The sequence below is a fragment of the Microbacterium sp. MEJ108Y genome, assembly GCF_000834175.1.
Lineage (GTDB): Bacteria > Actinomycetota > Actinomycetes > Actinomycetales > Microbacteriaceae > Microbacterium > Microbacterium forte.
In genome coordinates this window covers 1-326,174 of record NZ_JXQX01000012.1, presented here as the reverse complement: position 1 = coordinate 326,174, position 326,174 = coordinate 1, and the positions used below count along the sequence as shown (strand labels likewise).

Sequence of the window (326,174 nt, the reverse complement as noted above, 5' to 3'; positions counted from 1 at the left end):
ACCTCGGTGGTCGCCGAGATCGGCACCGCCAGGGTCGCCCGCGACGGCACGGATGTCACCCTGATCGCCTATGGCGCCTCGGTGCCGCTCGCTCTCGAGGCGGCAGACGTCGCGGCATCCGAGGGGCGCAGCGTGCAGGTCATCGACATCCGCTCGCTGTCTCCCTTCGATGACGAGACGGTGATGGCCGCCGTGCGTGCGACCGGACGAGCAGTCGTGATCGCCGAGGCCCCTGGTTTCGCCAGCGTCGCCTCCGAGATCCAGGCACGGGTGTTCGAGCGCTGCTTCGAATATCTGGAGGCGCCGGTGCGACGCGTCACCGGCTTCGACACCCCGTATGCGCCGCCGAAGCTCGAGCACTGGTACCTGCCCGATGTCGACCGCGTCCTCGACGCGATCGACTCGCTGCACTGGGAGGACGCGTCATGACCGCACTCACCACCCGCGTCTTCCGGCTCCCCGATCTCGGCGAGGGCCTGACCGAGGCGGGCCTCGTGCAGTGGCTGGTCGCGGTCGGCGACACCATCGTCACCGACCAGGCGATCGCCGAGGTCGAGACGGCCAAGAGCATCGTCGAGCTGCCCTCTCCCTTCGCGGGAGTCGTGACCGCCCTGCACGGAGAGCCTGGCGAGACGATCGACGTCGGCGCCCCGGTTCTCGAGGTCTCCGATGCGACGCAGCCGGCGAGCACGACCGACTCGGGCGCACCGAACGGTTCGGATGCCGCAGAGCACGCGGCCTACCGAGAAGAGGAGCGAGCGGGCTCGGGCAACGTCCTGATCGGCTACGGCACCTCCGACCGCGTGACGACCGGTCGTCGTCGTGCGCGGGCGACCGTGGTCCCGACGTCGAGCGTCCGTGATGCCGCTCCCTCAGCAGAAGCGACGCTGCCCGAGCCGACGCCGACGGAGCCTGGCGTTCCCGCCCCGCCGACGACCGCCTCGCGGCGCACGGTGGCCGTGCGCTCACCGCTCGTCCGACGCCTGGCGCGAGATCTCGGGCTCGACGTGCACGAGATCACCCCGACCGGACACGACGGCTCGATCACCCGCGCCGACGTCCTGGCCGCGGCCGTCGACGATGCCGTCGACGGCGCAGCCGCACAGCATCGCAGCGCGAGCGGGCAGAGCCTCGACGGCCTCGCCGTGGTCTCGCGCGAGCGTCTGTCGGCTCTGCGCCGCGCCGTGAGCGCGAAGCTCAGCCGCAGCCGCTCCGAGATCCCCGAGGCGACCGTGTGGGTCGACGTCGACGCCACCGAGTTGTGGACGCTGCGCGCAGGCATGGCTCCCGAGGGCGGCAGAGCCCCCTCGCTCACAGCCCTCATCGCGCGCTTCGTGCTGCTCGCCCTGGAGGATCATCCGGTGCTGGCATCTCGACTGAGCGACGACGCCTCAGAGCTCATCTCGTTCGAGGGCGTCAATCTCGGCGTCGCCGCCGACACCGCACGCGGGCTCGTCGTTCCGGTCATCCCCCGCGCCCACGAGCTCTCCGTCGAGCAGCTCGACGCGGCGCTGCGCGAGTTGACGACTGCAGCCCGCTCCGGGTCGATGCCGCCGGAGCGCCTGCGCGGATCGACGTTCACCCTGAACAACTACGGCGGACTCGGGGTCGACGGCTCAGCCGCGATCATCAACCACCCCGACGTCGCGATCCTCGGAATCGGTCGCATCATCGAGCGGCCGTGGGTGATCGACGGGCAGATCGTCCCCCGCCGCATCGTGCAGATCTCGCTGGTGTTCGACCACCGGGTGTGCGACGGCGGATACGCCGCCGGCTTCCTGCGTCGAGTGACCGAGCTCATCGAGCATCCGCTGCGTGCATTCGGGCGGGTGTGAGGGCCGCGCACGTCGCACTCCTGCGCCGCCATGGACGCAGCGCTTGGGCCGCGGGTCGGCGTGCGCTACTCTCGTCAATTACTGACCGATCATTCGGTAAGTGATTCGGAGCGGCACGTCGTCGCTCTCCCCCACCCGCAGAACAATGGAGTTCGCATGACGTCAGCAGTCTCCGCAGACAGCACGAGAACGAGGATGCCCGCCGAGGAACGGCGGGTGCTCGCCAGCACCCTGGTCGGCACCTCGATCGAGTGGTACGACTTCTTCATCTACGCGCAAGCCGCGGGCCTCGTGCTCGCTCCGCTCTTCCTCGCTCCGATCGCCGAGGAGAACAAGGGGTTCGCGCAGATCCTGTCCTTCGCCACGATCGGAATCTCCTTCCTCTTCCGCCCCCTCGGAGCCATCGTCGCCGGGCACCTCGGCGACAAGCTGGGCCGCAAGAGGATGCTCGTCTTCACGCTCGTGATGATGGGGCTCTCCACTTCCCTGATCGGCCTGCTGCCGACCTATGCGGCGATCGGTGTCGCGGCGCCGATCCTGCTCATCGTGCTCCGCATCCTGCAGGGGTTCTCGGCCGGCGGTGAATGGGGCGGGGCGGCGCTGATGGCCGTCGAGCACGCGCCCACGAACCGACGCGGACTCTTCGGCGCCTTCCCACAGATCGGTGTTCCGATCGGCATGATCCTCGCGACAGCGACACTCTGGGTGCTGACGAGCTCGATGTCACCCGAGGCGTTCCTCGAGTGGGGCTGGCGGATCCCGTTCCTGATGTCGATCGTGCTGATCGCCGTCGGCTACGTGATCAGGCGCGCAGTCGATGAGAGCCCGGTCTTCGAAGATCTCCGGCGCCGCCGCCAGGAGGCCTCGGCACCGCTGGGCCGCCTGTTCCGCAAGAACACCAAGCAGGTCGTCCTCACCGCACTGATCTTCATCGGAAACAACGCCGCCGGCTACCTGCTCATCGCGTTCTTCGCCACCTACGCCGTCACCGCTCTCGGCATGGAGCGTCCTCCCGTACTGCTGGCGACGACGCTGGCCTCGTTCGGATGGCTCATCTTCACGCTCTGGGGGGGTCACCTCTCCGATCGTCTCGGGCGGGTCCGCACCTTCCAGATCGGCTACATCGCACTCGCGCTCTGGGCTGTGCCGATGTGGTTCCTGATCGATACGGCGAACATCTTCTGGTACTTCGTGGCACTGTTCGTGATGACGTTCGCACTCGGGCTCTCCTACGGCCCGCAGGCGGCCCTCTACGCCGAGATGTTCCCGGCCAACGTCCGCTACTCGGGTGTCTCCATCGGATATGCACTGGGCGCCATTCTCGGCGGGGCGTTCGCTCCGATGATCGCAGAGACGCTGATGAACCAGTTCCACGCGGCGTGGACGATCGGCGTCTACATCGCCGCCGCGGCGCTGATCTCCCTCATCGCAGTGACGATGGTGAAGGAGACGAAGGGCGTCGACCTGCACGCCTGACGGAGCCGCTGACAAGGCCGGGCGGCGGGTCGGTCGGTGGAACGACCGGCCCGCCGTCAGCCGAAGACGAGCGGCGTGCGGGCTGTGGCGTCCTCGACCGTGATGCCGACGATCATCGACCCCTCCTCGGCGACATCGCGGTCGGCCTGGAACCGGAAGACCTGGCCGTCGCGCGTCGTGACGGCGTAGAAGTCATCGCCTGCCGCCACGACATCGACGACGGTGCCCCCGGGGTAGGCGGCCATCGCATCCGCCACCGGAGCGCCGAGGCGGATGTCTCCCCGGTGCGGCAGCGCCGCTCCGTCGTCGACCGACTCATCGAGGCTGCGATCGCTTCCGACGGTGATCGACCACACCGCGTCACCGGCCTCGACGGGCTGCACCAGGATGGACCCCGCGCCCCCGGGTGCGACGAGCCTCCACGGTCCGCCGTCGTACTCCGGCTCCATGACCTGCGCGTCCTCGCCCGCCTTGGCGAGAGCGGCATCGACCGAGTCGCCGAGGCGGAGCGGACCCACCCCGCCGACACCGATCTGCCACTCGCTCCACACGGCTCCGGGGTCTCCCGACGGATCGGTCTCGGCGACAGGCGGGTTCTCGGTGAGCTCGTCGATCAGTCCCGACCTCGCCTCACCGGCGCGGGTCTGCAGCAGCAGGGCGGCGGCTTCGGCGTCGAAGTCGCGGTCACCGCTGAAGGGCTGCCAGAGCTGCACGATCACGTTGCCGGTCGACGCGAATGCGTCGAAAGACCGCCAGTCGAGGCCTGCATCGACCAGCGACCCCGCGAAGGCTCGGACGTCCTCGGAGGGTTCCGGAATCGCGGCATCGAACGTGATGGTTCCCTCCTTGGAGAACTCGGCGCACTGCTCGGCAGCCTGGAGCAGCTGATCCATTCGCCCCTCGGCCTGCGCCTCATCAGCGAACTGCATGATCGTCATCCGGCCGAACCCGTTGGCGGGATCCGTCGGCACCTGCCATTCGACCGTTCTCGCCCCCACGCTGCCGAGCGACTGCTCGGCGTAGAGGGCATCGCAGATCGGCGGATCCGCAGGGAGACTTCCGCCATCCGACACCTGCTCGAGCGCCGGCGAAGGATCACCGACGTCGGTGGCCTCCGGCACGATCCCCACGATCTCCTCAGGGGTGAGCGAGAACGCGTCGAGTTCGTCTCCGACGAACACGATCGGTCCGGCGTAGGGCTCGGGGGACGCGGTCGACGGCGACGGCGAGGGCGAGGGCGACGACGAGGCCTGAGGAGTCGGGGCGCAGGCGCTCAGGGCGACCAGCGCGCCGATCCCGATCGATGCGAGCATTCGCGCTCGCCACGTGGTGAAGACAGTCATGTGCATCCTCCGACTCGTCATGCGCCGCTGCGGGCGCCCCCTCCTCGGAGCATATGGCGCTGCGGCACCCTCGACCAGGGGCGCGCGCATGTCGAGATCAGAACGAGAGGAAGAGCATGCCGAAGATCGCATATATCCGCCTGATCGGACGACGTGAACTCTTCAGCCGTCACTGAGCACAGCGGCCGCAGCGGCACGCGCATCGGCCGCCGTCGCCGCTCTCAGCACCGCTTCCGCGGCTGCGTCGCACTGATCACCCGTGACATCTGCCAGCGCGGCCGCGACGCGGCCCAGCGCGCGGGGCGTCATCGACAGGGAGGTGACCCCGAGGCCGACCAGCACCGCGGCCAGTGTGGGATCGGCGCCGGCCTCGCCGCACACGCCCACCGGCAGGTTCCACCGGCGTCCGGCAGCACCCGCCTGGCCGATCAATCGCAGCACGGCCGGCTGCCACGGATCGTTCAGGTCGCCCAGCTCGCCCAGCAGTCGGTCCGCGGCGAGCGTGTACTGGGCGAGATCGTTGGTTCCGATGCTGACGAAATCGACGACCTCGAGCATCTCTGAGGCGAGGAGCGCGGCGGAGGGTGTCTCGACCATCACTCCCACCTTCTCGAGTCCGGCCGCCCGCGCACGGTCCGCGAAGTCGCGCGCCTCATCGACCGTGGCCACCATCGGAGCCATCACCTCGACGAGCGCCGACTCCGCCGCTGCCGCGAGCGCGAGGGCCCGCAGCTGATCATCGAGCAGCGCGGGTGATCGCCGTGCGATCCGCAGACCGCGGACTCCGAGAGCGGGGTTCTCCTCCGTGTCGGCGTTGGCGAACGGCAGCGGCTTGTCGCTGCCCGCGTCGAGCGTGCGCACGACGACCTTCCGCCCCGGGAAAGCCGCGAGGACGCCTCGGTAGGCGTCGACCTGCTCGTCGACCGACGGCGCATCGGTGCGGTCGAGGAAGCAGAACTCGGTGCGGAAGAGACCCACTCCCTCTGCCTTCGATGCCGCAGCCGCCACCGCTTCGGCCGCGCCGCCGACGTTGGCGAGCAGTGCGATCCGGCGCCCGTCCGCGAGCACGCCCTCTCCGTCGAAGGGCACGACGATCGACGCGGCCTGCGCCTCGGCGATCCTGGAACGGCTCGGGTCGACCTCGACCGTGCCCCGGTCGCCGTCGACGAGCAGATCGGCGCCGGATGCGATGCCCGTGGCCCCGACGACCCCGACGACCGCGGGGATTCCGAGTGAGCGGGCGATGATCGCGGTGTGCGATGTGGGCCCGCCCTGCTCGGTCACCAGAGCGACGCAGTTGCCGCCGTCCAGGGCGGCCGTGTCGGCGGGTGCGAGGTCGGTGGCCACGAGCACGAAAGGCTCATCCCGCTCCGGAACACCGGGCATCTCGACCTCGAGGATCTCGGCGATGATCCGGTCTCGGACGTCACGGATGTCGGCGGCACGCTCGGCCATGCGACCACCCAAGGCTCTGAGCGCCTTCTCGTGCGCGAGAGCAGTGTCCCAGACGGCGCGGGCGGCGGTGCGCCCCTTCGATCGGACGAGCGCCGTCGCATCTGCGACGAGCTCGGGGTCTGAGGCGAGCAGACGCGAAGCATCGAGGATCGCCCGAGCCTCTCCGGTCGCCGCCGATGTGCGGCGGCGGAGCTGATCGGCCACCGCGACGGCTGCCCACTCGATCGCCGACACCTCGCTCTCACGCTCAGCCGCATCGACCGTCAGGCCAGGGTCGGGCTCGTCGAGTGGCGCAGCCAGCAGCACGGCCTGCGCCGCTGCCCGCCCGGCGCTCACGCCTCGCCCGCTCAGCACCGTCCCGGACATCACGGGCGCCGCACTCACCGCCGACTCGGTTGACCGCGTGTGCACGACCTCTCTCGGGGGCGCGGCGACCGCGGTTCCTTCACCGAACCCCTCGTCGAACAGCGCGACCAGTCGATGGATGGCGAGCTCGGCGTCCGCCCCGGTCGCGGACAGCCGCACCTCGTCGCCCTGCCTGGCGCCGAGCATCAGCAGTCTCGACAGGCTGGCGGCCGCGGCCTCCGGCCCATCCGGCAGCCGCGTGAGCCGCACATCCGCCCCTGCGGAGGCCTCGGCGATCAGCGCAGCCGGACGAGCATGGATGCCGAGCGGGTTGCGCACGGTGACCACGCGAGTGACCGCGTCGCTCGGCCCGTGCGTCGGTGCGAGCGCCGAGGGGGCGGGCGCGACGGGCTCGTCCGGGTCGCCGAGCTGGCCGGTCTTCGCGCCGAGCGCAGCGGACGCCTCCTCAGCCACGACCTCGAGCGATGCGCCCGCCGCCGCGGACACGACTGCGGCGAGCAGCCCTTCCACGAACGGCGCGGGCGTGAGGCGGACGGGCACGTCGCTCATGCGCAGCTCGAGCGCGAGCTCCGCGCTCAGCACCGCCGAGCCGAGGTCCATGAGCACCAGGACTCCGTCGCAATCCGCGGCCAGTTCGTCGATGGCCGCGGCGACCGCTACGGCATCCGTTCCGAGAACGGCTGCGCCGTCGGCATCCGTCCCCGCGCCGGCCGCCACCAGGACGCGCGCTCCCCCGCCTCGCACCATCTGCAGGGCAAGCTCCAGGGCCGCCTCCCCGAGTCGAGCGCTGTGGGAGACGGCGACGATGCCGATCATCAGGACGATTCCGCGGTGGCCCGGGCGAGCGCCTCGAACAGCAGCGTCGTGGACGCCGCACCCGGATCGATGTGCCCTGCGCTGCGCTCACCGAGGTAGCTCGCGCGTCCCTTGCGTGCCACCAGGGGCTCCGTGGCGTCACGCCCCACAGCCGCAGCATCGGCAGCCGCAGCCGTCGCCGCTGCGAGATCCGCCCCGCCTGCGATCTCCGCATCGAGTGCATCCACGGCGGGCGCCATCGCATCGAACATGGTCTTGTCGCCGGCTTCGGCCTTGCCCCGGGCGACGATCCCGTCGAGACCCGCTCTCAGCGAGGCTGCGAGCCCGGCGGCATCGAGTTCGTCCACCGGGCCGGCCGCCATCCCCATCCGCAGGAACAGCGTGCCGTAGAGCGGCCCGCTGGCACCTCCGACCGAGCTCACGAGCGTCATGCCGACGGTCTTGAGCAGCTCGTCGACGGTGGGCGGCACCGCCGAGTCGAGCTTCGCCACGACCGCGTCCATGCCACGGGCCATGTTCGCGCCGTGGTCCGCGTCGCCGATCGCCGAGTCGAGCTCGGTGAGCCATTCGCGCTTCTCGGCGATCACGTCGCGGAACCGCCGGATCCAGTCGACGAGGGCCGCGGTGTCGATCGCCGCCATCATGCTCCCCATCGCAGTCCTGGCGTGTTCACCGGGGCATCCCACAGCCGCAGCAGCTCGTCGTCCGCCTTGAGCACCGTGAGCGAGCACCCGGCCATGTCGAGCGACGTGATGTAGTCGCCGACCAGGTTGCGAGCGATCTGCACCCCCGCCTTCTCGAGCAACGACGCGACCTCGCCGTACATCAGATACAGCTCGATCAGCGGCGATCCGCCCATGCCGTTGAGCATCACGATCGCGGGTCCGGCAGCATCGAGGTCGGCGAGGATCGGCTCGACGAGCTGGCGGGCGATCTCGGATGCGGGGGCCAGCGGCTCGCGATGCCGACCGGGTTCGCCGTGGATGCCGATGCCGATCTCCATCTGATCCTCGGGCAGGTCGAACGTGGGTCTGCCCGCTGCGGGAACCGTGCAGCTCGTGAGCGCCATCCCCATCGAGCGACCCTGGCCGTTGATGCGCTGGGCGAGTTCGACGACCGCGGCGAGATCCTGTCCTTCTTCGGCCGCCGCGCCGACCAGCTTCTCGAGCAGCACGGTCAGTCCGACACCACGACGCCCGGCTGTGTAGAGCGAGTCCTGCACGGCGACGTCGTCGTCGACGATCACGGTGCCGACCTCGATGCCCTCCATCGATGCGAGCTCGGCGGCCATCTCGAAGTTCAGCACGTCACCGGTGTAGTTCTTGACGATGTGCAGCACGCCGGCGCCGCGGTCGACGGCCTTGGTCGCCGCTTGCACGCGGTCGGGCGTCGGTGACGTGAACACCTCGCCGGCGACCGCGGCATCGAGCATGCCCACCCCCACGTATCCGCCGTGCAGCGGTTCATGGCCTGACCCGCCTCCGGAGACCACCGCGACCTTGCCCTGCGCCTTCGGCGTCGCGCGCGTGATCACGTGCGTCTCGAGGTCGACCGACAGCTCGGGATGCGCGAGGGCGACGCCTCGCAGCGACTCGACCAGCACATCGGCGGGGTTGTTGATGAGCTTCTTCATCGTTCGATCTCCCTTGATCTCTGCGGTGGCGATCTTTCGCAATATTGGAAAGTCATTCGTCAATGTCGAATATGCTCGGGCGCAGTCGAGTTGTCAAGATCGACTCGGACACACGACATGACGGCCCGGCTCGACGACGAACCGGAGGGAGGACGCACCGTGATCCAGGCCATCGATCGCGCCGCCAAGGTGCTCGAGCTGCTGCAGGGTGCGCGCCACCTCGGCATCACCGATCTCGCTCTCGCACTGAGCCTGCCGCCGTCGACCGTGCACGGGATCGTCAAGTCGCTGCGAGAGCACGGGCTGGTCGCGAAAGAGCGCGGCGGACAGCGCTACATGCTCGGACCGACGCTGCTGCGCCTCAGCAACGTGTACCTCGACACGCTCGACGTCAGGGCACGGGCGATGCGGTGGACGCAGGAGCTCGCGCGGCGCACCAATCTGCCTGTGCGCCTCGGTGCTCCGCATTTCCACGAGGTGCTCGTCATCCACCACGATCTGCGCCCGGACGACAGCCAGCAGATGCTCGAGACCGGCGTCGCGATCCCCGCTCACGCCTCGGCGATGGGAAAGGTGCTGCTCGCACATGACCTCGGCTTCCAGCGCACCGTCTTCGAACGACCGCTGCCCAGCCTCACCGGAGACACGATCACCGACATCGCCAGGCTGATGCTCGAGCTCCCCGCGATCGCCGAACGCGGCAGTGCGTCCGAGACGGACGAGGCGGTGCTCGGAGAATCGTCCGTCGCCGCACCGGTCTCCGACGCCTCGAACGACATCGTCGCCGCGGTCGCGGTCGTGATGCCCACCTCGCACGCGCCCGCCTCCGACGCCGTGCTGAACGCGCTCCGAGAGACGGCCCGCAACATCTCACGCGAGCTCGGAGCGACCAGCTGGCCGCCTCGGGTGGCTCCGGCCGACGACTAATCGGCTCAGCGCGACTGCAGTCCGTCCAGGCTCACCCGCAGGATGTCCTCGCCCAGCTCATCGGGGTCGACGGGCCCGCCGGGGCGATACCACTCGACGACCGAGTTGATCATGCCGAAGATGAGCCTGGTCGCGACCGCGGCATCCACGTCGTCGCGGATCAGCCCCTCGGCCTGAGCCTCGGCGACGATCGCCGTCACCCGCTGGTCGAACGCGCGCCGGCGCACGAGCGCGGAGGTCTCGACGTCGCCGTTGCCGCGCACACGCAGCAACAGCGTCACCGAGGGCAACTTCTCGGTGAGAACACGCACGGCCCCGCGGATGATCGATCGCAGGCGATCGGAGGCGAGCGGATGCCGCGCCGTGGCGTCGTCCACGACGGCCTCGAGAGCGTCGAGGGCATCGTTCAGCGCGAGCTCGAGGATCGCCGACTTCGACTCGAAGTGGTGGTACAGCGCCGACTTGGTGAGGCCGAGAGTGGCACTGAGATCGGCGACGCTGGTCGCGTCGTAGCCCTGTTCGTTGAACACCTTGACCGCGACCGCGAGCACCTGCTCACGGTCGTAGCCTGGCCGGCCGCGTTTGGGGGCCGGCGCGTCGAATCCGAGCTGCGCCATGGCCCCAGTCTGTCAGTCCCGATGAGTTGCCATCCGTCCGAGGATCTGAGATCGTATTCCTGACCGATCGGTCTGAAATTATCGCCAGCGTGGGCGTTCGAGAGGATGACGATGTCCGAGGCCTATCTCGTCGACGGGGTCCGCACCGCCGTCGGTCGTCACGGCGGCGCACTCGCCGGCATCCGCCCCGATGATCTGGCAGCCCTCGTGGTCGGCGAGACCGTCACCCGGTCGGGGATCCCCGCCGAGGCGATCGACGAGGTCATCCTCGGCGCAGCGAACCAAGCGGGCGAAGACAACCGCAACGTCGCCCGCATGGCCGTGCTCCTCGCCGGCCTGCCCGATTCGATCCCCGGGCTCACCGTGAACCGGCTGTGCGCCTCGGGGATGTCGGCCATCGCTCTCGCCGCGAACGCCGTGCGCGCGGACGACGCCGACCTCATCGTCGCCGGCGGCGTCGAGTCCATGACACGAGCCCCCTGGGTGCAGGCGAAACCCGAGCGCGCATGGGCCAAGCCCGGCGCGGCCTTCGACACGTCGATCGGATGGCGCTTCACCAATCCGCGGCTCGCCGCGCGCGAGAAGGCCACCTTCTCGATGCCCGAGACGGCGGAGGAGGTCGCACGCGTCGACGGCATCAGTCGGGCGGATGCCGATGCCTTCGCCCTGCAGAGCCATCTGCGCGCCGTCGCCGCGATCGACGCGGGGCGCTTCGCCCCTGAGATCGTCGGGGTCGAGACCGACCGCGGAATCGTCGACACCGACGAAGGACCGCGACGCGACACCACCCTCGATGCTCTCGCGAAGCTGCGCACCGTGGTCGCAGGCGGCGAGGTCGTCACGGCCGGCAACTCCAGCTCGCTGAACGACGGTGCCTCCGCGATCGTCGTGGCGAGCGCCGAGGCCGTCGAGCGACACGGACTGCGACCGCGGGCACGCATCGTCGCGTCGGCGACCGCCGCACTCGCCCCCGAGATCATGGGACTCGGCCCCGTGCCCGCGACGCAGAAGGCTCTCGCGAAGGCAGGGCTGCAGATCGCCGATCTCGGCGCCGTCGAGCTGAACGAGGCCTTCGCGTCGCAATCGCTCGCCTGCATCCGTCGCCTCGGCCTCGACCCGGCGATCGTCAACGCCGACGGCGGTGCGATCGCGCTCGGGCATCCGCTCGGCTCCAGCGGATCCCGCCTGATCGTGACCCTGCTCGGTCGGCTCGAACGCGAGGGCGCTCGCTACGGCCTCGCCACGATGTGCGTCGGAGTCGGACAGGGCACGGCCATGATCGTGGAGCGTCTGACGTGAGCCTGCAGATCGAGGAGCAGCGCGACAGGGTCATCGCGACGCTCGATCGCCCCGAGAAGCGCAACGCGATCGACCAGGAGACGGTCGACGCGCTGCACGAGCTGTGCGCGATGCTCGAACAGACCCCCCGCACCCTCATCCTCACCGGCTCCGGCGGTGTCTTCGCGGCGGGTGCCGACATCGCGCAGCTGCGCGATCGCACCGCAGATGACGCCAGGCGCGGCATCAACGCGACCGTGTTCATCCGCATCAACGAGCTGCCGATGCCGGTCATCGCGGCGATCGACGGCTACGCGCTCGGGGGCGGAGCCGAGCTGGCCTACGCCGCCGACATCCGCATCGCGACGCCGTCCCTCCGAATCGGCAACCCCGAGACCGGACTCGGCATCATCGCCGCGGCCGGTGCGACGTGGCGGCTTCCCGAGATCATCGGCGCGGCGCGAGCGAGCGAGATGCTTCTCACCGGTCGAGCGCTCGATGGCGAGGAGGCACTGCGATGGGGACTCGTCTCGTCGCTGCATCCGTCCGACGAGCTGATCGCGACCGCGCACGCGATCGCCGATCGCATCGCGAAGAACGACCCGCTGGCCACGCAGCACACGAAACGCGCTCTGCGCACTCCGCGCTCGGGGCATCCTGCGATCGAGCTCGAGCTGCAGGCCGAGCTCTTCGAGTCGCCGGAGAAGCACCGTCGCATGACCGCGTTCCTCGAGAGGAAGAACCGATGAGCGAGCAGCCCCCGTCCTCGAGCGACGCCCACCCCGGGACTTCGAGCGAACGGAGCGGGACGAGACGCCCGGACCACGTGCCCGCGGCCGTCGGCGTGCTCGGCGGAGGACGAATGGGCGCCGGCATCGCGCATGCCTTCCTGCTCGCGGGGTCCCGTGTCGCGGTCGTCGAACGCGACACGGCGAGCGCGGATGCCGCACTGCAGCGGATCCGCGAGAGCATCCGCCGATCCGTCGCCCGCGATCCCGCTCTGAACGAGGTCGAGATCACCGGCCGCCTGACGACTGGTCACGACATCGCCGCCTTCGCCGTGGTCGACCTGGTGATCGAAGCCGTTCCCGAAGACCGCGAACTCAAGGAACAGGCGCTCGCCCGTGCAGAGACGGCGATGCCCGCCGACGCCACCCTGGCGAGCAACACGTCGTCGATCTCGATCGATGATCTCGCCGCGAGCCGCCGTCGTCCGGAGCGCTTCCTCGGCCTGCACTTCTTCAACCCTGTGCCCGCGTCTGCGCTCGTCGAGATCGTGCGAGGCGCAGCGACCGAGACCGCGGTCGTCGAGAACGCGGCCGGATGGGTGAGCTCCCTCGGCAAGACCCCGATCGTCGTCACCGACTCCCCCGGATTCGCATCTTCTCGACTCGGCGTCATGCTCGGCCTCGAGGCGATCCGGATGCTCGAGGAGGGCGTCGCGTCGGCCGTCGACATCGACGCGGCGATGACGCTCGGATATCGGCATCCGATGGGGCCGCTGCGCACGACCGACGTCGTCGGACTCGATGTGCGGCTCGGCATCGCCGAGGAGTTGGAACGCACTCTCGGTGAGCGGTTCGCTCCGCCGGATCTGCTGCGGCGGATGGTCGCCGAAGGAAAGCTCGGCCGCAAGAGCGGCGAAGGGTTCTACGCATGGAACGAGGAGAGATGACCGAGTATCTGCCGAGCTACATCCAGGGCGAGTGGTGGACGCCGACTTCGCCCGCACGATTCACCGAGGTCCGTGACGCGTCCACCGGCGATGTGGTCACGCTGGTCTCCACCGACGGCCTCGACCTCGCGGGGGCGCTTGCCCATGCCCGATCCGTGGGGCAGAAGAGCCTCGGTGCGCTCACCTTCCATCAGCGCGCGGTGCTGCTCAAGCAGTTCGCCCTGGCGCTCACCGAGCGCAAGGACGAGCTCTACGCGCTGTCAGCGCGCACGGGCGCGACGAAGAGCGACTCCTGGGTCGACATCGACGGCGGCATCGGCGTGCTGTTCTCGTATTCCGGCAAGGGGCGGCGCGAACTGCCGAACAGCCGCGTGCACGTCGACGGCCCCGTCGAGCCGCTCTCGAAGGACGGCTCGTTCCTCGGGCGCCACGTCTACACGACGCTGCCGGGAGTCGCCGTGCAGATCAACGCCTTCAACTTCCCCGTGTGGGGGTCGCTGGAGAAGTTCGCACCGGCTTTCCTCTCCGGCATGCCGACGCTCGTGAAACCCGCGACGCCGACCGGATATCTCGCCGAGGCGATGGTGCGCATCCTCGTCGAGTCGGGGCTGCTGCCGGACGGATCGCTGCAGCTGGTGAGCGGCAGCGTCCCCGACCTCTTCGAGCACCTGCGCCTCGGCGACATCGTCGGCTTCACCGGCAGCGCCTCGACAGCCGAGAGCCTGAAGGCCCACCCCGCCGTGCAGACCGGCGGAGTGCGGTTCACCGCGGAGACCGACTCGATCAACGCCTCGGTGCTCGGCACCGACGCCATCGAGGGCACCCCGGAGTTCGACGCCTACGTCCGCCAGCTCGTCACCGAGATGACGACCAAGGCCGGGCAGAAGTGCACGGCGATCCGTCGGGCGATCGTGCCGACCGGGTCGGCGGATGCCGTGATCGCCGCCGTGCAGGCGCGCATCACCGAGAGGACGGTGCTGGGCGATCCCCGCGCCGAAGGTGCGACGATGGGCCCCCTCGCCTCGACCGCGCAGCGCGATGAGGTGCTGCGTCAGGTCGCGAAGCTGCAGGACGCCGGCGGACAAATCGTGGTGGGGTCGACGGATGCTCCCGAGGTGCGGCGCGCAGACGGAACCACCGGGCTCTCGCCCGACGGCGCATTCGTCTCGCCGCTGCTGCTGCGCTTCGACGATCCGCAGTCCGACGCCGCGCACTCGGTCGAGGCGTTCGGTCCGGTGTCGTCGCTGCTCACCTACGACACCATCGCCGACGCCGCCGCTCTCGTCGCCCGCGGCGGCGGCTCGCTCGTCACCAGCATCGCGACGCACGATCCGGTGCAGGCGGTCGAGCTGGCCACGCGCATCGCGCCGTTCAACGGTCGGATGCTGCTGCTCGACCGCGACGACGCGCGCTCCTCGACCGGTCACGGGTCTCCCCTGCCGAACCTCGTGCACGGCGGGCCCGGTCGGGCAGGAGGCGGCGAGGAGCTCGGCGGCATCCGCGCGGTGCTGCACCACATGCAGCGCACTGCGGTGCAGGGATCGCCCGAGATGCTCACGGCGTTGACCGGTGTCTGGCACGCGGGAGCCGCAGCGCGCAGCGGCGGTCGGCATCCGTTCCGCAAGTCGCTCGCGGAGCTCCTGATCGGAGATCAGATCGTCTCGGCATCACGCGAGGTCACCCTCGACGACATCGAGACCTTCGCGCACTTCACCGGTGACACGTTCTACGCCCACATGGACGATGCGGCGGCCGCAGCGAACCCGTTCTTCCCCGGCCGTGTGGCACACGGGTACCTGCTGGTCTCGTGGGCGGCCGGTCTGTTCGTCGACCCCGAACCGGGCCCCGTGCTCGCGAACTACGGTCTCGAGAATCTGCGGTTCATCACGCCGGTCTCCCCCGGTGACACGATCCGCGTCGAGCTCACCGCCAAGCAGATCACCCCCCGCGAGACCGATGACTACGGCGAGGTGCGCTGGGATGCGGTGATCCGCAACCAGGCCGACGAGCTCGTCGCGACCTACGACGTGCTCACGCTGGTCAGCAAGGAGCCCACTTCCGAGGTCGCGGCAGCATGAGGGCCATGATGCAGCGCGATGCCGCGTCGGCGATGCTCGGCATGACCGTCGAGCTCGACGAGCCCGGCGAGGCCGTGGTGTCGATGACGGTGCGCGACGACATGCTGAACGGCTTCGCGATCACGCACGGCGGCCTGGTGTTCACTCTCGCCGACACGGCTTTCGCGATCGCCTGCAACGAGGACGAGCGCGTCACGGTCGCGGGCGGCGCGGACATCACCTTCCTGAAGTCGACGACCTCCGGGCAGCGGCTCACGGCACGTGCGAGTCGCCGCGTCGTCAGCGGTCGCAACGGCATCTACGACGTCACGGTGACCGATGAGTCCGGCGACGTCGTCGCCGAGGTGCGCGGCCGCTCGCTCACCACGAACCGATCGCACCCGGGCTGACCGGCACACCCGACATGGCCCTGCCCGCGACGAAGGAGTCGACGATGACCCACACCCGTGCCGAGATCGGCACCGAGATCGAGCTGCACTCCCCCACTGCACTGGCCCGGCTGCAGCTGCAGCGCCTGCAGTGGACTGTGCGCCACGCCTACGAGAACGTGCCGACGTACCGTCGCAAGTTCGACGAGCACGGTGTCCACCCCGACGAGATCCGCACCCTCGACGACGTGCAGAGGCTGCCGTTCACCACCAAAGCCGATCTGCGAGAGAGCTACCCGTTCGGGATGTTCGCCGTGCCCATGGCCGACGTGCGCCGCATCCACGCGTCGTCGGGCACGACCGGGCGGCCGACCGTCGTCGGCTACACCGAGGGCGACCTCGACAGGTGGGGCGACCTGATCGCGAGGTCGCTGCACGCCGCGGGGATCCGCGCCGGCATGAAGGTGCACAACGCCTACGGATACGGGCTGTTCACCGGTGGACTCGGGGCGCATGCCGGCATCGAACGACTCGGCGCCACGGTGATACCCGTCTCCGGTGGTCAGACCGCGCGCCAGGTGCAGCTGATCGCCGACTTCGAGCCGGACGCCATCCTCTGCACGCCGAGCTACCTGCTCACGATCGCCGATGCGATGGAGGCGGCAGGCGTCGACCCGACGCGGACCTCGTTGCGGGTGGCCGTGCTCGGAGCCGAGCCGTGGACCAACGAGATGCGCCGCGAGATCGAGAAGCGACTGAACATCGACGCCGTCGACATCTACGGGCTCAGCGAGGTCATGGGGCCGGGCGTCGCGAGCGAGAGCGTGCTCACCAAAGACGGCCCGCACATCTGGGAAGACCACTTCCTTCCGGAGATCATCGATGGCGACACCGGCGACCGCCTGCCGGACGGCGAACTGGGCGAACTGGTCTTCACCTCGCTCACCAAAGAGGCCTTCCCGGTGATCCGCTACCGCACACGGGATCTGACCCGCCTGCTGCCCGGAACGACGTATCCCGCCCTGCGGCGGATCGAGAAGATCACCGGGCGCAACGACGACATGATCATCCTGCGCGGCGTGAACCTCTTCCCCACACAGGTCGAAGAGCTCGTGATGGGCATCGAGACCCTGACGCCGCACTTCGTGCTGGAGCTGCACCGTGCGGGCCAGCTCGACACCATGACGGTGCGCATCGAGCGGCACCCGTCGTTGAGCATCGAGGAGTGCGACGCCGCCGCTGCAGTGCTCACGCATCGCATCAAGGTGCACATCGGCACCAGCGTCGACGTCAAGGTCGAGGAGCCCGGCGCTCTGCCGCGCAGCGAAGGCAAGTACAAGCGCGTGTACGACCTGCGCTGAAGTCTTCCCATCGGAATGGATCGCCGACCTCAGCCGCGAAGCGCGAGCACGAACGGAAGCACCTCTGTGGCGCCGGCCTGGCGCAGTGTGCGGGCGGCGACCGTCAGAGTCCACCGGCTGTCGGCCAGGTCGTCGACGAGGAGAACCGGCCCCTCGGGGATGTCGAGGCCCTGCGCGCTGAACCTGTCCCACAGACCTGCGAGACGGAACACGCTGTTGCCTCCCGGTTGACCGCTCGGGCCGCCATCGACCGGGTCGAGCGCACCGAGGTACGGCAGCCGACCGATGTCGGCGATCCCTCGGGCAAGGGAGTCGACGAGCAGCGGATGCGACCGTGAAGGCATCGCGACCACCGCGACAGGGCGCTCTGTCCAGCCCCAGTCGGCGAGCACTCGCACGCAGCCGCCGAGCACCTGCGGCGTCACGGCGGCATCGGGCGCTCCGGCGGCGAACAGCTCGCGCAGGGTGCCGCCCCAGCCGAGGTCGGTGAGCCGGGCGAGCGCCCTCCCCTCTCCCGCCTGCTCACCCGGCGCGATGCGCCCCTTGACGGGCACGTCGAGCTTGTCGGCGCCGGTCGGCCAGGCCCGGCGCGGCTCGACGGGAACGCCCACTCGGTCGAGCGACTTCGCAGCCTGAGTCGTCGCCGATTCGCCGATCTCGCTCGGGAACCAGATGCCGGCGCAGTTGTCGCATCTGCCGCAGGGCGCTGCCGTGTCGTCGTCGAGCGAGCGCTGGAGGAACTCCATGCGGCATCCGTCGGTCTGCTCGTAGTCGATCATGTGCTGCTGCTCGGCTCGGCGCTCGCCCGCGATCCGCTCGTAACGCTCGGCGTCGTAGCTCCAGGGCTCGCCCGTGGCGACCCACCCGCCCTGCACACGTCGCACCGCGCCGTCGACATCGAGCACCTTGAGCAGCAGCTCGAGAGGTGTGCGGCGGATGTCGACCATCGCCTCGAGCGCCGGCGTCGAGATCGGCTGCTCGCCGAGCGCAGCGATCACCCTCTCGGCGCGCTCACGGTCGGGCATCGACGCGGTGGCGAAGTAGTGCCAGATATCGCGGTCTTCGACGCCCGGCAGCAGGAGCACGTCTGCGCTCTCGCTCGCGCGCCCGGCGCGACCGACCTGCTGGTAGTACGCGACCGGCGACGACGGCGCACCGAGGTGCAGCACGAATCCGAGGTCGGGTTTGTCGAAGCCCATGCCGAGTGCGCTCGTCGCGACGAGGGCCTTGACCTCGTTGCGCTTCAGCATCCCTTCTGACTCCGTGCGCTCGTCGGTGTCCGTCTGCCCCGTGTACGCACGCACGTCGTGGCCGTGGTCGCGCAGCAGCCGAGCGGTGTCGACCGCTGCAGCGACGGTGAGCGTGTAGATGATGCCCGAGCCGGGCAGGTCGTCGATGTGGCTCAGCAGCCAGGCGAGCCGGCTCGCCGAGGTCGGCAGACGCAGCACCCCGAGCCGCAGCGAGGTGCGGGCGAGCGGGCCACGGATCGTGAGCACCTCGGAGGCCCCGTCGCCCGATGAGCCTCCCGTGCCGAGCTGCTCGGCGACGTCGGCCACGACCCTGCTGTTGGCGGTCGCCGTGGTCGCGAGCACCGGAACCTCTGGCGGCATCTGCTCGATGAGATCGCGCAGCCGACGATAGTCGGGACGGAAGTCGTGCCCCCAGTCGCTGATGCAGTGCGCCTCGTCGACCACCAGCATGCCGATCCGTCGCACGAGCGCCGGCAGCTGCTGCTCGCGGAACGCCGGGTTGTTGAGTCGCTCGGGAGAGACGAGCAGCACATCGACCTCGTCTCGGTCGAGCTGCTGCATCACCTCCGACCATTCGTGCGCGTTGGTGGAATTGATCGCCACGGCTCGGACGCCCGCGCGCTCGGCGGCGGCGATCTGGTCGCGCATGAGAGCCAGCAGCGGCGAGACGAGCACGGTCGGTCCCGCCCCCTGCCGACGCAGCAGCAGCGTCGCGACGAAGTACACCGCCGATTTGCCCCAGCCTGTGCGCTGCACGACGAGCGCGCGGCGGCGCCCCTCGACCAGCGCCTCGATCGCCTCGTACTGGCCGTCGTGGAAGTCGGCGTCGGGGCGGCCGACCAGTTCGCGCAAGGCGGCGAGCGCAGCAGTGCGGGTGTCGACAGCAGAGGGGGAAGTCATGTCTCCACTGTGCCTCATGCCACCGACGTCGGGCCCGAGGCCGCCGACACCCGGGGCATCGTCATCCACTGGTGAGATCCGCGCCGATTCCTCACCCCGTCGTCTAGCGTGGAACGATGATCACCCGAGAACTGGCCGTATCCCTGCGCGATGCCGGGCTCGTGTGGCATCCCTCCGAGGGCGATCGCTTTCAGCTCGACCTCCCGAACGATGTCGAGCTCGAAGCCGAGGCCGACGTCTTCACGGTCAGCGCGATGACGATCGAGGCGAGGCAGACTCCGAGCGGCACCGACCTCGCCTTCAACGGCACCACAGAGTGGGCGCTCGACGCGGTCACCCTCGCGGACGCGGTGTGGCTGCCCCGCGAGGATCAGCTTCGCGAACTGCTGCGGGGCACGTTCCGGGCGCTCACCCGCCTTCCCGACGCCTTCGTCGTCGATGTCGAGATCGCCGGCGAGACGCTGCGTTTCGAGCATCCGGACCCCTCGGAGGCCTACGGGCTCGCCCTTCTCGACCTGGTCTCCCGCTCGCGCTGAGCGCCGCTTCTTGCGCACGGCGGACCGGCATGTCAGAATTACCTAACGACCGGTCAGTAAAGCGGATCGGATACCGAGGAGTCGATGATGACAAGCCCCGCAGATCTCTCCCTCGTCGATGGCGAGCTCTCAGACGACGAGCGCCTGTTCGACGAGCTCATCGCGAACGAGCAGCGCATCGAGCCGCGCGACTGGATGCCCGACGCCTACCGCAAGACGCTGATCCGTCAGATCTCGCAGCACGCGCACTCCGAGATCATCGGCATGCAGCCCGAGGGGAACTGGATCACCCGGGCGCCGAGCCTCAAGCGCAAGGCGATCCTGATGGCCAAGGTGCAGGACGAGGCGGGCCACGGCCTGTACCTCTACTCGGCGGCGCAGACCCTCGGCATCACCCGCGACGAGATGATGCACCAGCTCATCAGCGGCAAGGCCAAGTACTCCTCGATCTTCAACTACCCCACCCCCACCTGGGCCGATATGGGCGCTATCGGGTGGCTCGTCGACGGCGCCGCGATCTGCAATCAGGTGCCGCTGTGCCGCGCCTCCTACGGCCCCTACGGCCGTGCCATGGTGCGCGTGTGCAAGGAGGAGTCGTTCCACCAGCGTCAGGGTTTCGAGATCCTGCTCTCGCTGATGCAGGGAACCGACGAGCAGAAGCAGATGGCGCAGGACGCCGTGAACCGCTGGTACTGGCCGAGCCTGGCGATGTTCGGCCCGCCCGACGACCAGTCGCCGAACTCGGCCCAGTCGATGAAGTGGAAGATCAAGCGCTTCACCAACGACGAGCTGCGCCAGCGCTTCGTCGGGATGCTGGTGCCGCAGGCCGAGATCCTGGGCGTCACCCTGCCCGACCCCGATCTGCGCTTCGACGACGAGACGGGCCAGTACGTGATCGGCGAGATCGACTGGGACGAGTTCTTCGAGGTGCTGCGCGGCAACGGCCCCTGCAACGCCGAGCGTCTCGAACGTCGCCGCACGGCGCACGAGGAGGGTGCGTGGGTGCGCGAGGCCGCAGCCGAGTACGCCCGCAAGCAGGCGCTGAAGACGAAGGCGGCGGCGTGATGGCGACGCCCGGTGCCGACGAGCGCGAACCCTGGCCCCTATGGGAGATCTTCGTCCGTGCGAATCGCGGCCTGAGCCACGTGCACGTCGGATCGCTGCACGCCCCGGATGCCGACATGGCGATCCGCAATGCCCGAGACCTCTACACGCGCCGTGGCGAGGGCGTGTCGATCTGGGCCGTGCCCGCCGACGCGATCACCACGAGCGACCCCGACGCCAAGGGCGCCTACTTCGAGAGCCCCGCGGGCAAGAACTACCGGCACGCCGTCTATTACACGGCCTCCGAGGGGGTGCCGCACCTGTGAACGACATCCGCACGGACGTCCATGGAGACATGCACGGGGATGTCTCGGTCGACGAGCTGCGACTGAGCGAGGAGCTCACGGGAACCGGCTCCGCGGCGGCATCCGCCGACATCGCCGAGTACGCGCTGTGGTTGGGCGACGACGCCCTGATCCTCTCGCAGCAGCTCGGCGAATGGATCTCCCGCGCGCCCGAACTCGAAGAGGATGTCGCGCTCGGCAACATCGCCCTCGATCTGCTCGGTCATGCCCGCTCGTTCCTGCACTTCGCCGGTTCCTACGACGGACGCTCCGAAGACGACCTCGCGTACTTCCGCGACGAGCCGGAGTTCCGCAGCGCCTGGATCGTCGAGCAGCCCAACGGCGACTTCGCGCAGACGATCGGACGTCAGTTCGTCGTGTCGACCTACATGTTCGAGCTTTACTCCGGGCTGAGGGCCAGCACAGACGAGACGTTCGCGGCGATCGCCGAGAAGTCGCTCAAAGAGGTCGACTACCACCGCGACCACTCGGTGCAGTGGGTGCTGCGCCTCGCCGGAGGCACCGACGAATCGCGGCAGCGGATGGTGCGCGCGCTCGGCGACGTCTGGCCGTACGTCGACGAGCTCTTCCGCGATGAGCCACTGATCGACCGTCTCGGCGATGCCGCCGTGCGCCCGTCCACCCTTCGCGCCGGTTTCGACGCGGTCGTCGACACCGTCTTCACAGAGGCGGAGTTGACCGCGCCCTCAGTGGCGGCATCGTCAGCGGGAGGGCGCCGAGGTGCGCACGCGACCCCGATGGGCCATCTGCTCGCCGAGATGCAGGTTCTCGCGCGACGTCATCCGGGGGCGTCATGGTGACCGACACGCTGCAGACCGACGCCTGGCGGATCGCCGCCGCCGTGGCGGACCCCGAAGTCCCCGTGCTCACGATCGAAGACCTCGGAGTGCTCCGCGCCGTCACGGTCGACGGCGACGTCGTGCGTGTCGACATCACCCCCACCTACAGCGGGTGCCCGGCGATGGACACGATTCGCGACGATGTCATCCTGGCCCTCACCGCTGCCGGTTACTCGCAGGTCGAGGTGCGTCTCGTGCTCTCCCCCGCGTGGACGACGGACTGGATGTCGGATGCCGGCAAGCAGAAGCTCTCTCAGTACGGCATCGCGCCTCCTTCGGGGCGCTCCGCGCTGTCGTCCGGCCCGATCCGCCTCGCGATCAGCGTGCGCTGCCCGCGGTGCGGCTCGCTCGACACCCGCGAGGTCTCTCGCTTCGGTTCCACCTCATGCAAGGCACTGTTCGAGTGCCGCGCATGCCTCGAACCCTTCGACCACTTCAAGGTGCACTGATGTCGCTGTTCGCCCCGTCCGGTGCCGTCGCACCGACATCCGTTCATTCGCCCTCCGCATCGACAGCGAAGAAGCGCGCGCGGTTCCACACTCTCGTGGTCGACGAGGTGAGGCCGCTCACCGAGGACTCGGTCGAGGTCTCCTTCACGGTTCCCGCCGAGCTCGCCGACGACTACGACCACCTGCCGGGCCAGTACGTGGCGCTGCGCACCACCCTCGACGGCACCGAGGTGCGCCGATCGTATTCGCTGTGCCGCGCGCCCGAGCATCGCACGGCCGAGCAGATCGCGGCGGGCGCGCCCACCCGGCTGAGTGTCGCGGTGAAGCGCGACGAGGGCGGCCTCTTCTCCACGTGGGCCCAGACCGGGTTGAACGCCGGGTTCGAGATCGACGTGATGAGTCCGCAGGGCACATTCACCTCGGGGCTCGACGATCTCGATCATCGCCACGTCGTCGGCATCGCCGCGGGCTCGGGCATCACCCCGCTGATGGCGCTCGCACACACCGTGCTGACGCGCTCGGACTCGTCGCGCTTCACACTGCTCTACACGAACCGGTCGACACTCGACGTGATGTTCCTCGAGGACCTCGCCGACCTCAAGGACCGGTATCCGACGCGAGTGACGCTGCACCATGTGCTGTCCCGTGAGCAGCGCACGGCTCCCGTGCTGTCGGGGCGGATCGACGAGGAGAAGCTGCGCACCATCCTGAGGATGCTCATCGACCCGAGCGACGTCGACGAGTGGTTCCTCTGCGGTCCTCTCTCGCTCGTCGACCTGTGCCGCGAGGTGCTCGCCGACGTCGGCGTGCCGCGGGAGCACATCCGGTTCGAGCTCTTCACCACCGGCGACGAACCTGTGCGCGCCGCGCGCCCGGTCGAGGTGCGGGCGGGCGCGAAGACGATACGCATCGAGGTGAACCTCGACGGCGTCTCGTCGACCGTCGAGAGCCCCGTCGACGCGCACGAGTCGGTGCTGAACGCGGCTCTGCGGGTGCGGCCGGACGCCCCGTTCGCGTGCGCCGGCGGCGTGTGCGGCACGTGCCGCGCCAGGGTCATCGAGGGCAGCGTGACGATGACGGAGAACTATGCGCTCGAGCCCGACGAGCTGGACCGCGGCTATGTGCTGACCTGCCAGTCCCACCCGACGAGCGACCGCGTCGTGGTCGACTACGACGTCTGAGGAGCATCCGATGATCGATCTCACCATCTCCGAAGACGTCGCGACGGTCGTGCTGAATGCACCGTCCACGCTGAACTCCCTCGACGCGCAGGCGCTGCGCGATCTCGGCCGTGCATACGACGAGGCCGACGCGGCGGGAGTGCGCGCACTCGTGCTCCGGGGCGAGGGGCGCGCGTTCTGCGCCGGACGCGACATCTCGGCGGTCGACCCGCGCGACGACGACGTGATGGGCTACCTCGGCGGGCTCGTGACTCCGCTGCTGCAGCGGATGGCGCGCTTTCCCGCGCCGACGTTCGCGGCCGCCCACGGTGCATGCCTGGGCGTCGGGCTGGGACTGCTGATCGCCACGGACGTCGTCTACGTCGCGGAGTCGGCGAAGATCGGCTCGCCGTTCGCAGCGCTGGGCGCCACGCTCGACTCGGGCGGACACGCCCTGTTCGTCGACCGCCTCGGCGCGCACAAGACGCTCGACCTCATCTACACGGGGCGCCTGATGAGCGGCACCGAGGCCGTGGCCTCGGGTCTCTTCTCACGTGTGCTCCCCGACGACGAGGTCCTGCAGACGACGACGGATGCCGCCGCGACCGCCGCGCGCGGTGCCACCGCCGCGTTCCTCGCGAGCAAGCAGCTCGTCTCGCGCATCCGCGACGAGAGGCTGGCGCTGTGGGAATCGATCGAGGTCGAGAACACCGCTCAGGCGGCGCTGTGCGACACCGATGACTACCGCGAGGGCTTCGCCGCCTTCCAGGAGAAGCGGAAGCCTGAGTTCCACGGGCGCTGAGCTGTCGCTGCTCTACTGCGACGGAGAGGGCGAAGGCAAGGGCTTCGCCGATGTCGGATGCCGGTGACAGACTGCATCCATGTTGCTCTCGGAGCTCGTCTCCACCGCTGAAGAGGTCACCGCCACCGCATCGCGTCTCGCCAAGGTCGATGCACTCTCGCGGTTGCTCGCGCGCGCGGACGCGGACGACGTCCCCACCCTCGTCGGGCTGCTCCTCGCGACGCCGCGTCAGGGACGCCTGGGTGTGGGCTGGCGCGGGATCTCCGCCCTCGAGGTGATGCACGCCGACGAGCCGTCCCTGTCGCTCGGTGACGTCGACGCGGCGTTCGAAGCGCTGGTCGGCGCTTCGGGCTCGGGGTCTGCGGCCGCCCGGACAGATCTGCTCTCCGCTCTCGCCGGCCGCGCCACGGCCACCGAATGGGATTTCCTGTCGCGCGCGATGCTCGGCGAGCTGCGCACCGGTGCGCTCGGCGGCGTGCTGCTCGATGCGATCGCTCGCGCCTCGGATCGCCCTGCGGCATCCGTGCGACGAGCAGCGATGCTGTCCGGCGACCTGGGTGACACGGCGGTCATCGCCCTCACAGGCACCGCGGCCGAGCTCGACGCGGTCGGCCTCGTGGTCGGCCGTGCCGTGCTGCCGATGCTGGCCTCGACCGCGGCGACTCCGACTGCGGCTCTCGAGGTCACGGGCAGGGCATCCGTCGAATACAAGCTCGACGGAGCACGCATCCAGGTGCATCGCCGTGGAGACGACGTGAGCGTGTACACCCGCAGCCTGGCCGACATCACCCACCGCGTGCCCGAGATCGTCGAGATCGTGCGAGGCCTTCCCGCCCACGACCTGATCCTCGATGGCGAAACGCTGTCGCTCGATGAGGACGGCGGTCCGCGGCCGTTCCAGGAGACGATGTCACGGTTCGGGGCCGACGTGTCGCGCGAGCTCGTGCTGCGCCCCTGGTTCTTCGACATCCTGCACATCGACGGACGCGATCTGCTCGACGAACCGCTCTCGATCCGGCTGGCCGAACTCGAGAAGACCGTCGGCGAGTGGCGCATGCCGGGGGTCGTCACCGACGACCCGGCTGCTGCCGAGCAGCTGTCACGAGAGGCGCTGGCGGCCGGGCACGAGGGCGTCGTCGTCAAGGGCGTCGATGCGCCCTATGCGGCGGGCAGGCGCGGCAAGTCCTGGGTCAAGGTCAAGCCCGTGCTCACCTATGACCTCGTCGTGCTCGCAGCCGAGTGGGGCTCGGGTCGACGACAGGGGTGGCTGTCGAATCTCCATCTCGGCGCTCTCGATCCGAACGGAGAGTTCGGCGAGCCGGGCGGACTCGTGATGGTCGGAAAGACGTTCAAAGGTCTGACCGACGAGCTGCTGCGCTGGCAGACCGAGCAGTTCCCGTCGTTCGAGACACGACGCACGCAGTCGACCGTGTTCCTGCGCCCCGAGTTCGTGGTCGAGATCGCGATCGACGGGGTGCAGCGCTCTCCGCGCTACCCCGGTGGCATCGCGCTGCGCTTCGCACGCGTCAAGGCCTACCGCCCCGACAAGAGCGTCGCAGACGCCGACACGATCCAGACTCTTCGCGCACTGCAGCGCGGCTGAGACGAGGTCAGGCCGACGGCGCGAGCCCGAGATCCTCTTCACGCACCGTGCCCTGGAACGACCAGGGGAAGTTGATCCACAGATCGGTGTCCTTCCACGCGTAGTCGGGCTGGATGATGGTCGACGGCTTCGTGTAGATCGTCACCGAGCGCACGTCGGCGCCCTTGTCCTTCAGCAGCTGCACCGCGAGCGCGAGCGTCCGGCCCGAGTCGGCGACGTCGTCGACGAGGAGCACGCGACGACCGTCGAGATAGGCCATGTCGAGTTCGGGCGGCAGCACCTCCGGGGCATCGAGCACGGTGCCGATGCCGGTGTAGAACTCGACGTTGATCGCGCCGCAGTTCTTGACACCCAGGCCGTACGCGATGGCGCCGGCGGGAAGCAGACCACCGCGGGCGATGGCCACCACGACCTCGGGCACGAAGCCGCTCTCGAGGATGCTGCGCGCGAGATCTCGCGTCGCGGATCCGAAGCCGTCCCAGGTGAGCGTCTCGCGCTCGATCGATGCATCCGTCATCGTCTCATTCTTCCCCACTGCCGTGCGTCGTCAGGCCATGCAGTCGCCTCAGCCGAGGCGCGTGATCTCCACCGAGACGAACAGCTCCGACGCGCTGGGTCCGGCATACACCCCGCGGAGCGGAGCCACATCGGCATAGTCGCGGCCGTGGCCGACATAGACATGGGATTCGCCGATGTCGACGAGGTTGGTGGGGTCGTATCCGCGCCACTCCCCGGAGTACCACTCCACCCAGGCGTGCGATTCCCCCGTCACGGCCTGCCCGATCGCGGCCGTCGGGTCGGGGTGCAGGTATCCCGACACATAGCGTGCCGGAATCCCCGCGGCGCGCAGCACCCCGAGAGCCACGTGAGCGATGTCCTGGCAGACCCCTGATCGCGCAGGCCAGGCGTCACGAGCCGTCGAGCTCACGCCGGTGACGCCGCTGCGGTACTCCATCGCCTCCCCGACCGCGCGGCAGATGTCGAGGGCGGTCTCGTCCACTCCGCCGCCCTCCGCTTCGAAGTGCAGGGCGAGATCGCGCATCTCGTCATCCGGGGCGGTGGCGGGAGTCTGCGCGACGCACTCGGCCAGAGCGAGCGACTGCGGGATCCGGGATTCGAGCTCGTCCCAGTCGATTCCGGCGGTCGCCGTCGGGAGCGGCCTGACGTCGACCACGCTCGTCGCGGTGACCGAGAGCACCTGATGAGGGGTCAGCAGCTCGAAAGTCGAGACCCGCGTGTCCCAGTAGTCGGAGTACGAGTGCTGGGTGGCCGTCGGCGAGATGTCGAGCGTCGCCTGCAGCACGAACTGCCCCTCTCGGGAGTGCGGCAGCATGCGCGCCTCGTTGTACGACGCCGTCGCCGGCTGCTCGTAGCGGAAGCCGGTGCGATGCACGATCTTGAGGCGGCTCACAGCGCCTCTCCGATCCACACCGGCATCGCGATCGACGGGAAGTACCGCTCCCTGATCGCGTCACTCGCCACTGACATCCCCACCTGGACCTCCTCCATGCTCTCCGACAGACGATGCACGGTGTCGCCGATCGGTCGGTACTCCAGCTCCGACCGCATGCGACCGAGCACGCGATGAGCCCGGTCGGGCACGCCGAATGCGCCGGCCGGATCGATGCCGCGCAGGCATTCCTCGGCCTGCAGGATGCTCGAGAGCACCGATCGGGGGAACAGGCGGTCGATCAGCAGGAACTCCACTGCCGACGCGCCTGTCGGCACCGCTCGGTGGCTGCGCAGGTGGGCTTCGTATGCGCCGCAGCTGCGCAGCAGCGTCGTCCAGCTCGGCCCACCGGCCTCGGTCAGCGAGCGCGTCGCCAGCAGACGCGCGGTCATGTCGGCGCGCTCGATCGACCGGCCGAGAACGAAGAAGTGCCATGCCTCGTCACGGCTCGTCGAGGAGTCGACGACGCCGAAGGCCAGCGCCGAGCGGTCGCGCACCCAGCGGAAGAACGGATGCGTCTTGTCCGAGGCGATACGACGTGGCATGCGCGCATTCGACTCGTTGAGCGTCTCCCAGAGGTCGGTCGAGATGATCTCCCTGGCGCGCCGGGCGTTCTCCCTGGCGGATGCGATCGAGTGGGCGATCGACGCCGAGTGCTCGCGGTCGAGCGCGAGAAGCCGCACCACGTCGTCACGACTCAGCACGGTGTCGGCATCCGCTGTGGTGCCCATCACCGAGAGCAGCGCACGGCAGGCCGTGTCCTCCTCGACCCACGGGTCTTCGAGCAGCAGCTGCAGGTGCACGTCGAGGATGCGCGCGGTGCCATCGGCCCGCTCGACGTAGCGGCCGATCCAGAACAGCGCCTCGGCGATGCGGCTCAGCATCCTGTTCCTCCCCGCTGCTGTTGCTGCTGTTGCTGCTGCTGCTGGTGATGGCGCAGCTCGAGGTCCTCGTCCTGCGGCGATGACAGGAACGGCGGGTGCGGTTCTTCGCGCGCCGGCGCCACGACGGCGATCGCCCCGGTGGCGAGCGACACCTCGTCCGCCGCCGCATCGGGGTCGCCCTCCACGGTCGTCGTCGGCCCGGTGAACAGCGAAGGGTCCAGCACCCAGGTGTCCTTCGAGCCGCCACCCTGGCTGGAGTTCACGACGAGCTGTCCCTCGGGCAGAGCGACCCTGGTGAGACCGCCGGGCAGCACCCAGATGTCGTGCCCGTCGTTGACGGCGAAGGGACGCAGATCGACGTGCCGCGGGCGGAATCCGTCTTCCACGAGTGTGGGAATGGTCGACAGCTGCACGACCGGCTGGGCGATCCACCCCCGAGGGTCGGCCCGCAACGACTTGCGCAGAGCCTCCAACGTCTCGCGCGACGCATCGGGCCCGACGACCAGCCCCTTTCCTCCCGAGCCGTCGACCGGCTTCACCACCAGCTCGTCGAGCCTGTCGAGCACCTCCTCGAGCGCACCCGGATCCTCGAGCCGCCAGGTGTCGACGTTCGGGATCACCGGCTCCTCGCCCAGGTAGTAGCGGATCAGGTCGGGGACGTACGTGTAGACCAGCTTGTCGTCGGCCACGCCGTTGCCCACGGCGTTGGCGAGCGTGACATTGCCGAGGCGAGCAGCGAGCATCAGCCCGGGGGCGCCCAGCACGGAATCGGGGCGGAAGCTCTGCGGGTCGAGGAACTCGTCGTCGACCCGTCGGTAGATCACGTCCACCCGCGTGGGGCCGGAGGTGGTGTGCATCCACACCCGCCCGCCCGAGCAGAACAGGTCGCGCCCCTCGACGAGCTCGATGCCCATCATCCGCGCGAGCAGGGTGTGCTCGTAGTACGCGGAATTGTGCACGCCGGGGGTCAACACCACGACGGTCGGATCATCGACGCCGTCAGGCGCGGCGGCACGCAGCGCCTGCAGGAGGCGGCTCGGGTAGTCGACGACCGGGCGGACTCTGAGACTGGTGAACAGCTCGGGGAGCGTCTGCGCCATCACGCGGCGATTCGCCAGCACATAGCTCACACCGCTCGGCACGCGCACGTTGTCTTCGAGCACACGCCAGGCTCCGCGCTCGTCACGGATGACATCGATGCCGGCGACATGGATGCGCACCCCGTTCGCCCCGACGATGCCGGCCGCCTGACGGTGGAAGTGAGCGGACGAGCTGATCAGCGACGCGGGGATCACACCGTCCTGCACCGCGAGCTGCGGACCGTAGACATCGGCGAGGAATGCCTCGAGAGCCCGCACGCGCTGCTTCACCCCCGACTCGACATAGCGCCAGTCATCGGCGGCGACAACGCGCGGAACCACATCGAGCGGGAACGGACGCTCCTCCCCGGCGAAATCGAACGTGACTCCCTGTGCGAGATACGAGCTGGCGAGGGCGTCGGTGCGAGCCCTCAGCTCTGCGTCGTCCATGGCCGCGAGCGCCGGATACATGTCCTGGTAGGGCAGGCGCACGCCCTCGCCGCCGGATGGCGCGTCTGAGGGGAACATCTCGTCCCACGGTGCGGCGCCTGCTCGGCGCGGCGACCGGCGCGAGGTGTATCCGTCGAACAGTGACTCCATGACGGCATGTTTCCGCGTCGCGGTTTCGGCGGTGTTACGCGCGCAAGTCGGCGCCGCGTCGGCCCGGGAGCGATAGGATCTACCTGTCCGGCGCTCTCTGACGCCGGTGCCTGAAAAAGAGGCACGAAGCTCCCCACGAAGACGCGGGGGCGAGACACATACGGAATACGAATGTTCTCCGTCCCTGTCTCGAAAGGCTTTCGCATGCCCTCCGTCTCCGCGCACGTCGCACTCACTCTCGCTCAGCACATCGACGCCGTCTTCGGCGTGATGGGCAACGGCAACGCCTACTTCCTCGACGCGATCGAGACCCGGACGGACGCGGTCTTCACGGCCGTCCGCCACGAGCAGGGCGCCGTGGTCGCCGCCGACGCGCACTTCCGCGCCTCCGGGCGGATCGCCGCCGGCACCTCGACCTACGGCGCAGGCTTCACCAACACCCTCACGGCCCTCGCCGAGGCCGTGCAGGCCCACGTGCCGCTCGTGCTCGTGGTGGGCGACGAGCCGACCTCCGGCCCTCGCCCGTGGGATGTCGACCAGATCGCCCTGGCATCCGCCGTCGGTGCCCGCACCTATACGGTCGGGCGTGCCGATGCCGCAGCGACCACCGTCATCGCGATCGAGCACGCCCTGACCTACCGCGTGCCCGTCGTCCTCGCCATCCCCTACGACGTCGCATCGCTCGAGGCCGGCCCTGTGCCGGAGGCGCCCGCGCCCGGCATCCCGGCGCCGCTCGCTCCGCGCGGGGAGTTCGCCGAGGGCACGCTCGACGATATCGCCGAGGCGCTGCGCGGCGCATCGCGCCCGTTCCTGCTCGCCGGCCGCGGCGCCTGGTTGGCCGGAGCCGGCTCGGCGCTCGGCGAACTGGCGGCGCTGACCGGCGCACTGACCGCCTCGTCCGCTCTCGGTCGCGGCGTCTTTCCCGAGACGCAGTACGACCTCGGAGTCACGGGTGGATTCGGCGCGGACGGCGCGATGGAGCTCGTGCGCACGGCAGACGTCGCCGTCGTCTTCGGCGCGTCACTGAACCAGTTCACGATGCGGTTCGGTGAACTCTTCGCGCCCGGCACCAGGGTCTTCCAGGTCGACATCGCGCCGGCGGCCACGCACCCGCACGTCGGCGGCTTCGTTCGTGCCGACGCGCGTCTCGCCGCGGAGGCGCTGGTCGCCAGGGTCGGCTCGCTCGGCTCCGCTCTCAGCCCCGCAGTCGAGCACGACTGGGGAGCAGCGGCCCGCCCCGCCGAGACGACGGCGATCATGCGCGGCGCGTCGACGCCGGCATCCGACGCCGTGCCCGGGCAGCCGTGGCGCGAGACCGTCGATGTCGCGGCCGCCCGAGCCTACGACGAGGGAGACGAACTCGCCCCCGACGGCCGTCTCGACCCCCGCTCGGCCGCGCGCCGCATCGCCGAGCTGCTGCCCGCAGACCGGGTCGTCGTCTCGGACGGCGGTCACTTCATCGGCTGGGCGAACATGTACTGGCCGGTCGAGGCACCCGATCGGATGATGATGGTCGGCACCGCCTTCCAGTCGATCGGCCAGGGCTGGCCGAGCGTCGTCGGTGCGGCTCTCGCCCGCCGGGATTCGACGGTCGTCCTCACCTCGGGCGACGGAGGCGGGCTCATGGCGATCGCCGACCTCGAGTCCGCCGTCCGCGCGGCAGCGGGACGCGGCATCGCCGTGATCTGGAACGACGCCGCCTACGGCGCCGAGGTCAACCTCTACGGGCTGAAGGGACTCGCCGAAGGTCCGATGCTGATCCCCGAGGTCGACTTCGCGGCGTTCGGTGCTGCGGTCGGCGCAGAGGGCGTCGTCGTCACGTCCCTCGCCGACCTCGAGCGGCTCGGCACGTGGGCGCAGGAGGATGCCGCGACACGGCGCTTCCTGCTGCTCGACCTCCGGATCTCGGGCGAGGTCATCGCGCCCTACCAGCAGGAGATCATCCGCGTGAACTCGTGACCCCGAGGCATCGCTAGGCTCCTCGTCATGACCGATGATCTGAGTGTCCTGCGATACAGCGCCTTCGCCGCGACTCCGGAGGGCGGCAACCCCGCGGGAGTCGTGCTCGATGCCGGCGGCATGACGGAAGAGCGGATGCAGCAGATCGCCGCGGACGTCGGATTCTCAGAGACCGCGTTCCTCGTCGGTCGCACGGACGAGTCCGGTGTGCCGCGATATCGGGCACGCTACTTCTCGCCCGCGGCGGAGGTGCCGTTCTGCGGACACGCGACGGTGGCGACGGCTGTCGCCCTCGCGGAGCGTGACGGACCGGGCGAGGTGGTGTTCGACACGAACGCGGGTGCCGTGACGCTGCGGTCGGTCGTGGACGCGCACAGCGGTGTGACCGTGTCGTTCACCAGCGTCGAACCCCAGGTGCGCGACCTCGACCCCGACGTGCTCGAGCGCCTGCTCGGAATGCTCGGCCTCACCGGGTCAGACCTCGACGACCGCTTCCCTGCGAGGGAGGCGTTCGCCGGGAACTGGCATCCGATCCTGGTCGTCGACGACCGCGAGCTGTTCGACCAGTTCCGCTTCTCCCCCGACGAGGTGGCCGCGCTCATGCGAGAGAACGGCTGGCTCGGCACCATCACCGTGCTGCATTCCGTCGGCCCCGCCGACTTCGACGCCCGGAACCTCTTCCCGGTCGGTCGCATCACCGAAGACCCGGCGACCGGCTCGGCCGCGGCATCCACCGGGGCCTACCTGCGCGCGCTCGGCCACCCGGAGACGACCGTGCGAATCCATCAGGGAGCCCATGTGCGCCGACCGAGCCTGCTCACCGTGACCATCCCTCCCCGCGGCGGGATCGTCGTGTCCGGAGGCGCGACGCAGATCGTCTGAACCTCCGAGCCCGGCGGTGCGTTAGTGTTCCGGGATGCCTGCCATCCGGAACATCGCTGTCGGCCTGCCTGTGAAGGACGGGCACCTGCTCGCCCTCGAGGGACACGACAGCTCGCGCCGGCTCGATTTCCTGCGCGCGATCGGCGGAGGCATCGAGTTCGGCGAGACGGCGGGCGACGCGCTGCGCCGTGAATTCATGGAAGAGCTCGGCGTCACACTCGAGGATGCCGAGCCACTCGGCGTCTTCGAGAACATCTTCACGTACGAGGGCGAACCCGGACACGAGATCGCCCACGTCTTCGCCGTGACCTGTTCGGAGCTGGACGCGGTGCCCCTGGACGCCGAGCTCCGCATCCTCGACGAGGGCAGCCCTGTGCGCTGGGTGCCCATCGACGACATCCGCTCCGGCGCACGAGTGCTGTTCCCCTCGGGCGCACCCGAGGCACTGTTCTCAATCGCCGGACGCTGAACTCGACGCCCGCGGAACTCAGGCCTGAGCGCTGTAGTCCGGCAGCTCCTGCAGCGTCCACGTGTTGCCGTCGGGGTCGTCGAAGGTCACGAACCGGCCCCACGCCTGCTCATCGACACCCTGCGCTGCGACCCCGAGCCCCTGAAGATGGGCGAGCGCCTCATCGGCATCCGGAACGACGACCTGGATCGTGTTCTGCTGCCCGGGCAGCAGCCCCTCGCCCAGATTGGTGCCGAAGGCGATCGAGCAGGCTGAGCCGGGCGGGGTCATCTGCACGAACCGCAGGCCCTCGTAGGGAACCTGATCGTGATCGGCATGGAAACCGATCTTCTCGTAGAACTCCTTCGACCGGTCGACATCCGAGACCGGGACGAAGATCAGCTCGATCTTCCAGTCCATCACACGCTCCTCCTGTCGGGGCGACTTCGCCCATCGGCCCTCAGAGTACGCGCGGGCTCCGACGCTCGCCAGAGGTGCCTCACTCGCCGGAGATGACTCGCTCGTGCGAGGCATCCGACCCGTGCGAGGCATCCGGCCCTCGCGAGCCGTCTCCCCGACCAGTGCGTCGCCGCACCCGTACGCCCTCGGGAGGAGAACTGCGCCTCGGGAGGAGATCCCGCTGGAGATCCTCCTCCCGAGGGGATATCTCCTCCCGAAGGACCCAGGGCCCCCGCGGCAGAGTCAGGATGCCGGCAGCAGTGCCCCGCCGAAGAAGTCCCCCAACTGGTCCGTCGCCTCCAAGGGCAGGATCGCGGCGACGTACTGGTCGGGACGCACCACGATCACGACGCCGTCGCGCGACAGCTCCCGCGCGTCGAAGATGTCGGTCTCCGTCCACTTCGACGGCCCCGCCGCATAGACCTTCTCCCAGTCGGTGAGCCCGAGCGGACCGGTCTTCGGCTGGAACAGAGCCGGAGTCGAGGTCACCTCGATCTCTTCATACGGCTGCTGGTAGATCGCCTTCACATCGAACACCGCATCGGTGTCGGCATCTGCGGGCGTGAACCGTTCGAAGACGGGCGCAGCTGCGGCCGCCCACGCGTCGAGCGTCGCGGCTTCGCGGCCCGCGAAGGCGTACACGCGCCAGCGACCGTCGGCCTTCGCGTGGTGGCCGAGGTGGATCGCGTTGCCGTCGCCGACCCTCACGACCTCGGCGGACTTGAAGCGCTTGCCGAGCGGGTAGCCGACCGCGAGACTCTGATGCGCGTCCGAGCCGGTGATCATCGACGACGTGTACTGGGTCATGAACCCGGAGGGGAACTCGGCCGTGGCGAGATAGTACGTCGCGAGGTCGGTCGGGTCGGTGATCTCCGAGGGCTTGCGCGCCATGAGCGTCGACCACTCCCGGTCGAAGTCGATGAGCTGCTGGGCGACGGGCCGACGCTCGGCACCGTATGTCGCGAGCAGCGCCTCGGGCGCGCGCCCGGTGAGCACCGACCCGAGCTTCCACCCGAGGTTGAAGCCGTCCTGCATCGACACGTTCATGCCCTGGCCCGCCTTGGCGCTGTGCGTGTGGCAGGCATCGCCCGTGAGGAACACTCGCGGCGTGCGGCCCGACCCGTCGATCACGTCGTCGAACCCGTCGGTGACCCAGTGCCCGACCTCGTAGACGCTGTGCCAGGCGACCTCCTTCACATCGAGCGTGTAGGGGCTGAGGATCGCGTTCGCCTTGGCAATGATCTCGTCGATCGGCGTCTGGCGCACGCGGTGGTCGTCGTCCTCGGCGACCTCGCCGAGGTCGATGTACATGCGGCTGAGGTAGCCGCCCTCGCGAGGGATGTGCAGGATGTTGCCCGCCTCCGAGTTGATCGCGCACTTGGTGCGCCAGTCGGGGAAGTCCGTGTTGACGAGCACGTCCATGACACCCCAGGCGTGCGCGGCGCTGCCGCCGACGTGCGTGCGTCCGATCGCCTGGCGTACGCCGCTGCGCGCGCCGTCGCACCCGGCGACGTACTTGGCACGGATCGTGCGCTCCTCCCCCGCCCGCTCACCCGCGACGTAGCGCAGCGAGACCTCGACCGGGTACTCGCCCTCGTCGTGCACGGTGAGTCCTGCGAACTCGATGCCGTAGTCGGGGGCGATGCGGCCAGGGCCGTTCACCGCGGCCTCGGCGAAGTAGTCGAGCACGCGCGCCTGGTTGACGATCAGGTGCGGGAACTCGCAGATGTCGTAGGCGTAGTCGGCGGTCCGCGAGGTGCGGACGATCTCGTTCGGCCGCTCGGGGTTCGGGCCCCAGAAGTTCATCCAGCCGATGTTGTAGGCCTCCGCGATGATGCGCTCGGCGAAGCCGAACGCCTGGAACGTCTCGACGCTCCGCGGCTGGATGCCGTCTGCCTGGCCGAGCACCAGACGACCCTCGCGCTTCTCGATGATGCGCGTCGAGACATCGGGGTATTGCGACATCTGGGCGGCGAGCAGCATGCCGGCGGGGCCGGAGCCGACGATCAGCACATCGATCTCGTCGGGGATGTCTGCGGGCCGCTCGGTGCCGATGCCTGCGGCATCCTTCACACGCGGGTCTCCCGAGACATAGCCGTGGTGGTGGAACTGCATCGTCGTCGATTCCTTCCGGACGTCACTGTCGGGTGTTGCGATCGAATCGATCGTGTTCTATATTCGAACACGACGTTCTACTATTGAACACAGCTTAGGGACGCCTGTCCCGAAACGCAAGGGAGCGCACGCATGCCCGAAGGCACTCCGGCCTCGCAGACCCTCAGCCGTGGCATCCGGATCCTCGAGGTGCTCGCCGATGCGCGGATCCCGCTCACGATCGACGAGATCGCCGTGAGACTCGACGTCCATCGCTCGGTCGCATACCGGCTGCTGCGCACGCTGGAAGACCACCGACTGATCGGGAGAGACGCGTCAGGCGCTGTGACGCTGGGCCCGCGCATGGCAGCGCTGGCCGCCGGCGTCGCCCACGATCTGCAGGCCGAGGCGATCCCCGAGCTGACCGCGATCGCGAACGAACTCGGCATGACCTGCTTCCTCGGCGTGCTCGACGGAGACGACTGCATCACACTCGCGAGCATCGAGCCTCGTCACGCGATCGCGAGCGTCGCACAGCGGCCGGGCGCCCGGCATCCGGTCACGGTGGGGGCACCTGGCAAGGCGATCCTCACGCAGCTCCCGATCTCGCAATGGCCGGGTGATGCCCGCGCGGCCCTGCACGCAGAGGTCGACGAGGCGCGCGTGCGCGGATACGCGACGAGTCACGACGAGGTCATCCCCACCGTGCAGTCGGTCGCCGTGCCGCTCGCGCTTCGCGGTCAGCGCCCTGCGGCGATCGCGGTCGTGCATGTCGCCACCGACCTCGACGACGCAGAGATCGCGGCGCGTCTGCGACGCTCTGCAGCATCGATCCGCGAAGCCCTCGACGGCTGAGTCGCAGATAAGCCGAACGCACGCCCGCGAGGCGGACGTGCGTTCGGCGTGAGGGCGTGCGTCAGACCTTGGCGAGCCCACGGATCGGGCTCACCGACTGCTCCTCCTCGTGATCCGGACCCAGGGGGATGCCGGAGCGATCACGCAGCAGCAGCGTCGCGATGAGTCCGAGCAGTGTCATGCCGGCGAGGTACCAGGTGACGGCCTGCGTCGAACCGGTGGCCTGCACGATCGCGGTCGCGATGGTCGGCGCGAACGCCCCGCCGGCGATCGCGCCGATGGCGTACGAGATCGAGACGCCCGAGAAGCGGATGCTCGCAGGGAAGAGCTCGGTGTAGAGAGCCGCCTGAGGTCCGTACGTGAAGCCGAGACCGATCGTCAGGATCGCGAGCCCTGCGAAGAGCAGCCCGACGTCGCCGGTGTTGACGAGCGGGAACAGCGCGAACACACCGACGAGCTGCATCACCCAGCCGATGATGTAGGTGGTGCGTCGGCCGATGCGGTCCGACAGCCACCCTGCGATGAGAGTCGTGATGAGCCACGTGACGGCCGACCCGGTGACCGCCCACAGCACGGGTCCGCGCTCGAGGCCGATCGGGCCCTCGGGGTTGGTGGCGTATCCCTGGATGTATCCACCGGTCGTCATGTAGCCGACCGCGTTGTTGCCGGCGAAGACGAGTGCAGCGACGATCACGAGCAGGAGGTGCTTGCGGAACAGCTGCACGATCGGCATGCTCGCCTTCTCCTTGCGCTCCGCGAGCTCGATGAAGACCGGGCTCTCCTCGACCTTCCGGCGCACGTAGTAGCCGACGAGGATCAGGACGACGCTCAGGAGGAACGGGATGCGCCAGCCCCACTGCAGGAACTGATCTCCCGGTGCGATCGCCGTCATCAGCGCCATCACTCCCGACGCGAGCAGCAGGCCGAGCGGCACGCCGATCTGCGGCGATGCGCCGAAGATCCCGCGCTTCGCCTTGGGAGCGTGCTCGACGGCCATCAGCACCGCGCCGCCCCACTCGCCACCGGCCGAGATGCCCTGCAGGATGCGCAGCAGCACCAGCAGGATCGGCGCAGCGACACCGATCGCGTCGTATGTCGGCAGCACACCGATGAGGGCGGTCGCGGCACCCATCAGGATCAGGGTCCACATGAGCACGGCCTTGCGGCCGAACTTGTCACCGTAGTGGCCGGCGAGGAACGCCCCGAGAGGACGGAAGAGGAAGCTCACGCCGACGGTCGCGAACGCGACGATGGCGCTGTTCGCTCCGAGCGGCTCGAAGAACAGCTGCCCGAAGACCAGGCCGACGGCCGTGGCGTAGATGAAGAAGTCGTACCACTCGACGGTGGTGCCGACGACGGTGGCGAAGACGACGCGGCGCCGATCCGCCGGTGTCGCGATGGTTCCGGTGGGCGTGAACCCAGCCTGTGACTGCCCGCTCATGGGGTGTCTCCTTTGATTGTGACCGCATTGTCACGGCTCGCGCACGAGGTGTTCGAGTTGCTTGCCGAGGGGTGACACGATGATATATGATTTCGAATACGACGCACAAGGCGTCGACCAAAGCGCGAGGAGGCGCCCCGTGACGGCATCCATGACCCGCCCCGGCAAGATCATCGCGATCCACCTGAGCTACGCCTCCCGTGCCGATCAGCGCGGCCGTCGCCCCGCAGCCCCCTCCTACTTCTTCAAGCCGGCCAGTTCGGTCGCCGCCTCGGGCGGCACGGTCGAACGCCCGGCCGGCACGGAGCTCCTCGCCTTCGAGGGGGAGATCGCGCTCGTGATCGGGACCCCCGCGCGTCGCGTCTCGCTCGACGACGCCTGGAGCCACGTCGGCTGGGTCACCGCCTCGAACGACCTGGGGCTCTACGACCTGCGCGCCAACGACAAGGGCTCGAACGTGCGCTCCAAGGGCGGCGATGGCTACACGCCTCTCGGCCCGGAGCTCATCGACGCCCGCATCGTCGATCCCGCCGCACTGCGCGTGCGCGCCTGGGTCAACGGCGACCTGCGTCAGGACGACACCACGGCCGGACTCATCTTCCCTCTGGCTCAGCTCGTCGCGGATCTCTCTCAGCACTTCACACTCGAACCGGGCGACGTCATCCTCACCGGCACCCCCGCTGGGTCCTCCGTGATCGTCCCGGGTGACGTGGTCGAGATCGAGGTCGATGCTCCGGATGCCCCGGGCGCGCCGTCCTCCGGTCGGCTCGTCACGACGGTGACACAGGGCGACGTGCCCTTCGACGGCGATCTCGGATCGCTTCCGGCCGTCGACGACCTGCAGCGCACCGAGGCCTGGGGGTCGCGCGAAGAGGCCGGCCTGCCCGCCGAGGCGACAGCGCCGGCCCTCTCCCCCGAGCTGCGCGCCAAGCTGCTCGAGGCCCCCACCGCCGGTCTCTCGGCGCAGCTGCGCAAACGAGGACACCACTCGTGCTTCATCGACGGGGTGGCCGCGAACATCCCGGGCAGCAAGATCGTCGGCACGGCCAAGACGCTGCGCTTCGTCCCGTTCCGTGAAGACCTCTTCAGGACCCACGGAGGCGGCTACAACGCCCAGAAGCGCGCGTTCGACGCCGTCGACGAGGGCGAGATCATCGTGATCGAGGCCCGCGGCGATGCGACCACAGGCACGCTCGGTGACATCCTCGCGCTGCGCGCTCGTGCCCGCGGCGCAGCCGGCGTCGTCACCGACGGCGGTGTGCGCGACTTCGACGCGGTCACCGAGATCGGGCTCCCGGTGTTCTCGCAGGGCGCGCACCCCTCGGTCCTCGGCCGCAAGCACGTGCCGTGGGACTCCGACATCACCATCTCCTGCGGCGGCGCGACCGTGCAGCCCGGCGACATCATCGTCGGCGACAGCGACGGCGTCATCGCCATCCCGCCCGCTCTCGCCGAGCAGATCGCCGACGACACTCTCGCGCAGGAGATCGAGGACGCCTGGATCGCCGAGCAGGTCGCGGCCGGGCACCCCGTCGACGGGCTGTTCCCGCTCAATGCGGAATGGCGCGCCAGATACGAGGCCGCGACGGGCGCAGGGTCCGACACCGGGTCCCGCTCATGACCACGGTCGCGAACTCGAGCAAATCGGAGCAGGCGTACGTCTGGATCCGTTCGCGCATCTCCGGCCACACGTTCGGCCCCGGCTACCGCCTCGTTCTGGGGTCGCTGGCCGAAGAGCTCGGCATGAGCGTCGTGCCGGTGCGCGAAGCCATCCGCCGCCTCGAAGCCGAAGGCCTCGTGACCTTCGAGCGCAACGTCGGCGCCCGCGTCACCCTCGTCGACGAGAGCGAGTACGCGCACACCATGCAGACGCTCGGGCTCGTCGAAGGCGCGGCCACCGCCCTCTCGGCACCGCTGCTCGACTCCGAGACGCTCGATGCGGCCGAGGCGGTCAACGAGCGGATGACGCAGATGCTCGGTCACCTCGATGCGCACGCGTTCACCGAGCTCAACCGGCAGTTCCATTCGCTGCTCTTCGAGCCGTGCCCGAACCCGCATCTGCTCGACCTCGTCCACCGCGGCTGGGCGCGACTGTCCGGCATCCGCGACTCGACGTTCGCCTATGTGCCGGGCCGCGCGCAGCACTCGGTCGAAGAGCACACCCAGATCCTCGAGCTCATCCGAGCGGGTGCCGACCCGCTCGAGATCGAACTCGCCGCCCGCAACCACAGGCTGCGCACGAGGGACGCGTTCCTCGACGCGCTGCACGCCCGTTCTCACCACAACTCAGGAGACGAGTCATGACCGATTCCCGCATCCCCGCCGATCTGCCCGACCACATCCAGCACTACATCGACGGCGCGTTCGTCGACTCGGTCGACGGCGACACGTTCGATGTGCTCGACCCCGTGACCAACAAGACCTACACGACGGCCGCCGCCGGCAAGAAGGCCGACATCGAGCTCGCCGTCGCCGCAGCGAAGCGCGCGTTCGACGAGGGCCCGTGGCCGCGGATGCTCCCCCGTGAGCGCTCGCGCGTGCTGCACAGGATCGCCGACCTCGTCGAGTCGCGCGATGCCCGTCTGGCAGAGCTCGAGTCCTACGACTCGGGCCTCCCGATCACCCAGGCCCTCGGCCAGGCCCGCCGCGCCGCCGAGAACTTCCGCTTCTTCGCCGATCTGATCGTCGCGCAGTCCGATGACGCCTTCAAGGTGCCCGGCAAGCAGATGAACTACGTCAACCGCAAGCCGATCGGCGTCGCGGGGCTCATCACGCCGTGGAACACGCCCTTCATGCTCGAGTCATGGAAGCTCGGCCCCGCACTCGCGACCGGCAACACCGTGGTGCTCAAGCCCGCCGAGTTCACACCTCTCTCCGCCTCGCTCTGGGCCGGGATCTTCGAGGAGGCCGGTCTGCCGAAGGGGGTCTTCAACCTCGTGAACGGCCTCGGCGAGGATGCCGGAGACGCGCTCGTGAAGCATCCGGACGTGCCGCTCATCTCGTTCACGGGCGAGAGCTCGACCGGACAGCTGATCTTCGGCAACGCCGCCCCGTTCCTCAAGGGACTCTCGATGGAGCTCGGCGGCAAGTCGCCCGCCGTCGTCTTCGCCGACGCCGACCTCGAAGCGGCGGTCGACGCCACGATCTTCGGTGTCTTCTCGCTCAACGGCGAGCGCTGCACCGCAGGATCCCGCATCCTCGTCGAGCGCTCGATCTACGAGGAGTTCGTCGAGAAGTACGCCGCGCAGGCGAAGCGCGTCAAGGTCGGCTACCCGCACGACCCCGCGACCGAGGTCGGCGCCCTCGTGCACCCCGAGCACTACGACAAGGTGATGAGCTACGTCGAGATCGGCAAGACCGAGGGTCGGCTCGTCGCCGGTGGAGGACGCCCCGAAGGATTCGACGAGGGCAACTTCGTCGCCCCCACGGTGTTCGCGGACGTCTCCCCCGACGCCCGCATCTTCCAGGAGGAGATCTTCGGTCCGGTCGTCGCGATCACCCCGTTCGACTCCGACGACGAGGCGCTCGCCCTCGCGAACAACACGAAGTACGGCCTCGCCGCCTACATCTGGACGAACGATCTGAAGCGCGCGCACAACTTCGCGCAGTCCGTCGAGGCCGGCATGGTGTGGCTGAACAGCAACAACGTGCGCGACCTGCGCACCCCGTTCGGCGGCGTCAAGGCCTCGGGCCTCGGCCACGAGGGCGGCTACCGGTCGATCGACTTCTACACCGACCAGCAGAGCGTGCACATCACGCTCGGCGGCGCTCACAACCCGACCTTCGGCAAGAACTGATCAAGGACCCTGACATGACCGACAAGACTGCGAAGACGCTGACCTCATCGGGCTACTACGTGAGCCAGGAGGCTCCGATCCAGACCGACAACCCCATCGCGACGCCCGAGAGCACGCCTCCGGATGTGCTCCGTTGCGCCTACATGGAACTGGTCGTGACCGACCTCGCCGCCTCGCGGGTGTTCTATGTCGACGTCCTGGGCCTGTACGTCACCGAGGAGGACGACGAGGCGATCTACCTCCGCTCGACGGAGGAGTTCATCCACCACAATCTCGTGCTGCGCAAGGGCCCGATCGCCGCAGTCGCCGCGTTCTCGTACCGCGTCCGCGACGCCTCCGACCTCGACCGGGCCGTCGCGTTCTACACCGAGCTCGGCTGTGACGTGCGCCGCAACCCCGACGGCTTCGTCAAGGGCGTCGGCGACTCGGTGCGCGTGGTCGACCCGCTCGGCTTCCCGATCGAGTTCTTCCACCAGTCCGACCACGTCGAGCGCATGTCGTGGCGCTACGACCTGCACATCCCGGGCGAGCTCGTGCGTCTCGACCACTTCAACCAGGTCACCCCCGACGTCCCCCGTGCGGTCAAGTTCATGCAGGATCTGGGCTTCCGCGTCACGGAGGACATCCAGGACGACGAGGGCACCGTCTACGCGGCGTGGATGCGCCGCAAGCCGACCGTGCACGACACGGCGATGACCGGCGGCGACGGACCGCGCATGCACCACGTGTGCTTCGCGACCCACGAGAAGCACAACATCCTCGCGATCTGCGACAAGCTCGGAGCCCTGCGCCGCTCCGACGCCATCGAGCGCGGCCCCGGCCGCCACGGCGTCTCGAACGCGTTCTACCTGTACCTGCGCGACCCCGACGGCCACCGCGTCGAGGTGTACACGCAGGACTACTACACCGGCGACCCCGACAACCCCGTCATCACGTGGGACGTGCATGACAACCAGCGCCGCGACTGGTGGGGCAACCCGGTCGTGCCCTCCTGGTACACCGAGGCCTCGCTCGTGCTCGACCTCGACGGCAACCCCCAGCCCGTCGTGGCTCGCACCGACGACTCCGAGATGGCCGTGACGATCGGGGCGGACGGGTTCTCGTACACCCGCCCGGACGACGACAAGGACATGCCCGAGTACAAGCAGGGCGAGTACAAGCTCGGTCACCAGCTCTGAGACGCTTCGTGCCCCGCTCATCGAGCGGGGCACGAAGCACCGAGACGAAACGCACCCACAGGAAGCAGGAACGGATGCTGTCAGCAGACACCGTCGCGCAGATCGCCGCGGAACTGGCCGAGGCCGACCGGAACCACGCGGTGATCCCGCGCATCACAGCGCGCTACCCCGAGGCCACCGTCGAGGACTCGTATGCGATCCAGGGCGTGTGGCGCGATTCGCAGATCGCCACAGGGCGTCGTCTCGTCGGTCGCAAGATCGGGCTGACGTCGAAGGCGATGCAGCAGGCCACGGGCATCACCGAGCCCGACTACGGCGTGATGTTCGACGACACCGTCTACGAGTCCGGCGCCGAGATCCCGGTCGACCACTTCTCGAACGTGCGCATCGAGGTCGAGCTCGCGTTCGTGCTCAAGCATCCGCTCGAGGGCCCTGACTGCACGCTCGAGGACGCACTCGCGGCGATCGACTACGCGGTTCCGGCGCTCGAGGTGCTGAACTCGCACATCGAGCTCGAGGGCCGGACGATCGTCGACACGATCAGCGACAACGCCGCGTACGGCGCGATGGTCCTCGGCACGGTGCGCAAACGCCCGGACGAGATCGACCTGCGCTGGGTGCCCGGAGTGCTGTCACGCAACGGCGAGATCGAGGAGACCGGCGTCGCGGCCGGTGTGCTCGGTCATCCGGCGACAGGTGTGGCGTGGCTCGCGAACAAGTTCCACCAGCACGGCGCGCGGCTCGAGGCCGGGGAGATCATCCTGGCAGGATCGTTCACACGCCCGATGTGGGTGTCGCGCGGCGACGAGGTGCTGTGCGACTACGGACCGATGGGAACGATCGCATGCCGCTTCATCTGAGCCCCTCCTTCCGCGAGCAGCTCGCCGCCTCCGACCGATCGCTCGTCGGGATGTGGGCGTGCTCGGGCAGCCCGCTCGTCACCGAGGTCGCCGCCGGATCCGGTCTCGACTGGCTGCTCATCGACATGGAGCACTCGGCCAACACGCTCGAGTCCACTCTGCTGCAGCTGCAGGTCGCGGCCGCCTACCCCATCGTCCCCGTCGTGCGCGTCCCGTTCAACGATGCCGTCGCGATCAAGCAGGTCCTCGACCTCGGTGCGCAGAACATCATCGTCCCGATGGTGTCGTCTGCCGATGAAGCGCGCGCCGCGGTCGCCGCGACGCGCTACCCGCCGCACGGTGTGCGCGGAGTCGGCAGCGCGCTCGCCCGCAGCGCCCGCTGGAACCGCGTCGACGGCTACCTGCAGGATTCGGCACGGCACACCTCGCTGACCGTGCAGATCGAGACGAGGGCCGGAGTCGACGCCGCCGCCGAGATCGCTTCGGTCGACGGCGTGGATGCGGTGTTCGTCGGCCCGTCCGACCTCTCGGCATCGATGGGGCTCCTCGGCCAGCAGACGCACCCTGATGTCGTCGGCGCGGTCGAGCGGGTCTTCGCTGCAGTCAAGGGCGCGGGCACTCCCGTGGGCGTGAACGCCTTCGACCCCGCCACCGCCGATTCGTACATCGCAGCCGGCGCCGATTTCGTGGCCGTCGGCGCCGACGTGGCGATGCTCGCACGAGCATCCGAGGCTCTCGCCGCGCGCTTCATCCCGGCCTCCGACGACGCCGCCCGCGCCAGCTACTGACGCCGACCGCCCGGCCAGGGGCGTGGCAGGATTGACGGATGCAGAGAAGCGAGGCGCCGTCATGATCCGCGCCCTCGCCGCGATGCAGGACCGCGGATTCCGCTGGTTCTTCCTCGCCCGAGCCATCACCCTGATCGCCGGCTCGATGTCGTCGATCGCTCTCGCCTTCGCGGTGCTGGAGATCGACAACGATGCGCGATCGCTGTCGCTCGTGCTGGCTGCCTTCACGGTCAGCAACATCGTGTTCCTGCTGTTCGGCGGGGTGATAGCCGACCGGCTCCCGCGGGCACTGATCATCCAGTCCTGCTACGTCATCGACATCATCACGGTCGGGGTCATGGCCGCGCTGCTGTTCACCGGCACGGCCACGGTTCCGCTGCTGGCGCTGCTCTCTGTCGTCAACGGCGCATCGACCGCGTTCGTGCTGCCGGCGATGCAGGGCATCATCCCGCAGCTGACCTCTGCTGAGCACCTGCAGCAGGCCAACGCCATGCTCTCGTTCGTGCGCTCGGCGACGACGATCGGCGGGCCGATCATCGCGGGCATCGTGGTCGCCACCGCAGGGCCCGCCTGGGCGATGGTCGTGCAGGCGATCGGATGGGTCATCGCGATCCCCGTTCTCGCGATGGTGCGGCTGCCGCCACCCGATCACGGCGGCGGGACCACGATGTTCCACGACCTCCGCGTCGGCTGGCAGGAGTTCTGGGGCCGCACGTGGCTCTGGGTCATCGTGATCGCGTTCATGGTGATGAACGCGATCCACATCGGGGCGTGGGGTGTCGTCGGCCCGTACATCGCGAAGAACGACGAGCGACTCGGCATCGCGGGCTGGGGGTGGGTCGTCAGCGCCGAAGGCGTCGGCATCCTGCTGATGACCCTCATCCTGATGTGGCTGCCCCTGAAGCGACCGCTGCGCTACGGGATGATCGGCATGGCCGCGTTCGCGATTCCCCTGACCGTTCTCGGGGTGCACCCGGCCGTGGTCCTCCTGGCGATCGCCGCGTTCATCGCGGGTGCCGGCGTCGAGCTCTTCAGCACCGGCTGGAACCTCGCGATGATGGAGAACATCCCCGGAGACAAGCTCTCGCGCGTCTCGAGCTACGACATGCTCGGCAGCTACGTCGTGATGCCGATCGGCACTCTCGTGTACGGCTGGCTGATCACCCACAGCGACGTCGAGACGGTGCTCGTCACCTCGGCGATCCTCTATGCGTCGATCGCCGTCGCAACGCTGATCGTGCCCAGCGTGTGGCGCATGGGTCGGCCGGCAGGTGCCCTCTCCGCACAGGAGAAGTTGGCGGATTCATAGCAATCCGGGCGAGACTGTGGGCATGACCTTCGCCGCGCTCCAGCCGCTCGCAGACCGTGCTGCACTGTTCTCCGCCCTCCGTCAGGATTCCCTGGCCACCGCCCTCGAGGACCTCGGCGACAACCGCTGGGATGCCGACATGGCCGCCGGAACGCTGACCTTCACGTCGAACGCCGACTCCGCGCGCCAGCTCGTCACCCGCGCCCACCTCGTCGCGACGATCGCTCCGGGGCCGCGATCGCTGCTCTGGGCGTGGGCGCACCCGCAGGGCGACCCTGCAGGCGTCGCAGCCCAGCTCCGCGACTACGGCGTCCAGCACGGCATCGTCGAGCTGAGCGAGACCGAGCTCCCCTTCCCCGCCGACGCCGCGGGCGACGCCGAGTGGATCACCGCCGCCGCCCACACCGTCGGCACGGTGGCCGTCGAGCTCACCGGCCGCGCCCCCTACTACCTGGCTCCGGTGGGCGGTGGCACCTACGCGGTGTTCCTGCTCGATGCACCGCTCCCGCCGCTCACGGTCGCCTCCGCCGCGATCGTCCTCCCTCGCATCCTCTCGACCGTGGCTCTGCCCGACGCCCGCACGGCCGTGTGGGATGCCGCGCGCCTCGCCGGGTGGAACCTCACCTGGGCCGACGAGGCCTTCTCGGGCGCCACGGTCGCCGATGCGACAGGAACCGCGACGTTCCGCTTCGACGAGCAGGCGCGCATCACGAACATCGAGAGCAGCCTGCACCCGCAGGCCTGACCCCTCACGAGAACAGCGCGTCAGCGACCCAGTCGCTGGCGCGCTGTCTTCGTCCCGGAGCCGACCGGCGCATGCGCCGTGGCCGCCGCCAGCCCGAATGCCGGCATGTCGACGTACACCGCCTCGAGGTCGGCGACGGGCACCTGGTAGGTCTCATGCCAGACGCCCACGCTTCCCGTGCCTTGCAGCGTCCGCATGAAGTCCCGCCAGGGCTGCAGATGCGGCGCATCGCGGTCGGCCGCGAATCGCTGCAGGTGCTCCGGACTCTCCCAGTACGACAGCAGGATCGTCGTGCGCCCGAACCAGCTGTGCGCACCGAGCATCCCCGCGTCCGGATGTGTCGCGAGGTGCTGCAGCATCGGCGGCATCTTGCTGGCGGTCCACCACACCTTGCCGAGCTGCCACCAGCGGTTGGCACGCATCCCGATCAGGAAGACCGTGACATCCGATCGGTCGGGGGCCGCGGTGAATCGACCGGGGAAGACCTGCTGAGCCATGAGCCACTCCTTGGAACGTCGTTATGTAACTGCGTTATGCAACAACGTTACGATAGGATCGATCGCATGGCAAGACCTCCTCTGTACGACGACGCTCTGCGCGATCGTCTGCTCGCCGCGACAGCCGAGATGGTCGACGACAAGGGGCCCGAGCGAATCAGCCTGCGCGATATCGCACAGAACGCCGGCACGTCGACCTCGGCCGTCTACGCCCTGTTCGGTGGCAAGGCCGAGCTGCTCGTCTCCGTCATCGAGCACGGCTTCGCCTCGTTCGGTGAGGCGCAGGCTACGGCCGAGTCCGAGGGGCTGCGCGCGCTCGGACTCGCCTATCGGTCCTGGGCGATGGCCAACCCTGCGCTCTACCGCCTGATGTTCGGCGGGGGCGTGGCGACCGAGGACTGCCGACCCGACGAGGCGACCATGAGCACGGCGATGGCTCCGCTGATGCGCGCACTCGCGGCACGCGTCGATGAGCCGGACGTAGCGACCGCCGCCCTCACCGTCTGGGCACAGGTGCACGGCGCTGTGAGCCTCGAGCTCGCCGGTGTGACTCCCCCGCTGGTTCCGTGGGACTCGGTCTACGGCGCGGTGGTGGATGCGGTCGAACGCGCCTTTCCTGCACGCTGATCCGTCTGCACCATCGGAGATGCCGCGGCACCCGAGAGTGTGGAATTCTGGTCAAATGAAGAACGGAATCGTCCGATTCGCCGCGTTCTACGTGTTCAACGTGGCGGTCCTGCTGCTCATCGGCCTGCTGTCCGCCGGGGTCTCGGTAGGATTCAACGCGCTCTGGGCCGCGGTCGTCCTCACCCTTGCGGCGCTCTTCGTGAAGCCGCTGCTCACCGGCGCGTTCCGCAAGGCCGCGGCCAAGTCCGCCGCCGACCGCACGAAGACCGGAGAGAAGGTCGTGCAGTACGTCCTCGTCTACCTCGTCGAGCTCATCATCTGGGTGGCCGTCGTGTGGCTGAGCGGCGTCCGAGCCTCCGGATTCTGGAGCTACGCGCTTCCCCCGCTCTTCCTGCTGTTCGGCTGGATGATCTACGACCAGGTCGACGACAGGCTCCGCGCGAAGGCGAATGAACTGTACGACGTCGTGCAGGCGAAGGTCTCGGGTTCCGGAAAGAGGTCCGCGCCCGCCTCCACCGCCGCGCCCGCTTCCACGGCACCCTCCGCGGAGTCACCCGCCACCGCCGACGCGCGCGCGGAACTCTCCGACGGACTGACCCCCGAACAGCGTCGGATGCTCGACGAACTGGGTTGACCGCCCTATCGGATCCTCGGCATCCGCGTCGCCTCGCAGGTATGCAGAGAGGTCGCAGGGATCCGTGGATTCCCTGCGACCTCTCTGGTGTCCTGAGGCTGCTCCGATCTTCTGGAGCTCCGAGACCGCCCAGCGACTCAGACGAGCCGCTCGGCCGCCTCCACGACGTTGGTCATGAGAAGCGCGACCGTCATCGGGCCGACGCCGCCGGGGTTGGGCGAGACCCAGCCCGCGACCTCCGCGACATCGGGATGCACGTCTCCGAAGACCAGGTTCTTGCCCGTCTCGGGGTCGACCTCGCGCGTCACCCCCACGTCGAGCACGGCGGCTCCCGGCTTGACGTCCTCGGCGCGGATGAGGTGCTTCACGCCGGCTGCGGCGACGATGACATCGGCCTCCCGCAGGTAGCGCGGCATGTCGACCGTGCCGGTGTGCGTGAGCGTGACCGTCGCGTTCAGGTCACGCCTCGTCAGCAGCAACCCGATCGAACGACCGATGGTCACCCCGCGTCCGACGACCGCGACGTGCTTGCCCGTGAGGTCGTAGTCGTTGCGCAGCAGCAGCTCGATCACACCGCGCGGCGTGCACGGCAGCGGGGTGTGGATCGGGTTGTTGACGTTGAGCACGAGCCTGCCGAGGTTGGTCGGGTGCAGACCGTCGGCATCCTTCGCGGGGTCGATCCGCTCGAGGATCGCATCCGTGTCGATGTGCTTCGGCAGCGGCAGCTGCACGATGTACCCGTGGCACTCCGGGTCGGCATTGAGCTCGTCGATCAGCGCTTCGACGTCGGCCTGGGTGGCGTCGGCCGGCAGCTCGCGCTGGATCGAGTTCATTCCGATCGCCTCGGACTGACGGTGCTTCATGCCGACGTAGAGCTGGGATGCCGGGTCGGCGCCGACCAGCACGGTCGCGATGCCCGGGACGATGCCCTTCGCCTTCAGTGCGGCGACACGCTCGGTGAGCTCGGCCTTGATCGCGGCCGACGCCGCCTTGCCGTCGAGGATCTTCGCGGTCACTGCTGCAGGTCCGGGTAGAGCGGGAAGACGGCGGCGAGCGCGTCGACACGAGCACGGAGCGCCTCGACATCGGCCCCCGGCAGCAGCGCGAGAGCGATCACATCGGCGACCTCGGTGAACTCGGCGTCGCCGAAGCCGCGGGTCGCGAGTGCCGGAGTTCCGATGCGCAGGCCCGAGGTGACCATCGGCGGACGAGGGTCGTTGGGCACCGCGTTGCGGTTCACCGTGATGTGGATGTCGTGCAGCAGGTCTTCGGCCTGCTTGCCGTCGATCTCCGCCTCACGAAGGTCGACCAGCACCAGGTGCACGTCGGTGCCACCGGAGCGCACTCCGATGCCGGCATCCTTCACATCCTGCTGCGACAGACGCTCGGCGAGGATCGCTGCTCCGCGCAGCGTGCGCTCCTGGCGTTCCTTGAACTCGGGGGTGCCTGCGAGCTTGAACGCGGTCGCCTTGGCGGCGATCACGTGCATGAGCGGGCCGCCCTGCTGTCCGGGGAAGACTGCCGTGTTGATCTTCTTCGCGATCTCGGGGTCGTTCGTCAGGATGAAGCCCGAACGGGGTCCGCCGATGGTCTTGTGCACGGTCGAGGAGACGACGTGTGCGTGCGGCACCGGGTTCGGGTGCAGGCCTGCGGCGACGAGGCCGGCGAAGTGCGCCATGTCGACCCAGAGCAGGGCGCCGACCTCGTCGGCGATCGCACGGAAGGCGGCGAAGTCGAGAGTGCGGGGGTAGGCCGACCAGCCGGCGATGATGACCTTGGGCTTGTGCTCGACCGCGAGGCGACGCACCTCGTCCATGTCGATCGTCGAGGTCTCGGGGTCCACTCCGTAGGCGACGATGTCGTAGAGGCGGCCCGAGAAGTTGATCTTCATGCCGTGCGTCAGATGACCGCCCTGGTCGAGAGCGAGGCCGAGCAGTGTGTCGCCGGGGCGGGCGATCGCGTGCAGCACGGCGGCGTTGGCCGATGCTCCCGAGTGCGGCTGGACGTTGGCGAACTCCGAGCCGAAGAGGTCCTTGGCACGCTGGATCGCCAGTGACTCGGCGACGTCGACCTCTTCGCAGCCGCCGTAGTAGCGGCGTCCGGGGTAGCCCTCGGCGTACTTGTTGGTGAGCACCGAACCCTGCGCCTGAAGCACCGAGACGGGGACGAAGTTCTCGGATGCGATCATCTCGAGGAACGTCTGCTGACGCTTCAGCTCGCGGTCGAGAACCTGTGCGATCTCGGGGTCGACCTCGGCGAGCGGGGCGTTGAAGTAACGATCGGTCATGACTTGCTCCTCTGACGACGGATTCGAAGGGGTATACCTATCGGCCCAGGCGCGCGGTCGAATTCCGTGGTCAGTCGCTCCCCGGTGGTAGTCCACCCAGACGCCAGTCGCGACGTGAGAAAGCATAGCGGATTTCCCTGTGCTGCCGACTCCGCGCAGGGTAGGTTTTGTTCATGGTCCTTCCCCATTCCATGCCCCTTGTTCCCCTCCCCTCCTCCGCCGTCGCCGGCGACGGTCGGTGGCCCGTCTCCGAGAACACGCGAGTCATCGGTGACTCGCCGGCCGCGCGGCAGCTGATCGATGCCGCAGAGCGACGCAGCGGCATCCGCTTCTCCCACTCCACGGACACGACAGACCCGACCTCGGCGATCGTGCTGCGCGTCGACCCCGCCGTCGCCCCCGAGGGCTACACGCTCAGGGTCGCCGACTCCGTCGAGGTCGTCGGCGGCGACGAGGCAGGACTCTTCTACGGGGTGCAGACTCTGCTGCAGCTGCTCCGAGACGGCGACGAGGGGTGGGCGCTGCTGCACGCCGAGATCACGGACGCGCCGCGATTCGAGCGCCGCGGCGTGATGCTCGACGTCACACGGCACTTCTTCGACGTCGCCGAGGTCAAGAAGTTCATCGACAGCACCAGCGCTCTGAAGTTCAACCATCTGCACCTGCACCTCAGCGACGACCAGGGCTGGCGCATCCAGATCGACTCATGGCCCAAGCTCACCGAACTCGCGTCATCGACCGCATCGCTCGGCGATCCCGGAGGTTTCTACACGAAGGACGACTATCGCGAGATCGTGGCCTACGCGGCCGAGCGGCACATGCTCGTCATCCCCGAGATCGACCTTCCCGGCCACACGCACGCCATCGGCGTCGCGTATCCCGAGCTCGTCGAGGACCCGGTCATGAACGACAGCCTGATCGCCGAATCGGCGCGCCTCGGTCAGCCGCTCCCCGTGGCCGGCGAGCCCTACCTCGGGTGGGGCGTCGGACACTCGAGCGTCCGCATCCACGAGGAGCGCACGTACGAGTTCGTGCGCGACGTCGTGCGGGAGCTCGCCGAGATGACACCCGGTCCGTTCATCCACATCGGCGGAGACGAGTCGCTCGGCACCCCTCAGGCCGATTTCGATCACTTCGTCGAGCGCGCGACCGCGATCGTCTTCGAGGAGGGCAAGATCCCCCTGGCGTGGCACGAGGTCGGCGCGGCGAAGGACATCGCCGAGGGCACGATCGGCCAGTACTGGGGCAAGACCAATCCCGAGGGATCGCATGCCGCAGAGGCCGCGCACTTCGTCGAGCGCGGCGGCGCGCTCATCATGTCGACCGCCGACGTCGCCTACCTCGACATGAAGTACTCCGCGGACTTCCCGCTCGGGTTGACCTGGGCCGCGATCATCGACGTCCGCACGGCATACGAATGGGAACCGACCGCGGCGCTCGACGTGCCTGAGGCGGCGATCCTCGGCATCGAGGCTCCGTTGTGGAGCGAGACGACCCGCAGCCTCAGCGATGTCGAGCGGCTCGTGTTCCCGCGGGCCGCCGCCCACGCCGAGGTCGCCTGGTCGCCACAGCGCGCGTCCGGCCGCGACTGGGAGTCGTTCCGCGCACGGCTCGGCGGGCTGGCCCCGCTGTGGAAGGCTGAAGGCGTCGATTTCCACCCCGCAGCCGAGATTCCCTGGAGCGAACGATGACCACCGATTCCGCAGCGACAGGATCGCTCGTCATCCACTCCGCCCGACTGATCGAGCACGGCGCCGAGGTCGCAGACTCCTGGGTGCGGATCGAAGACGGCCGAGTCGTCGCCGTCGGAACCGGACAGTCGTGGAGCAGGGCAGACGAGGTCGTCGATGCGACCGTCGTCGCCGGACCGGATGCCGTGCTCACGCCCGGCTTCATCGACATCCACTGCCACGGCGGCGCGGGCGCCTCATTCGACGACGGCGCGGAGGCGATCCGCAAGGCTCGTGCTCTGCACCGTTCGCACGGCACCACGAGATCGGTGATCTCGCTCGTCACGGCGCCGGTCGACGCTCTCGCGCAGCGCGTCGCGGAGATCGCCGACCTGATGGAGACGGATGCCGACATCCTCGGCTCGCATCTGGAGGGACCGTTCCTCGACCCTGCGCACCACGGAGCACATGAGCCGACGTTGCTGCTGGCTCCGGCGCGCGACGATGTCGCTCGACTGCTCGATGCCGGCCGCGGCACGATCCGGCAGGTGACGATCGCGCCCGAGCTGCCCGGTGGCCTCGACGCGATCCGGCTGATCGTCGATGCCGGCGCTGTCGCTGCGGTGGGGCACACGAGCGCGGATGCCGAGACAGCGGTCGCCGCGTTCGACTCAGGCGCGACCGTGCTGACACACGCATTCAACGCCATGCCCGGCATCCACCATCGCGCGCCAGGGCCGGTGCTGGCCGCGGCCGGCGACCGCCGCGTGGTGCTCGAGGTGATCGCCGACGGCGTCCACCTCGATCCGCACGTGATCAAGCTCGTGTTCGACTCGGCACCCGGCCGCGTGGCGCTCGTCACCGACGCCATGGCTGCCGCGGGCAGTGCCGACGGCCACTACGACCTGGGCGCCGTGAGCGTCACAGTCGAAGACGGCGTAGCGCGCGCGGACGACACCGGCTCGATCGCCGGATCGACCCTCACCCAGGACGACGCGCTGCGCCGGGCGGTCGCTGCGGGGGCACCGCTCACGGAGGCCGTGCGCGCACTCACGGAGACTCCGGCGGCCGCCATCGGATACGGTGACCGACTCGGCCGCCTCGCTGTCGGGTACATCGGTGACGCCGTGCTCATGGATGCGCAGCTGCAGGTCGTGCGCGTGTGGGTGGGCGATCGCCCGTAGTCGGATGTCGCGAGCGTGATGTCGAGCGACCCGGTGTCGCGCGGTCCGACGCCGCGAGCGATTCGAAGTGCAGTGGTGCTCTGCCGCCACGCCGCCGAAGTGGGTGAAGGGCCGCCGTTCCCCAGATCGGCGGCCCTGTCACATTTCCCTCCCCTGCGCGAGAGCTGGCGGGCCGAGCGCTCCTCCCCCGAGGTGCCCGACCCGCCATGCCGGTGCACTTGCCCCTTGCACCAGCGCCTGAGCTCCGCCCCCCGGTGGAGCCCCATGGCTGTCTCACCTGATGAGACGAAGGCGATGCCGATTCATTACGCGGTTCCCCGGATCTTTTTCTGAGGTTGTTCTCCAGAAGCGATCGATCTGCGCGTGACCAGGGCTTTATCGGGGCGGGCAGTTCGCGGCCAGTTTCTCGGAAGGGGTGGCAAGCCTGGGAGATTGGAGAGAGAATGGGAGACGGCGCGTGATGAAAATGGGGTTCACGCGTCTCTTCATGTGGACGCGCACTCGCGCTCCACGACAGATGGATGACATGGATCAGGACAGCACTTCGCACGAGGAAACGATCGCCGACGCCGATCTCGTCCTGCGCACCCGCTCGGGTGACGCAGCGGCCTTCGGCGAACTCTGGAGGCGGCACTACCCCTCCGGCATGTCCGTCGCCCGGTCGATCACGTCGTCGATCGACCCGGACGATCTCGTGCAGGAGTCCTACACCCGCATCTATCAGGCGATCGTCAAGGGCGGCGGGCCCAACGGCTCGTTCCGCGCGTATCTGTTCACGAGCATCCGCAACACCGCCGCGGCCTGGGGCCGCTCTCGCCGCGAGTCGGCCATCGACGAGCTCGACAGCGTCGCCGACCCCGACAGCACCGACCAGGCGGCCAACGAGGCCCTCGATCGCAGCCTGACCGCGCAGGCGTTCCGCAGCCTTCCCTCCCGTTGGCAGGAGGTGCTCTGGTACACCGAGATCGAGCAGATGAAGCCGCAGGAGGCGGCGACCCTGCTCGGCATGAAGGCGGGCGCCGTCTCGCAGCTCGCGTTCCGCGCGCGCGAAGGGCTTCGCGAAGCCTGGATCCAGGCCCATCTCCGCAGCGCAGCCGCGGGCTCCGACTGCCAGTGGACCATCGAGCATCTGGGCGCCTACTCGCGCGGCAACCTCAGCAATCGAGACCACAACCGTCTCGAGCAGCACCTCGAAGAGTGCGCACGCTGCATGATCGTCGCCGCCGAGGCCAAGGACGTGTCGAAGCGGCTGGCGCTCGTGCTGCTCCCGCTCGTCCTCGGCATCACGGGTTCCGCAGGTTATCTCGCCACGCTGCAGGGCGGCGGCACCCCGATCGTCGCGCTCGCGGCCATGCCTTCGGGAATCACCGAGGGCGCGGTCGTCGTCGCCGGAGGCGCGACAGCGGCGTCCTCGAGCGGTGCAGCAGGCAGCGGCACGACGGGCGGTGGCGGGGCAGCAGGCGGCGGTGCAGCAGGCGGCGGAGCCGGTGGTGCGACCAGCGGCGGCATCTTCAGCGGTGTCGGCGCGCTCGTGGGCGCTGGCTCAGCCGCTCTCGTGGTCGCGGGTGTCGTAGCGGCTGCCACCATCATCCCGAGCCTCACCGGCGCGTCACCAGCGGCATCGCTGCCCAGTGCCGGCGACAGCGACTCCTCGTCGATCAGTGCCGATGTCGGACCCGACGAATCGATGTCCGACCAGAAGACGCCGATCGTCGACGATGCGGAGACCGAACCCGAACCGGTCACGCCGCCGGTCGAGGCGCCCGTCACCCCTGAGCCAGCCGAGGACATCGCGCCCGCTATCGTCGCGCCGTCGGCTCCGGTCGAGACATCGAAGCCGGCTCCGGAAGAGGATGTCCCCGGAGAAGAGACTCCCGGTGAAGAGACTCCCGGAGAAGAGAACCCCGGCGGCGAAACCCCCGGAGAAGAGAACCCCGGCGGCGAAACCCCCGGAGAAGAAAACCCCGGCGGCGAAACCCCCGGAGAAGAAAACCCCGGCGAACCGGCGGTCCCGACGACCCCGATCGTGGTCAGCCTCGCCGACCTGTGTCTCGACGCTCGAGCCATCACCTATGTGACCCTGAACGTGTCCGGTGAAGCGGGCGCCGACATCGAGGCCCTGCTCGGTGGCAGTCACGGTGGTGCCGACAGCACATCGCTGGGTGACGCCGGAACCGGAACGATCGAGCTGCGACCCGGACTCGTGCAGATCCTCCTCGGCGCGACGGTCGAGATCCACTATGCGACAGAGGCCGGTCCGGTCCTGCCGGTCACCACCAGCCTCTCGGCGCTCGGGGTGACCCTCGAATCCGTCCTGCTCGCGCCTGCCTGCGGTGCGCCAGCCGAAGATCCCGTCGAGGACGCGCCGGCGGTCCCGACCCCGGACGACACGGTCGTGCCTGCACCGGAGCCGACGGACGAGGCCGCCCCCGCTGCACCCGACGAGGCCGCCCCCGCGGCTCCCGTCGAGGCTCCCGACGCGGAGGTCGCTCCCGAGACTCCGGCTCCCGAACCGGCCGCGCCCGTCGAGCCCTCCGCTCCGGTGGAGACGGCTCCTCCGGCCGAGCCGGCGGTCGAAGAAGAGACCGCTCCCGTCGACGAGACTGCACCCGCAGTCGACGAGGCCGTCCCCGCGGCAGACGAGGCCGTCCCCGCGCTCTGACCCGTCATCTGCGGCGAATAGACTGGATCCATGCCCCAGGATCCCGCCTCCGTCCCCGGCGTCGACCGCCCGAACATCACCGCCCTCGACATCGTCCGATCGGTGGTCCTGATCGTCGCCGTGGGCACGCTCGCGCTGTGGGGATTCGCCCTGTGGCCGTTCCCGTGGAACGTCGTCATCGGCATCGGTGCTCCCCTGGTCGTGATCCTGGTCTGGGCTCTCTTCCTCTCCCCGCGTCCCGTGCTGCGCCTGCACCCGTTCCTGCGGGTCGTCGTCGAGCTGTTGATCTACGTCGGGGTCACGATCGCGTGGTGGCTGATGGATCAGCCGATCATCGGCACCGCATTCGCCGTGGTCGCAGTCGGCGCCGGAGTGGTGAGCGGGCGGCGTCGCATCCGATGAGCGCTCTCGACCAGCTCGTCGCCGCACTCGGCGACATCGTCGACACCGATGCCGCGATCCTCGAAGAAGCCCGCGCCGACCGGTCAGGGCACGCAGCGCCAGGTCAGCCCCTCGCGGTCGTGCATGCCGAGACCGTCGAACACGTCCAGACCGTGATGCGCATAGCCACCCGCACGGCCACGCCCGTCGTGGTGCGCGGGGCCGGCACCGGTCTCGCCGGTGCCGCGAACGGCGGCGAGGGAGAGATCGTGCTCTCCACCCGCCGTATGACCGCGATCCGCGAGATCCGCGCCGATGACCTGCTCGCCGTCGTCGAACCCGGCATCCTCAACTCCGACCTCAACGACGTCCTCGCAGAGCACGGACTCTGGTGGGCCCCCGACCCCGCCAGCCGGGCGATCTCGACCGTCGGCGGCAACATCGCCACTGGAGCAGGCGGGCTGCTCTGCGCGAAGTACGGCGTCGTGAAGGACGCCGTCCTCGGGGTAGACCTGGTGCTCGCGGACGGCCGCCTGATGCGCCTCGGTCACCGCAGCGTCAAGGGCGTGACGGGGCTCGACCTCACCTCGCTCGTGATCGGCTCGGAAGGCACTCTCGGCGTGGTCGTCGGCGCCACGCTGAAGCTGCGCCGACTCGTCGAGGGAACCACCTGCACGGTGACGGCGATCTTCCCCGACGTGCGCACAGCGGCATCCGCATCCGCCGCGGTCACCGCGTCCGGTGTGCAGCCGGCGATCATGGAGCTGATGGACTCGGCGAGCCTCGCGGCTGTCGCCGCCCTGCTGGAGCTGCCCTCCCCCGCCGCCGGAAGCGCGCAGCTGACGATCCAGACGGATGGCCCGGCCGCCGTCGCCGAGGCGACGACGATCGCCGAGATCCTGACTTCTCACCGCGGTGTGACTCAGGTCTCGCACGACCGCGACGAAGGCGAGCGCCTGCTGGCGATACGTCGCGCCATGCACCCTGCGATGTCCGCTCTCGGCACGACCCTCATCGAGGACGTGTCGGTGCCGCGCAGTGCGATGCCCGCGATGTTCGACGAGATCGCCCGTATCGAGAAGGCCTACTCGATGACCATCCCCACGGTGGCGCACGCGGGAGACGGAAACCTGCACCCGAACTTCATCTTCGAGGGCGCCGAGCCACCCGCTGAGGTCTGGGCCGCCGCAGACGAGCTGTTCCGGGCTGCGATCGCCCTCGGTGGCACGCTGACCGGCGAGCACGGGATCGGAACCCTGAAGAGCCGCTGGCTGGCCGACGAGCTCGGAGACGACCAGTGGGAGCTGCAGCGTCAGATCACCCGGGTGTTCGACCCGCTCGGCATCCTCAACCCCGGCAAGGTGTTCGCACCCGATGCCTGACATCCACGTCAGCGCGGCGGTCATCGTCGACGACACCGGCCGGGTGCTGGTGGTCCGCAAGCAGGGCACGACGCGCTTCATGCAGCCCGGCGGCAAACCGGAGCCCGGCGAGACGCCGTCGCAGACGCTGATCCGCGAATTGCACGAAGAGCTCGGCCTGCGACTCGACGAGGCCGACCTCGAGCCCCTCGGCACGTTCGTCTCCGAGGCGGCGAACGAGCCGGGTCACCGGGTCGTGGCCGAAGCGTTCTCGGTGTCCATCGCCGCCGCCGAGGTGGTCGTGCAGGCCGAGCTCGCCGAGCTGCGGTGGATCACCCCCGCCGACGCCGAGACGCTGCCGCTCGCGCCGCTCAGCGTCGAACACCTGCTGCCGCTCGCGTGGCCCGCGACGCGGGCCTGAGGGCCGATCGGATCAGATGCCCTGCCAGCTCGGCTTGTTGGCGTAGGTGTAGCGGTAGTAGTCGGAGAGCTTGAGGCGAGACGCGGCGGCTTCGTCGACCACGACGGTGGCGTGCGGATGCAGTTGGATGGCCGAACCGGGGAGGATGGCCGACAGCGGCCCCTCGACGGCGTCCGCGACCGCCCGAGCCTTGCCCTCGCCGAAGGCGAGCAGCACGAGGTGACGCGCGCGAAGGATCGTTCCCAGACCCTGCGTGATGCAGTGCTTCGGCACGTCGTCGATCGAGTCGAAGAAGCGCGCGTTGTCTTCGCGCGTCTGGACGGTGAGTGTCTTGACGCGTGTCCGCGAAGCGAACGACGACCCCGGCTCGTTGAATCCGATGTGTCCGTCGGTGCCGATGCCGAGGATCTGCAGGTCGACTCCTCCGGCTGCCTCGATGGCGGTCTCGTAGTCGTCGCCCGCGTGCTGGATCGTCTCCTGTGCGCCGTTGGGCACGTGGATCCGGCGCGGGTCCAGCCCGAGGGGCTCCACGACCTCGCGGGTGATGACCGAGCGGTAGCTCTCGGGATGAGCCGGGTCGAGTCCCACGTACTCGTCCAGCGCGAAACCGCGCACCTGCGAGACATCGCGACCCGCGAGCTTCTCATGCAGGGCCTTGTAGACGGGAAGGGGCGTCGAACCGGTGGCGAGGCCGAGCACGGCATCCGGACGCCCGTCGATCAACTCGACGATTTCGGCGGCGACCAGTGCGCCCGCTGCTTCTGCGTTCTCGACGATGACGACTTCAGCCATGGGAAACGATCTCCTTGGAGGGGGTGGTTGCGCCGACGACCGCTGCCCCGAAGGCCGCGGCGGGAGAGCCGGCAGGGAGCAGTTCGATCCTGTCATCCAGGTGCAGCGAGCGCATGAAGGGCGAAGCCTCGGCGCCGGTCTGGAGGGCTCTGCGGACGCCCGCGAAGAGTCTCTCTCCGAGCGAGGTGAGGCCGCCGCCGATGATCACACGTTCGACGTCTGCGGAGAGCACGAGGGCCCTGACCGCCGCCGCTGCGCCGTGGAACAGGTCGGCGCGCAGACCGGCGGCGCGCTCATCGCCCGCCTCGGCCGCGTCGAGGATGTCGCGCACCGGCAACGCCCCCGGTCGATCCCAGGCACGGGCGAGCGCGCCACCGCCGCAGAAGGTCTCGATGCATCCGCGCTGCCCGCAGCCGCAGAGCCGTCCGTTCGGGTCGACCGAGAGGTGTCCGACCTCGCCGGCGGTCCCCCGCGCGCCACGCCAGATCGTGCCGTCGATGACGATGCCGGCAGCGACACCGGTGCCGAGGTTGAGATAGGCCATCGAGCCGTCGACGCCGCGCAGCACCGCAGCACCGAGCGCGGCCGCCTTCACGTCGTTCTCGACCCGCACCGGGATCCCCAGCTGTCGACCGGCGAGACCGGCGAGATCCAGCGACTCGACACCGAGGTTCACGGCATGCAGGACTCTGCCGGTATCCGCGTCGACGAGCCCGGGGATGCCGACGCCCACCGACTCGACGGCGGAGCGGGTGAACCCTCCGTCGACGGCGAGCGCGTCGACGGCGTCGATGATGCTGACCACGACCGCCTCCTCGCCCCATCCGGTCGGACGACGCAGGCGCGCCAGGATGTCTCCGTCGGGCGACACCGCCACGGCATCGATCTTGGTTCCGCCGACGTCCAGGCCCACTCGAACGGGTCGACCGGACAGGCCGACGGGGATCGCACCCGTCATCGGATGGCGCTCCTGCTCGTCTTCGTGTCGAGGCTGCGGTCACGTCCGCAGGCGCAGATCACGAGACGCCCAGCTGGCTGGAGAGCACCATCACGGCAGCGCCGCGCAGAACGATGTCCTCCTGATGCGTGCGTCGGATGAGCGCATCCTCGAAGACGCCCTCGAGCGTGCGTGCGTGCAGGGTCTCGACCGCGGCGTCGATCAGCACGCCGTCGAGCAGATCCTCCGGGCCTGAGAGCACCACTTCGGAGAGATCCAGGGCCGCCACGATCGGGGCTATCGCGATGCCCATGCGGGTTCCGGCGTCGCGGAGGATCTCGTCACGTGACTCGGGAGCGGCCGCGATGGCCGGGCGCAGTCGCGTCTCGCTCAACCAGGCCTCGAGACAGCCGTCCTTGCCGCACGCACAGCGGGGACCGCCGTCTGTGCCGACGACGACGTGCCCGATCTCGCCTGCGGCGAAGCGGCTGCCGAGAAGCGGCTGGCTGCCGGTGATGACCCCTGCTCCGACTCCTCGACCGATCTTGATGAGCATGAAGTCGGCCTTCGCCTCGCCGAACGTGTATTCGGCGAGCACGGCGGCGTTGGCGTCATTGCGCACGAGCACCGGCAGGTCGAGATCGATGCCGAGCTTCGCCTCGAGAGGCAGGTTGCTCCACCCCAGGTTCGGCGAGCTGAGCACGACGCCGTCTGGGCGCACGACACCCGGGCTGCCGATTCCGACGCCGAGGATGGGCTGTGTCGCCGTCTCGGCGAGCGCGCGCGCCAGCTCGAGGGTGGCGGCGTAGGCGGCGTCGCCGTCTGCGCTCTCGGGCCGTGGCACTTCGCGGCGCTCGAGCACGTCGCCGTCGAGACTGAGCAGCGCGCCCACGAACGCATGGGGGCCCGAGAGATCGAGTCCGATGATCTGGTGACCGACGCGGTCGATGTCGATGAGGATCGGAGGCTTGCCCGGTCCGACCGTCTCGCGCACTCCCATCTCGACGACGATGCCGTCGGCGATGAACTCGGCGACGAGGTCCGAGATGGTGACTCGGGTCAGGCCGGTCTCTCGTGAGAGGTCCGCACGACTCATCGCGCCCGAGTGGTAGAGAGTCTGCAGAACGAGAGCGCGGTTGTGGCCGCGAGCGTGCTCCGGGAGCACCTTCGATCGAGAGCGCAGGTGGCGCCCGGGGCCGAAGGCGTGTGCGCTCGCGGCGACGTAATCTGGCGACGTCGAAGGACGCGATCCATCCGATACGGACATGTTTGTTAGTAGACCTTACGAACAAAAATTTCGCAACCCCTGCCTCATGTAGCACAGGGAGGGTTACGGAAACGTTACATTATGCCGAGAGTACCCCGTCGGCGGTGCCGTGGGACCCGGACAGGCGCTCCACGAGCCCGGCCACGATCTCCCGCCGGGCCTCTCGAGTGAGGGGCTTTCCCGGTACTCCAGGACGCCTCTGCGTCGGTGTCGGACCGTCGAGAGGACGATACCGCACCCCTGACTCCGCGAGGCGTCTGAGGTGGGTCGGAAGCCTGCGGGCGAACCCTTCGTACGGGGGAGGTTCGCCGCCGTCCCACAGTCGCTCGGCGATCGCCGCGAGACGGGGGAACATCGCGAAGTCGACACGGTCTCTCGTCGGGAGGTGCTCGGTCCACACGTTGGCCTGCCCTCCGGACGCGCCGTCCTCGACGCGCAGCGCGTACGCGCGCTCGATCGGCAGCGGCGGTCCGACCCTGATCGGCTCCTCCCCCGACTCCGACTGCGGGTAGTCGAGATACACCTCGAGGTCGGGGCACGCGATCACAGGGATGCCGCGCCGCAGCGCCTCCCGCATGGCGACAGGGCCACGCCACGCGAGGACCTGCACTCCCTCGGGGACGTCGCCTTCGAGCACCTCGTCCCAGGCGAGGGCGGTGCGTCCGCGGCTGCGGACGTGCGCCACGAACTGATCCGTGAACCACGGCTGCACATCGTGCGGAGTCGCGAGACCGAGCTCGCGCATCCGCTCGCGCGCAGCGGCGCTCTGCGCCCACTCGGTCACCGGAACCTCGTCACCGCCGATGCCGATCCACGGAGAATCGAAGAGATCGCACAGCGCGTCGATCGCCGCCCGCCCGAAGGCGAGAGCCTCGTCCGTCGGGGCGAGCGTCCGAGGATTCACGCCGAAGCGCGACCACGGCACGACGACAGGCTCGCCGACGTCGGTGTTGCCCAGCTCGGGGTAGGCGGCGAGACCCGCCTGGATATGCCCCGGCAGCTCGACCTCGGGCACGACCGTCACGAATCTCTGGGCGGCGTAGGCGACAAGGCGGCGCAGCTCGGCATCCGTGTAGTGCCCCTCGTGCACACCGGCCTCGACCGTCGCGTGAGGACCGTGGCCCCGCTGCGTCTCCTCGCGGCGACCGCCCACTTCGGTCAGACGCGGGAACCCCGGCACGTCGAAGCGCCATCCCTGGTCGTCGGTGAGGTGCAGATGCAGGTGCGTGAGGTGGTGGTCGGCCATCAGATCGACCAGTCGCTCGAGATCCTCGACGGGGCGGAAGTGCCGCGCGACGTCGAGCATCACTCCCCGCCAGGCGTAGGCGGGCGCGGACTCCCAGACCCCCGCGGGGACCCGTGCACGATCAGCGCCCGGTTCGCGCAGTTGCCGCAGCAGCGTGACACCTCGGAACACTCCTGCGGGGCTGGCACCCGAGACCTGGATCCCGTGGGCGGCGACGGTCACCCGGAAGGCTTCTGCGCCCACGCGCTCTCGGGCGAACGGCTCGTCCGAGAGCGACTCGTCGATGCGGAGGGTGATCGCGGCGGGCGAGTCCGGAGCCGCGCGAAGGCCGCCGAGACGGGACGCGCTGATGGCGAGCGCGTCGGGAGCCGTGACCGGTGTGCGAGCAGTCCAGTCGAAAGGGGCAGCAGCCGGGTCGATCACCGAGCGGATGTTCGGCACGGGCGCACGATGGGGCGCGGGAGTCATGGGCAGAGCACGACCCGGCGTCGCGCCGGACGCGCGACCCGCCACCACCACGGGCACACCGCCGACGAGCACCTCGTCGATCCCGGCCGGCGCGCGGTGCGGTTCATCGAACGTCGCCCCCGCCGAGATGGTCTCGGGATCGAACAGCACCAGATCGGCCGTCGCTCCTTCGCGGATCAGGCCTCGTGGTGCGTCGCCCCGATCGAGGCCCAGTCGCATCGCCGGCGTGCCGGACAGATGCCGAACGGCCTGTTCGAGGGAGAGGACCCCGAGCTCGCGCACATAGTGCCCGAGATAGCGGGGGAAGGTTCCCCGGCCCCGCGGGTGCGGTCGCGCCCCGATCAGGATCCCGTCGCTGCCGCCGCAATGGCGCGGGTGCCGCATGATCGCGCGGACGTTGTCCTCGTCTCCGATGTGCATCAGGATGCCGGTCGCACCGCCGTCCTCGATGATGGTGTCCAGCACGACGTCCACGGCGCGTCTGCCGGACGATGCGGCGATCTCGTCGACGGTGCGCCCGACGAGGTCTGCGAGGTCGGGCGAGGAAGTGCCGGAGATCTGGATCGCCGACCAGTCGGCGCGTTCTCCATGGAATCCGTCGCAGCCGATCTCCTCGAGCTCGACGCGCACGGCCTCGCGACCCGCCTCGTCGAGGGCGGCGATGGTCGCCAGCAGGTCACCTGTCTCGGCGAGCCTGCTCGGAAGCAACGCCGACAGCGTCGTGGCGCCGGGAAGGTAGGGGTACGTGTCGAGAGTGACGTCGACGCCGTCGTCGAGCGCCTCGTCGACGAGTGCCAGCAGCTCCGCCGCGCGTCCGCGATTCGGCGCGAAGTTCATCGTCGCGTGCGTCAGATGGATCGGGCACCCCGTGCGGCGACCGATGTCGAGCGCCTCACGGTAGGCGTCGAGGGCTCCCCCGCCATAGCTTCGGGTGTGCGGCGCCCAGTATCCGCCACGCTCGGCGACGACGCGGCAGAGCGCCTCCAGCTCGGCGGTGTCGGCGTACATGCCGGGGGTGTACGTCAGCCCGCTCGACATCCCGAACGCTCCCGCGTCGAGGGCCTCGCCGAGGATGCCGGACATCTCCGCGATCTCCTCGCCGGTCGCCGCGCGGTTCTCGTGGCCCACCACCATCATCCGCAGGTTGCCCTGAGGCACCAGGACGGCGGCGTTGGCCACCGACACCTCGTCGATCGCGGTGAGCAGATCACCCATCGAGCGCCAGGGGGCAGCGGACGGCATGCCGTTCCAGCCCGCGATCTGAGCGGGGATCACTGCTGCTGCCGCATCGTCGAGCGGCGCGTAGCCGAGTCCGTCCTGGCCGAGCACCTCCGTCGTGACGCCCTGCAGGATCTTGGCGTCGTGCGCGGCTCCGCGCAGCACGGCCAGCTCGCTGTGCGCGTGCATGTCGATGAAACCGGGCGCGAGGACCGACCCCGTGGCGACGATCTCGACCGCATCCGCCGGCAGCTCCAGCCGCCTCTCGTCGCCCTCGCGGATCACCGCCACGATGCGCGATCCCTCGACCGCGACATCGGCGACGTACCGCTCGGCGCCGGTGCCGTCGACCACCGTGGCACCGCGGTAGACCCGCACCGGCTTCTCGGCGCTCAGAAGCATGTCGCCACCGCTCCGATCACACGCGGATCCGCTGCGTCCGGGTCGTCGATCATCGCCACCACTCGCCACTTGTCGAAGGCCGTGCACGGGTGCGACAACCCGAGGCGCACGACGTCGCCGACGGCGACATCCGCGCCGTCTGCGAGGTCGAGGAACGCGTGCTGATCATTGAGAGCGGTGATCCGTCCTTCGACCGACTGCGGCACGGGCAGATCGAGGTCGAACGGCACGTCGCGACGCCCCGCATCCAGGAGTGCGAGTCCGTGCTCTGGCTGAGAGACGACGCGCGACCAGGCATGCATCGCCGATCGCAGCGGTTCCGTCGATGTCAGCGGGCCGAACGGCGACATGCGCGAGTAGAAGCCGTCGTCGTGGATCTGGAATGCCCCCGAGCGCAGCACGATGTCGGCATCCTCGCGCTGCGGGGCCAATACCGCCGCGGCTCGGTCGGGAAAAGCGCTGCCGCCTGCGCTGAGCACGGGGCGGACGTCGGGCGGGTAGGCGAGACGTCGATGCAGCTCGACCAGCGTCGACAGATAGGCGTCGACCGCCGCGACCGATGCGTCTTCCCGGTCGGGGCCGAACGGACCCTCGTATCCCGTGACGCCGGCGAGCCGTAGACCGGGTGCCTCGAGGATCGCCTGGGCGATGCGCTCGCCCTCCTCCACGCTGCGGGCGCCGGTGCGGCCACCCCTGCCGCCGAGTTCGACGAGCACGTCGAGCGGGCGATCAGCGCCCTCGAGCGCGTCTGCGAGGATGCCGACGGTGCCGACGGAGTCCGCCCAGCACAGGATCCGCAGATCGCGATCCGCAGCGAGCAGTTCGCCGAGATGGCGTGCGGCCGTGCCATCGGTGACCGAGTTCGCGATGAGCACGGTGGAGACCCCTGCCTCGACGGCGACCTCCGCCTGCCACGGCGTCGCGACCGAGATGCCCCACGCCCCCGCGTCGAGAAGTCGCTGCCACAGCGCCGGTGCCATCGTCGTCTTGCCATGCGGCGCGAGGAGCACACCCTGTCGCTCCGCCCACGCGAAGACGGTCGACTCGTTGTGCGCGAGCGCGGCCTCATGCACGGTCAGGACCGGAGTGACGAGGTCGGAGAGGTGCAGACCCGCCCCGGCGACCTCCGAGAGTCGGAGCCCCGCGGATCGCGAGGGGAAACCCTTCGCCCAGGTGCCGAGAACAGGATCCGGGATTTGTAGAGGCATCTAACAAGGCTACTAGGCTGGCCTCATGACCGCGAAGATCCGAGTGTCGACCGACGCCGCCCCCGCCCCCGCCCACACCTTCTCGCAGGGCATCCGCAAGGGCCCGATCGTGCAGGTCTCCGGTCAGGGTCCCGTCGATCCCCAGACGAACGAGTATCTCTTCCCGGGCGATGTCGCGGCTCAGACCACGCGCACCCTCGAGAACGTCAAGGCGATCGTCGAGGCCTCGGGAGCGACGTTCGACGATGTCGTGATGCTGCGCGTCTACCTGACCAAGCGCGAGGACTTCGCGATCATGAACGATGCGTACGGCGCCTTCGTGACCGCGCACACGACCAGCGGCGTCCTGCCGTCGCGCACCACCGTCTTCACCGGTCTCCCGCGCGAGGAGATGCTCGTCGAGATCGACGGCCTCGCGGTCGTCACCGACTGACGCGAGAGGGATCTCCACAGGTCCGCGGACCGTTGCCTCCCCGTTATACGCGATCGCGTAGCATATTGCTAAAGACACGCGAGAAACCGGGGGGTGATGTTCGTGACCGATCTGATCTCAGCGCAGGATGCGAAGACCGAGAAGCTGACCGAGGCGACCGCCTCCGGTGACCAGCTGCAGAACGGCGCGCCCGGCGACTCCGGCAATGCTCCCACCGACTCCCAGCCGCCGAGCAGCGGCGACCGGGAGCTCGCCTGGGCACCGAACGAGCCCGCTCCCAAGAAGAAGCGTCTCGGCCTGTGGATCGGCCTCGGCGTGGGAGCCCTGGCCCTCGGCGCAGGCGCCGCATCGATGATCCTGATCGCCCCGGGCACGACTGTCGCCGGAATCCCCGTCGGCTGGCTCACTCCCGGAGCCGCCGCAGAGACCATCCAGGCTCACGTCGCCGAGACCGAGGTCACTCTCACCGGAGCCGGTGACGACATCGTCCTGACAGGAGCCGACCTCGGTGCCGCGATCGATGCGACCGCGCTCGCCGACGCGGCCTTCGCGGAGCGTCCGCTCTGGAACGTCACCGCATGGATGGGCGATCCCGTCGCCGGGGACATCACTCTCGACCCCGCCACCGCGGAATCCGCGCTGCGCGAGGCAGTGCCGTCAAGCTTCGAAGACCCGGTCGATGCCGGCGTCGTCTTCGACGCCGCGGGCGGAGGCTATGCGATCACGCCTTCGGCACCGGGCACGGGCGTCGACGTCGACGGCCTCACCGCCGCGATCGTCGCGACGATCGCGGACGGCGGAAAGAGCCTCGAGTTCTCCGGCGCCCCGGCCGAAGCTGCCCCCGCCGTCACCGACGAGGACGCCACGACCGTTGCCACCTCACTGAACACGATGCTGGGTTCGATCGGCTTCTACATCGGCGAAGAGCGCACGGTCCCCGTCGACCCGGCGACCGCCTCGACCTGGATCTCGGTCGTCGATGACGAGGGCGAGCTGAGCGTCGTCGCAGATGAAGCCGCGATCCAAGCGACGATCGACGCCCTTCCCGCAGCCGTCAACCGGGAACCCGTCAACGCGACGAACATCGTCGACTCCGGGGGCGAGATCCTCCGCACCGTCGCCGAAGGCGCCAACGGCCGCACGATCGGCGACACCTCGAGCCTCGCATCAGACGTCGCGGCGAAGCTGGAGGCCGGCGAGGGCGTCTTCCCCATCGAGGTGACCGAGACCCCGTTCGAATCGGTCAACCTGGTTCGCAAGATCGACGTGGACCTGAGCTCTCAGACGGCGACTCTCATCGAGAACGGCGCCGTCGTCCGTTCCTGGGCGATCTCGTCGGGCAAGAGCGCGACGCCCACCGACACCGGCAACTTCCGGGTCTACGCGCATGTGCGCGAGCAGACGATGAAGAGCCGCGAGCCGGACGGGTCGATCACCGAGACGCCGAACGTCCCCTGGGTCACGTACTTCAACGGCGACGAGGGCTTCCACGGCACCTACTGGCACAACGACTTCGGCAACCCGCGCAGCCACGGCTGCGTGAACATGCCGATCGACGTCGCCAAGTACGTCTACGAGTGGTCGCCAGTCGGCCTCGAGGTGTCGGTCCACTACTGAGCCTCGCTCCCGACAGAGCTGGCGACCAGTCGGCTCTGAAGGCCGCGGCCCTGCGTATCGCCCGGCTCTGAAGGCCGCGGCCTTGCGTGTCGCGGAGAACGACGAAGGAGGGGCCGGATGCACGTGCATCCGGCCCCTCCTTCGTCTGTCCGTGTCAGCTCAGTGCGTCGACGATGCCGTTCAGCGTCGTGGACGGGCGCATGACGGCCTCGACCAGTGCGTCGTCGGGGCGGTAGTAGCCGCCGATCTCGACGGGCTTGCCCTGCACGGCGTTGAGCTCGGAGACGATCTTCTCCTCGTTCTCCGCGAGCGTGGCGGCGATCGGCGCGAACGACGCCGCGAGCTCGGGGTCCTTCGTCTGCGCCGCGAGCTCCTGCGCCCAGTAGAGCCCCAGGTAGAAGTGGCTTCCGCGGTTGTCGATCGTGCCGAGAGCGCGACCAGGAGAGCGGTCCTCTTCGAGGAAGGTTCCCGTCGCAGCGTCCAGCGTCTCCGCGAGGACGCGGGCCTTCTCGTTGCCCGTGCGGTCTGCGAAGTGCTCGAGCGATGCGGCCAGCGCGAAGAACTCGCCCAGGGAATCCCAGCGCAGGTAGTTCTCCTCGACGAGCTGCTGCACGTGCTTGGGCGCAGAGCCACCGGCACCGGTCTCGAACAGTCCGCCACCCGCGAGCAGCGGGACGATCGACAGCATCTTGGCGCTGGTGCCGACCTCGAGGATCGGGAACAGGTCGGTGAGGTAGTCACGCAGCACATTGCCCGTCACCGAGATGGTGTCGAGGCCGTGACGCATGCGCGCGAGCGTGTAGCGGGTGGCCTCTTCGGGGGCGAGGATCGTGATCGTGAGCCCCTTGGTGTCGAGCGTCGCGAGACCCTGGTGCACCTTGGCGATGATCTGCGCGTCGTGCGAGCGGTTGGCGTCCAGCCAGAACACCGCGGGCGCTCCCGAGGCGCGAGCGCGCGTGACGGCGAGCTTGACCCAGTCCATGACCGGAATGTGCTTGGTCTGCGTCGCGCGCCAGATGTCGCCGGCGCCGACCTCGTGCTCGATCAGCACGGTGCCCTCGCTGTCGAGGACCTGGACGGTGCCGGGAGCGGCGATCTCGAAGGTCTTGTCGTGGCTGCCGTACTCCTCGGCCGCCTGGGCCATGAGCCCCACGTTCGGCACGGTGCCGATCGTGGCGGGGTCGAGCGGGCCGTTCGCGATCACATCGTCGATGACGGCCTGGTAGACGCTCGCGTACGAGGAGTCCGGGATGACCGCGAGGGTGTCGGCCTCGCCGCCATCCTCGCCCCACAGCTTGCCGCCGTTGCGGACGAGCGCGGGCATGGAGGCGTCGACGATCACGTCGCTGGGCACGTGCAGGTTCGTGATGCCCTTGTCGGAGTTCACGTACGAGACGCGCGGGCCCTCGGCGAGGGCGCGGTCGAAGGCTGCGGCGATCTCCTCGCCGCCGGCGATGCCGCCGAGACCCGAGAGGATCGACCCGAGACCGTCGTTCGGGTTGAGGCCCGCCTCAGCGAGCTTGTCACCGTACTGAGCGAACACATCCTTGAAGAACACCCTCACGACATGCCCGAAGATGATCGGGTCGCTGACCTTCATCATCGTGGCCTTGAGGTGCACCGAGTAGAGGATGTCGTCGTTCTTCGCCGTCTCCATCGTCTCGGCGAGGAAGGCGTCGAGGTGCGCGGCCGAGAGGAACGTGGCGTCGATGATCTCGCGCGGCAGGACCTTCAGCCCCTCCTTCAGAATCGTCACGGTGCCGTCAGCGGCGGTGTGGCGGAAGCTCAGGACGTCGTCGTGTGCGGCGACCCAGGAGCGTTCGTTGTGCTTGAAGTCGTCGTGACCGAGCGTCGCGACGCGGGTCTTCGAGCCCTCCGCGAACGGCTTGTTGCGGTGCGGGTGCTTCTTCGCGTAGTTCTTGACTGCCAGAGGCGCTCGGCGGTCGCTGTTGCCCTCGCGCAGCACGGGGTTGACCGCGGAGCCCTTGATGCGGTCGTAGCGAGCGCGGACGTCCTTCTCCTCGAGGGAGGTCGGCTCGTCCGGGAAGTCGGGGATGTCGTATCCCTGCGACTGCAGCTCGGCGATCGCGCCCTTGAGCTGCGGGATCGAGGCCGAGATGTTCGGGAGCTTGATGATGTTCGCCTCGGGGAGCGTCGCGAGTCCGCCGAGCTCGGCGAGCGAGTCGCCCACCTGCTGCTCGGGAGCGAGCTTCTGCGGGAATGCGGCGAGGATGCGTCCGCCGAGCGAGATGTCGCGGGTCTCGACCTCGATGCCCGCCTGCCCCGTGAAGGCCTTGATGATCGGCAGGAAGGAGGCGGTGGCGAGAGCCGGTGCCTCGTCCGTGTAGGTGTAGATGATGGCGTCGTCGGTCACCAGGAGGTTCTCCGTTCGCGAGGGCATATTTGTCTCGATACCAAGATACCTGAGGCGCTCCCGGCGCACGTTCGCCGCGAGGAGGCGCCGACATCGACTTCCGGCATTCTGCGCGTGCGCACCCCTGACGAAAGTCGAGGTTTCTGCGCGGGCACCCCCGCGAGGGGCTAGCCTGTGACTATGTCCGAACTGCGCATGGTCGAACTCTCAGCTGCGACGATCGTCGCCGTGAACAACCTGTCGCTGAAGCCCGGACAGGAGCAGTTCCTCGCTCCGGTGTCCTACGGCATCGCGGCGACGGTCATCAACCCGCAGACCTCCTGGCAGCGGGTCGTCCTCGAAGACGATCAGGTCGTCGGGTTCGTCAGCGCCAACTTCGACGCCGATGCTCCCGAGGAGCACTTCCGTTCGGTGCTGTGGCGCATCAACGTCGACGCTGAAGGCCAGGGCAAGGGCGTCGGCCGCTTCGCGGTCGAGAGCCTGCTCGAGGAGGCCCGCAACCGCGGCTTCGACCACGTCAACGTCATCTACGAGGCCGGAGAAGACGGCCCGGAGGCGTTCTTCCTGCGGGTCGGGTTCACTCCGGTCGGCGAGACCGAGTACTCAGAGGTCATCGCCCAGATCCGCGTCACTTCGTAGACCGGCGGCGGGGTCTCGAATCCCCTCCCCCATCGAGGCCCCGTCGCCCTGTCCGGTGACGTGATGGGACCGCTCCCGCAGCCTCGAGCACGAATTTGTTGTGGATGACCACAAAAGTGTTGCGCGCGGCGTCGAACTCTGCCTATCATCACTTTCGGAAGCGCAAGCGAAACGCTTCGACGATGAACCGATAGCGACGACGGAGTCCTGATGACGACGATTCACGAGGTGGCCGAGGCTGCCGGAGTGTCGATCAGCACGGTCTCCTACGCGCTCAGCGGCAAGCGCCCGGTCTCGGAGAAGACGCGTCGGCGCATCGAGGACGCGGTCCAGACGCTCGGCTACGAGCCCGATGCCGGAGCACGGATGCTGGCTGGCCGCCGCACGCAGATCTTCGGACTCACCGAGCCTCTCCGTGCCGACACCCACGCCCCCACGCACATGGCCTTCGTGCTCGCTGCAGCAGTCGCCGCCCGCCGCCGTGGCTACGACATCCTGCTGCTGACCGACGAGCAGGCATCCGAGGGGATGAACCGCGTCGCCGCGAGCAACCTCGTCGACGCCATCCTCGTGCTCGACGTGGCGCCGGACGACGAGAGAGCGGAGATCGCCCGATCCCTGCGTTCCCCGACCGTCTTCATCGGCATCCCGGACGACGCGGACGGTCTGACCTGCGTCGACCTCGACTTCGAAGGCACAGGGCATCTCGCCGTCGACCGACTGGCCGATGCCGGGCACACCTCCGTCACCCTGCTCGGACAGACCGAGGTCTCGTACCGCAAGTCGAACTTCCCCCGACGACTGCTCCTCGGCGTGCAGGACCGAGCGGCCCAGCGGGGAGTCGACCTCGACTGGGCGACGACCGGAGACACGACGACCGACGCGTCCGCTGTGCGCGCCGCCGCCGAGATGGCATTGAGCCGCGGCGTCCGTGCGTTCATCGTGCACGCCGTCGGCGATGTGCACGAGATCCTCCTCGAGACGATCGCAGCCCACGGGCTGACGGTCGGCGAGGACGTGTCGGTGATCTCGGCCGCCGCCTCGTTCGACACGTCCTCGCTCGCGGTTCCCGTCGACACGATCCCGCTCGTGCCGCAGAAGTCGTGCGAGCTCGCCGTCGATCTCGCCGTGCGGCACCTGGAAGAGCCGGGCACGCCCGCCCAGATCCATCTCATCCCCCCCGAGTACCACGTCGCCGGCTCGATCGCCCCCGCCCGGGAGTGACCACCCGCCGAGAACGCAGCCGCATCGCTGTTGTCGAAACGCTTCGACGACCGCCTCATCACAACTGAACACCCGACCCACTGAAGTGTCCGGCCCCAGGGCCACTGAGAAAGGAGTGCCGACGATGGCACGCACCACACGCAGGACGAAGACGCTGGCGGCCCTCGCCGCGCTCACCGCGACAGGCATCGCACTGAGCGGCTGCACTGCCGGTTCGGCAGACGAGGGCGGCGACGGAGACACCCTCAAGCTCTGGCATTACGAGGGTGCGGACAGCGCCATGGGAAAGGCCTGGGCCGAGGCGATCGCGATCTTCGAAGAAGAGACCGGAGCGACCGTCGAGTTCGAGGAGAAGTCCTTCGAGCAGATCCAGAAGACGGCCAGCCAGGTGCTCGACACCGACGCGGCACCCGACCTCATGGAGTTCAACAAGGGCAACGCGACGGCGGGATTCCTGGCCTCCACCGGACTGATCACGGACATCTCCGACGCGGTCGAGGAGTACGGATGGGATGAGAAGCTCGCTCCCTCGCTGCAGACCACCGCGAAATACTCCGAAGACGGCGTCATGGGCGGCGACACGTGGTTCGGCGTCCCGAACTACGGCGAGTTCGTCGGCGTCTACTACAACCAGGATGCCTTCGCCGCGGCGGGTCTCGAGATCCCCACCACCTACGAGGAGTTCGTCGACGTCCTCGACGCGTTCGTCGCGCAGGGCGTCACCCCGCTCGCCGAGGCCGGCGCCGAGTACCCCCTCGGACAGCTCTGGTACCAGCTCGCGCTGCTCGAAGGCGATCGCGGCTTCGTCGACTCCTACCAGCTGTACGACGGCGAGGTCGACTGGCAGGGCCCGGAGGTCACTGCCGCGTCCGAGACGCTCAAGGACTACGTCGAGAAGGGCTACATCGCCTCGGACGTCTCCTCGGTCAAGGCCGAGGACGCCGGCGTCTCGTTCATCAACGGCACCTCGCCGATCTTCGTGTCGGGATCCTGGTGGTTCGGTCGCTTCGTGTCGGAGGCGACCGGCTTCGACTGGACGATGACCGCGTTCCCCGGCGCCGACCTGTCGCTCGGCTCGTCCGGCAACCTCTGGGTCGTCCCCGAGAACGCCGCGAACAAGGAGCTCGCCTACGAGTTCATCGACATCACGATGCGCCCCGAGATCCAGGCGATCATCGGCAACAACGGCGGCCTCCCGGTCGCCGCCGACACCGCCGACATCACCGACGAGAAGAGCGCGGCGCTCATCGAGACCTTCAACGGCGTGCTCGACGCCGACGGGCTCTCGTTCTACCCGGACTGGCCCGCTCCCGGCTTCTACGACGTGATCGTGCAGGAGCTCCAGGGTCTGATCACGGGCACGCAGGATGCGGAGACCACCAACACGAACCTCGGCGAGCAGTACGACGAGGGCACGTCCGAATTCCGTTGATCCGCCCGCGGGGGCGACGACCGCACGGCGTCGCCCCCGCATCCTCCTGGAGATGAACATGTCACTCGTCACCCGACGCGAGGGCCGCACGAAGCTGCCGCCCGAAGAGCCGTCGATCCCGCAGCGCAGCGGCGGGACCGGGGCCTACTGGTTGTACCTGCTCCCCGGCTTCGTGCTTCTGCTCGTCGTCGTCATCGTCCCGCTGATCTGGAACGTCTACCTGACCTTCACCAAGTGGAAGGGAGTGCGCGCCCCCGAGTTCATCGGTCTCGAGAACTGGCAGAAGATCCTCACCGACAGCGACTTCTGGACCTCGTTCACGAACTCCGTGTGGATGATCCTCGCCATGGTCGTGGTGCCGACGATCGTCGGCCTGATCGTCGCAGCCCTGCTCTTCGACGTGGTCGGGCGCAAGTTCGGCGGCAAGGTCGGCAGCTTCCTGCGCGCGACCTACTATCTCCCCCAGATCCTCCCCATCGCCGTCGCCGGCATCGTGATCGGCTGGATCGTCCGGCCGGGTGGCGACGGCGCGCTCAACCAGATCCTCGGTTGGTTCGGCATCCCCGCCTATGACTGGCTCGGCCAGATGCCGTCAGCCCTCATCGTGCTGATGGTCGTCATGGTGTGGGTGCAGCTCGGCTACCCCGTCGTCGTCTTCATGGCGGCGCTCCAGCGCGTCGATCCCGAACTGTACGAAGCCGCCGAACTCGACGGCGCGAACTGGTTCCAGCGATTCACCGCGATCACGATGAGCATCATCCGCCCGGAGATCTTCGTCGTCACGCTCACCTGCACGATCGCCGCCCTCAAAGTCTTCGGCCCCGTGTACATCATCACGCGCGGCGGCCCCGCCGGTGCCACTCTGGTGCCCGCCTACTACGCCTACCAGGAGTTCTTCACCAAGCGGAACGTCGGCTACGGCGCGACCATCGCCACCGTGCTGACCATCGTCGTGGTGATCGTGTCGATCATCTTCATCCGCGTGCAGAACTCGCTCGAGCGCAAGGAAAGGGCGGGTCTCTGATGCACGCCACCACCGCCATCGTCACCGGCAAGCCCTCCCAGAAACGCCCTCGCGGCGGGATGACCAGGAAGCGCCCCGTCGACTGGCTCATGCTCGCGCTCGTCGTGATCGGCGCACTGCTCATCATCGCGCCGTTCTACCTCGTGCTGGTCAACTCGTTCAAGTCCCCTGTCGACTACGCCACATCAGGTCCGCTCGCCTTCCCCGAGACGCTGGACTTCGGCGGGATCATCAAATTCTGGGAGCGGGTGAACTTCCCCGAGAAGGTGTGGAACTCGATCTTCATCGCGGGCATCGTCTCGGTGCTCGCCGTCGTGATCTCGATGCTCAACGCCTTCGCGATCGGCATCGGCCGCGTCCGCGGGCGCAGCTGGATCGTGCTGCTCTTCCTGCTCGCCAACCTGCTGCCGCAGGAGGCGCTTCTCTACCCGCTGTACTACATGTTCAAGTCCGTCGGCCTGTACGACAACGTGTGGTCGGTGATCATCGTCTTCACGGTCATCCAGGCGGCTTTCGGCACATACCTGCTGTCGTCCGTCTACGGCACGTTCCCCAAGGAGATCCTCGAAGCGGCATCCATCGACGGTGCGAATCGCTGGCAGATCCTCTGGCGGATCGTCTTCCCGATCAGCCGCCCGACCCTGTCGGTGCTGCTCATCTTCTTCTTCATCTGGACGTGGAACGAGTTCCTGATCCCGCTGACCTTCCTCGCATCGAATGCGAATCAGACGGTCCCCGTGGCGATCAGCGTGCTGCAGGGCGACCGGCTCATGGACGTCACGACCACGAGCGCCTCCGCCCTCCTCGGCATCATCCCCACGCTCATCTTCTTCCTCATCTTCCAGCGCACCCTCACACGCGGCATCACGGCAGGAGCAGTCAAGTAATGAAGTTCACCGACGGGTTCTGGCAACTGCGTCCTGGGGTCACCGCGCTGTACGCGCAGGAGGCCTACGACATCGCCGAGACCGACGACACCCCCGACGGACCCGGCATCGTCATCACAGCACCCACCATGGTGATCGCCAAGCGCGGCGACACCCTGAACCGGCCGGTGCTGACGACCACGCTCTCATCGCCCGCCGAGGGGGTGGTGCGCGTCCGCATCGCGCACCACGAAGGAGGCCGCTGGCACGGCGGCTTCGGTCTTCCCGGGGCAGGATCCGGAGCGGCATCCGTGTCCCTCACCGAGGGGGGTGGCGCTCTCGATGCCGGTTCGCTCGTCGCACGGATCACGAAGGGCGCGCCCTGGAACCTCGCATTCGAGGTCGACGGGAGACGCGTGACCGGAAGCGCGCACAAGGCCCAGGGATACGTGCGCCTCGCCCCGGACGCGCAGGTCGACGCCGGCATCGTCGACAATGCACGACAGGGCGGTTCGAGCCCGAACGGATCCGTCTTCGTGCACGAGCAGCTCGACCTCGGAGTCGGCGAGTTGATCTACGGCCTCGGCGAGCGCTTCGGTCCGCTGGTGAAGAACGGCCAGTCGGTCGACATCTGGAACGCTGACGGCGGCACCTCCAGCGAGCAGGCCTACAAGAGCATCCCGTTCCATCTCTCGAATCGCGGCTACGGCGTGCTCGTGAACGACCCGGGCCACGTGTCGTACGAGATCGGATCGGAGTCGGTCGAGCGCGTGCAGTTCTCCGTCTCCGGCGAGGTGCTCGAGTACTTCGTCATCGCTGGACCGACGCCGAAGGATGTCCTGGGACGCTACACCGCTCTCACCGGACGACCGCCCGTGGTGCCGGCCTGGTCGTACGGGCTCTGGCTGTCGACGAGCTTCACGACCGACTACGACGAGAAGACCGTCAACTCCTTCATAGACGAGATGGCGGCGCGTGAGCTGCCGGTGTCGGTGTTCCACTTCGACTGCTTCTGGATGCGCGAGTTCAACTGGACCGACTTCGTCTGGGATTCCCGGGTGTTCCCCGACCCCGAGGGCATGCTGTCACGACTGCACGACAAGGACCTGCGCGTCTGCGTCTGGATCAACCCGTACATCGCGCAGCGCTCCCCCCTCTTCCGTGAGGCGGCTGATCAGGGCTACCTCGTGATGCGCCCCGACGGGTCGGTCTGGCAGTGGGATCTCTGGCAGGCGGGAATGGGGCTCGTCGACTTCACCAATCCGGATGCGACCGCCTGGTACCAGGCGAAGCTCCGCGAGCTCATCGCACAGGGCGTGGACTGCTTCAAGACCGACTTCGGCGAACGCATCCCCACCGAGGTGGTCTGGGCCGACGGCTCCAACCCCGAGCGCATGCACAACCTGTACACCGATCTCTACAACCGGGCCGTGCACGATGTGCTCGTCGAAGCGCGAGGCGCAGACGACGCCGTGCTGTTCGCGCGCTCGGCGACCGCCGGCGGGCAGAGCATGCCGGTGCACTGGGGCGGCGACTCGACGTCGACCTACGCGTCGATGGCCGAGACCCTGCGCGGCGGGCTCTCGCTCGCACTGAGCGGCTTCGCCTTCTGGAGCCACGACATCGGCGGATTCGAGGGCACTCCGGATGCCGGTGTATTCAAACGCTGGACGGCCTTCGGTCTGCTCGGCTCGCACTCGCGCTTCCACGGATCGAGCTCCTACCGGGTGCCGTGGGCATTCGACGAGGAGGCCGTCGACGTGACGAGGCGATTCACGCACCTCAAGATGCAGCTGATGCCCTACCTGTATCAGCAGGGCATCATCGCATCGAGGACGGGCCTGCCCGTGATGCGGCCGATGCAGCTGGAGTTCCCCGATGACCCGGCCGTCGGCTACCTCGACCGGCAGTACATGCTCGGCACCGACCTGCTCGTGGCGCCCGTCTTCTCCGAGGACGGATCGGTCGAGTTCTATCTGCCGGAGGGCGAGTGGACCTCGCTGCTGAGCGGCGAGACCGTCTCGGGCGGGGGCTGGCGCCGAGAGACCCACTCCTTCGACTCGCTTCCGCTGTACGTGCGACCAGGCACGGCACTCCCCTGGGGTGCCCGCACCGACAGACCCGACTACGACTATCACGACGGCCTGCGACTGCGGGTGTTCCCTGGCGGATCGGGCTCGGCGTCCGTGACCGTCACGAGCCCGGACGGCCGTGAGAAGATCTACGAAACCGACCTGACTGAGGTGACCCGGTGACTCTCTCTCCTGCCGATGACTACCGCGGATCCGGACTCGTGCTGCCCGAGGGCTTCACGTTCGGATCGGCTACCGCCTCCTACCAGATCGAGGGGGCGGCCGCCGAAGACGGGCGCACGCCGTCGATCTGGGACACGTTCAGCAAGACGCCGGGGAAGGTGTGGAACGGCGACACCGGCGATGTGGCCTGCGACCACTACCACCGCGTCGATGAGGACTTCGATCTGATGTCGGATCTCGGACTGCAGGCGTACCGATTCTCGATCGCCTGGCCGCGGATCGTTCCCGCGGCGGACGGCGCCGTGAACCAGGCGGGGATCGATTTCTACTCTCGTCTTGTCGACGGACTGCTCGAGCGGGGCATCAAGCCGGTGGCGACCCTCTATCACTGGGACCTGCCGCAGTATCTGGAGGATGCAGGCGGGTGGACCTCCCGGTCGACGACCGACGCCTTCGAGCGATACGCGTCGATCATGGGGGCGGCGCTCGGCGACCGGGTGCACACCTGGACGACGCTCAACGAGCCCTGGTGCTCGGCCTATCTGGGATACGGGCAGGGTGGTCACGCGCCGGGCCGCCACGAGCCTGCCTCCGCCCTGGCCGCCGTGCACCACCTGAACCTCGCGCACGGGCGCGCGGTCCAGGCGCTCCGCGCCACGTCGACCGGCGACCCCGACTACTCGGTGACACTGAACTTCCATGTGCTGCGCGGCGTGGGCGACGGCGCAGACGAGGCCATGCGCCGGATCGACGCTCTGGCGAACCGCGCGTTCACGCAGCCGATGCTGCGCGGCGAGTACCCCGCGGATCTCCTCGAGGACACGGCCTCGGTCACGGACTGGTCGTTCGTGCACGACGGCGACCTCGCCACCGTCAACCAGCCGATCGATGTGCTCGGAGTGAACTACTACTCCACCGCGACGGTGCGACTCTGGGACGGCATCTCGGAGAAGCAGCAGAACGACGGGCACAAGGGCACGGCCGGAGGCACCGCGTGGCCGGGCAGCGATCAGCTGGTCGAGTTCGTCGAGCAGCCGGGGCCCTACACGGCGATGGGGTGGAACATCGCGCCGGAGGGACTCGAAGAGCTGCTCGTCTCCCTGTCGGAGCAGTTCCCCGCCCAGCCGCTGATGGTCACCGAGAACGGCGCCGCGTTCGACGACGAGGTCGCTGCCGACGGCTCAGTGCCCGATCCCGAGCGCACGGACTACCTGCGACGTCACTTCACCGCCGCTCACCGTGCGATCGAGCGGGGTGTCGACCTGCGGGGCTACTTCGTGTGGTCGCTGCTCGACAACTTCGAGTGGGGGTACGGCTACGCCAAGAGGTTCGGCATCGTGCGCGTGGACTTCGACTCGCTCGAACGCACCGTCAAGGACTCGGGGCGCTGGTATCGCGAGCTCATCGCCTCACGCACGATCGGGGCCTGACCCTTCGGATGCGCACCACCGACCGCCGCCTTTCCTCCTCGGAGGCGGCGGTCACTGCTTGCCTGGCCGCTTGCGCTCGTTCCAGGCCGCGAATGCCGATGCCGCGGCGCCGGCTGCGCGATCGATCGCGTCGGCGGAGCGGCTGATCATGTCCTGCGCGGCGTCCTGCCAGGCCGACGACGGCTTGGGTGCCTCGCCCGCCTGAACCCTCGCCGAATGCTCCGCGGCCTCGAAGGCGCGCTCGAGGTCGGCGACGGCGTCACGGTAGGCGGCGAAGTCCTCAGCGCTGACCCGTCCGGTGGCGGCGCGGCGCATCTCGACCGCATGCGCTGCCGCCCGGAGATACGCCGCTGTCGCGGGCTGCTTGACGTCGGTCATCGCCGGGTACGCGATCTGCAGGCCGGCATCGGTCTCATAGTTCATCCAGCGCACGACGATCGCCTCATGCTGCGCCTGGAGACGCTCCAGGGGACGAGGGGCGGATGCTGCGGGGATCGCCGCACGAGCGGCGTTGAGCCGAACCTGCTTGGCGCGCACGTCTGCGGCGGCGGCCTTGGCATCGTTCTCCTTGGCGCGCAGCATCCGCTTGGCACCGGCCACCTGCTCGGGAGTCGCACGGCGCGCGCTGCGCTCGGCCGAGATGCGCGCGACGTCGGCCCTGGCCAACTTCACGGCCATCCGTCGTTCGACCGCCGTCTGCTGCGCGGCCTTGAGATCGTGCCGGGCCGCGTCGTACTCGAGCCGACGGCCGCTCTTCGTGCTGCGACGACGCAACCCGACCGCCCCGGCCGCGACTCCGCCGGCCGCGACGGGCGCGATCCACCACAACTCGACGGCGAGAAGCAACGGATCCATACTTCGATGCTACCCAGGCCGACGCCTCACCGCTCCGCCGTCTCCCCGACGTACGACCGAGGCCACGACCGATGATCGGTCGTGGCCCCGGTGTTCAGGAATCGGGCTCGTTCACACCAGGGTCTCCTGCCAGGCGGCGTGCAGCTGCGCGAACTTGCCCGTGCCGCTGATGAGTGCCTCGGGCGTGTCATCCTCGATGATCTTCCCGTGCTCCATCACCAGCACCCGGTCGGCGATCGCGACCGTCGAGAGACGGTGCGCGATGATGATCGCCGTGCGGTCCTTGAGCAGCGTCTGCAGCGCGTCCTGAATCAGACGCTCCGAGGGGATGTCGAGCGACGCGGTGGCCTCGTCGAGGATCAGCACCGCGGGGTCGGCGAGGAACGCTCGGGCGAACGAGATCAGCTGACGCTGACCTGCCGACACACGACCACCGCGCTTGTTGACGTCGGTGCGGTACCCGTCGGGCAGCGACGAGATGAACTCGTCCGCCCCGACCGCGCGGGCAGCCGCGCGGACCTCGTCGAGCGAGGCGTCGGGCTTTCCGAGAGCGATGTTGTCGGCGACCGTTCCGCTGAAGAGATAAGCCTCCTGCGTCACCATGACGATGGCCCGGCGGAGATCCTTCGGGTGCAGGTTGCGCAGGTCGACTCCGTCGAGCGTCACCTTTCCGATCGACGGGTCGTAGAACCGGGAGATCAGCTTCGCGAGCGTGGACTTCCCCGCTCCGGTGGTGCCCACCAGAGCGATGGTCTGCCCAGCGGGGATGTCCAGCGAGAAGTTCGGCAGGATCGTCTTCTCACCGTTGTAGCCGAACGTCACCTCATCGAACTCGATGTGTCCTCGCGACTCCCAGAGGTCGACCGGCTTCTCGGGATCCGGAACGGTCGGCACCTCCTCGAGCACGCCGGACACCTTCTCCAGCGCCGCCGTGGCGGACTGGTAGGAGTTGAGGAACATCGCGATCTCCTGCATCGGAGCGAAGAAGTTGCGCACGTACAGCACAGCCGACAGCAGCACGCCGACGGTGAGTGCCCCCTCGGACACTCGGATGCCACCCCAGAGCACGACGATGCCGAGCACCAGAGCCGCGACGCCCATCAGACCGGGCTCGAACGTGCCGAACAGCAGCATCGAGCGTCGGTTGACGTCCCGATAGTCGCCCGCGATCTTCTGGAACGCCACATCGTTGCGGGGTTCCTTGCGGAACGCCTTCACCGCTCGGATGCCCGTCATCGTCTCGACGAACTGCACGATCACCTTCGCGCTGATCACGCGCGACTCGCGGTAGACGAGCTGAGAGCGCGAGTAGAACCAGCGCATCAGGAAGAACAGCGGCACGCCGCCGATCGCGAGGATGAGCCCGGACTGCCAGTCCCACACGCACAGCGCGATGAACGTGAACAGGCCGAACAGCACGCCGGAGACGAGCTCGTTCAGTCCGCCGTCGAGAAGCTCCTTGATCGAGTCGAGATCGCTCGTCTGGCGCGAGATGATGCGACCGGACGTGTACGACTCGTGGAACTCCAGGCTGAGGCGCTGAGTGTGCAGGAAGATCCGCTTGCGGAGGTCCAGCAGCACCGCCTGCGTGAGCTTGGCCGCGATGATGACGTACCAGGCGATCATCGCCGCCGCGACCGCCCCGGCGAGGAGATAGACCCCGCCGATCATGAAGGTCGGCATCCAGTCCGCGCGCTCGAGCACGGCGGGCAGGGCCCGGTCGAGCCCGATGCTGATCAGGATCGGGCCGGCGACCTGGAGCGCCGTCGAGATCACGAGCACGATCGCCGCGAGCGCGATCTGCGCCTTGAGGGGACGCACGAGCGAGCCCAGCAGTCGGAGCGAGCGACGCCGGATGGCCCGGCTCTCCTCCTTGGTGTAGCTGGAGCGGTCTTCGTCCTGGGTTCCGGTGATCGCGGTGCTCATCGCTGCACCTCCTTCTCGGTGATGATGTGTTGGTCGGCGGCATGCTCGCGGATCCCGGCCTGAACTGTGGCGTCGATCTCAGCCTGCTCGTCGCGGATGATCGGGATGGCGCCCGTACGCGCCGCCTCCTCGGCCTCGAGGCTCGAGATGACGTGCCGGTAGTGACGGCTCGTCCTCAGCAGTTCGCTGTGGGTTCCGACGGCGGTGACGCGGCCGGCCTCGAGCAGCGCCACGCGGTCGGCGAGGGCCACGGTCGAGGGGCGGTGCGCCACGATCATCGCCGTGGTGTCGGCCAGCACGTGCCGCAGCGCCTCTTCGACGAGAGCCTCGGTGTCGACGTCGAGCGCCGACAGCGGGTCGTCGAGCACGAGCACCTTCGGGTTCGCGGCGACGGCCCTGGCGAGTGCCAGACGCTGACGCTGCCCACCGGAGAGGCTCAGCCCCTCCTCGCCGATGACGGTCTCGACGCCCTCGGGCAACGAGTCCACGAAGGCCGCCTGGGCGACCTCGAGAGCCTCGCGCAGCACACGCTCGCCCTCCTCGCTGTGCACGTCGAGGTCGGCGCGCCCCAGCAGCACGTTCTCACGAACGGTCGCCGAGAACAGCGTGGCGTCTTCGAAGGCCATCGCGATGTGCTGGCGCAGCTCGGCGAGCGGCAGATCCCGCACGTCGACGCCGTCGAGCGTGACCCGCCCGCCGGTGACGTCATAGAGACGCGTCGGCAGCGTGGTCAGCGTGGTCTTGCCGCTGCCGGTCAGTCCGACGAGCGCCATGGTCTCGCCCGGCCGCAGCACGAGATCGATGCCGTCGAGCAGGTCGCGTTCGTGCTCTCCTGCGTCCTGGTACCGGAAGTGCGCCGCCTCGAAAGCCAGCTCGCCGCGGGGTTCCGCGATGTGCACCGGGTTCTCGGGGTCGGTGATGGAGTTCGTCTCGGAGTAGATGTCGAACACGCGGTCGGTCGCCGTGCGCGCATCGAGCATGAACGAGAACAGGAAGCCGATCGACTCGATGGGCCAGCGGAGCACCACGGCCATGGCGAAGAACGCGAACAGCTGCGCCTGATCGATCTCGCCCTGCGAGATGAGCCAGATGCCCGACATCAGGCTGAGGCCGAAGGCGATCTGCGGCATGAGGTCGAGCCAGAACCAGATCGACGCGATCGCGCCGGCCTTGCTCATCTCGGTCTCGCGAAGCGTCTCGGCCTGACGACTGAAGCGACCGAGGGCGTGCTTGCCGCGACCGAAGGCCTTGAGCACGCGGATGCCGTGCACGCTCTCCTCGACGCTGGTCGCGAGGTCGCCGGCCTGGTCCTGGCTGCGGCGCGTGAGCGCGCCGTAGCGCTTCTCGAAGAGATAGCCGCGGATCCACAGCGGAATGGCGGTGACGATGAAGATGACGCCCAGCAGCCAGTGCCAGCGGAACAGCAGCACCGAGCCGATGATGATCGTCAGCACGTTGACCACGAGCAGCACGAGACCGAACGCCAGCCACCGGCGGATCAGGCCGATGTCCTGCATCATGCGGCTCAGCAGCTGCCCCGACTGCCAGCGGTCGTGGAACGAGACCGGCAGCGTCTGGAGTCGCGAGTAGAGCTCGGTGCGCATCTTGTACTCGACCTGCGTCGCGGGGTTGAGCACGAACTGGCGGCGCAGCCACACCATCAGCGCCTCACCGAGGGCGAGACCGAAGACCGCGAGCGCACCCCAGGCGATGGCGTCGAGCGCACCGGTCTGCACCGGTCCGCGCATGATCTGCTCCAGCACGATCGGAATCATCAGCGCGATGACCGCGGCCACGAGGGCGCTGGCGGCACCTCCGGCGAGCCGCCAGATGACGGGCTTCACGAAGGGCTTCAGGCGCCACAGGGCTGCCGGCGTGGAGAGGGACGAGGAGGAAGAAGCGTTCTGCGATGAAGGCGAGGAAGACATGTCTCTCAGACGAGTTTCGTATGGGGAAGCGGTTGCTGAAGGGGGCGGACGCAGCAACGGACTCTCGGAGTCCGGCATCCGGTGAGGTCGTGCGTGTCGGAAAGTGGCTCTAGCGGAGCGGGCGCACCGGGGTCGAGCCGAGAGCGGCGATCTGCACAGCGGCGATCGATGTCATGGTGTCCTCCTCAGGCTCGGCGATGTCGTCCCGGTCGGTGCGACAGCCCACCAGCCTATTCCTGTGAACAAGCTGAGCGCAAGAGAGATTCTTGATTCCTCGACGTCGTCTTCCTCTGGCGACATCGCATGCCGGGATGCCCGTCTCGGTGACGGGCGATAGCGCTTCAGCGCCGGCCGACGATTCTGCGACTCACCCCCGCGCGGCTTCCCTCTCCAACAGACTCGCCTTGACGTCGAGGCCCCACGCGAACCCGCCGAGCGTGCCGTCGGAGCGCAGCACGCGATGGCACGGGACGAACAGCGCCGGAGCGTTGCGCGCGCAGATCGAGGCAGCGGCCCGCACCGCCCGAGGGTTGCCGAGCCGCGCCGCGAACGAGGTGTAGGTCAGCGGCTCCCCCGGCTCGATCTGACGCAGCGCCGACCATCCGGCCAGCTGCAGCGTCGTGCCCGTCTGCTTCACCGCGACCGCGTCGATCGCCGAGAGGTCTCCGGCGTAGAACGCGAGCGCCGCGGCTGCCGCATCAGTGTCGCGCTCGCGCACCTGAGTCGGTCGCCCCTGGGCCGAGAGGCGGGCGACGATCGTCGCCTGATCGGCAGTCCATCCCGAGGAAAGCACTCGCTGATGCTCGTCGGCGAGGATGGTGAACGGCCCGTCCGGGGTCTCGATGGTCTGGATGATGGCGTTCATGGGGTCTCCTTCACAAGGGTGGTGGTCTGGGACGCGCGCGTCCGTCGCACAGGGCGGGCCGGTGCTGCGCGCCAGAGATGTGCGCTGAGATAGCTGCGCCACGGGGCGGTGCGCTCCGCCCACGCGACGAGCGGCCGCGGATCGCCCGGAAGCCCGGACGCGGCGGCCCCTGCGCGCAGTGCGACATCGCCGGGGAGAAGCACGTCGGGGTCGCCGAGCACGCGCATCCGCACGTAGTCGGCCGTCCAGGGACCGATGCCCGGCATCGCGAGCAGGGCGGCTCGCTGCTCGACGCCGTCGTCTCCGACCGTGAGCGGGAGCGAGCCGTCGGCGAGAGCTGCCGCAGCACCGACGATCGCCCTGATACGAGCCCCCGGCCCGCGCAGCACCTCGGCCCCTCGCTCGGCGATCGCCGACATCGTGGGGAACAGAAGCCCCTGCTCCGTGCGCTCCCCCAGCGCCTCGGTCAGGGCCGTCAGGGCAGTGCGAGCGGCGACGACCGTGATCTGCTGACCGATCATCGCGCGGATCAGCATCTCATGCGGATCCGCCGAACCGGGCACACGGATGCCGGGAGTGCGCGCGACGAGCGGAGCGAGCTCCGGATGCGCGCTCAGCGCATCGTCGACGGCAAGAGGGTCGGCGTCGAGATCGAAGATCCGTCGCACGGTCGACACCAGCGGAGCGAGGTCGCCGAGCTGCGCGACACGGGCACGCAGGTGCAGTCGCTCCGTCGCATCCTGCCTCACCTCGAACCATGCGGGCCCGCCCGCCATGCGCAGATGACGCGAGAACGACGTGGCCGTGGCCTCTTCGACCCCCGACACCGCACGGGCCGCCATCCAGTGGAAGACGCCGGCCGCATCGAGAGGACCGCGATACGGGAGGACGAGGTCGATCGCGCCGGGAGCAGCCGACGCCGGCGTCTTCCGACGGGCCCTGAGCTCGCCCGGCGTCAGGCCGAACACCTCGCGGATCGTGTCGTTGCACTGCCGGATGCTCGCGAAGCCCGCGGAGAACGCGACGTCGGAGATCTGCATGTCCGTGCCGACGAGCAGCATCCGCGCCGTGTGCGCCCGATGCGCCCGCGCGAGGGCGAGAGGACCCGCACCGAGCTCGGTCGAGAGCAGCCGGGTGAGGTGCCGGGTCGAGTATCCGAGACGCACGGCGAGCCCGGAGACCCCCTCGCGCTCGACCACGCCCGAGGCGATGAGACGCATCGCCCGAGCGGCGACGTCGCTGCGCAGATCCCACGCGGGCGAGCCGGGGGCCGCCTCAGGGAGGCATCGTTTGCACGCCCGGAAGCCCGCCTCGTGAGCCGCCGCGCTGGTCGGGTAGAAGGTGACGTTCTGCGGCTTGGGTGTGCGCGCGGGGCAGCTCGGCCGGCAGTAGATGCCGGTGGAGCTCACGGCGGTCACGAACTGACCGTCGAAGCGCGTGTCACGTGCGCTGATCGCGCGATATCGCTCGTCGAAGTCGGTCACGGGGAAGCTCATGGCTCCACTCTGTCATGCTCCTCCGACACTGACTGGCGGAAATCGGACATCACTGTGGACATCGGTCTCACCCCCCTGCAGACAGCGCGAGACCCCTCGCGCCGACGTCGACGCGAGGGGTCTCGGAGGTGCTGCGACCCTGGGGCCGGACTCCTCAGTGGAAGAAGTGACGCTCTCCGGTGAAGAACATCGTGACTCCGGCCTTGCGTGCGGCGTCGACGACCTCTTCGTCGCGCACCGAGCCGCCGGGCTGGACGATCGCCGTGACGCCCGCGTCGATGAGCACCTGCGCGCCATCGGCGAAGGGGAAGAACGCATCGGATGCGGCGACCGAGCCCGCTGCCCGGTCACCGGCACGCTCGACGGCGAGCCGGCACGAGTCGACACGATTGACCTGGCCCATGCCGACGCCGACCGTGGCGTTGTCCTTCGCGAGGACGATGGCGTTCGACTTCACGGCGCGGCACGCCTTCCACGCGAAGATCAGGTTCTCCATCTCCTCGTCGCTGGGGCGCTCGCCCGAGACGAGCTCCCAGTTCTTCGCGACCGACACGATGTCGTCGGGGAAGCGGTCGGCGTCCTGCAGCAGAAGCCCTCCCGAGACCAGGCGCACGTCCATGCGCTCCTGCTGCCAGTCCTGCGGAAGCTGCAGCAGACGCAGGTTCTTCTTCGCCTTGAACACCTCGAGCGCTGCGGGCTCGAACGACGGAGCGACGATGACCTCGGTGAAGATGTCCTTGAGGTTCTCGGCCATCTTGAGCGTCACGGTGCCGTTCGCGGCGATCACACCGCCGTACGCCGACACGGGGTCGCACTCGTGCGCACGGATGTGCGCGCTCGCGATCGGGTCGAGGGCGTTGGGCGCGGTGGTCGCGATGCCGCACGGGTTCGCGTGCTTGATGATCGCGACGGCCGGCTTCACCATGTCGTACGCGGCGCGCAGCGCGGCATCCGCATCGACGTAGTTGTTGTACGACATCTCCTTGCCCTGCAGCTGCGTCGCCTGCGCGATGCCGTGGCCACCGACGCGCGTGTAGATCGCGCCGCGCTGGTGCGAGTTCTCGCCGTAGCGCAGGGTGTTGAGAAGCTCGGCCTGGATCGTGAGGTGGGTGGGCAGGTCCTCGCCCTCACCGAGCGTGCCCTCGGCGAACCAGGAGGCGACAGCCGTGTCGTACGCGGCGGTGTGCGCGAAGGCGCGGGCCGCGAGCTCGCGGCGCTGCGTCAGCGTGGTGCCGCCGTTCTCGATGGCGCTGATGATGCCGGGGTACGACTGCGGCGAGACGACGATCGCGACGTTCGCGTGGTTCTTGGCCGCGGCGCGGACCATGGCAGGCCCGCCGATGTCGATCTGCTCGACGACGTCGTCGCCCTCGGCGCCCGAGGCGACAGTCTCGACGAAGGGGTAGAGGTTCACGACGACGAGCTCGAACGGCGCGATGTCGAGGTCGGCGAGCTGACGCTCGTGATCCTCGAGGCGGAGGTCCGCGAGCAGGCCGCCGTGGATCTTGGGATGCAGCGTCTTCACGCGCCCGTCGAGCATCTCGGCGACGCCGGTGACGGCGGCGACATCGGTCACCTCGAATCCGGCCTCGCGGATGGTGGAGGCGGTCGAGCCGGTCGAGACGATCTGCACACCCGCATCGGCGAGCGCCGCCGCGAGCACGAGCAGATCGGTCTTGTCGCTCACCGAGACGAGCGCCCGGCGCACCGGGACGGTGTCGCGGTCGCGGTACAGCGAATGATCGTGGCGGGGTCCGGCCATGAGGGGCTCCTTCGTGCGAGGGGGGGCGTGCGTGGATCGGGTCAGGATGCGGAGGTCAGCGAGAGCTCGCCGGTCGCGATGCGGCGCACCACGTCGATGAGCAGTCGGCGTTCGACGGGCTTGATGCGCTCGTGCAGGCTGTGCTCGGTGTCGCCTGCGATGACCGGCACCCTCTCCTGGGCGAGGATCGGCCCGGTGTCGACGCCGTCGTCGACCACGATCACGCTCGCGCCGGTCTCCGAGACGCCCGCGGCGAGCGCATCGCGCACTCCGTGTGCACCGGGGAACTCAGGCAGGTAGGCGGGATGCGTGTTGATGAGCCGCGGCGCGAGGTCCGCGACGAGCGCAGCGGGAAGCAGGCGCATCAGGCCGCTGAGCACGACGAGGTCTGCATTCCAGACCGCGAGCTGTCGGCCGAGTTCTTCACCCCACGCCTCACGAGACTCGTGCTCGTGCCAGGGAACCGTGAAGCTCGGAATGCCGAACTCCTCGGCGTGGGCGAGGCCATCGGCTTCGCGGTCGGCGCCGACGACCACCACCCGCGCAGGAAAATCGGGGTGGCGAGCAGCCTCGAGGAGGGCGCGAAGGTTCGAGCCGGTGCCCGAGATGAGAACGGCGACCGTGAGCACGCACCCAGTCTATCGGGGCCGGCGCCGGGCCCGACCCCGCGTGTCAGCCGACGGGGTCCCCGGGGTCGCGCTGGGGCAGCCGGAACCCCGCCGCGCCATCCAGCGGCGCGGTGTCGTAGTCCGACGCTGCATCGGGCCAGCGAACCATCCCCTCGCCGGGCTCACTCGAGGCGGAATCGGATGCCGTCATCTCGGCGACCCACCGGTCGGTGCGCTCCTCCGCGAGCTCGTCCCGGTTCCGAGGCGACAGGAGCAGGATCGCCGCACCGAGCAGGACCTCGCCGCCCAGAGCGAGTGCGAAGGGCAGCGCCGCCGGTCCGGCTTCGGCGAGCCGCCCCGGTCCCATCGATCCTCCGGCGAGCAGGGCGGCGACCCCGGCGGCCGCGGCGGTCAGCACACCGATGCCCGCGGCGATCACCGCACGAGGAGCCATTCCGAGAGGCGTTCCCTCCCACACGAGTCGCGAGCGGACGGCCCATCCTGCGAAGGCTCCCGCTCCGATCGGGAGGATGATCACGATGAGCATCCAGATCGACGTGCTCTCAGGAAGAAGACCGAGCACGGGGATCCCCGGGACCACCCCGAGCTGGGTGCCCGCGGGAGACACCGCAGTGCCGACGCCCACCGCGAATCCGGGGCCGGCGAGCCAGGAGGCCGCCCAGACGATGATCGTCGGCAGATAGGCGAGGTGCCCGAGCGTGATGACTCCGGCGCCGAGCGCGTCGACCCGAGCTGCCTGGAACAACGCGACCATCTCCCCGCCCCGTGCCGCGACGAGAACGGCGACGGCGACCGCCGAGACAGCGGTGACCCCCACCACGGCGAAGGCCGCCCCGCGGACCGCTGCGCTCGGCACCGGTCCCCAATCGCCCCAGGAGTCGACGACGTCGTGGATGCGGTCGAGGACGCCGCCGTCGCCGTCTTCCCAGGCGATGCGCACGGCCCCGCACGCGGCGCCCACGAGATAGACCGCGGTCGGAAGCAGGATGCCCTCTGCGACGGGCGTCTCGACCGCGGCGAGATGCGAGGTCAGCGCGACTCCGGTCGCGATCGCCGCGAACGCGAGGGAACCGGACAGCGTGCCGAGCAGCCACGCACCCGCGCGGGCGGCACGGGCGCCGGAGCGAGCCGCGAACAGCAGAGTGAAGACGAGAAATGCGAGCGGAGTCACCGAGAGCGTGAAAGCGGCAGCGTCGGGCGCGATGCCCGTGGTGCGCAGCACCTCGGTCGAGACGTCGATGCTCAGCGGCACGCCGTGGCCGAACTGCCACAGTGAGCCGGTGAGCGGCCAGAGCGCTCCCCAGTCGGCTGTCACCCCGAACGAGAGCGTCCAGAGCAGGGTGAGCGGCGCCAGCAGAACCACGAGACCGACCGCCGCAGCGATAGCGGCATCGAAGGCGGCGAGGAGCGCGACGAGGAGGCGTTGCATATCGAATCGAGACTACGACGAGAACCCTGTCGTCGCCTGGGGGCGCGCGCGACTCGCGCGACACGATATCGTCTCCTGCGGAGGTTTCCCGATGACAACTGCCCCGTCCCCCACCCGCTCAACCGCCGAACCCACGAACGCCCTGGACCGCTTCTTCGAGATCAGCAAGCGCGGATCCACGATCGGCACCGAGATCCGAGGGGGTCTGGTGACCTTCGTCACGATGGCCTACATCGTGATCCTCAACCCGATCATCCTGTCCGGCTCGGCCGATGTCGCAGGCAACACCCTCGACTTCAGCGCCGTCGGCGCCGCGACCGCGCTGACCGCCGGCGTGATGACGATCCTGTTCGGTCTCATCACCCGCCTGCCCTTCGGCTTCGCTGCCGGCCTCGGCATCAACGCCTTCGTCGCATTCTCGGTCGTCGGCCAGGTCACCTGGCCCGAGGCCATGGCGCTCGTCATGATCAACGGTCTCGTGATCGTGCTCCTCGCTGCCACGGGCCTTCGGAAGATGATCTTCGACGCTGTGCCGTTCCAGCTCAAGATCGCGATCACGGTCGGAATCGGCCTGTTCATCGCCTTCATCGGCTTCGTCAACTCGGGCTTCGTGACCGCCACCGGCAGCGCGTCCCCGCCGGTCGGTCTGGGAGTCGGCGGCTCCGTCGCGACCGTCCCGACCGTCCTCTTCATCGTCACGCTGATCGTCACCGGCATCCTGGTCGCCCGCAAGGTCAAGGGCGGGCTGCTCATCGGCCTCGTCTCGGGCACGGTGCTCGCGGTGATCGTCGAGGCGATCTGGCATCTCGGCGCCGCGGCAGACGGCAACGCCGGAGGCTGGGGCCTCACGGTCCCCACGCTCAGCGGCTCGCCGTTCGGCCTGCCCGACCTGAGCCTGGTCGGCGCGGTCGACTTCGGCTTCGACTTCAGCAAGGTCAGCCTCGTCGCGATCGTGATGATCGTCTTCACCCTGGTCTTCTCGAACTTCTTCGATGCCATGGGCACCATGACCGGTCTCGCCAAGGAAGCCGGTCTCGCGAACGAGAACGGCGACTTCCCCCGCATCAAGTCGGCGCTGGTCGTCGAAGGTGTCGGCGCGATCGTCGGTGGTGGCACGTCGTCGTCGTCGAGCACCGTGTTCATCGAGTCCGGAGCGGGCATCGGAGAGGGTGCGCGCACCGGCTTCGCGAACCTGATCACCGGTGGCATGTTCCTGCTGGCGATGTTCCTCACACCGCTCACGTCGATCGTGCCGACCGAGATCGCCGCCGCAGCGCTGGTGATCGTCGGAGCCATGATGATGGCCCAGATCAAGTACATCGATCTGACCGAGTTCAGCGTGCTGCTCCCGGTGTTCCTGACGGTCACGGTGATGCCGCTGACCTACTCGATCGCCAACGGCATCGGCGCGGGCTTCGTCAGCTGGGTCCTCGTGCAGGCGTTCTCCGGAAAGGCCAGGAAGATCAGCCCACTGCTCTGGGTGGTCGCCGCCGGTTTCGTCGTGTTCTTCGCCCGCGGACCCATCGAGGCACTGTTCGGCGTCGCCTGAGCGACTCAGGAACAACGAGGGGCGGATGCTGCGGCATCCGCCCCTCTGTCGTGTGCAGGCCCCGTGGCGCCACCCTGTGCGCAGTGCTACAACGGAAGGACCCGAGGAGAGCAGGCACCGATGTCCGCACCCGTCGTACCGGTCCGTCACGTCACAGACGGCGGCCTGGAGACCGATCTGATCTTCCATCACGGCGTCGATCTGCCGGACTTCGCCGCCTTCGTCCTCCTCGACGATGATGACGGCCGCCGGCTCCTGGGCGAGTACTACCGCGGCTACGTCGAGATCGCCCGAGCACACGGCGCCCCGCTGCGGCTCGAGACCCCCACCTGGCGTGCGAGCTCGGACTGGGGCGCCCGGCTCGGATACGACACCGACGCCATGCATCGGGTCAACGTCGATGCGGTGCGGCTGCTGCAGCGGATCGCTGCCGAGTCCGGCCTGCCTGTGGTGCAGATCGTCGGCATGCTCGGCCCCCGAGGAGACGGCTACCGACCGGGGGCGTGGGATCCCGTGACCGGACCGGATGACGCCTATCGCTATCACCGCGACCAGGTGCGCGCCCTCGTCGAGGCGGGGGCAGACGTGATCGCCGCGTACACGCTCAACGACGCGGCGGAGGCGCAGGGCATCGTCCGCGCCGCCCGCGAGGCAGGCATCTCCGTCGAGATCTCGTTCACCGTCGAGACCGACGGACTGCTCGCGTCAGGCCGCACACTCGCGGAGACGATCGCCGAGGTGGAGGCGTCGGATCCGCCCGACGGTTACGCCCTCAACTGCGCGCACCCGGATCACTTCGAGCGCGCTCTGGATGCCGACACCGCGCCACTTATCGTCGGCATCCGCCCCAACGCCTCACGCCTCTCGCACGCCGAGCTCGACGAGTCGGAGATCCTCGACGACGGCGACCCCGTCGAACTGGCCGACCGCATGGCTCAGCTCCTCGAGCGGATGCCGTCGGTGCGCGTCATCGGAGGATGCTGTGGCACCGATTCACGGCACGTCGCGGCGATCTGGGAGCGGCTCGGCGGAGACCCCGTCCGGGCATAGAAGAAGGCCCCGGAGTGGAGTCCAGGGCCTTCTCCTCGATTATAGCTCTTAGAGCGACTCGACGATCTCACGCATGAGAGCGGCGGTCTCGGACGGCGTCTTGCCGACCTTGACCCCGGCGGCCTCGAGGGCCTCCTTCTTCGCCTGAGCGGTGCCTGCCGAGCCCGAGACGATGGCGCCTGCGTGGCCCATGGTCTTGCCCTCGGGGGCCGTGAAGCCTGCGACGTAGCCGACGACCGGCTTGGTGACGTGCGCCTTGATGTACTCGGCCGCACGCTCTTCAGCGTCGCCGCCGATCTCGCCGATCATCACGATCGCCTTGGTCTCGGGGTCTGCTTCGAACGCGGCCAGCGCGTCGATGTGCGTCGTGCCGATGACCGGGTCGCCGCCGATGCCGATGGCGGTCGAGAAGCCCAGGTCGCGCAGCTCGAACATCATCTGGTAGGTCAGGGTGCCCGACTTCGACACGAGGCCGATCGGGCCCTTGCCGGTGATGTTCGCGGGCGTGATGCCGACGAGCGCCTCACCGGGGGTGATGATGCCGGGGCAGTTCGGTCCGATGATGCGGGTCGTGTTGCCCTTGCTCTGCGCGTAGGCCCAGGCCTCGGCCGAGTCTCCGACGGGGACGCCCTCGGTGATCACGACGAGTAGCGGGATCTCGGCGTCGATGGCCTCGATCATCGCGTCCTTGGTGAAGGCGCCGGGGACGAAGGCGATCGACACGTCGGCGCCGGTCTCCTTCATGGCCTCGGCCACGGAGGCGAAGACGGGGAGCTCGACGGCGTTGCCGTCCTTGTCGGTGTGCGAGACCGTGGTGCCGGCCTTGCGCGCGTTCACGCCACCGACGACCTGGGTGCCGGCCTTCAGCATGAGCGCCGTGTGCTTGGTGCCCTCGCCTCCGGTGATGCCCTGGACGATGACCTTGGAATCCTTGTTGAGGTAGATCGACATTTCTTTAGTCCTTGTGTCTCTCTGCGATCAGGCGTTGGCGAGTTCGGCGGCCTTGTCGGCGCCCTCGTCCATGGTGCTGGCGAGCGTGACGAGCGGGTGCGCGTACTCGGCGAGGATCGCGCGACCCTCGTCGACGCGGTTGCCGTCGAGGCGCACGACGAGCGGCTTGGAGGCTGCGCTGCCGAGGGTCTCGAGAGCGCCCTTGATGCCGTTGGCCACGGCGTCGCACGCCGTGATGCCGCCGAAGACGTTCACGAACACGCTCTTGACCTGCGGGTCGCCGAGGATGACGTCGAGGCCTGCGGCCATGACCTCAGCCGAGGCGCCACCGCCGATGTCGAGGAAGTTGGCGGGCTTGACGCCGTTGTGGTTCTCACCGGCGTAGGCGACGACGTCGAGCGTCGACATGACGAGTCCTGCACCGTTGCCGATGATTCCGACCTCGCCGTCGAGCTTCACGTAGTTCAGACCGCTCTTCTTGGCCTTGGCCTCGAGCGGGTCGGCTGCGTCCTTGTCTTCGAGCGCTTCGTGCTCGGGGTGACGGATCTCGGAGGCGTTGTCATCGAGTGTCACCTTGCCGTCGAGAGCGATGATGTCGCCCTCTTCGGTGCGGACCAGCGGGTTGACCTCGACGAGAGTCGCGTCCTCGCCCTTGTAGACGTCGAAGAGCTTGACGAAGACGTCGGACACCTTCTCGATGAGGTCTTCGGGGAAGTTGGCTGCACGGGCGATCTCGACGGCCTTCGCCTTGTCGATGCCGGTCAACGGGTTGACCTCGACGCGTGCGAGCGCCTCGGGGCGCTCGACCGCGAGCTCCTCGATCTCCATGCCGCCCTCGACCGAGCAGAGGCTCAGGTAGGAGCGGTTGGCACGGTCGAGCAGCACGGAGAAGTAGAACTCCTCGGCGATACGCGCACCCTGCGCGACCATGACGCGCTTGACGACGTGGCCCTTGATGTCGAGTCCGAGGATGGCCTTGGCCGCCTCGTATGCCTCTTCGGGGGTCTTCGCGACCTTGACGCCGCCGGCCTTGCCACGACCACCGGTCTTCACCTGGGCCTTGACGACGACGACTCCGCCGATCTTCTCAGCGGCTGCCTTCACCTCCTCAGGGGTGTCGGCGACGATGCCGGCGAGAACCGGCACTCCGTACTTTTCGAAAACGTCTCGTGCCTGGTACTCGTACAGATCCACTGTGGTTCCTTCACTGGGCTGCTGTCTGGTAATTCTCTCGATGTCGAGACATCGACCAGTCGCCCAGCCTACTACCTCGAACTGAACGCTCCCGGCGGCCAAGAGGCCGCCGGGAGCGCATACCGGTATGGAGATCGGGTTCAGCGGAGCGTGTCGCGACTGCCGGCCTGGGCCGAACGCGAGCGGGGCCCTGTCTCCTCTTCGTCTTCGAGCTTGGGGGCGATCGGGCCGCCGAGACCCGAGCGTTCGCGCCGCTTCTCGTCGTCGCCTGCTCCGCCCATCATGCCGGGAGCCATCGAACGACCACCCGCGCCGGCGGCCGAACCGCCGGCAGAGCCGGATGCCGAACCGGATGCGGATCCTGCCGCCCCGATGCCTCCGGGGCCGGTCGCACCACTCATGCCGAGCAGTCCACGTCCGGCAGTGGCCGCACCAGCACCGGCTCCTGCGCCGCTCCCACCCGCGCCGAAGAGGCTCGCGCCGCCCGTGCCGCCGAGAGACGCCGAGCGCGTGCCCAGGAGGGCCGCGGCTCCCGCACCACCCACGACCGCTGCGCCGAGCGTGCCCGAACCACCGGATCCGCCGGTGAGCAGACCTCCGCCACCGCCGCCGCCACTGGCACCGCCACCGCCGGGGTACCCGGGCAGGGTGCCGCCGATCGGCGAGTCCACGCTGGGGTCACCTGCGCCGCCGCTTCCGGATCCGCCTGGGTCGACGGTGCCCCAGCCGTCGTCGCCGCCGGTGCCGACGCCGCCCCCGCCGTTGCCACCGCCTGAGTCACCGTTGCCGAAGTCGGTGTCACCCACCGATCCGCCGTTGCCACCGCCTGAGCCGCCGTTGCCACCGCCTGAGCCGCCATTGCCGACGCCCGAGCCGCCGTCGCCTCCGGGCACCCACCCTCCGCCAGGCTGCGCCGTCCAGCTGCCGCCGCCGGTGCCGCCCTGCGGCGAGCCGCCACCTGCCGACGGCCCATTGCTGCCGACCGGGGGAACACGGGAGTCGATCCCGTCCACGTCGATCACGGGAAGGGGGACAGAGGAGGTGTTGACCGTCACTGTGCCGGGGTCCTGGAAGTTCTGTCGCGCCTCTCCGGTGAGCGAGCCGCGGATGGCCTTGAGCTCCTCGATCGCCGCGGCCTCCCGCTCTGCGGCGAGCCGCGCCTCTTCACGCGCCACAGCCTCGCCGGTGTCGAAGGCGCCCCATCCGTCGGTGATCCCGGCGAGATTGCGTTGGGCATCGGCGATGAATCCGTCCGCAGATGCTGACGGCAGGCGCCGCAGCGCAGCGGATGCGGCGCCCGCCGCACTGTCCGCGGCCCTGCGGAGGCCCGAGCGCATGTCCGTCAACGCCGTCTCGATGGCGGTCGCGTTCTTCTCCATACGCTCCAGGAGAACCTGCGCCTCGCCCACCGAGTCGCCGGTCCAACCGGGGATCTCCCGCACGGCCTGGATCGCTCTCCGCAGCTCCGCCACCGCCTGCAGGCGGGACTCCATCTCAGGGTCCGTGAACGAGCTCATCGATGACAGCGCCCGGAGCTCATCCTCGAACATCGTCGGTGTGCACACATTGGGGTCATACATCTGCGCGTCCTCCACTCTTCTTGCGGCCGATCAGTATTGCAGTCGCCGCGACGGCGATCACGATGACCGCTCCGCCGCCCAGCATCCACGGAAGCGCACCGGGACCCGAGCCGTCTTCGGCACTCGGCTCTCCGGTCGGCTCGGTGCCGGTCGCCGAGAACACCTCCTCGAACGAGGGCGACTGGTCGTCCTTGAAGAGAGGGTTCTCATCGGGATACTGCGTGGGATCCTCCTGCACGAGACGGGTCGCATTGATGATCCCGTGCCCGAAGGTGTCCGACCACTGCAGCTCATGCGGGGTCGAGCCTGTGTTGCGGATCATCGACTGCAGCAGCTGCGACCCGCTGGCATCCGGCCACTTCTGCTTCGCCAGTGCAAGAAGGCTCGCGACGATCGGAGTGGCTGCCGAGTTGCCTGACCACGCCGACATCCCCCACGTCTGATCGAAGCCGAGGCCTGCGACGTCGATACCCGGCGCGACGATGTCCACGTCCTCGTTGACCATTGCGGAACCGTCGAGCTGCGTCGCCGCCTGCGCCGACGCATCGACGGACGCGACGTTCACGACGCCGTTGATCGTGGTCGTCACGAACTCCCAGACGGTGTCGCGGTTCGGCAGTCCGGCTACGACGAGCACGCCCTCGCGCAGTGCGGCGGCGACGCTGTCGACGGAATCCTGCGAAAGCTCATCTGCGAGTCGATTCAACCCACCCGACATGGTGACGATGTCCGCGCCCTGGGCGACGGCATCGTCGAGGGCAGCAGGGAACGTGTCTCCCTCGCACGAGTCCTGCAGGATGCCGTAATAGAGGATCCGCACGTCGGGAGCGATCCCGACCGGACCCGCACCCGAGTCCGATGTGCCGTTTCCGACGATCAGCGACGTCACCGACGTCCCATGCTTCAGCCCCTCGAAGTCGTCGCGATTCCCCGAGAGCGGATCGGGACAGCCCTCGGCTTGCCTCACCTCGATGTCCGCACCCTCGAGCGTGGAGACCTCCGGGTCGAGGGCGGCGTCGAAAACGGCGACGGTCACGCCGTCACCGGTGATCCCCGCGTCGTGGATCGCCTGGATCTTCATCGCGTCCAGATACCAGAGCGGTCCGTCGGCCGAGAAGTCCTGCGCCGCAGCCGCGCTCGGTGCTGTCGCCGCTGCCGCTGCGATCGCGAGTGCCATCGCGACGGCACCCCATCGACGAACACTCATCAGTATGTGACCGACTCGGTGCCGTCGTCCTCCGTCGTGCCCGAGGATGCCTCTGGACCCGATTCCGCCGGAGCGGAACCGGTGCTGGTCAGGTGATCGGTCGGCGTGAGTGCCGGGTCGTCGACGACCTGCGCGATCTGAGCGAGAGACGCGGAGAGGTTCTGCTCTGACTCCTGCTTCTGGTCCACGACGGCTTTGAGCGCATCCCGGAAGGCGGCGGTGTTGACGCTGAGCTCGGCGATCATCGCTTCGAGGCCGGCGGCATAGTCGGACGCGGAATCGAGGTAGGGCGCGGTCGTGTTGGTGCGCAGGCCTTCGATCTGCGTTGCGCGCGACCCCACTCCGGCCGCTTCGATGCTCTTGACGAGCGTATGGATGTTCTCGAGCATCTGCTCGAAGTCAGCACCGATCTGCGCTGCCATGATCTTCCCCTCCGTCAGGGACGCGAGCGCGCCCCACCCTCCGGCGACCCATGTTAGTCGACGCTATCGACAGTGCACAGAGCGCGTCGCCGCGGTCGGTGCATTCCGGCGTCTGCACCGCATGAAGCCGAGGTCTAGGCTCGTCCCATGCATGAATCCGCAGAACTGCGCACCGGCGTCGTGGCCGCTGCGCTCGAGCTGTTCGCATCACAGGGGTTCGATCAGACCTCCGTCGAGCAGATCGCGAAGGCCGCAGGGGTCTCACGGTCGACGTTCTTCCGCCAGTTCGGAGGCAAGGAGGACGTCGTCTTCGCCGACCACGAGGTTCTGCTCGAGCAGCTGCGGACCTTCCTCTCCGAGGGGCATGACGACCCCTGGGGCGCAGTGTGCGCAGCATCCGAATCGGTCTTCGCCCACTTCGCGCACGACCCGGAGCTCGCGCGTCGGCGCTATCAGATCGTGCGTCAGGTGCCGGTGCTCCGTGAACGCGAGATCATCACGGTGTTCCGCTACGAGCGACTGTTCGACGACTACCTGCGCAGCTCGCTTCCCGGCATCGACCCTCTGGATGCCGTCGGATTCTCCGCCCTCGTCACCGCGGTGCACAACCATGTGCTCCGGCAGCTGCTGCGCGGCAAGAAGAAGGTGCCGCTCTCGACGTTGCAGACGGCGCTCGCCGACGTCCGCCGCCGTTACGGCGTGTCATCGGAGGCGGTCACCGAAGCGCCGGACGATGTCGTCGTCGCCGTGTTCCCCCGTTCGATGCCCATCGCCGAGGTCACCCGGCGCCTGCGCACGCAGCTCGACTGACCCCGCCTGACTCCCGTCGAGGGAGTCGTGGAACCGAGTATCGAGGAGTACGATACTTGGTGTCACGAAGGAGTCACCATGAGCACCGCAGCCTCCCCTCTCCCCGGCGAGCGCGTCTCGTCGTACGACATCACCGGACGCCAGGACAGCGACTACTACGCCGTCTTCGCCGACATCCCCGACGCCGATCGCCGGGCCTGGGATCGCGCCAAGGCGTACATCGACGAGGTCGGACCGCAGATGGCGGAGGCCTGGGACCGCGCCGAGTACCCGCTCGACGCCGCTCGCCGCATGGGCGAGATGGACCTGGTCGTCGACGGCATCGAGCATCCTTCGCTCACCCGCCTCTCCCCGCTCGCCGCCGGGCTCGTGAACATGGAGATCTCCCGCGGCGACGGGTCGCTCGGCACCGTGCTCGCGGTGCAGGGCGGGCTCGCGCTGCGCACTCTCGCGCTCTTCGGCTCACCCGATCAGCAGCAGAAGTGGCTGACGGCCCTCGCCGACGGCTCGGTCTTCGGCTCCTTCGCACTCACCGAGCCCGACCATGGATCGGACTCCGTCTCGCTCGAGACCGTCGCACGCCGCGATGGCGACGAATGGGTCATCCGCGGTGCGAAGAAGTGGATCGGCAACGGCGCCTCGGGCGGCATCACGTTCGTGTGGGCCCGCGTCGATGACGAGACGGCGGCCGAGCACGGCGCCGTCCGGTGCTTCCTCGTCGAACAGGACACCCCCGGATACACCGGGACGCCGATCCGCGGCAAGGCATCGCTCCGAGCCATCCACCAGGCGCACATAGAGCTCGACGACGTGCGCGTGCCGCTCGACTCCGTGCTGCCGGGGACGAAGAGCTTCAAAGACGCGTCGGTCGTGCTCTACGCGACCCGTTCGGGCGTCGCCTGGTCGGCTCTCGGTCACGCGACCGCCTGCTACGAGGCTGCGCTCGCGTACTCGACCCAGCGCATCCAGTTCGGCAAGCCGCTGGCCAAGTTCCAGATGGTGCAGGAACGCCTCACCCACATGCTCGAGGACCTCACCGCGATGCAGCTCTACTGCCGTCGCCTCGCAGACCTCGAGACCGCCGGCGAGCTGCGGCCCACGCAGGCGTCACTGGCGAAGTTCCACAACACGCGCGCAGCACGGCGCGTGGCCGCCATCGCCCGCGATCTGCTCGGCGGCAACGGCATCCTGCTCGAGAACGGCGTGATGCAGCACATGGCCGACATCGAGGCGATCCACACCTACGAGGGCACCGAGAGCGTGCAGGCGCTGCTGCTCGGCCGTGACATCACCGGGATGAGCGCTTTCGCCTGACCCGGCGCGGTGCTCTCGTGTCGGGAGTCAGCCTTCGGACTTCCCGCCTGAGGTGGTCGGTGAAGGATCGCCGACGAATCTCTGACCACCGATCACCGAGAGGAGCCGCAGCTTCTCGTGGCTCTCGCTGCCCGGCGCTGCGGTGTAGACGAGCAGGGAGTGCGACTGCTCCGGATCGACGAGCGTCTGGCACGTGAGCTCCAGCCGCCCGAGCTCGGGGTGCATGAAGCGCTTGGTGGCGCCGGGGCGGAGACCCACCTCGTGCTTCTTCCAGATGCGTCGGAACTCCTCGCTCCGATCGGTCAGAAGGTCCACATAACGCGCCGCTCGAGATCCCGGGCCCCGACGAGCGGCGATCTCGCGCAGCCCCGACACCCACAGCCGAGAGAGGAACGGGTGATCCTCCGGGTCGTAGATCGACCGCGCGGAGGGGTCGGTGAACCATCGATATCCGATGCTGCGCGAAGGTCCGCGGAGTCCGACGAGATCCCCCACCAGGGCGCTGCCCAACGGGCTCTGACGCAGAGTCTCACCGAGTTCCGTGACCACCTCGGCGGGAGTGTCGTGCAGTCGATCGAAGATCCGCAGCATCCCCGGGCTCACATGGTCGCTCTCGGCACCCCGCGCCGGCGGCGTGTGACCGGCCAGGGCGAAGAGATGGTCTCGCTCTGCCAGTGAGAGGTGCAGTCCCTGGGCGATCGCCGCCACCATCTGGTCGGAGGGCTGGGGTCCGCGTTCCTGTTCGAGCCGTGCGTAGTAATCGGTCGACATGTGGCACAGCGAAGCGGCTTCCTCCCGTCGCAGGCCGTCGGTGCGTCGCCGCTCTCCGCGGGCGAGCCCGACATCCTCGGGTTGCAGCGCCTCGCGCCTCGTTCTCAGGAACTCCGCGAGCCCCCGCCGGTCCACCGCCATGCGCTTCTCCCGCCGTCGACTCCGTTCTACCAGCCGGCCCCTTTGCGATCCACGGATCGACGATCCCTGGTTCGCACGACGGACACGGGAGAGCATCGGAGCCGACGAGGAAGAAGAGAGAACATGCCACGCAAGAACGCAGAGCCGACCATCCCGCCGTTGCACGGCGCGCGCGCAGTGATCACCGGAGCAAGCGACGGAATCGGGATGGGAATCGCCACCCGTCTCGCCGCCGCAGGCGCGGAGGTCGTGATGCCCGTCCGCAACCGGGCCAAGGGCGACGTGGCGATCGCACGGATCCGCGAGACGGCTCCGAACGCGCGCATCTCGCTGCGGGATCTCGATCTCTCGTCGCTCGGCTCGGTCGCCGCACTCGCCGCCACGTTGCGAGATGAGGGAGAGCCGATCAGCATCCTCATCAACAATGCCGGAGTGATGACGCCCCCTGACCGCAGAACCACGGCGGACGGCTTCGAGCTGCAGTTCGGCGCCAACCATCTGGGGCACTTCGCGCTCGTCGGACGGCTGCTCCCCCTGCTCATGGCCGGCGCGGCCAGGGTCGTGTCGCAGATCAGCATCGCGGCCGACAGCGGAGGCATCAACTGGGACGACCTGCAGTGGGAGCGCTCGTACAACGGGATGCGCGCGTACAGCCAGTCCAAGATCGCGTTCGGGATGTTCGCGCTCGAGCTCCAGCGACGTAGCGAGGCCGAGGGATGGGGCATCGCCAGCATGCTCTCGCATCCGGGGGTCGCACCGACGAACCTGCTGGCCGCGCAGCCGGATCTCGGCCGCGCGACGCAGACGTCAGGGCGCCGCATCATCGACGCGCTCTCGCGCCGAGGCCTGATCGTCGGCACGGCCGAGTCCGCGGGACTTCCTGCGGTCTACGCGGCGACCTCAGCGGATGCCGTCGGCGGAGGGTTCTACGGGCCGTCGGGGATCGGTCACCTCGGCGGTCCGCCCGCACCTCAGAAGCTCTATTCGCGTCTGCGGGACGATGAGTCGGCCCGGAGGATCTGGGACGTGTCGCAGAAGCTCACCGGCGTGCCCTTCGAGGCACCGTGATCGCGGGCGTCAGTCGCAGCCGCAACCCCCGGCCGGCGTCTTCACCATGAAGCAGACGTCGCACACGCCGTAGTCGCGCTCGCTCGTCTTCGTCGCCCGCTCGGACTTCGGCGCCGCCGCGACTCGAGGAGTCGTGCTGCGCTTCGCCTTGACCGGAGCGATGGGACGGAACTCGCTCGGGTGCGTCACGAAGAAGTACGGAGCACGGCCTTCGCTCGGCCGCAGACGCAGGGGCGTGGAGCCGACGACGACGACCTCGTCTTCGGCGAAGCCATTGGTGTAGGTCTTGCCGATGTGCAGCGAGGCGCCCTCGCCGCGGCGGATCGCCTCGATGTAGCGGCCTCGGTCGATGTAGGACGAGATGCCGACGGCATCCGTGATCGCCGCGATGAACTCGTGGTTCTCTTCGGCGATGCGGTGCGCTCGGAGCGCCTCCGCGAGGGTTCGGTACGGACGGGAGTTGCCTGTGGGGGTCGGGCCCTGAACTTCATTCATTTCCTCAAGGATCTCACGCCCGGGCATGGAAGACTGGCCGAATGGCACGAGCGACGATCATCGGCTCCGGACCGAACGGCCTGGCGGCGGCCGTGACCCTCGCCCGCGCGGGGTACGAGGTGCGCGTCCTCGAGGCGGCGCACACCATCGGCGGCGGCGTCCGCACGGCCGAGTCGACCCTCTCCGGCTTCCGCCACGACGTCTGCGCCGCGGTTCATCCGGCCGCGCTGTCGTCGACGTTCTTCCAGGCGTTCGGCCTCGCCGAACGGGTCGAATGGATTCTTCCCGACATCTCCTACGCGCACCCGCTCGACGGCGGCAGAGCCGGCATCGCCTGGCGCGACATAGAGCGCACCGCCGCGGCGCTCGGTGCCGACGAGCGCGCCTGGCTGTCGCTTCTGCGCCCGCTCAGCACACATGTCGAGGGTGTCGTCGACTTCACCGGCAATCAGATGCTGCGAGTTCCTCACGAGCCGATCACGGCTCTCCGGTTCGCACTGCGGATGCTCGATCAGGGCACGCCCCTGGCCCGCCGCACCTTCCGCACCGAAGAGGCCGCCGGCCTGATGGCGGGCGTCCTGGCGCATGCGAACACTCCCCTCCCCTCCCTCGCCGGCGCAGCCGCCGGACTGCTGCTGGCCGCGCAGGCGCACGCGGGGGGATGGATGTACCCGCGAGGCGGTGCGCAGAACATCGCCGACAGCATGGTCGCCGACATCGAGGCCCATGGCGGATCCGTCGAGACAGGCGCCCACATCACCGACCTGGCATCCCTCGACTGGGGCGAGCCCGCCCGCGGCGATCTGCTGATGCTGAACACGTCGCCCCGGCTCACCCTCACCCATCCCGACATCCCCGCGTCGTACGCGCGAGCGATCCGCAGCTATCGCTACGGACCGGCTGCGGCGAAGGTCGACTTCGCTCTCGACGGTCCCATCCCGTGGGCCAACGCAGAGGTCGGGCAGTCGCCCACCGTGCACATCGGAGGATCGGCCGCGGAGATCTGGGAGAGCGAGAACGCCGTCGCCCGTGGTCGCATCAGCGATCGCCCCTACGTGCTGTCCGTGCAGCCGTCGGTCTTCGATCCGAGTCGGGCGCCCGAGGGCAAGGCGGTGCTGTGGGCGTACATCCATGTGCCGCAGGGCTCCGACCTCGACGCCACCGAGCTCGTCACCCGTCAGGTCGAACGGTTCGCGCCCGGCTTCCGCGACCTCGTCCTCGCCCACCACTCGGTGCCCGCGTCGTCGCGCGAGGCGATCAACCCGTCGGAGATCGGCGGAGACATCCTGGGCGGCGCCTTCACCATCCCGCAGGCGCTGCGCAGACCCGTGCTCGGCACAGCGCCCTGGCGCACACCGATGCGCGGCGTGTATCTCGCTTCGGCATCGACCCCGCCTGGTCCAGGGGTCAACGGCATGGCCGGGTGGCACGCTGCCCGAACGGCGCTGAAGGATGCGGGCGCCCGCGTCTCGCTCGGCGACCTCTTCGGCTGACATCCCCGAAGTCCCCCTTCTGCGACAGCGTCGGCGACGCCAGGATGGACCCATGCGCTACGAGATCCCCTCTCCGATGCTGGCGAAGGCGGCGGCATCCGTCCCGGACCCCGCGAAGACCACCGGCGGACTGCTGTTCGAGCCCAAGTGGGACGGATTCCGTGGGCTGATCGCCTGGGACGGCGAGACCGTCGAGATCGGCTCGCGCGGAGCGAAGCCTCTGACCAGGTACTTCCCCGAGCTCGTCGAAGCGATCCCCCGGCTTCTCCCTGGCCCGTGCCTGCTCGACGGCGAGATCGTCGTCGCCACGGGGTCTGAGGGCGCGCAGCGGCTCGACTGGGAAGCGCTGAGCCAGCGCATCCATCCCGCGGCCTCCCGAGTCGCCAGGCTGGCCGCAGAGACACCCGCGATGTTCATCGCGTTCGACCTGCTGGCCGTCGACGATCAAGACCTGTCGAGCACCCCGTTCGCCGAGCGGCGCGAGCGCCTGGAGACGTTGATGGCCGGGGTCGAGCATCCGTTGCACATCACCCGCACCACCCGCGATCGTGATGCGGCCGTGCGCTGGCTCGCGGAGTTCGAAGGCGCAGGCCTCGACGGAGTGGTCGCCAAGCCGCTCGATCAGCCGTACGCGCCGGGCAAACGCACCCTGGTCAAGGTCAAACACGCCCGCACGGCCGACGTGGTCGCGCTCGGATATCGTGTGCACAGATCCGGATCGGGGGTCGGGTCGCTGCTCGTGGGCCTCTATGATTCCGACGGCACGCTGCGCCAGGTCGGCGGCGTGGCGGCATGGAGCGATGTGCGCCGGAGGGAACTCGTCGAGGAGCTCGCCCCGCTGGTGGAGCGCGACGATGCAGGCGATGCCGTCACCGGAGAGGGCGAGCGGTCACGCTTCAGCGGATCGAAGGACGTCTCGTTCGTTCGGCTGCGACCCGAGCTCGTGCTCGAAGTCCGCTACGACCAGCTCGAGGGTTCGCGGTTCCGGCACACCGTGCAGTTCGAGCGCTGGCGCCCCGATCGAGATGCCCGTTCGTGCACCTACGATCAGCTCGAGACCGTGGCGGGATACGACCTGGCCGAGGTCATCGGCTGAGCCTCATTCGTCGATCGGGTCGCCGTTCGCGTCCCAGTTCGCCTCGACCTTCTTGCTGGGCTGCACACGCGGCGGCTCCCCCGGCATCTTCGGGAACTCGGGCGGGAACGACAGCTCGCCCAGCCCCGCCTCCAGGTCGCGCTCCCACCACTCCAGCAGGGTGTCGATGCGGCCCGGGCTGCTCTGCTTGCCCGCCCACGGGTCACCGATCTCGTCGAGTCGTTTCGGGATGCTGCGCACGGTGAACGCGGCGGGGTCGAGGCCGTCGAGCTCATCCCAGTGCACCGGCGTCGAGACCGTGGCTCCGGGAAGAGCGCGAGGGCTGTAGGCACCGGCCATCGTGCGGTCTCGGTTGGCCTGGTTGAAGTCGATGAAGACGCGTTCCCCTCGTTCCTCCTTCCACCAGCTCATCGTCACCTGCTCGGGCATCCGTCGCTCCAGCTCTCGGCCGGCCGCGATCACGGCGTGCCTCACGTCGAGGAACTCGTGCGTCGGCTCGATCGGGGCGAACACATGCAGCCCGCGGTTGCCGCTGGTCTTCACGTACGCCTCGAGACCGACCTCGCTGAGCACGTCTCTCAGCGCGTGTGCGGCGGGAACGGCGTCGGCGAACCCGGTTCCCGGCTGCGGATCGAGGTCGATCCGCAGCTCGACCGGGTTGTCGGGGTCGGAGGCGAGCGACGCCCACGGGTGGAACACGATCGTGTTCATCTGCGCCGCCCAGACGATGGCGCTCGGTCGATTGAGCACGATCTGCGGATGCCGTCGCCCGCTGTTGTAGGTCACCGTGACAGCGTCGACATAGTCGGGCGTGCCCTTGGGCGGGTTCTTCGAGAAGAAGCCGTCGCTGCCGAGTCCGTCGCGGAAGCGCTCGAGCGAGACGGGACGGTTGCCGTTCGCCTCGAGGAACGGAGCACTCACGAGCTGGAAGTACTCCGCGAGCTCGGCCTTCGTGATGCCGTCCTTCGGCCACACCACCCTGTTCGGGTTGGAGAGCACGACCTCGCGCTCCCCATCAGGATCGATGACGGTCAGGGGCACGCGTTCTGAGGCCATGCTCCGACCCTAGGGGGCAGGTGCGACGCGCGGAAGCCCGTCAGTCGTCGATATCGATCGCCAGGATCAGCACGGAGGTGAGCGCCTCGCGCTCGACCACGATGCTGGGCCCGGCCGGGTCGATGATGACACCGGCCATATCGACGTGGCTGGACAGGATCTTCGCCAGCTGCAGCGGCTCGAAGGGCAGCGGTCGATCGCCACGTCCGAGCGCGAGCACCTCGAGCGGGTGCGAGAACAGCTGGAGGAACCGCTTGCCGTCAGGCGTCTGCGCTTCGGCGATGCCGACCTGCCCGCCGGGGTTGCCCTCGTTGACGGCCACCCACATGCGCTTGGTCGCGAGCGCCTCGCCGACCTTGGAGGCAGAGTCCTGCTCGCGCGGTGCGGCGATGAGCGACTTGACGGTCATGTCGACATCCGCCTGCTCGAGAGCCTTCTGCAACAGCTCGGTCGGGAACACCACGCGGTGCGGTGCCGAGGCGTTGTCGACGATGAGGCCGGCGAAATCTCCGGACACCACCTGCTGCAGTACCGAGGTGACCGGCTGTGCGACGGCCGATGTCGCCGTCGGGTCCTTCTCGAGCTGCACGGAGTCTCGCACGGCGGCAGCCGAGCTGAACGCCAGCATGAACTGGCGCTCACCATCGCGCACGACGGCGACCGCGAGGGGCTTGCCCTCACTGATCTGTGCCCGAGCATCGCCGTTCACCCGGATGTACATGTGGCCCTGCAGCGCCTGGCGGAGAACTCCGAGAAGCTGCTCGTTCGTCGCGCCCTGCTCGACCTCCTTGAGCGATTCGCGCAGCAGGACGTTGTCCTTCATACCCGCGACGGTCTCGGTCTGCTCGGGCGGCAGCGCAGGTGCCAGCGGGAGCTTGCGCTCGGGCTCGGCCACGGGCGCAGGAGCGGGCGCCGCGGGAGCAGGCGACGCATTCGGTGCGGATGCCGCGGGAGCCGCGTCGGGATCGGGCAGCTCGACCTCGGGTCCGGCCTGCGCGCCGACGCCGCGGAACGCCTGCACGGAGATCCCGATGGTGGGCGTGACCTCGGCGGCTTCGGAGGGGTTCTCCGCGACCTCCGGAGCGTCGACGACAGACTCCTCGGTCTCGGTGTGGTCGGCGACGACATCGTCAGCGGACTTCTTGCGGCGAGAGAACAGGGCCATATTAGCCAGCCTAACCCGCTACAGGGCTAGATCTTCTCGATCGGCGCGACCTTGATCAGCAGCTTCTTCTGGCCGGCGGAATCGAAACGCACGTGAGCGATGCGCTTCGCCCCCTCGCCCGTCACCGCGTCGACTCGCCCCTCGCCGAAGTCCGAGTGGCGGATGCGGTCACCGGCGGCGAGTTCGAGGTCGCCGTTGTCGCGCATCTTCGCCGTCACCCGGTTGGGGAACTTGTCCATCGCCGTGGACAGCGGCTTGAGCGAGTCGCGTCCTGGCAGCTGCTTCACCCCGAAACGGTCGCCCGAACCGGAGCCGCCGAATCCGCCTCCCCTGCGTGCGTTGAGCGCGCGGGACTGCATGCCCCCGCGGGAGTTGACGTCGCCCGGCGACTGGCGCCAGTCGATGAGCCCGGCGGGGATCTCCTGCAGGAATCGGCTGGGCATCGCGACCGAGACCTCTCCGAACTGAGCCCTGGTCATGGCCAGCGACAGGTGCAGACGCTTGCGAGCGCGGGTGATGCCGACGTAGAAGAGTCGACGTTCCTCCTGCGGGCCGCCCGGCTCACCGGCCGAGATTCGGTGCGGGATGAGGTCCTCTTCGACGCCGGTCACGAACACCGCGTCGTACTCGAGCCCCTTCGCGGTGTGCATCGTCATCAGGGACACCGAGCCCGACTCGTCGTCGAGGTCGTCGGCGTCGGAGACGAGGGCGACCTCCGTGAGGAAGTCGACGATCGTCCCGTCGGGGTTGTTGCGGGCGAAGTCTCGTGCGACGGCGACGAACTCGTCGAGGTTCTCGACGCGCGCCTCGTCCTGAGGGTCGCGGCTCGCACGCAGCGCGTCGAGGTAGCCGCTCTTCGACAACAGCACGCTGAGCCCGTCGGCGACGGCGGTGGGCGCGGGGACCTCGCCGGAAGCGGGGAGCATGATCTCGGTCGCTTCGGCCAGCACGGCATCGAGCTGGGCGATGCCGGCCTGGATCTTCGGGCCGAAGCCCAGCTGATCCGGCACCGAGAGCGCCTGGCGGAAGGTGATGTCATGCTCTTCGGCGAAGCGGGCGATCGCCGTCTCGGTGACGTCGCCGATGCCCCGGCGCGGCTTGTTGAGGATGCGTCGCACCGCCATCTCGTCGGCAGGGTTCGCGACGGCGACCAGGTAAGCGAGCGCGTCCTTGATCTCGGCGCGCTCGTAGAACTTCGTGCCGCCCATGATCTTGTAGGGCACGGCCGAGCGGATGAAGATCTCTTCCAGGGCGCGCGACTGCGAGTTCGTGCGATAGAAGACCGCCATCTCGGAGTACGGCATTCCGGCCCGGTGCAGCACCTCGACCTCGTCGGCCACGAACTGCGCCTCATCGTGCTGCGAATACCCGGTGAAGCCGACGATCATGTCACCGTCGCCCTTGTCGCTCCAGAGCTTCTTGTCCTTGCGGTCGAAGTTGTTGCCGATCACGGCATTCGCCGCGGAGAGGATGTTCTGCGTGGAGCGGTAGTTCTGCTCGAGCAGCACGACACGGGCGCCGGGGAAATCGCGCTCGAACTCGCTGATGTTGCGGATGTCGGCACCGCGGAAGGCGTAGATCGACTGGTCGGAGTCGCCCACCACGGTGAGCGAGGCGCCCTCGAGCTCGGGAGTGGTCTCGGGCTCGAAGATCATCATGCCGTTGGAGGCATACGGGTCTGGGCTCTCGCCCGTCACGGGCCGCGTCAGCTCGTGGATGAGCGCGTACTGGGCGTGGTTCGTGTCCTGATACTCGTCGACGAGCACGTGACGGAAACGACGGCGGTAGGTGTCGGCGACCTGCGGGAACGCACGGAACAGGTGGACGGTCTGCCCGATCAGGTCGTCGAAGTCGAACGCGTTCGCCTTCTGCAGCTGCCGCTGGTAATCGGCGAACAGCTCGACGAAGATCCGCTCGGCCGGGTCGCTCATGTTCGCCTGACGCGCATAGGCGTCGGCGTCCGACAGCTCGTTCTTGAGCTTCGAGATGCGCGACTGCACGGCTCCGGGGGTGAGCCCGTAGGCGTCGGCCTCGTGCTGCTTGACCAGACGCTTGATGAGGGCGCGCGAGTCGCCCGAGTCGTAGATCGTGAACGACTTGGTGAACCCGAACTGCTGGGCCTCTCGGCGGAGGATGCGCACACAGGCGGAGTGGAAGGTCGAGATCCACATGCCCCGAGCGGCGTCGCCGACGATCGCCTCGACGCGCTCGCGCATCTCACCGGCCGCCTTGTTGGTGAAGGTGATCGCGAGGATCTGGCTGGGCCAGGCCTCTCGCGCCCTCAGCAGGGAGGCGATACGGCGGGTGAGAACGCTGGTCTTGCCCGAACCGGCGCCCGCGACGATCAGCAGCGCGGGTCCGCGATAGGTCACCGCCTCGAGCTGCTGCGGGTTGAGGCCGGCGAGGAGGTCGTCCTGTCCCTGCGCTCCCGTGGAGCGGGGGCCGACGGATCCGGGAACGATGAGGGGGGCTTCGGTCATGGCTCTATGAGTCTAGGCCGCGCCACCGACACTGCCGTCGGGTGGAAGTCCCGCAGGGACGACGAGGCGCGGAACGCCCTCTCCGACGGTGCGCGCGAAGACGGCCTGGCGCACGAGTCATCGTGCACCAGGCCGTCCGTCGTGCGGAGGCGTCGAATCAGGCCGAACGACGACGTCGGCGGGCGACCAGCGCGCCGACGACGACGAGCATCAGCGCCAGCGAGATCATCGCCACGGGCACTTCGACGCCGGTTGCGGCGAGCCCGCTCGGGTCGGTGACGTGGTTGTCGTCACCGGAGTTCTCACCTGGGTCCTCTCCCGGGTTCTCGCCGGGGTTCGCTCCCGGGTCCTCTCCCGGGTTCTCGCCGGGGTTCTCGCCAGGGTTCTCACCGGTGACCCCGGGGAGGGTGCCGACGCGCAGCGCCTCCGAGGCGAAGCCGTCGGCGAACCACCAGACCGGGCGCTGACCGTCGACCGACAGCGAGGCCGGAGCCGTCGCGAAGCCCTCGTTGTTGATGTCCGGCATGCCGGCGGGGCGGGCGAAGTGCGCGAGTCCGGGCTGGGCCGTGCCGTTCAGCGTGATCTGCGCCGACTGCCCCTGGCAGCCGTCATCACAGACCGCCCACAGCACGTCGAGCACGCTGTCGTAGTCGAGCGCCATGACCCCGGCGAGTCCCGGTGCGATCTCCGAGACGAGGGTCGCCTGGCCGTCAGCGCCGAGCGCGAACGCGTAGACGTGGCCGTTGTCCTCCACCGCTACGAAGAACAGACCGTCACCGTGGCCGGCGTAGTCCGCCGGGTCGTAGGCCGAGCCGCTGTTGACGTCGAAGAGCGCGCCCTCGAGCGCGCTGTCAGGCACCCACTGCACCGCCTCCATGCCGAGGTTCGCTCCCACGGCAGGAAGCAGCGCGGTCAGATCCCACTCCTGCTCGGCGACGAGATCGCCGGCAGAGGCGTCGGGATCGACCTTGAGGAGGGTGTTCTGGTTCACGCCCTTGGCACTGTTGTCGCGCTCTGAGGCGACGTAGACCGCCCCGTCGCCGTCGACGGTGATGCCCTCGGTGTCGGGGCCTGCGGCGCCCGGGTCCGAGGCATCCTTCTGGAACCGCACGCGCTTGCCCGATTCCCAGCCGGGGATCTGCGAGAACGAGCCGTCGGCATGGGCCTCGAGCTTCCAGATGCGTCCGTCACCGTTGTCGACGGCCCAGAGGAACGATCCGTCGGCGGTCTCCTGCACGTCGAGCCCCGAGCTGTCCTCGAGGAAGGTCGGCGCGGTGTCGAGCACCCGGACCTCGGCAGAGCCGGGCCAGGGAGAGACCTCGATCTCTCCTGCACAGGTGTTGGCCTGGCCCTTGGTGCTCTCCGCGGTGACGGCGAATGCGCCGGTCGCATCGGGGCAGCGGCCCCAGGTGGTCGCGGCGTGCCCCGCACCCCAGGTGGTCGAGTCGACGAGAAGACCGCCGTCGAACAGGCGCACGGTGTCGCCGTCGCCCAGACCGAAGCCGAGGTCGGCACCCTCGATGACGAGGTGTCCGCCGGCGCTGATGGTGGTGCCGGCCGGGATCGCGTAGGAGTGCGTGTCGTCGTCGTCCTTCACGACGATGCCGGAGACATCGAGGTCGGATGCCGTCGGGTTGACGAGCTCGACCCAGTCACCCGGCGAACCGCCGTCGGACTCGACCTCGTTGATGCGCACCGCGTTGCCGCACGCGTTGCGCTGCCCCTTGGTCGAGACCGCGATGTCGATGAAGTCGCCGCTGCCGTCTGCGCAGCGGGCGAGGACGCCTGCCGCGTGCGCGTCGTACACATGCTCGTCGACGACGTTGAGGTTCGCGTCGCGCACGGTGACCGTGTCGCCGTTACCGAGGCCGAAGACGAAGTCCGTGGGCTGGTCGAAGACGAAGTACGCGCCCGGTTCGAGAACGGTTCCCACGGGCAGCGGAGTCGTCTCCGCGGCGTGGCCGACCGGATCGCCGTCCATGAGCGTCCAGCCGGAGAGGTCGACCGCCGTGCTGCCGGAGTTCACGACCTCGACCCAGTCGGTCGCGTCGCCGTTGGACTCGATCTCGTTGATGACCACATCGGGCATCACGCACGAGTTCGCGCCGCCCATGGTCGGGTGGGCCAGCACGAAGGCGCCCTCGCCGTCAGGGCAGCGTGCGAGAGTCGCGGCAGCGGCGTCGCCGTCGATCGCCGCGTGGCCCTCCCACGGAAGAGTGTCGTCGATCTGCGCGCCGACGGCGTCGAACAGTCGGATGCGGTCTGCGCTGCCGATCCCGATCGGGTCGCGGAACGCGGTCTCGGCGCCGTCGACGAGGCCGATCGTGCTCTCCTCGACCACGAGGAATCCGCCGGCGGCGATCTGCGTCCCCGGCAGGAACTGCCAGCGGTGGTCGTCCGAGTTGTCGCGGATCTCATAGCCGGAGATGTCGAGCGCGGCGTCTCCGGAGTTGTGGAACTCGACCCAGTCCGCGGGTTGCGAATCGACCTCGTTGATGACGATCGAACCGCCGACAGGGGCGTCCGGGGCGAACACGTTGGCCGCGCCCTTCGTGGACTCGGTGGTCTCGGCCCACTCGACCGTGCCCGCGACCTCGCGGGCACCCCAGGTGACAGCGGCGTGAGCGGTCCAGGCGGTCTCGTCGACGAGGGTCGCGCTCCGGTCGAACAGGCGGACCTGGTCGTCCTTTCCGAGACCGAAGGCGAAACCGCCGACGCCGTCCGCTGCCTCATCGAGCACGAGGTGGGCGCTGGGTTCGACGAGGGAACCGTCGGGGAACACGTACGACTCGTCGTCGCCGTCGTCCTTCACGACGAACCCGCTCAGATCGACGAAGACGTCGGAGGTGTTGACGAACTCGATCCAGTCTCCGGGAACGTCCCCGCTGGATTCGACTTCGTTGATCCGGATGCCGAGTTCGGCTCCGGTGGCGGCGAGGGGCACGGCGAGCAGAGCGGCAGCGCTGAGCGCGCAGACCGTCGTGACCGCAGCCGCGGATTTCAAGCGGGACATGGGGCTCCTGGGGGAATCAGACGGGTATGACTCCACATCAGCGATGCCGCATGGCCGCCCGACGACCCGCAGGTGCACGGATGGTGAACGAGCGGTGGCGGTTCACATCCGAGCAGCGGGTCGCCGGTCAGGCGATGCGCGTTCCCGGAGGCAGCCGCTTGGCCGGCGTCCGGGTGCGCGACCACGCTCCGGCGAAGAGCCCACCGGCGATGAGGATCTGCACGCCGAGGCCCACGAACCAGCTCGGGACCGTGCTGGCGATGATCTTCTCGGGGGTCGGATACTCGAACACCTCGTTGGAGCACTCGTCCCAGCTCTGCTCGACCGGCGGCTGCTGGGCCGTGCGGACCCCGAGCTTGATCTGCCCGAACATGTCGACGGGGTAGCCGTCGGCGTTGAACTCGGTCGGTGTGGCGTCGGCGAGGACCACGAACGGGTTCGCGGCGAGAACCCACCAGACGTAGTCGAAGCGCGGAACCTCCTGCGTGTAGGTCTCCCAGGAATCGCAGTCCACGATGCCGTTCGGGTCGTACGGACGGCTCTGCTGCTCGACGTCGGTCCGCACCGCCAGGCCGCCGAGCGCGAACACGACCAGAGTGCCGATCGTGAGGCCGGCGACGACGAGGTACGTCGTCGCGACGGAGAAGAGCGGGCGGGCGATCAGGCCGCTCAGCCCGACACCGATCGCCGCGACGACGATGATCTCCACCACGAGCACCAGCAGCGAGACGAGCAGCACCACGGCATTCGCTCCGCCGCCCAGCAGCGAGATCGCCAGGAAGGGAATCGCGACGATCAGGAACGCGAATCCCGTCGCGACCGCGGCGGCGAGCTTGCCGAGCATGATGTCGCCGGTCGAGGCGGCCGTCACCTGGACGGCCGCCAGGGTCGCGGCGTCGCGATCCCCGTTGATGGCGTTGCCGCTGAGCGTGGGCGACACGAGCACGACGAGCAGGAGCACCATGTTCACGACGATCGAGAAGACGCCTGCGCCGACGAAATCGGCCCAGGAGTAGACCGCGAATGCGAGCACGGTGACGCCGAGAAGGAGCACCCCGAAGATTCCGAGGAGCACGTACCAGCCGACGCTGCGGAGTCTCTGCGTCAGTTCGAGACGGGCGATGATGCGGATGTTCGAGATGCTCATGCGCCTGCCTCCTCGTTGTCGGTCGCTGCGGGCGGGGAGGGCGGCGCCGTCGGAGGAGCCTGCGCCGCAGATCGCGCTGCGGCCGCAGCCGGGGCGTTCAGGGTGAGGAAGGTGTGCTCGAGCGCGCTCTGCGCGGGGGCGAATTCCGAGATCTGGAGACCCGCCTGCACCAGGGAGCGCAGGCCCAGTGCGGCCGCCTCCTCGGAGTCGAAGCCGACGAGCACTCCCCCGCGATCGGCACCGAGCGACTCGATCGGCAGTCCGAGGGTCTGAGCCACCTGCCAGGAGTCCGCGTTCTGACGTGCGGCATCGGCCCCCAGCAGCCGCACGCGCCAGGCACGCCCCGTCGCCTGCCCCGGCGCGGCATCGACCACCGAGCCCGCGACGAGGAACACGGCGTCGTCGACGACCTCCTCGAGCTCCGACAGGATGTGACTCGAGATCAGCACCGTGCGTCCCTCGGCCGCGAAGCTCCGCAGCAGCGTCCTCAGCTGGATGCGCGCCTCCGGATCGAGACCCGATGCGGGCTCGTCGAGCAGCAGCACCTGCGGATCGTGCACGAGCGCGCGGGCGAGGCCGAGCTTCTGCTTCTGGCCGCGCGACAGCACTTTGGCCGGAGAATCGGCGAGATCTCGCAGACCGACGAGCTCGAGCAGCTGCGCCGCCCGGGCGGCTGCGTCCGGCACCGGGATGCCGTACAGCCGTGCCGTCGTCGTGATCGTCTCGCGAGCGGTCAGCGACGGCCACGCGCCGAGGGCGTCCGGCATCCACCCGAGCAGCCGTCTCGCCGCGAGCGCGTCCTCCGACGGGTCGACTCCGGCGATGCGAATCGTCCCCGCGTCCGGAGCCAGGAGCGACGCGAGCATCAGCAGCAGCGTGGTCTTGCCCGCACCGTTGGGGCCGACGAGTCCGGTCACCCGCCCTGGCTCGGCGCGCAATGTCGCGGAGCGCACCGCCTGCACGCTCCCGAACGATCTGCTGACACTGTCGACGATGATTCCGGTCATCGGGGCAGTCTCGCATCTGTTCTCGCCGGATCACGGGAGGCCGAAACGGATACACAGCGAATCGGCAGATGTTCAGGCTGCGGTGCGAGGATCGAGACGTGCGAACGATCCTCAACATCATCTGGCTGATCTTCGCCGGATTCGGTCTCTTCCTCGGCTACATGCTGGCGGGCATCCTGCTGTGCATCCCGATCGTGACGATCCCCTGGGCCATCGCCTCCTTCCGCATCGCCCGCTACGCGATCTGGCCGTTCGGACGCGAGATCGTCAGCAAGCCGACCTCGGGAGTCGGCTCGTTCCTCGGGAACGTGCTGTGGGTGATCCTCGCGGGTTGGTGGCTGGCGATCGGCCACATCGTCTCGGGTCTGCTGCTCTGCGTCACGATCATCGGCATCCCGATGGGCATCGCCGACTTCAAGATGGTGCCCGTCTCGCTGATGCCGCTCGGCAAGGAGATCGTGTCTCGCAAGGGCGCATTCGACCGCACCCTCTGACGGATCGCACCGTCCGACCTAGACTGGCCGGAATGGATGCCGACCGCCTGATCGCCTGGGACGAGGAACTGCGCCGGGCCCACACCCGACTCCGAGCGGCCCTGGAGGCGACGCGAGCGGCTCTCGACGAGGGCGACGACCGCCCGGATGCCGCCTCCGATCTCGCCCTCTTCTGCATCGGCTTCTGCTCCGCGCTCGACGGCCACCATCTGAGCGAGGACCGCGCCCTGTTCCCGGCCCTGCGTGCGGAGCACCCCGAACTCGGCGACGTGATCGACAAGCTCATGCAGGATCACTCGATGCTCGCGCACCTGCTCGGCGCGCTGCGGACCGCCGTCGAGGACGGCGAGAGGGCCGAGACGATCGAACGGCACCTCGGCGGTGTCGCCGCGATCATGGAGTCGCACTTCCGATTCGAGGAGCGCGAGATACTGGCCCCGCTGTGCGCACTGCATCTCGATCGCGCGGTGCCGGACGTGCTCGGCCCGCTCTGAGCACGCCGCTCAGTCTCGGAAGAACCCGACACCGAGATCCGGATGGTCGACGAACACCCCGTCGACCCCGGTGCGCGCGATGACTCCCCACTCGGCCTCGTAGTCGCCGTACGCGCTCTTGCCCCCACCTGCACGGAACTCCGACGCCAGGAACCTGTTCTCGGGCCGACATGTCCACGTGAAGACCGTGAGCCCCCTGGCATGGGCGTCTTCGACGATCGTGTTGCCCCGCGCGAGGAGCATCCGCTTGTCGACGCTGATACCGTCGACAAGCCCCGCCCACCCGTCGAGGCCCTGGGCGGTGACGGCGTCCTTGTACGTCTGCCCCTTCGACCCGTGTGCGACGAAGAGGTCGTATGGTCGCCCCGCGGCCTCGATCAGGTAGACGTAGGATGCCGCGACACCGCGTTCCTTGAGCTGCGCGAGCACCGTGGATTCGAACGACTCCACGATCAGCGGCAGCTCTCCGTTCGCCCACCCCGCGGCGCGCAGATCACGGTCGATGAGCGGCGCGAGGTCCAGGCCGACGCTCGCGAAGTACGTCGCGTGCTTGACCTCGAGCACGACGCCGATCTCACGGCCGTACTCGACAGACCCCGCTCGCACGATGTCGAGCACGTCGATGAGACGGAGGATCCCTTGCGACCCGTTGAAACTCGCACTCGACGCTCGCACCTCGGGGAGACGTTCGCGACTGCGCAGCGTCGCGAGCTCGTCCCACGTGAAGTCCTCGGTGAACCAGCCGGTGAGCGCCTCGCCGTCGACGCGCTTGGTCGTCTTGCGCTCGGCGAACTCCGGATGTTCGGAGACATCTGTCGTACCCGAGATCTCGTTCTCATGCCGCACGACGAGCACGCCGTCCTTCGTCGCCACCACATCGGGTTCGACCGCATCCACCCCCATCGCGAGGGCGAGCTCGTAGGAGGAGCGACTGTGTTCCGGACGGTAGCCGGGCGCACCGCGGTGCCCGATCACGAGAGGCGATTTCCTGGGCACGCTCTCAGCGTAGGACACCCTGATGACCCGGCATTCCGGGTATCGTGGAGGAAAGCGACCTACAACCCACTTTGGAGTGAGGCCCACATGAGCAACTTCGCCTTCAACAACCCGGCGTTCCAGCAGCAGGATCCGCGCAACGTCGCGACCTACCCGGGTGCGCCGCAGGGCGCTCAGGGTGCGCAGGCCGCGTCGCTCCAGCACGGAGCGATGGATGCCGCCGCCAACGCGCAGCTGGAGGGCATGTACGCCGCTCCCCCCGCTGGCGCGATCGAGACCGACCGCATGTCCGTCGAGGACACCGTCTGGAAGACCGCCGGACTCTTCGCCATCCTGCTCGTCACCGCCGCCGTCGGCTGGTTCGTGACGCTCGGCGGCGTCGTCGCTCCTGAGCAGAACCCCTACGACCAGTTCCAGCCGAACATGCTGCCCTGGATCGTCGGCGCGCTCGGCGGCTTCGTCCTCGCCATGGTGATCTCGTTCACGTCCCGCAAGAAGGTCCGCCCCGCGCTGATCTTCGCCTACGCGGCGTTCGAGGGCCTCTTCATCGGTGGCATCTCGGCGTTCTTCGAGGTCATCTGGCCCGGCATCGTCGTCCAGGCGACGCTCGCCACCGTCTCGGTCGTCGGCGTGACGCTGGCGCTCTTCGCGAGCGGCAAGATCCGCGCGTCGAAGAAGGCCACCAAGATCTTCATGATCGCCATGGTCGGCTACCTGGTCTTCTCGCTGCTCAACCTCGTCCTGATGTGGACGGGCGTGCTGCCCCAGGGGCAGGCCTTCGGTCTCTACAGCGCTGAGATCATGGGCATCCCGCTCGGCCTGATCATCGGTGTCCTGGTCGTCATCATGGCCGCCTACTCGCTGGTGCTCGACTTCGACCAGATCCAGCAGGGCGTGCGCAACGGCGCTCCCCGCAAGTACGGCTGGCTCGGCGCCTTCGGCATCATGGTCACGGTCGTCTGGCTCTACGTCGAGATCCTGCGCATGATCGCGATCGTCCGCGGCAGCAACTGACGCGAATCGCTTCGCCGTGAGGCCCGTCTCCCCCTGGGAGGCGGGCCTTATTGCATATCCGGGGGCCACAGCGCAAGGGGTTGGCTGATAATCAGCTGGGAGGGCACTATGGGTAACACGAGCCCTGGCACCCCGGGGCTCACGAAATAAAGGAGCTGAACATGAGCTTTCTCGGATTCCTTCTTCTCGGCCTCATCGCCGGAGCAATCGCAAAGCTGATCCTGCCCGGAAAGCAGGGCGGCGGATGGCTCATCACGCTGCTGCTCGGCGTCGTCGGCGCCTTCCTCGGCGGCTGGCTCGGAAGCCTGATCCTGAACCGTCCTCTGACTGAGTTCTGGGACCTCGGCACCTGGCTCCTCGCCATCGGCGGCTCGATCATCGTGCTGCTGATCTACGGCCTGGTCGTCAACCGCGGCAGCAAGGCCCGCAGCTGACACACCGCAGTACCGGAACCGCCCTCCTCTCCAGCGTCGCTGGCGAAGGGGGCGGTTCTCTGCGTATAGGGGTTGTGCTCAGCGCCCTTCGGCCTTGGCCCGCAGCAGTGCGCGCTCTCGATCGTTGCCCGCGAGCGACGCTGCCACCGCGAATTCGCTGCGAGCCTCGTCGTCGCGCCCGAGCCGCAGCAGCAGCTCGGCCCGCGTGGCGGGAAGAAGATGGTACCCCGCGAGCGCGCCCGAAGATGCGAGCCGGTCGATGATCTGCAGGGCGGAGGCCGGCCCCGTCGCCATCGCGACGGCCGCCGCACGATTGAGTTCGACCACGGGCGACGGAGCGATGCGGCCGAGCGCCTCATACAGCACCACGATGCGATCCCAGTCGGTCTCGTCTATCGATGCGGCGACCGCATGGCATTCGGCGATGGCGGCCTGAAGTCCGTACGGGCCACGACCCGCGCCGAGGGCGTCCGCTGCCCCCAGGGCGGCACGCCCGCGGGCGATGCGGCCGCGATCCCAGCGACGACGGTCCTGATCGGCGAGAAGCACGGGATCGCCGTGCGCGTCCACCCGGGCAGGGAATCGTGCGGCGGTCAGCTCCATGAGGGCGACGAGGCTGTGCGCGTCCCGCTCCCGCGGCATCAGAGCCGCCACCACGCGTGCGAGTCGGATCGCCTCCAGACTCAGCTCAGGGCGCATCCAGTCGGGCCCGCTGCTGGCCGCATGACCCTCGTTGAAGATCAGATACAGCACGCCCAGGATCGCTCCCAGTCGTGCCGTGTGCTCTTCGCGAGGCGGCATCTCGAAAGGGACGTTCGCCGCCGCGAGGGTCTTCTTGGCCCGCACGATGCGCTGCTGCACGGTCGCCGTCGGCACGAGGAAGGCCCGGGCGATCTCCTCGCTCGACAGACCGCCCACGACGCGCAGGGTCAACGCCACCTGAGCTTCGCGCGAGAGCACCGGGTGGCACGAGATGAAGATCAGCCGGAGCACGTCGTCGTCGACGGCATCCGGGTCCCAAGGGGGCGCGTCCGCCGCCTCGGCCTGCTCCCGCTCGAGGTCGTGGGCGAGCACGGCCATGCGGTCGTCCAGCCGTTCGCGGCGGCGCCAGCCATCGATCGCCTTGCGCTTCGCGACCGCCGTGAGCCAGGCCGCCCCGTTGCGAGGCACACCGTCGACGGGCCACTGCTGCAGAGCATCCAGCAGGGCTTCCTGCGCGAGGTCCTCTGCAAGGCCGAAGTCGCCCACCACGCGCGTGAGCGTCGCGACGATCTTCGCCGATTCGATGCGCCACACGGCGGCGACGGCTCGCCGCGCACCCTCATCAGGTGCGGAGCGAGCCGTCTCGCGGTGCGGTGTGTCGGTCATCTCACTGCTGTGCGCGACGCGCCTCTTCCTCTTCGCGCCAGCCCTTCTCCTTCTCGATCCACTCGTTGTCGGCCGGGAAGTCCGACTCATCGGTCACGCGTCGCACCTCGAGGAACGACCCGGGTCCGAGCGGCGCCCTGCTCGCCCACTCCGCCGCCTCTTCACGACTCGAGACCTCGAGGATCCAGAAGCCGTTGAACAGCTCCTTCGTCTCTCCGTAGGGCCCGTCGGTGATCAGCGGCGTCTCGGCGCTGAAGTCGACGACGAATCCCTCAGCGGCGTCGCTCAGGCCCTCGCCTGCAGCCAGCACGCCGGCCTTGATCATCGACTCGTTGTACTTGCCCATGGCCTCGATGACCTGCTCGAACGGCATCTCCTTGTACGCCTCGACCGCTTCGTCGTTCGAGCGCATGATCAGCATGTACTTCATGGTGTTCTCCTTGGTGGTGGGGCCGCCTGTCGACCCTCTCAGTGAAGACGTCGAACGGGGATGCCTCAGATCGACATCGTGCCGAAAGAACTTCGAGAGTCTCTCGAGGCCGATCAGCCGAGTTCCTCGACCGCCACGCGGATCGCGTCGGCCGAGGCCTGCAGAAGGGCTTCCTCGTGGTCGCTCATCGGTGTCTCCGCGAGCGGAACCGCGCCCGCCGCGCCCACGACCGACGGCACCGACAGAGCCACTCCGTGGATGCCGTACTCGCCGTCGAGCACCGTCGCGACCGGAAGAACGGCACGCTCGTCGTGCAGCACGGCCTCGGCGATCCGGGCGCAGCTGACGCCGATCGCGAGGTTCGTCGCCCCCTTGCCGCGGATGACGGCATACGCCGCGTCGCGCACCTCGATCGCGATACGGTCGAGCTCCTCGGTGGTGAACGGCTCGTCGGCAGGCCAGTCCAGGATCGGCACCGACCCGATCGTCGCGTTCGACCACAGCGGGAACTCGGTGTCGCCGTGCTCCCCCACGATGTCGGCGTGCACGCTCGCGGTGCTCACGTTCGCGCGATGCGCGAGACGCCAGCGCAGACGCGAGGTGTCGAGCACCGTGCCCGAGCCGAACACCCGGTGGGGCTCAAGCCCCGAGACGCGCTGCGCCACGACCGTCATCACGTCGGCGGGGTTCGTGACGATGATGAACACCGCGTCCGGAGCGCGCTCGACCAGCTGCGGCATCAGCGTCTCGAGCAGTCGCGCGTTGATGCCCGAGAGCTCCATGCGGGTCTGCCCGGGCTGCTGCTTCGCCCCCGCCGTCACCACAATCACGTCGCTGCCCTCGACGACGGCGAGATCAGAACCGCCGCTCACCGCCGCCGACGTGAACTGCGTGCCGTGCGCCAGGTCGAGCACCTCGGCGTCGACCTTGTCCGTCGCGATGTCGTAGAGCGCGACTTCGGCCGCACTCCCCCGGATCAACGCGGCATAGGCCACGCTCACCCCCACGCTGCCTGCACCGATAACCGTGATCTTCGTCCGTGCCTTGGTCATACGCTCATCCTGCCCGAAATACCGCGAACGGGCACGGACCGCGATGGTCCGTGCCCGTTCATGGTCATGCGAGCAACGAGCTCACTCCCACTCGATGGTTCCCGGCGGCTTCGACGTCACGTCGAGCACGACGCGGTTGACGTCGCGGACGCCGTTGGTGATGCGGTTCGAGATCTTCGACAGCACGTCGTAGGGCAGACGCGTCCAGTCGGCCGTCATGGCGTCTTCGCTCGACACCGGGCGCAGCACGATCGGGTGGCCATAGGTGCGGCCGTCGCCCTGCACGCCCACCGAGCGCACATCGGCGAGCAGCACGACGGGGCACTGCCAGATGTCTTGGTCGAGGCCGGCCTTGGTGAGCTCCTCACGCGCGATCGCGTCGGCTTCGCGAAGGATCTCGAGGCGGTCCTGTGTGACCTCGCCGATGATGCGGATGCCCAGGCCGGGTCCGGGGAACGGCTGACGGCCGACGATCGCCTCGGGGATGCCGAGCTCGCGGCCGATCGCGCGCACCTCGTCCTTGAACAGGGCCCGCAGCGGCTCGATGAGCTCGAAGTCGAGGTCGTCGGGGAGCCCGCCGACGTTGTGGTGCGACTTGATGTTGGCCGTGCCCGCACCGCCACCCGACTCGACGACGTCGGGGTACAGCGTGCCCTGCACGAGGAACTTGACCGGGGCGCCGCCCGAGGCCTTCGCCTCGGCGACGAGGTCGAGCTGCACCTTCTCGAAGGCGCGGATGAACTCGCGACCGATGACCTTGCGCTTCTCCTCGGGGTCGGTGACGCCCGCGAGGTGACCGAGGAAGACATCTGCCGCATCGACCGTGATCAGACGCACGCCAGTGGACTCGACGTAATCCTTCTCGACCTGCTCGCGCTCGCCCTTGCGCAGGAGGCCGTGGTCGACGAAGACCGCGGTCAGCTGGTCGCCGATCGCCTTGTGCACGAGGGCGGTCGAGACCGCCGAGTCGACGCCGCCGGAGAGCGCTGAGATGACGCGGGCGTCGCCCACCTGCTCGCGGATGCGCTCGACCTGCTCGGCGATCACGTTGCCGCTGTTCCAGTCGGATGCGAGACCCGCGCCCTTGTGCAGGAAGTTCTCGATCACGCGCTGGCCGTGGTCGGAGTGCTTGACCTCGGGGTGCCACTGCACGCCGTAGAAGCCGCGCTCCTCGTTCGCGAATGCCGCGACCTTGGTCGCATCGGTCGTGGCGAGCACGTCGAAGCCCTCCGGTGCCTTGGCGACCTGGTCGCCGTGGCTCATCCACACGTTCTGCTCGGCCGGCTGGCCGCCGAGCAGCGTGCCGCCGTCACCCGAGACGACGGCATCCGTCGCTCCGTACTCGCGGAGGCCGGTGTTCGCGACCTCGCCGCCGAGGGTCTGCGCCATGTACTGGAAGCCGTAGCAGATGCCGAGCGTGGGCACGCCGAGCTCGAAGACCGCGGGGTCGAGGCGCGGAGCGCCCTCCTCGTAGACCGACGACGGACCACCCGAGAGGATGATCGCGACCGGGTTCTTCTCAGCGATCTCGGCGGCCGTGGCGGTGTGCGGCACGATCTCGCTGTAGACGCCGGCCTCACGCACCCGACGGGCGATCAGCTGCGCGTACTGCGCGCCGAAGTCGACGACGAGCGTGGGGCGCTGCTGGGTCTCGGACTGTTCGGTCACCGGACACCTTCCGTGGCAGGGGCGGGGGCCGAGGCGGCCTCCCTCGAAGCGAGGTAGGCCTTGACGTCGCGAGCGACGATGGCCTCCATGAAGAACGACAGCAGCGGGATCACGCCGCCGAGCGCGAGCAGGATGAAGCGCAGGAACGGCCAGCGCATGAGGCTCCACATCCGGAAGCACGCGAAGAGGTAGACGACATAGAACCAGCCGTGCGCGACGAGGATCGAGAGCGAGATGTTGAGTCCGTCGCCGGTCGATTCGAGGCCCTCGGGCCCCTCGACCACGGGTGCGAACCACAGCAGACCGCCGGATCCCCCTGCGAAGAGCTCGAGTCGGATCGGCGTGTACTTCAGCACCATCTCGGCGACCAGCAGGAGCAGCATGACTCCGGTGATGATCGACGCGATCTGGTAGAACTTCAGGGCACCACGGATCGCCGGAAAGCTGGCGACTTTCGGTTCGGGCATGACTCCAGTCTACCCGGGCGGAATCCGCGTCGATTCCGGCCTCAGGGCGTCGGTGGGCGCGCCACGAGCAGCCCGCCGACTCCGGTCGCGTCGAGCGCTCCGGCCGCGTGCGGAACGACGAGAGTGGCCCCCGTATGGTGCTCGACGCCTCCGATCACGACGTCGCCCGCGCTCACGATCAGGACCGAGAAGCCCTGGTCGATGACGGTCGAGCCGTCGACGGGGACACGCTCGAGACGGAAGTACTCGTCGGCGGGGTGAGGGAAGACCGAGTCGGATGCCGGAGCGGGGCCGATGAGCTCTCCGAGGTCGCTGCGCGACCGCCCCCTGCGGTTCACCGCGGCGAGCGCGACCTCGAAGCCGAGTCCGAGGTGACCGACCGCGGCTCCGTCGATCGCGTAGTCGTGCCACTCGAGGAGGATCGAGAGATCCTCGGGCTGCTGAAGTTCGAGCAGCAGGATGCCGGCGCCGATGGCGTGCAGCTCACCCGGGGGCACCCAGACGACGTCGCCGGGATGGACGTCCACCGCGTGCAGCAGGTCGAGCAGCGCCGCCGAGTCCTGCCGATCGACGAGGTCCGCCAGCACGTCGGCCGCGACGTCGTCTCGCAGTCCGACGTGCACCGTGCCGCCCTGCAGGATGTACCAGGCCTCCGCCTTGCCGTGTGCGGTGCCGAGATGGGTCGCCGCGAAGTCGTCGTGCGGGTGCGCGTGCACCGGCAGGCGTTGCCCCGCGTCGAGGAGCTTGACCAGCAGGCGCGTGTCGGCGCCCCACCGTGCGACGTGGCGCTCACCCAGCCACGCGATCGGGTCGTCGGCGACCGCCTCTCGCAGCAGCCGTCCGTCGGGGAGTCTGGTGAGTCCGACGAGCGCCTCGCCGTTGACCGTGGTCGTCGACGCGATCCAGTCCTCGGGTTCGCGGGGTGCGGAGGCCCGCTCTCCCCGGAAGCCGCTGATGCGCGCTCCCCCGCGGTAGAAACGCTCGGCCGGTCGGTTCGACGGCAGCAGGATCGGATTCACTCGGTCTCCCTCGATCGCACGGCTCCGGCGAGGAATCCCCCGACGAACGTGTCTCCGAGGCCGACCGTGGTCGGCGATGCGACATCGAGCGAGAACGCCGCGACACCCACGGCATCGGGCAGCGCATCCTCGACGGCGGCGACGAGCGCCTGCCCTCCCCCGTGGCGGGGCAGGTCTGAGGTCTCCTCGACGTCGCGCTCGGTCAGCCGGTCGCCGATGCGGTAGCGCGTGGCGGCGACACGCACGGCGCTGTCGAGCGCGGCACGGTGCCGACCGGCATCCGGCCCCGTGGCGATCGCCCAGTAGCGTGTGTGCACGACCAGGGCGCGCGCGGGGATGATCATCTGCGCTTCGTGGAGGGCTCGGATGACGTCGGACTGGTCGAGCAGATTCACCGACCGGCCGACGTACTCCTGCAGCTCGTCTTCGTTCATGCCGTAGACGTCGATCTGCGGCAGCAGGCGAGCCCGGACCGTCTCGGCGAAGCTCCGAGTGTAGAAGCCCGCGTCTTCGTAGTAGACGAGGGAGTCATCTGGCAGGCTCTGCATCGCCGTTCGCACCTCAGCGAGCCGGAGCTCGAGCAGATCATGATCCTGCATCGTGTTGAACCCCGAGACGAGGAACACCCCCGCACCCGCGAGGGCGTCGGCGAGGTCGGGCGCCAGCAGCATGCGCCGATTCGGCGGGTCGTTCGCGAAGATCAGGCGGTTGGGTGCGGGCGACAGGACGTCGCCGTCTGTGAGCCGCACATGCGCGCCGACCGGGTACTGCACGATGAGGTGCGGATCGAGGGTGTCCTCCGTCGCCGAGCAGATGTACGACATCGACTCCGGAAGCAGCCGGCGCACGTTGTCGTCGATGCTCACCAGGTGCTGCACGCTCGGGATGCCGAGGGCATCGAGCACGAGACCGGCTCGCACCCCGGTGCCTCCGAGCGTGATCGTGTGCGCGAAGTGCGACACGAACGCCTCGATCACCTCGGACGAGGCGACGAACCGCTCCGCCCCGGTTCCCGAGGCGACGAACGCGAGCACCGCCACCAGCAGCGAGCGTTCGTCGATGATCGGCGCCGTGGTCGTCAGTTCATGCCGGCGCACACCGTGCGCGTGCGCCAGCCTGTCGAACACCGACGAATCCCAGGTGAGCTCGTAGTCGACTGTCCCGCCGAGTCCGAGTACGAGCGTTCTGTCCACGTCGCCGATCATCCTTCCGAGGTCCGAGGTTCAGTACAGCGACGCCTTGCCGTCTGCGCCGAACAGGTCGATCTTCTCAGCAGCCGTGGCCTTCATGGCCTCGAGGGCCGCCGGCTGGATCGCGTTGGGTTCGCGCAGACGCTGATCGGTGCCGAGGATCTCGCGCATGCGGTTGTGGTACGAGACCTTGATGTCGCTCGAGATGTTGATCTTGTTGACGCCCAGCTCGACGGCGCGGCGGAGCTCGGCATCCGGGTTCGAGGAACCGCCGTGCAGCACCAGGGGGATGCCGACCGCGGCCTTGATCTCCTCGAGCAGATCGTGACGCAGCTCGGGGTTCTTGTCGCTCGGGTAGAGGCCGTGCGAGGTGCCGATCGCGATGGCGAGGCTGTCGACGCCGGTCTCCTCGACGAAACGCACCGCGTCTTCCGGGTTCGTGTAGATGATCTCCGCGGCACCCGACTCGCCGTAGCTGTCGTTGGCGCCGATCGTGCCGAGCTCTCCTTCGACCTGGATCCCCACGGCATGAGCCGCATCGACGACCTTGCGGGTCAGCGCCACGTTTTCGTCGAACGGCAGCAGCGAGGCGTCGATCATGACCGAGGTGAAGCCGGCCTTGATCGCGGTGATGATCTGCTCGTAGCTGCCGCCGTGGTCCCAGTGGATCGCGACGGGCACGCTCGAGCGGTGTGCACGGGAGTGCATCGCCGCGATCAGATCGGTGGTGATGTGAGACACCTCGTCGGGGTGGATCGCGATGATGACCGGGGCGGCCTTCTGCTCGCTGATGTCCATGACCCCGTTGAACATCGCCCAGTCGCTGATGTTGAACGCCGGGATGGCGAAGTTGTTCTCGTTGGCGACATCGAGGATGGATTTGCCGGTGTAGAGCACGTGTTTTCTCCTGTTTCGTGGTGGTCGGTTGTCCGTCGGCGCGACGTCAGCTCTTCACGGACCCCGCCGTGAGACCGCTGATGAAGTACCGCTGGAAGATGAGGAAGAGGATCAGCACGGGGATGGACCCGAGCACGCTCATCGCCATGATCTGGTTCCACTCGTATGAGTGCTGGCCCATGAGCAGCTGGATGCCGATGGGAACCGTGCGCATGTCGATGGTGCGGGTCAGCGTCAGCGCGAACAGGTACTCGTTCCACGCGATCATGAACGTGTAGATCCCGACTGAGACGATGCCGGGAACCGAGATCGGCACCAGGATCCGCCAGAGGGCGGTCATGGACCCGGCGCCGTCGACACGGACGGCCTCGTCGAGCTCCTTCGGCAGGGTGTTGAAGTAGCCGGTCATCATGATGATCGCGTAGGGCAGCGTGAACACCATGTAGGTGAGGATCAGGCCGAGGTACGAGTTGTACAGCCCGAGCGCAACCATGAGTCCGAAGTACGGGATCAACAGCGTGATCGGAGGCACGGCCTGCACGCTGACGATCACCACGTTCAGGATGCGCTTGCCTCGGAACTCGAACCGGCTGAACGCGTAGGCCGCCTGGATCGCCACCAGCAGGGTGAGGATCGTGACCGACCCCGCCACGATGTAGCTGTTCAGGAAGAACCGCATGGTCTCGGGGTTCGTGAAGATCGCGATGTAGGCGTCGAACGAGAACGTGTCGGTGATCAGCCGCGGGGGAAGCTCGAAGATCTGCGTGTTCGACTTGAACGAGCTCGACAGCATCCACAGCACGGGACCGGCGGCGAAGACCGCGCCGATGATGAGACCGATGGTCAGGCCCGTCTTGGCGACACGGCGCTGGGCGAGGGCGGTGAGAGCCATGATCAGTCCCTCGCTTTCTGGTGACGGACGTAGAACACGGCGAGCACCATCGACATCAGCAGGACCAGGACCGCGGAGGTCGCCGCGAGCGAGAAGTCGTATTTGGCGAAGGCGAGCTTGTAGGTGAAGGTGCTGAGCACCTCTGTGACATCGATCGGTCCGCCACCCGTGGTCATCCAGATGAGGGCGAACTGCTGCGAGGTCCAGATCAGGTCGAGCAGCACCAGGCTGATGATGATGGGACGCAGCTGCGGGATGGTGACGTTCCAGAACCGCTGCACGCTGTTCGCGCCGTCGACGGTCGCAGCCTCGTGCAGTTCGGCCGGAACTCCCTGGAGGCCCGCGAGCAGGCTCACCATGAAGAACGGGTAGCCGGCCCAGATGTTGATGAAGATGATGGTGCCCAGCGCGAGCTGCGGAGAGGCGAGCCACTCGATGTCGGTGTTGAGCAGGAAGTTGACCACGCCGTTCGGGGCGAGGAGCATGCGCCAGAGCACGGCGATCACCGCGACGGTGAAGAGCCACGGCAAGACGTAGAGAGCCCGGAAGAGCGAACGCGAGAACCGACCGAGCAGGGGGCTGTTGAGCATCATCGCGAACGCGAGACCCAGCACGAGGTGCGCTGCGACGCTTGCCACCGTGAAGAGGATGGTGTTGCCCGTCGCCTTCCAGAAACCGGGATCCGAGAGGATCTCGACATAGTTCTGGATTCCGACGAACTCCGGCGACTTGTTCAGGATCACGTTGTCCTGGAACGAGTACCCGATCACCATCACGATCGGGATGATCATCAGCACGAACAGCAGGATGATCGTCGGCGAGAGGAATCCGTACGACTCCGTGGTCTTGCGCAGCTGTCGGCGTCGCCGCGACAGCGCGACCCCTGTGACGATCACCTCGGTGTCGTCTGACATCTTCAGGCTCATGGGAACCGGTGCTCCTTGGTTGGTCGGGTGCCGCACCGGACTCGTCGCGATGCGGCACCCCGTTCAGGTGGGGAGGCGGAGGATCAGAACTCCGCTTCCCAGGCCCCTTGCGCGGTCTTGAGCGCGTCGTCGATCGACTGCTGCCCGTCGAAGGCCGACTGCAGCTGCTCACCGAGCAGACGCATCAGCTCTTCGGCGACGGGGAGTCCGGTGAACTCGTTCGCCGGGTAGCCCGCCTGGTAGATGTCGAACGCCTGCTTGAACAGCTCGTCGTCGTTCACGAAGTCGGGGACCGACTTCGAGTTGCCGGGGAAGGCCTTGGCCATCGTCGAGAGCTCGGAGTTGGTCTGCTCGCTCATGAGGAACTCGACCAGCTTGAACGCGGCGTCCTTGTGCTCCGAGTTCTCGGCCACGCCGATGCCCCAGGATGCGTACGGGATGCCCCGCTCGCCGTCGTATCCGTCTTCAGCCGGAAGCGCCGAGATCGAGAACTGCAGATCGGGGTTGGTCTCGCGGATCAGGTTGATGTGCGCCAGCGAGTCGATCATCATTCCGACGCGGCCGTTCGTGAACTCCTCGACCTTGTCCTGCTCCTTCATCGTGAAGGAGCCCGAGGCGATCGAGCCGTCGTCCCACATGCCGCCGATGAAATCGACCGCCGAGGTCACGTCGTCGTTCGTCAGATCGGGCTGGCCGTCCTTGAGCATCGAGCCGCCAGAGGCCCAGACCCACGACATGACGTCGTTCTGCACGCCGTTCGGAGCCTCCAACGAGAGCGGGAGGACCCAACCCGAGACGTCGCCACCGAGGGCCGAGACCTTCGAGGCTGCGTCCGCGAACTCCGTACGGGTGGTGGGTGGAGCAGTGACGCCCGCGTCGGCGAGCAGGGTGTCGTTCGTGAACATCGGGTAGACGAAGTTCACGACGGGGATCATGTAGGTGCTGCCGTCGACCTGGATCTGACTCGCCAGCTCGCTGTCGTCGTAGTCGTTCTCCTCCATGAGGGCGGTCAGGTCGGCGATGACGCCCTGCGACGCGAAGTCGTTGACCCATGCGCCGTCGAGGCCGACGACGTCGGGCATGGTGCCGGATGCCGCGCCGGCGAAGAGCTGCTCCTTGGTCGATGCGTACGGTCCGCTCACGAGCTCGACCGTGATACCGGGGTTCGCGTCTTCGAACTCGTCGATGAGCGCTCGGAACTCGCCGTCGGGGAGCTCCGGCTCCCACCACTGCGCGAATTCGATCGTGACGTCTCCGCCCCCGCCGTCGGTTCCGCTGTCGCCTGCCGCGCACCCAGCCACGGCCAGGACTGTCACGGCTGCTGTCGCGGCGCCGGCGAGCTTGAGAATGCGTCGCCCTCGTCCCACTGTGATCATCACTTCTCCTCTTCGAGATCGTGCCGCACACGCGCTTCGATGCTTGTTCATGCGGTTTTGAGCAATGTTATGCGTTCATTTGCCGGAACGCAAGCACTTCTTTGCACTATTCGGTGGATGTAATCACAGATTCGTTCCCGAATCGCCGTCACAGTGCGGGCTGCGGACACGATCCGCGCCGCAACGAATCTGCAGTTTTCTGCTGAACTCTGCCGAATTTCCCGCTCGTATGTGCTAGAGATGGGTGCATGGAAGCAACCGCACCGTCGCCCAAGCGCCGCCTTCCGGCGGGTCGGAAGGCGGATCTCGCCTCGTATGTCGAGCAGGTGGGAGAGGTGACCGTCGGCGGCCTCGCCGAACATTTCCACGTCTCCATCGACACGATTCGCCGCGATCTCGACCAGCTCGACCGTGAAGGCGTCGTCATCCGCACACACGGAGGAGCTGTCAGCGCGGAGGGGCAGCTGAAAGACCGGGCGCTCGACGTCCGCCTGCGGATGCAGACCGAGGAGAAGGAGACGATCGCGCGCCTCGCCGCGGGACTCATCGACGATGGAGCAGTCGTGATGCTCAACGCCGGCACGACCACCCTGGCACTCGCACGGGCGCTCCGCAACCATCGGGATCTCACGATCGCGACGAACAACCTGCGGATCCCTGCCGAGATCTCCCCTTCCGCCTTCCGCGACCTCTACGTGTTCGGCGGCGCTGTGCGAGCGATCACCCAGGCCACCACCGGACCCGTCACGTTCATGATGACCCCGGGGGGACCCGAGGTGGACATCCGCTGCGATCTGGCACTGATCGCCGTCGGCGCCATCGACGAGGCCGGCTTCTCGACGTCGAACATGGGCGACGCGAACATGATGGCCGAGATGATCCAGCGCGCGGATCGCACCGCGATCCTCGCGGACTCGTCGAAGTTCGGGCGGCGGCTGTTCGCCCAGGTGACGACTCTGGACCGCGCGGACTACCTGGTGACGGACACTCCCCCGGAATCGGCGTTCGCGACCGCCCTCGCGCAGGCCGAGGTCGAGGTCATCTCCGCCTGAACGGCGACCGCGCCCACGCACGACGAAGGCCGCCGGGATCGCTCCCGACGGCCTTCTTGTGTGTCAGGCGGGCATGCCGCCCGTCGAGGTCAGAACCAGCCGTTGATGAGATCCCACAGCCAGTCGATGATGCCACCGATGATGCCGCCCGCACGGTTGACGGTGACCGTGGCTGTCGCCTCGTCGCCGTCCGCCTGCGACACGGCGACCGTGTACTTGCCGGGCTGAGTGCTCTTCGGCACTGTCACGGACGTCGAGAAGGTGCCATCGGCCCTGACCTGGACGGTGCCGACCTCGACGGCCGAGCCCTTCTTCGGTCGCAGCTCGACGGTCACGGTCTCGCCGGGCTCGTAGCCCTCACCGGTGATCTTCAGCTTCTTGCCGGCGGCCACCTTCGAGGATCCGAGGTCGATGGAGCCGGCGAACTCGACCGGCTCCTCACCCGCGATCGTGAACGGCACCTGCACGGTCGTCCCCGTACCTGCGACGGCCACGGTGAGCAGCTGCTCTCCGAAGACGCCCGAGGGAACCGCGAAGCTGAGCGACGCGCGCCCCACCTCGTCGGTCGTGTCGACGATGGTCGGGTCGACTGCACCCGAGGCGAGCTGAGTGCCGCCGAGCGACAGAGTCACCTCACCCGGCGCCTGCTCCCCCGCGCTGAACGCCAGCGACGAGAGTGCGACGGTCACCTGGTCGCCGGCGCTGTAGCCGTCGGCATCCGGCGCGCTGACCGAGACACCCACCGCACGCTGCGCGAGATCGGGCGTCGCCGTCTTGTTCGCGTCGAACCAGTCGACCATCGACTGCAGATCGATCTTGCCGGTGTCGCGCTTGCCCGTCCCCTCCCTGAAGGTGAAGAAGTTGTCTCCACCCGCGGCGAGGAACGAGTTGGCTGCGACCGTGTAGTTCGCCGCCGGGTCGATCGCGGTTCCGTTGAGGGTGATCGACGTGACGCGCGAGCCCTGGGCCGCGGCCGGGTCGTACGTGTAGACGAGCCCCTCCGAGACGCCGAGCTTGAGGAACGGACGGGCCGACCCTGCGGGCTGCCATTGCTCCTCGAGGACGCCCTTCAGCTGCACACCGGTGAGCGTCAACGTCACCAGCGTGTTGGCGAACGGCTGCACCGTCGCCGCCTCGCGGTAGGTGACGTTGCCATTCGGGTCGCTCGCATTCGACGACGCGTAAGTCAGGTTCGCACGGATGCCACCCGGGTTCATCAGCGCGATGTCCGCACCGGTGGACCACTTCTGCACGTCGGCGACGAAGTTGCCGATGGTGGACTCGCCACCGCGGTTCTCCGAGCCGTTCGTCTGGCGAGCCCGGTTGAAGTCGGCCGTGATGTCTCCGACCTTCACCGCACCGAGCACATCCGCCTCGGCCTTCGCCTTCGCCACGATGTCGGCGACCTCCGGAACCGCTGGGTAGAGCGGCTGGCCGGCTGCGGTGAGGGGCTTGATCTCGTTCGTGATCGAGATCAGGTCCTTCGTCTTCGGGTCGACCTGGAGGTTCATGAGCCCCAGGTTCTCGCCGTACTGACCGGCCGAGACGACGGGACGACCGTCGATGACGTGGTTGTACGCGAGGTGGGTGTGCGCCGACACGATCGCGTCGACATCCTCATCGACCCCGTAGACGATCTCGCCCAGAGGCGAATCCGGAGTGATGCTCGACAGTTCGACGCTGGACGCGCCCTCGTGGACGAGGAGGATGACGACATCCGCCTCACCGTTGGAGGAATCCCCGTCACGCAGGTCGTCGGCCACGGCGTTCACCGAGTCGACGATGCTGCGCACCTCGAGATCGGCGATGCCCTCGGGGGAGACGAGCGAGTCGAGGTCCTCCGTGACAGCCCCGACGAAACCGACGCGTACGCCGTCGAGTTCCTTGACCCAGGCCGGGGCGAGCGCGGGCTCGCCGGTCTCCGTCACGAACACGTTCGATGAGATGTACTCCCAGTCCGCGCGGTCCTGCACACGGTCGCGCAGGTCCTCCCAGCCCTGGTCGAACTCGTGGTTGCCCGCCGCGCTGACGTCGAGACCTGCAGCGTTGAGCGCGTCGATCGTCGGGTTGTCGTCGTTGATGAACGAGGTGAACGTCGACGCGCCGATCAGGTCGCCGGCTCCGGCGAAGATCGTGTTCGGGTTCTCCTCACGGAACTGCTTGACGGCGCCCGCGACCACCGCGGCACCGGCGGCAGCACCGTCGGCTTCGATCCGACCGTGGAAGTCGTTGATCGTGACGACGTCGATGCTCACCGGCGGGATCTCCGAGGAGACGCCGACGATGATCGGGTCGTGGTCGCTGGAGCGGAACGGCGTGCCCGCCTCGGTGGCACCGAACGCGTAGCCGCGATCGCTCCACTCCGGAGAGTTGATGCTCCACACCCCCGCGCCCGTGATCGACGCTGCCAGCGACGGCGATGCGAGCACGTGGTCGAGCGAGCCGAGCTCACCGTCGAACGAGTAGGTGTGCTCGTCTGGTGCCTTCTCGCGCGCGACATCGCTCCAGCCCTCGCTCGTGAAGACCTCGATCGGGTCTTCCTTCGCGTAGGCGTTGAAGTCGCCGATGAGCAGGATGTCGCTGCTTCCTGTGGTCTCCTCGATCTCCGTGGTGAACCCCTTGAGCGAGTTCGCCTGCTTCACGCGGTCGGCGTTGAAGAAGCCCTGTCCGTCTGCGGGCTCTGCGCCCCCGCCCTCGGGCGCCGACTTCGACTTGAAGTGGTTCGCGACCACGGTGACCACACGGCCGTCGATGTCGAAGGCCTGCGCGATCGGCTCGCGGGCGTTGCCCCACACCGTCTCGTCCGTGACAGTGAGGCTCTCACCCACGGTGCTGACGTCGTCCTTCTTGTAGATGATCGCGCTGGTGATGAAGTCCGTGGTCGCCGAGTCGTTCAGCTCGTCGGGGGTGCGGACGTAATCCCACTCCTCGCTGCCCAGAGCATCGTTGAGTCCGTCGACCAGATCGGCGAGCGCCTCGTCGAGCGAGCCGCCGAGCTTGATCGAGTTCTCGATCTCCATGAGAGAGACGATCTCTGCGTCCAGCCCGTTGATGGCCGCGACGATCTTGGACTTCTGGATGTCGAACTGGGCCGCGTTCGCCGCGCCCCGAGCGTTCGAGTTCTCGCTCTTGAGCGTCGTGAAGTAGTTGAACACGTTGAACGACGCGACCTGCACGTCGCCGCCCACGGTCGGTGCCGTGTCGGTGCGGGGGTTCGTCGCCTCGAAGCCCGCCTTCAGGTCGGCCGACGACGTGCTGTCGATCGGCACGACCGGCTGCAGACGCCAGTCGTCGAAACCGTACTGGAGCACATATCCGCTGTCGCTGAAGTCGACGGTGTCGCCGTTGCGGACGACGACGTCCTTCGTGAAGTACGGCTGGTCGTTCGGGTGCCCGCTGTTCGAGACCTGGATCGACCATCCGTCGTCGAGCAGGATGCGGTTGGCCCGATTCGCCGCCGCGATCGCGGAAGCCTCGGCGCCGGGACGCACGGTCTCGGTGCTCTTGACGTTCAGGTCGGCTCCGGCGTTCAGCCAGAGCGTGCCGAAGTTGTAGAGCTGGTGGCTGGACGCGAGGCGGTAGGTGCCCGCGGGCGCCACGTACATGTTCTCGTACTGCTCGCGATCGGTGCCGACGGTGATGTCTGGCAGAGGCGTGGCCTCGGGAACACCGGCCGCTGCCTGCACCACCGAGATGCCTGACAGCGCAGCCGGGTTGATCTGGGTCTGGCCGAAGTACTCGCTGACCGAGCCGGTGATCGAGACGAGGTCGCCGATAGCGAGCGTGGGCGCGAGCGCGTTGAGGAAGACGAAGACGCCGTCCGATGCTCCCGGCGTGGCGTCGGTCGCTCCGCCGGATCCCTCGGTCTGGATGACGATGCCCTTGTAGCCGCCCGTCCGGTAGTCGGCCGTGACGACGCCCTCGACCGTGACGGTCTGGCCGTTCAGCGGCGAGACGTCGGTCGTGCCCTGCACGTCGGCGATGGACACCTCGGCGGGCTCGGGTTCGGGCTCGGGGTCGGGATCGGGAACCGTGCCGGCGTTCTGCGGCGTGATGGTCGGCGACAGGCTGAAGTCGGCCTTGTTGTCGTCGGTGTCCTTGCCTCCGGTGCGGTTGAGCGACTTCACGTCGGTGTTGCCCGTGGGCGGCGTCGCCGCTGCGGTCTCGAAGGTGTTCGAGGTGCCGTAGCCGAGCACGTCGATGACGCCGTCGACCCCGGTGACCGAGCCGGGGGTCAGCGTGACCGCCGCCGTGCCCTCGACCAGTGCGAGCGTGCCGTTCGTGCCGCTCGGGTTGAGGGTGCTCACGGCATCGGCCGTGGGGAGGGCGGCGCCGTTGGCTCCGTTGCTGCCTGCCTGCACGAGATAGTGGCCCCCGGCGGGGATGACGCCGGTCAGCGGTGCGACTCCGTTGGAGCCTCCCGTTCCCGTCGCAGATCGGTACTGCAGCGAGAGCCCGTCGAGGGTGACGGGCGCGGCCGTGGGGTTGTAGAGCTCGATGAACTTGTTCGTGAACGCCGCACCGGCGCTGCCTCCGGAGAGGTACGCCTCGTTGATCACCACCCCCGTCCCTGAGACGTCTGCGGAGGCTGGCGCGGCGATCAGGGCGCTGGCGCCGAGAGCTGCGACGCAGGTGGCGGCGAGGACGCCGAGACGCCCCCGACTTCTGCGATCTGACCCGGGAACCTGCTGGTTCGCGGCGTCGGGAGCGGACATCATCTGTGTTGTCTCCTCGGGTATGGTCTGGCGACGGCTCTCGTGAAACCGCGTCTGTGCGAGCTCTCAGCCGACGCACATGTGAGCGAGCATACGGACGCCTTCGGACATCCTCAACGGAGTTTTCCGATTGGTAACCAAGCCCTCACCGAACGTCCCAAAAGGCCCCTGACGAAGGTGGAATATCGCGTGGAGAAGCGCTCAGATGCGCGCGGCCGATCGCGCGAATGCGCGGTGACTCAGGCCGTCCCGCCGGTGCCGGCGGCTGCGTCCTCGAACTCCTCGACCTCGCGCTCCCACTGGTCCTTCGCGAGTCGGTACCAGAGGTAGAACGCGAACCCGGCGAAGATCGCCCATTCCGCCGCGTAGAAGATGTTCAGCCAGTTCACCGGCGACTGCTCGTCGGGCGCCGGTGACGAGATGTCGGTGAGACCCGCCGTCGCCGTGACGGAGGCCAAGTACGGCCGATAGACATCCAGGTCGTCGACGTCGTGCCAGTGGCTGAGGAGCGCCGCGGTCGACATCCGGTCCATGCGCTGCGGATCGTCCTTCGGTGGCAGGGAGGGGCCCTCGTCCGAGATGACGCGTCCGACGATCGATGCTTCTGCGTCGCCCTCGTTCAGCTCCGCCACGGCCGCATCGGCGACCGCACGGTCGGCGGTCCAGCCGATCGCGACCGCTATCGACGTGCGCTCCGCGACTCGCAGCTGACCGGTCACCCAATAGCCTTCGACATCGTCGTTGAATCGGCTCGACACGATGAGGAAGTCATCGGGGATCCACGTTCCGGTCGTCTCGACCTTCTGCCCGACGAGCGGCTCCGGCAGATACTGCCCCGGCTCGACGACATCGGTCAGCGGCCGCACCTGCTCGGTCGCTCCGGCGGGCGGCGGATCGGTCTCGATGGCACGTTCGAGCTGCCATTGGCCGAGCCACGCGAACACGCCGGCGACGACCAGGCACAGCACGAGCATCCCGATCCAGCGTCCCCGGAGCATGACCTCTCGGAGGGTCGGCGGGAACAGAGCAGCAGAAGTCACAGCGTCGTGCGTGGCTCAGGCCTCGTAGGGCGCGAGGACGACCTCGACCCGCTGGAACTCCTTGAGGTCGGAGTATCCGGTGGTGGCCATCGACTTGCGCAGCGCCCCGATCAGGTTCGACGTGCCGTCGGCGACGGGGGCAGGACCGTAGAGGATCTCCTCGAGCGTGCCGATGCCGCCGACCTCGACGCGGCGGCCGCGCGGGAGCTTGGGGTGGTGCGCTTCGGGACCCCAGTGGAAGCCGCGACCCGGTGCGTCCGTGGCGCGGGCGAGCGCGACGCCGAGCATGACCGCGTCGGCGCCCATCGCGAGCGCCTTGACGATGTCGCCGGAGGTGCCGACGCCGCCGTCTGCGATCACGTGCACGTAGCGTCCGCCGGACTCGTCGAGGTAGTCACGACGGGCGGCGGCGACGTCCGAGACGGCCGTGGCCATCGGGGCATGGATGCCGAGCGTGGCCCGGGTGGTCGATGCCGCTCCCCCGCCGAATCCGACGAGGACGCCGGCCGCGCCCGTGCGCATGAGGTGCAGTGCCGCGGTGTAGGTGGCGGCTCCGCCGACGATGACGGGCACGTCGAGGTCGTAGATGAACTTCTTGAGGTTCAGCGGTTCGTCGACGCTCGAGACGTGCTCGGCCGACACCGTGGTGCCGCGGATGACGAACAGGTCGACGCCGGCCGCAGCGACGGTGTCGTAGAACTCCTGCGTGCGCTGCGGGGTCAGGGATCCGGCGACGGTCACGCCGGCCTCGCGGATCTCGGCGAGGCGCTGCGTGATGAGCGCCGGCTTGATCGGCTCGGAGTAGAGCTGCTGCATGCGCGCGGTCGCCTCGCCCTCGTCGAGGGCGGCGATCTCGGCGAGAAGCGGCTCGGGGTTCTCGTAGCGGGTCCACAGGCCCTCGAGGTCGAGGACGCCGAGTCCGCCGAGCTGCCCGAGCATGATCGCCGTCTGCGGGCTCACGACGGAGTCCATCGGGGCGCCGAGCACCGGGATGCCGAATCCGAAGGCGTCGATGGTCCAGGCCGTCGACACGTCCTCCGGGTTGCGGGTGCGCCTCGAGGGCACCACCGCGATGTCGTCGAACGTGTACGCGCGACGCGCACGCTTGCCTCGGCCGAGCTCGATCTCCATGGTCACCACTCCAGACTACCGGGCGCACGCGATGACACCGACGGCTGGGAGACTGAGAAGGAGCTCGGGAGGCAATATGTCGGATTCGATGGAGGTCGCCGTCATCGGCGGCGGCGTGATGGGCCTCGCGACCGCGTGGGAGCTCGCCCGGCGAGGGCTGAAGCCTGTCGTGTTCGACCGTTTCGCCCGCGGACACCACCAGGGGGCCTCGCACGGCGCGACACGCAACTTCAACAACGCCTACGACGAAGAGTACTACCTCGACCTGCTCGTGCGCGCGCGTGAGGGGTGGAATGCCCTGGGGCAGGTCGACGGCGAGCCGCTGCTGCGCCTCCATGGCCTCGTGACCCACGGCGATGTCGACGTCGCCGTGATCGAGCGGCGTCTGATCGATCGCGGCATCCACGCCGAGACGCTGACGGCCGGCGAGGCATCGTCTCGCTGGTCGGGCATGCGCTTCGGCGATGATGTGCTGTTCTCCCGCGATGCCGGTGTCGCCCGTGCATCCGCCGCGCTGGGTGAACTCGAACGACGCATCGTGGCCGCGGGAGGCGAGGTGCGCTGGGAGACCCCGGTGGCGCGCATCGAGGAGACCGACGAGGGCGTCGACATCATGCTGTCCGAAGAGCGGATGCGGGCAGACGTCGCCGTCGTCACGGTCGGCGCCTGGACAGAGCGGATGCTGCCCGGCATCCGCCTGCCTCGGCTGGAGGTCACCGAGGAGTTCCCCGCGCACTTCCGCCCCAGAGGGGACGACGTGTGGCCGTCGTTCAATCACTACGTCGACCCCGACCTCCACCCGGCGACGGTCTACGGCATGCCGACGCCCGGCGAGGGCGTCAAGGTCGGCTTCCACCGCGTGGGCGACGTCGTCGACCCCGATGCCCGTCCGCACGCGGTCACGCACGCGGGGGCTCTCGCGGACTACGTGCGCGAGTGGATGCCGGGTCTCGACCCGGCATCCGCCGTTCCCGTCAGCTGCACCTACACCTCGACGGATGACAGCGCCTTCGTGCTCGATCGGCGCGGACGGATCGTGGTGGGTGCAGGCTTCTCGGGTCACGGGTTCAAGTTCGCACCGGGGGTCGGCGCGACGCTCGCAGACCTGGCGCTGGACCCGACGGCACTCGCGGCTGCGCCCTTCCGCCTGTCCTGACTCAGCGCGCCCGCGCCACCCGACGCTCATCCCACACCGGAGCGTCGGACTCGTACACCTCTCCGTCTGACCCGAACACGAGGAACCGGTCGAACGAGCGCGCGAACCAGCGATCGTGGGTGACCGCGAGCACGGTTCCCTCGAAGCGCTGCAGGGCGTCTTCAAGGGCCTCCGCCGAATCGATGTCGAGGTTGTCCGTCGGCTCGTCGAGCAGCAGCAGCGTCGCGCCGGAGAGCTCGAGCAGCAGCACCTGGAAGCGCGCCTGCTGTCCGCCGGAGAGCGATTCGAAGTCCTGCTGCGCCTGGCGGACGAGCCCGTACCGGTCGAGCGCCGAGCTGGCTGCGTCCCTCGGCATCCCCGCCCGCCGCTCGTCGCCTCTGTGCAGGATCTCGAGCAGAGTGCGGCCGACGAATTCCGGATGCGCATGCGTCTGGGCGAACAGCCCCGGCACGACGCGCGCGCCGAGCGTGGCCCGCCCGCTGTGATCGACGGGAGCCAGCTGCTCCCCCGTGGATGTCACGTGGCCCAGTGACGGATCCGGGTCGCTGCCTCCGCGCGCGAGCAGGCGGAGGAAGTGCGACTTGCCCGAGCCGTTCGACCCGAGCACGGCCACCCGATCGCCGTACCAGACCTCGGCATCGAACGGCCGCATCAGGCCGCTGAGCTCGAGCCGCTGCGCGACCACCGCGCGTTTGCCGGTGCGTGCTCCGCGCAGTCGCATGTCGAAGTCCTGAGCCGGCGGCCGCTCCTCCGGCGGACCCGCCTCCTCGAACTTGCGCAGGCGGGTCTGTGCCGCCTGATACCGCGACGCGAACCCGTCGTTCGCCGATGCCTTGACCTTGAGGTTCGCGACGAGGGTGCGCAGCTTCTCATGCTGCTCGTCCCACCGACGGCGGAGCTCGTCGAGCCTGTCCATGCGGTCGCTGCGCGCCTGGTGGTAGGTTGCGAACCCGCCACCGTGCACCCATGCCGAGGCGCCGGCACCGCCGGGTTCGATAGTGATCAGGCGGTCGACCGCACGCGCCAGCAGCTCCCGATCGTGCGAGACGAGCAGCACGGTCTTCGGCGTCTGTCTCAGCTGCTCCTCGAGCCAGCGCTTCGTGGGCACGTCGAGGTAGTTGTCGGGCTCGTCGAGCAGCAGCACCTCGTCCGGTCCGCGCAGCAGCGCCTCCAGAGCGAGCCGCTTCTGCTCGCCGCCCGACAGCGTCGTGAGGTCACGGAACCGCGCACGCTCGTGGGGCACGCCGAGAGCGGCGACCGTGCACTGGTCCCACACGGTCTCGTGCTCGTACCCGCCGGCGTCCGCGTACTCCGCGATCGCCGTCGCGTAGGCCATCTGGGTGTCGTGCTCATCCCGTTCGATCAGCGCGTCCTCCGCCGCCTCGAGAGCCACCGCCGCCTGACGGATGCGCCGAGGCGCCACTCTCACGAGCAGCTCGTGAACGGTCTGGCCGGCCTCGCCGTGGCCGACGAACTGATCCATCACACCGAGCCCGCCGTCGATCGTCACGACCCCGGCGTCTGCGGCCTGATCGCCTCGGATGATGCGGAGCAGCGTCGTCTTGCCTGCCCCGTTGGGTCCGATGAGCGCGCTCGTCGAACCGGCTCCGACGCGGAACGTCGTCTCGTCCAACAGCGGTCTGCCGTCAGGAAGGGTCAGCGAGACCCCTGCAACATCTATGTATCCCACCGTGCGTGGCCGTCCTTCCGCCCGCATGGCGAGCCGACCAGGCTATCAGCTGCCGGAGCCGACGGCGGGTCAGGAGCGACGGCCGACCACCTGGATCGCCTCGGTGCGGGGCGCCACCGGGAGAAGCATCCGGAACTCGGTGCCGACGCCCTCCCTGCTCGTCACATCCATCGAGCCGCCGTGGGCGAGCACGATCGCCCGAGTGATCGTGAGCCCCAGCCCGACGCCGGGCACCGCGTTCCGGGTCGCGGTCGACGCGCGGAAGAACCGGGTGAACAGCATGCCCTGCTCGTCTTCGGGGATCCCCACGCCGGTGTCGCGCACCGCGAGCTCGACGGCTCCGTCGACCTCGCGCAGGCTCGCGGTCACCCGCCCTCCCGCCGCGGTGAACTTGATCGCGTTCGACAGCAGATTGTCGAGGGCCTGCCCGATACGTCCCGAATCCACGGTCATCAGCACCGGACTCGTCGGGACCTCGGCGAGGATCTCGATGCCCTGCCGCTGCGCGTGCGGCCCCGAAGACGCGACGGCGCTGCGCACCAGCTCGGCGACGTCGGCTTCTCGGCGTTCGAGCGGGAAGCGACCGGACTCGACCTGGGCGGTGAAGAGCAGGTCGCCGACGAGATTCAGCAGCCGCTGCGCGTTGCGCTCGATGATGTCGACGAACTCCTGCTGATCCGACGTGAGCGGCTGGGCCGGATCGTTCTGCAGGAGGTCGAGGAATCCGATGATCGCGCTCAGCGGTGTGCGCAGCTCGTGCGAGATCATCCCGACGAACTCGTCCTTCATGCGTGCGACCTCGACCGCCCGGGTCTCGTCCGTGATCACCAGCAGGTAGCCATGTCGCGAACCGTCGGAGTCCTGATAGGGGGTGACGGTGACACGGGCGGGGACCGTCGACCCGCCCTCCCTCGCCACGTCGATGTGCGAATCCACCGGCAGCCCGGCGTCAGCATCGTCGAAGAGTGCGCGCAGCCCGGGGTGGAGCTCATCGCCCGGCGTCGGCCCATGCTCGGGGACGAACGGGGCGAGCGCGTGCGAGGGGAAGAACCGGTCGATCTGCACCGCGGCGAGCGCGTCGGGCACCTCCATGCCGAGCAGCCGCACAGCGCCCGGATTCCAGGCCGTGATGGTTCCGTGGTTGTCGGTGGCGATGACGGCCTGTCCGGTGATCGAGTTCCACAGGCTCGTGAAGGACTCGGAGAGCGCGCGGTACTGCTGCTCGCTCGACTTCAGCTGCTCGAGGATCTCCTCGTTGGCCGCCAGGGCCGCCGTGCGCTCGACGACGTGGGCCTCGGCCTGGGTGGTGCGAAGACGCTGCTGGCGCGACAGCTCGTTGACGATGGCCCCCACCGTCGCGAAGACCAGCGGACCGATCACACCGCGCAGCCAATCGGCCGGGGCCTCCGGCGGGTCGATGAGGTTCGGCATGACCAGGGCGATCGACGAGAGGACCCCCACGATGAGGACCTGCCTGCGACCGGGAGCGGCGGCGATCCAGACCACGGGGAGGAGGACGAAGGAGGAGAAGAGCGATGCCGGCCCTCCGGTGCCGGTCCGGATGGCTCCCAGTGCGACGATGTCGATCATCGGGATGAGCATCACGATCCAGCCCTCGTACACACCTCGCACCGAGAGCACGGCCGCAAGCGCTGTGACGGCGGCGATGGTGACGAGCCCGAAGATCGCGACTGCTGTGTCCGTCACCGGGATCCCCGGGACGGTCCACATGAGCACGGCCGCGATGGCGACCGCGATCGCCGTCGGCCCCTGCTTCATCAGCGGCGTCGGGTTGTCGAAGTAGCGGCGCCAGCTGCGCTCCATCGACTGCTGCACGGTGCTGGTCGGAGTCATCGTGTCGCTTCTCGCAGGAGCGCTCGCAGATCCGCACCGATGATCGGCTTGGGAAGCGCGGCATCGGCGTCGGGGTAGTCCGCGACGTCGAGCACCGAGCTCACGATGAGGAAGCAGTCGGGGAAGCGGGTCTTGATGAGACGCGCCAGCTCCGTCCCGCTGATGCCGGGGAGCAGCAGGTCGAGCACCGTGACGGCCGGAGAGATCGTCGCGAACGCAGCGATCGCCGTCTCGGCATCCGCCGCTGCGAACACGTCGAACCCCTCGCGGTCGAGGTAGCGCTTCAGCAGCGCCGTCTGGTCTGCGCTGTCCTCGACCACGAGGGCCAGCGGCCGCGCGGTCATCGCAGGAACAGCTCTCGCACGATCACGATGACGACGACGATGCCCAGGGCGAGGAGCGCCTGCGGGATCAGGAGCTTCTCGCGACGGGCGTCGGCGGCGATCTCCTCCTCCTCGGCGCTTCTCGAAGGTGCTTCGGTCATGAGTCGACCCGTCCGATCTTCTCGGTCTTGATCCATGCGGCGTCGGCGTGGCGCCACTCTTTGATGTACGAATCCACGGTGATGGCGCACAGAAGCGACCCATACCCGCAGACGTAGAGCAGGAGGCCGGCGAAGAAGCGGCCGCCCGGCAGTCGTTCCACCGCGCGTGCGAGCCAGATGCCGAGCATCGAGATCGGCCCCCAGAGATAGAAGATGACCGCCCAGGTGAACCGGGTCTCATCCGTGACGGCGATTCCGAGGTCGCTCAGCCCCGCCTCGAACAGCCAGGGGAACAGCGCGATCGCCATCAGGATGAGAGCCCCGAGTCCGGGGAACATCAGCGCCTCGCGCCAGGATTGACGGCCGATCCGCCCGTCGAGCTGCACCGCGTAGAGCATCGAGTACAGATAGATGCAGGCTGCGGAGATCCACATGAACCGGAAGACGAACTCGGCGATGTCGCTGTGCAGGACGAGCAGCACGAGCAGCGCCGTGGCGGCGAGGATCATGAACGCCGGCAGCAGCAGGATGGTGAACCACGCGAGACCGAACGCGAAGCTGCCCAGGTTGTGCACGCGGCTGGGTCGGAACCAGAGATGGCGGTAGATCGAGGTCAGCTGCACGTTGCCTCTCGCCCACCGCAGGCGCTGCTTCCAGAGGCTGTCGATGGTGCGGGGCTCCTCGGCGAGCACGACCGCGTGGGGCTCGAAGACCATACGGCGCCCCGCCAGCTGACCCTCGAACGTCGTCATCGTGTCTTCGGCGAGCGTGCCGGTCGGGATCCGACCGCCGATGGCTTCGAGGTTCGCCCGCGAATGCAGCTGCGCGCCGCCGGCCAGGCACGCGATCGCTCCCCCGACGTTCTGGGTGCGCCGGGCCGAGAGCTGTCCGATGACATACTCGATCGCGATGAACCGGGTGAGGTAGTTGCGGTCGCGGCTGCCCTCGGCGATGTAGGCCGTGACGGCCCCGACCTTCTCGTCGGCCAGGTGCCGGCTCATCTTCCGCAGCGAGTCCCGCGCAAAGATCACGTCGGCGTCCATGATCAGGACCGCTTCGGTCCACTCGTCCGCGAGCACGATGTCGAGCCCGTGATTCAGCGTGTGCGCCTTGCCCTCGCCGCCCTTGTCGCGACGCAGGTGCACGACGCGTCCGGGGTACGCCGCAGCCTTCGCCGCGACCACCTCCGGGGTGTCATCGGTCGACGCATCGTCGATGACGAAGATCCGCAGCCGGTCGGCCGGGTACTCCAGCTGCGTGAGGCGTTCGATCGCCTGCCCGAGCACGAGCCCCTCGTTCCAGGCGGGGATCAGCACGGCGATGCGGGGGTGGTGCGGAGCTGCCTTGCCGTAGTGGTTGCGGAAGGCATGGATCGGGAGCACGAGGAACTGCAGGCCCGTGTTGATGACAGGCAGCGTTCCGACCAGCACGCAGAGGAGCAGGAACACGACGACGACGGTCTCGACCCAGTTCAGCTCGGGCATCAGCGAGCCCTCCATCCGTCGAGGATCTCCACCACGCGCGAATAGCGTCCGACATCGGAGGCCACATGGCTGTCGGTCGACGCGACGATCTCGGCGCCGGCGCCGTGCAGTGCGTCGAGAAGCGGGATACCGGGGCACCCCCACTTCTCGTTCACCTCGACGATCGTGTCGGTCTCGGCCGCCGTCTTCGCCCAGGCCGCGATGCGATCGGCACCGAGGTCGTTCTCGGAGAGACCGATCTTGGGCAGGATCGAGAAGCAGTGCGCCAGCTGGTTCCCCGGGTGGCGGCGCATGGCCGAGATCAGCGCGGAGACCAGCTGATCGAGCGCGTCCTCCGGAGCCCAGCCGCCCTCGATCCGCTCTCGGACGACGCTCGGACCGAGCGGTCCGTCGACGCCGGGGAACTGATGATCGGCGATCAGGATGCGGTCGATCCCGGTGGGCAGCTCGGGGATGTCGAGGTCACCCGAGGCATCGAGGATCTTCGCCTCCACCCCGGTCAGCACGGTGAGACCGTCGGGCACCTGCAGCGACCGCACGGCCGCGAGATAGTCGGGCACCCAGGGTGTGGATCGGCGCACATGGTCGACCAGGCGCACGGTGGCGAGCCCCGCCGCGGATGCCGCCGCGACGTTCTCGGCGAGAGTCGAGACCGCGTCGTCCGAGAACGTCGAATGCACGTGGTGATCGCCTCGGAGCAGCGCGTGAGTCACAGCTCCTCCTGGTGCCCCGCGTGCGCGGAGATGAGGACCTCGTCGACGTCGAGGATCACGTCCTCGAGGAACCGCACCGAGGCGACCTCGCGGAAGGGGATCTTCGACGGGATCTCACGACCCAGGAACAGATCGGCGACGAGCGAGGGGATGTCGACGCCGGCGGCGATCGTGAGCGGAAGAGCACCCGGGAACCGCGGATTGACCTCGAGCAGCACGGCACGGCCAGCGCGGTCCCGCCGGAGCTGCACGTTGGCGACGCCCACGAGTCCGATGGCACGCGCGATCGACGCCGCGGCGCTCTCGAGCTCTTCGTCGTGCACCGTGCGTCCGGCGATCGCGACACCCGAGTCGACCCTGGCGCGGGTGCGCGGCACAGCCGCCACCACCGCACCCGAGGCGTCTGCGATCACATCCACGGAGTACTCCTCGCCGGGGAGGAAGTCCTGCACGATGAGTCCCTCATCCTCGGGAAGCGCGTCGAGCGCCGCGCGGTCGGGGACGACTCGCACGCCACGGCTGCCCGCACCCTGGCGAGGCTTGGCGAAGGCCGGGAACTCCCAGTCGACCGCGCGGGCGTCGGGACCCGCGAGCTCGGTGCGCGGGGTGAGCCCCGTCGCCTCGCAGCGCTCGGCGAGCAGCAGCTTGTCGAGCGCCACCGAGAGCGTGTCCTGCGAGGGCGCGGCGAGCACTGCCGGGGCGAGCTCGTCGCGTCGGCCGGCGAGTGCCGCGAGCTCGACATCCACCGTGGAGATCACGAGGTCGAGTCGATCCTCCTCGACCATGCGGGCGATCGTCGAGACGAAGTCCTCGTCGCGCCCCGGTGGCACGAGACGCCGGTGCGTCGGCGGGACGAGGTAGATGCCGCTGGCCCAGCCGTCCATGTCGGCCGCGAAGACCTCGAGGTCGGATCGGCGCAGGAGCGAGCGGATCACGGCCACGCCGGCAGGGCCTCCTGCACCGGTCACCAGCACGCGCGCGGTCATCAGCTCTCCCTTCGAGTGAGCTCGTGGGCGCCGATGAACTCGGCGGTCTCGCGCACGACCTCGAGCGGCTCCACGGCCGCTCCGCCGCCGAAGCGCGACCAGTAGCGAGCGGTGGCCGTCACGAAGTCGGGGTCCAGGTAGTCGCGCGTCGCCGTCTGCGAGCCGAAGCACTCGAGCAGGCGCAGCTTCTGAGCGATGTACTGATCGATCCGCACGAAGCGCGTCGGACGGAAGTCGATGGTGGCCGAGGGGCTCTGGTAGCAGGCGACGGTGCCGACCCTGCGGGTCGCGGCGATCGTCGCCTCGCTCACGGCGCGGTGATCCTGGTGACGGTCGTTGGACGAGTGGGTGTAGACGATCGTCGGCTGCACCTCCTGAACGACCTCCTCGATCAACCGCACGGTGGCACCGCCGCCGGAGATCTCGGTGTCCACGAGGTCTTTGACGAACAGGCGCGCGTTGAGGATCTCGGCCGAGGCGAGCGACTCGTGCTGCCGACTGTCGGCGTCTCCACCGCGCGCACCGCGCGAGAGGGTGAGGATGGTGATCGAGTCGCCGGCCTGGGCGTGCGCCGCGAGGATCCCGCCCACGCCGATCTCGACATCGTCGGGGTGCGCGCCGATGGCGAGCACGACCTCTTTGGTGCGGCCGGCTTCACGTCGCGCGCGACCCTCGGTCGCCAGCCGCTGCACGGCCTCGACGAGCTTCAGATTGTCGAGCGGCTTCGTGAGGAACTCGTCGGCCTGCGCGCGCAGGGCCGACACCGCGTACTCGACCGAGACGTGCGCGGTCATCACGATCACAGGCAGCAGGGGATCATTGCGACGCAGCTCTGCCAACAGCTCGAGGCCGTCGAGACCGGGCATCTCGATGTCGGTGACGACGACGTCAGGGGTGAAGGTCTCGAGTCGCTCGACGGCAGACTGTCCGTCGTGCGCGACCGCGACCTCACAGCCGGCCCGCCTCTCGAGCACGGTCTTCACGAGCAGGGCGACGTCAGGGTCGTCATCGACGACGAGGACGCGGGGAGCATCCTGGGGCATATCTGCGGCTCTCATTGGGGAAGTCCCCTGCCGATCAGCGTCCGGCATGTCACTCCCTGCGCCCTTCGCGCCGAGAGCTCGAGGGGAAGTCGAGCGGGTGTCTCTAAATACTGGCATATCAATAGACCGCAACGACCGCGCAGCACGACAGAGGGCCGGATGCTGTCGCATCCGGCCCTCTGTCTCTTCTGTCTCAGCGCTTGTAGTTCGGCGCCTCGACCACGATCTGCACGTCGTGCGGGTGCGACTCCTTGAGCCCTGCCGCGGTGATGCGCACGAACTTGCCGCGCTGCTTGAGCTCTTCGATGGTGCGCGCACCGACGTAGAACATCGACTGGCGCAGCCCGCCGACGAGCTGGTAGGCGACGGCCCCGACAGGACCGCGATACGGCACCTGACCCTCGATGCCCTCGGGGATGAGCTTGTCGTCGCTCGGCACGTCGGCCTGGAAGTAGCGGTCCTTGGAATACGAGGTCTGCTTGCCTCGTGTCTGCATCGCTCCGAGCGAGCCCATTCCGCGGTACTGCTTGAACTGCTTGCCCGACTGGAACACGATCTCGCCCGGCGATTCGTCAGTGCCGGCGAGCAGCGAGCCCAGCATCACGGCGTCAGCACCGGCGACAAGGGCCTTGGCGATGTCGCCCGAGTACTGCAGTCCGCCGTCGGCGATCACGGGCACACCGGCGGGGCGTGCCGCGAGCGATGCCTCGTACACGGCGGTGACCTGGGGCACGCCGACGCCCGCGACGACACGGGTGGTGCAGATGGAGCCGGGTCCGACGCCGACCTTGACGGCGTCGACGCCCGCGTCGACGAGCGCCTGAGCGCCCTCGCGGGTCGCGACGTTTCCGCCGATCACATCGATGTGCGCGAAGCTCTCGTCGGCCTTGAGCCGCTTGACGAGGTCGATCACGCCCTGAGACTGGCCGTTGGCCGTGTCGACCACGAGCACGTCGACGCCGGCATCGCGCAGCGCCTCCGCGCGCTCCCAGGCGTCTCCGAAGAATCCGATGGCCGCGCCGACGCGCAGGCGCCCCTGGTCGTCCTTCGTCGCCAGCGGGTACTTCTCGCTCTTGTCGAAGTCCTTGATGGTGATGAGGCCGGCGAGCCTGCCGTCGTCGTCGATGAGCGGCAGCTTCTCGACGCGGTGGTGCGCGAAGAGCGCGATGACCTCGCCTGCGGCCACGCCCACCGGTGCGGTGACGAGGCCCTCCGACGTCATGACGTCCTTCACGAAGGTGGTCTGACGCTCGAAACCCGACACGAACCGCATGTCGCGGTTGGTGATGATGCCGACGAGGCGGCCGTCGGCGTCGACGACAGGAAGGCCCGAGATGCGGTACTTGGCGCAGAGCGCGTCGACCTCTTCGACGGTCGCGTCCGGCGACGTCGTGATCGGGTCGGTGATCATGCCCGACTCGCTGCGCTTGACGCGGTCGACGTGCGCGGCCTGATCGGCGATCGAGAGGTTGCGGTGCAGGATGCCGATGCCGCCCTCTCGTGCCATCGCGATGGCCATCCGAGACTCGGTGACGGTGTCCATCGCGCTGGACAGCAGCGGTGTCGCGACCGAGATCCGGCGGGTGATCCGCGACGAGGTGTCGGCCTCGCTGGGGATGACGTCGGTGTGCCCCGGGAGGAGCAGCACGTCGTCGTACGTGAGTCCGACGAAGCCGAAGGGGTCGTGCTGGTCCATGGATTGTCCTCCTGCGGGCGCGATCTGGGGGCGAGGGTGTACCAATTCTAAGCGTCGGGAGCCTGAGGAAATTCCCGGTCGTCGCGCGCTCCCGCGCAGCACGACACGCGGAGACGCTCCGGATTCGCAACTTCGTGATGGGATCGTTCTCACCGTGAGCAGATCGTGCCTTGGTTGAAACAGAGCCGACACATTACGCTCATACCGTCGTACATCAGGGCCGATGCACAACTCCGTCATGGCCTGTGTACTGGGCTGGAGGTTCTGTGCGTCCGACGATCTCGGCGAATCGAAGCGGAATGCGGTGGGTCATCATCCTGCTCGCGTCGCTCCTCGCCATCGCTTTCCTGTGGTTGCAGCCTCCTGCAGCGGCCTCCGCCGAAGAGACGGACGACGGGCAGGAGATCACCGACTTCTACTTCGCCGGCGTCATCACCTTCGACGACGACCCGGTCGAAGGCGTCGTCATGACGATCGAGGGCGGCGGCTTCGAGGGCGAGACCGAGACCGACGCAGAGGGCAAGTGGCGCCTGTACGTGCCTGAGAAGGACACCTACACGCTCACCGTCGACGAGGAGACGCTCCCCGACGGTGTGATCGTCGACGCGGCGCAGCTGCCGGAGGGCACTCAGCCCATCGCCGGCACGACGGCGTCGTTCGAGGTCGAGTTCGGTCTGACCGGCACCAAGATCCTCAACCTCTTCCTCGGCGAGGGCGAGAGGATGACGACGTCCTTCATCGATCAGCTCCTCTCGCGTCTCGTGGGCGGTCTGAACTTCGGTCTGCTGCTCGCACTCGCCTCGATGGGCGCCGCGCTCATCTACGGCACCACCCGGCTGTCGAACTTCGCGCACGCCGAGATGGTCACCTGGGGCGGCCTGGTCGCCCTCGTGACGACGAGCTTCTGGCATCTGCCGCTGTGGCTCGGGATCATCGCGGCTGTCATCGGCGGCGGCCTCTTCGGCTGGGCACTGGACGCCGGCATCTGGCGTCCGCTGCGAAGACGAGGGCTCGGGGTCGTGCAGCTGATGATCGTCAGCATCGGCCTGTCCCTCGCCCTGCGCTACGCCTTCCAGTACATGATCGGCGGCGGCACCCGCCAGCTTCCCGGTGCCAGCCCCGAGCCCTTCCGGTTCGGTCCGATCTCGCTGTCGTACATCGACCTGATCGGAATCGTCGTCAGCATCGTCGTGATCGTCGGGGTCGCGTTCTTCCTCACACGCACCCGCATCGGCAAGGCCACCAGGGCGATCTCCGACAACCCGCAGCTCGCGGCCGCGTCGGGCATCGACGTCGACAAGGTCGTTCGCTACGTCTGGATCCTGTCCGGCACCCTCGCGGCGATCTCCGGCATCCTCTGGGCGTACTTCCGCCCCGGTGTGAAGTGGGACATGGGCATGCAGATGCTGCTGCTCATCTTCGCCGCCATCACCCTCGGCGGCCTCGGCACCGCGTTCGGCGCGCTCGTCGGCTCCCTCATCGTCGGCATCGCGGTCGAGGTCTCCACCCTCTGGATCCCCTCGGATCTGAAGTATGCGAGCGCCCTGGTCGTGCTCATCGTGATCCTCCTCGTCAGACCGCAGGGCCTGCTGGGACGCAGGGAAAGGTTGGGCTGATCGCCATGGACTTCGGAAGCATCTTCTCGAACACAGCCGCTTATCTGTTCAGCCCCGTCACCCTGGCGTACGCTCTGGCGGCGACCGGCCTGGCCGTGCACTTCGGATACGCGGGACTCCTCAACTTCGGTATGGCCGCCTTCATGGCCATCGGCGGTTACGGCTACGCCATCTCGGTGCTGACCTTCGGTCTCCCCTGGTGGATCGGCATGCTGATCGGCCTGCTCGGCGGCGCGCTGTTCGCCGTCCTCCTCGGCATCCCGACGCTGCGGCTGCGAGCCGACTACCTCGCCATCGCGACGATCGCGGCCGGTGAGATCGTGCGGCTGCTCTTCACCACCCAGATCTTCGACGAGTACACCAACTCGGCCGACGGTCTCGCGCAGTTCAACGGCGGGTTCCGCGACGCCAACCCCTTCCCACCGGGCACCTACGGGTTCGGGCCGTGGACCTACAGCGCGAACGACCTGTGGAACCGCGTGTTCGGACTCCTCGTGCTGCTCGTCGCGATCCTGCTGGTCTGGTCGCTCATGCGCAGCCCGTGGGGGCGCGTGCTCAAGGGCATCCGTGAGGACGAGGACGCCGTGCGCTCGCTCGGCAAGAACGTCTTCGCCTACAAGATGCAGGCGCTCGTGGTCGGTGGTGTGATCGGCGCGGCCGGAGGGATCGTGTTCGTCCTCCCGTCGGCTGTGGTCCCCGGCAGCTACACGACCTCGCTCACGTTCTTCCTGTGGACCGCCCTGCTGCTCGGTGGAGCAGCCACGGTGTTCGGCCCGACGCTGGGCGCGATCCTCTTCTGGGTCGTGTTCGCGTTCATGGCCAACCTGCTGCCGTCCATGGCGAAGGCGGGAATCCTGCCGATGTCCGACAGCCAGGCCTCGACCCTGGTGTTCATCTTCGTCGGCATCGCCCTGATGCTGCTCGTGATCTTCCGACCTCAGGGCATCCTCGGAGACAAGAGGGAGATGACCTTTGTCAAATGAACTGACCCCCGACGAGAGCGCCGAGACGGCGCCCGCAACCGGGAGCATCCGACGCCCCAAGACCACCGGTCTCGCGAAGGGCCCCGCGGCCCCCGGCGTGCCGAAGGTCGACCCGATCCTCGTGGCAGACGCCGTGCAGCGACGCTTCGGCGGCCTGACCGCCGTCGACGTCGATCACGTCGAGATCCCGCGTGGCGCGATCACCGCGCTGATCGGTCCGAACGGCGCGGGCAAGACGACGCTGTTCAACCTGCTGTGCGGGTTCGACAAACCCAACGCAGGCACCTGGTCGTTCGACGGGGTGAGCCTCTCGGGCGTCCCCTCGTTCAAGGTGGCGCGCATGGGACAGGTGCGCACGTTCCAGCTGACCAAGTCGCTGTCGCTCCTCACGGTGCTCGAGAACATGAAGCTCGGGGCTCCGGGGCAGCGCGGCGAGGGCTTCTGGTCGAGCCTCTTCCCGTTCCTGTGGCGCAAGCAGGACCAGGAGATCGAGGGCAAGGCGCGCGAGCTGCTCGCCCGCTTCAAGCTCGACGCCAAGGAGAAGGACTTCGCCGCATCGCTCTCGGGCGGGCAGCGCAAGCTCCTCGAGATGGCCCGCGCTCTGATGAGCGACCCGACCCTGGTGATGCTCGACGAGCCGATGGCCGGTGTCAACCCGGCCCTCACGCAGTCGCTGCTCGACCACATCCTCGATCTCAAGGGCCTCGGGATGACCGTGCTGTTCGTCGAGCACGACATGCACATGGTCCGCCACATCGCGGACTGGGTCGTGGTCATGGCGGAGGGTCGCATCGTCGCCGAGGGACCCCCGGACGAGGTCATGGAAGACCCCGCGGTGGTCGACGCCTACCTCGGCGCGCACCAGGATCTCGATCTCGGTGCCGTCACCGGTCGCATCCCCGTGATCGAGAATGCCGCAGCCGCCAAGCTCCGCGAGCAGATCGAAGCAGAAGCCGAGGCGGAGCTCGAAGCGACGAGCACCCGCGATTCCGACCAGAAGGGCACCGCATGAGCGCCGCCACCCCCGCAGCGTCGTCGCCGTCACCCGACGACATCGTCGTCGAGCTCAAGGACGTGCACGCCGGATACCTCCCCGGAGTGAACATCCTCAACGGCGCGAACCTGGTCGCACGTCAAGGAGAGCTGATCGGCATCATCGGCCCCAACGGCGCGGGCAAGTCGACCCTGCTGAAGGCGATCTTCGGCATGGTCAACATCCGCGGCGGCGACGTCACCCTGAACGGGGACAGCATCGTCGGGTTGAAGGCAGACAAGCTCGTCAAACGCGGCGTCGCCTTCGTGCCGCAGACGAACAACGTCTTCCCCTCGCTCTCGATCGAGGAGAACCTGCAGATGGGGCTCTATCAGAACCCCAAGATCTACGCAGAGCGCCTCGAGTTCGTCACCGGCATCTTCGCCGAGCTCGGCAAGCGCCTCAAGCAGCGCGCGGGCTCGCTCTCGGGCGGTGAGCGCCAGATGGTGGCGATGTCGCGGGCGCTCATGATGGACCCGTCGGTGCTGCTGCTCGACGAGCCCTCCGCCGGCCTCTCCCCCGTGCGCCAGGACGACGCGTTCATCCGCGTCTCCGACATCAACAAGGCGGGAGTGACCACGATCATGGTCGAGCAGAACGCACGTCGCTGCCTGCAGATCTGCGACCGCGGCTACGTGCTCGACCAGGGCAAGGACGCGTACGAGGGCACAGGGCGCGACCTGCTGAACGATCCGAAGGTCATCGGCCTCTACCTCGGCACGCTCGGCACCGACGCCGCCTGAGGCGGCAGACAGAGAGAGAGGGGCGGATGCTGCGGCATCCCGCCCCTTCTCTCTGTCTGCGGCTCTGTCCGGGTCTCAGTCCGGGCCTGCGGGACGGGGAGGGTCGGCCACGCCCGGTGACCCCGTGGCCTTCGCAGATGCTCGGGACACGACGAAGGCCCCGGATGCTGAATCCGGGGCCTTCGCTCGTGATCAGTTGGTGCGGGAGATCAGGTTCTCGGCGTCGTACACGTACGTGCCGATCGAGGCGCCCTGCGGGTCGCCGTTCTCGTCGAACGTGATCTCGCCCGAGTATCCGTCGTAGTCGGCCGTGCCGCCTCCGTTGATGATCTCGGCGCAGTCGGCGAAGCTGGTGCACTTCTCTCCGTCGCCGGTGCCACCCGAGACCTCAGCCATCTTCGCTGCGATGTCCGCGCCCTCGGTCGAGCCGGCCGCGAGCGACGCGAGCGAGACGAGCACGACGGCGTCGTACGCCTCAGCCGCGTAGGTGAAGTCGTTGACCTCGGGGTTGCCCTCGCCGGTCCAGTACGCCTGCAGACGGTCGGTGAAGTCATCCTCGAGTGCCGGGCCGGGCTTGGTGCCCTGTGCGCCCTCGAGCGAGAACGGGAAGTTCGTGTCGGGCGAAGAGCCGTAGTCCGACAGGTTTCCGTCGACGAGGTAGAACTTGTCCGGCGAGATGCCCGCGTTCACGAGCAGCGGCGCGATCGTCTTGAACTGGTCGAACGACACGATCGCGACGGCGTCGGGGTTCTGCGCCTTGATGGTCTCGACCTGTGCGTCGAACTGACCGTCACCGACGTTGTACGACGCGTCGGCCACGACCTCGCCACCCGCGTTCTCGAACGTCGACTTGATGTTCTCGAAGAGACCGGTGCCGTAGGCGTCGTTCTGGTAGATCACGCCGAGGGTCTTGTGCCCGTCTTCGGCGATCAGGTTGCCGAGGACCTCGCCCTGCAGCAGGTCGCTGGGAGCGGTGCGGAAGTAGAGTCCGTTGTCGTCCCAGTCGGTGAAGTCGGGGCCGGTGTTCGAGGCCGAGATCTGGAGGATGCCTGCGCTGACGTTGCCGTCGAGGATCAGACGCGAGACGCCGGACGCCGCGGCACCGACGATGGCCGTGACGCCTGCGCTCTGCAGCTTGCTGATCGACGTCTCGTAGGCCTTGGTGTCGGTGTCGCCCTCGTCTTCGGCCGTCAGGTTGATCGTGATACCTGCAGCAGCGTCGTTGACCTCCTTGACGGCGAGGCCGACGCCGGATTCCATGGGCGGGCCGAGGAACGACAGCGAACCGGTCTGCGGCAGCAGCGAGCCGAGCTCGAGCGTGAGGTCGGCCGTCGATCCGCCGCCTCCGCCGTCGGACGGCTCCTCGGAGGGCGTGCTGCTGCAGCCTGCGACGACGATCGCCGAGGCGCTCAGCAGCGCGACTCCTGCGAGAATCTTGGCGCTGCGCGAGCGCGTGAATGCGGTCATGATGCTCCCTTGCGTGACTGGCCGTGGATTGTGACCACGGTCGGGTGCTCTAACACTAGGACTGAAAGGCTTCGCGTAGGGGTCGCCGATGTTTCGGTGCGTTAACGATCCGACACCGAGTTCCGCAGGCGTGAACCGGAGGTTCAGACCAGTGCCGGCTGAGCGATCCGACGCCCTCGCCGCGCGGCGAGCAGCAGGTCGATCACGAACACCAGGATCGCGACCCAGACGATGATGAACCCCGCCCACCGCTCGGGCGGCATCGGTTCGCCGAGCACGACCGCACCGATGATGAACTGCATGATCGGCGTGATGAACTGGATCATCCCGATGACGGTCAGGTTGATGCGTCGGGTGCCGGCGGCGAACAGCAGCAGCGGCACCGCCGTCGCCACTCCCGCGAATGCGAGGAGCACCGCGTGCGAGACGCCGTGGGAGCCCATCGTGATCCCGTCGGGGGTGGCGGCGACGAGGATCAGCTGCACGACGGCGATCGGGATCAGCCAGAACGACTCGAGGGTGAGTCCGCTGACCGCGTCGACTGCGGGGCCGATCTTCTTCTTGATGAGTCCGTAGACCCCGAACGAGGCCGTCAGCGAGAGAGCGATCCACGGGAACTCGCCGTAGAAGAGGACGATCACGATCACCGCGACGGCGGCGATGCCGATCGCGGCCCACTGCAGCCTGCGGATGCGCTCCTTGAGCACGAACACCCCGAGGAGCACCGTCGTGATCGGGTTGATGAAATACCCGAGGCTCGTCTCGACGATGTTCTCCGAGAGGGTGCCGATGAGGAACACCTGCCAGTTGACGTAGATCAGGACGCCGGCGAGAGCAGTCCATGCCAGCAGCCTCGGCTGCCGGATGATCGCGCCGAACGCCGCCCAGCCGCGCATCACGGTGAGAAGCAGAAGACAGAAGACGAGCGACAGCAGCACCCGCCACGCGACGACCTCCCACGGCCCCGTGGGTGCGAGCAGAAGGAAGTAGAGGGGCAGCACGCCCCAGAGCAGATACGCACCCCCTGCGTACGCGACTCCCGCCGTCTGAGTGGCTCGGGAGGCGGCGTTCGTCGGGGTCACCGCACAACCCTATGCCCGTCGGTGAGCGGCATCGCACCCGAAGCCGTCGCCGACCGGACATTGGCAGGAATCGATGCAACGGTGGCGCCTCCCCGGCCGTTCAGCGGCCTCGCCGACCCCTGAGCACGACCGCGACGAGGAGGGCGGTCGAGAGCGCCATCGCCGCATTGAGTCCGATCGCCATCAGCAGCCCGGCGAGAAGACCCGCGCCGGCGAACGCCGCGACCACAGCCGCCATCACCGGCGTGCCCAGCGCGATGCCCACCTGCTGGCTCATCGTGACGAGACCGGTCGCCAGGCCCTGCTGCTCAGAGGGAACCGACCCCGTCGCGGTCACGACGTAGCCGACGATGGCGACGAGATTCGCCACGCCACCGAGGAACGTCAGAACGAGGAGCGGAATCGCCCAGGCATGCTCGTCCGATGCGAAGGCGAGCGGGAACGTGGCGCCGGCCTGCACGATCAGCCCGACGACGATCGCGCGCGACGATCCGACCCTTCCGATGACGCGGGGCGCGAGAAGGCCTCCGAGCACGGTGCCGATACCGAGCACTCCGAGCATGAGTCCGGCAGCGATCGGGGTGTACCCGAGGATCTCCTGCAGATAGATGGTCAGCAGGAAGACGAGTGACGTCTCAGTGGCGAAGGCGAGGAGACCGGCGAGGTTGCCCCAGGCGATCTCGCTTCTCCTCAGCAGCGAAGGTGCGATGAGCGGTTCGATCGCTCTCTTCTCGGCGAGCGCGAACAACACGAAGAACACCGCGGAGACCCCGAGCGGCATCCACGTGCCCGGTTCGCCCCAGCCGACGCGCCCCGCGGAGTCGATGCCGAAGACGAGTGCCACCAGAGCGGCTGTCACGGTGATCGCGCCGACGACATCGAGCCGAGCCCGTGCGACGCGACGCGGCTCGTGAAGGACGAACGCCCCGACGAGCAGGGCTGCAGCGGCCACCGCGACGTTGATGAAGAACGCCCAGCGCCACGAGACGCCTCCGGTGAGCAGCCCGCCGAGCACCGCTCCCGCCGTGAAGCCCGCCGCCATGAGCGCGCCGTTGAGCCCGAGCGCCCGCGAGCGCGCCCGCCCCTCGGGGAACATCGTGGTCATCAGCGCGAGAGCCGCCGGAGTGACCATCGCCGTCGCGACGCCCTGGCCGACGCGAGCGGCCAGGAGAACACCCGGTGTGGTCGCGAGTCCGCCGACGACCGACGCCGCACCGAGCAGCGCGAGCCCGGCGATGAACAGTCGTTTGCGCCCGAGCAGATCGGCCACCCGCCCGAAGAACAGGGTGAACGACGCGGCGCACACCGCGAACGCGGTCACGATCCACTGGAGCGACGCGGTGTCGAACCCCAGTTCCCGCCCGATCGGAGGCAGCGCGACGTTGAGGATCGAGAAGTCGACGGCGAGAGTGAAGTTCGCCGTCAGAAGGACGCCCATGGCGAGCGCCTGCGACGGGGTGAAGCGATCGGTCGCCTGCGGCGCCGTGGCGGGGAGAGTCGAGTCGGAATGAGTCACGCTGCTCAGACTCCGCCCGGCGGCACGGGGCAACCAGTCCCCTCTCGTGACTAGCACCGCCAGGGACAGGCTGCGCGTGCGGCGGTCGTGGAGAATGGCTCCATGGATCCGCACCCCGCGTTCACCAGGCCGATCGCCTCAGAACGGCCGGTGACCGAGCTCGGCGAGTTCCTGCGCTCCCGGCGGGATCGCGTCACCCCCGACGACGTCGGCGTTGCCAGCTTCGGCCGTCGCAGGGTTCCGGGCCTCCGTCGCGAAGAGCTCGCACGACTCGCCGGGGTCTCGGTCACCTACCTGACCCGCTTGGAGCAGGGCCAGTCGCAGAACGCATCCGACGCGGTCATCGACAGTCTCGCCCGCGCGCTCCAGCTCGATGCCGACGAGCATACGCATCTCCGAGCGCTCGCACGCCCGCGATCAGCCGCTCCCCGCCGTCCCCGAAAGACCGAGCAGCCGCATCGAGGCGCCTCGCAACTGCTGCACGCCATGGGAGTTCCTGCTGTGCTGCTGGGCCGTTTCAACGACATCCTCGACTGGAACAGCGCCGGCCACCTTCTGATGGCGGGCCACATCGAGGTCGATGCGCCGTCTCGGCCGGCCGGGCGCCCCAACCACCTCCGGATGCTGTTCCTCGATCCGCACACACGAGACCTGTACGCCGACTGGAACGAAGAGGCCGCGTTGGCCGTGGCATCGCTGCGCTACGTCGCCGCACGATTCGTCGACGACCGACAGCTCGCCGAACTCATCGGCGAGCTCAGCCTGAGCAGTCCCGACTTCGCGAAGCTCTGGGCCGGACACATGGTCAAGCTCTGCACGAGCGGCAGCAAGCGCTTCCGCCATCCTGTCGTCGGCGAACTCACGCTCGGCTACGAGGTCCTTCACCTACCCGAGGGAGATGGCCAGCGGATCCTCGCATACAGTGCGGCTCCCGGCAGCGCTGCCGCGGCGGCCGTCGATCTGCTCCAGTCGCGCTGAATCCGGCCGCGGTCGTCTGACACGGTCCGGACACGCAGGAAGGCCCGGATGCGTGATGCATCCGGGCCTTCCGAAGACGTTGTCTCAGCGGACGACGACTGCGAGCACGTCGCGAGCCGACAGGACGAGGTACTCGTCTGCGCCGAACTTCACCTCGGTGCCGCCGTACTTGCTGTAGAGAACACGGTCGCCCACGGCGACGTCGAGCGGAACGCGGTTGCCGTTGTCATCGATGCGGCCGGGGCCCACGGCCACGACCTCGCCCTCCTGGGGCTTCTCCTTGGCGGTGTCGGGGATGACCAGGCCACTCGCGGTGGTCTGCTCTGCCTCGACCTGCTTGATGACGATGCGATCCTCGAGCGGCTTGATGGAAACCGACACGGTCTACCTCTTCTTTCTTGACGCTGACAGGAAGACTTTTCGCACTCTCAACCCGAGAGTGCTAATTCAGTCTAGGCGCTCCGCTGGCACTCACGCAATGCGAGTGCCAATCGGACGAACTGACCGCCGCCCTAAGCTGGAGGCGTGGAGATCTCCGAGCTGCGCGCCCTGCTCACCCCCGAAGGCCTGAAGGCGCTGGACGAGCTCGGCCCCGTCGATGAGATCGCCGACGTCGCTCGGATCGTGTCTCGGCTGCGCGCCGCAGGGCACTCCCCCGAGCTGGTCTCCGCCGTGGTGGGGCAGGCACGTCTCCGCGCCAAGGCGAGGGGCAAGTTCGGCGACTTCGCGGCGCGGATGCTGTTCACCCGCGCCGGGCTCGAGCAGGCCACCCGGCTGAACGTCGCCGCACGGCACGCGCAGCGGCTGCGGCGGGTCGGCATCACCCGTGTCGCCGATCTGGGCTGCGGCATCGGCGGAGACGCCCTCGCGTTCGCGGGCGCCGGACTCGACGTGATCGCCGTGGATGCCGACGAGGTGACCGCAGCGATCGCCGCCTACAACCTGGCGCCCTTCGGAGACAGCGCGGTCGTGACGCACGGCACCGCCGAGGCCCACGTGCCCGCCGACGGCGACGAGACTCAGGCGATCTGGATGGACCCGGCCCGCCGCACCGGGGGTCACAGCGAGACGCGGCGGGTGTCGTCCGATGACTACTCTCCCCCGCTCGACTGGGCATTCGACGTGGCCTCCCGCACCTCGACCGGCATCAAGCTCGGGCCCGGCCACGACCGGGACTCGCTCCCCGTCGACGCCGAGGCGCAGTGGGTGAGCGCAGAGGGCAGCGTCGTCGAGCTGGTGCTGTGGACGAGAGCGCTCGCTCGCGACGGCATCCGCCGGTCCGCTCTCGTGATCCGCGGCGAGCGCTCGCACGAGCTCACCGCAGGAGCAGATGCGGAGGATGAGCCCGTGCGTGAGCTCGGCGCCTTCCTCCACGAGCCGGACGGCGCGGTGATCCGTGCGCGCCTGATCGGCGACGTCGCGCGCAGTCTCGACGCGGGGATGCTCGATGAGCGCATCGCGTACCTCACCTCCGACACGGCGCTCACGAGTCCGTTCGTGCAGTCGTTCCGGGTGCGTGAGACGATGCCTGCCAATCCCAAGGCGATCAGCGCCGTCCTCAAGGCGAACGATGTCGGGTCTCTCGAGATCAAGAAGCGCGGTATGGACATCGACCCCGCCGCCTTCCGCAAGAAGCTGACGCTGCGGGGCGATCAGGCGGCGACGCTGATCCTCACCCGCATCGGCGATCAGCGCCGCGCGATCCTCGCCGATCGGGTGCCTGCCGCCGAATAGCGCCAGGCGAGGCCGCCCTAGCCCTCGGAGTCGTCGGACGGGATCTCGACCTGGATCGGATCCTGCTTCTCGCCGCCGAGCTCGAGCGTCTCCCCCGGCTCCACCGTCTGCTCGGCGGCTACTGCTGCGTTGTCGCCGGAGACGACGAGGTATGGCGTACCGCTCGGCGTGTAGGCGAGGCGCACGCTCCACTCCGCGGCGACGGTCCCCGTCTCGTCGACGGTGACCCCTCGGGTCTCGATGCCGTCGCCGGAGAACTGTTGGTCGCCCGACACGCGGCATTCGACGCTCTCGACGGCGTCGATTATCAGACAGTCCTGGATGTCGTCGCTCTCGAGGCGCTGTGCACGCCAGACAGGGGCATCGCGGAAGTAGCCGACGACCGAGAACGAGTACTCCTCGAAGCCCTCCTCGATCAGCTGCTCGGCCCGTTCCCGCTCGTCCCCTTGGAACTGCGACAGCCAGGAGTTCTGGTCCGAGCGCCAGCGCTGGATGATCCCGACGACCTCGCCGTTCATCGCCCGCGCGGCGGATGCCCAGATCTCCTCCGGACTCTCCTCGCCCTCGCCGGGTGCGGTGACACTCGCACTGATGCCGATGCCGTTCCCGTTGTCGAGATCCGCAGCCGGCTGACACTGATCCGCCGACTTGCCTGCCGCGTCGAGCGTGATGCAGATCGTCTCGCCGTCTTCCTTGGTGGCGTACCAGACGAGGGCGTCCTCGTCCCGTCCGATCGCGCGCAGGCTGCCGGGATCGAACCCGCCCTCCGCCTGCAGCTCGGCGCGACGCTGCTGCTGCTCGGAGGTCAGCGCCACGGCGTCACCGGTGTGCCCGAAGACCGCCCATCCGACGCCGAGACCGATCACGAGCATCGCGGCGGATGCGGCGACAGCGGCCTTCCAGTGCTGTCGGATCGCTGTGCGAAGTCCGCCGGCCTCGCGAGGCTGCTGCCGGCCGGCTTCCTCATCGGCGGGGCTCCCGCTCGGTGGGCCGGAGACGGGCGGCTCGGCATGCGGGAGCGGAGCATCCTCTGCTCGACGCGGGGCGTCGACCGCGTCGGCGCCCGGGCCGGCCGCAGCTGCGGCGAGGACCGTCGCGTCCGGTTCGACGCGCATGGACTCGAGTTCGCGCAGCCTGGCCGCTTCGACCTCGGTCAGGCCGCCGTCGCGACCATAGGCCTTGCCCTGCAGGGCGCGCAGCTCGGCAGACTCACTCTCCTGCAGCATCGTCGCTCTCCCAGCCCCTCGTCACGGTGAGGTACTGCTGACCGTAGCCGAACTGGTACTCATAGCGGGTCGTCTCGCCGTCGTCTGCGACGTCGAGCACGAGCGTCCGGTCCGCATCCGCGAGCATCAGGCTGTCGTCGCACACCATCGGAGGGTCGGGCATGGACCCGTCATAGACGAGACAGTATCGCTGGGTGGAGGTGTCGATCCCGGTCCAGATCGGCACCTCGTCGTCATAGCCGACGACGAGGATCGTGCGGCGATCCAATCCGGTCTGCGCGGCGAGCGTCGTCGCGGCTTCCGCCTCCGCCTCGCTGGCGAACATCGACGTCGACTGCGACGACGTGATGTAGCTGCGGGTGATGACCGCGGGCTCGCCATCCTGCGTGAGGTACATCTGCGCCTGGATGTCGTAGGTCTGGGCCTCGCTCACGGGCTTCGCGAGCGTCGCGTCCACACCCTGGATCGTCGCCTGCTCCCGCGTCGTGCACGCGGGAGCCGTCGCGTCCTCGTGGCCGAGCACGAGGCACACGTCCGCGCTCTCGTTCTTCGTCGCGAACCAGATCACGACGCCCTCCTCCTGGGCGACGGCTCGCACGGAACCCGGGTCGAAGTCGCCCGACGCGACGATCGCGCTCTGCCACTCCCCCTGCTGCGCACTGAGCTGCATCGGGGCAGGACCACGATCGGCGAAGATCAGCCAGCCGAGCACGAGGCCCACCACGATGAAGGCTGCGGTGATCGCGACGGCAAGACGCCAGTGCCGTCGCAGCGCGGCGAGGGCGGAGTCGCCGTGGGGCGCCCCGGTGGTGCGGTCCTCAGACACCGCGGTCCCGGCTCCCTCGACGACGGTCGACGCGGCGGGCTCGATGTGTTCGGGCTCGATGTGTGGGGGTGCAGGCGCAGCCGGCTCCGGTTCTCTCGGTGCGGGCGGCTCCGTCCGGCGGAGCTTGCCGGCCTCGAGTTCGCGCAGCCGCGCGGCCTCGACCTCATTCAGCGCACCGGCTCGACCGTAGGCCCGCGCCTGGAGAGCCCTCAGCTCGACGGATTCATCCGCGTCGAGCATCCGCTATCCGAGTCTCTCGAACTGCATCCCGGCCCAGACGAGCCAGCCGAGGCTGTAGACGGTCGCGCACAGACCGAGCACGAGCGCCCAGCGTGCGATGGCGCGGCTCTCGACCGGTCGGCGCAGCGACATGATCGACGCGATCACGGCGACGATGGCTATCGGTATGCCCCAGCCGACGAAGAAGGACGAGACCAGGGCCACGATGGCGGCCATCAGAGCCCAGGGCGCGAGGCGGGTGTCGTCGACGACGGACGCGTCGGTCGACGGCGCCCAGTCGGTGCCGCGCCCGATGTCGTCTGCCACGGGCCCGCTGACGACCACCGGTTCGACTCCGACCGGTCCTGTCGGCAGCTTCGTGTATCCCTCGCGGCGGGACCCCGGTATCCGCGCCGAACCGGACGGATGCTCGACCTCGCCGCTGGGGCGCTCGATCCTGGTCGGAGGCAGCACGGCATCGGACCCTGGTTCTGCGCCCACGGGATCGGGCGTGCGTGGCGCGTCGCTCATCACATCACCGCGACGCGCTCGTCGACCTGGATCTCGGTGACCGGAAGAGTGGAGTCGGCTCCGAACGCGAGCGTCGACGGGCGTCGGCCCGACGAGATCAGCTCCGCAGCGAGAGCCGCGATCATCGCCCCGTTGTCGGTGCAGAGCGACAGCGGCGGGATGCGCACGGTCACGCCCGCCTTCTCGGCCCTCGCGAGCGCGACCTCACGGAGTCGTCGGTTGGCGATGACCCCGCCGCCCAGAAGCAGGCGCGGCACGCCGAGGTCTGCGCACGCGGCGAGCGCCTTCGTCACGAGCACGTCGACGACCGCCTCGCGGAAGCTCGCGGCGACGTCGGCCACCGGCACAGGCACGCCGTCGGCCTCGCAGCGTTCGACCCAGCGTGCGACGGCCGTCTTGAGCCCGGAGAACGAGAAGTCGTAGCGGTGCTTCGCCAGGTCGGACGCGCGAGACAGACCCCGAGGGAACCGGATCGCTTGGGGGTCTCCGTCGAGTGCCGCTCGGTCGATCTCGGGGCCACCCGGGTACGGCAGCGACAGAAGTCGAGCGACCTTGTCGAACGCCTCCCCCGCAGCGTCGTCCATGGTCTCGCCCAGCATCTCGACGTCGGTCGTGAGGTCGCGCACGTGCAGCAGCGACGTGTGCCCACCCGACACGAGCAGCGCGATCGTCGGGTACTCGAGAGGCTCGGAGTCGGGGGTGAGGATGTCGGCGGCGATGTGGCCCACCAGGTGATTGACCGCATACAGCGGCTTGTCGAGCGAGACGGCGAGGCCCTTCGCGGCGCCGACGCCGACCATGAGCGCCCCTGCGAGGCCCGGCCCGCTGGTCACGGCGACCGCATCGAGGTCGTCGAGCCGCACCCCGGCCTCCGCCAACGCGGCGTCAATCGACGGCTGCAGGGCTTCGAGGTGGGCTCGGGCGGCGACCTCGGGCACGACGCCGCCGTAGCGGGCGTGCTCGTTCATGCTGGACGCGATCGTGTTCGACAGCAGCGTGCGCCCGCGGACGACACCGATGCCCGTCTCGTCGCAGCTCGTCTCGATGCCCAGCACCAGCGGCTCGGTCATGCGGTGGCCTCCTTCGCGGCATCCTCGGCAGGCTCGTCACGGTGCGCCGAACGCGGATGCTGCAGCACGAGGCGCATCACGATCGCATCGACGTCATCGGGCTGGTAATAGCGAGGGCGGCGGCCGATCTCCTCGAACCCCTCGGAGAGGTAGAGGCCCTCGGCGCCGGGATTGTCGGCGCGCACCTCGAGAAAGACCTCTCGGGCTCCGCGTTCGGCTGCGGCGTCGAGAAGCGAGCGCAGCAGCGCGCGCCCGCGACCGGCGCCACGGTGCTCGGCGTCGAAGGCGATGGTCTGGATGTCGGCATCACTCGACCCGTGCAGCGCGCGGACTCCGCCATAGCCGATGATGACGCCGTCGTGCTCGTCGACCAGATAGAGGCCGTGCGGGCTGGCGAGCTCCAGCGCCATGGCCTGGGAGCTCCACGCGTCGGTCGGGAACGAGCGATGCTCTATCGCCATGATGGCGTCGAGGTCGTCGGGCGTCGCTGCACGCAGAGTCATCGCCCCACCTTCTTCGGCGCTCCGGGCACGGTGACATCGGGCTGTCGCAGATACAGCGGCTCGGCGCCCGCGAGCGTGCGCCCCGCGGCCACCGCTCGGGCGCCCACGCGGGCGAGGTCGACAGCCGACAGCGTCTCGACATCGATGCGACGGATGCCACCGAGATGCTCGTCCGCATCGACCCGCGCGACCAGCACCGTGTCGGCGACCATGTTCGGGATGCCGTCGGCATCCGTCCCCTCGAACACGGTGACGGCCACCTCCCGCCGGCGGGCGTCCGTGACGATGGCGAACGGGCCGGTCACGGCGTCTCGATCGATCGCGGTGAGCGCCGCGGCGAAGTGGCTCGGCACGGGAACGACCGGGATGCCGCGGCCCATCGCGAACGTGCGGGCGGTCGCGATGCCGATGCGGAGTCCGGTGAAGGGGCCAGGGCCCATGCCCGCCACCACGTGGTCGATCGATCCGCTTCCGGTCTCGCCGAGAGCTCGCACGAGCAGCTCGCCGATGACCTCCGCGTGACCGAGAGGGTCGGCGGCCGAGGCGTCGGACAGACGGGTGCCGTCGTCGTCGATGAGGGCGACGGCGGTGCCCAGGGAGGTGTCGACGGCGAGGATCACCTCTCCAGGGTAGTCGCCGTTCAGCCGGTGATCGCTGAGCGCCCTGCGCGCGTGATCGTCACGTGCCGCGGGGCATCCGCGTCGAGCTCGGAGGGGTCGAGATCGTCGTCGCCGCCGACGGGGCGCTCGAACTCGATGTCCCACCAGGTCTCGGCCAGGTCCTCAGCCATGCCGCGTCCCCACTCGACCACGACCACCGATCGTGCGAGGTCGAGGTCGAGGTCGTCGAGCTCGGCGCCTGAGCCGAGGCGGTAGGCATCGACATGCACCAGGGGGGCCCGTCCGACGAGCGAGGGATGCGTGCGTGCGATCACGAACGTGGGGCTCTGCACCGGACCCCGTACTCCGAGTCCTTCCGCAAGCCCACGAGTGAACGTCGTCTTCCCGGCCCCGAGGGGACCGGTGAGGATCAGCAGATCTCCGGCTTCGAGCTGCTCGCCGATGCGGAAGCCGAGCTGCTCCATGGCATCGGATGTCTCGATCTCGATGTGCCCGAGGAGGGCCGGGTCGACGCTCATGCCGACCGCCGGGGCACGCGCGGGCCGATGCGCGTGACGATCTCGTAGTCGATGGTCGACGCGGCGTTGGCCCACTCGGCTGCGGAGGGAACCCCGAGGGTCGGGTCGCCGAACAGCACGACCTCGTCTCCGATCGACACCGGGGAATCGCCGACGTCGACGACGAACTGGTCCATGGCGACCCGGCCGACGTTGGTGAACCGACGACCGCCGATCGACACCGGCAGGCGTCCGGAGGCGTGGCGAGGCACCCCGTCGGCGTAGCCGAGCGGCACGAGCACCAACGTCGTGTCGTGCGGGGCGCGGTGGTCGTATCCGTACGACACCCCTGCGCCGGCGGGCACGCGGCGCACAGCGGCGATCGCGCCTCGCAGGGTCATCGCAGGACGAAGCCCCAGCTCGGCCGACGAGCGGTCCTCGAAGGGCGAGAGGCCGTAGATGCCGATGCCGATGCGCACCGCATCCAGTCGCATCTCCGGCAGGTCGATCGCGGCCGCGGTCGCCGCGATGTGCCGGATCTCGGGGTGGATGCCGAACGAGGCCGCCGCGGCGACCGCCTCCTCGAACTTCGCCAGGGCCTCGCGGTCGTCTTGAGGCGAGGTGTTCGAGAGGTGACTGAAGAGCCCGATGATGCGCAGTCGTCCGATGCGCTCGAGACGCGCGGCCTCGGCGAGCACGCGCCGCCAGTCGGCCGGTGCGATGCCGTTGCGCGAGAGCCCCGTCTCGAACTTCAGGTGCACGCCGACCGGACGATCGACCGACGCGACGGCACCGGCAGCCTCGAGCTGGTCGAACGACGAGATGCCCACCTCGACGTCATGAGCTGCCGCCTGATCGAACCGCTCGCCCGGAGCGTGCAGCCACGCGACGATCGGCGCCGTGATGCCCTGGCGGCGGAGCTCGAGAGCCTCGGGGATCTCGGCGACACCGAGACGGGTCGCGCCGCCGGCGAGGGCCGCGACGGCTACGGCCGCGGCGCCGTGACCGTAGGCGTTCGCCTTGACGACCGCGATGACCTGCACGCCGGTGAGACGGCGGAAGTGGCGGACGTTGTCGCTGATGGCATCCAGCTCGATGCGGGCCTCGCGGAACGGAACGGTCACAGGGGCTCTCCTTCGGCGACGACGAACGCGGCGGCGAGTCCTGCGTCATGGGTGAGGGTCAGATGCAGTCGGGTGATCCCGCGCTCGGCGACGACGTCGGCGGTGGATCCAGACAGCACGAAGTGCGGGCGGCCCGATGCCTCGGAGGCGATCTCGATCTCGATCCAGTGCACCCCGTCAGAGCCGCCCAGGGTCTTGATCAGGGCCTCCTTGGCGGCATACCGCGCTGCCAGGGACGGAAGGCGCAGCGCCCGCTCCCCCGGCGCGAACAGCCGCTCCAGCAGCCGCGGCGTGCGCTCCATCGTGCGCTCGAACCGCGGGATGTCCACGAGGTCGATGCCGGTCCCGATGATCACCCGTTCAGCCTAGTCGCGGCATCCGCTTCCTTCGGCTCCTGCCCCGCCCCGACCCCCGAGACGGGGTCTATTCGACGGTGACGGACTTGGCGAGGTTGCGTGGCTGGTCGACGTCGAGGCCCTTGGCCGTGGCGAGGGCCATGGCGAAGATCTGCAGCGGGACGACAGCGAGCAGCGGCTCGAACATCGCTCCGGCGAGCGGAATCCGGATGACCTCGTCGGCGAACGGCAGGACCGCCGCATCGCCTTCTTCGGCGACCACGATCACGCGCGCTCCGCGAGCACGGATCTCCTGGATGTTCGAGACGACCTTGGAGTGGACCACGGCCGAGTGGCGCGGAGACGGCACCAGGACGAAGACCGGCTGCCCTGGTTCGATCAGGGCGATCGGACCGTGCTTGAGCTCTCCGGCGGCGAAGCCCTCGGCATGGATGTACGAGATCTCTTTGAGCTTGAGCGCACCCTCGAGCGCGATCGGGAAGCCGACGTGGCGACCGAGGAACAGGACGGAGCGGGTGTCGGCCATCCAGCCGGCGAGCTGCGTGACGTGCTCCTGCTCGCTCTCGAGGACCTTGGCGATCTTCTCGGGGAGGGCTGTGAGCTCCGCGACGTCGACGGATGCGTCCTGCACCGATCCGCGCACGCGCCCCATGTGCAGACCGAGCAGCAGCAGAGCGGTGATCTGCGCCGAGAACGCCTTGGTCGACGCGACCGCGACCTCTGGACCCGCATGCGTGTAGACCACGGCATCGGACTCTCGCGGGATGGTCGCTCCCTGGGTGTTGCAGATCGACAGGGTGCGCGCTCCTCGCTCTCGCGCGTACTTGACGGCCATCAGCGTGTCCATGGTCTCGCCGGACTGGCTGATCGAGATGACGAGCGTGTCATCGCCGATCACCGGGTCGCGGTAGCGGAACTCGTGCGCCAGCTCGACATCGACGGGGATCCGCGCCCACTGCTCGATCGCGTACTTGCCGACGAGCGCCGAGTACGCGGCCGTGCCGCACGCGGTGATGATGATGCGGTTGATGCCGATGAACAGCTCGTCGAGGCCGTCGAGCTCGGGGATGACGACCTGATCTCCCCGGATGCGACCGCGGATCGTGTTGGCGACCGCCTCGGGCTGCTCGGCGACCTCCTTGGCCATGAAGCTGGACCATCCGCCCTTCTCCGCGGCGGCGGCGTCCCAGGAGACGTCGAACGGCTCGGCCTGGACCGGCGTGCCGGCGAAGTCGGTGACCGTGACGGCATCCGGCGTGATCGAGACGATCTGGTCCTGCCCGATGGCGAGCGCCTTGCGCGTGTGCTCGATGAATGCGGCGACGTCGGAGCCGAGGAAGTTCTCGCCCTCGCCGAGGCCGATCACGAGCGGCGAGTTGCGTCGCGCGCCGACGACGAGTCCGGGGTGGTCCTGGTGCATCGCGAGCAGGGTGAACGCACCCTCGAGGCGGTTGACCACGGCGCGGAACGCACCCTGCAGGTCGCCGCCGTTGGTGCGGTACTCACGACCGAGCAGCGCTGCTGCGACCTCGGTGTCGGTCTCGCTGCGGAACGCCACGCCGTCGGCGAGCAGCTCGTCACGCAGCGAGGCGAAGTTCTCGATGATGCCGTTGTGGATCACGGCGAGCTTGTCGTCATCGGCGAGGTGCGGGTGCGCGTTCTCGTCGGTGGGGCCGCCGTGGGTGGCCCAGCGGGTGTGCCCGATGCCCGTGTTGCCGTCTGCCAGGGCGGCATCCTTCAGCGAGTCGCGCAGCATCGCGAGCTTTCCCGCCTTCTTGCGCATGCCGAGCGAGCCCTCGCCGTCGATGACCGCGACGCCTGCGGAGTCATAGCCCCGGTACTCGAGACGGGCGAGCCCTGCGAGCAGGATGTCCTGGCTGGGGCGCGGGCCCACGTATCCGACGATTCCACACATGTGGTCAAGAGTAAGGCGGGACTTTTGCGAAGGTTCCGAACGAAACCTCGAGCCTGCTCAGAGCTTGCGGAGAAGCACGCTCTCGACGCTGTGATCGACGCCCTTGTTGAGCACGAGACGCGCTCGGTGCTTGGTCGGCATCACGTTCTCGACCAGGTTCGGCATGTTGATCTCGTTCCAGTAGCCGAGTGCGGTCGTGATCGCCTCCTCGTCGGTGAGGTGCGCGAAGACGTTGAAGTACGACGACGGATTCGAGAAGGCTCCCTGGCGCAGGGCGAGGAAGCGGTCGACGTACCACTTCTCGATGTGCGAGGTGTCGGCGTCGACGAAGATCGAGAAGTCGAAGAGATCGCTGACGGCCACATCGTTCGGTGCGGGCGGCGGCTGCAGGACGTTCAACCCTTCGACGATCACGACGTCAGGACGCCGGACCACCACGTGCGCATCGGGGACGATGTCGTAGCGCATGTGCGAGTAGAACGGCGCCCGCACCTCTGCGGCCCCGCTCTTCACCTCGGTGAGGAATTCGAGCAGCGCTCGCCGGTCGTAGGACTCGGGGAACCCCTTGCGGTCCATCAGACCTCTGCGCTCGAGCTCGGCGTTCGAGTGCAGGAACCCGTCCGTCGTGACGAGCTCGACGCGCGGGGTGCCCGGCCACCGACTCATCAGCTCACGCAGCAGACGAGCGATGGTCGACTTGCCGACCGCGACGGAGCCTGCGACTCCCACCACGAACGGGGTCGTCGAATCGTCCTCCTGCAGGAACGAGCTCGTCGCGGCTCCCAGGCGCTTCGTGGCCGTCGCGTAGAGGCTGAGCAGCCGACTCAGGGGCAGATAGACCTCGCGCACCTCGGCGAGGTCCAGGCGGTCTCCGATGCCGCGGAGCTCGACGACCTCGGTCTCGGTGAGCGGCTGATCGAGGCCCGCCGCCAATCGCGCCCATTCGTCGCGTCCGATCTCGCGATACGGAGACAGAGGCAGCGTGGGGTCGGCGGTGGTCACGGATACATCGTAACGGCGCACGAGTAGTCTCTATCCGTGCGCCTCGGAGTCCTCGACATCGGTTCCAACACCGTCCACATGCTCGCCGCCGATGTTCGCCCCGGGGGTCGGCCTCTGGCGACGACCAGCGATCGCACCGTCCTGCGGCTGATGCGGTACCTCACAGACGACGGTGCGATCTCCGAAGAGGGCGTACGAGCACTCGAGGCGGCTGTGGTTCGGGCGCGAGAGGTCGCGGAGGCCGAGCGGGTCGACGAGCTGCTCGCCACCGCGACGAGCGCGGTGCGCGACGCCCGGAACGGGACCGACGTGATCGCCCGCATCGAGGCTGCCCTCGGCCAGCCGTTGCAGGTGCTCGACGGAGAGACCGAGGCCCAGCTCACCTTCCTCGCCGTGCGGCGCTGGTTCGGCTGGTCGGCAGGACAGCTGCTGCTCCTCGACATCGGCGGCGGATCGCTCGAGGTCGCGGCGGGCGGGGATGAGCTGCCGGATGCCGCGGCATCCGTCCCGCTCGGAGCCGGCCGGATGACAGTGCAGTTCCTCCCGCATGATCCGCCGGGTGAAGACGACGTCGAGCGTCTTCGGGAGCACGCGACCGCGACGCTCGCCGAAGTGCTCCCCCAGTTCGCCGCGCTGCCTCGCCCCGATCACGTCGTCGGCTCGTCGAAGGCGATCCGCTCGCTCGCCAGACTCGCGGGCTACCCGGTGCCGGGGTGGTCGGGAATCCAGCGCATGGTGCTCCCGCGGGTGTCGCTGGGATCGTGGATCCCGCGGCTGGCCCGTCTGCCCGCGTCCGCGCGACAGGAGCTCCCCGGCATCACCGCGGATCGCACGTTCCAGATCGTCGCCGCGGCGGTATCGCTGCACACCGCCATGACCGCGCTCGATGTCGACGAGCTCGAGGTGTCTCCGTGGGCGCTGCGCGAGGGGGTGCTGCTGCGATACATCGAGCAGCTGAACTGGAGCGCGCCGCGCGGCTGACCTGTGGTCGGTGCCGCGCGGCGCGCTCGACGGTTCAGAGGGAGAGTCGCTCCCGCACGACGGCGACCAGCCGGTCGGCGTACGCCTGAGCGGATTCGGCATCCGCCGCCTCGACCATGACCCTGACGAGGGCCTCGGTTCCGGACTTGCGGAGCAGCACGCGACCGGTCTCGCCGAGTTCGGCTGCGACCTCGCGAACGGCCGCCTGCACGACGGCGTCGGACTCGAGCGCGTCCTTGTCGACATCGCGCACGTTGACGAGCACCTGCGGGTACACGGTCATCACGCTCGCGAGTTCGGCGATCGTCTTGTTCTGACGTGCCATCTCGGCAACCAGGTGCAGCCCGGTGAGCAGGCCGTCGCCCGTCGTGGCGAACTCGCTCATGATGACGTGGCCCGACTGCTCGCCTCCGAGGGCGTAGCCGCCACGGTCCATGTCCTCGAGGACATAGCGGTCGCCGACCGCGGTCTGGCGCACGGTGATGCCGTGCTCGCGCATGGCGACGTGCAGGCCGAGGTTGCTCATCACCGTGGCGACGAGCGTGTCATCGGTCAGGTGACCGCGCTGCTTCATCGACACCGCGAGGATGGCCATGATCTGGTCGCCGTCGATGACGTTGCCCTGCGCATCGACAGCCAGGCACCGATCGGCATCGCCGTCGTGGGCGATCCCGATGTCGGCCCCGAGCCGCACGACGGCCTCGGCGAGCTGGTCGAGGTGGGTCGACCCGACGCCGTCGTTGATGTTCAAGCCATCGGGGTCAGCACCGATCACGGTGACATCGGCACCCGCATCGCGGAAGGTCTCGGGAGACACCCCTGATGCGGCGCCGTGGGCGCAGTCGAGCACGACCTTGATGCCGTTCAGCCGGTTCGGCAGCGAGCCGAGCAGGTGCACGACGTAGCGGTCTTCGGCGTCGGAGAATCGATCGATCCTGCCCACGCCCGCACCGGTGGGGCGCAGCTTCTCGCCCGCCATCGCCTCTTCGATGCGCTGCTCGACGACGTCGGGCAGCTTCACACCGCCGCGGGCGAAGATCTTGATCCCGTTGTCGGGTGCCGCGTTGTGCGAGGCGGAGATCATCACACCGAAATCGGCGTCACGGTCGGCGACGAGGAACGCGAGCGCAGGAGTCGGAATGACACCGGCCTCGAGCACGTCGACGCCGGAGGAGGCGAGCCCTGCGGCGACCGCCGCCGTGAGGAAGTGACCGGAGACACGAGGGTCACGGGCCACCACTGCGGTGAGTCGCTTGCCTTCGGCTTTGCGGGCCTCCGCAGTACGGCCCTGGCCCAGGACGACAGCAGTCGCCTGGGCCAGGGTGAGCGCGAGGTCGGCGGTGAGGATGCCATTGGCGAGTCCTCGCACACCGTCCGTGCCAAAGATCGGCATCGGAGCGGTTGACCTTAACGCTTCGAGTACTGAGGCGCCTTACGGGCCTTCTTGAGTCCAGCCTTCTTGCGCTCCTTGACGCGAGCGTCGCGCGACAGGAAGCCGGCCTTCTTCAGCGTCGGACGGTTGTTCTCCTCGTCGATGCCGTTGAGCGAACGGGCGATGCCGAGACGCAGCGCGCCGGCCTGACCCGAGGGGCCACCACCGGAGATGCGCGCGATGACGTCGTAGCCGCCGGCGAGGTTGAGGATCGTGAACGGGTCGTTGATCAGCTGCTGGTGCAGCTTGTTCGGGAAGTAGTCCTCGAGCGTGCGGCCGTTGACCGTGATCGTTCCCGAGCCGGGGACGAGACGCACGCGGGCGATGGCCTGCTTGCGACGGCCGACAGCGGCACCCGGGACGCTGAGCACGGGGCGGGGGGCCGCCTCGACTGCGTCGGTCTCGGGAGTCGAGGTCGAGAAGTTCTGGGGGTTTTCGGTGGTGTCCTGGATGTCAGCCACGAGTATGTCCTTAAGTCTTTACGGCGCTTACTGGGCGACCTGGTCGAGGGTGTACGTCTGCGGCTGCTGCGCGGCGTGCGGGTGCTCGGCACCGACGTACACCTTGAGCTTCGACAGCTGCTGACGGCCCAGGCTGTTCTTGGGGAGCATGCCACGGATGGCCTTCTCGACAGCGCGGATCGGGTTCTTCTCGAGGAGCTCGGCGTAGGTGACCGACTTCAGTCCACCCGGGTAACCCGAGTGGCGGTAGGCCAGCTTCTTCTGGAGCTTCTGACCGGTGAGCGCGACCTTGTCGGCGTTCACGATGATGACGAAGTCACCCGAGTCGATGTGGTTGGCGAAGGTGGGCTTGTGCTTGCCACGCAGGAGCGTAGCGGCGTGCGAGGCCAGGCGGCCGAGAACGACGTCAGTGGCGTCGATGACGACCCAGTCACGCTGGACCTCGCCGGCCTTCGGGGAGTAAGTGCGCGTCACGATAGTGCTGCTTTCTTGTTCGAACGGAGAAGTTCGTGAATCCCACTCCGGGGTGGTTCTTCCCTACAGGGATGAACACGCCAGTGGAGGGCTCACGTTCGTTAGTGCTCGGCAGTCGAGTACCAAAGTGACAGCTTACGTCATTCCGGGCGTTCTCCCAAACCGAGCCGGTCGGCGATCAGTCGAACCGAGTCGTCACCAGGATCGGACGATGGTCGCTCATCCCCTGCGGAAGCGTGGTGACCCGCTGGATCTCGAAGCCGACGGACGTCGCGAAGTCGTAGTGTCCGCGGAACACGCGGTACCGGGTGTAGGTGTGGTCGTCGCTCAGCGTCAGCGCGTACCCGTGCTCGCGGATCGTCTGACCGAGGTTCTCCTTGAACACCGGATAGTTGTAGTCCCCGACCATCAGCTGCGGCAGCTCTTCGCCGAGAGTCGCAAGCTCGGTGAGGGCCGCCCGGATCTGGTGCCGACGCAGGGAGTTCAGCGCTGTCAGCGGCGCCGCGTGGAACGACGCGGCGATGAACTCGCGCCCCGCGTCGATGTCTCTCAGGCGCGCACCCAGAACCCGCTCATGCGCGGGCTTCGCGATCCGGTCGTGCAGCGACTTCTTCAGCTCGATCGTCTTGACCTCCTGGAGATGGAACTCGCTGGCCCGATAGAACATCGCGAGTCCCAGGCGATTCCCCTGCGTCGCGTCGGCGATGGTGAGGTCGCCGATCGCCTCGGGCAGATCCGCGACATCGCACTCCTGGAGGCACAGGATGTCAGGATCGTGCGCCGAGACCAGCGCCGCCAGTTCTCCTGCGGCGCGGTGCTTCTGCAGGTTGTATGAGATGACCTTCATCGCACCTCACGCTAGTGGCTCAGTCTTGGATTCCGGTGGAAATCGCCGTTCGATCGGTGGAGTTCACCCGTTCGGCATCACTCGTCGTATCCCCATCGGAGTCCCAGGATCCCTGGGCCGAACCCGTGCCGAGCGAGATGGACCGAGCCCCCGTTCGTCGAGCGCATCACCGAGATGTACTCCCCCTCGGTCTCGATGTACTCCTCGCACCAGCTGGGGAGGGCGTCGGGATGGAAGCGCACCCAGATGAGGCTCTCGCGAGCCGATCTCGACGTCGCATGCCAGGCCGACTGCCGCGGCGGATATCCGGGCGGGAAGGTCTCGGTGAACTCGAACAGCGTCGTTCCGCCGGTGGTGATCGGCTCGTCGAGCGCGATGACCACGCCAGACACGAGCCGGCCCCGATGCAGGTATTCCCGATCGATCCTCCCACCGACGACGTCGGAGATCGCCGACATGACATCGGTCTCGATCGGCGCCACGTCGATGAGGGGCACCTCGGTGATCGTGCCTCTCGTCGCCTGCACGAGCGAGCGCATGATCGTCTTCTCGACCGCGCCGTCGGCACCGACGAACACCGTCATGTGGGTCGAGAGGTCGCGCAGGGCGTCCTGCGGAGCGGCACGCAGCTCTCGCAACGTCTCCTCGGTCTCGCGCTGCTCGCGCTCCTCGTCGAAAGGCAGACGTGGAGGTGCGATCGGCCCCAGGCGAGCGGTCGGGATCAGCAGGCTCCCGAGGTGTCCTCGATGCAGACCGAGGCGATCCTCTATGCCGTCGACGACGCTCAGCGATTGCGGGCCTTCGGGCTGCCGATCACCGGAGCGCCAGTAGCTCAACGTCGCCATGGATACCGGGTTGCCGTCGTCGATCAGCTGGCTCCGCAGCCGCGCGAGGGTGATTCCCCGGTCGGAGATCGCCGCACGGAGCGCAGCGGCGAATGCGCCGCCCTGATCCTCCAGCCGATCCGTCACAGTCCCCCGCCGCAGTGTGAAGATGCCCTTCGTACGATCAGCATACGGTTCAGCAGTGTCACACCCCTCCGGCCTGCACGAGTCGTCACCGCCGCGCCCGGCCTGGGGGCCCGCCGTCCGCGGCGGTGCTGCCGCATCGTGGCCGCCCCCGGGAAGGGCGGCCACGAACGGGTCACCTGCGGCGTCGGCGCTCCCGCGTGATCGCGGCGGGCTTGTCTTCGTCCACGCGTCCGACGTCGCCCGGGAACAGGGCGTCACGCGCGAGCTGTCGCTCTCTGCGGCTGCGTCGTGCATCCGCCCACCCGACCGCGAGCCCGAGCGCGATCAGCACCACGGCGGTGAGAAGCACGGCGCGCGTGTCCATGGCGGCCCACTCCGCCCAGAGCGCCCCCATGCCCACGACGACGGCACCCGCGCCGACGGCCGTCAGACCCAGCTGAAGGCGCACCATCGATCGGGTGCCGGAGAGCAGCGGCTCGACCAGGCTCACGTCGACACTGCGTGATGCTCCATCCGAGACCCAGCTCGCCAGAGCACGCTCGCGGGCGAACTGCAGGACCACTCCTCCGACCCAGGCGAGGATGCCGAGGGCTGCGCACACGGCGAGCGCCGCTCCGCTGCTCAGGCTCAGCACGTCGATGCCGTTCTCGATCGGTTCGTTCCAGTAGACCGGATCGCAGTTGCGACACTGCTGACGCATGAAGACCGAGATCATGAAAGCACCCAAGGAGATGAGAGTGGCGGTGAGCAGCACCCGGGCCACGCGACCGAGAGTCCGCCTGCTCGGAGTCGAGAGCCACTGCGGAGCGACCGCTCGGATCGCCGCCTCGCGACGATCCGAGTCGCACGCCTCCGCTCGAGGGACGAGCTGCTTCCACCGCGACCAGTGGTCGCGCATCCGCGCATCGTCGCGTTCGACGAGTCGTCGCCCCAACCGCCGCAGCATCGCCGCGGCGAGCGCCAGCACCGCGAAGACGAGCAGCACCGCCCAGACCACGCCGTCTTCGCGCAGGTCCTCTGTGAAGACGACGGCGAGCGCGAAGAGGGCTCCGAGCCCGACCAGGCACCAGAACAGCACGGTTCCCGTGGTCTGGAGGTATGCGGCGGGGGCCTTCGCGAGCTCCGTCCTCAGTGATCGCTGCGGCACGGCATCCGGGTTCTCCCGTGCGCTCGCCTCGACCGCACGGAGGGCGGCGAACCGCTCGGCGACCAGCACGAAGGGCACGACGATCGCGAGCACCGCGGCGATGAGCAGGATCACCCCCATGCTCGCGCGGAACAGCGGATCGAGGTCGATCTGCCAGTACAGGGAGGACAGTGCCTCCTCCCCCACGATGCCGACCACGACGATGCCGAGGAACGTGTAGAGCGTGCCGACGCTCAGGCCGACACAGGTGTCGAGCGCCGCCCGCCAGAACGCCCATCCTGGCGACGAGACCTCGACGAACACGGCCGTGGGCCGGGTCATGCGCTCGTGCCGTCGCGGCGAGCGCGCGTCTGCTCCGCCCTGGTCGACAGGAGCTCGTCAGCCGGGTATCCGACCTCGGTGAGCGTCAGCCCCCTGGCGGCCAGCACCTTGAACTCGCTCGTGCGGGTGAGCGCGTCGCGCAGCACGACCAGATCGTCGACGTCGAGACGCCCCTCACCCACGGCGACGCATGCGCCCACCAGCGCCCGCACCATGCTGTGGCAGAACGCGTCGGCCTTCACCTCGGCGACGAGCACGCCCTCGGAGTCCCGCGACCATCGGTAGTCGAGGAGGGTCCGGATGGTCGTGGCCTCCTCGCGGGGCTTGCAGTATGCCGCGAAGTCGTGGAGCCCGATGAGCGTCCGCGCCGCGGTATCCATCGCCTGATCGTCCAGAACACCCCGGTGCGCGGTCGTGTCGTGGCGTCGAAGGGGGTCATAGCCGGCGGTCGAGTCGGCGAGCCGATATCGGTAGCGACGCCAGACCGCCGAGAAGCGGGCGTCGAATCCGTCGGGAGCGACGGAGGAACGGGTGACGGTCGCATCGGGGTAGGCGCCGAGCACACCGCGCATGCGCCTCGCGATCGACGCCGCGGGGTCTTGCGGGGCGCGGCCCTGACGCGACTCGATGCGCGACCACTGCGCCTCGTCGAGGTCGACGTGCGCCACCTGCCCCACGGCGTGCACTCCGGCATCCGTCCGCCCTGCGACGACGAACTGCACGTCGGAGCCGACGATGCGAGCGAGCGCGGCTTCGAGAGTCCCCTGCACGGTGCGCAGGGTCGGCTGCTTCGCCCACCCGCGGAAGTGGGTGCCGTCGTAGGCGATGTCGAGCCGGATGCGCACGGATAAAGCCTAGGGCGTACCCGCGCGCGATCCGGCTCCGCTCAGATCCCGCCGTCGATCGAGCGGATGACCTCGCCCGGCTCGTCCGGCACCATGACCTGGGTGTCGCGGTTCAGGCTCTCGCCGCGGAAGAATCGCTTCGAACGCGGGAACAGGTACCAGGCGAACATGAGCACGAGACCGAAGGCGAGCGAGCCGATGCCGATCACGAACGTTCCGCCGATGCCGAAGAGCACGGTGTAGCCGTAGTCCACATCCCACATGTCGATCGCCGACTGCACGAACGCCCCCGTCAGCATGAGGCCTCCCAGCAACGGGAAGAGGCCCTTGAAGAAGAAGTCACGCGCCGAGGTCGTGAGGTCCTTGCGGAAGTACCAGACGCAGGCGAAGCCGGTGATCGCGTAGTAGAACGCGATGGCGAGGCCGAGCGACAGGATCGAGTCCTGCAGGATGTTGTCGCTGATCAGGGTCATGCCGACGTAGTACACCGAGGCGACGACGCCCATGACGATCGTCGAGAACGACGGCGTCTTGTAGGTCGGGTGCACGTCCTTGAACTTCGCGGGCAGAGCGCGGTAGACGCCCATCGCGAGTGTTCCGCGTGCGGTGGGCAGGATCGTCGTCTGCGTCGAGGAGATCGCCGAGATGATCACGGCGACCACCAGCACCCAGCCGAAGGGTCCGAGAAGTCCGTCCTTGATCGCGAGGAAGAAGTCGTCGGCGTTGGCCTCGTTGCCGAGCCCGGTGCCGGTGTCGCCCAGGCCCGCGTACATCATGGCCGCGATCGTGACGCCCACGTAGGTGAACAGCAGGATGACGGTGGTCAGCAGCGCGGCACGGCCCGGGATGCGCTTGGGGTCCTTCGTCTCCTCGTTGAGCGCGAGGCAGGTGTCCCAGCCCCAGTAGATGAAAAGGGCGAGCAGGATCGACTCGGTGAAGCCCGACCACGAGGTGAAGCCGAACGGGTTGAGCCATTCCATGTCGAACGGGGTGGGATCGGGCGCGGTTCCTGCGAAGAACTGCCACAGAGCGGCCACCACGAAGATCGCCAGTGCGAGGTACTGGATGCCGAGCAGGACGTTCTGGATGCGCTCGCCGATCTCGACACCGCGCCAGCTCACCCACGTCATGGCGGCGATGAAGAGCACGGCCACCAGGATGATGCGCCAGTCGTTGTTCTCGAGGTCGAAGCCGATCAGCGACCAGAAGTAGACCGAGGCGATCTGGGCGAGGTTCGCGAGCACGACCATTCCGGCGACCGCGACTCCCCAGCCGCCCATCCAGCCGACCCAGGGCCCGAAGGCCTTGGTGCCCCACGTGAACGTGGTGCCGCAGTCGGGGACGGCGTTGTTCAGCTCGCGGTAGGCGAAGGCGATCAGCAGCATGGGCACGAAGGCGATGATGAAGGCGATCGGCGCCTGTGCTCCGACCGCGAGCACCACGAATCCGAGCGTGGCCACCAGCGAGTAGACCGGTGCGGTGGATGCGAGCCCGATGACGGTGGACCCCCACAGCCCGAGCGAACCGGATGCGAGCCCCTTGCCGTCGGGGCGTTCAAGATGGATCGGCGTCGTAGCTGACATGCTCAGAACATACGGCTACCACGTATATCGCGTCAATCCTTTTCTTTCACCGACGGATTTCGTGCTCATCTACGCCGGGAGGCGACGGAATCCGTCGAACTAGCCCCGATCGATCATGTCATCGGCGTGCTCGGCGACCCACTCGACGAGCGGCAGCATCCGCCGCATGAGGTCACGGCCGAGCGGAGTCAGGCTGTACTCGACGTGCGGGGGCACCGTCGGGAAGGATTCTCGGCGCACGAGCCCGTCGTCCGCCAGGGTGCGCAGGGTGGAGGCGAGCATCTTCTCGCTGATGCCGCCGACCTCGCGGCGCAACTCGCCCCAGCGACGGGTCCCGTCGGAGAGCGACGAGAGCACCAGCACTCCCCACTTGCTCATCACGTGGTCGAGGATCACTCGTGTGCTGCATCCAGGCTCGAAGATCTGCGGGGTCGCTTCCCGGATCTGCGCATAACTAACCGTCATGTACGTACCTTACTTCAAAGTGGGTACCCATCAGTTGGAATGTTCGTCGCGGGTGGGGCGGTTGTCGCTCATGTCACCTACGAAAGGACACCCCATGACCATCCTCGTCACCGGCGCGACCGGCAACCTCGGACGCCTCGTCATCGCCAGCCTCCTCGAGCGCGGCGCCGACCCGCAGTCGATCGTCGCCGGCGCGCGCGACGTCGCGAAGGCCGAGGATCTCGGCGTGCGGGTCGCGCGACTGGACTACACCGACCCCTCCTCCGTCGCTGCAGCCGTCGAGGGCGTCGACAGCGTCCTGCTCATCTCGGGTTCGGAGGTCGGCCAGCGCGTCGCCCAGCACCAGTCCGTCATCGATGCCGCCAAGGCCGCCGGAGTGACGAAGTTCGTCTACACCAGCGCTCCGAAGGCGACGACGAGCGATCTCGTGCTCGCCCCCGAGCACAAGGCGACCGAAGAGCTCATCGCGGCCTCGGACCTCCCCTCGGTGATCCTGCGCAACAACTGGTACACCGAGAACTACGCCGCCGACGTCGCCCGTGCTGCCGAGACCGGCGTGCTCGCCTCCGGAGCCGGTGACGGACGAGTCGCCTCCGCGAGCCGCAAGGACTTCGCCGAAGCGGCAGCCGTCGTGCTGCTCGAGGACGGTCACATCGGCCAGGTCTACGAGCTCGGCGGCGACGTCGCGTGGAACTACACCGAACTCGCCGGTGCGATCGCCGAGGTCACGGGCCGCGAGGTGGAGTACCAGCCGCTCACCGCCGACGAGCAGCTCGCCGGCCTCCAGGCAGCCGGTCTCGACGAGGGCACCGCAGGATTCGTCGTCGCTCTCGACGCCGGCATCGCCGCAGGCGCGCTCGCAGACACGGACGGCACCCTCGCCCGGCTGATCGGCCGACCGACCACGCCCCTCGTCGACGGCATCCGCGCGATCGCCTGATCAGCCGTTCACCCTGATCACCCGTTCGCCCTGATCACCCGTTCACACAGCGAGAGGCGCCGATCCTCACCCAGGATCGGCGCCTCCGCGCGCTCACGCGCACTCAGTCCGACGATGCCTCCCGCGGATGGACGTACGCGATCGTGAGCGCGATCTCGACGGGCCCCAGCCCGTCGTCCGCGAGGACCTTGTCGATCGCCGCGCGGACATCTCGGAGCAGCTCGAGGGCGTTCGCCGAGTACTCGACACCGAGCGATGCCTCGACCTCGACCCCGTCGTCATCCGTTCGGACGGCCACGAGAGCCTCATCGCTCCGGCTGATGCCGATCGCCACGGCCCCTTCTCCGACGATGTTCGACACCAGCGAGCCCGCTCGGTAGACGTTGCGCACGCCGGCCGTCGCCAGCACCGCCGCCTCGATCCGCTCGGCGAGTCCCGGTAGGGCTGTGGTGCTCATGAGGTCTCCTCCGCTGCACTGCTGATCCGTTGGATGTCTCGCACCGTGACGTCGATCGAGGTCACGGTGAGGTCCGTCTGCCGGTGCAGACGCTCCGCGATCTCGGCGCGAAGCCGCTCGACCGCGGTCGGGATGGACTCCCCGTAGATGGCGTTGACCTCGATCGCGATCCGGATCGGCTCGCCCACGACGGTGACGTCTCCGTCGAGAGTCGACCGACCGACCATGATGCCGGGCACGGCGTTCTCCGCCGAGCGGATGAGTCCCCGAACCGCGCCTTCCGTGATGCCGAAGTCCACGGAGGGGTCGGATTCGTCGAACGGGATGCGGCGTCCTGCACGGGCATCCAGCGCGATCCCCGAGAGGATGCGGTCGACCCAGCTGTCGTCGACCTCCGGCCTCGCCGCGGCATCCGCTTCGATCAGCTGTCCCCCCAGACCCTGCAGCCGCTCGAGCGCGTCCAGTGCGAGCTGGCACCCCGGCGAGCCCTCGATCGACGGGTCGACGGGAAGCCTGCCGGCCTCGAGATAGTCGCTCAGCTCTTCGAGGGTGTGCCCGTCGAGATCGCTCGGCTCGAGTCCGAGCTGACGCACGTCGGGAGCCTTCTGCTCTTCAGTCATCGCCAGGCCTCCATTCGCACGATCATGAACTTTCTGGCTCGAGCGAGAAGGCCACGTGCCGTCGACACCGAGATGTCGAGCTCCGACGCGATCTCGTCGTACGAGTAGCCGCCCATCTCCCTCAGCACCCAGCATTCACGCTGAGCAGCGGGCAGCTCCTGCAACGCCGCGCCGAGCGCCTCGATCCCCGCGCGCGCCTCCACCACGCGCGCGGGCGCGCTGTGCGACGGAGCCGCCTGCTCCATGTCGTCGACGTCGAGCATCGGTCGCAGCGCGCGGATGCGGTCGACCGCCTTGCGGCTCACGATGCGCATCAGCCAGCTCTTGACCTTCGCCGGGTCCTCGAGCTCGGAGAACCGCTGCCATGCGGTGACGAACGTCTCCTGGACGATGTCATCGACATCGGCCGACGCGTTCAGCATCCGCTGCGTGTACGCACGCATCATCGGCGTGTACCGCCGCACCAGCACGGCGAAGGCGGCCACGTCGCCGTCCATCGCCCGACCGGCGACGATCCGGTCATCCGCCTGCTCGAGAGCAGAGCGAAATCGTTCCCCAGCCATACGTCGACTCCCTCTTCCATGCCCCGTGAGAAGTTCGGAACAGACGCACCATCGGATCGGATCGACGATCCGACGGAGCGGTCACGAGATGCTGATCCGGTCACTCGTACGCATCTCGAGGGGCTACAGGACACGTGTCTCCGTGCCGTCGTCTGTGGCGACCGTGTCGGCGGTCGTGTCGTCGTCGGAGGGGATGTGCACGTCGTTGATGGTCACGTTGACCTCGACAGCCTGCTTGCCGACGTACTCGCTCATCGCGACAGAGATCGCAGCTCGCACGTCGTCGGCGACCTTCTGCAGCGACACCGGGTATTCGGCGACGATGGTCACATCGACGGCGACCTGGGTCTCGCCGACCTCGACGCTGATGCCCTGGGTGAGGTCGGTGGAGTTGAGCGCGTCGCGGATGGCACCGACCGCGCGCGCTGCTCCGCCGCCGAGGGCGTAGACGCCGGGAACCTCACGAGCCGCGATGCCGGCGATCTTGGCGACGACGCCGTTCTCGATGATCGTCTGGCCGGTCGAGGCGACGGTCGAACCTGCCGGGGCGACCTGGACCTTGGGCTGCTGTGCGTTCGAGACGTTCGCCATCATGTGCTCCTTCATCAGTGTGTGGGATCCCCGGCGGGGAGGGCCGCAGTGCAGCGACACCACTAAGACGGATGCTACGAACGATTCGTCACAAATTGGACGTGAATCATGACGGAGGCCGCTCCCCGAGTGGGGAGCAGCCTCAGATCAGAGTCGATCTCAGCGCGCCGTGCGGGCGAATGCGACGGATGCCAGCGCCGCGGCCTGGTCGCCGAGCACCGCGTCGTCGAACACGACCCGCGGCGAGTGGTTCCACTCGATCGTGCTCGGATCGGCATCGGGCGGCGAGGTCATCAACGCGATGAACGTGCCGGGAACCTCGTTCAGCACGAACGCGAAGTCCTCCGACCCCATCATCGGCGTCGGCATCATCACGACCCGCTGCTCCCCGAACGCACCCCGCAGGACGTCGACCGTCGCGGACGTCTCCTCCGGGTCGTTCACCGTCACCGGATACATCGTGTCGAACCGGACCTCCGCCGACAGCCCATGGGCGGCCGCCACTCCCTCGATCACTCGAGGGAGCCCCTCCTGCAGCGTCGCGAGCGATGCCGGCGACATGTTGCGGACCGTCGCCGCCAGCTCGACCTGCTCAGGAATGACGTTGACCGCCCCGTCTCCCGTCGAGAGTCGGGTCACCGACAGCACGACGGGGTCGAACGCATCGAACCGCCGTGTCACGAAACTCTGCAGCGCGAGCACGATCTCGGCCGCCGCGGGCACCGGGTCGAGCGTCTGGTGCGGCTGCGATCCGTGCCCTCCTCGCCCCCTCACCGTGACGAAGAGCTGATTGGATCCGGCGGCCACCGCTCCGCCTCTCGTCGCGAAGAGGCCTCGGGGCCCCGGGGCCACGTGGATCGCGTAGGCGGCGACCGGCCGCTCTCCCGCAGCGTCGAGCAGCCCCTCTTCGATCATGATCTTCGCGCCGCCATGCCCCTCCTCCCCCGGCTGGAACATGAAGATCACCGAGCCGTGCAGCTCATCGCGCCGTGCGGCGAGCAGCTTCGCCGCACCGACCAGCCCTGCGGTGTGCAGGTCGTGACCGCACGCGTGCATGGTGCCGTTGACGGAGGCGAAGTCGAGGCCGGTCGTCTCCTCGATCGGCAGGGCGTCCATGTCGCCGCGCAGCAGCACCGCAGGCCCCGGCAGCCCGCCGCGCAGCACCGCGACCACCGAAGTCGTGCGGGTGCCGGTGGTGATCTCCAGCGGCAGCCCTGCGAGGGCGTCGAGCACCTTCTGCTGCGTGCGAGGGAGGTCGAGTCCGAGCTCGGGGTCGGCGTGCAGGGCGCGCCGCAGCGCGACGAGGTCGGGCAGGATCGCGACGGCATCCGCCGCGAAGTCTGGGGTGGTCAAGGGTCAGCCTTTCGTGAGGGAGGTGTCGGTCTCGTGCGGCATCCGCATGAACGCCAGGGCGAGCGCGGCGACGATGAACGCCCCGGCGCAGACGCTCCAGATCGTGATGTAGCCGCCGATCGACGAGCTGAGGGATCCGGATGCCGTGAAGCCCGCGAGCAGCACGGCGAACACCGCACCGGCAGCAGAACCTCCGAGGGTGCGCAACGAGTTGTACACGCCGGTCGCGATGCCGGTCGAGTCGCTCGGAGCCAGTTCGGCGACGAGCGCGGGAAGTGCACCGAGGAGGAACCCCATGCCGATGCCGTTGATCGCCGAGATCACGAAGATCTGCCAGAGCTCATCGTGGAACGCGATCTGGATGAGAGATCCCGACGCGGCGAGAACCGCACCCGTCACCAGCACCGCACGGATGCCGATCCGGCGCGCGATCGGCGCGAAGGTCGCCGCCCCCACGGTCGCGAGGATCGTCACGACCGCCGTGACCGCCGACGCTGTTCCCGCGGACGCCGCGAAGCCGTAGCCCGCGGTATCGGGATCGGCCGTCAGGAACGTCGTCGAGGGAGCCTGCGCACCGAACATCACCATGCCGAACAGGAATGCCGTGAGGTAGACGGGCCCGAGGCGCGGCGAGACGATCAGCCGCACATCGATCGCGGGTGACGTGACGCGCAGCTCCCACAGCACCCAGAGCACGAAGATGACGACTGCCGCAGCGAGGGTGGCGATCGTCGCTGCCGAGGCGAACCCGTCAGTCGACGCCAAGCGCAGACCGAACAGCAGCACGACCATCGCGAGTCCGATGCCGATGAATCCGACGACGTCGATCTTCGCCCCGGTGCGCGAGGTGGATTCGGGCACCTTGAAGAAGACCGCGTAGACGCTGACTGCGACGAACAGCACGGGCACCAGCAGTGTCAGCGTGAGTGTGGGCAGGATCGCGGAGAAGATGCCGGCCGAGATCGTCCCGAGAATGGCGCCGCCCGTCAGGCACGACACGAGCAGGCCGATCGAGGTGCGAGCCGTCTCGCCCTTGATGCGGTTGTGCACGAGAGCGATCTCGAGCGGGAGCCACACCGCGAGTGGCCCCACGAGGATGCGAGCGGCGAGCACCAGCGGGTAGCTCGGCAGGAACGCGGTGACGAGAGTGCCGATCAGCACCGCGACCACGGCGATCCGGAGCATCCGGCGATGCCCGAAGATGTCTCCGAGCTTGGAGAGCAGCGGCACGCAGACTGCTGCGGCCAGGGTCTGGACCGTGAGGAACCAGGTGATGTCGGCGTCGGAGACCTGGAGATGGCCGGCGATCTCGCCGAGCAGAGGGGCGTAGAACCCCTGGACGAATCCGCTCGCGAGTTCGCAGAAGACGAGGAAGCCGACGACCGCGCGAGCGCTCACGTTCGGCAGGGATCGGGTGAGGGGTGGAGTGTCAGTGGTCAAGGAGAAGCCTGTTCATCAGCGTCTGCAAGGCGACGCGGCGGGGTGCTGACGAGAGCGTCGATGATGTCGACGTAGTGGCGCTCATCGATGTGGATGCGCTTGACGGACTGCCGGTACAGGGTGAGCCCGGCGATCGTGTCGAGGAGGATGTCGTGGTGGACGTCCTCCGGGAGCTCGCCGCGGGCGATGGCTCGATCGATGATCTCGACGCCCTGCCTACGGCGGTGCTGGAAGAAGGAATCCCACAGAGTGGGAAAGACATCCGGCTCGAACATCGCGCGCAGGCCGTGGCTCTGTTCGGGAGACAGCTCCTGGTTGCGCTGGTTCTGCAGCACGTGTTCGAGCAGGTCGGCACGGATGTCTCCGCGATCGGGCATTGCTCCGATCTCGACCTGCGATCGGAGCACCGCGGCGACGAGCGCGCCCTTGTCGGCGTAACGGCGATAGATCGCGGTCTTGCCGCAGCCGACCGCCTTCGACACCTGCTCCACGCTGAGTGCCTGATAGCCGTTTCGGCCGAGCATCTCGCCTGCCGTCGCGAGGATGCGTCGAGTGAGGTCCTCGTCGGTGGGACGGCCGGGCTTCTCGATCGGATCGGAGGTCATGGCCCAACGATACGATACGGAGTGTTTCGTAAGTATTACGGATATGAAACGATGTCACTCGCGCTCACAGTGCACTCTTAGATTCGGAGTGCAATATTGCACTCTATGAGTGAGAGTGCAGATTCACTGCGAGAGCAGCGCAGGCGCGCGACGACGCGCGCGCTCACCGATGCGGCACGCCGACTGACGACGGAGCGCGGCTTCGCCGGTTTCACGGTCGAGGAGCTCTGCGCCGAGGTGGGCGTCTCGCGGCGCACGTTCTTCAACTACTTCGAGAGCAAGGAGAACGCCGTCTTCGGGTTCGCCGCGATCGACTCCCGACAGGAAGGCCTCGAAGCGGAGTTCGTCGCCCAGAGCGGCGACCTCCTCGATGATTTCCTCCGGCTGACGATCGCCCGATTCGAGCTCTTCAACCCGCTCGACGACGCGCACGCCATGTTCGCGGTGATCGAGCAGGAGCCTCGGCTGCTCAAGGCCGCGTTCGAGCAGCTGGCGAAGAACGAGCGTCGCGACATGGAGCTCGTCGTGCGGCGAAGCGGCGAGGGCGCTGCCGATGCCGAGTTGCACGCCGAGGTCATGGTCCACACCGTCGGCGCGCTGGTGCGCCTGTGCATGGACCAACTGCTGCACCATCACTCGACCGATTCCTTCAGCGATCTCGTCAGGCGTCGCCTCGAGATCGCTCGCGCCGTGTTCGCACCATCACAGAAAGCCGACTGAATGTCCGCCACAGCCACCAAGGACGCGCCGTTCCTGCTCACCAAGCGGCGCATCTGGATCATCTTCAGCGCCCTGATCGCCGGGATGCTGCTCTCGAGCCTCGACCAGACGATCGTCTCGACCGCCATGCCGACGATCGTCGGACAGCTCGGCGGCGTCGACCATCAGGTCTGGATCACCACCGCCTACCTGCTGGCGACCACGATCGTCATGCCGATCTACGGCAAGTTCGGTGACGTCCTCGGCCGACGCAATCTGTTCCTCGTCGCGATCGCGCTGTTCACGCTCGCGTCGGTCGGCTGCGCCTTCGCCACCGACTTCTGGATGTTCGTCACCTTCCGCGCGCTGCAGGGCCTCGGCGGCGGCGGACTGATGATCCTGTCGCAGGCGATCATCGCCGACATCGTCCCCGCGAACGAACGCGGCAAGTACATGGGTCCGCTCGGCGCCGTGTTCGGTCTCTCTGCGGTGGCCGGTCCGCTGCTCGGAGGCTTCTTCGTCGACCACCTGACGTGGCAGTGGGCGTTCTACATCAACATCCCCGTCGGCATCGCGGCGTTCATCATCGCGCTCGTCGCGTTGAAGCTGCCGAGCAAGAAGGCTCAGAAGCCGATCGACATCTTCGGCGTGATCTTCCTGTCGATCGCGACCACCTGCCTGATCTTCTTCACCGACTTCGGCGGCGACAAGGAGTTCGGCTGGGATTCCCTCGCGACCTGGGCCTGGGGCGCGGGTCTCGTCGTGGCCGCGACAGCCTTCGTGATCACGGAGGCGAAGGTGCAGGACCCGATCATCCCGCTGAGCCTCTTCCGCAACCCGATCTTCGTCAACGCGACCGCGATCGGACTCGTGCTCGGCATCGGCATGTTCGCGGCGATCGGCTTCGTGCCCACGTTCCTGCAGATGTCGTCCGGCACGTCGGCCGCGGCATCCGGTCTGCTGATGATCCCGATGATGGTCGGACTGATCGGAACCTCGATCTTCTCGGGCATCGCGATCTCGAAGACCGGCAAGTACAAGATCTATCCGATCGTCGGCACGATCCTCACCGGCATCGCGATGGTGTCGATGACCACACTCTCGGCCGAGACGCCGATCTGGCTGATCTGCGCGTTCCTGTTCGTGTTCGGCGCCGGGCTCGGCCTGATCATGCAGGTGGTCGTCCTGGTCGTGCAGAACGCGGTGCCCGCCGGCGAGATCGGCACCGCGACCAGCACGAACAACTACTTCCGCGAGGTGGGTGCCTCGCTCGGCACCGCGGTGTTCGGCACCATCTTCACCACCCGTCTGACCGAGAACCTGCTCGGTGTCTTCGCCGATGCCGGGGCATCGCCGGAGGACGCATCGCAGGCGGCGTCGACCATCGACCCGGCGACGCTCAACGCGCTTCCCGATGAGGTGCGAGACGGAATCGTCACGGCCTACGCGGATGCTCTCGCTCCGGTGTTCTGGTTCCTCGTCCCGTTCATCGTGCTCGCCCTCGTGCTGTCGCTGTTCCTAAAGCAGATCCCGCTGTCTGATCAGGCCGGGCTCGTCGCCCGAGGCGAGGCCATCAGCGGCGAGGAGGCCGAGCGCCTCGAAGCCGAGCAACGAGGAACGCCCGTCCGGACCGCCGCCGGTTCGGATGGCAAGGCGCATGTCGCGGCCGAGAGCGACGCCCCTCCGACCGCTCACTGACGCCTCTCCACAGATCACGGGCCCGCTCCTCACCTCGAGGAGCGGGCCCGTGTCGTCTGCGAAGTCAGGGAAGGTCGCCCACCTCGAGCTCGTCAGGGTGATCTGCGTTGTCGCCGTCAGCCTTCTGATCCTCACCCGGGGTCGCGGGGTCGATCTCGGGATCCGGGTCGTTCGTCACGAAGTCGGCGTCCACGCCGGTCGCGTCGATCTCGGCACCTTCGTCCGGGCCTGTCTGAGGGTCTGACATGATCGCTCCTATCGTCGGGGTATCGGACGATCAGTGTGACCGGGTCGGGCCCCGAGCCGGCATCCCCTTGACATCGTCGTGCCGTGCAGCAACCGTTCCGATGGCCGTCGTGCGACCATCGGATCATGAGCGATGCCCCTCTCGTCCTTCCGATTCTCTCCGGCAGACAGGTGCGGCTCCGCGAATGGCGCGACACCGACGTCGCCCTCGCGCAGGAGGCGTCGCGCGACACGCTCATCCCGCTCGTGACCACGGTCCCGCGGACCCCCGACGAGACCGCGGCCGTGGCGTTCATCCGTCGTCAGCATCAGAGGCTCGAGTCGGGCGCGGGTTATGCGTTCGCGATCGCGGACCTCGATGATCGCGCGGTCGGTCACATCGGTCTCTTTCCGGTCGGTCGCACGCGCGCGAGCGTCGGATATTGGGTCGCTGCGTCACAGCGCCGGCGCGGCTTTGCGGCCGACGCTCTCGCCACCCTGACGTCGTGGGCATCGACTCTCGAACGCCTCGACCGTCTCGAGCTCTATGTGGAGCCGGCCGACGAAGGATCCTGGCGCGTGGCGGAGAGCGCAGGCTATGAACGCGAGGGCCTTCTGAAGGCCTGGCAGAGGATCGACGGGCGGCCACGGGACATGTACATGTATGCGCAGCTCACCGAGCGCGCGCGGGTCGGAGCCGGTCGCTCCTGAGCCCGGATACGACAAAACCCCCGGAAAACCGGGGGTCTTGATCTGTAGCAGGAGCGGGGCTTGAACCCGCGACCTCACGATTATGAGTCGTGCGCTCTGACCAGCTGAGCTACCCTGCCACACCGCATCCGCATCGCAGATACGAACGCTGTGAGCCCCGAGTCAGGATTGAACTGACGACCCCTTCCTTACCATGGAAGTGCTCTGCCACTGAGCTATCGGGGCGTGCTGCCCCTCGCGGGGCAACCACACGAGAATACCATCACTGTGGCGTCCTCATGAAATCGAGGTGTCAATACGAGGTGCGACCCGCGTTCTCGCGCAGCCACGGCAGCGGATCGATGGTGCCGCCGTTGATGATGATCTCGAAATGCAGGTGCGCACCGTACGAGCGGCCGGTGTTTCCGGTGTGCCCGACGATGTCGCCGACCTTCACGGTCTGCCCGGCCGTGACCTGCAGCGACCCGTACTGCATGTGCGAGTAGTGGCTCGTGACGATCTGTCCGTCGATCACGTGGTCGATGTAGACGGTCACGCCGTAGGCGCCACCCTGCTCGGTGGCGATGCGCACGACGCCGTCGGCGATCGCTTGGATGGGCGCACCTTCGCCGGGGACGAAGTCGATGCCCTCGTGCAGGCGACCCCAGCGCATGCCGTATCCCGAGCTCATCCCCACGCCGACCTTGAAGGGCCACTGGATGGCGGCCTCTGCGTCGTTGGTGAAGACCTCGTTGGAGTAGTTGATGCCCTCTTCGGACGCCACCTGGATCAAGGAGACGGTCGAGAAGCTGTCGGAGCGCGCGAGCGACTCGTTCTGCACGTCTGAGGACGTGACGAAGGCCTGGATCTCATCGTCGGCGCTGTCCGCCGACTTGGAGCCCGATGCGGCGACGAGAGACGTGGCCGCGAGCGACGGCGAGCCCTGCACTGCGGCGACGGCCTCAGCCGGAAGGGTCATTCCGACCGCGAGCAGTCCGGCCAGGCTCATCACACCGACGGTCGCACCGACCGTGAGGAACTTGCGCGCCGATGGACGACGACGGGCGACGTGCTCGACAGGCGTCTCTTCGGCCGCAGGGGCGTCAGGCTCGGCGGTCGGCTCGGACGCGCTCTCCGAGGCGACGCGACGGAATGCGCGGGCCGCGGTCTCGAACGCGTCATCGGTGCTCGGACGGCGGTGACCGGCGTCGTCGCGCTCGGCGCGCAGAGGCTCTGAATCAGCGTCTTCGACCATCGCGGGCATCGCCGCAGGTTCGACGACAGGTTCGACGACGACCTCGGGAGCCTCAGTCGGCTTCACCGCGACGACGTCTGCGGAATCGGATGCTGCTGACGCTGCGGCGACGGCGGTCGCCGCGATGAGCACCTCTGCGGTGTTCAGCCGTTGGCGGGCGGCGCGGCGCGACGTCGGGGTCTCGGATGCGACGGACGCGGATTCGGATACGGGTGCAGCTTCGGAGACGGCTTCCGTCACTCCTGCCGCAGAGGCCTCGAAGGCCGCAGTGCGGGGACGGCTGGACCGGCGCGTGGGCGCAGAGGCAGCCTGGGGATTCTCGAAGGGCAAGTCAGATTCTCTCGGGTTTAAAACGTCAAGCTCGGGGGCGCTTACGACCTTCACCGATTCGGGCCGATGAAAGTAACGATCGGATAAACCCTAGCCTGATCCACCTGTGAATGCCATGAATCGTTCACGTTTCATCGCGAAGAATATCGATCACGCGTCGGTGGACCTCGGTTCCACCCGCGATGAGCATGGGTCTCGTCGAGTCTCGGTCGATCAGCGAGACGCTGCCTCCGGCCTCGACGACGAGCAGCGCGCCCGCCGCGTGATCCCAGGGCTTCAGACCGCGCTCGAAGTAGCCGTCCAGGCGTCCGGCGGCCACGAACGCGAGGTCCAGCGCGGCGGAACCGGCGCGTCGGAGATCCCTGGCGATCGGCATGATCCTGCGCACTGTGGCGAGGTCGCCGTCGTGCGTCGCCGGGTCATAGCCGAAGCCGGTCGCCAGCAGCGCACCGGCCGGCGTCTCGGTCGTGACCGAAAGCCTCGCCTCTTCCAGAAACGCGCCGTGGCCCGTCGCCGCGGTGAACATCTCTGCGGATGCCGGGGCGTAGACGGCCGCGGCGAGCGCCTCCCACTCCCCCGCGATAGCGCTGCCGCGCACCGCCGCGATGCTCACCGCGTAGGAGGGAATCCCGTAGGCGTAGTTCACCGTGCCGTCGATCGGATCGACGACCCAGGTGATTCCGCTCTCGCCCCGTTCGGCCTCGGATTCCTCACCGAGGAAGCCGTCGCCCGGCCGAGCGACCCGCAGCCGTTCACGGATGAGCATCTCGACCTCGCGGTCGGCGTCGGTCACGATGTCTGCGAGCGTCGACTTCGTCGCGGCGAGGTGCACGCCCTCGGCGCGACGCAAGCGCGCCAGGTCGCCGGCCTCGCGTGCGATCCGAGAGGCGAGGTCGACGAGCTCGAGTTCGAGGCTCACTGCGGCGGGAACGGCGGAGCCGGCGGATAGGCAGCGGGCGCCTGCGGCACCGGAGGCGCGGGCTGCGCCTGCGAGTACGGCTCAGGGGCAGTCGGGAAGGGTGCGACCGGGAACGGCTGCGGGGCGGGAGGTGCGGGCAGCGCCTGCTGGGGGGCCTGCGGAGGCTGAGCCGACGGGTGACCGGTGTAGTAGGCGTTCCAGTCCGGCGAGCCGTCAGGCAGCACGGGCAGCGGGGTGCGACCGTCGGCATACGTCGGCCATGCAGGGGCGGCGGCGACGCCGTGAGCGTCGGCAGCCCGGGGGCCCGCAGGCTTGCGAGGAGCGAACAGAGCGTTCAGCAGGGGGATCAACGTGGTCCCCACCGCCGCGAGGATCGTGAGCGCCACGACGATGCGCCAGTAGAGCTCGCCGTAGTCGAACGTGTTCGGGAACGTGAGGAAGAAGATCAGCATGCCCACAAGCCCACCGAGGAACACGATCGTCGCGATGTAGATGATCCGGGTGAACGTCGTCACGTGTCGCTGGGCGGCCGGAGTGAACAGCCGCACATGCAGCAGAGCGAGTTGGAGGATTCCCACGACCAGGAGCAGTTGGAAGAAGCGCTCGGCGCCGGTGAAGAACTGATCGTCCTCCGGCAGCCAGATCTTGACGGCTCCGACCAGCAGAGCGACGATCCAGCTGACCATGCTCGACAGAGCGAGCCAGTCGGGACGGTTCGGTGCGAGTCCTGCCTCGAGGATCGCGATGCCTGCGAAGGCGGCGAGCAGGAGGATCGTGAGGAAAGCCCGGCCGATCAATCCGTCCTGATCACCGACCAGCACCCACACGACGCAGACGAGTGCGGCGGCGATGAGCGCGCCGATGGCGATCCAGATCGCCCCTCTGATGAGGAGGGACATGTTCTTCTTCTCGATCGGCACAGGGGGCTGCGGGGAGATCTCCGGCTGCGTCATCGCGTTCCTCTCGTTGGGCGGCGTTGCGTTCATCCTTGCATGCGCCGGCGCGAGGGCAGCAGTGGCGGCGCGATCCGTGGATACATCGGGGCGAACCGGCTCGCGTGCAGTGATCAGCTCTTGCGTGCGGAGGAGGCGGCGAAGGCGGCGATCCGGGCCTGGGCGTCCGGCGTCGCCATGGCGACCCCGATCGACCGCGCCTCCTCGCTCAGCTGCTCTGCGAACGTCCGCTCGGGCTGCGAGCGGACGAGTCGCTTCGCGTGTCCGTAGGCCTCCGCTGCCCCGGCAAGCCAGAAGCGTGCGACCTCCTCGGCACGGGCTCGGACGAGATCGGCTTCGTCCGCGGAGTCCGCCCCCTCGACGGCCTCTGCGACGAGGCCCCACTCCACCGCCTCGGCGGCCGACAGCAGGCGGTCCTGCAGCACCAGCTGCAGCGCTCGACGCTGTCCGACGGCTCGAGCGAGCTGGGCCGAGACCGAGAGGTCGGGGGTCAGCCCGATGTTCGCATACAGACTGCCGAGGCGAGACCGCGATCCGACGACGGCGTAGTCACTGCTGAGAAGGATGCCGAGTCCACCGCCCGCCGTCGTGCCATGCGCCGCGGCGACCACGGGCACTGCGGACTCCGTCAGGGAGCGGATGCCGGTGTTGATGACTTCGGCGAGCGCGGTGATGTCGTCGGCCGACCCCATCGTCGTCGCCATGTCGATCACGTCGCCACCCGCGCAGAACGCGGGACCCGCCGCGTCGATCAGGATCGCCGTGACGTCCGACCGTGACGTGGCCTCTGCCGTCGCATCCCGCCAGGCGTGCGCGAGATCTGCGTTGAACGCGTTGAGCCTCGCGGGGCGGTTCAGCGTGAGCCTGGCCAGCCCCTCATCGACGGCGAACAGGATGGCATCGTTCATGGCTTCTCCTTCGAGCACAGGACGTTGGCCACCAGGCTAACCGCGATCAGCGCTCGTCCCGCACCCGCTTGGTGAAAGCCTCCATACGCCGTCGAGTGCCGTCGAGGCGCATGTCCACCTGTCCGGGTGCCAGCACCTCGCTGGGGGCGAGGGGGTGTGCGAGCCTCACGTTCTCGTGGCACGAGAGATCAGCGCAGATGTAGGTTCCCACTGAATCTCCGCGCATCCCGGCCTCGCCGGCTCGCCGGGCCGAGAAGAGCGCGACCTGGTTCCCGGGCTGCATCGTGTGGCAGATGTTGCACATGCCCGAACGCCCGCGGCCGGGGTCGGAGGCTCGGAGGACGACTCCGAAGATCTCCCCGTCGTGCTGGGTGAGGACGTAGCCGCGGCGCCCAGCGCTCGGATCGCGCCATGCGAAGAAGTCGAGGTAGTCCCAGTCGATCAGCACCAGATCGAGGGGCATCTCCATGACCCTCAGCTCGTCCGCATCCGCGTTGACGAAGGACGCACGGATGTCTGCCTCGGTGAGCGCTCGCATCCGACCAGTCTATGAACCCCCCAGCCGCCTGCGTCCGCACATCGCCATCACGAGACCCCTGCAGCGGCCGGGGTGAGTGCTCGGGCAGGCGCGCGCTGCGTGCGCCCCCCTTATGATCCTGACTCTCAGGCGGTCTGCAACTCCCCGCCTCCCGAGACACCGACGCAGCCGGTCGGACTACTCAGCGGCGCGTTGCATGGCCTCGTCAGCTTCCGAGACGATGTTGCGCATGGCGACAGCCGCCGCATCCGCGTCGCCGCTCGCCACCGCGAACGCGACATCGCGATGCCACTGCACCGCGTTCTGGTCGGCCACGTGAGGCATGAGGGAATGAGCGGTGCGCCCGCGGAGGACCGCCTCCACCGTGCCGCCGAGCGCGGCGAGCATCCCGTTACCCGAGGCCTCGAGGAGGAGCCTGTGGAATCGGATGTCGGCTGTCAGATAGCGCTCGCGATCGGCCTCGTGGTCTTCTTGCCCCATCGCGACGACGAGCGACACGAGGTCGACCTTCTGCTCGGAGGTGGCCGTGCCTGCAGCGAGCCCGGCAGCGAGTGGCTCGATGACGGAGCGCAGTTGGCTGAGCTCGCGCAGCTGTTCGTCGCGGCCCGGTCCCGCGAGGCGCCACGCGATCACCTCAGGGGCATAGACGTTCCAATCGGCGCGAGGCCGCACCTCGACTCCCGACTTGCGACGCACCCAGACCAGGCCGAAGGACTCGAGGACCCGCACTGCTTCCCGCGCCGCGGAGCGTGAGACGCCTCTTTCGCTGGCGAGCTCGACTGTGAGCATGCGCGAGCCCGGGGGGTGCTCACCATCGACGATCGCGCGACCGAGCTCGGCGACGAGCGAGTCGTGGACGGGGCTTGCGGGGCCGGCGACGGTCATATGTCGAGTATGCCCGTCGCGGCTGCGTGACGTGGGACGTCTCACACGATTGTTTCGTTTATGTTGCGCATGACGTGGTATGCGTGCTTATTATGTACGGCATAAGGTCGTAAACCACGCCCGGATCAAGGAAGCTCATGGCACTCTTCACCCCCGCCGCCGACGCGCTCATGATGGCAGCCGCCGACACCGCAGCCCCCGACCGCCCCGCCGGTCAGCTGATCACAGCCGCCGTGCTGGGGATCGCGATCATCATCGTCCTCATCACCTGGGTGAAGCTGCATCCCTTCCTGTCGCTCACCATCGGCGCGCTCGCCACAGGTGCGATCGCCGGCATGGACATCGCCGCGTCCGTCACCAGCTTCTCGACGGGCTTCGGCACCACCATGGGCGGAGTCGGCATCCTGATCGCACTCGGCGCGATCTACGGAAAGCTCCTCGCCGATTCCGGCGGCGCCGACCGCATCGTCGACACGCTCGTCAGCCGCGCCAGCGCGCGTTCGCTGCCCTGGGTCATGGGACTCATCGGCGCCGTCATCGGCCTTCCGATGTTCTTCGAGGTCGGCCTCGTGCTCCTCGTGCCGGTCATCATCCTCGTCGCACGCCGCTCCGGTGCGCCGCTCATGCGCATCGCGATCCCGACGCTTGCGGGCCTCTCCGCCATGCACGGCCTCGTGCCGCCGCACCCCGGTCCTCTCGCGGCGATCGACGCGCTCGGTGCCAACCTCGGCCTCACCCTCGCCTTCGGTGTGATCGTGGCGATCCCGGCCGTGATAATCTCGGGTCCCCTGTTCGCACGCTTCGCGGAGCGCTGGGTCGATGTGCCGGTGCCCGAGCTGTTCGTCACCGAAGAGGACGAAGGACAAGAGCAGCGTCGGCGCCCGTCGTTCGGAGCCACGCTCTTCAGCATCCTGCTGCCCGTGTTCCTCATGCTCGCCAAGGCTGTCGCCGACATCTCGGCCTCGGGGTCGGATGCCCCCTGGAAGCTCGCTCTCGACTTCCTGGGCACGCCGGTCATCGCACTGCTCATCGCCGTGCTCGCCGGCTTCTTCATCCTCGGACGCGGCGCCGGCTTCGACCGCACGAAGATCAACGACATCGTGGGGTCGTCGCTCGGACCGATCGCCGGCATCCTGCTGATCGTCGGCGCTGGTGGCGGGTTCAAGCAGGTGCTGGTCGACACCGGTATCGGCAACGTGATCGCCGAGTTCGTCTCCGGGTCTTCGGTCTCGGTGCTGATCCTCGCCTGGCTGGTGGCCGTGGTCATTCGCATCGCCACCGGGTCGGCGACCGTCGCGACGATCACCGCCGCCGGCATCCTGCAGCCGCTCACCGAGACCCTCGACTCGCCCATGGTCGCGCTGCTCGTGCTCGCGATCGGCTCGGGATCGGTGTTCCTGTCGCACGTCAACGACGCGGGCTTCTGGCTCATCAAGGAGTACTTCGGCCTCAGCATCCCGCAGACTCTGAAGTCGTGGACGGTGCTCGAATGCCTCATCTCGGTCACCGGTCTGGCCGGGGTCCTCGTCCTGAGCCTCTTCGTCTGAGCGCGCCATGATGTCCGTCAACGCACCCGTCCTCGTCTTCATGGGCGTCGCCAGCACCGGCAAATCGACCGTCGCCGCCATGCTCGCCGGACGCCTCGGCTGGGCCTTCGAAGAGGGCGACGATCTGCATCCCGAGGCGAACGTCGCCAAGATGGCCGCTGGCCATGCGCTCGACGACGACGACCGCTGGCCGTGGCTCGACCTCATCGCCGAATGGATCGACGAGCGCATCGAGGCCGGCGAGCCCGGCATCGTCACCTGCTCGGCCCTGAAGCGCAGCTACCGCGACGTCCTGCGCCGAGATGCGGTCACGTTCGTGCACTTCGCGGGCGAGCGCGAGCTGATCCTCGATCGGATGCTGCGCAGGGAAGGCCACTTCATGCCGACGACCCTTCTCGACTCGCAGTTCGCCACCCTGGAGCCGCTGGAAGACGACGAGAGGGCGATCGAGATCGACATCGCTCTGACGCCCGCCGAGCAGGCCGCACAAATCGCCTCACGGCTGCGCCTGCACCCCGACTACTGAGACGATCCCTCGGGTCGCGACACTCAGAGCCATGGGGAACTCGATACGGCACCCGGTAGGAGCACTGCTCGTGGCGCTCCTGCTCAGCACCGGACTCGCGGGATGTTCACCGCAGACCGTCGGAGGTCCGAGTCAGCACGGTACGAGCAGTGACGCACCAGGCTCCGAGACCGGGGCGAACGCTCCCTCAGCTTCCTCGCGAGCGTGCGAGGAGTCGGTGATCCTGCTGACGGTCGACTCCCCGTCGCCGCGGGCGGGACAGACCGTCACAGTATCCGTCGATCCCGCCGGGTGCAGCATCGACGAGCAGTGGGCGGGAGAACTGATCGTCCGCACTTCCGGTGGTGACACGACGACCGGCTCACGCCTCGAGATCGGAGCGGCCTCCGTCTCGGTCGATCTGCCACCCGATCTCACGGGACCAGCGCTGCTGATGCTCGCGCCCGATCAGGACTGCGAGCAGGCCGGTGCGACCGGCGACTGCCACTATCCATACGTCGAGTTCCAGATCCGCCCCTGACCACGGGCCGAATGGACCCAGTCGTCATCGGGCGTTCGCGCATCGACGACGTTGGGCAGCCCTCACTGCGTCACCCGACTCGCCCGTCACCCGACCCGCCCGTCACCCGACGAGCAGTCCCAGCGCCGTGATCCCCTCGACGACGAGGTCGTGATCGTCCGCTGAAGGAAGCCCCGACACCGTCGCGACGGCGACGACGCCCACCCCTTCGACACGGACAGGCACAGAGCCGCCGGCGACGGCATACGTGACGGGGTCGAGCCATCCCGGCTCGAACATGTCGCGCCCGCCGCTGGCGACGCGTGCTTCGAGCAGCGCAGTGCTGGTCTCGAACCTCAGGGCAGTCGCTGCCTTCTTCTGCACCCAGGCGTCGTTGTCAGCCGTCGCGCCAGGCAGCGACGCGTGGAACAGGACGCCCGACGCAGTGCGCACATCGACCGCGACGGGAGCCCCCTGGGCCAGCGCGCGCTCTGCTATGGAGCGCCCGAGTCGCCACGCGTCCGCTCGGTCGAATCGCCGCACGACCAGTTCGACATGCTCCTTCTCCAGCTGTGCGAGCCTCGTCTGGTCAGTCATCAGCAGCGCCTCTTTCGTAGATGGTTCGCCTGAGACTGTAGCCGCCGCACAACGCTGCTCACGACGCGCGCGCCGCATCCTCAGCACCCCAGCACGATGCGGCTCCCGTCCGATGGACGGAATCGGTCAGCCGAGCTCGCCCGATCCGTACGGACGCACCGGTTGCTGCTTCTGGAACTCGTACTCGCCTCCCTGGCGTCCACCGAAGGGACGCCCATGGTCGGCGAACTCCTCGCGGTAGTACGCCAGGCGCCATGGCCCTATCTCGATGCGAGATCCGGTGCGCAGGATCCTGGCGTTCTCCGTGCTGTGCGGCAGATTCGGTCGGCCGCCGCCGGTCGCCGCATACGAGTAGAGGACGTACTCGTCGTCCTCATTGTGACGGACTTCGGCGTGGCGGGCTTCGAGTCCCTCCAACCGGAGGTCGGCGTCCGGTCCGGAACCGATGACGGTGCGCCCCGGGAGCAGGTCGAATTCACGCGGCCTGCTGGAGTTCCAGTCGCCTGATCCGACCGCGAAGATCAACCGCGGACGACCGGAGCCGGGAATGTAATGGGTCGTCGTGACTCGCCGCCGAACTCTCCGGGCGACTGTGGGGACGAGGGGGAACGGCGTCGACGGAGGGACGGGAAGCCGGAAGCCGCTGCCGCGTTCCCGATGCTGCGCCTCCGACAGGAGCGTCGAGAGATGCCCCAGTTTGATGTGCGAGGATCCGGCGATCGCCCGGCCCATGGGCCCCGATCTCACATCCCCGAACTGAACGAGAGTCCCCCGCGGCCCTTCCACACGCACACGGATTCCGCGTCGCGCGAGCCCATCGGCGAGCGGCACGAGCTGAGTCAGGTCTCGACGGCTCATGCTTCCGAGTCCAGGGGCGGATTCAAGGGAGACGACGACCTCCTGACCCTCAGCCCTGACGCTGAACCGTGTCGGAGGGCCGCCGTCGGGGCTGGCCTGCTCGACCTGCAGGTCGATATCGAGGCGAATCATCGGAGGAGCTCGCGCTCAGACCGAGCCCGCGCCACCGGACGCGCTGTCGCTGGTCGTCACCCGGAGCGTGCCGTTGAACTTCCAGGTCGCCCGCGGCGCATCAGGCCCGATATCCCGAGGCACTTCGACGGTCATGTCGTCGAACGTGTAGTTGACGGCGGCTCCTCGACCGGTGAGGTAGGCCCACATCTCCCGCCCGAGGTCTGTCCAATCGGTGATCGAGGCACCGGTCGGCCCCGACGCCGAGTCGAACAGCTCTGTCGGTTCATTCGGATCGCTCATGGCGTGCTCCTTTGCTAAAACCATGTCCCGTGGATCAGATTATGCGCCTGCCGTTCCGAGGTGTCCAGGGATTTCTGAACACTGTCTAGAAATCTCAGCGATGAGCCGACGGATCGGCGCCGGCGTGTGCGCGCAGTGACTCAGTGACCCGTCGGAGATACCTGGTGATCACGTCCTGTTCCTGTGGCGTAAAGGAGTCCAGCTCCGCATCGACACCCATGATCATGGGGATCAGGCGACCCATCGCTTTGTCGCGCGACTCGGGGCGGGGAGCGACGAGGATGCCGCGACGATCGTTCGGCCGAGGCTCTCGAGACACATGCCCGAGCGCGACGAGTCGATCGACGGACGTGGTGGTCGCTCCCGCAGAGAGCCCCACTCTCCGAGCGAGCTCGGTCGGAGCGAGCGGCCCGCTCATGATCAGGTGCTCCATGACCTGGAGGTCGGTGGGATTGACGCCCAGCTCGTCGGCGAGGGAGGACTCGAACAGCTCGCTGAGTTCGAGGAAGTCCCGCAGCAGCGCCGTCGCCGGTCGGGCAGGCGCGAACGCCGCTCTCTCGGCCTCCGGTGATGGACCCTCACTCGCTTGCATGACCTCCACGATATCGCTACTCTCTTTCGATAGTCATATAATTCGACTATCGAACTACTATCCAAGGTGGGGAATTCTCGTGAGTGCTCTGACCCGTTTCCTGACGTCCGCCAAGACGTCGTGGATCATCCTCGTCGTGACCGCCGTCGCAGCCGCCGCGCTCTTCGCGCTCGCGGGGAGCGAGGAGTCCGAAACCGCCCCTTCCGTGGGGCTCCCCTCGTCGGCGGAATCGGTCAAGGTCGATGAGCTTCTGGAGGAGTTCACGAGCGCGGAGGCGACCTCTGCGCTCGTCGTGTTCGCCGCCGAAGATGGCGAGCTGGACGCTGACACCCTCGCTCTGATCAATGAGAAGGCCTTCGGCGATCTGGCGGATCTCTCACGCGACGGTGCCGTCCCACCCGCGCAGATCTCAGATGACGGAACGGTCGCACTGGTGATCGTGCCCCTCGAGCCGGAGCCCGACGTCGCCGCACAGTCCGACCGCGCACAGGAGATCCGCGACATCTCCGCCGCAGACCTCGATGGGGTACGCGTCTATCTGACCGGCGCAGAGGGTTTCGAAGTCGACATCGCCGCTGTCTTCGACGGAGCGGACTTCACCCTGCTGCTCACCACCGTCATCGTCGTCGCGGTGCTTCTTCTGATCACCTACCGGAGCCCCTGGCTGTGGATCGTCCCACTGGTCGTCATCGGGCTGGCAGACGCCCTCGCCGGGATCGTCGCGCGACAGGTGGCCGGCGCTGTAGGAATCCAGCTCGACGCGTCGATCACCGGCATCCTGTCGGTGCTCGTCTTCGGCGCGGGAACGAACTACGCACTCCTGCTCATCGCCCGATACCGGGATGAACTGCGGTTGCACGAGGATCGCAGGGAAGCCATGCAACAGGCTCTTCGCGGAGCGGGTCCCGCAATCATCGCCAGCGGATCGACCGTCGCACTCGCGCTCCTCACTCTGCTTCTCGCCGAGATCGCCGGCAACCGCGCACTGGGGCTGGCGTGCGCCGTGGGGATCCTCGTCGCCATGTTCTTCGCTCTCTTCGTGCTCCCCGCAGCCCTGGTGCTGTTCGGTCGAGGTCTGTTCTGGCCCTACATCCCCCGGTTCAACTCGCCCGACGCCATCTCGCGCAGCGTCTGGGGCAAGCTCGGCCGCGGAGTGTCCAAGCGGCCGGTCCTGGTGGCATCCGTCGGCTTCGTGGCGCTCGGAGCCATGGCCAGCGGCCTGCTGTTCGTGCAGACCGGGCTGTCGCAGAATGACCGTTTCCTGCAGAAGCCCGAGGCGGTGCAGGGTCAGGAGCTTCTCGCAGTGGCGTTCTCGGCGGGAACCACCTCCCCCGCGATCGTCGTCGTTCCTCTCGATGATGCGGACGCAGCCGCCGCTGCCCTCGGAGATCTCGACGGCGTCGATTCGGCGACCATGGGAGAGACGACGGATGAGCTGGCGCGGATCGATGTCACCCTCGATGCCAGCGCCGAGACCGAGGCGGCGTTCGCGACAGTCGAGCGCATGCGCGACGCCCTCGACGACGTCGGATCCGGCGAGGGCCTCGTCGGTGGCCTCGACTCTCAGGCGCTCGATGTCGCCGATGCGCAGGCTCGCGACCAGGCGCTCCTCATCCCGCTCATCCTTGCGCTGGTCTTCGTCGTCCTCGTCCTTCTCCTTCGTGCATTCGTCGCCCCGTTGCTGCTCCTGATCGCCGTCGTCGCCAGCTTCTTCTCGGCCATCGGGCTGAGCTGGTGGCTCTTCCAGTCACCGCTCTTCGAGTTCCCCGCCATCGACACGAACGTGCTGCTGTTCAGTTTCCTGTTCCTCGTCGCTCTCGGCGTCGACTACAGCATCTTCCTCGTCACGCGAGCGAAGGAGGAGGCCGCGCACCTCGGGACCACGCAGGGAATGATTCGAGCTCTCGCCGCGACGGGCGCCGTGATCACCAGCGCCGGCATCCTGCTCGCCGCGGTGTTCGCCGTGCTCGGAGTCCTGCCACTCATCACGCTGACGCAGATCGGCATCATCGTCTGCATCGGCGTGCTGATCGATACTCTTCTCGTGCGAACCGTCATCGTCCCGGCGCTCGCCTTCATCACCAAAGACAGCTTCTGGTGGCCGCGCCGTCCGCCGCTTTCCGATGCCGAGGCCACCCGGAACGGTGCCGACGCGCTCTCCGCCGAGCAGAGGCCTGACGTCGTGAGCGTCGGCTAGGACGGCAGATCCTCGCCGCGACCGGGCAGCGGAAGAAGACTCCGCCAGAACAGAAACGAGAAACGCCCCCGCGGTGCGGGGGCGTTTCTCATCGTGTGCGAACTGTTCAGCGTCGACCTCGCATGGCCGAGGAACTTCTCTGGTGGCGAGTGAGGGATTCGAACCCCCGAATGCTGAGCAGTCTGATTTACAGTCAGATCCCTTTGGCCGCTTGGGTAACTCGCCAGAGCGCACCCGTCCGACTTCGACAGCCAACCGGGGGCACGATAGATAATCATACCTGCCGAGGGCAGGCGTGAGAAATCGAGCGCTCAGCTCCCGAAGACGCCCTGGTCGGGGTCGGCCAGGGACTCCGGAGTCCGCAGCAGGCCGCCCTCGGCGCGGCAGGTCGCGGCGGCCACATCCATCGCTCGAACGAGCAGCTGCCGCCACCCGTCAGCGTCGGACGGCGTGCCGTTCGCCAATCCCGCCGCCACAGCGGCGAGGGTCGCATCGCCCGCTCCGACGGTGTCGACGACGCGTCCTGGCAGCGTCGAGATGGGCGCCGTCACGATGCCGGCATCCGACTCGAGTGCGGCGCCATCAGCACCAGCGGTCGCGAGGACCGCGCTGACACCGAGGGCGCGCAGCCGTGCCCGGAGGGCGTCGAGATCGCCGTCGTAGAGAAGCGACGCATCATCGGCGCCGACCTTGACTATCGATGCCCCGGCAGCCGCACGCTCGAAGCCGCGGACGAACTCGGCGCGATCACTCAGCATGCCCGAACGCGGGTTCGGGTCGACAGCGAGTCGAGCATCACCGACGGCCTCGAGCAGCGCATCGACCTCAGCAGGCACATCGAAGGGGAAGCAGCTGACAGCCACGAGACCCGAGTCGGCGATCGCCTGGACGGCTTCGCCCGAGTACCGGATGCTGCGCCTCTGCGCCGCCTCGTTGAAGACGTAGACGGGCTCGCCGTCCGACGCACGCTGCACGATCGCACGAGACGAGCCCAGCGGCGCCTCGCTCGCGATCAGTCGCACGTCGTGATCGTCGAGGTACTCGCGGATGTGCGCACCCGCTTCGTCCTCTCCGACCATCGCGATCAGCGTCGTCGGCACGCCCAGCCGGCGAAGGCCGACGGCGACGTTCAGCGCCGCGCCGCCCACCAGCTCTCGCACTCCCCCGCCGTCGTGGATCTCGTCGATCAGTGCGTCTCCGACGACGACTGCACCGCGTGCTCGGGAGGATTCATCACTCATTCTGCCGACACTACCGCGAGAGCGGCTTCTGGGCCCGCTTGCGCGGCTTCCCTGCACTGCATCCCATCAGCGCTACGGTGAGCGCATGAACCCTCGAATCGCCGCCGGAGCTGCGGCTCTCCTGCTCGTGACGCTGCTCACCGGCTGCGGTTCCACCGGCTCAGGATCCGCCGGCCCGAGCGAATCCGGGGAGCCGTCGTCGAGTTCTTCGCCCGATGGATCGACAAGTCCGTCACCCTCCCCCACTCCGACCGAGACGCCGATCGCTCTGCCCTCCGATTGTCGCGCCATCCTGTCGGACGACGTGCTCGCCCAGCTCGACGGCATCCCGCTCAACGATGCGGCCCTCGGGCCCTCCGGAGTGGGCGACGACGGCACGCTGACCTGCATCTGGGCGGACCCGAAGGCCGACACCACCCGTCTCGTCACGACGATCTCTCTGATGAGCCGCGGCCCGGCCCTCGACATGCTGAACGCTCTCGTCGCCGACGAGGGCTTCACGTGCTTCACGCCGGACGGCGGCACCCGCTGCGAGAAGACCTGGCCGAACACGCAGTACCCGGTCACCGACGGGCGCACCCTGTTCTGGCGTGACGACGTGCTGATCGACTCCGAATACTCCAACCTGGCCCCCGAGGGCTATACCTCGAGCATCGTGGCGCACCTCTTCGACTGACGGCATCCGGACACGAAGAAGGCCCCGGGCGAATCGCCCGGGGCCTTCTCACTCACTCACTCAGTACGTCAGTTTTTCGACTCGCTCGCGCTACGCGCGTGCTCGCTCAATCATGACCCGCAAGCGGGTCAATTGTACGTACCCGGCGTGATGTCGTCCGTCGAGAACGCGTCGAAGTCGACGTAGCCGAAGTCGCCGTCAGCGTACGCGCCGTCGGATGCGAAGATCCGGTTCGGGTAGCGCTCGCTCTTGGCTTCCTCGGTGGCCTCGACCGTGACGTCGCGGTACTTCGAGAGACCGGTTCCGGCGGGGATGAGCTTACCGATGATGACGTTCTCCTTGAGACCGACCAGCGGGTCGCGCTTGCCCTGCATCGCAGCCTCGGTGAGCACGCGGGTCGTCTCCTGGAAGGAGGCGGCCGACAGCCACGACTCCGTCGCGAGCGACGCCTTCGTGATACCCATCAGCTCCGAACGGCCGGACGCCGGGCGCTTGCCCTCTGCCACAGCCTCGCGGTTGATCGCCTGGTAGCGCTTGAGGTCGACCATCTCACCCGGAAGCAGGGTCGTGTCGGCGTGATCGACGACGGTGACCTTGCGGAGCATCTGACGGACGATGACCTCGATGTGCTTGTCGTGGATCGGCACACCCTGCGAGCGGTACACGCCCTGGACGCCACCGACGAGGTAACGCTGCACCTCGCGGGCACCCATGACACGCATGACCTCCTTGGGGTCGAGCGTTCCGACCAGGAGCGGCTGACCGACGCTGACGTGCTGACCGTCCTCGACCAGAAGCGTCGCACGCTTCAGAACCGGGTAGATCACTTCCTCGTCACCGTTGTCGGGCGTCAGGATGAGCCTCTTGGCCTTGTCCGTCTCGTCGATAGTGATGCGACCGTCGGCCTCTGCGATCGGCGACGCAGCCTTGGGGGTACGCGCCTCGAAGAGCTCCTGCACGCGGGGCAGACCCTGCGTGATGTCATCGGCCGAAGCCGAACCACCGGTGTGGAAGGTACGCATCGTCAGCTGGGTACCGGGCTCACCGATCGACTGGGCCGCGATGATGCCGACGGCCTCTCCGATGTCGACGGTCTTACCCGTCGCGAGCGAACGGCCGTAGCACTGCGCGCAGACACCGACAGCGGAGTCACACGTGAGAACCGAGCGCACCTTGATGCTCTCGACACCCAGCGCGACCAGCTTGTCGATGAGCACGTCACCCACGTCGTCACCGGCAGAAGCGAGAACCTCGCCCTTGCTGTCGACCACATCGGAGGCCAGCGTACGAGCGAACACCGAGTTCTCGACGTTCGCATCGCGCACCAGCTCGCCCTGCGAGTTCGGAGCGGCGATCGGGAGCTCGAGGCCCTTCGACGTGCCGCAGTCCTCTTCGCGGATGATGACGTCCTGCGAGACATCCACCAGACGACGGGTCAGGTAACCCGAGTCGGCGGTACGCAGAGCGGTGTCGGCCAGACCCTTACGGGTACCGTGCGTCGCGATGAAGTACTCCGCAACCGACAGACCCTCGCGGTACGAGGAGATGATCGGACGCGGGATGATCTCACCCTTGGGGTTGTTCACCAGACCACGCATACCGGCGATGTTCCGGATCTGCAGCCAGTTACCACGAGCACCGGACGACACCATGCGGTTGATGGTGTTGTCCTCAGGGAAGTTCGCCCGCATCGCGGCCTGAACCTCGTCCGTCGCCTCGGTCCAGATCTTGATGAGCTCCTGGCGACGCTCGGTGTCGGTCGTCAGGCCCTTCTCGTACTGGGACTGGACCTTCGCGGCCTGCTTCTCGTAGCCGGCGACGATCTCCGCCTTGTTCGGAGGCGTCAGGATGTCGCTCAGAGCGACGGTCACACCGGAGCGAGTCGCCCAATAGAAACCGGCGTCCTTGATGCGGTCCAGCGACGCAGCCGTCTCGACCTTGGGGTACTCCTCGGCCAGCTTGTTGACGATCTGCGACAGCTTGTTCTTGTCAGCCTGCTCGCGGACGAACGGGTATCCCTTAGGAAGCGTGTCGTTGAAGATCGCCTGTCCGAGCGATGCGTCGACGAGACCGTGACGCTCGTAGCCCTCGGGAGCTTCGCCCTCGAGGAACGTCAGACCCGGGATGCGGATGCGGACCTTGGCCTGCAGGTCGAGGGTTCCCTCGTCCTTGGCCAGGATCGCCTCGCCCACCGAACCGAATGCACGGCCCTCACCGGCTGCGCCCGCCTTGACCGTGGTCAGGTGGTGCAGGCCGATGATCATGTCCTGCGAAGGCAGGGTGACCGGGCGGCCGTCGGACGGCTTCAGGATGTTGTTCGACGCGAGCATCAGCACGCGGGCCTCGGCCTGAGCCTCGACCGACAGCGGCAGGTGGACAGCCATCTGGTCACCGTCGAAGTCGGCGTTGAACGCCGCGCAGACGAGCGGGTGCAGCTGGATCGCCTTGCCCTCGACGAGCTGAGGCTCGAAGGCCTGGATGCCCAGACGGTGCAGGGTGGGTGCACGGTTGAGCAGCACCGGACGCTCGCGGATGATCTCCTCGAGCACGTCCCAGACCTCGGGACGGGTGCGCTCGACAGCGCGCTTGGCTGCCTTGATGTTCTGCGAGTGACCGAGGTCGATCAGGCGCTTGATCACGAACGGCTTGAAGAGCTCCAGAGCCATCTGCTTGGGCAGACCGCACTGGTGCAGCTTGAGCTGCGGTCCGACGATGATGACCGAACGGCCGGAGTAGTCGACACGCTTTCCGAGCAGGTTCTGACGGAAGCGACCCTGCTTGCCCTTCAGCATGTCGCTGAGGGACTTCAGGGCGCGGTTGCCGGTTCCGGTGACGGGACGACCACGGCGACCGTTGTCGAACAGTGCGTCGACGGCCTCCTGCAGCATCCGCTTCTCGTTGTTGACGATGATCTCGGGGGCACCGAGGTCGATCAGACGACGAAGACGGTTGTTGCGGTTGATCACACGACGGTAGAGGTCGTTGAGGTCGGAGGTCGCGAAGCGGCCACCGTCGAGCTGCACCATCGGGCGCAGCTCCGGCGGGATCACCGGAACGACATCCAGCACCATGGCGGCCGGGCTCATGCCGGTCTCCAGGAACGAGTTGACGACCTTCAGACGCTTGATCGCGCGGATCTTGCGCTGGCCCTTGCCCTCGGAGATCTGCAGGTGCAGGCTCTCCGCCTCGGCTGCCAGGTCGAACGCCGCGAGGCGACGCTGGATCGACTCGGCGCCCATGTAGGCCTCGAAGTACTGACCGAAACGGTCCTGCAGCTCGTGGAAGACGTCGTCCTCGGGACGCAGTGCGCCGACCTCGAGGGTGCGGAAGTCTTCCCACACGCGCTCGAGCTTGGCGATCGCCTCGTCGGCACCCTTGCGGATGAGCGACATCTCCTTCTCGGCGGCGTCCTTGACCTTCTTCTTCGCGTCGGCCTTGGCGCCCTCCGCCTCGAGGGAAGCGAGCTCCTCCTCCAGGCGTGCCAGACGCTCGGCGATCTTCGCGTCGCGACGGTCTCCGAGCGTCTTCAGCTCGAGACGGATGTTGTTCTCCTGCGTGCCCAGGTCGCGGTGACGAGCATCCTCGTCGACCGAGATGACCATGTAGGCGGCGAAGTAGATGACCTTCTCGAGGTCCTTCGGCGCCATGTCGAGCAGGTAGCCCAGACGCGAGGGAACACCCTTGAAGTACCAGATGTGGGTGACGGGAGCGGCGAGCTCGATGTGACCCATGCGCTCACGACGGACCGAGGACTTGGTGACCTCGACGCCGCAGCGCTCGCAGACGATGCCCTTGAAGCGGACACGCTTGTACTTTCCGCAGGCGCACTCCCAGTCGCGGGACGGGCCGAAGATCTGCTCTCCGAAGAGACCGTCCTTCTCCGGCTTCAGGGTGCGGTAGTTGATGGTTTCAGGCTTCTTGACCTCGCCGTAGGACCAGGCGCGGATGTGGTCCGCGGTGGCCAGGCCGATGCGAAGCTCATCGAAAGTGTTTGACTCGAGCACAAATTCTCCTGTGTAGGAATTCTTCTGAAGAAATCGGGGAGGTGGGCCGCCGACCGGGCATGCTGCTCAGTCGGCGGCCTGAACCTTAGATCTCGTCGATCGAGGCGGCCTCGAAGCGGCTGGAGATGTTGATGCCGAGCTCCTCCGCAGCGCGGAAGGCCTCGTCGTCGGTGTCACGCAGGTTGACGAGCGTGCCGTCTGCCGAGAGGACCTCGACGTTCAGGCAGAGCGACTGCATCTCCTTCATGAGCACCTTGAAGGACTCGGGGATGCCGGGCTCCTGGATGTTCTCGCCCTTGACGATGGCCTCGTACACCTTGACGCGGCCGAGGATGTCGTCGGACTTGATCGTGAGGAGCTCCTGGAGCGCGTATGCGGCACCGTAGGCCTCGAGGGCCCACACCTCCATCTCACCGAATCGCTGGCCACCGAACTGCGCCTTACCACCGAGCGGCTGCTGGGTGATCATCGAGTACGGACCAGTCGAACGCGCGTGGATCTTGTCGTCGACCAGGTGGTGGAGCTTCAGGATGTACATGTAGCCCACCGAGATCGGCGCCGGGAACGGCTCGCCGGAGCGGCCGTCGAACATCTGGGCCTTTCCGGTGGAGTCGATCAGGCGCACACCGTCACGGGTCGGGATGGTCGAGTCGAGGAGACCTGCGATCTCCTCCTCGCTCGCACCGTCGAACACCGGGGTGGCGACCTTGGTGCCGGGCGCGGCCTCGAAGGCGTCCTTCGGGAGCTTCGTAGCCCACTCCGGGTTTCCTTCGACCTTCCAGCCCTGCTTCGCGATCCACCCGAGGTGGGTCTCGAGCACCTGACCGAAGTTCATTCGACCCGGGATGCCCAGCGGGTTCAGCACGATGTCGACGGGGGTTCCGTCCGCGAGGAACGGCATGTCCTCGATCGGGAGGATCTTCGCGATGACACCCTTGTTGCCGTGACGACCGGCGAGCTTGTCACCCTCGGTGATCTTGCGCTTCTGGGCGATGTAGACCACGACTCGGCGGTTGACACCGGAGCCGAGCTCGTCGTCGCCGTCCTCGGCGTTGAACTCCTTGACGGCGATGATCGTGCCCTGCTCACCGTGGGGCACCTTCAGAGAGGTGTCACGGACCTCGCGGCTCTTCTCGTTGAAGATCGCGCGGAGCAGACGCTCTTCCGCCGACAGCTCGGTCTCGCCCTTCGGCGTGACCTTGCCGACGAGGATGTCGCCGGGGCGGACCTCGGCGCCGATGCGGATGATGCCGCGCTCGTCGAGATCCTTCAGCAGCTCAGGGCTGACGTTGGGGAGATCACGGGTGATCTCCTCCTTGCCGAGCTTCGTGTCGCGGGCGTCGACCTCGTATTCCTCGATGTGGATCGAGGAGAGGGTGTCGTCCTTCACGAGGTCCTGGCTGAGGATGATCGCGTCCTCGAAGTTGTAGCCTTCCCACGTCATGAACGCGACGAGGAGGTTCTTTCCGAGGGCCAGCTCGCCGTTCTCGGTGGCGGGGCCATCAGCGATGACCTCTCCGACCTCGACGCGGTCGCCCTCGTTGACGACGACCTTCTGGTTGTACGACGTGCCCTGGTTGGAGCGGTCGAACTTGCGCAGGTGGTAATCCTGCGTTCCACCCTCGTCGAGCATGACGGTGACGCGGTCTGCGGAGACCTCGGTGACGACACCCGGCTTCTCAGCCGTGAGCACGTCGCCGGCGTCGATGGCGGTGTAGCCCTCCATACCGGTTCCGACGAGCGGCGAGTCGCTGCGCAGCAGCGGCACAGCCTGACGCTGCATGTTGGCGCCCATGAGCGCGCGCTGCGCATCGTCGTGCTCGAGGAACGGCACGAGCGAGGTCGCGACCGACACCATCTGGCGAGGCGAGACATCGATGTAGCCGATGTCCTCCGGGAGGAACATGTCGACCTCGCCGCTGCCGCCCTTGGGGCGGGCCAGGACGTGGCTCTCGATGAAGCGACCGTTCTTGTCGAGCGGGGCATTGGCCTGCGCGATGTTGAAGTCGACCTCTTCGGAAGCCGTCAGGTAGTCGATCTCCTCGGTGACGACGCCCCCGGTGACCTTGCGGTACGGGGTCTCGATGAAGCCGAACGAGTTGATGCGCGCGAAGGTCGCGAGAGCACCGATCAGACCGATGTTCGGGCCTTCCGGGGTCTCGATGGGGCACATGCGGCCGTAGTGCGACGGGTGGACGTCACGGACCTCGACACCTGCGCGGTCACGGCTCAGACCACCGGGGCCGAGAGCCGAGAGGCGGCGCTTGTTGGTCAGACCCGCGAGCGGGTTGTTCTGGTCCATGAACTGCGAGAGCTGCGAGGTTCCGAAGAACTCCTTGATCGCTGCGACGACGGGGCGCACGTTGATCAGGGTCTGCGGCGTGATCGCCTCGATGTCCTGCGTGGTCATGCGCTCGCGGACGACGCGCTCCATGCGGGAGAGACCGGTGCGGACCTGGTTCTGGATCAGCTCGCCGACCGCGCGGATGCGACGGTTGCCGAAGTTGTCGATGTCGTCGGTCGCGATGCGGATGTCGGCCTTCTTGCCCGAGCGGATGCCGGGGAAGGTCTCTTCCGTGCCTGCGTGCAGACGCACGAGGTACTTGATCGTCGCGACGATGTCCTGAACCGTGAGGACCGAGTCGGTCAGCGGTGCGTCGAGACCGAGCTTGTGGTTGATCTTGTAACGACCCACCTTCGCCAGGTCGTAGCGCTTCGGGTTGAAGTAGAAGTTGTCGAGAAGCGCACGCGCAGCCTCGGCAGCGACCTGCTCGCCCGGACGCAGCTTGCGGTAGATGTCGCGGAGCGCATCTTCCTTCGTGACGATGGTGTCCTTCGCGAGCGTCTCCTCGATCGAGGTGTAGCCGGCGAACTCCGTGAGGATCTCCTCGCTGGTCATGCCCAGCGCCTTGAGGAACACGGTGACCGACTGCTTGCGCTTGCGGTCGACGCGGACGCCGACCTGGTCGCGCTTGTCGATCTCGAACTCGAGCCATGCACCACGGCTCGGGATGACGCGCGCCGACACGATGTCCTTGTCGGACGTCTTGTCGGGGGTCTTGTCGAAGTAGACACCCGGGGAGCGCACGAGCTGCGAGACGACGACGCGCTCGGAGCCGTTGATGATGAACGTGCCCTTGTCGGTCTGGAGCGGGAAGTCGCCCATGAAGACCGTCTGGGTCTTGATCTCGCCCGTGAGGTGGTTCATGAACTCGGCCTCGACGTACAGCGGAGCGGCGTAGGTCTTGCCACGCTCCTTGCACTCCTCGATCGAGTACTTCTCCGGCTCGAGGTACGGGTTCGTGAACGACAGCTGCATCGTTTCGCCGAGGTCCTCGATCGGGGAGATCTCCTCGAAGATCTCGCCGAGGCCGCTGTTCTCGTTCACGTCTGTGCGGCCGGCCTTCTTGGCCTCTGCGACACGAGCCTTCCAGGCGTCGTTGCCGACGAGCCAGCCGAAGGATTCGGTCTGCAGAGCGAGAAGGTCAGGGACCGTCAGCGTGTCGGAGATCTTGGCGAACGAAAGACGGGATGCTCCGCGTCCGTTCTTAGTGGTGGTGGTGGTGGATGCGTTGCGAGCAGCAGCCAAGGGAATAACCTCCGTGAGCCCCGCAGGGCTTCTCGATTCCTTTGTCGTCAGGTGAGTGTGCGCCCGGATGCTCAACGAAATGCCGACCACCATATGAGGGCAGGGAGAAGCGAGCGCAACTACCAACTATACGCGCGAACTTGCGACATGGCAAGCTCAATCCTTGACGTTCTTCGGATGCTGCGGTATTGGCGCCCTCAGGACGCCTCGTCGGACGTCGGTCAGACCCAGGTCCAGGTGACGAGGATCGACTCGGCGACCGCCTGCCGCTCGTCGGGAGTCACCGTGTCGCTGAACGAGAACGTGACGACGTAGGTCTGGTCGTCGGTGCTGACGTAGTACTGCTCGACGCTGTAGGTCGTGCCCTCGCTCGTCATCGACGCCGACAGGTGAGCGGACTCGGAGTCTGCGATCGTCACCCGGTCGTTCACGACGATGTCGGTCGCGCCGGCTCCCTCGAGCTCGGTCACTCCGGCGCTCTCGACGAGGTCAGGAGTGACGAGGCCGGCAGGCGACTCGAGGACGTTGACGTTGTCGGCGAACCCGTCCGTGTCCTGTCGGTTCGCGGCGAGCGTGTCCGGGCTGAAGCCGGCGATCTCCTGATCGGGCACGGCCCACCCCTCGGGGACGACGTAGGTGTACCCGTCTCCGGTGATCGTCTCTCCCGTGGCGGGTGCCGCGTCGAGACTCGTCGATTCCTGGGTGCTCGGAGCACTCGACTCCGCCGGCTCCTCGCCCGTCGAGGTCGACGACTCCGTGGTCGAGAAGGAGCATCCGGTCAGGACGAGCGATGCAGCGAGGAGGATGACTGCCGCGGACGGAAGGGGAGAGCGCATGGCCACAGCCTATATACCGGCTGTGACCATGCGCTCTCGGCGCCTCAGGAGGCGATGTTGAGTTCGTTCCCCGGGATCGACGCCAGCAGGCGGCGCGTGTACGGGTCGCGCGGGTTCGTGAAGATCTCCTCCGACGAAGCCGCCTCGACGAGAGATCCGTCCTTCATCACGCACACGTAGTCGCTGATCAGTCGCACGACCGCGAGGTCGTGCGAGATGAACAGATAGCTGAGCCCGTACTCGGTCTGCAGGTCGCCGAGCAGTGTGAGGATCTGGTCCTGCACGAGCACGTCCAGCGCCGACACCGGCTCGTCGCACACGATCAGATCGGGCGAGAGGGCGAGCGCCCTGGCGATCGCGACACGCTGCCGCTGCCCGCCGGACAGCTCCGACGGATACCGCCGCAGCATGGACTGCGGCAGGGCCACATCGTCGAGCAGCTGGCGGACGCGCTTGCGCCTGTCGGCGCTGCTCCCCCGCTTGTAGAAGTCGAGCGGCTCGGAGATCAGGCGCTCGATCGTGAACATCGGGTTCAGGCTCGAGTACGGGTCCTGGAAGATCGGCTGCACCCGCTGACGGAAGTCCTTCGTCTCCGCGCGGTCGAGGGACGCGATGTCCTTGCCCCCGTACCGGATGAGGCCGCTCGTCGGCTCGATGATCTTCAACAGCATCCGCGCCGTGGTGGTCTTGCCGGACCCGGACTCGCCCACGATGGCGACCGTCTCCCCCCGAGGGATCGCGAGGGAGACGTCGTTCACGGCGACGAAGTCCTCCTTCTGCCCTCGGACCGGATACACCTTGGTGAGGTGCTCGAACTCGACGATGTGGTCGGCGGCCGGAACCCCGGGCGTCACCTCGTCCGCCAGGGCCGGAGCATCCGCCCCTTGAGCGGGCCGGTCCTCGACACGGAACGCCTCCGGCCGCAGGCGCGCTGCCGCGACCGACGGTGCCGCCGCCACGAGCGACTGCGTGTACGGATGCTGCGGCGCCTCGAGGATCTGGTTGGCCGGCCCCTGCTCTACGACCTTGCCCCGGTGCATCACGACGACGCGCTCGGCGCGCTCGGCCGCGAGACCGAGGTCATGCGTGATGAGCAGCACGGCCGTGCCCAGCTCGCGCGTCATCTGACCGATCTGATCGAGGATCGTGTGCTGCACGGTGACGTCGAGCGCACTCGTCGGCTCGTCCGCGATCAGCAGACGAGGTTTGCACGCCAGACCGATCGCGATCAGCGCGCGCTGGCGCATGCCGCCCGAGAACTCGTGCGGATACTGCTTCGCACGGCGTTCGGGGTCGGGCAGGCCCGCGGCGCTGAGCGCCTCGACGACCTTCTCCTTCACGTTCTGCCTGGTGGCGAGACCGTGCGCGAGGAGGGTCTCGGCGACCTGGGTGCCGATCTTAGCGACCGGATTCAGGTTGGACATCGGGTCCTGTGGCACGAGGCCGATATCACGCCCCCTGATCGTGCGCAGCTCGTTCTCGGAGGCGCGCGTGATGTCGCGGCCGTCGAGGCGGATGCTGCCAGCGGCGACGCGGCCGCCCCCGGCGAGCAGCCCGATGATGGCCATCGCGGTCGTCGACTTGCCCGACCCCGACTCCCCCACGATCGCGACGGTCTCACCCGGAGCGATCTCGAGGTCGACGCCCTCGACCGCGTGCACGACGCCGTCCATGGTGGCGAAGTCGACGGCCAGGCCCTCGACAGACAGCAGGGGCGCGTTCGGCGCCCGGTTCTCGTTCGCAGCGTTCATCGTGCTCTCGTCCTCGGGTCCATGGCCTCGCGCAGAGCCTCACCGAACAGGGTGAAGCCGAGCGCGGTGACCGCGATGCAGATGCCGGGCAGGAATGCCAGCCACGGCGCGATGGCGAGCTCGGCCTGCGCGTAGGTGAGCATGCGCCCCCACTCGGCCGTCTCGGGGCGACCGCCGCCGAGACCGAGGAACGACAGCGCCGCCGCATCGATGACAGCCGTCGCCAGCGTGAGCGTCCCCTGCACGATGACCGGGCCGATCGCGTTGGGCAGGACGTGCGACATGGTGATCTGACCGCGTCCGAGGCCCAGCGTCTGGGCCGAGAGCACATAGTCGCTCGATCGCTGCTGCAGCATCGACGCGCGCAGCAGGCGCGCGAAGATCGGAACCTGCGACGCACCGATCGCGATCATCACCGCGAAGGGCGTCTGACCCAGGATCGCGGCGATCGAGACGGCCAGCAGCAGGTTCGGCACCGACAGGATGATGTCGACGACGCGCATGATGAGCGTGTCGACCCATCCGCCGAACGTGCCGGCGAGAAGACCGAGGATCATTCCGCCGACCAGACCCAGGGCGGTCGAGATGACACCGATCAGCAGCGACGCCTGCGCACCCCAGATGAGCTTGGAGAGCACGTCGCCGCCGAAGCGGTCGAGGCCGAGCGGGAACTCGGGCAGCTCCCCTGGTCCCGGGATGTGCGTCGGCGTGATGAACTTCGCGCCGGGCAATGCGGTCTCGGGGTACGGAGCGAGCACGGGAGCGAGCACCGACACCAGGATGAACACCAGGACGATGCCGGCGCCGATCCAGGCGGTGGGGTTGCGGCGGAGGCGGCGGAACACATCGTGCCAGAATCCGCCAGGGCCCTCTCTGAGCCCTGCTCGGCCGACGGCGACGGTGTCGACGACCTCGCCGCTCGCTGCGGATGGTCCTTGCGCGGGTGGGAGCGAGATGGTCATGACGCCACCCCCTTTCGGAGAACGAGACGGGACATCACTGCACCCGCACTCTCGGATCGATGAAGCTGTACGACACGTCGACCGCCAGGTTGATCAGCGCGTAGGCGATCGCGATGAAGATGATGAACCCCTGGAGCACCGGGAAGTCCCGCGTGAAGATCGCCCTCGCGAGGAAGGATCCGATGCCGGGGAACGCGAAGACGGTCTCGGTGAGCACCGCCCCCGAGATGAGGAGTCCGGTCTGCAGACCGATCGTCGTGATCACGGGCAGCATCGCGTTGCGCAGGATCACGCGACTGCGCAGAGTCGACGAACCGACGCCCTTCGCGCGGCCCGTGCGCACGTAGTCGGCGTTCTGCACCTCCAGGACACTCGCCCTGGTGATGCGGACGATGATCGCGAGCGGGATCGTGCCGAGCGCCAGCGCCGGGAGGACGAGGTGCATGAGCGCGTCCCAGGACGCGTCGAACTCGCCGGTGATGATGCCGTCCCAGACGTAGAACCCCGTCGGGTGCGTGGCATCTATTCGGGGGTTCTGACGGCCGTCCGAGGGAAGCCACCCGAGCTGCACCGCGAACACGTATTTCAGGATGAAGGCCAGGAAGAACACCGGGATGGTGATGCCCACGAGGCTCAGCACCACCGACGCGTGGTCGGTGAACTTGCCGTGGCGGCGAGCCGCCCAGTAGCCGAGCGGGATGCCGACGCCGACCGCGAAGATGAGCGCGAGAACACTCAGCTCGAGCGTCGCGGGGAAGCGACGGAAGAACTCCTCCGTCACGGGCCGGTTCGTCTGGATCGATGTTCCGAAGTCGCCCTGGAGGAGGCGGCCGACCCAGATGAAGTACTGCTCCAGGATCGGTTTGTTGAAGCCGTAGAGTTCGTTGACCCTGGCGACGGCCTCCGGAGTCGCCTTCTCGCCGAGAAGAGCGACGGCCGGGCCGCCTGGCAGGGCCCTGACCCAGGCGAACAGCAGGATGCTGAGGCCGATCAGAGTGGGAATGAGGAAAAGCAGTCGCCTGCCGATGGTGCGCAGCAAGAGGTCTCCGTTGATCAGAAGGTACGCCGGTCCCGGGCCTCCGCGGCGAGCGCGGAGACCCGGGTGGGCATCTCAGTCGGTCAGACCTACTCGGTGAGGACGATGTCCGTGAAGACCTCGTCGTTCACCGGGCTGGCGGGATAGCTCTCGACGCGAGGGTCGAATGCCAGTGTCGGCGCCGGGTGCGCGATCGGCACACCCGGGATGAACTGCGCGACCATCTCGTTGATCTCCTCGTAGAGGGCCGTCTGGTCCTCGAGGTTGGAGACACCGCGAGCCTCGTTCAGCTTCTGGAACAGCTCGGGGTTGTCGAAGCCCCACTCCGAGCTCTGCTGACCGAAGAAGACGCCGACGAAGTTGTCAGTGTCGTTGTAGTCACCGGTCCAGCCCAGCAGGTGGATGCCGTGGTCGGCCGTTCCCGTGGTGCGGTCGAGGTACTCGACCCACTCCTCCGAGACCGGGGTGGTCTCGACGCCGACCTCGGCCAGCTGCGACGAGAGCACCGTGAAGATCTGCTCGGGGTCCGGCATGTACGGACGCGAGACGTTGACCGGGTAGTTGAAGGTCAGCTTCAGCGGGTTGGCCTCGTCATAGCCTGCCTCTGCGAGCAGGGACTTGGCCTTCTCAGGGTCGTAGTCGTAGGTCGTGACGTCGGGGTTGTAGCCGTTGACGGTGTCGGGAACGAACTCGATCGCCTTCTCGGTGCCCTCGGGGAGGACCTGGCTGATCAGCGCATCCTTGTCGACCGCGTACGAGAGCGCCTCACGGACCTTGGGGTCCTGCAGCTCGGGGATGGCCTGGTTGAAGGCGAGGTAGAGGATCGTGAAGGGAGGGCGCGACACCATGGTGAAGCCGTCGTCCTCGAGCGCCTTGGTGTCGGCAGGACCCACGAGGTCGTAGCCGTCGATCGATCCGGACTCGAGAGCCTGGCGACGCGCGGTCGGGTCGTCGATCGTGCGGAAGATGATCTCGTCGATCTGGCCCGCCTCGCCCCAGTAGTCGTCGTAGGCCTTGAGCGTGACCTGCTCGCCCGGCGCCCACTCGTCGAACTGGTACGGGCCGGTGCCGACCGGGTGCCCCATCGCGTACTCGGAGAGCACGGGAGCCTCGGCGGAGCCGCTCACGTCGTCGGCGCCGAACTCCTGGAGTGCCGACGGGCTCTGCATCGAGAACGACGGCAGCGACAGCGACGCGACGAATCCGGCGAACGGCTTGTTCAGGTCGATCGTGACGGAGTAGTCGCCGTCAGGGGTGCAGGACTTGTAGACGGCGTCCGCCGGGCTGTCGGCGTAGCCCTTGAAGAGCTTGTTGTAGTAGTAGCCGAACGCCTCTGATGCCGCGAGGCCGGTCCAGTTGTACCAGCGGTCGAAGTTCGCGCACACGGCCTCGGCGTTGAACGGGGTGCCGTCGTGGAAGGTGACGTCCTCCTTCAGAGTGAATGTGTGGCTCATGCCGTCTTCCGACGACTCCCACGACTCGGCGAGCAGCGGTGCCGGGTCGGCCGTGCCGGGTTCGGTACCCACGAGGCCCTCGAACATCTGCCGCGAGACGCGGAAGCTCTCGCCGTCCTGTGCGAATGCCGGGTCGAGGCTGGCCGGGTCGGAGGATGCGGCGAACACGAACGTGCCGTCGACATCGCCCGCAGCCTCTCCGCCGTCGTCGCTGCGCTCGCTGGCGACGCATCCCGAGAGGACCAGCGCCGCCAGTGCGGCTCCGGTGACGGCGAGGAGTCCTCGCCGACGCGTGACTGAGTGGTGCATTGTGTGACCTTCCTGTCGAGCGCTACAGTGCGCGTCCCGAAGACATCGTCGACTTCGGAACGGTGATGCCTCGACGCTACCCAGTGCGCATTCCGATGCAAACACCTCCAGGTTGCATTCCTGTTACGGAAGTTACGTGGTCGTGCCCATCCGGTAATGTCCACAACGTGCCCGACACATCTCCCCTCGCCGTCTGCGTCGGCGAGGGCCTCGTCTCTTTCGTCCCCGCCACTGCCGCTCCTCTCGAGGACGTGCGCACCTTTCACCGATCGCTCGCCGGGGCGGAGTGGAACACCGCGATCGCACTGGCGTCGGCAGGAATCCGCACCGCTGTCGTGTCCCGCGTGGGCGACGACGGTTTCGGTCGGTTCCTCACGGCCGAGCTGCGCAGACACGAGGTCGACGATTCGGCCGTCGACGTCGACGCCGAAGCCCCGACCGGTCTCTACGTGAAAGAGCTGTCGCCTCGCCCAGACGGCTCGGTCGACGGGACGATGCACTACTACCGCTCGGGCTCAGCAGCCGCGGCGCTGTCGCCCGCGACCCTCGAATCCCCCGCCGCATCCGTCCTTCTGGGTCAGGCGGCGCTGGTGCACACCTCCGGGATCACGCCTGCTCTCTCGGCTTCCGCGCGGGCTGCACAGGATGCGCTGTTCGATGCACCCCGCGACGGTCGGCTGCTCAGCTTCGACGTGAACTGGCGCCCCGCGCTCTGGCGCGGACGCCAGGACGAAGGGCGCGCCGTGATCTCGGACTACGTGCGCCGCGCCGACATCGCGTTCTGCACTCGACCCGACGCACAGTCGGTGTTCGGCACCGCCGAGCCGGATCGGCTGCGCGAGCTGTTCCCCGAGCCGAGGTATCTGCTCGCCACGAGCCCCGACGGCGCCGTGGCGTTCGACGGAGCGGAACGCACCGACAGCAGGTCGCTCGACGTCCCCGTCGTGGAATCCATCGGAGCCGGCGACGCGTTCGCCGCCGGGTTCCTCGCCGGCGTGCTGACCGGACTCTCCCTCACCGGCAGCCTCGCCCGCGCGCACAGGATCGCGACCAGAGCGCTGGTCAGCACCCGCGATCACATCGACTGATCGGCCCCTACCGGCGGCGCCGAGACGCCGCGGCGTCGTGCGTGAGCTGCAGCGGGATGACCACGGGTTCGCCCCGGTGCTGCACGACGCGCACGAAGAGGATGTCGACCAGCGCCAGCTGTGCGATGCGGCTCGACATCGCGGCCATCCGGAACGGCGACTCCTGCGCGTAGGTGATCAGCACGATGTCGGCGGCGAGCGCGAGCGTCGAGTCGGGCGCGCTCGTGATCGCCACGGACAGCGCACCCGCGTCCCGGGCGATCTCGACGGCGCGGACGACCTCCTGGGTCTCGCCGCCGTGCGAGAAGGCGATGACGACGTCGTCCGAGGTCCGCAGCGATGCCGTCGTGAGGGCCAGATGCGGATCAGCGGAGTGCGCGACCGAACAGCCGATGCGCGCGAGCTTCTGCTGAAGGTCCTGGGCGGTCAACGACGAGGCCGCCTGCCCGAACAGATCGACGTGGCGGGCTGCCACGACGGCCCTCGCGACCCGGTCGAGTGCGTCCGCGTCGAGCCCGCGCGCCGTCTTCTCGATCGCGTCGATCTCCTGAGCTGCGAGCTTCGCGGCGATCGCCGACGGCTCGTCGTCCGGGTCGATCGCCGTGGTGTCGAGGCCGAAACGCGCCCGCTGCGCCTGGGCGAGCGTGACCGTGCGAGCGACCGCCACCCGCAGCTCCCGGTACCCGCTGAAGCCGAGCGACTGCGCGAACCGGGCCACGGTCGACAGAGACGTGTGACAGAGCTGCGCGAGATCGTTGATGGCGAGATCGACGACGAGCGTGGGGTCGCCGAGGATCGTCTCCGCGACCCGTGCTTCTGCAGCACTCAGTCGAGGAACGGATCGGCGCACCAGCGCGAGAACATCGTCGTCCACGGTGTCATCCTGCCTCAGTCAGGCGGTCCTGCGCTCGCGGGCGACCGAACGGCGCGGTGCGAAGCCCCGCCGGTGAGTCGATCTCTGGCGGCCTGAGCACCGATCCTGCTCGCGGATCCGACCTCCACGACGGGGAGCGGCAGTGGCCGCCTGGCCGCGAGTCCGACGTTGACCACGACGGCTTCGGGGTCGCGCAGAGCGGCGCGTTCGACCAGCGAGCGCTGCGCGTCATCGGCGTCAGGCCGATCCAGGAGGATGACCGTCAGCCCCTCGGCGAGGACGGCTCGCTCGAGAGCGGAGTCCTGCTCGTCGATCGACGAACGCGCGACGTCGACACGAACACGGTGGCCGTCGGCTGCGAGCGTCTGAGCCACATACGCGGACGCGCTGTCGACAGCGAGAGTCGAACGACGGCGGGCGTCGACCACCGCGAGCACTTCGGCATCCGCGGTCGCGCCGGTGATGGCTCGTCGGACGATCTCCGATCCGTCGTAGCCGACGGGAGGCGCGGTCGTGGCACGAGTGCGGAGGGTCTCGGCCAGACGGGCGACCCTCTGGGCCGCAGCGGCGAGTCTCTCGCGCGGCAGCGAGCCGTCGCTCACCGCCGCGAGGATCCCGTCGCGAGCGGCGAGGAAGTCCCGTCTGTCCTGGTCGGGGAGCGTGGCTTCACCCCGGTTCGTCGGGTTGCCGATGCACAGCAGATCGACGCCGGCCGCCACGGCGCGTGCGGCGCCCTGGCCGATGCCGACGGTCTCGCGGATCGCCGCCATGTCGAGTGCGTCCGAGATGATGACGCCGTCGAAACCCCAGTCCCGCAGCATCCCGAGCACCCGGGGATTCAGCGTCGCCGGTTCCTCCCCCCACGCCGGAACGACGATGTGCGCGGTCATGATGGCGTCGACCCCCGCGGCGATCGCGGCACGGAACGGCTCGAGGTGCACGCTCTCGTACTCGGCGATGTCGAGCGAGATCTCGGGCAGCGCGTGGTGCGAATCCAGATGCGTGTCGCCGTGTCCGGGAAAGTGCTTGACGCATGCGGCGACGGCATTGCTCTGCAGTCCGTCGACCGCCGCCTGCACGTGACGGGCGACGAGTTCTTCGTCGCTGCCGAAGGAACGGACCCCGATCACGGGGTTCCGCGGATCCGTGTTCACATCGGCGACGGGCCCGAGCACCACGTTGACGCCGACCGAGGCGACCCGTCGAGCGAGCTCCGCACCGGAGTCCCTCGTCGCATCGACATCGTCGACGATGCCGAGCTGGGCGGCCCCCGGGAGGGTGGAACCGGCCGCCGACTCGAGGCGCGTGACGTTGCCGCCCTCCTCGTCGATCCCGATCAGCGCGTCCGGGTTCGCGCGGAGGATCTCGTCGCTCAGGGCAGGCAGCCCATTACCGACGTTTTGGCTGAAGTACACCGCTCCAGCCAGGCCGTCGCGCAGCTCGGCGAGGAGCCAGTCCGGCGCCTCGGTGCCGAGGAACCCCGGCCAGAGCACCGCGTTGGCGAGGCGGACGAGCTCGTCGGTCATCCCTTCACCGCTCCCGCGACCATGCCTGCCGAGAGGCGACGCTGCACGATCACGAAGAAGACCATGACGGGGATCGTGATGATCGTCGACGCGGCCATGATGCTGCCCCAGTCGTTGGAGTGCAGACCGAAGAAGGACTTCAGACCGATCGAGACCGTGTACTGGTCGGTCTCGCTGCCGAGGATCGTCATCGCGAAGATGAACTCGTTCCAGGCCGTGATGAAGCTGAAGATGCTGGTGGCCACGAGGCCGGGCATCACGAGCGGCAGCAGGATCGAGCGGAACATCCGCCACCAGCTGGCCCCGTCGATGTACGCGGCCTCTTCGAGCTCGACCGGCACCGCGGCGACGAACCCGCGCAGCATCCAGATCCCGAACGCGAGCGAGAGCGCGACATAGACGACCATCAGACCGAGGATGCTGTTGAGCAGTCCGAGGCTCTTGACCTGAAGGAAGAGCGGGATGACGAGAGCCTCGAGCGGGACCATCTGCACGACGAGGATCATCATCAGGATGGTCGTGCGGAACTTGAACTTGAACCGGGCGACCGCCACTGCCGCGAGCAGACAGACCAGAGCACTCACCAGAACCGTCACCAGGGCCACGATGGCCGAGTTGCGCAGGTAGGTGCCGAAGCCGCCGTCGGTGAGGACGAAGGCGAAGTTGTCGAACGTGAATTCCTGGGGCAGCAGCGACTGACCGCCGCTGGATGCCTTGGCATCGAACGCGCTGGAGACCATCCAGTACACGGGGAACAGCGTGAAGATCAGGACGGCGGCGATCGCGATGCCGGTGCCGAGGCGCGACATGGCGGACGGGCGGGGGTTCACAGCTCGTCCTCCTTCATCAGGGAGCGGATGTACACGATCGTGATTCCGATCAGCACGAGGGTGAGCAGCACGGCGAGGGCGGCGCCGAACCCGTAGCGGTTCTGGCCGAAGGATTCGACGTACGACCAGACGCCGAGGTTGAGCACCGACCGGTTGCCTCCCCCGCCGCCCGGCATGAGGTAGACCTGCGCGAAGACCTTGAAGTCCCAGATCGTCGACAGGATGATGACGACGGAGAAGACGGGCTTGAGCGTCGGGAAGATGATCTTCCAGAAGCGCATCCAGGCGTTCGCCCCGTCGAGCGCGGCCGCCTCGAGCATCTCCTTCGAGACGCCGAGGAGACCGGCGAGCACCGTGATCGCGACGAACGGGAAGCCGTGGTGCACGACGTTCAGCAGCACGATCGCGTAGAACGACCACTGGTTGGTGAACCAGTTGACCGGTTCGTCCATCAGACCGAGGTTCTGCAGGGTGGTGTTGAAGATGCCCCGGTCGGCGTCGAAGATGAACGTCCAGACGTAGGTGCCGGTGACGGCCGGCATGGCCCACGCGACCATGATGCAGCTCGAGACGATGGTGCGCCAGACCGTGCCCAGCTTGGCGAGCAGGAGCGCGACCAGCGTGCCGACCGCCACCGTGACGAACACGGCGACAGCGGCGAAGCCGACGGTGTTCGGCAGGACGACGGTCCACAGCGTCGGGTTGGTGAGCGCCTCGACGTAGTTGTCGACGCCGATCCAGTTGTTCTCGCCCGTGTTGATCTCGCGCAGACCGTAGTCCTGCAGCGAGAAGATGAAGACCTGGATGAGCGGCCAGAGCATGAGCACCGCGAGGATGACCAGCCCGGGAGCGAGAAGAAGCCAGGGGCGGGCCGTGAGCAGCGAGAGTCCTCGCCGCCGGGGCTGGCCGCCGGCCACGGAGGCGGAGGTGGACTCCGCCTTCGTGGCCGGCAGTGGCGCTTGCACCATCGACATGAAGGGATACAGCCTTACTTGTTGAGCAGCTCGGTCATCTCGGCTGCGGCATCCTTCGTCGCCGTGGCGACGTCCTTCTGCCCGCCGAGGATCGCCTGGATCATCGAGTTGGTGGTCTTCTTCGCCTGGACGGCTCCGAAGTTCGGGGTGACGGGCACGGATGCGCCGCCCTCGACCATCTGCTGTGCGAACGGAGCGACGAGCGGGTCGGTCGAGGCGAGGGCCTCTTCCATCGCCGACTGGACGCCCGGGAAGTAGCCGGTCTCGTCAGCCCACTGCTCGGCGAACTCGCCCGTGGTCATCAGCTTGACGAACTCCCACGCGAGGTCTGCGTTCTTCGTCGTGTTGAAGACCGACAGGTGCGAGCCTCCGAGCACGGACGGAGCGATTCCGCCGTCCTCGCCCGGGATCACTGCCGCGCCGATCTTGCCGTCGAGTTCGGGGTTCGCCTCGATCAGCGCCTTCGGGGTCCACGAGCCCGAGAGCATCATGGCGACGTTCCCCTGCGTGAACGAGTCACGGAGGTCCGTCTCCTTCCACGTGGTGGCGCCGGCCGACGAGAAGCCGTGCTCGGTCGCGAGTCCGGTGTAGAACTCGATGCCGGCCTGCGACTCCTCGCTGTCGAGCTCGCTCGTCCAGGTCTTGCCGTCGAGGGTCGCGACCTCGCCGCCCGCGCCCCAGACCCAGGGGTACACCTGGAACTCGGCGTCGCCCGCGACGGGGAACGGCAGCATGTCGGGCTTGGCTGCCTTGATCGCCTCACCGGCAGTGACGATGTCGTCCCACGTCTTCGGAGCCTCGAGACCGAGCTCCTCGAACACGTCGGTGCGGTAGACGATCGAGCGGACACCGGCGTACCACGGCATGCCGTACAGCTCTTCGTCGTAGGTGCCGGCGACCGCGAGACCCTCGACGAGGTCGTCGCGCAGGCCCTTCTCAGCGTCGACGTACTCGTCGAGCGGCTCCAGGGCACCTGCGTCCGCGAACTCCGCCGTCCAGGTGGTGCCCGTCTCGGCGATGTCGGGCGTGGTGCCGCCGGCGATCGACGTGACGAAGCGGTCGTGAGCGTCAGCCCACTGGATCTCCTCGATCTTGACCGTGGCCCCGGTCTCGTCTTCGAAGGCGCTCGATACCTCGTCGTAGAACGCAGTCGCGTCGGGGTTCGTGCCCTTCATGATCCAGACGGTGAGCTCCTGGCCCTCTCCGTCGACGGCTCCGCCGGTGTCTGCTCCGCCACCGGCACAGGCCGCCAGGCCCAGTGTGGCCACGGCGCCCAGCGCCATGACCGGAAGAATGCGCTTGTGCATCAGGGATCTCCTCTTTGAACGTCCTGGCGGCATCGGGTGCCTACCACGTAGGAAAAAGTATTCATCACTAACTAATTCCCTGCAAGTTATTCTCGGAAACGTCATGCGGCCGTAACATCGGCCTCCGCGGGTAGGCTCACGGCATGTCAGGGGCCCTCGACGACGCGAAGCGCTCGACGGTCGCGCGCCACGCGGGTCTTCCTACGCCCAGTGCGTTCTCGACTCTCTTCAGACTCCTCGGAGTCGCCCTGGCGGTGATCCTCGTCTCGTCCGTCGCGGTGGCGGGCTTCGTCGCCGCGGACGTGCTGAACCGGGTCGGCGAAGGTGCGGTCACCCTCGAGGACGACGTGGACGTGGCTCCTCCGTCGCTGGGCGCGTACCCGAGCGACAGGGCCTTCAATCTTCTCATCGTCGGGACGGACGAGTGCGGAGAGGTCTCGACGAAGATCCTCGGCGATCGATGCGCCCAGAGCGAGCAGAGAGCCCTGAACGACGTGACCCTCCTGGTCCACGTCTCGGCGGCGCCTCGCGCAGTCACCGTCGTGTCGTTCCCCCGCGACCTCGGGCTGGAGGTGCCCGAGTGCGAGAGGGAAGACGGTTCGACCGCGTCGGCGATGTCGAAGGGACGGATCAACGAGGTCTTCGAGCACGCCGGTGTCTCGTGCGTCGCGAAGACCGTGACCGATCTCAGCGGACTGCCGGTCGAGTTCGCCGCCAAGATCAGCTTCGACGGCGTGATCGCGATCACCGATGCGATCGGCGGAGTCGACGTGTGCGTCGCGGGTGAAGGCATCCACGACACCCTCGCCGGTGTCGACCTGCCGGTCGGCACGCACACGGTGTCGGGCGCAAGCGCCCTCGCATTCATCCGCACACGGCACGGAGTCGGCGACGGGAGCGACCTCGCCCGCATCTCGAATCAGCAGCAGTACATGTCGCGACTGGCCAAGAAGATCCTGAGCGCCGAGACGCTGACCGACCCGTCGAAGGTGCTTCGGCTGATGGACACGGTCGCCGACAACATCGTGCCGAGCGAGTCGCTGAGCAACGCCCTGACCCTCACACAGCTGGCGCTCGCCCTCAAGGATGTCGAGTTCTCGGACTTCGTGTTCGTGCAGTACCCGAACCTGACGGACCCGGAGGACAGCGACAAGGTCGTACCCGATTACGACGCCGCGGCCCCGCTCTGGGCGGCGCTCAGCGCAGGAGAGCCCATCACGCTCGCCGGTGACGTCGCGACGCATCGGAGCGTGGAGCTCGCGACGCCGCCGCCCGTCGACGAGCCGGTCGAGACGGCGACCGAGGCGCCCGAGGCGCGGGCGACCCTCCCCCCGGAGATCTCGGGGCAGACCCTCGACCAGGAGACCTGCTCGGTCGGCGTCCAGGCGGACTGAGCGCGTAGTCTCGGAGGATGGGCAGGACGCGCGCGAAGGACACCGAACACCCGCAGGCCCGCCTCGACCACGGAGGCATCGCCCGTATCGTGCCGTCGGAGTTCACCACCGGGTTCGAGCTCATCGTTGACGACACCCCGCAGTCGCACGTCGACCTCGATGACCCCACGCACCTGCACTTCGAGTACATCGTGCGCATGGGCGCAGTCATCGACCAGCTCGCGGGCGGCCCCCTCACCGCGGTGCACCTCGGAGCGGGAGCGCTGACGATCCCCCGCTACATCGAGGCCACACGGCCCGGTTCGCGGCAGCAGGTGATCGAGCTCGAGGCTCCGTTGGCCGCACTCGTGCGCGAGCACCTTCCGCTGCCGAGAGGCGCGTCGATCAGACTGCGGATCGGTGACGCCCGCGGAGGCGTCCGCCGTCTTCCGCCGGCCATCGTCGGCAGCTGCGATCTGGTCGTGTCCGACGTCTATTCGGGCGCCCAGACGCCTGCCCACCTCACCAGCGTCGAGTTCTACCGCGAACTCGCCGAGCTGCTCGCACCGGGAGGCGTGCTGCTCGTGAACGTCGCCGACGGCCCCGGCCTCGCCTTCGCTCGACGTCAGGTCGCGACGATCGCGGAGGTGCTTCCCGAGATCGGCGTCCTCGCCGACACCCAGGTGCTCAAGGGCCGCAGGTTCGGCAACCTGGTGATCGCGGCATCTGCCGCTCCCCTCCCGACCGAATGGCTGCCGAGGATGCTGGCCGCCGGACCGCATCCGGCGAAGATCGCCCAGGGCGCCGAGGTGACCGCGTTCGTGCAGGGTGCACGTGTGGTCACGGATGCGGATGCCGTGGCCTCGCCTCGCCCGGATGCCTCGCTGTTCCTCCGCTGAGCACCTCGATCGAGATCGGATGCGAGGGTGCGGGGCGTGCCGCCCCGACGACGGCGCCGTCGCGAGGCACACTTGACGGGGGACGCTGCGGAAGGAGAGCAATGAGTTTCATCAGAGGCTATGACCACGAGAGCCTTCGCGAGCGCGTCGATCTCGATGAGTGTGCGGCACGGCTGGAGGAGATCGACGGTCAGCGCAGCCTTCCGGCCCTGCTCGAGCGCGTCTGGCTGCTGAAGGTGCTCGACCGCCTGGACGAAGCCCTCCCCCTCGCTGACGAAGCCGTGCGACAGGCTCGCATGGCCGGAACCCGCAAGGACGTTCTGCGTGCCCGGGTGCTGCACGCCACGATCCTGCAGTACCGCGGCGCACACACCGCCGCCGCACAGGAACTCGCCACGTGCGCAGCCGAGGCGGAAGGGCAGCGCTGGGTCTCGATCGCGGCTTTCGCCCATCACCACCACGGCAAGAACGCCTACGAAGCCGGCGACTACGAGACGGCCCGCGAGAGCTTCAAGCAGTCCCTCTTCCTGCGTCGTGAAGCGGGAGCCCAGGACGGAGAGCTCGAGACGGTGCTGCTCGCGATCGAAGCCGCCGAGCGGCGGCGTACGACCCAGCTCGTCGCGGGCTGACGGTGCATCGAGCCGGCTGACGCTGCGCTGAGCGGTCCGACGCTGCGCTGAGCGGTCCGACGCGGCGATGTCGGCGGTATGGCTTAGCCTGATCGCATGGCGGAACTTGACCGGGTGCGCGTGTGGGGCGAAGCACTGATCACGATGCACCTCGACGACAGCTGGTCGTTCGGTTTCGACCACGCCAAGCGCCGGGCGGGGCAGTGCGACTACACGAAGAAACGCATCACCGTGTCGCGATATCTGGCAGCCCGGTTCGAAGACGACGAGATCCACCAGGTGCTGCTGCACGAGGTGGCGCATGCGCTCGCCGGTCATGAGGCGGCGCACGGCGCGACCTGGAAGCGCGTGGCCCGCGACCTGGGTTATGTCGGCGGAACGACCCATCACGGCGAGACCGCGGTCGAGCTCGCGCCGTGGGTGGGCAGATGCCCCGCGGGTCATGTCACGTACCGGCACCGGCGCCCGTCACGCGCCACGTCGTGCGCGCGGTGCTCGCGCTCGTACGACGCCCGTTATCTCTTCGACTGGACACGTCGCGAGATCTCGGCCGACACGAAGCTCGCCGCCCAGATGTCACGCTGACAGCGTCGACACGCTGCGAGGTCGGAATCACGTCGGGCAGGACCGATGCGAGTGCGAGATCGACACCGCATCCCTCACATCGCGCAAGACCGATGCCGTCAGCGCGGTTGAGTTCCCGTCTCGGGATCGGCCCCGCGCGCTGACTCTGCCTGTGGCCCGTCCTCGACCTGAACCTCGTGTTCGGCGATCTCGTCGTGCACGACTCCATCGACCGGATCCGCGTCGTCGGAGTGTTCGGGTGACGCACCGCTGTCGCTCGTGCGCCCGGCGCGCCGGCGGAGGAGCGCCGCCGCGGCGCGCCAGCCGAGGAGGAAGACTCCGAGCACGAGTGTCGCGACGATGATGAACGCGATCTGAGCGGTGTCTCCCGTTGCGACCCGCAGCAGGGGTCCCCCCGCGACCGTGACGAGCCAGACGACGGCGCCCCATCCGAGCGACCACGGACGACGCGGCCGGGCCGGCAGCAGAGCCGCCACGACGTGCCCCACCAGCAGAGCGACGATGAAGGGCCAGGCGGTGATCAGGAACCCTCCGGGGCTCTCGCCGTGCGAGGCACGGCCAATCACGGCGAAGACGAGCACCAGGACGGCATCGACGATGAATGCGGGGACGAACCTCATGCCACGACCCTACGTCGCACGAGGCGAAACCCGTGCCGAGTGCGCGGCCTGTTGCCGACCGCACCGCGAAGCGACGCCGGCGAGCACACATTCGCGGGCTTCCGGCGATCTCGTCGTCGCGAGCCGGAACGAACCGGTCAGTCGAAGGCGACGAAGACCCCATCGCGCAGCACGGGCACGGCATCGATCGCATCGAGCTCGGCAGCGCTCGACGTCGTCGTCGGGACCACGCCGGAAGCCCGCATCCGATCGCTCGCGGCGACCCCTTCTGCGAGTTCGCGAGCCGATCCGCTGGCGCTGACCATATGGCGCAGCGCCCTCTTCAACGCTCGGAACCCCTCGGCTGCGACGGCCGCGTCGGGCGCGGTGTGGTCGATGCCCAGATCGGTCAGTGCAGCGATGATCGCGCCGGCACCCAGGTGGTCTTCGACTGCGAACCGCACTGCACCGTCGGCGTCGGCCTCGCCCGCCGCGATCACGCTCACCGATGTGCGCGCCTGATTGCGATCCTGCAGCGTGGCGATCGCTCGCGCCACCGCCGAGGCGTTGCGGAGGCTTCCGATCAGCACCACGGCATCGCCGCCACGGGTGGCGACCGCGGCGCCATTACGAGACCACCCACGTGCGTCGTCGAGCGAGACCGTGCACCCCGCGGCGACCGCATCCGCCACCGTGGAGGAGAAGCGGAGCACGTCGACGACCACGACGACGTCGGCCGGAGCGAGGCGATCGAGCCCTTCGACGCCCCAGTCGAGGCGCACCTGATACGTGGACTGGTCGAACGGAGACGGCATCCGTCCAGCCTAGAGCGACCGGATACGCCAGAACGCTCCGATGACCGATTCGGTCACAGAGCGTGCTGGCGCACGGCTGCCGTCAGTCTGCAGCGAGCGCGTCGACCGGCGCCACCCGCGTGGCGAGACGGGTCGGCGTCGCAGCAGCGACCAGGGTCAGCACGGCGGTCGCCGCGACGATGATGACGACGGGCAGCCACGGCACGTGAGGTGCGACGAGCCCGGCGGGCTCGAAGTCGGGCAGGGTCGGCACCGATCCGAGCAGCGCCTGCGCCGCGATCCACCCGTAGGCGATGCCGAGGATCAACCCGGTCACCGTGGCGGCCACCGTGATGTGCGCGGCCTCCAGCAGCACCATGCGGCGCACCTGACCGTTGGACAGTCCGATCGAGCGAAGGAGACCGAGTTCGCGGCGACGCTGCACGACGCCGATCGTCAGGAGATTGACCAGGCCGACCGCGGCGATCACCGCCGACACGGCGACGAGCACCATCATCACCGACGCGAAGGCGTCGAACGGGGTGAAGAACTCGGCGGGCGTCTCGCCGTCGACCTGACCGATCAGCATCTGCTTGACCGATTCGAGAGCGACCGCGAACATCGTGACGAGCGTGACCCCCATCACCACGCCGATCGCCATGCGTGAGGAGCGCTCCGGATAGCGCAGGGCGTTCTCAGCCGCGAGCCGTGCGGTGGCACTCGAGCCGAACATCCGCCCCACCAGACGCAGCACGGGCGGCATGAACAGCACCGATCCGAGCGCGAGCCCCGTGAAGGACAGCAGTCCACCGAAGAAGGCGACGACCACTCCGAGGGGATGCGCGAGTCCCACGACGACCCCCGCCGCCAGCAGGACGCTGCCGGCGCCCAGCAGCACCCACGCACCGATGTGACGCCCGGGGCGGGAAATCTCTTCGTGGCTGCGCTCGACCGATCCGCCGATCGCCTGCAGCGGTGTGACGGCGAGCACGCGTCTGGATCCTGCCCAGGCCGCAGCCCAGGTGGTCAGGGCGACGCCGATCACGGGCAGGGCGATGAACGGCTGTGCGAGGGAGAACCCCGTCGGCACGTTCTCGATCAGTCCGGAGCCGATCTGCACCCCGACAGCTGCGATCGCGAGGCCCGAGAGCAGACCCAGTGCCGCGCCGATGACGCCGACCACGAAGCCCTGTCTGCCGACCTGCGCCCGCTGCGAGCGCGCAGTCGCGCCGATGAGGCGCATCAGCGCGATCTGACGAGTGCGCCCCGCGATGATCGTCGAGAACGTGTTGGCGGTGACGATCGCCGCGACGTACATCGCGACACCCGTGAGGAGCACCGAGAGCAGCCCGACCACGAACGCGAGCGTCTCGCTGTCGCCGATGAACGGGTCGGCCTGCAGCACCGCTCCGAGATAGGCCGTGGTCTCGACCAGCACCACACCGAAGGCGGCCGAGAGCGTCGCGACCAGGATGCTGGCTCCCATGCCACGGTCGCGCAGCCATGCCAGGCGCGGACCCGTCGCAGACGTCTGAGCGACGACAGTGCGGACCGGAGAGTCGATGACGGCGCTCATGCCGCGACCTCGGCGGCGAGCATGTAGGCCGAGATCTGCTCAGCGCTCTGACGCGGGTGATCGGCGACGATCCGTCCGTCGCCGAGGAACAGCACGCGGTCGGCGTAGCTCGCCGCGATCGCGTCGTGCGTGACCATCGCGATCGACTGCCCGTGCTCGCGGCTCGCGGTCGCGAGCAGCTGCAGGACCTCGCGTCCGGTCTTCGAGTCGAGGTTGCCGGTCGGCTCATCCGCGAAGACGAGGTCGGGCGCGGTGGCGAGAGCGCGGGCGATCGCGACCCGCTGCTGCTGACCGCCCGACAGCTGATGCGGTCGGTGCTGCAGCCGCGATCCGAGCCCGAGCGTCTCGATCAGACCGTCGATGCGCGCCTTCTCGATCGCGCTCGGCCGGCGTCCGTCGAGCTCGAACGGCAGCATGATGTTGCCGAGGGCGGTGAGCGTCGGCACGAGGTTGAACGCCTGGAAGATGAACCCCACTCGGCGCCGGCGAAGGATCGTCAGGTCGAGGTCTCCGAGCTCGGTGATCTCGGTGTCGCCGATCCAGCTCCTCCCCTGCGTCGGGGTGTCGAGGCCGGCCATGATGTGCATCAGCGTGGACTTTCCCGAACCGGACGGACCCATGATGGCGGTGAACTGCCCGCGGCGGATGCCGACGCTGACGTCGTCGAGCGCGTGGACGGTGCCCTCGCCGGATCCGTAGGTCTTCGTGAGGTGCTGGACGCGGGCTGCGAGCCCGAGGTCGGTGGTCGTGATCTCCATACCTTCGACGCTACGGACGGCTGGTGCCTCGCCGCGTCGCCCTGACGACGCATCCGTCTACATCGCAAGGATGATCCCGCGGGCGCTCGTCCGGTCAGGCGAGCCCGTGCTCGAAGGCGAAGACCACGAGCTGCACGCGGTCCCGCAGGGTGAGCTTCGTCAGGATGCGGCTGATATGGGTCTTCACGGTCGCCTCGCTGAGGTACTCGCGAGCGGCGATCTCAGAGTTCGACAGACCCCTGGCCGCGAGCGCGAAGATCTCCCGCTCGCGATCGGTGAGCGCGGAGAACTGCGCGGGCACCGGCTTCGGCTCCTCGGCGAAGTGCTCGAACAGCTCACGGGTCGCGGACGCGGCGATGACGCTCGACCCCGAGTGCACGGTGCGGATCGCGGCGAGGAGGAACTCGGGGTCGGCGTCCTTGAGCAGGAATCCGCTCGCCCCCTGACGGATGGCGCGCGCGGCCGCCTCATCGAGGTCGAAGGTGGTCAGCATGACGATGCGCGGCGGGTCTGGCTGAGCGAGGATCTCGGCGGTCGCGGCGAGACCGTCCATGACAGGCATCCTGATGTCCATCAGCACCACGTCGGGTCGAGTCGCGCGCACGAGAGCGACTCCCTCGCGGCCGTCTCCCGCTTCTCCGACGACGTCGAGGTCGGGCTGCGAGGCGAGCAGCATGCGGACTCCGGCGCGGAACAGCGCCTGATCATCGACGAGGACGACCTTGATCATGCGACTTCTCCGATCGGGAGCGAGGCGGCGACGACGAACTGTGCGCCCTGACGCTCCGCCTGAAGGCTACCGCCGACGAGCTGAGCCCGTTCGCGCATGCCGATCACTCCGTGGCCGACGCCGATCTGCGGCTGCTCGCTGCCCACGATGTTGCGCACCTCGATGTCGACGCGATCAGGAAGCCAGGCGAGATGCACATCGACCGCCCCGTCGCCGTGTCGGATGGCATTGGTGAGCGCCTCTTGCAGGATCCGGTACACCGCGAGCTGGATCGCCCCCGGCGGCTCGCCGGGAGGCATCGGGTCGACGGTGATGCGAGGCTCGACGCCTGCCTGTCGCACCTGCGCGAACAGCGCTTCGAGATCTGCGAGCGTCGGCTGCGGGCCGTCGCCCTGTCGGTGGCGCAGCTGGGTGAGCAGCAGACGCACATCACTCAGGGCGCTGCGAGCGGTCTGCGCGATCGTTCCCAACGCCTCGGTGGCCATCTCGGGCTTCGTGACCGCCGCGTACCTTGCCCCGTCTGCCTGGGCGATCACCACGGCAAGCGAGTGCGCGACGATGTCGTGCATGTCTCGGGCGATTCGCACTCGCTCCTGCTCCTCAGCCGCGAGCGACTCCGCCTCCAGCTGGGCGGACCGTGTGCGTCGGGCGCGGAGGATGACACGCCACAGCAGGCCGCAGACCCACGCGAAGCCGAGAGCGAGCACCGAGACGACGAGGAGCAGCGTGCCGGTGGTCAGCTGATCCCAGCCGCTGGTTCCGGAGGTCACGCCGGTGACGACCACCAGGTAGACCGCTGACACGAAGGCGCCGAACAGTGCCGAGCCGAATCCCCACCACAGCACGACCCGCGATCCCCACGCAGCCGTCGCATAGAGCACGAGGAGGATGGCGACGTCGATCGGCAGCGGCCCGAATCCGGAGAGCATCTGCACGATCGCCCCTGCCCAGGCCGCAGCGAGAGCGAGCCCGGGAGCGAGCCTGCCGATCGCGACGCCGCCGAACATCAGGATGCCCGCGATCACGATCGCCGCGACCGCAGCACCGTCGATCCCCTGGCCGATCGTCCCCGGACCGTAGAACACGACAGAGAAAGGAGTGAGGATGCTGAAGAGCAGCGTCGCCCCGACGATGTCGAGCACGAGCGCCGTACGGGAGAGCGGGCGGATCACTCCCCCACGCTACGCGGCACGGCGTCCGCCTCGCATCCGCCTGCAGATGTATCCACTCGCAGATGCATCCGCGGAGCGCGTCAGGCGCGGGCGATGATCTCGCCGTGCGGCACGAGGTACCACCCGTCGCCGTCGGCGGCCCAGCGCTTCCACCCGTCGCTGATCGCCTGCAGGTCGCTCGACGTCGCCATCTCACTGTCGACCAGCTGCCGCGCGAGCGCCGACTCGAGGATGCGGTCTGCCCACATTCCGCCCCACCGGGCTCGATCCTCCGGGTTCGCGTACGTCCAGTTGGAGGTCGTCACCGTGATGTCGTCGAAGCCGGCCGCCCGCGCCCAGGCGAGGAGGCGACGCCCTGCATCGGGCTCGCCGCCGTTTGCTCGTGCGGCGCGGCGATACAGGTCGAGCCAGTGGTCGAGCTCCGGGAGCATGGGGAACCAGATGAAGCCCGCATAGTCGGCGTCGCGTGCCGCCACGACACCGCCGGGTGCCGCGACCCGGCGCATCTCGCGCAGCGCCTGCACGGGATCGCCGACGTGCTGGAGCACCTGGTGCGCGTGCACGACGTCGAAGGCGTCGTCGGCGAAGCTCAGCGCATGCACGTCTTCGACCGCGAAGTCGAGGTTGTGCAGACCTCTGCTCGACGCGAGATCGCGTGAGAGTGAGAGCGCGCTCTCATCGATCTCGGTCGCCGTCACGTGGGCGACGACGCCGGCGAAGTCGACCGTGATGCTGCCGGGCCCCGCTCCGACGTCGAGAAGCGCGGTGGTCTCGGTCAGGTACGGACGGAGGTACTCCGCGGAGTTGGAGATGTCGCGGCTGCTGTGGGACCGGAGGACGGTCTCGTGATGCCCGTGCGTGTAGGTGGCCATGCCTCAGTCTGGCAAGAACCCCTCGTCCGACCGAATCGATCGTCAGTGCAGTTCGAGGACGGCCCGTCTGATCGACTCGCGATCCGGCTTGCCCGAGGCCAGCACGGCGAGCTCGTCGACCATGATCAGCCGCACGGGACGCGCATGCTTGCCGAGCTCCTCCGCCACGAGATCCCGCGCGTGCGAGAGCTGCTCGGCCTCGCTGCGCCGCAACACCTCGCCGCGCGGCGCGACGATCACCGAGGCCTCGCCCCATCGTTCATCCGGCACGCCGACGACCACGGCGCCCGTGAGTCCTGGAACGCTGCGGACCAGCCGTTCGACGCGGTCGAGGGAGATGTTGATCCCGCCGGACACGATCACGTTGTCCGCGCGACCGTGCACCCGCACCACTCCATCGTCGAAGAGTCCGAGATCGCCGGTGTGGTACCAGCGGATGCCATGCTCGTCGCGCGAGAAGTTCTTCGCGGTCAGCTCCCCGTCGCCGAGGTACCCGTCGGCGAGCATCGGACCGGCGATGCGCAGCTCCCCGTCCACCGTGCGCACCGCGACCGTATCGAGGGGAACGCCGTCGTACACGCATCCGCCGCAGGTCTCGGTGGAACCGTACGTGCGGACGAGCCGGACGCCGAGATCGGCGGCCCGCTCCCGCAGCGGCTCGGGCAGGGACTGCCCCCCGACGAGGATCGCGCGGTAGGCCTGCAGCGCGGCCCGCACAGGTCGGTCGTCGGCGGCGTCGAGCAGTGTCGACAGCTGCGCGGGCACGAGAGACGTGTACAGCTCGGGGATCGCTGCGGAGCCTCTCGACGGACGGAGCATCGACAGCGTCGCATCGGCGAAGGACTCGGGTGAGAACCGACCGCCGAGCGCGACCGGGTGCGTGCCGGCGATCAGAGACCTCACCAGAACCTGCAGCCCCGCCACATAACCGGCCGGAAGCGCGAGCAGCCAGCGTCCGCCGCCGACCCTCGCCGCTGTGGCCTCGACGCTCGCCCGCAGCGCCTCGCCGCTCAATGCCACACGCTTGGGGACGCCGCTGGAGCCGGAGGTCGCGATCACCACGGCCGTGCCGTCCGGCACCGATCGCGGCGCGTCACCGAGCATCCCGAAGCCGAGCGCCGGCCCGCCGTCGAGCGCCCGCGCCAGGGCGTCGCGCAGCTCGGCCGGGTCCTCGGCGTCCGTCGGCGTCAGCGCGACCATGTGCGTCTCGATCCGCTCAGTAATGCCAGGGGAACGACGACCAGTCGGCGTCGCGCTTCTCGAGGAAGGAGTCGCGGCCCTCGACCGCTTCGTCGGTGCCGTAGGCGAGACGCGTGGCCTCGCCCGCGAACACCTGCTGACCGACGAGCCCGTCGTCCACCGCGTTGAATGCGAACTTCAGCATGCGGATCGCCGTGGGCGACTTGGTGAGCACGGTGCGCGCCATCTTCAGCGCCTCGCGCTCGAGCTCGGCGTGCGGAACGACCCGGTTGACGGCTCCTGCCTCGTACGCCCGCTGCGCCGAGTACTCCTCGGCGAGGAAGAACACCTCTCGGGCGAACTTCTGCCCGGTCTGCCGAGCCATGTACGCCGAGCCGTAGCCCGCATCGAAGCTTCCGACGTCGGCATCGGTCTGTTTGAACCGCGCCTCCTCCGCCGAGGCGATCGTGAGGTCGCAGACCACGTGCAGCGAGTGCCCGCCGCCCGCCGCCCACCCGGGGACCACCGCGATGACGACCTTGGGCATGAAGCGGATGAGGCGCTGGACCTCGAGGATGTGCAGGCGACCGGCACGCGCGGGGTCGTGCACGGTCGTCTCGTCGTCGGAGTACTTGTAGCCGTCGCGGCCTCGGATGCGCTGATCGCCGCCGGAGCAGAACGCCCAGCCGCCGTCCTTCGGACTCGGACCGTTGCCCGTCAGCAGCACCGCGCCGATGCGGGGGTTCTGCCGTGCGTCATCGAGCGCGCGGTAGAGCTCGTCGACGGTGTGCGGGCGGAAGGCGTTGCGCACCTCTGGGCGGTTGAACGCGATACGGGCGACTCCGCCGTCCGTGCTGACGTGGGCGGTGATGTCGGTGTAGTCCTCGGCACCGGGCGCGAGCACCCATTCGTCCGGGTCGAACAGGTCTGAGACGAATGTGCTGGTCACAGCATCCAGCCTATTCCCGCCGGGGTTGCAGACGCAGACGGCGCCGCCCCGAAGAGGCGACGCCGTCTGGGATCTGCGGTCAGGGTCGGCGGGCGCGAGCCGTCTTGATCCATCCGTCCACGATGTCCCAGATCGGGAAGGCAATCAGGCAGAAGCCCGTGATCACTGTGAGGATCCGCATGGTCTCATCGGTCACCCCGTTGTCGGTGAAGACGAAGCTCAGGAACTCGGGGTTGATCAGTGCTCCCTGCAGCAGCAGCGTGATCGACCAGGCGGCGAAGACCGCGGCGAGCAGTGTGTTGACCACCGCAGCACCGACCGTCCACCGTCGCTTCGCGTAGACCACGACCGCCAGCAGCGCCTCTGCGGCGAACAGCACGAAGAAGAACGTGATGCCCCACGGCCAGAGCCCCGGGTCGAGGATCGCGATCGGATCACCGCCGGTCGGGAAGAAGCCGAGGAGTGCGTCCCAGAACACCGCGCCCACGCCGAGCAGCAGGAAGATGATCGATGCGATCGCATCGGCCCGCCCCGCGCCGTTCTGCGTCGGCTCGGGGAGCTGGTCGACGCTCCACTTCACGCCGGTGTCCGTGCCGGCGCGCTCCAGGATCACGAAGACCAGCGTCACCCAGAATCCGATGTGCACGACCGAGCCGAGTGTCGCGACGACTGCGGTGCCGATGATCTCGCCGGTCGGAGCACCGTCGAGCAGCTGCCCGAGGACCACTCCTCCGAAGACGCACGCCGGGACGATCCACAGCAGCAGCTTGAGCAGCCGCCCCCAGACGAGGTAGTACTTCGGCCCGATCAGATGCAGTGGACGGTCGGCGTAGCCCGCCGCGAGGATCCCGGGGTCGCCGAGCTCGGAGAGGACGGCGCGCTCGGCGGCTGCAGGGGTCTCCCCCTGTTCGAGTTTCGCGTCGATCGCATCGGCGATCGACGCTTCGAGCTCTGCCCGGACGTCGTCCTGCACCTCGGGCGTGAGGCTGCGGATCGTGGCGCTGATGTAGCGCTCGGTGAGCGTGGCTGTCGTGGTCATGTCAGTGCTCCTCGACTGTGAGGGTCGCGATCGCCGCGGTGAGCGATCGCCATTCTTCGGTCAGGGTGTCGGCGAGCCGGATGCCGGCGTCCGATGTGCGGTAGAACTTGCGAGGTCGCGCCTCGTCGGTGTTCCACTCGCTCGTGAGGTACTCCTGCTTCTCGAGCCTGCGAAGCAGCGGGTACAGCGTGTTCGCATCGGTGGCGAAGCCGCGGCGCTCCAGGTCTTCGAGCAGTCCGTAGCCGTACCCCGCAGTGCGCAGCAGCTGCAGGCAGGCCAGCACCACGGTGCCGCGGCGCAGTTCCTGCAGATGCGTGTCGAGGGTCTCGTTCATGTCGGTCACATTACTGTGCGTCACACACTATTGTCAATCACACATAGGTGTGACGCGCCACGAGCTTCCATCCGAGCCGTCAGCCTTCCCGATCGAGCAACTACCGTGGGTGCATGACGATCGAGATCTCCCGCGTCGATCCCTTCGACGACGACGCGGTGGATGCATGGTGGGGGTGCTACGCCGCAGCCGAACGAGCCGACCGTGGCGCGGACGCCGTCGTCTGGTCTCGGGCAGAGTGCCGCAGCGAGCTGCAGCAGCAATCGGCCGTCGTCGATCGGCGCGCATATCTGCTCCGTGACGGCGCAGACATCGTCGGATCCGCGAGCCTCGGGCTGCCGCTCAAGGACAACACGCACGTCGCGCACCTCGCGATCAGCGTGCCGCCCCGCCACCGACGACGCGGCATCGGCACGGAGGCACTCACCCACCTCGAGCGCGAAGCCGTGACATCCGACCGCACGACCGCGCAGGGTTCGGCGTCGTGGCCCTACGAGCTCGGATCGGAGGGGGCCGGCTCCCCCGGCCGCGAGTTCGCGAGGCGGCACGGCTACACCCTCGCTCTCGGCGACGTGCAGAGCAGACTGCCCCTTCCGGTCGACCCCTCACTGCTCGACCGGATCGAGAACGACATCGCCTCGACCATCTCGCAGTACGAGATCCGCAGCTGGGTCGGCCGCATCCCCGACGACGTCGTGGAGCCCTGGACCATCCTCGACGCCACGCTCGAGACCGAGGCGCCGACCGGCGAGCTCGACATCGAACCGCAGAAGCCCGACGTCGACAGCATCCGCGAGAGCGAGGAGCTGCTCGCTCTTCAGGGCCGCATCTCGTTCGGCACGATCGCCCTCTCCCCGGACGGCGACGCCGCCGCCTATTCGCAGCTCGTCGTGTCGACCGACGACGGCAACGCGTATCAGTGGGGAACCCTCGTGCGCGCCGCCGACCGAGGCCACCGGCTCGGCATCGCGGTCAAGGTCGCCAACCTGCGGATGCTGCACCGCGAGGCCCCTCAGGCACGCGCCGTCTACACCTACAACGCGGAATCGAACGCGCACATGCTCGCCGTGAACACGCTGCTCGGCTTCCGCCCGAGCGAACGACTGGGCGAACTGCAGAAGCGCCTGAACTGAGGAGCATCCGTCGGCACGGCGGATCCCGGAGACAGCTCCGACAGAGCAGAATGAGCACATGCTCCCACCGCTCGCAGATCTGCTCGGCTCGGCCAGGGTCGTCTCTCTTCCGATGCACACCCGCTTCCGCGGGGTCGACACTCGCGAGGCGCTGCTCTTCGAGGGCCCGGAGGGATGGGCCGAGTTCTCTCCGTTCCTCGAGTACGACGATGCCGAAGCGGCGACCTGGCTCGCGGCCGCGATCGACTTCGCGTGGCGACCGCAACCGGCACCCCTGCGCGAGCGCATCGGCGTGAACGCCACGATCCCCGGCATCGAGGCGTCACGGGTCGCCGACGTGCTGGCCAGGTTCGCCGGGTGCCGCACGGCGAAGGTCAAGGTAGCAGAGCCCGGCCAGACACTGGCGGACGACGTCGCTCGCGTGCGAGCCGTGCGCGAGGCGATGGGACCGGAGGGACGCATCCGTGTGGATGCCAACGGAGCCTGGAACGTCGACGAGGCCGAGCATGCGGTGCACGCGCTCAACGAGTTCGACCTCGAGTACGTCGAGCAGCCCTGCGCCACGGTGCCCGAACTCGCCGAGCTGCGCACGCGCGTGAAGTACATGGGTATCCCGGTCGCGGCAGACGAGAGCATCCGCAAGTCGTCCGACCCGCTCGCGGTCGCTCGGGAGAAGGCCGCCGACCTGCTCGTGATCAAGGCGCAACCCCTCGGAGGCATCACTCACGCGCTGCAGATCGTCACCGCCGCCGGCCTCCCCGTGGTCGTCTCGAGTGCACTCGACACCGCGATCGGACTCTCGCAGGGTGCGGCGCTCGCCGCCGCGCTGCCGACGCTCGACTACGACTGCGGGCTCGGCACCGCATCCCTGTTCCTCGACGACGTCGCCGACCTGCGCCCGGTCGACGGCTCGATCCCCGCTGGACGCGTGACGCCGGACGCCGCGGCAGTTGCTCGACTCGCCGCAGACGACGATCGTCGCGACTGGTGGCTCGATCGCCTCAGCCGCTGCTACGAGGTGCTCGCCGCGCGCTGAGCAGCGACGTCACTCCGCGAGCAGCAGCTGCACGAGCCTGCCCAGCTCCTCGCTGCCAGAGTGCCGCAGCTGATCGGAGTCCTGGCCCGCCATAGCACCGCGAACGGTCATGCCCTCCCAGAGGATCATCAGCATGCGCGCGGCCTCCTCGGCCGGAACCTTCAGCTCGAGTGAGCTCACCGAGACGATGTCCGTGATGATCACCGCGATGCTCGAGACCATCTCGCGCTCCTGCACGAGGTAGGCCGAGCCAAACTGATGATCGCGCAGCGCGCGGATGCGGATCTCACTCATCAGCATCACACCGAGCCGGTCGTCGCCTCCCGCATCCATGATGCGCTGGACGAGCTCGACCGGGTCGCACCCCTCTGAGAGGCCGCCCTCAGCAGCGATCTCCTCGACGCGGGCACGCACCCCGTTGACGCGCTGCTCGCCGACGCTGCCGGCGAGCATCAGGAACAGCTCGTCCTTCGACTCGAAGTTCGAGTAGAACGCTCCACGCGTGAAACCGGCGCGATCGCAGACCGCTTCGACGGAGGCGCCGTCGAGTCCGACCTCGGCGAAGACCTGCGCGGCGGCATCCAGAAGCCTGGCGCGCGTGTTCTCTCGGCTTCGCGTGGCGGGTGTCGTCATCGAATCCTCCTGCCTCTCATTCTCACACCCCGCACACAGACTCCGGGGCTCGGATCACCTTACGATACATCTATGTATTGGATACACCTGTGTATCCGGCCCGCATTCCCTGAGGAGCCTCGTGTCCACACTCCTGTCCTCGCTCGGCCGCTGGTCTTACCGGCACCCGTGGCGCGTCCTCGTCTCCTGGCTCCTCGCACTCGGCATCGCCGGCGCCGGCGCCCTCGTTCTCGGGGCCGGCACGGACAACTCCTTCTCGATTCCCGGAACCGAGTCGCAGGCGGGTCTCGAGCAGCTCAACCGCTCTTTCCCCGCAGTCAGCGGAACCAGCGCGCAGATCATCGTGGTCGCCGCGGACGGCGACTCGATCACGGATGACACGTATCGGAACGACATCGACGATGCCGTCGACCAGCTCGCCGATCTCGACGATTCCGTGCTCTCGGCCACCTCCCCGTTCGACGAGATGGTCAGCGGCATGGTCAACGACGACGAGACCGCCGGCATCATCCGCCTGCAGTTCGACGGCCAGGCGAGCGATGTCTCGGACGAGACACAGGACGACCTGCGAGCCGTCGTGGCCGAGCTCGCCGACGAGCTTCCGGACGGATCGCAGACCTCTCTCGGTGGCGAACTGTTCGCCACCTCCATCCCCGGTGTCACACTGACCGAGGCCGTGGGACTGCTCATCGCGTTGCTCGTGCTGATCGTGACCTTCCGTTCGTTCGTCGTCGCAGGGCTCCCGCTGCTCACGGCTGTGCTCGGCGTGGGCATCTCGATGGCCGGCATCTTCGCGGCGACCGCATTCGCCACGGTCTCGTCGACCACTCCTCTCCTCGCCCTCATGCTCGGGCTCGCGGTCGGCATCGACTACGCGCTGTTCATCATGGCCAGGCACCAGGATCAGGTGCGCGAGGGGGTCGACCCCGAGGAATCCACCGCCCGCGCCGTCGGCACGGCCGGCTCCGCCGTGGTGTTCGCGGGCGTGACCGTGCTGATCGCCCTGATCGGACTCGGCTTCGCCGGCATCCCGTTCCTGACGACCATGGGCATCGCGGCGTCCGCCGCCGTCGCGGTCGCCGTCGCGATCGCGGTGACGCTCACCCCTGCGCTGCTGGGCTTCATGAAGGGCAGGGTGGCGGGTCGGCCGCGCAAGGCTCCGAAGGCGAAGAAGGGCAAGCCCGCTCCGGTTCCGCATGTGCGATTCAGCGAGCGCTGGGTGACCGGCGTCACCACCCGCCCGATACTCGTCTCACTCGCGGTCGTGATCGGCCTCGGCATCATCGCGGTGCCGGCCCTGAGCCTGAACCTCGCACTGCCCAACGCCGGCGTGCTGCCGAAGGACTCCGAGGCGCGTCAGAGCTACGACCTCGTGGCCGAGGAGTTCGGCCCCGGCTTCAACGGGCCGATGATCCTCACGGGCACGATCGTCACATCGACGGATCCGCTCACGCTGATGGAGGACCTCGGCGACGAGGTCGCGAAGATCGACGGCGTCAAGGAGGTCGCCCTCTCGACGCCGAACGAGACGGCCGACACCGGCATCGTGCAGATCATCCCCGAGACGGCGCCCGACGACCCTGCCACGGCTGACCTCGTGCGCGAGCTGCGGTCGCACCACGACGAGTGGCTCGACGAGTTCGGCATCGACCTCAAGGTGACCGGATTCACCGCGGTCGGCATCGACATCTCCGACCAGCTCGGCAACGCGCTGCTGCCCTTCGGCATCTTCGTGATCGGCCTCTCGCTGATCCTGCTCACGATCGTGTTCCGCTCGCTCTGGGTGCCGATCACCGCCGCAGCCGGATACCTGCTGTCGATCGTGGCCGCGTTCGGCATCGTCGGCGCGGTGTTCGAATGGGGCTGGTTCGCCGACGCCCTGCACGTCGCGAAGGTGGGCCCGATCATCAGCTTCATGCCGATCATCCTGATGGGCGTGCTGTTCGGACTCGCCATGGACTATCAGGTCTTCCTGGTGTCGCGCATGCGCGAGGACTTCGTGCACGACCCCGACGCGAAGAGTCCTGACCGAGCCGTCCGTCGCGCCGCCGCGCTGCGCGCCGTGCGCAGCGGCTTCACGGGGTCTGCGAAGGTCGTCACCGCGGCAGGACTCATCATGTTCGCGGTGTTCGTCGCGTTCGTCCCCGAGGGTGACTCGTCGCTCAAGCCCATCGCGCTGGGCCTCGCAGCCGGCATCGCGATCGACGCGTTCCTGGTGCGGATGACGCTGATCCCCGCTCTCATGGCCATCCTCGGCGAGCGGGCGTGGGAGATCCCGGCGTGGCTGGAGAAGGTCCTCCCCCGCGTCGACATCGAGGGGGAAGCGGTCGAACGCGAGCGCCACCTGGCCGGTTGGCCGGGAGACGACTCGGTCGTGGCCGCCGACGATCTCTCGGTGACGGATGCCGGCATCGACCGCCTCCACCTGCGCCTCGCTCCCGGCGGATCAGCGGTGCTCACGGGCTCCTCCGCCGGTGCGCTGCGCGCGCTGGCTCTGACGATCGCCGGCCGCGCGACGCCCGATGACGGACGCCTCCGGGTCGCCGGCCATCTGCTGCCGGGTCGAGCGGCGTGGGTGCGCGCACATGTCGGAGCGGTCATGACCGCCGATGCCGCCCGCCTGTCGGCCGACCTCTCCGAGGCGCTGCGCGGACGCCCTGCACTCGTGGTGATCGACGGAGCAGACCGACTCTCGCGCCCCGAACGCGATCAGCTGGCGGCGCGACTGCGCGACTCTCGCAGTACGACAGCGATCCTGCTCACCGCGCTCGACCCGAAGATCGGCCTCGAGATCCTCGCAGACGCCGGCCGCTCTCCCGCCGACGTGATCGACGTCGACGCGCCCTCAGCACAGACACGACCCGAGTCCTCGGTGCCCCGCACCGCCGACGGCACCACCGAATCGACCGAGGTGAACGCATGACCCTCCCCATCGAACGCGCCCGCTCGCGCAAGCCCATCACGTGGCTGACGATCCTCGGCATCCTGCTGCTGCCCGCAGCCGTCGGCGGCATCCTGGTCGCGGCACTCCAGAACCCGACCGAGCGCCTCGACTCGATGACCGCCGCGATCGTCAACCTCGACGAGCCGGTGGAGATCGACGGACAGCTGACGCCGCTGGGTCGGCAGCTCGCATCAGGGCTCGTCGAAGGATCCGACGAGCTCGACTCCAACCTCACCTGGGTGATCTCGAACGAGGATGACGCGGCCGACGGGCTCGCCGACGGGTCATATCAGGCTGTGATCACGATCCCCGAGGAGTTCTCAGCCGCCGCCACCTCTGCAGGGCAGGCGATCTCGGACGGCGGAGGCGATGCCGAGCAGGCCACCATCCGGGTCACCACACCGGACGACGGGCTCGTGGCCGACGATCTCATCACCGGTCAGATCGCGGATGCGGCCGCCTCGAGCATGGGCACGCTGCTGTCGGAGGCGACGACCGAGAACATCCTCGTCGGCTTCACCACGATCGGCGATCAGATCGGAGAAGCCGCCGACGGCGCGGCCGAGCTCGCCACCGGCGCACGGGATGCGGCGACGGGCGCGGCCGCGATCCCCGACGGCGCGACGCAGCTCGCCTCGGGCGCCGCCGAGCTCGGAAACGGTGCGTCCTCGCTCGCGTCAGGGCTCGACACGCTCGCTGCGAAGACCCGCGAGGCTGCGGGGGGAGCGAGCCAGATCGGCACGGGGCTGACCGCAGGTGCCGCGGAGCTTCAGAACCAGGCAGGGCAGATGCCCGCGCTCGTGGGGGCGATCACGACCGGAACCGATGCGGCGACGGACGCGGCGACGAAGACAGCAACCCTCGCGCAGACACTCGGCACGATGGCTGCGAGCTGCGACCCCGATGTCTCGGGAGAGCTGTGCGCGCAGCTCGCGACCGAAGCGGCGAACGCGGGAGCAGCGGCGAAGTCCGCGGGAACCGCGTCGGGATATCTCACGGCGGTCGAACCGCAGATCGCGACCCTGCCCGGCGCGTTCACCACCCTCGCGACCCAGCTCGGTGAGGCCGGCGCCGGCGCGACGACTCTCGCGGACGGCTTGAACCAGCTGGCGTCTCAGGGCCTCGACGAGTCCGCCGCCGGCGCACGTGCACTGTCCACGGGAGCCGTTCAGCTGTCCGACGGGACGACCGAGCTCGCGACCGGAGCCGCCGACCTCGCGACCGGCCTCGACACCCTCGCCACCGGAACGGGCGATCTCGCCGGAGGCCTGCGCACCGCATCCGACTCCCTCCCGTCGTTCAGCGACTCGGAGTCGACCTCCCTGGCCTCGGTGATCGCCGACCCTGTGGCGTCGAAGGGAGCCGACGGTGCAACGATCTTCGGGCCGACGGCGATCCCGCTGCTCGCGGCCGTGGTGCTGTGGTTCGGCGCTCTCGCCTCGTTCCTCGTGATGCGGGCCCACACCGCACGCACGCTCACGTCGCGGCGCTCCTCTGCCGGGCTCGCGCTGCGCGCTTTCGCCCCGGCGGCCGCCATCGGCGCCGCTCAGGGCCTGCTGGTCTCACTGATCGTGCAGATCGTCGCGAGCTACGACGCCGCCACCTGGTGGGCGTTCGCCGGAATCGCGGTGCTGGCGGGAATCGTCTTCGCCGCGGTCAACCAGGCGCTCGTCGCAGTCTTCGGCGGCATCGGTCGCTGGATCAGCGCTCTCGTCGGGGTGCTCGCGATCGCGACGGGACTGATCTCGACGGTGCCCGGCTGGCTGGCGGATCTCGGTGCGTCTCTGCCGACCGCCCCCGCGTTCGCCGGGCTGATCACCGCGAACGGAGGCGCAGCCGCCGGCCTCATCGTGTGGGGTGTGCTGTCGCTCGTCGTGACCACCATCGCGGTCGCCCTGCGTCGCACGACGTCTGTCAAGGCGGCCATGGCGACCGCCTGAGCGTCCTCTCCGGGCACGCAGCCCTGGCACACCTTCACATCACATCCGACGATGCGCCGTGCATGGCACTCGATGCACGGCGCATCGTCATACAGCTCCGACGCCGCGCTCGCCCGGGCAGAGGCGGTATTCGCATACTCCCCGACGCACGTACGATCAGAAGATGCGTCGCCCGTTCATGACCTCTCCCGCCCAGCTCGAGTCACTCGAGGGGCAGCAGTATCTCGTGCTGCGCCCGACGAGAGCGGTGTCGGACGTCTACCGGGCCGAGCAGAGGTCGGCACTCGGCCGAATGGATGCTCCGCACCCGCACACCGAGCACGTCACGCTTCGCGCATTCCACGAGCCAAAGCGTCGGGAGGAGCTGCTCGCCCTGATCCGCGAATGGGCCGTGGCGCAGCGCCCGATCGAGGTCGTCGCCGAGGCCGTCGACGTGTTCCCGGCTCCGTGGCAGGTCGTCATCCTGCGCCTGAGACGAACCCCCTCGCTCGTGTCGGCCTACGCGAACCTCAGCGAAGCTCTCGAGGGCACCGACTTGCGTCGACTCGACGAGCGCAGCACGGAGGACTGGACGTTCCACCTGTCGGTGATCTACGCGAAGACGCTCGCCCCCGCGGCATGGACGGAGCTGTCGCACAAGTCCCGTCGCTCGCTCAGCTCACGCCCCGCCGAGACCATCAGCGAGGCCGAGCTCGTCTGGTACGAAGACGGCGCCGAACACTCCGAAGTCATCCCGTTCGGACTGCGTTCGTTCAGATGAGAACCGCTCGGGCGCTCAGCTGAGGCCCGAGTAGGCGTGCAGACCCTTGAAGAACACGTTGACGATCGTGAAGTTGAAGAGCACGGCCGAGAAGCCGACGATCGCCAGCCAGGCCGAGGGGTTGCCACGCCAGCCGCGCGTCGCGCGCGCGTGGATGTACCCCGCATAGAGCACCCAGATCACGAAGGTCCACGTCTCCTTGACATCGAAGCCCCAGAAGCGGCTCCAGGCGTAGTAGGCCCAGATCGAACCGGCGATGAGCGTGAACGTCCAGAGGATGAAGCCGATGATCGTGAAGCGGTAGGCCATGCTCTCGAGGCGCTCCGACCCGGGGAAGGTGCGCAGGAAGCCGGGGCCGGTCTTCTCGGCACCCTCGGAGATGAGACGCTCCCGGCGGGACTGCATCAGCTGGATCACCGACAGAGCGAAGGCCAGGGCGAAGAACGCGGTGCCGAGGGAGGCCACGAAGACGTGGATCACCAGCCACACGCTCTTGAGCGGGTCCATCAGAGGCGAGACATCGACGTAGAAGTTCGTGGCCGAGAGACCCAGCAGCACGACGACGAGACCGGTGATGAACGTGCCGAGGAAGCGCAGATCGATGCGCGTCAGCACCACGAGGAACACCGCGACGATCAGCAGCGTGCCCATCATCGCGAACTCGTAGAGGTTGGCCCACGGCACTCGCCCGGCCGCGAGACCGCGCGTCACCGTGGCTGCGAGGTGGAAGATGAACGCGAGCACGGTGAGCGAGGTGCCGATGCGAGCCATCACGAAGCGCTGCGGGGCGACATCCGAGCCGGATGCCGAAGCACTCTTGGCGCCGCGCGAACCCGCGCCGGCACCGACCAATTCGAACTCCCGCACGCTCGCCGCATCGGCCGACAGCTGCGACCGGCGGGCGAGGTCGAAGGCGAAGGCCACGAAGGCCGCCGCATAGACCGCGATCGCCGTCCAGAGCAGGATCGGCGAGATCACTTCGAGATCGAACATGGTGTCAGTCTACTTTCGGGGTGTCGGATGCAGGATGCTCGGGGTCACCGTCGCGGACGGCCTCGGACGCCGTCGCGGCCTGGTCGGAGTCGTCGGCGGTCGGGCTCGGCGCCTCGACCGCAGTCGTCACTCCCGCGGCGTCCATCAGACGCGCGTGACCGGCCACGAGGTCGTCGACAGCCGTGGCGAGAGTCGGATCCTCGCCGCGCGCGAGACCGGCGTACTCGAGAGAGACGATGCCGTCCTGCCCCGTCGCCTTGACCCACACTCGACGCCGAGGGATGAACAGGGCGAGCATGAGTCCGCCCAGCGCGAGAAGTGCGAAGCCGAGCACCCACGGACCCGACGCGTCGCGGTGGATCTGCAGCGAGGCGAAGCGCTTGACCGACTGCGAGGCGTCGGTGGCCCCCGCCGGCGATTCGTCCTCGAAGGTCACGGTCCCCATGCCGTTCGGCAGGTCGGCCGTCTGTCCGGGCGTGAGCTCGATCGATTCGAGGTCTGTCGTCCGTCCGGTGACCTTGGTCATGCCGGTGGTGTCGAGCACGTAGACCGAGCGGGGGATGCCCTCGTTGATGCCCAGGTCGCCGGTGTAGACGTCGAGGGTGAGCGTCGGGTTGGTGAGGTCCCCGAAGCCGGAGAAGAACGCGCCCGTGTCGAGCACACCCGTGGTCGGGTAGAAGAAGCCGACGAGGCCGACCTGCTCGCTGAGACCGTCGGGGATCTTGATGACGCCGAGCGACGTCATGTTGTTGTCCTGGGGCAGGAAGGGCGTGCTGTTCGTGAACACGACCTCCCCGTCGGGGTCGCGCACGGTGATCGTCGGCGCGTAGCCGTTGCCGAGCAGGAAGACGTTGTCGTCGGCGACGCCGAGAGGCTCGTTGACCTTGACCGAGCCGGTGCGCTCCTCGCCGTTCTCCTGCACCGTGACGTTGGCCGAGAAGTCGCCGGCCTGACCCGAGCCGGGCTCGCCGAAGGGCTGGTAGGTGACGTCGAAGCTGTCGAGGCGCATCGAGTACGGCGCGAGCGCCCCGTCGCCGACGAAGCGGCCGCGGTTCATCGAGTCGTAGTCGAGCAGCGTGTTCGCGAACGTCTCGCCCTCGACCAGCACGCGCTGGCCGGTGTAGGCGAACCCTCCCCCGACACCCACGGTGATCAGCACGCCGACGAGGGCGAGGTGGAAGAGCAGGTTGCCCGACTCGCGCCAGTAGCCGCGCTCGGCCGAGACCGACGCGGTGCGGCCCGAGTCGTAGCGCTCGACGCGGTATCCGAGCGCTTTGAGCTGCTTCGTCGCGATGTCGATCGTCGCCGCAGCGTCGGCTGGCGCGTCTGTCGACGTGCGCTCGACGGCACGGAAGTCGGCGAGTCGCTTCAGACGTGCGGGCGTGCGAGGGGGCCGCGCCTGCAGCGCCTTGGCGTGGTGACGGATGCGCGGGATGACGCAGCCGACGAGGGAGGCGAACAGCAGCAGGTAGATGGCCGAGAACCACGGCGACAGGTAGACGTCGAACATCTTCAGCCCGTCGAGCACGGGGAAGAGATCGGGATTGTCGCGCTCCCACTGGGTGACGCCGTTGGGGTCGGCCATCCGCTGGGGGAAGATCGAGCCGGGGATCGCCGCGATCGCGAGGACGAGCAGCAGGATCAGCGCGGTGCGCATCGAGGTCAGCTGACGCCAGCCCCAGCGCAGCCAGCCCACGAACCCGAGGCGTGGCTGGGTGATCGACTCCTCGCCGTCGACGTGGTCTGACGGGCGCAGCGGATCGCTGGACCTCTCGGTTGTGCTGCTCACGTCATCCTTCCGATGCGTCGTGTTCTCATCAGAACGGGAGGGGGACACTGCCGATCACCACCGTCAGCCGAGACATGATGTCGGTCCAGAGGCCGGTCAGCATCAGCAGGCCGAGCACGATCAGCAGCACGCCGCCGATGACGTTCACGACGCGGATGTGGCGACGGAGGAACCCGATCGTCTTGGTGGCCCACCCGAACCCGAGCGCGACCAGGAGGAACGGCAGGCCCAGGCCGAGCGAGTACGCCAGGCCGAGCATGCCGGCACGCACCGGGTCGCCCTGGTTGAACGAGAGGGCGAAGATCGCGGCGAGCGTCGGCCCCATGCACGGAGCCCAGCCGATTCCGAGCGCGATTCCCAGCAGCGGTGCGCCGATCAGGCCGGCCTTGGAGTCGACGTGGAAGCGCAGCTCGCGCTGGGCGAAGCCGAAGAGACCGAGGAACACGAGTCCCATCAGGATGATCACGCCGCCGAGGATGCGGGTGATCAGCTCACCCCACTGCAGCAGGAAGACGTTGGCGAGCCCGCCGAGCGCTGTCAGCGCGACGAACACGAGACTGAAGCCCAGGATGAACAGCAGCACACCGAACACGAGTCGGCCGCGAGCAGGAGCTTCGACCGTCGCGACGCCGCTGCCGTTCTCCGACCGCTCTCGTCGAGGGGTGACCGCTCCCCCGAGAAACCCGAGGTAGCCCGGCACCAGCGGAAGCACGCACGGTGAGAGGAAGGAGATGAGCCCAGCGAGCATCGCTACCGGGATCGCGAGCCACAGTGCGCCTGAGTCGATGATCGTCCCGGGGTTCATGCCGCTTCCGCAAGACTCATGAGTCCTCCGCGAGCGCGTCCTTGACGAGCGTCGAGAGGATCGAGGTGCCGTCGATCGGCCCGATGATGCGGGCGGCGACCCGGCCCTGCTTGTCGAGCACCAGAGTGGTCGGCGTCGCCTGGATCGGCACCGACGACGCGAAGGCGAGCTTCGCCTCGGCGGTGTCGACATCGATGAGGCTCGGGTAGGTCACGCCGAACTCCGCCGAGAACGCCTTGGCGGTGTCGGCCTGATCGCGGGTGTTGATGCCCAGGAAGGCCACGTCGTCTCCGCCGTGCTCCTGCCACACGCTCTCGAGGTCTTCTGCCTCGACCCGACACGGTGCGCAGCCCGCGTACCAGAAGTTCACGACCGTCACCTTGCCCGCGAGCTCGGAGCTGCTGAAGTCGTCGCCGTTCTCGGTCACGCCGCCGAATTCGACGACGGGTTCGCCGCGCTCGGCGACCGGGATCTCGACGATCGCCCCGTCGGCCGCGACGTAGCCGGGATTGTCTCCGCTCAGGAACGAGTCGTTCACGGGATCGGGAGCGCAGGCGCTCAGACCGATGGCTAGTACCGCGGCGAGCGCGGCACCGACCGCACGGCGAGAAGGCCGGATGCGGGAGGGGCGGCCGCTGCGGATCGGAAGAACCGTCGAGGCGAGTGGCACGATTCCCAGTTTACGCGGGGGTTCCTATGCATGGGCCGGACGCCCCGGCCGTGGAAGCCCACTGTCAGAGCCGGGCGAGCACGTCGGCCACACTCGCGCGGAAGCGAGGACACGTGGCGATGTCGTGCGAACGGCATCCCATCGCATGCTCGGTCATCTCACGTGATCGGCGCATGTCCTCCATCCGGCGGTCGAGATCGTCGAGGTGCTGCTGCAGCACCTCGTGACGACCGGCGCTTCCGTCGTCGAGGAGCACGGCGATCTGGTCGAGGGTCATTCCGGCCGCCTTGCTGCGCTGGATCACCGCGATGCGCACCACGTCATCCTGCCCGTATCGGCGCCTCCCGGCGGAGTCGCGTGCGGGTCGCAGCAGCCCGACCGTCTCCCAGTGCCTCAGCACGTTCGTGGGCAGCTCGAAACGGGCAGCCACCTCGCCGACGGACCAGGGACTCTCGACACTTGACTTCATGTTGACATGAAGTCACAGACTGAGGACGAAAGCAACCGCCGCCCCTCGGAAGGACACCACATGTACGACGCGATCGTGATCGGAGCAGGCCCCGCCGGCCTGCAGGCGGCACTGACCCTGGGACGGATGCACCGCTCGACGCTGCTGCTGGATTCCGGTGAGTACCGCAACGGCACCGTGCTGCACATGCACAACGTCGTCGCGAACGACGGAACTCCCCCGGCGAAGTTCCGCGCGACCGCGCGCACTCAGCTCGCCGAGTATGCCGACGTCGAGATCCGTGACGTCGGAGCGCAGTCGGTCTCGGGCGCGGAGGGCGCGTTCTCCGTGATGCTCGCGGACGGAGTCTCCGCCGAGGCGAAGAGCGTCATCCTCGCGACCGGCGTCGCCGACGATCTGCCATCCGTGCCCGGCCTGCAGGAGCTGTGGGGAGTGAAGGCCTTCAGCTGCCCGTTCTGCGACGGCCACGAGCATGCGGGGCGCTCCATCGCCATTCTCGGCCCCGCGCCTCGGGCCGAGCACCTGATCGGGCTTCTGGGTCGCATCGCAGGAGACATCACGGTCTTCCCCGTCGATCAGGCGTTCTCCGCAGAAGACGTGCAGACTCTCGAAGGGCTGGGAGCGCGGGTGAGCGTGGACCTCGTGACGGCGGTAGCGCCGGACGGCGACGATGTGCGGGTCACCACCGATTCCGGCGATCGGACTGTGGCCGGCGTCTTCGTGGCATCGGGCTCGCTCCGCCACCGTGCGCCGTTCGCCGACCAGCTCGGGCTGCACATGCTGCCGTCCGGGTCGATCGAGATCGACGACTTCGGTCGCACCTCACTCGCCGGCGTCTTCGCCGCGGGCGACCTCGCACACCGTGCGTCGCTTCCGGGGCCGATGGCCTCGGTGCTGCTGGCCGCCGCGGCCGGTCAGCTCGCGGCGGTCGGGGTCATCCAGTCGCTGATGGCTCCGTGATCGCGAGCATCTTCGCCGCAGCGCAGTGATGGTCGCTTCCCGACTCGGGGAGCGACCATCACTGCGACCAGAGCCGCTAGCTCAGACTTCAGACCGCCCCGACATCGACTGCCCCACCCGTCGCCGCGGGTTCGGCGTACGCGACCTCGCGCCACACATCGCCGACGAGCTCGAAAGACGTGACGCTCGACAGCGCGCAGCGCCGAGTGCGTGGGTCGTGCTGCAGCGGCAGGCCCGCGACGCGGAGGTGGGTGATCCAGATCGGCGCCTGGTGCGAGACCATCACGAGGTCGCCGTCGTCGACGGATCGCCATGCCTCGGCCATCATGCCCAGCATCCTCTCGGCGATCGATGCGTACGGCTCGCCCCAGCTCGGCAGCGACGGCTGACGCAGGTGCCACCACTTGAGCGGGTTCATCAGCGAGCGGCGCATCTGCGTGCCCTCGAACACATTGGTCGGCTCGATCAGGCGGATGTCGATCTCGGGTGTGAGTCCGAAGCGCTCGGAGAACGGCTCCGCCGACTCCTGTGCCCGCTCGAGCGGCGAGGAGTAGAGAGCTGCGACCGGGCGATCGAGACCGGCGATGTGATCGGACGCGGCCCGCGCCATCTCCCTCCCCGCCTTGCTGAGGTGATAGTCGGGCAGCCGCCCGTAGAGCACGCGCTGGGGATTGTGCACCTCGCCGTGACGGACGAGGTGCAGTCGCGACGCCACCACGTCAGACCGCGCGGTAGCGGGACTCGCCGAAGCCGATGATCAGATACCCGATGTAGGGGAAGACGAAGAGCAGGAAGAACGAGAAGAGCCCGCCCTTGCCGAAGCGCTCACCCAGCTTGATCGCGACGATGATCCCGAAGATGAAACCGACGATCGGGATGAGGTAGAGCAGCGCGAGCCAGCCGGACATCCCGGCGATCTTGACGAGGAAGACGACGTTCACGATGGGGATGATCGCGAGGATGCCGGGGTAGCCGGCCTTCGTGAACACCTTCCACAGGCCGATGACGACGAGGACGTAGAAGACGAGGGCGATCAGGCCCGTCGTGCCGGAGAAGATCGATGCGTAGAGATCCGAGATGCCGTTGGAGTCCATGATGACCCTTTCGCTGGTCGAGCGGCTGTCGTGGCGATCCTACTGACCGATATGCCACCGGCGGAGGAGGCGACACCGCCCCCGTAGAATGGGCGGGTTCATCATTTCCCAGATCAGGAGGAATCCTCCGTGCTTCGCACCCACTCGGCAGGCTCACTGCGAGCCGAGCAAATCGGTCAGACCGTCACCCTCTCGGGTTGGGTCGATCGCCGTCGTGATCACGGAGGAGTCGCGTTCATCGATCTTCGGGACGCATCGGGCATCGCCCAGGTCGTCATCCGCGACGAAGAGGTGGCGCACCCGCTGCGCAACGAGTTCGTCCTCAAGGTCACCGGCGAGGTCTCGCGTCGCCCCGACGGCAACGCGAACCCGAACCTGCCGACCGGCGAGATCGAGCTCATCGCGACCGACGTCGAGGTGCTGAACGAGTCCGCTCCCCTGCCGTTCCAGGTGTCGACCGCTGTCGCCGACACCGAGACCGTCGGCGAAGAGGCCCGCCTCAAGTACCGGTATCTCGACCTGCGTCGCCCTGCCGCGGCATCCGCTCTGCGCCTGCGCTCGAACGTCTACAAGGCCGTCCGCGACGTGCTGCACGGTGAGGACTTCACCGAGGTCGAGACCCCGACCCTCACGCGCTCGACCCCCGAGGGCGCCCGCGACTTCGTGGTGCCCGCACGTCTGCACCCGGGCAGCTGGTATGCCCTGCCGCAGTCGCCGCAGCTGTTCAAGCAGCTGCTCATGGTCGGCGGCGTCGAGAAGTACTACCAGATCGCCCGCTGCTACCGCGATGAGGACTTCCGCGCCGACCGTCAGCCGGAGTTCACGCAGCTCGACATCGAGATGAGCTTCGTCGACCAGGAAGACGTCATCAGGCTGATGGAGTCTCTCATCCAGGCCATGTGGAAGACCATCGGCGTCGAGGTGCAGACCCCGCTGCCGCGCCTGACCTATGCCGACGCCATGGCGAAGTACGGCTCCGACAAGCCCGACCTGCGCTTCGGGCTCGAGCTCGTCGAGGCGACCGAGTACTTCAAGGACACCCCGTTCCGCGTCTTCCAGGCCGAGTACGTGGGTGCCGTCGTCATGCCCGGCGGCGCGAGCCAGCCGCGCAAGCAGCTCGACGCGTGGCAGGACTGGGCCAAGCAGCGCGGCGCCCGCGGTCTCGCCTACGTCCTCTTCAACGAGGACGGCTCGCTGGGCGGCCCCGCAGCCAAGAACCTGTCCGAGGCCGAGCAGGCGGGACTCGCCGAGTTCGTCGGCGCATCCGCTGGTGACTGCGTCTTCTTCGCCGCCGGATCGACCAAGGAGAGCCGCGCTCTCCTCGGCGCCGCCCGAGTCGAGATCGGCCGCCGTCTGGGCTACCTGAACCCTGACGAGTTCGCGTTCACGTGGGTCGTCGACGCCCCGATGTTCGAGCCGGCCGCGGATGCCGTGGCATCCGGTGACGTCGCCGTCGGCGCCGGAGCGTGGACCGCCGTGCACCACGCGTTCACGGGGCCCAAGCCCGAGTTCCAGGACACGTTCGACACCGACCCCGGTTCGGCTCTCGCCTACGCCTACGACATCGTGTGCAACGGCTCGGAGCTCGGCGGCGGATCGATCCGCATCCACCGCGAAGACGTGCAGAAGCGCGTGTTCGAGGTCATGGGCATCAGCGACGAGGTCGCGCAGGAGCAGTTCGGATTCCTGCTCGACGCGTTCAAGTTCGGCGCACCGCCGCACGGTGGAATCGCGCTCGGCATGGACCGCGTGCTGCAGCACCTGGCGAAGACCGAGTCGATCCGCGACGTCATCGCCTTCCCGAAGTCGGGCAACGGCTTCGACCCGCTGACGGCGGCTCCGGCGCCCATCACGGCCGAGCAGCGCGCCGAGGCCGGCGTCGACTTCGAGCCCGAGGACGACGAGGCCTGACCCTCTCACGCAGAGGCCCTCTCCCGCTCAGGCAGGAGGGGGCCTCTTCGCGTACCCCGGTCGTTCGGCCGGAACGATGCGACGCGACTCGACCTCACCACGTTTCGTCTCGGGCGGCTCCGCCGGCCTCGCTCAACGACCGATCTGCGCGAGCGGCCGCCCCGCTCATCTCCCGTTCGCTGAGCGAAGACGACGAAGTCGACTGAGACGAAGCGTCGCGACCCGGCCTCGCTCAACGACCGATCTGCGCGAGCGCGGGAGCGATGTTCTCGTTCCACACGTCGACGCCGAGCTTGGCGATCAGGGCGACCACCACGACGAGGAACACGACGCGGATGAAGGTCGTGCCGCGTGAGATCGCCATGCGCGAGCCGAGATAACTGCCGGCGACATTCGCCACCGCGAGGATTCCGCCCAGCAGCCACAGCACGGCACCGTGTGGGATGAAGAGCAGCAGCGCGCCGGTGTTCGTGGCGAGGTTCACGATCTTCGCCTTCGCACTCGCCTGCAGGAAGTCATACCCCAGCAGTGCGACGAGCGAGATCACAAGGAACGTCCCGGTGCCCGGCCCGATGAGCCCGTCATAGAACCCGATCACGAGACCGGCGAGCCCCGCCATGATGTGGTGCTTGTGGCCCCTGAAGCGCAGCCGCGTCGCGGCGCCCATCTGCGGGCGGAACGCCGTGAAGAGGGCCACGACGAGCAGTGCGATCACGATGATCGGCTTGAATGCCGCGGCCGGCAGCACCGTGGCGACGGCGGCTCCGCCGAATGAGCCGACGAGCGCGATCACCGCCATCGGCAGCGCCGTGCGGATGTCGGGTTTCGCTCGGCGGTAGTAGGTGACGCTGCTCGTGGCCGTGCCGAAGACCGAGGCGAGCTTGTTGGTGGCGAGTGCCTGGATCGGTGAGATGCCGGGGATCAACAGCAGGGCGGGAAGCTGCAGCAGCCCTCCACCGCCTACGACGGCGTCGATCCAGCCGGCGGCGAAGGCCGCGATGACGATGAGGATCAGCGTGCCCCAGGTGAGCTGCTCGAGCCCGAGCACACTGCCGATGTCCATCCGTCCAGGATGTCAGACGGCGTGACGCCCCGAGCACCATCGCGGCCCGACCCGCCACACTGCGGACACCTCACGTTCACCGGGACCGCGATGATCGGCAACCCTCGGCTCATAGTGTCCTCTCGCAACCCGAATCCGGCTCACAGCGCCGGACACCGAGAGGACCCTGATGACCAACTTCCACCGCCGCGCGCGCATCGGCGCCGGCATCGCCCTGTTCACCACCGCCGCGCTCGGCCTGACCGCCTGCGCCACCGGTGCTGAGACCCCCGCTGCCGGCAGCGACGACGTCGACGCCGCAGCCGCGACCTCTGTCGAGGACTTCGGATCGTTCGCCGATCTCGAAGAGGCGGCGAAGGCCGAAGGCCAGCTCAACGTCATCGCCCTTCCCCGCGACTGGGCCAACTACGGCGAGATCCTCGACCTCTTCGCCGAGAAGTACCCCGAGATCACGATCAACGAGGCATCGCCCGACGTGTCGAGCGCCGAAGAGATCCAGGCAGCGAAGACCAACGAGGGGCTCGACACCGCACCCGACGTGTTCGACCTCGGCCTCACGGTCGCGCTGCAGAACACCGACACGTTCGCGCCGTACCAGGTGCAGACGTGGGACGAGATCCCCGACGCGCTCAAGGAGCCGACCGGGCTCTTCGTCGGCGACTACGGCGGATACATGTCGATCGGCTACGACTCGTCGAAGTTCGATGCCCCCGAGTCGCTCTACGACCTGAAGGACGCCGCCTACAAGGGTGCCGTCGCCATCAACGGCGACCCGACGCAGGCCGGTGCGGCGTTCGCCGCTGTGGGCCTCGCCACGGTGCAGTCCGACGGCACGCTCGACGACTTCCAGCCGGGTATCGACTTCTTCTCAGAGCTGCAGAAGGCCGGAAACCTGCTCAAGGTCGACGTCACCACGGCGACCGTCGCGAGCGGCGAGACTCCCGTCGTCTTCGACTGGGACTACCTGAACGCCTCGCACACCGCCGACAACGAGGACTGGAAGGTCGTCGTGCTCGACGGCACCGGTTACGCCGGCTACTACAACCAGGCGATCAACAAGGATGCCCCGAACCCGGCAGCCGCACGCCTCTGGCAGGAGTTCCTCTACAGCGACGAGGTGCAGAACCTGTGGCTCAAGGGCGGTGCACGTCCGGCTCGTATGGAGGCCATGACCGAGGCCGGCACGATCGACGCCGACCTGGCCGCGGCTCTTCCTGAGGTCCCGAGCGAGACGGTCGTCCCGACCGAGGAGCAGTCGACGAACGCCGGCACGCTGCTCGGCGAGAAGTGGGCAGCGGCGGTCCAGTGACCACTGCCACCACGACGGGGGCGGATGCCACGGCATCCGCCCCCGTCCCCCTCGCTCCGGCCGGCGCCGGGCCCGTCGTCTCGGGGGTCCGACGCTCGGCGCCGTCCGCGGCCTGGCTCGGTCTCGTGCCCTTCACCGCCTATGTGCTGCTCTTCCTCGCCGTTCCGACGATCCTCGCGATCGGCTCGGGCTTCTTCACGGAGGACGGCTCGTTCACCTGGTCGAACGTCTCGGCCCTCGGCGATCCCGTGGTCCTCACGACGTTCGCGAACTCGGCCGGACTCTCGCTGCTGACAGCCCTGGTCGGCGCGATCCTCGGAGCCCTCGTCTGCTACGCCCTGCTCGGCATGAACCCCGACGGCGCCGTGCGCTCGACCGTGGATGCCGCGGCCGGCGTGCTGGCCCAGTTCGGTGGTGTGATGCTCGCGTTCGCCTTCATCGCGACGATCGGCATCCAGGGCGTCGTCACGCTCTTCCTCAAGGACGACCTCGGCGTCGACATCTTCGCGAACGGCACCTGGCTCTACGAGCTCCCCGGCCTGATCCTGCCGTACATCTACTTCCAGATCCCCCTCATGGTGATCACGTTCATGCCCGCCCTCGCCGCGCTCAAGCCGCAGTGGGCCGAGGCGAACCTCACGCTCGGCGGCACACGCTCGAGCTTCTGGCTGCGCATCGGCATCCCGGTGCTGGCGCCCTCGTTTCTCGCGAGCCTTCTGCTGCTGTTCGCGAACGCCTTCTCTTCCTACGCCACGGCCGCAGCACTCGCCAGCCAGGGCGCGCAGATCGTCCCGCTTCAGATCCGGGCCGCGCTCACCAGCGAGACCGTGCTCGGCCGCGAGAACCTGGCCGGCGCACTCGCGCTCGGCATGATCGTGATCGTCGGAGTCGTCATGGGCCTGTACTCGATCATCCAGCGACGAGCCGCGAGGTGGCAGTCATGAACCGTCTCGGCCCCTCTCTTGCGACCCGCTGGATCATCGGCATCGCCGTCGGCGCCTTCTTCGCCATCCCGCTGATCTCCACGTTCCTCTACACGCTGCGTCAGACCGACGGCACCCTCGGCCTCGAGCGCTGGTTCGCGCTGTTCGACCCTGCGAAGTCTGCGGCCATCAAGCCGATCTGGATGGGGCTCGGCAACTCGCTGATCCTGGCCGTGGTGACGGTCGCGATCGTGCTCCTCCTGCTCGCGCCGACGATGATCCTGGTCAACCTGCGCTTCGCGAAGCTCAAGCCGGTGTTCGAGTTCGCGGTGCTGCTGCCGATCTCGATTCCCGCGATCGTGCTGGTCGTCGGGCTCGCGCCGATCTACCTGCAGATCGGACGCGCTCTCGGCACGGGCACCTGGACGCTGGCCTTCGCCTATGGCATCACCGTGCTGCCGTTCGCGTATCGCTCGATCCAGGCCTCCATCGACGCCGCCGACCTGCGCACCCTCGCCGAGGCCGCCCGATCACTCGGTGCGAGCTGGCCGACCGTCGTTCTCACCGTGCTCGCGCCGAACCTGCGCCAGGGGCTGCTCGCGGCGTCGCTCATCTCGATCGCCGTCGTGCTCGGCGAGTTCACGATCGCGTCGCTCCTCAACCGCCAGGTGTTCCAGACGGCGATGGTCGTCGTCCAGAAGCAGGACCCGTACGCACCGGCCATCTTCACCCTGCTGGCGCTGCTGTTCGTCTTCCTCCTGCTCCTCCTCATCGGCCGCGTCGCGCGCGGCAACGGAAAGGCCCGCTCATGACCCTCCCCCAGACCGCCGACAACATGCTCCTCGCCGAGGCCGGCGAGGGCACGCGTGTGCAGCTGCAGAGCATCGTGAAGAGCTACTCGGGCAACACGGTGCTGCACGGAGTCGACCTCGACATCGCTCCCGGCGAGTTCGTCTCGCTGCTCGGTCCGTCGGGTTGCGGCAAGACCACGCTGCTGCGGGTGCTCGCGGGGCTCGAAGGTCTCGACAGCGGCGCGGTGCTTCTCGGCGGGAGCGACGTCTCCCGCGTCCCGACGAACAAGCGCGACATCGGCATGGTCTTCCAGTCCTATTCGCTGTTCCCGCATCTGCGCGTCGCGGAGAACACCGCGTTCGGGTTGCGCCGCCGTGGACTCGGCAAGGCAGAGGCCTCGAAGCGTGCTCTCGACGCCCTGGCCCTGGTGGGGCTCGCCGACTTCGCCGACCGCTTTCCGCACCAGCTCTCCGGTGGCCAGCAGCAGCGCGTGGCGCTGGCCCGTGCACTCGTGACCGAGCCGAAGGTGCTGCTGCTCGACGAGCCGCTGTCGGCCCTCGACGCGAAGGTGCGCGTGCAGCTGCGTGACGAGATCCGCCGCATCCAGCTGCGGCTCGGCATCACCACCGTCTTCGTGACGCACGACCAGGAGGAGGCGCTGGCGGTCTCCGACCGGATCGCCGTGATGAACGCAGGGACCATCGAGCAGATCGGCACCCCCGAGCAGCTGTACACGACGCCGTCGACCGCAGGTGTCGCCGCCTTCGTCGGTCTCTCGAGTGTCGTCTCGGGCGTCGCCGAGGGCGACCACGTCGTGGTGTGGGGACAGAAGCTGCCGCTGCAGGCTCAGGCCGACGGACCGGTCGACGTCTACCTGCGCCCGGAGAACGTGCACTTCGCGTCCGAGGCGGATGCCGCGACCGATGCGCTCGTGCAGGAGAGCACGTTCCTGGGCAGCATGCGCCGCACGCTCGTCCGCACCGAATCGGGCGAGCTGGTGCGTCTGCAGCACGCCCCCGGCATTCATCCGGCGTTCGGAGATCGTGTGCGGATCGCCGTCGCGCCCGAGCCCGTGGCCGTGCATCCGCGCGGCTGAATCGCGCTCTATCCGTGGGCCAGTACTCCGGGATACCGTGATCCCGAGGGGCGCCGCCCCTTCGACAGGACAGAGAAAGGACGCCTCATGGCAGGCAAGTTCGAGCTGTACGCCGACCGCTCAGGTGGGTACAGGTTCCGCCTCAAAGCCGGAAACGGTGAAGTCATCGCGACCAGCGAAAGCTACACCACGAAGGCCGCCGCCAAGAACGGGATCGAGTCGGTGAAGACCAACGCCCCGGGCGCAGAAGTCGTCGACGTCGACTGACTTCCGAGTTCACGCGTCACACACAGAGACCCCCTCCTGCTGTTTCCTCAGGAGGGGGTCTCTGTGTGTGAAGCGTCAGACGATCAGAGCACGCGGGCCAGGAAGTCCTGCGTGCGCGGATGCTGCGGGTTGGCGAGCACCTCGCGCGGGTCGCCCTCTTCGACGATGTGTCCGCCGTCCATGAAGATCAGTCGCGACCCGACCTCGCGGGCGAAGCCCATCTCGTGCGTGACGACGAGCATCGTCATTCCCTCATCCGCGAGTGAGCGCATCACCTGCAGCACCTCGCCGACGAGCTCCGGGTCGAGCGCCGACGTCGGCTCGTCGAACAGCATCATGTCGGGGTTCATGCACAGCGCGCGCGCGATGGCGACGCGCTGCTGCTGACCGCCCGAGAGGTGTCCGGGAAAGGCGTCAGCCTTCTCGGAGAGGCCGACGCGTCCGAGCATCTCCTTCGCGACCCGCTCAGCCTCGGCCTTCGACCGCTTCTTCACGCGCTGCTGCGCGATCATGAGGTTGCCCATCACGTCGAGGTGGGGGAAGAGGTTGAAGCTCTGGAACACCATGCCGATGCGCGTGCGCACGCGGTCGATGTCGACGTCGGGGTCGGTGATGTCGATGCCCTCGATGAGCACCTTGCCCCCGGTCGGCTCCTCGAGCAGGTTCACCGAGCGCAGCAGCGTCGACTTTCCGGAGCCCGACGGGCCGATGATGCAGACGACCTCGCCGGCGGTGACGGTGAGGTCGATGCCCTTGAGCACCTCGTTGTCGCCGAAGCTCTTCACGAGCCCCTGCAGGTCGATCGCCGGCGCGTGGACGTCAATCAGATCGGTGATCATCGCTGCCTCGACATCCTTCGTTCCAGGTACGCGCTGAAGCGCGTGAGGGGGATCGTCACGATCAGGTAGAGCGCCGCCGCCATGATCAACGGCGTTCCGTTGGCGTTCTGCGTGCTCGCGTCACGCGCGAAGTTCGTGAGTTCCTTCGACCAGATGAAGGAGCCGGCGACGAAGAGCAGCGAGGTGTCCTTCAGCAGCAGCACGAACTCGTTGGTCAGCGGCGGGATGATGATGCGGAACCCCTGCGGCACCACGATCCAGAACGTCGTCTTCATGGGCGACATGCCGAGCGAGCGGGCGGCCTCGGTCTGCCCCTTCGGCACCGCCTGGATACCCGCCCGGATGGTCTCGGCCATGTAGGCCGACGCCACGAGGATCAGACCGATCAACCCGAGCACCACCGGTCCGCCCAGCTTCGTGCCCGGCACGCCGAGTCCGATCGGCAGGATGAACGCGATGGCGAAGATCGTGAGGATCGCGGGAAGCCCGCGGAACAGCTCGATCCACGCCGTCGCGATCCACCGGAAGGGCCCGATGCTCGACAGCTTGAGCAGCGCCAGCACGATGCCGAGCAGCAGACCACCGGCGAACGCGACGGCGGTGAACCACAGCGTGTTGACGAGTGCCGTGGTGATGATGCCCGGGAGCATCTTCGCCGCGATCTCCGGATTGAAGTAGAGCTGCGCGATCCGCGCCCAGTCGGTGCTGACGATCAGCCAGACGGCGACCGCGATCAGCACCGCATAGACGGTGTACCGGTACAGCTTGCTCTTCGTGGTGCGCCTCAACGCCATTGTCAAGGTCTCCCTGCTCTACGTGGCTCGCCGATTACTTCGCGGTGAAGTAGGTGTCGTAGATCGTCTGGTAGTCGCCGCTGTCGCGCAGATCCTGCAGCGCTCCGTCGATCGCCTCGCGCAGCGCGTCCTTCTCGTCTTTGGCGAACGCGAAGCCGTAGGACTCGCCGGTCTCGTACTCCTCGACGATCTTGTAGGCGCTGTCGGCCTTCTCGTGCTCGAGGTTCACCGGCTGGTCCTGCAGGATCGCGTCGATCTGACCGGCCTGCATGGCGGGCCACAGCTCGCCGTCGGACGGGTACTGCACGAGCTGCGCGCCCTCGGCGTTCTCGGTCGCGTACGCCTCACCGGTCGTGCCCTGCTGCACACCGACGTTCTTGCCCGAGAGGTCGTCGATCGACTCGATGCCCGAGTCGGTGCGCACGAGCAGCGACTGCAGCGACTCGTAGTACGGCTCGGAGAAGTCGATGTTCGCCTTGCGCTCGTCGGTGATGGTCATCGCCGAGGCGCCGACGTCGCACTGGCCTGCGGCGAGGGTCGTGCCCGACTGCAGAGCGTCGAATCCGACGTCCTGCACCGCGAGCTCGAGGTCGAGCTCCTTGGCGATCGCATCGAGCAGGTCGATGTCGAAGCCGGTGTACCCGGTGCCGTTGTCGCCGCCCTCGAACTCGAACGGAGCGTAGGGGATGTCGGAGCAGACCGTCAGCGTGCCCGCCTCGATGAGGCCGTACTCGTCGCCGGCCGCCGGCTCTCCCGAGCCTGCGTCTCCGCTGCCCGTCGCACAGCCGGCGAGGGCGAGAGTGGCGGTCGCGGCGAGCGCGATCCCGGCGATGATGTTGCGACGGCGCATGTCAGCTCCTGAACGACGAGGGTGTGAGTGCCCACGGACGGGTAGGAGAACATCTAAACATGCACCACCGGGCCCGACCGGTCGCCAGCCGCCTTCCGCGGATCACATTTGTGTTGCAAGTGTGACGGGATATGACATGGCCCGGGACCGGCGCGGCACCGATTGTTCACCTTGCCTGAGTATCCTCTGTGCCAACTCCCGGGCGGACGCGCTCGGGTCGCACAGGAGGATCGACCATGGCCAAGAAGAGCCCAGCCCACCGGAATGCCGAGGCAGCACTCGATGCCGCCAAGGATGCCGCGAAGGATGCGAAGAAGCTGATCAAGACCCTTCCGAAGAAGGCGGCCAAGAAGCTCAAGCCTCTCGTCGAGGACGCGAAGGACGCGGCGAACGCCTCGAAGAAGAAGATCGCCGACCGGCCCAAGAAGGTCGCGAAGTCGGCCACCGCCGCCACCGAGCGACTTCAGGAGGCCGCCGCGCGCCTGCAGGCGCCGAAGAAGGCCGACACGAAGAAGGGCGACAAGAAGAAGTCCGACAAGAAGGAAGAGAAGAAGTCCGAGGCGAAGAAGTCGGTCGCTGAGAAAGCCGAGACGAAGAGGCCCGAGGGGAAGAAGCCCGGCGCGAAGAAGGGCGACGCGAAGAAGCCCGGCGCGAAGAAGGGCGACGCGAAGAAGTCCGAGACGAAGAACACCTCGCCCTCGAAGAAGGCCGACGCCACGACGTCCGACGCTCCCTCGTCGCCCGCAGTGACGACCACCGAGGCGAAGACCGCCCCGGTCGCACCGAAGGCAGCGAAGCCGGCGACCGCAGTGACGCCGGCGACGACGAAGGTGGCCCCTGCTCCCGCGGTCCCCTCCACGACCACGGCGACGGCTGCCGCTCGTCCGGCGAAGAGGACGGCCACCGCGAGGACCGCGACGCCGAAGTCCGCCGCACCGTCGTCATCCCCGGAGTCCGAGCTGAGCGATCTCACGGTCGTCGAGCTCCGAGCCCGTGCCCGTGCCGAGGGCCGCACCGGATACTCGCGACTGTCGAAGGCCGCTCTGCTCGACCTCCTTGCGAACTGACGTGCAGGAGGCGCTCGACCGCGCTGCCGAGGCGCCACTCCCCCGCACACTGATCGACATCCTCCGCGACACCGCCGAGCAGTATCCCGACGCGTCAGCGGTCGAGGACGCCGACGGCGCGGTGAGCTACGCGGAACTGCTGGCGCAGGTGTGGCGCACGGCTGCCGTGCTGCGAGAGCAGGGCATGAGTCAGGGCGATCGCGTCGGCATCAGGATGACGTCGGGTCGCCGTGACCTCTACATCGCGATCCTCGGCACGATGGCGGCCGGCGCGGCATACGTCCCGGTCGACGCGGACGACCCCCAGGAGCGGGCCGATCTCGTCTTCCGTGAGGCGCGCATCGTCGGCATGATCACCGATGCGGGATACCTCCCCGCGGACACCTCTGATGCGAGGCAGCTGTTCTCCAGCGCGGCACCCCACCCGAGCACGTCGGCGGTGCCCGTCGTCACCCCGCCCACCGTCGACGACGACGCCTGGATCATCTTCACCTCCGGCTCGACGGGGGTCCCCAAGGGCGTCGCCGTCTCACACCGTTCCGCAGCGGCCTTCGTCGACGCCGAGGCGCGACTGTTCCTGCAGGATGCCCCTCTGGGCCCCGGCGACCGCGTGCTCGCGGGCCTCTCGGTCGCGTTCGACGCATCGTGCGAAGAGATGTGGCTCGCCTGGGGCCACGGCGCATGCCTCGTTCCGGCGCCGAGGGCTCTGGTCCGGTCGGGCGAGGATCTGGGCCCCTGGCTGCTCGGGCACGGGATCACCGTCGTCTCGACGGTTCCCACGCTCGCAGCACTGTGGCCCCAGGATGCGATCGAGAACGTGCGGCTGCTGATCTTCGGAGGCGAGGCCTGCCCACCAGAACTGGTCGCCCGACTGGCATCCGATGGACGCGAGATCTGGAACACGTACGGCCCGACCGAGGCCACCGTCGTCGCCTGCGCTTCTCTCATGGACGGCACCGGCCCCGTGCGCATCGGCCTGCCTCTGGACGGCTGGTCGCTGGCCGTGGTCGACGCAGAAGGTCAGCGTGTCGCCGACGGCGAAGCGGGCGAGCTCATCATCGGCGGCGTCGGCCTCGCCCGCTACCTCGACCCGGTCAAGGACGCCGAGAAGTACGCCCCGATGCCGACGCTCGGCTGGGACCGCGCCTATCGCTCCGGCGACGTCGTGCGCGTCGAGCCCGAGGGCCTGATCTTCCAGGGCCGTGCCGACGACCAGGTCAAGATCGGCGGTCGCCGCATCGAGCTCGGCGAGGTCGAGGCGGCGCTGCAGGGGCTGAGCTCGGTCTCGGCGGCGACCGTGGTCGTGCAGAAGACCGATGCCGGCATGCCGATCCTCGTCGGCTATGTGGTTCCCGACGACGGATTCGACCGGCAGGTGGCGCGCGGCGAGCTCGCCGAGATGCTGCCGGCTCCCCTGATCCCGCTGCTCGCGATCGTCGATGATCTGCCCGTACGCACGTCGGGCAAGGTCGACAAGGCGGCTCTTCCGTGGCCCCTCGATTCCGGCGACGCGGGCGAATCCTCGCTCTCCGGAACCGCCGCGTGGCTCGCCGAGCAGTGGTTCGCCGTGCTCGGCATCCGCCCGAGCGATGAGGACGCCGACTTCTTCCAGCTGGGCGGAGGCTCGCTCGCCGCCGCCCAGCTGGTCTCGCGCCTGCGCACCCGCGCACCCGAGTTCACGATGACCGACGTCTACGACCTGCCGAGACTGCGTCAGATGGCCGATGCCGTCGACGAAGAGGCCGACGATGAGGACACCGCGGAACGGGTCTTCAGCCAGCAGGCACCCACACCGCGGCGGATGCAGTGGGTGCAGACCATCGCCGGGTTGCCGCTGTTCGTGTTCACCGGCATCCGCTGGCTGCTCTTCCTGCTCACCGCGAGCTGGATCCTGCGCCTGTCACCCGGATTCGAGTTCCTTCCCGCCGTCCCGGTGTGGTCGATCATCGTCGGCCTGGTGGTCTTCGTGACCCCGCTGGGCAAGATGACGATCGCCGCGGTCGCCGCCCGCCTGCTGCTCGCGGGACTCCGGCCCGGCGACTACCCGCGGGGCGGCGGCGTGCACCTGCGCCTGTGGCTCGCCGAGCAGATCGCGCAGCAGGTCGACCCGGTGGGACTCGCAGGCGCGCCCTGGGTCGTGTACTACGCCAGGGCGCTCGGCGCACGCATCCACAAGGACGTCGATCTGCACACGGTGCCCCCGATCACGGGCATGCTCGACATCGGGTCAGGCGCCTCGATCGAGCCCGAGGTCGACCTCACCGGGTACTGGATCGACGGCGACACCGTGCGCATCGGCGGCATCCGCATCGGCGCCGACTCGACGATCGGCGCACGAAGCACCCTCGCCCCGGGCACGAAGATCGGCCGCGGCGCCGAGATCGCACCCGGTTCAGCCGTGTTCGGCCGCGTGCGGTCAGGGCAGCGCTGGGCCGGATCCCCGGCGGCCCGCGTCGGCGGCGTCTCGAAGCCGTTCGCGGCCGGTCGCCCGCCGAGCCGCACCCGTTGGCTGTGGGCCTACGCCGCGTCCTCGGCGTTCCTCGGCATCCTGCCGGTCATCTCTCTGGCGACCGGGGCGTGGGTGGTGGCGCTCGGCATCCGAGGAGCAGACTCCCTCACCGCCGCCGTTCCCGGCATCCTGGCGCTGCTCGTTCCTGCTGTGCTTCTCTCGGGCGTGGTCTTCGCCGCCCTCGTGCTGGTCCTAGTGCGCGTGCTCGGGGTGGGTCTCGGCGAAGGCGTGTACCCGGTGCGCTCTCGCGTCGCGTGGCAGGCGTGGACGACCGAACGCCTTCTCGATTCTGCTCGCACCTTCCTCTTCCCGCTGTACTCCAGCAGCTTCACCCCGTTCTGGCTGCGTGCCCTCGGCGCCGACGTCGGTCGCGATGTCGAGGCGTCGACCGTGCTGCTCATCCCGAAGCTCACGACGATCGCCGACGGCGCGTTCCTCGCCGACGACACCATGGTCGCGACCTACGAGCTGCAGGGCGGGTGGATGCGACTGGGCACGGCGCGGATCGGCAAGCGCGCCTTCCTCGGCAACTCCGGCATGGCGGCCGGTGGGCACAATGTGCCCCGAGACGGCCTGGTGGCCGTGCTGTCCGTCGCGCCGCCCAAGGCGAAGGCCGGATCGTCGTGGTTGGGCTCGCCCGCCGCGCGACTGCGTCGTGTCGTCAACGACTCCGACCTCGAGCGCACCTACCGCCCCCGCACCGGTCTGCGGGTGGCGCGGGCGCTCTGGGAGCTGGGCCGCATCATCCCGGTGTTGGTGACGTGCACGATCGGACTGGCCGTGATGCTCACGCTCGCCGCCGTGGTCGAGGCGTGGGGGCTCGGATGGGCGGTCGTGCTCTCGAGCGCCGTCATGCTCGCCGCCGGCGCGATCGCCGCCCTCGTCACGACAGCGGCGAAATGGATCATCGTCGGGCCGATTCGCGCGGGAGAGCATCCGCTCTGGTCGAGCTTCGTCTGGCGCACCGAGGTGTCCGACACCTTCACCGAGATGGTCGCCGCCCCCTGGTTCGCGAACGCGGCATCCGGCACCCCCGCCCTCGCCATCTGGCTGCGCACGCTCGGAGCCAAGATCGGTCGAGGGGTGTGGACCGACAGCTACTGGCTGCCCGAACCGGATCTCGTGACGCTCGGCGACGGCGCCACGGTGAACCGCGGATGTGTGGTTCAGACGCATCTGTTCCATGATCGAGTGATGAGCATCGACGCAGTGACCCTGGAGAACGGTGCGACCCTCGGGCCGCACAGCGTGATCCTCCCCGCGGCGACGATCGGGGCGGATGCGACGGTCGGCCCTGCGTCGCTCGTGATGCGCGGGGAGTTCGTGCCCGTGGGCAGCCGATGGAGCGGAAATCCCATCGGCCCCTGGCGCGCGGTCAAGGTGCGCTCCTACCAGGCGTCGGACGCATGAACGTCGACCCCTACACCCCGCACAGCGGCGATCGACGCTACGGGGTGCTGCACTACGACCTCGCCATCGACTATCGGGTGACCACGAACCGGCTCGCGGGCATCGCCACGATCCGGCTGCGGATGCAGGAGACGGCCAAGCACGTGTCCTTCGATCTCGTCGGGCTCAAGGCCACGAAGGTGCGGGTGAGCGGCGACCGAGCCGCCTCGTTCCGTCAGGACGACCGGCGACTCAAGGTGGCCTTCGGCGGCGAGCGCGAAAGCGGGCAGGAACTCACCGTCACGATCGAGTACTCGGGGGCCCCCTCGCCCCGACGCACCCGGTGGGGACTCCTCGGCTGGGAAGAGCTGGAAGACGGCGTGCTGGTCGCGTCGCAGCCCACGGGCGCCCCGACCTGGTTCCCCTGCAACGACATCCCGTCGGACAAGGCGACCTATCGTCTGGAGTTCACGGCCGACCCCGAGTACACCGTCGTGAGCGGCGGCGCAGCCACCCGGTCGACGCAGCGGGGTCGCACGCGCTGGACCTTCGACCAGCCGGTGCCGACGGCGACGTATCTGATGACCGTGCAGCTCGGTCAGTACGACGACGACAAAGTCGAGCTCGGCGCGACACCGGGGCGCCTGTTCCACCCCCGGGCGCTCGCGCCCCGGGTGCGCTCCGACTTCGCCGCGCTGCCGCAGATGATGAAGACGTTCGTCGAGGCCTTCGGCCCGTACCCCTACGAGTCCTACAAGATCGTCGTCACCCCGGACGTCCTCGAGATCCCGCTCGAGGCGCAGGGCATGGCGATCTTCGGCGCGAACCACGTCGACGGGTCGGGTGGCAGCGAGCGGCTGATCGCGCACGAGCTCGCACACCAGTGGTTCGGCAACAGCGTCGGCGTCGCCCGCTGGCAGGACATCTGGCTGAATGAGGGATACGCGTGCTACTCGGAGTGGCTGTGGTCGGAGGCCGCCGGAGGCCCCACCGCCCATGCGAAGGCCCGGTCGCATCACGCCAGCCTCCGCATCCTCCCCCAGGATCTCGTGCTCTCGGATCCCGGCCCCACCGACATGTTCGACGACCGCGTGTACAAGCGCGGCGCACTCACCCTGCATGCTCTGCGTCTGACGATCGGCGATGAGCGGTTCTTCACTCTGACGCGGGAGTGGACGTCGCGCTTCGCCGGGCTCGCGGTGACGAGTGACGACTTCCTCGGGCTGGTCGACGAGATCGCCGACGGCCAGGCGCGCGCGCTTGTGCGGACCTGGATCGACGAGCTCCCGCTGCCCGCCCTTCCTGCTGCGCGGCCCCGGCGCTGACGCTGACCCCGCGCTGACGGTGACGCCGAGCTGACGGTGGAGGATCAGCCGACGGCGACGCTCAGCACGAATCCGGGGGGCCCGACGAGCGTCGCGATCTCCAAAGGACTCGCACGCCCGGGAAGCACTGCTGACCACGCGCACGGGTCCGCGTCATCGGCGCTCGGATGCAGGAGCACCTCCGACGGGTCGATCTCAAAGCCTCGACCATCCGCCTTCACGGCTGCTTCGATGCGCGTCCACGCCGCGAGACCGGGGGCGGCGCCGTCGGGGAACATCGACCCCATTCCGTGGAGGCGTCCGGCCGCCGCCTCATCCTCGACATCCACGCCCAGCAGAATGGACCCCGCTGTCGCCGCGACCACGACAAGATCCTCCGCGTGGCTCACGCTGAGCGACACGCCGGCCGAGCGCGGTCGGCCGTGGTCGGCTCCGCACCTGTCGCAGCGGCTGGAGAGCAGGACCTCGTCGGAGCCTCGGATCCTGCGCACGAGCGCGCGGATCAGCGCCCTCCCCGCCAGGAAGCCCTGAGCGCGGCTGCCACTCAGCTGGCGGAGGCGGTCGACCTGCCCCTGCCCCATCGCGGCGGCATCGATCTCGGTGAACCCCCGCAGGTCCGAGGGCCGCGCCCACACGACGATCACGTCGTGCCAGATGATCTCGCCCATGACTCCGCCTGCTCCCGTCGGATCGGCAGCTGCGGTCCGGCGGCTCAGACCTCGAAGTCGACAGCCACGCGCGACGCGACCACCGAGCGCACGTATGCCACGACCTCTTCATGAGCGGGGTGCACCTGGTACTCCTCCAGGGCCTCGATGGAATCGACGTCCGCGACGAGCGTGACGTCCCAGTTCGCGTCCGGATATGCGATGTTCGCGCCCGCGGAGATCGAGCGAAGCTGCGGCACGACACCGTCGAGTGCGTTCAGCCTGCGGGCGACCTCGGAGGCCTGTTCGGAGCGCGTCGCGGGGTCCTCTGCGGCGAGCTTCCAGGTGACGACGTGACGGATCATCGCGCTTCCTTCTTCAGTGCGTCATGCTGCACAGCGGCTTCGAGAGCATCGCGCAGTCGGTCTGCCGACAGGCGCCAGTGCGCGTGCAGCTCTCCGTCGATGAGGACGACCGGGATCTTCTCCCACCACAGCTCGTAGAGCGCAGGGTCGTCCTTGATCGACGCCTCGACGATCTCGATCCGCTCGGCAGCCGCGTCGGGGAGTTCGGCGACGACGGAGTCGATGATCTCGGACGCGACGTCGCACAGGTGGCAGTCGGGCTTGCCGATGAGGGTCAGCGTGGTCACGCCGACGGCACCTCGACCTCGCGGCCCTGGGCGATCCACTCGCCCGTTCCGCCCTCGACGTTGGTCGCGTCGTACCCGCGGGATTCGAGCGCCTCGACGACGCGCGCCGACCGTCCGCCGGCCTGGCAGATGACGTCGAACGACTCCGCCGGGAGCTCTTCGAGTCGGTTGCCGATCTCGGACATCGGGATGTTGACCGCCCCGGGGACGTGTCCGGCGGCGTACTCATCGACCTCGCGGACATCGATGAGCGGAGTGTTCGAACGCTCGGCGAGTTCGGTGACGGTGATCGACTTCATGGCATGCTCCTGCGACGAGTGGGAAACCGGGGGGTAGAGACACAAAGCGCCCGTCCGGAGACAGGCGCTCGTGTCTGGTCGCTTACTTCTTGTTGCGACGCTGGTGGCGAGTCTTACGAAGCAGCTTGCGGTGCTTCTTCTTCGCCATGCGCTTGCGGCGCTTCTTGATGACAGAACCCACGGAAACCTCACTAAGTCAGTGGCTGGGTGTCGTCGGTGACGGACACCCGGGTACGGGCACGGAAAAAATGCCTCGGATCAGTCTAGCAAACAGTGAAGCTCTCGCTGCACGCGCCCACGGGACCGAGCGGAGAGCGTCAGCCGACGTCGGCTATCGGTCGCTGCAGAGCATCGGCCACCGCGGATTCCGGAACCCGGAAACTGCGACCGAAGCGAATGGCTGGCAGCTCCCCAGCATGCACCATTCGATAGACGGTCATCTTCGACACGCGCATCAGTTCGGCGACCTCAGCCACCGTAAGGAACCGGACATCTGGAACCTCGGGCATCCCACGTACCCCTTTCTCGATTTGTGCACACTCTAGGGGGAATCTGGGACGCGTGTAAACCCATGTGGCCTGTGTGATCAGTGAGCATCGCCGACGGTGGCGAAGGCACGCACCGGGAACGTCCCGAATCCACGCACGGCCGGAGGAGCCGCCGTGAACCGCGCACCACGGGCGGGCACCTCGGACAGGCGGGTCAGGTGCTCGACCACATGGATGCCGGCGGCCAGCAGGATGCTGTGAGCCGGCCGCTCGCCGCCGCTCTCCGTGTCGTCGATGTTGAGCGAATCGATGCCGACGAGTGCGACCCCGGCATCGGCCAGGAACCGCGCTCCTTCTTCGGTGAGGAACGGTGCCCCGCGGCCGTACTCCGGAGTGCCGAAGTGCTCACTCCACCCGGTGTCGAGCAGCACCGCGGCGCCTCGGAGCTCACGGTCCGCGAGCGTCACAGCTTCGATCCCCCGGCGCTCGGCGCTCCACGCGTCGTGCAGATGGAAGACCTCGGCGCGTAGCCCGACGAGGGAGCAGAGCTCGAGCGAGGCCAGGTCCCCGCCGTCCTCATACCGGTGGAAGGGCGAGTCGAGGTAGGTGCCCGTGTTGCCGATCATCGTGATGATGTCCATCGCGAACTCCGTGCCCTGCGCGTACTTCGAGCGGGAGTCCTCGCGCGTGAGGTGCGGAGTGATCGTGGGGGCAGGGAGGCCGGGGTAGGTCTCGAGCCCCGCTTCGATCGTGTGGCTGAGGTCGATGACCCGTGGTGACGGAGCGCTCCCCTCCACGCCTCGGCTGCCACGGTGCGCCTCTTCCACGATGCGGAGCCGCTGCAGCTCGACGGCGCTCACAAGAGCGAGCCCGAGATGCCGCACCAGCAGCGCTCCGATCGCATCGGAGTCGATGTCGGGACCGGGAAGGTCGAGACGGAAGCCTTCTCCCGTCATCCCCCCGCCATTGGCGAACGAGATCGTGAAGTCGAAGTGCGCTCGGTACGAGGGCGAAGCTGTCGTCATGCTCACATCATGGCAAGCGCGAGACACGGTCGGCGAGACCTGTTGGTTCTCGCCGTTCGTGCACTCCTGACTCGGCGCCCCTCACGAGCGGAGCATGCGGGTCACAGCGGAGACATAGGACGTGTGCCGCAACCGTTCAGACTGCACTGGGATGCTGAATGCACGACTCACGATGGCACCGTCCGAGTCACGCGGGCTGGGGCCCGCGGCCACGCCCCCGAAGACAGACCCCCCGCTGTCAACGGGGGCGAAGTGCGTCCGGGGGCGTCAGCCGCCGAGGCGCTTGAGCGCGGTGGTGACGACGTGCCTCGCCGACGCGGCGGCACGACCGACGACCTCGGCCGCGTGCGCGGCTCCGTCGGGAAGCGGCAGTCCGGGGTAGTCGATGTCCGGTGCATCGTCGCCGTAGGCATCCATGAGGAACGGGACGAGCCAGTCGTCGACGACCTCCAGCGGCTCGACGGCGAGGCTGTAGAAGCGGCGCTGGCCGTCTTCGCGCACACTGACCAGTTCAGCCTCGCGGAGCACCTTGAGGTGCTTCGAGACGGTGGGCTGGCTGATGCCGAGCTCGGCGACGATATGGCTCACGCTCGTGCCGGCGTCCCCTTCGGTGGTGCGTCGCAGGAGAAGCTGGAGGATGTCGCGCCTCGTACCGTCTGCGATCACGTCGAAGATGTCCGTCATGTGATCAGGGTAGTCGTCCCCGGCACGGAGTACCATGACGAAGGCTCGGCGATCGGCGTCGTGCAGCCGCGGTGCGCGGCGAGGGGAAGCGAAGGGGGACTCGATGTCGGGCATCGCTTCGGCGTCGTCACCTCGACAGCGTCTTGAGAACGCCGCCTCCTGGGGCAAGCACATCGTCACCTCGTCGCCCTCGCGCTTCGCGATCGTCATCTTCGCGATGCTCATCCTCGTCTTCACGGTGCTGCTGTCTCTGCCGATCGCGTCGGCATCGCGCACGGTCACGCCGCTGGCGGATGCGCTGTTCACGGCTGTGTCGACCATCTGCGTCACGGGCCTCGCCACCGTCGACATGGCGAACCACTGGTCTCCGTTCGGGCACGTGCTGATCTTCATCGGCGTGAACATCGGCGGGCTCGGTGTGCTCACCCTGGCGTCGCTGATGGGCCTGGTCATCTCGAAGCGCCTCGGGCTGCGGGCCAAGCTCATGGCCGCCGGAGACACGAACCCGCTGCGAGCCCACGGCGGCGTCGTGAACGAGAGCCAGACCGTGCGGCTGGGCGAGGTCGGTCAGCTCCTGCGCACCGTCGCGGTGTCGTCGCTCATCATCGAGGGCGTCCTCGCGATCCTCCTCTACCCCGCGCTGGTCCTGGCGGAGGTCGACCCGATCGCCGCCCTGTGGGAAGCGCCGTACTTCGCCGCCATGGCATTCACGAACACCGGGTTCGCTCCCAACGACGGCGGCGTGGCCGTCTTCGCCGACGACTACCTCGTGCTGTCGCTGCTGATGGTGGGCGTCTTCCTCGGGAGCATCGGCTTCCCCGTGATCTACACCCTGGCCAAGCACGTGTGGCACGTGAAGAAGTGGTCGCTGCACACCAAACTCACCCTCGTCACCACCGTGCTCCTCTTCGTGTTGGGTGCCGCGGTGTTCCTGATCCTCGAGTACGCGAACCCGAAGACGTTCGGCTCGATGGATGCCGCAGACACGACGTTCCAAGCCTTCTTCCTCTCGGCGATGACCCGTTCGGGTGGCTTCAACGTGATCGAGATGGACGACCTGAACGGCTCGTCGCTGCTGGCCGCGAGCATGCTGATGTTCGTCGGCGGCGGTTCGGCATCCACCGCCGGAGGAATCAAGGTCACCACTCTCGCCGTGCTCGCCATCGCCGTGTGGTCGGAGGCGAAGGGGCGCCAGTCGGTCGAGGTCTTCGGCCGCCGCATCCCCAGCGACGTGCAGCGTGTGGCGCTCAGCGTCGTCGCCTGGGGAGCCACGATCGTCGCACTGTCGACGATCATCATCGCCCAGATCACCAAGGCCGACATCAGTCATGTGCTGTTCGACGTGATCTCGGCGTTCGGCACCGTCGGCCTCTCGACAGGTCTCACCGCCGAGCTCCCCGATTCCGCCTCGTACGTGCTGGCGACCACCATCTTCATGGGGCGCGTTGGTACAGTGACTCTCGCCGCGGCAGTCGCCGCGACGTCGCGATCGCAGTATTACTCGCTGCCCGTGGAAAGGCCGATCGTTGGTTGAAGTGCTCCGGGGCGACGCTCCCGTACTCGTCATCGGCCTGGGCCGCTTCGGCGCCGCGTGCGCCGGCGAGCTCGACCGACTCGACCGCGAGGTGCTCGCGATCGACGGCAATCTGGAGCTCGTGCAGAAGTGGTCCGACCGCGTCACGCACACGGTGCAGGCGGACGCCAAGAACATCGACGCCCTGCGTCAGATCGGCGCGCAGGACTTCCAGGTCGCCGTCGTCGCCGTCGGCTCGTCGATCGAAGCATCCGTGCTGATCACCGCGAACCTCGTCGACCTCAAGGTGCCGCAGATCTGGGCGAAGGCCGTCTCGCAGTCGCACGGCAAGATCCTCGCCCGCGTGGGTGCCAACCACGTCATCTACCCCGAGCGCGAAGCCGGCGAGCGCGTCGCTCACCTCGTCTCCGGCCGGATGCTCGACTTCATCCGCTTCGACGACGACTTCGTGCTGGCGAAGATGTACCCGCCGAAGTTCATCCGCGGCGTGGGTCTGAACGAATCCGGCGTGCGCAGCAAGTACAAGGTCACCGTCGTCGGCGTGAAGAGTCCGGGCAAGCCGTTCCGCTACGCCGAGGCGAACACGATCGTCACCAACCACGACCTCATCATCGTCTCGGGCACCAACAGCGACATCGAGCGCTTCGCCGCGCTCGACCGCTGAGTGGCAGCCCCGCGGGTTCAGGCGTCGATGTCGAGCGTGATCTCGACGACGTCGTCGATGCCGATGCCCTCCCGATCCTGCAGCGCCTTCTTGATCGGCACGATGTACCCGCCGTCCTTCGGCCACAGCGCCGTGGTCACGGTCGTGCGTCCGATCGTCACGGATGCGGGGATCATCCCCCACCCGTAGGTGACGACGCCGGCGATCTCGCCGATCATCGCGCTCTCGGCCGGCGGCACGGTGACGAAGTGGAACGGCGCCGGTCCGCGCCAGAACCAGATCTCTCCCGAGAACCGCAGCTGCATGTCATCCTCCTGCGGCGAGTTCCTTCGCCCGCGCCAGCGCCGCGTCGGCGACCTGTGCGAACGTCCGGTCGAGGTGCGCGTCCTGCAGCACGGCGACGGCCCGCTCGGTGGTGCCCTTCGGACTCGTGACCCTGCGACGGAGCTCAGACGGCTCCTCCCCCGACGCGTCGAGCAGCGCGGTCGCACCGATGAAGGTCTGCTCCACCATGACTCGCGCGTCGCTCTCGCTGAAGCCCATGCCGACGGCGGCCTTGGTGAGCTCCTCGATGAGCAGGTAGACGTAGGCGGGGCCCGAACCCGAGATGGTCGACAGCGCGTCGATCTGCGACTCGGGAACCTCGACGACAGCGCCCACGGTCGCGAAGAGGCGGTGCACGAGGGCGAGGTCGTCGGCGGATGCGGCCGCCCCCGCGGCGAGGCCGGTGACGCCCTTGCCGACGGTCGACGGCGTGTTCGGCATCGAGCGGATGACACGGACATCGGCGCCGAGGTTGTCGGCGAAGGTCTGCAGGGTGACCCCGGCCGCGAGACTCACCACGATCGCGTCTTCGGGCAGAGAGGGAGCGATCTCGCGCAGCAGATCGGGGACCATCGCCGGCTTCACCCCGACCAGGACGACACGCGCCGACTGAACCGCCCGCGCGTTGCCGTCCGGCGTCTCGGAGAGCGCGATGCTCGTGACGCCGTCGAGGTCGGCGAAGGCCGCCGCCTTCTCGGGCGTGCGGTTCGTCGCGGTGATGCCTCCGTCGACGGGGATGCCGGATGCGACGACCCCTCGCAGGATCGCGCCGCCCATGGAACCGGCACCGAGGAACGCGAGAGCAGGAAGAGATTCAGCCATGTCGTCATCCTACGGCGGGCGCACCGGGCGACCACGGGCGAGCCGATCTAGACTCGTCGCATGAGTGCATCCGGCGGCGGCAAGGCCATTCTCGCGGCGTTCCTGGCGAATCTGGGCATCGCCCTGGCGAAGTTCATCGCCTGGGCGCTCTCAGGATCCGCGTCGATGCTCGCCGAGGCGATCCACTCGGTCGCCGATTCCGGCAACCAGCTGCTGCTCATGCTGGGCGGCCGCAAGGCGAAGCGCGAGGCCGACCGAGCGCACCCGTTCGGCTATGGCCGAGAGCGTTACGTCTACGCGTTCGTCGTGTCGATCATCCTGTTCTCCGTCGGTGGCCTGTTCGCGATCTACGAGGCGATCGACAAGCTCACCCACCCGCACGAACTCGACAAGACCTGGTGGTGGCTGCCGCTCGTCGTGCTCGTGGTCGCGATCGGCCTCGAGTCGTTCTCGCTGCGCACGGCCGTCAAGGAGAGCAACCTCGTGCGCGATGAGGGCCAGTCGTGGGTGTCGTTCGTGCGTCGCGCCAAGGCGCCGGAGCTGCCCGTCGTGCTGCTCGAGGATGTCGGGGCGCTGACCGGTCTCACCTTCGCACTGCTCGGTGTGGGATTGACCATTATCACCGGCAACCCCGTGTTCGACGCACTCGGAACGCTGATGATCGGCATCCTGCTCGTGCTCATCGCGATCGTGCTCGGAGTCGAGACCAAGAGCCTCCTGGTGGGCGAGGGAGCCACCCCGGCCGATCACGATCGCATCGTCGACGCGATCAACGCCGGCGACGAGATCGAGAAGATCATCCACATGAAGACGCTCTACCTCGGACCGGACGAGTTGATGGTTGCGGCGAAGATCGCACTCAATGCCGACAAGCCGCTGCGCGAGGCCGCGGTCGACATCGACGCGATCGAGGCCCGCATCCGCGAGGCCGTGCCGACGGCCAGGGTCATCTACATCGAGCCCGACGTGTACCGGCCGTCGCTCGACCCGGAGCCGTCGACCGACGTGTTCGTGCTCAAGTCCTCGGACTGACTCCCCCGAGGTCCGCGACCGTCAGCGGCGCTGCTCGAAGAAGTCCCGCAGCAGGGCCTTGGCGGCGTCTGCCTCGACCCCGCCGATGACCTCGGCGCGATACGGCAGCCGACGATCACGCAGCACGTCGTACATGGATCCGGCGGCCCCCGCCTTGTCGTCCCAGGCTCCGAAGACGACCCGAGTGATCCGCGCCTGCAGGATCGCCCCGGCACACATGAGGCAGGGCTCGAGCGTGACGACGAGGGTGTGGCCCTCGAGATTCCACGAGCCGACGGATGCCGCGGCGGCACGCAGTGCCTCGACCTCGGCGTGACCGGTCGGATCCCCGGTCGCCTCACGATTGTTGCGACCGTCCGCGACGATCCGCCCCTCGGCGTCAAGCACCACCGCACCGACGGGGATCTCCGACACCGCTGCCGCCTCGGCCGCGAGCTCGAGAGCGCGGCGCATCGCGATGAGGTCGGGGGCGGTCATGGGTCGAGCCTACGACAGCCGCAGAGGCCACTCCCGTGCAGCCGATGTCGTACGCGAGCGTCCGGCGCATTAGCCTGTAGGCATGCGTGTTCACGTCGCCGACCACCCTCTCGTCACTCACAAGCTCTCGGTGCTGCGCGACCATCGCACACCGTCGCCGGTCTTCCGCCAGCTGACCGAAGAACTCGTGACGCTGCTCGCGTACGAGGCGACCCGCAACGTGAAGGTCAGCCCGGTCGAGATCACCACTCCCGTGACCACCACGATGGGCGTGAAGATCTCGGAGCCTCGCCCGATCGTCGTACCGATCCTGCGCGCAGGACTCGGCATGCTCGAGGGACTCGTCAAGCTTCTGCCGACCGCCGAGGTCGGATTCCTCGGGATGGTCCGCGACGAAGAGACCTTCGAGCCGACGACCTACGCCGAGCGCCTCCCCGATGACCTGAGCGATCGCCAGTGCTTCGCCATCGACCCGATGCTCGCAACCGGTGGCTCGCTGGCTGCGGCCATCCAGTTCCTCTTCGACCGCGGGGCCAAGGACGTCACGGCGATCTGCCTGCTCGGCACGCCGGAGGGTCTCGCCGCGATCGAGGCGCTCGTCGGAGACCGCGATGTGACCATCGTGCTCGGCGCGCTCGACGAGCGTCTCAACGAGAAGGGCTACATCGTCCCCGGACTCGGCGACGCCGGCGATCGGCTCTACGGCACCGTCTGACGCATCGGCTGCTCGCGCTAGCCGAGCAGCGCCACGCCGAACCCCGCGACGACGTCGCGGACCTCGGCGAGATATCGCTGCGCCTGCTCGGTCAGGGGGATGGCGGTGCGTCCGACCCATCCGATCTCGATGTGGTCGTCGACGTCGAGAGGCACCGCGACGATCTCAGGATCGAGGTCGTCGCTGATGATGCCCGTCGAGATCGTGTACCCGTCGAGTCCGATCATGAGATTGAAGATCGTCGCTCGGTCGGAAACCCTGATCTCGCGAGCGCTCGAGAGGGTCGAGAGGATCTCCTCGGCGAAGTAGAACGAGTTGTTCGCCCCCTGATCGAAGGTGAGCCGCGGCAGGCCGACGAGATCGTCGAGGGTCGCCCGCTCGCGGGAGGCGAGCGCGTTCCGTCGCGAGACGAAGATGTGCGGCTCGGCGACGAAGAGCGGATGGAACGCGAGCCCCGAGTCGCGCAGCAGCTTGTCGATGACGTTCCGGTTGAAGTCGTTGCGGAAGAGGATGCCGAGTTCGCTGCGCAGCGTCCGCACGTCTTCGATGATGTCCCACGTGCGGGTCTCCCGCAGTGAGAACTCGTACTCGGCCGCGCTCGAGCCCTTGACCATCCGCACGAAGGCATCGACAGCGAACGAGTAGTGCTGCGTCGACACCCCGAGGAGTCGGCGCGACGGCGGCCGCCCCAGGTAGCGCTGCTCGAGCAGCTCGGCCTGCTCGACGATCTGTCTGGCGTACCCGAGGAACTCCGAACCGTCACTGGTGAGCGTGACGCCCCGGGCCGAGCGGGCCAGAAGGGCACGACCCACCCGACTCTCGAGGTCTTTCATCGCCGCGGACATCGTGGGCTGAGCCACGTAGAGCATGTCGGCCGCGGCGGTGATGGATCCTTCCGCGGCGACCTCGATGAAGTACTGGAGCTGTTGCAGCGTGATGCCGCTCGATCGCCTGGGCATAGGAGAAGGCTATAGCACCGCATAGTGGAGCTGAATTACCCGATGACCCTCGTTCGGCAGCACCATGAGAGCACAGCATTCGCGAGGCCCTGTCGGCCTCTCTCCCGGATTGGCCCCTCATGGCGAACGAGATCACGTTCAGCATCACCACCACGCGCTTCGACGAGGACTACGCCCCGTCGGACAGTTCGCGGATCACCACGAACTTCGCCAACCTCGCCCGCGGCGAGCGTCGCCAGCAGAACCTCCGCAATGCCCTCACGATGATCGACCGACGGTTCAACGATCTCGCACGCGGCGACGGACTCGACGGCGACGGCCCAGACGGCGGCCGCTACTCGGTGGAACTCGACATCGTCTCGGTGCAGCTGCGATTCGCCGACGGCGAGGACCGGGAGTTCCCCGTCCTCGAGGTGCTGGACATCCACATCGTTGACCGGCTGACCGGCGAACGCCACCAGGGCATCGTGGGGAACAACTTCTCCTCCTACCTGCGCGACTACGATTTCAGCGTCGTCCTGCCCGCGGCGAGCGCAGCCGCCGGCGGGTTCGCGACACCCGACGACTTCGGCGAGCTGCACGGCAAGCTCTTCCAGCACTTCCTCGAGTCCGACGCGTATCAGGAGCGGTTCTCGACCCTGCCGGTGATCTGCATCAGCGTCTCGACCAGCAGGACGTATCGCCGCAACGGCAACGTCCACCCCGTGCTCGGCATCGAGTACGTCCAGGACTCCTTCTCGCTCACCGACGAGTACTTCGGGAAGATGGGCCTGCAGGTGCGGTACTTCATGCCGCGCGGCAGCTCTGCCCCGCTCGCCTTCTACTTCCGCGGCGACCTTCTGAGCGACTACTCCGATCTGCAGCTCATCGGCACGATCAGCACTATGGAGACGTTCCAGAAGATCTACCGCCCCGAGATCTACAACGCGAACACACCCGCCGAGAGCGTCTACCGTCCGAGCCTGGCCCACGAAGACTTCCAGCAGACCGAGATCACCTACGACCGCGAGGAGCGCAGCCAGCTCGCGGTCGTCCAGGGACGCTACGCGGATGAGCACTTCGTGACGCCCCACCGGCGCGTGCTGGATCAGTGGGCCGCCGCCTACCCGGCTCCGGTCCGATGACCGGCGCCGGCTCGACGACCTTGGAAACCCTCCTCCCAACCTCGATCGTCGGGAGCCTGCCCAAGCCGGCATGGCTCGCGAGGCCTGAGGTGCTCTGGTCGCCGTGGGAGTTGCAGGGGGATGCGCTCGTCGAGGGCAAGCATGATGCGTTGCGCGCCGCGGTGCACGAACAGCGGCGGCGCGGCATCGACATCGTCAGCGACGGGGAGCAGACCCGCCAGCATTTCGTCACCACCTTCATCGAGCATCTCGACGGCGTGGACTTCGAGAATCGCGAGACGGTGCGCATCCGCGACCGCTACGACGCGAGCGTGCCCACAGTGGTGGGTGCGGTGAGCCGTCCGAAGCCCGTGTTCGTGGACGACGCGACGTTCCTGCGTCAGCAGACCGATCAGCCGATCAAGTGGGCGCTCCCTGGCCCGATGACGATGATCGACACCCTGGCCGACCGTCACTACCGCAGCCGCGAGAAGCTGGCGTGGGAGTTCGCGACCATCCTCAACCAGGAGGCGAGGGAGCTCGAGGCTGCGGGAGTGGACATCATCCAGTTCGACGAGCCCGCGTTCAACGTCTTCTTCGACGAGATGAAGGACTGGGGAATCGCGGCCCTCGAGCGCGCAGTCGAAGGGCTGAGCGCCGAGACGGCTGTGCACATCTGCTACGGCTACGGGATCAAGGCGAACAACGAGTGGAAGGCGACTCTCGGCGCGGAGTGGAGGCAGTACGAGGAGTCGTTCCCCCTTCTGCAGCGGTCCTCCGTCGACATCATCTCGCTGGAGAGCCACCACTCTCATGTTCCTATGGACCTCATCGAGCTCATCCGCGGCAAGAAGGTCATGCTCGGGGCGATCGATGTGGCGAGCGAGCAGGTCGAGACTCCGGAGGAAGTCGCCGACACCCTGCGCCGCGCGCTCGAGTTCGTCGACGCAGAGCTTCTCATCGCCAGCTCGAACTGCGGCATGGCACCCCTGCCGAGGCATGTCGCGCTCGACAAGCTGAGCGCTCTGTCTGCGGGAGCGCGACTGGTCCGCGAGGAGCTCGGCGCCTGACCGGTGCCACGCCCCCGAACATCGCCGCGCGTGGCCCCCGGCTGTGACGCCCCGTCGGGGCGACTCACACGCCCAGGCGGTAGCCGCGCTCGTCTCCGTAGTGGGTGAAACCTGCCCGTTCGAGGATCGGTGCGGACGTCGCTGTGCGCCCCTTGACGAGTGCCGTCTCCGCCCCGAGGGATGCGCTCACCCGCAGCCGCTCGGCGAGGACCGCCCGGTAAGCGCCTCTGCCCCGCGCGTGCTCGAGCGTGGCGGCACCCCACAAGCGGGCGAATCCGTCGACGATCGTGCACCCGCCGGTGCTGACGGCCCGGCCGTCGAGCCGCGCGAGAACACGGGAGTGCGTACCCGCGTCGAGCGTCGACGCGATCTCTTCGAGTTCGATCCGAAGCCCTTCTTCGTCGAGGGGCTGCTGCTGCCACACCGGCACGTTGATGGCGTCGACCTCGCGGACCTGCTCGAGTGTGCGAACGACCTCTGCGGTGGGCTCCGGCGGGACGTCGATCGACGCGCGGTCGATCGGACAGGCGAACACCGCGACCGTGTCGATGTGCTCGGCTCCGCGTCTGCGCAGCTCGGCTTCGAGGTCGGGGCGATCGGACGCGTTGGTCCAGAAGCGCAGCTCGCGCTCCCCCCACGATCTGGTGCGGTCGATCGCGTGGTCGAGAACAGTCGCGGCATCAGCGTCCGAGTCGACCTGCGATCCGCGCACCCCGCCACCGAACCGTTCGGGATACCGCACCAGCTGCAGCTCCGTCTTCTCTCGCTCGCTGTCACGGGGGAACCACACCCAGGCCGCCGAGGCGCGAAGGATGTCGTCTGTCGTGTGCATGGTGGCTGTTCCTCGCCGTGGGGTCGGTCGTCGCTCAGCTCGCCGCGCCGACGAGACGGGCGAAGGCGCTCATCCGCGCGACCCCCTCCGGTGTGCGCGGGAGGTCGTCGAGCAGTGCCGGGGAGTGGATCAGGTAGGCCGCGACCTGCGCTCTCGAGATCGCCACGTTCAATCGGTTCTGCAGCAGCAGGAACTCGGGACCCCGTGGGGCATCCCGACCGCTGGAGGCCGCGAGGGACGTGATCGAGACCACCGCCTCCTTGCCCTGGAAATTGTCGACCGTGCCGACCGGGACGTCGGGGAAGCCTGCCTCGGCGAGTGCGTCGTGCACGGCCTGACGCTGCGCGTTGTAGGGCGCGACCACGATGATGTCGCGCTGCGCGAGCGGCCGGACCGTGACATCGGCATCGTTGTCGGTGAACGCGCGTCCGACGAGGTCTCGCACGAGTGCCACCACCTCGCGCGCCTCCTCCGGCGACTGCGTGGCGTTGCCGCGGTGTCGGAGCGGGACGATGTGCAGACCGGGATCGATGCCGTCGAGCGCACGCCGTTCGGTGCCGGGAGCCGACGCGAGCTGCCCGGCGTATGCGAGCTTCGACACCGGCGCGGCGAGGCGAGGATGCATGCGCCACGAACGTGCCAGAAAGTAACCGTAGTCGGGTCGGACCACCGCGTCGCCGTCCATGACCCATCCGAGAGCCGACGTGTCGACGGGCTCGGAGTGCGCCCCCTGGCTGACCTGGGGAAGCTGCTGCGGATCGCCGAGCAGCAGCAGACGCTGCGCGCCCGCGGCGACGGCGATCGTCGAGGCGAGGGAGAACTGCCCCGCTTCATCGACCACGAGCAGGTCGAGGCCCCCGCGCTCCACGCGTGCGGTGTTGCTGAAGTCCCAGGCCGTTCCGCCGACGACCGCTCCGTGCTCGGCATGCTCGCCGAGGAATGCGGCCATGCCGTTCTTGGGAATCGCCGTGTACGAGGGATCGGATGACGGATCCTTCGGCGCCTTCCCGACCTGCGCCGCGGGAACGCCGTCGGCCACGACCCGCTCGAGCAGATTCTCGATGATCGCGTGGGACTGCGCGACGACGCCGACCCGGAAGCCGTGCTCCTTGACCAGCCGCGCGATCACCTGGGAGCCCGTGTAGGTCTTGCCGGTGCCAGGAGGACCCTGCACCGCGAGATAGCTGCGATCGAGGTCGAGGACCGCTCGCACGATCGCATCGATCGTCTCGTCCCCCTGGTCAGGCAGGGGGCCGCCCGAGAGCGTCCGCGGAGGGATCCTGCGCAGGATGTCGGTGGCCGCGTCGGACGGGAACCCGGGTGCTGCCGCGTGGACCGTGTCGGCCCATTCGTCGATCGCGCCCTGCAGCGAGACGACGCGCGGCGGAGCCGCGGGGGTGAGAGCGAGAGGCAGTTCGTCCCACGTCTGTCCCTGGATCGCCGTCTCGGTGATCAGATAGCCGTCGTCGAGCACCTCGGTGACAGTGACCGTATGCGGCACGTGCACCGCGCGTGACGGAGCCTCGGTGTCGAACGGAGCCGGCACGGGATAGAGCGCGAACGGTTGCGACCCCGCTCCGAGAGTGGTGCCGGGTGACACCTCTCCCCGGATCTCGATGTCGCGCGACATCACCCGGCGCCCCTCGCCGACGCTCCAGTCGCGCTGCACGGTCGAGGACATGCGGTCGACGCGCACGACATCGCGAGTGCCGTCCCACATAGTGACGGGCTCGCGCAGTCGCTGGAAGTGCGACACCCAGAAGCTCTTCGCCTCGCGAGGGAAGTAGTCGATGGCGGCCGCAGCGAGGCGATGCACCTGACCGTCGCCGCCCGCCGCCGCGGCCCGCTCCGCGTCGGCGAGGAGTGCCACCGATCGCGGCGACGGCTCGTAGATCACCTCGTCGGCCTCGTCGGGCGGGGCGGGGTTCACCCCCTCCTTCCGGGCGATGTCGATCAGCCAGTTGCGAAGGCGCCTCGTCGACACGCAGTCGTAGCGGTTGTAGTCGGCGAGATCGGCGAAGACCGCATCGGCCTCGTCCTGCTCCCCTGCCGCCGCGAACTCGCGGGCCGCCACGTACTGCACGATCGAGTCGTCGCCCTTCTGCACGTCGCTGGTGCGCACGTCCTCACCCATGTAGAGCGGCTCGAGCTTCTTGATCGAGTACGACCGCGACCCCACGCGCACGGTGCGCAGCACCAGCGGATACAGGTCGACGAACACGCCCTCGCGCAGCAGGCGGTCGATCTCGCCCTCGCGCACGCCGTGGCGTGCCGCCATCGCCACCAGGTGCGAGGTCTCGTACGGCGCGTAGTGATAGATGTGCATGCCGGGGTGCGCTGCTCTGCGCACCTTCACGAAGTCGAGGAATCGCTCGAACGCCTCTCGCTCCGCAGCGAAGTCGTGGGCCCACAGCGCCGTGTACTGGTCGGCGTTGTCGACCCATCCGAAGAGGTAGTCGATGCCCCAATGAGCCTCGCCGTCAGGCGCCGGCTCGGTGTAGAGCGGGTCGCCCTCGAAGTCGAAGAAGATGTCGCCGTGACTGGGCACAGGGAGGGTGTGGATCGCCGCGGCGTAGTGCACGTCGTATGTCGGCGCACCCTCGGCATCCGCGCGGATCTGCAGCCTCGCCTGCGCCCGCAGCGTCTCGAACGTGTCGGTGTTCATGCCGTCAGGAGGCGTATCGGCGTCGGCCAGCGCGTCGATGGTCTCGATCCCGGCCGCCCGCAGCCGGGCGCGCTGCACGGGCCGCATGCGCGCGACCATCAGCAGGTCGCGGTGTGCGATCACCTGCTCCTCGCAGGTCGCGCATCGTCCGCAGGCCACGATCTCGAGGTCTCCGCGGTCGTCGCCCCACGCCAGCGGGGCGCCGCTGGAGCCGTCGTCGACTCGGCGATCCGCGACGAGGGCGCGCAGGCGCGCTCGACGCACCTGGAACAGCGGAAGGAGGTCATCCACCGCGTGGGTGCTCAGCGTTCCGTCGCCGAGGATGAGGTCGACCTCATCGGACCGCGGAATGCCCAGCCGGTCGAGCTGATCGACATATGCCGCGAGCTGCATGAGGGCGGTGACGCGCGCCTTGCGGGCGAGCTTGGAATCCTGCACCCGCCATCGCCCGTCGTCGTCGCGCTTGAGGAAATCGGCGAACCCGACGAACTCGGGTGTCGCGAACGCCGCCTGGAAGACGACCAGCGCATCGGATCCGAGCGCATGCACCGTCTCGTCGACGGCAGCCGCGAGCGCCTCGGCGTCGATCGACGACACCTTCTCGACCCGGTGCACCCGATCGCTCCCGAGATCGTCGATGTAGCGGGCGAGGACGTTCTGCTCGTGGACGTCTCCGAGCAGCGCGGCCCTGGCGAGAGTCGCGTCTTCAGGCTCCTCCACGGCCGGGACGCGGCCCAGCTTCGCATCGATCGCGCGGCACCAGGCGAACTCGCATTCGGCGGCCGCCTTGAGGTCGCTCGCGCTCCAGATGACGCGCTGCGCCTGAGTGTCGATCCGCACGATTCTCCCGTTCCCTCGGATGCTTCGACACTAGCCGCGGCATCCGACACGGGATCACGCCGAGAGGCGTGTCAGCGCCACCACGTGTCGTCGGGGGTGACCGGGAGGTGACGCTTGTGCTGCGTGGCGAGGTATCGGGACTCGATCCGCCCGGCGACGTCCGGGTCGACCTCGCGACCTTCGAGGAAGTCGTCGATCTGCTCGTAGGTGAGGCCCAGCTCGTCTTCGTCGGCTCGGCCGGGCTGGCCGTCCAGGAGGTCGGCCGTCGGCACCTTGTAGGCGAGACGATCCGGCGCCCCGAGCAGCAGCAGCAGTGACCGGCCCTGCCGCTTGCTGAGACCCGAGAGGGGAAGGATGTCGGCCGCGCCGTCGCCGAACTTCGTGTAGAAGCCCGTGACCGCCTCAGCTGCATGGTCGGTGCCGATGACGATGAGACCGTCGTGTCCGGCGAGCGCGTACTGCGTCACCATGCGCACGCGCGCCTTGATGTTGCCGCGGTTGAAGTCGCTGATGTCGCTCGTGACCGCGAACTCGATGTCCTCCTCGACGCCGTCGACGCCGTTCTGGATGTTCACCTCGACCGAGGAGTCCGGTGCGATGAACTCCAGCGCGGCCTCGGCATCAGCGGCGTCCTTCTGCACCCGGTACGGCAGCCGCACTGCGAGGAACTTCGCCTCCCCGCCCTCGGCGCGCACGCGTTCGACCGCGAGCTGTGCGAGTCGCCCCGCGAGTGTCGAGTCCTGGCCGCCGGAGATCCCGAGCACGAAGCCCTTCGCTCCGGTCACCCGCAGGTAGTCGACCAGGAACGCCACTCGGCGCTCCACCTCGACCTCGGGGTCGATCTCGGCCTTCACGCCGAGCGCTTCAGAGATCTGCTGCTGCAGGGTCATTTGTTCCTCCGGTCTGCCCGACGCCAGTATCCTCCCCCAGTGTTACATCGAGATGACGTCGGTCGCACGCGCTCGGCTTCGCGGCGATCGATCCACCTGGCAGGATGGCGGAGTGAAACTTCTCGTCGCAGCCATGGCATCCGAACTCGCAGCGTTCCCGGACGAGCTCGAGGGATTCGACCAGCTCGTCACCGGCGAGGGCAAGATGCAGGCCGTGTACGCCCTCACCCGTGCGCTCGACGCCAAGGAGTACTCCGAGGTGGTGGTCGTCGGGACCGCCGGCGGCATCGACCCTGAGCTCGATGCGACCGTGCACGAGATCGGCAGCGCACTGCAGCACGACGTGTTCGACCTCGACGGCGTCGCAGGGCAGCACGTGTCGCTGCCCGCGCGCGTGTCCACCGGCCGCGAGGGCGTGCTGATCGCGACCGGCGACAGCTTCGTCGGCGATGCCGGGATCACCGCCGTCATCCGCCCCTCGGGTGCAGGTCTGGTCGACATGGAGACCTATGCGTACATCTGGGTCGCCGAGCAGTTCGGAGTGCCGATCCGCGCGTTCCGCGCGATCTCCGACCGGGCGGAGGATGGTGCGCTCGTCGACTTCCGCGAGGCGATCGCACGGTGCAGCGTGCAGCTGCGTGAAGTGATCCGCCGAGAGTACGGCGTCTGAGGACGGGCATCGGCTGAGCCCGCTGCTCCGGCGGGGGGCGCGCCGGGTCTCAGCGCGCCTCGATCACGCTCGGACCGCTCGACGTCGCACGCACCCGCAGCTGCGCAGGGATCTGCTCCTGCATCGCCTCGACGTGGCTGATGACGCCGACGGTGCGACCGCCCTGGCGCAGCTCGTCGAGCGTGCGCATGGCGACGTCGAGGGTGTCGCCGTCGAGCGAGCCGAAGCCCTCGTCGATGAACAGGGTGTCGAGACGGATGCCGCCGGCTCGCGCCGTGACCACCTCGGCGAGTCCGAGCGCAAGGGCGAGGGAGCTCAGGAAGGTCTCCCCTCCCGACAGCGACTGCGCCGGCCGGGTCTGGCCCGTGAATGCGTCGAACACGACGATGCCGAGCCCAGACGCGGCCCCGCGGGCGGCGAGCGCGTCTGAGTGGCGGAGCTGATAGCGCCCCGTCGACATGTCGCTGAGCCGGCGGTTCGCGGCGTCGACGATCTCTTCGAGTTCGGCGGCGAGGACGAACGTCTCGAGCGTCATCTTGCGGGCGTTCGCCCCGCGACCGGCGATCGCGTCGGCGAGTCCTCGCAGAACCTCGTAGTCGGCGGCGTCGTCCGCGATGCGGGCGTGCTCTGATGTCGCGGCCTCGATGACCGCGGCGAGCTGCTCTGACACCCCTGCCGCCCGCCCCGCCTCGTCGACCGCGACGGACCAGCGCTGCCGCGCGGCGAAGGAAGACTGCTCGGCAGGACCGAGATCGATCGTCTCCTCCGGCAGCGTGCGGAGCTCGAGGTCGAGGAGGATCGCGCGCTCCTTCTCGCGTTGGACGGCGTGCTGGGTGACTCGATTCTCGAGAGCCGCCTGCGCTGCGGCCGTGCGGAGCGACAGCTCGACCGCCGCGACGCCATCGAACTCGGATGCTTCCAGCGCCGCATCCAGTTCGGCCTTCGCAGCTGTCGCGGCCTCAGCCTTGCGTGCCCGCTCTGCCGCCGCCTCGACGAGCGCGAGAGCAGCCTGGACTTCGACACGCGTCGCCGTGAGCCTCTCGGCCACGGACTCGTAGTGCCCTTTCGCTTCTGCGATCGTCTCTCGCGTATCGGCGACCCGCTGCGCCACGAGCGAGTGCGCTTCGCGTGCCGCGGCCAGCGCCGTGGAATCACGGTCGCGGTCGCTGTCGAGACGGCGGATGCGCGCGAGGAGGGCTTCGCGCTGCTGATCGAGTGTGACCAGCTGGTCGGCTGCGTCTGTGCTCTGTGCATGCGCCGCTGCCGCGGTGTCGAGTTCTGCGACAGCCTCGTCGACCTCTCGACCGTCGGCGCGGCTGATCGCCGCGGCGAGGTCGGCGCGCAGTGAGGATGTCCGTTCTGCCGCATCTCGCTCGCGCTGCGCGAGGACATCACGTGCGGCTTCAGCCTCGTCGACGTCTTCCGCCGAGACGGGGTCGGCATGCACGGCGGGAGCCGGATGTTCGTGCGATCCGCATACCGGGCACGCCTCGCCCTCGTGCAGCGAGGTCGCCAACTCCCCCGCGAATCCGTCGAGTCGGCGCTGTCTGAGCTGAGCGAGCGCGGTCTGAGCTGCAGCGAGCGCGGCGCTGGCGTCAGCGAGTTGCCGTTCGGCGTCGTCATGAGCGGCTCTGAGACGGACTGTCTCGACCGCCGCCGCATGCCGCGCTGCGGCAGCATCCCGTGCTGCGGCCAGATCTCCGGCGCGATCAGCGAGCTGCCTCGCCGCGTCGCGCGCGAGTGTGAGCTGTTCGAGCTCTGCGGGAAGCGCGACACGATCGGCCTCGGCCGCGTCGATGCGAGCGGTCGCCGCCGCCACGGCATCGGACGTCGCCGCAAGCTCGGCATCGAGCGCCGACGCGGAGCGTTCCAGCTCTGCCGCACGCTGCCACAGACCGGTCTGCGCCGTGCGCTCGGCCGCCCACTCCGTGAGATCGTCCGCGACGATGCCGTGAGCCTCCCAGGCCGCCCGTGCGCGTGTCTCGGCCTCGATCGCGGCGTCGAGCGCCGATGTCGCCGTCGTCGCGGCGGAGATCGGGCCCCGCAGCAGCTCCGCGGCCCTGGCTTTCTGCAGTTCACTGCGCGCGGCGGCGATGTGCGGCTCATCAGCCTCGAGACGTGCGAGCGCGGCTCTGGCCCGATCCCGCTCGAGCTGCGCCCGCTGCTCCTCACGCGCGATCGCGAGGGCCGCGTCTGCTGCGTCCGACTGCTTCTCCGCCTCGATCCGTTCAGCCGCTCGACGTTCTGCGCGGTAATCCGCACGAGCCTTCGCGCGACGCAGACCGTCGAGGCGCTCCTCTGTCGTCACCGCGACAGGCTCTGAGTCGGCCGCGCCCGCGTCTTCTCCCTGCACCTCGCCGTCGTGCCCGAGGCCGGCGCTGCCGACGAGCCTCTCGCCCTCGTCGAGGCGGGCAGACACCGTTGCGAGGCGTGCCCCGAGACTCTGCTCGGCCGCCTTGCGTCGTTCATCGAAACGCGCCTGCACGTCTTCGAAACGCTCGGTGCCGAACAGCCGCCGCAGCAGCGACTGTCTCTCTTTGCTCCCCGCCAGCAGGAACTCCGAGAACCGATTCTGCGCGAGCAGGATCACCTGCAGGAACTGCTCGCGACTGAGCTGCAGGATCTCGTCGAGCTCGAAGGCCGCCTCGCGCTCTTTCGCGGCGAGACCGATCCATTCGCCGCCGACCGAGGTGTCGAGCTGCACGGCCGCCGGCTGCACCGTCATGCCGCCGCCGCGCTTCTTGGGGCGCTCGTATTCCGGTGAACGCCTGACGCGGAATCGGCCCGCCGGAGTGCTGAACTCCACCACGACCTCGGTCACGTCGTCGGGCTCGCAGTGATCGCTGCGCAGCCGCTTCTCGCCACCCTCGTAGCGCGGGACTCCGCCGTAGAGACCGAAGCAGACGGCATCGAGGATGCTGGACTTGCCGGCGCCCGTGCGACCGGCGATCAGGAAGATGCCGTCGTCGGCGAAAGCATCGAAGTCGACGGTCTGCCGCTCGCGGAACGGACCGAACCCTTCGACCTCCAGTCGGTGCAACTGCATCAGAGAGTCTTCTTCACTGTCGGAGAATGATCGCGGTGACGCATCGCCGGGCTGGATCGAGTCGTCACCGGATCAGATGAGGGCTTCGGCGCGGACGCGGTCATCGAGGACCTCGCGGATCAGCTCGCGCTCGCGCTCGGTCGCCCCGTGGCCCGCGCGGACGTGCTCGAGGAAGGCCTCGATGCGCTCGGGGTCACTGACGGCACCGCTCAGCCGATCGACATAGGAGCGCTCGACTGCCGCGGATGTGTCGGAGGGCTGATGCTGCACCATCGCGCAGTGCGGATAGCGCTCTCGGAGTCGACGCATGGGCTCGGTCTGGGCGAGCGCGTCGGTGTACACCGCACAGACCCAGTCGTCGGCGTGCGCCGCGATGTTCTCGGGAGACAGGATCTCATCGAGGGTGCCCGTGAGGGTGACCAGACGACGAGGGACGGGAAGATCGAGCCACTCGACCGATGCGAGGCCGGTGGCATCGAGGTCGACCAGCCACGAACCGCGCGGCTTGCTCTGTTCGCCGAAGCTGTAGTGCAGCGGAGCGCCCGAATAGCGCACCCGTTCGCTGATCTTCTGGCGGCCATGGATGTGCCCGAGAGCGACGTAGTCAGGCCCGTCGAAGACCGACAGCGGCACGACGTCGAGACCCCCCTGCCGCACCTCGCGCTCGAGACCGACCGTGGCGTCGACTCCGGCGGAGAAGCAGTGCGCGATCGCGACGGATCGCCCCGGGTGGGCCTGCATCCCCACCCGGACGAGACCCATCGCGTGAGACAGCGTCTGCGCCTGCGTGCGCAGATCGGCGCCGATCCAGTGCTGACGCACGATGGCGGGCTCGAGGTACGGGATGCCGTAGAAATGCACCGGACCATCGGCGTCTGCCAGCGTCACCGGCGTGCCGATCGCGAGCGGATCGGTCAGCACGTGGATGCCGTCACGGAGCAGCCGCGCCTGGAACCCGAGACGCGCAGCGGAGTCGTGGTTGCCGCTCGTGACGATCACACGGGCACCCGTCTCATGCAGCGCGACGAGCACGTCGCCGAGAAGCGTGTACGCGGGGCCGGCCGGCGTCGCCGAATCGAAGACGTCACCGGCGACGATGACGACGTCGACCGCGTTCTCACGAACCTGCACCGTGAGCGCTCCGAGGACCTCGGCCAGCGCGTCCATGGTCGAGTTGCCATGGAAGGTGCGGCCGATGTGCCAGTCGGAGGTGTGCAGGATTCGCATACTCACACGCTACGAACCCCCACCGACATTCGGCCTCAGGCGTGCCGCGGCATCCGTTCCTGGGCCCGGAATCCGTGGGATTCCGGGCGGAACGGATGCCGCGAGCGTCTCAGTGCGCGCCGACCGCGAACCCCGGCTGCGACGGCATCAGCTCGTCCTTCGAACCGCGCACCATGACGGCGGCGATCACGGCAGCGCCGACCATGAGGATCGATGCGACGATGAACACCCAGCCGTAGGCGTCGGTCAGCTGCGTCGGGGAGACCTCCGTCTGCGCATGCCCGCCCACGGACGCCGCGTACACGGCCGTGAACACGGACAGCCCGATCGATCCGCCGATCTGCATGGCCGAGTTGGCGACGGCCGATGCGATGCCCGCGTCATGCGGTGCGACTCCGGTGAGTGCCAGGTTCTGCAGCGGGATGAACACGAAGCCCATGCCGATGCCGAGGAGCAGAAGCGCCGGCGCGATCTGCACGATGTACGCCCCATCGGGGGTGATCCCGGAGAGGAGGAACAGCCCGGCCGCCGCGACGAGCGGCCCGACGATCAGCATCGGCCGCGGCCCGATCACCGTGAGGAGTCTCGTCGCGATCGGGGCGATGATCATCGTCGCGATCGGCAGCGGCAGGGTCGCCGCTCCCGCCGGGAGCGCGCCCATGCCGAGCACGAACTGGAGGTGGAAGGTCAGGTAGAGCGTCGCGCCGATCATGATCGCCCCGGCCACGCCCTGGATGAGGAACGCTCCGCCTCGCACTCGATCGGCCACCACCCGCAGCGGGAGGAGCGGCTGCGACACACGACTCTCGACCCACACGAACACGCCGAGCAGCACGACCCCCAGAGCGAGGAACGTGATCGTCAGCGGATCGCCCCAGCCGTTCTCGGCGAGGCTGAAACCGTAGACGAGCGATCCGAGACCGAGAGTCACGGTGATCGCGCCCCAGACGTCGTACCGGTTGTCGCCCTCGGCCTTGCTCTCGGTGAGGAAGAGCGCTCCGCCGACGAGGCCGATCGCGACGAAGAACAGATTGACCAGCAGGCACCAGCGCCAATCGGTGAACTCGGTGAGGAATCCGCCCAGCAGCAGGCCGACCGCTGCGCCGGTTCCCGCGACGGTCCCGAACACGGCGAACGCCGTGTTGCGCTCGCGGCCCGAGGGGAAAGTCACGGTGAGCAGCGCGAGAGCCGCCGGTGCGAGAAGTGCGGCGAAGACGCCCTGCAGGCCGCGGGCGAGGATGAGCTCCCAGCCCGACTGTGCGAGGCCGCCGTAGAGGGATGCAGCGCCGAAGCCCACCATCCCGATCATGAAGACACGCTTGCGCCCGACGTAGTCGGCGATGCGACCACCGAGCAGGAGCAGTGCGCCGAAGGCCAGGGCGTAGGCCGTGACGACCCACTGACGCTGGCCGTCGGTCAAGCCGAGGGACGCTTGGGCCTGAGGCAGGGCAATGCTCACGATCGTGCCGTCGAGGACGACGATCAGCTGCGTGAGGGAGATGACGACGAGCGCCCACCACCGGGTCTGGGGGCGGGCGCGCAAGGACGATGACATGGAAGAACCTCCGGTGTCGGGGACGATGCCGGAGGTTTCGAGCCTCGGACCAGCGCGCTTCATGAGCGCCTGACCACCTCAGCCGACGGGGCTGAGCAGAGAAACCATATTACCCGAGATGAGGCTGTGGGATCGCGAGCGGAAGGTCCCCTGACCCACCCTCGTCACGATGATCGACACGTGGTGATGCGAGATGCGCGATGCGCGATCACATGTGCGGCGTGCGGGGCTGCGCGATGCGGATCCGGGCTGCCCTCCGCCCGACATGAGCCGGAATTGCCCCTCCGGCTGGGGGTGTGCCCGCCTCGTCGTGACTACCGACTTCCGCTCTACTCCTCCAGATCGTGGAGCCAGTTCGCCTGCTGGATCCGATTGTCGAGTTCGCGCAGCTCCTGCGCGACCGCATCCGCGCGCGAGCGCAGCTCGGCGACGGGAAGCGCAGAGATCTGACGCAGCTCCGACCGCATCTGACGCAGGAACTGGTCGTTCGCCCCGGATGCCGCCGCGGCGGCGTCTGCGAGCAGCGAGTGCTGCAGCCGGAGCACGTCGCGGGCGGCGAGGGCATCGGTCATGGTTCCGTCGGTACCCAGATCCAGACGCGAGTTCGTCGCGTTGATCCGCCTGATGAGGTCTCGGAGCAGCAGCAGATCGGCGTCCGCCTGAACGAGAAGCGCGGCGGCATCCTCGGCGGGCTCCTCGCCCTCCTGGTACCTGGCGTTCGCGGTGATGCGCGCACGCAGCTGCTCTATGCGGCGCTGCAGGTCTGCGCGGGCGGTGAGTGCCTCTGCGAGTTTCATGACTTCATCCTGTCAGGGCGCCACCGTGTAACACAGCGTCACACGAGCTGCGTCATCGAGAGCGCAGGAGAGCCGAGTGCTCGGGGTGCGCCTGGAACCAGTCGGAGACGTACCAGCACACCGCATCGACCTTGCGATCTCCGCGTTCCTCGATGTCGGCGACAGCGCCCTCGACGAGGACACCCGCATAGCCGTGGCCGCGGAAAGTGGGGATCGTGAAGGCTCTCGTCAGGGCGATCGTGTGTCCGTCGTCGCGGTAGTCGAGCACGCTCACGAGCTGCCCGTCTCTCATCAACGTGTACCGCGATGCGTCCTTCTCATCGGTGAGGAGGAAGCCTGCGGCGAGGGTCGAAGTGGTCATCTGTCCACGTTACGCCCGCCTCCGGCACGGTCGGCCGTTTTGACACGCCCGGACTTCTTCCGACATAATCCCCCCATGACTACCAACGCAAGCCCTTTGTCCGCCCAGGAGGCGAACAGGACTGCCGGGATGATGATGCCCGGTCGCGTTGGCATGTGTTGCCGAATGTGTCGCTGAACGAACAGCCACTCCGTCTGACCTGACTTCTCGCGATCTGCGAGGTATGGGTCATCGAGCATCCACCCTTTGCTCGCTCTTCCGGCTCGCCCGGTCATTCATGCAACGCATCAGAGCCTCTTCCCGGCTCACGTCCTGAGGACTTCATCATCATGTCGAACACCGCACTTCTCGAGCGTCCCGCCGCCACCGCCGCCGTCCGCACCGCCGCTCCGGCGCCCGCCGCAGCCCCGCTCGATGCAGATCTTCCCGCTGTCCGCTCGCCCCGCGGCTTCGCCCTCTATGTCGGCCTCGACGAGATCAAGGCCGCCGAAGCCGGAGTCAGCCTCCCGCTCCTCGTCGACGCGCTGCGTCGCACTCTCGCCGAGCTCGCTCCCGGCGCCGAGACGCACGCCACCGTCGCGCTCGCCCCGCACGGCTCGGGTGGTCGCGACCTCGACGTCGTGCGTCTCGCACTGCACGAGCCCGGTGCGATCGCCCGCACCAAGGCCGCCGCAGAGGAGGAGACCACCGACGAGGAGGGCGGCGTCGTCGTCGACATCTCGCGCAAGCGCGTCCTGATCGACGGAGAATCCGCAGCCTTCACCTACAAGGAGTTCGAGCTGCTGCAGTACCTCGTGCTCCGCGAAGGACGCACGATCGAGCGCAGCGAACTCGTCTCCGCACTGTGGCAGGCGCAGGACGACGAGACCCCCGGCGAGCGCACCATCGACGTGCACGTGCGTCGTCTGCGCGCGAAGCTCGGCCGCTACGAGGACATCGTCCGCACCGTGCGCGGCATCGGCTACCGCTTCGACCGTCACGCCGACGTCGTCATCCGCTACGGCCACGGCACACCCTCGCCCGACCGCTTCTGATCCGAGTGTCAGCCCCGCCACGTATCGTGGGGCGCATGACCCTGACCGCGGATGCCGGAGCCGCCGACGCGGCTTCTCAGAGCGCACCGCGGGAGACCGTGTATCGGCCGACCGCACCCGTCGATCTCCGCGCGACGGTCGGCATGCTGCGGCGAGGCCCCGGGGACCCCACCATGGTCTGCGACGGTCCGGTGATCTGGCGCACTCTCCGAACTCCGCTCGGCCCTGCGACGCTGGCGCTGCGCGCGCAGAGCGGAGAGATCAAGGCCACCGCGTGGGGCCGCGGAGCCGAGCACGCACTCGACACCGTGCCCGACCTGTGCGGCGCCCGAGACGACCCGTCGGGTTTCGATCCCTCGCTCCATCCCCTGATCTCCGAGGTGGCCCGCCGTGCGCCCGGCATCCGCCTGGCTCGCACCGGCGTCGTGTTCGACGCTCTCGCCTGCGCCATCATCGAGCAGAAGGTGACGGGTCTCGAGGCGTTCCGCGCCTGGAGGCTGCTCGTCACGAAGTTCGGCGAGCGCGCACCCGGTCCGACCCCGCGGCCGATGCACGCCGCCCCGACCGCAGAGCAATGGCGTCGCATCCCCTCGTGGGACTGGCATCGGGTCGCGGTGCAGCCGCCGCAGTCGAAGACCGTCGTGCGCGTCGCCGAGCGGGCGGAAAGCATCTCGCGCGCGCTTCTGGCCGCACCCGGCGGCGACGAGCGTGACCGCGTCCTGACGAGCTTCCCCGGCGTGGGTGTGTGGACCTCGGCCGAGACGCGCATCCGGGCGCTGGGCGATCCGGATGCGGTGAGCGTCGGCGACTACCACCTCGCACATCAGGTGGGATACGCCCTCACCGGCCACCGCACCGATGACGAAGGGATGCTCGACCTGCTCGCCCCCTGGGCGGGGCACCGGCAGCGCGTGATCCGTCTCATCTTCGCGAGCAGGGTGAGCGAGCCCCGACGAGGGCCACGGCTCTCTCCCGAAGATCACCGCACTCGCTGACCTCCCGAGGCGGGCGGATCGCCTTTAGGCTGAGCCCATGTCGCGCAACGCACTCCGCTTCTCCGTCACCGCAGGTCTTCTCATCGTCGGTGTCGTGATCGGCCTGATCTTCCAGAACGTCTGGCTCGGCATCCTGCTTGCCGCGATCGTCTGGCTGGGCTGGTTCATCGGCTACGAATCCCGCCGGGGCCGCAATGCCGGCGTCAACGACGAGGACCACGGCGTCGAGCTCTGAGCGTCAGTAGTAGACGGCGAGAGGACCGGAGGGCCCCTCGACCACCTGCACGGACGTGTCGAACACGCGGGTGAGCACCTCACCGGTCATGATCGCGGAGGGAGGGCCGAACTCCACCACCTCACCGTCTTTCATGGCACAGATATGGTCGGCGTAATGACCTGCGAAGTTGATGTCGTGCAGGACGATGACGATCGTGCGCCCGAGCTCTTCGGCCGCACGACGCAGGTGCTTCATCATCTGCACGGCATGCTTCATGTCGAGGTTGTTGAGCGGCTCGTCGAGCAGCACGAACTCGGTGTCCTGCGCCAGCACCATCGCGACGTAGGCTCGCTGCCGCTGGCCTCCGGAGAGCTCGTCGAGGTAGCGCCCTTCCAGGTCGCCGAGGTCGAGGAAGTCGATCGCCCTGCTGATGATCTCCTCGTCAGCGCGGGTCAAGCGGCCCTGCGAGTGCGGGAAGCGCCCGAAACCGACGAGCTGGCGCACGGTGAGCCGCGTGACGAAGTGGTTCTCCTGGCGGAGCACCGAGACGATCTTGGCGAGGTCCTTCGACTTCGTGGTCGCGACGTCGTATCCGGCGATCTCGATCGCCCCGGCGTCCATGCCGCCGAGCCGACCGATCATCGTCAGCAGCGTCGACTTGCCCGCTCCGTTGGGACCGATCAGCGCCGTGATGCCCCCGGCGGGGATCCGGAGATCAACGGGGCCGATCGCGACCTGGTCGCTGTAGTCGCGGCGGACGCCCTCGAGTGTGATCACAGCCTGCCCTTTCTGAGGATGACGATGAGGAAGACGGTTCCGCCGACGAGCTCGATGAGGATAGAGACCATCCCCTGCGCGTAGAAGACGTTCTTCATGACGAAATAGGCCCCGGCGAGGATCGTGAAGGCCGTGAGCACGGCCACCGGGAAGATGAGTCGATGATCGTACGTGTCGGCGAACTGGTACGCGAGGGTCGCGACGAGGAATCCGAGGAACGTCATCGGACCGACCAGCGCGGTCGATGTCGCCATCAGCACGGCGACCAGGAAGAGCACCATGAAGAGCTCGCGCTTGTGGTCGAGGCCGAGCGAACGCGACACGTCGGGTCCGAGCGCGAGCAGGTTCAGCCTCCGGGACCTCATCCAGAGCAGCGCCGAGGCCGCGATGCACAGCGGAATGGCGAGCGGCAGGTACGACGCGTCGGCGTTCGAGACGTTGCCGAACAATCGCGCCGCGAGCACATCGAACTCACTGGGCGTGAGCAGCCGCTGCATGAAGGTCGAGATCGCTCCGAGACCGCCGCCGATGATGATCCCGATGAGCAGCATGATCTGCAGGTTGCCGTAGCGCCCGGACAGCAGCCATCCGTAGAGCGCCATCGCAAGCCCCACCATGATGACGACCTGCAGGCCGAACTGCCAGACGCCCTGGATCGCCACGAGACCGGCGACGCCGAACAGATACACCGTGGTGGTCTGCACGACGCGATACAGCGATTCGAATCCCATGATCGACGGCGTGATGATGCGGTTGTTGGTGACCGTCTGGAAGCTCACGGTGGCGATCGCCTGCGCCACCGCGACCACGGCCATCACGGTCACGTTCGTCACGCGCAGCTTCGCGATGCGCCAGAATCCGGGTGATCCGATCGGCATCGGGTTCTCCCACGCGAGCAGAGCGAAGGCGAAGGCCACGGAGAGGGCGACGAGGATGCCGAGCACGATGACATATCGCCGTCGTGCGCGCGGAGTCGTGAAGGATCCGGAGGTGCGGGTGCCGGCCGCGATCGCCTCAGCCACGACGACGCTGCCTCAGCAGGAGCAGGATGAAGACGATCGCGCCGACGATGCCGAGGATCAGCGACACCGGCACCTCGAACGGCATGATGATCGTCCGTCCGATGATGTCGCAGACGGTGACGATCGCGATGCCGAGCAGGCAGACCCACGGCAGGTTGCTGCGCAGATCGTCGCCGCGGACCATCGAGACGATGTTCGGCACGATCAGCCCGAGGAAGGGAAGGTTGCCGACGATGACCGTGACCACGCCCGTGGTGACGGCGATGAGCACTGTTCCGAGCAGGATCACCCGGTTGTAGTCGACCCCGACGTTCGTCGCGATCTCCTCCCCCAGCCCGGCGATCGTGAGACGGTCGGCGACGACGAACACGACGACTCCGACGATCGCCACGATCCAGAGCATCTCGTACTGCCCTCGGAGCACCGATGTGAAGCTGCCCGCGAACCAGACGCCGATGGCCTGCAGCGAGTCGGTCACGAGTGCGAAGTAGGTCGACACCGATCCGACGACGGCACCCAGCATGATGCCGACGATCGGGACGATTAGAGACGACTTCAGCGAGACGCGGCGCAGGAAGGCGAAGAACACCATGGTGCCGATGAAGGCCGCGATGATGGCGCCTGCCATCCTCAGCGGGATCGAGGGGTTCGGCACGAGCACCATGACCGTCAGCAGACCGAGGCCCGCCCATTCGGTGGTGCCGGTGGTGGTCGGCTCGACGAAGCGGTTCTGAGTGAGGAGCTGCATCACCAGCCCCGCCATCGCCATGGCGGCGCCCGCGAGGACGAGGGCTACCGTGCGCGGGACCCGGGTGATCTGGAACATCTCGGCACCGTCGGCGGCTCCCGCGATGTCGTAGACGCCTGTGAACAGGGACACGACGAGAAGTGCGAGGACGACGAGGATGCCGACGAGGAGCTTGACGTCGAAGAGCCGCCCGGCAGACCGGGGCGGCTCGGTGGAGAACGCGGTGCGAGACATCGTGAGTCGCCGGCCGGCGGCATCCGCCCTCGAGCGGATGCCGCCGAGCGGACTACTTCTGGGCGGCCTCGAGGGCGTCGGCGAGGTCGTTCAGGAACGTCGTGTACGTCTGGATGCCCTCGTTGAGGTAGGTGTCGGTGGGCATGTAGACGATCTGCTCGTCAGCGACTGCCGTGACGCCGGCGAGCGCCTCGGAGCTCTCGAGGATCTCGGATGCCTGCACGTAGTCGGGGGTCTCTGCGGCGAACACGGCGTCGCGGTCGAGCACGAGAAGCCAGTCGGGGTTCGAGGCGGCGATCGCCTCGACCGAGATGTCGTCGCCCTGATGGTCGTCCGAGGCATCGGCGACCTCGAGCGCCGGGGTCAGGCCGAGGATGTCGTAGATCGGTCCGAGCGAGCGGCCCACGGTCGGTGCCAGATACCCGATCTCGCCGCCCGAGGTGTTCACGGCCATGACGGTGTCGGCGTCGTCGTAGGCGGCCTTCGCCCGCTCCGCCGCCGCGTCGAAATCGTCGACCAGTGACTGCGCCTCGTCCTGCTTGCCGAAGATCTCGCCGAGCACGGTCACCTGTCGCTTGAGCTCGTCGTCGAAGGGCTCGCCCTCGCGAGGCTCGAGATCGATGATCGTCGCCTCAGGCACGAGTTCGGCGATGGCCTCGTTGTGCTGCGTGAAGCGCTGTCCGCTGATGATGAGGTCGGGTTCGACGGCGACGATCGCCTCGAGGTCGGGCTCGCTGTGCAGGCCGATGTCGACGATCGAGTCGTCGTCGAGGTACGACACCGTGTCGGGCATGAGCGCGACCGCACCGGCCGAGAGCTCGACTCCCCAGTCGGAGAGCGTCTGGAACGTGCGGTTGTCCAGTGCGACCACGGATGCGGGAGGCGTGGCGATCTCGTGCGATCCGGTGTTGTCCTCGATCGTGACCGAGTCGGCGGCCGGGGCGGTCTCGGCCGGCTCGGCTTCGGCTCCGGAGGCGCAGCCCGCGAGGGCGAGAAGGCCGACGAGACCGACGCTCGTGGCGCTGAGGATTCTGGGCATGGACATGGAGAGACTCCTGTTCTGCGGTGGTGAGTGCGCGCGGGCGGCGCGGGACAGGCGGAGTTAGGCTCCCCTAACTCCGCCTCCAAGATAGGTTAGCCTTACTTTATGAGCGATACGAAATCCGGCTTCTCCATCGAGCGCCGAGGCCTCGATCTGCGCTTCCGCACCGTCACGCTGAGCGCCCGGGAATGGCTGGCACCCGACTTCGTGCGTGTGCGCCTCACGGGCGGCGACCTCGAGGGCTTCGACTCCCCGGGCTCCGACGACCACATGCGACTGTTCTTCCCCTCCGGCCCGGTGGGATCGGTCGAGGAGATGCGGGCTGCACCGAGTCGTGAGTACACACCTCTGGCCTGGGGCGCGGACTGGTTGGACGTCGAGTTCGCCGTGCACGGCGACTCGGGTGTCGCAGCCCCCTGGGCGGCGACTGCTGCTCTCGGGTCATCGATCGGCGTCGGCGGGCCCCGCGGGTCGGCGGTGCTGAACGGCACCCCCGGCTCCTGGCTGCTCGTCGGAGACGAGACGGCCATCCCCGCCATCCGACGCTTCGCGGCGCTCATCCCCGCCGGCGTCGCCGCTCGAATCGTGGTCGAGACGGTCTCGGCCGGGCGTGAGATCGACATCGAAGCCCCTGTCGACATCGAATGGCTGCATCGCGGCGATGCTCCCTCTGGCTCCGCGCTCATCGCGTTCCTCGACGACCTGGCGGTGGAAGATGCGATCGGCGACGACCCGTTCGTGTTCATCGCGGCCGAACAGTCGATCGTCAAACCGGGACGCGCGTTGCTGGACCGCTGGGGCATCGACTCCGCGAACGCCGTGGTCAAGGGCTACTGGAAGCGCGGCGAAGTCGAGTACCACGCGCCGCACTAGTGCCGCGCGTGCCTCGACTGGAAGACTGGACGCATGGCACTTCTGGATCATCTGGGCATCACCGTCGACGACCTCGAACGGGGCAGAGCCCAGTTCCACCCCGTGCTCATGGCGCTCGGCTACGTGAGCGGCGGCGAAGACGACCATTCCATCTCATGGAACAACGGCGACGAGACAGAGATCATCCTGTACGCATGGGATGAGGACTCCGGCCCTCACCGCCACGGCCGGGTCGGCTGGCAGCACATCGCGTTCGCCATGCCCTCGCGCGATGAGGTGGATCGCCTGCATGCAGTGGCGCTCGATGCCGGATGGACGGCCGTCCGAGACCCGAAGGAGTACCCGCGGTACACCGACCGCTACTACGCCTCCTTCGTCGAGGATGCCGACGGCATCCGCGTCGAGTTCATGCACAACCCCCCGCGCGATTCCGCTTGACTGCCGCTCGACCGCGTGTGGCTCTTCCTGCACTCGGGTTCTCGAGGCGTCGGCAACCGGATCGCCGGTCACCACATCGCCGTCGCGCAGCGGCTGGCAAAGCAGTGGTGGATCGAGCTGCCCGACCCCGACCTCGCGTACCTCGTCGAAGGCACTCCCGAGTTCACCCGGTACATCCGCGAGCTGCGGTGGGCCCAGCACTGCGTCAGCTCGTCAACGTCAAGGGCGACTGAGCACGGGGGTGGGCGAGTGATGAGAAATCCCCGCCCACCCCTCCTGCACGACCACCCTGCGACTCGCAGTTCCTCCCACTGCTCGGGATGACGGTATACAGCGACCTCGATTCCGCTGCTCGGCGTGGAACGATGCGAGGATGACATGGTGCACCTCATGACCGACGCTCAGATCTGGACCATGATCGGGTGTTTCACCGCGCTCATGTTCGGCATGCTGACCGTCGTCTCCACACTGTTCATCCGGGTCGTCCGCACCGAGATCGGTGGCCTCCGCAACGAGATGAACGGCCAGATCGGGGGTCTCCGCGGCGAGATGAACGCCCAGATCGGCGGACTCCGCGGCGAGATGAACGCCCGCTTCGACACCGTGAACACGCGCATCGACGGACTCGACCGCGACATGCAGGCCGTGGTCAAGCGCTCGTTCGGGCTCGACCGCGACTGACATCGGCCCACCACCTCATGCCTTCGTCCATCGTCTCGGATGACGTCTACGACGCATTCCCCGAGCGACCCTGCGGCACAGCCGTGCTGCTGCTCGCGGGTTCGAGTGGGCGCCTCGAGTCCGCTCGCGCCGATCTGCTCGGCCATCGGGGCACTCGGATGCGAGCGATCCGCTGGTTCGGCGGCATCGGCCAGCGACCGGCGCCCCATGAGGTGCCGATCGAGATGTTCATCGATCAGATCGAGCTGCTGCGACGAGATCACGATCGCGTGGCGATCTTCGGAACGTCGTTCGGCGCCGAGGCGGCCCTCGTCACCGCCTCCACCGTCGAGATCGACGCGACCATCGCCGTCTCTCCGTCGTCCGTCGTCTGGTCCGGGCTGGCGGAGGGCCGCTGGTCCTCGCACTGGACTCTGGGCGGTTCTCCGCTGCCGGCGGTCGTGTTCGACCCGGCGTGGACGCCGATGAGCGATCCGCCGGAGTACCTCTCGCTGTACTCGACGAGCCTGACCCTCGACCCGACACTCACTGCGGCGGCGACGATTCCTGTCGAGCGGATCTCCGGCGATCTGCTGCTGATCGCCGGAGGTGACGACCGCGTCTGGCCGAGCACCGCGTTCACGACGGCGATCTCACAGCGCCGACATGCCCATGGCAGAAGCACGACGATCGTCCAGCATCCGGATGCAGGGCATCGTCTGCTCCTGCCCGGCGAGGCCGCCGCGGCCGGCGGCATGCACATGGCTCGGGGCGGCACACCGCGCGCCGATGCAGCGCTCGGCGCGCAGGCCTGGCCTCCGATCTCGCGGGTCCTCGGCCTCGATCCCAGCTGACGTCAGGCGATCGGGGTGGCGACAGCCTCGGCATCCGTCCGGTCGGTGAAAGCCTCTTTGGGAACGAAGACGAGGATCGCGGCGGCGACGAGCGCCGTCACGCCGCAGACCACCCAGACCGTGACGTAGCCGGCGAATGACCCTGCGGTGCCCTCGACCGCTCCGCTCACGCCGTTGAGCAGTGCGATCCCGAAGATGCACGAGGCGATCGCTCCGCCGACCGTCTTGACCGAGTTGGTGAGCCCCGTCGCGACACCGGTCTGCGTCGCGGGCGCCGCCGACGCAGCCGCCGCGGGGAGAGCCGCCACGAGAGCGCCGGAGCCGAGTCCGACGATGACCATGTTGGTCACCACCTGCACATAGGAGTCATGGAAAGGCAGGAACAACAGGAACCCGATGCCGACGAGCAGAGACGCGCCCATGAGAGTGATCCGCGGGCTCACCAGTCGAGCGACGAGCGGGAACAGCAGTGCGCCTGCGATCATCGCGATCAGATACAGCCCGATGATGAGCGACGTCGCGAAACCCGTCGTTCCGAGTCCATAGCCGTAGACACCCGGATCGGTGCGCGCGAACGTCGACAGCGGTGCCTGGGCCCCGAGCACGCTCACTCCGAACAGGCCTGCGGTGAGGAACACAGGCCCGAGGGCCGGTGAGCGGAACATGCGCACGTCGATGAGAGGGTCATCGCAGCGCAGCTCCCAGAGCACGAACGGGATGACGAGCAGGAGGCCGAGCACGACCACCGCCCATGACCAGGGGTTGACGAGTCCGCCCTCGAAACGGAGCAGGCTCAGCCCGCCGGTGAAGCAGATCAGGGCGAGCGAGATCAGCACGACGCCGACCGTGTCGAACACGCCGCCGGTCGGATCAGGCGACTCCTTCACCCCGAACAGGATCACGAAGAAGCAGACGACGATCAGCACCGCGGGAATGAGGAGCACGACCGTCAGCGGGAGGACATCGATCAGCGCACCGCCGACGAGAGCACCGATGATCGCGCCGCCTTCGAGCGCCGCCACCAGCAGCCCTGCCGCTTTCGCCGTGATCGAGGAGCGTCCCTCCATCCGGCGTGAGCGCGACCAGATGAGCGCGATCTCGAGCGGCAGCCAGACGACGTAGAAGCCCATCAGCGTCCAGCCGATCAGGAACACGGGGAACGAGTCCGTGAACGGCAGCACGAGTGCCGCGACGGCGGTCAGCGCCGTCGAGATCAACAGCATCCGCTTGTGCCCGACCATGTCGCCGAGCTTCGCGAACGCCGGCACGACGAGAGCCGAGAGCATGAGCTGCGTGCCCTCGAGCCAGTTCACGTCGGCGTCGTGGATTCCCAGATGCCGCGCGATGTCGGTGAGCATGGGCGTGTAATAGCCCTGCAGCACGCCGCTGGTGAACTCGACGAAGGCGAGGAAGCCGACGACGGTGGCGAGGGTTCCCAGAGTGCGGGTGCGCGTCATCGCGGCTCCTCGGTGAAAGGGCTGACTCGGGCGCCGAGACGCCCTCGAAGGGGTGAGATCACCCTAGCCGCTCGAGGAGAGCCCGATGGAACCGCTCCCCCCGCTCGAGCGCAGCGATCTCGACGTTCTCATCGACGCCATGGATCGACGCCCGCTGCGCGTTCGACATGTCGAGCGGTGCGAAGCGGTAGACGGCCGGCGCGAAACGGTGGAAGTGACGGGAGTCCGTCGCCGCCATCATCACGTACGGCACGGCGGGGACCCCGGGGTGCGAGACCGCGAGCGCGTCGGCGAGCACCGCGAACTGGGCGTTGTCGGTCGCAGATTCGGGCGATGGTTCGCTCGCCTCCTCGACGCGGACCGTGACCAGCGGATCCCGGATGCGCCGACGCACCCGCAGCACGGTCTGCTGCGTCGTCTCACCCAGAGCGATGCGCAGATTCACGGTCGCCGACGCCTGCGAGGGGAGGACGTTCGCCGCCGTGCCACCCGACTGCATCGTCGGGGCCACGGTCGTGCGCACGAGAGCGGCGGGCTCACCGCCGAGCGCGGCGAACAGCTGACCTGTCAGCAGCGGCGCGGATCCGAGCAGACGCAGCAGATGTCGCGCCGGACCGGGCGTCTGAGCGCCGAGCTGCGACAGCATCCGCCCGATCGCCTTCGAGGGCCGTGGTCGGAACGTCCGCGGCCCGAGCCGATCGACGGCTCTCGCCACCCTCCGGACGGCGGTGAGAGAGGGTGGAGCCGACGCGTGGCCGCCCTCGCCGCGCGCCGAGAGGGTCAGGGTCATCACGCCCTTCTCCCCGACGCCGATCATCGCCGCTCGGCCCGGTACGAAAGGCAGTGGGGCGTCGACGACCGCGCCGCCTTCGTCGACCACGAGCCACGGGATGATGCCGCGCTCGCGCAGCACCCGCGCGATCTCCTTGGCCGCTCGACCGAAGGTCTCTTCATTGCCTCCGAATGAGAGGTAGACGTCTCGCGCGGGGACGAACCCGACGGCGAGCAGATTCTCGACCGCCTCGAGCACGACGATCAGCGGACCCTTGTCGTCGAGAGCCCCGCGCCCGTAGACCACCCCGTCGGCGATCACGCCCTCGAACGGAGGATGCGTCCATGCATCGCTCTCATCCACCGGGACGACGTCGTAATGCGCCATCAGCACGACCGGCCCGTCGGCCTCAGCCTCTCTGCCCGACCAGCGGAAGAGCAGCCCGAAATCGGTATGCCGCTCGAGCGCGAGGTGCTCGTGAACGAGCGGGTAGAGGTCGGCGATCAACGCGACGAACGCCTCGAACGGCTCGGATCCGCGTTCCTCCAGCTCCGCCGACACGGTCGGCAGCCGGATCATCTGCGAGAGGCGTTCGGCGATTCCGGGGCGAGGTTCTGTCACGTCGGCCATCGTAGCGCCGGGCTCATTGCCTCCCATCGGCACTCCGGAGGCACCGGAAGGGCTCAGCCGCGTCCCGCGGGTCCTCGGCACCGCGAGACAATAGAAGGATGAGCCTGTTCGCCCTGGCACCCAAGCGCGGTCCGCGCTGGCACCTCGCCACCCAGGCCGCGCTGGGCATCGCGGTGCCGATCGCCGTCATGACCATGATCGGTCAGCCCTCGCTCGGCTACATCGCGGCGTCGGGCGCATTCACGGTCCTCTTCGCCGGCACCGCTCCTGTGGTCGAACGGGCCAGGATCCTGCCTTTCGTCGCCGCGGGCCTGATCGCCAGCGCCGCACTCGGAGTCGCTGCCTCCGCGAACGCCTGGCTCGTGAGCATCGGCGTCGTGGTCGTCGCGGTCGTCAGCGCGGCTCTGGCGTTCGGTTTCCGGCTCGGTCCACCGGGGCCCCTCTTCTTCGTGCTGGTCTTCGGCCTCTCGGCTCATGTGATCGTCAGTTCACCGATCGCACCGATGGTCTACATCGCCGCGCTCGCGGCGGGATGCGTCTTCTCCTATCTGGTCGCGATGGCGCCGCTTCTGCTCCCCCGTGCGCATTCGGTCTCGGCCAGGCCGCTGCGTGAGCTGCTGCCGGGGCCCGCGTTCACGGCCGATTCACGCATGCTGCTGATCCGGGTCGCGATCGTCGCGATCATCGGCGTGCTGCTCGGGCTGGTGATCGACCCGACGCGCACGTACTGGATCGTCGGATCGGCCGTCGCCGTGATCGGCGTGGCAGCCGCCCGCCGCGCCGCCGTGCAGCGCGGACTGCACCGCATGCTCGGGACCGTCGTCGGCGCAGGGGTCTACGCTCTTCTCGCCCTGCTGCATCCGTCGGGTCTCTGGCTGGCGCTGCTTCTCGGCGCCCTGCAGTTCACGATCGAGCTCGTCGTGGTGCGCCACTACGCCCTCGCGCTCGTCTTCATCACGCCGCTCGTGCTGCTGCTGACGGGTGCGGCGACCGGCGAGATCGGTTCGATGGACGTCGCGTGGGAACGTATCGTCGACACCCTCGTCGGTGCTGCGCTCGGTGCGCTCTCCGGTCTGCTGCATCCTCGGTCCACGACGCCTCGCACCTGATCCTCGACGGCGGCCGCCGCACGGGCCATACTCGCACCATGACCCGCGCGCCAGAGATCGACGACTACCACCGGAGACTCCGCCCCGAAGATCGCGAGATCTGCGAGCGCCTCGCCGACGAGATCGACCGGGGGCTTCCCGAGGCGTCCGCCAAGGTGTGGCACGCGCACCCCGTCTGGTTCCTCGACGGCAATCCGATCGTGGGGTACGACCGCTTGAAGGATGCCGTGCGACTGATGTTCTGGAGTGGCCAGTCGTTCGCCGAGCCCGGACTCGTCGCGTCCGGATCGTTCGAGGCGGCCGAGGCGAGGTTCGTCGACGTCTCGGAGATCGACACCGACCGTCTCGCCGTCTGGCTGTCGGAGTCACGGGTCGTGCAGTGGGACTACGAGCACATCCGCACGAATCGGGGTCTCGTCAAGCGCACCGAGTTCTGACCTCGATCCGGGAACACGACGAGCCGGCGCCGGGTTGCATATCGAGAGCCGAGAGGAGAGCGATGGAACTCACGCTGGTCACATCCGCGTTCTGCGGCGCCTGCTCTCGAACCCGTGCGGTCGTCGCTGATGCGGTGCGCTACCTTCCCGATGCGACCGTCACCGAGATCGACGTCGCATCCGAGCCGGATGCGGCGGAGGCGCTCGACATCCGGTTCACCCCCACGGTCATCATCCGCGATGCCGCGGGTGCGGAGGTCTTCCGGGCAGAAGGCGTGCCGACCGTGCCTCAGGTGCTGACCGCGGCGGTGAAGGCGCTCCCCGACTGAGCGACGACCCCGCTCTTGCGGATGTCCGACCCCCGGCGCAGAATGAGCCGCAGCGGGGCCGACGAGGGCCCTGCCTGACATAGCTGGGGGCAGTCATGGCGACACTCAATCCGTATCTCTCGTTCCGCACCGAAGCGAGACAGGCGATGGAGTTCTATCAGGGCATCCTCGGCGGGGACCTCGAGATCACCGTGTTCGGCGAGTTCCCCGACATGGTGCAGAACCCCGATCAGAACGACCTCGTGATGCACGCGCAGCTCACGACGCCCGACGGCCTCGTGCTGATGGCGTCGGACACCCCCGACGGCATCCCCTTCGAGCCGCCTCAGGGGTTCTCGGTGTCCCTGAGCGGCAATACGCAGGAGAAGACGCAGCAGGTGTGGGATGCGCTGTCCGACGGCGCGGCGATCACGATGCCGCTCGACGCTGCGCCGTGGGGCGGCAGTTTCGGGATGCTCGTCGATCGATTCGGGATCCCCTGGATGCTGCACGGCGACCCCGAGTGAGTCGCACGCTGCCGATCCGCTGACTGCGAAGACCCCCTCCTGCGGGCGTCCGCAGGAGGGGGTCTCTGTGATGTCAGGTCGCCCGGGTCGCCACGGGGCGGCTCGACTCAGCTCAGCTCAGGGCCTTCGCTTCGATGAACGCACGGAGCTCCTGCTCGTCGTCTGCCATCTCGGTCCGGTGCTGCGGAGCATCGAGCATGGCGCGCAGCTCCGAGGAGTACTCGAGCTCGACGCCGATCGCCTCGCGGATCGTCTCGGCGAACTTCTGCGGCTTCGCGGTCTCGAGCACGAGCATCGGCACACCCGATTCGAGATTCTCGCGGGCGACCTTGACCCCGTCCGCGGTGTGAGGGTCGATGATGTCGCCCGTCGCCTCGTAGACCGCCTTGATGGTCGCGAGTCGGTCGGCGTGGGTCGAGGTGCCGCTGACGATGCCGAACTCGTCGACGAAACGAGCCAGGTCGGCGGTGAAATCGAAGAAGCCCTGGGTGTCGAGATCCTGCCAGGCCTTGACCACGCGTGCGGCATCGCGCCCGACGAGCTCGAAGATGAAGCGCTCGAGATTCGAGGCCTTCGAGATGTCCATCGACGGGCTCGAGGTGGCGAGCGTCTGCGCCGCGCTGCGGGGCCGGTAGACACCGGTGCGGAAGAACTCGTCGAGCACGTTGTTCTCATTGGCGGCGAGCACGAGCCGACGGATCGGGAGGCCCATCTGCTTCGCGAAGAACCCCGAGAGGATGTTGCCGAAGTTCCCCGACGGCACGGTGAACGAGACCTCGGTCCAGCCGCCGGCATCCGTCGCGCGCAGCCATGCCCAGAAGTAGTAGACGACCTGAGCGGTGATGCGGGCGAGGTTGATCGAGTTGACGGCGCCGAGGTGCTGGGCCCGCTTGAAGTCGAGATCGCCCGCGAGCGACTTGACGAGGTTCTGGCAATCGTCGAACACGCCGTCGACCACGATGTTGTGGATGTTCTCGTCGGCGAGCGAGAACATCTGCGCACGCTGGAACGCGCTCATGCGTCCCTTCGGAGACAGCATGAAGACCGAGATGCGGTCCTTGCCGCGCAGCGCGTGCTCGGCAGCCGATCCCGTGTCTCCGGAGGTCGCGCCGAGGATGTTCAGGACGGAGCCCTTGCGCTCGAGCGCGTACTCGACGACCTGGCCGAGGAATTGCATGGCCATGTCCTTGAACGCGAGCGTCGGGCCCTCGGAGAGACCCACGAGCGTGAGGTCGTCATCGATCGAGCGCAGCGGCACGACCTCTTCGGGGAACTGGTCGTATGCCGCCGCGGTCATGCGCGCGAGATCGGCACGGGGGATGTCCGTCGCGAACAACGCGAGCACCTCGGCCGCGAGCTGCGGGTAGGTCAGCGCCCGCCAGCGCTCGAGGGTCTCACCGTCGACCGTCGGCATGGTCTCGGGCACGGCGAGCCCGCCGTCTGTCGCGAGCCCTTCGAGCAGGGTCTCGCAGTACGGCAGCGGCTGCATGCCGCCTCGGGTGGAGATGTACTGCACGGGAGCTCCTCGGTTCGGGATCGGCACGGGGCTTCCATTCTCGCAGGTGGCCGCGGGGTGGTTGCACGGCCACCACGCGTACTCACGACATAGCGCGTTCGTCGCGCGGAGGCAATGGTATTTCCCTGTGAGCTCGGATCTCTTAACGTGGACCCCATCAACAGAACAGGAGCCCTCATGACTGCGAAGACCCATACCGCGCATGACCACAAGCCCGCCGACGGCCAGGCTCCCACGACAGCCACCACGCCGGCAGAGCCCCTCTACGAACGTGTCGACCTCGATCGGTACGTCGTGCTCCACGAAGGTCCCGTCGGATACGTCGAGCACGTGCATCCGGTCTTCGTCTGCTACGTGGGCCACCCCTATCATCACGCCGACGAGATCGCTCAGGTGTATGACTTCCACGACGCTGTGCGGACTGTTCTGCACCGCGCCGTCTCGAAGCGGCGCGCTCAGTGAGCCGCGAGATCTGGCCCGGTTCCCCCTACCCGCTCGGTGCGACCTTCGATGGCCAGGGCGCGAACTTCGCCCTGTTCAGCGAAGGCGCCGAGAAGGTCGAGCTGTGCCTGTTCGATGACGACGGCAACGAAGAGCGGATAGCGCTCGAAGAGGTCGACGCGTACGTGTGGCACGGGTATCTGCCCTCGGTTCAGCCGGGGCAGCTGTACGGATACCGCGTGCACGGCACCTACGACCCCGCCCAGGGAAAGCGATTCAACCCGAACAAGCTCCTCCTCGACCCCTACGCGAAGTCGGTCGCAGGTCGTGTGGAGTGGGGACAGCCGCTGTTCGGCTACGACTTCGGCGACCCCGACTCCCGCAACGACGAGGACTCCGGCGCGACGATGGTGAAGGGCGTGGTCGTGAACCCGTTCTTCGAATGGGCTGGCGACCGCCTCCCGAAGATCCCCTACGCGCAGACAGTGATCTACGAAGCGCACGTCAAGGGACTCACCCAGCTGCACCCCGATGTCCCCGAGGAGCTGCGCGGCACATATGCGGCGATCGGTCACCCGTCGGTCATCGCGCATCTCGTGCACCTCGGAGTCACCGCGATCGAGCTGATGCCGGTGCACCAGTTCATCTACGACTCGACGCTCGAAGAGAAGGGCCTCACGAACTACTGGGGCTACAACACCCTCGCGTTCTTCGCGCCGCACAACGACTACTCCTCCAGCGGGCAGCACGGTCAGCAGGTGCAGGAGTTCAAGGCCATGGTGCGCGCGCTCCATGCAGCAGGCATCGAGGTCATCCTCGACGTGGTCTACAACCACACCGCCGAGGGAAACCACATGGGGCCGATGCTCTCGATGCGGGGCATCGACAACGAGGCGTACTACCGCCTCGAAGAGGACCGCCGCTACTACACCGACTACACCGGTACAGGGAACAGCCTCAACGCGGGCAACCCGCATGCGCTGCAGCTGATCATGGACTCGCTGCGGTACTGGGTGACCGAGATGCACGTCGACGGCTTCCGCTTCGACCTCGCCTCGACCCTCGCGCGCGAGTTCTACGACGTCGATCGACTCGCGGCCTTCTTCGAGCTCGTGCAGCAGGATCCGATCGTCTCGCAGGTGAAGCTCATCGCCGAGCCGTGGGACGTCGGTCCGGGCGGATATCAGGTCGGCAACTTCCCCCCGCAGTGGACGGAGTGGAACGGCAAGTACCGCGACACGGTGCGCGACTTCTGGCGTGGCGAGCCTCAGGCGCTCGGCGAGTTCGCCTCCCGCCTCACCGGGTCGGCCGACCTCTACGAGCACTCCGGTCGCCGCCCTGTGGCGTCGATCAACTTCGTGACCGCGCACGACGGCTTCACGCTGCGCGACCTCGTGTCGTACAACGAGAAGCACAACGACGCGAACGGCGAGGACAACAACGACGGAGAGTCCCACAACCGCTCCGACAACCACGGCGCGGAGGGTCCTACCGAGGACGAGGGGATCAACCGCATACGTGCTCGTCAGCAGCGCAACTTCCTGGCGACTCTGCTGCTGTCACAGGGAGTGCCGATGATCGCGCACGGCGACGAGCTCGGCCGCACCCAGGACGGCAACAACAACGGCTACGCACAGGACAACGAGCTCACCTGGGTCGACTGGGAATCGGCCGACCTGCCGCTCGTGGAGTTCACCGCAGCGGTGGCCAGGCTTCGCCGCGACCACCCGACGTTCCGACGCAGCCGCTTCTTCGACGGGCGTCCGGTGCGGTCGGACGACGGCGAGCGCGTGCCCGACGTGGTCTGGCTGCGTCCGGATGGCCGCCGCATGGAACCGGAGGACTGGGATTCCGGATTCGGTCTCGCGATCGGGGTCTTCCTCAACGGTCAGGGCATCCGCGAGAAGGACCGACGGGGTCGCCCCGTCACCGATCAGAACTTCCTCGTCTACTTCAACAGCGGCACGGATGCCGTCGAGCTCGCGCTGCCCGATGAGCGGCACGGCCATGCGTGGGAGGTCATGATCGACACCGCGGGCGAGCGAGCGGACGGCGGATCGCTGGATCCGGGTGCGTCGGTCCCGCTCGAGGCCCACTCGCTCCTCGTGCTGCGTGACGTCGACCGGACGGTGGTGTCGACGGACAATTCGGTCGAAGCGTCGCTGCGCATTCAGACGGAGCAGGCCGAGGCCCCGGCGCCGGCCCCCACCCCGGAGCTGCCTCGATGACGTATCGCCCGCTCTCGACCTACCGTCTGCAGATCCGCTCAGGCTTCACCCTCGACGACGCGGCATCGGTCACGACGTATCTGGCCGATCTCGGGGCGTCGTGGGCCTACCTGTCACCGCTCCTGGCCGCCGTGCCCGGGTCGGACCACGGCTACGACGTCGTCGATCACTCGCGAGTGGATGACGACCGCGGCGGCCCCGACGGCCTGAAGCGGTTCGCCGCCGCCGCGCGAGCAGCCGGACTCGGCATCCTCGTCGACATCGTGCCGAACCACGTCGGCGTGGCGATCCCCCGCGCCAACGTCTGGTGGTGGGATCTGCTGAGACTCGGACGCACGTCACGTCACGCGGTGGCGTTCGACATCGACCGGCGACTGTCGGAGGGGCGGGTGCGTCTGCCGATCCTGGGTTCGTCGCTCTCAGAGGTCCTCGAGTCCGGTGACATCGTGGTCGACACCGCTCCCGCCGACGACGCCCCCGACGGAACACTGTCGTACTTCGACCATGTGCTGCCGTTGGCGCCGGGCTCCGGTGAGTTCGCGGAAGACCTGCCGAGGCTCCTGGAGGCCCAGCACTACGAGCTGCGGTTCTGGGAAGACCAGAACACCGACCTCGACTACCGCCGCTTCTTCGCCGTGTCGGAGCTCGCCGGCATCCGCGTCGAGATCCCCGATGTCTTCGACGAGTCGCATGTCGAGATCGCACGGTGGATCACCGACGGTCTGGCCGACGGCCTGCGGGTCGACCACCCCGACGGACTGACAGACCCCGGCGGCTACCTCGAGCGACTCGCGGACATCACCGGCGGCGCATACACGGTCGTCGAGAAGATCCTCGAGCCCGGCGAGCAGCTGCCCTCGTGGTGGCGCACCGACGGCACGACCGGGTACGACGCGATGGGCGAGATCGACCGCGTCCTGATCGACGGCGACGGAGTCGCAGCGCTCGACCGACTCGACGCGCGGCTGCGCACGGAGACCGGTCTGCCCGCAGCGGAGCCCTGGCACGACCTGATCCATACGACCAAGCGGATGATCGCCGACGAGCTGCTGCAGTCCGAGGTGCGCCGCCTGGTGCGGGCGCTGCCGTTCGGTGTGGTCGGCGCCGAGGATGCGCTGGCCGAGATCGTCGCCGGCTTCCCCGTCTACAGGGCGTATCTGCCGGCGGGGCGCGAGCACCTGCAGCACGCGATCGACGACGCCTCCCGACGACGCCCCGACCTCGCGGCATCGATCGCCGAGCTGACGCCCCTGCTGCTCGACACGACTCTCGAGGTGTCGGAGCGCTTCCCGCAGGTGACGGGCGCCGTCATGGCGAAGGGCGTCGAGGACACCGCGTTCTACCGCCACACCCGTCTCGGGACCCTGACGGAGGTCGGCGGCGACCCGTCGATCACCTCCGTCTCGGTCGGCGGGTTCCATGACGCGCAGCGAGCGCGACTGGCGTCGTGGCCGCACTCTCTCACCGCACTGTCGACCCACGACACGAAGCGATCCGAAGACGTCCGCGCACGCCTCTCGGTGCTCGCAGAGGTTCCGGATCGATGGGCCGAGGTCCTGACCGATCTTCGAGCCGTCGCGTCGACCGGACACGGCCCCCTCGATTCGCTGCTCTGGCAGGCGGCGGTGGGAGCCTGGCCGATCTCATCGGAGCGACTGCTCGCGTACGGCCTGAAGGCGGCGCGCGAAGCCGCGGAGTCGACCGGATGGCAGCATCCCGACCTCGAGTTCGAGAAGGGCATCGAATCGATCGCGAACGCGACGAACGGAGACGCCCGCGCGATCCTCGAGGGGTTCGTGGCCGAGATCGTCGATCACGGCCGGGTGAACTCGCTGTCCGCCAAGCTTCTGCAGCTCGCAGCCCCCGGTGTGCCGGACGTCTATCAGGGCACCGAACTGTGGGATCACTCCCTCGTCGACCCCGACAACCGGCGGCCCGTGGACTTCGCCGAACGATCGGCGATGCTCCGGCGACTCGATGAGGACGTCGCCCGCGGCGTCCTCCCCCCTGTCGACGACTCGGGTCTCGCGAAGATGCTCGTCACCTCTCGCGCGCTGCGTCTGCGCAGGGACAACCGCGAGCTGTTCTACCGGTATCGCCCCGGTGGCGTCGCGGGGGAGGCATCGGATCATGCGGTCGCCATGGACCGGGGCGGCGTGCTCGCCGTCGCGACGCGTCTGCCCGCAGGACTCGTCCGTCGAGGCGGCTGGGGCGACACGGTGCTGCTGCGCCGGGAGCTGCCCGCGACCGACGCGATCACGGGGCGTCGGTTCGACCGTGGGCCGATCCGTCTCGCCGACCTTCTCGACACCTATCCGGTGGCGCTCCTGGTGGATGAGCGATGATCTCGGTCTGGGCTCCGCGCGTCGACAGGGTGCAGCTGCGGCGTCTCACCCCCGCCTGTACGACGATCTCGGAGCACGATCTCGACCCGGCGGATGACGGGTCCGGGTGGTGGCGCACGGATGTGGCGATGGCCGAGGGCGAGCGCTACGGCTTCCTGCTCGGCGACAGCACCGAGCTGCGCCCCGACCCTCGGTCGCGCCGACAGCCTCGAGGCGTGCACGGGCCCTCGGCCCTGTTCGACCCCGCCCGCTTCGAGTGGACCGACACCGGCTGGAGCGGACGGCCGCTCGACGGCGGTGTGATCTACGAGCTGCACGTCGGCACGTTCACGCCCGAGGGGACACTCGACTCGCTCGCCGGGCACCTCGATCACCTCGTCGAGCTCGGCATCACCCATGTTGAGCTTCTTCCGGTCAACGCGTTCAGCGGTGAGTGGAACTGGGGATACGACGGCGTGCTCTGGTACGCCGTGCACGAGGGGTACGGCGGCCCGGCCGCGTATCAGCGGTTCGTCGATTCCGCTCATGCACGCGGCATCGCGGTGATCCAGGACGTGGTCTACAACCACCTCGGCCCGAGCGGCAACTACCTGCCCGAGTTCGGCCCCTACCTGCGCGAAGGCGAGCACACCGCGTGGGGCGACTCGGTGAACCTCGACGAACCGGCCGTGCGCGAGTACATCATCGAGAACGCCCTGATGTGGCTGCGTGACTTCCACGTCGACGGTCTGCGTCTCGACGCCGTGCACGCCCTGCACGACGACAGCACACCGCATCTCCTGCATGAGCTGTCCGAGCGCGTGGATGCACTGTCGCGCGAGGTCGATCGCCCCCTGAGCCTGATCGCCGAGTCCGATCTCAACGACCCCGTCATGGTCCTCCCCCGCGAGGCCGGCGGATACGGTCTCTCCGCTCAGTGGTCGGATGACTGGCATCACGCGGTGCACGTCGCGCTCACCGGCGAGACCGACGGGTACTACGCCGATTTCGCGGCACCGGATGCTGTCGCGAAGGTCACGCAGGACGGGTTCTTCCACGACGGCACGTATTCGTCGTTCCGCGGGCGAGCGCACGGCACCCCGCTGCCGCCGAGCGTTCCCGCCTGGCGTCTGGTCACGTTCGCGCAGGATCATGACCAGATCGGCAACCGCGCGGCCGGAGACCGGCTGACGGCATCGCTGTCATCCGACCGGCTCGCCGTCGCCGCGGTGCTGACGTTGACAGCGCCGGGAACCCCGATGCTGTTCATGGGCGAGGAATGGGGAGCATCGACTCCCTGGCAGTTCTTCACGTCTCACAAGGAACCCGAGCTCGCCCGGGCCACGGCGGAGGGGCGGATCGCCGAGTTCGCGCAGATGGGATGGGACCCGGCCGCTGTGCCCGACCCCCAGGACCCTGCGACCTTCGAGCGGTCGCGGCTGGACTGGAGTGAGCTCGAATCACCGCACCATGCTCGGATGCTCGATCTGTATCGACGTCTGATCGCGCTGCGACGTGAGGTGCCCGAACTGACCGACCCCGAGATGTCGCACAACGTCGTCTCGGTCTCTCATCTCGAGGGCGCACCAGAGCACCGGGCCTACCGCATCGAGCGGGGTGAGCTCGCGGTGCTCGTGAACCTCACCACGGAGGAGGTGGAGTTCGACCTCGGCCCCGACTCGCGGATCCTGCTGGAGACGGCACCCGGCCGGATGGTGGCACGGACCATCGCGCTGCCGCCCGAGTCAGCGGCGATCGTCGCGCCGCCGCGCTGAACCGTCTCAGGCGCCGAGCACCTTCTCGAAGCACAGTGAGAGATCGCTGCCGACGTAGTGCCCGAACAGCGGAATCGGCACGTACCCTTCGCGCTGGTAGAAGCGCACGGCATCCGGCTGAGCGGTGCCGGTCTCGAGCACCAGAGACCGGATGCCGAGCTGTCGCGCCTCCGTCTCGAGGGCGCGGAGCAGGGCGACGGCCGCCCCTGTTCCGCGGGCGGACGGTGCCGCATACATCCGCTTGATCTCTGCGACATCCGATGCGAGGACCTCCGGATGCAGGGGTCTGAGACCGCCGCACACGACGGCGTGACCGCCACCGTCCCTCACCACGAGGAAGACCGGCACATCGTCGGCCGAGGGGACGACGCCCGGCTCGTGGTCATCGCTGCCGTACCGCGCGTCCAGCTCGCTGCGTTGAGCGGCTCTGAGCCGCTCTGCGTCCGGATGCGACCACGCCACTCGCTCGACCGTCACGTCCATGTCGTCCCTTCGATTCGGTGCCAGCGCCGTTCACGATATCGAGGGGAGATTTCGCAGATGTTGCCGATCAGCACCGATTCAGAATTCTCTGAATTCAGATTTCTGTGTACTGTTGCTGCGTGACCCTCACCGCCTCGCTCACCCATACCGCCGCGGTCGCCCGCCTCGGGCATGCACTGTCGGACGCGACTCGGGCAGGCATCCTGCTCGCCCTCCGAGAGGCCCCCGCCTATCCCGCCGACCTCGCGGATGAGCTCGGAGTCAGCCGTCAGCTCCTGTCGAATCACCTCGCCTGTCTGCGGGGATGCGGCCTCGTCGAGAGCGCCCCCGACGGACGCCGCAGCCGCTATGCGCTCGCAGACCCGCACCTCGCCACAGCCCTCGACGAGCTGATGCGCGTCATGCTGATCGTCGACCCCGGCTGCTGCGACGGAGACGGGTGCAGCTGCTGATGTCGGTGACCGCCCTCACCCCCGAGCGGCGCGCGACGCTGCATCGCCGCATCCGGCTCATCGTGGCCTTCACGATCGTCTACAACGTGATCGAGGCCGTCGTCGCGATCGCCGCGGGGTCGGCCGCCTCGTCTGCCGCGCTGATCGGGTTCGGACTCGACTCGAGCATCGAGGTGCTGTCGGCCGCCGCCGTCGCCTGGCAGTTCACCCGCCGCGATCCCGAGCGCTGGGAGAAGCCCACCTTGCGGGTGATCGCCGTGGCTTTCTTCGCGCTCGCGGTCTATGTCACGGCGTCGTCTGCGCTGTCTCTGCTCGGCGGAGACCGGCCCGAGCACAGCGCTGTCGGTCTCGTGCTGACCGCGCTCAGTGTGGTGATCATGCCGCTCGTGTCGTTCGCCGAGCGACGGGCGGGTGTCGAGATCGGATCCGCCACGGCGGTCGCCGACTCGAAGCAGACGCTGATCTGCACCTACCTGTCGGCCGCGGTGCTCATCGGACTGGCCCTCAACAGCCTGTTCGGCTGGTGGTGGGCGGATGCCGTCGCCGGACTCGTCATCGCGATCTTCGCCGTTCGAGAGGGCCTCGAGGCATGGAAGGGCGACGCCTGCGCGACCTCGGTCGGCATGATCCTGGACGACGAGCACGCTCGTCACACGCACGACGATGCACGTCATGAGCACTGACTCCGGAAGAAGTTCAGCGAGATCCTGACCTCAGCGTCACTTTCGGTCGACTTCGGGGTCTTGCACATGAGACCCGAAGTCGGCCTGGGGGAACATGAGCCCGCTTCCGGTCTGAGCCGCACTCTCCCCTGTTGAGCGGCTCGCGGGTGGGGCACCTCCCACAGCCCCACCCGCCCTCCTGCTCGTCACGGGGTCGGCGCGCTTGCGTCAGATCCAGCCGCGCTCCTCGGCCATCAGCACCGCCTGCTGCCGTGTGCCCACCGACAGTTTCGCGAGCACCGCGGAGATGTGGTTGCGCACCGTGCCCGGGGCGAGGGACAACGCCCTCGCGATCTGGGTCGTGGTCTCACCACGACGCCCCGCACGCAGCACGTCCAGCTCACGATCGGTGAGGGGCGAACGCTCATCGCTCAGCGCGTCGGCCGCGATCTCGGGATCGACATAGCGAGCTCCCGCCGCGACCCTGCGGATCACATCGGCGACCTGATCGGCGCCTCGGGACTTCGGGAGGAAACCTGCGACGCCCGATGCGAGCGCGCGCCGCAGCACCCCTGGGCGGGCGTGACGGGTGACCACGACGCAGCGCGTGACGATCGCCCGGTTCAGCCGCTCGGCGACCTCGACGCCGTCGAGCCCCGGCATCTCGAGGTCCAGCAGGCAGACATCGGGGGTCAACCTGAGCGCGGCAGCGAGCGCCTGCTCTCCGTCGGCGCACTCGGCCACCACCTCGATGTCTCCCTCGAGGCGCAGCAGCGCGGCGAGAGCCGAACGGATCATGCCCTCGTCGTCCGCGAGGAGCACCCGGATCATCGCGTGCCCTCCTCGTCAGCAGGCTGCATCTCAGATGCCGGCACCGTGACCGAGACGATGAACTCACCGGCGTCCTCGCGGATCTCCAGGGTTCCGCCTGCTTCCGAGATGCGTCGTCTGACCCCGTCGAGCCCCGACCCCACCGGCTCTCCCCCGGCGCCGGCCGCCACATCGTTCGCAACCTCGTAACGCCAGCCGTCGGCGACCCGGCGGAGGGCGAGACGCGCGCGGCGCCCGGCGCCGTGCCGCAGGACGTTGGTCGTGGTCTCCCTGATCACGGGTCCGAGAGCCGACGATGGCGCGTCGTCGGCGTCCGGTGCGATATCGGCCTCGACGTCGAGTCCGGCCGCGGCGAGAAGATCTCGCGCATTCGCGACCTCGTCGCCCAACGGCACCGAACGGAAGCGCGTCGCAAGGTCGCGGGTGCCCTGCCGCGCTTCGTCGACACTCACTCTGGCTGCCTGCAGCTGCTCCAGAGCCGCATCGGGGTCGATCCCCATGAGTCGCTCGGCCAATTCGAGCTGCAAGGCGATCACCTGCAGGTGGTGCCCCTGCAGGTCGTGCACATCCGTGGCGACGCGCAGCCGCTCCTGCGTCGCAGCGAGTCTCGACTCGGATGCCCTGGCGCGGTCGACGGTGACGAGCACATCCCACCACCAGAGGGAGCTCACCGACATCGCCGGGATCATGATCGCATACAGCGCGGGGATCCAGCCGGCGACGCCGATGTCTGCAGCGCCCCTCGCCGCGTCGACGAAGGCGACGAGAACGAGCAGCAGGGTGGCGAGCGCGACGATCCGCAGGCGGATGCCCTTGGGCCAGTTGAGCAGCACCACCGACTGAGCGACGGGCATGAGGGCGAGCAGCCAGCTGTCGATCACCAGTCCGGCGACGGCTCCGTAGCCGACCGCTGTCAGCAGAGGCAGCGCGATGCGCGTCCACGCGATTCCGGGCTCCGCATCGAGCCGGTGGCGGTACCCGGCGAGCAGCACCATCGTCGAAGCCCACCAGACGAGGCCTCCCAGCCCCACGATGAACGGAGCCGCCACGTCGCCCGGTACGGCGAGGGCCTGCAGCGTCCAGATCAGCACCAGGAACAGCTCGAGGAAGACGACGGCCGAGAATGTGTACCACCAGGTCGCGGTGATGCCCCGGGCGAGTTGGCGCGCGCCGGGCGGCGGGTCGCCGGAGTGGTCGGCGACCGGAGAAGTGCTGCTCATGCCCCCCAGAGTACGGGCGTGACACATGTCACGGATGCCGCAGGCGAACCACCCGGAAAGCAGTGACGCTGCGACACTGCCGCGGTCGGGCGAAAGGCGGTGGACTGGATGCATCGCGACGGAGACACCGTCGCTCAGACCGGCAGGAGCCACCCCATGAATCTCATCGAGACCTTCCAGGGCTTCGTCGCCCAGGTGCCCGAACTCGTCCAGCCGCTCATCGTCGCCCTCGCCGGGGCGATCCCCTTCATCGAGGGTGAGGGTGCCGTGTCGATCGGCATCATCGGCGGCATCCACCCCGTGGTCGCGGCGATCGCGGCGATCATCGGCAACTTCCTCTGCGTCGCTGTGCTCGTCATCGCCAGCTCGGGGGCGCGCACAGCGATCGTGAACCGGTCGCGCAGCCGGCAGGCGGTGGTCGCCGGCGGCGGAGCCGTCGAGACGGTTCCCGCCGACTCCGCGGATTCCGACCGCGGCAGTGCCCGCCGCGAGAAGTTCCAGCGGGCCTTCGAGCGCTACGGAGTGCCGGGCGTCAGCCTGCTCGGCCCGCTGCTCCTGCCCACCCATTTCACGGCCACGATGCTCGCCGCGTCGGGCGTCGGAAAGGTCCGTATCCTCGTCTGGCAGGCTGTCGCGATCATCGGCTGGACCACGGTCGTGGCTGTGATCGTCGGCGGCGCCGTGTACGCGATCCGCTGAGCCCAGGCGCCGGACGCACAGCAGAAGCCCACCCGCGGAGAGCGAGTGGGCTTCTGCTGTGCGTGTCTCACGTCAGCGACGTCCGGTGCTCGACCGTCGCTTGGCGGCGATGCCTGTGGCCAGTCCGCCACCGACGATCAGCGCGAATGCGAGGGACAGGAACGCTGCACCCGATTCGCCTCCCGTCAGCGCCAGCCCGCCGGGGGCCGCGATCGGGCTCGGCGTCGGAGTCGGCGTCACGACCGGTGACGGCGTCGGAGTCGGGGTCACGACCGGTGTCGGCGTCACGACCGGTGTCGGAGTCGGCGTCGGCGTCACGACCGGCACCGGGTTGGCGATGTTGGTCAGGGTCAGCTCGACACCGGCAGTGGTCTGCGGTGTCACCTCGTAGGTGCCGTCGCCGCCGTCGACGACGCCCTCGCCGGCGATCGTCCATTCACCCCACGTCACGCCCTGGATCTCCGGCAGATCGATCTCCTCGATCACGAAGGTCGATCCGAGGGGCGCACGCGCGCTGACCACCGGCTGCCCCACGGGAACCGACATCGTGGCGGGCGGGGCATCCGATCCCTTGACCGAGTACCGCACCGTGTAGGTCGCGTCGCGCACGGCGTCCGCCTGTGCACCGGTGATCTGCTTCGTGATCGAGAACGTCGTGTAGGCGACACCGCTGCCGTCGCCCCCACCGGACTCGACGACCGTGTGGGTCGCCGACGTCTCGAACGTGTCGACGATCGCGTGGTTGCCGAAGATGTCACCCGCGGCCACGGGTGCGTCTGCCTGCGTGAAGTAGACCAGCTCGTATGCGAACCCTCCGGCCGGCAGACCGGACGCCACGAACTCGAACGAGCGCCCGTCGTCTGCCAGGTCGATCACGTAGGTCGAAGGGTCGACCTCGCTCGCGTCGCCGACCAGCGCGCCGTTGACGACCGCACGCTGAACCAGCTTCACGTCGCCGGTGTAGTGATGCCCCGTGAGTCCCGCGTCGAGCGTGTCGGTGATCGTGAACGACCCCTCATGGACATAGCCGCTCGGGATCCCGATGACCCACTTCAGCAGTCCATCGGTCGCGGTCTCCCCGCCGTACTTGTAGGGCTCTTCCTGTTCGGCCGGGTCTTCGGGCACCACTCCGCCGTCGCCGGGGAGATCGACGATCTCGACCGTGTCGCCCAGGTCGAACTCGACCGTCTCGCTGGTCGTCGTCTGCGAGGCCCGTGCCTCCATCCAGAACGTGCCTCCGACCTTCTCGAGACCCTCGACCGCTTCGGTGAGAGTGCAGACCATGTCGGGCCCGCCACCCGCCGCCACGGCGCAGTTCGCCATGACCAGACCCGTCACGGGATCGGCGATGGTGAACTCCCCGGCGGACTGCCGACTGAACTCAGCGGGGAGCGTCATCCCGAAGGTCTCCCCCGCCTGTGCTCCGGCCGGCACTGTCCACGTGCCGGAGATCCGCACGTTCTGCCACTGCACGAGCGGTCCGCCACCGTGCTGATTCTCGAGGGACACACCGCTGATCGCGCCGGGATACGTCACCGTCGGAGCCGCGGTGGCCGGAACAGCAGACCCCAGAAGTCCGGTCACCGCCATGACGATCCCCACGATGATCGCCGCGATGCCCCGACCTCGCGTCTTCACTCCCCCGGTCGTCTTCGCCTCGCCTGTCGTCCTTCTGCGCGCACGCACGAAACCACGCTCCCCAGTCATCGTCTTCCCCATCCGATTCGAGTCGCTCCCAGTCGCGACCCATCTAAGAGATCAGGAAAATGCCCGGGGATTACGTGGCAACCGGTATACAGCTTCGATATACCGGAATGGGTTACTGGCAGTGCGTGGTTCCCGCCTCAGCGCACAGCCCCGGCAGTCAGTCCCCCCACGAGCCAGCGCTGGAAGAACACCGCGGCGGCGAAGACCGGGATCACCCCGATGAACGACGCGGCCGCGATCTTGCCGAAGTGCGGTGTGCGGTCTCCGTAGAAGAGCGACAGCGCGACCGGGAAGGTCTGCGAGTCCACGCTCTGGGTGAGGAAGGTCGCGAGAAGGAACTCGTTGTAGTTGAGGATCGCGACGATGATGCCGATCGCGACCAGGCTCGGCAGCAGCAGCGGCACGACGACCGACCACAGCATCCGCAGGGTGCCCGCTCCGTCGATGCGCGCCGCCTCCTCGATCTCGACCGGGAGCCGGCGGATGAAGCCCTCCAGCAGCCAGACGGCGACGGGGACGTTGACGAGTGCGTAGACGAGCGTGAGTCCGAGAAGCGTGTTGTTCAGCCCCACGGATCGCAGAAGCGTCAGCAGCGGCACCACGGCGACGATCGGCGGAAGCAGCCACGGGCTCATCAGTGTCGCCGCGAGCGTGCGGCCACCTGCGTTGTGGCGCACGATGGCCCACGCGCCGGGGACTGCGATGACGAGTGAGACGGCGGCGCCGCCGAGAGCCGCGGCCAGGGAGTTCAGGATCGAACGCGGGATGTCGGTCGACAGCACGTCACCCCAGTTCTCCCAGTGCGGGGCGGCGCTCCACAGGACTCCCGAGACCGTCTCGTCACGCCCCATCAGCGACACCGAGAACAGATACGCGAGGGGGACGAGGGTGACGGCGAGCGCCACGAACAGCACACTGCTCGCGACCGGCCGCAGACGCGTGCGCGACTCAGTCATGCCGGGCCTTTCGTGCGAAGACCGCCACCACGAGGGTCACCACGGTCACGATGACCGCGAACACGAGGGTGATCGCGGACGCCCGACCGATGTCGAACTCCTTGAGGGCGACCTGCTGGATGAGATAGGTCGTCACGGTCGAGGCCTGACCGGGTCCGCCCGACGTCATCACGAACACGAGGTCGAAGACCTTCAGCGCGATGACGAGCCGGATGAAGAGTGCGGCGATCACCGTGCCCGCGATGGCCGGCCAGGTGATGTGCCGGAACAGACCGGCTCCATGTGCTCCGTCGAGGGACGCCGCCTCCCGCACGGAGGGATCCTGTGTGAGCAGCGCGGCGTAGACGAGGATCACGATCAGCGGCGTCCACTGCCAGCCGTCGGCGAGGCCGATCGCCGGGAGCGCCCACGCCGTGGTCGACAGCGGCGCGAGCGAGACGCCGGGAAGCACGGTGGCGAGGAGTCCGCCGCCGGGGTTGAACACGAGCTTCCACAGGGTTCCGACCACCACCGGTGGCGTGATGAGAGGAAGCAGGAGCAGCGTGCGCACGACGGCGCCTGCACGGGTCGCACGCTCCAGCGCGACGGCGATCGCGACCCCCAGCACCACGCTGACGACGGCCACCACGACGGCATACGCGACCGTCCGAGCGAACGACGCGACGACGTCGGCATCCGCGAGGATCGTCTCGAGATTCGCGGTTCCCACCCACTCCTGGAACGGTCTCCCGAGTGTCGAATCGGTGAAGGCCGCGGCGAGGATGAAGACGAGCGGATACGCACCGAGCACGACGATCGACAGGATGGTCGGCGCGGTCAGCAGTCGTGCGGTGCGGGACCGCGACGGACCGCCCGCCCGTCGCGGCACGGGGCCGGACGCGCGGGCGATGCGCACGCGGATCGACGAGGCGTCAGCCAAGGATCTCTTCCCACTCGGCCTGCACTCGGTCGAGCGTGTCCTGGGCGGTGCCGCCCTCACCCGCGATGAGCTTGGCCAGCTCGTCGGTGAGGATCTGCGCCGCCTGCGAGGCGTTCTCACCGGTGGGCCAGGCCAGCGAGCCGCTCAGCGTCGTGCGGTTGACCCGCTGCAGGTCGGGGTAGGTCTCGCCGTACGCCTCGCTCTCGAGCGAGGACTCGCGGTTCGGGTCGATGCCCGTCTGCGGGTCGGCGACGATGAGTTCGGAGTTGACCTCGCTGGACGAGGCGTACTCGATGAAGGCCTTGGCGAGGTCCGTCTTCTCGGTGTTCGCGGCGACGACCCACGTGAAGCCGGCCACCAGCGAGGCGCGCGCCTCGGTGTTCTCGCCGCCGACGGGCAACGTGGTCACGCCCCACTTGCCCGCGACCTTCGAATCGGGGTTGGTCTCCGAGCCCAC

General features: G+C 68.3%; 300 protein-coding genes, 3 tRNA genes, 1 pseudogene and 1 riboswitch. Of the genes and pseudogenes, 122 read left to right on the top strand and 182 right to left on the bottom strand.

The window, feature by feature from the left end:
• From RU09_RS08370 to RU09_RS08360, 3 genes are all read left to right on the top strand, one after another.
• Window positions 1–429 (top strand): transketolase C-terminal domain-containing protein (locus RU09_RS08370; protein WP_042539496.1); only part of this gene is annotated, 429 nt, incomplete at its 5' end.
• On the top strand, window positions 426–1,835 hold the full coding sequence (locus tag RU09_RS08365; protein WP_042539400.1) for a dihydrolipoamide acetyltransferase family protein: 1,410 nt from the start codon (window positions 426–428) through the stop codon (window positions 1,833–1,835). The genes RU09_RS08370 and RU09_RS08365, both read left to right, overlap by 4 nt.
• Window positions 1,836–1,991: 156 nt before the next feature.
• Window positions 1,992–3,311 carry an MFS transporter gene (locus RU09_RS08360; protein ID WP_042539398.1) on the top strand — a complete coding sequence of 440 codons (1,320 nt, stop codon included), beginning with the start codon at window positions 1,992–1,994 and terminating at the stop codon, window positions 3,309–3,311.
• A gap of 56 nt (window positions 3,312–3,367) precedes the next feature.
• Here the strand turns inward: RU09_RS08360 and RU09_RS08355 are convergent, their stop codons facing one another.
• The 4 genes from RU09_RS08355 to dhaK form a co-directional block, all read right to left on the bottom strand.
• Window positions 3,368–4,654: a sensor domain-containing protein gene (locus RU09_RS08355; RefSeq protein ID WP_042539396.1), complete on the bottom strand. Its 1,287-nt coding sequence runs from the start codon at window positions 4,652–4,654 to the stop codon at window positions 3,368–3,370.
• A gap of 162 nt (window positions 4,655–4,816) precedes the next feature.
• Window positions 4,817–7,291: a phosphoenolpyruvate--protein phosphotransferase gene (gene ptsP, locus RU09_RS08350; protein ID WP_082041069.1), complete on the bottom strand. Its 2,475-nt coding sequence runs from the start codon at window positions 7,289–7,291 to the stop codon at window positions 4,817–4,819.
• Complete coding sequence (dhaL, locus tag RU09_RS08345; RefSeq protein WP_156145895.1) at window positions 7,291–7,932, bottom strand: dihydroxyacetone kinase subunit DhaL; 642 nt, start codon at window positions 7,930–7,932, stop codon at window positions 7,291–7,293. The genes ptsP and dhaL overlap by 1 nt, the downstream gene beginning before the upstream one ends.
• Window positions 7,932–8,924, bottom strand: a complete 993-nt coding sequence (gene dhaK, locus RU09_RS08340; RefSeq protein WP_042539488.1) for a dihydroxyacetone kinase subunit DhaK — start codon at window positions 8,922–8,924, stop codon at window positions 7,932–7,934. Before dhaK ends, dhaL begins: the two co-directional genes overlap by 1 nt.
• 117 nt (window positions 8,925–9,041) lie before the next feature.
• On the opposite strand from dhaK, the gene RU09_RS08335 reads away from it, so the two are divergent.
• The gene (locus RU09_RS08335) at window positions 9,042–9,851 is read left to right on the top strand and encodes an IclR family transcriptional regulator (protein WP_231567491.1); all 810 of its coding nucleotides are present in this window, start codon (window positions 9,042–9,044) and stop codon (window positions 9,849–9,851) included.
• A 5-nt stretch (window positions 9,852–9,856) separates the two neighbouring features.
• Here RU09_RS08335 and RU09_RS08330 read toward each other — a convergent pair whose 3' ends face one another.
• The gene (locus RU09_RS08330) at window positions 9,857–10,468 is read right to left on the bottom strand and encodes a TetR/AcrR family transcriptional regulator (protein WP_042539394.1); all 612 of its coding nucleotides are present in this window, start codon (window positions 10,466–10,468) and stop codon (window positions 9,857–9,859) included.
• Window positions 10,469–10,579: 111 nt separating this feature from the next.
• On the opposite strand from RU09_RS08330, the gene RU09_RS08325 reads away from it, so the two are divergent.
• The 6 genes from RU09_RS08325 to paaK are packed head-to-tail and all read left to right on the top strand — an operon-like array spanning window position 10,580 to window position 17,228.
• Window positions 10,580–11,767, top strand: coding sequence for a thiolase family protein (locus RU09_RS08325; RefSeq protein WP_042539485.1), 1,188 nt, complete (start codon window positions 10,580–10,582; stop codon window positions 11,765–11,767).
• Entirely contained in the window at window positions 11,764–12,495 is a 732-nt protein-coding gene (locus tag RU09_RS08320) for an enoyl-CoA hydratase/isomerase family protein (protein WP_042539392.1), read from the top strand. Before RU09_RS08325 ends, RU09_RS08320 begins: the two co-directional genes overlap by 4 nt.
• A complete protein-coding gene (locus RU09_RS08315; RefSeq protein WP_082041068.1) occupies window positions 12,492–13,421 on the top strand; it encodes a 3-hydroxyacyl-CoA dehydrogenase family protein in 930 nt (309 codons plus the stop codon). The genes RU09_RS08320 and RU09_RS08315 overlap by 4 nt, the downstream gene beginning before the upstream one ends.
• A complete protein-coding gene (gene paaZ, locus RU09_RS08310) occupies window positions 13,418–15,499 on the top strand; it encodes a phenylacetic acid degradation bifunctional protein PaaZ (protein ID WP_082041067.1) in 2,082 nt (693 codons plus the stop codon). Before RU09_RS08315 ends, paaZ begins: the two co-directional genes overlap by 4 nt.
• A gap of 5 nt (window positions 15,500–15,504) precedes the next feature.
• A complete protein-coding gene (paaI, locus tag RU09_RS08305) occupies window positions 15,505–15,888 on the top strand; it encodes a hydroxyphenylacetyl-CoA thioesterase PaaI (protein WP_052492903.1) in 384 nt (127 codons plus the stop codon).
• Window positions 15,889–15,932: 44 nt separating this feature from the next.
• On the top strand, window positions 15,933–17,228 hold the full coding sequence (paaK, locus tag RU09_RS08300; RefSeq protein WP_042539479.1) for a phenylacetate--CoA ligase PaaK: 1,296 nt from the start codon (window positions 15,933–15,935) through the stop codon (window positions 17,226–17,228).
• A 29-nt stretch (window positions 17,229–17,257) separates the two neighbouring features.
• Here the strand turns inward: paaK and RU09_RS08295 are convergent, their stop codons facing one another.
• Window positions 17,258–19,378: a RecQ family ATP-dependent DNA helicase gene (locus tag RU09_RS08295; RefSeq protein ID WP_042539477.1), complete on the bottom strand. Its 2,121-nt coding sequence runs from the start codon at window positions 19,376–19,378 to the stop codon at window positions 17,258–17,260.
• 116 nt (window positions 19,379–19,494) lie between these two features.
• Between RU09_RS08295 and RU09_RS08290 the strand changes: the two genes are divergently transcribed.
• From RU09_RS08290 to RU09_RS08255, 8 genes are all read left to right on the top strand, one after another.
• Window positions 19,495–19,914: a hypothetical protein gene (locus RU09_RS08290; RefSeq protein WP_042539388.1), complete on the top strand. Its 420-nt coding sequence runs from the start codon at window positions 19,495–19,497 to the stop codon at window positions 19,912–19,914.
• Window positions 19,915–20,001: 87 nt separating this feature from the next.
• Window positions 20,002–20,979 carry a 1,2-phenylacetyl-CoA epoxidase subunit PaaA gene (gene paaA / locus RU09_RS08285; RefSeq protein WP_042539386.1) on the top strand — a complete coding sequence of 326 codons (978 nt, stop codon included), beginning with the start codon at window positions 20,002–20,004 and terminating at the stop codon, window positions 20,977–20,979.
• Complete coding sequence (paaB, locus tag RU09_RS08280) at window positions 20,979–21,284, top strand: 1,2-phenylacetyl-CoA epoxidase subunit PaaB (protein ID WP_042539384.1); 306 nt, start codon at window positions 20,979–20,981, stop codon at window positions 21,282–21,284. The genes paaA and paaB overlap by 1 nt, the downstream gene beginning before the upstream one ends.
• A 29-nt stretch (window positions 21,285–21,313) precedes the next feature.
• Window positions 21,314–22,123: a 1,2-phenylacetyl-CoA epoxidase subunit PaaC gene (gene paaC, locus RU09_RS08275; protein ID WP_042539475.1), complete on the top strand. Its 810-nt coding sequence runs from the start codon at window positions 21,314–21,316 to the stop codon at window positions 22,121–22,123.
• Entirely contained in the window at window positions 22,117–22,611 is a 495-nt protein-coding gene (gene paaD, locus RU09_RS08270; protein WP_042539382.1) for a 1,2-phenylacetyl-CoA epoxidase subunit PaaD, read from the top strand. The genes paaC and paaD overlap by 7 nt, the downstream gene beginning before the upstream one ends.
• A complete protein-coding gene (paaE, locus tag RU09_RS08265; RefSeq protein ID WP_042539380.1) occupies window positions 22,611–23,792 on the top strand; it encodes a 1,2-phenylacetyl-CoA epoxidase subunit PaaE in 1,182 nt (393 codons plus the stop codon). Before paaD ends, paaE begins: the two co-directional genes overlap by 1 nt.
• Window positions 23,793–23,802: 10 nt before the next feature.
• Window positions 23,803–24,573 carry an enoyl-CoA hydratase/isomerase family protein gene (locus tag RU09_RS08260; RefSeq protein ID WP_042539378.1) on the top strand — a complete coding sequence of 257 codons (771 nt, stop codon included), beginning with the start codon at window positions 23,803–23,805 and terminating at the stop codon, window positions 24,571–24,573.
• Between the two features lie 79 nt (window positions 24,574–24,652).
• Window positions 24,653–26,176 (top strand): ATP-dependent DNA ligase, encoded by a 1,524-nt coding sequence (locus RU09_RS08255; protein ID WP_042539376.1) that lies wholly within the window; start codon window positions 24,653–24,655, stop codon window positions 26,174–26,176.
• Between the two features lie 7 nt (window positions 26,177–26,183).
• On the opposite strand, the gene RU09_RS08250 is transcribed toward RU09_RS08255, so the two are convergent.
• From RU09_RS08250 to RU09_RS08235, 4 genes are read right to left on the bottom strand one after another with little or no spacing between them, the layout of a single operon-like run.
• A complete protein-coding gene (locus RU09_RS08250; RefSeq protein WP_042539374.1) occupies window positions 26,184–26,693 on the bottom strand; it encodes a phosphoribosyltransferase in 510 nt (169 codons plus the stop codon).
• Window positions 26,694–26,741: 48 nt separating this feature from the next.
• A complete protein-coding gene (locus tag RU09_RS08245; protein ID WP_042539373.1) occupies window positions 26,742–27,587 on the bottom strand; it encodes a transglutaminase family protein in 846 nt (281 codons plus the stop codon).
• The gene (locus tag RU09_RS08240) at window positions 27,584–28,510 is read right to left on the bottom strand and encodes an alpha-E domain-containing protein (protein ID WP_042539371.1); all 927 of its coding nucleotides are present in this window, start codon (window positions 28,508–28,510) and stop codon (window positions 27,584–27,586) included. The genes RU09_RS08245 and RU09_RS08240 overlap by 4 nt, the downstream gene beginning before the upstream one ends.
• Window positions 28,504–30,189: a circularly permuted type 2 ATP-grasp protein gene (locus RU09_RS08235; RefSeq protein ID WP_042539369.1), complete on the bottom strand. Its 1,686-nt coding sequence runs from the start codon at window positions 30,187–30,189 to the stop codon at window positions 28,504–28,506. The genes RU09_RS08240 and RU09_RS08235 overlap by 7 nt, the downstream gene beginning before the upstream one ends.
• A 204-nt stretch (window positions 30,190–30,393) precedes the next feature.
• Between RU09_RS08235 and RU09_RS08230 the strand changes: the two genes are divergently transcribed.
• The 3 genes from RU09_RS08230 to RU09_RS08220 are packed head-to-tail and all read left to right on the top strand — an operon-like array spanning window position 30,394 to window position 33,499.
• The gene (locus RU09_RS08230; RefSeq protein ID WP_042539367.1) at window positions 30,394–32,148 is read left to right on the top strand and encodes a thiamine pyrophosphate-binding protein; all 1,755 of its coding nucleotides are present in this window, start codon (window positions 30,394–30,396) and stop codon (window positions 32,146–32,148) included.
• A 27-nt stretch (window positions 32,149–32,175) separates the two neighbouring features.
• Complete coding sequence (locus RU09_RS08225; protein ID WP_042539364.1) at window positions 32,176–33,030, top strand: PhzF family phenazine biosynthesis protein; 855 nt, start codon at window positions 32,176–32,178, stop codon at window positions 33,028–33,030.
• Between the two features lie 34 nt (window positions 33,031–33,064).
• The gene (locus RU09_RS08220; protein ID WP_042539362.1) at window positions 33,065–33,499 is read left to right on the top strand and encodes an NUDIX hydrolase; all 435 of its coding nucleotides are present in this window, start codon (window positions 33,065–33,067) and stop codon (window positions 33,497–33,499) included.
• An 18-nt stretch (window positions 33,500–33,517) separates the two neighbouring features.
• Here RU09_RS08220 and RU09_RS08215 read toward each other — a convergent pair whose 3' ends face one another.
• Both RU09_RS08215 and RU09_RS08210 read right to left on the bottom strand, forming a co-directional pair.
• Window positions 33,518–33,898 carry a VOC family protein gene (locus tag RU09_RS08215; protein ID WP_042539360.1) on the bottom strand — a complete coding sequence of 127 codons (381 nt, stop codon included), beginning with the start codon at window positions 33,896–33,898 and terminating at the stop codon, window positions 33,518–33,520.
• A 282-nt stretch (window positions 33,899–34,180) separates the two neighbouring features.
• On the bottom strand, window positions 34,181–36,052 hold the full coding sequence (locus tag RU09_RS08210) for an FAD-dependent monooxygenase (protein ID WP_042539358.1): 1,872 nt from the start codon (window positions 36,050–36,052) through the stop codon (window positions 34,181–34,183).
• A gap of 132 nt (window positions 36,053–36,184) precedes the next feature.
• Between RU09_RS08210 and RU09_RS08205 the strand changes: the two genes are divergently transcribed.
• A complete protein-coding gene (locus RU09_RS08205; protein ID WP_042539356.1) occupies window positions 36,185–36,886 on the top strand; it encodes an IclR family transcriptional regulator in 702 nt (233 codons plus the stop codon).
• Window positions 36,887–36,947: 61 nt separating this feature from the next.
• On the opposite strand, the gene RU09_RS08200 is transcribed toward RU09_RS08205, so the two are convergent.
• Window positions 36,948–38,327 carry an MFS transporter gene (locus RU09_RS08200; RefSeq protein ID WP_042539354.1) on the bottom strand — a complete coding sequence of 460 codons (1,380 nt, stop codon included), beginning with the start codon at window positions 38,325–38,327 and terminating at the stop codon, window positions 36,948–36,950.
• Window positions 38,328–38,478: 151 nt separating this feature from the next.
• Here RU09_RS08200 and RU09_RS08195 point away from each other — a divergent pair, with 151 nt between their 5' ends.
• From RU09_RS08195 to RU09_RS08160, 8 genes are all read left to right on the top strand, one after another.
• The gene (locus RU09_RS08195; RefSeq protein ID WP_042539352.1) at window positions 38,479–39,948 is read left to right on the top strand and encodes a fumarylacetoacetate hydrolase family protein; all 1,470 of its coding nucleotides are present in this window, start codon (window positions 38,479–38,481) and stop codon (window positions 39,946–39,948) included.
• Window positions 39,945–40,631, top strand: a complete 687-nt coding sequence (locus RU09_RS08190; RefSeq protein ID WP_042539350.1) for a GntR family transcriptional regulator — start codon at window positions 39,945–39,947, stop codon at window positions 40,629–40,631. The genes RU09_RS08195 and RU09_RS08190 overlap by 4 nt, the downstream gene beginning before the upstream one ends.
• On the top strand, window positions 40,628–42,124 hold the full coding sequence (gene hpaE, locus RU09_RS08185; RefSeq protein WP_042539348.1) for a 5-carboxymethyl-2-hydroxymuconate semialdehyde dehydrogenase: 1,497 nt from the start codon (window positions 40,628–40,630) through the stop codon (window positions 42,122–42,124). The genes RU09_RS08190 and hpaE overlap by 4 nt, the downstream gene beginning before the upstream one ends.
• Before the next feature lie 14 nt (window positions 42,125–42,138).
• Window positions 42,139–43,302, top strand: a complete 1,164-nt coding sequence (gene hpaD / locus RU09_RS08180; RefSeq protein WP_042539346.1) for a 3,4-dihydroxyphenylacetate 2,3-dioxygenase — start codon at window positions 42,139–42,141, stop codon at window positions 43,300–43,302.
• Window positions 43,303–43,376: 74 nt separating this feature from the next.
• Complete coding sequence (locus tag RU09_RS08175) at window positions 43,377–44,162, top strand: fumarylacetoacetate hydrolase family protein (protein ID WP_042539344.1); 786 nt, start codon at window positions 43,377–43,379, stop codon at window positions 44,160–44,162.
• Window positions 44,147–44,950 (top strand): HpcH/HpaI aldolase family protein, encoded by an 804-nt coding sequence (locus RU09_RS08170; RefSeq protein WP_042539342.1) that lies wholly within the window; start codon window positions 44,147–44,149, stop codon window positions 44,948–44,950. The genes RU09_RS08175 and RU09_RS08170 overlap by 16 nt, the downstream gene beginning before the upstream one ends.
• A 61-nt stretch (window positions 44,951–45,011) precedes the next feature.
• Window positions 45,012–46,259: an MFS transporter gene (locus RU09_RS08165; protein ID WP_042539340.1), complete on the top strand. Its 1,248-nt coding sequence runs from the start codon at window positions 45,012–45,014 to the stop codon at window positions 46,257–46,259.
• Window positions 46,260–46,281: 22 nt separating this feature from the next.
• On the top strand, window positions 46,282–47,004 hold the full coding sequence (locus tag RU09_RS08160; RefSeq protein ID WP_042539473.1) for a DUF6882 domain-containing protein: 723 nt from the start codon (window positions 46,282–46,284) through the stop codon (window positions 47,002–47,004).
• A gap of 20 nt (window positions 47,005–47,024) precedes the next feature.
• Here RU09_RS08160 and RU09_RS08155 read toward each other — a convergent pair whose 3' ends face one another.
• Complete coding sequence (locus RU09_RS08155) at window positions 47,025–47,501, bottom strand: DUF4188 domain-containing protein (RefSeq protein WP_042539338.1); 477 nt, start codon at window positions 47,499–47,501, stop codon at window positions 47,025–47,027.
• A 66-nt stretch (window positions 47,502–47,567) separates the two neighbouring features.
• Here RU09_RS08155 and RU09_RS08150 point away from each other — a divergent pair, with 66 nt between their 5' ends.
• Together RU09_RS08150 and RU09_RS08145 are read left to right on the top strand one after the other, a co-directional pair.
• Window positions 47,568–48,128 (top strand): TetR/AcrR family transcriptional regulator, encoded by a 561-nt coding sequence (locus RU09_RS08150; protein WP_042539337.1) that lies wholly within the window; start codon window positions 47,568–47,570, stop codon window positions 48,126–48,128.
• Window positions 48,129–48,183: 55 nt separating this feature from the next.
• Window positions 48,184–48,762, top strand: a complete 579-nt coding sequence (locus RU09_RS08145; RefSeq protein WP_042539335.1) for a hypothetical protein — start codon at window positions 48,184–48,186, stop codon at window positions 48,760–48,762.
• A gap of 137 nt (window positions 48,763–48,899) precedes the next feature.
• Here the strand turns inward: RU09_RS08145 and RU09_RS08140 are convergent, their stop codons facing one another.
• Together RU09_RS08140 and glyA are read right to left on the bottom strand one after the other, a co-directional pair.
• Window positions 48,900–49,778, bottom strand: a complete 879-nt coding sequence (locus RU09_RS08140) for a bifunctional methylenetetrahydrofolate dehydrogenase/methenyltetrahydrofolate cyclohydrolase (protein ID WP_042539333.1) — start codon at window positions 49,776–49,778, stop codon at window positions 48,900–48,902.
• Window positions 49,775–51,049, bottom strand: a complete 1,275-nt coding sequence (glyA, locus tag RU09_RS08135) for a serine hydroxymethyltransferase (protein WP_042539331.1) — start codon at window positions 51,047–51,049, stop codon at window positions 49,775–49,777. The genes RU09_RS08140 and glyA overlap by 4 nt, the downstream gene beginning before the upstream one ends.
• Window positions 51,050–51,085: 36 nt before the next feature.
• A riboswitch (ZMP/ZTP riboswitch) is annotated at window positions 51,086–51,170 on the bottom strand.
• Window positions 51,171–51,222: 52 nt separating this feature from the next.
• On the opposite strand from glyA, the gene RU09_RS08130 reads away from it, so the two are divergent.
• The 6 genes from RU09_RS08130 (at window position 51,223) to RU09_RS08105 (ending at window position 58,728) form a co-directional block, all read left to right on the top strand.
• Window positions 51,223–52,740, top strand: a complete 1,518-nt coding sequence (locus RU09_RS08130) for a family 20 glycosylhydrolase (protein WP_082041065.1) — start codon at window positions 51,223–51,225, stop codon at window positions 52,738–52,740.
• Window positions 52,737–53,903 (top strand): N-acetylglucosamine-6-phosphate deacetylase, encoded by a 1,167-nt coding sequence (gene nagA, locus RU09_RS08125; RefSeq protein ID WP_042539327.1) that lies wholly within the window; start codon window positions 52,737–52,739, stop codon window positions 53,901–53,903. The genes RU09_RS08130 and nagA overlap by 4 nt, the downstream gene beginning before the upstream one ends.
• A gap of 526 nt (window positions 53,904–54,429) precedes the next feature.
• Window positions 54,430–56,565 carry a sigma-70 family RNA polymerase sigma factor gene (locus RU09_RS18070; RefSeq protein WP_197065984.1) on the top strand — a complete coding sequence of 712 codons (2,136 nt, stop codon included), beginning with the start codon at window positions 54,430–54,432 and terminating at the stop codon, window positions 56,563–56,565.
• Window positions 56,566–56,595: 30 nt separating this feature from the next.
• Window positions 56,596–56,967 (top strand): YrdB family protein, encoded by a 372-nt coding sequence (locus RU09_RS08115; RefSeq protein WP_042539325.1) that lies wholly within the window; start codon window positions 56,596–56,598, stop codon window positions 56,965–56,967.
• Window positions 56,964–58,328 (top strand): FAD-binding oxidoreductase, encoded by a 1,365-nt coding sequence (locus tag RU09_RS08110; RefSeq protein ID WP_042539323.1) that lies wholly within the window; start codon window positions 56,964–56,966, stop codon window positions 58,326–58,328. Before RU09_RS08115 ends, RU09_RS08110 begins: the two co-directional genes overlap by 4 nt.
• Window positions 58,321–58,728: an NUDIX hydrolase gene (locus RU09_RS08105; protein ID WP_042539321.1), complete on the top strand. Its 408-nt coding sequence runs from the start codon at window positions 58,321–58,323 to the stop codon at window positions 58,726–58,728. The genes RU09_RS08110 and RU09_RS08105 overlap by 8 nt, the downstream gene beginning before the upstream one ends.
• 12 nt (window positions 58,729–58,740) lie before the next feature.
• On the opposite strand, the gene nagB is transcribed toward RU09_RS08105, so the two are convergent.
• The 5 genes from nagB to RU09_RS08080 form a co-directional block, all read right to left on the bottom strand.
• Complete coding sequence (gene nagB / locus RU09_RS08100; RefSeq protein ID WP_042539318.1) at window positions 58,741–59,520, bottom strand: glucosamine-6-phosphate deaminase; 780 nt, start codon at window positions 59,518–59,520, stop codon at window positions 58,741–58,743.
• Window positions 59,513–60,478: an ROK family protein gene (locus RU09_RS08095; protein WP_042539316.1), complete on the bottom strand. Its 966-nt coding sequence runs from the start codon at window positions 60,476–60,478 to the stop codon at window positions 59,513–59,515. Before RU09_RS08095 ends, nagB begins: the two co-directional genes overlap by 8 nt.
• Before the next feature lie 58 nt (window positions 60,479–60,536).
• Window positions 60,537–61,724, bottom strand: a complete 1,188-nt coding sequence (locus RU09_RS08090) for an ROK family transcriptional regulator (RefSeq protein WP_042539314.1) — start codon at window positions 61,722–61,724, stop codon at window positions 60,537–60,539.
• Window positions 61,725–61,803: 79 nt separating this feature from the next.
• Window positions 61,804–65,058 carry a family 20 glycosylhydrolase gene (locus RU09_RS08085; protein ID WP_042539312.1) on the bottom strand — a complete coding sequence of 1,085 codons (3,255 nt, stop codon included), beginning with the start codon at window positions 65,056–65,058 and terminating at the stop codon, window positions 61,804–61,806.
• Window positions 65,049–66,266, bottom strand: a complete 1,218-nt coding sequence (locus tag RU09_RS08080; RefSeq protein WP_082041063.1) for an alanine racemase — start codon at window positions 66,264–66,266, stop codon at window positions 65,049–65,051. Before RU09_RS08080 ends, RU09_RS08085 begins: the two co-directional genes overlap by 10 nt.
• Window positions 66,267–66,291: 25 nt before the next feature.
• Here RU09_RS08080 and RU09_RS08075 point away from each other — a divergent pair, with 25 nt between their 5' ends.
• Window positions 66,292–66,699 (top strand): RidA family protein, encoded by a 408-nt coding sequence (locus RU09_RS08075; protein ID WP_042539310.1) that lies wholly within the window; start codon window positions 66,292–66,294, stop codon window positions 66,697–66,699.
• A gap of 96 nt (window positions 66,700–66,795) precedes the next feature.
• Entirely contained in the window at window positions 66,796–68,316 is a 1,521-nt protein-coding gene (locus tag RU09_RS08070) for a L,D-transpeptidase family protein (RefSeq protein ID WP_156145894.1), read from the top strand.
• 154 nt (window positions 68,317–68,470) lie between these two features.
• Here the strand turns inward: RU09_RS08070 and RU09_RS08065 are convergent, their stop codons facing one another.
• Window positions 68,471–70,690, bottom strand: coding sequence for an NADP-dependent isocitrate dehydrogenase (locus RU09_RS08065; RefSeq protein ID WP_042539464.1), 2,220 nt, complete (start codon window positions 70,688–70,690; stop codon window positions 68,471–68,473).
• A 180-nt stretch (window positions 70,691–70,870) separates the two neighbouring features.
• Here RU09_RS08065 and RU09_RS08060 point away from each other — a divergent pair, with 180 nt between their 5' ends.
• The 7 genes from RU09_RS08060 (at window position 70,871) to RU09_RS08030 (ending at window position 79,560) form a co-directional block, all read left to right on the top strand.
• Window positions 70,871–71,329 (top strand): GNAT family N-acetyltransferase, encoded by a 459-nt coding sequence (locus RU09_RS08060; protein ID WP_042539308.1) that lies wholly within the window; start codon window positions 70,871–70,873, stop codon window positions 71,327–71,329.
• A gap of 210 nt (window positions 71,330–71,539) precedes the next feature.
• Entirely contained in the window at window positions 71,540–72,553 is a 1,014-nt protein-coding gene (locus RU09_RS08055) for a LacI family DNA-binding transcriptional regulator (RefSeq protein ID WP_042539306.1), read from the top strand.
• Between the two features lie 124 nt (window positions 72,554–72,677).
• Window positions 72,678–73,985: an ABC transporter substrate-binding protein gene (locus RU09_RS08050; RefSeq protein ID WP_042539304.1), complete on the top strand. Its 1,308-nt coding sequence runs from the start codon at window positions 72,678–72,680 to the stop codon at window positions 73,983–73,985.
• A gap of 58 nt (window positions 73,986–74,043) precedes the next feature.
• Entirely contained in the window at window positions 74,044–75,009 is a 966-nt protein-coding gene (locus RU09_RS08045) for a carbohydrate ABC transporter permease (protein ID WP_153302285.1), read from the top strand.
• The gene (locus RU09_RS08040; protein ID WP_079112406.1) at window positions 75,009–75,896 is read left to right on the top strand and encodes a carbohydrate ABC transporter permease; all 888 of its coding nucleotides are present in this window, start codon (window positions 75,009–75,011) and stop codon (window positions 75,894–75,896) included. The genes RU09_RS08045 and RU09_RS08040 overlap by 1 nt, the downstream gene beginning before the upstream one ends.
• Window positions 75,896–78,130, top strand: coding sequence for an alpha-xylosidase (yicI, locus tag RU09_RS08035; protein WP_042539300.1), 2,235 nt, complete (start codon window positions 75,896–75,898; stop codon window positions 78,128–78,130). Before RU09_RS08040 ends, yicI begins: the two co-directional genes overlap by 1 nt.
• Window positions 78,127–79,560, top strand: a complete 1,434-nt coding sequence (locus RU09_RS08030) for a GH1 family beta-glucosidase (protein ID WP_042539298.1) — start codon at window positions 78,127–78,129, stop codon at window positions 79,558–79,560. Before yicI ends, RU09_RS08030 begins: the two co-directional genes overlap by 4 nt.
• A 51-nt stretch (window positions 79,561–79,611) precedes the next feature.
• Here the strand turns inward: RU09_RS08030 and RU09_RS08025 are convergent, their stop codons facing one another.
• The 8 genes from RU09_RS08025 to RU09_RS07990 all read right to left on the bottom strand — a co-directional run bounded on the left by RU09_RS08025 (window position 79,612) and on the right by RU09_RS07990 (window position 90,450).
• A complete protein-coding gene (locus RU09_RS08025) occupies window positions 79,612–80,415 on the bottom strand; it encodes a hypothetical protein (protein WP_042539296.1) in 804 nt (267 codons plus the stop codon).
• Between the two features lie 111 nt (window positions 80,416–80,526).
• On the bottom strand, window positions 80,527–82,341 hold the full coding sequence (locus RU09_RS08020) for an ABC transporter ATP-binding protein (protein ID WP_042539295.1): 1,815 nt from the start codon (window positions 82,339–82,341) through the stop codon (window positions 80,527–80,529).
• A complete protein-coding gene (locus tag RU09_RS08015; protein ID WP_042539294.1) occupies window positions 82,338–84,269 on the bottom strand; it encodes an ABC transporter ATP-binding protein in 1,932 nt (643 codons plus the stop codon). The genes RU09_RS08020 and RU09_RS08015 overlap by 4 nt, the downstream gene beginning before the upstream one ends.
• Window positions 84,270–84,636: 367 nt before the next feature.
• Window positions 84,637–85,134 carry a methylated-DNA--[protein]-cysteine S-methyltransferase gene (locus RU09_RS08010; protein WP_042539292.1) on the bottom strand — a complete coding sequence of 166 codons (498 nt, stop codon included), beginning with the start codon at window positions 85,132–85,134 and terminating at the stop codon, window positions 84,637–84,639.
• A complete protein-coding gene (locus tag RU09_RS08005; protein WP_042539289.1) occupies window positions 85,131–86,630 on the bottom strand; it encodes a DNA-3-methyladenine glycosylase 2 family protein in 1,500 nt (499 codons plus the stop codon). Before RU09_RS08005 ends, RU09_RS08010 begins: the two co-directional genes overlap by 4 nt.
• Window positions 86,631–86,784: 154 nt before the next feature.
• Entirely contained in the window at window positions 86,785–88,392 is a 1,608-nt protein-coding gene (gene purH / locus RU09_RS08000; RefSeq protein WP_042539287.1) for a bifunctional phosphoribosylaminoimidazolecarboxamide formyltransferase/IMP cyclohydrolase, read from the bottom strand.
• Between the two features lie 41 nt (window positions 88,393–88,433).
• A complete protein-coding gene (gene purN / locus RU09_RS07995) occupies window positions 88,434–89,021 on the bottom strand; it encodes a phosphoribosylglycinamide formyltransferase (RefSeq protein WP_042539285.1) in 588 nt (195 codons plus the stop codon).
• Between the two features lie 43 nt (window positions 89,022–89,064).
• Window positions 89,065–90,450 carry a cell division protein PerM gene (locus RU09_RS07990; RefSeq protein WP_042539283.1) on the bottom strand — a complete coding sequence of 462 codons (1,386 nt, stop codon included), beginning with the start codon at window positions 90,448–90,450 and terminating at the stop codon, window positions 89,065–89,067.
• A gap of 91 nt (window positions 90,451–90,541) precedes the next feature.
• Between RU09_RS07990 and RU09_RS07985 the strand changes: the two genes are divergently transcribed.
• Complete coding sequence (locus RU09_RS07985) at window positions 90,542–91,999, top strand: NCS2 family permease (RefSeq protein WP_042539281.1); 1,458 nt, start codon at window positions 90,542–90,544, stop codon at window positions 91,997–91,999.
• A gap of 120 nt (window positions 92,000–92,119) precedes the next feature.
• Entirely contained in the window at window positions 92,120–93,049 is a 930-nt protein-coding gene (locus RU09_RS07980) for a homocysteine S-methyltransferase family protein (RefSeq protein ID WP_042539279.1), read from the top strand.
• Window positions 93,050–93,097: 48 nt separating this feature from the next.
• On the opposite strand, the gene sucD is transcribed toward RU09_RS07980, so the two are convergent.
• The 5 genes from sucD to RU09_RS07955 all read right to left on the bottom strand — a co-directional run bounded on the left by sucD (window position 93,098) and on the right by RU09_RS07955 (window position 98,403).
• A complete protein-coding gene (gene sucD / locus RU09_RS07975) occupies window positions 93,098–94,000 on the bottom strand; it encodes a succinate--CoA ligase subunit alpha (protein WP_042539277.1) in 903 nt (300 codons plus the stop codon).
• A gap of 27 nt (window positions 94,001–94,027) precedes the next feature.
• Window positions 94,028–95,194, bottom strand: a complete 1,167-nt coding sequence (gene sucC, locus RU09_RS07970; protein ID WP_042539275.1) for an ADP-forming succinate--CoA ligase subunit beta — start codon at window positions 95,192–95,194, stop codon at window positions 94,028–94,030.
• A 140-nt stretch (window positions 95,195–95,334) separates the two neighbouring features.
• A complete protein-coding gene (locus tag RU09_RS19020; RefSeq protein ID WP_052492900.1) occupies window positions 95,335–96,774 on the bottom strand; it encodes a hypothetical protein in 1,440 nt (479 codons plus the stop codon).
• Window positions 96,767–97,981: a S8 family peptidase gene (locus RU09_RS07960; protein WP_082041062.1), complete on the bottom strand. Its 1,215-nt coding sequence runs from the start codon at window positions 97,979–97,981 to the stop codon at window positions 96,767–96,769. Before RU09_RS07960 ends, RU09_RS19020 begins: the two co-directional genes overlap by 8 nt.
• Complete coding sequence (locus RU09_RS07955; protein WP_042539271.1) at window positions 97,981–98,403, bottom strand: hypothetical protein; 423 nt, start codon at window positions 98,401–98,403, stop codon at window positions 97,981–97,983. The genes RU09_RS07960 and RU09_RS07955 overlap by 1 nt, the downstream gene beginning before the upstream one ends.
• 147 nt (window positions 98,404–98,550) lie before the next feature.
• On the opposite strand from RU09_RS07955, the gene RU09_RS07950 reads away from it, so the two are divergent.
• Window positions 98,551–99,213: a TetR/AcrR family transcriptional regulator gene (locus RU09_RS07950; protein WP_042539269.1), complete on the top strand. Its 663-nt coding sequence runs from the start codon at window positions 98,551–98,553 to the stop codon at window positions 99,211–99,213.
• 78 nt (window positions 99,214–99,291) lie between these two features.
• On the top strand, window positions 99,292–100,527 hold the full coding sequence (locus RU09_RS07945) for an acyl-CoA dehydrogenase family protein (RefSeq protein ID WP_042539267.1): 1,236 nt from the start codon (window positions 99,292–99,294) through the stop codon (window positions 100,525–100,527).
• 27 nt (window positions 100,528–100,554) lie between these two features.
• Here RU09_RS07945 and RU09_RS07940 read toward each other — a convergent pair whose 3' ends face one another.
• Window positions 100,555–101,439 carry a helix-turn-helix transcriptional regulator gene (locus RU09_RS07940; RefSeq protein ID WP_042539264.1) on the bottom strand — a complete coding sequence of 295 codons (885 nt, stop codon included), beginning with the start codon at window positions 101,437–101,439 and terminating at the stop codon, window positions 100,555–100,557.
• A 123-nt stretch (window positions 101,440–101,562) separates the two neighbouring features.
• Here RU09_RS07940 and RU09_RS07935 point away from each other — a divergent pair, with 123 nt between their 5' ends.
• Window positions 101,563–102,507 (top strand): SDR family oxidoreductase, encoded by a 945-nt coding sequence (locus tag RU09_RS07935; RefSeq protein WP_042539262.1) that lies wholly within the window; start codon window positions 101,563–101,565, stop codon window positions 102,505–102,507.
• Window positions 102,508–102,516: 9 nt separating this feature from the next.
• Here RU09_RS07935 and RU09_RS07930 read toward each other — a convergent pair whose 3' ends face one another.
• Entirely contained in the window at window positions 102,517–103,002 is a 486-nt protein-coding gene (locus RU09_RS07930; RefSeq protein ID WP_042539260.1) for a hypothetical protein, read from the bottom strand.
• A gap of 41 nt (window positions 103,003–103,043) precedes the next feature.
• Between RU09_RS07930 and RU09_RS07925 the strand changes: the two genes are divergently transcribed.
• Window positions 103,044–104,495, top strand: coding sequence for a phytoene desaturase family protein (locus RU09_RS07925; RefSeq protein WP_042539258.1), 1,452 nt, complete (start codon window positions 103,044–103,046; stop codon window positions 104,493–104,495).
• Between the two features lie 52 nt (window positions 104,496–104,547).
• Window positions 104,548–105,591, top strand: coding sequence for an ATP-dependent DNA ligase (locus RU09_RS07920; protein ID WP_042539256.1), 1,044 nt, complete (start codon window positions 104,548–104,550; stop codon window positions 105,589–105,591).
• A 3-nt stretch (window positions 105,592–105,594) separates the two neighbouring features.
• Here RU09_RS07920 and ligD read toward each other — a convergent pair whose 3' ends face one another.
• The 6 genes from ligD to RU09_RS07890 all read right to left on the bottom strand — a co-directional run bounded on the left by ligD (window position 105,595) and on the right by RU09_RS07890 (window position 115,459).
• Window positions 105,595–106,647 (bottom strand): non-homologous end-joining DNA ligase, encoded by a 1,053-nt coding sequence (gene ligD, locus RU09_RS07915; RefSeq protein ID WP_042539254.1) that lies wholly within the window; start codon window positions 106,645–106,647, stop codon window positions 105,595–105,597.
• A 40-nt stretch (window positions 106,648–106,687) separates the two neighbouring features.
• On the bottom strand, window positions 106,688–107,812 hold the full coding sequence (locus tag RU09_RS07910; RefSeq protein ID WP_052492899.1) for an SseB family protein: 1,125 nt from the start codon (window positions 107,810–107,812) through the stop codon (window positions 106,688–106,690).
• Between the two features lie 26 nt (window positions 107,813–107,838).
• A complete protein-coding gene (locus tag RU09_RS07905; RefSeq protein ID WP_042539251.1) occupies window positions 107,839–110,292 on the bottom strand; it encodes an ATP-dependent helicase in 2,454 nt (817 codons plus the stop codon).
• Between the two features lie 157 nt (window positions 110,293–110,449).
• Complete coding sequence (locus RU09_RS07900) at window positions 110,450–113,305, bottom strand: lamin tail domain-containing protein (RefSeq protein WP_042539249.1); 2,856 nt, start codon at window positions 113,303–113,305, stop codon at window positions 110,450–110,452.
• 127 nt (window positions 113,306–113,432) lie between these two features.
• Window positions 113,433–114,452 (bottom strand): ABC transporter permease, encoded by a 1,020-nt coding sequence (locus RU09_RS07895; RefSeq protein ID WP_042539247.1) that lies wholly within the window; start codon window positions 114,450–114,452, stop codon window positions 113,433–113,435.
• A complete protein-coding gene (locus RU09_RS07890) occupies window positions 114,449–115,459 on the bottom strand; it encodes an ABC transporter ATP-binding protein (RefSeq protein ID WP_042539245.1) in 1,011 nt (336 codons plus the stop codon). The genes RU09_RS07895 and RU09_RS07890 overlap by 4 nt, the downstream gene beginning before the upstream one ends.
• Window positions 115,460–115,557: 98 nt before the next feature.
• Between RU09_RS07890 and RU09_RS07885 the strand changes: the two genes are divergently transcribed.
• On the top strand, window positions 115,558–115,953 hold the full coding sequence (locus RU09_RS07885) for a YccF domain-containing protein (protein ID WP_042539456.1): 396 nt from the start codon (window positions 115,558–115,560) through the stop codon (window positions 115,951–115,953).
• A gap of 32 nt (window positions 115,954–115,985) precedes the next feature.
• Window positions 115,986–116,447 (top strand): hemerythrin domain-containing protein, encoded by a 462-nt coding sequence (locus RU09_RS07880; protein WP_156145892.1) that lies wholly within the window; start codon window positions 115,986–115,988, stop codon window positions 116,445–116,447.
• Between the two features lie 9 nt (window positions 116,448–116,456).
• On the opposite strand, the gene RU09_RS07875 is transcribed toward RU09_RS07880, so the two are convergent.
• Entirely contained in the window at window positions 116,457–117,443 is a 987-nt protein-coding gene (locus tag RU09_RS07875) for a glycerophosphodiester phosphodiesterase family protein (RefSeq protein WP_042539452.1), read from the bottom strand.
• A gap of 87 nt (window positions 117,444–117,530) precedes the next feature.
• On the opposite strand from RU09_RS07875, the gene RU09_RS07870 reads away from it, so the two are divergent.
• The gene (locus RU09_RS07870; RefSeq protein ID WP_042539242.1) at window positions 117,531–118,457 is read left to right on the top strand and encodes a Bax inhibitor-1/YccA family protein; all 927 of its coding nucleotides are present in this window, start codon (window positions 117,531–117,533) and stop codon (window positions 118,455–118,457) included.
• A gap of 161 nt (window positions 118,458–118,618) precedes the next feature.
• Window positions 118,619–118,891 (top strand): GlsB/YeaQ/YmgE family stress response membrane protein, encoded by a 273-nt coding sequence (locus RU09_RS07865; RefSeq protein WP_042539239.1) that lies wholly within the window; start codon window positions 118,619–118,621, stop codon window positions 118,889–118,891.
• Window positions 118,892–118,969: 78 nt separating this feature from the next.
• Here RU09_RS07865 and RU09_RS07860 read toward each other — a convergent pair whose 3' ends face one another.
• From RU09_RS07860 to RU09_RS07810, 11 genes are all read right to left on the bottom strand, one after another.
• Complete coding sequence (locus RU09_RS07860; protein ID WP_042539237.1) at window positions 118,970–120,259, bottom strand: RNA polymerase sigma factor; 1,290 nt, start codon at window positions 120,257–120,259, stop codon at window positions 118,970–118,972.
• Window position 120,260: 1 nt separating this feature from the next.
• Window positions 120,261–120,689 (bottom strand): YciI family protein, encoded by a 429-nt coding sequence (locus tag RU09_RS07855; RefSeq protein ID WP_042539235.1) that lies wholly within the window; start codon window positions 120,687–120,689, stop codon window positions 120,261–120,263.
• 113 nt (window positions 120,690–120,802) lie between these two features.
• Window positions 120,803–121,741 (bottom strand): L-lactate dehydrogenase, encoded by a 939-nt coding sequence (locus RU09_RS07850; protein ID WP_042539233.1) that lies wholly within the window; start codon window positions 121,739–121,741, stop codon window positions 120,803–120,805.
• A gap of 81 nt (window positions 121,742–121,822) precedes the next feature.
• Entirely contained in the window at window positions 121,823–123,409 is a 1,587-nt protein-coding gene (guaA, locus tag RU09_RS07845; protein ID WP_042539232.1) for a glutamine-hydrolyzing GMP synthase, read from the bottom strand.
• Window positions 123,406–123,876, bottom strand: coding sequence for a DUF3817 domain-containing protein (locus tag RU09_RS07840; RefSeq protein ID WP_042539231.1), 471 nt, complete (start codon window positions 123,874–123,876; stop codon window positions 123,406–123,408). The genes guaA and RU09_RS07840 overlap by 4 nt, the downstream gene beginning before the upstream one ends.
• Before the next feature lie 41 nt (window positions 123,877–123,917).
• Window positions 123,918–124,895 (bottom strand): class I mannose-6-phosphate isomerase, encoded by a 978-nt coding sequence (locus RU09_RS07835; RefSeq protein WP_042539229.1) that lies wholly within the window; start codon window positions 124,893–124,895, stop codon window positions 123,918–123,920.
• Window positions 124,892–126,088 carry an ADP-dependent glucokinase/phosphofructokinase gene (locus tag RU09_RS07830; RefSeq protein ID WP_153302144.1) on the bottom strand — a complete coding sequence of 399 codons (1,197 nt, stop codon included), beginning with the start codon at window positions 126,086–126,088 and terminating at the stop codon, window positions 124,892–124,894. The genes RU09_RS07835 and RU09_RS07830 overlap by 4 nt, the downstream gene beginning before the upstream one ends.
• Before the next feature lie 30 nt (window positions 126,089–126,118).
• Entirely contained in the window at window positions 126,119–126,982 is an 864-nt protein-coding gene (locus tag RU09_RS07825; protein ID WP_042539225.1) for a ketose-bisphosphate aldolase, read from the bottom strand.
• A gap of 46 nt (window positions 126,983–127,028) precedes the next feature.
• The gene (locus RU09_RS07820) at window positions 127,029–127,874 is read right to left on the bottom strand and encodes a carbohydrate ABC transporter permease (RefSeq protein ID WP_042539223.1); all 846 of its coding nucleotides are present in this window, start codon (window positions 127,872–127,874) and stop codon (window positions 127,029–127,031) included.
• Between the two features lie 2 nt (window positions 127,875–127,876).
• Window positions 127,877–128,800: a carbohydrate ABC transporter permease gene (locus RU09_RS07815; RefSeq protein ID WP_042539221.1), complete on the bottom strand. Its 924-nt coding sequence runs from the start codon at window positions 128,798–128,800 to the stop codon at window positions 127,877–127,879.
• An 83-nt stretch (window positions 128,801–128,883) separates the two neighbouring features.
• Entirely contained in the window at window positions 128,884–130,176 is a 1,293-nt protein-coding gene (locus tag RU09_RS07810) for an ABC transporter substrate-binding protein (protein WP_042539219.1), read from the bottom strand.
• 248 nt (window positions 130,177–130,424) lie between these two features.
• Here RU09_RS07810 and RU09_RS07805 point away from each other — a divergent pair, with 248 nt between their 5' ends.
• Window positions 130,425–131,228 (top strand): DeoR/GlpR family DNA-binding transcription regulator, encoded by an 804-nt coding sequence (locus tag RU09_RS07805; RefSeq protein WP_042539216.1) that lies wholly within the window; start codon window positions 130,425–130,427, stop codon window positions 131,226–131,228.
• A gap of 89 nt (window positions 131,229–131,317) precedes the next feature.
• Here RU09_RS07805 and RU09_RS07800 read toward each other — a convergent pair whose 3' ends face one another.
• From RU09_RS07800 to RU09_RS07790, 3 genes are all read right to left on the bottom strand, one after another.
• Entirely contained in the window at window positions 131,318–135,946 is a 4,629-nt protein-coding gene (locus RU09_RS07800; protein WP_042539214.1) for an ExeM/NucH family extracellular endonuclease, read from the bottom strand.
• Between the two features lie 236 nt (window positions 135,947–136,182).
• Complete coding sequence (locus RU09_RS07795; protein ID WP_042539212.1) at window positions 136,183–136,941, bottom strand: SURF1 family protein; 759 nt, start codon at window positions 136,939–136,941, stop codon at window positions 136,183–136,185.
• 57 nt (window positions 136,942–136,998) lie between these two features.
• Window positions 136,999–138,114, bottom strand: a complete 1,116-nt coding sequence (locus tag RU09_RS07790) for a GuaB3 family IMP dehydrogenase-related protein (RefSeq protein WP_042539210.1) — start codon at window positions 138,112–138,114, stop codon at window positions 136,999–137,001.
• A gap of 76 nt (window positions 138,115–138,190) precedes the next feature.
• Here RU09_RS07790 and RU09_RS07785 point away from each other — a divergent pair, with 76 nt between their 5' ends.
• Window positions 138,191–139,270 (top strand): FAD-dependent oxidoreductase, encoded by a 1,080-nt coding sequence (locus tag RU09_RS07785; RefSeq protein ID WP_042539208.1) that lies wholly within the window; start codon window positions 138,191–138,193, stop codon window positions 139,268–139,270.
• Between the two features lies 1 nt (window position 139,271).
• Here the strand turns inward: RU09_RS07785 and RU09_RS07780 are convergent, their stop codons facing one another.
• The 9 genes from RU09_RS07780 to guaB form a co-directional block, all read right to left on the bottom strand.
• A complete protein-coding gene (locus RU09_RS07780; RefSeq protein WP_042539206.1) occupies window positions 139,272–140,960 on the bottom strand; it encodes an ABC-F family ATP-binding cassette domain-containing protein in 1,689 nt (562 codons plus the stop codon).
• Between the two features lie 69 nt (window positions 140,961–141,029).
• Window positions 141,030–142,814 (bottom strand): sensor histidine kinase, encoded by a 1,785-nt coding sequence (locus RU09_RS07775; protein ID WP_042539204.1) that lies wholly within the window; start codon window positions 142,812–142,814, stop codon window positions 141,030–141,032.
• Window positions 142,811–143,158 (bottom strand): response regulator, encoded by a 348-nt coding sequence (locus tag RU09_RS07770; RefSeq protein WP_042539202.1) that lies wholly within the window; start codon window positions 143,156–143,158, stop codon window positions 142,811–142,813. Before RU09_RS07770 ends, RU09_RS07775 begins: the two co-directional genes overlap by 4 nt.
• The gene (locus RU09_RS18690) at window positions 143,155–143,298 is read right to left on the bottom strand and encodes a hypothetical protein (RefSeq protein WP_171821987.1); all 144 of its coding nucleotides are present in this window, start codon (window positions 143,296–143,298) and stop codon (window positions 143,155–143,157) included. Before RU09_RS18690 ends, RU09_RS07770 begins: the two co-directional genes overlap by 4 nt.
• Window positions 143,295–144,797 (bottom strand): glycosyltransferase family 2 protein, encoded by a 1,503-nt coding sequence (locus RU09_RS07765; RefSeq protein WP_228385658.1) that lies wholly within the window; start codon window positions 144,795–144,797, stop codon window positions 143,295–143,297. Before RU09_RS07765 ends, RU09_RS18690 begins: the two co-directional genes overlap by 4 nt.
• Window positions 144,782–145,495: a PHP domain-containing protein gene (locus RU09_RS07760; protein ID WP_042539200.1), complete on the bottom strand. Its 714-nt coding sequence runs from the start codon at window positions 145,493–145,495 to the stop codon at window positions 144,782–144,784. The genes RU09_RS07765 and RU09_RS07760 overlap by 16 nt, the downstream gene beginning before the upstream one ends.
• Window positions 145,492–146,481: an ATP-grasp domain-containing protein gene (locus tag RU09_RS07755; RefSeq protein ID WP_042539198.1), complete on the bottom strand. Its 990-nt coding sequence runs from the start codon at window positions 146,479–146,481 to the stop codon at window positions 145,492–145,494. Before RU09_RS07755 ends, RU09_RS07760 begins: the two co-directional genes overlap by 4 nt.
• Window positions 146,481–147,539 carry a response regulator gene (locus RU09_RS07750; protein ID WP_231567489.1) on the bottom strand — a complete coding sequence of 353 codons (1,059 nt, stop codon included), beginning with the start codon at window positions 147,537–147,539 and terminating at the stop codon, window positions 146,481–146,483. Before RU09_RS07750 ends, RU09_RS07755 begins: the two co-directional genes overlap by 1 nt.
• A gap of 178 nt (window positions 147,540–147,717) precedes the next feature.
• A complete protein-coding gene (gene guaB / locus RU09_RS07745) occupies window positions 147,718–149,220 on the bottom strand; it encodes an IMP dehydrogenase (protein WP_042539194.1) in 1,503 nt (500 codons plus the stop codon).
• 299 nt (window positions 149,221–149,519) lie between these two features.
• On the opposite strand from guaB, the gene RU09_RS07740 reads away from it, so the two are divergent.
• The 4 genes from RU09_RS07740 to RU09_RS07725 are packed head-to-tail and all read left to right on the top strand — an operon-like array spanning window position 149,520 to window position 153,595.
• Window positions 149,520–150,836 carry a branched-chain amino acid ABC transporter permease gene (locus tag RU09_RS07740; protein ID WP_042539449.1) on the top strand — a complete coding sequence of 439 codons (1,317 nt, stop codon included), beginning with the start codon at window positions 149,520–149,522 and terminating at the stop codon, window positions 150,834–150,836.
• A 5-nt stretch (window positions 150,837–150,841) separates the two neighbouring features.
• Window positions 150,842–151,819, top strand: a complete 978-nt coding sequence (locus RU09_RS07735) for a branched-chain amino acid ABC transporter permease (RefSeq protein ID WP_042539192.1) — start codon at window positions 150,842–150,844, stop codon at window positions 151,817–151,819.
• A 46-nt stretch (window positions 151,820–151,865) separates the two neighbouring features.
• Window positions 151,866–152,831, top strand: coding sequence for an ABC transporter ATP-binding protein (locus tag RU09_RS07730; RefSeq protein WP_042539447.1), 966 nt, complete (start codon window positions 151,866–151,868; stop codon window positions 152,829–152,831).
• A complete protein-coding gene (locus RU09_RS07725; protein ID WP_042539190.1) occupies window positions 152,828–153,595 on the top strand; it encodes an ABC transporter ATP-binding protein in 768 nt (255 codons plus the stop codon). The genes RU09_RS07730 and RU09_RS07725 overlap by 4 nt, the downstream gene beginning before the upstream one ends.
• Window positions 153,596–153,787: 192 nt before the next feature.
• Here RU09_RS07725 and RU09_RS07720 read toward each other — a convergent pair whose 3' ends face one another.
• From RU09_RS07720 to RU09_RS07710, 3 genes are all read right to left on the bottom strand, one after another.
• On the bottom strand, window positions 153,788–155,062 hold the full coding sequence (locus tag RU09_RS07720; protein WP_042539188.1) for an ABC transporter substrate-binding protein: 1,275 nt from the start codon (window positions 155,060–155,062) through the stop codon (window positions 153,788–153,790).
• 143 nt (window positions 155,063–155,205) lie between these two features.
• Window positions 155,206–156,144, bottom strand: a complete 939-nt coding sequence (gene rarD, locus RU09_RS07715; protein WP_042539186.1) for an EamA family transporter RarD — start codon at window positions 156,142–156,144, stop codon at window positions 155,206–155,208.
• A gap of 100 nt (window positions 156,145–156,244) precedes the next feature.
• Entirely contained in the window at window positions 156,245–157,660 is a 1,416-nt protein-coding gene (locus RU09_RS07710; protein ID WP_231567488.1) for an MFS transporter, read from the bottom strand.
• Window positions 157,661–157,762: 102 nt separating this feature from the next.
• Between RU09_RS07710 and RU09_RS07705 the strand changes: the two genes are divergently transcribed.
• Complete coding sequence (locus tag RU09_RS07705; protein WP_042539184.1) at window positions 157,763–158,638, top strand: helix-turn-helix transcriptional regulator; 876 nt, start codon at window positions 157,763–157,765, stop codon at window positions 158,636–158,638.
• A gap of 84 nt (window positions 158,639–158,722) precedes the next feature.
• Here RU09_RS07705 and groES read toward each other — a convergent pair whose 3' ends face one another.
• On the bottom strand, window positions 158,723–159,019 hold the full coding sequence (gene groES / locus RU09_RS07700; protein ID WP_039394204.1) for a co-chaperone GroES: 297 nt from the start codon (window positions 159,017–159,019) through the stop codon (window positions 158,723–158,725).
• A 144-nt stretch (window positions 159,020–159,163) separates the two neighbouring features.
• Between groES and RU09_RS07695 the strand changes: the two genes are divergently transcribed.
• Complete coding sequence (locus tag RU09_RS07695) at window positions 159,164–160,372, top strand: class I SAM-dependent methyltransferase (protein ID WP_042539182.1); 1,209 nt, start codon at window positions 159,164–159,166, stop codon at window positions 160,370–160,372.
• A 17-nt stretch (window positions 160,373–160,389) separates the two neighbouring features.
• Here RU09_RS07695 and RU09_RS07690 read toward each other — a convergent pair whose 3' ends face one another.
• The 11 genes from RU09_RS07690 to coaA form a co-directional block, all read right to left on the bottom strand.
• Window positions 160,390–161,598, bottom strand: coding sequence for a hypothetical protein (locus RU09_RS07690; protein WP_042539181.1), 1,209 nt, complete (start codon window positions 161,596–161,598; stop codon window positions 160,390–160,392).
• Complete coding sequence (locus tag RU09_RS07685; RefSeq protein WP_042539180.1) at window positions 161,582–162,664, bottom strand: hypothetical protein; 1,083 nt, start codon at window positions 162,662–162,664, stop codon at window positions 161,582–161,584. Before RU09_RS07685 ends, RU09_RS07690 begins: the two co-directional genes overlap by 17 nt.
• A gap of 3 nt (window positions 162,665–162,667) precedes the next feature.
• Window positions 162,668–163,174, bottom strand: a complete 507-nt coding sequence (locus RU09_RS07680; RefSeq protein ID WP_052492897.1) for a hypothetical protein — start codon at window positions 163,172–163,174, stop codon at window positions 162,668–162,670.
• Window positions 163,174–164,244 carry a tRNA (adenosine(37)-N6)-threonylcarbamoyltransferase complex transferase subunit TsaD gene (gene tsaD / locus RU09_RS07675; RefSeq protein WP_042539178.1) on the bottom strand — a complete coding sequence of 357 codons (1,071 nt, stop codon included), beginning with the start codon at window positions 164,242–164,244 and terminating at the stop codon, window positions 163,174–163,176. The genes RU09_RS07680 and tsaD overlap by 1 nt, the downstream gene beginning before the upstream one ends.
• On the bottom strand, window positions 164,241–164,747 hold the full coding sequence (rimI, locus tag RU09_RS07670; RefSeq protein WP_042539176.1) for a ribosomal protein S18-alanine N-acetyltransferase: 507 nt from the start codon (window positions 164,745–164,747) through the stop codon (window positions 164,241–164,243). The genes tsaD and rimI overlap by 4 nt, the downstream gene beginning before the upstream one ends.
• Complete coding sequence (tsaB, locus tag RU09_RS07665; RefSeq protein ID WP_042539174.1) at window positions 164,744–165,367, bottom strand: tRNA (adenosine(37)-N6)-threonylcarbamoyltransferase complex dimerization subunit type 1 TsaB; 624 nt, start codon at window positions 165,365–165,367, stop codon at window positions 164,744–164,746. The genes rimI and tsaB overlap by 4 nt, the downstream gene beginning before the upstream one ends.
• A gap of 20 nt (window positions 165,368–165,387) precedes the next feature.
• On the bottom strand, window positions 165,388–165,885 hold the full coding sequence (tsaE, locus tag RU09_RS07660; RefSeq protein WP_042539172.1) for a tRNA (adenosine(37)-N6)-threonylcarbamoyltransferase complex ATPase subunit type 1 TsaE: 498 nt from the start codon (window positions 165,883–165,885) through the stop codon (window positions 165,388–165,390).
• On the bottom strand, window positions 165,882–166,988 hold the full coding sequence (alr, locus tag RU09_RS07655) for an alanine racemase (protein WP_042539170.1): 1,107 nt from the start codon (window positions 166,986–166,988) through the stop codon (window positions 165,882–165,884). Before alr ends, tsaE begins: the two co-directional genes overlap by 4 nt.
• Window positions 166,985–167,344, bottom strand: coding sequence for a holo-ACP synthase (locus RU09_RS07650; RefSeq protein WP_042539168.1), 360 nt, complete (start codon window positions 167,342–167,344; stop codon window positions 166,985–166,987). The genes alr and RU09_RS07650 overlap by 4 nt, the downstream gene beginning before the upstream one ends.
• A gap of 67 nt (window positions 167,345–167,411) precedes the next feature.
• Window positions 167,412–169,259 (bottom strand): glutamine--fructose-6-phosphate transaminase (isomerizing), encoded by a 1,848-nt coding sequence (gene glmS, locus RU09_RS07645; protein ID WP_042539166.1) that lies wholly within the window; start codon window positions 169,257–169,259, stop codon window positions 167,412–167,414.
• Window positions 169,260–169,316: 57 nt separating this feature from the next.
• Window positions 169,317–170,261: a type I pantothenate kinase gene (gene coaA / locus RU09_RS07640; RefSeq protein ID WP_042539164.1), complete on the bottom strand. Its 945-nt coding sequence runs from the start codon at window positions 170,259–170,261 to the stop codon at window positions 169,317–169,319.
• Window positions 170,262–170,297: 36 nt separating this feature from the next.
• Between coaA and RU09_RS07635 the strand changes: the two genes are divergently transcribed.
• Window positions 170,298–171,242: a Ppx/GppA phosphatase family protein gene (locus tag RU09_RS07635; RefSeq protein ID WP_042539162.1), complete on the top strand. Its 945-nt coding sequence runs from the start codon at window positions 170,298–170,300 to the stop codon at window positions 171,240–171,242.
• A 34-nt stretch (window positions 171,243–171,276) separates the two neighbouring features.
• Here RU09_RS07635 and glmM read toward each other — a convergent pair whose 3' ends face one another.
• The 9 genes from glmM to RU09_RS07590 all read right to left on the bottom strand — a co-directional run bounded on the left by glmM (window position 171,277) and on the right by RU09_RS07590 (window position 179,788).
• Window positions 171,277–172,635, bottom strand: coding sequence for a phosphoglucosamine mutase (gene glmM, locus RU09_RS07630; protein ID WP_042539160.1), 1,359 nt, complete (start codon window positions 172,633–172,635; stop codon window positions 171,277–171,279).
• A gap of 14 nt (window positions 172,636–172,649) precedes the next feature.
• The gene (gene rpsI, locus RU09_RS07625) at window positions 172,650–173,135 is read right to left on the bottom strand and encodes a 30S ribosomal protein S9 (RefSeq protein WP_042539158.1); all 486 of its coding nucleotides are present in this window, start codon (window positions 173,133–173,135) and stop codon (window positions 172,650–172,652) included.
• Between the two features lie 27 nt (window positions 173,136–173,162).
• Window positions 173,163–173,609 carry a 50S ribosomal protein L13 gene (rplM, locus tag RU09_RS07620; RefSeq protein WP_042539156.1) on the bottom strand — a complete coding sequence of 149 codons (447 nt, stop codon included), beginning with the start codon at window positions 173,607–173,609 and terminating at the stop codon, window positions 173,163–173,165.
• A 178-nt stretch (window positions 173,610–173,787) separates the two neighbouring features.
• Window positions 173,788–174,456, bottom strand: a complete 669-nt coding sequence (locus tag RU09_RS07615) for an endonuclease/exonuclease/phosphatase family protein (protein ID WP_042539154.1) — start codon at window positions 174,454–174,456, stop codon at window positions 173,788–173,790.
• Between the two features lie 77 nt (window positions 174,457–174,533).
• Window positions 174,534–175,427 (bottom strand): hypothetical protein, encoded by an 894-nt coding sequence (locus tag RU09_RS07610; RefSeq protein WP_042539152.1) that lies wholly within the window; start codon window positions 175,425–175,427, stop codon window positions 174,534–174,536.
• A 172-nt stretch (window positions 175,428–175,599) separates the two neighbouring features.
• Entirely contained in the window at window positions 175,600–176,895 is a 1,296-nt protein-coding gene (locus tag RU09_RS07605) for a hypothetical protein (RefSeq protein ID WP_042539149.1), read from the bottom strand.
• The gene (truA, locus tag RU09_RS07600; protein ID WP_042539147.1) at window positions 176,892–177,740 is read right to left on the bottom strand and encodes a tRNA pseudouridine(38-40) synthase TruA; all 849 of its coding nucleotides are present in this window, start codon (window positions 177,738–177,740) and stop codon (window positions 176,892–176,894) included. Before truA ends, RU09_RS07605 begins: the two co-directional genes overlap by 4 nt.
• A 41-nt stretch (window positions 177,741–177,781) precedes the next feature.
• The gene (locus RU09_RS07595; protein WP_042539145.1) at window positions 177,782–179,323 is read right to left on the bottom strand and encodes an APC family permease; all 1,542 of its coding nucleotides are present in this window, start codon (window positions 179,321–179,323) and stop codon (window positions 177,782–177,784) included.
• A gap of 99 nt (window positions 179,324–179,422) precedes the next feature.
• Window positions 179,423–179,788, bottom strand: coding sequence for a winged helix-turn-helix transcriptional regulator (locus RU09_RS07590; RefSeq protein WP_042539143.1), 366 nt, complete (start codon window positions 179,786–179,788; stop codon window positions 179,423–179,425).
• A 94-nt stretch (window positions 179,789–179,882) separates the two neighbouring features.
• On the opposite strand from RU09_RS07590, the gene RU09_RS07585 reads away from it, so the two are divergent.
• Window positions 179,883–180,728, top strand: a complete 846-nt coding sequence (locus tag RU09_RS07585; RefSeq protein WP_042539141.1) for an SDR family oxidoreductase — start codon at window positions 179,883–179,885, stop codon at window positions 180,726–180,728.
• 103 nt (window positions 180,729–180,831) lie between these two features.
• Here the strand turns inward: RU09_RS07585 and RU09_RS07580 are convergent, their stop codons facing one another.
• The 7 genes from RU09_RS07580 to RU09_RS07550 form a co-directional block, all read right to left on the bottom strand.
• Entirely contained in the window at window positions 180,832–181,185 is a 354-nt protein-coding gene (locus RU09_RS07580) for a hypothetical protein (RefSeq protein WP_042539139.1), read from the bottom strand.
• The gene (locus RU09_RS07575) at window positions 181,182–181,805 is read right to left on the bottom strand and encodes an Asp23/Gls24 family envelope stress response protein (RefSeq protein ID WP_042539137.1); all 624 of its coding nucleotides are present in this window, start codon (window positions 181,803–181,805) and stop codon (window positions 181,182–181,184) included. Before RU09_RS07575 ends, RU09_RS07580 begins: the two co-directional genes overlap by 4 nt.
• A complete protein-coding gene (locus tag RU09_RS07570; protein ID WP_042539135.1) occupies window positions 181,802–182,368 on the bottom strand; it encodes an RNA polymerase sigma factor in 567 nt (188 codons plus the stop codon). The genes RU09_RS07575 and RU09_RS07570 overlap by 4 nt, the downstream gene beginning before the upstream one ends.
• Before the next feature lie 123 nt (window positions 182,369–182,491).
• Window positions 182,492–182,959: an Asp23/Gls24 family envelope stress response protein gene (locus RU09_RS07565; protein ID WP_079113914.1), complete on the bottom strand. Its 468-nt coding sequence runs from the start codon at window positions 182,957–182,959 to the stop codon at window positions 182,492–182,494.
• Window positions 182,960–183,118: 159 nt separating this feature from the next.
• Window positions 183,119–184,312 (bottom strand): M20 metallopeptidase family protein, encoded by a 1,194-nt coding sequence (locus tag RU09_RS07560; protein ID WP_042539131.1) that lies wholly within the window; start codon window positions 184,310–184,312, stop codon window positions 183,119–183,121.
• Window positions 184,313–184,315: 3 nt separating this feature from the next.
• Window positions 184,316–185,752, bottom strand: a complete 1,437-nt coding sequence (locus RU09_RS07555) for an MFS transporter (RefSeq protein ID WP_042539129.1) — start codon at window positions 185,750–185,752, stop codon at window positions 184,316–184,318.
• Window positions 185,749–186,357, bottom strand: a complete 609-nt coding sequence (locus tag RU09_RS07550; RefSeq protein WP_042539127.1) for a TetR/AcrR family transcriptional regulator — start codon at window positions 186,355–186,357, stop codon at window positions 185,749–185,751. Before RU09_RS07550 ends, RU09_RS07555 begins: the two co-directional genes overlap by 4 nt.
• Window positions 186,358–186,462: 105 nt before the next feature.
• Between RU09_RS07550 and RU09_RS07545 the strand changes: the two genes are divergently transcribed.
• Complete coding sequence (locus tag RU09_RS07545) at window positions 186,463–187,077, top strand: TetR family transcriptional regulator (protein WP_042539124.1); 615 nt, start codon at window positions 186,463–186,465, stop codon at window positions 187,075–187,077.
• Complete coding sequence (locus RU09_RS07540) at window positions 187,078–188,754, top strand: MDR family MFS transporter (RefSeq protein WP_042539122.1); 1,677 nt, start codon at window positions 187,078–187,080, stop codon at window positions 188,752–188,754.
• Between the two features lie 64 nt (window positions 188,755–188,818).
• Here RU09_RS07540 and RU09_RS07535 read toward each other — a convergent pair whose 3' ends face one another.
• Complete coding sequence (locus RU09_RS07535; protein ID WP_042539120.1) at window positions 188,819–189,001, bottom strand: hypothetical protein; 183 nt, start codon at window positions 188,999–189,001, stop codon at window positions 188,819–188,821.
• A gap of 125 nt (window positions 189,002–189,126) precedes the next feature.
• Here RU09_RS07535 and RU09_RS07530 point away from each other — a divergent pair, with 125 nt between their 5' ends.
• A complete protein-coding gene (locus RU09_RS07530; RefSeq protein ID WP_042539118.1) occupies window positions 189,127–189,690 on the top strand; it encodes a GNAT family N-acetyltransferase in 564 nt (187 codons plus the stop codon).
• A 45-nt stretch (window positions 189,691–189,735) separates the two neighbouring features.
• Here RU09_RS07530 and RU09_RS07525 read toward each other — a convergent pair.
• The 8 genes from RU09_RS07525 to RU09_RS07490 form a co-directional block, all read right to left on the bottom strand.
• Window positions 189,736–189,809 (bottom strand) — tRNA-Met (locus RU09_RS07525).
• Between the two features lie 34 nt (window positions 189,810–189,843).
• Window positions 189,844–189,915 (bottom strand) — tRNA-Thr (locus RU09_RS07520).
• A gap of 67 nt (window positions 189,916–189,982) precedes the next feature.
• A complete protein-coding gene (locus tag RU09_RS07515) occupies window positions 189,983–191,254 on the bottom strand; it encodes a peptidoglycan DD-metalloendopeptidase family protein (protein ID WP_042539115.1) in 1,272 nt (423 codons plus the stop codon).
• A gap of 124 nt (window positions 191,255–191,378) precedes the next feature.
• Window positions 191,379–192,173 carry an inositol monophosphatase family protein gene (locus RU09_RS07510; protein WP_042539113.1) on the bottom strand — a complete coding sequence of 265 codons (795 nt, stop codon included), beginning with the start codon at window positions 192,171–192,173 and terminating at the stop codon, window positions 191,379–191,381.
• On the bottom strand, window positions 192,170–193,126 hold the full coding sequence (locus RU09_RS18685; protein WP_042539111.1) for a hypothetical protein: 957 nt from the start codon (window positions 193,124–193,126) through the stop codon (window positions 192,170–192,172). The genes RU09_RS07510 and RU09_RS18685 overlap by 4 nt, the downstream gene beginning before the upstream one ends.
• 113 nt (window positions 193,127–193,239) lie before the next feature.
• The gene (locus RU09_RS07500) at window positions 193,240–194,034 is read right to left on the bottom strand and encodes an enoyl-CoA hydratase/isomerase family protein (protein WP_042539109.1); all 795 of its coding nucleotides are present in this window, start codon (window positions 194,032–194,034) and stop codon (window positions 193,240–193,242) included.
• A gap of 46 nt (window positions 194,035–194,080) precedes the next feature.
• Window positions 194,081–194,572, bottom strand: coding sequence for an FBP domain-containing protein (locus RU09_RS07495; protein WP_042539107.1), 492 nt, complete (start codon window positions 194,570–194,572; stop codon window positions 194,081–194,083).
• A gap of 177 nt (window positions 194,573–194,749) precedes the next feature.
• A complete protein-coding gene (locus RU09_RS07490; RefSeq protein ID WP_042539105.1) occupies window positions 194,750–195,457 on the bottom strand; it encodes a FadR/GntR family transcriptional regulator in 708 nt (235 codons plus the stop codon).
• Window positions 195,458–195,594: 137 nt separating this feature from the next.
• On the opposite strand from RU09_RS07490, the gene RU09_RS07485 reads away from it, so the two are divergent.
• The 3 genes from RU09_RS07485 (at window position 195,595) to RU09_RS07475 (ending at window position 198,050) form a co-directional block, all read left to right on the top strand.
• Entirely contained in the window at window positions 195,595–197,004 is a 1,410-nt protein-coding gene (locus RU09_RS07485; protein ID WP_376708829.1) for a GntP family permease, read from the top strand.
• Between the two features lie 10 nt (window positions 197,005–197,014).
• Window positions 197,015–197,530 carry a gluconokinase gene (locus tag RU09_RS07480; protein WP_042539440.1) on the top strand — a complete coding sequence of 172 codons (516 nt, stop codon included), beginning with the start codon at window positions 197,015–197,017 and terminating at the stop codon, window positions 197,528–197,530.
• A 217-nt stretch (window positions 197,531–197,747) separates the two neighbouring features.
• Window positions 197,748–198,050, top strand: coding sequence for a hypothetical protein (locus RU09_RS07475; protein WP_042539103.1), 303 nt, complete (start codon window positions 197,748–197,750; stop codon window positions 198,048–198,050).
• A gap of 102 nt (window positions 198,051–198,152) precedes the next feature.
• On the opposite strand, the gene RU09_RS07470 is transcribed toward RU09_RS07475, so the two are convergent.
• From RU09_RS07470 to RU09_RS07455, 4 genes are all read right to left on the bottom strand, one after another.
• The gene (locus RU09_RS07470) at window positions 198,153–198,626 is read right to left on the bottom strand and encodes a heme-binding protein (RefSeq protein WP_042539101.1); all 474 of its coding nucleotides are present in this window, start codon (window positions 198,624–198,626) and stop codon (window positions 198,153–198,155) included.
• A gap of 126 nt (window positions 198,627–198,752) precedes the next feature.
• A complete protein-coding gene (locus tag RU09_RS07465; protein ID WP_231567487.1) occupies window positions 198,753–199,484 on the bottom strand; it encodes an FHA domain-containing protein in 732 nt (243 codons plus the stop codon).
• 147 nt (window positions 199,485–199,631) lie between these two features.
• A complete protein-coding gene (locus tag RU09_RS07460; RefSeq protein WP_042539097.1) occupies window positions 199,632–199,898 on the bottom strand; it encodes a hypothetical protein in 267 nt (88 codons plus the stop codon).
• 94 nt (window positions 199,899–199,992) lie between these two features.
• The gene (locus tag RU09_RS07455; protein WP_042539095.1) at window positions 199,993–200,490 is read right to left on the bottom strand and encodes a MarR family winged helix-turn-helix transcriptional regulator; all 498 of its coding nucleotides are present in this window, start codon (window positions 200,488–200,490) and stop codon (window positions 199,993–199,995) included.
• Window positions 200,491–200,569: 79 nt separating this feature from the next.
• Between RU09_RS07455 and RU09_RS07450 the strand changes: the two genes are divergently transcribed.
• On the top strand, window positions 200,570–202,687 hold the full coding sequence (locus tag RU09_RS07450) for an MMPL family transporter (RefSeq protein WP_042539093.1): 2,118 nt from the start codon (window positions 200,570–200,572) through the stop codon (window positions 202,685–202,687).
• Window positions 202,688–202,827: 140 nt separating this feature from the next.
• Here RU09_RS07450 and RU09_RS07445 read toward each other — a convergent pair.
• Window positions 202,828–202,912, bottom strand: a tRNA-Tyr gene (locus tag RU09_RS07445).
• 86 nt (window positions 202,913–202,998) lie between these two features.
• Complete coding sequence (locus RU09_RS07440; RefSeq protein ID WP_042539091.1) at window positions 202,999–203,928, bottom strand: PfkB family carbohydrate kinase; 930 nt, start codon at window positions 203,926–203,928, stop codon at window positions 202,999–203,001.
• An 85-nt stretch (window positions 203,929–204,013) separates the two neighbouring features.
• Between RU09_RS07440 and RU09_RS07435 the strand changes: the two genes are divergently transcribed.
• Window positions 204,014–204,604: a hypothetical protein gene (locus RU09_RS07435; protein WP_042539089.1), complete on the top strand. Its 591-nt coding sequence runs from the start codon at window positions 204,014–204,016 to the stop codon at window positions 204,602–204,604.
• Window positions 204,605–204,732: 128 nt separating this feature from the next.
• Here the strand turns inward: RU09_RS07435 and rpoC are convergent, their stop codons facing one another.
• The 7 genes from rpoC to RU09_RS07400 form a co-directional block, all read right to left on the bottom strand.
• Window positions 204,733–208,608 (bottom strand): DNA-directed RNA polymerase subunit beta', encoded by a 3,876-nt coding sequence (rpoC, locus tag RU09_RS07430; protein ID WP_042539086.1) that lies wholly within the window; start codon window positions 208,606–208,608, stop codon window positions 204,733–204,735.
• Between the two features lie 85 nt (window positions 208,609–208,693).
• Window positions 208,694–212,197 (bottom strand): DNA-directed RNA polymerase subunit beta, encoded by a 3,504-nt coding sequence (gene rpoB, locus RU09_RS07425; RefSeq protein WP_042539084.1) that lies wholly within the window; start codon window positions 212,195–212,197, stop codon window positions 208,694–208,696.
• A gap of 221 nt (window positions 212,198–212,418) precedes the next feature.
• Window positions 212,419–213,033 carry a hypothetical protein gene (locus RU09_RS07420; RefSeq protein ID WP_042539082.1) on the bottom strand — a complete coding sequence of 205 codons (615 nt, stop codon included), beginning with the start codon at window positions 213,031–213,033 and terminating at the stop codon, window positions 212,419–212,421.
• 44 nt (window positions 213,034–213,077) lie between these two features.
• Window positions 213,078–214,784, bottom strand: coding sequence for an ABC transporter ATP-binding protein (locus RU09_RS07415; protein ID WP_042539080.1), 1,707 nt, complete (start codon window positions 214,782–214,784; stop codon window positions 213,078–213,080).
• Entirely contained in the window at window positions 214,781–215,746 is a 966-nt protein-coding gene (locus RU09_RS07410; protein WP_042539077.1) for an ABC transporter permease, read from the bottom strand. The genes RU09_RS07415 and RU09_RS07410 overlap by 4 nt, the downstream gene beginning before the upstream one ends.
• A 34-nt stretch (window positions 215,747–215,780) precedes the next feature.
• Window positions 215,781–216,785, bottom strand: coding sequence for an ABC transporter permease (locus tag RU09_RS07405; protein ID WP_042539075.1), 1,005 nt, complete (start codon window positions 216,783–216,785; stop codon window positions 215,781–215,783).
• A gap of 86 nt (window positions 216,786–216,871) precedes the next feature.
• On the bottom strand, window positions 216,872–218,545 hold the full coding sequence (locus RU09_RS07400) for an ABC transporter substrate-binding protein (protein WP_042539074.1): 1,674 nt from the start codon (window positions 218,543–218,545) through the stop codon (window positions 216,872–216,874).
• Between the two features lie 167 nt (window positions 218,546–218,712).
• Here RU09_RS07400 and RU09_RS07395 point away from each other — a divergent pair, with 167 nt between their 5' ends.
• Window positions 218,713–219,633 (top strand): sugar kinase, encoded by a 921-nt coding sequence (locus RU09_RS07395; protein WP_042539072.1) that lies wholly within the window; start codon window positions 218,713–218,715, stop codon window positions 219,631–219,633.
• A gap of 7 nt (window positions 219,634–219,640) precedes the next feature.
• Here RU09_RS07395 and RU09_RS07390 read toward each other — a convergent pair whose 3' ends face one another.
• The 5 genes from RU09_RS07390 to RU09_RS07370 are packed head-to-tail and all read right to left on the bottom strand — an operon-like array spanning window position 219,641 to window position 225,144.
• A complete protein-coding gene (locus RU09_RS07390) occupies window positions 219,641–220,507 on the bottom strand; it encodes a MurR/RpiR family transcriptional regulator (protein WP_042539070.1) in 867 nt (288 codons plus the stop codon).
• Between the two features lie 14 nt (window positions 220,508–220,521).
• Complete coding sequence (locus RU09_RS07385) at window positions 220,522–222,033, bottom strand: glycoside hydrolase family 3 protein (protein WP_042539068.1); 1,512 nt, start codon at window positions 222,031–222,033, stop codon at window positions 220,522–220,524.
• Window positions 222,030–222,863, bottom strand: coding sequence for a carbohydrate ABC transporter permease (locus RU09_RS07380; RefSeq protein WP_042539066.1), 834 nt, complete (start codon window positions 222,861–222,863; stop codon window positions 222,030–222,032). Before RU09_RS07380 ends, RU09_RS07385 begins: the two co-directional genes overlap by 4 nt.
• The gene (locus RU09_RS07375; protein ID WP_042539064.1) at window positions 222,860–223,837 is read right to left on the bottom strand and encodes a carbohydrate ABC transporter permease; all 978 of its coding nucleotides are present in this window, start codon (window positions 223,835–223,837) and stop codon (window positions 222,860–222,862) included. Before RU09_RS07375 ends, RU09_RS07380 begins: the two co-directional genes overlap by 4 nt.
• A 14-nt stretch (window positions 223,838–223,851) precedes the next feature.
• Window positions 223,852–225,144: a sugar ABC transporter substrate-binding protein gene (locus tag RU09_RS07370; protein ID WP_042539062.1), complete on the bottom strand. Its 1,293-nt coding sequence runs from the start codon at window positions 225,142–225,144 to the stop codon at window positions 223,852–223,854.
• Between the two features lie 143 nt (window positions 225,145–225,287).
• Between RU09_RS07370 and RU09_RS07365 the strand changes: the two genes are divergently transcribed.
• The 4 genes from RU09_RS07365 to RU09_RS07350 all read left to right on the top strand — a co-directional run bounded on the left by RU09_RS07365 (window position 225,288) and on the right by RU09_RS07350 (window position 228,630).
• Window positions 225,288–226,538, top strand: a complete 1,251-nt coding sequence (locus RU09_RS07365; RefSeq protein WP_042539060.1) for an LCP family protein — start codon at window positions 225,288–225,290, stop codon at window positions 226,536–226,538.
• A gap of 17 nt (window positions 226,539–226,555) precedes the next feature.
• The gene (locus tag RU09_RS07360; protein ID WP_042539058.1) at window positions 226,556–227,416 is read left to right on the top strand and encodes a spermidine synthase; all 861 of its coding nucleotides are present in this window, start codon (window positions 226,556–226,558) and stop codon (window positions 227,414–227,416) included.
• A gap of 101 nt (window positions 227,417–227,517) precedes the next feature.
• Window positions 227,518–228,045 carry a hypothetical protein gene (locus RU09_RS07355; RefSeq protein WP_042539055.1) on the top strand — a complete coding sequence of 176 codons (528 nt, stop codon included), beginning with the start codon at window positions 227,518–227,520 and terminating at the stop codon, window positions 228,043–228,045.
• Window positions 228,046–228,141: 96 nt separating this feature from the next.
• Window positions 228,142–228,630, top strand: coding sequence for a SprT-like domain-containing protein (locus RU09_RS07350; protein WP_042539053.1), 489 nt, complete (start codon window positions 228,142–228,144; stop codon window positions 228,628–228,630).
• Window positions 228,631–228,728: 98 nt separating this feature from the next.
• Here RU09_RS07350 and RU09_RS07345 read toward each other — a convergent pair whose 3' ends face one another.
• The 11 genes from RU09_RS07345 to RU09_RS07295 form a co-directional block, all read right to left on the bottom strand.
• A complete protein-coding gene (locus RU09_RS07345; protein ID WP_082041061.1) occupies window positions 228,729–229,250 on the bottom strand; it encodes a DUF3054 domain-containing protein in 522 nt (173 codons plus the stop codon).
• A 137-nt stretch (window positions 229,251–229,387) separates the two neighbouring features.
• Window positions 229,388–230,044, bottom strand: coding sequence for a 2-phosphosulfolactate phosphatase (locus tag RU09_RS07340; protein ID WP_042539052.1), 657 nt, complete (start codon window positions 230,042–230,044; stop codon window positions 229,388–229,390).
• 82 nt (window positions 230,045–230,126) lie between these two features.
• Window positions 230,127–231,599, bottom strand: a complete 1,473-nt coding sequence (locus tag RU09_RS07335; protein ID WP_042539050.1) for an ABC transporter permease — start codon at window positions 231,597–231,599, stop codon at window positions 230,127–230,129.
• Complete coding sequence (locus RU09_RS07330) at window positions 231,596–232,357, bottom strand: ABC transporter ATP-binding protein (RefSeq protein ID WP_042539048.1); 762 nt, start codon at window positions 232,355–232,357, stop codon at window positions 231,596–231,598. Before RU09_RS07330 ends, RU09_RS07335 begins: the two co-directional genes overlap by 4 nt.
• A 94-nt stretch (window positions 232,358–232,451) precedes the next feature.
• A complete protein-coding gene (locus tag RU09_RS07325) occupies window positions 232,452–233,087 on the bottom strand; it encodes a response regulator (RefSeq protein WP_042539046.1) in 636 nt (211 codons plus the stop codon).
• Window positions 233,084–234,259 (bottom strand): sensor histidine kinase, encoded by a 1,176-nt coding sequence (locus RU09_RS07320; protein WP_042539045.1) that lies wholly within the window; start codon window positions 234,257–234,259, stop codon window positions 233,084–233,086. The genes RU09_RS07325 and RU09_RS07320 overlap by 4 nt, the downstream gene beginning before the upstream one ends.
• Before the next feature lie 80 nt (window positions 234,260–234,339).
• Window positions 234,340–235,131, bottom strand: coding sequence for a class I SAM-dependent methyltransferase (locus tag RU09_RS07315; RefSeq protein WP_042539043.1), 792 nt, complete (start codon window positions 235,129–235,131; stop codon window positions 234,340–234,342).
• Between the two features lie 42 nt (window positions 235,132–235,173).
• A complete protein-coding gene (locus tag RU09_RS07310; RefSeq protein ID WP_042539041.1) occupies window positions 235,174–236,331 on the bottom strand; it encodes an AMP-binding protein in 1,158 nt (385 codons plus the stop codon).
• 16 nt (window positions 236,332–236,347) lie between these two features.
• The gene (locus RU09_RS07305) at window positions 236,348–237,259 is read right to left on the bottom strand and encodes a 1,4-dihydroxy-2-naphthoyl-CoA synthase (RefSeq protein ID WP_042539039.1); all 912 of its coding nucleotides are present in this window, start codon (window positions 237,257–237,259) and stop codon (window positions 236,348–236,350) included.
• Between the two features lie 79 nt (window positions 237,260–237,338).
• Entirely contained in the window at window positions 237,339–238,298 is a 960-nt protein-coding gene (locus RU09_RS07300) for a permease prefix domain 1-containing protein (protein WP_042539037.1), read from the bottom strand.
• 1 nt (window position 238,299) lies between these two features.
• Window positions 238,300–238,632, bottom strand: coding sequence for a PadR family transcriptional regulator (locus RU09_RS07295; RefSeq protein WP_042539035.1), 333 nt, complete (start codon window positions 238,630–238,632; stop codon window positions 238,300–238,302).
• A 113-nt stretch (window positions 238,633–238,745) separates the two neighbouring features.
• Here RU09_RS07295 and RU09_RS07290 point away from each other — a divergent pair, with 113 nt between their 5' ends.
• Entirely contained in the window at window positions 238,746–239,765 is a 1,020-nt protein-coding gene (locus RU09_RS07290) for a GNAT family N-acetyltransferase (protein WP_042539033.1), read from the top strand.
• A gap of 58 nt (window positions 239,766–239,823) precedes the next feature.
• Window positions 239,824–240,801 (top strand): o-succinylbenzoate synthase, encoded by a 978-nt coding sequence (locus RU09_RS07285; RefSeq protein WP_042539031.1) that lies wholly within the window; start codon window positions 239,824–239,826, stop codon window positions 240,799–240,801.
• A 9-nt stretch (window positions 240,802–240,810) separates the two neighbouring features.
• On the opposite strand, the gene RU09_RS07280 is transcribed toward RU09_RS07285, so the two are convergent.
• Window positions 240,811–241,434: a TetR/AcrR family transcriptional regulator gene (locus RU09_RS07280; RefSeq protein WP_042539029.1), complete on the bottom strand. Its 624-nt coding sequence runs from the start codon at window positions 241,432–241,434 to the stop codon at window positions 240,811–240,813.
• Window positions 241,435–241,555: 121 nt separating this feature from the next.
• Here RU09_RS07280 and RU09_RS07275 point away from each other — a divergent pair, with 121 nt between their 5' ends.
• The 3 genes from RU09_RS07275 to RU09_RS07265 all read left to right on the top strand — a co-directional run bounded on the left by RU09_RS07275 (window position 241,556) and on the right by RU09_RS07265 (window position 247,078).
• A complete protein-coding gene (locus RU09_RS07275; RefSeq protein WP_042539027.1) occupies window positions 241,556–244,357 on the top strand; it encodes an MMPL family transporter in 2,802 nt (933 codons plus the stop codon).
• Window positions 244,354–246,318, top strand: a complete 1,965-nt coding sequence (locus RU09_RS07270) for a YhgE/Pip domain-containing protein (RefSeq protein ID WP_042539025.1) — start codon at window positions 244,354–244,356, stop codon at window positions 246,316–246,318. Before RU09_RS07275 ends, RU09_RS07270 begins: the two co-directional genes overlap by 4 nt.
• Before the next feature lie 163 nt (window positions 246,319–246,481).
• Window positions 246,482–247,078: a 2'-5' RNA ligase family protein gene (locus tag RU09_RS07265; RefSeq protein ID WP_231567486.1), complete on the top strand. Its 597-nt coding sequence runs from the start codon at window positions 246,482–246,484 to the stop codon at window positions 247,076–247,078.
• A 15-nt stretch (window positions 247,079–247,093) separates the two neighbouring features.
• Here RU09_RS07265 and ccsB read toward each other — a convergent pair whose 3' ends face one another.
• From ccsB to RU09_RS07240, 5 genes are all read right to left on the bottom strand, one after another.
• Entirely contained in the window at window positions 247,094–248,071 is a 978-nt protein-coding gene (ccsB, locus tag RU09_RS07260) for a c-type cytochrome biogenesis protein CcsB (RefSeq protein WP_042539023.1), read from the bottom strand.
• Between the two features lie 4 nt (window positions 248,072–248,075).
• Window positions 248,076–249,860 (bottom strand): cytochrome c biogenesis protein ResB, encoded by a 1,785-nt coding sequence (gene resB, locus RU09_RS07255; RefSeq protein WP_042539021.1) that lies wholly within the window; start codon window positions 249,858–249,860, stop codon window positions 248,076–248,078.
• Window positions 249,861–249,888: 28 nt separating this feature from the next.
• A complete protein-coding gene (locus RU09_RS07250) occupies window positions 249,889–250,665 on the bottom strand; it encodes a cytochrome c biogenesis CcdA family protein (RefSeq protein ID WP_042539019.1) in 777 nt (258 codons plus the stop codon).
• Between the two features lie 16 nt (window positions 250,666–250,681).
• Window positions 250,682–251,335, bottom strand: a complete 654-nt coding sequence (locus RU09_RS07245; RefSeq protein ID WP_079112317.1) for a TlpA family protein disulfide reductase — start codon at window positions 251,333–251,335, stop codon at window positions 250,682–250,684.
• A 64-nt stretch (window positions 251,336–251,399) separates the two neighbouring features.
• The gene (locus RU09_RS07240; protein WP_042539017.1) at window positions 251,400–251,804 is read right to left on the bottom strand and encodes a MerR family transcriptional regulator; all 405 of its coding nucleotides are present in this window, start codon (window positions 251,802–251,804) and stop codon (window positions 251,400–251,402) included.
• Window positions 251,805–251,810: 6 nt separating this feature from the next.
• Here RU09_RS07240 and RU09_RS07235 point away from each other — a divergent pair, with 6 nt between their 5' ends.
• Entirely contained in the window at window positions 251,811–252,764 is a 954-nt protein-coding gene (locus RU09_RS07235) for an NAD(P)/FAD-dependent oxidoreductase (protein WP_231567485.1), read from the top strand.
• Window positions 252,765–252,852: 88 nt separating this feature from the next.
• Here RU09_RS07235 and RU09_RS07230 read toward each other — a convergent pair whose 3' ends face one another.
• Both RU09_RS07230 and RU09_RS07225 read right to left on the bottom strand, forming a co-directional pair.
• Window positions 252,853–253,482: a histidine phosphatase family protein gene (locus RU09_RS07230; protein ID WP_042539013.1), complete on the bottom strand. Its 630-nt coding sequence runs from the start codon at window positions 253,480–253,482 to the stop codon at window positions 252,853–252,855.
• A 1-nt stretch (window position 253,483) separates the two neighbouring features.
• Window positions 253,484–253,858: a DUF5684 domain-containing protein gene (locus RU09_RS07225; protein ID WP_042539011.1), complete on the bottom strand. Its 375-nt coding sequence runs from the start codon at window positions 253,856–253,858 to the stop codon at window positions 253,484–253,486.
• 129 nt (window positions 253,859–253,987) lie between these two features.
• Between RU09_RS07225 and aspS the strand changes: the two genes are divergently transcribed.
• Window positions 253,988–255,769: an aspartate--tRNA ligase gene (gene aspS, locus RU09_RS07220; RefSeq protein WP_042539009.1), complete on the top strand. Its 1,782-nt coding sequence runs from the start codon at window positions 253,988–253,990 to the stop codon at window positions 255,767–255,769.
• 232 nt (window positions 255,770–256,001) lie between these two features.
• Here the strand turns inward: aspS and RU09_RS07215 are convergent, their stop codons facing one another.
• On the bottom strand, window positions 256,002–256,832 hold the full coding sequence (locus tag RU09_RS07215; RefSeq protein WP_042539007.1) for a sulfite exporter TauE/SafE family protein: 831 nt from the start codon (window positions 256,830–256,832) through the stop codon (window positions 256,002–256,004).
• Window positions 256,833–257,001: 169 nt separating this feature from the next.
• Here RU09_RS07215 and RU09_RS07210 point away from each other — a divergent pair, with 169 nt between their 5' ends.
• The 5 genes from RU09_RS07210 to RU09_RS07190 all read left to right on the top strand — a co-directional run bounded on the left by RU09_RS07210 (window position 257,002) and on the right by RU09_RS07190 (window position 261,219).
• Entirely contained in the window at window positions 257,002–258,141 is a 1,140-nt protein-coding gene (locus RU09_RS07210) for an ABC transporter substrate-binding protein (RefSeq protein ID WP_042539005.1), read from the top strand.
• A complete protein-coding gene (locus RU09_RS07205; protein ID WP_052492904.1) occupies window positions 258,138–259,085 on the top strand; it encodes an ABC transporter permease in 948 nt (315 codons plus the stop codon). The genes RU09_RS07210 and RU09_RS07205 overlap by 4 nt, the downstream gene beginning before the upstream one ends.
• The gene (locus tag RU09_RS07200) at window positions 259,082–259,876 is read left to right on the top strand and encodes an ABC transporter permease (protein WP_042539000.1); all 795 of its coding nucleotides are present in this window, start codon (window positions 259,082–259,084) and stop codon (window positions 259,874–259,876) included. Before RU09_RS07205 ends, RU09_RS07200 begins: the two co-directional genes overlap by 4 nt.
• A complete protein-coding gene (locus RU09_RS07195; RefSeq protein ID WP_042538998.1) occupies window positions 259,873–260,952 on the top strand; it encodes an ABC transporter ATP-binding protein in 1,080 nt (359 codons plus the stop codon). Before RU09_RS07200 ends, RU09_RS07195 begins: the two co-directional genes overlap by 4 nt.
• A gap of 87 nt (window positions 260,953–261,039) precedes the next feature.
• Window positions 261,040–261,219, top strand: coding sequence for a YegP family protein (locus RU09_RS07190; RefSeq protein WP_042538996.1), 180 nt, complete (start codon window positions 261,040–261,042; stop codon window positions 261,217–261,219).
• An 83-nt stretch (window positions 261,220–261,302) separates the two neighbouring features.
• Here the strand turns inward: RU09_RS07190 and RU09_RS07185 are convergent, their stop codons facing one another.
• Genes RU09_RS07185 through RU09_RS07175 form a run of 3 tightly spaced genes read right to left on the bottom strand, consistent with a single transcriptional unit; the run spans window position 261,303 to window position 263,702 of the window.
• The gene (locus RU09_RS07185; protein ID WP_042538994.1) at window positions 261,303–262,058 is read right to left on the bottom strand and encodes an amino acid ABC transporter ATP-binding protein; all 756 of its coding nucleotides are present in this window, start codon (window positions 262,056–262,058) and stop codon (window positions 261,303–261,305) included.
• Entirely contained in the window at window positions 262,055–262,852 is a 798-nt protein-coding gene (locus RU09_RS07180) for an amino acid ABC transporter permease (protein WP_042538991.1), read from the bottom strand. Before RU09_RS07180 ends, RU09_RS07185 begins: the two co-directional genes overlap by 4 nt.
• Window positions 262,853–262,886: 34 nt before the next feature.
• Window positions 262,887–263,702, bottom strand: coding sequence for a basic amino acid ABC transporter substrate-binding protein (locus RU09_RS07175; RefSeq protein WP_042538989.1), 816 nt, complete (start codon window positions 263,700–263,702; stop codon window positions 262,887–262,889).
• Between the two features lie 236 nt (window positions 263,703–263,938).
• On the opposite strand from RU09_RS07175, the gene RU09_RS18060 reads away from it, so the two are divergent.
• Genes RU09_RS18060 through RU09_RS07155 form a run of 3 tightly spaced genes read left to right on the top strand, consistent with a single transcriptional unit; the run spans window position 263,939 to window position 269,992 of the window.
• Window positions 263,939–264,769: a hypothetical protein gene (locus RU09_RS18060; RefSeq protein WP_052492894.1), complete on the top strand. Its 831-nt coding sequence runs from the start codon at window positions 263,939–263,941 to the stop codon at window positions 264,767–264,769.
• Window positions 264,759–268,688, top strand: coding sequence for a Pls/PosA family non-ribosomal peptide synthetase (locus tag RU09_RS07160; protein ID WP_042538987.1), 3,930 nt, complete (start codon window positions 264,759–264,761; stop codon window positions 268,686–268,688). Before RU09_RS18060 ends, RU09_RS07160 begins: the two co-directional genes overlap by 11 nt.
• Window positions 268,685–269,992, top strand: a complete 1,308-nt coding sequence (locus RU09_RS07155) for a M1 family metallopeptidase (protein WP_042538985.1) — start codon at window positions 268,685–268,687, stop codon at window positions 269,990–269,992. Before RU09_RS07160 ends, RU09_RS07155 begins: the two co-directional genes overlap by 4 nt.
• 44 nt (window positions 269,993–270,036) lie before the next feature.
• Here RU09_RS07155 and RU09_RS18055 read toward each other — a convergent pair whose 3' ends face one another.
• The 8 genes from RU09_RS18055 to RU09_RS07120 all read right to left on the bottom strand — a co-directional run bounded on the left by RU09_RS18055 (window position 270,037) and on the right by RU09_RS07120 (window position 273,787).
• Window positions 270,037–270,660: a 4'-phosphopantetheinyl transferase family protein gene (locus RU09_RS18055; protein ID WP_052492892.1), complete on the bottom strand. Its 624-nt coding sequence runs from the start codon at window positions 270,658–270,660 to the stop codon at window positions 270,037–270,039.
• Between the two features lie 44 nt (window positions 270,661–270,704).
• Window positions 270,705–271,004, bottom strand: a complete 300-nt coding sequence (locus RU09_RS07145; RefSeq protein WP_042538983.1) for a Dabb family protein — start codon at window positions 271,002–271,004, stop codon at window positions 270,705–270,707.
• Entirely contained in the window at window positions 271,001–271,291 is a 291-nt protein-coding gene (locus RU09_RS07140; protein WP_042538981.1) for a glutaredoxin family protein, read from the bottom strand. Before RU09_RS07140 ends, RU09_RS07145 begins: the two co-directional genes overlap by 4 nt.
• Window positions 271,288–271,590: a rhodanese-like domain-containing protein gene (locus RU09_RS07135; protein ID WP_042538979.1), complete on the bottom strand. Its 303-nt coding sequence runs from the start codon at window positions 271,588–271,590 to the stop codon at window positions 271,288–271,290. Before RU09_RS07135 ends, RU09_RS07140 begins: the two co-directional genes overlap by 4 nt.
• 82 nt (window positions 271,591–271,672) lie before the next feature.
• Window positions 271,673–271,771, bottom strand: coding sequence for a 30S ribosomal protein bS22 (locus tag RU09_RS18265; RefSeq protein ID WP_003792170.1), 99 nt, complete (start codon window positions 271,769–271,771; stop codon window positions 271,673–271,675).
• Window positions 271,772–271,907: 136 nt separating this feature from the next.
• Window positions 271,908–272,099: a helix-turn-helix domain-containing protein gene (locus tag RU09_RS07130; protein ID WP_042538977.1), complete on the bottom strand. Its 192-nt coding sequence runs from the start codon at window positions 272,097–272,099 to the stop codon at window positions 271,908–271,910.
• Between the two features lie 77 nt (window positions 272,100–272,176).
• Window positions 272,177–273,103: a cyclase family protein gene (locus RU09_RS07125; protein ID WP_042538975.1), complete on the bottom strand. Its 927-nt coding sequence runs from the start codon at window positions 273,101–273,103 to the stop codon at window positions 272,177–272,179.
• Window positions 273,104–273,370: 267 nt separating this feature from the next.
• Window positions 273,371–273,787 (bottom strand): ArsR/SmtB family transcription factor, encoded by a 417-nt coding sequence (locus tag RU09_RS07120; RefSeq protein WP_042539424.1) that lies wholly within the window; start codon window positions 273,785–273,787, stop codon window positions 273,371–273,373.
• A 103-nt stretch (window positions 273,788–273,890) separates the two neighbouring features.
• Between RU09_RS07120 and RU09_RS07115 the strand changes: the two genes are divergently transcribed.
• Together RU09_RS07115 and RU09_RS07110 are read left to right on the top strand one after the other, a co-directional pair.
• On the top strand, window positions 273,891–275,321 hold the full coding sequence (locus tag RU09_RS07115) for a TrkH family potassium uptake protein (RefSeq protein ID WP_042539422.1): 1,431 nt from the start codon (window positions 273,891–273,893) through the stop codon (window positions 275,319–275,321).
• Window positions 275,314–275,985 carry a potassium channel family protein gene (locus RU09_RS07110; protein ID WP_042538973.1) on the top strand — a complete coding sequence of 224 codons (672 nt, stop codon included), beginning with the start codon at window positions 275,314–275,316 and terminating at the stop codon, window positions 275,983–275,985. The genes RU09_RS07115 and RU09_RS07110 overlap by 8 nt, the downstream gene beginning before the upstream one ends.
• A gap of 17 nt (window positions 275,986–276,002) precedes the next feature.
• On the opposite strand, the gene RU09_RS07105 is transcribed toward RU09_RS07110, so the two are convergent.
• Entirely contained in the window at window positions 276,003–276,290 is a 288-nt protein-coding gene (locus RU09_RS07105; RefSeq protein ID WP_042538971.1) for a DUF1905 domain-containing protein, read from the bottom strand.
• 1 nt (window position 276,291) lies between these two features.
• The gene (gene proC, locus RU09_RS07100) at window positions 276,292–277,131 is read right to left on the bottom strand and encodes a pyrroline-5-carboxylate reductase (protein ID WP_042538969.1); all 840 of its coding nucleotides are present in this window, start codon (window positions 277,129–277,131) and stop codon (window positions 276,292–276,294) included.
• Window positions 277,132–277,191: 60 nt separating this feature from the next.
• Here proC and RU09_RS07095 point away from each other — a divergent pair, with 60 nt between their 5' ends.
• Complete coding sequence (locus RU09_RS07095; protein ID WP_042538967.1) at window positions 277,192–278,163, top strand: cation diffusion facilitator family transporter; 972 nt, start codon at window positions 277,192–277,194, stop codon at window positions 278,161–278,163.
• A 21-nt stretch (window positions 278,164–278,184) separates the two neighbouring features.
• Here RU09_RS07095 and RU09_RS07090 read toward each other — a convergent pair whose 3' ends face one another.
• Window positions 278,185–278,640: a nucleoside deaminase gene (locus tag RU09_RS07090; protein ID WP_042538964.1), complete on the bottom strand. Its 456-nt coding sequence runs from the start codon at window positions 278,638–278,640 to the stop codon at window positions 278,185–278,187.
• Between the two features lie 82 nt (window positions 278,641–278,722).
• Here RU09_RS07090 and upp point away from each other — a divergent pair, with 82 nt between their 5' ends.
• Complete coding sequence (upp, locus tag RU09_RS07085; RefSeq protein ID WP_042538962.1) at window positions 278,723–279,355, top strand: uracil phosphoribosyltransferase; 633 nt, start codon at window positions 278,723–278,725, stop codon at window positions 279,353–279,355.
• 17 nt (window positions 279,356–279,372) lie between these two features.
• On the opposite strand, the gene RU09_RS07080 is transcribed toward upp, so the two are convergent.
• Entirely contained in the window at window positions 279,373–280,314 is a 942-nt protein-coding gene (locus RU09_RS07080; protein WP_042538960.1) for a LysR family transcriptional regulator, read from the bottom strand.
• 119 nt (window positions 280,315–280,433) lie between these two features.
• Here RU09_RS07080 and RU09_RS07075 point away from each other — a divergent pair, with 119 nt between their 5' ends.
• Window positions 280,434–281,438, top strand: coding sequence for a putative oxygenase MesX (locus tag RU09_RS07075; protein ID WP_042538958.1), 1,005 nt, complete (start codon window positions 280,434–280,436; stop codon window positions 281,436–281,438).
• Between the two features lie 20 nt (window positions 281,439–281,458).
• A complete protein-coding gene (locus RU09_RS07070; protein ID WP_042539420.1) occupies window positions 281,459–282,487 on the top strand; it encodes a methionine synthase in 1,029 nt (342 codons plus the stop codon).
• Between the two features lie 64 nt (window positions 282,488–282,551).
• Here the strand turns inward: RU09_RS07070 and RU09_RS07065 are convergent, their stop codons facing one another.
• The 3 genes from RU09_RS07065 to nadE form a co-directional block, all read right to left on the bottom strand.
• Window positions 282,552–283,319, bottom strand: coding sequence for a hypothetical protein (locus RU09_RS07065; protein WP_042538956.1), 768 nt, complete (start codon window positions 283,317–283,319; stop codon window positions 282,552–282,554).
• 34 nt (window positions 283,320–283,353) lie between these two features.
• Window positions 283,354–286,824 carry a TM0106 family RecB-like putative nuclease gene (locus tag RU09_RS07060; RefSeq protein WP_082041059.1) on the bottom strand — a complete coding sequence of 1,157 codons (3,471 nt, stop codon included), beginning with the start codon at window positions 286,822–286,824 and terminating at the stop codon, window positions 283,354–283,356.
• Window positions 286,825–286,895: 71 nt separating this feature from the next.
• Window positions 286,896–287,714 (bottom strand): ammonia-dependent NAD(+) synthetase, encoded by an 819-nt coding sequence (gene nadE, locus RU09_RS07055; RefSeq protein ID WP_042538954.1) that lies wholly within the window; start codon window positions 287,712–287,714, stop codon window positions 286,896–286,898.
• 112 nt (window positions 287,715–287,826) lie between these two features.
• Here nadE and RU09_RS07050 point away from each other — a divergent pair, with 112 nt between their 5' ends.
• Window positions 287,827–288,384: a phosphorylase family protein gene (locus tag RU09_RS07050; RefSeq protein ID WP_042539416.1), complete on the top strand. Its 558-nt coding sequence runs from the start codon at window positions 287,827–287,829 to the stop codon at window positions 288,382–288,384.
• 49 nt (window positions 288,385–288,433) lie between these two features.
• On the opposite strand, the gene RU09_RS07045 is transcribed toward RU09_RS07050, so the two are convergent.
• The 5 genes from RU09_RS07045 to RU09_RS07025 all read right to left on the bottom strand — a co-directional run bounded on the left by RU09_RS07045 (window position 288,434) and on the right by RU09_RS07025 (window position 295,370).
• Window positions 288,434–291,430, bottom strand: a complete 2,997-nt coding sequence (locus RU09_RS07045) for an AAA family ATPase (protein WP_042538952.1) — start codon at window positions 291,428–291,430, stop codon at window positions 288,434–288,436.
• Window positions 291,431–291,502: 72 nt separating this feature from the next.
• Entirely contained in the window at window positions 291,503–292,657 is a 1,155-nt protein-coding gene (locus RU09_RS07040) for an exonuclease SbcCD subunit D (protein ID WP_042538950.1), read from the bottom strand.
• 109 nt (window positions 292,658–292,766) lie between these two features.
• Entirely contained in the window at window positions 292,767–294,212 is a 1,446-nt protein-coding gene (locus RU09_RS07035; RefSeq protein ID WP_042539414.1) for an MFS transporter, read from the bottom strand.
• Window positions 294,213–294,541: 329 nt separating this feature from the next.
• Complete coding sequence (locus RU09_RS07030; RefSeq protein ID WP_042538948.1) at window positions 294,542–295,009, bottom strand: DIP1984 family protein; 468 nt, start codon at window positions 295,007–295,009, stop codon at window positions 294,542–294,544.
• Window positions 295,010–295,061: 52 nt separating this feature from the next.
• Window positions 295,062–295,370 carry a GNAT family N-acetyltransferase gene (locus RU09_RS07025; RefSeq protein ID WP_042538946.1) on the bottom strand — a complete coding sequence of 103 codons (309 nt, stop codon included), beginning with the start codon at window positions 295,368–295,370 and terminating at the stop codon, window positions 295,062–295,064.
• Between the two features lie 329 nt (window positions 295,371–295,699).
• Between RU09_RS07025 and RU09_RS07020 the strand changes: the two genes are divergently transcribed.
• From RU09_RS07020 to RU09_RS07010, 3 genes are read left to right on the top strand one after another with little or no spacing between them, the layout of a single operon-like run.
• On the top strand, window positions 295,700–296,404 hold the full coding sequence (locus RU09_RS07020) for a winged helix-turn-helix domain-containing protein (RefSeq protein ID WP_042538945.1): 705 nt from the start codon (window positions 295,700–295,702) through the stop codon (window positions 296,402–296,404).
• Between the two features lie 35 nt (window positions 296,405–296,439).
• Window positions 296,440–297,399 (top strand): DNA-3-methyladenine glycosylase family protein, encoded by a 960-nt coding sequence (locus RU09_RS07015; RefSeq protein WP_042538944.1) that lies wholly within the window; start codon window positions 296,440–296,442, stop codon window positions 297,397–297,399.
• 37 nt (window positions 297,400–297,436) lie between these two features.
• Window positions 297,437–297,634 carry a hypothetical protein gene (locus RU09_RS07010; RefSeq protein WP_042538943.1) on the top strand — a complete coding sequence of 66 codons (198 nt, stop codon included), beginning with the start codon at window positions 297,437–297,439 and terminating at the stop codon, window positions 297,632–297,634.
• A 3-nt stretch (window positions 297,635–297,637) separates the two neighbouring features.
• On the opposite strand, the gene RU09_RS07005 is transcribed toward RU09_RS07010, so the two are convergent.
• From RU09_RS07005 to RU09_RS06990, 4 genes are read right to left on the bottom strand one after another with little or no spacing between them, the layout of a single operon-like run.
• A complete protein-coding gene (locus RU09_RS07005; RefSeq protein WP_042538942.1) occupies window positions 297,638–298,393 on the bottom strand; it encodes an iron ABC transporter ATP-binding protein in 756 nt (251 codons plus the stop codon).
• Window positions 298,390–299,415: an iron chelate uptake ABC transporter family permease subunit gene (locus RU09_RS07000; protein ID WP_042538940.1), complete on the bottom strand. Its 1,026-nt coding sequence runs from the start codon at window positions 299,413–299,415 to the stop codon at window positions 298,390–298,392. Before RU09_RS07000 ends, RU09_RS07005 begins: the two co-directional genes overlap by 4 nt.
• A complete protein-coding gene (locus tag RU09_RS06995) occupies window positions 299,408–300,397 on the bottom strand; it encodes an iron chelate uptake ABC transporter family permease subunit (RefSeq protein ID WP_042538938.1) in 990 nt (329 codons plus the stop codon). The genes RU09_RS07000 and RU09_RS06995 overlap by 8 nt, the downstream gene beginning before the upstream one ends.
• A 52-nt stretch (window positions 300,398–300,449) precedes the next feature.
• A complete protein-coding gene (locus tag RU09_RS06990; RefSeq protein WP_042538936.1) occupies window positions 300,450–301,442 on the bottom strand; it encodes a siderophore ABC transporter substrate-binding protein in 993 nt (330 codons plus the stop codon).
• Window positions 301,443–301,544: 102 nt separating this feature from the next.
• Between RU09_RS06990 and RU09_RS06985 the strand changes: the two genes are divergently transcribed.
• The 5 genes and pseudogenes from RU09_RS06985 (at window position 301,545) to RU09_RS06970 (ending at window position 304,264) form a co-directional block, all read left to right on the top strand.
• Window positions 301,545–302,312, top strand: a complete 768-nt coding sequence (locus RU09_RS06985) for a siderophore-interacting protein (protein WP_042538934.1) — start codon at window positions 301,545–301,547, stop codon at window positions 302,310–302,312.
• 33 nt (window positions 302,313–302,345) lie between these two features.
• Window positions 302,346–302,750 (top strand): VOC family protein, encoded by a 405-nt coding sequence (locus RU09_RS06980; protein WP_042538932.1) that lies wholly within the window; start codon window positions 302,346–302,348, stop codon window positions 302,748–302,750.
• Between the two features lie 9 nt (window positions 302,751–302,759).
• A pseudogene (locus RU09_RS18260) lies at window positions 302,760–302,951 on the top strand (RtcB family protein); the annotation flags it as partial.
• A 189-nt stretch (window positions 302,952–303,140) separates the two neighbouring features.
• Window positions 303,141–303,431 carry a hypothetical protein gene (locus RU09_RS06975; RefSeq protein WP_042539412.1) on the top strand — a complete coding sequence of 97 codons (291 nt, stop codon included), beginning with the start codon at window positions 303,141–303,143 and terminating at the stop codon, window positions 303,429–303,431.
• A 17-nt stretch (window positions 303,432–303,448) separates the two neighbouring features.
• Window positions 303,449–304,264 (top strand): acyl-CoA thioester hydrolase/BAAT C-terminal domain-containing protein, encoded by an 816-nt coding sequence (locus RU09_RS06970; RefSeq protein ID WP_052492891.1) that lies wholly within the window; start codon window positions 303,449–303,451, stop codon window positions 304,262–304,264.
• 2 nt (window positions 304,265–304,266) lie between these two features.
• On the opposite strand, the gene RU09_RS06965 is transcribed toward RU09_RS06970, so the two are convergent.
• Both RU09_RS06965 and RU09_RS06960 read right to left on the bottom strand, forming a co-directional pair.
• Window positions 304,267–305,721, bottom strand: coding sequence for an MFS transporter (locus tag RU09_RS06965; protein ID WP_042538930.1), 1,455 nt, complete (start codon window positions 305,719–305,721; stop codon window positions 304,267–304,269).
• A gap of 58 nt (window positions 305,722–305,779) precedes the next feature.
• Entirely contained in the window at window positions 305,780–307,123 is a 1,344-nt protein-coding gene (locus RU09_RS06960) for a M20/M25/M40 family metallo-hydrolase (protein ID WP_042538928.1), read from the bottom strand.
• A gap of 98 nt (window positions 307,124–307,221) precedes the next feature.
• On the opposite strand from RU09_RS06960, the gene RU09_RS06955 reads away from it, so the two are divergent.
• The 4 genes from RU09_RS06955 (at window position 307,222) to RU09_RS06940 (ending at window position 309,504) form a co-directional block, all read left to right on the top strand.
• Window positions 307,222–308,232, top strand: a complete 1,011-nt coding sequence (locus RU09_RS06955; RefSeq protein ID WP_042538926.1) for an FUSC family protein — start codon at window positions 307,222–307,224, stop codon at window positions 308,230–308,232.
• Window positions 308,233–308,270: 38 nt separating this feature from the next.
• On the top strand, window positions 308,271–308,669 hold the full coding sequence (locus RU09_RS06950) for a DUF1801 domain-containing protein (protein WP_042538924.1): 399 nt from the start codon (window positions 308,271–308,273) through the stop codon (window positions 308,667–308,669).
• 62 nt (window positions 308,670–308,731) lie between these two features.
• A complete protein-coding gene (locus RU09_RS06945) occupies window positions 308,732–308,998 on the top strand; it encodes a thioredoxin domain-containing protein (RefSeq protein ID WP_042538922.1) in 267 nt (88 codons plus the stop codon).
• A 95-nt stretch (window positions 308,999–309,093) separates the two neighbouring features.
• Window positions 309,094–309,504, top strand: a complete 411-nt coding sequence (locus RU09_RS06940) for a VOC family protein (protein WP_042538920.1) — start codon at window positions 309,094–309,096, stop codon at window positions 309,502–309,504.
• A 112-nt stretch (window positions 309,505–309,616) separates the two neighbouring features.
• Here RU09_RS06940 and thrC read toward each other — a convergent pair whose 3' ends face one another.
• Entirely contained in the window at window positions 309,617–311,020 is a 1,404-nt protein-coding gene (thrC, locus tag RU09_RS06935; RefSeq protein WP_042539408.1) for a threonine synthase, read from the bottom strand.
• 177 nt (window positions 311,021–311,197) lie between these two features.
• Between thrC and RU09_RS06930 the strand changes: the two genes are divergently transcribed.
• Genes RU09_RS06930 through treZ form a run of 4 tightly spaced genes read left to right on the top strand, consistent with a single transcriptional unit; the run spans window position 311,198 to window position 317,788 of the window.
• Window positions 311,198–311,482, top strand: coding sequence for a hypothetical protein (locus tag RU09_RS06930; RefSeq protein ID WP_042538918.1), 285 nt, complete (start codon window positions 311,198–311,200; stop codon window positions 311,480–311,482).
• Window positions 311,479–313,689 carry a glycogen debranching protein GlgX gene (gene glgX / locus RU09_RS06925; RefSeq protein WP_042538916.1) on the top strand — a complete coding sequence of 737 codons (2,211 nt, stop codon included), beginning with the start codon at window positions 311,479–311,481 and terminating at the stop codon, window positions 313,687–313,689. Before RU09_RS06930 ends, glgX begins: the two co-directional genes overlap by 4 nt.
• Entirely contained in the window at window positions 313,686–316,034 is a 2,349-nt protein-coding gene (gene treY, locus RU09_RS06920; RefSeq protein ID WP_042538914.1) for a malto-oligosyltrehalose synthase, read from the top strand. Before glgX ends, treY begins: the two co-directional genes overlap by 4 nt.
• Window positions 316,031–317,788 (top strand): malto-oligosyltrehalose trehalohydrolase, encoded by a 1,758-nt coding sequence (gene treZ / locus RU09_RS06915; protein WP_042538912.1) that lies wholly within the window; start codon window positions 316,031–316,033, stop codon window positions 317,786–317,788. The genes treY and treZ overlap by 4 nt, the downstream gene beginning before the upstream one ends.
• 6 nt (window positions 317,789–317,794) lie before the next feature.
• Here the strand turns inward: treZ and RU09_RS06910 are convergent, their stop codons facing one another.
• On the bottom strand, window positions 317,795–318,271 hold the full coding sequence (locus tag RU09_RS06910) for a GNAT family N-acetyltransferase (protein WP_042538910.1): 477 nt from the start codon (window positions 318,269–318,271) through the stop codon (window positions 317,795–317,797).
• 119 nt (window positions 318,272–318,390) lie between these two features.
• On the opposite strand from RU09_RS06910, the gene RU09_RS06905 reads away from it, so the two are divergent.
• Both RU09_RS06905 and RU09_RS06900 read left to right on the top strand, forming a co-directional pair.
• Window positions 318,391–318,723: an ArsR/SmtB family transcription factor gene (locus RU09_RS06905; RefSeq protein ID WP_156145890.1), complete on the top strand. Its 333-nt coding sequence runs from the start codon at window positions 318,391–318,393 to the stop codon at window positions 318,721–318,723.
• Window positions 318,723–319,406, top strand: a complete 684-nt coding sequence (locus RU09_RS06900) for a cation transporter (protein WP_042539406.1) — start codon at window positions 318,723–318,725, stop codon at window positions 319,404–319,406. Before RU09_RS06905 ends, RU09_RS06900 begins: the two co-directional genes overlap by 1 nt.
• Window positions 319,407–319,613: 207 nt before the next feature.
• Here RU09_RS06900 and RU09_RS06895 read toward each other — a convergent pair whose 3' ends face one another.
• Both RU09_RS06895 and RU09_RS06890 read right to left on the bottom strand, forming a co-directional pair.
• A complete protein-coding gene (locus RU09_RS06895) occupies window positions 319,614–320,216 on the bottom strand; it encodes a response regulator transcription factor (protein WP_042538906.1) in 603 nt (200 codons plus the stop codon).
• The gene (locus RU09_RS06890) at window positions 320,213–321,436 is read right to left on the bottom strand and encodes a sensor histidine kinase (protein WP_042538904.1); all 1,224 of its coding nucleotides are present in this window, start codon (window positions 321,434–321,436) and stop codon (window positions 320,213–320,215) included. The genes RU09_RS06895 and RU09_RS06890 overlap by 4 nt, the downstream gene beginning before the upstream one ends.
• A gap of 156 nt (window positions 321,437–321,592) precedes the next feature.
• Between RU09_RS06890 and RU09_RS06885 the strand changes: the two genes are divergently transcribed.
• A complete protein-coding gene (locus RU09_RS06885) occupies window positions 321,593–322,135 on the top strand; it encodes a hypothetical protein (protein WP_042539404.1) in 543 nt (180 codons plus the stop codon).
• A 72-nt stretch (window positions 322,136–322,207) separates the two neighbouring features.
• Here RU09_RS06885 and RU09_RS06880 read toward each other — a convergent pair whose 3' ends face one another.
• The 4 genes from RU09_RS06880 to RU09_RS06865 all read right to left on the bottom strand — a co-directional run.
• Window positions 322,208–323,842 carry an Ig-like domain-containing protein gene (locus RU09_RS06880; protein WP_156145889.1) on the bottom strand — a complete coding sequence of 545 codons (1,635 nt, stop codon included), beginning with the start codon at window positions 323,840–323,842 and terminating at the stop codon, window positions 322,208–322,210.
• Between the two features lie 137 nt (window positions 323,843–323,979).
• The gene (locus tag RU09_RS06875; RefSeq protein WP_042538900.1) at window positions 323,980–324,798 is read right to left on the bottom strand and encodes a carbohydrate ABC transporter permease; all 819 of its coding nucleotides are present in this window, start codon (window positions 324,796–324,798) and stop codon (window positions 323,980–323,982) included.
• Window positions 324,791–325,717 carry a carbohydrate ABC transporter permease gene (locus RU09_RS06870; RefSeq protein ID WP_082041058.1) on the bottom strand — a complete coding sequence of 309 codons (927 nt, stop codon included), beginning with the start codon at window positions 325,715–325,717 and terminating at the stop codon, window positions 324,791–324,793. Before RU09_RS06870 ends, RU09_RS06875 begins: the two co-directional genes overlap by 8 nt.
• The coding region (locus tag RU09_RS06865) for an extracellular solute-binding protein (RefSeq protein WP_156145888.1) at window positions 325,710–326,174 on the bottom strand (465 nt) is incomplete at its 5' end. The genes RU09_RS06865 and RU09_RS06870, both read right to left, overlap by 8 nt.

Bases quoted from the DNA above. Each gene is read 5' to 3' on its own strand.
- RU09_RS07300 (WP_042539037.1), bottom strand. From the start codon at position 238,298: ATGACCACGACAGCCACGCTCACCGAGCGCTACATCAGCGCCACGATC.
- RU09_RS07185 (WP_042538994.1), bottom strand. From the start codon at position 262,058: ATGATCACCGATCTGATTGACGTCCACGCGCCGGCGATCGACCTGCAG.
- nagA (WP_042539327.1), top strand. From the start codon at position 52,737: ATGACCACCGATTCCGCAGCGACAGGATCGCTCGTCATCCACTCCGCC.
- RU09_RS07035 (WP_042539414.1), bottom strand. From the start codon at position 294,212: ATGTCATCGTCCTTGCGCGCCCGCCCCCAGACCCGGTGGTGGGCGCTC.
- RU09_RS08080 (WP_082041063.1), bottom strand. From the start codon at position 66,266: ATGCCTCTACAAATCCCGGATCCTGTTCTCGGCACCTGGGCGAAGGGT.
- RU09_RS07720 (WP_042539188.1), bottom strand. From the start codon at position 155,062: ATGACCGCATTCACGCGCTCGCGCAGCGCCAAGATTCTCGCAGGAGTC.
- nagB (WP_042539318.1), bottom strand. From the start codon at position 59,520: ATGGCTGAAGTCGTCATCGTCGAGAACGCAGAAGCAGCGGGCGCACTG.
- RU09_RS19020 (WP_052492900.1), bottom strand. From the start codon at position 96,774: ATGTATGACCCCAATGTGTGCACACCGACGATGTTCGAGGATGAGCTC.
- RU09_RS07465 (WP_231567487.1), bottom strand. From the start codon at position 199,484: ATGAGCCGTCGAGACCTGACTCAGCTCGTGCCGCTCGCCGATGGGCTC.
- RU09_RS18060 (WP_052492894.1), top strand. From the start codon at position 263,939: ATGGCCAAGAAGAGCCCAGCCCACCGGAATGCCGAGGCAGCACTCGAT.
- paaC (WP_042539475.1), top strand. From the start codon at position 21,314: ATGCACGGGGATGTCTCGGTCGACGAGCTGCGACTGAGCGAGGAGCTC.
- RU09_RS07860 (WP_042539237.1), bottom strand. From the start codon at position 120,259: ATGACCGACACACCGCACCGCGAGACGGCTCGCTCCGCACCTGATGAG.
- RU09_RS07415 (WP_042539080.1), bottom strand. From the start codon at position 214,784: ATGAACGCTGCGAACGAGAACCGGGCGCCGAACGCGCCCCTGCTGTCT.
- RU09_RS06985 (WP_042538934.1), top strand. From the start codon at position 301,545: ATGAGCGATACGAAATCCGGCTTCTCCATCGAGCGCCGAGGCCTCGAT.
- RU09_RS08075 (WP_042539310.1), top strand. From the start codon at position 66,292: ATGACCGCGAAGATCCGAGTGTCGACCGACGCCGCCCCCGCCCCCGCC.
- RU09_RS06960 (WP_042538928.1), bottom strand. From the start codon at position 307,123: ATGGCCGACGTGACAGAACCTCGCCCCGGAATCGCCGAACGCCTCTCG.
- RU09_RS07365 (WP_042539060.1), top strand. From the start codon at position 225,288: ATGTCAGGGGCCCTCGACGACGCGAAGCGCTCGACGGTCGCGCGCCAC.
- RU09_RS07235 (WP_231567485.1), top strand. From the start codon at position 251,811: ATGAAGTCACAGACTGAGGACGAAAGCAACCGCCGCCCCTCGGAAGGA.
- ptsP (WP_082041069.1), bottom strand. From the start codon at position 7,291: ATGATCGGCATCGTCGCCGTCTCCCACAGCGCTCGACTCGGGGAGGCG.
- RU09_RS07095 (WP_042538967.1), top strand. From the start codon at position 277,192: ATGAGTGCATCCGGCGGCGGCAAGGCCATTCTCGCGGCGTTCCTGGCG.
- RU09_RS07550 (WP_042539127.1), bottom strand. From the start codon at position 186,357: ATGACCTCCGATCCGATCGAGAAGCCCGGCCGTCCCACCGACGAGGAC.
- RU09_RS07950 (WP_042539269.1), top strand. From the start codon at position 98,551: ATGCATGAATCCGCAGAACTGCGCACCGGCGTCGTGGCCGCTGCGCTC.
- RU09_RS07195 (WP_042538998.1), top strand. From the start codon at position 259,873: ATGACCCTCCCCCAGACCGCCGACAACATGCTCCTCGCCGAGGCCGGC.
- RU09_RS07360 (WP_042539058.1), top strand. From the start codon at position 226,556: ATGGGCAGGACGCGCGCGAAGGACACCGAACACCCGCAGGCCCGCCTC.
- RU09_RS07820 (WP_042539223.1), bottom strand. From the start codon at position 127,874: ATGGCTCTCACCGCCCTCGCCCAGCGCCGTGTCGCCAAGACGGGCCTG.
- RU09_RS07270 (WP_042539025.1), top strand. From the start codon at position 244,354: ATGACCCTCCCCATCGAACGCGCCCGCTCGCGCAAGCCCATCACGTGG.
- RU09_RS06890 (WP_042538904.1), bottom strand. From the start codon at position 321,436: ATGAGCAGCACTTCTCCGGTCGCCGACCACTCCGGCGACCCGCCGCCC.
- RU09_RS07470 (WP_042539101.1), bottom strand. From the start codon at position 198,626: ATGACTGACCAGACGAGGCTCGCACAGCTGGAGAAGGAGCATGTCGAA.
- RU09_RS08085 (WP_042539312.1), bottom strand. From the start codon at position 65,058: ATGCTTCTGAGCGCCGAGAAGCCGGTGCGGGTCTACCGCGGTGCCACG.
- RU09_RS06990 (WP_042538936.1), bottom strand. From the start codon at position 301,442: ATGTCCATGCCCAGAATCCTCAGCGCCACGAGCGTCGGTCTCGTCGGC.
- RU09_RS07795 (WP_042539212.1), bottom strand. From the start codon at position 136,941: ATGCTCCGGGGACGCTGGATCGGGATGCTCGTGCTGTGCCTGGTCGTC.
- RU09_RS08325 (WP_042539485.1), top strand. From the start codon at position 10,580: ATGTCCGAGGCCTATCTCGTCGACGGGGTCCGCACCGCCGTCGGTCGT.
- RU09_RS07175 (WP_042538989.1), bottom strand. From the start codon at position 263,702: ATGCGCCGTCGCAACATCATCGCCGGGATCGCGCTCGCCGCGACCGCC.
- RU09_RS07020 (WP_042538945.1), top strand. From the start codon at position 295,700: ATGTCGAACACCGCACTTCTCGAGCGTCCCGCCGCCACCGCCGCCGTC.
- RU09_RS07935 (WP_042539262.1), top strand. From the start codon at position 101,563: ATGCCACGCAAGAACGCAGAGCCGACCATCCCGCCGTTGCACGGCGCG.
- RU09_RS08335 (WP_231567491.1), top strand. From the start codon at position 9,042: ATGACGGCCCGGCTCGACGACGAACCGGAGGGAGGACGCACCGTGATC.
- RU09_RS08315 (WP_082041068.1), top strand. From the start codon at position 12,492: ATGAGCGAGCAGCCCCCGTCCTCGAGCGACGCCCACCCCGGGACTTCG.
- RU09_RS07265 (WP_231567486.1), top strand. From the start codon at position 246,482: ATGCGTCGCCCGTTCATGACCTCTCCCGCCCAGCTCGAGTCACTCGAG.
- RU09_RS08240 (WP_042539371.1), bottom strand. From the start codon at position 28,510: ATGCTGAGCCGCATCGCCGAGGCGCTGTTCTGGATCGGCCGCTACGTC.
- RU09_RS07990 (WP_042539283.1), bottom strand. From the start codon at position 90,450: ATGCAACGCCTCCTCGTCGCGCTCCTCGCCGCCTTCGATGCCGCTATC.
- paaK (WP_042539479.1), top strand. From the start codon at position 15,933: ATGACCCACACCCGTGCCGAGATCGGCACCGAGATCGAGCTGCACTCC.
- RU09_RS07955 (WP_042539271.1), bottom strand. From the start codon at position 98,403: ATGGCAGCGCAGATCGGTGCTGACTTCGAGCAGATGCTCGAGAACATC.
- RU09_RS07940 (WP_042539264.1), bottom strand. From the start codon at position 101,439: ATGGCGGTGGACCGGCGGGGGCTCGCGGAGTTCCTGAGAACGAGGCGC.
- RU09_RS07215 (WP_042539007.1), bottom strand. From the start codon at position 256,832: ATGGACATCGGCAGTGTGCTCGGGCTCGAGCAGCTCACCTGGGGCACG.
- RU09_RS07945 (WP_042539267.1), top strand. From the start codon at position 99,292: ATGAGCACCGCAGCCTCCCCTCTCCCCGGCGAGCGCGTCTCGTCGTAC.
- RU09_RS08150 (WP_042539337.1), top strand. From the start codon at position 47,568: ATGGCAAGACCTCCTCTGTACGACGACGCTCTGCGCGATCGTCTGCTC.
- RU09_RS07725 (WP_042539190.1), top strand. From the start codon at position 152,828: ATGAGCGCCGCCACCCCCGCAGCGTCGTCGCCGTCACCCGACGACATC.
- RU09_RS07910 (WP_052492899.1), bottom strand. From the start codon at position 107,812: ATGGCCCTGTTCTCTCGCCGCAAGAAGTCCGCTGACGATGTCGTCGCC.
- RU09_RS08105 (WP_042539321.1), top strand. From the start codon at position 58,321: ATGCCTGACATCCACGTCAGCGCGGCGGTCATCGTCGACGACACCGGC.
- RU09_RS08200 (WP_042539354.1), bottom strand. From the start codon at position 38,327: ATGAGCGGGCAGTCACAGGCTGGGTTCACGCCCACCGGAACCATCGCG.
- RU09_RS06875 (WP_042538900.1), bottom strand. From the start codon at position 324,798: ATGACTGAGTCGCGCACGCGTCTGCGGCCGGTCGCGAGCAGTGTGCTG.
- RU09_RS07680 (WP_052492897.1), bottom strand. From the start codon at position 163,174: ATGAGCGACGCGCCACGCACGCCCGATCCCGTGGGCGCAGAACCAGGG.
- RU09_RS08010 (WP_042539292.1), bottom strand. From the start codon at position 85,134: ATGAACGCCATCATCCAGACCATCGAGACCCCGGACGGGCCGTTCACC.
- RU09_RS08225 (WP_042539364.1), top strand. From the start codon at position 32,176: ATGACCGATGATCTGAGTGTCCTGCGATACAGCGCCTTCGCCGCGACT.
- RU09_RS07855 (WP_042539235.1), bottom strand. From the start codon at position 120,689: ATGAAGTACATGCTGATCATGCGCTCGAACGACGAAGCGGTCGAGGCG.
- paaI (WP_052492903.1), top strand. From the start codon at position 15,505: ATGATGCAGCGCGATGCCGCGTCGGCGATGCTCGGCATGACCGTCGAG.
- RU09_RS18055 (WP_052492892.1), bottom strand. From the start codon at position 270,660: ATGGGCGAGATCATCTGGCACGACGTGATCGTCGTGTGGGCGCGGCCC.
- RU09_RS07325 (WP_042539046.1), bottom strand. From the start codon at position 233,087: ATGATCAAGGTCGTCCTCGTCGATGATCAGGCGCTGTTCCGCGCCGGA.
- glyA (WP_042539331.1), bottom strand. From the start codon at position 51,049: ATGACCGATCGTTACTTCAACGCCCCGCTCGCCGAGGTCGACCCCGAG.
- tsaD (WP_042539178.1), bottom strand. From the start codon at position 164,244: ATGACCGAGCCGCTGGTGCTGGGCATCGAGACGAGCTGCGACGAGACG.
- RU09_RS08230 (WP_042539367.1), top strand. From the start codon at position 30,394: ATGCCCTCCGTCTCCGCGCACGTCGCACTCACTCTCGCTCAGCACATC.
- paaD (WP_042539382.1), top strand. From the start codon at position 22,117: ATGGTGACCGACACGCTGCAGACCGACGCCTGGCGGATCGCCGCCGCC.
- RU09_RS07765 (WP_228385658.1), bottom strand. From the start codon at position 144,797: ATGGAGGGCTCGCTGATGCCCGAGCTGAACTGGGTCGAGACCGTCGTC.
- RU09_RS07180 (WP_042538991.1), bottom strand. From the start codon at position 262,852: ATGGCGTTGAGGCGCACCACGAAGAGCAAGCTGTACCGGTACACCGTC.
- hpaE (WP_042539348.1), top strand. From the start codon at position 40,628: ATGACCGATTCCCGCATCCCCGCCGATCTGCCCGACCACATCCAGCAC.
- dhaK (WP_042539488.1), bottom strand. From the start codon at position 8,924: ATGAAGAAGCTCATCAACAACCCCGCCGATGTGCTGGTCGAGTCGCTG.
- RU09_RS07920 (WP_042539256.1), top strand. From the start codon at position 104,548: ATGCGCTACGAGATCCCCTCTCCGATGCTGGCGAAGGCGGCGGCATCC.
- RU09_RS06880 (WP_156145889.1), bottom strand. From the start codon at position 323,842: ATGACTGGGGAGCGTGGTTTCGTGCGTGCGCGCAGAAGGACGACAGGC.
- RU09_RS07135 (WP_042538979.1), bottom strand. From the start codon at position 271,590: ATGAAGTCGATCACCGTCACCGAACTCGCCGAGCGTTCGAACACTCCG.
- RU09_RS07985 (WP_042539281.1), top strand. From the start codon at position 90,542: ATGACAACTGCCCCGTCCCCCACCCGCTCAACCGCCGAACCCACGAAC.
- RU09_RS07690 (WP_042539181.1), bottom strand. From the start codon at position 161,598: ATGCTGCAGGAGAGTGAGTCTGCCGAGCTGCGCGCCCTGCAGGGCAAG.
- RU09_RS08050 (WP_042539304.1), top strand. From the start codon at position 72,678: ATGGCACGCACCACACGCAGGACGAAGACGCTGGCGGCCCTCGCCGCG.
- RU09_RS08165 (WP_042539340.1), top strand. From the start codon at position 45,012: ATGATCCGCGCCCTCGCCGCGATGCAGGACCGCGGATTCCGCTGGTTC.
- RU09_RS07370 (WP_042539062.1), bottom strand. From the start codon at position 225,144: ATGCACAAGCGCATTCTTCCGGTCATGGCGCTGGGCGCCGTGGCCACA.
- RU09_RS07045 (WP_042538952.1), bottom strand. From the start codon at position 291,430: ATGCAGTTGCACCGACTGGAGGTCGAAGGGTTCGGTCCGTTCCGCGAG.
- RU09_RS08355 (WP_042539396.1), bottom strand. From the start codon at position 4,654: ATGACTGTCTTCACCACGTGGCGAGCGCGAATGCTCGCATCGATCGGG.
- RU09_RS07800 (WP_042539214.1), bottom strand. From the start codon at position 135,946: ATGATGTCCGCTCCCGACGCCGCGAACCAGCAGGTTCCCGGGTCAGAT.
- RU09_RS07455 (WP_042539095.1), bottom strand. From the start codon at position 200,490: ATGCAAGCGAGTGAGGGTCCATCACCGGAGGCCGAGAGAGCGGCGTTC.
- RU09_RS07905 (WP_042539251.1), bottom strand. From the start codon at position 110,292: ATGACCGAAGCCCCCCTCATCGTTCCCGGATCCGTCGGCCCCCGCTCC.
- RU09_RS07735 (WP_042539192.1), top strand. From the start codon at position 150,842: ATGGACTTCGGAAGCATCTTCTCGAACACAGCCGCTTATCTGTTCAGC.
- RU09_RS07155 (WP_042538985.1), top strand. From the start codon at position 268,685: ATGAACGTCGACCCCTACACCCCGCACAGCGGCGATCGACGCTACGGG.
- RU09_RS08360 (WP_042539398.1), top strand. From the start codon at position 1,992: ATGACGTCAGCAGTCTCCGCAGACAGCACGAGAACGAGGATGCCCGCC.
- rimI (WP_042539176.1), bottom strand. From the start codon at position 164,747: ATGACTCTGCGTGCAGCGACGCCCGACGACCTCGACGCCATCATGGCG.
- RU09_RS07280 (WP_042539029.1), bottom strand. From the start codon at position 241,434: ATGACGACACCCGCCACGCGAAGCCGAGAGAACACGCGCGCCAGGCTT.
- RU09_RS07805 (WP_042539216.1), top strand. From the start codon at position 130,425: ATGGAAGCAACCGCACCGTCGCCCAAGCGCCGCCTTCCGGCGGGTCGG.
- RU09_RS07420 (WP_042539082.1), bottom strand. From the start codon at position 213,033: ATGCGCTCTCCCCTTCCGTCCGCGGCAGTCATCCTCCTCGCTGCATCG.
- RU09_RS07595 (WP_042539145.1), bottom strand. From the start codon at position 179,323: ATGTCAGCTACGACGCCGATCCATCTTGAACGCCCCGACGGCAAGGGG.
- RU09_RS07285 (WP_042539031.1), top strand. From the start codon at position 239,824: ATGCTCCCACCGCTCGCAGATCTGCTCGGCTCGGCCAGGGTCGTCTCT.
- RU09_RS07075 (WP_042538958.1), top strand. From the start codon at position 280,434: ATGGCGAACGAGATCACGTTCAGCATCACCACCACGCGCTTCGACGAG.
- RU09_RS08255 (WP_042539376.1), top strand. From the start codon at position 24,653: ATGTTGCTCTCGGAGCTCGTCTCCACCGCTGAAGAGGTCACCGCCACC.
- RU09_RS07580 (WP_042539139.1), bottom strand. From the start codon at position 181,185: ATGAGCACCACAGCCCTACCGGGACTCGCCGAGCGGATCGAGGCGGCG.
- RU09_RS07375 (WP_042539064.1), bottom strand. From the start codon at position 223,837: ATGTCGATGGTGCAAGCGCCACTGCCGGCCACGAAGGCGGAGTCCACC.
- RU09_RS06995 (WP_042538938.1), bottom strand. From the start codon at position 300,397: ATGTCTCGCACCGCGTTCTCCACCGAGCCGCCCCGGTCTGCCGGGCGG.
- RU09_RS07125 (WP_042538975.1), bottom strand. From the start codon at position 273,103: ATGACGACAGCTTCGCCCTCGTACCGAGCGCACTTCGACTTCACGATC.
- RU09_RS08190 (WP_042539350.1), top strand. From the start codon at position 39,945: ATGACCACGGTCGCGAACTCGAGCAAATCGGAGCAGGCGTACGTCTGG.
- RU09_RS08020 (WP_042539295.1), bottom strand. From the start codon at position 82,341: ATGAGCACCGCGATCACCGGAACCCAGGACGAAGACCGCTCCAGCTAC.
- RU09_RS07480 (WP_042539440.1), top strand. From the start codon at position 197,015: ATGTCCGTCAACGCACCCGTCCTCGTCTTCATGGGCGTCGCCAGCACC.
- RU09_RS07460 (WP_042539097.1), bottom strand. From the start codon at position 199,898: ATGAGCGATCCGAATGAACCGACAGAGCTGTTCGACTCGGCGTCGGGG.
- proC (WP_042538969.1), bottom strand. From the start codon at position 277,131: ATGGCTGAATCTCTTCCTGCTCTCGCGTTCCTCGGTGCCGGTTCCATG.
- RU09_RS07775 (WP_042539204.1), bottom strand. From the start codon at position 142,814: ATGACTCCGACCAGCACCGTGCAGCAGTCGATGGAGCGCAGCTGGCGC.
- RU09_RS08290 (WP_042539388.1), top strand. From the start codon at position 19,495: ATGATCACCCGAGAACTGGCCGTATCCCTGCGCGATGCCGGGCTCGTG.
- paaZ (WP_082041067.1), top strand. From the start codon at position 13,418: ATGACCGAGTATCTGCCGAGCTACATCCAGGGCGAGTGGTGGACGCCG.
- RU09_RS07895 (WP_042539247.1), bottom strand. From the start codon at position 114,452: ATGAGCATCTCGAACATCCGCATCATCGCCCGTCTCGAACTGACGCAG.
- RU09_RS08220 (WP_042539362.1), top strand. From the start codon at position 33,065: ATGCCTGCCATCCGGAACATCGCTGTCGGCCTGCCTGTGAAGGACGGG.
- RU09_RS07435 (WP_042539089.1), top strand. From the start codon at position 204,014: ATGAACCCTCGAATCGCCGCCGGAGCTGCGGCTCTCCTGCTCGTGACG.
- RU09_RS07705 (WP_042539184.1), top strand. From the start codon at position 157,763: ATGGATCCGCACCCCGCGTTCACCAGGCCGATCGCCTCAGAACGGCCG.
- ccsB (WP_042539023.1), bottom strand. From the start codon at position 248,071: ATGTTCGATCTCGAAGTGATCTCGCCGATCCTGCTCTGGACGGCGATC.
- RU09_RS07590 (WP_042539143.1), bottom strand. From the start codon at position 179,788: ATGACGGTTAGTTATGCGCAGATCCGGGAAGCGACCCCGCAGATCTTC.
- RU09_RS06980 (WP_042538932.1), top strand. From the start codon at position 302,346: ATGGCACTTCTGGATCATCTGGGCATCACCGTCGACGACCTCGAACGG.
- RU09_RS07925 (WP_042539258.1), top strand. From the start codon at position 103,044: ATGGCACGAGCGACGATCATCGGCTCCGGACCGAACGGCCTGGCGGCG.
- RU09_RS07400 (WP_042539074.1), bottom strand. From the start codon at position 218,545: ATGCACCACTCAGTCACGCGTCGGCGAGGACTCCTCGCCGTCACCGGA.
- RU09_RS08330 (WP_042539394.1), bottom strand. From the start codon at position 10,468: ATGGCGCAGCTCGGATTCGACGCGCCGGCCCCCAAACGCGGCCGGCCA.
- RU09_RS06950 (WP_042538924.1), top strand. From the start codon at position 308,271: ATGACCCGCGCGCCAGAGATCGACGACTACCACCGGAGACTCCGCCCC.
- purH (WP_042539287.1), bottom strand. From the start codon at position 88,392: ATGGCCGGACCCCGCCACGATCATTCGCTGTACCGCGACCGCGACACC.
- RU09_RS18070 (WP_197065984.1), top strand. From the start codon at position 54,430: ATGGATCAGGACAGCACTTCGCACGAGGAAACGATCGCCGACGCCGAT.
- RU09_RS07615 (WP_042539154.1), bottom strand. From the start codon at position 174,456: ATGAAGGTCATCTCATACAACCTGCAGAAGCACCGCGCCGCAGGAGAA.
- RU09_RS07685 (WP_042539180.1), bottom strand. From the start codon at position 162,664: ATGCTCGACGCGGATGAATCCGTCGAGCTGAGGGCTCTCCAGGCGCGG.
- RU09_RS08110 (WP_042539323.1), top strand. From the start codon at position 56,964: ATGAGCGCTCTCGACCAGCTCGTCGCCGCACTCGGCGACATCGTCGAC.
- RU09_RS07545 (WP_042539124.1), top strand. From the start codon at position 186,463: ATGAGTGAGAGTGCAGATTCACTGCGAGAGCAGCGCAGGCGCGCGACG.
- RU09_RS07225 (WP_042539011.1), bottom strand. From the start codon at position 253,858: ATGGACTCCAACGGCATCTCGGATCTCTACGCATCGATCTTCTCCGGC.
- RU09_RS08170 (WP_042539342.1), top strand. From the start codon at position 44,147: ATGCCGCTTCATCTGAGCCCCTCCTTCCGCGAGCAGCTCGCCGCCTCC.
- RU09_RS07870 (WP_042539242.1), top strand. From the start codon at position 117,531: ATGAGCAACTTCGCCTTCAACAACCCGGCGTTCCAGCAGCAGGATCCG.
- RU09_RS08160 (WP_042539473.1), top strand. From the start codon at position 46,282: ATGACCTTCGCCGCGCTCCAGCCGCTCGCAGACCGTGCTGCACTGTTC.
- tsaE (WP_042539172.1), bottom strand. From the start codon at position 165,885: ATGAGCGTCGACCCGGCCCTCCTCGGGCACATCGAGATCGAGACATCC.
- RU09_RS07345 (WP_082041061.1), bottom strand. From the start codon at position 229,250: ATGAGGTTCGTCCCCGCATTCATCGTCGATGCCGTCCTGGTGCTCGTC.
- RU09_RS08040 (WP_079112406.1), top strand. From the start codon at position 75,009: ATGCACGCCACCACCGCCATCGTCACCGGCAAGCCCTCCCAGAAACGC.
- RU09_RS07010 (WP_042538943.1), top strand. From the start codon at position 297,437: ATGTCGCGCAACGCACTCCGCTTCTCCGTCACCGCAGGTCTTCTCATC.
- RU09_RS08005 (WP_042539289.1), bottom strand. From the start codon at position 86,630: ATGAGCTTCCCCGTGACCGACTTCGACGAGCGATATCGCGCGATCAGC.
- RU09_RS07355 (WP_042539055.1), top strand. From the start codon at position 227,518: ATGAGTTTCATCAGAGGCTATGACCACGAGAGCCTTCGCGAGCGCGTC.
- RU09_RS07210 (WP_042539005.1), top strand. From the start codon at position 257,002: ATGACCAACTTCCACCGCCGCGCGCGCATCGGCGCCGGCATCGCCCTG.
- RU09_RS07605 (WP_042539149.1), bottom strand. From the start codon at position 176,895: ATGACCCGGCCCACGGCCGTGTTCGTCGAGGTCTCGTCGCCAGGATGG.
- RU09_RS08250 (WP_042539374.1), bottom strand. From the start codon at position 26,693: ATGACGGATGCATCGATCGAGCGCGAGACGCTCACCTGGGACGGCTTC.
- RU09_RS06895 (WP_042538906.1), bottom strand. From the start codon at position 320,216: ATGATCCGGGTGCTCCTCGCGGACGACGAGGGCATGATCCGTTCGGCT.
- RU09_RS18685 (WP_042539111.1), bottom strand. From the start codon at position 193,126: ATGACGCAGCCGGAGATCTCCCCGCAGCCCCCTGTGCCGATCGAGAAG.
- RU09_RS07065 (WP_042538956.1), bottom strand. From the start codon at position 283,319: ATGCACACGACAGACGACATCCTTCGCGCCTCGGCGGCCTGGGTGTGG.
- RU09_RS07750 (WP_231567489.1), bottom strand. From the start codon at position 147,539: ATGAGAGCCGCAGATATGCCCCAGGATGCTCCCCGCGTCCTCGTCGTC.
- RU09_RS08175 (WP_042539344.1), top strand. From the start codon at position 43,377: ATGCTGTCAGCAGACACCGTCGCGCAGATCGCCGCGGAACTGGCCGAG.
- RU09_RS07790 (WP_042539210.1), bottom strand. From the start codon at position 138,114: ATGGAGATCGAGCTCGGCCGAGGCAAGCGTGCGCGTCGCGCGTACACG.
- RU09_RS07295 (WP_042539035.1), bottom strand. From the start codon at position 238,632: ATGAACGAGACCCTCGACACGCATCTGCAGGAACTGCGCCGCGGCACC.
- RU09_RS07250 (WP_042539019.1), bottom strand. From the start codon at position 250,665: ATGAACCCCGGGACGATCATCGACTCAGGCGCACTGTGGCTCGCGATC.
- RU09_RS07330 (WP_042539048.1), bottom strand. From the start codon at position 232,357: ATGGAGATCACGACCACCGACCTCGGGCTCGCAGCCCGCGTCCAGCAC.
- RU09_RS07890 (WP_042539245.1), bottom strand. From the start codon at position 115,459: ATGACCGGAATCATCGTCGACAGTGTCAGCAGATCGTTCGGGAGCGTG.
- RU09_RS07385 (WP_042539068.1), bottom strand. From the start codon at position 222,033: ATGACCGACGAGCTCGTCCGCCTCGCCAACGCGGTGCTCTGGCCGGGG.
- RU09_RS07840 (WP_042539231.1), bottom strand. From the start codon at position 123,876: ATGCCCGAACCGAAAGTCGCCAGCTTTCCGGCGATCCGTGGTGCCCTG.
- RU09_RS07495 (WP_042539107.1), bottom strand. From the start codon at position 194,572: ATGCGAGCGCTCACCGAGGCAGACATCCGTGCGTCCTTCGTCAACGCG.
- RU09_RS07930 (WP_042539260.1), bottom strand. From the start codon at position 103,002: ATGAATGAAGTTCAGGGCCCGACCCCCACAGGCAACTCCCGTCCGTAC.
- RU09_RS07310 (WP_042539041.1), bottom strand. From the start codon at position 236,331: ATGGTCGCGCTGACGCCGACGGACGCCGAGGACCCGGCCGAGCTGCGC.
- RU09_RS06970 (WP_052492891.1), top strand. From the start codon at position 303,449: ATGCCTTCGTCCATCGTCTCGGATGACGTCTACGACGCATTCCCCGAG.
- RU09_RS07810 (WP_042539219.1), bottom strand. From the start codon at position 130,176: ATGATCACAGTGGGACGAGGGCGACGCATTCTCAAGCTCGCCGGCGCC.
- RU09_RS06965 (WP_042538930.1), bottom strand. From the start codon at position 305,721: ATGACGCGCACCCGCACTCTGGGAACCCTCGCCACCGTCGTCGGCTTC.
- RU09_RS07105 (WP_042538971.1), bottom strand. From the start codon at position 276,290: ATGCAGCTGCGGTTCTCGGGAGAGATCTGGTTCTGGCGCGGACCGGCG.
- RU09_RS08045 (WP_153302285.1), top strand. From the start codon at position 74,044: ATGTCACTCGTCACCCGACGCGAGGGCCGCACGAAGCTGCCGCCCGAA.
- RU09_RS07025 (WP_042538946.1), bottom strand. From the start codon at position 295,370: ATGACCACTTCGACCCTCGCCGCAGGCTTCCTCCTCACCGATGAGAAG.
- RU09_RS07585 (WP_042539141.1), top strand. From the start codon at position 179,883: ATGACCATCCTCGTCACCGGCGCGACCGGCAACCTCGGACGCCTCGTC.
- RU09_RS07120 (WP_042539424.1), bottom strand. From the start codon at position 273,787: ATGACGGACATCTTCGACGTGATCGCAGACGGTACGAGGCGCGACATC.
- RU09_RS08365 (WP_042539400.1), top strand. From the start codon at position 426: ATGACCGCACTCACCACCCGCGTCTTCCGGCTCCCCGATCTCGGCGAG.
- RU09_RS07030 (WP_042538948.1), bottom strand. From the start codon at position 295,009: ATGAAACTCGCAGAGGCACTCACCGCCCGCGCAGACCTGCAGCGCCGC.
- RU09_RS07880 (WP_156145892.1), top strand. From the start codon at position 115,986: ATGGATGCCGACCGCCTGATCGCCTGGGACGAGGAACTGCGCCGGGCC.
- RU09_RS07315 (WP_042539043.1), bottom strand. From the start codon at position 235,131: ATGGCCACCTACACGCACGGGCATCACGAGACCGTCCTCCGGTCCCAC.
- RU09_RS07290 (WP_042539033.1), top strand. From the start codon at position 238,746: ATGACGATCGAGATCTCCCGCGTCGATCCCTTCGACGACGACGCGGTG.
- sucD (WP_042539277.1), bottom strand. From the start codon at position 94,000: ATGTCGATCTACCTCAACAAGGATTCCAAGGTCATCGTCCAGGGCATC.
- RU09_RS08025 (WP_042539296.1), bottom strand. From the start codon at position 80,415: ATGGATCCGTTGCTTCTCGCCGTCGAGTTGTGGTGGATCGCGCCCGTC.
- RU09_RS08210 (WP_042539358.1), bottom strand. From the start codon at position 36,052: ATGCAGTTCCACCACCACGGCTATGTCTCGGGAGACCCGCGTGTGAAG.
- RU09_RS08015 (WP_042539294.1), bottom strand. From the start codon at position 84,269: ATGTCTTCCTCGCCTTCATCGCAGAACGCTTCTTCCTCCTCGTCCCTC.
- RU09_RS07190 (WP_042538996.1), top strand. From the start codon at position 261,040: ATGGCAGGCAAGTTCGAGCTGTACGCCGACCGCTCAGGTGGGTACAGG.
- RU09_RS07865 (WP_042539239.1), top strand. From the start codon at position 118,619: ATGAGCTTTCTCGGATTCCTTCTTCTCGGCCTCATCGCCGGAGCAATC.
- RU09_RS07015 (WP_042538944.1), top strand. From the start codon at position 296,440: ATGACCCTGACCGCGGATGCCGGAGCCGCCGACGCGGCTTCTCAGAGC.
- RU09_RS08260 (WP_042539378.1), top strand. From the start codon at position 23,803: ATGATCGATCTCACCATCTCCGAAGACGTCGCGACGGTCGTGCTGAAT.
- RU09_RS07240 (WP_042539017.1), bottom strand. From the start codon at position 251,804: ATGAAGTCAAGTGTCGAGAGTCCCTGGTCCGTCGGCGAGGTGGCTGCC.
- RU09_RS08195 (WP_042539352.1), top strand. From the start codon at position 38,479: ATGACCCGCCCCGGCAAGATCATCGCGATCCACCTGAGCTACGCCTCC.
- RU09_RS07535 (WP_042539120.1), bottom strand. From the start codon at position 189,001: ATGTCAGACCCTCAGACAGGCCCGGACGAAGGTGCCGAGATCGACGCG.
- RU09_RS06930 (WP_042538918.1), top strand. From the start codon at position 311,198: ATGACTGCGAAGACCCATACCGCGCATGACCACAAGCCCGCCGACGGC.
- treY (WP_042538914.1), top strand. From the start codon at position 313,686: ATGACGTATCGCCCGCTCTCGACCTACCGTCTGCAGATCCGCTCAGGC.
- RU09_RS07200 (WP_042539000.1), top strand. From the start codon at position 259,082: ATGAACCGTCTCGGCCCCTCTCTTGCGACCCGCTGGATCATCGGCATC.
- RU09_RS08205 (WP_042539356.1), top strand. From the start codon at position 36,185: ATGCCCGAAGGCACTCCGGCCTCGCAGACCCTCAGCCGTGGCATCCGG.
- RU09_RS08145 (WP_042539335.1), top strand. From the start codon at position 48,184: ATGAAGAACGGAATCGTCCGATTCGCCGCGTTCTACGTGTTCAACGTG.
- RU09_RS07815 (WP_042539221.1), bottom strand. From the start codon at position 128,800: ATGAGCCTGAAGATGTCAGACGACACCGAGGTGATCGTCACAGGGGTC.
- RU09_RS07850 (WP_042539233.1), bottom strand. From the start codon at position 121,741: ATGACCAAGGCACGGACGAAGATCACGGTTATCGGTGCAGGCAGCGTG.
- RU09_RS06885 (WP_042539404.1), top strand. From the start codon at position 321,593: ATGAATCTCATCGAGACCTTCCAGGGCTTCGTCGCCCAGGTGCCCGAA.
- RU09_RS07785 (WP_042539208.1), top strand. From the start codon at position 138,191: ATGTCGGATTCGATGGAGGTCGCCGTCATCGGCGGCGGCGTGATGGGC.
- RU09_RS07130 (WP_042538977.1), bottom strand. From the start codon at position 272,099: ATGCCCGAGGTTCCAGATGTCCGGTTCCTTACGGTGGCTGAGGTCGCC.
- dhaL (WP_156145895.1), bottom strand. From the start codon at position 7,932: ATGGCGGCGATCGACACCGCGGCCCTCGTCGACTGGATCCGGCGGTTC.
- RU09_RS07960 (WP_082041062.1), bottom strand. From the start codon at position 97,981: ATGAGTGTTCGTCGATGGGGTGCCGTCGCGATGGCACTCGCGATCGCA.
- RU09_RS08130 (WP_082041065.1), top strand. From the start codon at position 51,223: ATGGTCCTTCCCCATTCCATGCCCCTTGTTCCCCTCCCCTCCTCCGCC.
- RU09_RS06940 (WP_042538920.1), top strand. From the start codon at position 309,094: ATGGCGACACTCAATCCGTATCTCTCGTTCCGCACCGAAGCGAGACAG.
- RU09_RS08070 (WP_156145894.1), top strand. From the start codon at position 66,796: ATGTTCGTGACCGATCTGATCTCAGCGCAGGATGCGAAGACCGAGAAG.
- RU09_RS07080 (WP_042538960.1), bottom strand. From the start codon at position 280,314: ATGCCCAGGCGATCGAGCGGCATCACGCTGCAACAGCTCCAGTACTTC.
- RU09_RS08055 (WP_042539306.1), top strand. From the start codon at position 71,540: ATGACGACGATTCACGAGGTGGCCGAGGCTGCCGGAGTGTCGATCAGC.
- RU09_RS07090 (WP_042538964.1), bottom strand. From the start codon at position 278,640: ATGACCGCCCCCGACCTCATCGCGATGCGCCGCGCTCTCGAGCTCGCG.
- RU09_RS07565 (WP_079113914.1), bottom strand. From the start codon at position 182,959: ATGGCGAACGTCTCGAACGCACAGCAGCCCAAGGTCCAGGTCGCCCCG.
- paaA (WP_042539386.1), top strand. From the start codon at position 20,002: ATGACAAGCCCCGCAGATCTCTCCCTCGTCGATGGCGAGCTCTCAGAC.
- RU09_RS06945 (WP_042538922.1), top strand. From the start codon at position 308,732: ATGGAACTCACGCTGGTCACATCCGCGTTCTGCGGCGCCTGCTCTCGA.
- RU09_RS07350 (WP_042539053.1), top strand. From the start codon at position 228,142: ATGGCGGAACTTGACCGGGTGCGCGTGTGGGGCGAAGCACTGATCACG.
- RU09_RS07115 (WP_042539422.1), top strand. From the start codon at position 273,891: ATGTCGGGCATCGCTTCGGCGTCGTCACCTCGACAGCGTCTTGAGAAC.
- RU09_RS08115 (WP_042539325.1), top strand. From the start codon at position 56,596: ATGCCCCAGGATCCCGCCTCCGTCCCCGGCGTCGACCGCCCGAACATC.
- RU09_RS07740 (WP_042539449.1), top strand. From the start codon at position 149,520: ATGCGGTGGGTCATCATCCTGCTCGCGTCGCTCCTCGCCATCGCTTTC.
- treZ (WP_042538912.1), top strand. From the start codon at position 316,031: ATGATCTCGGTCTGGGCTCCGCGCGTCGACAGGGTGCAGCTGCGGCGT.
- RU09_RS08235 (WP_042539369.1), bottom strand. From the start codon at position 30,189: ATGGAGTCACTGTTCGACGGATACACCTCGCGCCGGTCGCCGCGCCGA.
- yicI (WP_042539300.1), top strand. From the start codon at position 75,896: ATGAAGTTCACCGACGGGTTCTGGCAACTGCGTCCTGGGGTCACCGCG.
- RU09_RS07335 (WP_042539050.1), bottom strand. From the start codon at position 231,599: ATGAGCGCCGTCATCGACTCTCCGGTCCGCACTGTCGTCGCTCAGACG.
- RU09_RS06955 (WP_042538926.1), top strand. From the start codon at position 307,222: ATGAGCCTGTTCGCCCTGGCACCCAAGCGCGGTCCGCGCTGGCACCTC.
- upp (WP_042538962.1), top strand. From the start codon at position 278,723: ATGCGTGTTCACGTCGCCGACCACCCTCTCGTCACTCACAAGCTCTCG.
- RU09_RS18690 (WP_171821987.1), bottom strand. From the start codon at position 143,298: ATGACCGAAGCACCTTCGAGAAGCGCCGAGGAGGAGGAGATCGCCGCC.
- glmS (WP_042539166.1), bottom strand. From the start codon at position 169,259: ATGTGTGGAATCGTCGGATACGTGGGCCCGCGCCCCAGCCAGGACATC.
- glmM (WP_042539160.1), bottom strand. From the start codon at position 172,635: ATGCCGATCTTTGGCACGGACGGTGTGCGAGGACTCGCCAATGGCATC.
- RU09_RS08060 (WP_042539308.1), top strand. From the start codon at position 70,871: ATGTCCGAACTGCGCATGGTCGAACTCTCAGCTGCGACGATCGTCGCC.
- RU09_RS07755 (WP_042539198.1), bottom strand. From the start codon at position 146,481: ATGACCGCGCGCGTGCTGGTGACCGGTGCAGGAGGCCCTGCCGGCGTG.
- RU09_RS07410 (WP_042539077.1), bottom strand. From the start codon at position 215,746: ATGACCATCTCGCTCCCACCCGCGCAAGGACCATCCGCAGCGAGCGGC.
- paaE (WP_042539380.1), top strand. From the start codon at position 22,611: ATGTCGCTGTTCGCCCCGTCCGGTGCCGTCGCACCGACATCCGTTCAT.
- paaB (WP_042539384.1), top strand. From the start codon at position 20,979: ATGGCGACGCCCGGTGCCGACGAGCGCGAACCCTGGCCCCTATGGGAG.
- hpaD (WP_042539346.1), top strand. From the start codon at position 42,139: ATGACCGACAAGACTGCGAAGACGCTGACCTCATCGGGCTACTACGTG.
- RU09_RS07770 (WP_042539202.1), bottom strand. From the start codon at position 143,158: ATGACCGCGCGGCCGCTGGCCCTCGTGGTCGAGGACAGCGCAGACCAG.
- RU09_RS07570 (WP_042539135.1), bottom strand. From the start codon at position 182,368: ATGGCTGGGGAACGATTTCGCTCTGCTCTCGAGCAGGCGGATGACCGG.
- RU09_RS08155 (WP_042539338.1), bottom strand. From the start codon at position 47,501: ATGGCTCAGCAGGTCTTCCCCGGTCGATTCACCGCGGCCCCCGACCGA.
- RU09_RS07575 (WP_042539137.1), bottom strand. From the start codon at position 181,805: ATGACTGAAGAGCAGAAGGCTCCCGACGTGCGTCAGCTCGGACTCGAG.
- RU09_RS07490 (WP_042539105.1), bottom strand. From the start codon at position 195,457: ATGACCGTCGCCGGCCCCGCAAGCCCCGTCCACGACTCGCTCGTCGCC.
- RU09_RS06900 (WP_042539406.1), top strand. From the start codon at position 318,723: ATGTCGGTGACCGCCCTCACCCCCGAGCGGCGCGCGACGCTGCATCGC.
- ligD (WP_042539254.1), bottom strand. From the start codon at position 106,647: ATGGCCTCAGAACGCGTGCCCCTGACCGTCATCGATCCTGATGGGGAG.
- RU09_RS08090 (WP_042539314.1), bottom strand. From the start codon at position 61,724: ATGTCCGTATCGGATGGATCGCGTCCTTCGACGTCGCCAGATTACGTC.
- guaB (WP_042539194.1), bottom strand. From the start codon at position 149,220: ATGGACCAGCACGACCCCTTCGGCTTCGTCGGACTCACGTACGACGAC.
- RU09_RS07530 (WP_042539118.1), top strand. From the start codon at position 189,127: ATGAGCGATGCCCCTCTCGTCCTTCCGATTCTCTCCGGCAGACAGGTG.
- RU09_RS07040 (WP_042538950.1), bottom strand. From the start codon at position 292,657: ATGCGAATCCTGCACACCTCCGACTGGCACATCGGCCGCACCTTCCAT.
- RU09_RS06975 (WP_042539412.1), top strand. From the start codon at position 303,141: ATGACCGACGCTCAGATCTGGACCATGATCGGGTGTTTCACCGCGCTC.
- RU09_RS07540 (WP_042539122.1), top strand. From the start codon at position 187,078: ATGTCCGCCACAGCCACCAAGGACGCGCCGTTCCTGCTCACCAAGCGG.
- RU09_RS07340 (WP_042539052.1), bottom strand. From the start codon at position 230,044: ATGCCGTCTCCGTTCGACCAGTCCACGTATCAGGTGCGCCTCGACTGG.
- RU09_RS08095 (WP_042539316.1), bottom strand. From the start codon at position 60,478: ATGACGGGTGCGATCCCCGTCGGCCTGTCCGGTCGACCCGTTCGAGTG.
- RU09_RS07485 (WP_376708829.1), top strand. From the start codon at position 195,595: ATGGCACTCTTCACCCCCGCCGCCGACGCGCTCATGATGGCAGCCGCC.
- RU09_RS07900 (WP_042539249.1), bottom strand. From the start codon at position 113,305: ATGTCCCGCTTGAAATCCGCGGCTGCGGTCACGACGGTCTGCGCGCTC.
- RU09_RS07145 (WP_042538983.1), bottom strand. From the start codon at position 271,004: ATGATCCGTCACGTCGTCACCTGGAAGCTCGCCGCAGAGGACCCCGCG.
- RU09_RS06910 (WP_042538910.1), bottom strand. From the start codon at position 318,271: ATGGACGTGACGGTCGAGCGAGTGGCGTGGTCGCATCCGGACGCAGAG.
- RU09_RS07440 (WP_042539091.1), bottom strand. From the start codon at position 203,928: ATGAGTGATGAATCCTCCCGAGCACGCGGTGCAGTCGTCGTCGGAGAC.
- RU09_RS07500 (WP_042539109.1), bottom strand. From the start codon at position 194,034: ATGAACGATGCCATCCTGTTCGCCGTCGATGAGGGGCTGGCCAGGCTC.
- RU09_RS08295 (WP_042539477.1), bottom strand. From the start codon at position 19,378: ATGACTTCCCCCTCTGCTGTCGACACCCGCACTGCTGCGCTCGCCGCC.
- RU09_RS07980 (WP_042539279.1), top strand. From the start codon at position 92,120: ATGTCCGCACCCGTCGTACCGGTCCGTCACGTCACAGACGGCGGCCTG.
- RU09_RS08215 (WP_042539360.1), bottom strand. From the start codon at position 33,898: ATGGACTGGAAGATCGAGCTGATCTTCGTCCCGGTCTCGGATGTCGAC.
- nadE (WP_042538954.1), bottom strand. From the start codon at position 287,714: ATGACCCTGCAGCAGCAGATCTCTGAAGCGCTCGGCGTGAAGGCCGAG.